Origin of the sequence: Tropicimonas marinistellae (assembly GCF_001509585.1) — a bacterium.
Taxonomy (GTDB): domain Bacteria; phylum Pseudomonadota; class Alphaproteobacteria; order Rhodobacterales; family Rhodobacteraceae; genus Tropicimonas; species Tropicimonas marinistellae.
Window position 1 is genome coordinate 284,856 of the sequence record NZ_LNCI01000002.1, and the last position, 353,919, is coordinate 638,774.

The following is a 353,919-nucleotide window of genomic DNA, read 5'->3' on the forward strand; positions in this document are numbered from 1 at the left end:
GGCGACCATTTCGGTGACGCCGACGGGCAGCCGGATGATGGTTATGGCATGGCCGAACATCGCGGCGCCGGCGATGATCATGAACACCATCATCGAGGTGCGCATGGAGGAATAGGCGCAGTCCCAGAGGTCCTTCAGCCCGAAATTGCGATAGACGAGAACGGCGACCAGTAGCGCATAGACGGAGCCAGCTGCTGCCGCCTCTGCGGCAGTGAAGATCCCGAGGTAGATTCCTCCCATTACCACCGGCGGTGCCATGAGGGCCCAGATCGAGTTTCGGATTGCGCGCAGGATCTTCGGCATTCCCGCGAAGGCGGGGCGGTCGCCGCCGCGGAGCGTGGCGCTCACGATCGAATAGCCGGCAAAGATCAGCGCGAGAAGCAACCCCGGCACGATCCCGGCGAGAAAGAGCGCGCCGACCGAGGCCTCGGAAACGATTGAGTAGAGAATCATCGGCCCAGATGGCGGGATCAGGATGCCGAGCGTACCGCCGGCCGCGACCACGCCGAGCGCTTGGCGTCTCGGGTAGCCGTAGCGCTGCATTTGCGGGATCGCACTCGAACCGACCGAGAGTGCCGTGGCGACGGAAGAACCAGAGATGGCAGCGAAGATCGTGCAGGCCATGACCGTGGCGACACCGAGACCGCCGCGGATATGCCCGATCAGCGTGTGGGCCATCTCGTAGAGGTCGTCGATCACCTTGGCGCGCATCATGACCTGCGCCATGAAGACGAAGAGTGGGATCGTGGTCAGGATCGGCTTGTTAAGGTGGGCATAGACTGTGTCTGCGACGGAGCCGATCCCGCCCTCGAAGATCAGCAGGATAACTGTCGCGGTGAGCCCAAGTGCCGCAAAGATTGGGATGCCGGTCAGGAGCAGCAGGATCAATCCGGTGAAGATCAGGAATGCGGTCATCGGCGCAGTTCTTTCAGGACGCGGCCAATCAGGCGCGCAATGGCAAAGAGCCCAAGCAGGATGGCCCCGACAAGCATCGGCACCTGCGGAATCCAGGATTGGATCTCGATGGCACCTGACGTGAAGGAACCGAAACTGTGGGCGAATTCGATTGCTTCCCAGGTGCTGAGCCCCAGCACGACAGAAAAGGCCAGCACGCAGAGATCGCTCCAGATCCAGCGCAGGATATCCCCCCGATGCGTCAGCGTCTCGGTCAGCAGGTCGATGGAGATATGGTTCCCACGCCGATAGGCTTCAGCGACACCAAACATGACCAGGGCGACCAGAAGCATGCCCGTGAGGTCATCGATCCAGACCGGCGGGCGGCCGATCACGTAGCGCATGAAGACGGAGTAGGTTGTCAGGCCGAGCGCGGCGAGGATCAGCAGTGTGCTGATCGCGCCGCCGGCCCAGACGACTGGCGCTAAAAGCCGCTCGGTGAAGGGGGCGGCCGAGGCCGCCTCCTTGTCGTTGGCGTTTCCGGACATTGCGTCAGGAGCCCGAACGAAGTTGGTCGATCAGTCCCAGCAGGGTTTGGCTGTCCGGATCGTCGGACTTGAACGCCTCGTCGAAGGCCGGACGCATCACGGCTTCCATCGCGGCGTTTTCTTCGTCGCTCGCGATATGGACCTGAACGCCCTTTGCCTCCAGTTCCGCCGGCGCCCCGGCAAGCGCCTCCTCGGCGGCCTCGACTGCCCAGACAGCGGCCTTCTCGCCAGCTTCGGACAGCGCGGCCTTGGCCTCGTCGGACAGGCCCTCGTAGAATTTCGGGTTCACGTAGCCGTGGAAGAAGACCGAGATCACCGGCGAGACCACGAAATGGTCCTGTACCTCGTAGTACTTCCGCGACACGGCGGCGTCCGTCCCGGTCATCGCGCCGTCGATCACGCCGGTTGCGAGCGCCTGGTAGACTTCGGAGCCCGGAAGCGCGGTCGGCGCGGCACCTAGGGCAGCGAGGCCGGCGTCGAAGGCCGGCGTCAGGCCACGAACCTTCATCCCGTCGAAATCTGCCGGCGTGGTCAGGAACTTGCCCTTGGACGTGAAGACCGAACTGTTGGTCTGGAAGAGCCAGACCACGTTCTCCACGCCCTTGGAGCGCAGTTTCTCCTCCAGGAAGTCGGCGGCTTCGGAGCCGTCCCAATTGCGCCAGATGTTGAGGTCCGAGAACGCGTAGGGTGCGGTCGTCACAGTCATGATCGGTAGGGTTTTGCCCCACTGGAACTGCACCGAGAAGGCGCATTCAATATCGCCCTTCGCGGTGGCGACGATGTTTTCCTTGGCGCCGACGAGGCTGTCCGCGCCGAAGATCTGCACGTCGATCTCGCCATTCGAGAGCGTTTCGACCTCTTCCGCCCAACGGTCGATGACCGTTGCAACGGTATGCGTCGGCGGCAGCTGATGGCTGCAACGCATTGGGGTTTCGGCGCTGGCCGGGGCGAAAGCACCGGCGAATAGCACGGTGCCGAGCGCGGTCGTCAGAAGTTTCGTTTTCATTTGGTGTCCTCCCATTTCAGGTTCTTGTCTGTCGTGGCGCTGTGCCACCGTTGCCAAACCGCCTCCCCAGCGGTCGTTGCTCCGTCAGGCGGCCCGGGCGCGCCAATCAAGCGTTCCCGGCGGGCCAGCCTGGGCAAGCGCGCCATGAAGCGCCTCTTCCGGCATGGCCTCTGCGAGGATCGAACGGGTCGCGAGGACCCCATCGAGGTCGATGCCTGTCGCGTATCCCTTCGTCTCCGCGAGAAAGACCAGATCCTCCAAAACCACGTTGCCGGTCGCGCCGGGCGCGAAGGGACACCCTCCCAAGCCGGCAAGCGAGGCGTCGAAAACGCGGCAGCCGGCATCGAGCGCCGCTGACGCATTGGCGAGTCCGAGCCCACGGGTGTCATGCAAGTGGATCACGTAGGGCAGATTGCCGAGGCGGTGCTCTATGCGTGCGCAGAGCGAGGCAATCTGGCGGGGGCCTGCGTAGCCGACCGTGTCTGCCAGCCCGACCATGTCGACGCCGGCCTCGAAGCACCGATCCACCATGCGCATCACGTCATCCTGCGGAACCTCGCCCGACAGCGAGCAACCGAAAGCCATCGCGATGCCCACATTGATGATCGTGTCCTTGCCGGCCTCGTCGCGCAGCCTCACCACATTTGCAATCTCGGCGAGGCTCTGCTCCTGTGTGCGGCGGACATTGGCTTCGTTGTGGGCCTGGCTGGCCGAGATCACCACCGTGATCTCATCCACCGGGGTCGTTAGCGCATCCGTCGCGCCGCGCTGGTTCAGGGCAAGGGCGATGCCATGCGCATCGCCATGTCCGTCGACGGCGGCGATCACCTCGCGCACATCAGCAAACCGCGGCACCTTGTCGGCCGGCAGGAACGAACCGACTTCGAAATAGCGGATGCCGGCGGCATAGTCCTGTTCGATCCATCGTGTCTTTTGTTCGGTCGACGGCCAGGATTTCGTGAGCTGGAGACCGTCGCGCAAGCCGACTTCGCGAATGGCGATCTGGCCGGCGGGATAGGCTTTGTGAACATCAGCCATGATTACTCCGTGGCCTCCACTTTCAGGGAGCCGAGGATTTCAGCGTTGTGCTGGCCGATGGCGGGAATATCGACATTTGCCGCCACCACGGGATGACCGTTCATCTCCACCGGCAGGGCGGGGGCTCGGAAATCCTTCTTGTCGGCATAATGGGACGTGAAAAGGCCGCCGGGCCGGTTCACATGCGGATCGTCATACATCTCGGCTGGTCGTGCCACCGGGGCGAAGAGCAGATCGTTCTCCTCCATGATCCGGATCATCTCGTCATAGGGACGGCCGGCCACGACCTCGGCGATTTGCGGCAGGGTCCAGTCACGTGCCGCGATCTGGTCCGGGCGGGACTGGAGCCGCGAGTCCTCAAGCAGGTGGTCGAGACCGAGCCCTTTGCAGAGCTTCTCCCACTGGCCGTCGGTCGCGGCTCCGACGAAGATCTGCCGACCGTCGCTGGTCGGGAAGAGGTCGTAGACCGGCCAGGAGAACACCCGCTCCGGCATCGGCGGCGATTCCGTTCCCTCGATATCGAACTGCACCATGTGCTGGGCGACGAGCAGCAGGCAGTTCTCGAAGAGCCCGGAGCGGATCGCGGCCCCGTCGCCTGTCTTCTGCCGTGCGATGAGCGCCGCCAGCACGCCATAGGCGGTGAACAGCCCGCCCATGATGTCGTTGGCCGAAGAGCCGATGCGTAGCGGACGGCCGGTCGGGCCGGTCATATAGGCCATGCCGGTCATCATCTGCACGACCTCGTCCATGGCGGCGCGGTGCTCGTACGGACCCTTCAGGAACCCCTTGCAGGAGGCGGCGATGAGCGAGGGGTTCGTCTTGCGAAGCTGGTCCGGAGCGAGGCCCATCTTGGCCAGGGTTTCGTCTCGGAAATTCTCGACAAACACGTCGGCGGTTTTCAGCAGCGCGTGCAGCTTCGCAAGGTCGTCCTTGTCCTTGATGTTCAGCGTGACCGATTTCTTGCCGCGGTTGAAGGTCGGGAAGAAGCCGGCGCCCATCCCGGTCAGATTGCGGGTCTTGTCGCCCTGCGGCGGCTCGATCTTGATCACCTCGGCCCCGAGAAAGGCGAGGAACATGCCCGTCGACGGCCCCATTACCATATGGCTCATCTCCACCACGCGAATGCCGTCCAGAGGTAGTGCGGATGCCATCGGGCCCTCCAATCAATCCTTGTCGGGGGCAACTATGACACCGCAAGAACGGTCATGAAATTATATCCTTTCGAAGGTATCGTTCTTCGAATTAGAATGCTCACATGGACACCAGGCAACTTCGCTACTTCGTTGCCGTTTGCGAGTTCCGGAACCTCTCGCATGCGGCCGATCACTGCAATACGGCGGCCTCCGCCCTCAGCCATCACATCGCGAATCTGGAGGATGAACTGGAAACCCGCCTGTTCACCCGCAAACCACGGGGAATGGAGCCGACGGCGGCGGGCCTGAAACTCCTCACCCACGCACAGTTCATTCTGTCGGCCTTCGAGACCGCGGCCTCGGAGGTCAAACTCGGACAGGCAGAGATCTCGGGGAATATCGCAATCGGCATGCCCTTCTCGGTGATCAAGGTCATTGGGGGCGATCTCATGCGCAGGGTCATCGAGGATTTCCCGCGCGTCCGCCTCCTCATTCGGGAGGGCCTTTCCGGTGTGACCTACAATGCGCTTCGCACCGGGGAAATCGAGGCGGCGCTGATCTTCAATCCTCCGCCGGATTCGCAAACTTCGAGAACGCCGCTGCTCGAAGAGGAACTCTTCTGCATCGGCCATCGGGATATTGTGGGCGACACGGATGCGCCGATCCCTCTGGAGGAGATGGCGGACCTGCCGGTCGCGTTGTTGCAGAGCGGATCGCTTTCGCGAGCTTTGGTCGACCGGCCGGCGGAATTGGCCAAGCTCGAGTCGCAGGCGCGGATTCAGTTAGCCTCCATCGCCGGAACACTGAGTGCCCTCAAAGAGGGGCTTGCCTGCACTCTGGCACCGAAAGTGCTGGTCAGCGAGGAATTGAAGAGCGGCGAATTCGTCGCGCGCGCTGTCACGGACCCGCACCCGGTCCGAACCCTGCACCTCGTCTCAGCACTGGACGTGCGGCCGACATTCCTGCGCGAGAGGATATCGACACTGATATCTGAACTCGTGCGAGACGCCGTTCGGACCGGCCAATGGGAAGGCGCACGGCCTATCCGGGCGTGAATTCGGCCCGAAAGCGCCTGAGATTGCCGACATAGGTTTTGGCGGAGGCTTTCAGTTCTTCTTCGGCCTCGGGGCCAAGTACGCGTACCGCCTTGGCGGGCGCTCCCACGATCAGGCTGAAATCCGGGAACGCCTTGCCTTCCGTCACCAGCGCATTCGCGCCGATGATGCAGTTCTTCCCGATCCGTGCTTTGTTGAGGATCGTCGCCCCCATACCCACGAGCGTGTTGTCCCCGATCGTGCAGCCGTGGACGATTGCACGATGCCCGATCGTGACATCAGAACCGATCGTGAGCGGTGAGCCCGGATCGGAGTGGAGGACGGACCCCTCCTGGATATTGGTGCGGTTGCCGATCACGATGGGTTCGTTGTCGCCTCGGATCGTCGCGGCAAACCACACGCCGACATCCCGACCGAGGGTCACGTTGCCGATCACGTAGGCATTGGGTGCGACCCAGGTCTCCTCCTGCGGACAAGTCGGTGCGACGTTGCCCAGACTACAGATCGGCATCGGCCGCTCTCCTTTTGCTTGATCTTTCGGTTTCAGCTTGTCGCGGAAGTCATTGCCCGCCGACACCTCACATCGCTATCGGGTGCAGGTTTCCATGCATCGAGTTATCCCGGTTTCGTCGTGTTTGGCGGCGGTCTCATGAAACCGGGGCGAACCTGTCGGGATGCGCGGCCTGAAATGCGGGCAACTGCGAGAAGGCATCCCGGGCTGCCGTGCAACGGGGCAGGGCGGTGAGGTCAACGCCCCAGCGATCGGCATTGTAGAGTTGCGGAATCAGGCACACATCGGCGAGGCCGGGAGCGTCGCCCGCGCAGAAGGGCATGGACCCGCTTTCGGCCAAAACCGCTTCGAATGCGGCGAGGCCCGTGGCGATGCAGTTGCGCACCCAGTCGAGTTTGGCCTGCTCCCCGCCCAGGTCGGCAACGCGGTTCAGCGTCGAGAGATTCCCGAGGGGATGGATGTCGGCGGCCACGATCAGCGCAAGCGCGCGTGCACGGGCGCGTTCCGCCGGTGCCGTGGGCAGCAGGGGATGAATCCGGCGGGTCTCGTCGAGGTATTCGAGGATGGCGAGCGATTGGGTGAAACGTAATCCGTCGATGTCCAGCACCGGAACGGCTCCGATTGGATTGCGCGTCAGATGCTCGGACAACCGCTGCTCTCCAGCCGCGAGGTTTACCGCGACGCGTCGGTACGCCATGCCTTTGAGTTCGAGCCCGAGGCGGACGCGGTAGCTGGCTGACGAGCGCCAGTAATCGAAAAGAACAATCTCATCTACGCTTCTGGTCATCCGCGCCACTCTCCCCGATACGAACCAACCCGTCACCTGTAACCTCGACCGGCACCGGATCGAGAGAGCACCCTACGCCGAAGCCGTCGACACCCTTGCCGGTTTCGAGTTCGAAGCCCGCCTCATGATTGGAGCAGCGCAGGACCTTTCCGTCAGCGGAAAGAACCGACCCACGCCGGTAGTCGAGCGGCAGGAACTGGTGAGGGCAGGCGTTGACATAGGCGACCAGCCGCCCGCCACTTCGCGCCAGCAGGACAGGAAACCCCTCCAGATCGACGCTGGCGGTGCCGGCTTCCGGCACGTCGGCGAGCGGGCAAATCACCGTACCGTCCGCGGGCGCGCCGGGGTAGCTCTTCCAATCATCGCTCATGCACGTCGCCCGAGTTTCCCGACCTGCTGATGATGTGTCGAGGGGACACCGTCGGTCAGATCCCGCTCAACTCTTTCTTGTGCAGCCAGTCGGCATGTTTGGGCGCTTTCTTGGTCTTCGACCAATCCTCCAGCATCAGCCACTTCACCTCTTCCATGCGTTTCAACATTGCCTCCTCGTTCGGGTCGGGGCAGGCAAGTTCGATCCTGTGCCCGTTGGGATCGAAGAAATAGATCGAGTGGAAGATCGAATGGTCGGTTATGCCGAGAACCTCGACCCCGTTGCTCTCAAGGTGTTCCTTGAACTCGATCAGTTCGGCCCGGCCCTTCACCTTGAAGGCGATATGCTGGACCCAGACCGGCGTGTTGGGGTCGCGTCCCATTTCGGGCTTGGTCGGCAGTTCAAAGAATGCCAGCACGTTTCCGTCGCCTGCATCCAGAAACAGGTGCATGTAAGGGTCTGGCTCGTGCGTGGAGGGAACATGGTCTTCGGCAATCGCCAGTATGAAATCCATGTTCAACATTTTGCCGTACCACTCGACGGTCTCCTTCGCGTCCTTGCAGCGATAGGCGACATGATGGATCTTCTCGATTTTCATGACGTTTCTCCGTGGGCATACGTGAATGCGGCATATGGCGCGATCAATGGGCATATGATGCCGCGGCCGGGGAGAAGCGGCCGCGGCACGCGGGTTCAGGCGTCGGCCTTGAGTACCCCGCGCTCGATCTGGTCGCGCTCGATGGATTCAAAGAGCGCGCGGAAGTTGCCTTCGCCGAAACCGTCATCGCCCTTGCGCTGGATGAACTCGAAAAAGATCGGGCCGATAACGGTCTTCGAGAAAATCTGGAGCAGGATCTTGGTCATCCCGCCGCCCAGAACCCCCTCGCCATCGATCAGGATCCCATGCTTTTGCATCCGGTCCAGAGGTTCTTCGTGGTTCTTCACCCGCTTGCGCGACATCGCGTAGTAGGTAGCCGGCGGCGCAGGCATGAACTCGACGCCGGTATCACCGATCTCGTCGATCGAGCCATAGATGTCATCGGTACCGATGGCAACGTGCTGGATGCCTTCCCCTTTGTATTCCTTCAGATATTCCTCGATCTGGCTGTTCTCGTCAGCGCTTTCGTTGATCGGGATACGGATCTTGCCGTCGGGCGAGGTGAGTGCCCGCGAATAGAGCCCGGTCTGCTGCCCCTTGATGTCGAAGAATCGGATCTCCTTGAAGTTGAACACTTCGGAGTAGAACTTGTACCAGGTGTCCATGTTGCCACGCATCACGTTGTGCGTCAGGTGATCGAGATAGTAGAAACCGGCGCCCTTCGGCTGCGGGTCCCGCTCACCGAGCCATTCGAATTCTCCGTCATAGGGCGACCTGCCGTCGTCGTAATCCTCGACGAGGTAAAGAAGCGAGCCGCCGATGCCGACCACCGCCGGCACGTCCAGCGACTTGCCGTCGCCGGTATACTCCTCAGTGCCGTAGTCCAGAGCGCGCTTCAGCGCATGGTGGGCATCGACGACCCGCCAGGCCATCGCCGGGGCACAGGGGCCGTGATCCCTCACAAATTGCGCCGCATGGCCGTTCGGATCGCGATTGACGAGATAGTTCACATTGCCCTGGCGATAGAGCGAGATGTCCTTGGTCTTGTGCCTTGCGACTTCAACGAAGCCCATGCTGGTGAACAGCTCTTCGAGTACGCCGGGTTCGGGATGTGCGAATTCGACGAACTCGAACCCATCCGTGCCAGCGAGGTTGAAATCGTCGATCTTTGCTTTGGGCGCATTGTGCGGAAAGGGACCCATAGGTTCCTCCTGTGCCGGTGACGTGTCTATCGTGCCCTTCACGTCCATCTCGCATGGCCCCGGCCCGCGGGGTGTTGGTGAGTTGAGGCTATCAAGTATCGCGGCTTCTGAAAATTACAGTGTTTATAAATCATCGTTCGAAATCCAAGAACGAAAGGCATGCCGAGGTGATGTCACGAGAAACCGGCTTGAGAGGGGGAGGGGGCTTACCCGGTGTGTTGGGGTGACCAGGCGGAGCAAGTCCAAGTGATCCACGGCAAGCCCGCGACCGACTCCCAGGCCGTCATGATCTGCGTGCGGCTTCCGCCCGCGTATCGGAACATCGAGGGTCTGTCGCGTGAGAGGGACATCGCTATCAGCCACGAGACAGTGCGGTATGGCTAGAACAGGTTCGGTCCGATGTTCGCGTTGGGAATCCGGACAAATACAGGCTTGGACGTGTCGCCCCTATTCGGAATGGGAGCGGCACGTTGACGAGTCGCTCGTAAAAGAGCCATGGCAAGCGACCGCGCTTTGGCGCGCGTTCGACCATGGGGGAGTGGTGCTTGAAGCCGTTGTCGCGATGCGCAGAAACAAGCCGGTTGCATTGAAATCGCTCAGGAATTTGGTGCGGCGGTACTGCCACGCAGCCGAGATCATCACTCATCGGTTCCCCTCACACGGAGTTGCGCTTCGTGTGCAAGGAGCCGATGCTCGGCCGGCTAGCGGTGGCTGGTTCAACAATCGCGCTGAGGCTTCACACCTTCCTTTGAGACAATGGGATTGCGTCGTGCAGCGCATGCGGCTTCCGTAGTGTTTCGCCGCATTCACTCGTTCGACGACAATATTTCAACTGGGAGTAATCCCTCACCAGCCGACACCAACTCAAGAAGACCGGAACGACCGCGCTCGCCGAGGCGCTGGTTCGGTTCAGTGACGTAGCACGATGTCTCAACCACGCTAAAGACAGACTCGCATGTGTCCGACATCACGTTGAGCTTACGGCCATATGTTACCGAAAAATGGAAAGTGAGCAAATAGAGTAACACAATGCTTGCTTCGAATCGCGATCGAGGATAATTGTCCGACCGAGCGGTCAGTTATTGGCCGCGGGCGCGGCACGGGAGCGAGATCCATGGATGCATTCATATGCGACGGTGTGCGAACACCGATCGGGCGTTATGGAGGGGGGCTGTCTTCGGTCCGGACGGACGATCTGGCCGCGGCGCCGATTACTGCCTTGAAGGAGCGGAACGCGCAGGTTGATTGGACCAGCGTTGACGACGTGATCTTCGGAGATGCCAACCAGGCCGGCGAGAGCAACCGGAACGTCGCCCGAATGGCTGCCCTGCTTGCGGGGCTGCCCGTGGACGTACCCGGTACCACGGTGAACCGGCTGTGCGCGTCCGGCATGGACGCCGTGGGGATGGCATCGCGTGGCATCCGCGCGGGAGACTACGATCTCGCCATCGCCGGCGGCGTCGAGAGCATGTCCCGTGCTCCATTCGTCATGCCGAAGGCGGCCAGCGCCTTTAGCCGGGCAAATGCTGTCTATGACACGACCATCGGCTGGCGCTTCGTCAACCCGAAGATGAAGGAAATGTACGGCACCGACTCCATGCCCGAGACCGCCGACAATGTCGCCGCCGAATACGAAATCACCCGCGAAGACCAGGATGCCTTCGCCGCTCGGTCCCAACAACGCTGGGCCACAGCGCAGGCGGCCGGGATCTTTGCCGAGGAAATCGTCCCGGTGTCCGTTCCGCAACGCAAGGGCGACCCGATCGTCATGGATACTGACGAACACCCGCGTCCGGGTACGACGGCTGAGCAACTCGCCAGGCTGCGCGGGGTGAACGGACCCGATCTGAGCGTGACGGCAGGGAACGCCTCGGGAGTGAACGACGGGGCGGCCGCACTCCTGCTGGCTTCCGAGGCTGCGGCAGAGAAAAACGGGCTGACGCCGATAGTCCGCGTTGTTGCTATGTCGTCCGCCGGGGTAGCACCGCGCATCATGGGTATCGGCCCGGTACCGGCAACGCGCAAGGTTCTGGCCCGCGCCGGGCTGACCATCGAACAGATGGATGTGGTAGAATTGAACGAGGCCTTCGCGTCGCAAGGCCTGGCGACCCTGCGTGAACTGGGTCTGGCCGACGATGCGGCCCATGTGAACGCGAATGGCGGGGCGATTGCGCTCGGCCATCCGCTGGGAATGTCCGGCGCTCGTCTGGTGCTGACAGCTGCTCGGCAGTTGCAGCGCACCGGCGGACGCTATGCACTTTGCACAATGTGTGTTGGCGTGGGCCAGGGTACCGCCATTATCCTTGAACGCGTCTGAACGGGGGAGGAACCATGTACGCTCAGATGATCAAGACGGCTCGGAGTGGGGTTAAGACCCGCGAGGAAATGACCGAGCAGGAACGCGAGTTTCAGGACAAGATCGACAACGATATCAAGATCGAACCGCGCGACTGGATGCCCGACGATTACCGCGCGACCCTGATCCGCCAGATCGGCCAGCACGCGCATTCGGAGGTCGTGGGCCAGCTCCCCGAGGGCAACTGGATCACGCGCGCCCCGACGCTGGAACGCAAAGCGATCCTGCTCGCGAAGGTGCAGGACGAGGCGGGCCACGGGCTTTACCTCTATTCCGCCGCGGAGACGCTGGGCGAGAGCCGGGACGAGCTCATCCGCCTGCTGCATGAAGGGCGGATGAAATATTCCTCGATCTTCAACTATCCGACGCTCAACTGGGCCGATATCGGCGCGGTGGGCTGGCTGGTGGATGGGGCGGCCATCGTCAACCAGGTGGCGTTGCAGCGGACCTCCTACGGCCCATACTCGCGTGCCATGATCCGGATCTGCAAGGAGGAGAGCTTCCACGCGCGTCAGGGCTATCACGCGATCATGAAGATGGCCTTCGGTACGCCGGAGCAGAAGCGGCAGGCGCAGGATGCCGTCAATCGTTTGTGGTTCCCCGCGATCATGATGTTTGGCCCCAATGACAGCGCTTCCACCCATTCCGAACAATCCATGGCCTGGAAGATCAAAGTGAAATCCAACGACGAGCTGCGCCAGCAATTCGTCGATCAAACCGTGCCGCAGATCGAGTATCTCGGCCTCGACCTGCCGGACCCGGGCATCAAGTGGAACGAGGAGCGCGGCCACTACGATTTCTCGGATCCCGACTGGTCTGAATTCTTCGACGTCATCAAGGGCAACGGCCCCTGCAATGTCGATCGCATGACCGCCCGCCGCAAGGCATGGGACGACGGCCAATGGGTACGCGACGGGTTGCTGGAGCACGCCCGCAAGAAAGCCGCCCGAAAGGTCGCGGCAGAATAATTCTGGGAGGATACGCAGCCATGAGCAACGAATGGCCCCTATGGGAAGTCTTCATCCGAGGGCAGCACGGCCTGAGCCATCGGCACGTCGGCTCGCTCCATGCGCCGGATGCAGAGATGGCGATCAAGAACGCCCGTGACGTCTACACGCGCCGCAACGAGGGCGTGAGCATCTGGGTCGTGGAGGCGCGCCATATCGCGGCCACCGCGCCGGGCGAGAAAGGCCCGCTCTTCGAACCCAGCGAAAGCAAGGTCTATCGTCACCCGACCTTCTTCGACATCCCCGAAGAAGTGGGGCACATGTGATGACCCGCGATGAAGCTCTTTTTGAATTCCTGCTGCGGCTCGGGGACAACACGCTGATCCTCGGCCACCGGGTCTCCGAGTGGTGCGGGCATGCGCCCGTTCTGGAGGAGGATATCGCGCTGGCCAACACCGCGCTGGACCTGATCGGCCAGACGCAGATGTGGCTTGGGCTAGCGGCGGAGGTCGAGGGCAAGGGGCGCGACGCAGACAAGCTCGCCTTCCTGCGCGACGCCTGGGATTTCCGCAACCTGCTGCTGGTCGAGATGCCGAACGGCGACTTCGGCCAGACGCTGATGCGCCAGTTCCTGTTCGACGCCTGGCATTCGGTTCTGCTGGGCCGGCTCATGACTTCGTCGGACGAGCGGGTCGCGGCCATCGCCGCCAAGGCGAGCAAGGAGGTGACCTATCACCTCGAACGCTCCGCCGACACGGTGGTCGGCCTCGGCGACGGCACAGAGGAGAGCCATGCCCGCATGCAGGCGGCACTCGATTATCTCTGGCCGTATGTGGGCGAGATGTTCCGCTCTGACCCCGTGGACGCAGAGATGGTCGCCGCTGGTATCGCGCCGGACCCGGCATCCTTGCGCGAGGAGTTCGACGGCATAGTCAGCCGCGTCCTGACGGAAGCGACGTTGGAGATCCCGGCGAGCAGCTTCGGCCACAAGGGCGGCAAGGATGGCAGCTTCCACACGGAGCATCTGGGGCATCTGCTCTCGACGATGCAGTGGCTGCAAAGGGCATATCCCGGCTGCGAGTGGTAACAGCTCAAACGGCCGGACAACGCGCAGAGGGCAGCGCCCGGCCGTGAGGCGGGCCTGGCGCTGTGAGGCGTTGCCACCGGACGGGACATCGAAACAGGGCACCGCAATGACCGACGCAATGGTTAAACCGACTGAAGCCGAGATCTGGCAATGGCTGGATGCCGTCCCGGACCCGGAGATACCAGTGATCTCGGTTGTGGATCTGGGCATTGTCCGCGACGTGAAATGGGAAGGGGACACGCTCGTCGTCTTCGTTACGCCAACCTATTCGGGCTGCCCGGCGACCGGCATCATCTCGATGGATATCGAAACCGCCCTGCGGGATCGCGGAATCAAAAAGCTCGACATCCGCGTGAAGATCGCTCCGGCCTGGACGACCGACTGGCTTTCGGACAAGGGACGCACGGAGATGGAGAAATTCGGTATCGCGCCGCCGAGCCCGGCAGCCGGCCCGGAGCGCTGCCCGCATTGCGGGGGCGCAGATCTCGAGAAACTCAGCCAGTTCGGTTCCACCCCCTGCAAGGCGCAATGGCGTTGCAAGGGCTGTCTGGAGCCATTCGACTATTTCAAGTGCATTTGAGGGAGGAGACCCCATGGCACGTTTTCACGAACTGACGGTCAAGGAGGTCCGCAAGACGATCCGCGACGCTGTCGTCGTCACGCTGGAGCCTACCAACGGCGCGGCGGAGGATTTCGACTTCACCCAGGGTCAATACTTGACGTTCCGCCGCGACTTCGACGGCGAGGAACTCCGCCGCTCTTATTCCATCTGCGCCGGTAAGGATGACGGGATCCTGCAGGTGGGTATCAAGCGGGTCGATGGCGGGGCCTTTTCGACCTGGGCCAATGAAGACCTGAAGCCGGGCGACACGCTTGAGGCCATGCCGCCGATGGGCGGGTTCTACACGCCGCTCGATCCGGGCGCTGCCAGGCAATACCTCGGCTTTGCCGGCGGCTCGGGTATCACGCCGGTTCTGTCGATCCTGAAGACGACGCTGGAACGCGAACCGCTGTCGACCTTTACGCTGGTCTACGCAAACAAGGCCGTGAACTCGATCATGTTCCGCGAGGAACTGGAAGATCTGAAGAACACCTACATGGGCCGCTTCAACGTGGTCCACATCCTGGAATCGGACGCGCAGGAAATCGACCTGTTCACCGGGCTGGTCACGGAAGAAAAGTGCGCCGAACTGTTCAAGGGCTGGATCGATATCGAGCATGTCGACACCGCCTTCATCTGTGGACCCGAGCCGATGATGCTGGGCATCGCCGCTGCCTTGCGCAGTGCCGGGATGGATGACAGCCAGATCAAATTCGAGCTCTTTGCGTCGGCCCAGCCAGGCCGGTTGAAACGCAAGGCGGAGTCGAAGGGCGCCTCCGCCACGGGCAACCAGGCGTCGGCCGCGATCACGCTGGATGGCTCCACGCAGACGGTCACCATGGGCAAGGATGTAACCATTCTGGATGCCGCCCTCGACAATGCAATGGATGCTCCGTTTGCCTGCAAGGCCGGTGTCTGCTCCACCTGCCGCTGCCGGGTGCTGGAAGGCGAGGTCGACATGGTCGCCAATCACGCACTGGAAGATTACGAGGTCGAGAAGGGCTATGTGCTGTCTTGCCAGTCTTTCCCGGTGACCGACCGCGTCGTCGTGGACTTCGATCAGTAGGGGAGGCTGACATGAACGAGATGAGCATCGAGAGCTACCTTGCACAGGGCGGCGTCCTGACGAGCCCCGGCAACGTGCCGCCGCGCTATCGCGCCGAGTTGATGCGGCTGATGGCGACGTTTGTCGACAGCGAACTGGCCGGCGCGGCCGGTTTCGCCGACATCATCAACGAGGGCCCGGGTATCACGGAGCGGATCGCGGCCTCCCGCATCGTGCTGGAAAAGCTCGATCATGCGGAGCGGGTGCTGAAGATCATGGGCGAATTCGGCGCCAATACCGATCGCTACGCCAACCACCATCCCTGGACCGCCCGGCTTGAGCGCGATGCCGAGGTTGGCGCCACCCGGTCCGAGCACGACATGCGCCTTTCTGTCTTCAACTATCCGCTGCAGGGCTGGGCTGACGCGGTGGCGATGAACCTGCTGATGGGGAAGGCGGTGTCGATCCAGTTGGTGGAGTTCAGCCTGGTTTCCTACCAACCGCTTGCGGAGGCTTTCCGCGCCATTGCGCCCGGCGAGACGCGCCACGCGGAACTGGCGGAGGAAGGCCTATCCAAGCTGGCGGCCGAGGATGGGGCGAAGGAGAGCCTGCAGGCGTCGGTCAACTATTGGTGGCCGCGGGTGGCCGACAGCTTTGGTGGCGACAAGTCCGCACGTGCCGAGACGCTGGCCGCCTTTGGCCTGCGACGGTCGTCGAACACGGCGCTGCGGGCCCGCTGGGAGGCCGAGGCGGACTCTGCGCTTGGCCGGGTCGGATTGGCCCGGCCCTGAGGTCAGGAGCACTTGAAGAGAAGGGAAACGGCCCGCGGTTTTCGTCTGCGGGCCTTCATTTCTTGCCGAGGTTGGGGCGAAGCATTTCGCGCCGCGCGTGGCGCTGCCGTTCCATGCAGTTTGAAAGGGAAATGCGGGGGGCGCAGGCCGCCCACATATGGCGTCGGAAGAGCGACAAGTAGACTTGTTAGTTGCCTAAAGCCCGCGCACCCCGTTCAGAGTCAGGTCGGTGACCAACCGGGCATAGTCCTCCCGCGCGTCGGCTCCTGCCCGGCTGTTCCACATGTAGAACCAGTTCAGCATGCCGAAGACAGACATCGTTGTCGCATAGAGTTTTCCCTTCTCGCCCTCGAAGACTTCCGGAGCGATGGCGCCAATGGCTTCGGACATTTGCCGCACCATGTCGCGCTGATACCCGCGCAGGGTATCCTGTTGCTCGGAGGGAAGGGCAGGGATGCCCGTGGTCTGTACCCGGTGCTCGTTGTCCGCGCCTTGATAGGCCTGCAGGGTCGCGGTGATGATGGCGTGGAGGCGCTCGTCGGGCGACAATCCCTCCAGATCGATCCCGCAGATCGTTTCCCGCAGGTCCTTCAGATAGGTGTCGAGGATATCGAAGAGCAACGCGTCCTTGCTGTCGTAGTAGTGGTAGATATTCGCCTTGGAGATTCCGCATTCGCGCGCAAGCAGGCTCATTGACGCCCGGTCGAACCCCTGGTCAGCGAATACCTTCGCCGCCGACTTCAGGATTTGCGTGCGCTTTTCGTCGTGGTCTTTCGCGATTGTGCGAACCAAGGCTCACTCCTTTGGACGGTTGTCGACAACGCGCACGGCCTTGCCGGTGGAACGGTCCACCTCGCCCGGGTTGCGGATGTCTATTTCGGTTGAAACACCTACCACATCCTTGATGCGCTTGTAGAGCATTCGGGCCGCGGCGGTTTTTGACGCCTCGTCCGTGGAGTCGGCCGCGCATTCCACGTGGATTCGCATTGCGTCCATGTGGCCTGCGCGAAACAGTTCGATCTGGTAGTGATTGGTCAGGCCGCCCGTGGCCACCACCTGCTCCTCGATCTGGCTGGGGAAGACGTTCACACCGCGCAGGATCATCATGTCGTCGCTTCGACCGGTGATCTTCGCCATGCGCCGCATCGACCGCGCGGTGCCAGGAAGCAGTCGCGTCAGATCCCGCGTACGATAGCGGACCATGGGCAGGCCCTCCTTGGTAAGCGTGGTGAAGACAAGCTCGCCCATCTCGCCGTCTTCGACCGGCCCACCGGTGGCGGGGTTGATGATCTCGGGAAAGAAGTGATCTTCCCAGATATGCAGCCCATCCTTGGTCTCCACGCACTCGTTGGCAACGCCCGGTCCCATGATCTCCGATAGGCCGTATATGTCGACAGCATGCATGTCGAATGCGGACTCGACCGAGTGGCGCAGCGCATCCGTCCAGGGTTCGGCGCCGAAAATTCCGACATCCAGGGAACAGGCGTGCGGATCAAGACCTTGATGATGAAACTCCTCCAAGATGTTGAGCATGTAGGAGGGTGTCACCATGATCGCGTTCGGCTTGAAATCGTCGATCAGCGTTACCTGGCGCGGCGTCTGCCCACCCGAAACCGGCACCGCCGTTGCGCCTAGTCGTTCGATGCCGTAGTGCGCTCCGAGACCTCCGGTGAAGAGGCCGTAGCCATAGGCATTGTGTACGATATCGCCCGGGCGTACGCCCGAGGCGCGCAGGCTCCGGGCGATGAGATCGGCCCAGTTCGAGATGTCGCCAGCCGTGTACCCGACCACCGTTGGCTTGCCGGTGGTCCCCGAGGACGCATGCACGCGGACGATCTGCTCACGCGGCACTGCAAACAGACCGAAGGGGTAGTTGTCGCGCAAGTCCGTCTTCACCGTGAAGGGAAACTTCGACAGGTCCTTGAGCGACTTCAAGTCGTCCGGGTGCACGCCTTTTTCGTCGAAGCGATGCCTGTACATCGGTACGTTTTCATAGGCATGGCGCAGCGTCCATTTCAGCCGTTCGAGTTGCAGCGACTGGATTTCGTCGATCGAGGCGATCTCAACCGGGTCCAGGTCTTCGCGCCTCGGGGTCAGATCCTTCATGGTGTCCTCCTCACCGTGTCTTGTGGGCCCGTCGGGGCCTATTCGTCGAATAGGGTGCCGTGAACTGCTCGGGAAAACCCGCGCATCTCGGCGATCAACTTGTCGTCCTGATTGGTAATCCGGACGTCGTAAATGCCGCTGCGCCCATTCAGCGTGACTTCCTCGGCCCGGGCGGTCAGGCAATCGCCGACACGACCCGGCGCGATGTAGGAGATCATGTTGTGCTGAGCGACAGTGGATTGATTGCGGCTGTTGCAGGCAAAGGCAAAGGCGCTGTCCGCCAAGGCGAAGGTGACACCGCCGTGGCAGATGCCGTGGCCATTGGCGTGATGCGGTTCGATGGTGAGCGACAGGGTTGCGCGCCCTTCGTCCACCTCGTCGATCGTCATCCCGAACCAAGCGGAAGCCATGTCGCTGGACCACATCGCCTCGGCCGACCGTTCAGCCCGTTGTTTCGGTGTCATGCTCATCGGCCTTTGAACTCTGCGGGGCGCTTGTTCAGGAAGGCGCCAACGCCTTCGGCGTAGTCGGCACTTTCGCCACAGAGCTTCATCGCGTCAGCTTCCATCTCCAGATGCTCGTCGAGCGTGTTGGCAGCAGAAGCCTGGATGCAGGCTTTGGTTTGCGCGTAACCGAAGGTCGGGCCATTGGCGAAGGTTTTGGCCATGGCGCGCGCCTCGGTCATGAGGGCATCGTCAGGAAGGCAACGCCAGATCAATCCCCAGTCCTCGGCCTGCTTCGCGGAGAGCGGTTTTGCGGTGAAGGCAAGCCCCTTGGCGCGAGCCTCGCCAAGCAGACTGGGCAGGTGCCAGCTGCCACCGGTGTCGGGGATAAGCCCGACCTTGGCGAAGGACTGGATGAACTTGGCGCTTTCCGCGGCCAGGACGATATCGCAGGCTAGGGAGAGGTTCGCACCCGCGCCGGCCGCAACACCGTTTACGGCGCAAATCACAGGGAACTCCAGCGACCGGATCAGGCGCACGAGCGGCGCATAAAGGGTGCGCACAGTTCGGCCCAAGTCAGGCGGGCCATCCATCCTCGACGGGTCCCGGTCGCTCAGATCCTGCCCGGCACAGAAACCGCGCCCAGCACCCGTCAGCAGGACACAACGCGCGCCTTCGTCCCGGGCGGATTCCAGTGCAGCGCGTAGGGCAGCGTGCATCTCGTCGTTGAAGCTGTTCAGGCGATCGGGACGGTTCAGGGTGATCTCAACCCAATTTCCGTAGTTTTCCGTAATAATTGTATCGCTCATGTCCCAATCGCTTTCCAAAGGTTGCGAGAAGTATCTTGCATAAACCGAACGGTTGGTCAATAAATGCGTGACGAATTTGATTCTCGCAAGGAAAATCCCTCGGCATGACCCAGAATGCTCCGGTTAGGGTGGGCCACGACGGCGATATCGCCTGGGTGACCATCGACAACCCGCCCGTCAACGCCACCTCCACCCCCGTCCGGGCGGGGCTGGCGCGTGCCGTGGAAGAGGTCCGGGGCGCTCGCGTGGCGATTTTGGCTTGCGCAGGCCGGACCTTCGTGGCGGGCGGTGATATGTCGGAGTTCGACGCTGCGCCAGTGGAACCGCATCTGCCGGATGTGGTTCAGGCGATCGAGGATTCCGAGGGGCCGTTCCTGGCGCTTCTGCACGGCAATGTGCTGGGAGGCGGGCTTGAGATCGCCATGGCGTGCGCCTGGCGGATCGCGGCGCCGCGCACCGGTTTCGGCCTGCCGGAAGTCAATGTTGGCTTGATCCCCGGTGCAGGTGGCTCGCAACGCCTGCCGCGACTGATCGGAATGGAGCCTTCCATCGACATTGCCTGCTCGGGCAAGATCGTGAAGGCGGAGGAGATGTTGGCGCTTGGCGGTGTCGACCTCGTCACCGGAGAGGAGTTGGCGGCGGCTGCGCGGGACTTCGTTGCCAACCTGCCCGACCGTCCACTGGCGGTCAGTCAGCGCCCGCTGATGGCGTACTCGGCGGAGATGATAGCAGAGAAACGGGGGGAGTTGGCCAAGCGTGCCCGCGGCCAGACCGCTCCGTTGGATAACCTGGACGCCCTTCAGATGGCGATCCGACCGTTTTCCGAGGCGCAACCAATTGAACGTGCCAAGCACCTGGAACTGCGCCAATCTCCGCAATCCAGAGCGCTCCGCCACGCCTTCTTTGCGGAACGCGACGTCGCCCGTCCAAAGGCCATCGAAGGTGCAGACGCGCGCGCCATCGAAAATGTGGTGGTTGTCGGTGGCGGATTGATGGGTGCCGGCATCGCAACGGCGATGCTGAATGCGGGAATGCGGGTGACAATTCTGGAACGTAGCGTCGAAGAGGCTGCAGCGGCGCAGGGGCGCGTCGACGGCCTGGTCAAAGGGGCGCTTGCCCGAGGCAAGGCAACCAAGGAACAAGTTGCGGAGCGGCTCTCTCGCTTCCGGGCCAGTGACGATTTCGGCCGTGCGGAAAATGCCGACGTTGCCATTGAAGCGGTGTTCGAGGACCTCGACGTCAAGCGGGATGTCTTTGCGAGACTAGACGCGGTGGCGGGACGCGAATGCCTGCTCGCCACCAATACGTCCTACCTTGACCCTCGGCAGATCTTTGAAGGGGTGTCCAGACCGGAGCGCTGCCTCGGACTGCATTTCTTCAGTCCCGCACACGTGATGAAACTGCTGGAAATCGTCCGTTGCCCCGACACCGCGCCGGAGGTGGTCGCCACCGGGTTCGCGCTCGGCAAACGGCTTCGGAAGGTCTCGGTCCTTTCCGGTATCTGTGACGGGTTTATCGGTAACCGGATGCTTGCCGCTTACCGGCGCGAAGCAGACTACCTGCTGGCCGACGGTGCGCTTCCCTACCAGGTCGACGCCGCAATGCGCGCCTTCGGTATGCCCATGGGACCCTATGAATTGGGAGACCTAACCGGGCTGCAGATCGCCTGGGCCAATCGCAAACGCCAGGCCGCGACGCGAAGCCCTCACGAACGGTACGTCGAGATAGCCGACCGGTTGTGCGCGATGGAACGGTTTGGGCAGCGCGTTGGGAAGGGTTGGTACCTTTACGAGGATGGGAGTCGCAAGCCGCAACGGGACACCGCGATCGAGGCCTTGATCGAAGCCTATTCGGCCGAGGTCGGCATCACTCGGCGGCGTTTCACCGCGGACGAAATCTCCTCGCGCCTAACGGCTGTTCTGGCCAACGAAGGTGCGCGGATCGTCGAGGAAGGTATCGCCGAGAGCGACGCCGCCGTCGACGTGGTCAAGCTGCATGGCTACGGCTTCCCGCGCTGGCGGGGCGGGCCGATGCACCATGCCAACGAGATGGGCTGGGACGAGACAGCCCGGGTCATGCGGGAGGTCGCGGCAGAAAGCCCGGGCTCCTGGACGCTGGCGGAACGGTTGGAAGACCGGGATCAGCACGACTCCAACAATCGCGTCTCGAACTCCGACTAACACGAGCTCGCTTCGTGCGAAATGATTGCCATACCAGGGAGGAACACATGGCTAAGTTCACCAAACTCGGCGCGCTGCTGGCCAGCGCCGCTCTTGCTCTTTCTGGGAGCGCCGCCCTTGCCGCCGACTACACGCTGACGATTTCCAGTTGGGCGCCGCCGACACACAACATCAACGCCAAGATGTGGCCCAAGTTCATCGAGATGGTCGAAGAGGCAACCGACGGCAAAGTCACCGCTGAACTCAAGCTGGGCCTGGCCCCGCCGCCGGCACAGATGGACCTGGTGATGGATGGCGCGGCCGACGCGTCCATCATCTTCCACGGCTACCAGGCCGGGCGTTTCGTCACGACCAAACTGATCGAGTTGCCTGGCTTCGAAGGCTCGGCGGAGGACGCCTCGGTCGCTTATTGGCGCGCCTATGACGAGTTCCTGAAGAACGCCGATGAGCACCGCGGCGTGAAGGTGATCGCGCTGCACACGCATGGACCCGCACAACTGCATACAGCCGATCCGATTGAAAACCTCGACCAGATCTCCGGCCTGAAGCTGCGTATCCCCGGAGGGGTTGGCGGCGACGTGGGGGGCGCGCTCGGCGCGACCGGTATCCAGGTGCCGGCGACCAAGGTCTACGAAACGCTTGCCTCCAAGGCCGCCGACGGAGTCGTGATGCCGATCGACTCGCGCAAGGGTTTCAAGCTAACCGAGGTCGCGCCGCACATGTACGAAATGCCGGGCGGATTCTACCGCGGTTCCTTCGCCATGATCATGAACGAGGACATCCTGGCCGACTTGCCAGAGGACCTTCAGCAGGTGCTCGAAGAAAAAGTCTTCGGCGAGCCGTTCTCGCGCGAGCTTGGCAAGATCTGGGACGCCGGTGACGTTGAGAGCATCGGGGTCACCGAGGGGACCGAGGGGAATTCCATCACCGTCGCCTCCGATGCCGACCAGGCTGCGTTTGCCGAGGTCGCCGGCAGTGTCGTTTCCGCCGTGCTGGAAGAAGTGGCCGCGACCGGTGTCGATGCGCAGGCCGCCTACGACATGATCAAGTCAGAAATGTCCGGGATGTGATGCTGACGCGGACCGGCGCCCCGTGCGCCGGTCCGACCATCCGGGGGTAGGGGAGGAGCCAGTCCCATGAAAGCACTCATCGATGTCGGGCGGATTGCCAGCAAGGCGCCGGTCTACCTTGCTTGCGTCGCGCTGTTCATTCTGATGGTTATGACATTTTGCGATGTCATTTTGCGGTCGACGTTCAACGCGCCAATCGAGGCCGCGACGGAGCTGACGCGCATTCTTATGGCGATCATGGTATTCTCCGTCCTGCCGGTCGTTTCCGGCCATGGCAGCCACATCTCCGTCGACCTGACAGACCCCTGGTTCGACTACATGCGCCTGCACAACATCCGCGATGGGCTGGTGTGTGTCGTGTCGGGCGTCATGCTGTGGTGGCCGGTGCAGCGCGTCTGGGTGCTGGCCGAACGCGCACGCGACTATGGCGACGTCACCGAATACCTGTCGATCCCGCAGTTCTATGTAGGCTGGTTCATCGCCGGATCGACCGCTGTCACTGCCGTCATCCTGATCCTGACCGGCGTGATCTATTTTGTTTCCCCCAAGCTTCTGGAGAACCGCACATGACTGCGGCTCTGATCGGTTTCGCCATCGTTCTCGTTCTGGTTCTTGTCCGCATGCCAATCGTCTTTGCGATGGGGTTGGTCGGCACGCTGGGCTTTGCTTACGAACGTGGCGGTTCGATGTTCGACGAACGCGGTATGAAGGCCGCCATGTCGATGGTCGGTCGCCAGATCATGGATACGGCGCAGGACTATGGCCTGTCGGTCGTGCCGCTGTTCATCCTCATGGGGCTATTCGTGAACAAGGGTGGCCTCGCAAAGGAGCTATACGCCGTTTCCAATGCCTTTCTCGGCCACATGCGCGGTGGCATAGCCATGGCGACAGTTGCGGCCTGTGGCGGCTTCAGTGCTATCTGCGGCTCCTCGCTCGCCACCGCGGCGACCATGTCCAAGGTCGCGATGCCCGAGATGCGCCGCTACGGCTACGCGGATTCGCTTTCCACCGCCTCAATCGCCGCCGGAGGCACGCTTGGCATTCTGATACCACCCTCGGTGATCCTGGTGATCTACGGTTTGCTGACCGAAACCTCCATCGGCAAGCTCTTCATGGCCGGGATCATTCCAGGCATCCTCGGCATCCTATTCTACCTGCTGGCCGTGCGATGGACCGTCTGGCGCAAACCGGAAAGCGGTCCTGCAGGAGAAAAGCACGGCTGGGGCGAGCGGCTCTCCGCGCTGCGCTCGGTCTGGGCGGTACTGCTGCTTTTCTTCTTGGTGATCGGTGGGCTCTACGGCGCCTTCGACTTCGCGCCGCTTAACCTCACCTTCTCACCCACCGAAGCCGCAGGCATGGGGGCAATGGGTGCCTTCCTGATCGCGCTCTCCCGCGGTGGGCTGACCCTTGCCTCCACCTTCGAGGTGCTGAAGGAAACCGCCCTCACGGCCGCCGCGCTCTTCGCGGTGTTGATCGGGGCGCAGATCTTCTCGAATTTCGTCAACCTCGCAGGCCTGCCGGAAGCGCTGATCGCCATGGTCACTGCCTATGAGGTGCAACCCTTCGTGGTCATCCTGATGATCCTCGGCATCTACATCATCCTCGGCTGCGTTTTCGAAAGCCTCTCGATGCTGCTGCTTACCGTGCCGATCTTCTTCCCGCTGGTGACCTCGCTCGGCTATGACCCGATCTGGTTCGGCATCGTCGTCGTGGTGGTCACTGAGATCTCGCTCATCACCCCGCCGGTCGGCCTGAATGTCTTCATCCTACGCGGCGTGGTCGGCAATGTTTCCACCGGCACGATCTTCCGTGGTGTGACGCCTTTCTGGATCGCCGACATATTCCGCCTGGCGCTGATCGTGCTCGTGCCGATCGTGGTGCTGTTCCTTCCCAACCAGATGGGCGCGATGGGGCACTGATGTTCAGCTTGACCGACCTCCCCGAGGGTTTCCACCAAAACCCCTGGCCGACCTACCGCGCGTTGCGCGAAGACGCCCCTGTGTGTTGGCAGGCGGACGGGTCGGCGGTGCTGTCGCGCTATGCGGATCTGGATCGGGTCTACCGAGACACCGAGACATTCATTTCCGACAAGAAAGCCGTCTTCGGCCCGAAATACGGGCAAGGCACACCGCTCTACGAACATCACACCACCAGCCTCGTTTTCAATGACAACCCGCTGCATGGTCGGGTGCGCAAGGTGATGGTGGGGGCATTGAACCCCCGGGCGCTGGCACAGATGGAACCGGGGCTCGTGGCGTTGGTGGATCGACTTCTGGACGACATGGCGGGCGAGCTCGAAGTCGACCTAATCGAGGCCTATGCCGGCGCGATCCCCATCGAAGTTATTGGCAACTTGTTGGGAATCCCGCGCGACCTCCGCGAACCCCTTCGCGATTGGTCGCTGGCGATCCTCGGTGCGCTGGAACCGCAACTGACTCCCCAACAGGAAGCGCGCGGCAACCAGTCGGTGACCGAGTTCAAGTCCTTCCTGAGGGACATCATCGAGGATCGTCGTCTGAACCCCGGCGATCCGGAGACCGACGTCCTGACCCGCCTGATCCAATCGGACGTGGAAGGCGGTTTGAGCGAGGCGGAACTCTATCAGAACTGTATCTTCATCCTGAACGCCGGACATGAGACCACGACCAACCTGATCGGCAATGCCCTGGCACTTCTGGATGCCAACCGCATGGCCCGTGCCAGCTTGCTCGAGACCCCAAGGCTGATCGTCACCGCGGTGGACGAGTGCCTTCGTCTGGAAAGCCCCAACCAGTTCGGCAACCGGTTGACGACGCAGGACGTGGAGCTGCACGGGGAAACGATCCCCGCCGGCACGGACCTGCACCTGTGCATCGGCGCCGCCAACCGCGATCCCGAGCAATTCGAGGCGCCTGACGAGCTTCGGCTAGATCGCCGCCCGAACAAGCACCTCGCCTTCGCCGGCGGCGCCCACACCTGCGTGGGGCTCACACTGGCGCGCATGGAAGGGCGCATTGCCGTTGGCCGTTTCCTTGAACGCTATCCCGACTATGCCCTGGCGCACGGCGCCAAACTGGGTGGGCGCGTCCGCTTTCGCGGCTACGCGCGATTGCCCGCATATCTCTCCTGAGGCCCCGAACAGAGGACCAGACATGACCCTTCAACAGATCGACAGTTTTGCCGCCGGAGAATGGATCGCGCCCGGCGAGGGAGCCAGGCTTATCCACTCGGCGGTGACCGGCGAGGCGATGGCCGAGGCTGGTAACGACGCGCTCGACGTGCAGGCGATGCTGGATTTCGCCCGCAACACAGGTGGACCGGCCCTCCGCGCCATGACTTTCCATGATCGTGCCCGCATGTTGAAGGCACTCGCGATGCATCTCAGCCAGCACAAGCAGGCGATGTACGACATCTCTTTTGCCACCGGGGCCACCCAGAAGGACCACCTGATCGACATCGATGGCGGCATTGGCACGATGTTCGTCTTTGCCTCCAAGGGGCGGCGCGAACTGCCCGATGCCCATGTCTATCTCGACGGAGACGTCGAGCAACTATCGCGCAACGGCACCTTCCTGGGCCAGCACATCTGTACGCCGATGCCCGGGGTCGCCGTCCATATCAATGCCTTCAACTTCCCGGTCTGGGGCATGCTGGAGAAGCTGGCGCCCACCCTGCTGGCTGGTGTCCCGGCGATCGTGAAGCCTGCCACCGCGTCTTGCTATGTGACCGAGCTCTGCGTGCGGCTTATGATCGACAGTGGCATCCTGCCCACTGGGGCCCTGCAACTTGTGTCGGGCGGCCTGGGCGACATGCTGGACCGGTTGACGTGCCAGGACGTAGTGAGCTTCACGGGCTCTGCCTGGACAGCGAACAAGCTCCGTTCCGCGCCGCATATTATCGAGAACTCGATCCATTTCGTGTCGGAGCAGGACAGCCTCAACGCCTCGATCCTTGGTATGGATGCCGAACCGGGCACACCCGAATTCGACCTCTTCGTGAAAGAGGTGCACCGGGAGATGACCACCAAGGCCGGCCAGAAGTGCACCGCCATCCGCCGTATCATCGCGCCCGAAACACGGGTTCCGGCGTTGATCGAGGCGATTTCAGAGCGGTTGTCCAGGACGACCATCGGCGATCCTAGGCTGGAGACAACGGGCATGGGGGCGCTGGTTTCCAATAGCCAGAAGCACGATGTGCTGTCCCAATCTGCCATTATCGGCTCCGAAGCCGAGCGTGTTTACGGGAACCCTGACGACTTCGACGTCGAGGGCGCGGATGCCGAGGCTGGCGCCTTTGTGCCGCCGATGCTCTTCCACTGCGCCAACCCTGACGCAGCCGAGCGGGTGCACGACACCGAGGCCTTCGGCCCCGTCAGCACCATCATGGGGTATCGCGACACCGGCCACGCGGTAGAACTGGCCAACCGGGGCATGGGGTCGCTGGTGGCGTCCGTCGTTACCCGCGATCCAGCAATCGCGCGGGAGATCGCGCTTGGGTCCGCCGCTTTCCATGGCCGGCTCTACTTCAACAACCGCGACTCGATGAAGGAGAGCACCGGCCACGGATCGCCGCTGCCACACATGGTCCACGGCGGTCCTGGTCGTGCCGGCGGCGGCGAGGAGATGGGCGGTGTTCGCGGGGTGATGCATTACATGCAGCGAACTGCCATCCAGGGCTCGCCTGACATCCTGACCGCCATCGGCAAGAAATGGGTGCCGGGTGCCAAGGAAATCGAGGGTCTCGCGCACCCCTTCACCCGCAAGTTCGGCGAACTGCAGATTGGGGAAACAATCCACACCGCCCCGCGAAAGATATCGATGGAGGATATCGAGCATTTCGCGGAGTTCACCGGCGATACCTTCTACGCCCACATGGACGAGGACGCGGCAGCCGCCAACCCGTTCTTCCCCGGACGGGTGGCGCATGGCTACCTGCTGCTCAGCTTCGCTGCCGGCCTCTTCGTCGAACCGAACCCGGGGCCCGTGCTGGCCAATACGGGCCTCGACGGGTTGCGCTTCATGAAGCCGGTTTCGGCGGGTGACAGCATCAAGGTGCGTCTGACGGTCAAGAAGAAGACCGGCCGCAATGAGGAATACGGTGAGGTCCGCTGGCACGTCACCCTGACCAACCAGGACGACGAGTTGGTCGCGGAATACGAACTGCTGACCATGAACGCCTATTGAGCCACCCGGATTGATTGTGCTCCACGCGGGTGCGCCCTAGGGTCGCTCGCATGGAAACCGCCGTTTCGCAAACCTTTACCGCCTGCCGTGACCGGCTGCTTTCGCTTTCGGAATACCGCGTCTGGTCGCTGATCGTGACGATCCTCGGCGATCTGGCGCAAGCGCCTGACGCTCGGATCAGCAGTGGCACCCTGACCCGGATCACGGAACCGATCGGGGTGAGGCCGGAAGCGATGCGCGTTGCCCTGCATCGGTTGCGCAGGGACGGCTGGATCGAAAGCCACCGGCGCGGCCGGGAGAGTTTCCACCACCTGACTGAAATGGGGCGCAGCCGCAGCGTCGCGGCCACGCCGCGGATCTACGGACCCGGAGCACCACAGGACGCCCCGCTACACATCCTGATCGTTGACGAAGATGACGCGAGTGGGCGGCTGCTGATCGACTCACTTGTCGGGTTGGGGACACATGTGCCTGTGGGAGCGCAGGCGGCGCTCGGTGTCGGGGAACCACCGGCGGATTCCGCCGGAATCGGCATATTTCGCATTACAGAGAGTTACGTGCCGGACTGGTTGCAGCACCGTATCTGCCCGCCCGAACTCGTGCAGGCTTACGTTGATCTGAAACTCGGCCTGGAAACGGTATCGGCAGAGCTCGATGATGCGCCGAAACTGACGACAACCGAAATCGTCGCCCTCAGGGCACTGGTCGTTCACAACTGGCGGAGAATCTTGCTCCGCCACCCGGACCTGCCGGCCTATCTTTTCCCAAAGGATTGGTGCGGTCGTGATTGTCGCACTCTGGTCACTGATATTCTCGGTCGACTGCCCCGGCCCGAAGCCGGCCCGGACGGCGTGGTCATCGCCTCCTGAGCCAGGATCGCTGGAAAGCATAGGGAAACATCACTGGCGAAAGTCGAAGTCTTCGAACTCAAGGCGGTCCTACGAGCACTCAGGACCCCCGATGATGCCGTCGCCCTTTAGAGCGTTGACGGCTCTACTGATCTTGTCGGAAACAAGAGTGCGCTTACAGGTAAAAGTGAACTTTCTTAACGGATTAGGCGCCGAACCAAACCTACGATAGTGGCCGCCAGTCTCCTAAAACGACCCGGTGTCGAACAATGCGACCCGGCACTTGAGACCCTTTGCATCATCGAAACGGAACACATTCGTCTGATCGGGTCCACCCGCAATCATTACCGGGGTTACGTCTGAGCAACTCGGCATGCAACGAGGCAGGGGGCTGGCCAGCGTCCCCCAATGACGAAATGGGCCGCAGTGGCGGTGCCGACTGAACAAGGTACTCGTGAATATCAACGGTGAACGAGATTACCTTCAGCGAGCGGTCGACCACTGAGGCGAAACTCTGGAAGGTAGGCGACAAGGGTACGCGGTCGGCAAGTTGTCTTGGGTTTCATGAAATAACTACGCAGGCGTGCGGCCATCGGAAGGATTTCTGACCGACTTGCTCCTTTACAATAGCGCGGTTTTGAAGACGACCGACGCCTCGCTGACGCAAGAAGCAGACCAATGCTCGAACAACCGGGCGGCGAAATAACACTCACCGTTTCGACGACAGGAGAGGGCGATGCAACGCTTCCGGCGGAAGCGAAGTACACAGCATTTGCCTCCGTCCACGCGGTTGCCCTCGACCATTTGAGTCCGGCGCGGCAGGAGGGGCAGGCTCACTGTCCATTCAGAGACCGATAACCTTCGACCGGTGAGCATCACGCCAAGACGGATGTCAGAACGGCGTGAACAACTTGCTCCCGCAGGTCACCCTGGGCTTTGTCCGTGAACAGCTCTTCGCCGAATATGATCGAGAAGGTCGGGCGGTTCGACACGTTAAAGAAGCACATGGCGCTGATCTGCCAGTGAAGCACCAAGGGTGACACATCTTTCCTGAATTCACCCGTGCCGATTCCTGCCTCACAGATGCGTGCTAGCTGTTCGATGGCCGTCGTGCTCGATTCGCTGAGCGTTTCCATGGCTCGCATGTGTCTGCCGTCATGAATGTTCTCGATCATGACAAGGCGAATGAAGTCAGCGTTGTTGCGGTGGTGGTCGAATGTGAACCGGACCAGCCTACGGAGCGCCTCGGTGGGTGGTAATCCATTGAGATCCAGTTCGGCCTCACCTTTGCGAACGCTCCTGTAAGCATCCTCAAGAGCGGCTCGGTACAGGCCTTCCTTGTCGCCGAAGTAGTAGAAGATCATCCTCTTCGAGGTCTGGATACGGTTGGCAATATCTTGAATCCGCGCCCCGGCTAACCCGTTTTCCGCAAATTCTGCCTTGGCGGCGCGCAAGATGTCTGCGCGCACGGCCTTCGGATCTTGCTTCCAGGACCGAACCTTTTTTTCGGAGTCGTTTCTCTCGCCGTCCATGACTTCCGTTTCCCATGCTGAGGCGCGGTTGTCCAGCATTTAACCATGCGGTACATTTCGGTTGACCAAATTAACCACGCGGTCCATTGTCGGCGAAAGCGAATCGCGGGACGGCAGGGGAGGAGCATCCTGAAATGTCGGTTCAGTCTGTCATCGACGGCGGCACGGATATCCGGGTCGGGTTGATCGGTCGCGGGATCACTCGGTCTCGCACGCCGGCCATGCATATGGCGGAAGCCAGAGCGCAGGGAATGACATGCGCCTACAGGCTGTTGGACATGGACGATGATGCGTTCGCGGGAAGAACACTCGCGTCGATGCTCGAATGGGTCGAAAGCGAAGGCTATTGCGGCGTCAACGTCACGTATCCGTTCAAGATCGAAGTCATTCCTTTGCTGGATGGTTTGTCAGCGAATGCTTCCGCCATCGGCGCCGTGAATACAGTCGTGTTCAGGAACGGCACGCGAACCGGTCACAACACAGATCTGTGGGGATTTGCCGAGGGCTTCCGTCGTGAGTTTGGCGCCGGTCCACACCGGCACGTCTTGTTGCTTGGTGCGGGCGGAGCGGGCGTTGCGGTCGCGCATGCTCTGGTTGACTGTGGCGTCCAGCGCATTTCGATCTTCGATCTCGATTCCGACAGGGCCGAAGCGCTCGCGATACAGGTGGCAAACAACCGTGCGGACGTTGATGCGATGGCGGTCGCCGACCTGGCGGGTCTCGCCGCACAAGACGCTCCGGAAGGGATCGTGAACGCGACGCCTGTTGGGATGGCGAAGCTGCCCGGATCGGCTTTTCCCTTGGACTTGCTGACGCCTCGGATGTGGGTCGCTGACATCGTCTATTTCCCGTTGGAGACAGAGTTGCTTCGCGGAGCTAGGTCCCGGGGGTGTCGCACTCTCGGCGGCACCGGAATGGCCGTGTTTCAAGCCGTTCGCGCATTTCAGCTCTTCACAGGGCATCCCGCCGATCCGAAGCGGATGAAGGCGACCTTCGATGCCTTTGACCTGAAAGCAAAAGATCAACCGAAAAACTGAACGCGAATAAGGGAGGACTCCATGACGTTCAACTTCACCACGCTTGCCGCCACAGCGGTTCTGACAATCGGAATCGCTTCGGCTGCCGGAGCACAGACGATCCGGGTTGCGCATGTCGACCCCGACGACTGGACGGCATCGAAGAAAGGTGCAGCCGCGCATGTATTCAAGAATGTCGTCGAAGGCGAAACCGATCTTACCGTCGAACTCTTCCCGGCCGGTGCGCTTGGCAACGAGGACGAGTTGGTCGGTCAGGCCCAGGAAGGCCTGACCCAGGTGGTGCTGGTCTCGGGCGCAATGTCCAAGATCTGTCCGGCGGCCGGCGTGCTCGACATTCCTTACACCTTCTCTTCGGCAACGATCGCCTGGGACGTGCTTGATGGAGACTTTGGTGACGCCCTGGCTGAGCATTGCCTCGAACAGACCGGTCTGCGCACACTCGCCTATGGCGAAACGGGTTTTCGCAACTTCACCAACAACACCCGTGAGATCCGCAACCCCGAGGATATGGCGGGCCTGAAGTTCCGCGTCCAGCCGATCCCGCTCTATGTCGAGATGGTAAAGGGCCTTGGCGGAGAACCGACGCCAATTGCCTGGACCGAACTGCCCAACGCGCTGTCCACCGGTGTCGTCGACGGACAGGAAAACCCGGTCGGCGTTATCTACAACAATGGGCTTCACAAGCTGCAGGAGTTCATGACCCTCGACGGGCACGTCTATGCCGCCGACTTCATCCTGATCTCTGACGAGTTCTTCCAATCGCTATCTCCGGCCGAGCAACAGGTGGTCGAGAAAGCTGCGCGTATTGCTGGCACCATGGGGCGGGCGATTCAGCAGTGGGGCACCGCGGAAGGCGTGAACAAGGTGCAGGAGGAAGGCATGCAGGTCTACTCCCCGACGTCTGAGGAGATTGCTGCCTTTGCCGAGAAGGCGCAGCCAGCCGTGATCGAGTACCTTCGCGGGGAACTGGGTGACGATGCTGCATGGATCGATCGCCTTCAGGAAGCGGTCTCCTCCGCTCAGTAATCCGTCTCTCCTGCCGGGGACACGCACCGTCTTGTCCCCGGCGATTTCCACCCAGATAGCGGAATACCCATGGAAAAGATCACTCGGAGTGTCCGGAACGTCTTTGCCTTTGGCGCCGGCTGTTCCATGGCGTTGGTTTTCGCCATCATCTTCGTCAATTCAGTGCGCCGATACACGATCGGCAAGTCGATCGCCTGGGGCGAGGAGCTTCCGATCTACCTGACAATCTACGGTGTGATGTTCGGAATAGCATATGCGTACATGACCGACTGCCATATCCGTTTTTCGGTGGTCTCCGACCTGTTGCCGGAACGGATGCGGGGCTGGCTTTGGATCGCATCGGACGTCGTTACGGTCGTTTGTGGACTTGCACTCGTCGTGGCCGGACATGCATTCGCACTGCGACGTGGTGGCGTTGACAGCTCCGGCCTCAAGGCCACGGCCGACTGGCTCGCAGATACAAGCGGCGTGACCGCACTTGAGTGGATTGGCAAGGCCGGCACCTGGCAATACGCCATCGCAATTGGCGGGTTGATGCTGAGCATCGCGGCACTCCTGCGACTCGTTGAGCGGTTGGGCGCGGCTCCTGCAGAGGGCGTGCAATGATCTATGCCATCCTTATCATCGGTCTGCTCATCGGCCTGCCCATCGCCATTGCGATCATTGCCACGCTTCTGGTTTTCATGGCGACAGGCGAAGCTCCCTACACGATACGCATCGTGGCCACGGAGATGTTCCGCAGCCTGAACTCCTTTCCGCTGTTGGCCATTCCGCTGTTTGTTCTCGCCGGTGAGCTGATGAACGAGAGTGGCATCACAGGTCGCATCATTGCCTTCGCCAACGTTCTCGTCGGGCGCATGCGTGCGGGGCTTGCCATGGTCAACATCTGGGCGTCCGTGATCTTCGCGGGCCTGTCCGGTTCGGCCGTGGCGGATACGTCGGCGATTGGCCGGGTGTTTATCCCGGAAATGGAGAAGCACGGCTATGATCGGAGTTTCGCCGCGGCGCTGACGGCAGCCTCCTCGGTCATCGGCCCGATCATCCCGCCGTCGATCCCAGTGATCATTTATGCGCTGATCGTCTCAGGTGTGTCGGTTCCGGCCCTGTTCCTCGCCGGGATCGTGCCCGGGCTCCTGCTCGCCCTGTTCCTGTCAGGCTACGTTCTTCTGACGGTCAAGGTCGATCACGTCGATCAGGCAATCGAGCTGTCGGCCAAGCCGGCTGGCGCGGCGCTTCTTGAAGGCATATTGCCACTATTGATGCCGGTGTTCGTCGTCGGTTCGATCCTGATTGGTGTCGTCACGCCAACCGAAGCCGCGTCCTTTGCCGTGGCCTATGCGTTGGTTCTCGGGATTTTCGTCTATCGCAAGATCACCCTCTCGGCATTGCCCCGCATCTTCGCTGGCGCAATGAGGGACAGCTCGGTGATCCTGATCATCATCGCCGCTGTGGGCGCTGCCAACTGGCTGCTTACCTACAACCGCGTGCCCAACATGCTGACCGACTGGGTGCTGGCAAATGTCGACGGCAAGACCACCTTCCTGATCGCGGTGATCCTGCTGTTTCTCTTTGTCGGGCTGTTTCTTGAGGGTATCGCCGCGATGCTGGTATTGGTGCCGATCCTGCATCCGATCGCCGTCTCGCTCGGGGTCGATCCAGTACATTTCGGCATCCTGGTCATCTTCAACCTGATGATCGGGTTGATCACGCCGCCCTTGGGGCTCTGCCTCTTCGTGGCGGAAGGAATAGCCAATGTTGGCATGGTGCGGCTCACGCGCGCGATCCTTCCGTTCTTTTTTGTCGAGGTTTTGGTCCTCCTTATTCTAACATTCGTACCTGAAACCGTCATCTGGCTACCGCGCGTCATGGGGTTCTGATGTCCTGTACAACCGTCAATTCACCATCAACCTCGGAGGATACGATGTTCGACCTGAGTGGCGCGGTCCTGATCGAGGACGAGTTTCTGCGCGACGGGTTGCAGAACGAGAAGCGCCTGTTTTCCATTGAGGAGAAACTCGGTTTCCTTACGGCACTGGAAACCGCCGGGGTTCAGCGGATCCAGGTCGGATCCTTCGTGCATCCGAAATGGGTGCCGCAAATGGCCGATACCGATGAACTGTTCGAACGGATCGAGCGGAAGCCCGGCATCGTGTACTCGGCGCTGGTCCTGAACAAGGCAGGTCTCGACCGGGCGCTGTCTGTCGGCGCGCAACACCTGTCAATTTCGGTGTCGGCCTCCGAGACCCATTCGCGCAAGAACACGAACCGGAGTGTCGACGAGGGCCGGGCCGCTATTGCCCCCACGATTGAAAAGGCGCTCGCAGAGGGGGTGGCGGTGCGCGCCGGTATCCAGTCGGCACTCGGCTGCGGTTTCGAAGGGAAGGTGGATCCTGCCAAGGTGCTGGAAATCGCGCGCGATTTCGCGGCCTTGGGCGTGCAGGAAATCAACATCGCCGATACCGCCGGGCTCGCCAATCCGCGGCAGGTTTTCGAACTCTGCAAGCGGCTACAGGGCGAACTCGGAGAACATGTGAAACTTTCGCTTCATCTGCACGACACCCGTGGCCTCGGTTTGGCCAACATGTTCGCCGGTCTGCAAGCCGGTGTGCGGATATTCGATGCTGCACTTGGTGGGCTGGGTGGCTGCCCGTTCGTCCCCAAGGCCACCGGCAATATCGCAACGGAAGACGCTGCGTTTGCCTGCGAGCAAGTCGGGCTGTCCACGGGTATTGACTGGGAAGCCATGCGCGCCCCCGTTGCTACAGCCGAGCATCTTCTGGCGCGCGCTCTGCCCGCCAGGGTGAGCCACGTTCCGTCGCCGCCATGGAAATCCAGCACGGGAGATGCAGAATGAGCCACAAGTATTCACTGTCGTATCTGACGGTGCCCGGCGTCACTCCACCCGAGCAGACCTATATTGCCGCGAGAACAGGCTTTGAATGCGTCAGCTATCGGCTGTTCCACCTCGGTGTGCCCGGTGAGCCGGACATTGACCCCACGTCTCCGCAGATCATCCGGGAAACGAAACGGGCGCTGGACGAAACCGGATTGGAATGCTTCGACATCGAGCTGATGCGTATCGTTCGCGGGCTCGATCCGACACAGTTCCTGCCCGCATTCGAAGCCGGCGCAGAACTCGGTGCTCGCCATGTCATCTGCTCGGCCTGGACCGATGTTCGCAACGACCGAAAGTACATCGTGGAGACCTTCGCAGAGATCTGCGACCTCGCCGCGCCCTTTGGGTTGACCGTCAACCTGGAGTTTCCAGCCTTCTCAAGGCTGACAACGCTGGATGAGGTGATCGACATCCTCGACCGCACCGGGCGGCGCAACCAGGGCGTCCTGGTCGATACGCTCTACATGCATTTCAACAAGGAGCCGCTTCTTGCTCTGGAGCGCGTGCCCTCCGAATGGATCAACTTCCTGCACATCTGTGACGCCGAGGATCTCGCATTCACCAAGGAGGAGATGATCCACATCGCCCGCGACGCCCGCCTGTATCCGGGCGAGGGGGCGATCGACTTTTGGTCGGTCAATTACCTGTTTCCGAACCTTCCGCTCTCGATCGAACTGCCACACGCAGCGCGCATGGCGGAACTCGGTCCAGAGCAACATGCAAAGAACTGTATCGACGCGGCCCGCTCCGTCTTTGACGCGACGGGGCTGTAAACCAATATCCGGCCCGAGGCCGACATACCCATCCCCGGAGGACCCAGATGGCCCGAGAGATTACCCAGGAAGAAATCGAAACCGTCGACGCGATGCTCGCCCGTGCCCGCAAGGCGATGGAGGAGATCAAGGACTACGACCAGGCCCAGGTGGACCGGCTTGCCCAGGCACTTGGATGGAATTGCGGCAACGAGACGACTTTCGTTCGCATCGCGCAGATGGGCGTTGACGAGAGCGGTATCGGCGACCGCGCGGGCCGTGCCGGCAAGCGCTTCAAGGTGCTGGGCGTGCTGCGTGACGCGTTGCGGCAGAAGTCCGTGGGCGTGATCGAAGATGACCCGGTCAAGGGCTTGACCAAGATCGCCAAGCCGGCCGGAGTGATTGCCTCGCTGATCCCGACGACGAACCCCGAGCTGACGCCGCCGGTGACCGGCATCTACGCGATCAAGTGCAAGGACGCGGTGATCTTCTCGCCGCACCCGCGGGCCAAGGCCACGACCTTCGAGATGGTCCGCGTGATGCGCGCGACACTGAAGAAGCTGGGCGCGCCGGAGGATATGTTCCAGTGCGTCGAGAAGCCCTCGATCCCGATGACCAACTACTTGATGGCACAATGCGACCTGACGCTCGCCACCGGTGGCAAGCCGATGGTGCATGCCGCTTATTCCTCGGGAAAGCCGGCCTACGGCGTCGGCGCCGGTAACTCGACGATGGTGATCGATGAGACAGCCGACATCAAGGAGGCGGCGATGAACAGCCGTATCTCCAAGATGTCGGATTTCGGCTCCGGCTGCTCGGCCGATGGCAACCTCATCATCGTTGACCAGGTCTATGAGCAGATGAAGGAGTCGCTCATCGCGGAGGGTGGATACCTTTGTTCGCCCGAGGAGAAGGAACTGCTGGCAAAGGCACTCTGGAAGGAGGACGGCTCGCGGCGGATCGAGACCGTGGCGGTCTCGGCAAAGACCATCGCCGATTTCGCTGGCTTCGACCTGCCCGACGACCGCAAGTTCCTGATGGTCGAGCAGGATCGGATCGGTAAGGATCATCCCTTCAGCCGCGAGAAGCTCTCGGTGACAATGGCGCTCTATCGTGCTGCGGATTTCGACGATGCCCTGCGCATGGTGCGCGAGATATACGAGGTCGGCGGCAAGGGTCATTCCTGCGGTATCTATTCCTTCGACGAAGAACGCATCCTGCGTCACGCCGAGAACGCGCCGGTGAGCCGGGTGATGGTCCGCCAGCCGCAGTCCAAGGCCAACGCGGGCAGCTTCGAGAACGGCATGCCGATGACGTCGAGCCTCGGCTGCGGCATCTGGGGCGGCAACATCACCAACGAGAATGTCTCGCTCAAGCACTACATGAACGTCACCTGGGTCGCCCGTCCGATCCCGATTGACCGGCCCTCCGACGAGGAATTGTTCGGTGAGTTCTACAACACGGAGGTGATGTAATGGCGAAGGACAACATCGCGCCTGGCAAGGATCTGATGTCCAACCAGATCATTCGCTACCTCGAAGGGCGCGGCATCGAGCACATCTTCGGGCTATGTGGCCACACAAACATTGCCGTTCTGTCGTCGCTGGCCAATTCGAAGATCCGCTTCGTCAACGTGCGACACGAACAGATCTCGGCCCACGCGGCCGATGGCTATGCGCGGGTGACGGGCAAGGCGTCCGTGCTGCTGTCGCATCTCTCGCCGGGTCTGACCAATGCCGCGACTGGTGTCGCCAACGCGGCGCTGGACTGTGTCCCGATGGTGGTGATCGCCGGCGATATCCCTTCCTACTATTACGGCAAGCATCCGCACCAGGAGATCAACCTGCATGCCGATGCAAGCCAGTACGAGATCTACCGGCCCTTCGTGAAGCGCGCCTGGCGGGTGGATACACCCGAACTGCTGCCGGAAATTCTGGAAAAGGCCTTCCTGTTGGCCGAGAGCGGCCAGCCCGGGCCGGTGCTGGTCAACGTGCCGATGGACCTCTTCTCTGCCGAGATCGAGGTCGCCCTGTGGGACCGCCTGAAGGGGAATGCCAAGACCCTTGCGAAGCCCTCCATTGACGACGAAACAGCGCGCGAGATCGTGTCCCACCTCGCCGCAGCAACGTCGCCGGTCCTCTACGTGGGCGGCGGCGTCGCACGTGCGCGGGCTTATGACGAGCTACGGGAGTTCGTCGACCATATGCAAATCCCGGTAAGTCATTCGCTGATGGGCAAAGGTGTGCTGCCGGACGATCATCCGCTGGTTCTTGGAATGACCGGGTTCTGGGGGATGAAGTTCACAAACGAGCAGACGCTCGGCGCCGACTGGATTCTGGCGCTCGGTACGCGCTTCAAAGAGGCCGACTGCTCGTCCTGGTATCCCGAATATACCTTCGACATCGGCGACGGCGGCTCGAAGCTGATCCACATCGATATCGAACCGCAGGAGATCGGCCGCAACTATCCGACCGAAATCGGTGTGGTGGCCGACCTGAAATCGGCGCTGAAGGTGCTGAACCGGGTCGCACGCGAGATACTGCCAGATGGCCGCAAGGCGCCGGGGCTGGCCGACAGGATCACCGCGGAGCGCAAGGATTTCGCCGAGAAAAACACGGAGATGCGGCGCTCCGACGCCTTCCCGATGATGCCCGAGCGTATCCTCGCAGACCTGCGTGCCGCGATGCCGCGCGATGCGATCCTCACGTCGGACGTGGGCTGGAACAAGAATGGCGTCGCCCAGCAGTTCGACATCCTGGAGCCGGGCTCGATCCTCATCCCCGGTGGGTTCGCCACCATGGGCTTTGGCCCGCCGGCCGCCATCGGGGCGAAGATCGCCGCTCCCGGCCGCGTGGTGATCTCCCTTGTCGGCGACGGCGGTTTTGGGCAAAACCCGGCGATGCTGGCCACCGCAGTGGCCGAGGGGGCGCCCGTCATCTGGATCATCATGAACAACAACGCCTACGGCACCATCGCCGGGCTCCAGAAGGCAAACTATGGCCTAACGCACGGCACGACCTTTCCGCGGGCGGCGACCCCCGAGGAGCAGACGCCGGACTATGCCATGATCGCCCGGGCCTACGGTTGCGACGGCGTGCGTGTAGGATCCGCAGACGGGTTCAGGCCGGCGCTTGTAGCGGCGATTGCCAGCGGGAAGCCGACGGTGATCGACGTGGCGATGATCAATAACCCGACACCGACCTCCGGGCATTGGAACATCCTCGATATATACTCCCCCGAAGGCAACGCGGGCCACGTATCGACCGACTGACGCTTCCCTCCCTACGAAGGAACTTGCCATGAAAACCTCAATTGCCACTGTCTCCATCGCTGGCGATCTCAACGACAAGTTGACTGCGATCGCGAATGCCGGGTTCGACGGGATCGAGATTTTCGAGCAGGACTTCATCGCCCATAGCGGCTCACCGGGCGAGATTGGTGCGATGGTGCGCGAACACGGATTGAAGATTGATCTGTTCCAGCCAGTAAGGGATTTCGAGGGCCTGCCCGAGCCGCTGCGGGCCAAGGCGTTCGCGCGCATCGAACGGCGCTTTGACTTGATGGAAGAGCTTGGCACAGATCTTCTGCTGGTCAGTTCCACCACGCATCCAGAGAGTATTGGCGGCGTCGACCGGATCGCGGCGGACTTTGCCGAATTGGGCGAACGCGCCGCCGCGCGCAGCATGCGGATCGGCTACGAGGCCCGAGCCTGGGGCCGATACGTCTCGGATTACCGAGACGCCTGGGAGGTCGTGCGGCGGGCCGGGCATCCCTCTGTCGGCCTGATCCTCGACAGTTTCCATACTCTCGCGGCGAATGTTGATCCCGACGGAATCCGGGCAATCCCAGGAGACCGGATCTTCCATGTGCAACTCGCGGATGCACCGAAGATCGACATGGATCTGGAGTACATGTCCCGGCATTACCGCAACATGCCCGGCGAAGGGGATCTGCCCTTGCTGGATTTCATGTGTGCCGTTGCCACGACCGGCTACGACGGCCCGTACAGTCTTGAGATACTCAACGACCAGGTCCGCGGGGGCAGTGCCCGCATCGCCGCGGTTGATGGCTATCGATCGATACTCTACCTCGCCGATCAAATGCACAGAGCCGAACCCGCATTGCAAATCGACCTGCCCGAGATGCCGCCGAAGGGACGGGTGCTGGGGGTAGAATTCGTCGAGTTCTCCGCCAACGAGAAAGAAGCGGAAATCCTCGGGACGATGCTGCGCACCCTCGGCTTCACACCAGTGGCCAGGCATATCGCCAAGTCGGTTACGCTCTGGCAGCAGGGAGATATCAACATCGTCGTCAACACGGAGCAAGAGGGCTTCGCCCACTCGTCGTACGTGATGCACGGAACCAGCGTGTGCGACATTGGCCTGCTGGTAGAAAACGCTGGCGCAGTTGCAAAGCGCGCGGAGGCGCTTGGCGCCAACCTGTTCTCACAACGGCGTGGCGAGGGAGAGCTCGCCATTCCCGCAATCCGCGGCGTGGGCGGCTCGGTGTTGCATTTTCTTGACCGGGCATCTGAGTTGGCCGAGGTCTGGGACACCGAATTTCGCCGGATCAATCCGGATCCGGCCGCAAACCCGGTCGGATTGGTCAACGTCGATCACATTGCCCAGGTCATGAAACACGAGGAAATGCTCACCTGGACATTGTTCTACACGTCGATCTTTGAGATCGAAAAGGCACCTGAAGTGGACGTGGCCGACCCTGGCGGAGTCGTCCACTCCCGGGCGCTTCAGAGCAAAGACGGCTCACTACGCTTCACTCTCAATGGCGTTGATACGCACAGGACCTTCGCGGGCCGTTTTGTCTCCGACAGTTTTGGCTCGTCGGTTCAGCACCTGGCCTTCTCGACCGAGGATGTCTTCGCCACCGCTCAAAAGCTCGCTGAAAACGGGTTCGAGCCTCTGCCCATTCCCGAGAATTACTACCGCGAAATCGAGTCGCGTTTCGCACTGGCCGGAGACACCGTCGCCGCACTCAAAGCCGCCAACATCCTCTACGATGAGGACGATACCGGAGGCAGCTACTACCAGTTCTACTCCCGCCCCTATGGTGATGGCTTTTTCTTTGAGGTGGTCGACCGGCGAGGCGGTTACAACGGCTACGGCGCCGCCAACGCCCCATACCGAACCGCGGCGCTCAAGCGTCTATCGCGCCCCGCCGGCATACCAAGGCGGTGAAGCTATTTCGAAACGCACTAAGCGTTATCGGCTAAGGCCCGACCGAGAACCGTGCGAGATGCCAATGGGTTATCGTCACGGTGTCTTGTGCCAAAACCACCACGTTCCGTCGCAGTGTTTCATTCTGCCAAATCGTGCGACTTGATGAATTGAGCGGCGTGGGTTGTTTCCAGTTGGTGGCGTTGGTGGAAGCGACCGCCGAAGGCACCTGCGAGGGTGATGTCTGCGGAGCTTGGTTCCAGCCGGGCAGGGCGCTCTCGTGGCCGTCTCGGGTAAATCAACGCAATCCGTGCATGCGCTTCAAGTCGAGCCCTGAGATCACAGGCCTTTCGAGTATGCTCTATGTGCGGCTTTCTCCTGCGCTCAGGAAGTGTGAGGACCTTCTGCACGGGCGTGGCATAGAGGTCAGCCAAGCGTTGCTTCCGGTGGCATTTTAGGCCCGTTGTTCGCCTTTGATATCCGCGACAAACATGCGGAGGTTTTGGGTTTCGCGCCACAACCTATGGAGCGCTGTCGACCATGAGAATGCGGTCCTGAAAAGCTGCGTGACGAAGGTGCGCGACAGGAAGTCGGCAGTGAATTTCACAAAGAAAAGACTGTGCCGGTACGGTCGCCCTCGATCACGTGTCACTGCACCTCTTCGACGCCGTGGAGTGGCGTTGAAGGCGATTGCTGCGTCGGCGCGACGGCAAAGCGGCCGCCGGCTGAACAATCGGGCGGAGATTTCGCACCTGCATTCCTGGTGACGAGCGCGAGCAATGCGACGTTGTTGGCGGATGCGGACCTTGCAAATGTTCGCCGGCGTCAACGCCTCGGTCGTTGATTATCGCAACGCAGAGCGCAACTCATGACCGAGAGCCGTCTTCGAGAAGAACGGTGCTGCCGCTCTCGCCGAATGGCGCGGTCGTGGCGCGCCATATGGCACAGCGACTTTGCTCTTGAAGGGACCAGGCCAAGTCCGGCTGACAGCGCAACCTGACCTGTTCGCTCGGGCCATGGCCAGGCATCAAATCGCTCTGAATCGATTGGAAGGCTCCCGCCACCGTCCTGTCGGCTTTAGTGCCGGAATTCCCGCTCTGCCATCGGAGTTGCCTTGACCTGCTGACCGGGTTCGAAGGTTCGGCTCCCCTCGACGCGCGCGACCAGCGGCCCAAGGTCTGGAACCTCCAGATGCACGATCGTATCGGCGCCGAGCCGCTCGACGTGACGAACCCGCCCCGTCCACTGACCCTCGGCGTCGGAGATTACCACGTGCTCTGGGCGGATGCCGTAGGTCGCGCAGCCCATCGCTTCGGCGACCTTGCCCTCGTAGAGGTTCATCTTGGGAGAGCCGATGAAGCCCGCGACAAAGGGCGTGGCCGGACGTTCGTAAAGGTCCATAGGGCTGCCCACCTGTTCGATCACGCCGCCATTCAGCACCACGATCTTATCGGCCATTGTCATCGCCTCGACCTGATCATGGGTGACATAGATCATCGTCGTGCCGAGGTTCGCGTGCAGGTCGGTCAATTCGATGCGCATCTGCGAGCGCAGCGCGGCGTCGAGATTCGACAGCGGTTCGTCAAACAGGAACACCTTTGGGTTGCGAACAATGGAGCGGCCGATGGCAACGCGCTGGCGCTGGCCGCCGGACAGTTCCTTGGGCTTGCGGTCGAGCAGGGGGCCGAGTTGCAGGATTTCGGCCGTTTCCTCCACGCGGCGCTTGATCTCGGGCTTGGGCGTTCGCGCGAGGCTCAGCCCGAAGCCGATATTGTCGCGCACCGTCAGATGCGGGTAGAGGGCGTAGCTCTGGAACACCATCGCGATGCCGCGCTTCGACGGCTCGGCGTTGCTCACGTCCTTCCCGTCGATCTCGATAGTGCCGGAGGTCTGTTCCTCCAACCCGGAGATCATGCGCAGCAGGGTCGACTTTCCGCATCCCGAGGGGCCAACGAAGACGCAGAACTCGCCGGACTCTATCGTGAGGTCCACGCCCTTGATAACCTCGACGGCGCCGAAGCTCTTCTTGACGTTCTTGAGGACGACTTGTGCCATTGGTTATCCTTTTACTCCGCCTGCGGTCATACCGGCGACGATCTGGCGGTTGAAGAAGATGAAAACGAGCAGCGGCGGGATGGTGACCAGCAGGATGTTCATGAACAGCAGGTTCAACTGGCTGACGAACTGGCTCTGGAAGTTGTAGAGGGTCAGCTGCACCGTCACGTTTTCCTTGCCCGGCAGATAATAGAGCGGGTGGGTGAAATCGTTGAAGATGGTGATCGACTGGACCACGATCACGGTCACGGTGACGGGTTTCATCAGCGGCAGGATCACCCGGAAGAAGACCTGCCAGGGCTTTGCACCGTCGACGATCGCGGCTTCGTCAAGATCGCGCGGGATAGTGGAAACGAAGGCGCGGAACAACAGAATGCAGAAGCCAAGGCCATAGGCGACCTGGATCAGGATCATGCCGTGCAGTGTCTTGAACAAGCCCAGCCCCTGAAGCACCCAGATCGTCGGCACAACGGCGGGCGGCATCATCAACCCGGCAAGCACGAAGCCGTAGATGACCTTGTTCCAGCCGGATTTGCGGCGTTGAAGCACGTAGCCGACCATCGCCCCGAATATCACCAGCAGGGTGATTGCCCCCACGGTGATGACGATGGAATTGAAATAGGCGAGCAGCAACTGGTAGTCGCGCGCCTGCACGACCTCGACGAGGTTTTGCCAGAAGCGCCATTCCTGCGGCAGGGCAAAACTGAGCCGGGCAGTTTCCGCCGCCGATTTCGAGGCGTTGATGAAGACGAAGATGAAGGGGATCACGAAGATCACGAAGGCGCAGGCGAGCGAGATCAGCCCGGTGATGAGTTGGCGGCGGGTCACTGGTCCACTTCCTTTCTGTAGAAGCGAAATGCGAGCGGCACCACGAGGACTGCAATCAGCAGAAACAGGATGACGTTGCCGGCGGTGGACAGGCCGTAGAAACCGGCCTGGTACTGTTTGTAGACGACACTGGCGAGCACGTCGGAGGCAAAGCCGGGGCCGCCGCGGGTCATCGCCCAGATGAGGTCGAACAGGCGCAGGCCGCCAATCAGCGACAGGATGATGACGGTGGTCGTAGCCGGGCGGACGAGCGGGACGGTCACGCGCCAGAATTGCTGCAGGCGGGTGGCGCCGTCGATGCGGGCGGCCTCGTAGTAATCGGGGCTGATCGAGGCGAGGCCGGCGATGTAGATGAGCGTGGCAAGGCCGACACCGCGCCAGATATCCACCATGGCCACCGAGAATAACGCCAGCTTGGGGTTGGTCAGCCAGCCCGGGCCGGGGATTCCGACGGCACCGAGGGCGAGATTGATCACGCCTTCGGTCGGGTGCATGAGTTCGGTGAAGAGCAGCCCGACGCCGATGGTCGAGACGAGTACCGGGAAAAAGACAATCGAGCGCTGGAGGCCTTGCGCGAACATGCCGGAGGTCAGCAACACCGCGAGCAGCAGGCCCAGCACGGTTTTGGCGCCGGAGGTCAGGACCGCGAAGAAAAGCGTGTTGACGACGCCGCGTAGCAGGAACGGCTCAGAGAAGAACTGCTGGTAATTCTCGAACCCTATGAAACTGGCGTCGAAGAGGTCCCAGTTGGTGAGGCTGAACCAGAAGGAAGCGATGGTCGGCACGAGGAACAGGACCGTGAAGATCACGGCGGCGGGCAGCACGAACCAATAGGGGTAGGGGGATCTTTTTCTCATTGGCGCATTCCCGGCAGGTGAGGTGCGCCCGCGCTGAGACAGCGCGGGCAGGCGCGAACCGGTGGGAGGCCTTACCAGTTCGGCAAGCGGAGTTGCTTGGCCTGTTTCTCCACGTCGCGGTCATAGAGTTCGGCCGCGCTTTGTGCGTCGCGGATGCCCGATCCGACCTCGACGGTGAGCTGTTCCAGCGCCGGGCCCTTCACCGGCGACAGGAACTCGAGCGCCGGCGCGGTGCGGCCGTCCTGCTCGAAATAGGGCATCATGTCACCAACCGCGGTTGGCACGTCGTCGGGCAGGGTGCAGCCCTTGATGAGCAGCGGACCCGAAGCGCCGACGGCTTCGATGATGATGTCGCAGGCGTCCGGGCTGGCCACGAAGTTCACGAAATCCTTGGCGATATCGGTATGGTCGCCGCCCTTCGGCACGTAGTAGGTGCTGGGCATCCAAACCGTCAGGCCGTTCATTTCCGCGCTGTCTCCCGGTTGGGCAAAGAAACCGACATCGTTGAGTTGCTCGGGATGGTTCTGCTGGATGCCGGCAATCGAGAAAGTCAGCATTGGGTAGTGAACACCGGAGCCGGTAGCGACCATGCGCAAGCCGTCGTTGTAGTTCGCGGCACCAAAGTCGGCATTGAAGTAACCGGCCTCAAAGGCAGACTGCAGCCGGTCGAACCCCTTCTTTGCCGCCGGAGTCGTGGCGTATTTCGACTCGTTGTTCGTGTATTGTGCCGCAAAGTCAGGCTCTTCGGCCTGCACGTTAAAGTAATCGGCCAGCACGAAGAGCTGCGAGGTCCAGGTATCGCGGTAGGTCTGGATGATCGGCGCCTTGTCCGTCTCGCTGGCGATTTGGGCGTTGTTGGCCATGAACTCTTCCCATGTGGTGGGAATTTCGAGACCAAGCTGCTCATAGGTCGGCACGTGATAGAGGATGCCGCCGCCCATGGCGGCCTGATGCGGCACACCATAGACATTCCCGTCGCCGTCAGAGACGGTCTGGGTGTAGCTTTCGAGGAGGTTGCCGAAGTTCGGAATGTCGTTGATTGGCTCCAACGTGCGCGACGGGCGCAAGGCTTGCAGTAGCGCGCCGGAGTTGTAGTTGAAGACATCGGCCATCTCGCCCGTTGCGAGGCGCGTCTTGACGATATTGTCGCCCTCGGCGCCGCCGGCACGGGCTTCGACCTCCCAGGTCACGCCGGGGTTCTTCGCCGTGTAGGCGGCGGTCAGCGCCTCTGTGATGGCGACCGTGTCGGGGTTGTTATCGACCAAGATCGTCATTTCCTGGGCGGCAAGCGCTCCGCCAAACACGGCGAACACGGCCGTCAGGGCGGTCGTCTGGAACAATCTGTCTTTCATGGTTTCCTCCCAAAGAAGTCCGGCGCAATGCCGGGGCTAGGTTTCGTTCCCGAACTGGAGATCGAACTCGATAACGTGGTGGCCCGCTGGCAGTGTCAGGCCCTCCGGCGATACCTCGACTTGGGCGCCGTCGCGCGTCAGCCCGGAGAAGATCCCCGGCGGAATCTCCCCCGCAACGCCTTCCGGTAGCGTCACGCTGTAGACCACACGCTCCCCCTCGACGCTCCATCCCGCCTCGATCCGGCCGTGGCGGCAGTCATGCCAGATGGAGACATGGCCAAGCTCAGGCAGCACCGTCGGGCAGAGGCGCACCTTGTCGAAGCCGGGGGCATCCGCGCTTGGCGCGACGCCAGCCACTTCCTCGAACAGCCACTGGCAGACCGCGCCGTAGGCATAGTGATTGTAGCTGTTCATGTCGGGGTCGTAGATCGTGCCGTCCGGCCCGAGTGCATCCCAGCGTTCCCAGATCGTCGTCGCACCCTGTTCCACCTGGTAGAGCCAGCCGGGTACGTTTCGGTTCAAGAAAACCCTCTCGGCCAGGTCGGCCATGCCGAGCTTTGTCAGTGCGGGCAGTAGGGCGGGCGTGCCAATGAAACCGGTGCCAATAAGGTAGTCCGCATCCTCGATCACACAGCGGAAATAGGCCTTTGCCGCTTCGTAGTGCTGGACAGGAACGAGGTCGTAGAGGAACGCCAGCGCATAGGAAGTCTGGTCGTTATGGGCCAGCCGGCCGCTGGTGCTGAAATACTCATGCGCAAAGGCGGCCCGGATCGCCGTCGCGCGGTCGTCCAGCCGTGCAGCCTCCGTCGTCTCGCCCAGCACAGTCGCGATGCGGGCGGCGAGTTCGGTGGATATGAAATGGTAGAGCGTGGCCGCGCAATCGTCCGCGATGGTCGGGCGCGGCTTGCGGTTGTCGCCCACCGGTTGCAGCCAATCGCCAAAGCTGAACCCGTGTCCGCCCCAGACCGAGCTGGGCTGGATGATCGGCCCGTCCGAGAGACCCCAGAGGTAGTCCACCCATTTCACCATCGCCGGGAAACACTCCCGCAAGACTTGCGTGTCGCCGTAGTGAAGATACAGCTGCCACGGCATTACCGTGATGACATCGCCCCAGCCGGTCGAACCGGCCCAGTCGCCATGGAACTTCTCCGGATGCAATCGTGTCGGGTCAGGGGAGAAATGCGGAACTGCACCGTTCTCGCGCTGGTCGTGCATGACGTCACGCAGGTACTTCTTCAGGAACAACTCGCTATCCGCGAGCCAGCAAGCCGTGCCGGCGAAAACCTGAGCATCGCCGGTCCAGCCCAGTCGTTCGTCGCGCTGCGGGCAATCGGTGGGGATTTCGATGAAATTGGCGCGTTGCGACCAGATCGTATTCTGGACCAGCCGGTTGACGGCCTCCACGCCACATTCGAACCCGGCAGCCAGTTCGGGGACAGAGGAGATAGGTACGGAGACGATCTGCGTGATTTCGGCCGTGCCCCCAATCGTCACCCGCGCATAGCGGTAGCCCATGAAGGTGAAATGCGGCTCGAATGTCTCCTCGCCATCTCCCTTCAGAGTGTAATGCAGCGCCCCTCGGGCGGAGCGGTAGTTGCGGTTGTCGAAGGACCGGTTCGGTCCCAGGACCTCGGAGTGTTCGATGAAGACGGTCGCGCCCGGTTCGCCGCGCACGGAGAAACGCACGAAACCTCCGGCATTCTGACCGAAATCGTAGATCGTCCGGCCGTCGTCATCCTGCCATTTCTCAATTGGCTCCAACGGTGCCAGCGCCTTGACCCCGGGTGCTTCCTGCGCGACGAGCAAGACCTTGTCGAACTCCAGAACCTCGACACCTTCCGTCTCTTCGAACCGGTCGAGGCGCGCGTCGTAGTCTTCGCCGTGATAGATGCCGGAACGTGTTACCGGGAGGAGGCCGCTCTTCCACTCTGCGCCGGTCGCGCAGATCACCGCTCCGTCGCAGGTGATCTCGGCAATTGCCGCGATCCGGTCTCCCCAGCAATTCTCGATCCGCGATTCCTCCCACATGATCGGTGAGCGGTACCAGCCGTCGCCCAGCCAGATATCGATGCGGTTCTCGCCTGCCACCACGAGGTCGGAGACGTCGTAGCTCTGATACGCAATGCGATCATCATAACAGGTCCACCCCGGCGTCAGCAGGTCGTCACCGACACGGACACCGTTGATGAAGGCGCGATAGAGGCCGAGTGCGGAGACATGGAGCACGGGGCGGGTGCCCTCGGGCACCACGAATACCGTTGACACGAAACTTGCCCGCTCGCCCTGACCGGCATCTGTCACGGGGGCGATCATTTCGGCGTGCCAATCGCGGCTGCCCCTGCCAGACACGGCTCCCAGGCTCGTTTTCTGAAGCATGTGCAATCCTCCTCCCCAGGCGGTCATGTCCGGCTCGGTGCGGCTCGAATCGATTTGTGCACCGTTCTACGTAGAACATTATACAAAACGGATTGCGTTACAAGGGAGGATGTGAAAATGCTTGTGTCAGGGAAATTGAGGAGAGCGATCCTTGTCCGAACGCAGCCCTTCCATGGGAGGGAAGGTTACCATTCGAACGGTTGCAGAAGACGCCGGTGTATCCGTCGCGGCGGTATCCAAGGTCTTGCGCAACGCCTATGGCGTCAGCGACCAGTTGCGGGCGAAGGTCGAGGCGTCGATCAAGAAACTCGGCTACCGACCCAGCACCGCTGCACGCGGCATGCGCGGACGGACATATGCTATCGGTGTCCTGCTGGTGAACCTCTCGAACCCGTTCCTGCCGATTGTCGTCGGCGGTGTGCAGACGGCCTTGAGATTGGCCAATTACAAGATGCTGGTCGGGATCAGCGAGGCCCAGGCGCATCTGGAACAATCCCTGATCGAGTCCATGATCGACATGCGGATCGATGGGCTGGTGCTGGTGGCGCCGCGACTCACCGGCGAATCCCTGTCGCGGTTCGCGGACCAGGTGCCAATGGTCGTAATCGGGCATCACGAGAACTCTGCGGAAAGATTCGACACCGTGAATTCCAACGACCGGCTCGGGGCGAGGCTGGCAGTGGAGGCGTTGATTGCCGCCGGGCATTCCGATGTTCACATGGTCAGCCTTCCGCATACGAACGGGGAATTCGAGGTCTTCCACAAGCGAGAGGCCGGGTATCTGGATGCAATGCGGTCGGCAGGCCTCGAAAACAGGAGCCGGATCTGCAATTTGCCGGAGGAGGCGGACCCGGAGGATATTTTGCGGCACCTATTGAGCGCTCCCGTTCCGCCGACCGCCGTCTTCTGCTGGAGCGATCTACACGGTGTCGGCCTTCTGAATGCCGCAAAGGTAAAGGGGATTGACGTTCCCGGTCGTCTCGCGATTGCGGGATATGACAACACGCCAGAGGCAGCCTTGCCGCTCATTGGTCTGACAAGCATCGATCAATGCGGCGGCGAACTTGGCAAGCTTTCCGCCGCGACACTACTCAGCAGGATCGCGGGGCGGACCGGGGCGAAACACCATATCGTTGATCCGGTGCTGGTGCAGCGGACGAGCAGTTGAACGGGGCCAACCAGAGGCCCCAAAGGACGTATCGGTCTGCAGTCAACGAGGTCGAACCTAGCCGACAGATACCCGCCTTCCAGTGCTGTCGAACATCCTGTCCACACTTTTGCTGTGGAACGTCGAGGACCTGCTGTCCGCCTCCGTTCCTGTATCGGCCCGAAGCATTTTCAACCAAGAGCGCGACCGAAACCCGCTGCGGAGTTGCCGGCTCGTCCGTGCGACCGCTCTCGCCGAGTGGCGCGGTCTCCATGCGGTATTCGGGGACAGCCACGCGTTCCGATCTGAGACCGGTTCGAAATTGTCCGCGATCCCACTCCCTACCGCTTACTGCTCGTTTTTCGGCGCCGGCGCGGCGTCGTCCGGTTCAATGACCAGCGGATTCTCCTCTTCTTCTCCGCTGGCCAGCGCCGCAGTCTCAGGCGTCGCGACCCGCGCCGAAAGCGTCACATGGAACGCGCCCTTGTCGGCCTCACGAACGGCTGGGCTGCGGTAGATGCGCCAGAGGGTGAAGAGCACCAGCAGCACATGGGCCACGACTGTCGTCAGAAACAGCCCCTGTCTGCCAATAGATGACATCGCCACGCCGGCCACGAGCGGGCCCAGAACCGAGCCGAGCCCGAATACCATGAGCAGGCCACCCGAGACCTGGATCGATGTTCCGAGCGGGGCGTGGTCATTGGCATGGGCGACGATGATGGGGTACATGGCAAAGATCGCCGCGCCGAAAAAGCACGCAAGCGCGAGGTTCGTCCATCGGTCTTCCGGTGCCAGCAAGATGAACGCGAGATCCGCCGCGAGCGCGACCGCGGCCGTGAAGATCAGTACGATGCGGCGGTCCATCCGATCACTTGCATAGCCGATGGGGATTTGCGAAAGCGCGCCCGCCAGAACCGGCAGGCTCGAAAAAAGCGCGATTGCTGTCAGGGTAAGCCCGGCTTGGTCGGCGTATACCGCCGAAAGCGTTCCGAAAGCCGCGTTCGAGATGCCGACGAGGAACACTGCCGCAACTGCGACGGGGGAGTTTGTCCATAGTGCTCTAAGGTCGAGTGAGACCGAGGTGAGCGGAGCTGGAGAAGGCGAGGTCGATAGCGCGGTGGGAATGAGCGCGAGGGAATAGAAGATCCCTCCCAACGCGAAAAACACGAAGCCGGTCGCATCTCCCAACGCGATCGCCATCTGGCCTGCGGTCATCGCGCTGAGGTTGACCATCGAGTAGATCCCGAAAATCGTCCCCCGTGTCTGTGGCGTTGCCCGGTCATTCAGCCACGATTCGACGATCATCGCTGCGCCGGCAAAGCAGAACCCGGATATCGCGCGGCTCGGTATCCAAGCCCAAGTCTCGACAAGCAGCGCTTGGAAGAGGATCGTCACCGAGGCCAGAGCGCACATCGTTCCGAAGGTGCGGATATGTCCGACCAGACCCACGAGACGGGGCGAAAGAATACACCCCATTACGTATCCAACCGCCCAGCCGGTACCAAGCAGGCCGAGCGAACTGGCAGAGAACCCTTCCGCCGAACCACGCACCGGCAGGACCAGACCGTGCATGCCGCCGGCAAACAGCAGCAGAGCCGACCCAAAAAGGAGTGCGCTTACGGGAACCAACTGGGTGATCATCGTTCAATACTCTCCCGACGGGACGCAAGACGGGTACGGCTCTTGGATACGTCCACCTCTGCGGACGGCTACCCCGAAATGCCCAATACGAAAAGTCGTTGGCTCTCCCTTCGCCAACCATTCGGGACAGTACACGCAACCGCCTTCGACGCGATCACCAGAATCCGCCGCTGAAGCAATTCCTCGCACCCCTTTGTCGGCAGTTCTTCGAAATGAACACGAGGATCGTCGCACTCGCAGAGCATGTACCGCAAGTGACTTTTCTGTGGGTCTTTGCATCCGCGGAAACGTGCTCTCGGGTTCCGAGCAGATTGATCGGTGCGCCCGCGTATCCGATTGTTTCAGCGTGTTCACGTCGAACCGCGTGTCCCGACCCAGTCTCATTCAGGATGGGTGCTTCAGGACTACGGTCAATTCCGAGTCATCCTTCACATGCAGATCTCGATGGCCGAACGGTGTTCGGATCCCGTGTTCACGGAACCTGTCCCAGATGGCCACGAGCACGTCGCTGCGAACATTGATGATGCCATTCGTGGGATCGTCAATCCAGAACCGCATCTCCAGATTGACGGTGCTGTCGCTGAACCCCATCAAGCGACAGACCGGCGCTGGGTCCGACAGCACACGCGGATTGGATCTCGCCCCGTCCTCTGCGAGTTGCATCGCGAGGCGCACGTCGGACTCGAAGCAGATGCCGATCGGGGTAAGCAGCCTGAGCCTGTCGTGGTTATACGACCAGTTGACGATCCGTTGCGAAATCAACTCCTCGTTTGGCACCAGCCATTCCGTTCCGTCCCGAGTGGTGAGGGAAACGTAGCGGGCGTTCAGCGCCGTCACCCAGCCAAAGAGTTGCACGTCCCGGTTGGAAGGGTCGCTTAGTTCGAGAACATCGCCGGGCTTGATGGAGCGGTCGAACAGCAGCAGCAAGCCGCTGATCAGGTTGGAAATCGACTTCTGCATGCCAAAGCCGATGCCGACACCGAGCGCGCCGGAGAACAGGGCGAAGGCCGTGAGATCGATGCCTGCACTTGTCAGGGCCACCACGAGGGCCAGGGTGATGAGCCCAAACCGCAGAAGCTTGCCGGTCAGGACCCGGAGAGATGGCGTGAGCCCCTGTGCATTCTGGACTTGAACCTCCAGCAATCGGGAAACCACGAGCGCTATCCACAGGAGAACCGCGAGTTTGACCGAGCCGGTCAGCACGTCGAGCACCGACAGGTGAATGCTCCCGAGCCGGATGCCGATCTGGTCGAGCCAGACGATTGTTGCTTCCAGGAGACCGACGATGTTCAGCGTCGCGATTGCGAAGATCAGAAAAGCGGTGACCCGCGACCAGAAATCGTTGCGGATCAAGCGCGACAGCAAGCGGATCACGATCCACGCAACCAGGAGATTCGCCGAGGTAAGAAGAAGAAGCGTCGGCCAGCCGGCCGTGCTGGCGACGGCGATAGCGGCAAGAACAATGAGAAGAACCAGCGACGGGTAGACAACGGAAAATCCGCCGAAGGTCAGGCCGCGCCAAACCGGGTGCGATGTCTGCAAACTCGCGGCGCGGCGGCGCATCCACGGCCGCAACACATGGGTGCCAAGCACGGCGAGGCCGAAGGACGCGAGCACAGCGCCAATCTGCCAGAGCGTGGACCAGACGAGCACCTCCGACAGCACCCAGAATTCCGCGCGCATCCGCAGGTTCTCCAGGGCGATGACATCGATCAGTCGTTGATAGCTTTCCATGTCGTCCCTTATCGGTATTCTCCTTGGGGAGTATCCGTGCCGTGGCCCGCCGAAATCAATACGGCATCGCCTCCGAGCCCACCGGGTGATCGCGTGTACTTGGGAGCGGTCGGAGGACAACCGCGGGACACGCAGGAGCGGAGGCCATATGGGCACGACTTTCGGCGGCAGATTTCGGAGATGGCGCACGACGGCGCTTTGTAGTTTTGCATTGATAGTTTCGTTCGCCAGCCTGCCCGTGCGGGCCGCTGGCCCTGATCTCAGCCTGATATCGATTGCCACCGGAAATCGCAGCGGTGTCTATTACTTCGCCGGGGGAACAATCTGCGCCCGGATCAACGCCCACCGCTGGCAGCACGGAATTCGGTGTCTAACCCAGGAGACAGGCGGCTCCATAGACAACCTTCGTGCGCTCCGGACTGGTTCGGCGACGTTCGCGATTGTTCAGTCCGACTGGCACCACAATGCGGTGCTCGGCGACGAGAGATTCGAGCCCGTGGGGCCGGACCGGTCCTTGCGATCGGTCTTCGCGATCTACGCGGAAGCCTTAACCGTGGTGGCTGGACGGGAAAGTGGAATTGTGCGCTTCGCGGACCTGGTCGGCAAGCGGGTCAACATGGGACCGCCCGGCTCCGGCGGACGTGCAACAATGGAAGTGGTCATGGATGCCGTTGGTTGGGAGGCAGGGGATTTCCCGGCCCTGTCCAGCCTTGACGCGAGCGACGTCTCGGATGCGCTTTGCGAGGGCGAGATCGATGCCGCGATTTTCACAATCGCCCATCCAAACCTCGCAGTGGAGGATCTGCTGACCTCCTGCGGTGCCCAACTCATTCCCGTCGAAGGTCCGGGCATCACTGGTCTGGTCGCGGAGCGCCCCTATTATTTCGCCTCCACTATCTCCGGAAGCACATATCCCAACCAGCGGGACTCCGTGCCCGTGCTGGCTCTGGCGGCCAGCCTCGTCACCACCGCGCGTACATCGCCGACGGAAGTCTATGAACTGGTCAAGGCCGTGTTCGACGATCTTCCGGGATTTCAGGACGCACACCCCGCTTTCGGCGAGTTTACTGCCGCCCAGATGGTGACCCAGGGCCTGAGCGCTCCACTGCACAGCGGCGCGTTGCGGTATTTCAAAGAGAAAGGCCTGCAATAGTCGGCGCACGGGTAGACCGTGCGCCGCCAGCGGGCATCGCTGGTGTGGGTCCGGGTCAGACCGAAGTGCAGATGTATTTCATCTCCAGGAATTCATCCATCCCGTGCCGGCTGCCTTCCCGGCCGAGACCGGATTGCTTGACGCCCCCGAAGGGCGCGACCTCGGTGGAGATCAGCCCGGTGTTGACCCCGACCATGCCATATTCCAGCGCCTCCGAGACCTTGGTCACCCGCCCGAGATCGCGGGCATAGAAATAGGCGGCAAGGCCGAAGATCGTGTCGTTTGCAAGTTCGATCACCTCCTCGACGGTTTCGAAGCGGAAGAGCGGCGCCAGCGGGCCGAACGTCTCCTCCTGTGCGAAGGCCATCTCGCGGGTTGCTCCGGTTACGATGGTGGGCTGGAAGAAAGTCCCGCCCAGATTGTGGCGGGCGCCCCCGGTTACCACGTTGCCGCCCTTGGCAACTGCGTCGGCAATATGCTCCTCGACCTTCTCCACGGCGGCTTCGTTGATCAGCGGCCCGAGCTGTGCGCCCTCGGAGAACCCGTCGCCAACTTGCATCTTCTCCACTGCGGCCGCGAGCTTCTTGGCAAAAGCATCATAGACGCCGGCCTGCACATAGAGCCGGTTCGCGCAAACGCATGTCTGACCGTTGTTGCGGTATTTCGATATCAGCGCGCCCTCGACCGCCGCATCGAGATCGGCGTCGTCGAAGACAATGAAAGGCGCGTTTCCGCCGAGCTCCATCGAGCATTTCATGACTTGGTCAGCGGCCTGTTTCAACAAGATGCGGCCGACCTCCGTAGAGCCGGTGAAGGTGAGCTTGCGCACCTTCGGATTCTCGCAGAATTCCTTGCCGATATCGGAGGAGCGCGAGGATGGGATCACCGAGAGCACACCCTTGGGAATGCCTGCCCGTTCGGCCAGCACGCCAAGCGCCAGCGCGGAGAGCGGCGTCTCCGCTGCGGGCCGGGCAACGAAGGCGCAGCCGGCGGCGAGGGCGGGGCCGACCTTGCGGGTGATCATCGCGTTGGGGAAGTTCCAGGGCGTGATCGAGGCGGCGACGCCGATCGGCTGGGAGATCACGGTGATGCGCTTGTCGCGCTGGTGCCCGGGGATGGTCTCGCCATAGACCCGCTTGGCCTCCTCGGCGAACCACTCGATGAAGGAGGCACCATAGAGGATCTCGCCCTTCGCCTCGGCATGTGGCTTGCCCTGTTCGGCGGTCAGGATTGTTCCGAGGTCATCCGCATTCTCCACCATCAGGTCGAACCAGCGCCGCAGCACCGCGGCGCGCTCCTTGCCGGTCCAGCTCGCCCAATCCTTCTGAGCGGCATAGGCGGCGTCGATGGCACGGGCGGTCTCGGCGCGACCGAGATCGGCAACTTCGGCGATCACGTCGCCACGGGACGGGTTGGTGACCGCGAAGCTGCGGCCGTCATCTGCGTCGCACCAGTCGCCCGCGAGAAAGGCGCGGGTGGCCAGAAGGCTCGGATCCTTGAGCAGTTCGGTGATCTTGGTGGGCGAGTCGAGCATGGGAGATCCCTTTGGGTTGGGGTGGTCGGAGTGGCCAGCCGCGGCGGGCCAAGATGTCCATGGGCACATTACCGTCAGCCTTCCAGCGGGTTTTCGGCGAGCTCGGCGGCGATGTCGTCGTCGAGCGGGGTGCCAGCGGTGTTCAGGATGAAGCCGAGGGTGGAATAGAAACCGACGGTCGCCATCAGGTCGATTACCCCGGTCGTGCCGAAACGGGCCTCTATCGCCGTCGCCGTGGACGTCGAGAGCCGAGCTTTATCAAAAAGCTCATCGACCGCGGTCGCCAGGAGCGCGTCTTCCGGCTCCATCGTGTTGGGCGCGCGACGTACGGACAGGATCCTTGCATCGGACAGGCCGTATTTCCGCGCCCGTTGAACGTGCTGCTGCCATTCGTAGTCCGAGCCCAGCCGATGACCCGTGCGCAGGATGACGACCTCCAGCATCTCGCGGCCCAGTGCCGAGCGGTTGACGATATGTTCGCGCAGCCCGGCCCATGCCCTGAGCAGGTCGGGGTGATGGGCCATCGTCCGGTAGACGTTCAGCCCACCCGCAAAGCCGGTCAGCAGGTCCGAAACGTCCTGTGGCCAATCGTCGTTCGAGAGCGGGGCGAGGGGGAAGTCTGTCGGCATGGCGGGATGGCTGATCGCTCCTGGAGAATTGTGGGTCTTGGCGACCGGGGCGGTTTCAGTAAGAGAGGTCGAATGGACGGAAACTGTCGGGTTTCGAGCGTTCCCATCTTTGCCGGTAGCCCTGTTCAGCCGGGTGGGTCTCGGCGTCGTTGAGCAGGAATCCCTCGGGCAGGTATGGGTAGATCTCGTCGCCCGTGACCATGTCACGGTCCCGCTCTCGCATCAGCAGGTGGTTCGGCAGGAACTGCGTGGGATGGTCGAGCCCGGCGGCCCCGGTCATCTCGGCAATGGCGTGCAACGTGTTGGCGTGGAAGCGAACCACCCTTTCCGACTTGGTGGGAACATCGAGCGCGCGGGCACGCAGCGGGTCCTGCGTTGCCACGCCGACCGGACAATGGTTGGTGTGGCAGGCCTGGCCCTGGATGCAGCCCACGGCCATCATGAAGCCACGCGCCGAGTTTGCCCAGTCGGCGCCGAGCGCCATCGCCTTCAGGATCTGGAATGACGTAACGAGCTTGCCCGAGGCTCCAAGCCGCAGCTTGTTCCTGAGGCCCGCGCCGCGCAGCGTGTTGTGGGCGAATGTCAGCCCCTCGACCAGTGGCATTCCCAGGTGGTCCGCGAATTCGACAGGCGCGGCGCCGGTGCCGCCCTCCTTGCCGTCGATCACGATATAGTCCGGCACGATGCCGGTTTCGATCATTGCCCGAACCATGCACATGAACTCGCGCCGGTGACCGATGCACAGCTTGAAGCCCACCGGCTTGCCATTCGACAATTCGCGTAGCTGGCCGATGAATTCCATCATCTCGATTGGCGTGGAAAACTCCGGATGTGCCGCCGGCGATATGCAATCGACCCCCATCGGCACGCCGCGCGCCTCGGCGATCTCGGGCGTGATCTTGGCTGCGGGCAACATGCCGCCATGCCCTGGCTTGGCGCCCTGGCTGAGCTTCAACTCGATCATCTTGACCTGCGGCTTGGCGGCCTGGTCGCGGTATCGCACCGGATCGAAGCGCCCCTCCGAGGTCCGGCAGCCGTAGTAGCCGGAGCCGATCTCGTAGATCAGGTCTCCACCACCTTCGATGTGATAGCGGCTGATGCCACCCTCGCCGGTGTCCTGCGCAAAGCCGCCCTTCTTGGCGCCGGTGTTCAGCGCCAGGATGGCGTTGGACGAAAGCGCACCGAAACTCATCGCCGAGATGTTGAAAATCGAAGCGTCATAAGGCTGTTTGCAATCCGGCCCGCCGACGGTGACGCGGAAATCCGAGTTTTCTACTTTTGTCGGCACGGCCGAGTGTGTCAGCCATTCAAAGCCGGAGTCATAGACCCGGCGGCGCGTACCGAAGGGGCGTTTGTCCTCGACACCCTTGGCCCGTTGATAGATCAATGAGCGCTGCTCTCGGGAGAACGGTTCCTCGTCGGCGTCGCTCTCGATGAGATACTGACGGATCTCCGGCCGGAAGCCCTCGAAGACGAACCGCAAATGCCCCATTAACGGATAGTTGCGCAGGATCGCATGGCGCGTTTGCAAGACGTCATGCGTGCCGAGCGCCGCCAGCGCACCGAAGAACAGGAGCGGCAAGGCAAACCAGAGGCTAAAGGCCAATCCCACCAGCGATGCGAGCGCGAGTAGAACCGCGATGGCATATGGCCCGAACCGCTGCATCACGCGGCCCGGGTGGCTGCCTCGATCGCCGGCTCGAGCTTGTCGACCAGTTCGTCGAGTTGGGTGTCCTCGATGATGAAGGGTGGCGCCAGCAGCACGTGGTCGCCCTGACGTCCATCGATTGTCCCGGACATCGGGTAGCAAATGAGTCCAGCCTCGAAGGCCGCCTTCTTGATCTTGCCGGCCACGCCCTTTTTCGGGTCGAAGGGCTGCTTGGTCTCCCGGTCCTGCACCAGTTCGATGCCACGGAAGAGTCCGCGGCCGCGCAGATCTCCGACATGCGGATGCTGGCCGAAGCGCTCGGCGAGGCGCTCGGCGAGCTTGTCGCCCTGTGCCGTGATCCGCGGCAGCAACTCCCGCCCGAGGATCGCGCCGATCACCGCGCGCCCGGCAGCGGCAGCTGTCGGGTGGCCCATATAGGTGTGGCCGTGCTGGAAGAAGCCGGAGCCGTTCTCCAGTGCGTCATAGATCTCCGCGGTGCAGAGCATGGCGCCAATCGGCTGGTAGCCCGCGCCGAGCCCCTTGGCGATACAGGCGATGTCCGGCGAAACTCCGTCCTGCTCACAGGCGAAGAGCGTGCCGGTGCGGCCCATGCCGCACATCACCTCGTCGAGGATCAGCAGGATGCCGTACTGGTCGCAGATCTCGCGGATGCGCTTGAAATAGCCGGGGGCAGGGGTGAGCGCCCCCGCGGTGGCGCCGACAACCGGCTCGGCCATGAACCCCATGACGTTTTCCGGTCCGAGGCGTAGGATCTCCGCCTCCAGCGCGTCGGCGGCGCGACGGCCATAGTCCTCGAGGCTTTCGCCATCGAGGCGCAGCCGGTATTCATAGCACGGGTCGATATGGCTCATGTCCAGGAGCAGCGGTCCGAACTGCGCACGGCGCCACTCGTTGCCGCCTGCGCTCAGGGCACCGATCGTGTTGCCGTGATAGCTCTGCTTGCGGGCGATCAGTTTGCCGCGCTGCGGCTCACCCATTTCGACCCAGTATTGCCGGGCGAGTTTGATCGCCGCCTCGGTCGCTTCCGAGCCGCCCGACACGAGATAGACGCGGTCGAGCCCGGAGGGCGCATTGGCGACCAGCAGGTCGGCGAGTTCCTCGGCGGGCTGGGAGGTGAAGAACCCGGTATGCGCGAAAGCCAGCGCGTCGAGCTGTTCCTTGATCGCGCCGATGATCTCGGGATCTCCGTGGCCAAGGCAAGAGACGGCCGCGCCGCCAGAGGCGTCCAGGTATCGCTTGCCCGACGAGTCGATAAGGTAACACCCCTCGCCGCCAACGGCGAGCGGCGGCAACTGGCGCGTGTGGCGGGGAAAAATATGTGACAACGGGCACCCTCCTCAGTGTAGCCGGCGCGATGACACGCCGTTTCTGAATACCACTCACGAGGCTTTCTACAAAACCCGGCGCGGAGCTTCTCCACGCCGGGTCGACGACGGAGTCCTACTCGGCCGCGTGGCTGATCTCTCCGGCGATGGCATCGGCCAGTGCGGCTTCGAAGATTGTCATGCCTTCCTCGATGATCGCGTCCGAAGCCGTCAGCGGCACCATGATCCGCACCGCATTGCCGTCCATCCCGCAGGAAAGCAGGATCAGGCCCCGGTCGAGGGCACGCGAGATCACGGACTTGGTGAAGGCCGCATCGGGCGTGGCGGTCTCGAAATCCGTCACGAACTCCACCGCGAGCATCGCTCCGATCCCGCGGATATCCCACATACGGTAAGGGGCCACGCGGGCACCGATCTCGGAGAAACGGGCGCGCAGGGACTCGCCGAGAGCGGTGGACCGCGCCAGGAGGCCCTCCGTCTCGATGGCTTCGATTGCAGCAAGCGCGGCGGCACAGGCCACCGGGTTGCCGCCATAGGTGCCGCCGAGTCCACCCGGCTCAAGTGCGTCCATGACCTCGGCCCGGCCAATGACGCCGGCAATCGGATAGCCGCCGGCCAGGCTCTTGGCCACGGTAATGAGATCCGGCGCGACACCGGAATGCTCGATCGCGAACCAGGTGCCGGTACGGCCGAATCCGGCCTGGATCTCGTCGGAGATCAGCAGAATGCCGTGGCGGTCGCAGATGGCCCGCAGCGCCTGCCAGAGCTCAACCGGCACCGGATGGTAGCCGCCTTCGCCGAGAACCGGCTCAAGGATGATTGCGGCAACCCGGTCGGGCTGTGCGTCGGTCTTGAAGAGCATCTCCAGGGCTCGGATCGAGTCCTCGACAGTGACCTGCTCCCGCGTGCTCGGGAAAGGAACACGATAGATATCGGCGGGGAAGGGGCCGACATCCTTCTTGTATGGGTTCACCTTGCCGGTCAGGCCGAGCGTGAGAAGCGTCCGGCCATGGTAGCCAGCCGAGAAGGCGATGATTCCGGGCCGCCCGGTGGCAGCGCGGGCGATCTTCACTGCGTTTTCAACCGCCTCCGCGCCGGTCGTTACCAGCAGGGACTTCTTGGCGAAGTCGCCCGGGGCCAAGGCATTCAGCTTCTCGGAAAGCGCAACATAGGGCTCATACGGAACGACCTGGAAGGAGGTGTGCGTAAACCGGTCCTCCTGCGCCTTGGCCGCATCGACGATCTTGGGATGCCGGTGACCGGTGTTCAACACCGCGATGCCGCCGGCAAAGTCGATATATCGCTTGCCCTCGACATCCCAGAGTTCGGCATTTTCGGCCCTGTCGGCAAAGACTGGGGCGGCCGAGGCGACGCCGCGGGCAACCGCCGCGTCGCGGCGTTTCAAGAGATCGGCGTTGGTGCGTTTATCGGCGGAAACGGCGGCCGCCTGTTTCGACGCGTTCTTGCGGCCCGTTGCCGGACGGGCGGTCCGAGCCTTGGCGCGGGTCTTCCCGGATTGCTTGGAGGCAGTCATGCTCGTGCTTCCTTCTCTTGCAGGACGATCAGTATTTTTAAGTCGGGGTTAATATTATTGTCAATCCGATTTCGTTCGAACTTTGGGCTTCATCGCCTGCATTGCGAAGAAACTGAGCGGATTATGGCTGAGATGGCCTCTAGAAAAAATGTCTTGACGGTTGCCTCTCCGTTGCGCTTAATTTTTCAATCTGTTGATGAATGGAGTGTGGGGCGCGTGGACATTGGCGGCCGCCTGAAGGAGATGCGAGAGGAGCGGGGGCTGTCGCAAAGAGACCTTGCCGCTCGGGCGGGCCTCACCAATGGGGCGATCTCGCTGATCGAACAAAACAAGTCGAGCCCGTCGGTTGCCTCGTTAAAGCGGCTTCTGGATGCAATCCCCATGACCCTGTCGGAGTTCTTTTCAGAGGTGGAGGACACGCCGGCGCCCAAGTATTTTTTTACCAAGGATGAGTTTGTCGAACTCTCGCCGCAGGAAATCGGCCTTGGAGGCGACGCGTTGCGAGTCTCGCTCCGGCAACTCGGCGATGCGTCTCGGCATGCACTGCAGGTCCTGCACGAGACCTATCCGCCGGGGTCCGATACCGGCCCGGAACTGATTACCCACGAGGCTGAGGAGGCCGGAATCGTGGTGGAAGGAATTATTGAAGTAACCGTTGGCGACGAAATCCGTGTGCTAAATCCTGGCGACGGATATCTGTTCGACAGTCGGATTCCGCACAGGTTTCGCAATGTTTTCGATGGACCTTGCGTGATCGTCAGCGCATGTACGCCGCCGAGCTTTTAGACCCCGGTTGGGTAGCGATCGGAACGGTGTCGCAAATTGGCGTGGTTTTGTCGCTTGCGGGATAAATGTTGCGATACGGGATCAAGGTGTTAGCCTTGACGCTTACTGAGAGCGTGAAAGCGCCGATTATCATTTGTGACAGAAAAGTTCTGTATCAGGGAGAAAGCAATGAAGAAACTTAATGCACTTGTCGCAACTGCGGCCCTCGCGGTCACAGCGACGAGCGTCGCGGCACAGGAGCGGTTCATCACGATCGGCACTGGCGGGCAAACGGGCGTGTATTTCGTCGTCGGCCAGTCGATCTGCCGCCTGGTGAACCGCGGCACCGCCGAGCACAACCTCAAATGCACCGCGCCTTCGACCGGCGGTTCCATCGCCAATATCAATGCCATCTCGGCCGGTGACATGGATATGGGCGTGGCGCAGTCCGACTGGCAATTCCACGCGTTCAACGGCACATCTGAATTCGAGGGCAAGCAGTTCGACAAGCTTCGCGCCGTGTTCTCGGTGCATGGCGAGCCCTTCACTGTCGTCGCACGCAAGGACAGCGGCGCGGCGAATTTCGAAGATCTCTTTGGCAAGCGCGTGAATGTCGGCAACCCTGGCTCCGGTCAGCGTGCGACGATGGACGTGGTGCTGAGCGCCTTGGGCAAGTCCGATGCAGACTTCTCCCTTGCTTCGGAACTGAAGCCGGCCGAGCAATCCGCGGCACTTGGCGACAACAAGGTCGACGCGATCATCTATACCGTGGGCCATCCCAATGGCTCGATCCAGGAAGCTACGTCGACTGTCGATGCCGTCATCCTTCCGGTGACGGGCGAGGCGATTGACAAACTCGTCGACGAAAACCCCTATTATGCCAAGGCCGTGATCCCCGGCGGAATGTACAAGGGCACGGACAACGACGTGGATACCTTTGGCGTCAAGGCCACTTTCGTGACCTCGGCGGACGTTCCGGACGATGTCGTCTACACGGTGGTCAAGGCCGTCTTCGACAATTTCGATCGTTTCAAGGGCCTACACCCGGCGTTCGCAGACCTCGCTGAGGCCGACATGATCTCCGCCGGTCTCAGCGCGCCGCTGCATCCCGGAGCCGAGCAATACTACCGCGAACGCGGCTGGATCCAGTGACACTGGCCCAATGACATGACAACGGGCGGCCCGTCACGCGATGCCCGGGCCGCCGGATTTCACGGAACAGCGGATCCCGTGCGGCGACAAGTTTCGCCGGGATTCGGGCATATGGGGGCAAGCGCATGAGCGACGACAAGCAATTCGAGGCCGCGGCCGTCGAACAGGCGGCAGCGGGCCATGCGGGGCTGAGCCAGAACGAACTCGACGAACTGGTAGCCTCCGCCGACACGGGCGGGCGGTCCCCGTCTGCCGCGGTCGCGCGGCTGATCATGATTACGGCCATCGTCTGGTCGCTGTTCCAGCTCTGGATCGCAAGCCCAATCCCGTTCATGGTCGGGTTCGGTGTCTTCAACGACACCGAGGCGCGCTCGATCCACCTCGCATTCGCACTGTTCCTCGCCTATGCCGCTTACCCAGCGGCCCGCACCAATGTGCAACTCGCACTCGCGGTGGGCGTGCCGGCGCTGTTGACAGTCCTGTTCATGTTTGGCGCCAAGGAGGGAACACCGATCTGGTGGATCCCGATCATTGGCGTCGCCGTGATAGCGGCGATCCTCCTGGGGTCTCCCAAGGATCGGGTGCCACCTTGGGAATGGGCGCTGGCCATTGTTGGCGCGGCATCCTCGCTCTACCTCTATTTCGCTTATGACGCCATCGCGCAGCGTGTCGGCGCGCCGATCCTCGTCGACTTCGTGGTCGCTGTCGCGGGCTTGCTCATCTTGCTCGAGGCCACCCGCCGGGCCCTCGGTCCTGCGCTGATGATCGTCGCGACGGTCTTTCTCGTGTACACCTTCCTCGGCCCGCACATGCCGAGCATTATCGCGCACAAGGGCAACAACCTTTCCGAGGTCGTGAACCACCAATGGATCACCACCGAAGGCGTGTTTGGCATCGCGCTCGGCGTCTCGACCTCCTTCGTCTTTCTTTTCGTGCTCTTCGGCTCGCTGCTCGACAAGGCAGGTGCCGGCAACTACTTCATCCAGGTCGCTTTCTCACTCATGGGCCATATGCGCGGGGGGCCCGCCAAGGCCGCTGTCGTCTCCTCGGCGATGACCGGCCTGATCTCCGGCTCCTCAATTGCCAACGTGGTAACCACCGGCACATTCACCATCCCACTGATGAAGAAGGTCGGCTTCTCGGCCGAGAAGGCCGGCGCGGTCGAAGTGGCCTCCTCGGTCAATGGCCAGATCATGCCGCCGGTGATGGGCGCCGCGGCCTTCCTGATGGTCGAATACGTGGGCATCCCCTATTTCGACGTGGTCAAGCACGCCTTCGTGCCGGCCGTCATTTCCTACATTGCGCTGGTCTACATCGTTCACCTCGAGGCCATGAAGGCCAAGATGGAGGGGCTGCCGCGGGCCTATGAGCCCAAACCCCTCGTCGCATGGCTGATCTCGCTTGCCTTCACCATCGCGGTGATCTGCGCGCTCTCCTTCGCGGTCTATTTCGGCATGGGCTGGATCCGGCCCGTCTTCGGTGCAGCGGCTGGCTACGTGATCTTCGGGATGTTGACCGCCGTCTACGTGGCGCTTCTCTTTGTCGCCTGCCGCGAGGAGCGGCTGCACATGGACGATCCCAACGCGCCGGTGACTGCGCTGCCGTTGCCAGGTCCCACGATCCGCGCGGGTCTGCACTTCTTGCTGCCTGTCGTGGTCCTGGTATGGGCACTGATGGTGGACCGCCTGAGCCCCGGTCTCTCGGCCTTCTGGGCTGCGTCCTTCATGATCTTCATCCTGATCACCCAACGCCCGCTGGAAGCGATCTTCCGCGGCGAGGGCAACTTCGGGGGCGCCGTGAGCCACGGTATCCGCGAACTCATCGAGGGGCTGGAGGCCGGTGCGCGCAATATGATCGGCATCGGTATCGCCACGGCCACCGCGGGTATCATTGTCGGTGCCGTCAGCCAGACAGGTGTCGGATCGGCATTGGCCGATGTGGTCGAGGTGCTTTCGCGCGGGAATATCATGGCGATATTGCTGCTTACGGCCGTGCTATCGCTGATCCTCGGCATGGGTCTTCCGACGACAGCCAACTACATCGTGGTGTCGGCGCTGCTTGCGCCGGTCATCGTCACGCTGGGCCAGCAAAACGGGCTGATCGTGCCGTTGATCGCCGTCCACCTCTTCGTGTTCTACTTCGGCATCATGGCGGATGTGACGCCCCCCGTGGGGCTCGCTTCCTTCGCGGCGGCAGCCGTTTCGGGTGGAGATCCAATCCGTACCGGGGTGGTGGCTTTCTTCTACTCCCTGCGCACGGCGGCACTGCCTTTCCTCTTCATCTTCAACACCGAATTGCTTCTGATCGACGTGAACTGGGCGCAGGGGATATTCGTCTTCATTGTCGCGACTGTGGCGATGCTGCTCTTTGCGGCGGCGACACAGGGCTGGTTCCTGACCCGCAACCGGGCATATGAAACAATCGCTTTGCTGCTCATCGCCTTCACCCTGTTCCGCCCGGGATTCTGGATGGACATGGTGGTGCCGCCCTACGACAACCGGCCCCCTGCCGAACTTGAACAGGCGATGGCGGATACAGATCCGGGCCAGGATCTGCGGCTGACCGTGAGCGGGTTGAACGCCGTTGGTGATCCCGTCACGTTCACTGCCCTGGTGCCTGTTCCGGAGGGAGAATCCGGGGCCGACAGGCTCTTCACATCCGGCATCGAGGCGGTCGAGCGGGACGGAAAGGTAATCATCGACAATGTCGCCTTCGACAGCCCGGCGCAGAAGGCGGGTCTCGACTGGGACCAGGAGATTGTCGAGGTGCTTGCGCCGTCGAGCCAGCCCCCGAAATATCTGATGTACCTGCCTGCGCTGCTCTTGCTGGCAGGCGTCGTGTTGTTGCAGAGGCGGCGGGCGACCCCGCAGCTGGCAAGCGCCTGAAGGGAGACCCGTGATGTTTGACAATGTTCTTCTTCCGATCGACCTGAACCATCCCGAGTCCTGGGAGAAGGCTCTGCCGATGGCGCTGAAGCTCTGCGGGGCAACCGGAACGCTGCACCTTCTCGGGATCGTCCACGACCTCGGCGCCGCGATGGTCGCGTCTTTCCTTCCAAAGGACTTCGAAGAGAAGGCGCTGCGCCAGATGATGGAGAACCTCGAGACCTTCAAGGACGAGCACGTCCCGGCAGGCGCCAGAGCCGAGGTGCATGTCGAACATGGCCATGTTCCGGAGCACCTGCTCACCGCCGCCAAACACCTGAATGCCGATCTGATCGTGATGGCCTCGCATGAGCCGAACGACTTACGGTCATTCCTCGTGGGCTCCTATGCCGACAAGGTAGTCCACCACTCGCCAATCCCTGTGTTGGTCGTGCGTTGATGCTGGTTGGCCCGGTCTGCCGGACTGACGCCAATCCTGCCGGAGAAAACTGGGGGGAGACAACTATCCAACTGGAGAAACGATACTTATGACTCCTTTCGCCATTGCCGGTGTGCAGATGCATGTCGCGGCGCTTCATTCAAACGTCGAGGCGATGCGCCACCGGATCGAGGTTCTGATGGCGCGCTTTCCCTGGACCCAGATGGTTCTGTTTTCGGAGCTTGCGCCCTACGGTCCACTCGATCGCTACGCCCAACCGTTTCCCAACGAGGCGTTGGAGATCTTCCAGCAGGACGCGCGCCGCTACGGCATATGGCTGATCCCGGGGTCGATGTTCGAGAAACGCGAGGACGGCCGGATCTACAACACCTCCGTCGTGATCAATCCCGAGGGCGAGATCGTTGCGAAGTACTCCAAGATGTTTCCATTCAGGCCGTACGAGACCGGCATTACCGCCGGGACCGAATTCTGCGTGTTCGATGTGCCGGATGTGGGCCGTTTCGGGTTGTCGATCTGCTACGACATCTGGTTCCCGGAAACCACGCGTCAGCTGACCAGCCAGGGGGTCGAGGTTTTGCTCCACCCCGTGCTCACTGGAACCACCGACCGCGACGCTGAACTTGCCATCGCACGCGCGACGGCGGCGCAGTTCCAGTGCTATGTTTTCGATGTCAACGGGTTGGCGGCCGGCGGCGTGGGGCGCTCGCTGGTGGTGGATCCGGCGGCGACGGTGCTGCATCAGTCTGCCGGGCAGGAGGACATGTTCCCCATCGAGGTCGACCTTGATCAGGTGCGGCGACAACGGGAGACAGGGATCAAAGGTCTCGGCCAGGTCCTGAAGAGTTTCCGCGATCGTGATGCAGACTTCACCATCTACGACCGGGCGAGCGGTGCCGACGCTTATCTCAATACGCTGGGACCGCTGGAAACCCCGCGCCAGGGCTCGGCGGCAGGATTGCGGGCGACGGATCCAAGGACCGCGCTCGGTTATCACGAGGAGCCGGACAAATCGCCGATGAACTTCTCCGTCTTCCACGGAAAGACGGGGTCGGACTGAGGAGCGCGCCGCGGGGGAGGAGAGCGCCGCGGCGCATCAGGGAGGAGGGGCAAAATGAACATGCAGTCAGGGGAGCAGAAGCTTCCCTCGATCCGGGACTATTACAGTGCGACGCAGCTTCGTGCCGACAGGTGGAGTGCGCTGCGGGAAGTTTGTGAGGGTCTGAACCGTTCCGGCGTATCAGGACGGCAAGGAAAGAAGCTCTTGTCCAATGCAGATGAGCTACTGCAGGCCCTCGCTCCGATCGAGACGTACTGGGCGTTTCCCGGCGCATCCGCCTTCGAACACCTGAGGCGCCTGCTCGCGCAGGAAAACACGTCGGACCTCTCGTTGGCAGTTCGCCGGATTGCGCGGGCGCTGGCCTCGGGCGCGTACCGGCGGCGCACCATACCCCTGAACTCCTCCGAAATCGACAGCGAGGACTATGAGGACGAGGCTTCGCTTGCCCCCGAGGCCCGCGCCCTCGGCCGACCGTATTTCGAGGTCCTTATCGTCGACGACGTACCCGAACAGCAGGAGCGGTTTCTGCGTATGAGCCTGCAGCGCATGCGCCGTGCCGAGGACCCATTCATCTACGAGCCTGTGGTGGTCCCGTCACTGGAAGACGCGCTGCTCGGAATCCTGTTTAACCACAACGTCCAGGCGGTCGTGGTTCGCCCCGGGTTGAGCCTCAAGTCCAAGAACGAACTGCCGATTCTCAACCGATACCTTTCGCATCTGAGCGAGGACGAGGAAGTCGACTCCCTGCAGCCCTATGAATACGGCCCGGAAGCGTGTCGGCTAATCGCGACGATCCGTCCGGAGCTTGACGCCTATCTGGTGACGGATCGGTCAGCAGAAGACATCGCCGGGCTCGACCTCGGCCGTTGCCGCCGTGTCTTCTACAACCAGGAGGATTTCCTCGAGCTCCACCTCAATATCCTTCGGGGCGTGAATCGACGCTACAAGACCCCGTTCTTCACGGCATTGAAGGAGTATTCCAAGCAGCCAACGGGCGTTTTCCACGCCATGCCGATCAGCCGCGGCAAGTCGATCACCCGGTCGCACTGGATTCAGGACATGGGTGCCTTCTACGGCCCGAACATCTTCCTCGCCGAGACATCGGCCACCTCGGGCGGGCTAGACAGCCTGCTGGAGCCCAAGGGGCCGATCAAGGAAGCGCAGGACATGGCGGCCCGCGCTTTTGGTGCAAAACAGACGTTCTTCGCCACCAACGGAACGTCAACCTGCAACAAGATCGTCGTGCAAGCCCTTGTGAAGCCGGGTGATATCGTTCTGGTCGACCGGGATTGCCACAAGTCGCATCACTACGGCATGGTGCTCTCGGGCGCCCGCGTGGTCTACATGGACAGCTATCCGCTGCACGAGTACTCGATGTACGGCGCGGTGCCGATGCACGAGATCAAGCACAACCTGCTCAAGCTCAAGGCCGAGGGGAAGCTCGACAAGGTGCGTATGGTGCTGCTCACCAACTGTACCTTCGACGGGCTGGTCTACAATGTTCAGCGCGTCATGGAAGAATGCCTGGCGATCAAGAGGGACCTCATCTTCTTGTGGGATGAGGCGTGGTTCGGCTTCGCACATTTCGCGCCAATCTACCGGCAGCGAACGGCGATGGGCGTCGCGAACACCTTGCGAGAGACCCTTCGCACGCCGGAAGCTGCCAAGGCATGGAGCGATCAGCAAGAAGCGCTGAAGGACGCCGACCAGGAAACCATGCTCAATACCCGGTTGGTGCCCCCGCCAGATGCTCGTGTGCGGGTTTACGCGACCCAATCGACGCACAAGACTCTGACGTCATTGCGGCAAGGGTCGATGATCCATGTGAACGACCAGGACTTCAAAGGCGAGATCGAAGCAGGCTTCCACGAAGCCTACATGACCCACACCTCGACCTCTCCGAACTACCAGATCATCGCCTCGCTCGACGTCGGTCGGCGACAGGTCGAACTGGAGGGGTTTGAGCTTGTTCAGCGCCAGGTAGAGAGCGCGATGGCCATCCGACGTGCGGTGGCGACCCACCCGATGCTGCAGAAGTATTTCACGCTTCTGTCGGTCGGAGACATGATCCCCGAGCAATTCCGGGAAAGCGGTGTCGAAGTCTACTACGATGCCAAGCTTGGCTGGACGGATACTTGGGAGACCTGGCACACGGACGAATTCGTGCTCGATCCAACCCGCGTCACGCTCGCGGTTGGAGGAACCGGTTGGGATGGCGACACATTCAAGACCAAGATCCTGATGGACAAATACGGGATCCAGATCAACAAGACCTCCCGAAACACGGTCCTATTCATGACCAATATCGGCACGACCAGATCTTCGGTTGCCTACCTGATCGAGGTCCTGGTGGAGATTGCCAACGAACTCGATGACCTTCTCGATGACGCATCGAAGATGGAGCGGCGCTCTTTTGAGAACCGCGTCGCGGGGCTGGTTGAGCATGTGCCGCCGCTACCGGATTTCAGCCGGTTCCACGAGGCGTTCCGGTCCGACGGTGATACGCCCGAGGGCGATATCCGCAGCGCCTTCTTCCTCGCCTATACCGAGGAGAACTGCGACTACCTTCCGATTGATGACCGACTCATGGAGCGTCTCGAGGCGGGCGAGGAACTGGTCTCGGCAAGTTTCGTAATTCCATACCCGCCCGGCTTCCCCATTCTCGTTCCGGGGCAGGTGATCAGTCCGGAGATCCTCTCGTTCATGCGCGCACTCGACGTTTCCGAAATCCACGGCTTCCGGGCCGATCTCGGGCTGCGCGTCTTCACCGCAGACGCGCTCGCGTCGTTGAAGAAATAGCCTCGACAGGGAGCAAGGACCATGCCCAAGAAGACACTGAAAAACATCTCGGAGATCCGTCGGCATTTCCATACGAATTCCGACCCGATTTATTTCGTCTCCGCAACAAACTTCAACCTGCTCGGTCTCGACGAATGGGTGAAGAACTTCAAATACATATGCTACATGGACTGTTTTGACGGGCGGCACCCGAACGTTTTCGTTCCGTCAGAGTTGCCGCATGACGAGTTCCAGTCGATCGAGGACATCAACAACTACCTTCTCCAGCACAAGGAGGTGATTGACTACGTGAAGGCGCGCGGTGGCGAACCGAAGTTTGCCTTCCTGATGTTCGACGAGACGACCGAGAAGCTCGTCAAGGAACTCGGCGGCGAAGTGTGGTTCCCCAAGGCCAAGCTGCGCACGGCCATGGACAACAAGATCGAGACGGTCCGCGTCGGCAACAAGGCCAAGGTGCCCTCTGTTCCCAACACGCTGTCCAAGGTCGAGAGCTACGACCAGCTGAAGAAACTCTGTGAGAAGGCGGACTTGGGCAACGACCTCGTGCTGCAGTCCGCGTTCGGAGATTCCGGCCACACCACGTTCTTCATCAAGTCGGAGGCTGATTTCCGCAAGCACGAACACGAGATCGTCGGCGAGGGCGAGATCAAGGTCATGAAACGGATCGACTGCCGCGGATCGGCGATCGAGGCCTGCGCGACCTCGCAGGGCACCATCGTTGGACCGTTGATGACCGAGCTCGTCGGCTTCAAGGAACTGACGCCCTATCGGGGCGGTTGGTGCGGCAACGAGATCTTCTCCACCGCCTTCCCGCCGAAAACCCGGCAGAAGGCGCGCGAGCTGACCTTCCAGTTCGGTGAACAACTCCGAAAGGAAGGCTACCGCGGCTATTTCGAACTGGACTTCCTGATCGACAAGAAGACCGGCGACATCTGGCTGGGAGAGCTCAATCCGCGCATCACTGGCGCAAGCTCGATGACCAACCACGCGGCCTTCGCCCATGCCGACGCGCCGCTCTTCCTCTTCCACCTGCTGGAGTTTTCCAAGAAGCCCTTCAAGTTCGATGTTGAGGAGTTGAACGCCCGCTGGGCCGACCCCGACATGATCGACAGTTGGAGCCAGATGGTGATCAAGCACACCGAAGACAGCGTCGACATCGTCACTCAGGCACCGCAATCCGGGATCTATCGAATGCTCCCTGATGGCCAGGTCGTATTCGACCGGTTCGATTACCACCGGCGGGCCGTCGAGACCGAGGATGAGGCCTTCTTCCTGCGCATCCTCCAGCCCGGTGACTACCGGTACGAAGGGGCGGATCTGGGCATTCTGGTCACGCGTGGTCGTTCGATGACGCCCGGCTTCAAGCTCACCGAGAAGTCGAAGAATTGGATCGCCGGGATCAAGAACGCCTTCGCCGCGCGCCCGCTCCCGTCACCGGAGGCATTCGAAGATCCGGCCTACAAGATCATGTAGCAAGAGCCGCTGCCGCGGCGGATGGCTTTGCCTTGCGCTCCGCCGCGTTTCCGGTCAGGTGGGGCCATGACGGTTCAATTTCGCGCCTTCGAGGAAGATGACCCCGGCCAGAAGTGGTCGGGGCTCTTTGCCGAATACTGGCCGGCCTACCGGGCCTGGTGGTCGCGAGAGGGGCTAACCGCCCGGCCGACCTACCGGGAATGTCACAATGCGATCAAGCGTTGGATGCCGGAGATCATTGATATCTATGAAGAACTTTGCGAACTGGCGGGTGGCGGAGATGCTGAAGCGCGATTCCTGAGCTTTTTCTGCCCGCCGCGCTATCTCGCCGGATGCAGCCAGGCGATCTGGCCCGGCGACCAGCCCTTGCTGGTGCGAAATTACGATTACGATCCGAGCGCCTTCGATGCCATTCTGATGAAAACGGCTTGGCAGGGTCGCGGCGTGATCGGCACGTCCGATGGCCTCTTCGGTTTGGTCGACGGGATGAACGATCAAGGCCTCGCCCTCTCGCTGACTTTTGGTGGCCGCCGTGCAGTCGGCGAGGGGTTCGGTGTGCCGCTGATCCTTCGATACGTCCTGCAAACCTGCGCGACCGCCAAAGAGGCAGGCGAAATTCTCCAACGTGTGCCCTGCCACATGAGCTACAACGTCACGGTTCTCGACGCCGAACGCCGGTTCCTGACGGCCTACCTTGCGCCCGACAGACCGACGCTTCTGACCAATGTCCCGGTCGCGACAAACCACCAGGAACGCGTCGAGTGGGCCAGCCATGCGCGACTGACCGCTACGGTGGAGCGCGAGCGATACCTGTTGCAACGCCTGTCGCTTCACCCTGAGACGGAGGCGCGCTTCTTGCATAATTTCTTGCAACCGCCGCTTTACTCGACTGCCTTTGGCTCAGGTTTTGGTACCCTGTACACGGCGGCATATTGGCCAAGGCAAGGCACGATGAAGTTGCTTTGGCCGCACTATACCTGGAAGTTCGGCTTCGAGAGCTTTGACGATGCAGCGGTTTCGATCTCTTATCCGGGAGCGCCCGTGTCGAGAGTCACGCCTTGAGGGAAGCAACCGCCGAGGTCACGTCAGAGCAGCTTTGAGTGCGACGTTAGAGGCGGCACGCATCGTGGAATACGGCATGGCGCTCGGCGCGTGGTAGGCAGTCCAAGGTACCCCGGTATCCATGACATCCGGCGACAGAACGGCCACGGGCACGCCCATTGAGGTCAGCACTTCGTGCAGAGCCTCGCCGCAATAGACAGACAGCGCCTTCGTATGCCTCCGTTGGGCGCAACGGCACGCGTTCAGGACGACGTCGCCACCCGAATTCGATGAATGCGTTGTCGCAGCGCATGTTCAGAGAAACCGCGTCTCCAAGCATTCTGTGTACCGTAGGAAATCCTGAGATCTGGGTTCCCTGAACGACCTAGCGAAGGAAAAAAGTACTTCTGAGCAATGATATCCACTAAAGATGTACAGTACCGGAGCGTGTCGGTTTCAGCCCTTGCGCTATCGGTACAAGGGGGGCCTAGAAGGATGTTCATTTTCGCATTGCTTGAAGGTCATTCGGGTCTGTCGACCCGCCGTTTCGCAATACGGGGATTGGTTGCGATGACCCTTGCGGGGGCAGTTCAGTCGCCGGCCATTGCGCAGATGCTGGTTGGCGATGGCACCATTCCGTGCGGCGTTCCATACGTCGTCGAAAGCGGCGATACGCTCAGCCGAATTGCAGAACGAGCCTACGGCGACCCACAGCTATTCGGGTTCCTGGCTGACGCGAATTGGGATGCACTGGGCGGCAATATCGAGAGCATCTCGGTGGGAAATTCGCTCGATATCCCCTGCGTTGATGTGAGCGGGCAAGTGATGACAGCAGAACAGACTGCTGAGATGGCGGCCAATGTCGAGGCGGCCGTCGCGGTCGAGGGGCTTCTGGAGCCGTCAGAACTCGACGCATTGTTCGGACCGGTTGCGCTCTTTCCCGATCAGGTCCTGACACCGACACTGGTGGCGACGACCTTTCCGCTCGACGTTGTGAAGGCTGCACGTTTTGTGGAGGAGGCGGAAGCCCTGTCAGACCAGGAGCGCGCGGCTCAAGCCGTCGACCAACCCTGGGACGATAGTGTCCGCGAACTCGCCGCTGGCTTCCCGGACCTCGTGATCCGGATGAGCGAACATGTCGACTGGACCGAACAGGCGGGGGAAGCCGTGGTCGCGCAGACCGACGACGTTCTCGCTTCGATCCAGCGGTTGCGGGCTAAGGCGATCGAGAATGGGTATCTCGTCGACAATGAGGCCCAGGAGGTTGCGCAGGACGGCGACACAATCGTGATCAACCCAGCCACGCCCGGCATCGTCTATGTCCCGGTCTACGATAGTCAGGTCGTCTACACGACGCCTGTCGTCGGCCCACCGATATACCACTATGACTACATCCACGATGACGACGACTGGGACAACGTGATCATCGGCGGAGGCATCTTCCTGGGAGCCGCCATTATTCTAGATGAAATCTTCGACGACGATGACTGGGATGGATGGGACATCGATGACGAGATCGACTGGGATCGGGGTGATATCACAATCGACCGCGGTGACATCAACATCGACCGCGGTGACATCAACATCGGCGACGGCGACCGACCCCGGGTTGGCGACGGTGAGCGGCCCAGAATTGGCGACGGGGACCGCGTGAGCATCGGAGACAGCGACCGACCGCAGGTCGATCGGGGTGATCTTGAAACCATCAGGGACAATGCCGGCGACCGGCCAAACATCGGGACGTCGCCGGCAAATCGCGTGCCAATCTCGACCGACGCGAGCCGGGAGGTCGCGCGGAAGAAGATCGAGACCAGGAAGACGAGTGGCATGAAACCTGCAAACCTGCCGGCGTCTCGCCTCGAAACCGCCCGGCCATCCGCGGCAAGATCGCGCGCAGTGTCTCAGCCCGCAGCGTCTGCGCGGTCCGCTCCCATTGCAAAACCGAGCACACATCGCGCCCCGGCGGCACGGGCGCCAAGTCGGTCGAACACCTTCAACAGGCCGTCGGGCGGCAATCGCGCGGCCGCGGCGGCCAATCGAGGCAGGGCAAGTGCGGGAGGACGCCCGCGAGGCGGCGGCGGACGTGGCGGTGGCGGGAGGCGCTGAGATGATAAGGCTTTTCGACATATCCACGCTGGTGCTGATCGTTGTGCCTACCGGTTTGGCCAATGCGGAACCGGCGCAATTCGCAACGCCCGAATCCGCGGTCTCGGCTTTGGTCACTGCGCTCGAAACAAGTGACGAGGCCGAGTTGCTGCAGATCTTCGGTCCTGAGAACGCGGATATCGTCTCCAGCGGCGATGCGGAGGAGGACCGTCAGATCTGGGGCGATTTCCTGCGCGATGTTCGGACCGTCCACCGCATCGAGTTGGTCGATGATGACCGCGCCACGCTTTACGCCGGTCGCGATTTCTGGCCGTTTCCGGCGCCGCTGGTACTCGCCGATGGTACGTGGAGCTTCGATGCCGATGGCGCGCGGGAAGAGGTCCAGATGCGGCGTATCGGTCGCAACGAACTGGCCGCAATCGACATATTGCGCCGGGCGCCTGAAATCCAGGCGGAGTATCGGCGGACGGACCACGACGCAGACGGGGTGCTGGAGTTCGCGGCCTCGATCCTGTCCAGCCCCGGAACGCGAGACGGGCTCTATTGGCCCGACGAACCGGATGGCGAGCCAAGTCCATTCGACGAAACGCTCGCCCGCTCCAGTTTCACCGGATACAGCCTCGACGGCGAAGACCGCGCGCCGGAGCCGTTCGAAGGGTATTACTTCCGCATCCTGCAAGGGCAGGGAAGCAACGCTCCGGGAAGCGCCTACAGTTACATGGTCGCGGGCAACATGGTCGCCGGACACGCGCTTGTTGCCTATCCAGCGGTCTACGGCGACACTGGAATCATGAGTTTTCAGGTGAGTGAGGCGGGGATAGTCTACCAAGCCGATCTGGGCGAGGAGACGTTGGAACACGCCGCCGCAATAGATCTTTTCGATCCGACCGAAGATTGGGTGCAGGTGGACGACGAGTAACCGGAAGTCGAGTTTGATGGTGCGCCGCGCCGCCCCGGTCAAAGAGCCGGGTCGCCTGTCCCCTCGCAGCGCGTTGTCGTCCCGGAAATCGACCATGTGCTTGATCGAGAGAGTTGCGGACAGGAAGGTTCCCTTAAACCGTATCTTGGGCGTTGGTTTGCGCCGCAGCTTGCCGAGCGGTCCGTGATTGATCGTTCTATTCTCAGATTGCGCGGCACCTGACTGCGCGTTGTTCAGACATACCTGGAGTGGCATGCAGGGCGACACCCCGAGGCGCACCGGTGCCGAAGGGGGGCAACTCCGGGCGACGCAGAGCGGGCGAAGATGGGCTGAAATGCTAGAGTAGGGGAGGGGTGGGTTGTCCGACCAGCAGGGGCTTTCCACCCGTCGGTCTTCTTATTGCCCCTGAACTCCGCCACTCGTCGGTGCATCCCTCGGCACAAGCCGATCCGGCTGGACGTGGACCAGCCGTTGACAACAGGCGTCGGCAAAGAACCCCCGAGGAGGTTGTTGGTGGCAAGTCGCTGAAATTGCGGTAGCGTTGTATGGAGGCCTACGACGGTCGCACTTGGCATTGGCAAGCCGCGGCATTGGCCGATTGCGTCAAACGGGGGAGGGTGTGACGTGTCAGGGATCGAGCTGTTGGCGCCACTGGATGGTGTGATCGTTCCGCTTGAGCAAGTACCCGATCCGGTATTCGCGGGAAAGATGGTTGGCGACGGCGTCTCGATTGACCCGTTGAGCGAGGTGCTCGCCGCGCCCTGTCCGGGAACGGTCTCGCAACTGCACAGTGCCGGCCATGCCGTGACTCTGACAACGCCCGACGGTGTGGAGGTGATGCTGCACATCGGGCTCGACACCGTTATGCTGAAGGGCGAGGGATTCGCCCCCAAGGTCAAGGAAGGCCAGAGCGTCGTTGCGGGCGAGCCGCTGATCGCTTTCGACGCCGATTTCGTCGCGCTCAACGCTAAAAGCCTGCTGACCCAGGTGATCGTGACCAACCCCGAGAGGATTGCCGGCATGAGTCCCGCCAAGGGGCATGTGACCGGCGGCAAGGACGTTCTGCTGTCGCTGGAACTGAGTGCAGGGGCGGAAGACGAGCAGAAGGACACATCGGGCGACGTCGTCGTTTCTGATGCGATTGTCATCCCGAACACCTCGGGATTGCACGCCCGGCCTGCCGCGGTTCTGGCCAATATGGCCAAGAAGTTCGAGTCGCGGGTGACACTGCGGCGCGGGGACGATCAGGCCAACGCAAAGAGCGTGGTCTCGGTCATGCGGCTGAACCTTGAACAGGGCGCGAAAGTGGTTCTTGTCGCCGAAGGCCCCGACGCGGCCGATGCAGTGAACGCGCTGGCCCCGCAGATAGCCGCCGGGCTGGGCGATGAGGGTACGCCCCCTGCACCCGCTCCGGCAACGACCGAGATCCGCCGAGTTGCGGCGCCGGTGCCGCGCCCGCGAACCGACGATCCGAACCTCATCCTTGGCGTTTCCGCTTCTCCCGGTCTCGCGGTCGGGCAGGTCTTCCAGTTGCGCCGGGACGAAATCGACGTGCCGGAGACCGGCGGCGCTCCGAATACCGAACGGCGAAGGCTGGACGATGCGATTGACGCGGCGATGGTGCAACTGGAGGCATTGCAGGCCGAACTTCACGCCCAGGCCGACCCGGCCAAGGCCGCGATCTTCGCCGCCCATCAGGAGTTGCTCGACGATCCTGACCTTATCGACGTTGCGGCCAGCGCTATCGCGAAAGGCAAGGGGGCCGAATATGCTTGGCAGCAGGCCTATACATCGCAGGCCCTGCAACTGGAAGCGCTCCCCAACGAGCTACTTGCGGCCCGCGCGAGCGATTTGCGCGACGTTGGCCGCAGGGTGCTGAGTATTCTCACCGGGCGCCCACTGGATCAGCCCGATCTTCCGGAGGGAACGATCCTGATTGCGGAGGATCTGACCCCTTCGGATACGGCAAGCCTCGACCGCGAGCGGGTTCTCGGGTTCTGCACGCTGGGCGGCGGTGCGACCTCGCATGTCGCGATCCTGGCCCGCGCGCTCGATTTGCCGGCCGTGGCGGGCATCGAGCCCCGGGCACTGGAAGTGCCGCCCGGAACGACCGTGGTGGTAGATGGCGCGCGCGGCCAGCTGAGGCTCAATCCCGATGAGGCGGAAGTCGAACGCATCCGTACCGCCAAGACCCGGGCCGAAGCAAAACGCAAAGCCGATATCGCGGCGGCACGACACCCGGCGGAAACCTCGGACGGGCACCGGGTGGAAGTCGTCGCAAACATCGGCGGTGTGGCCGATGCCGAAGAGGCCCTTGGCCTGGGCGCCGAAGGTGTCGGGCTTCTACGGTCGGAATTCCTGTTCCTCGAAAGCGCAACCGCGCCGACCGAAGACGACCAGACGGCGATCTATCAGGACGTTTCGGACGCCCTGGAACAGGCGCCGCTCGTCATCCGGACGCTCGACGTGGGCGGCGACAAGCCGTTGCCCTATCTGCCGCTCCCGCGCGAGGAAAACCCGTTCCTCGGGGTGCGTGGCGTCCGACTGGCCATAGACCGGCCCGAGATCCTGCGCACGCAGATTCGCGCGATCCTAAGGGTTTCCGGCAACCAGCGGCTGGGCATGATGTTTCCGATGGTCTCGTCGCTGGACGAGTTCCGCGCGCTCCGGGGCGTGGTCGAGGAGGAAAGGGAAGCCGTCGGTCGCGCCGAACCGATCCAGGTCGGTATTATGGTCGAAGTTCCCTCGGCGGCGGTCATGGCCGAGCAGTTCGCCAGGGAGGCGGACTTCTTTTCGGTCGGGACCAACGACCTGACCCAGTACACGCTGGCGATGGATCGCGGTCATCCGAAACTTGCGCCAAGGGCCGATGCAATGAACCCGGCGGTTCTGAAACTCATCGCGCACACGGTTGAAGGCGCCCACGCGCACGGCCGCTGGGTCGGTGTCTGCGGCGGCATCGCAAGCGATCTGCAGGCGGTGCCAATCCTCGTCGGGCTCGGCGTTGACGAATTGTCGGTGAGCGTGCCGGCTCTGCCGTCCATCAAGGCGGCGGTACGACAGTACTCGCTGGCAGAGTGCCGTTCCCTGGCGGAACGCGCCCTTCAGAGTGACAGCGCCGCGGAAAACCGTGCGCTCGTTCCCCTCGACTACTGATCCAGGAGCAGAGACATGGCTTCCAAGTTGATCGACCGCAGCTTCGGCACCCTTCAGAAGGTCGGGAAGGCACTTATGCTGCCGGTCTCCGTGCTCCCGGTTGCCGGCATTCTGCTCGGCGTCGGCTCGTCCATCGCCGGCGCAGAAAACCTCGCACCGTGGCTGATCGAGATCGGTCGGATCATGGCCGCTTCGGGCGGTGCCGTCTTCACCATCCTGCCGCTCATCTTCGCCATCGGGGTGGTTCTGGGTTTCACCGACAACGACGGTGTGGCCGCCCTGTCGGCGACGGTTGGCTATTTCGTGCTGATCGCCGCGCTGGGCGTGATGGGCCTGCTGACGATCAAATGGTTCTCGCCGGTCGAACCAGTCACTTTCGGCGACCAGACCGCCTACATCGAGTTCGACAGCGGACGGCAACGTTTCACCTGCCTCGATGCGGACGGACGGACTCTGGAAAAGTTCCGAATAGATGACATCGCGGGGGAAACCGCCACTTGTGGCGGCATCTCGGTTCCTTTTGTCTTGCAGGATGGTGTGGCGCAATTCGACAGCGGTGATGGCGCCCTGCAGCCGTTTCCGGCGTCGCAGAGCCGCGCGGAGATAAAGCAGATCTTCGGTATGGAATCGATCGATACCGGCGTCTTCGGCGGCATCCTGATCGGGTTGATCGCCGCCGCGCTGTTCAACCGCTTCTTCCGGATGAAGTTGCCGCCCTACCTCGGTTTCTTCGCAGGAAAGCGATTTGTACCCATCATCACGTCTTTCGCCGCCATCGGGCTGGCGGCCGTTCTAGCCCTGATCTGGCCACCGATCGGCGCAGCGATCCGGGATTTCGGCGACTGGGCCGCCTATGGGAACCCGGCCTTCGCGGTCACGATCTACGGCCTCGTGGAGCGGTCGCTTCTACCATTCGGCCTGCATCATATCTGGAACGTGCCGTTCTTCTTCGAGGTCGGCTCCTATACCACGCCGGACGGCACGACGGTACATGGTGTGATCAGCCGCTTCTTTGCCGGCGACAGCGACGCGGCCATTCTCGGCGGCGGCTTCATCTTCAAGATGTTCGGATTGCCGGCGGCGGCATTCGCTATCATCCACACCGCGAAGCCAGAGAACCGGGCGCGCGTGTCGGGGATCATGGTCTCGGCCGCACTGACCTCTTTCCTGACCGGCATCACCGAACCGCTCGAGTTCGCCTTCCTCTTCGTCGCGCCGGTGCTATACGCGGTCCATGCCGTCCTGGCGGGGCTGGCGTTTCTCGTGACCTATCTGTCCGGGGCGCGACTGGGCTACTCCTTCTCGCACGGCTTCATCGATTTCGCGCTGTTCTGGGTGAACAATGTCCGACCCTGGATGGTCTTCATCATCGGGCCGATATTCGCGGCGATTTACTACGTCACGTTCCGCTTCCTGATCGTCCGCCTCGATCTGAAGACACCGGGTCGGGAGGAGCAGGAGGTCGATACTCTCCAGGCGCGGGCGGGGGCGGCCGACCAGATGGCCAGGGAACTGGTGCTGGCCTTCGGCGGGCGGTCGAACATCAAAGGGCTCGACGCCTGCATCACGCGGCTGCGGATCGAGGTCGCGGACGTCACCAAGGCGGATCAGGACAAGCTAAAGGCCCTTGGTGCTGCAGGTGTCGTGCAGGTTGGGAACAACCTCCAGGCGATTTTTGGCCCCCAATCCGAAAACCTGATGACCGACATGCGCGAGTATCTAAAGACCGCCGGCGACGAGGCGGAATTGCCTGCGGGAGCCGCCGCGCCGAGGGTCGTGTACAAACCGGACGCCGCCAAGCCCCGTGTCGCGGATCCGCACGCCGCAGAGAAGGCACGTACGATACTGGCCGCACTCGGAGGTGCCAGCAATGTGCAACTCGTCGAAGCCTGCGCGGAAACACGACTGCGTGTTTCGCTGCGCGACCCGGCGCAACTCGACACGGGCGGTTTGGCAATGGCCGGCGTCGGTGGCGTTCAGCAACTCGGCGATGGAATCCTGCATCTGCTCGTCGGCCTCAATGCCGAGCAGTTTGCAGGGGAATTGAAGGGCGCGATGGCAGCCTAGTTTCGCACTGCACTGGCCTCATCCGCATGCGGTGTATCGTGGTGGCGGAGACGGACGGCGCCGCAATCGGCAAATTTACACCCGAGCATCCCGTCGGCGTCGGAAATCGCAGATGACAGGACGAGCAAGGCCCCAACGATTTGGCCACACCTTCTTGCGCGCGTTGGCGAGTATCCCAGACCCACCCGACCGGCCGATCGCATTTCGTCTTGTCACTCGGCAATCGGTCGCAACGGGGATTACCGTGCGGGATGGTACTGGGGATGCCCGAAAGAGCGCCCGCCCATACGGGTTGAAGCTGTTCACGCGCTCGTCAGAGGGAGGCTTCGCCTGGCAACAAGCTCTGCAGGCAACCGCACGTGTGGTTCTTGTCGCGCTTCTGCTCGATGTTGCCTGCCAGATCTGGATCCTGCGCGCTTTCTATTTGGGAAGGGCGTTTGGTATCGCGTTCGCGCTCGGTCTGCTGCCTTATTCACTGTTTCGTGGACCCGCCACCAGGATCGCACGTCGTTGAGCCGGCCGATTTGGCGGCCCGCCTGAATGACCGTGTTTGACTCAGAGGAGGCCAGCGACAGCGGATCACATGTGAACATCCGAAGTCGCAACGTGATCTCTCGCGTACGTTGGGTCAAAGAGGGAGCTTGAACGGGGCAGGGGAGCTCGTGTCATCTCGAGACTACAACCGACGACCCATTCAGGTCTTTCCGGACTAGCGGTCAATTGCGCCGCGAACACGGGCCGGCCAAATGACCACAGCCAGTTTCGATCCACGTCTCTCGGTCGTCCGGCGCAAAATTGAGCTGTCCACAAGTGACAGCAACGTCGAAACTCCGCAAAGAACCTCGATTACGTTTGTTCAGCACGGCCCCCTCCGAAGATCGGGGAACGATTGTCTGTTCGTGAAGCAAAAAACGTCTCGTCATGCTTTCCGGGCTAGACCCCCCGCTTGGGGTGTGCCCCTTAAGGCCGATGCCCCGTATCAATGGGCGCCAGATGAACACCGTGACGTTCGGCAAGGACCGCGGTGAATGCCTTGAGTTCCTCGGTCTGACGCGCGTGGTCCCAGTCGAGCGCCTGCGCTGCTATCCCGCACACCGCTTCGCAAAGAGGCTGGTCGAGCTGACCGGTGATGGCGAGCGCAGTGCGACGCAGCAGGATGTCCTCGAGATGCACGACACGTTCGTTCCGAGCGATCCAGTCGATTTCCGCCCGGCTGAATTCCGAAGCTGCATCGACAAATTCGGGCGCCGCGCCTTCCGCCTGGGCGATAAGCCGTGCCGTCGTGCCATAGCGGTCCAGCAGCGTGGAAAGGCGGTCCGGCAAGGCGCCGGTGTCGCGCGCCGCATCGCTCAGCCAGGCCGCCCGCGCCTGCGCGTCGGTCGGCATATCGGCGCCCCCGCCGATGGGCATCTCGTCGGTGCTCTGGCGGCGGGTTTCGCCAAGCCGTTCCAGGACGAGATCGGTGATCTCCGCCGAGAAGGCGCGGAAGGTGGTCCATTTGCCGCCGACAAGCGAGATCACCGGGAAGGGCCGCCCGGGCGCCGGTTCCGTGACCGGCGCGGAATGGTCCCGGCTGATGAGGCCGGGTTCTACCCCTTCGGAATTGGGCAGCGGGCGGATTCCGGCATAGGCATAGACGATCTGGCCGGGGTCGAATTCCAGCCCCGGCAGCAGCTCCCGCAGGCTTTCCATGAAATAGCCGATCTCCTCCTCGGTGCAGGTGACCGCGTCGGGATTGTCGGCGGGAATGTCGGTGGAGCCGACGAGCGCCTTGCCGCGATAGGGGAAGACGAGGAGGATACGGCCGTCATCGGCTTCGAAATAGATCATCCGGCCGTTCAACTGCGCCAGCAGCGCGGGGTGATCGAGCAGGATATGTGAGCCCTTGGTGCCGCCGATCAGCCGGGTCTCGATGCCGAGCCGCGCATTCACATGGTCGATCCACGGGCCGCCGGCATTGACGACGAGCTTCGCGGTGACAGCGCGGGTCCGGTCTTCGCTCGTGGTCAGCTCCAGTTGACCGTCCTGCTGTCCAGTGACGGAGGTCCAGTTTGTCGCCTCCGCCCCGGGGCTCAGGCCGAGACCGTCCTTCACGAGCTCCAGGATGAGCCGTTCGGGAGCGTCGACCATGGCGTCGTAATAGGTGCCGAGCGCGACGATCCGGGGGGTGAGCGCAGGAACATCCGCCAGTGCCGTCTTGCGCCCGACCATCCCGTGGCGCGGCATCACCCGGGCGCGGGCGCCGTAGAAATCGTACATCGCCAGCCCGGTCTTGATCAGCAGCGCGCCGCGGCTGCGCGGGGCGGTGGTGGAGCCAAACAGGGTGCGCAGCGCGGCCCAGATCCCCTTGGTCCAGGAATAGATCGGGATCATGGTGGGCAGCGGTTTCACCAAATGTGGGGCGTTGCGCAGCAGCAGGTTCCGCTCATAGGTCGACTCGGCCACCAACCGAAGCTCCCCGGTTTCGAGATATTTCAGCCCGCCGTGGATCAGGCGCGAGGGCGCAGCGCTTGTGCCAGAGCCGAAATCGCCCTTGTCGACGATCAGGCAGCGGAGGCCCTGTGCGCAGAGATCGCGAAAGAGCCCGGCGCCATTGACGCCAGCACCGATGATGACGACGTCGAAAGCGTCCGCGGTGTTGTCAGGCATGATGGCCTCCCCGGTCCAGCCTCTCCAGCGCGTTCAGCCGTTCCCATGTGGCGGGCAGGCTGTCGGCGACCTCGCGGAAGGCGGCATAGCGCGCCTCGTAATGGGCCGAGCGCTCCGGGGAGGGGGAGTAGGTCGTCGCCATGGCGTCGAGGTCGCGCGGGTCGGCATCGAAACGCGCGAAGGCGCCGACCGCCGCGCCGGCGCAGAGGGCAGCCCCCCAGGCCGCGGCCTCGTCGGTCTCGCTCACCGTCACATCCATGCCGAGAATGTCGGCGAAGAGGCGCGCGACGGTTGGGTTGCGGGAGGCGCCGCCGGTCAGCCGCGCCTCGGCGCCGCCGAAGGCCTCGCGCAGCGCGTCCACATGCTGGCGGTGGTTGAAGGCCACGCCTTCGAGAAGGGCCGCCAGAACGTCGCCGCGCCCATGCCAGCCGCGCAGGCCCAGGAAGCCCGCGCTCGGCACCGCGCCGAAGGGCGAGCCATAGAGATAGGGGTGGAAAAGGATCGGGGAGGGGCGCTCCAGCGCGGCGTCGATCTCGGGCGCCAGCACGGCGTGGATGCTGGTGCCGTCGGCCGCGGCCTGCGCCCGCTCGGCGGCGCAGAACGTATCCAGGAACCAGTCGTAATTGGTGGTCGAGGCGGGCGAGATCGACATGTTGTTCCAGAGCCCCGGCTCGACCGCGTTGCGGCAGAACCAGCGCGGGTCGGTCCTGGGGGCGGTGGAGACGGCTTCATTGATCGAATAGGTCCCGGCCACGATGCCGACCACGCCGGTGCAATGGGCGCCGATCCCGTGCACGGAGGCGGTGACATCATGCAGGCCGGCGGCCACGGGCGTGCCGGCTTTGAGCCCGGTCGCGGCGGCGGCCGCTTCGGTGACCACGCCGATGATCTCGGCCGGGTGCGCGACCTCGGGCAGGGCGGGGCGCAATTGGCTCAAGCCGAAGAGATCGAGTGCGGCGTCGGAAAAGCGCTGGCTGTGCACGTCGGTGAAAGAGGTGCTGGCCTCGGTCCGGTCGGTGCCGATACTGCCGCTCAGGCAGAAGCGCAGCCAGTCCTTGCAGGCGAGGATATGGCTGATGCGCGCGAAGCGTTCCGGCTCCTCGCGCGCCATCCAGGCCAGCAGCGCCGAGGGGGCGGAGACATGGGGCGCCTGCCCGGTGAGCTCAAGGCTCTTGCCGCTGGTCCCGTCCGCCTCCCATTCCGCGACAATGTCGATGGCGCGGCTGTCGAGCGAGAGGATGCCGGCGCCGAGCGGCGCGCCCTCCCGGTCGAGCACATAGACCCCGTCGCCATGGGCGGTCGCGGCGACCGAGAGGATATCGGCCGGGTCGGTCTGGCTCGCGGCGAGCACATCGCGGATGGCGGAGGCGGTCTGCCGCCAGAGATCGTCCATATCGCGCTCGACCTTGCGCGGCTGGGGTTTGAGCTGTGGGACGTTTCGGCGGGCGACGCCGAGTTGGCGTCCGGAAAGATCGAAGATCACGGCCTTGGTGACGGTCAATCCGCTGTCGATGGCCAGGATACGTCCCATGATGGCGCAACTCCCTTTCTGGATATCGAGTGCCGGGGCGTTGGGAGGGAGAGGACGCCCCGGCCGGACTCGATCATTCAGCCCGCCGGACGACTGCCCGACGGGTTGGCGATCAAGACTTGTTGTATTTCGCGTCCACCTCGTCGATCGCGTTCACATTGCCGGCGGAGCGGCCTTCGGGATCGAAATCCATGGTGTTGTTCAGGAAGGCATCGGCGATGGCCTTGGCCAGTTCGCCGCCGATCACGCGGGCGCCCATGGTGATGATCTGGGCGTTGTTCGACAGCGCCGCGCGCTCGGCCGAATAGGTGTCGTGGCACTGGGCGGCGCGGATGCCGGGCACCTTGTTGGCCGACATGGCGACGCCGATGCCGGTGCCGCAGCAGAGGATGGCGCGGTCGTATTTGCCAGCCAGCACCTCATTGGCAACGCGGTCGGAGAGGTTGGCATAGAACGGGTCGAGATCGGTGCCCGTCCGCGAGATCTCGGAGACCTCGTGGCTCTTGGCGAGATAGTCTGCGAGGATCTTGGCGAGGGGTTCTCCGGCGCTGTCGCCGGCAACTGCGATTTTCATGATAGCTCTCCTTGAGGATTCAGGGGATCAGAGGGTTGCGGCGCATTTGGCGAGGATGTCGAGATAGCCTTCGACATTCCAGGCCGAGCGCCCGATGAAGAGCCCGTCGATATGCGGACAGGCGATGAGTTCCTCGCAATTGCCCGGATTGACCGAGCCGCCATAGAGGCAGGGGATACGCCGCCCGAGCACGTCTTCGGCCACGGCGATGATCTCGGCCTGACGCGCATCGGCATAATCCGAGGTTGCGGGGATGCCGTTCACGCCGATGGCCCAGACCGGCTCATAGGCGAGCAGGATCGGCGCCGATTTCTGCGCGGCGTCGAGCTTGCCGAGGGCGCCGCGCACTTCTGCTTCCAGCACCTCCTGCGCGCGGCCGGATTCGCGCTCCTCCAGCGTCTCGCCGATGCAGATGAGCGGGATCAGCCCGTGGCGCACCGCGGCTTCGGTCTTCAGCCCGACCGTCTCGTCGGTCTCGCCGAAATGGGCGCGGCGCTCGGAATGGCCGAGCTCGACGATGTCGAGATTGCAATCCGTGAGCATCAGTGGCGAGACTTCACCGGTCCAGGCGCCGGCATCGTCCCAATGCATGTTCTGCGCGCCGACCTTCACGGAGGTGTCGGCGAGGATCTTCTTCACCTCGCGCACGGCGGTGAAGGGCGGGATCACGAAGCGCTGGATGCGTTCGTCCCGCCCGCCATCGGCGGCAGCAAGCGCGGTCGCGAAGTTTTCGGCCTCGGCCAGCACCTTGTTCATCTTCCAACTCGTGCCGATCCAGACTTGCGGCAGGCTCATAGTTCTGTCTCCTTTGCATCCGCCACCGTCAGGGCCAGCCCGGCGCCATCCATGGCCGCCCTGGCCGCCGCGGACGGGGGCTCATCGGTGATGATCGTGTCGAATTCGTCCAGCACTGCCAGCTTGTGCAGCGCGGTGCGGTCGAACCGCTGGTGGTTGACCAGCAGGCAGCGCTTGACGGCGGAGGCCATCATCGCCCGCTTGGCGCGCACCACGGCGTCATCCATGTGGAAGGCCTCCAACCCCGAGACGGCCGGGCTCGAAATGAAGGCAAGATCGGCGCGCAGGCCCGCCAGCGCGGTCTCGGTCAGCGTGCCGAAGAATGCGTTGAACTTTGCCGAATAGGTGCCGCCAAGCGCGATCAGGGTGATGCCGGGCTCGGCGCGCAGCGCGTCGATCACCGCGGCATTGTTTGTGATGATCGTGAGCGGGGCGCGCTGCACCAGCCGCCGGCCCAGCAGCGCGGCCATGGAGCCGTCATTGACCATGACCGTCATGCCTGGCTCCACCAGTTCCATCGCCGCCTCCGCCATCGCCGCCTTGGCCTCGGTGCCCTGGCGCTCACGGAAGCGGAAATCGCTCTCGAACTGGGTGCTGGCCTCGATGGTCGCGCCGCCACGGACCTTGCGCAGAAGGCCTTCGCCCTCCAGCTCGTCGAGATCGCGGTGGATGGTCATCTTGGAGACGGCAAAGCGGGTGGCGAGGTCGTCGAGACCCACCTCGCCCTGGTTGACCAGCAATTCGATGATCGCGCGCTGACGGTCGTTGCGTTTCACCGAAATAGCCTCCCAATGCTGTCGCATGCCGTAACATGCGCCTCCGTGACCGAACATATGCCATAACAAAAATCACTTCTCAAGTGTGATTATTGTGATTTTATGTTGTGATTTTTGCCAGTGAGGTGTAATCGACAGCCAGAAATGGAGGATGGACCATGCCGAAAGATTCGCCCCAGGTCGTCGATATTCAAGCCAAGGCCGGCCTGAACCCCGAGAACTTCGCCCTTGCCAATTGTATTCGCGCATTGTCGATCGACGGGGTCGAAGCCGCCAATTCGGGCCACCCGGGTGCACCGATGGGCATGGCCGATGCCGCCACGGTGCTGTTCCGCAACCACCTGAAATTCGATGCCTCCGCACCGGACTGGCCGGATCGCGACCGCGTTGTGCTGTCGAACGGCCATGCCTCGATGATGCTCTATTCCCTGCTGCATCTGACCGGCTACGAGGACATGTCCATCGAGCAGGTTCGGAACTTCCGCCAACTCGGCTCTAAAACCGCCGGCCACCCGGAATATGGCCATGCCAAGGGGATCGAGACCACGACCGGCCCACTTGGCCAGGGGCTCGGCAATGCGGTCGGCATGGCGCTGGCCGAACGCGCGCTAGCCGGTGAATTTGGCGCGGATCTGGTCGATCACCACACCTATGTCTTCCTCGGCGATGGCTGCCTTCAGGAAGGGATCGGGCAGGAAGCGATCTCGCTGGCCGGCCATCTCGGCCTCGGCAAGCTGATCCTGCTTTATGATGACAATGGCATCACCATCGACGGGCCGACCTCGGTCTCCTTCTCCGAAGATATTCCCGGCCGTTTCACCGCCTGCGGCTGGCATGTGCAGAGCTGCGATGGCCATGACGCCAATGCGCTCGATGCCGCCATCGCAGCGGCCAAGGCCGAGACCGGTCAGCCCTCGCTGATCGCGATGAAGACGGTGATCGGCTTTGGCGCCCCGAACAAAGGCGGTACCGAAGGTTGTCACGGCTCACCTTTGGGCGCGGCCGAAGCCGCCGCTGCCAAGGAAGCCCTGGGCTGGACCGCGGCAGCTTTCGAGATCCCCGAGGATCTGGCCAAGGCCTGGCGCGAGATCGGCAGCCGCGGCGCCTTTGTGCGCGCCGAGTGGGAAAGCCGCCTCGCCGCCGCGGACCCGGCCAAGCGCGCCGAGTTCGACCGGCGCATGGCGCGCGCGCTGCCGGCGGCTTTCGACACCGCCGTCACCGAAGCCCGCGCCGCGCTCTTTGAAGCGCCGCAGAAAGTGGCCACCCGCAAGGCCAGCCAGATGGCGCTGGAAGCCCTCGCCCCCGCGCTGCCGGAGCTGATCGGCGGCTCGGCGGACCTGACGGGCTCGAACCTCACCCGCGTCGAGGCGGTGGACAGCCAGTATAGCCGCGAAACCCCGGGCCGCTACGTTGGCTACGGCGTGCGGGAATTCGCCATGGGCGCCGCGATGAACGGCATGTTCGCTCATGGCGGGCTGATCCCTTATGGCGGCACTTTCATGGTGTTCTCGGATTATGTCCGCAACGCGATCCGCCTCTCGGCGTTGATGGAGCTTGGCACGATCTATGTCATGACCCATGATTCCATTGGGCTCGGCGAGGACGGCCCGACCCACCAGCCGGTCGAGCATATGGCCGCGCTGCGGGCGATGCCGAACCTGTTGGCCTTCCGCCCCGCCGATGCGATGGAAACGCTGGAATGCTGGGAGATCGCGCTGCGGTCGAAGAACCGGCCCTCGCTGCTGGCGCTTTCCCGCCAGGGCGTGCCGCAATTGCGGGTGGACGCCGGCGCGGAGAACCTCTCGGCGCGCGGTGCCTACGTCATCAAGAGCTTCGGCGAGGGGCGCGACGTGACGCTGCTCGCCACCGGTACCGAGGTGAGCCTCGCGGTGGAGGCAGCCGAAAAATTGGCCGCAGACGGGCTCGGCGCTGCCGTGGTCTCGATGCCGAGCTGGGAGCTCTTCGAGGAGCAGGACGCAGCCTATCGCGCCGAAGTGCTGGGCGACGCCCCGCGCGTGGCCGTGGAAGCCGCCGGCAAGTTCGGCTGGACCCGCTATGTCGCCAGCGAGGCGGATGTGATCGGCATGGAGACGTTTGGCGCTTCGGGGCCCGGCCCGGAACTCTATGAGCATTTCGGCATCACCGCGGAGGCGATCATCGCCCGCGCCAAGGCCCTGACGGGAAACTGACGAAGGAACAGGAGGAGCTAAGATGAAAAGCGCACTGGACCAGTTGCGAGACATGACCACCGTGGTCGCCGATACCGGCGATGTGGCGGCGGTGAAGACCTATGCCCCGGTGGATTGCACGACCAACCCCTCGATCGTGCTCGCTGCGCTCAAGGACCCGGCCTCCGAAGCGCTCACCGCGCGGGAGATCGAGGCGGGCAAGACAGCCGGCAAGAGCACCGAAGAGCTTGCCGCAACCCTGACCGTCGCGGTCGGGGCGGAACTCACCAAGCTCGTGCCCGGCCGGGTCTCGACCGAGGTTGATGCCCGCCTGAGCTTCGACACGGAGGCCTCCGTGGCGCGCGCCCGCGCGATCATTGCCGATTACGATGCGCGCGGCATCGGCCGCGAACGCATCCTGATCAAGCTCGCCTCGACGTGGGAAGGAATTCGTGCGGCCGAGATCCTCCAAAAGGAAGGAATCGACTGCAACCTGACGTTGCTCTTCTCCATGGCGCAGGCGGTGGCCTGTGCCGATGCAGGCGCTTTCCTGATTTCGCCCTTCGTCGGCCGCATCACCGATTGGTACAAGAAGGCGCAAGGCGTGGACGGTTTCGCGCCCGAGGAAGATCCCGGCGTTCTCTCGGTTCGCCGCATCTACGACTACTACAAGTCCAACGGGATCGACACTGTGGTCATGGGGGCCTCTTTCCGCAATGTCGAGCAAATCAAGGCGCTTGCGGGCTGCGATAACCTCACCATTGCGCCAAAGCTCCTCGACATCCTTGCCAAGGACGAGACCGCCCTGCCGCGGGTCCTGTCGCCGGAGACGGCGAGCGGCGCAGCCCCGATCCCGATGGAGGAGGCGACGTTCCGCTGGGAGATGAATGCCGATGCCATGGCCACCGAGAAACTGGCCGAAGGCATCCGGAATTTCGACGCCGACCACCGCAAGCTCATCGCGATGGTCGCGGAGAAGATGTCAGCCTGACGGGTCTGGATACGTGCGTTCGGCGACAGGGTCGCCGGGCGCGCGCCGCGTCCGTCACAGCAGCGCTTCCGAGGGCTAATCCCCAAGAAGCGCCCGGGCCGTGCCTTCATCGGTGATCAACCCGCTGAGCCAGCCGCTTTTCAGGACCGCGCGGATGGCGCCGAGCTTCTCGTGCCCGCCGGCGAGAGCGACGATATTGTCCTCTCCATCCTCGCGGAAAGGTACCGAGAGCGTTCTCGCGGTCAGAGTGGTTTCGAGCCTCTTGCCATTGGCATCGAAGAAATGCCCCAGCAATTCTCCGACCCCGCCGACCTCCGCGATCTCCTCGATTTCGCTTTGTTCGATCATGCCGGATGCGACGAGTTGGGTATCGGTATCCACGGTGCCGATGCCGACCAGCTTCAGCGGCGCTGCCTCGGCCATCCCGAACACGTCAGAAACCCCTTTTTGGGACAACAGCACTTCCCTGTCTTCAACCGTATTCGCAAAGAAGGGTACCGGCATCACATAAGCATGGGCGCCGGTCTTTTCGGCCAGAAGATGCATCACGTCATGCGGGTTGGCCGAGAAGTTCCGCGTCAGCCCGCCCAACAGCGAAACGAAGCGCATTTTCCCAACGTCAATTCGTGGCAGGTTGCGAACTGCGGCGGCGAGTGTGCGACCATGGCCGATGCCGATGGTCGAGATCTCGCCGGATTCGAGACGTCGGCGGATGAAGGCCGCGCCGGACATCCCGAGCGCACGCAGCGGAAGACCCTCCTCGCCGAGATCGGGCGCTACGCGACATGTGGCCAGTCCGAAACGCTCGCACAGTTCCGCCTCAAGTTCGAGGCATTCGACGATTTCCCCGTCGATTGAGACTTTCACCGCACCCTCGGCCACTGCACGAGCGATCAGCCGATGCGCCTTGACCGATGGCACGCCCAACTTCTTGGCGACTGCGGATTGTGTCAGCCCGCCAACATAGTGGAGCCACGCGGCACGTATCGCCAGATTGCGCTCGCCATCGGATCTCGTTCTGTCTCGGGCCATCTATCGTCGTTACCTCACATTGGCGGTATCGTGTCCCGGCCGACACGGCGCTGCCTCGGGCTTTCCATCACATCCCTTGCCCTGCTTCAACCAGTGGACTCATGCTCCCGCGCGTCGCAAACCGCATAGGGCCTCGGAATTGACGGCGGTTCAGAGATTCAGATCCTGAGTGCCGGTGTCGATATGCGGTGCCCAGAAGGCGACGCTCTCCGCGATCTGCGGGATAACTTCGCGGTCATTCGGCTCGCGTTCCTTGAAGCTCAGCTCCAAGCAAATCTCATTGTCCACCGCGCCGCCTTCGGCAAAGGCGGCCAGCAGGGGTTCCGGCTGGATCCGGCCCTTGGCATTGAACTCGGCGGTGAAGGGACGGTGGCCGCCCTTGTCCATCAGGCTTTGCTTGATGTGGATGATCGGCGAAACCTTCGGGACCGCGCGGGCCCAGGCGTATGGGTCGAAATCATCGGGATTTTGCGAGGTCACGTCGCCATGGTCGATGTCGGCCATCATCCACATCGGTATCGCCATGTCTTCGGCCGAAAGGCGGTCCTGGAGTTCCATGCAACTTGCAATCGTGTCGCCAAATTCGCGGCCGACGCTCATCGGCTCCCAGAAGACGAACTCGAGCCCGGCCGCCTTTCCATGCTCAGCAACCTCGGCCCAACTGTCGATGGAAATCCGGATCAGTTCTTCGCGCCGCGCCGGATCGTCGAAGTCCCGATAGGTGAAGATGGCGAACTGGGTGCCGACCGACGTGCCGCCGAGATCGGCTGTGATGTCGGCGAAGGTCTTGAACCAGTCGATGTAGTAGCCGCGCACGTCGCGGTCCGGGTGCCCGAAATGGTTGAGCCGCCCATAGGGGCCGGTCATGCCGGAGGTGACGCGCGCGCCGGTGCGCGCGAGCGCGGCTGACATGTCGCGCGTCAACCGGCGGATCACCGGCGCGGGCCAGGACGGGTTGATGAACTCATGCGTAAGTTGGATATCGCGCAGGCGGATCTCGCGGGCGACGGTCTCGATGAGATCGTCAGGCTCGGCGAAACGATTGACCAGCGGGTTGGTGTTGAGTGAGAGCGTCAAGCCCATCTCACGCCGCCTCCGCTTCCCGCGCCTCGAACCATTCGGCAAACGCGGCCTGCTCGGCCTCGCTCAGATGCAGGATGTGTTTGGTGCGGCGCCAGAGGATGTCCTCGACTGTCTTCGCCCATTCCTCGCGGATGAGATAGCGTGCCTCGGCCTCGTAAAGATCGCCTCCGAAGTGACGTCCGAGTTGGGCAATGGAGGTCGCATCACCGACAATCCGCGCAATCCGCGTGCCGTAAACCCGGGCATAGTGACGCCGGAGCGACATGGGCATCCATGGATAGTCCTGCTTGAGCTTGTTGCGGAAGGCCTCGAAATCGGCGTTTTCCATGTCGCCGCCGGGCATCGGCGCGCCCTCGGTCCAGTCCGGACCCATCTGCGGGAAGAACTTGGCGATCCGTTTCAACCCGCGCTCGGCCAGCTCGCGATAGGTGGTGATCTTGCCACCGAAGATGTTCAGCAGCGGCGCGCCGCCGGTTTCGTCGATGTCGAACACATAATCGCGGGTCACTGCCGAGGGGTTGCCCTTGCCGTCGTCGAAGAGCGGCCGGACCCCGGAGAAGCTGACCAGCACATCGTCGCGGGTGAGCTTTTCCTTGAAGTAGCGGTTGCAGGCCGCGATCAGATATTCGATCTCGTCCTCTTCGCATTTCACATCGTCGGCGTTGCCCTCATAGGAGATATCGGTGGTGCCGATCAGCGCCTTGTCGCCTTCGTAGGGGTTGATGAAGATCACCCGCTTGTCGGTGTTTTGAACGAGATAGGCATTGTGCGTGTCCCAGAACTTGGGAACGATGATATGCGAGCCCTTCACCAGCCGGACATTGCGTTTCGAGTTCGCTCCGGCGACGCGGTTGATCACATCCGTGACCCAGGGGCCGGCGGCGTTGATCACCATCTTCGCCTCGAACTCGCGTTCCTCCCCGGTCATCGTATCGCGTGTGGTCAACCGCCAGGCACCACCCTCGCGGCGGGCGGAGACGCAGGGCGCGCGGGTCAGCACGGTCGCGCCGTGTTCCTTGGCGTCGAGCGCGTTTATCAGAACCAGACGTGCATCGTCGACCCAGCAATCGGAGTACTCCAGGCCCCGGCGATACTTGTCGATGATTGCAGCGCCTTCGGGGTCGCGCCGCATGTTGAGCCGCCGCGTACCGGGGAGCCGCTTTCGCCCCCCGAGGTGGTCATAGAGGAAGAGCCCGAGCCGGATGAACCAGAAGGGTCGATCCTCTGGCGAGTGGGGAAGGGCGAAGCGCAAAGGCCAGATGATATGCGGCGCGGCATTCATCAGCACCTCGCGTTCGATAAGTGCCTCGCGCACCAGACGGAATTCGTAATACTCAAGGTAGCGCAGCCCGCCATGAACGAGTTTGCCCGAACGCGAGGACGTTCCCTCGCCCAGATCGTCCTTTTCACAAAGCACGACGCTCAATCCCCGACCGGCGGCATCCCGTGCGATCCCGGCTCCGTTGATACCGCCGCCGATCACAAAGAGGTCGACCTTTGGAATATCCGTCATCTGCTTTCTCCCGTCACCGCGCGTGGGCGCGGCCTGTCGTTTCGTCCGCTTCCGTCAACCGTTGCAAGCGCGCATGGCGGCGAGCCCGTCCCAGACCGGCTCTAGGCCGATCCGCGCGTCGCGATAGGCGGCGAAGAGGTTGTCGTAGATTCCGACCAAGGCGCGGTCGGGGCTTTCGGGGGCGCCCAGCAGGGGCGTTGTCCATTCTGCGATGCAGTCGTACATCGTGGCGTAAGCGCCGATGGCCACCGCGGCCATCATCGCACAGCCTGCGGCACCAGCCTCTTCGCGCGAGGAAACCCGGACGGGCGTGTCGAGCGATGCGGCGAGAACGCGCCGGAGTGCGGCGGAACGGGCAGCGCCGCCGGTGATGCGCAGCTCGCTCGGCATGTCGCCCATTGCCGCGTAACAATCCCGCGCCGCCATTCCGAGCCCTTCGATCACCGCGCGCAGCAGGTCCGGGAACCGATGGTTGGCGTTGAAACCGGCGAATCCGGCCCGGGCGTTGGCATTGACGAAGGGGCCGCGTTCGCCGGCCTCCGAGATATAGGGGTGGTAGATCACCCGCCCGGGGCGCGCGCGTTCCATCCAGCCGTCTATTCGTTTCACCAGATCGGCGTGGTCCGGCTCTGGGCCGAATTCGGCGGCAAGGCTTCCGGCAAGCGACAGTGCCCAATCGACATTGAGCGTCGCGGCCATGTTTGTCTGGACCTGGGTTACGAGATTCGGGACCGGCAGGCAGATAACATAGCCGGTGCCTTCGGCGTTGAGATGCACGCCCTCGGTTGCCACGGCGCGCATGTGTACGCCGGTCGAACCGATGGTCGAACAGGCGGCGCCGGGCGTGCCGGTATGCACACCCGCACCAAGCGCTGTCATCACCATATCCACATAACCCAATGACACCGGCGTGCCTTCGAGCAGCCCCGTTTGGGCGGCGGCCTCTGCCGAGAGGGGGCGTGTTTCCCGACTGCCGTCAAGCACTTCGGGCAACAAGTGCCTGCGATGAGCGAGGCCAAGTGAATCGATCACCGTTTCCGAGTAGTCCCGGGTACGGAAATCTCCGAAGGTGAAGCTCAACTCCGAAGGATCGGTTGCCCGTACACCGGTGAGATTGAGAAACAACCAGTCCTTGCAGTGCAGCGCCACTTCGGCGGCATCGAGCAGTTCCGGGCAGTGGCGGTCCATATGCGCCATCTGGCTGCCTTGCTGACAGGTGTTGAGCCCAGTGCCGGTTGCTTCGAACCTGGCACGGTCGGTCGGTTTCGCGGCAAGCGCGCTGACGGTCGGCGCGGCGCGGGCATCGAGCCAGATCCATGCATCGGCAACGGCCTCGTTGCCTTGCCCGGCAAGCCACGTTCCGTCGCCCTGTGCCGTCACGGCGATTGCGGCCACGCGCGGCGCGAGGTTGTCGATTTTTTCCTGCAAACCACGCAGGGCAACGACGCAATCGCTCCACGTTCGCGGCATGGATTGTGTGACCGCGCCGTTCTCGGCAGAGTCATAGGCGTTTCGCACCGCGGATATCTCGATCTGGCGCCCTGAAAGGTCAAATGCGACGGCCTTCAGGACCGACGTGCCAGCATCAATTCCGATGATGATGTCGCTTTCGGCCATCATCCAAACTCCTCCCAGACCGGCGCCTCCAAACGCGAATCCGTAGCCGTGAACCGGTCGATTCTCCGCCCTTTCGAGGGCTCTTCGCCGTGCTTGCGATGCTGGAATGCATCGGCGCGGACGAAGCGGGCGTGGCCCGAAGCAGCGGTTTTCTTCTACCGAACTTCTTAGCACGCTTTTTTTGAAATGGGTGATTTTTTTTGCAGACAGAGTAAAAATTTTCACCTATGGTTGGATCACCCTGAGGCAGTTCTGACCGTCCCCAGGGAGCCTCGAAGGGTGGTTGCGGTGGAGCGCACAGCCTGACGGAAGAGGCAACGGGAGGAGATCGGCCAAGCAACGCGACGCATCGAGTGGCCTTCTTCTAAAACATGATTAGCAGCGCCTTTTCAGGCGGTTGCAGGAATGAAGCCAATGCCCCCGGCGCTCGCATTCGGGCTCGGGAGGTTATGGCCGCAGATGAGGGCGGTTCGACATGGTGGCAACCGAATCCAATGGACGTAAGGCTGCAAGGACCGGCCGGAAGAAATGGATCTTCGGGGCGATAGTCATTGTCGTCCTTGCCGCGATCGCGCTGGACACGAAAGTGGTGACGATCGGCGGTGAGGAAGACCTGCGGCAGCAGGCCTTCAATCCCGACCGCTATGGGGCGGAGCAATTCCCGCGCATCCGCGACAATGCGGTCGAGCGCGCGCCGGACGCCGTCCAACTCGCCACTGAACTCGCCGAGGACAAAAAGGCGGCGATGGAAAAATACGGAACGCCCACGAGCATCGGCGCGGTGATGCCGGTGACGCTGACCGGTGTCGTCGGCGAGGGCAAATCCGGCATTTTCTACGTCGCGCCCGAAGGTCTGCCCGAAGGCACCAAGATCCGGGTTCAGACTGGCCCAGCAATCAACGGCACCGACCTTCGTGATTTTCCCGGCGATATCGCCTTTGGACAATTCAAGAACCAGATCGAGTATCAAAACGCTGGCGCCGGCATCAACAGGGCGATGGCTGCCGAACTGCTGGCGGATCTCGACCGAGACAGCCTGTCCGGCAAGACGGTCACGCTTACAGGCGTGTTCAACCTGATCAATCCGAAGAATTGGCTCATCACCCCCGTTGCATTCGAGGTGAATCAATGACCGAGCAATCGAGGATCGACATCGGCAACGGGAGTCCCGCGGCAACGGATGTGGTGCTTTCCGCCCGGGATGTCTCAAAGTCCTGGGGTGCGGTCAAAGCCCTGAAAAGCGTGAACTTCGACGTTCACCGCGGCCAAGTGACGACATTGTTCGGAGAGAATGGTGCCGGAAAATCGACCCTCATGAAGATCCTTTCCGGGGTTTACCAGCCCACATCGGGCGAGCTTCTGCTCGAAGGCAATACCATCACCCTGGACTCGACCGTCGAGGCGCGCGATCACGGTATCTCGATCATCCACCAGGAGTTGAGCCTCGCCCCGAACATGAACGTGCGCGACAATATCTTCATGGGGCGCGAGATACCCGGACCCGCCGGTGTCGATTACGCAGAAGAAGAACGGCAGACGCGCGCCCTCATGAAGGAACTCGAAGAGGATATCGACCCGCGCACACCGGTCGAAGATCTGCGCCTCGGCCAGCAACAGATCGTGGAAATCGCCCGAGCGCTGTCCGTGAACGCACGCATCCTGATCATGGACGAGCCGACCTCGGCGCTCTCGGCTTCGGAAGTGGAAGTGCTCTTCAAGGTGATACGCGACCTGAAATCGCGCGGCGTCTCGATCGTCTACATCTCACATCATCTCGAAGAAGCGCTGCAGATCACCGACCATGCCGTTGTCCTGCGCGACGGTAACATGACGGCAAAGGCGCCGCGTTCCGATATCGACCTCGAGTGGATCGTCCGGAACATGGTTGGCGAGAACTTCGACCTCGGTTCGCCGCCGGAAGGTTACGAATTCGGACCCGTCGCGCTGGAACTGGACAATCTCTCGGTGCCCGCGCCGGGACGCAAGGGCTATTCGGTTGTCGACCGGCTGTCGCTCACGGTCCGGCAGGGCGAGATCGTCTGTATCTACGGGCTGATGGGCGCGGGCCGCACCGAACTGATGGAATGCGTCGCCGGCAGACTTCCGGCCTCGGGTGGCCGCGTTCTGCTGCATGGCGAAGATATCGCCGGGCTCTCCATTTCCCAGCGGATCGCGGAGGGGCTCGTGCTGACGCCGGAAGACCGGCAACGCGACGGGCTGGTGCAGACCATGACCGTGGGGCGCAACCTGTCGCTGGCCAGTATCGGAGATTTCACCAAGGGGCTTTTCACCTCGCGCAAGGCGGAAGAGGCGATCGTCGAGAAAATGATCCGCGAGGTTACGATCAAGACCGATGGTGGCGGGGCGGCCATCGGATCGCTTTCTGGCGGGAACCAGCAAAAGGTCGTGATCGGCAAGATGTTGGCGACGGGACCGGGCGTTGTCCTTCTGGACGAGCCGTCCCGCGGCATCGACATCGGCGCCAAGGCAGAGGTTTTCGGACTGTTGGCAAAAGGCGCGCAAGACGGGTTGGCGGTGCTCTTCTCGACCTCCGAGGTCAATGAGTGCCTGTCCATCGCGCATCGCATCATCGTCATGCACAAAGGCAAAATCTCGGCCGAGTTCGGCCCAGATGCCTCCAAGGAACAGATCATGGCCGCCTCGGGCGAAGTGGACCTCAAGCAGCACTTGGCCGGTACGTTCGGTCTTGGGTATTGCGAGGTGGTAAGCGATCTTCACCAGGACGAGTTGCCACTCGGCCCGCTTGGGCAGGCCGGTGGTGCCTTCATCGCAGAGCGGATCGCCGACAATCCGGACCTCGTGATCGGCGCCGGCCACGGACGCACGCTGCTCGCCTGCGTCGAAAACCTCCCTCAACGGCCGGCGCCGAACCTGACTGTGGTCTCGCTGATGGGCGGGCTGACGCAAAATGCCGACGCAAACCCGCATGAGGTCGTCCATCGCATGGCCGACATCACCGGTGCCAAGGCCGCGGCAATGCCCGTGCCGTTCATGGCCAACACTGCGACGGACCGCTCCGTTCTGCTCGAGCAGCGGGAAGTTGCACGCGCGTACGAGATGGCCCGAAATAGCGACCTGGTTCTCGCAGGGGTCGGGACCACGGTCCAGGAAGCGGAACTCGTGACTACCGGGATGATGGAGACTGCCGAGATGAAGGCCGTCGCCGAAGCCGGCGGCGTCGGTGAGATCCTGGGCCATTTCTTCGATGCGCAAGGCAGGCCAATCGAGACCGATGTCACCGAGCGCATTCTCACGCTGCCGCTCGACATCTTGCGCACACGCCGGATCGTCGCCGTCGCCGGCGGGCGGATCAAGGTGGAGGCGATCCGGGCGGTTCTAGCAAGCGGCCTGCTGAGCGGATTGATCATCGACGAACATTCGGCACGCGCCATCGTGGACATGGATCGGGAAGCCGAATCCGCCACGCTGCACTGAAACGGAGCAAGCACCATGACCGACGTCACAACTGACAAGAAGCGCGCAAATGGCGGGCTCGCGTCGCTCTTCGGCGAGAACTTCAGCATCGTCCACGTGCTGCTGGAGGGCCGTGCCTTCTTCGCGCTGATCGCAATTATCATCACCTTCTCGCTGCTGTCGCCGAACTACGCCACGATCGGGAATTTCCTGATCATGGCGAACCACGTCGCAATCTTCGGGTTGCTTGCAATCGGGATGCTCCTGGTCATCCTCAACGGCGGCATCGACCTCTCGGTCGGCTCGGTACTCGGTCTCTCGGGTGTCTTTGCGGGTTTTCTGCTTCAGGGTGTCGAACTGCAATGGGCAGGGGCAATCCTCTACCCGCCGGTCTGGGCAGTTGTCGTGTTGACCATTTCGCTCGGCGCCTTCGTGGGGGCGGTGAACGGGGTGCTGATCGCCTTTTTCAAGGTGCCCGCCTTCGTCGCAACGTTGGGCTCGCTCTATGTCGCTCGCGGCGTTGCTTTGCTGATGACCAACGGCCTCACCTATAACAACCTTTCCGGAGACCCTTCGCTCGGCAACACTGGCTTCGACTGGCTCGGGTTCAACCGCATCGCCGGGGTGCCGATCGGCGTGATCGTTCTCGCCGTGATCGCCGTCGCCACCGGTCTCATGCTCACGCGGAGTGCCTTCGGACGCTGGCTCTATTCGTCCGGCGGCAACGAACATGCTGCGGAACTGTCGGGTGTTCCCGTGAAGCGAGTCAAAATCATCGTCTACATGCTGTCTGGCGCCTGCGCCGCTATCGCCGGGCTGGTGCTGAGTTCGCAGCTCACGTCGGCTGGACCCACGGCGGGGTTCACCTACGAACTTACCGCGATTGCCGCGGTCGTGGTGGGCGGAGCTTCGCTGATGGGTGGACGCGGTACGGTGCGCGGCACGATGCTCGGCGCCTTCGTCATCGGTTTCCTGTCGGATGGTCTCGTCATCATTGGCGTGTCTTCCTACTGGCAGACCGTCTTCACTGGCGCAGTCATCGTTCTGGCCGTGATGCTTAACTCGATCCAGTACGGCGGAAAGGGCGGCCGCTAGGCTCCACCTTCGCCATACCGCAAGTTTTCGCGCTGTTGATTCGGAGGAGTCGCCTGGCGCGGGAAGCGCAGCCGGAAACCCGGCGCAATGCAACCAAGAGGGAGAGGACCCCAAATGATTAAAGTTACAAAACGTGCCCTGCTCGCTGCGGCCGCCGCTCTGCCCCTGATGGCGGGCTCGGTCTGGGCAGAGGGCCTGATGTCCATTATCGTGACGGACCCGGCAAACCCGTACTGGTTCACAGAGGGCGAGGTTGCCAAGGCAACCGCGGAAGAGCTGGGGTACGAGGCCAACGTGTCGGCGCATAAGGGCGACACGAATGTCGAAAGCAACCTGATCGACGCCGCCATCACCAACAAGTCCGCCGCGATCATCCTCGATCCAGCCAATGCCGACGGTTCCATCGGTGCGGTCAAGAAGGCGATTGATGCTGGCATCCCGGTGTTCCTGGTCAATGCCGAGATCAACGAAAGCGGGCTTGCGATCGGACAGCTCGTCTCCAACAACGCGCAAGGCGCCGCTCTGGGCGCTGTGCAATGGGTCGAGCTCGTCGGCGACGAGGCGAAATACGTCGAGTTCTTCGGCAACCCGGCCGACAACAACGCCGCGACACGCTCGAATGGCTACGAAACGGTGATCAGCCAGTATCCGGGCCTCGAAAAGGTCGCCGAGGAAGTGGCCAACTGGGACCGGACCCAAGGCTACAACAAGATGCAGTCGATCATCCAGGCGAACCCGGACTTCACAGCTGTGATCTCCGGCAACGACGAGATGGCCCTTGGCGCTATCGCAGCGCTGAAGGAAGCCGGCAAGCTAGGCGACGTGATCGTGGGTGGTTTCGATGGTTCGCCTGATGCCGTTGAGGCCATCAAGGCCGGCGAAATGGCATATTCGGTCCTCCAGCCGGTTGCCGTCTTCTCGGCCGAGGCCGTCAAGCAGGCCGATTACTACATCAAAAACGGCGAGCCGATGGTTGCAGAAGAAAAGCAGCTCTTCGACTGCCTGCTGATCACTCCGGACAACGTCGACAAGTACACGGGCCCGTTCGTGCTCTCGGAATGAACCGGTGAACTAGACCTTCAAAATGAGACGGGAGGCGTCAGCGATGGCGCCTCCTTTCATTTTCGGCTCTGCCGGTCGGTACGCGGCGCCGTCATGACAGAACAACGTGGTCTTCGACGGGGCAGGGGAGCCGACTATCCCTCCCGAATGACGAAACAAAAGCGGCTCAGTTCCTACATGTCATGCGGCGAAATTATCTGCCTGACAGACATGCAGAGCGTCCGGTTGCCGCTGTCGCGGCGGAACGTCGAGCCTATGCCGCGCGAGCGCTGCACGGACGTCGCCGGAGCAGGTTGCGGGCATTGTCGGCGAAGTGGTCGTATCCGCTCAAATCTCGCGCAGGCTTGGCAACCGGGCAGCGGTGGGTTCGGGCGCAGCAGACTGAGGGCCACCGGTCGGCCGGGCGCTCCTCCGACGTCCGTTCATCTATCTGATGGACTTACCAATCTGTTCGCCAAACTCGCAACTCCGAGCGAACCTTCGTGCGGAACTAAGGAGCATCCGGGCACAGATTTCCGCGGCTATTCAGTTCCTGTCTCATGACCAGATCGATGCAATCTCGACGGCACCGTGTTGCGAATTCGTTCCGAGGTTTGAAAAACCGCTTCCGCTCGGTGGATCAGTTTGAGCAGCTTTGTGATAGTGAACGCACGCGCCGCACACTGGCAAGCGCTCTCGCAACGCCGACAGAGGGACCCGCCTCATGAGCAAGAGACGAATGTCGCAACGGCTCATCGGGTACGGCGCCGCGCGCAGTGTTGTCGATGGCGTTACGTCTGTCCGTGGAATTGCGCTGGCATCGATTGTCGGTGCGGAGGCATTCGGAACTTGGCTCCTGTTTCGGATCATCCTGCGCTATGCCTCTTTCGCTGGGCTGGGCATGCAGCGTGGCCTGGAGTTCGGCGTCGCGGGGGAGGGGAACGCGCTCGCGTGGGGCAAGGCTGCAGTGTCGTTGGTGCTGGTCATCTTCGTCCCGCTGTCCACGTTGTTTTTGCTTGGCAGTATTCTCTGGCAAGACGGTCCGGTGGCAACGTCGCTTGCTGCGGTCGGCGCCATCATTCTGGTCAACAGGCTGTGGATCCTCGCGACAAACTACCTCCGCGGGACAGGGGCATTGCGCCGATTGGCGGGTTTGGAAATCGTCGTCGGTCTCCTTCAGGCGGTTCTGGTCATCTTGCTTGCCCTGGTTTTCGGTGTCCTTGGTGCCTTTGCCGGCATGTTCCTCGGCTTTCTCGCGGGCGCTCTGCTCTTCTTTCGCGCCTACCCACTTTCGCCGCGCTGGGACGCGCACCGTGCCGCCGCCATGATCCGGGTGGGCTTCCCCGTGACGCTGTCGGGTCTGTTGCTCGCAAGTTTTGGCTTCTCGGACAGGTTGGTCGTGGGTGTACTTCTCGGCGTCGAAGCGTTGGGACTCTACGGGTTTGCAATCGCGGCCGCGGAAATGGGCCAGAACCTCGCCAACGTGACGAGAACTGTGGTGCTTCCGGACATTTATGGAAAGGTCGACACAGAGGCGGCCGGCGGAGGCGACAGCGGCAATCTCCAGCGAGTTCTCGTGGGCTTTGCGCTCATTGTGCCGGTCATGTGCGGGTATTTCGCGCTGTTGATTGAGCCCGTGGTGAGAGCCCTTGCCCCTGACTACATCGAGGCGATGCCGATCACGCGCACATATCTCTTCGTGGCCGCGACCCACGGTCTGTCGATCCTTGCCACGCTCGGTGTCGTGGCTCGTGGGCGGCAGACGGCGCTCCCGTTCCTGAGCCTCGCCGGGATCGTGCTGAACGTCACCGTTTCCTACACGCTGATCAAAATCGGCGGTGGTCTGGCCGCGATCGCGTTCGCCGCGCTGGTCGCGCACGGCCTCCACGCCATAGCCCTGATGGTGCTCGCCTCAGGAAAAACGCGGCGGCTGCGTTCCGCGTTGACTGCATCGGCGACGCTGCTGCCGGTCCTTTGGTGTCTCGGTGCCGTATTGCTGTTGGCGGAGTTTCGACCCGCTGCCCCGTTGTGGCAGGCGGCGGGCCTCTTCACGCTCGCCGTCCTGCCGCTCCTGGCGGTGCCCCTGCGGGGCATGCGCAACGGTGGCCGCGCCGCTTAGAACAGGGGTGGATGACCCAACCCGTTTGGAAACGCCATCCTGAGCAGGATAAACGTGCCTGTCGCGGTTCCCAGGCTCATCGCCCAGCCGGACCGCGCCCAGTAGCGAAATGCGAGGAGCAGAAACAGGGGCACGACGACGACAGCGTCGAGGAACTGACAGGCAAGCACGCAGCCCAGAAGCCAAGGAATCGCGTAGGGGCGCCCCAAACGGGACAACTCCTGGTTTGGCGCGGCACGTTCCCGGTGGAACAGCCAGGACAACAGGCCGAGGGTTGGGATCGCGACCACGAGTGGCGCGCGCCGCGTCTCCGGAGGAAGGCCGAGCGAGAGCAGTAGAAACGCCGCTGTCACGGTCAGCATGAACAGGATGAATGCGGCATGCAGGCTCAGCCTCATTTGACCCTCGCGTAGGCCATCATGCGCTTGCGCCCGATGATCGGGAGCACGATGGTTCCGATCAGCAGTGCGAGCAGGACCAACGCGACCGGACGGTCAAGCAGGTCGATCCGGCCAAAGGAATAAAGTCGCATGGTCAGATGGAGGTTCGTTTCGAACATACCGCCCAACACCAGCGCGATCACCAGAGGCACGCGCGGCCAACGGTAAACCTTCAACGCATAACCGAACAGGCCGAAGACAGCTGCCAGGATCAGGTCTTCGGGCCGGCCTCGATTCACGATCGCGGCGACGGCCACGAGCGCGAAGATAACCGGCACTAGAAATCGCGTCTGGATAAGTGTGATCCGGGCCAACTGCCCGGAGATCGCCACACCCAGGATCGATGTCAGCCAGTTCGAGAAGAAGAGTGACCAGATCAGTGCGAAGACCAGAGGCAGTTGATCGTCGAGCAGGGCGCGCCCGGGCACGATACCATGCACCATGAGCGCGGTGAGAAGCAGAACGGTTCCTTCACTGCCGGGAATACCGAAGGCCAGAACCGGAAACAGCGAGCCGCCGTCTTTCGCATCGCTTGCCGCCTCCGGCGCGATGACGCCGCGTATGTCTCCCTTACCGAACTGTTCCTTGTCCCGTGCGGTCTGGACGGCGTGGCCGTAAGAAACAAAACTCGCCACGGTGCCGCCGATCCCCGGGACGATGCCGACGATCGTGCCGATGAAGGAGCATCGCAGCGTCAGCCAGGCGTGCCGGAAGGGCGCAAGGCAGCCCTCTGTGATACTGCCAGACAATTCCTCTGCCTGAAGCCTGCCGGAAATGCTCTTGCGCTCTGATTGCGACAGGTGGATCGCCTCGGATACGGCAAACAGGCCGAGCAGCATCGGAATGATCGGCAGGCCGTCCACGAGGTAGTCGGTGCCCATCGTGAACCGGTCGGTGGCGGAAAGCGGGCTCGTGCCGATGAAGGCGAGGAGGAGCCCGATGCCCGTCATGATGATCCCTTTCGCCGACAGGCCGCCGCTGAGCATCGCGACCATCGACAGGCCCCAGATTGCCAGGAGGAGAAACTCCGGTGGACCGAAGGAAAGGATCAGCGGTCGCATGAACGGCAACAGCGCCAGCAGAATGATGATTCCGAATGTCGAGCCGAGCGCCGAGGATGAGGCCGCGCAGGCGATGGCGGTGCGGGCCTTGCCGGCCTCGGCCATGGGGTGTCCATCAACGAGGGTTGCGGCGTTGGGCGCGGAGCCCGGCACGTTGAACAGGATCGAGGTGATCGAGCCCATGAATGTCGCCCCGCCGACGAACGCGCCGAAGATGAGAACGATCTGCACCGGATCCCATGAAAGCGTCATCGTGATCGCGATTGCCATGAGCGTCACGCCGTTTAGCCCCGGCAGAAAAGCGAAGAGCATCGACAGCAAGGTGCCGGCAACCGGATAGATCAGGTTCGGCCAAGCAAAGACGAGCCGAAGACCTTCCAGCGCGGAATCGAGGATTTCGGTCACGGGATCATTTCTCGGACTCGACGATCGAACGTAGGTCCGAAAGGTATTGCTCGGCGCTCAGGATCGCCGACGCCGCGTCGCGCCCGCGCGCGATATCGAGCGGCCGCCGCGCTTTTTCGGCCGCGTCGAGAAACTCCGGATCGTTGATCGCCTGGTAAACCCTCTCTTCGAGACATGCATGAATATCGTCGGGCAGACCGGCTGGCGCTACAACTGTACGCCCGGCGCCCAGCACCTCCACCAGCGCATCGGCCAAGGCACCGGTCGCCTCGGCGTCGCCGCCGGTTGCCGCGGCTCTGCGCCTGGCTGCGCCATCCGGACCGCCGAGCACCGGCACCCCCTCAAGGGATGCGTGGTCCGCTGTTGGCGCGCTGGAAATCTGCAAGATCGGCTTTAGTTCACCGTTCTCAATCGGTGCGATTGCTGATCCCCAGGAGACATCCATCGTGTCGAACTCGCCGCGCACCAGGCCGAGTGACGCTTCCTTGCTTCCATCGTAGCCAGCGATGAATTCCTTCTGCAGATCCAGCAGTGAGGCGGCAATTGTCACGGTAAACCAATCCCCCGACCCGATCCCGGTGACGCCGAACAGAAGCGGTCCACTCGCGCCGACGAACGCCCCGTCCGCGTCGACGTGGATGTCGCTCTCTCTATTCACCAACCAAACGGACTGATCCCGCGCCACCCGGCCAAGGACCGTGAGGTCCTCGGAGAGGCTCGGAATGTCCTCCTGCGCACCGAGGCGCGCCACCAGGAGTCCGCTTGCATTTATGAAGCCAATCGTCTTGCCATCCGGCTCTTGCGACATGATCGACTTAACGCCGACCAATCCGCCCGCTCCCGGCATGTTCACGATTGCTATTTCGGCATCCAGGTAGCGCTCCAGAACCGGTTCGATCAATCGCGAATAGGTGTCGTAACCACCGCCCGCAGAATACGGAACGATCCAACGAATGGTCTCGCCCGAAAGCTGATCGCACGTCTCGGCGACGATTGGTGCAGGCGCCAACGCTGCCAGACCGGCCAGGTAGTAAGCCGCACGCAGGTTGCGGCCGCGTTTGTCGATGGTGGAAGCCATGGGTATTCCGTGTGAGTCTTGAGGTGAAGTCGCGGCAGGATTCAGGAAACCGAGAAGGGGCCCAATTAGAGTGTTGTGCCAAATCATCACAATCGTGCGTGTCCCGCTCGCCCCAGGAAAACCTTACGCACTTTCGAGTCGCCTGTCTTGCCTGCGGCAGGCGCATTCTGGCACGGTGTGGCATATTGGGTGAGGGAGACGGGATCGGAACAGGTGTCTTCATGCGTCTCTTGGTAACCAATTGCAGGGTTGCACAGGCTTACGCGACGTTGCGCGCGTTGCGGCCCCACGCCGAACATGTCGTGGCGACGACGTCCGGCAAACGCCCACTCGGCATCTGGCCAACCTGTCATGCTGCGTATTCACGCCTCGTCGACCGGCGATACGAGGTGCCGGACCCCGAGGGGGACTGGTTTCACGGACGGATCGGACCGTACAACACACCAAAGGAAGAAGCGTTCATCAGCGCAATCGAGGAAATCTGCCGCGCCGAGCGCATTGACACGGTATTTCCGACAAATGACGCGTGGGTATACGTTTTTTCAAAGAACAAGGACCGGCTCGCCTCCCAAGGTGTGGTCGTGCCTGTCCCTGATTTCGACGTCGTAAAACGCCCGCTGGACAAATACGATACTGTTCAGGCCGCCGCGGAGACCGGTTTTCCCCATCCGCGTACCGTTCTCGCGGAGGACGACGCTTCGGTCCGCGCGGCGATCGCCGATCTGCCGCCGCCCTGGGTCGTCAAACTTCGGTTCACCAATGGTGGTCGCGGCATGTCCTTTCATTGGGACAGCGGAGAGCTCCTGAAGAAGACTCGCGAACTCCGCGAAACGCATGGGGCGCCCATCGTGCAGGAATTCATTCCCGGCTCGGAAACAATGAGTTTCTACACTGTGGTCGACAATGAGGGGCGCGTGATCTCCTGCCAGACGCCGACCAATGCGCGCGCCCGCCTGAGCCGCCCTGCGCATGCCGGGCGCAGCGCCTTTCTGACCGCGCCGCGCCACGCATTTGCCGACCACGCCGCCGCCCTGGCAAAGCACATTGGCTGGTGGGGTAGCCTGACGATTCAAACCATGATCGACGAACGGGACGGGATTCCGAAAATCCTGGAGATCAACCCTCGTCTTGGCGTGCACCTGTGGCTGCGTACGGCGGTTGGGGTGAACGAACCGCTGATTGCACTTCGCCTGGCGCGCGGCGAGAAAGTCGACAAGGTACCCGAGGTGCCCAGCGGTATCGTGCTGCTCAAGCCCATCGAGGACACGATAGCGTTTGGTTTCGATACGTTCGACTACGGGTCCTGGAAACTCCGCAAACTCTTCGGCGGCACCTCTGTCGAGCGCCACTTGGCCCAGGATTCTCTCGGTGAGTTGTGGGACGACTATCGCGGGCCGTATCGTCGCGATGGAGAACGGCGATACAGCCCTTACTACGATAACTTCCGCTCCGATCCCGTTCCCGCGCTCATATGGACATCGAAGCTTCTGGCCGCGAATGCATCGCTTTCGGTCAATCGGCTTTTTCGCCCGAGCAGCGTGAAGCGGCCTCTTTAGCGGTAGAACCTGATGACCCTCTCTCCATACCCTCGCTCCCGAACCTATGGCTCTCCGAGGATCTACGGGCGCATCCTCGCCGACACGCTGCGGTTTCGCAGCCACAGCGGCAAAGACGACATTGCGCGTCTCGAAGACGTCTTCGCCGCGATGCAAGGCGCGCGCCACGCATTGGCCCTCTCCCAGGGCCGGCTGGGCATATTTCTCGCGCTGGCGGAACTGATTGAGCCGGGGCAGGAGGTCATTCTCTCGCCCTACACGATTTATGACGTCGTCAACATGGTGCTGGGGGCCGGCGGCGTGCCGGTGTTTGCAGATGTCGACCCGACAACCGGAAACCTGTGCCCAGCATCGGTTCAGCAGGGGATTTCGGCAAGCACGGGTGCAGTCCTGGCAACACACATCCACGGGCTTTCTTGTGAGATCGAGGAAATCGCGAGGATCTGTGCAGAGGCAGATATCCCGTTGATAGAAGATTGCGCGCAGTGCCTTGGCGCAAAGATCGACGGTCGCGCCGTCGGGACATTCGGCGATGTCGGGATCTTCAGCTTCAGTCGCGTCAAGAACGTCAACACGATCTACGGCGGAATGCTGATTACCTCGAATACCGCGCTCTCCGGGCGCCTGAGGGCCCGCCTCGACGACATGCAATGCGAACCGCTGGGACGCATTCTCAAACGTACGGCTTCAACGGTCCTGCTCGATACCATGACAGCACCGCTCGTTTTCCAAGGCCTGACCTATCCGCTGGTCCGCCTCGACACGCGGAAGCGATCTGGTGTCGTAGACCGAATTACCGGCGCGGAATCCGCCATAGAACGGCGTGACCGGATTCCCGAGCACTATCTCCGTCGCATTTCGCCGATGCAGGCGCGCCTTGCGCTAATGCAACTTTCGAATGTGGAAGCGGACCGTCAGCGACGGGTGTCACATGCCCGACTCTATCACGAGGGATTACACGGGGTGAGCGGCATCGATTTGCCGCCGATGCACGACGACGGGCGCAACACGTACCTGAGTTACCCGATTCAATCCTCTGCGCGCGACGATCTTGTGCAGCATCTCGTGGCGAAGCATCGCGACGTGCGTGTGCAATACTACCACAACCTCGCAGCCTGCGAGGCCTTCGCTGACTTTCGAGCCCATTGTCCGAACACCGACCGGATCGCCACCCGAACCATTCTGCTACCGATCTATCCGGGATACCCGGAAGCGGAAATCCACAAGACCGTCGAGGCCATTCGGTCTTTCGATGTGGTGCGACGGGAAAGCGCAACGACTGCCGGACACTCTTCCGCGATCACGCAATAGGTCGGGGACGACGGATCGTTTCGTTGCCGGGAACTCACATGGCCGGTTGGCGGCGACAGGTCGACGGGTCTGAAGCTCATCGGTTTCGGGTTGGGAGGTCGCACCAAGCGCGAACCCCTTAACAGGCTCGGACGCAAGGCACGTTTGCGGTGTTCTGTTTTCGAATGACGTGGACTTCCGCCGGTTCTTCGGACGCGGACTGACATCGGAACGTAGGTGGCCACAGGCCACGACAAGACCAGCATTCCACGCGGAATTGTTGAGAACAAACGGTCGCGCGATCTCGCGCCTGTTGCAGCGGTGTATTGCTATCGCGAGAAGACGAACGATGGGCACCGGGGTCACATAAGCCGAGAGGGATGTCGGTCGTCGGGTTGGAATGCTGCGCAGTGCCGGGCGGAATGATCTGCATTGATGGCGCCGCTGCTTCGACGAAAACCGGCGCTGCATCGATCTCCGCGCGTTCACGACAGCGAATCCCGTTGACCGACTGGCGATTGCCAACCGCCGCAGAGCGAGTGCCAGATCCCATCGAAACGACAACCAGGGGGTGATTTCTTCCCGCGACGTCCATGCTCAGTTCAACGACGATCTGGCTTTTGACGTGGCAAATGGATGCGCCCGGCGAGTGCCAAAATCAGACTCTCCAGACCCACAGGATCTGCCTCATGTCGCGTCACATGAACCGCCGGCGTACTGTTCGGCTTGCCAATCTACGATGGCGCGATGTGGCCGCAGAACTGCTAATCTATTGTATTCATTATTGCGGCAGCATCCGAAGTTACCGCAAAAGCTTGTCACAAAACTGTTACATTTGTAGGCGCAGTGCTTTCTACTGCGTTTGGTCGGATGCCCGATGGGCACGACGAATCGGGTGAACTGGACCGGGTTCGGTCGCGGAAAGCTTGCTGTTTGACTTGCTGTGGCCTGGGGGGAGGAGCGCTGCAATGAAACTAAAGGAATATCTCAAGATTGAAAGTGCGGCGGATCTGAGCCGGACCGAGGTGGGGCGTCTCGGTACGGCGGTCCTCTTCATCGTTGCGGTGATGATATTCACCGGCACGAAATTCGCCCATATCGAGCAATCCTACCTCCTCGTCGCCGCGGCGGTCATCGGGGCCTACATGGCGTTGAACATCGGGGCCAATGACGTCGCCAACAACGTCGGCCCAGCGGTCGGGTCCTTTGCGTTGACGTTGACCGGCGCCATCATCATCGCGGCCGTTTTCGAGGCGGCCGGGGCGATCATTGCGGGCGGAGACGTGGTTTCGACGGTCAAGAAGGGGATCATCGATCCTGCCGATATCGATGATCAGAACACGTTTGTCTGGGTGATGATGGGGGCGCTCCTGGGCGCTGCGATCTGGCTCAATGCCGCGACTTGGCTTGGCGCGCCGGTGTCCACCACGCACTCCATTGTCGGGGGGGTCATGGGCGCGGGCATTGCCGCGGCAGGATGGGAAATCGTGAACTGGGGCTCGATGGGCAAGATCGCCTTGAGCTGGGTCGTCTCGCCGGTCACTGGAGGCCTGATCGCGGCCCTGACCCTCTATGTCCTCAAACGCATGGTCTTCTTCAAGACCGAACCGCTTCAGGCCGCGCAGCGCGTCGTTCCCGTGATGATCTCTATCATGGCCTGGGCCTTCACTACATATATCTGCCTGAAGGGCATCAAGAAGCTTGTCTCGGTGACCTTTCCCATGGCGCTGCTTCTCGGTTTGGCCGTCGCTGTCATCACGTGGCTCGTGGCGGCCCCGCTCATCCGGCGCTCAGTTCCTCGGTTGTCCAGCGACCGGGAGGGGGTGAACCGGCTCTTCACCCTTCCGCTCATCTTCGCAGCCGCGCTGCTGAGCTTTGCGCATGGCGCAAATGATGTCGCCAATGCGGTCGGGCCGCTGGCCGGGATTGTGGACGTTCTGAGCGCCGGGGAAGGGGGCGCCAAGGTGGCCATCCCGTTCTGGGTGATGGCAATCGGCGCGCTTGGTATTTCAGTTGGCCTTGCGCTGTTCGGCCCGAAGCTGATCCGCACTGTCGGCTCCGAGATCACCGAACTCGACCGTGCCCGCGCATTCTGCATCGCGCTCTCTGCCGCGATCACCGTGATCATTGCCAGCCAACTCGGGATGCCGATCTCGTCCACGCATGTGGCGCTCGGCGCCGTATTTGGCGTGGGGTTCCTGCGCGAGTTCCTGGAACAACGCATGCATCGCGTCGTCGAGAATGTGCTCGCCGAACATCAGGGAGACCCGCATTTCGATGAAGTGGAGAGGGTTCTTCGGAATTTCGAGAACGCGCAGCCGGATGTCAAAGCCGAAATTCTGAACCGCATGAAGGATATGGGTGCGGACGCCGTGATCACGAAAGCGCAGCGCAAGGAACTGCGCGGAGCCCTGAAGCGACAGCTTGTAAAACGTTCCTCGCTGCTCAAGATCGTTTCGGCTTGGATCATCACTGTGCCTGTCGCAGCCTTCCTTGCCGCGCTGTTCTTCTTCGCGCTGCGCGGCATGATGTTGCCCTAGGTCCGCCCCTTGATGAAGAAATACCTGCTCCCCATCATCCTTCTGGTACTGATGACCGGCTTCTGGGTCAGTCGGGATTTCCAGGAGATCGCGGCCGGCGTTGCCATCTTCCTGTTCGGGATGCTCATGCTGGAAGACGGCTTCAGGCTGTTTTCCGGCGGATTGCTCGAACGGATGCTGGAAAGGACCACCGGATCGATCACGAAGTCGCTCGGGTTCGGCATCTTGTCGACGACACTGATGCAATCGTCGTCTCTGGTCTCGGTGATCACGATTTCCTTTTTGAGTGCGGGGCTGATTACCCTGGCGGCCGGGATCGGCATCATCTTCGGTGCGAACATCGGGACTACGACAGGGGCCTGGCTGGTCGCGGGGTTCGGGTTGAAGGTGAACATCTCCTCCTACGCGATGCCGATGCTGGCCTTGGCTATCGTCCTTGTCTTCCAGCGGTCCAAGTATCTCAGGGGGCTCGGGTTTGTCCTTGCAGGAATGGGCTTCCTGTTTCTCGGCATCCACCACATGAAAGAAGGCTTCGAATCCTTCCGCGACCAGTTCGATCTGACCCGGTTTGCAATGACCGGCGTGTTGGGGCTCGTGGTCTACACGCTCGTCGGCGCGACCGCGACGGTCGTGATGCAATCGAGCCATGCCACGATGGTCCTCGTCATCACCGCTCTCGCCGCTGGGCAGATTTCCTACGAGAACGCAATCGCTCTGGCAATCGGCGCGAACATCGGTACCACGATTACTGCGATCCTGGGCTCGCTCACGGCGAATTTCCAGGGGAGGCGCCTGGCACTCGCCCATGTGATCTTCAACCTCGTCACGGCTGCGGTCGCCTTGATTTTCATCAAGCAGATTGTCTGGACTGTCGATTGGATCAGTGACGGGGTTGGTATCGCGGATGAGGATTTCGCGCTAAAGCTCGCTGTTTTCCACACGATCTTCAATGTCCTTGGGGTGGCTATCATGGTGCCGCTGACGAACAGGTTGATCCGCTTTCTGGAACACGCCATCCCGGAACCCGAACCGGATGTCAGCAAGCCGCGATATCTGTCGCAAGCTTCCGACCAGTTTCCCGCGACCATGGAAGTCGCCATGCGCAAGGAGGTCAAACATCTCCAGGACAACGCTGTGGAATTGATCGCGCATGGGTTGAACTTGCACCGGCACGAACTCTACGCGACGAACGACGTCGCCGCGACCGTCGAGGCGAGCCGTGAACCGCTGGAACTGGACATCGACGAAACCTACGAGGCGCGGGTAAAAACCCTTTATTCCGCGATCGTCGAATTCGCCACGCGGGCAACCAGCCGGGATATTCCGACCGAGGTCGCAGACCAAATCCATGCGCTGCGCGATGCGGCGCAGGCGAGCGTGCGAGCCGTCAAGGCGATTAAGCACATGAGGCGAAACGCGACCGATTTCACAAAAGTGCCACATGGCGCGATTACACGCTTATATAATAGCCTGCGCAGTGAGATCGCCCGTATACTTGTCGAGATGCATAAGCTCGACGAAAGCGCTCCGGAGCTCCGCAGTAGTCTTTCGCTCGACGAAGAGCGGACCACCGTGGAACAGGCCCGGAAGGCCACAACACGAACGGTCGAGGAGCTGTTGCTGGATGGAAGGATCAACGCCAATGAGGCGACGTCGTTCCTGAACGATTCTGGCTACGCGTACCAGGCGATGAATGACCTGATCGAAGCAGCCAGGGTCTACTACCTTGAGACGGAGGGTGGAATGGCCGAAGTGGAACGGATTCTTGCTCTCGAGGACGAGGATATCGAGGAGTTGTCATCGGCCGGATGAGTCCGGTCGTGTTGAAGTGGTGAGCGGGTAGAACGCCCGACCGGCGACTTATAGGGGTGAAAACGCGATGGGTATCAAGAAATTCGTCGAAAAGATCAACGACTACCAGCAACGGCTCGAACAGAAAAAAGCCAAGAAGATCAAGAAGAGCCATGTCGAAAAGGTCATCCGCAAGCTCGAAGCCAAACGGGATGCGCTGAAATCCGATCTGAAATCTGCGGAAAAACCCTCCAAAAAGGATCGATTGGAGACAAAACTTAAGGTGGTCGATGAGCAGATCGAACGCGCCACCTGGTTGCTTGAGCAGATTGGGTAACGCTACCCGGCCCGGGGCCGCTTTGGGGGGCCGGAAGCGAAATCGCCGTGGCGCCCGGACACGACGGCTTTCGGTTTCCCAGGGGAGTAGGAGGGCTACGCCGGGTGCCTCCGAAGACCGGTGGAAGAGGGGCGCGATGCCCGATAGTGTCGGGAAGTGTCACGCGATCTCATGATCCGCCGAGGCGTTTGCCGAACGAGGTGAAAATGACCCCAGACAAGCTATCAGCACGCGGAACGTTCGCCGCCGATTTGTGCCAAGCGGCGGGTGAAGTCGCTCGGAGGTATTTTTCGGACCGCAGCAACCTCGTCGTCGACCAGAAGGGCACGCAGGACTGGGTCAGCGAAGCTGACAGGAATGTCGAGCTATTCATCCGCCAGCGGATCTCAGAGGATTGGCCCGACGATGGTATCGTTGGTGAGGAACACGCCCCGAGGCCGAGCCGCAGCGGATTCACTTGGGTGATCGATCCGATCGACGGGACGACGAATTTCGTGAATGGAATTCCTGCGTGGACAATTGTTCTGGCCGGGGTATCGAGCGGCCGGTCCGAAATCGGCGTTATTCATGATCCGAACGCAGGTGAGACCTTCTCCGCATTGCGGGGTGAAGGGGCGAGACTGAATGGCACGGCCATACAGATCGCAGACGGCATACCGTTGGAGAGCGGTACGGTTGCAGTCGGTTATTCCAACCGGGTGGACGCGCGCAACGTGCTCCCCGTCGTTTCGGCGTTGGTCGAGCGTGGTGCGATGTTTCATCGAAATGCGAGTGGGGCTTTGTCTATCGCCTACGTCGCGGCGGGCCGGCTACTGGGCTACGTCGAAGAACACATGAATGCGTGGGACTGCCTGGCCGGTCAGTTGATCGTCGAAGAAGCTGGCGGGCGTATCGAGGTTCAGGATGCGGACGAGATGATCCGTGTCGGCGGCCGTGTGATCGTCGGAAGCCCCGAGGTTTTCGATGACCTCGTCGCCATGGTCGATGGTGTGTGGGACGGCTGAAGACCGATCCCATCCGTCATTGCGGGTTGGCGCCACAGATTTCCAGTCGGGAACGGCGAAAGGTCTCGAGCTCCGCGCGCCGGAAATGCCCCCCGTGACCGCACTTCAGTCCGACGATTGATCGGCCCTCCAGACCGGCCATACCCGAGGACCGTGAAACCGCACTATGTGCAGCGACAGCAAGGTCGCTGTCGAATTCTGGCGGCGATTGCAAAAGCCGATCGCAGATCAATTGTTGGAGCCAAGAACATGGGATGCTGCCGCAGCAGGCCAATGTGGTGCGGCAAGGGTATCGGCTAACTCACCTGCGCGGGGGGCGCGGTTTCGCCGAGGCGTCGCTCTGGACCGGGCGTTTCAGAGGCCGGCTCGACCTCCGGATGCGACATGACGAGAACCCAGTGCATCAGTCCTCGTCGGGAAGAAGGACCGGCCCTCTCGTCGCGAAACCCATGTGTACCTCGGTTCCGGGCTCCAGCGGCGTGTCCACATCGTCGTGCACCGCGAAAACCTGCCCGAAACCGCCCGTCAGCGTGTATTCCATCCGCACGCCGACATAGGTCGCCTTGGCGACCGTGGCCGGAACGCCCTCGTCCCGCCCGATCACCAGCCGGGAGGGCCGCACCGCGATGGTGGCCGGACCGGGCGGTAGGCCGCGGGCCGGAAGGCGGTGGCGATAGCCCTCGATGTCTATCGTGGCTTCGTCGCCCTCGACAGAGACGATCTCGCAATGCAGCAGGTTCGCCTCGCCGATGAAATCCGCCACGAACCGGTCATTCGGTGCGTCGTAGAGCTGCCGCGGCGTGCCGATCTGGGCGATTGCGGCGTTGCGCATCACCACGATCTCGTCGGAGACAGCCAGTGCCTCCTCCTGATCATGGGTCACATAGACCACGGTTAAGCCAAGATCCTGCTGGATGGCCCGGATGTCTTCGCGCACCTGCCGGCGCAGCTTCGCATCGAGGTTGGAGAGCGGTTCGTCGAACAGCAGAACCTGCGGTTCCAGCACCAGCGCGCGGGCGACGGCGACGCGTTGCTGCTGGCCGCCCGACAGCTCGGATGGCAGGCGCGTGTCGAACCCCTTGAGGCCAACGAGATCAAGCCCCTGCATGGCCCGGTTACGCGCTTCCTCCTTGACGAAACCGGAGAAGGTGAGCCCGTACATGACATTCTCAAGAACGCTCATGTGCGGGAATAGTGCGTAGGACTGGAACACCATCGAAACATCGCGGTCCGTGGCGGGCAACCGGGTCACGTCGCGGTCGCCGATCAGGATGCGACCGGAACTGGCCATCTCCAGCCCGGCGATCATCCGCAGCGTCGTTGTCTTGCCGCAGCCCGAGGGACCGAGAAGGGTGACGAGCTTGCCTGCATCCACCTGCAGGTCGATGCTGTCGACGGCCACGACATCCTTGCCGAAGACCTTGGAAACGCCGTCGAAACGGACGGGGGCGGCCTTGGAGCCGAGAGTGGTGCCAGTCATGCGGGCCTCTCCGTTGCGTGGTGCATCCGCCGGCCGATCCGAACCCGTCCGACGAGGAGTTGCAGCAGCCCTACCGCCGCCAGCATCACGAAGATCAGTGTCGTGGAATAGGCGATGGCAAGACCGTAGTCGTTGTTCTCGACCCGCCCGATGATGTAGCTCGTGGCCATGTCGTACTCGGCCGAGACGAGGAAGATCACCGCAGAGATCGCGGTCATGGCGCGCACGAAGCTGTAGACCAGCGCGGCGAGGATTGCCGGGCGCAGAAGCGGCAGGATCACCTTGCGGAAGGTCTGCCAACTGTTCGCGCCGAGCGTGAGCGAGGATTCGTCAAGCGAGCGGTCGAGCTGGGACATGCTGGCAATCCCGGCCCGCACGCCAACCGGCATGTTCCGGAAGATGAAGCTGATCACGAGGATGATCCCGGTGCCGGTGATCTCGATCGGCGGCACGTTGAAGGCGAGGATGTAGCTCACGCCGATGACGGTTCCGGGGATGGCAAAGCTAAGCATGGTGCCGAATTCGAAGGCGTTCTTTCCCGCAAAGCTCTGACGCGTCAGCAGATAAGCGGTCACAAGGCCCACGGCGGCGGTGAGCGGGGCGGCGATGGCTGCGATCATGATCGTGGTCCAGAAACTGTCCCAGGCAGCGCCCGACCAATGCAGGCCATGCTCGGTCATACCGATGGAAAAGGCCGTGACATAATGCTTGAAGGTCAGGGTGTTGTTGACGCCCCAGAGCTCGACCAGGCTGCCATAGACGATCATGCCGTAGACGATCACCGTAAAGAGCGCCCAGCTAATCACCACGCAATGGACCGGGATGGAGAGCCCGCGCGGCATGACCGGGTGCACCCCCGCATCGCCCTTGCCGGTGACGGTTGTGTAGCTCTTCTTCCCCAGCCACATGCGCTGCGCATAGAAGGCCGAGAGGGTGAAGAACAGCAGCACCATGGCCAGAACCGCGGCGCGGCCCTGATCGTATTGCGCGCCGACGATGGCAAAGAAGATCTCGGTCGACAGCACGTCGAAATTGCCGCCTAGCACCAGCGGATTGCCGAAATCCGCCATGGACTCGATAAAGCCGAGCAGGAAGGCATTGGCGAGGCCGGGGCGCATCAGTGGAAGCGACACGGTTCGGAATGTTTGCCACTTGTTCGCACGCAGGGTTTGGGCGGCTTCCTCCATCGAGGGCGAGACACCCTCGACAACGCCGATCAGGACGAGAAAGGCAATGGGGGTGAAGGCCAGTGTCTGTGCGATGAGCACGCCCGGAAGGCCGTAGAGCCAACGGGTCGGTTGAATTCCGAAAGCCTCGGCCACGGCCTCCGAGACGGTGCCGGAGAGACCGAAGAGCAGGATCAGAGCAAGGCCGATCACGAACGGCGGCGTGATGATCGGTAGGACAGTGAGCGCGCGGAGGGCGCGCTTGTGGCGGAAGCCCGACCGGGTGACGACGAGGGCAAAGGCGAGCCCCAGGACGGTGGTGATGAACCCCACCAGAATGGCGAGGAAGAGCGAATTCCAGGCCGCCCCGCAACGCGTGCCGGACAGGCACCCAAGCCCCCAGAGCCGGTCGTCGAAGAATTTCGAGAAGAAGACGGCGATGGAATAGGCGCCATCCTCGGTGATGAAGGCGGCGAACAGCATCCGGGCAATGGGAAAGAAGACGAATGCCGTGACAATGGCGATCACACCGCCGATGGCGCTGACGACAAAAACATCGCCATTGATCGCGCCGCGTGCCGCGATGCCTTGCGTAAAGAGGAACAGGAAGGCGGTGGCGCAGATCATTGCGCCGTACCCCATGCCGTACTGCCGGTCGTCCAGCTCGCCGAAAAGCGCCGTCAGCCAGTCGTAGGTGAATCCGCGAATACCGATGCCGAAGCCCTGTGCGATGATCCAGACAATGCCGAGCGCACCTGACAAGATCAGGATCCGTGCATAGGCCGGATCGGATTTCGGGCGCCTCAGGACAAGGAGCGGAAGCGCCAGCGGGATCAAGAGAGGGGCCAGCCAGAGCTTTTCGCCCTGGCCGACCAGAAACAGCGCCGGCGCGTAATCCTCGTCGAACGGGTAGCCATCGAAGAGCCACCCGAACGACCAGAGGCCGTCTTCGAGCATGTACCAAGGAAACAGGCAGAAACCGATCCACCCGGCGGCGATCCAGAACACCAGCACCGGGGGCGTGGTCTTCTCACTCGAGACGGCCCGCATTTACTGCGGCAACGTCGAGACGTCTTCGTCCCACTTCTGCAAAAGCCGCTTTCTTTCGTCAGACGATCCGTACTTCACGAAGTCGTAGTCGATCAGCTTTATCATCGACATGTCCGGCGCCTTGTCCGAGGTCTGCGCGCCCTTGTTGGAGGGTACCTGGAATGCATTGACCTGCAGCGCAAGGTTCTGTGAATCGGCTGAGAGCGCCCAGTCATAGAACTTCTTGGCCTCCTCTTCGTTGCGGGCCCCCTCGATGATCGACATGGAACCGATCTCGTACCCAGTGCCCTCGCACGGTGCGACGACCTGGATCGGGAAGCCTGCGACCGCCTGTGCGACGGCGTCGTGCATGAACACAATTCCAATGGTGTTTTCGCCGCGCCCTGCCGCTCTGATCGGAGCCGAGCCGGACTTGGTGTACTGGTTGATATTGGCGTGTAGCCCCTTCATGAACTCGAAGCCCTCGTCCTCGCCGAATATCTGCACCATCGAGGCAAGCGTCGTGTAGGCGGTTCCGGAAGAGTTCGGGTTCGCCATCTGCACATGGCCCTTGTATTCGGGCTTGAGCAGATCCTCCCAGCAGGCGGGCTCGGGCAGGTTGTTGCTGGCCAGAAGCTCGGTGTTGTAGCCATAGCCGAGGGCGCCGGAATAAATACCAATGGTGCGGTTGCCCGCACTTTCGGCCTGGGCGATGGCCCAATCATGCAGCTCGTCCCGCATGGGCGAGACATACTCCATGGTGAGCCCTTCCTCGGCCGCTTGCAGATGCGGATCGCCCGTTCCGCCCCACCAGACATCGCCCTTGGGGTTCGTGGCCTCGGCCCGGATCTGCGCAAAGGTCTCACCGGATGATTTCCGGGTCATGTTGACATCGATGCCGGTCGCTTCCTCGAAGCTGCGTGCCATGAGCTGGCACCAGTCTTCCTGAGCGCTGCAATAGAACGTCAGCTTGTCGGCCTGCGATGCCGTTACCGAGGCCGCGAGTGCAATCATCGACACGGCCAGTGTGGTGGTATGTTTCTTCATCATCTTTCCTCCCTTTTGTGATGCAGATGCCGGTTGTTCCGGCGTGTTATTCGCTCGGACTATGAGGCCTTCCTGAGGTCCCCCATCTCATTCAACTCCTCGATCCGTTCGGACAGGCTCTTCAATAGAGTTGAGAGCTCATTCTCGTCCACCAGCCTCGCGGCTTTGCGGGGCGCGAACCAATGCCGCTTCCGTTCGCCGCTTTCCTTCCAGCGGCGCTTCAGTTTTGCGACGACCATCGGATAGAGCGTGACGCGGCAGGGAACGACCGAGTTGCGCCCAAGGCGCTTGTCGTAGTGATAGATGCCGATCGGGCGGTCGGAGACGAAGCCCACCGCGCCGGCTTCCTCCAGGGCCTCTATCTTGGCGGCGTGCCAGGGTTTCTTGCCGTCCATCGTCCAGCCCTTGGGCATGACCCAGCGGCCCGTGTCGCGCGAGGTCACCATAAGGACACGCAGCTTTCCGGTCTTCTCCCATCGCAGGGGCAATGCGCCGATCTGGTCGCGAACGGCACTCATCGGTCCGTCCCCGTGGCGCGCTGGCCCACGCTATTGCCGCAATTTTCAACCGCGATCTTCATATCCCGCGACAGACCACCGTTCTGTGTATTTCTCCAACATTCTCAACAGTAGAATGTCGGAAAAGCAACAAACTTTCGGACTGCAAGTGGTATATCGTTCAAACGATACTTGCGAAGTGGCGGGAAACCCAACTATCAAAATCGGGGGAGACTTCTTCGCATGGGCGACAAGAGCGAAAGCCTGACACATGTGCGCAAGACGCCGCGCAAGGCCGAACGGCAGGAGCAGATCCTGCTGGAGCTGAAGTTGCGCCCCCATGTCCGTATCGTCGAAATGGCCGAACGGTTCGGGGTTTCCCCCGAAACCGTCCGCCGCGACATGGACCGCCTGTCCAAGGAAGGGCTGATTGCGCGCGCCCATGGCGGCGCGACCGTCGCGACACGGCACTACCCGGATTTCGATCAGCGCAGCCGTGACCGGCAGGAGGAGCGCGAAGCCATCGGGCGGCGCGCCGCCGCGCTGGTTATGCCTGGTGACACGGTGATGATCGATTCCGGTTCCACCACGCTGCAACTGGCGCGCTTCCTTGCCGTCGAGGCGACGCCCTGCACCGTGATCACCAACAGCCTCGCGGTGGCCATGACGCTCGGCCAGGCAGACGCAGCCGAAGTGATCCTGTGTCCGGGCGACTACCAGCCTTCGGAGGCTGCGGTAATCGGCACGGATACCGTCGCATTCCTGCTTGCCCACAGTGTCGATCGTTGCCTGATCGGCGCCTCCGGGCTGACCGCAGACGGATTTCACGAAACAGTTCGCGGTTTTGCGGCAATCAAGCGCGCGATGCTGGAGCGCAGCAGAGCAGCTCATCTGCTGATCGACAGCGGAAAGTTCGGCCGGTCGGGATTGGCGCAGGTTGCCGGGGTGGAGAGACTGACATCGCTTGTGGTCGATCGCCGGCCCGACGGGCCACTCGGAGCGGCCCTGGCTGCTGGCGAGGTAGATGTCCTCCTCGCCGCACGACAAGAAAGACAGACATGAAGCCGGACACACCGGCTCGAGATTTATCTAGGGAGGATAAGACATGACGATACCTTTCAACATACCGCTGGCTGGCGCGGTTCTGGCGGCTGCCGCTTTGGCCTGGATGCCGGCCTCCGCGCAGGATTGTCCGCGCGGAGACCTCGACGAACGCTTCTGCGATGCGGACGGCGACCTGATCGCAGACATCCCGACCGACGAATCGATGCTGATTGACCCGGACACGCTCGTGTTTGCCTTTACGCCCGTGGAGGATCCGGCGGTCTACAAGTCGGCATGGGCGGATTTCCTGGTCCATCTGGAAGAAAAGACCGGCAAGAAGGTCATGTTCTTTCCCGTGCAGTCGAACGCCGCCCAGATCGAGGCGATGCGGTCGGGGCGCCTGCACATAGCGGGCTTCAATACCGGCTCCAATCCTCTGGCGGTCAATTGCGCAGGCTTCCGTTCCTTCGCGATCATGGCGGCCACCGACGGCAGCTTCGGCTACGAGATGGAGATCATCACCTATCCTGGCTCCGGCATCGAGAAGGTCGAGGATATCAAGGGCAAGCAGCTTGCCTTTACATCACCCACGTCGAACTCTGGTTTCAAGGCGCCCTCGGCGATCCTCAAAGCCGATTACGACATGATCCCGGACCGGGATTTTGAGCCGGTGTTTTCGGGAAAGCACGACAATTCGATCCTCGGCGTGGCCAACAAGGACTACATGGCAGCCTCGATTGCCAATTCGGTCATGCACCGGATGATCAGCCGGGAAGTCGTGACAGAGGATCAGTTGGTGTCGCTCTATCAGTCGCAGACGTTCCCGACGACGGGCTACGGTACAGTCTACAACCTCAAGCCGGAGCTTCAGGAAGCGATCCGCGATGCGTTCTTCTCCTTCGAATGGGAAGGTACGTCGCTTGAGGAGGAGTTCTCGAAGTCGAACGAAGGTCAGTTCATTCCTATCACCTATCAGGAATACTGGGACGTGATCCGCAAGATCGACGCAGCGAACGGTGTGAGCTACGCCTGTGAATGAGTGATCCCATGGGCGGCTCCGCACGGGCCGCCCAACACAGGGCGATTGGCCCAAGACGTTGAATTCACAGGAGCTGCCATGCTGCGGCTAGAGAGCCTGACCAAGACCTACAAGACCGGCGACAAGGCGTTGCAGAGCGTCGACCTCGAAGTGCCCGAGGGGCAGGTGCTGGCACTGATCGGACCGTCCGGCGCGGGCAAATCGACCCTTATCCGATGTATCAACCGGCTGGTCGAACCGACGAGCGGCAAGGTCTGGCTGGGCGAAACGGAACTGACGACGCTGAACCAGCGCGCGTTGCGCCGGGCGCGGCGCCGGATGGGAATGATCTTTCAGGAATATGCTCTGGTCGAGCGGCTGACGGTGATGGAAAACGTGCTCTCGGGCCGGCTCGGCTATGTCGGTTTCTGGCGCAGCCTCACGCGGCGCTATCCGCAATCGGATGTAGACGAAGCCTTTCGTTTGCTGGACCGTGTCGGTCTGCTCGCGATGGCGGACAAGCGGGCCGATGAACTCTCCGGCGGGCAGCGCCAGCGGGTCGGCATCTGCCGCGCGCTGATCCAGAATCCGGAGCTTCTGCTGGTGGACGAACCCACGGCTTCGCTCGATCCCAAGACCAGCCGCCAGATCATGCGCCTGATCTGCGAGTTGTGCGACGAGCGTGGGCTTGCGGCGATTATCAATATCCACGACGTGGCGCTGGCGCAGATGTTCGTGCAGCGGGTGATCGGCCTGCGCACCGGTGCGATGGAGTTCGACGGTGCACCCGAGAAACTGACGCCGGAGGTGCTGACCGCGATCTACGGCGAGGAGGATTGGGAAGCCACGATCCGCAAGGTCGAGGAAGAGGGCGAAGAGGTGGCCGCCCAATGACGACATTTGCCGAAGGTACCCTGCACACGCATCGCGAGCTTGACGACATGCTGGGCCAGCGCTGGCGCAAGCCGCGCTTCATCAAGCGGCCCTGGCTGCGTTGGGCGCTCGGGATCGGGTTCATCGTCTACATGATCGCTGCCGTTTTGACGGTCGAGGTCAACTGGGCGCGGGTCTACGAGGGGCTCGACCGCGGCGCGCAGTTCGTGCTGGCCTTCACCAGCCCCGATTTCACTAGCCGCGGCGGCGACATCTGGGACGGCATGGTCGAAAGCATCATCATGACCGTTGCAGCCTCGGTTGTTGGCATCGCGATATCGATTCCGATCGGCCTCGGCGCGGCGCGCAACATTGCGCCGCTGCCTGTCTACCTGATCTGCCGCGGTATCGTCGCAATCAGCCGCGCGCTGCAGGAGATCATCGTGGCGATCCTGCTGGTGGCGATCTTCGGATTCGGCCCGCTCGCCGGTTTCCTGACGCTCAGCTTCGCCACCATCGGCTTCCTTTCCAAGCTGCTGGCCGAGGATATCGAGGCGATGGACCGGGTCCAGGCGGAGGCGATCAAGGCAAGCGGGGCAAGCTGGATGCAATGGATCAACTACGGCGTGCAACCGCAGGTCATGCCACGGCTTATTGGGCTTTCAATGTACCGGATCGACATCAACTTCCGGGAAAGCGCGATCCTCGGGTTGGTCGGAGCGGGCGGCATCGGGGCGACACTCAACACCGCCTTCGACCGCTATGAATACGACACGGCCGCGGCGATCCTGATCCTGATCATCGTGATCGTCATGGCGCTGGAGTACCTCTCCGGCATGATCCGCGCGCGGGTGCAGTAGATGCCGGTCTCTCATACAGATGGCTTGGCGGTCTGGCGAAAACGCACCCAGGGCCAGGCACTGGTCATGTGGGTCTGCTGGCTGCTCGGCGTCGCGGTCTTCGTCTATTGCTGGCAGCGGATTTCCGAGGCAACGACATGGTTCTTCGTCTGGGACGCGCCACGGATTGCAAATGACATCTGGACCCGCGCCACGCCGCCCCGCTGGGACTACATCGCGCAGCTCGGCCGCCCGGTCTGGGATACGCTGAACATTGCCACGCTCGGAACGATGATCGCGCTGTGTATTGCGGTGCCGGTGGCCTTCATGGCGGCGCGCAACACGACGCCGTCGCGGCTTTTCGTCCGCCCCATCGCGCTGCTGATCATCGTCTCCACCCGTTCGATCAACTCTCTGATCTGGGCGCTGCTGCTGATCGCGATCATCGGGCCGGGGGTCTTTGCCGGCATCATCGCAATCGCGATCCGCTCGGTCGGCTTCTGCGCCAAGCTGCTCTACGAGGCGATTGAGGAGATCGACGAAAGTCAGGTGGAGGCGATCACCGCCACCGGAGCCTCGCGCTGGCAGGTGATGACCTACGGGATCGTGCCGCAGATCCTGCCGGCCTTTGCCGGGATCGCGGTGTTCCGCTGGGACATCAACATCCGTGAGTCCACCGTTCTCGGGCTTGTCGGGGCAGGGGGGATCGGCTTGCAGCTGCAGGCCTCGCTCAACGTTCTGGCCTGGCCGCAGGTGAGCCTGATCCTGCTGGTGATCCTCGCCGCGGTGGTGCTGGGCGAATGGGTGTCGGCGAAGGTTCGGGGCGCGATCATTTGAAGACCCTATCGTCAGACGCGGCGCTCGATTTCTACGAAGATGTCCGGCACCGGCTTCCTGCTTCCACAGGACGCGGGGATTGTCATGGATGCGCCAATCTCTCGCAGCTTCTGGATGCATACGACGTCTTCCTCCTCGATGCCTTTGGCGTTCTCAATATCGGGGACGAAGCCATTCCAGGGGCGGCGGACCGGATCGCCGCGATTCAGGCGTCGGGCAAACGTGCCATGGTGCTGACGAATGCGGCCTCGGTCCCGAGCGCCGCGCTGGTCCGCAAGTACGAGCGGCTGGGGTTCCGTTTCAATGCCGAAGACGTGGTGTCCAGCCGGGACGTTCTCATCTCTGCTTTACGTGGCGAGGTGCGGCGCAGATGGGGCGTGATGGCGGATGCCGCGCTGCAAGACGGTGACTTGGATTGGTTGGACGCCGTCTATCTCGAAGATAGGCCGGCAGAATATGAGGCGGTAGACGGCTTTCTCATGCTCGGAAGTGCTGGCTGGACAGAGAACCGCCAGGCGCTTTTGGAGGCGGCCCTGCAAAAGCGCTCGCGCCCTGTGTGGGTCGGCAATCCCGACATCGTTGCCCCACGTCACTACGGTTTTTCGGTTGAACCCGGTTTCTTTGCGCACCGTCTCGCAGACAGGGTCGCTGTCAGGCCCCGTTTTTTTGGAAAGCCGTTTCCCGGCATCTTTGAGGAGAGTTTCGCGCGCCTCGGCGACGGGCTGGACAAATGCCGCACGATCATGGTCGGCGACAGCTTGCACACCGATATTCTGGGCGCGCGAAACGCGGGTATCGCCTCTGCGCTTGTCGCAGGCTACGGCTTCCTTGCAGGCAAGTCTGTGCCGGCCGCCGTTGCGCGCACCGGGATCGCTCCGGACTATGTGCTTGAGCGTCCATAGTCGTTCCAAATCCGCTATCGGCGGGAACATCTCGTCTCCTGAGGCAGAGAGGACCTCAAGCCGGTACCGGGGCGGCTTCAGCCACACAACCGTCGGCGAGCCAACACTACGGCGACAAAAGACAAACGCGACGCGTGCGACATGGCTGTCAAGACACAGGCCATGCCAAGACAACTGGATATTCTTTTGTGGGAGATTGGATCGCGCCATTTGATGACATGACGTGACCCCGCTCGAATTCTCTTTCGTACGCCGCGAGATCGTCCGTGGTGCGTTTGTACGGCACATCCAAATCGCGAGAGAAGCATACGGCATTGGAAACCGAAAGAAATCCAGCGAAACACCGCGGGCGGTCGGAAGCCGACCGCATCGATCGGTTCCGAGCCAACAAATGGCATTGTACGGGAACGTAGCGTGGCGGACTTTGAGAGAGAGGGGCGTTGGTTGGCCATTCGGGCAGACAGACAGCCCCCCACTAATCCGGCGCCCAAAATCGGCAGTATGGCGCCCGCACTGGTCGTGGGGCTAGTGCGTATTCGTCTCCCTCCGCGCCATCCGGGACTTTGAAACGCGGCAGGCACCCGCATTCCCAGACAGTATTTTCGATGATAGGGATTCGTCGAAAATGTGCGCGGGGTGTAGAAGGGACGTTTCACCTATCGAATAGTTGCGCCGCCCTTCACAGTACTGAGCCGGGGCGGAGCCTTGGAACTTGGGGGCCTTGGCGCTCCCAGAAATCTAAACCCCAAACGCCCTTAAGCGCCCAAAGAGACATGAGTGGTATCGAAAAAAGCCCCGCCCTCGAAGACTGGATAGGTCGCACGGCAACGGAAAGAGACACGCTCGATCCGCGCCCAGCCAATCTGATGCAGAGCATTCTTCCGGTCGGCGGAGAGCTTGCGACGGGAGATGCGCTTCCGCCCCTATGGAACTGGCTCTACTTCCATTCCCCACAGCCACTTGACGCATTGGGCCGCGATGGTCACCCAAAGAAGGGTGGTTTCTTGCCACCGGTGCGGCTTCCGCGACGGATGTGGGCGGGAGGCAGGTTTGAATTCGCCGATGATCTGCGCATTGGCGACGACATCCTGAAGCAGTCGAGAATCCTCAACGTTGCCACGAAGTCCGGACGAACCGGAGCCTTGTGCTTCGTGACGGTCGAGCATCGCTACGTACGCGACGACCAAACAATCTGGCGCGAGGAACATGACATCGTCTACCGCGAGGACCCGGCGCCCGACCAGCCACTGCCCGCGCCCGTTCCCGCGCCACAGGATTTCACAGATCGCGAGACGATTACCCCGTCCATCGTCATGCTGTTCCGCTATTCTGCGCTGACCTTCAACGGTCATCGCATTCACTATGACCGGGAGTACGCCCGCAACGTCGAAGGATATCCCGACCTCGTGTTCCACGGCCCGCTCACGGCAACATTCCTCGCGGAATTCGCCAGACGACGGTCCTCCGGACGCATGTCGACATTCAAGTACCGCGCTGTGAGCCCGCTCTTCGACACGGCCTCTTTCGGCATTTTTCTCAATCGCGAAGACGGCCACACAACCGCCTGGGCCTGCAGACCAGACGGTCACTTGGCGATGCGGGCCGAGGCGACATTCGAATAGCTCGGTGCACGCGGTTTTATAGCGTTGGGCGTTGTCGAGGGGGACGCGTTGATCGTGCCCCGTCCGGTCCGGCTATTCTTCCAGCGGTTGCCGTGCATCACCGCGCCGGCGGCCAAGGCTCGTCCAGCCCAGCACCAGCACGAAGAGACCGAGCATGGTGAGATTGATGGGGCCGCTGAAGAGGCTCAGGAAATCACCCTTCGCGAGGAGCATTGCGCGGCGGAAGTTCTCTTCCAGCAGCGGGCCCAGCACAAAGCCCATCAGCATTGGAGCGGGCGAGATATCAAGTAGCCGCATGAAGTAGCCGATGAGCCCGAAGCCAAGCAGAACGCCGATGTCGAACACGCTTGAGTTCAGGGAGTAGACCCCGATGCAGATCATGCAGATGATGACCGGATAGAGCAGGTGGTAGGGGATCTTCAGGAGAGAGACCCAGACGCCGATGAAGGGAATGTTCAGGACCAGCAGGAAGAGATTTCCGATCCAGAAGCTGGAGACGATTGCCCAGAACATGTCGAGATTCTCGCGCATGAACTGAGGCCCCGGCGCGATCCCGTGCAGCATCATTGCTCCGAGCAGGATCGCCGTCGTCGTCGTGCCCGGGATACCCAAGGCGAACGTTGGAATGAAGGCCGTTTGAGCAGCAGCATTGTTCGCCGCTTCCGGCCCGGCTATCCCCTCGACGATCCCGGTCCCGAACCGCTTCGGATAGCGCGAGACTCGTTTTTCGATCACGTATGCGAAGAACGAAGCGAGTGCGAGGCCGGCGCCAGGCAATGGGCCGACGACACTTCCGACGGCCGTGCCCCGCAACATGGGAAAAGCGGATTTTCGCATGTCTTCGCGTGCGGGCAACAGGGACCGCATGGTGATCCGATCCCGGATCATGGGCGCACTGTTAGAGGTGATCGACCAGATGAGTTCGGCGACACCGAAAAGGCCCATGGCGACGATCACGATGCTGATGCCGTCGAAAAACTCCATGCGCCCGAAGGTGAAGCGCGGGATGCCGCTCTGTACATCGGCACCGACCAGGCCGAACAGAATGCCGAGAGCCAACGACGCCAGACCCTTGAGCGCGCTGCCCGGGCTTACCGTTGCTGCCATGATGAGGCCCAGCAAGAGAGCGACGAAATACTCCTTGCTTTTGAACATCAGAGCAAACTCGAGGAAGATCGGGGTCGCGGCGACCAGGATCAGGATTCCAAGCGTGCCGCCCACGAAGGAGGCGATTGTCGTCATGAAGAGCGCGACCCCTGCGCGTCCATTCTGCGCCATTGGATAGCCGTCGAGGCAGGTCACGGCGTTCGAGGGGGTGCCGGGAAGGTTGAGCAGGATGGAGGCGGTCGATCCTCCGTATTCCGCCCCGTAGTAGACACCGGCCAGCATGATGATCGCCGTTGTCGGATCGAGATAAAACGTTATCGGAAGAAGCATCGAGATCGCGGCAAGGGAGCCTATGCCCGGCAGCACGCCGACGGCGGTTCCGACCAGTACACCGAAAAAGCAGTAGGCAATGTTCCCCAGGCTTACCGAGATTGCGAGGCCGTTGAGGATCTCCTCCATCAGAAAGGGTTCCTTAAGGCTTGTACCGGAAGTCCGAGCGCCACGATGAAGATCAGCCAGCAACCGATGGCAACGGCGATGGCGAGGCCGGCAACGGCCAATGGACGGCTCCTGGCCGACCCCATCGCGGCGATAGTTGTCGTTCCGATCAGGGCCGGTGCCAGGCCCGTCGATTTGACGAGAAGGCCGAAAGTCGCGACCGCTGCAAATACTGCAAAAACCGGGCGGAGTTCGACATCTGGAAACCGTGCGGAGGTGCGGAATGCACGGAGTGCGATGATAAGTCCGAGACCGAGCGCTACAAGGCCGACGGCAGCGGGAACGAAACCCGGACCGATCTGGCCAGCAGGTGCTTCCGGAAGGTTCCGGGCCGCCAGGAAGAAGGCCCCGCCGACCATCGCGACGGCGATGCCGCCGACGAGGTCTCGAAGATCAACCGAAATCATGTCGTCCCCCAGCTTCGATCCGCCATACCGTTGCCGTTCCTCCCAGCTTGGCCGCCTTGTGTCGGGAAGCATGTTCCCAGTTGCCCGAGAGTGACAAGGCGCGCGTCCCAAAACTAATCGCGGCGGCAGAGGTTGGATTGGCAGTCACATCGCCAAGGGCGCACAACGGAATGAGTTCCTCGTACAACGCTCTGGCGTGGCACTATCGCATGTGGCACGCTTTCAGCGCGGTACCGGCCGGGAGGAGGGCATGGGGCAACGCATCACCGAGATCAGGGGCGTTCTGTTCCCGAATCCCCGGCACCTGCGGGCTTTCAGCCTGACCGCTCGTCTCAAGAGCGTGAAGAGGGCGGCAGTCGAGATGTATCTCTCGCAGCCGGCGGTCACGCAGGCCATCGCAAATCTGGAAACCGAGTTCGGTCGCAGCTTCTTCGAGCGCACACCGAGCGGAATGCTCCTGACGGACGTTGGCGAACTCTTCCTGAAGCGTGTGAACCGGGCCCTGGCGGAGCTTTCGCGCGGGTGCCCACGGCGCGACAAAGCGGTCGCCAGTTCACCTGGCGCAACCGGTGACAACAGTCACTTCCTAACTGCCGCCTCGATCCGGGTTATCATCGAAGTGGCGGACAGCGGGAATCTCGAATTGGCGGCGCAGACGTTGCAAACCTCTCGGGCTTCCATTCAGCGGACCATGCGCGGCATCGAGGCGGCATTCGGCGAGAACCTCTTCGTCCGCTCCTCAACGGGCGTTCGGTTATCCGATCCGGGTGCGCAGCTCGCTCGTGGCGCGAAGCTCGCGCTGCGCGAGCTGGAGCACGCCCAGGAGGAGATCGAGCACTTCGACGGACAGAAAGTCGGACGCATGATGATCGGATCGCTGCCGCTTTCGTTGGTAGAGGTGGTGCCGCTCGCCATGATGCGGCTTCTTGACCAATATCCGGACCTCAGTGTGCGCATTGTCGAAGGATCTTACCAGCATCAGCTGTCCTGGCTGCTGGATGGCGATCTCGATATGATCGTCGGCGCGCTTCGAAGCCCGCCATCATGCGAGGGGATCGTTCAGTATCCGCTATTCGACGACCAGCTCCACGTGGTGGTGCGCCGAGGTCATCCACTGACGCGGCTGACGGCGCCGTCGCTGTCGGACACGATCGGGTACGCCTGGGTCCTTCCCCGCCCCGGAACGCCGACGCGAGCCTTGTTTCACAGGGCATTCCGGCGACGCGCACTTGCCGAACCGAAACGACTCCTCGAGGTCAGTTCGCATGCATCACTCCGCTCCATCCTGAGTGGGAGCGACCGTGTCGCGCTCATTTCGCGCCGCCAGATCAGGTTCGAGGAGGAAGCCGGTTTGTTGACCGTTTTACCCATCGAGTTGGACGAAGCGTCGCGAACCATAGGAATAGTGACGCGATCCGATTGGGAGCCGAGCCAGACGCAGAAGCTGTTCATCCGCGAGCTCAGGAAAGTCGCGCTCGAATATGCAGACGACGGCGAACGGGACGAGGATCAACCCGGACTCAATAGAATTCGAATGGGTACCTTCCTGGCACCGGGATGAAATTGTCCGTGAGACCTTGAATCGCGGTAACGCCCATTTCCCAACGCGCCTCGACGGAACTCGCGCCAACATGTGGTGTGGCGATCATATTCGGAAGCCGCAGCAACCGGTCGTCGGTCGGCGGTTCTTCGTCGAACACATCGAATGCCGCTGCGCTGATCCAACCTTCGGTCAGGGCGCGGTAAAGTGCAGCTTCGTCGACGATGCCGCCCCGTGCGGTATTGATGAGGACGCAATCCGGCCGCAAGGCACGCAGGGCGTCAGAATCATACAGCTGTTGTGTTCGGGCGTTCTTGCTGAGGTGGATCGAGAGGACTTCGGAGCGGGCATAGAGTTCTGCAGGCTCCACGGCCTCGACGCCAAACCGTTCGTATATTTCGCTTCGATCCTTGGTGTCGCACCCAAGTACCCGGCACCCGAAAGGTTGCAGCAGGCGAATGAACTCGGTTCCGATTTCGCCAACGCCATGCACGCCGACCGTGCGGCCGCTGAGTTGGCGACCGAGGCGTGTAAGAAGGCGCTTGCCTGCGCGAATCTCGACATTGCAGGTTACGACCTGACGAAGGGCAGCGATGGCGAGACCGATGGCGAGTTCCGCAACGGCGCACTTGTTCACACCTGGCGTCCATCCAAGGCGAACGCCATTTCGGCGCATCGCCTGCGGATCGATACCGTCTAGACCTACGCCGAGCTTGGAGACGACACGCAGGTCCGGAAGAGCGGAAAGCACACGATCGTTGATCTTTTCGAACGAGATTATCGCGGCATCGCAACCCTGCAGGTATGCGATCGTGTCGTCTTCGGTCTTGTAGTGGACATCGCCTTCGAAGTTGATTTTCGACTGTGGATAGAGTTCCAGCAAACGTTCCACGAGTCCCGGGTGCTGAGCGAAGGAAACCGCTGGAACGGCGATCCTGGTCAGCGGCGGCGCCCCGGAGTTTCTGCCTGCCGGCAATTTCTTTCGCGTGTTCTGGTCCATGTCTTCTTGGGCCGTCTATTGAATTTGTGGTGCAAGTGCAAAACCGTTCTCCGAACGCTAGCAGGACTCCACGGCCACGCGGGCAGGCGCAACACACATCTTATCTGCCCGGCTCATATCCGATTGGATCACGAAGCGAGCGTTTCCCCAAGATAGTGCGACCAGATTTGGTCACTCGGCTACCGTGTCAGACGCGCACGAAAGCCGGGGATCTTTGGATCCTTGGAGACGCATCCGAAGATACCGACCGAAACAACGAGGGGAGGATCATCAATGAAAGTACTCAAGAGTTGCGGCGCGGCAAGGACCGTGATCGCCGCGATCGTCGCGGCGGCAGTCACCTCGCCGGTCCACGCGCAAGATTACCCGGACAAGCCGATCAATTTCGTGGTCGGCTACTCCGCGGGCGGGTTTGCCGATACGATGGGACGTATCTTGGCACAGGGGGTGAGTGATCGTCTCGGGCAACCGGTTGTCGTTGAAAACAAGAGCGGTGCCAGCGGAAATATCGCGGCTGCGAGTGTCGCCGCCTCGGAGGCCGATGGCTATACGGTGCTGGTCACAACGTCGAGCCTCGGGCTCTCTCAATCGCTCGGTAAGCCGCTCGAGTATTCCATCGAAGACATAACGCCGGTCGCGATCCCGGTGTCGTCTGCGGAAACACTTGCGGCGCATCCCTCCGTCCCGGCGAGCAACGTCGAGGAATTGCTCGCATGGGCCAAGGAGCAGGACACGGTCTCTCTCGGAATCGCGGGAGTCGGTACGGGATCGCAAGTTGCGATGTCGTATTTCCTGACCAAACTCGCGGGTTTGGATAACGTGCTTGAAGTTGGCTACAAGGGTGGCTCCAAAGCGCGGCAGGCGGCCATCGCGGGAGAGGTTCAACTGATCGGATCGTCGAATTCGGTCTATCCGGTAATACGCGAGGGTCTGCTGAACGGCATCGCCATCGCCGCCCCACAGCCCATTGGCGCTTTGCCCGATACCAAGACTTTCGTCGAGCAGGGCTTTGACGGCTTCGTGGCCTCCTCCTGGGTCGGGCTTTTTGTGCCGGCAGGGACGGAACCGGCCATTCAGGAAGCTTTGAACGCGGCAGTCAACGACATGCTCACTGACCCCGACGTCATTGCGAAGTTCGAACAGGCCGGCGTGATGATGGAGGCGCGCAGCCTTGACGATACGAAGACCTTCTTCACCGAAGACACCGCGGGGTGGGCGGAGATGATAGGTGCGCTCGGCCTCGGCAGCTAGGGCAACCGCACGATCGCATCGGAAAGTCCGGTCCGGCGGTGGACAGCCGCCGGGCCGGAACCGGGGCGCCACTGTCTCCGGAACCGACAAAAAGCGCCGGCACATCGGAAAGGGCCAAATGGGCAAGATACGCGTCGATCTGGAAAAACCGCTCCCACGGGCGAGTTCCCCTTGGGACAACATGCAACCTTCGGTAGCGGCGCGTCTCGGTGCGGATGTGTCGAACGCCGAGGAGCGGGAGAATTGGGCCAACGCCTTCTTCTTCGGCGGGCTGCCGTACATGTGGCGCAAGGCAAATGTCGTGCTCGACATGATCTATGAGCTTTGCGACCTGCGAGCAGGCTCCCGCGTATTTCTGATTGGCGAAGCGTTGGAGGAATGCGGTTTCGTCGATGCCATTCGCGCACGGATCGGACCGTCGGGCGAACTGATGGTCATCGACATTCAGAGCGACTGTCGAAAGGCCGTGCAAGACGGGGCAATTGGCCGTGACGGTAAGCGGGGAACGTTCAGATACGACTATTGCACGGATTTGCCGGACAACAGTTTCGATGCGGTCCTGAACCTGCAGGGTGTCAGTCACGCCGACAACTGGTCTGAGGCCGCTGCGGAGTTCGTGCGGATTCTGAAGCCGGGCAGACCGCTGGTAATGGCCGGGATCACGCTTGGTGGGCCAGAGCAGGTCTTCAAGATCAGCCAGGACCTGTGTCTGGACCACTTGATAGCAAAGATCATGGCCGGTCTCGGGAGAAGCCTGGAGGATTTCCCGCACTGTGCCCCAGCAGAATTGAGGCGCGCCTTCGCGGACCGTCTTGAAGACATGGCGGAATTCGAGTGGTGCGGGCTGGAGGTGTTCTGGGGCAGGACGCCAAAGCGCTGACATGCCCCTCGTGTAATGAACGGGAACGGACAAGGATGTTGGAAATAGACGGACAAAAGGTCTCGCCGTGGGATCTCATGCAGCAATTCGATGCGGATCGCTTCGGGCAGGACATCTTCGATCCAAAAGAGCGTGCGCGTTGGTGTCGGGCGATCATGACGGGTGGGTTGCCGTACATGTGGCGGATCGCGCGACCGATGCTGGATGAGATTTACCGAATCGCGGAAATCGAGCCGGGACACAGGGTCCTGTTGTTCGGCGAGTCATTGGAAAGCTGCGGATTCATCGACGATGTGAATCGACTGGTTGGGCCATCAGGGGAGGTGGTTCCGATCGATTTCCAGCAACATGCACGCGACATGCAGATTGCCGAGTACCGGGGCAAGAACGGGATTATCGGTACATTTCCCTACGACTTTTTCGGCCACCTCGACGACGAGGATTTCGATGTCGTTCTGAACCTTCAGGGCATCGAACACGCCGAGGACTGGACCGAAGCCGGCCGCGAAATGCTGCGGCTTCTCAAACCGGGCCGACGGCTTGTCATGGCCGAGATCTTCATGGTCAACAGGGAGTTGCCGTTCAAGATTAAGACGGACCTGCACATTCAACATCTCTTCGACAAGATCTTTTCCGGTATGGGCCGCACGTTGGACGAGCGTCCCTATTACAGCCATGAGGATCTCGAAGAAGCGTTCGGTTCCATGTTGAGCGATACCGATCATTTCGAATGGCGCGGCCTGGAAGCGTTCTGGGGCCGGAAGCCGTGAGGTCGCGTGCAGTTCGGCGGGTCCGGAGGCGACGGGGCGCATTGCGGTCACGAGGTTAGGTCGGGAGTTCACATGGTAAATGGAAGTTTCTGGGACTCCGTGACGTGGGGGCATGGGGAGAAGCTAAGCGAGTGGTTTCTCGAACCGACCTGTCCGCACTGTGGCCGGGCGTTCGGAAAGCTCAAACCCTTGCTCGCCAGGGCAGGGGAGGACCAGCTCTCGGTTCGTCTCATTATTCACTCTCAGCCCTGGCACCTGTTTTCCGGAACCGCCAGCCGCGCTGTGCTTGCGGCGTCGTTGTTGCCAGACGGTCGCGATGCAGCGTGGCGGGTTCTCGCGGCGATTTACCAGAACCGGGAGGAATTCGTCGCGACCGAGCACAGTCACGGACCCAACATGGAGGTTTCGTTGTCGTCCATGTTGAAACGGATCGAGCGATACGCCGGCGTGGAGCTGCGCGGCGCTTTCGAAAGCCAGTCCGCGACGACGCTACTGAAGATGCACACGCGCTATGCGCGGCAGAACGGTATCCACGCCTCGCCAACTGTCATGGTGGACGGCATCGTCAATGAAACGATCGGCAGCCGGGACGAGGTTGAATCATGGCTCGCGGCTCTGGATCTTGCCTGACGCGGTCGCGTCCCAGGGGAACCAACTGGGCCGAACATAATGACCTCGCTCTGGATTGGCGGATGAGAGACGATTCCAATAGCGCCTCCACTCGGTACGCGTGCGGATCGGTGTCGGCGTATCCAATCAGGAAGATCAGCGATCGCTCGGTCAGGAATGTGAAGCGGCAAACATTGCCGGGGTGACCTGTTGCGCCTTCTGGTTGCGTAACCCCGGTACGCTCTCAACGGATTGGACCCAACCTGCTGCCGAGCGTGGCGGTTTCCGAGCCGTGGCCGGCATCGACTCAGGCGGTCGATTCCTGTCCTCTCGCGCGGAATAACGTGCCGAGAAGGCACTCACTCAAGGAGGCGTCGGGTCGATTGCGTCCGCACTGGAGCCGGTAATCCGCGGACGGGGACGCTCGCCACACGGATCTCAACCGAAACCGGCATTTTCTATAGCGGAAGTGGATGGAGGGTTCCGTCCGGCAGCATTACTGGCGGGCGCAGGTCGGCGATGCAGGAGGTGTCAAGTTTCCCGTCCGGGTTCTCGATGAAGGCCTCCGTGATGTCGCGAGCGCATTGGCTGAACAGGATGGTGCCATGGCCGGATTCCGGTAAAACGAGATTCTGCCCGTTGCTCAGTGTCTCGGTTGCGATTGCGCCCCAGGAATAGGCCGTCTGGGTGTCGATCTCGCCATTCATCGCCAACACCGGCAGGTCGCTTTCCACCGGCTCCAGCCAGTTTTCGCGCGGCACGGGTGTGAAGACCTCCTTGCAAGCCTCGAAGAAGACCGGGATCTCGGCCTTTAGGATCTCTTGCATCTTCGGACCGAACGGCAACCGCGCGTTCTCGGCGGTAAGGCCTGCCTCGGAGTTGAAACCGTCGACGAAATCCTCCTGGCAGGCATAGACCATCGCCTCGAACTCCCCTTCGACCGCGTCTTCGAGCGCCTGATTGTCCTCGCCGATCAATGCGTACACCCGCACCAGATCCGCCATATCCATCGCCAACGCCAGCGTGCTCAGCCGGTTGGCGGGTTCACCGGAAAAATGCGCGGCGATCAGGCCGAGAAGCCCCTGTGCATCTGGCTCCGCAAAGCGAAGCCGAAGGTAGTCGCCACCCACGGCAATGCGGGCTTCGCGATCCGGCAGGGCCTTGATCGCGGCCTCCAACGCATCGTCGAAATACTCTGCAAGCCCGACATTGGCTGTATCGTCCGCGATGTCGCTCTCAAGCTGTGTGATCGCGCCGCGGGCCATGTTGGTATTGACGTCTATCGTTTTCGCTGCGGTCAGCGCCGCGTTGACCAACGTCATCTCGTCGCCCGAAAGGCCGGCCGCTTGCGCCTGCGCAAGCAGCGTCTCCGCCGTTCTGGAGGGCGGAAGCTGGCCGGAAAGGATCTGCGACAGGATCGTCGTGTCGCCCTCTTCCAGCTGACTCACCATAAGTGGCGCATAGGTGGAGAGTTTCGCCGGGTTCTGGCTGCGGCGCTTGTTCCTGTCATCCAGCACGCCGAGCAATTCCATCGCCCCGAACGGGTCACCGGCCACCTCCAGCGGGTTTTCCACCAGTTCTTCCATCAGCGCGAAGTACCGGTCGGTGATACCCGGAAAGGCCTCCGAGCAGGTGGGGTCCGCCTCGCAGGGAGCGAAGGTGTTCTCGATTGCCAGCGTATGCGGCGTGATGAGTTGGTCATAGAGATGCACCTGCGGCGGGGCGACCCCGTCGAGGATCACCGCGCGGATGTTGGGGACCTTCTGGCGCAGCGCCTCCAGCGTCAGCTTTGTGCCGTAGGAGACGCCGTAGATATTGTATTCCGGGTACCCGAGCGCCGACATAAGCGCGCCCACATCCAGAGCGTTCTGTGTCGTGTTCATCTTCGTGATGTCGATGCCTCGGCTCTGGATTTCTTCCACGCAGCCGCGAACGAATTCCAATTGGAGCTCCGGCACCTCCTTGCCGCCAAGGCTATCGACTGCATCGCCGAGGCTGTCGGCAACGGTATTGAAGCAATCCATGTCGGGCGCGCTTGCATCCACACCGCGCTGATCGAAGGTGATCAGGTCGCGTCGTTGGCGAAGGTGATCGAAAAAGCCGCTGACGGCGGCGACCGATCGAACCGCGCCACCGCCAGGCCCGCCATGCAGATAGATTACCGGGTCCGGAGCAGGGGCCAGCGAATGCGACTTGTAGACGATCCAGCTGAGATTCATCTTCCGACCGCCCGGAACCTCGTGGTCCTCGGGCACTTCGAGCGTACCGCAGATCACCGTCTCGCCCTCGATCTCGGCTGGCGCGACCGGGCGCGCACAGGGTGCGATTTCCAGTGCATAGGACGAATCTGCGCTGCCATCGGTCAGGTTCGGGAAATTCGACGTCTCGGGCTCGCCCGCGATGAGCGCGGCGACAAGGGCAAAGATCTGGTCGGGGGTCACTGGAATGTCCTGTTCCGTTGGGTCGGCGGGAGACTTCAGACGCGTTGGCGTTACTCTACCAGAAGGAATCCTTCGATGTCGCTCACATCGTAGGTCTCTCCGCCTTCTGTCGTGATTGTCTGGACGCCCGCTTCAGCCAGCGCGCAATAAACCTCGATGCCAGCAGCCGTCATGTCCTGACCGTTGATCGCCACAACTGTTTCGCCAAGGGTTAGGCCGGCGGTATCGGCACGCCCGCCGACCGCCAGAGACGTTACCGAGATTGACCCGTCCGGTTGCGGGCCGACACCGGCGGCAGGAACATCGGCGAGTACTGGCACGCTGCGATCTTTGGCGAGCGGGTCAAGATACATTGTCTCGGTCGACCAATCGAAGGTGACGACGAAATTCTGCAGGAACAAGTGGCCCATATTGCCCGCCGTAAGTGGCGCCATGCCGTCGCCGACGAAAACGGTTGTCGTGATTTCGGTGCCGCCGATGGACACCGGGAGTTGGATAGACGTTAGCCGGCTCTCGAATGCCCCGGCCGCGCCGCCGGCGATATTCGCCGTGACTGGGGCGCCATCGGGGAGCGTCAGCCCCGCCTCTTCGAAATCGGCGCTATTGATTGTCAGAGGGATGCCGCCGCCGGTATCGACGAGGAATTCGAGCTCTTGCCCGCCGACTTTCAACATGACCTGAGGCGAGGGGGAAAGCGTGCCTGGCCTGGTGTGGAACGGCAGTTCAATCGCGCCCTCGATATGATCAAGTTGGTCGATCGAGGCGGCCACGGTGATTTCCTTTTCACCGTAGTCCACCTGCCAGACAGCGTTGCGCATGGCCGGCGCGCCGAAGAGCCCGTGCGGGGAAATGCAGCTGAGCCCGCCCGGCGCGGTCCATCCGGATTGCGCGGTCACGTTTCTGATCGGGACATTGCCGCCAAATGTCGCCCCGGGGACGAGCAGCAGAGGGCTCCACATGATCGTGCCTCCGCCGGCGATGCTGGCCATCTCCACCAGCACTTCGCCGCCATGTTCCTCTGCGAGGGCGTCGGTCACGATTGTCGGGGCGCCGGTGTCGAACATGAAGGGCAGCGCCGGTCCATCGCCAAGGGAGATGTCCACGACGATATGTGCCAGGACATCGCGGTAGGGGATCGTGACGGGCAGGGCCTCGGTTTCAAAAAGGTTCACCGTGGGCAGAAACTCCTCAGACTTGGCGAGGAAAGCGGTCAGCGATTCCAACCGTTCCTTATCCTCTGGCTTCATCTCAGGCTCCTGCGCGACAGAAGCGGCTGGAAAGAGCATGGCGGCAAGTACGATCAGAGCGCGTCGCGATGCGGATATCATGGGAGTATCTCCGGATGGCTGAAAACCTGGAAGGCCAGTGCGGGAGTGCAGGGGGGCCGTCATCACGGCCTTCTCGAATTGGGCGATCCTCGGTCGCGACGCAGCACGAGGATGACGAGGATAATTGAGACGATATAGGTCCCGAATTGGAACAAGGTGATCAGAGATGATCCCTCGGCGCCGGACGCAGCCTTTGAGAAGGTCGAGAAGTCCCAGGCCGCGTGCACGAACATCGGCAACAGGATCGTGCCGCTGAGACGCCGGAGCAGGTAGAACCCGCTGCCCGCGAGGAAGGCGAAGCCCACCTGTGCTACGGCTGCGAAAGGCGGCAGGCCGAACAGGGCGTTCGGCAGGTGCATCAGGCCGAAAAGCAGGCTGGAGACGAACCAGACCAGTGTCTCGCTCTGCGTCGAGCCGCGCCCGCCGACCACGAGAACGCCGCGTGTAAGTGCCTCTTCGTTGAAGCCAACCAGAATAGCGGCGAGGAACAGGAATGTCAGATGCGTTGCGGCGATCTGGCTCCAATCCGCAGCGGTCAGGTTGAGTAGGATGAAGCCGCCCGTGACGACGAGGATTCCCCAGAGCGTCCATCCCGGCCCGCCGCGCCTGTCTTCGGTCATGACCGGGCGCCACCAGCCCAGATAGGACAGAGTTGCGGCGAGAAAGATCGCTCCGAAGAAGAGCGGTAGGACTGTCGTGGTGGCAATGCGGTCGGGGTCGGTGAGCGTCAGGTAATTCGCATCCGTCGCGAACCAGGTGCCGAATATGACAAGGGTATAGATGACATAGACGATGGCCGCCGTGGCCAAACGCGGTTTGATCTTCATTCCCTGTTCCTCGTACTGCAAGAAGTCTGATCGCAAAGTGTGGCAGTCAACTGGTGAAGTGAATGCCCTTGGAGTGTGTCCCCATTCCCTGTGGGCAGGCAAGCTGGCCGCGCACGTTCAAGTGCGGGTCCGACGCCACCGGACCCGCCAGACCGTCAGAACCGGAGCGAGCCACCTTTTTCGGCGCCGAGGCTGTACACGTATTGTATGGGTTGCGCAGAGGAGCCGTAGCGCAGCGTCGCGTTTCCGCTTGACCCGTCGGTGCATGTGATGTGCGAGAGTTCGGATCCAACGGCCGAGGGCGTCTCGTCGTAGACGGCGGTACAGGTGTAGTCGAGCCCGGCAGATAGCGTGGCGACCTGATTGCCATCATCACGGGTCCGAAGCGCAACCGACACGACATCTCCGCCGTAATCCTAACCGGAAGCAGTTGCCGTCGGCGTGGCAATGCCGGATGTTTCCATGCACCCCGCAAGGACCGCGCCAACGCCGAGCAGCGCAATAAGCCTGAGTTTCATCATTTCCCTCATTGTATCAATCGACCGGTATCGAGAGCCGAGGTGGCCACCGGATACCCGCAACCTGGAATTCCCCAGCCGCCGGCTGTGTCATTGAAATCTATAGCTATTCAAGACTGCCAACTATCCTGTATCGGTCCCCGCCAATCCAGTTTGAGCCGATTGTATTGCGTTTTTCTCGACCTTTTCGCGCACATGTCCTGCGACCGCGTCCTGCTTTCGTACCCAATCTGTCCGCGCCACTTCGTAGGGCCGCAGCCACCGGCCAGCGCGGGGAGGGCTCAGCGGTGGCAGGCCGGTATGGACGTGCGATTATTGCAGCCGCTCGATCCTGGCATCGGATGCTGAGAGTAGAGCATCCGTGCAGGACGACCCTGCCTGGATGCGGCGCCTGTTCGGCGCGTAGAGCACGGCGCAACCGCCTGCCCACAGAACCTCGACCTCGCCGGTCGGGCGGATGAAGAGGTCAGGTGAGGCGGAGCTGCCGGCCGGGAAGTGGTGACCGGCGCCGGTCGCAACCGGGGCGCCGCCTTCGCGCAGGTAGTGGCCCGTGACCCTTGCCAGGCGGAGGGACCGTGTGCCGTTTCAGCTGCTGTTAGACGTCTGCTCGCGCGCTGTTCCCGGACTTGCCGGCAAGTTTCTTCACCGAAGACTGCAAGATTTCACGAGCCAGCGACTTCGCGATTTGTTGGGACGTCATCGGGTCCAGCTCGTTCGCTATGGAGGCACGGCTGCCCGAGGTTTCACAACGGTTGGTTTCCATCGCTCGTGGCCACGCCTTGCGTCGACGAAGTGTCTTGTCCGGCGCCAAGCGTGCCCCCCGAATAACCGAGTGCTCTCGACGCCTCGTCGCCGCATTCTCTCAGGAGCGTCGTGTATTCCGGCTTTTTGCTTTCCTCGAACCGGAACAATGGGAAGGAGATGCTGATCGCCGCGACGGAGCGCCCGAGGTGATCGAGGATCGGCGTCGCCATGCAGCGAACGCCTGCTTCGCTCTCTTCAATCTCCTCGGCGTATCCCTGCGCACGGACCGTCTGAAGCTGTGCCTGCAGCGTGTCAGGGTCGGTGATCGTATTTGGGGCAAGCTTGACGAACTGCATCGTCCTCAACCGATCCTCGATCTCGAACTCATCTCGCCATGCCAGTAGGGCTTTACCCAGCGAGGTGCTGTGCAGAGGATTCCGGTAACCAAGCGTCGATTGCATGGCGAGGCTGTAGGCGGAATCGAACTTGTGGATGTAAGTGACGAAATTCTCGTGCCCATCCAGCACGCCGAGATTGATAGACTCGCCTGTCGCCCGGCTGAGTTTGCCCATCACCGGGTCCGCCACGCGCAGGATGTCTGCCTGTCCCTGGAGCGAGCGCGCGCCGAGGCTGAAGAGTTTCAGCGTGAGAAGGTATTTCTCGGTCTCAGGCTCTTGTTCGACATACCCCAGGTCGACCATCGTCTGCAGCAACCTGTGGGCGGTGGTCTTGGAGGTCATGGCACCCTGAGCGAGCTCTGCCAGCCCGGCACGCTTCTCTTGGACTAGTGTTTCAAGGACCGAGAAGACCTTGAGCACGGCAGCAACGTTTTCGGTTTTGGGGGGGCGTTGAGTCGACATGGCCATTCCACATTTTCTGGAACCGCATTCTGAAATTCTTGACATGGAATGTCAAGAGAACTCAGTTTGACGCGACAAACATCTGAAAATATGTGGTATTTTCAAGTGTGGTTTGATGCCTCGACGCCCCCTTGCATCGCAAGTCGGAATATGCTTTCCTAATTTTCGAAACAGCATTCCGAAAAAATCGGCAAGCGATACCGAAGGAGGACAGGCGTTGCACCCGCTGCTCAGACAGAAAGATCACTTCACGACACCGGAAAATGTGCGCGAGTTGATCGAACGCCTCACCGACAACCTGATCAACATCACCGACGAGACCGGCGAGTTCCTGCTGCGGCTCGAAGACGGCCGGGTGATCGACACCAAGGGCTGGGCTGGTTGGGAATGGACCCACGGTATCGGACTCTATGGCCTGTTCAAATACTGGCAGCTCACTGGCTCCGAGATGGCGATGAAGGTCATCACGGAATGGTTCGAGGCGCGGCTGGCCGAGGGCACGCCGACCAAGAACATCAACACGGTGGCGCCTTTCCTGACGCTGGCCAACCTCTACGAGTACCGTCCGGACCCGACCTGGGTCCCCTATTTCGAGGCCTGGGCGGAGTGGGTCATGCACGAGATGCCACGGGTGCGTGAGGGCGGGTTGCAGCACATCGTCTACAACTCGGTCAACGACCAGCAAATGTGGGACGACACGCTGATGATGTCCGTCCTGCCGCTGGCCCGTATCGGGCAGGTGCTGAACCGCCCGGAATACATCGAGGAAGCCAAATACCAGTTCCTGACCCATATCCACTACCTTGCCGACCGCAAGACGGGGATGTGGTTCCACGGCTGGACCTTTGACGGCAATCACAACTTCGCCGAGGCTCTCTGGGCGCGTGGCAATTCCTGGATCACCATCGCCATTCCCGAATTCATCGAGATGGTGGACCTCAGGGAAGGCGACCCGGTTCGGCGTCACTTGATCTCCACCCTGCGCCGGCAGGCCGAAGTGCTGCGCGACACGCAAGACGACAGCGGCCTGTGGCACACGCTGGTGGACGATCCGTCGAGCTATCTCGAAGCCTCTGCCACCGCCGGTTTCGCCTACGGCCTGATGAAAGGCGCGCGCAAGCGCTATATCGACCCGTCCTTTGCCGAGGTGGGCGAGAAGGCCGTCCGTGGCGTGATCGAGAATATCGACGCGGCGGGCGAGCTTCAGCAGGTCTCCTTCGGCACGGCCATGGGCGATACGCTCGATTTCTACCGCGAAATCAAACTGACCTCGATGCCCTACGGGCAGGCGATGGCGATGCTCTGCCTGAGCGAATACCTTCGGACCTTTATCTGAGAAGCATGCGGATATGGTCTATCATTCCCAAACGAGGAGGACACACATGCTCAAGTCCCTGACTGCCGTTTCGGTGGCCGCGCTGATCGTCGGCGCCCCGGCGGCGATGGCCGAAACCCTCAAATTCGCGTATGCGAGCAATGCCACGCCGACCGTCGAAGCGATGCAGAAGTTCGGTGAACTGGTGGCCGAGAAAACCGGCGGCGATGTGACCGTCCAGTACTTCCCCGACAGCCAGCTTGGCGGCGAGCGCGAGCTTGTCGAACTGGTCAAGGCCGGCACCATCGACATGACCAAGGTGTCTGGCGGGCTGATGGAGAGCTTCGCCCCGATCTATGGCGTCTTCTCCATGCCCTATCTCTTCGACAGCGAAGCGCATTTCTACAAGGTCATGGACGATGCGGGCATCATGCAGCCGGTCTATGACACCACGAGCGGCGACGGTTTTGCTGCCGTGACCTATTACAACAGCGGCGCGCGCAGCTTCTATACCTCCGAGAAGCCGATTGAGAGCGTTGCGGACCTCAAGGGCCTGAAATTCCGCGTTATGCAGAGCCCGACCTCGATCAAGATGGTCGAGCTGCTCGGCGCCACGCCGATCGCCATGGGGCAGGCCGAAGTCTACACCTCGCTGCAGCAGGGCGTGCTCGACGGGGCCGAGAACAACGAATACGCCATCACCATCGCGCGTCACGGCGAAGTGGCCAAGCACTATAGCTATGACGTGCACAGCCGCATCCCCGACTTCGTGCTGATCTCCACACGCACGCTCGACAAGCTGTCGGAAGAAAACCGCGCTGCTGTTCTGGAGGCCGCGAAGGAATCGACCGAGTACCACAAGCAGGTCTGGGGTGAAGCAATCGAGGCCGAAAAGACCAAGAGCGCCGAGGAGTTCGGGGTGCAGTTCTACTATCCGGACGTGGCCGAGTTCCAGGCCGCGGTTCAGCCGATGTACGAAGAGCTGAAGGCCGAGCCCGAGAAATACTCGGTCTATGAAGCCATCCGCGCTGTGGCTGGAGAGTAACCATGAAAGCGGCACGTCGCATTCTCGATTCCGTCGTAGGGGCGGCGTGCTGCCTCATCCTGGCGCTGATGATCGTGGTCTTGGCTTGGCAGGTGTTCAGCCGTTACGCGCTGAACACGCCATCCACCTTTTCCGAAGAGATCCTGCGCTATGGCATGATCTGGTCGTCCTTCCTCGGGGCGGCCTATGCCTGCAGCCGGGGCACCCACATGGCCGTCGGCCTGGTGCGTGACATGGCAAAGGGCCGGCTGGCCTACCTGCTGCACTTGCTCGTTCCGATCTCCTTCCTGATCTTCTCGGTCACGGTGCTGATCGTTGGCGGATTGCGGGCGATGGATATCGCCAGCGGCCAGTATAGCGCAGTGCTCCAGATCCCCATGGTCTGGGTCTACGCGGCGATGCCCGTGGGCGGCGCCTTCATGGTCGTCTACAGCATTCTTAACTTGCTCGAACGCCTATTCGAGACCCGCGAGGAAGCGGATCCGCTCGAAAAGGCAATGGCTTCGGGGGACTGACACGTGGCTGGACAAGCAAGCCTCATCCTGATCTCGGTTTTCGGGTTCCTGGCGATCCTCGGCATTCCGCTGGCGATCTCGCTGACCGCGGCGGCCTTTGCCTCGGTGCTGCTGATGGTGCCCGTGGACATGGCGCTTTTCACCTCGGCTCAGAAGATGGTGGCGAGCCTCGACAGCTTCTCGCTGCTGGCGGTGCCCTTCTTCATCCTCTCCGGCGTAATGATGAATTCCGGCGGTATCGCGATCCGTCTGGTGAATTTCGCGCAGTTGCTCGCCGGGCGCATTCCCGGGTCGCTGGCGCAGACCAATATCGCCGGCAACATGCTCTTCGGTTGCATCTCCGGCTCCGCCATCGCCGCGTCGACCTCCATCGGCGGCGTGATGATCCCGATCCAGGCGGACAACGGATACCACCGGCCCTTCGCGGCCGCAGTGAACATCGCCTCGGCACCGACGGGGATGCTGATCCCTCCGACAACGGCCTTCATCATCTATTCGCTGGTCTCGGGCGGCACTTCTGTTGCGGCCCTCTTCCTTGGCGGCGCGATGGCCGGCACGCTCTGGGGGCTTGGGCTGATGGCGATGACCCTGATCGTCGCCAAGAAACGCGGCTACAAGCTGGCCGACCGTCCGACCCTAAAAATCGCCGTCAAGACCACGCTCGATGCGATCCCCAGCCTGCTGCTGATCGTCTTCGTCATTGGCGGCATCGTGATGGGCATCGTCACACCGGTCGAAGCCTCGGGTATCGCGGTGATCTACACGATGCTGCTCGCCTTCGTCATCCACCGCACCAAGCCCATCACCGAGTTCCCGAAATTCCTGCTGGAAACAGCGGAGATGACCGGCGCGATCATGCTGCTTCTGGCAGCCTCCGCGGCGCTCTCCTTCTCCATGGCCTTCACTGGCATTCCTGCTGCCGTCACCTCGCTGGTGCTGGGCATCTCGGAGAACCCGATCATCGTGCTATTGATCATCAACGTGCTGCTGATTGTCATCGGCTGCTTCATGGATATTGGTCCGGCGATCCTGATCTTCACCCCGATCCTGCTGCCCATCGCGCAACAGATCGGCGTCGATCCGGTGCATTTCGGCGTCATCATGATCTTCAACCTCGCCATCGGCACCATCACTCCACCCGTGGGCACGGGTCTCTTCATCGGTGCCAGCGTCGCCAAGGTGAAGGTGGAACAGGCCATCGTCGCGTTGCTGCCCTTCTACGCGCTGCTCTTCGTGATCCTGTTTCTCGTCACCTATTGGCCGGGCCTGACCATGAGCCTCCCGAGGCTGTTCGGCTTCTGACCCCGTTCCTCCCTCACTGGCCGGCCGTTGCGCCGGCCACTTTTTTGACCTTTCCTCAAGGAGACTGTCATGCTGACCGTCCAGACCCGTCATGCCGTTCACCCAAATCACGCCAGGGCAATGGATACTGACGAGTTGCGTGAACACTTCCTCGCGCAGGATCTCTTCGCGCCGGGTGATATCCGCCTTGTCTACACCCATTACGACCGCTTCACCCTCGGTGGCGCGGTGCCCGCGGGCGGCGCGTTGGTGCTCGACAAGGTGGAAGAGACCAAGACGCCTTCTTTCCTCGACCGGCGCGAAATGGGCATCGTGAATATCGGCGAGACCGGCACCGTCTCCGCCGCTGGAGAGACCTGGACGCTCGATGCCGGTGACGTTCTCTATCTCGGTGTGGGCGCAGGCCCCGTCACTTTCGGCGGCAATGGCCGTTTCTACATTACCTCGGCGCCCGCGCACCGGACCTTCCCGAACAAGCTGATCACGCTCGCCGATTGCGTCGAGGTCAAGATGGGCGCGGTCGAGACTTCCAACAAGCGTACCATCAAGCAGTTCATCCACCCGCAGGTAATGGAAAGCTGCCAGTTGATCGTCGGCTACACAACGCTGGAGGACGGTTCGGTCTGGAACACCATGCCGGCACACATCCACGACCGCCGGATGGAAGCCTATCTCTATTGGGGCATGGCACCTGAAGCGCGCGTACTGCACCTGATGGGGGAGCCGGAGCAAACGCGACATCTCTTCATCGCCAACGAGGAAGTGGCGATCTCTCCTGCATGGTCGATCCACGCCGGTGCGGGCATCGGCGGCTACACCTTCATCTGGGCCATGGCCGGGGACAATGTCGACTATACGGATATGGAGTTTGTCCAACCGGGAGAGCTTCGGTGAATGCGTTCTCACTCGACGGCCGGACGGCGTTGGTGACCGGTGCCAATACGGGCATCGGTCAGGCCATCGCCGTTGCACTCGCGGAAGCGGGCGCTGCCGTGACCTGCGCCGGGCGCCGCGACTGCGACGAGACGGTGGAGAGAATTCGCTCTGCCGGAGCTACCGGCGATAGTCTGCGCCTCGACTTCGGCGATCCGATGGCCGCGAAGGACCTGTTCGACGAACGGCCCTTCGACGTTCTGGTCAACAACGCCGGGTTGATCCGCCGCGCGGATGCCACCGACTTCTCGGAAAGCGACTGGGACGACGTGATGGACGTGAACCTGAAGGCCGCGTTCTTCACCTGCCAGAGCTTTGCCCGCGCCGTCTTTGCCCGCAACGGAGGTGGCAAGATCGTGAACATCGCCTCGCTTCTATCCTTCCAGGGAGGCATCCGAGTAGCGTCCTACACGGCCTCGAAACATGGCATCGCGGGTATCACCAAGCTGTTGTCGAACGAATGGGCGGCGCGCGGTATCAACGTCAACGCAATCGCGCCAGGTTACATCGCCACCAACAACACCGAGGCCCTGCGCGATGACCCGAAGCGTTCAGAGGCAATCCTCGATCGGATTCCCGCCGGACGCTGGGGCGATCCGACCGACATCGCGCAAAGCGTTGTCTTTCTCTCGGCACCGGCGTCTGACTACGTGCATGGAGCGGTGCTGAACGTCGATGGCGGGTGGCTGGGCCGATGAGCGGACTTCCAGCAACCATCCCTCCGTCACCACCGGCACCTTCGGTCGTGTGTCTCGGCGACGGGGCGGAAAACGCCATCCTGGGAGACTGGCCGGACCGGCGGTTCGATGGCGTTCACCGCGCAGAACTGCATTCCCACCGGATTGCCGCCCCGCGCGCGATGGCGCTGGTCTGTGTTGGCGGGGGATACACTGGCCTCGTCTACGACAAGGAAGGCACCGAAATCGCGCTCTGGCTGAACGCAATCGGGCTCGATGCCCATATCCTCATCCACAGGCTGCCGGGCGGAACCGATGGTGCAGGGTTACGGTTCGGCAAGGACATTGCCTTGCGAGACGGATTGAATGCGCTGGAGTTGCTGGCTGACCGCCATCCAGACCTGCCGCTTTTTCATGTCGGGTTGTCCTCGGGTGGTCATCTATCGGCTGTGCTCGCATGCCATTCACAGCCGATTTCCGCGCGGGGTGTGCTGATCGGATATGCGCCGCTCAATGCGAACCATCGGGATCACAAATTCCCGCCCGGCAAACCCGATTACCCACCCATCGAAAAGCAGGACTTCTACGACGATTGGCCAATCGGTCTGACGAACCATGAGGACGCGATCCCGCATGTTCCGGTGTTCCTGGCCTATGCGCTGCGGGACAAGTCCGTACCGGTCCAGCATGCGACGCGCCTGATCGAAACCGCAGCGCGGCAAGACCTCGACCTCGACGCCCACATCTTCGGCGCCGCGCCGCATGGGTTTGCATTGCGGGATCGGGCCGGCTCGCATGTCGCCTGGCCGGACCTTGCGCGCCAATGGTTCGACCGCTTTCTGGCGTGATCGATATGCGACGCCACCGTTGTTTGGCGCGCCGAAAGCAGACCTCATTCCGGCCCCGGCCGGAGCGATCTGGCTGGCCGTACAAACCGCATCATGATGCAAGTGTCGTGAAAGCCGACGGCGCGCCGGCCGTGTCGAGCGGACAGTCGAGCGTGAGCGAGAAAAGGGACAGAACTGGTGCCAGATCATGCGACAGGGACGCCGTGCCCAGGTTGACGCGCATAGCTTCCGGCATGCTCCGGCGCGGACAGTGTGCGCCAGATCGCGAAGGCCGGGTGGGCGCATGATATTGCTTTTCGTTCATGCGCTGGCCGATCTGGCGGCTCGACGGCGGGTAATCCACTCACGCCGGAGTGCCGCCGCACCGATGGCAAACGACAGGATTGCGCCGGCCAACGCCGCAATCGCCCCAACGGTGAGATCGTGACCGATCCCGAACGGGGATGCGGCGAGCATGATCGCGCGCATCCGCAACAGGTCTCGCTGCATGCGACCTATCATGATCAGGCAACAGGCGCAGGTTGCGAGCACCGAAGGCAGTCCGCACCAGGTGAAAAACGCGAGCACGATCACAAGAGGGATGAACCCGAATCCCATCTTGCATAGCCAGGGTTTCTCGCCGGCAATCAAGGCTATGGCGCTTTGCATCGCTCCCACCAGACAGACGCTCGTTCCACTCCATTGATCCATCAATGCGTAATGCGTGGCGTAGCATCCGGCGATGCCAATCTGTGCAGCGAGAATCCGATTGCGGCGACGTAGCAGGGGCCAGATGAGTTGCCCAGCCAGCGCAGCGAATCCGAAGAGCGGGGCCAGCGGTATTTCCGTGATAGACGTGGCAAACATGGTCATCATCAGCTCCGGACAATTGCAGACTATTTGGTCTGTTTTAAACATACCGTTCGGTCTGTTTCAGAACTCGGTCAGATGACGTTTCGATTGTTTCTATGGCTGATATTTGTTGCTACGCTTGTCTTCAAAGCGTGAGTTGCCACGTAGGCGAGGTTCGGGTAGCCTGATCCAGACTATACAGACTGTTTGGAGGCGGTGTGTCCAAGAGAGGGGAATTGACGCGGGAGCATATTCTCGCAACGGCGAAGCGCCTGATCATGGAGAATGGATTCGCCGGAACGTCCGTCGACGACATTCTCAAGGCGGCCGAGGTCTCAAAAGGCGCGTTTTTCCACCACTTCAAGTCAAGGGCGGATCTTGCGTCGAAGCTGTTGCGGTGGCACGCCGCGCAGGACATCACGATGTTCCGGACTCTCGCGGCAGAGGCGGAGGCAACCCACGATGACCCCTACGATCAGTTGACAAGATTTCTGACGGATTTCGAGACCTACATCTCGAACCCGACTGAACCCTCACGCGGTTGCATGTATGCCGTCTTCACCTACGAGAGCGAGGTGTTCGACGAGGATGTAACCAGTCTCGTTGCGGACACGCTTCGGGAATGGAGCGCAATTTACATCCGAAAGTTCCAGGAGGTGATTGACCGGTACCCTCCACGGCGACCCGTTTCTGCGAAACAACTCTCAGAAATGATCGTATCGCTCATCGAGGGGGGGCTCGTCCTTCAACGCGCCTTTGGAAACACGCAGATTACCGCGCGGCAATCGGAACACTTCCGTGCCTATCTCGACCTTTTGTTTGCCGATTCAAGGGAAGCGGCATAGGCGCGTTTGCGGTGCGCGTCGCGGAGACGCGTTAATCCTGCGCGACTGGCAGGTCGATGTGAAAGGTGGCGCCCGTCGCGGTGTTTCGGTCAAGCTGGATCGATCCACCATGGGCAGAGACGACGCGATGGCAGAATGCAAGACCGACACCGGTGCCTTTTCCCTTGGATTTTGTGGTGAACAGCGGGTCGAAGATTCGTCCATGGATCTGCGTGGGAATACCCGGCCCGTTGTCCGAAAGCGTGAGACGAACGAAGTCGGTTCCCGAATGCCGTGCCCCGGCTATCCGAACCGAGCCGCCGATACCGGCGTCGCTCATCGCCTGTTCGGCATTGGTGAGGATGTTTAGGATCACCTGAACCATTTGAATGTCATCGACCGAAACCATCGGAAGGCTTGGCGGCAGGGTGACCTCTATTTTGGTGAAGGTGTCATCTGAATGACTGTGGAATGCGTCGATGGCGGTCTCAACGAGATCCGGCAATGTTGCCGGCGCCAGGTTGAGAGGTTGCTCCCGTGCCATCGAAAGAAACGTGCGGACGATCCGGACGCAGCGATCTGCGGCGTCGCTCAACTTGCCAACGCGCCTGAGCGCCGCATCGCTGAGCTCCTCTTCACTCAGCATCGTTGCATTCCCGACGACGACCGAAAGCGGATTGTTCAGTTCATGCGCGACGCTGGCGAGCAATTCGCCGAGGGCGGACATCTTCTCGGATTGGAAGGCGAGGTCCTTCTGCCGTTCGAGTTCCGCCTGCAGGGCCAACTCGTCGGTCAGGTCGATCATGTTCGCGACAACCACCTCATCGCCCCGATAGTCAATCAAGCGGGCGGAAAGCGACGCCGGGAATTCCGTTCCGTCGCGGCGCCGGCCCGTCACGCGCATGTCGTCCACGCGCGCATCCGGTAGCAGTGCGGTCACGAAATCGGCCCGCTCCTCGACACGTGCGAAGTGATCCCGGCTGTTTCGTGCGGCGCCAAGCAACTCCGTGGCGGCTGGTGTCCGGTAGAGTATCTGTCCGTCGCCGATCCGTGACATGGTGAGGTTTGCCGGACAGGCCTCCAGCACCTTTGACATGAGAACTTCGGCCAACTCATCGCTTTCGGCGCGGGCACGCTCGTCAACCACTTCGGCCTGGATCATCGCGTAACCGCCATTCGACGTGGATCGCAGGCGGATCTCGTAGGTCCTTGTTCCCTCTGGCCGGTGCTCAAGGCGCGTGTGTTCCGAGCGACCGTCGCCCAGCATCGTTTCTGCAAGTCGCAAGTCCTGACAAACCCGGCTTGCCATAACCCCGTGACGTTCGGCCTCGAGCAGGAATATCTCCCACGAGGAACCGTCTCGGATGTACTCCGCTATCGCTGAATAGGCAGTGCGGAAACTCGCGTTCGTTGCGGAGATCCGGCAGTCGGCATCGAAGAAGGCAACGGCCTCTTCCATCAGGTCGATCGCCTCGCGCATCGGTACAGCGTCTGTTGCAGCCAATTCATCCGGCAAGACGTGCATTCCGTGCGTGTTCGTCACGACAATCCATGCGCCTCGGATTGGCTCGCTTCTTCGAGGAGGAAGAGGCCACTTTGCGGTTCGGGCCGCGATTTGGCCGGCGCCAGCGGAGTCATCGCGAAGCGCGAATCCAGCAGGTCGCGAATGCTGGCGTCGGCCGCTATCGCCATTCCGGGCGCGCGCGCACGGGTCTTGCTCGCCTTTTCGACTGCGGGACCGAAAACATCGTAGATGTACTTCTGGACACCGACGACAGACCCCACGACCGGGCCGGACGCCAACCCAAGGCGCGCCTGCCAGCGGATCGGGTGGCTTTCGTTGCGACGCGAAAGGTAGCGCAGGAACCTCACGGCCGCGTTTGCAACCGATTCCGCATGATCGAGTACTGGGTCAGGCACACCGGAGACGGCGAAATAGCTGTCGCCATTGGTGCGAACACGTTCGCAGCCGAATTGCTCCCCGATCCTGTCGAAGGCCGTGTAGATGTCGTTCAACTCGCTGACGATCACCGCCGGATCGTTGACCTCGAGAACCTTGTCGAAATTCTCGAAGTCCAACGTGAGCACCGAGACGGATTCGAAAATCCGGGGCGCAACCACGCCGAATGACTTGTATTCCTCGTAGGCAGATCGCGGCATCATGTTGAGCAGGAGCTTCTCGACCTGTTCCTTCTCCCGCTTGATCTCATGCGTATTGCGCTCGACCATCATGGAGTAGGAGTCGATCATGGATTCCAACTCTTTGATCCGCGTGATGTTCTGACACACAAGAACCGCGATACGTTCGGATGCGTTCCCGGCCCGTGTTATGTCCAATGCAACTGTCATTCGCCGGCGCTTTATCTTGAAGTTCGCCTCGGCCGTGAACTTACCGCCGCCCGCCATCTCTGCGGCCAGCGCATCGAGGTCTAGCGAGGGAAAGATCTCTCCCAGACGCGCGCTCGCATCGGGCCCGCCGAACCACTCGTCGAACGTGTCGTTACGAAAACTCAACTCCAGTGTATCGAGGTCAATCAGGGCGACGCCGACACCGATTGCACGCAGCAATTGCTCGTTGATGGCCTCAATCGTCATGTCAGACGTCGATCAGGAGGTCGCGGCGCGCTTCGAAAGCGCCCAATACGGTCTCGATGTCGTCCTGCTCGACGCTGAATTCCTGCAGGGTCTCCTCGATCATCTCCTTGAGGCGGTCGAAATGCATCGGCGCGATTTCGAGATTGTGGTGCGCGCGCTGGATATGAGTGTCGGTGAACGAAGCCGGGCCGCCCATGAGTGACGCGACGAATTTCGTCTGATGATCTATGAGTTTCGGCATGTCGACGTCGTCGAAAAAGGGTCCGACGTCGTCGTCATCCAGCAGCTTGTCGTAAAGGCGCATTACGATCTTGCTGACCGTTGAAAACCCGCCGTACTTGTCGAATAGAGATTTCTCCACGGGTTTTTCCTCACGCGTTTTGGGTCTGGACAAGCGAACTTAGGCGGCATTCCGCAGGGTAACGTTGTTATCCTGCCATTGACGGCCGACCCGCACAAGAAATTCGACAATCATCGGATCGACGATGTGAGGATAGGTCAGTTGCGGGAAATGCGCCGCCCCATCGATCACCTCGTCGCGAAGGAAGGGGATGGATTGGCGCAGCTCCAGTGCGACCTGTTCCAGCATCCAGGATGTCCGGTTTCCCCGGATCATCAGGGTTGGACAGACAATGCCGGCAAGGTCGCCCGGGCTCATCCGGTCCGCCTCGATCGCGCGAAGATCAGACAAAGCTTGGCGGGCCTGGAGGGCAAGCGTCAAACGGTGCCGCTCGGATGTTCGAAGCCACGTTCCTTCGCCGTTCACGAGGTCGGTGTATCGCGCCATCGCACCACCGGCGTCTCCCGCCGCGAGCAGGTCGTTCATCCGTTCAACCGTCACCGAAACCTCGCGGTGGATCTGCCACACATCCTCGTGCACCGGGAACAGGCAATTGTAGGCGATTGGCTCAATCAACGTGAGACTCGCGACGTGGCCGGGATTGGCGGACGCGATCTTCATCGCAAGGACGGCGCCGAAATCATGGCCAACCAAATGGACCGGGCGATCCGGCAAGAGAATGCCCTGTGCCAGTTCTTCTGCGCTGCTGTCGAGCCTCGCAGGGTGGTCCGGCCGCCATCTGGAATCGCGACCATAGCCCGGCAGGCTTGGCGCGGAAACGGGCAGTCGGCAACCGATGTGCTCGCGCAGGCCCGTCCAAGTTGCCGGGTCCATGGCGGTGCCGTGCAACAGCACGACCGGATCGCTTGGCGTGTCGAAATGAGTGTTGGTTTCGGTATCAATTCCGGGGATCTGGATCATTTATCTATTCCCTTTAGGAGATACCCACGGGTCTAGTGCCAGCGTGTTTCATGGTGTTTTCGGTTCGCGGCGCGGATTGTTTCGATTGTATCGGGGCCAGGTCAGGCGGCGAGTTTCGAATTCACGAAGGCCGTTTCCATCCACCTTTGCTCGCGCTTCATCGTGTCGTTGAGGCGTTTGTGCAGGCCCTGCAAATCGCGGAGGTTCCAATCGAATGAGGCGATTTGGTCGGTGATATCGAACAACTCGCGCGACAGCGCGTCCCGTTGCCGCTGAAATGCGGCCAATGCTTGATCGGACCCGACGATCACCGCATCGGCGAGGATCTCGGCGTCGCGCAAGGCATCGGTAATTCCGTGCGCGGTCAGCGGGTCCTTGAAGTATCCTGCGTCGCCAACCAGCGCCCAGCCGGGACCAAAACTTTGGCGCATGTGGCCATGTGCTCCAGTAAAAACAATGGGATGTGAGACGGGCGCTGCTTCGGCCAGCAAGGCGCCAAAGCCAGGGTTTGCGCGAGCGGCTAATTCAACCAGCAACTCGGACGGCTTGTATGCCGTGCGCAGCGCGCGAAACGCCCCGTCGGGCACCGCGCCGAAAACGCAATGCGCGCCACCGTTGGTCGGTATCGCGCCTGCGGAGGCGGACTCGTCGTAGAACCACCGATACCCGTCATCGGGGATACCCTCGAAATATCCGTAGACACAGCCGGTTTTATGGGACGATGCGGCATAGGCTTCGGCACCGACCTGGCGTGCGACCGAGGAACGCCGCCCATCCGCACCGATAGAAATGCCCGCCGACACGCGATAGGTCTTCCCGTTGGGTCCTGACAATTCTGCACCGGTTACCCGTCCGGTGTCGGCGTCACGCAGCAATTTGCGCAATGCGGTTCGATGACGAACCTCCGCTCCCGACGCGCGGGCGGCTTCCACGAGTTGCGCGTCCAATACGCTCCGGCGCGGCGCGACAAGAAAGTCCACCCCAAAGCCCGGCCGGATGTCCAGCGGCAGCGCTTGGGTGCCATAGTGGAAGGTTGTTTTCCGCACCTTTGGCGTCCCGTCCGCCAGGAGCCCGTCAAGGAGACCCCAGCGGTCCAGTTGCATGACCGCGCCGCGCATCAGCGCGTGTGTGGACATCGTGTCGGTGCCGGGTTCATCCCGGTCGACGACGAGCACCTTCAGCCCGGCGCGGGATAGCAGCATGGCGGTTGCCGCGCCGGCACAGCGGGCGCCCACGATCAACGCGTCGAAATGGTCGGGTTTGATACGGTCACTCATGTCGTGTCTCCTGTGTCAAGCTGCGGCGCGGGAGTTGCCATCGAGATGCCGCGCAATTTCGGCGCTGATCTCGATCGCGTCCTGCCCGACACCGTCGATGAAGGTCGAATTGCGTCTGCGCATGAACGGCAGGCCGAGCGTGTAGAGACCGGGGCATTCCGTGATGCCGCCGGACTGAGTAATCTCGCCGGAGGCGTCGAGTACGGGTACTTGAAGCCACGGGTAGGTGCGACGAAACCCGGTAGCCCAAACGATTGTCCGGATGCCGCTGGCTCGCAAATCCAGGCCGCGGGTGTCGGCACTGTTTGGCAGGCTCAGCAACGCCGCTCGCTCGGCGGGCAAGGCGGCAGCTCCGGTCGTGCGGATGAAGTTGTCGATCCGCGCAAGCGTTCGCTCCCGCCGCGTTTCGGCTGCCAGAACGTCAGTTTGAAGATTGTCGTCGAAGCGTGCGTTCGCGCCATCGATACCGCGCAGGCGGCCAGTGACGGTCACGCCGAGTTTCGCAAGCGTCATCAAATCTATGTCGCGCGGCGGAGATGACCCGACCAGCTGCAAGGAAGGTTGAGTGAGCGCCCGGTCGCTTGGCACAGACGGGTCGCGCGCTTCGGAGAGGACGCCGCAGCGATCCAGCCACTCCAGAATGTCCCTGCCTCGGTAGCGACGGGGTAGCCGGACATGCGCGCCGGCGGCCAGTGTTACAGGCCTTCCGGACTGGTGGATTTCGTCTGCCAATTGCACGCCGGTTGCAGATGCCCCAACAACCAACACGCCACCGGGGTCGAGCTGCCCCGGATGCACATAGGTGGCGGTCGTCACCTGGGCGATGTCGCTTGCCACGTCGCGGGCGAAGCCAGGAACGGCGGGGCGGTCGCAGGCGCCAGTGGCGATGACCACGGATCGCGCGGTCCAATCGCCGCTTTTCGTGCGAACATTGAATCCTTCCGGCGTCCGGCAGACGCTTTCCACACCGGAAAACTCCTCGACCGGCGCGGAGAACGAGCGGGCGTAGCGGTTCAGCATCCCGACGACCTCGTCCTTGTGCATGAAACCGCCGGGGTCGTTGCCGCGGTAGTGCCAGCCAGGGAGGCGGGTCATCCAGTTGGGTGTCAGCAGGTGAAGGGATGCCCAGCGTTCGGCCCGCCAGCGTTGCCCCACGGCACCGCGGTCAAGGATCACGTGGTCGATCCCGCGCACCGACAGGCTGTGGCTCATCGCCAGCCCGGCCTGTCCGGCGCCGATGATCAGGACGTCTGTCTTGCGGGTCATGCTGGGCTCCTTGGGCGTTCAGCGGGCAAAAATACCGGACAGAATGATGTTGATGCGGTCTCGCGCCCGGGGCGTGGCCTTGCGGGCGGTGCTTCGGTGCATCAGTTGAAATGCGTGGCGGTTGCTGCGGGAAAACCGGGCCATCCGGGGTCCTTTCGGGTCAGAGGATCCACCCGTTCTTGCGGTCGGGCAGGATGTTGGGGAGTCTCAGCGCACCGCAAACGGCTCGTTGGACTGCGGCGGTCGCACCGCGCCGCGGGAGGCGTCGCCGGTTCATCGGCGCGTCTCCGGCGCGGAAATGCGGCGACCGAGCGGCTCGCGGACATTCCTGTCGTGAAGAATGATACGTGACGCCACACGCGGTGCGGTGGCCATCCGGAAAACGATGGGGTGCATTATCATTGTCCTTGAAATCGATTTGTGAGGGGCGGCGGGCGCAATTCGCCCGCCGGAAGATGTGCGTCAGGTAGCGATTGCCACGTCGACCTTGGTGCCATTGGTGAGCATGTCGAACACGGCGGACCGGGCGATGGACTGCTGAACAACCTTCTCCAGTTGCTCGGCCGGGGCATTCCCCTTGATCTTCACCGTTGCCCGAATGCCCTCGTAGCCATTGCGAACGTCGTCGTTCAGGCCGAGGATGCCCTGCATGTCGATATCTCCCTCGACGGTCGTCTCAACGGACTCGAGGTCGATCTGGCGGACGGACGCGATATTGCCGACGCCGGCAGTGAGGCAGGCGGCGAGTGCGGAGAGCAGATATTCGACCGGGGTGGGCGCCTTGTCGGCACCGCAGACGACGGCAGGATGGTCGCCCTCGATCACGAAATCCTGGTCGCGGCTTTGCTCTTCACCGGCTCCGAAGAAACCGTTGACCGTGGCGCGGCTGTGCGTACCGCTGACCCACTCGCCCTTGGCGCGGAACTGGAATTTCGCCGCCGGCGGCATGTCCTTTACGACACCGATGGTGGCCAGGAGCGTGGGGACGTCGACGCCGTTCTTGGCGACCTTGGCGGGCTTTTCCATAACTGCGATGTTCATTTGAATGTTTTCCTGTCTGTGAAGTTTGATCTGTGAACGAACGGCCGTTGCGTATTGGCCATGACAGGAGTTCTACGGACCGCGCGTTTCAGAAAGCGGTCAGGTTTCAGGGCTTTGTGTATCAAGTGTTTCGCGTGTCGGTGGTTTTGTAACTGTCTGATAAGATAGGGAAAGCCCGCCGGAGCGCCCGGCGGGCCAACTTGGCAACCAGAAATTGTGAGAGATCAGCGCGCTGTCCAGGGGATCTGCAAGTCGCGCCATGCCTGTTCGATGCGGCGAGCGAGTTTCGGACCGAAGCTCTTGGGGTACCGTGCGTTTCCGACAGGGTTGCAATGGTGTCGAAAGCGTCGAGGGCGCCGGAGTTGATGTGTCCCACCGTGGCCAGAACGATAATAGGGTCAACGACCTCCCTCAGAGTACTGGTCAAGATCTGCTGGTTCGATCGCCACCTAGGCGTCAGTTGTGTCTTCGACCACGTTTCGCGTCCCGGTCCCGAGGTGCAGGATTGCAAAACGGCTGGAACCATGGGACGCATCCGCGGCGATAACCTCAACCCCGAGTGCATTGGCCAGTTTGAGCGCGTCGAATTGGTGCCCGGCTCGGAACCTCACCCTGCGCCAAGGCGAGGCAGATGAAGCCCGCGATCTTCGCGCCGGTTGTGAACACGATCGAAGCCGTGTGTGGCGGGTCCGCAAGATCTCAGAGCCAACCCGTCGCAATCTCGTCTACCGTCGCAGAAGCCGACCACTATTGACAGCTCCAAGCAATTCCGGCGCGAAACCAACAGCGTGAGCCGCACCCATGGCTGAGGAATGAAAGCCGGAGGCTGGTGTTCCCGACGAGGCACAGGTCCTCCGGAAGCGGGCCGCTAAACGCCCTTCGCAGGTCTTGTGCGGTGGCCATCGGATGGAGCGTCCGGGGGCGTTGCATTGTGTGCGAGCGTTTACCGCTCTGCGTGTCTCCCGGCGATGAGGCCGGGAAACCTGGTGTGTCGGAGCGATACAGTCCCCCGCGCTCGGCAGCCCACTGCATCGTTGTGGGGCAATGGGAAAGGAACGGTCTTGTTTCGACCTGTCACCTCGCGTGCAACCACTTTGGCAGGAAGGAATAGGCGTCGCGTTCCATGCCGTCATTGAACCCCACGGACGCCGTCGCAAGCGCGGCTTGAAGCTCTCCGGAATTGAACGCGTCGAAGGTTTCCGTCGCTCCTCCGATATGCTGTCCCCCGACAAAGATCTGAGGAATCGTCGGCGCACCTGTTATTTCACGCAGAACGGCCCTGTATCGGGTGGCCCGTTCGGGATCTCCATTCAGGAAGGCCACGGAGTCGAGGTCGACACTTTCGTAGTCGATGCCTGCTTCGGCGAACATATTGCGCACCGACCAGGTGAATTCGCACCATTCCAGCGCAAAGATGACCACTGGCTTGCTGGCAATGATCTCCTCGACCTCGTCCCGCGTCTGCGGATCGACTGCCGGCACGGCGGCGGTCGGGGCAGGGGCTGGCGCCGGCGTGGTCACGTCGAACCGGTAATTCGGCGTCGAGCGTGACACCGCCATTTCTGCCTCCGTCATGTCTTCGGGAACGTCGGCAAAGAGCGGCGTGGACAAGTATCGCTCGCCGGTATCGGGCAACATGGCGAGGATCTTCGAGCCCTTGGGTGCAGCTCGGGCAACCTCCAGCGCGGCGGCAAAGGTCGCACCGGAACTGATGCCGCAGAAGATACCTTCCCGCGCGGCCAGATCCCTTGCACATTGCATCGCCGCCTCGCCGGGCACCGGGCGGAAAGCGTCGATGTATCCGGCGTCGAGCACTTGCTGTGCGAGCTGCGAGATGAAGTCGGGCGACCAGCCCTGCATCAGGTGCGGGCGCCAGCTCGGATGGCTGCCAACGGCGACGCCATCGGCGTCAAACGTCTGAGCGACGCCCGAGTTCAGCAGCTGCGAATTGTCCGGCTCGGTTGCGATGATCTTCGTCTTTGGGCTGCGCTCCTTTAGCACGCGCGCAACACCGTTCATCGTGCCGCCGGTTCCGAACCCGGATACCCAGTAGTCCAGACCGTTTTCGCCAAAGTCTTCCAGGATCTCGACCGCCGTCGTGCGGGCATGGATCTCTGAATTGGCCGGGTTGTCGAACTGCTTGGTCCAGTACCAGCCGTGTTCCTCGGCCAGTTCCTTCGCCTTGGCGACCATGCCTGTACCTTTCTCGGAGGCTGGCGTCAGCACGACCTTGGCACCGAGGAACCGCATCAACTTCCGGCGTTCGATCGAAAAACTCTCCGCCATCACCAGAACCAGAGGGTACCCCTTCTGGGCGCAGACCATTGCCAGACCGATGCCGGTGTTGCCTGAGGTCGCCTCGACGACTGTCTGGCCGGGCTTCAGCTCGCCACTTTTTTCCGCGGCCTCGATTGCGCCGAGCGCCAGCCGGTCCTTGACAGAACCGAGCGGGTTGAAGGCTTCGCACTTCACGTAGAGTTCTACACCCTCCGGCGCCAGATTGTTGATGCGCACAACGGGTGTGTTGCCGATCGTGTCGAGAATGGATGATTTCGGTCCGGTCATGGATTGGTCCTCAAATGGGGTAGGGATTTGGAAGAATGCGGCCGTCAGGCGTTTGCATGATACATGTGCTGGCGCGTTTCGCGGCCTGTGAATCTCTCGTCCATCGACGCGATGCCGATGTCCGTGCTCAGTTGCGGGGTGCGGGGCAGACTGCGAGACGAGCCGCGCGGTACCAGAATATCCATTGCACCGTCGATCACGTAGGCGGTGTGGCGAATGCGGGGGGCGGTCATCGTTTCAGTCCTTATGAGAGAAAACTCGTTGGTGGCTTGTGCCGATAGAGTGATCTTCCGCGCGCGCCGTTGCGTGCTTGTGTCAGAACACTCGCGAAAGTGTTTCGAAGGCTTCAATCCCGACTGGGAGCGGCGTGCCGTTCAAAATATTGAAGATAAATATAAAAATGAGCACCGTGGTTCGCGCTGCGGTCGCTTTCTGATACAATTGAAACGTTTCCCGCCAAGCTTGAAAACGGCCTGAAACACCGAAGCTCTACTGCGGAATCATGAACCAAACACACGACACTGCTCGTTCCGTCGGCAACTTGGAAGAGACCGTTCTCCTCGATGCCTTGGACTCCCTCTCGGAGGGTATTGCCGTGTTCGATGCCGAAAGGCGTCTGGTTCTGAGTAACGAGCCCTTTGCTGACATGCTCGAACCGATCCGGGCAATTATCGTGCCGGGCTTGCGTTGGGAGGACATGCTTCAAGCCTGCGCGGCAGGTGGGATCTATGTCGACCCGTCGGACCGCGACCGGGAGTGGAACGCCAATGTCGGCAGCGGGAAGCGCCGGGACGTTGAGATCGTGCAGCACAATGGGCGTGTTTACGCGGTGCGCTACAATCCGACAACGTCCGGCGGTTTCGTGATCGTTCGCAAGGATATCACGGCGTCGCGGCAAGACAGTCAGCTGCTGCAGGACAGCGAAGCCCTTCTGCGGAACATCCTCGACACGAACCCGACACCTGTTGTCATGTCTCGGTTGCGCGATGGTCTCATCCTGTATCGATCGCCGGCGGCGCGGGCGCTATTCGGCGACACGACCTTTGCGAGCGAACACTATGCCGACCCGTCGGATCGGGAGAAATATGTTCGGTCTCTGCGCCAGACGGGCAAAGTGGACGATCAGCGGATCGTGTTTCGGATTGCGGACGGTACGCGCGTGCCGATGTCGTCCAATGGCCGATTGACCCAATACGGCGGTGAACTTTGCATCGTGACCACGCTGGTCGATCTTCGCGAATTCGCGTTTCGCGAAGCGACTGCGCGTATGGTTGTCGAAAACTGCCCCGCGCCAATCTTGATGACGGAGGCTGACAGCGGTCGTGTGCTCTTTCGCAGCCCGGAGATCGACCGCATTTTCGGCCACAAGGATAACACCGCGGATTTCTACGTGGACCGCGCCGATCGGGAAGGGTTCCTGAAAGCTCTGCGGAGGGACGGAACGGTTATTGACTACAAGGCGCGCTTCCATCGTGCCGACGGACTACCCTTCTGGGGCGCTATCTCAGCTCGGCTCTTCAGGTACGATGGCCGCGACGTCATCGTGTCCTATTCGAGGGATATGACCGAGCAACTCGAGACCGAAGTCGACCTGTCCCGTCGGCGTGAGCGGATGTTCCAGGCCGAAAAGCTATCGGCGCTCGGAGGTTTGCTCGCCAATATCTCTCATGCGCTGAACAACCCGCTCTCGGTGGTTGTCGGGCATGCCCTGATGCTTCGAGAGGAGAGCGATGATCCGGATGTGGTGCGCCAGGCCACGCGGATTGGCGAGGCTGCCGAACGCTGCACGGAGATTGTTAAGACCTATCTGACGATGACCAGCCAGGAACCGGCGAACCCGGAACCCTCCGACATAAACGAGGTCGTGATGACGGCATTGGATGTTGTGAACCACACCCTGTCCGATGCCAACCAGCACGTTTCTATTGCGCTTGCAAAGGACCTCCCGGAAGTGTCCGTCGACCCCGACCAGATGGCGCAGGTTGTGATCAATCTTCTGCAAAACGCCCATGCGGCCATTTTGGACGGGAAGGGCGAGGGGCGGATTTCCGTGTCGACGAACCTCGACCGGCCAAGTGGCTCCATACGGCTCGTCGTGGAAGATGACGGCCCGGGTGTTTCGCCGGATATCGCGCAACAGATCTTCGATCCGTTTTTCACCACGCGCGGCGTGGGCAATGGAAAGGGGATCGGCCTAACGTGGTGCCACCGTGTCGTACAGGCCCACAACGGGCGAATTCATGTCGACTCCTCGTACCGGGATGGCGCCCGCTTTGTTGTCGAACTGCCGGTACATCCGAGCGACGGCAGCACCTCTGATGTACTGCCCACGCAGACCATGGCCGCTCGTATCCTCGTGGTTGACGACGAACCGGACGTTGCCGACCTGAACGGCGAGATCTTGGAACGTGTCGGATACGAGGTGAGCGTCGTCTATTCGGGCGCGGAGGCGATCGACGCACTTGCCAGCCAGACATTCGATTGCGTGCTTTGCGATCTCAATATGCCCGATATCGATGGCAGGGAAGTTTTCGAGCACATTCGGCGAGAGCATGCGGCCAAACCAACGCAGATCGGAATCGTAACCGGTGACACGATGGGCCGGGCCTCGCAGACATTCCTGCTGGAATCCGGTAGGCCTTACATTGAAAAACCCGTCTCGCCAGAGGAGCTTCGGGAATTTGTGGCCGGGATCCTCGCCACGGGAGGCACGCGATGAACGACGCTTCAATACCCACCATTCTTGTCTGCGATGACGAGACCGACCTGTGCGAAATGCTGTCGGAATATCTCGGAAAGCGGGGGTTCACCGTCATCCTTGCCCATGATGCCGTGCAATTGCGGGCCCGATTGGAAGAAACGGATGTCGACCTGATCCTGCTCGACGTGAACATGCCCGGCGAGGATGGCTTGACCGCACTGCGCACGCTGCGGGTCGACAATGCAACGCCAGTCGTCATGCTCACGGCCGCCGGCGAGACCATCGACCGCATCGTCGGGCTGGAGATGGGCGCAGATGACTACCTTGGCAAGCCAGTGGACCTGCGGGAACTGGAAGCGCGCATAAAGGCCGTTTTGCGCCGTGCGCCAGCGACGGTCGAGCTACCGGTTGCGGATGGCGCGCGGGCTGCGGTGCCATTTGGCCCGTTCACTCTCGATATCGACGCGGCCAAGCTCTTTCGCGATTCCGGCGAGGAGGTGGCGCTCACGGCGATGGAGTTTCGGTTGCTGAAGCTGTTCGCGGAGAACCGGTCGCGCGTGCTCAACCGGGACCAGATCCTTGAACAGGCACATGACCGGTCGTGGGACCCGTTCGACCGCAGTATCGACATTCGCATTTCGCGCTTGCGGCGAAAGATCGAGACGAATCCGCAGAAGCCAAGCCTGATCCGAACCGTGCGCGGTATCGGGTATGTCTTTGATCCGGAGTGATGGGCCAAATCACATTCGCCAAAACATAGAAGGAGCGTTATCGGTCGTGCTGCCAGTTTGGATAAGGTGCGTCTGAAGTGGTCTGGGCGAAAGCGATGGCTGAGACCGGGCATCCACTGGCTCGGTCAGTGAATTGGCTTTGCAATCGGGAATATCTGATGTGACGCCAGCCCGAATGAACGGGCCGGCAGTGTTTTTTATGCGGCGTGTCGAGCCGCGCAGCAATCGGCGATGGCATCTACATGCCGATGGTCGGTGCCGCAGCAGCCGCCAAAGACGCGTAGGTTGGGTAGCAGTCGCTTCAGTATTGCATAGTCGCGACCGAGTTCGGCCGGATTTCCATCATCGAGCACTTCGGATGCGTCCAGTTCGGCATGGCTCATCCGCGAGGCATTTGCGCGGATACCGCCAATCCGGGCAAGCCAGGCAGCGTCGGTTTCCAACGCGCCACGAAAATGTTCCGGATGTGCACAGTTCACCATGAAATAGGCGGCTGCGCCTGCCGTCATGTCGTCCGTTTTCTCGATCGCGTCTCCGAGGGGTGTTCCATCCGGCAGGTTACCGTCGGTTTCAACCGTGTAGGCTACCACCGATGGAATCCCTGCCGCCGTCGCAGCACGAATGACGCCCACGCCTTCGTTGACCGTTGAGAGTGTAAAGGCGCTGACCATGTCGGCGGCGCTGTCGGCGAACCAGCCGACCTGTTCTGCGTGGTAGGCTTGCGCGGCCTCGGCGCGCATCGCCGTATCGGGACGATAGCCGTCCCCGCGGGGACCGATATTTCCCGAAACAACAATGGGAGAAACGGATTGGGCCTCCCGGCGAAGGTCAGTCAACAGTGCAATCGCTTGCGCGTTCAGGCGCGCGAGGTCATCCCGGTCGTGCCCAAGCTGTTCGCCCCAGTCGCGGCTGGCACGCCAGGTCGGCGCTTCCAGCAGGTACCCGGTGCCGTGGTCGAAGGCGATGGCGAGATGCCGCCGGAAATAGGCCTGCAGCTGGCGCCTCCCGGCGACGCTGTCGAGGAGCGGGTAGGCGGCAAAGCACGGGAGGTCGACACCTTCGAGGAAAATCAGCGTTGTCTCGAGCCCGGAATCGGTGAGCAAATCCGTACCATCCATCTGCGGGAGGGCGTTTCGGTAGATCGCGCCCATCACATCCATCCATGCAGGCTCGCCAGTGCGCGCGCATTGGCTAGGGTAAGCGGGTCGAGTTCAGGTGCGCCAATATCGCGGCGCAGATGGCCGTTCCAAGGCAAGCGGCGGATCTTTCGTGCGCCGCGCATTGCTGCTGGCCGAGAGCGGGAGTTGCGGAAAAACATGGTTTGGTCCTTTCGTTTTCAACCACTCCGCTCTCTCCCGTCGGCGTCTCCGTGGCGTTTCCCGAAGCGTTACAAGCGCGTTAATTCAGTCGGCATGCCGTGGATCGGGATTTACAGAGCGTCGGCTGTTTGTGAGCCTGTCGGCAGCAACGGGCACGCAAACGACAGCGTCAGGTGCGCCTGCAAGTTCTAGAAACGGGGAGAAAGTGCATGACCACCGTCGAACAGGCCGGGCCAAACGCGCCACTTCGGATTCGCCATGTTCGCTCCTCGGATCTGGAAGCCATCGCGGTGATCCTGGAAGCTGAGCATGTGAACATGGGCACGCAGCGCCTGCCGTTTCACCCGCTGTCGATCATCGAGGCTCGGATCGCGGACGATCCTGCGAAGTTCAAGTTGGTCGCCGAGGTGGACGGTCAGGTTGCCGGGTACGCAGAGCTTGAAACCTGGCCCGACCGGCCTCGACTGCGGCACGGCGGCGAGATCGATATTCTGGCCACGCATCCCGACTTCCGCGGTTGCGGGGTCGGCCGGGCGCTACTAGCCGCTGTGGTTGACCTTGCGGACCGTTGGCTCCAGCTTTCGCGGCTCCAGCTTTTCGTTTGGGAAGGAAATGACCGGGCCATCCGCTTGTACGAAGACGTCGGCTTTTCCATGGAAGGCCGCTTGCGCCATTTTGTTTTCGTGGACGGGGTCTATCGGGATGCGCTGCTGATGGCCCGCCTGAACCCCGTGCAGATGCCGGCCGCGATGACGCCGGCCAAGCCGGTGGCAAGCTGAACGTGCTAGGCTGCGCTGCATGGAGAAGCTGCAGATCAATCTGTTCGGGGTCTTTCAGGCGAGCGCCGATGGCGTGCCGATCCGGATGCCGACCCGCCGGGTCGAGTTGATCCTTGCCCTTCTGGCGCTTTCTCCGGACAAGGCGGCAAGCCGATCATACCTCGCGTCACTGCTGTGGCCCGGTCAGGAAGATGCTCAGGCACGCGCTTCGCTACGGCAGGCGATCTTCCGGCTGCGTGGCGCGCTCGGCACGGTTCACGCACCTGCTCTGGAAGCGACAACGGGATGGATCAAGCTGCGGCGAGAGGCCATCGTGCTCGATATCGACGCCATCACGGAGCAGCTGGACGAAGCGGCCAATCCACCAGAAGGCCTTCCGCTCGACGGCCTGACCGGATTCGAACCGGAAATCGAGGAAATCCTCGATATCGCGCGCGCCGATTTGCGCCGCAGGCTCGTGGCTTGGTTCGTCTCCGCGTCGCAACGTGCAGGACAGGACCGGCGTTTTTCCGATCTGGAACGGCATGCCCGGCGCAGGCTCGCCTTGGAACCCTATGACGAGGCAGCTTTGCGTGACCTGATGGCCGCGCTTTGGCGACAGGGGCGGCGTAACACTGCTCTGCAAGCTTTCCGCGATATCAGCCAGCGTATCCGCACCGACCTGTCGGTCGCAGTCGAACCAGAAACGCTGGAACTGTACCAATCGATCCGGAGTGCGAGCGTGCGGCAGCCCGAATTCGCGCACGATGCGGAGTTGCAGAACGACCAGGCAGTAATGGGCACGCCCATTGGATCTGCCAGCGATAAGCCACCCGAAGCGCCGCGCGACGACGCGATACAGGCTCCCGTACACCTGCGCCACCTCGCCGCGATCCACATCGTCTCCGAGCGATTGCGCGTCGCGCTGCGAGATCCCGATCCGGAGACCGCAGAATCCGGCAGTGGTGCTGCGGTCGCCGATATCGAAGCGGTGATCATACGCGAAGGCGGCGAGATCATTGGCCGGACCGGGCATCATGTTTCCGCCGTCTTCGGTGCCCGACGACCGGACGAGAGCCCGGCGCTTTCAGCGGCGCTTGCGGGTTTCGAGATTGCCGGTCGGGATTGCGCCGTCGGGATTCATGCCGGTGCCGGATTGATCGGTGCGCAATCCGAGACTTTTCCGCTTGTCTACGTTTCGCAATCGCTGGCGGCGTCGACCGGCACCGGACAGGTGTTGGTCACCGCGGAGGTCGAAACCGCGTGCCGTGGCGCGTTTGCGATGTCGGAGGTACCGCCGTTGGCCGAGGAAGCAGGCGGGCCGGATACACCGGTCTGGCAGCTCGATCGCGAAACCTCCGCCCGTGGCGGGTTCGACATTCGAATGGCGCGCGGACTCGGTCACTTCTGCGGACGTGGGCGGGAGTTGGCCATACTCGGTGAGATCGCCGCGCAGGACGGCGCCCGGGTCGCCGTGGTGATCGGGGAAGGCGGGATTGGAAAGTCGCGGCTCGTGCATGAATTCCTCATGAAGCTTCGCCCCGCAATGCTGCTTCGCGTTCAGTTCAGCCGAAGCGAAGAAGGGGGCGGACTCGGGCGATTCGCGTCGATTCTGCACACCCTGCTGAACGCAGAGCCGGACATACCGGGGCGACAGTTGTTGGAGATACTTGTTGACCGGCTGTCAGTGCCGGAGGTTGCACAACGCATCCGACCCGCACTTGCCGCCATTCTGGGGGAGCGCGAGACGATGCGCCCGTGGCTCGATTTGGCCCGTGGACGGCGCATGCAGGCGCTGGCAGATGCCATTCTGACAGTGATTGAAGCCTTCGCGGGGCGGGGCGCAGTGCTTCTGGTCGAGGATGCGCATTGGGCGGACGAGGATGCGGGCCTATTGCTTGAACGCATTGCGATTTCGCTTCATGCGGCCGGTCCGATGGCGATCGTCACCATGAGATCCGGCCATGCAGAAGGGTGGGCCGGGCACGATCACGTGCGGAGTCTGATGCTGCGCCCACTCGATGCGGACCTTGCCGGGACGCTGCTCGACGCATTTCAACTGCCGGATCCAACCCGCTCCGCCATCCTTGCGAAAGCCGGAGGAGTGCCACTGTTTCTGGAAGAACTCGCGCGCGCGGCTGCGACCGATGCGTCGCTGATTGACGCGACCGCCGCCACTGACGATGGCCGTCCGCCGGTGTCAGAGATCCCGGTTGCCCTGCGAGGCATCCTGTCCCACCGGATCGATTCATTGCATGGCGCGGCCCGCAAGGCGCTTGACGCCGCAGCTGTCCTTGGCGCCGAGCCGACCGACGAATTGCTCGCCGCCCTGTGCGGCCTGCGGCGCGAGGCCTTCGATGCCGCGATCACGACGCTGGCAGATGCCGACCTATTGTACTGCATCCGCACGTTTCCAAAGCGAACCTACGCCTTCAAACACGCCCTGATCCAGGATGCGGCCTATCTCGGTATTCCACCTGGCAGGCGCGCGGAACTGCATGCTGCGGTGGTCGCGGCGCATGATGATCCGGGAGGCGGTGCGTCAGTGGAGACTGCGGCGCTGGCTCGCCACGCATTGGACGGCGGCCTGCCCGAGCGAGCCATCGATTTCGCCATGCGTGCAGCGCGATTGGCAGCAGAAGACTCCGCCTATGCCTTGGCAAATCGGATGACCGACCTTGCGCTGGACGCGATCGGCAGACTGGATCCGACCGAAACCCTGCTCCGCATCGAAGCCGACATTCTGACTTGGCGGCGCGCGCTCCTTTGGCCGTTGGCACAGCAGCAAAAAATGCTGGCCGGCCTCGCACGCGCGGAGGTCATTGCGCGGGACCTCGGTGATGATCGGCGGCTCGCCGAGGTTTGTATTCACCGAGCCTACCTGCATTCCGACGATGGCAAGTCAGATATTGGGCTTGGCTATTGTGCGATGGCACAAGCCGCCGCGTCTCGGGCCGACGACAAACGGCTCGTGGCGGAGTCCGCCCTGGCCAAGTGCCAGATCCTCTCCCTTCAGGGTAAAATGCAGGCGGCGAGACGCGCCATCAGTGACCACGTCAACGATTGGGAGGAGCGCAAGGACGCACTCGACGGACTTCTGGTCACACGTTACGTCATGCTTCACTTCCACCTGGCACGCATCGCTGCCGCGTTGGGGGAGGGGGGCACGGCCTGGAGCCACATCGAACGTGCAGCCGCTGTCGCGATAGAAACCAGGCGACCGGTGGACAGGTACGTTGCGTGTCGGGTGATCGGCGAGGTCTGCGCAATGACCGGCGAGAGTAACAAGGCAATCCACGTGTTCGAGACAACAAGAGAAATTGCCGTGAAAGCCGAACTCCCTGCCTATGTCGCGTGGGCCGAGGCCGAAATCGCCGAACTGTCCCTTGAGACCGATGCGCGTGAATCCGCTATTCAGACGCTGAAGAGGCTGTCGCCCACCGACAATGATCAACTTGTCAGGATCGCCCAGGTAAAGGCCCGAGCCGCCTTGGCGTGTTCGGCATCTGCGCAGGATAAAGGTGCGGTCGCGGGAGTTGCCAGCGCCCTTCGCGACGCAAAGGCGCTCGCGATGCCGGCCATTTGCATCAGCCTGCACCGGGATTTGGCGAACCGGCTCTGCGACACGGCGCCGGAAGAGGCCTTGGAGCACGCGAAGGCGGCAAACGAGATCCTGACCGAAGAAAAGTATGCCGACGCTGCGCCACCAAATCCGGCGATGGTTGACAGGTTGGTTCGGGCGCTTCGCCGAGACCGCTGAGGCAAACTGGCGAGGTGTACACCTCCTGTATGACCGATTTGCGATAGCGGCATGTCTCAACGCCGCGGGTGCGTTTCTTCATGTCGGTCTTTGGGTCGTTTGTCGGGGCAATGTCCCACCGTCGCCGCCGCCTCGGGATCGCCTGCCTCAAGTGTCGTGGAGCGCATAAAACTGCCCCAGTTTGTCCCTCAGATACAATGAGAATCAGCGGATTTGATACTGATTGGATGGGTTGAGCAAACGCGCCCAAGGCGGAGCCCTGGTATAGATCAAGCGTCCGGCGCGCTTCAGTGGGCGTTTGGTTTCCTAGCGACGAGTGCGACCTGATCTGGTTGTTGTCGTAAAGCCTTAGCGCCAGCGTTCGCCGGGCGTCATTGAAGCGATAGAACAACTCTTCGTTTAGCAGGTCGTCCAGAAGGCTGTCATTGAATGGCGCGATGCGCTTCAAAAGTTAATCGGCTGACTGTCCATGAAGCAGGGGGGACCTCATGGAGGGATTTGAGCATCTACTTGTTTCGCCCCAACTCATCATTGACCACGCCTGTCGTTCCCCGCCGCGTTCGCTTCGCGCCTGCGGAGGCTCTCAAGGATTATCTTGACCACGAAAAACGCGAGCGCGATGAAAACAGTGGCGGGTCCTCGGGTACGTCACCACGCCCGAAGGCGCGATGCGGCTCACATCCACCAAAACCAGGGTCTGCGACGTAACCGGGAAACAGTGGCATCCGGCTCCGGCCCCCAGTCAGGCATTTCTGAATTGTCTGCTCCATGAGATGGCGGCCTCCACCGCCAGGCGGAAGGTGCGCCGGGAGGGGGATCGAACATGACCCATTCGACAAACCTCGATGTTGTCGCGCTCCACCGACTGCGGGAGTGGCTCGATCTGCTGGTGCTGGTGAGCATGGTTGCGGAGGGCCGTGGGCGATGAAGCCTGAAGCCGAACGGTTCCTGAAGGTGCTGTTCCGGGATTTCGACCCCGGCCTCGAAGCGCCGGTGCTGATGGTCCCACGGGGAAAGGGGTACTACCCCCAACCATCCATAAAGCGGTGACGGTGTTGTACTGCCAGTTGGAGGACGACCACGCCATGGTGGAGCGGGCGGTTCGGGCGGCGGCACAGGCGCGGCACATGGAGGACGGCGACATGGTGAAGCCGCTCCGGGCCGTGGGCCGGGACGTGCTGCACGAGGTCATGAAGCTGGCGCGGGACCGGTCGATGCAGATGATCGTCATGGACGCCGAGAGCCGGACGCCGGTCGTGAAGCGGGAGATCGAAGAAAAGTTCCGGCAACTGATCACGCAGAGCGGCGCGGACGTGGTGGTCTTCGACCCGTTGGCAGTGTTCTACGGCAGCCCGCTAGTGACCATGGAATGACCTGAAACCTGAAGGACATGACGAAGGCCATACTATCTCACGCGCGTCGGCACAGGTGCCAGTGCCGGCGGTCGATCCGCGCCACGTTGCCCCACGCATGAAAGTCCCCCAAGCCCAGCGCCCGAAATTCGCTGACCGCGCCGATGGCTGTTCCGCGCCTGTTAGCAACCGGGTTTCCTTTTTCGCACGATAACTCCTCCCACCACGACAACCACTTTTTCACTGTCCTACCAGTTTGGCTCATCGTGGCCGGGGAGAAGCGTTTTCGATACCTCTCGTCTTTGTAGGTCGCGACCCGTGGGGAACCGGCGTTTGGAAATTCCGCGTCCAGCAATCGGTTCAATTGGTCGTGTTTAGCAGCGCGTTCGGCGTAGGCGAGCCTGTCTGGTGGAAATTGGCCATTCAGAGTTTTGTCAGAGCAACTTGGCATGTCACGGGGCAGGGGGCTGACTAGCGCCCCCAGATGGCAAAACGTGACCCAGCCAAATGCTTTAAGACGAGCCGAGAGATCATCCGCCTGGCTGTGATGCTCTACGTTCGCTTCCATTTGGCGCTCCGAAATGTCTAGGACCTGTTGCACGAGCGCGGCGTCGATGTCAGCCGTAGATCCGTCCGTTTCTGTGGCATCAGTTCAGCCCGATGTTCGCCTCCGAAATCCGCAAGAAACGCGCCGAGCGTTTTCGTTCCGGACCGCAGTGGCGGTGGCGTTTGGACGAGATGTTCGTGAAGATCAACGCCGAACGCCACTACCTGTGGCGGTCGGTAGGCCACTAAGGTGAGGTCCTGGAAAGTTTCGTGACGAAGAGGCGCGACAAGAAGGCGGCATTGAAATTCCTCAAGAAAACAATGCGCCGCTACGGTCGACCGGAGACCGTCGTAGCTGATCTGCTTCGCTCTTACGGCGCGGACTTGAAGGATATTGGCGCTTCGGCACTGCAAGAAACTGGCAGTTGGCTGAGCAACCGGGCGGAGAGTTCGCACCTGCCGTTCCGACGACGAGAGCGGGCGATGCATCGCTTCCGGCGATTGCGAAGTCTGCAGAAACTCGCCGCCGTCCACGCCTCTGTCTTCAACCATTTCAACTCGGAGCGAAGCTTCTACTCACGGGCCAACTTCAAGCTGAACCGTGCTGCCGCTCTCGCCGAGCGGCGCGGTCGCTGCGCGGCATAAGGGACAGCCATCCTGTCCTTGCGTAGACTGGTGCGAATTGGTCTGGCACCACCCTTTGCCGCATTCTTTGATCTTAGTACTTGACGTAGTGTTAGCTGCGGATCGCGACAGCTGTGGGGAGACAGGCATGGGCGCACATTCTCGCGGAAATACACTCGATTTCCTGAAAGTGGCCAACGACCTGTTGCCCGACGGCGCCAGCTACGACGCCTGCGTTGGCTGCGGTATCTGTGCCTCGGGATGTCCCGCGTCGGGACTTTTTGGCATGGATCCGCGCCGCTTCATCAATATGGCTATGCTCGGCATGAACGAGGAGCTTTCCACCACGCCTTGGGTCTGGGCCTGCACGCAGTGCAAGCGCTGCGCCTATCTCTGCCCCATGGGGATCGACGTCTCGCAATTGGTCGGGGCGGCGCGCGGCGCCTGGGCGACCGAGGACAAGCCCAAGGGGATCGTTCGCTCTTGCGCGGCGCAGAAGCTCGACGAGAGCACGAGCGCGATGGGGCTGATGTCGGAGGACTTCGTCGAGATCGTCGAGGAGACGCTTGAGGAGTTGCACGAAAACCAGCCGCGCTTTGCCGATCTGAAGGTGCCGATCGACAAGAAGGGCGCGAAATTCGTCATCAACCAGAACTCGCGCGAACCGGCGGTGGAGCCGGAGGAAATGGCGCCGCTGTGGAAAATCCTCGACTATGTCGGCGCGGACTGGACCTATTCTTCCAAGGGCTGGGCGGCGGAAAACTTTTGCATGTTCACCGGTGACCTCGACGCCTGGAAAGAGATGGTCGAGACCCGGGTCGATGCCATGAATGCGCTGGAAAGCGAGATCTGGATCAACACTGAATGCGGGCATTCCTTCTTCACCATCTGGCAGGGGATCGAGAAGTTCGGCCTAAAGGCCAATTTCGAGGCCGAGAGCCTCGTGACCTATTACGCCCAGTGGATCCGAGAGGGGAAACTGCCGGTCAACTCGGACTGGAACAAGGACAACCTGAAATTCACCGTTCAGGACCCCTGTCAGCTCGTCCGGAAATCCATCGGCGATCGGGCGGCGGACGACCTGCGTTTCGTGGTCAAAAAACTGGTCGGCGAAGAGAACTTCATCGACATGCAACCCTGCCGGAGCGCCAACTACTGCTGTGGCGGCGGGGGCGGCTTCCTGCAGGCGGGCATGGCCAATGAACGCCGCGCCTACGGCAAGCGCAAGTTCGACCAGGTGATCGCCACCGAGGCCGATTACGTGCTGACCCCCTGCCACAACTGCCACTCGCAGATCGAAGATGTCGGCGAGCACTATGGCGGGGCCTATACGGTCACCCATCTGTGGACGTTGATCTGCCTGTCGCTCGGCCTCCTTGGTCCGGATGAGCGCAAATACCTTGGTCCTGAGTTGGCCGACGTCAACTTGCCGGAAGAGGATTGAGTGCCATGTCTGCACGGGTTTACGAAACCGAGGTTCTCGTCATCGGTGGTGGTGCGACCGGATCGGGTGTCATGCGTGACCTTGCCCTGCGGGGGATCAACTGCATCCTGATCGACCGCAAGGATCTGAACGCGGGCGCTTCGGGCGGTAACCACGGCTTGCTTCACAGCGGCGGTCGCTATGCTACCGCCGATGCGGAGACCGCAGCAGAGTGTCGGCGCGAAGGCGAGATCCTCAAACGTCTTGCACCGGAATGTATTGACGATTGCGGCGGGTTGTTCGTCGCCGTGGAAGGGGACGACCCGGAGTTCGCCAACAAGTTCCCCGAGCATTGCGCCGGTGCGGGTATTCCCAGCGAGGCGTTGACGGCGGCCGAGGCACGCGAGCGCGAACCGGCGCTCCCCGAGAATATCATCGCCGCCTATGCCGTGCCCGACGCCACGATCGACCCGTTCCGGATCGTGCTGGAGAATGTCGGCCATGCCGAGCGCCTGAATGACAGCATCTACCTGCCGCATACCGAGATCGAAGGCTTCGAGATCAACGACGCTACGATAACGAAAGCGCTTTGCCGGGACCGTCGCAGCGGCGAGCCTGTCGAGATCCGCGCGCGCCAGTTCGTCAATGCCAGTGGCGCCTGGGCAGAGAAGGTCGCCCGCCTTGCCGGCTGCTCCGATGTGAGCCTTCTCTATTCCAAGGGCACGCTCCTGATCAGCAACACGCGCGTGACCAATGGCGTCGTCAACCGCCTGCGCCTTCCCGATGACGGCGATATTCTGGTGCCCGGGGGCACGGTCTCGTTGCTCGGCACTTCCTCGGTCACGGTCGATGACCCGGATGGCATCGCGCCTACGGTGCCGGAGGTGGACCGGATCCTTGCCGAGGGCGCGGCGATGCTGCCGGTGCTGAACGAGACCCGCTTCGTGCGCGCCTTTTCTGGCGTGCGGCCGCTGCTGAAATCGGCGGGTAGCGAGGCGGATGGGCGCAAGGCCAATCGGGGCTTTGAGCTTTTCGATCACGAGGATCAGGGGCTTTGCAATTTCGCCAGCGTCGCCGGAGGCAAGTTCACCACCTTCCGTCTGATGGCCGAGAAGGCCGGGGACCTCGTGGCCGGGCGGCTGGGCAATTCCGAGCCCTGCATGACCAACATCGAGCCGCTCCCTTCAGGCGATGCGTTGCGCTGGACCGAACCGGGTGCGGCGGCGCGCGACTGGTACAGGCGGGCCGATCCCGCCGACATGGTCCTGTGCGAATGCGAGATGGTCGCGCGGTCGGCAGTCGATACGATCCTCGCGGATGCGCCCGGCGCAGAGGACCATATGAGCTTGAAGGCCATTGCCCTGCGCAGCCGGATCGGCAAGGGCGCCTGCCAGGGCGCGTTCTGCGCGATGCGGGTTACCTCGCATCTCTACGATCGCAACGTCTATGACAGCCCGGACGGGCTCCGCCAGATGCGGGATTTCGTCAAAGAACGCTACAAGGGAGTCCGACCGGTTCTGTGGGGGGCGCAGATGCCACAGACGGAGCTTGCCGAGATCCTGCATTGCGGATTGGCCGGGATGGATCTGGCCGCCGCCGAAGAGGGGGCCGACAGCAAATGAAACGCGGAACCCGCAAGATTGAAACTCAACTGGCCATCATCGGAACCGGGATCGCCGGGTTCGCGGCGAGTATCTTTGCTGGACAGCGCGGACTCGAAGTGGCCCAGTTCGGCCATAGCGGGGCGATGGCGTATACCACCGGGTATCTCGACTTGCTAGGCGTGCACGACCAGCGCTTGCAGCAGAACCCTTGGGATGCGTTGGACGCATTACGGCAGGATGAACCGCGACATCCGATGAGCGGTTTGTCGAATGCCACGATCCGCGCCGCCATCGACGGTTTCACCGACGCGATCAGTGATATGGGTATCGGCTACACGAAGGCGGGCGATCACAACCTGTCCGGGCTGTTGCCCAACGGTCTCGCCAAGCCGACGCTCTCAGTTCCCGACACGATGCGTCCTGGCATCACGGCGCTGGAGACAGGAGCGAAGACACTCGTCGTGGATTTCGAAGGGTTGCAAGGGTTTAGCGCCAAGGCTTTCGAGGTCAATTTCCGCGACCGCTGGCCGGAGTTGAGCTCGGCTCGGTTGACGTTCCCCGGCATGGAGAACCGGCAGGTTTTCCCGGAGGTGCTTGCGCGCTCGCTGGAGACAAGCGCAACGCAGCAGGCGCTAGCAGAGCTGATCCGACCGCTGCTGAACGGCGTCGAATATGTCGGCTTGCCGGCCATCCTTGGAATGCACATGCCCGACGAGATCCGAGCGCGGATGGAGGAGGCCATCGGCGTGCGGCTGTTCGAGGTTCCGACCATCCCGCCGGCCGTTCCAGGCATCCGCTTGCGCGAAACCTTCGAACGCGCCCTGCCGGAAAAGGGTGTGCAACTCGAACCGCAGCTCAAGGTCGCGGAGGTCGATTTCCGGCCGACAGGGGCTACCTTACACCTACACGGGCCGATGGAGGATCTCGAGGTGGAAGCCTCCGCTGTTCTGCTCGCGACCGGACGGTTCCTTTCCGGCGGTCTCAAATCTGACCAGGACAGCCTCTCTGAGACCCTGCTCGACCTTCCGATCCGCCAACCGCAGGACCGGGACGCTTGGTTCCGGCAGGACTATCTCGACCCGCGCGGCCATCCGGTCAACCGGCTCGGGGTCGAGGTGGATGGGCGTTTCCAACCCGTCGGGGCGGATGGGGCGCCAGTCCATGAACGGCTCTTCGCTGCCGGTGCCATTCTCGCGCATCAGGACTGGGTACGCCAACGCTGTGGTGCCGGGCTGGCGATCGCCACCGCCCATGCGGCAACCGAGGCTGCTGCTGCCGTTCTTGGCTGAAAGAGCTGTAGCCCATTGCGGCGGGCTCGTCGGATCGATCATTGCAAACATGTCGGACATACTTGGCTGGGACGCGTTCCGCTCGCCCAGCCGTTCGAGGTTGACGATCGTGCCGAGCATGATGCGGTCATGGCTCCAGCCGGTCGGGCTCTGCGTCACCGTGGCACCAAAGGCGAGTAGGCAGCAAGGGCCATGATCCTGCGTCACAATTTGCTGTTCGTCGTCGTGCCATGCTTGGATTCGACAAAACCCACCGCTTGCCCAACAGGCACGAGCACGTCTTCTTCGGGGCGCGCGCGGATCAGGCTACGGCAATACCCGCCGCTCTCGTCGATCGACGTCACCTCGCTGCGGCATAGGGAGGGGCTCAATGATCTGTCGCAAACTGAGGCGAATTCGTCTCACACAACCGAAGGCTGCACTGAAGTTCATAGGTCAATCAACGAAACGTTTCGGCCGCCGCAGATCCGTTTCACCGCCAAGCATCGTTCCTGCGCAGCCGACGAATTCCCTAGGCGTCGACAACAAACGCCTTGTCGCGCGAGGTCTGCCCACTGATCTGATGCATGTGCGCAGCCGGTATGCCGAGTGCATCAGCAAGGACCTTCAAGGCCGAATCATTTGCCCGCTCGTTCTCGATGTCATCCGTGATGAAAACCCTGAGCCCCATGCACTCAACAAGAAGGTCGTTATGTGGGGCATTCGGTGTAACCCGGATTTCGATCTCTGTTCCGGGGGAAGACAGGTCTGACAGGATACCGTACTTCATGGATGAGGCCTCCCAGGGCGCGTTCTAATGCTCATATGTATATTGTCAGTATATAATATAATCGCTCGTTATGCCACGAGAAGGATGCCCATGTGTTCTTCGCATGGGAAGCCTGGATTGCAGGCTGGCGGTGCTGTCTCGTGTTCGTCGCGGACAGAATAAGAGTGCAAGAGGCAATCTGCTTTAGCGTATACATTGAGAAATTTCAGGATTCAGGGCCGCGCTGAAAGCAAAAGTGTCCTGCTTGAGCATGACACCTAGTGTATAGGGTGACCGAATAGGACTACGACCGCAGCGCCCTGTGCGCTGAGGAGTTCACGATTAAGGCGCAAAACGAGTATTGGATATCCAATCATTTGGTATCTGGTGCGCCCGGCATTTCCGACAGATTCACATATGTTTTAAGGGGCGTTTCGCGGCTGAATCTGTAGCGGTAACGGCGATCCAACGCGTCAAAAATGTCGCTGGCGCCAATGTGAAAGTTAAAGAATTTCTTTTATTTACAACATCATAAAGAAAGCATGGGGAAAATCCGATAGCGATAACCTGCATTTCAGTTACGCAATGCCACATTGTTCAAGAATTCGAATTATTGCATGACACAGATCAAGGACGAAGCTGTTCGGATCTGTAAAAAAATCGCGAACTAGCCCCAAGAGCCAGATAGAAATACCAGGATCGCAATAGTGCGAAATTCGTCGAATTCGCGAGCTGACCTCGTCCAGCTCAAGGAGGCGGTGGCGAACCTCCCCACGGGAAATGCGCCGCCGATCCTGTCCGAGATACTCGAAGCGCTCGGCCGCCTGGTCGACCGGGCAGAGCCCACGGTCATCGATCTCGGAGCCATTCCATTTACCGGAGGGGACGAGAAGGTCCTTCAGGAGGTCCTGGGAAACGGCGAAGTGAATGCCGTTCTGGACGCGATGGGCGAGAGCCACATCCAAGAAACGGGGATCCCGGGCGTGTGGCGTGTCGACCACTCCGACCCGAAGGGAGAGGTCCAGTCCCGTTTCATCGAAATCACGTTTGTGCCCGACATCCTGAAGACGCAGTCGGAGGATGCCCTGCGCGGGCAAGAAATACTGGCCGAACGCCTGAGCGAAAGGTTGCGCGCCACGAACTAGGGAGGTTGTGTCGATGTCGAGTAGTCCGTTGCTACCGAAGATGATGAAGGCGCACGGGGTCAGTCGCAGGAGTTTCCTGAAATACTGCGCTTCACTCACATCGCTGATGGCATTGCCGCCAGCAATGGCCCCAAGGATCGCCCATGCGCTCGAGACAGCGCCTCGCCCGTCCGTGATCTGGCTCTCCTTCCAGGAATGCACCGGCTGCACCGAAGCGATCACCCGGTCGAGCGCGCCATCGCTCGAGGAACTGATCTTCGATTCGATCTCTCTCGACTATCACCATACGCTACAGGCAGCCTCCGGCTATGCGGCAGAACAAGCCCGCGAAGAGGCGATGAAGGAACACCACGGCAAGTACCTCGTGATTGTCGACGGCTCCATCCCGCTGGATGAACCGGGTTTCTCGGCCATCGCCGGTATCTCCAACCTCGACATGCTGAAGGAAACAGCTGAAGGGGCAGCAGCGATTGTCAGCGTGGGGACCTGTGCGGCCTATGGCGGGCTTCCGCAGGCCAACCCGAACCCGACCGGCGCCGTCGCGGTTTCCGACATCATCAAAGACAAGCCGATCATCAACGTGCCCGGTTGTCCGCCGATCCCGATGGTCATGACGGCCGTGCTGGCGCATTACCTGACCTTCGGCATTCCCGACTTGGACGAACTGGGCCGCCCGAAGGCGTTCTTTGCCGAGTCGATCCACGACCGTTGCTACCGTCGCCCATTCTACGACAAGGGCCTCTTTGCCGAAAGCTTCGACGACGCCGGCGCCCGCGCCGGCTGGTGCCTCTACAAGCTCGGCTGCAAGGGGCCGACCACAAAGAGCGTCTGCGCCACGGTAAAATGGAACGATAGCACCTCCTTCCCGATCGAAGCCGGACATGGATGTCTCGGCTGCACCGAGCCGGATTTCTGGGACAATGGCGGGTTCTACAAGCCGCTTTCTGCGCCCGCTGGAGAGTACCGGCGCATGGGACAGGCCGCCCTTGTCGCTGGCGTCGCCGCAGGCATCGGCGGCGGCTACCTCGCCAAGAAGAACAAAGCCAAGGCGCAAGCCGATCACGAAACCGTCGATGCCTTTACGCTTGAGAAGGAGGAGAGCGAGTCATGAACAACCCGTATTTCGATCTCCTGATGTTCGCCCGCGGGCCGCTTTTCGATCTTGCGCTGCTCGTCTTCGTCGCCGGCATTCTGATCCGGATCGTGGAGATCCTCGTCCTCGGACGGAAGAAGGATTTCTCCAAGGCCAAGGGAAAGCCTGTCCAGCAGGGGATCAAGACGATCTTCACACGGACCCTCCCGCGCCCCGGAGCGATCAAGGCCAACCCCATCACCATTGTGGGCGGTTACGTCTTCCACATCGGCTTTTTCATCGCCTTCCTGCTTTTCGTGCCGCATATCGCGTTGATCGAGGCGCTAACGGGTCTGAGCTGGCCGGGCGTTGGCCGGGTGATCATCGAGAGCGCGACGGTGATTGCAGTCATCGCCGGTCTCGCTCTGCTCTACACCCGCTGGAAAGACCCGGTGCGGCGCAAGCTGACGACCTGGGTGGACTACCTGGTGCTGATCCTCAGCCTTCTACCGCTCATCACCGGCTATGTGGCTGTCAACAAGCTGTTTGGCGACCCGACCTTCATGATGGCGCTGCACATCCTATCCGTCGATATTCTGATGATCGTCTTCCCCTTCACCAAGCTGATGCACGCCTTCACCTTTGCGATGGCGCGTTACTACAACGGATCGATCCAGGGCCGCAAAGGAGCTGAATCATGAGTGCGACTGCCGAACGCGGCGTCAACGCCCTGCGCGAACAGATCGACGCACCAGTTGCGAGTTTCTTCTCAAGCTGTGTGAGCTGTGGTCTCTGCGCGGACGCCTGCATCTTTTTCCAGGAAACTCAGGATCCGCAATACACGCCCATTCGCAAGGTCGAGTTGCTGCGGCGGGTCTGGGAGAACGAATACACGCTCTTCGGACGCGTGAAGTCCATGTTGGGGCTCGGCAACACGATCACCGAGGAAGATTTCACCGAGATGGAGCGGCTGGTCTATGACAGCTGTACCATGTGCGGGCGCTGCACGATGGTCTGCCCGGTGGGTAATGACATTACCATGATGATCCGAAAGATGCGTGAGGGCATGTCGGCGGCGGGCCATGCGCCGGTCGAACTGATCGGGGCGGCCAAGCGACACACCAAGGGCAACAGCCCGATGGGGGACCTGAGCAAGGCCATCCAGTCACAGGTCAAGCATGCCATCGCCGATACAGGTATCGACATCGAATTCGACAAGGCGGGCGTGGATTACCTTGTGATCCTCTCGGCCCAGGAAATCGCCGAATATCCGGAGGTGATCGGCGCCATGGCGCAGATCTTTGCCAAGGCCGGTGTGACCTGGACAATCTCGAGCGAGGCTTTCGAGGCAACCAATGTCGGTGTCCAGATCGGAAACCGCGACGTGGCGAAGTACCTCGTCACACGGGTGGTTGAAGCCGCTGAGAAGCTCGGCGTGAAGAAGGTCATCAGCCCGGAATGTGGCCATGCCTACCAGGCGCTCCGGTGGGAAGGGCCGAACCTCATCGGGCGGGAATACGGTTTCGAGGTGGTTCATATCATCGAGTTGCTCGATCAGTTGCGCGCGGAGGGCAAGCTGAAGACGTCGGGCAAGGACACCGACAAGATCACCTTCCACGATCCGTGCCAGATCAACCGCCGTGGCGGCATCAACAAAGAGCCACGCAGGCTCCTCAACATGGTCGCCGAGAACTTTGTCGAGACCGACGATGCCGGGACAATGAACTGGTGCTGCTCGGCCGGCGGCGGCGTGGGCGCCAACGAGCGCGCGGGGGACCTGAAGAATGCCGCCTTCCAGCTCAAGAAGCGGCAGTTCGAGAAGGTCGCGCCAGACAAAATCGTGACCATGTGCGCCTTCTGCCACCACACGCTGGAGAACGCACTGGAAGACAATGACATGGATATCGAGGTGGCCGGCCTGACCGAGATGATGGCCGAATACCTGGATGACGAGGATTGAGGGGAGACGCGAGATGGCTCAAAGACTGGTCGTAGATCCCATCACACGGATCGAGGGGCACCTGCGCGTCGAAGCGCAGATGGACGGCAATACCATCGCCGATGCCTATTCCTCCGGCACCATGGTCCGCGGCATCGAGATCATCCTGCGTGACCGTGACCCGCGCGATGCCTGGGCCTTTGCCCAGCGGATCTGCGGCGTCTGCACGCTGGTGCACGGGCTGGCCTCGGTGCGGGCGGTGGAAGATGCGCTGGACTGGAAGATCCCGAAGAACGCGCAGCTGATCCGCAATCTGATGATTGCGGCGCAATACGTCCATGACCATGTGATGCACTTCTATCACCTGCACGCGCTGGACTGGGTGGACGTTGTTTCCGCACTTGAGGCCGATCCGAAGGCAACCTCGGAACTGGCCCAATCGCTCAGCAACTACCCGCGCTCCTCGCCGGGGCACTTCTCGGACGTGAAGAAGAAGCTGAAGGGCTTCGTCGAAAGCGGGCAACTGGGGATCTTCTCTGGCGGATACTGGGGGCATGCGGGCTACAAGCTTCCGCCCGAAGCGAACCTGATGGCGGTATCGCATTACCTGGATGCGCTGGCATGGCAGCGGGATGTGTCCAAGCTGCACACCATCTTCGGGGGCAAGAACCCGCATCCGAACTTCGTTTGCGGTGGCGTACCGAGCCCGATCGACCCGAATTCCGAGGGCGCGATCAACATGGCCGCGCTGAGCCAGGTCTCCTCCATCATCACCCAGATGGAAGACTTCGTGAACCAGGCCTACCTGCCCGACACGCTGGCCATAGCGTCCTTCTACAAGGACTGGGGCGCCATCGGCGAAGGGGTTGGCAACTTCCTTTGCTACGGGGACTTCCCGACCGGAGACACCAACGACATCTCGTCCTTCCTCGTCCCGCGCGGGGTGATCCTCGACCGGGACCTCTCGACGATCCACAACGTGGATCTCCACGATGAGGGGCAGATCGAGGAGTACGTTGATCATGCCTGGTACAAGTACCGCAACGGCAAGGGCACGGGCCTGCATCCCTACGACGGCGAGACCGAGCTTAAGTATACCGGACCCAAGCCGCCCTACACCCAGCTCAACGTTGACCAGGAGTATTCCTGGCTAAAGTCGCCGCGCTGGAAGGGCAAGCCGATGGAGGTGGGGCCGCTCAGCCGGATGCTGATGCTCTATGCCAAGGGGCACGAACAGGCGAAGGAGCTGGTGGACAGCACGCTCACCACGCTGGACGTTCCGGTGGAGGCGTTGTTTTCTACCCTTGGCCGGACGGCGGCGCGGACGCTGGAGACCAAGATCTACCTCGACATGATGCGTGGCTGGTATAACGACCTCGTCGCCAACATCGCCGCGGGGGATCTCGAGACCCACAACGACGCGCTCTGGAATCCGGCCAGCTGGCCGCGCGTGGCGAAGGGGGCAGGCTACATGGAGGCCCCGCGCGGGGCGCTTGGCCACTGGATCGTCATCAAGAACCGCAAAATCGACAATTACCAGGCCATCGTGCCCACGACCTGGAATGCCGGGCCGCGGGATTCCGATGGCGTCTCCGGGCCCTACGAGGCGGCGCTGAAGGGGCACGAACTGGCCAATCCGGACCAGCCGCTGGAGATCCTGCGTACCATACACAGCTTCGACCCCTGCATTGCCTGCGCGGTGCACATGGTCGGCGAGGATGGCGACGAAAAGCTCAAGATCAAGGTCCGCTGAGGCCCCCCGGGCGCCGCCCCGCCAGCACGGGGCGGCGCCAAAGACGCGAAGGCGAAAGGAAATGCCAGATGCTTGACGACAGCCAACTCGAAAACGCCAAGAGCATGTCGATCATTGTCACGAAGGGCACGCTGGACTGGGCTTATCCGCCCTTCATCCTCGGGACCACCGCCGCGGCGATGGATGTGGAAGTGACCATGTTCTTCACCTTCTACGGCCTCGTCCTGCTCAAGAAGGATCTCGATCTCGGCTTCTCGACGCTCGGAAACGCGGCGATGGAAATGCCGATGATGGGCGGGCACATGAAGATGCCCAACATGGTGTCGATGCTGCCCGGCGCCGGCGCGCTGGCCGGCACCATGATGAAGAACCTGATGGCCAAGAAGGGCGTGGCTTCGATCGAGGATCTGCGCGAGGCGGCCGTCGATCTCGAGATCCGCATGATCGCCTGCCAGATGACGCTCGACCTCTTCGAATACTCGAAGGAGGACATGATCGACGGAATCGAGCTGGGAGGCGCCGCGACCTACATGGAGAACGCCCTCAAATCGGACATCAACCTGTTCATCTGAACGCTATCACTACCAAGGAGAAATCACGTGGCCGACCAAACCCTCAATGCCGAAGGTCTGAACTGCCCGCTTCCTATCCTCCGCGCCAAGAAGACGCTCAAGGGCATGAGTTCGGGTCAGGTGCTCGAGATCACCGCGACCGATCCGGGTTCAGTGGCCGACATGGCTGCCTTCTGCAACCAGACCGGCAACGAGCTCTTGAGTTCGTCCAGCGAAGGCGACGTCTACACCTACGAGATCAGGAAAGCCTGACATCCACGTGGATCGCGACCGTTCACGTCTGGTCAGCCGCTCAACCGGCGACTGACCCGGCCCTTGCAGGAGGCCGGACGAACGAGACGCCCGACGGCAAGGACCGCCACGACCACGACGCGACCGATCCCTTCCAACAAGGAAAGGATAGTCCGTGAAACTTGGAATTGTCGTCAGCGAGGGCCCCTACACCCATCAGGCCGCTGACACCGCTTATCATTTCGCGAAGGCGGCGCTGGACAAGGGGCACGAGGTGCCTCGCGTCTTCTTCTATCATGACGGGGTCAATGTCGCGACGCGCCTCAGCGTACCGCCGCAGGACGAACGCCATATCCAGAAGAACTGGACCGCGCTTGCCGCGGCAAACGATATCGACATGGTCGTATGCATCGCCGCCGCGCAACGCCGTGGCATTCTCGACGAGAACGAAGCCAAGCGGCAGGGCAAGGACGCCTCGAACCTCGCCGAAGGCTTCCGCATCTCCGGCCTCGGGCAGCTCATCGAGATGGGCATCGAATGTGACCGCATGGTCATGTTCGGCGATTGAGGGAGCATCACATGTCTGACGCCAAGAAGTTTCTCTATGTGAACCGCAAGGCACCGTACGGGACGATCTATGCTCTCGAAAGCCTCGAGGTCGTGTTGATCGCCGCTGCTTTCGAGCAGGATGTGAGCCTCGCATTTCTCGACGATGGCGTGTTCCAATTGACTAGGGATCAAAGCACCGACGCAATCGGCGTGAAAAACTTCTCGCCCACCTTCCGCGCGCTTGGCGATTACGAGGTCACCAAGCTCTTCGTGGAAAAGGAATCTCTGGACGAGCGGGGGCTGGACCCCTCCGATCTGCAGGAAATCGTGTGGGAAGACGAGGAGGAGGATTGGGAAGAGAAACCCTCCATCCGCATCGTCAGCCGCGCCGAGATGGCCGACATCATGGCCGACCAGGACGTGGTCCTGAGTTTCTGAGGGGGAGAACCGATGTCCACATTACATACTGTCAACAAGTCTCCCTTTGGCGATGGTGCCTTGTCGAGCTGCATCGCGCACTGCAAGGCCGGCGATGGCGTGTTGCTGATCGAAGATGGCGTCTACGGGGCGCTCGCCGGTTCGGCTATTTCGGAGGCCGTGGTGGCCTGCTCCGCCGATGTGGCCTTCTACCGGCTCGAAGGCGACGTGGCCGCGCGCGGCCTGCCCGGAGCAAAGTTGATCCGTCAGGTCAAACCCGTTGGCTATGACGGCTTCGTCGATCTCGTCACCGAGTATGACCGCACGCAATCCTGGCTCTGAATACACGCCGGAAAGTCGGCGGATACACCTGAAAGAAGAGGAAAACATCATGGCTTATCAAGTAAATGGCTCCACGATTGAAGCCGACGAAGAGGGCTACATTGTCAATCTCGATGACTGGTCGAAGGAACTGGCCGCCGAGATCGCCAAGGCCGAGAGCGTGGAGATGACCGAGAACCATTGGAAAGTCATCGACTTCCTGCGGAAGTACTATGACGAATTCCAGCTCGCGCCGGCGGTTCGGGTTCTTGTCAAGAATGCCAAGAAAAAGCTCGGTGCCGAGATCGGCAACAGCAAGACACTCGAGGAGATGTTCCCGAAAGGCGCTGCCAAGCAGGGCTGCAAGATTGCGGGTCTGCCCAAGCCCACCGGCTGCGTCTGACGGAAAGAACCCAGCGCCTTCCCCGGACCTCACCGGGGCGTTTCACCACCGAAGAGGGGCGCCGGTGACGCACAGGGATCGGTTTCGGCCGGTCCCGCAAGAACACAGGCCGCAAGGGAATGCTCTTTCGAAGCGCGGCGAGATCCTGCTTCGAGAGCAATGGGTGGAGAGACCCGGCAGGGCTCCACATTTGCGGCAGCGAGTGATGCCTGCCGAGCACGTGATTGTAAACCTACGGAGCCAATCATGAGAGCCACCTTGACCTGCCTTTTTGCCGCCTCGGCGATGCTGATCTTTCCTGCGGCCGAAAGCTTTGCAGAAGGCGACGGAAACTGGAAACGCGGCCGGATCTACTATCGCGCCGCCTGCACCTCCTGCCATACCGAAGAAGTCGGGGAATCCATCTCGCCTGCCTCCAAGAAGATCGCTGAGTGGGAAGCATGGATCGAGACGCCCGAGGGGGCCGAACACCTCGCGGAATATGTGAGCCAGGAGTACCGGGCCAGCATCGCGCCCGACAACAAGGTCGCCGAGAAGTTCGCACCCATCGGCAATGACGACCTCTGGGCAGACATCCGGGCCTTCGTCATATACGGCGCCAAGGATTCCGCGACTCCGGCCACTTGCAACTGAAAATCGCCCGGCCCCCGCACAGGCGTTCGGGGCGCCGGGGAGGGGACATGAAATGGCTACGCACGACTCCGCGACCGACGCTGCACCGGTAAAACCCTCACTTCCGGAATGGGCCGAGGGCTTCGCCGAGGATTACAAGAAGATCTTCATCGATGAGTGGTCGCCCTACCTGGGCTTCATGCTGCTCGTCAGTATCGCAATGATGCTCATGGCCAGCGGTGTCTTCTGGGGCGTCTTTGGCGGGCTGAAGCTCTGGGGCGATCACTTCAACAATGCGATCGGCCTCGGGGCCGCGCTGGGGATCAGCGAAAACCTGAAGGGACCGCTGGAACATCAGATGTCGGTCATGAACATTTCATTGCTTCTGGGCGCGTTCACCGCGGCGCTTATGTCGATGCAATTCGCTATCCGCAAGGCGCCTCTGAGCGAGTATGCCTATGGCGCCGTCGGCGGCGCGCTCATGGGGATCGGTGCAACCATTGCCGGGGGCTGCACCACAGGCGGGTTCTTCGTTCCACTGACATTCAGCGCGCCTGCGGGCTGGGCGATGTGGCTAGGCCTGCTGGCCGGTGCCTTCGTCGGCCTAAAGGTCCTGCTCTGGGGGATGGAGAACATCACCTGGGGCACAACCGCACCAAAAAACAGGACGCCGACGCTCAAGCCATACTTCCCCTACCTCGGCCTTGGTGTTGCAATCGTCGTGCTCTGGTGGGGCGTGAGTTGGCTCCGCAGTGAGGACAATTACACGACGATCCTCGCGCTGATGATGCTCTCGGGTTTCGGTATCGGCTTTGTGATGCACCGCTCGCGGCTCTGTTTCGCACGCGCGATCCGCGAGCCCTTCATGACGGCCGAGGGCATGATGACCAAGGCAATGATCCTCGCGATCTTCGTCGGCTTCCTCTTCGGCTCCGTTCTGATCCAGAAGGGAAATATCGACCCGTATGTCGCGATCTCCACGCGCTTCTGGCTTGGCTCGCTGATCGGCGGGGTGATCTTTGGCATCGGAATGGTGCTCGCGGGGGGCTGTGCGTCCGGCACGCTCTGGCGGATCGGAGAAGGCCATCTGAAACTCGTCGTGGTCCTGTTCTTCTTCGCCTGGGTCGGCTCCATCGCGAGCGCGCTGTTCGGCAATATGGGGCTGACCAAGGGCGAGCTCGATCTCGATTTCATGGATGGAATGGTCGAGTTTTCCAAACTCGGCTACCAAGCCTTCCTGCCCGACATGCTGGGGGGGTGGGGACCAACCTATTTCGCCATGATCGCCATTCTGGCCGTCTGGTGGTGCCTCGTTCGCTACAACGAGACCACAGAGAAATTCACTGTGATTTGAACGACATGTTTCCCGGGGCCGCTCGGGGAACACCACGCTCTCCAATACAGCAAACAGGAGGAGAAAATGAGCGCCAGGACCAAGTTGACAGGACTTGCCGTGGCCGTAGCGGTGGCCTTTGCCCCGGTTTCCATCGCATCGGCCGAGCAAGCCGCGCCGACCGCAGAAGACAAAGCCGGCTGGTTCCACGAGGAGCATGTGGTCGCTTACGACTTTATCGCGCCTTACGCGGTGCTGCCGCAGCGCGACGATGTGATGATCGTCGATTCTCGTCCCGAGCGCATGTTCGGCCCGGGCCACATCCCGACCTCGGTGTTGATCCCCGACAGCAAGTTCGCCGAAATGACCGGCATGCTACCCGAAGCAAAGGACCAGTTGCTGATCTTCTATTGCGGCGGCTATGCCTGCAAGCTCAGCCACAAGTCCGCCTTCAAAGCCGAGGAAATGGGCTACACCAATGTGAAGGTCTACGCCGCTGGTTTCCCGGACTGGAAGGAAAAGGGTGGATCGGTCTCGATCAACACCGCTTATCTGCAGCAGCTCATGGCCGGTGAAGAGCCGGTGATGGTCGTCGACTCGCGCCCGAAGGGCAGCAAGTACGACAAGGGCAATATCCCAGGTTCGATCAGCCTGCCTGACAGCAAGTTCGAGGCCATGGCCGGCCTGCTGCCCGCCAACAAGGACACCGCGCTCGTGTTCTATTGCGGCGGCTACATCTGCAAGCTGTCGGACAATTCCGCCCAGGCCGCGATGAAGATGGGGTACACAAAGGTCTTCACCTATCCGGCCGGCTATCCAGAGTGGAAGAAGCTCGTCGGAGTCGTCGCGATGCATGTCTCGCCGGACACCAATGCCGCCGCCTCCATGGCCGTGCCGGAAATGGCCGCGCCGGGCGAAGGTGCAATGGGTGTCGAGGAGTTCAACAACATCCTCGCCGACCGTCTGGACAACGTGCTGATCGTCGATGTCCGCGACGCGGAAGAATATGCAGCCGGTGCCCTCGAAGGGTCGATGAACATCCCGGTAGGCGAGTTGGAGGACAAGGTGTTCGACCTGCCCGACGACAAGAAGATCATCTTCATCTGCACCTCCGGTGGACGCAGCGGCGAGGCCTATGACCTCTCCAAGCTGTTGAATCCGGGGCTCGACGTGGCCTTCCTGGACGCTGTTGTTAAGTATGGCAAGGACGGCACCATCGAGGTTCTGCCGCACAGCTGATCGGTTTTCGATCCCTGCTCATGGAGACGGCCGGCAGATGCGGGCCGTTTTCGTTTCGGGAGAGTCGCTGTCAGGCGGAGGCAACGTTCCAGGCGTCCAGCGTTTCCCGGGCCAGCGCCACTGCCTGCGGGATTGCCACGGCCACTTTCGAGCTCAGCTCGGTGCCCCAGCCCAGCGTCGCCGGCTCAATACCTATGAGTGCGCGCCGCTCCGGCAGGTCTCCGCTCAGCCGGTTCATGTCGAACAGATCGGCAAGCCCGACCTCATGAACGCTGAGCTTGCCCGAGCGCACGAAGGCGTCCATCTCGTCCCCCTCAAGCCGTCGGACCGTGCCCGCGCCGGAGTGGAATTGTGCGGCATCAAAGACCACCAATTGATCGGCCGCCCCGATGGGTTCGGCCAGCGTGAAGCTGAGCGTTCCGCCGTCGATGCAGGTGATCTCGGCCTCCTCTCCATAAAGCGTTTCGAACATCTCCACAGCCCGGACCCCGGCAGCTTCGTCCGACATGATGGAGTTCCCGATTCCCAGAATGAGTATCCGCGCCACGCAACTTCTCCATTCTTGGTCCCGGGCTCTTGGCGGTGTTGATATGACAAAACGAGACAAATCGTCAGCCTGCATCTTCCCTTAAAACGTATTACAAACTTCGAATATAAGAACAACAAGAAAGGACGTGATTCATGTGCCTTGCCGTGCCGATGCGTATCAATGCAATCGATGGTTTCGTCGCGACATGTGAGGCCTGCGGGATCGAGCGGGACGTGAACCTGTTCATGATGCAGGGCGAAGATCTGGCTATTGGCGATCACGTGCTGATCCATGTCGGATACGCGATCAAGAAGGTGTCGGAAGAAGAAGCCCGGTTGAGCTGGGACGCCTTCGACGAGATCCTGTCGGACAATGCATGAACTCGCAATCTGCCAGGCGCTGATCGATCAGGTCGAAACAGTGGCCAGCAATAATCGCGCAACCCGTGTGAGCGGCGTCACGCTTGATGTCGGCCCGCTATCAGGCGTGGTGCCGGAACTGCTCTTGAATGCCTTTCCCGTCGCAGCGGCCGGCTCTGTGGCCGAGGGCGCAATCCTGACCATCGAGGCCGCGCCGGTACGAGTCTGGTGCAAGAGCTGCGAAACCGAAAGTGACGCGAAGATCAACCGCCTGGTCTGCGCAAGCTGCGGCGACTGGCGGACGGAGCTACGCTCTGGAGATGAACTGATGTTAAGGTCCGTGGTGCTGGAGGATGCAACATCCACGCCGCATGCGGGCCAACCCGAGGAGAAACAACGTGTGTGATACTTGTGGATGCAACGTTACCCTTGCCAATAGGGAGCTTGCCGAGGGCAAGCAGGCGACACAGGTCCTCGGCAACCTGTTGCAGGTCAATGACGACCAGGCCTTGCACAACCGGGTGCATTTCAATGGGCATGGCGTGTTGTCGGTGAACCTGATGTCGTCCCCCGGCGCAGGCAAGACCGCGCTTCTGGAAGCCACCGCCGAACTGCTTGGCAACGAGCTTCGTATTGGGGTGATTGAGGGCGATCTGGAGACCGAGAATGACGCGGAGCGCATCCGCGCCTGCGGCGTGCCCGTCGTTCAGATATGCACCGGAACGGCCTGCCACCTAGACGCCCACATGGTGCATGACGCCCTGCACCAGATCGATCTGGACGGGCTGGATGTGCTGTTCGTGGAAAATGTTGGCAATCTCGTCTGCCCTGCCAGTTTCGATCTTGGCCAGCACCGGAACGTCGCGTTGCTGTCGACCCCGGAAGGCGACGACAAGCCGGCAAAATACCCGGTGATGTTCCGCTCGGCCGACCTCGTCCTGCTCACCAAGCGGGACCTTGCCCCCTACATGCCGGAGTTCGATGCAGCAAAGGCCGTGAGCTATGTGCGCCAGTTGGGCAATGTCGCGCCGATCCTGGAGCTATCTGCAAAGTCGGGCGAGGGGCTCGAGGGATGGGCGAGTTGGCTGAAGCGCGGCGTGGCGGACCTGCGGGAAAACCTCGCCGTTCCGACCGCTGAGGGAGCCTAAGAATGGCCCTTTCTGCTGCCGACTGGCTGGCGCGGATCCGGACCCTGGATCTGCCTGAAAAGGTTCGGATCATGAATGTCTGTGGTGGGCACGAGCGGTCCATCACCCAGGCGGGGCTTCGGGGCGCGTTGCCTCCGAATATCGAGTTGATCCCGGGCCCCGGCTGCCCGGTCTGCGTCTGTCCGGAGGAGGATGTCTACCAGGCGATCCAGTTGGCCACGCGGGAGGACCTGACGCTGGCAACCTTCGGCGACATGCTCCGTGTGCCCGTGAATGTGCGCAAGAACGAGATCCGCTCGCTGGAGCAGGCAAAGGCGGCCGGCGCCGATGTGGTCCCCGTCGCCAGCCCACAGGAAGTGGTGGCGTTGGCCCGGGCAAACCCGGACCGCCGCCTGGTGTTCTTCGCCGCCGGTTTCGAGACCACGACCGCGCCGGTTGCCGCGATGATGGCGCAGGGCGTGCCCGACAACCTGCTACTGTTGCTCTCGGGTCGGCTCACCTGGCCGGCGGTCTCCATGCTGCTGAACTCGGGCGAGATTGGCTTCGATGCGCTGATCGCTCCCGGCCATGTCGGCACGGTCATGGGCCCGGAAGAATGGGAGTTTGTCGTCTCGGAGCATGGCGTACCCGCGGCCATTGCTGGGTTCGACAGCGGTAGCCTTATGGCCTCCATGTACTCGGTGCTGCGGCAATTGCAGGACGCCAAGCCCTTCCTCGACAATTGCTATCCCAGCGTTGTTCAGCCCGGCGGCAACCCGATGGCGCGAAAGTTCCTCGACGATGTGATGGAGGTCATGGATGCCACGTGGCGCGGGATCGGAACGATCCCCGGCTCTGGTTTCACCTTGAGGCCGGACTACGCAGAACATGACGCACAGAAGGTCTTGCCGGACTATGGCGACGAGGCCCGCCGCCGGGTGGGCGAGATGCCCGCCGGCTGCGATTGCGCGCGCGTGGTACTTGGCCGGATCTACCCTGACCAGTGCCGCATCTTTAGCGCCCCCTGCACACCGCGAAATCCGGTTGGTCCCTGCATGGTGTCCGACGAAGGCGCCTGCCGGATCTGGTGGTCCAGCGGGCGGCGAACCCGCCTGGAGTTGGCCGCTAAATGACGCGAGACCCGGACGTGTCAACCCAACCCACCCTATCCTCCGTGGCACGGCGGATCGTGCTGCGGGGCCATGTACAGGGCGTCGGCTTTCGCCCGCATGTTTTCCGCGTCGCGGTGGGGCTCGGTTTGGTTGGCTGGGTCCAGAACCGGATGGGAGAGGTCCATGCCCATGTCGAGGGACCGGAAGGCGATGTTCTGAGCTTCCTGCGAGATGTCCTGGAGCAGGCTCCGCCGCTATCGAAGCCAACCCTTGATGAATGTGTCGAGACAGGCCCGGAGCAGGCCGGGAACTTCGCGATCCTCGACAGCGATGAGGGCTCCGACGCCTCGATCTTCGTACCTGCAGACACGTCAGTCTGTCCGGATTGCCTTCGGGAGATGCGTGACCCCGCGGATCGCCGCCACCGTTATCCGTTCATCAACTGCACCCAATGCGGGCCGCGCTACACGCTGATAGAGGCCATGCCCTATGACCGGCCAAACACCACCATGGCCGGTTTCCCGCTCTGTGCCGCCTGCCGGCGGGAATACGAAGATCCCACGAACCGCCGGTTCCATGCCGAGCCCGTCGCGTGCCCGGAATGTGGCCCATCCCTGCGTTTTTCGCGGCCGGGAGAGCCCGACATTGCCGACACCGAACACGCGCTGGTGGCGGCGATCGCGGCGCTTAAGGCTGGCGACATCCTCGCCGTGCGGGGCATCGGCGGCTACCACCTGCTGTGTGATGCGCGCAACGAGGCCACTGTCCTGCGGCTCCGTGACCTTAAGGGGCGCCCAGACAAGCCCTTGGCGGTGATGGTTCCCGAGAAAGGCGCGGATGGTCTGGACGAGGTGCGTGCGTTGGTGACCCTCACCAAGCTCGCGGCAGATGCCCTTGTCACGCCGCAACGTCCGATCATGCTCCTGCCGCGACGGGCGGAGGCCGAGCTGGCTGCCAGCGTTGCACCGGGTTGCGCAGAGCTGGGTCTCTTCCTGCCCTATAGTCCGCTGCACGTGCTGATGCTCGACGCGATTGACGCGCCTCTCGTTGCGACCTCGGCCAATCTCAGCGGCGAGCCGGTCCTGATTGCGCCGGAGGAGATTGATGAACGTCTCTCCGGCGTCGCCGACGCCGTGCTGCACCATAACCGTCCGATCTCTCGCCCCGCAGACGACCCGGTATTGCGCGAGATCGGCGGGATTATCACCCCGCTACGCCTTGGCCGCGGCAATGCCCCGGTCGAACTGGCACTTCCCGCCCCCGTGCCAAAGCCCGCTCTGGCCCTCGGCTCGCAGATGAAAGCGACCGTTGCGCTCGCCTTTGGCGAACGCGCGGTCATCTCGCCCCATATCGGAGAAATGGAGGCCCCGCGCAGCCTGCAAGTGTTGCAGGAGGTCTCGCGCAGCCTGCAAGCGCTCTATGGTAAAACGGCCAGCGCCCTGCTCTGCGATGCCCATCCGGGCTACACTACCCACCGCTGGGCGCGCACGCAGGGGATGCCGGTGGTCCCGATCCTGCACCATCATGCCCATGCCTCCGCGCTCGCAGCCGAATATCCGGAAGCGACAGGATATTGGATGACCTTCACCTGGGACGGCGTGGGTCTGGGCGAGGACGGCGTGCTGTGGGGCGGCGACGTGCTCTGGGGCCAGCCGGGGCGCTGGCGCCGTGTTGCCCGTTTCCGCCCCTTCCGCCTCACCGGGGGCGACCGTGCCGGGCGCGAACCCTGGCGCAGCGCCGCGGCGCTTTGCTGGGCAGAAAATCGAGATCTTCCTTGCGTGCCGGACGGGGCAGAGATTGCCCGAACTGCTTGGGAAAAGGGTATCAATACGTTTGAAACCACCGCCGCCGGCCGAATCTTCGACGCGGCGGCCTGCCTTGTGATCGGCGTGACCCATGGCAGCTTCGAGGCGCAGGGGCCGATGCTTCTGGAAACCCTTGCTGGCGACATCGCAGGCACGTCGACCCCGCTGCCGGTGGCGCGGCGAGATGGTCTTTGGGAGGTCGACTGGGCTCCGCTCATTGCGCCGCTGTCAGACCAGACCCGTAGCCCAGAAAGCCGCGCTGCCGATTTCCACGCCAGCATGGCCCAAGTTGTTCCCGATCTGGTCGGACACCTGGTCAGGGACTATCCCTGTTCGCAGGTTGGTCTGACCGGCGGCGTTTTTCAGAATGCGCGCCTCGTCGGTGAGATCCAGGGCAGGACCCGCAATCTGGAGACACCGCTGAAACTGCATCGGCGCGTCCCATGCAACGACGCCGCCATCGCCTTCGGGCAGGTGGTGGAATATGCAGCGCAGGCAGGAGGAGACACCGAATGACCCTTCAGGATAGCCATATCTCGCTCGCCCACGGTAACGGCGGACGCTATATGCGCGAGCTTATCGAAGAGGTCTTTGCACGACATCTGTCGAATGGCACGCTGGACACGTCAGCGGATTCCGTCGCGCTCTCGCTTCCGGGCCAGCAGATCATGTTCACGACCGATGGCTTCACGGTCCAGCCGCTGGAGTTCCCCGGCGGCTCCATTGGTTCGCTGGCCGTGCATGGCACGACCAATGACCTCGCGGTCTCCGGCGCCGATCCGCTCTATCTTAGCCTGAATGCCTTTATCGAGGAAGGATTCGACGTGGCCCAACTTGAGCGTATCGTGGCCGACCTCGGGCGCGCGGCTGCCGAGATTGGTGTCTCGGTCGCGGCCGGCGACACAAAGGTGCTGCCGCGCGGCCATGGCGGCGGGATCTATCTCGCGACCACCGGTATTGGCGTCTTCCGCCATCCAGGCAAGCTGGCGATGGGGGAGATCCGCGAGGGGGACAAGATGCTGGTGAGCGGTACGATCGGCGATCACGGCATCTCCGTAATGCTGGCCCGCGAGCAGTTCGGGTTACGTGGCGATATCCTTTCCGACGCGGCGAGTGTCTTGCCCCTGACGCAGGCCCTTCGCGGGATCGCGGGTATCCGCTTCATGCGCGACCCCACGCGGGGCGGGCTCGTCTCCGTGGCGCACGAGATCACCCGCACGGCGGGTCTCGCGCTTACGCTGAATGCGCCGGCGATCCCGGTAAGACCGGCCGTTCACACCGTTTGCGACATGCTGGGCTATGATCCTTATTACCTTGCCTCCGAGGGACGGGTTGTTGCCGTGGTGGCTCCGGACGCTGCGGAGGAAGTGCTCGCGGCCTGGCAAGACCTGCCCGACGGCCGCGACGCAGCCCTTATCGGGGAATTTCGTGCGGGCGACGCGGGCACGCCGGTGACGCTGATGACAGAAGTCGGGGGGCTCAGGATGCTGGAAGAACTGGAGGACGATCCTTTGCCCCGGATCTGCTGAGGCGCCTCGAACCGGTGGCGGCATGCATGCCTCACTGTTGGGTTCCAGCTCGGCCACGACCTTCTTCAGCGAGGCATTCTCTTTCTCCAAGTTGCGCAGTTCCGACAGCTGGGACTTGCCCGTTCCACCAAAACGACACCGCCAGTTGTCGTAGGTCGCATCGCTGAAACCGACCGCAAGACACGCTGTTCGCACGTCATCTCCTTCCGCCAGCTTCAACTCGATCTCTCTTAGCAACAACTTCAGGACTTCCTCATCCAAACACCGTTTCCGAGCCATCACTCGTCCCCCCCTCGTGGTCCGAAAACGGCCCCGTTCGAGGGGTCCGTCACAATCGAGAGCTTCGGGAAACTGGATCTGGGCTTGAAGGCGCAGCTTGCGACGGACAGCAAGCTGTCGGCCATCCGCTATTAGCAGGCCCTCGACGCGACGGACAAGCGAACGCTGGATCAATTGGCTGAGGTGCTGCTGGTCGAGTAGGCTGTGCGATCGGCGCGTTTTCTGGGGTCTGGGGCGAGCCAGACTTCCAGCGCCTTGGCCTTAGACCACGCTCACCCCGCCATGCTATCAATTTGCAACTAATTTGCAGGCGCGACAGATGACATGGGTGAAAGGCTAGAGCGGCAACCCGAGCGGACGCCCTCGCATGGACCCGCAGGTGCGCGCGGCGATCCGCCAGAACGGCGTGACGGGAGTTGAGCGAATGCGTGAACTGCTGGACGACGACAGCGCGTGGGGGCGTGACGGGTGGCTCGATCCGAAGGTGCAGGTCCAACTGGCGGAAACCGCAATCGTCAGGGTCTTCGGCAGTCATGCGCTGGCGAACGACGACCTTGCGCCGACGGGAATGGACTTGAGTCGGACTATGAGAGCCGTGTACGACGCGATGCGGGCGGAGGGAATGCTGCCCGAATTTCGGTCGGCGCAGATAGCGACCGATGTGAACTAACTGGCCGTCGGCGGGTCAATGGCCCCGACAGGTAGTTGGCTCTGTACCGGCCTATAGAGCGGATTTAGGCGGCAGGTCTGCATGGCGGCACACATGACCACTCCAACGTGCTGGAAGCCTCTAAAAACCGCTCTAAGGCAGCTCTGTGATCCTCAGGGCGGAGCAACCGCGCGCTAGCGAACGACGACCACGCGCCGACGGGAATGGAACAGGGCCGGGCTACGAGGGCCTTCTACGATACAATGCGAGAGGACGGAGTGCTGCCCGAACTCCTGAACGTGAAGAAGACGACCGGCCTGAACTGAAGGGACGCAGGAGGGTCAATTGACCCTCTTACTGCAATCCGTTCGCTGTCTGCCGTCCCAAATAGCGGATTGTGACGCGATGTCTCCCGATACCCCCCTCCTGACTACGCCAGCGTGCGGGAAGACGCCGTAATCCGCCCAAATGTGGCCCCACCGTTTTGAGGGCGGGTCGGCCCCATGTTGGCCAACAACGATCAGACGCCGACCAAGCAATACTGATCAGAGCTGCCGGGCTGCCCACGACAAGATGAATGCGGTAGTTGTAGTGCCCCAGCTGATTGCTTCGGCTTTAGCAACCGACCGGTATCGACGCGACGCAAGTTAAGTGACCCTTCTGCGAGCCGATTTCAAGTTTGGAAGTAGGTCAACTTGGAAGCAGCACAGGCGAAGCATGCGTGCTGGCAGCGGCTGCTTCCTGCGCAATCCTGCCGTTCGCGCTGATTGAGCGCCGCGCACCTGCGGCATTGGCGTCCTCACCCGAAGCGGCCGTTCGAACCTACCGGGCTGTCCATTCCCGCAGTGCCGCCAATTCGCGGCATGCTGCGAGCGGTGGTAGAGATCTCATAACGGTGGGGTCCAAAAGACAGTGGGAGCCACATAGCGGGGCCACAAAACTCGCCTCCCCAGTAGTTTCTGCGGAGGCGAGTTTCGTCGCTGCTAGGAACGGCTCCGTTCCCACTCTATCAGTTGTATTTTCGGATTTCCCCGGACTTCAGCCGCGAAAGATAGCTTTGCAATTCGGCCTTGACTATCGGCATCAAGAAATAAAGGCCGATGATGTTGACAACTGCCATCGCGAAGATGGCGGCGTCGGAAAAATCGATAACCGGACCTAGGTTCGCAGCCGCTCCAATTATCACGAAGACGCAGAAGATCACCTTGAACACGATCTCCTTGTTCTTTCCTTCGCCGAATAGGAAGGTCCACGCCTTAAGGCCGTAGTAGGACCAACTGATCATCGTTGAGAAGGCAAACAGTATCACTGCGATGGCCAGAACGTACTGGAACCAACCGAACGCCGAAGAAAACGCCGCCGAGGTCAGCGCGACGCCGGAGTTCCCGTCAACTGTCTGGATAGCAGTGCCACCCTCGTTCAGAAGATATAGTCCAGTGTTCGGGTCGGATATGAGCTGCCCGGTGATGATGATCACAAGCGCAGTCATCGTGCAGATGACCACCGTGTCGATGAACGGTTCGAGAAGCGAAACGAAACCTTCGGTGATCGGCTCCTTCGTACGCACTGCGGAGTGTGCGATTGCCGCGGACCCGACACCTGCTTCGTTTGAAAACGCCGCGCGCTTGAAACCCTGGATCAGAGCGCCAACAAATCCGCCCGCAATGCCAAGTCCGGTGAACGCACCTTCGAAGATCTGACCGAAGGCCCACCCAATCTTGTCGGCATTCATGAGAATAATCACGATCGCCGTCAGGACATACAGAATGCCCATGAACGGCACAACCTTCTCGGTGACGCTAGCAATCGATTTAAGGCCACCTATGATGACCGCAAACACGATAGCTGCGAACACGAGCCCGGTGATCCATCCTGGGTAGTCACCCACCACGTTTGAGATCTGGGCATGTGCTTGGTTGGCCTGGAACATGTTGCCGCCGCCAAGTGCGCCGAGGATACAAAAGATCGAGAATAACACTGCCAGGAAACGTCCCGCGGGTATGCCGCGTTCATCGAAACCCTTGGTTAGGTAATACATCGGGCCCCCGGAAACGGTCCCATCCTCGTATTCATTTCGGTACTTCACACCGAGAGTACACTCAGTGAACTTGGACGCCATTCCCATTAAGCCAGCAAGTATCATCCAGAAAGTTGCGCCTGGTCCACCGATTCCAACCGCAACCGCGACCCCGGCGATATTTCCAAGACCGACCGTGCCCGAAAGCGCCGTTGCTAGGGCTTGGAAGTGACTGACCTCGCCCGCGTCGTTTGGGTCGGAATAGTCGCCCCTTACCAGCGCGATCGAATGTGGAAACGCACGAAACTGGATCAGTCCGAAGTAGACCGTAAAAATGGTCGCCGCGATCACTAGCCATGCAACGATCCACGGAAAGTTCGTTCCGGGAAAGGGGCTGAATATTAGACTTACAAACCAACCGGTAGAGCTGGCGAAGATCTCGTTGACGCGTTCGTCGATCGATTGGGCCAGAGCTGGCGCTGTCGCCAGAAGTAAGGCCGCTGGCGTGAGCATCAACGCTCGAAGTAGGTTATTCATGACTGTCCCTGTTCTTTAAAATTTATGGAACGATCGTGACGGGCACGGGCGAGGCCTGCGCAAGGCTTCCTGCAACCGATCCGAACAACCGCGATGACAGGGAAGAGTGCCCCGTCCGACCGATAACCACCTGCGAGGCACTAGTTTCCTCAATTATCTTGCAAAGGGTTTCGGCAATATGCCCGTACCTCAACTCGGTAGAGGCATTGATACCCTGCTGTCCTAGCTCTTCAATCACGGGCCCGAGCAAAGCTTTTTCTGCCCGGTCCAACTCCTCTTTGCGACGCTTATGTCTCTCTTCCAGTTCTTCGGGAGTGAGAAATGAATACGGTGACCATTCTAGAACATGGGCAATCACCAGATCTGCACCTTCGACTTTTGCCAGGCCGGAGGCAAACGCCAACGCAGACTTGGCGCTCTCGCTGTCGTCAAATCCTAAGACAATCTTACGTGACACAGTTCCCTCCTTATTCGTTCCCAAACATGAGATGGGTTAAACCTAACCCTTGACCCACCACCAACGTGAATCTTTTTCTCGTTACATCGGGTCGACTGGCCAGTTTGATTCCGACAGCAAGCGGTGGGTCGAAGGGTTGAGTTGAAGCTCGTCGCCGAGAACTTGTTCCAGGCTTTGGTTGTCAAAGCAGCTCAATCGGTTTGGAGAAGGCATCCCGGTTTTCCTCCTCGCGGCCATCCTTTGAAGGTCCCGAAGCGAACGTCAGGAAGGCCCGCTTGAACTTGGTGCGAGATGCCGCGAACGCCCGCTTCCTCTCCGCTTGAGTAGCCGTCGAAGTAGCAAAGCAGGGATTGCTGCTCTGCCGACAATAACCTCTAGGTCGGCATGCTATCACTTCCGTTTCCCGGATGGGCGAGGGCAAGGTTTACATTGATGCGGCCCTTGGGCACCACGCACCGCCTTGCGGTAGTAAAGGTCGTGTTGGGTCGTGTGGAGGCGGTAGAACAAAATTACTCACGTACTCGTTCGTCCTATGACCGTTGCCCCCACAACTCTCAGGACCTCCACAGGGCAGGATTAACATTTTCCGGTTGCCAGATATAAGAGCCAGTCGGAAACACTTCGTTTCCGGGGTCGGTTTCCGATGGTGTGCTCGAACGGCACCAAGATCTCTCCGTTGCTCCTGCGCACATCCGACGCGATTTCTATCTGCTTCGCCGGCGACGGACGTCCAGTCATGCGTATCGTTGTCCGTCTCCACTGAATCTGCAGGTCGGGCTGGGCGGATTGCAGTGGCGTTTGTTGACGCTCATTGGACGATTGGTCCCTGCGCATTCCTGCTGTTAGAGGTATTGGGCGTATGGTGAGCTTCGCGGGTCGTGCCGTCGCTAATGGCAGCGGGCCGCCGCGGCAGCAAGGCGCTCTGCCGTGCCCATTGCGGACACGATGTATCCGGTGTCGCCGTGGATCAGGGATAGGCTTATGCCGCCCTCGATCAATAACATGACCTGGCGCGCCAAACAGCCGGCCTCGCTCGCTCCCGTGGCTTCGAAGCGATCGGCCAACCATGTTTCGACCGCAGCCTTGTGTCGGCTGGCCGCCCGCCTCGCCGGATGTCCATCCATATCGGCAAGCTCAGCGCTTACACGCGAGAACCCGGAACCTAGCCATTCCGGTCCTTCCGCCCACGTGTGGAGTTCGGAGAAGAGGTCGACGACGATCTTCGGCGCCGTGTTCGATGAGGGTTTCATCCACCTCTGATACTGTTTCATCAGGTACAGATGCTGCACCTCGATAACCGCGGCGATAACGTCGTCCTTGCTGTTGAAGTGATAATAGACCGTCCGTTTGGTTACGCCTGCGCAGTCTGCAATCTCATCCACGCTGACCCGCGTGAACCCCTTGCGATAGAACAGCTTGTAGGCCGCGCGAAGTATCCTGCCCTTGGTGTCAGGCTTAATGCGTTCCATGGCTAAGTATACTCACTAGTGAGGCGACACCAAATACTAGCAGCGATATCCTTGGTGCCGCCTGGATTGCCTTGGCTGGAGAAACATCGACGTGAGCAATGCAACCTTGGAAATCATCCAGATCGCGTCAAGCATAGTTGGCTCTGTCGCTGTGGCACTGACCGTCGTCTATTTGGCGATCCAAGTCCGAGCGAGCACCAGAGCGACATACTCCCAAACCTATCAAACGGCTGTTGCGGCGCTTGGTGACATGGCCGCCATCGTCGGTGAGAGCAAGGAGAAGGCCAAACTCTACGCCGACGGTATGGCCGACCCAGACCAATTGGACGCGGACGAGTACCTCCAGTTCGCCTATTTAGGTATCAGCCTCTTCCGTAAGTACGAGAACGCCTATTTCCAGTATCGGTCAGGGATGATCGACGACGAGTTCTGGGATGGGCATCGCGACAATCTCCTTTGGTTCTTTCACCGGCCCGGGACGCAGCGGTGGTGGAGCGAGCGGCGCCTCGGTTTCAGCAAGTCTTTCAGGGAGTACCTTGAAAGTACGTCCGAAACGGACATGGCTGCACAGGATGGACGCTATGTTTGAAGGTTGCTTAAGGCTCTAACCGGTCATCTGATAGTTTCACTCGGATGACCGCACAGTCGGCGAATTCGCCGTTCCTGGTTTCGCAGTCCGCGCCCAATACCGCCTGGCGCCATGAGGGCCATTACCTGCGCAGAGCGGACGTTTCCCGAGAGAAGCACTTCGCGGGCGCAGCACGATTTCAGACTGTCGCGACCGGCCCCAAAGAACCGTTCACTCGCATCATGACGCATTGTCGGGATTTCGCAGTTGCGGCCGTTCGGATCAAGATGGACTGGCGAGGCGACGCCATCTCGGTCGAGCCAGCATCGACATGAGCACAGCTTAGAGCAAGGCCAGGCAAATCCAGCAAATTGCGGTTGGAAGAACCGCTGCCTTCAACAAACCGAGCGGAGAGACCGCGTCACCGAAATGGGCCTTGAGGATCGACTGGCCGGCCGGGTTGGGGGCGTTGGCGATTACTGTCAGTCCACCGCCGGCCACGGCACCTGCGACCACAGCGTATTTCAGCTCAGGTGTGAAGCCAGGCACGAGCGTAGCAAGATAGGTGATGGCAGCGTTATCGTTGAATGCGGTGAGGATCGTTGCCCCCAGCATGAGCTCCACCTCGCTCAGGCTCTGGAGCACAGGAGCGATCCACCAGCCCTGCACGCCGCCGTGAATGACGAGACCGGCCAAGAAGAAGCCGACCAGCATCGCCGGCTGCAGGCGGATCGTGTTCTGGAACTCCTCCGTGACCTTAGCGAAGCCCATGAAGAAGAGCAGCCCGAGGATGAAGAAGGCGGCGTAATGCGCGTTGATGATGGTCCAGGCCATGAAGCCGACATGCACAGCGGTAATCCAGTGAGGTACCGGGTCTTCGCGCTGGTCCCAGTCGGGATCGTGGAACTCGGGCCGTAGAGTGTCTGGCAGGAGCGAGGGCATCGCGCGGCGCAGGCGGTAGAGGACCACCTCCTCGAAACGCTGCTCCAGTGCTTCGCGTCCGAGGACAGGGTCCACGCCCTGCGCTTCCAGCTTGGGAAGCACCTTGCCCTCGACCTCTGCCTGTACGTCATGCGCGAATTGCCGGACATTGGCCTCCATGGTTTCAGCCGCGTTCTGGCGCGCGTCCACAAGATGTTCAGCCTCACTCCACTCACGTTCGATCAGGTCGCGCGGGACATGCAGGCGACTGATCTCGTCCTTGAGCATGCGGATCGCGAAGGTCTTCTGGAGGCGCGAAAGCTCGCCCCGAAAGGCAAGAAAATAGATCGTATTGGCAATCAGGATACCGATGATGGCCTTCCAGCCGAAATTCGTGAGCATATGGGCCGTGCCCCAATCCCAAGGCCCGGCAACCATGAGCACCGGGGGAGCGGCAAAATGCGTGAGCGTGCCGCCGACCGAGACATTGACAAAGAGCAGCCCGAGCGTGGCGTATTTCAACCCCTCCGAGGGCCCGAGCGCATAGAAGCGCTGCGAGAGCAGGAGGGCGGAGATCGTCATGGCCGCCGGCTCGGTGATAAAGGAGCCGAGCAGCGGGCCGATGGTCAGAACCGTGATCCAGAAGGCCGTGAGCGTGCCTCCGAGCAAGCCGGAAATCGCCAGCATGATCCGTTCGGCGAGTTTCAGGATCGGCCGGGTCGAGGCCAGCACCATTATGACGATAACGAAACCGGCCTCGTTCAGGTTCACCCCGTGGTTCACGTAATCGACCACCGTGTGCCAGTCGTGGAAGACCGCGATGGCGAGCATCAGCGGGATCACCCAGAGGCCGAAGACCACCTCGATCTCGCCGAGGAAATGGTAGAGACCCGCCCGGATATCGCGCGACTTCTCGTCCAGTTCCCCGCTGGCGACGCGGGCTGCGTGTTCATGGTGCCGCCGCTCGCTCATCTTCATGAACTTCGCCGCCATGAAGGTGTGGACGATCGCACAGAAGAAGAGGATGCTGGCGACGAGGTTGAATGGTTCCTGCGCGATACGGTGGCGGAGGATCGCGCCGATACCGGTCATCTCTTGGTCGCCATAGGATTCGAAACTGGGCGGGAAGTCTCCGGCCGGCGCGGCCCCTGCGGCGAGGGACGGTTCGGCAAGAAGCGCGGCGGCAATCAAGGCGAGACCAACGAGCCAGAGGCGCCACGGATGCGTTTTGGTGAAGAAAAGGCCGGTCCGGGTCATTGTCTGTGCACCTTCTGGTTTGCGTGAATGGTCATCCTGGGTCATTGCTTCGCACTCTGCGTGAGGCGGCTCAGTGCGGAGATGGCAAACCCGGCGAGGAGGATGCCGAGGATCTCGGCGAGCAGGCGTTCATTCCCGAGCGCATGGCCGACTGCATCGCCACGCGCGCCCATCGGGTAGGAGAACATCACCGCGAAGGCGCCGACCAGCAGCGCCATGTTCACCTTGTAGAAGGCCAGGGCGAAAAAGGAGCAGAGCGCGATGACGAGTTCCTGCGCGGCAAGCCCGGGGAAGACCCAGCCGATGTAGAATCCGACGATCACGCCACCCATGCCGAAGATCATGCGGCCGAGGCCGGCCTGCCATGTCTGTTCGGCCGAGGGGCTGATGATGTTGAGCGAGGCCTGTGCCATGAGCGTCGGGTCGGCCGTCAGGAGACGTCCGCCAACAGCGATCCCGGTCATCACGGTTGCCGAAAGAACCCCGGCATAGGGAAGTGCAATCCGATCCGGGACAGGGTCCGGGGAGAATGGCGGGGCGTTCCAGGTACGGCCGCGGAAGCGGACCTGCCGGATGATCCAGTACGCCGAGATCCCCAGCACGCCGACGAAATGCCCCTCCAGCGTGTTGCCCAGCCCGAGCGAGGCCGAGAAGAGCGGCGAGATCACGTACCAGAAGATCAGGACGAAGCCGGTCAGATACCAGAAGGTGCCGAAGCGCATCAGCGCGGCCGCCGCGAAAGCGACGAGCCCCACGGCCAGGATCCGACCGATTTCGTGGGGCAGGACCAGGTGGCCGACAAGCGAAAGCAGGCCGCCGGCGACGAGATAGATCAGCAATGCGGCCACACCGCTGCGCAGGTGGCGATGGTCTGTCAGAAGCAGTGGCAGCCAGGCGAGCAGCGCGCTGAGTCCGGCCGTCATCCAGCTGGCATCCTGGAAATGGGCGAGGTTCATCACCGTGAAGGAGACGAGCGCGAACCAGAGGCCGAGGCGCAGGTCTGTCTTGGACCAGTCGAAACTCATGGGCACCGCCCCGCGTTGTTTAGGGACGGGTCGGCGGGCCCCTGGCCGAAAACGAGGCACAGAATATCAGCCATTCTGCGGGCCCGCCGAAGGCGCACGCCAGAGCCGTCGCAGGAAGTCCAGCAGGGCAAAGGCGAAGGCGACGTAGATCAGGGCGATTGCAATCTGGGAGAGGCGGTCGATGACCTTGGCCGATGCGATGGTCTTGTCGGAGCCGAGCATCGCCGTAAGCAGCAAGATGAAGCCGAAGCTGCCGCTGGACCACGCGCCCGCGCTCGCTTTGTGGGAGAAGTAATTGGTGGCGAAGATGTAGATCGCCAGAAACACGGTTGCGATCATCAGCGGCAGGAAAGGCGCCATGACGAGTACCTCGAACACGAGCACCATGCCGACCCCGCCATAGAGCAGGTTCCCCTTGAGGTAGTCCATTCCCATATAGACCGACCCAGCCGCGCTGAGGGACATCGCGAAGAGCGCTGTGTAGACCAGCACCAGCAGGTTGGAGAGGCCGAAATAGAGGAAGATGGTCAGCATGGATCCGACCACGAGCGCGAGCGTGGCCGCGGTGGCGTTCACGTCGATCTCACCTGCCTCTCCGTGATGCGTCGGCGGAACCTCCGTAGGCGCCGGGATCAGCGCAAAGGCGACGCAGGCGATCAGCCACGCAACCAGGATGCTGATCAAAATGCCGCCGACCGCGATATTGGCAATCTCGGGATGGAAGCGCGCCAGCACCGGAACCACCGTGGTGCCGAGGAGCATGCCGACGACGATGACGAAATGCTCGCCGCTGGTCAGTACGTGACGGTAGATCAGACCCAGCATCAGGCAGAGTGTCAGCACCTGGACCGCCGGGTAGTGCCGCAGCAGCACGGCCACGAGGAAGCCGCAGACTACGGCGGCAAGAGTGGCAAGGATGGTCAGGAAACCGCGCCCCATGGGCATCGGTTTCGCATCCTGGACGAACAGGTTGACCAAGGCGCCGGTGAGCAGCGCCAATGGCCAGGAGAGCAGCTGAACCAGGGTCATGGCTGCTGTCACCGCAAGCGCGGCCCTGATGGCACGCCGGTTGGCAGGCTCATATGACGGAGGGGCGGCGGACATCTCTCGGCGCCTCCCGTGTCAGTAGAGATAGGAGGACCAGGCCACGATCCGGGTCCAGCCCTTTGCAAGGGCGTTCCAAAGCGCGTTGTCGCCCGTATACACCGTTACATTGGCCTGGGAGTTGTAGCGAAGCCCCTGGCGGTCGGTGTCATCGGTCATCTCGTAGTCGGTGAGCTCGACAATGACGGAGAAACGTTGCGGGTCGCGCAACCACCCCTTTGCCTTGACCGCCACTGGCAGGTCGCCGAGATTGATCGCCTTGCCGGTCGACACCCCCCAGGCGGTGCTCTTGACCTTTCCCGTGTGGATCTTCCCCGGAAAGGCATCAAAGACGATCTCCACCTTGTTGCCCGGCGCGACATGGGCGAGGTTGTTCTCCGTCAGGAAGGCCTCGATCCACATGTCCTCGATCGAGATCAGCGTCATCAATGGCTGACCGGCATTGGCAAACGCCCCCTCGTCGATCTTCAACCCGCCAATCACACCATTTGCCGGTGCCACGAGGGCTGTCTTTTCGAGGTTCAGCCGTGCATCGGCCAGCTTGGCCACGGCAAGGCGCAGGCGCGGATTGTCCTCTCCGGTGGCGCCAAGCTGTTCGCGGGCACGGGCAAGTTCGGACTCGGCCGCCGCGACGGCGGCCCCGGCCGTGGCCACGGCGGCGCGGGCCTCATCGCCCCTTGCGGTGGCATAGATGCCCTTCTCCTCCAGCACGAAGATCCGCGAGGATTGTGCCCGGATCTCTTCAGCCTGTGCCTGGGCTTGCGCAAGTGCGGCCGTGGCGGTGGAGACAGACGCGGTGGACGCACCCACGGATTGCCCTGCGGCCTCAAGCTCTGCCTCCGCCGCCTCCACGGCATTCTCGAACCGCGTCCGCTCAAGCGCAACCAGCGTCTGGCCTGCCTCCACCAACTGGTTCTTCTTGACCGGAATCTCGGCGACGTAGCCGGAGACCTCTGGCACCATGGCCACGACATAGCCCTGCACGGTGGCATTGTTGGTGTAAGGCGTGAGGCGGTCACTGACGACGTACCAGGCAAACAGTAGCACGACGATCAGCAGGAGGATGGGGACAGTCCAGCCTGGCCCCGAATTGTCATTGTCCACGTCGCTCATCGCATTTCACCCCTGGTTGGATAGATTGGCGCTGACCCTTGACACCGCGACGCATGCCGGGTCGGCGTGTCGGCACACTGCCTGTCATTGGACAGGAAGCAGGAATACCGGGACCTTGTCCTCGCAGTTTCGGACCAGGAGGCAATTGACCGTCCGAGATTGACAGGTACGGTGACAATTCCATCCGCGACACTCAAGCTTGGTGCTTTCATGACGGAATGCAGGATCGAGAACACGGTACGGTGGAGACTTGGGGGCTCGACATGAGCGAGCTGCCCCTGATCCGTCTCAACTCCGCAGCGGTGCTCGTGGCCGCCATGGACAAGCTTGGCCTGGCCACGGACGACGTGCTCGACGGCGTGGGGCTCAAACGCGTGACTTTTGACGATGACGATGCATTCGTGCCGGCGCTGGTCGTCTATCAACTCTGCGAGGACGCGGCCGCCGCCGCCGAAAACCCGGCTCTCCTGGCGCTTCTGGGGGAGTCGGTGAATACTGCAACCTGGCCGCCAATACAGCAGGCCAGCGCGAATGCCAGCGATCTCGGGCAACTCCTGACCCGTTTCGCTGTCGATGCAACCGAGCATTCCAGTGCATTGACCCAGTCGCTCGAGGTGCACGGACATCGCGCCGTTTTCTACGGACAGCGCGCGTTTGCCCCATCCTTCGTGCCGGCACAGATTGACGCCTTCTTTGCCGCGCTCATGGCATCGGTGATCCGTCGCGCAACCGGCAGTGCCTGGACGCCCGGCTCCGTGGTCGTGACCGTGAGCGAACCCAAGGCGCTGCCGCCCTTCTTCTTCGGCATCAAGGCGGTCAAGGGCGACAGGCGGGGATACCGGATCGGCTTTCCGGCAACGTGGCTCGCAATGGCCTTCGAGCGTTCCGATTTCGACGATAGATCCAATCTGGACACCCGGTCCTTTCCCGCGCGCACGGCCGCCTCGGCCGTCGAGCAGGCACTGAAGGCCCATATCGGCGAGGGCCCCCTCTCGTCGAAGGCCGCCGCCGAGTTCTGCGGCAAATCGGAACGCGCCTTGTCCAGACTCCTGGTCAAGGAACAGACCAGCCTCGGCGAGATCATTGCGCGTCTCAAGAGGGACTACGCGGAGCGTATGCTCAAGGACACGGAAATGCCCGTGCTCGAGATCGCGCAGGCGTTGGGCTACACGCCCACGAGTTTCGCGCGTTCGTTCAAGGCGTGGTCTGGCAAGACGCCGAGCGAATTTCGAAGCAACGACTGAAACCGGCGGAGTTGGGTCTGTTCTGCAGGTTCAGAAATCACCCAGGCATTGCGAGCATTCCGTCGTGTCGAGATCTTGGATTTCTGCTCTCGAACAAAAACGTAGACGTTAGCAATCCGGGCAGCGAATGACCGGACCCCGCCCTTCTTGCTGAATGCTGCACCGACGACGGGCGAAATCGCTTGCTCGCGGGGAAGGTCCGGTAGGTCGGCAAAGTACGCGCCTAGGAGGCCTACTTGTCGTCGTCGCCGGTTCGGGCCGTACGGAAGCTGCAAATACCGTCCGCCTGCGGACCGGAACCATGACTACCTGGCGGGATCAGCACTGCGGCGTGTCGGTGCCTCCTTGGAGAAAACAAGAGCGGTTTGTGGCTAGGAGTTGGCGCGACGGCACCCCTTACCTAACCGCAACGCTGAGAGTCTCTGCGATCCGCTCTTTCCGGTCCTACGGCGGATCGAAAATAAAGAGGCGGCGACGCTGTTGCTCGGCTGATCCGGACGCCGGATTTTTGGGCGGTGCGGGAGTGGGTGACAACCGACGTCCGGTGCCACGGGATGAGTAAAAAGTTGCCGCGCCGTCAAAAAAATTTTTGGAGGGGTCGGCTGTGTATGGCTCTGCCTCATCCGCCGCCCGGGGTCTCCTTGGCCTGTGTGTGGGGGGGTGTTTTGCCGAATACATCAGGACCGGAAAACCGGCCCGCAAGGTAGCGAAATTCGGGCCACCCACTGGGCCACCATTCGGGGTCATGCAAAACAAAAGTGGCCCAGAATGGGCGCAATGCGCTGATATACTTGAAGATTTTGGCTCCGGCGGTAGGGATCGAACCTACGACCAATTGATTAGCAGTCGATTTTCGCCACCCAACGCTGCCTAACTTTCAAAAACTATCCATCGCCAAAAATGTCATATATTACTTGTATTTGAGTGCACCTGTACCCAAACTTCATAACGCGGGGTAACGGCGCATATCGGGCCAATCTGTTACCCCTGTGTTACCCCGGAGGACCATTTGACTATGGCTAGGGCACTTACGGCAAAGGCGGTTGAGGCCGCGAAACCCGACCAGGAAAAACGGCGGGAGATACCAGATCCCGCCCTATCCGGCCTGTATCTCGTGGTGCAGCCGAGCGGCGCGAAGTCCTGGGCACTGCGTTACCGCTATGCTGGCAAACCGCGCAAGCTGACCCTCGGGAAGTGGCCGTTGATGGGCGTTGCTGAAGCCCGCGCCGCTGCTTCCGATGCTATCGACGCGGTGGAACACGGTCGCGATCCGTCGGCGGACAAGCGGGCCACAAAGGCAGCCCGGCTTGAGGCGCAATTGGCCGAGCGTGACAAGGTGAAGACCCTGATCTGCCAATATGACAAACGCCACCTTTCCACGCTTCGCAGCGGCAAGACTGTGCGGCGTGAGTTGGACCGGCATGTTGTCTCACAGTGGGGCGACCGGGATGTTGGCGATATTGTCCGGCGGGATGTGATCGACCTTCTGGACGATCTGGCGGACAGTGGCCGCGCCGTGACGGCGAACCGGGTGCGCGCCTATCTCTCCAAATTCTTCAACTGGTGCATCGAGCGGGACATACTGGAGGCTTCGCCGATGACAGGCGTGAAGCCGGTGGCGAAGGAGAAGAGCCGCGACCGTGTCTTGAACGACGATGAAATCCGCTGGCTCTGGATGGCATGTGAGGCCGAGGGGCAGCCATGGGGACCAATGGCGAAGGTGTTGCTGCTCACAGGTCAGAGGCTCGGCGAAGTGACCGCGATGACCGACAACGAGATAACCGGAGACCTTTGGCACCTGACAGCGGAGCGGACAAAGAACGGGTTGGCCCATGATGTGCCGCTTTCCAAGCCTGTGAGGGACACTCTGGCTGCCGTGGAGCGCATTGTAGGGCAGGGTGGCTACATCTTCACGACGACCGGCAGAACGCCCGTGAGCGGCTTCCACAAGGCCCGGAACACACTTGCAAGACGCATGGCAGAAGTAGCCGAAGGGGAAACCGGACAGCCGGTCGAAATCCCGCATTGGACTTTTCATGACCTGCGCCGCACGGCTGCTACAGGGATAGCCCGTCTCGGCATTCCAGTGCGCGTGACCGAGGCAGTTCTCAACCATGTCAGCGGCACCGGCGGCGGCATCGTGGCTGTCTACCAGCGTCATGACTATGCCGACGAAAAACGGGCGGCACTGGACGCCTGGGCGCGGTTCGTCGTGGATCTCGTGGAAGGCGGCGCGGACAATGTTGTGCGCATCGGGGAGGCGGCGGGATGAGCAGTCCGCGATATAGCGACCGCCTCACGTTGGCCCAATATCGCATTGCCATGTCCGACGAGGTCGTCATCGAAGCGATGGTCTGGGAAAATCGTGAACCGGAAACAGAAGCGGAGCGGAAGGATCTGGAAGCCGGAAAGGAGGCGCTGCGCGAAATTGATCGGCTCAAGATTGACGGCACCTACGAGATCGAGCGCGCGCGGTTCGCGGCTCTGGTCGATCCGCCTTCGCCTACGCTTGCCAGACTGATTGAGCGCGTCGCCAATGGCGAGAACTCGCCATTCCAAAACCTCTTGGACGGCCTAGACCGAAACCCGGACCCGGAACAGAGAGCGCGTTTCGAGCGCCTGTATCAAGAAGGCGATTTCGACCACAAGACACCCCGCGAAATATGGCACATACTCGAATGTCTGGAATCCGCAAAAAAGCCGAAGGGCAGGCCGAGTATTTCGCCACCTTGGCGCAATGAGGTGGAACACATGGATGCCATGCGTTTGTCAATTGCCAGCGGCGCAACGGTAACGGTACCAGAAGCTGCACGGGCGACGGCGGCGAATGAATCTCGGGTCAGTGCGGAACGTCCAAATGATTTGGCGAAACTCTATCGCGCGAAGATGAAGCTTCGGGAATAAAACGCCTTCCATTTTACTCCCTGCGACAGCCGGAAAGAAATGTGAATATTGGGTGTCACGTCCTCTAACTCTTTAGAAAGCGTGACCCATGAACCTTCGAACCGATACGGCCATCGCTGCTCTGACTGTCACACAAGATCAGAGTGCCAACCCCAACAAACGTATCCCCGCCCACACTGTACGCGAACTCTGCGGCGGCATTTCCGATATGTCCCTATGGCGTTGGCTGAATGACCCGGCGCTGAACTTTCCCAAGCCAATCTACATTGCGCGTCGCCGCTACTGGCGCGAGGTCGAGATAATTGACTGGCTTGAAAGCCGTGAGTCCGTGGCAGCCTGAAAAAGAAAACCCCCAACCGGGCGAACGGAAGGGAGTTTTCGGAATTCAGGACGCCGAAAATATACCATGCTTCCGACGCCCGTGCAAACAAGGCACGAGCAATTGAAGAACCAAATTCACTACCTGATGCAGCGCTTCGGCATGAGCGAGACGCAAGCCCGCACCGTTGCGCTGCTGGTTTGGGGGGCTGCGCGATGACAAAGGTCGAACGCAAGCCAACCCGCCAACAGTTGTGGCGTAAACGCCATCCGAAAAGCTATCTGGCGCATCTCTGCGTGCAGAACGCCATGCGGCTCGGAGTGCTCACCCGCCAGCCCTGCGCCGTCTGTGGGGCAACCAAGTCCGAAGCGCACCACCCCAACTACAACGACCCTCTGAACGTCATCTGGCTCTGCCGTCGGCATCACCGGGCGCTGCATGCGCGGGAGAGCAAATGATGAGCGTTTATCAGGCCAGCCCGTTAAAGCGTCGTCGCGCCACCAAGGACGAGATGGAGGTTCGGGCGCAATTCCTCATCGGCTATGCGGTGGAGCATGCCCCGGTGACTGTACGGCAACTCTTCTACGCCGCGACAGTGGCAGCCGTACCCGGCATCGAGAAAACCGAGGCGGGATACAACAAGGTGCAGGCGCAGGTCTTGGATCTGCGTCGCGCTGGACGGCTACCCTACGACACAATTTCGGATGCGACCCGGTACATGCGCAAGCCTCGCACATACGACGGTTGGGAGGCCGCATTGCGGAACACGGCGCAACTGTATCGCAAGAACCTGTGGGCCGACAGCGAAGTTGAAGTTGAAATCTGGTTGGAGAAGTCGGCGTTGGCTGGCGTGCTCTATCCTGTCACGTCCGAATTTGACGTACCGCTCATGCCGACCGGCGGGTATACGTCCGAGACCTTCGCCTACGGTTCCGTCAACAACATGCGCGATACTGGCAAGACGCTGGTGATCTACGCCTTGTACGATTTCGACAGATCCGGCCGGGACGCGGCATATTCACTGCATGAAAAGGTGGACCGCTTCGGTGCCGAGTTTGACGTGCCGGTGTGGTTCCATCAGCTCGGGTTGACCTATGACCAAGTGATCGACCTCGAGCTCCCGACGCGCCCGGCCAAGAAGAACACCGCAGCGGATCGCCGGTGGCCCTATGACTTCGCTGCCGAGTTGGATGCCATTCCACCGGACACGATCCGCGACATCGTGCGAGATGCCATCGAGGAACATCTGCCCGCGTGCGAATTGGAACACCTGAAACGAGTAGAACAGGCTGAGCGCGAGACCCTGATGCGGTTCATCGGGAGGGACGTGTGATGACACGCAACTCTAACGGCGGCGAACACTGGACCAAGATGATCCGGCAGAACATGGAGACGCCAGCTTGGCGGGCGCTTTCCACGACAGCGCAGGCAATATATCCGTGGCTCAAGCTGGAGTGGAAGGGGCCGAAGGCGAACAACAATGGCAAAATCTCCATGTCCGTGCGGCAGATGGGGGAATGCGTTGGCTGCGACAAGAAGACAGCCGGGCGAGCTTTCCATGAATTGCAGCGCAAGGGGTATGCCGTTGTCAAACGAACCGCGTGCCTGGGCATCGCTGGTGAGGCCCGTAGCCACCTTATCGAACTCACCGAGATAGCCTGTCCGCCGAACGACCGTCCCCGAGCGCTCTTTCGAGAATGGCGTCCGGACGCGGAATTCCCCGTTGCCGAAGTGCGGACCAACAACCCTAGCGGCGTCAACGGAAAACAAAACCCTGTCCCCAAAATGGGGACGTCACGTCCCCAAAAACGGGACGAACAGAAAACCGACGTCCCCAAAATGGGGACAGCACGTCCCCAAAATTGGGACGAACAAGCCGAAATCCTTGAACCCTTCGTCCCCAAAACTGGGACACCCTTATCTACCAGGGGTTCGGGGGAAACGACTCAGCAAGCTACGACAAACGAGGTATTGAAATGACCGCGCAGAAATACACCAAAGAGCAGGCTGAAATCGCACTGGAGGAAATGAAGCGGGTGCAGGAAATGCTGCGCCGCACCACCGCGACGATGAACGAAACCGGCGGCGACATCGAATGGTTCGCGAGCTTCCTTCTGCGTCACGCCATCGAGTTGCACTCCGAAATTTTCGGCTCTGAGCAATTGGAATTGGCGATAACGAAAATCGGCAAAGAATTGCTTGTTGGCGACGGCAAGGCCGGTCGCGCTTGAGGCGCTAATTGCTATGGGATATCGTCTCATCAACGCTCAAGGCCGATGGCACGAGCCGACAATCCGCTTTTCCGCAAAGCCGATGGCAGAGCGCGAAAGTCACCCTCACACCGGGGGCGCTTTCGTGCATCCCGGCAAATCACAGGAAAACCGGATATGACAATCCAATTTACTGATCGTAGCGGCGAACTGGCCATTCAACGCCATTGCCAAGCGCTACTGCGCGACATGGGCACCCGCAAACCTCACTCCCTCGAAGTTCACCGGATGCAATGGCAGGAACTCAACCGGCTTGAAAACCGGGTTTCGACCACAGCGCGCGACCTGATGAAGCGCATCAACGACAACACCCCGCAGGACGAAGCCGAAAGCATCGAGCGAGCCTTCGACGCCCTGATGGACATTCACGACGCCCTCGCTGGCGAGAAGGACTATCGCATGGAATTGGATAGCAAAGAACCTCGCGCCGCAGGCGGCGACCCGCGTCGACCGCTTCTCAATGGGATGGCCCCTGGCGTAGATGAACCCCGCGCCGGAACCGAACACACGGCGGCATTCACCAACTGGCTCCGAGCGCCGCTCAGTGCCAGAGCGGGGGCAACACTGACCGACGCCGAGAGCCGCGCTGGCACAACCCTCACCGGACCTGCGGGCGGGTACGTGGTGCCCTCGCTGATCGCCGATCCGCTCATGTCGCGGGCGCGCGCGTCCAACCCGTTCCGGGGCATTATCCGGGTCGCCGAGGTTGCCTCTGCCGACGTATCTTTCCCGCTGTCCAACTCCGACGCGACGAGCGGATGGGTTGGCGAGACCGACACGCGCTCGGCGACGACCGAGCCAACGCTGGCAAGCAAGGTTCCAACTTTCGGCACCTGTTACAGCTACGTCAGCCTGACCGAAGAACTTGCCTCAGACGCCATGCTCGACATTGGCGACTGGTTCGCCGAGGAAGCAGGCAAGGCGCTTGGCGAGGCGGAACTCACCGCCATCGTTTCCGGTGACGGCGACGACAAGCCTACCGGCCTGTTGGACACCGCGCCCGAGTCCGGTGCGGATGGAAGCCGAACGGCGGATGCGTTCAAGTATATCGCATCCGGTGTCGCGGCCGATATCGAGGCTGATAACCTGCTGACCGCCATCTACGACCTCAAGGCCGACTACCGGGCCAACGGGCGTTGGTTGATGAACTCGGTAACCGCCGGTGTTGTCCGCAAGCTAAAGGACGGCGAAGGCCGCTACATGTGGACTGACAGCCTCAGCATGGGTCAGCCCGCGACCCTGGCTGGCTATCCTGTGACCATCGCGGAGAGCATGCCAGACATTGGCGCGAATGCGCACCCGCTCGCCTTCGGTGATTGGCGCCGTGCCTACGTCCTTGCCACCCGTGGCGGCTTGTCGGTGACGGTAGACGCCAACATCACCACGCCGGGTTACATCAAACTCTACATCCGGCATCGGATCGGCGGCTGCGTCTACGACGAGAACGCGGCGCGTTTCATCAAGTGCGCCACGTCGTAACGGCCAAGGCAGGTTGCGCCTGGGGCTTTTCGTTGCGTGCCCCTAAGCAGCCCCGTCAGCCGGGAGTGGGTAAACCCCGGCAGCCACGGCGGTCAACGCTCCGGCGCCGTGACGTGGCACCACAGCGGGCAGGGTTTCGACCCTGTCCGTCTATCGCAAGGGGGGCGGGGTAGCTTTCTGCCGACGCAACAACGGCAACCGATCGCACCACCGCTCGCACGCATCCGCAGTTCAAATATTCGAGGCCCATCATGCCAGCACGTAAGAAGCCCCTGACCCTTGCCCAACTCGACGGCAGCGCGGCCAAAGACCCGCAACGCTACCGCGACCGCGCGGAACCTAAGGTTGTACCCCTTGGAGCCGCGCCGTCGCACCTGACAGCGCAGGAGCGCACCGCCTGGGCCGAGTTCTCGCAGGAGGCGCCGTGGCTCGCAGAAAGCGACCGTGCCCTTGTGGCGTCCGCCTGCGCGCTGCGAGCGCAGATCCAGGCTGGTGAGTTCAATGCTGCGCTGATCCGTGAACTTCGCATGCATTTGACGCCGATGGGCATGACTCCTACGAGCCGGCAGGGATTGCATGCGCCGGAAGAACCGGAAACAGACGATCCGTGGGCGCAGTTCGATGCTTGTTGAGCGTGGACCGAAACGGCAACCTCCCCCTTCAATGGGGGTCATCTCGGCATGCTACAAATTGTCGCACTTCAATGATTGCCCAACGACGAGTGAAGCCTAAGATATTCCATGTAGTCGATAGATATGAAGAGCGAGCACAATGCAATGTTGAGAGTCTTAGCGTGGCCCAACCCATTGAAAATATGGCGCTATAATGGCTATGGATAGGCTTAAGCCACATTGTGAGTCTCAGCGAGCCCTAAGAATCCCCTACGCGGGCGAGATGTGAAAAATGATCGCGTCGGTATCGCGGATCATCGCGCCATTTTCGCTTCCTGTGCTAACATCGTTTTGTTTTAGATGAGTCGGGATTATGCCCAGCGACGTAACTGAACATTCGAGTAGGTCAGCATTATGGCCTACAGTGACGGCGGTCGCCGGTTTGTTGGCGTCGGTCGCTACTGTAGCTGCACTTTTTTATATGAACCAAAGTAATAAACTCAGCAAGACATTGGCGACATATGAGAACGCCAAGATACGGTTTCAGGCTGACTTAGATCAGGAAGGATCCCTGGTTGTGTGGAACGCTGGAGACTCAGAGATTTTTCCGCAAACAATTCGTGCTATTCCGATCTTCCCGCACGACGATACTGTTCGCCGAACGGATGAGGGTATGCCGCTGGAAATGGATCTTGCCAGATCATCCGATGAAGGTCGGATGTATTTTCCCAATATTGAGGATGCAATTTGCGGCTTCCCGAAGTATCGTAAGCTGTGCGCGGTCAAAGCACCTGAGCAACTTGTTGTCGTTTTTACTCTTGGAGAATTTAAGACAGGGAAGCCGGTTGCTTTTGACTAAGTACTCCAACTTTTTGCTTGGGATCTTGCTCTCCTCGTTTGCCTTGCATTTGCCAGCGAGCGCATCGTGCGGTAGAACTTTGACCGGAAGCTGTTGGGACACATCGCTTCATAGCAGCGGAAAGACAATCCTCTGGTTGTCCCGAACTAGTGCCGAATTGGCAAAAGACTTTTTCATGGGGCATCCATTTTATCTCGATGAGCATACGGCTGACATTGGGGCGCTTAATGCGATTATTTCGCTTAATAGTGATGCTCCAGTAATGCTGCTGCTGAATCGAGAGCGTGACGTCCGCAAGGTGGAAGAGGTTGATTGTCAACTCTACGACGCTGACCAAAACTCACTTGGGGAGTTAATTCCCAGTGATTGGCAAAATGGAAATAGGAATTGTGAGCATGTAAAGCATACGATTGGAATGGGTGTTGAGTTCACTCTTGCCACAGAAATGGCTGCTGCGAAAGTTTCTGGCCGTGTTTATTTCTCTGCTGTTATTGATGAAATAAAGAGTCGATCACGAAACTCCTATGGCGGTTATGAACTTGCTAGTTACAAAGCCTCGTACGCTGAAGAGCAAGCTATGGCGAATTTGAGGCAAGCCATTGGACAGCTTGAGCTGACGAATATGGCTGTGCTGAGCACGGCAGCAATCGCCGCGATGTCCGAAGTTCAGCCTCAAACGGAGGATTGGAGGAAATTTGTTAGTATAGCCAGGTTGTCTGGATTCTCGCCAATGGTTGTCGCCCCGGAAACCTTTTTCCCGGAGTTTCCTGGAGAATCTGGAACTTTTGTTGATACTGATACGTTGGCAACCGCGGCTGTTGTATTGAATACGGCCAATATGCCGTCATTGGCGGGTGCAATGGACGTAGAGCCCGGAAATTATGTTGTTTGGCTTCGCAATGATGTCAATGTTAGTGAGCCATTCGACTCAGAGAGCGTCTTTTTGTGGGGTTACAAAACCTATCGCAGTGTGGCGCCAGAAGAGCTCATGAACTCATACCGCTCGCGAGACTTGGCATTTGTTCCTTTTGATGGTGAAATCCATATTTTCGACGCCGACCCTCGGAATGCCCTGATTGAGGACGAAATTAGCTCAAGGCTTTCGCTCTACGATCACTTTATTGAGTATATGGCGTACTTTGATATACCTGCCGCCATTTTGCTTGCAGGCCCAGAATCATCATTTTGATGTGGTCGTGTAGCGTTTTTCGCCAGAAGTTTTAATAGAGTGCTAAGACGGGAGCGTTTTTGCGACCTATATCGGTGTGTCCTGCGCCGCCCCGCTTGCCAAGCTTTGGGCCGAGTGGAAGTGCGCCCGAGCCGAGTTTGAGACCTGCAGCGATGCCGATTTTGAAGCGTTCTATGAACGTATGAGGGCCGCCGAATTGGCGGTTTCCTGTTCTAAGCCTACTTACCTGACTGGGGCAGTGGGGCAGGCGGAATATCTCCGCTCTGAGGTCGGGGACGAGATCCGCAGCGCTTGGGGCGATGGCGCCTGTATCATCGACAACTTTTGCGACGGGCTGGCAGCAATCTCCGAATAGCCCTGCCAGTGGAACCGCTACACAGTACGTCGCACTTCGGTGCGGAGCGTTTTCTTTTGGTGCGGCATGTTGGCCGGGAAATTGGGAGAATCTGTTACCCCAGATGTTACCCCGAGGGCCAAATGCGACGAATGCCCTCGAGAGATCTTGGCGTAAGCCTATGTATTTTATGAGATTTTTGGCTCCGGCGGTAGGGATCGAACCTACGACCAATTGATTAACAGTCAACTGCTCTACCGCTGAGCTACGCCGGAACACGCCGGGCGATATAGCAACGGGTCTGACAGGCGTCCAGAGGCATTTTCACATTTTTGCATCTGCTTCCCATTCACGTGGCTGGTCGGTGAAGCATGTGGTGCTTGAGAGTGGCCCGACAGGGTGGGCGAGGTTTCGTTCGGCCAGGTCTATCAAGTGGGCGAACACGTTTCGCTCTGCTGCGGCGCGCAGGGAGTCCGGCGTATCGGTGTAGATCGTCGCGGTCAGCTCCGACACGGATTGCGGGTGCGGGCCGAGCTGCTCAAGGATTTGCGCCTCGCGGCCGCGGCGGTGGGCGATGAGCCAAGCGACTCGTGCGGCCGGATCGTCGACCGGGGCTCCATGGCCGGGATAATAGATCCGATCGGACCGGCTTGCGAGGCGGCCGCAGGATGCCATGAACGCAGAAAGGTCGCCGTCGGGTGGGGAGACCAGAGACGAGGCCCAGCCCATGACGTGGTCGCCAGTGAACAATGCGTCGCCCCACGCGAAAGCGAGATGATTGGACGTGTGACCCGGCGTGTGTAGGGCCTGAAGGCGCCAGCCGTTTCCGTCGATCACTTCACCATCCGCGAGCTCTATTTCGGGCGCAAAGTCCTCATCGGCCCCTTCGCCGCCGCCCGCGAGCCCATCGGCGGCGAGCCGCACCATGACATCAGATCTCCCCGCACCGTGCGGCCCGAAGGCCAGCACGGGAGCCCCCGTCGCTTGAGACAGCGGGCGCGCGAGCGGGGAATGATCGAGATGGGAGTGGGTGACGAAGATGTGGGTAATCCGCTCGCCCGGCGAGAGGGCCGCGAGAAGCGCATCGTAGTGCGCTGGCAGGGCAGGGCCGGGGTCGATCACGGCGACATTACCTTCGCCGATGACATAAGTGTTGGTGCCGTGTTCTGTCATCGGCGAGGGGTTTGGCGCGCGCAGGCATCGCAGCCCGGGTTCAAGGCGCGTCAGAGCAGGCTGGGCGGTCATTTCGGCATTTCTCCTCGGCCAATCCGGCGATAGCGTTGTGCCATGAAACTGGACTGGCTCAAACGCTCCTTGCCGCGCGGGCTCTACGGACGGGCGGCGCTTATTCTCGTCGTGCCCGTCGTGGTGCTCGTCGTCGTCGTCTCGCTGGTCTTCATCCAGCGGCATTTCGAAGACGTGACGCAGCAGCTTACGCGCGGGATTGTGCTGGAGTTGAGCGAGGTTGTCGAAGTCCTTGAAGCATCGCCGGACATGGCGTCCGGACTCGTCGCGATGCAACCCTTCGTGACGACGCTGGGAATTGGTGTCCGACCGGCCGAAACGATCCGGTCGGGAGACCGGCGCGTGTTCTACGATGTGTCCGGGCGGACGGTGATCGATACATTGCGGCGCGGACTTCCGGGCGTGCGTTCCGTGGACCTCGCGCAATCGAGCCGCAAGGTGATCGTGCAGATTGACACGGCACGCGGCACCATCGAAACGGATATCGACCGCCGGCGTGCCTCGGCGTCCAATCCGCACCAATTCCTGGTCCTCATGGCCACGATCGGCGTTTTGATGACGGGGATTGCCTTCGTGTACCTACGCAATCAGCTTCGGCCAATCACGCAGCTTGCGGATGCGGCAGAGGCCTTCGGAAAAGGGCGTGTGGTTCGGTACAAGCCATCGGGCGCTCTCGAAGTTCGGGCGGCCGGGCGGGCATTCCTGGACATGCGGTCGCGGATTGAACGACAGATCGAGCAACGCACGATGATGCTATCCGGCGTGAGCCACGATCTGCGAACGCCGTTGACGAGGTTGAAGCTGGCGCTGTCGATGCAGCCTGAATCCGCTGAGGTGGACGACATGCAGCGCGACGTCGCGGAAATGGAGGGGCTGATCGAGGCCTTTCTGGACTTCGCGCGTTCCGACCAGGGCGAAGATCCGGAACCAGCCGATCCTGTGGAACTGGCCCGTGATGTGGTCGCGCGGACGGCCCGGGGCGGCGGTGCGGTGACGTTTGTTGACTCTGACGCGGACGGAGACGGTGATGCGATCTCCGAATTGGTCGCGGAGCGGCTTGTGCCGCTGCGCAAGCACTCTGTTGACAGGGCGGTGAGCAACCTCGTCGGCAATGCTCTGCGCTATGGTCAAAGTGCTGAGGTGTCGGTGGAAATGCGACCAGGAAGCGTTTGTTTTTGCGTTGAAGACGATGGGCCCGGTATCCCGGAGGCCGATCGTATCCGGGCGATGATGCCGTTCACGCGCCTTGACAGCGCGCGAAATCAGGATCGGGGCTCCGGCGTGGGTTTGGGTCTCTCCATCGCACGGGACATCGCGCGCCGTCACGGCGGTGCGCTGCGATTGTCGGAAAGCGAGAGGCTCGGCGGGCTCAGGGCAGAGCTCGTGTTGGCGCGCTAGGACGATGCAATCTCCAAACCGCGCGACACATGGTCCGGGGCGCTTGCCGGTGACATTCTCAGTAAGTGGTATGCGGCGTGCGGAAGTCGGCAACTTGTTCATAAAAAAGAGATGGTTGCGGTAACAGGTCGACGCGGTTTCGCTCCCTCGGTCTCGGGAACGCTGCATCGAACATGCATGGGTGGCATGAGCCGGGAGCGGTTGACGAAGAGAATTGCGGGCCGCATGCAGATGACACGTGACGCCCCTGGCGCCGAAACCCGCTCATCAGCAGGGAGTGCCGTATGACTGAACTGTTTCCGCCCCTTAACGAGGTGGCACTCACTGTCATCGCCATTTCCATCAGCGGCGCGCTTGGCCTCTTGCTGGGGCGACAGCAGATACGCGGTGTCGGCCTTGGAATCGGCGGCGTGCTGTTCGCCGGTATCGCCATTGGCGATCTCTCTGCACGGCTGGGACTGCACTTCAGTGCGGAAATGATGGAGTTCGTGCGCGAGTTCGGGCTGATCCTTTTCGTTTTCACGATCGGCATTCAGGTCGGGCCGGGCTTCTTCGCCTCGCTGCGCAAGTCGGGCATGCAACTCAATCTCGCCGCAGCCTGCATCGTGGCATTGGGCGTGCTGATCACCGTGGCGATCCACTTCGTATTTGGCGTTCCCGTTCCTGCACTTGTCGGGCTTATGTCGGGCGCAGTGACCAATACCCCCGGGTTGGGTGCCGCAACGCAGGCTCTTACCGACATGGGAGCCGGCGCCGATGCCGTGGCTCAACCCTCTTTGGGCTACGCGGTGGCCTATCCTTTCGGGATCCTCGGTATCCTGCTGACCATGTTGCTGGTTCGCTTCGCCACGCGCGTCGATGTTCCAGCCGAAGCCGCGGCCTACGACGCGGCGCGTCGCAAGGGAGCGAGCGCGCTGCCGTCGATGAACATTCTTGTGCGAAACGAGAACCTCGATGGGCTGACCGCCGGCAAGGTGCCGGGATTGTTTGACGAAGGTGTCGTGGCCTCGCGCATGAAGAAGGGGGACGAGCTCCTGCTGCCGCTGCCGGAGACGGTCGTCAATGTCGGTGACGTGCTGCACCTGGTGGGCCCGAAGGACAAGCTGGAGGGGATGCGTATCATCCTCGGTGAGCGGACCGACACGGACCTGACGACCAAGGGCACGCACATGACCTGGTCGCGTGTGCTGGTGACGGACCGCAAGGTGGCCGGGCATCGGCTGCGGTCGCTGAGCTTGCAGGAGACCCATGGTGTCACGGTTTCGCGCATTCTGCGCGCCGGTGTGGAACTTCCGGCGCAGGCGGATTCAACGCTGGAGTTTGGCGATATCGTCACGGTCGTCGGCAGCACCGAGTCTGTGCAGGCCGTTCGCGGCGTATTGGGCGACGAGAGCAAGCGCCTCGACGAGGTAGACTTTCCCGGTCTCTTCGTTGGGATCGCGCTTGGGGTACTATTGGGGAGCCTGCCGCTCGCCATTCCGGGATTGCCGGCGCCGCTGAAGCTGGGGTTGGCAGGCGGCCCGCTGGTGGTGGCGATCTTGCTCGGACGGCTGGGGCATTGGGGACCCTTCATGTGGGTCATGCCTCCGGTGGCAAACCACGCACTCCGCGAATTCGGCATCATATTGTTTCTGGCCGTCGTCGGGCTGAAGGCGGGTGACCAGTTCCTGGAAACTCTGCTGCACGGGGACGGCGTATCCTGGGTGGCCTACGGGGTGTTGATCACGTTGATCCCGTTGGTCGTGGTGGGGTTCGTGGCCCGGATATTCTTCAATTTCAACTACCTGACGCTTTGCGGCGTCCTGTCGGGTTCAATGACGGACCCGCCGGCACTGGCATTCGCCAATGCGCAGAGCGCCTCGCCGGCCTCCTCGATAGCCTACGCGACTGTCTATCCGCTGGTCATGGGGCTCAGGATCTTTGCACCGCAGCTCATCGTCCTGCTGCTGCTCTGAGCCGCGCGCGCGAGCGAGACACAGTGCTTCCGTTGGGCCCGGCTGGGCGCAGTTGAACGGTCAGCGATTTTCGCTGAATATCATTGCTTTGTGCCGAGGTCTTCACGCAAAACAGGACGTCGCTCGCGGCTCAGCGGAGCATGAGGTAATCGCGCATTCGGTCCAATGCACGCGCAATATTCTCGCGACTGTTGGCGTAGCTCAGACGGATGTAACCTTCCCCGAGAATGCCGAAGTCCGGTCCGCCGATCGTCGCGACGCCGGTCTCCTCCAGCAGCGCCGATGCAAGCGCCTTCGCCTGCCTGCCAGTGCCCGAGACATTCGGAAAGGCATAGAAAGCGCCCTTGGGCGAGATGCAACTGACACCGGGCAGCGCATTCAACCCGTCAACAACGAGCCTGCGGCGCGCATCGAATTCTGCGACCATCTCTGCGACGGCATCCTGCGGGCCCGTGAGGGCCTCCAGCGCGGCGTGTTGGGTGGGTGCGTTCACGCAGGACCATGCATTGACCGCCAGCTTGCGCGCCTTGTCATAGAGACCGTCTGGCCAGACGGAATAGCCGATGCGCCAGCCCGTCATCGCGTAGGTCTTGGACCAGCCATTCAGCAGGATCAGCCGGTCACGGATCTCCGGGAAGGCGAGAAGGCTCACATGTTCCTCGCCATCGTAGAGCATCTGATCGTAGATCTCATCCGACAGAATTGCTACCTGAGGATGGGCACCCAATCCTTTGACAAGGTGTTCTATTTCCCCTCTTGGCGTAACGCCGCCGCAGGGATTGGCCGGAGAATTCAGGATCAGCAGCCGTGTTTGCGGCGTGATCAGCGACAATGTCTCTTCGGCGGAGAAGGCAAAGCCATTTGCCTCGCGGATCGGGACGGGTACGGGATTGGCGCCAGTGAACTCGATCATCGAGCGATAGATGGGAAATCCCGGGTCGGGGTAGAGGATATCCACGCCCGGTGCGCCGAGCATCAGGATAGCCGCGAACATCGTTACCTTGCCGCCGGGTACCACCAGCACCCGGTCGGGAGAAATCTCCACTGAGAAGCGGCGATGCAGATCGGCAGCCACTGCCTCGCGCAACACCGGCAAACCGGTGGCGGGCGTGTATCCGTGATGGCCGTCGCGGAGGGCCTTCACGGCGGCTTCGACGATATTGGGCGGCGTCGGAAAATCCGGCTGACCGATCCCGAGGTTGATCACATCCATCCCGCCCGCGGCCAGTTCGCCCGCGCGTGCCAGAACGGCGAAGGCGTTTTCCTCGCCGATCCGGTCGAACCCCGAGACCGTCTCGAGCCGCGCACCAGCGGCTAGCGCAGAGTGACCGCTCACGCTTCCCAGGCCCGTACGGATTGCCGCTGTTCGCCGAGCCCGGATATCCCGAGACGCATTTCATCCCCCGGATTGAGGTACCGAGGGGGTTTCATCCCCATTCCGACGCCGGGCGGCGTGCCGGTGGAGATCAGGTCGCCGGGTTCCAACGTGACGAAACGGCTCAGGTGGGAAATGACCTCCGCGACCGGGAAGATCATCGTGCGTGTGTTGCCGCTTTGGCATCGCTCGCCGTTCACGTCGAGGAAAAGGTCGAGCGCTTGCGGGTCCGGCACCTCGTCCGGGGTTACCAGCCAGGGGCCGACCGGGGCGAAGCTGTCGCAGGATTTGCCCTTGACCCATTGGCCGCCCATCTCGATTTGAAACGCCCGTTCGGAGACATCGTTCACGATGCAATACCCGGCCACGTGGTCGAGTGCAGCTTCGGGAGTGACGTGCTGCGCGCGGCGGCCGATCACCGCGCCAAGCTCAACTTCCCAGTCCGTCTTCTCCGACCCTTTCGGGATGACCACCGGATCGTTGGCGCCCGTGGTGGGACAGACTTTCATGAAGAGGATCGGGAAATCCGGGATTGGATTGCCGGTTTCCTCGGCGTGATCGGAGTAGTTGAGGCCAATGCAGAAGATCCGCCGGATATCTGCGAGGATCGGCGCGTAGTCCGTGTCATTCAGAGCGGGCAGGGCAGAAAGATCCAGCGCTTCGAGATGCGACAGCCCGCCATAGGCGATCGTGTCGGCGGTTATATCGTCCACCTCGCCGATCAGGCTACGCAGGATACCGTCCGCGTCGACGGCGGCAGGCACGATGCCGTCAGCGGTGCGAATTCGGCAGAACTTCATTTGGATTTCCTCCGAGTTGCCACTCCGGCGCACCGGGCGTTACCGGTGCGTTTCGGACTCGGAGGGATCGAAGCGGATTCGCCGGGCGGCTGCAAGCGGCATTGCGATGGCGGGCCTTGCTTTGGCCTGCCACCGCCATTGCGCCTGCGTGGCAATCAGTCCAGCGAGAACACCACGTTGGTTTGTCCGGTGCCGGAGGAGGGGAAGTACTCCGTGATCACCTCGCCCGTGCCCGTGTACCGATCCCATCCGAGCGCGCCGAAGAGCATGATCGTGTCGTGCATGTCGCCTTCGCCGTCACAGTATTTGGCGTAGTCGGGCAGCATCTGAAGAAACAGCTCGGTTTCGCCGTTTTGCCACATCTCCAATACCCGTCGGTCCACGACCTCGTTGAATTTCGAGGAGATTGTGAAGGTGCCATTGTTCTCGGCATAGATGTCGTTGGGCCAGATCTGGTGGCTGAGTGAACCCGACGCAATCAGCGCAACATTGCTATCGGATTTCTCGATGGCTTCGCGGATCGCTTCGCCTAGTTTTCGCGACTGTTCAAGCGAATGCACCGTGCACATGGCGGCGACCGAAACGACCTTGAGCGCCGGTTCCGGACCTCGATTCATGTATCGCATGGGCACAAGGGTGCCGTATTCCAGATCCAGGCTGTCGACCTGGTGACTGAGCGTGTAAACGCCGTTCTCGCGCGCGGTCTCCGCGATCAGGTCGCCAAGCGCGGCGTTACCCTCGTATTCGTAGGGCAGATCCTTGATGAATTGCGGAAATTCGTGGGAGGTGAACATCCCCTTGAAGCGGTGGTTGGCGTTTATGTGATAGGCGGCATTCACCAGCCAGTGCGTGTCGAGGATCACAAAGGTGTCTGCGCCTGCTTCTCGCGCGCGGCGGCCAATCTCCGCATGGCCATCGATAGCGGCTTGCCGGGCGCCCTTCAGCGGCCCGTCCTGCTCGGACATCACCATGGTCGGAACATGTGTGACCTTTGCGGCGAGCACGATTTTACCCATCTTGGTTTCTCCTCCAGGAATGCGAAGTCTGTGTTTCTCGGTGTCAGGTGAGGGCGAGCGAAAGGGCCGGGATGGCGATCAGCACGCCCATGCGAATGATGTCGGCGATCCAGAAAGGCAGGATGCCGCGGAAGATCGTCTTGAGCGCGACGTCGGGCAGCATGGCGTTGAGCACGAAAACGTTCATGCCCACGGGTGGCGTGATGAGGCTCACCTCGGTGACGACGACGACGATGATGCCGAACCAGATCAGCACCGCTTCCGGGTCCGACAGGATGTCGAGGCCGAAATCGAGCTGATACATCAGCGGGTAGAAGATCGGCACCGTCAGCAGGATCATCGACAGGCTTTCCAGCACGCACCCCAGCACGAGGTAGATGACAATTATGAGTGCGAGAACCAGCCAGGCGTTGAGCTCCATCTCGTAGACAAGATCGGCCAGTGCATCTGGCAGGCCGGCAAGGTTGATGTAGTTGGAAAAAACCTCCGCCCCGATGACGATAACGAAAATCATCGCGGTAGAGACGGCCGTTTCGGTGAGTGACTGGCCTACGTCGCGCAGGCTGGCGTGACCGGTGGCGAGCACCATGACGAGGGCCGCGCCGGCGCCCATGCCTGCCGCCTCAATGGGCGTGAAAAAGCCGCCATAGATGCCGACCATGATGAAGAGGAACAGTCCGGCGGCGAGGATCACGCCGTAGAGTTCCTCGCCCGGGTGGTCCTCCACCTCGAAACTCTGTGGGGCGAGTTTTGGGTTGAGAACCACCGCCACCGCAACGGCCAGTACGTATAGTGCGAGCCCGATCAGACCCGGCACGATCCCGGCGAGAAAGAGCTGGCCGATATCGCTCTCCGTCAGGATGCCGTAGATGATGAGGATCACCGAGGGCGGGATCAGGATGCCCAGCGTGCCGCCCGCAGCGATGGCGCCGGCCGAGAGGCTGTCGGAATAGCCGAATTTGCGCAGCGAAGGCATCGCGACCTTTGACATTGTCGCGGCGGTCGCAAGCGACGAGCCCGATACGGCGGAGAACCCGCCACAGCTGAGAACGGCCGCCATCGCGAGCCCGCCCGGCAAGCGCCGCACCAGCCGTTGCGCGGCGGCGAACAGGCCGCCCGCGACGCCGGAATGTGCCAGCAGGTTGCCCATGAAGATGAACAGCGGGATCACCGAGAGCGAATAGGAGAAGATCGTGTCAAAGGCTGAGGCGCCCAACATGTTCGCAGCCGGACCGATCCCGCGCAATATGGCGAAGCCGACGGCGCCGACCAGAACCATGGCAAAGGCGATCGGCACGCGAAACATTGCGAGCGCAAGAAGGATCGCCGTGGCAATGAGCGGCTCGAGCATGTCAGAGGCTCCGAATGTGATGGTGCGGCCGAAGCGCGATGAGCGCGCTGACGGCGAAGGTCAGGGTGCCGAGCGCGGCGGCCGGCCAGACGGGAAGAGCGAGATCGTTGGTCACCGCGCCGTCGTGAAAGAGGTTCTTCCCATGCATGGCCACGGTCCAGCTAAGGGCGAGCAACACCGTCGCACTCACCCCCGCACCAAAGGCAATTGCAATCCGGTCGACGCGCGGGGACCACACGGAGCTGAGAAGATCGACCTCCACGTGGCTTCCCTTGAGCGTGGTGATCGGCAGGGCCGCCAGAACAAGATCCGCGAGCAGCACCTGCGTCAGTTCGAACGCACCGGGTAGCGGCGTGTTGAAGACATAGCGCCCCACCACATCGACGACCGTCACAGTGACCATCGCGAGGATCAATCCGCCACAGAGCGCCGAAAGCACTCGAAGGACGAATAGGTTAAGCCCCTCAGCGGGCCTCGGAATGGGCGCAGCGCGGTTCATCGTGCCGGTTTCGCCGTCTGCATGGCCGCAAGGGCTGCCGTGCCTTCAAACCCCTGGGCATCCACCGCTTCGATCCAAGCGGCCTCAAGCGGCGCGCTGACTTCCAGCACCTTGTCGAGAACTCCCGCATCGGCGTCGTAGACTGTGATGCCGGCCTTTTCCGTCGCAGCCAGCCCGTCGCCATCGGCGTCATTCCAGGCCGACCCGGCGAGTTCCGCAAAGGCGGTGCCGGAGACGGACATGATCGCGTCCTGGTCTTCCGGGGTCAGGGCATCCCACTGGCCCTCGTTCATCACCAGGAACCAGGAGGTGTTGTAGAGGCCGCCGGGCACCGTCATCACATCGGTAATGTGCTTGTCGAGCTTGAAGGCGCGGACCGAATCCATCGCCATGCAGATGCCGTCGATCACGCCGCGCGTGAGTTTTTCATAAACCTCGCCGGAGGACATGAAGAGCGTGGTCGCACCGAGGCCCGACATCAGGTCCGCGGGATAGCCGCCGGGGGTGCGCACCTTGAAACCGGAAAACTGGTCGGCCGTGTCGAAGTGCCAGTCCTTCGAGAGCAGCACGCCCTGACCATGGGTGAAAAGACCGAGCAGCTTGGTGCCAGCGTGCTCTCCGGCGGCGTCGAGTTGTACGGTGTAGACGTTCCAGAAGTTTTTGGAAGTCTCGACCGCATCGTCGCCGAGGAAGGAAAACTGGCCAACCCGGCTGCGCATGAAGCGGTCATCGCTGGTGAAGCTGTGCAGCCCGTAGGTGATATCGGCCACACCATCGCGGGCCATGTCGAAATGCGCCGGAGGGGCGCCGAGAGGCTTGGAGAGTACCCGAACGGTAACGCGTCCGTCCGTCGCGTCCTCGACCTGTTTGGCCCAGGGTTTGATCGCACCTATGACAAGCGGGTGGCGCGGTGGCAGCCAGCTCGAAAGAACGAGCGTTGTGTCAGCGAAGGCCGGAAATGCGGATACGAGCCCCGCGGCGAGCGCCGCGCCTTTCAGGAAATTGCGCTTGTTCAGTTTCATGTAATCCTCCCGTAGGTGGGGTATGCGTGCCAACGGGCGCGCTTTTTTCGTTGCGTGTGTGTTCACCTGCCCCCGGGTGGGGGGCGTTTTCAGAAGGCGGCGCGCAAGGATCTGAGGCCGCCCAAAAGGACGCCGACGTCGGATCCGACGGCGAGAAATTCGACACCGGCCCCCGCATAGCTTGCGGCAAGCGTCCGGTCGGATGTGAGGATCCCGGCTGCCCGCCCGGCAGCACGGATGCGCGTGAGCGCATCGGAAATCACCGCTTGCACCTCAGGTGCGCCCGGCCTGCCGATGAAGCCCATGTCGGCGGCGAGATCCGCCGGACCAATGAAGATGCCGTCCACGCCCTCGACCGCAAGGATCTCGTCCAGCGCATCCAGACCGGACAGGGATTCGACCTGTAACAACAGGCAAATTTCATCTCCGGCCGTTTGCAGGTAGTCGGGGATCGTGTTGTAGCCCGAGGCTCGCACCAGTGCCGCGCCGACCCCGCGCATTCCCTTGGGCGGGTAGTGCACCGAACGAACCACTTCCCGGGCCTGGGCTGCTGTTTCGATCATCGGCACAAGCAAGGTCTGTGCGCCAAGGTCGAGCATCTGCTTGATCTCGGCGCGGTTGTCGTCGCGTGGGCGCACAACAACGGCACTCCGATCAGCCACGGCCCGTAATTGCGCCAGCACATCGCGCAGCCCGTTTGGGCCGTGTTCCGCATCGATCACCAGCCAGTCGAAGCCGGTCTGGGCAGCCAGCTCGGCCACCGACGGATCGCCGAGGCCGACCCACAGGCCGATCTGCGTCTCGCCGGATTTCAGCCGGGCTTTGAATCTGTTGGTCGGGGCAGGCATCGGATTACCTCACTCGAAGTTCACGGAGACAGCGCCGAATGGGCCGAAGTCGGCCGCGATCTTCGTGCCCGGCGGGCACTCGATCGGCGCGATGAATGAGCCCGAGAGCACCACATGGCCGGCCTCGATCCGCTGGCCGTACTGGTGCATGCGCCGCGCAAGCCAGACCAGGCCTGTCACCGGATCGTCCAGCACTGCGGCCCCCAAGCCGGTGGCCTCCACATCGTCGTTCTTGCGAACGATGGCACCCACCCAGCGGAGGTCGAACGCCTCGGACGCGTGGCGGGCCCGACCCAGAACGATGCCCGCGTTGGCGGCATTGTCGGAAACGGTGTCGACAATTTTGCGCGTTGCGCCGCTGTCCGGGTCCTTTCGCAGGATACGGGTGTCGAGGATCTCGATGGATGGCACCACGGCTTCGGTGGCGGCCAGAACGTCCGCGCGCGTGACCTCGCCGTCGAGTGCTTCCTTCATCACGAATGCGATTTCGGTTTCGATCCGCGGTTGTATGAAGCGACCCGCCGGAATTGTGGCGCCGTCCTCGAAGACCATGTCGTCGTAGAGCACGCCACTGTCTGGCGTGGTGATCCCGAGTGCCTGTTGCATGATCCTGGACGTCAGGCCGATTTTCCAACCGATGATCTTTCGCCCGGCGCTGAGTTTGCGGCCAATCTGCGCCGTCTGGATTGCATAGGCATCGTCAAGCGTCATGTCAGGGTACCGGAGAGACAGGAGGCCGATCTGACGCCGGCTTTCCTCGGCTTCCAGCAGGTCTTCTGCCGCAGCTTCGATTCTTGCTGAACTCAGCATGGCTCGTCCTCCACGCCGTTGCGCAGGATGCCGATCCCATCGGCTTCCACTTCGATCACGTCGCCGGGTTCAAGCCAGATCGGCGGATCGAAGCGAGCGCCGGCACCGGTGGGTGTACCGCATACGATGACGTCGCCCGGTACCAGCGTGCAAAACGTGGAGACGTAGTTCACGATAAAACGGAAATCGAACATCATGTTGGACGTCCGGTCCTGTTGGCGGATCTCGCCGTTTACGCGGGTCGTCAGTTCGATGTCGTCGAGTTGTGCCGCCTCGCGGAAAGGCACCAGCCAGGGGCCAATGGCGCCCGACGAGTCCCAGTTCTTGCCCTGCGTCACGTTGAACTTGGCGTGACGGACCCAGTCGCGGATTGTGCCCTCGTTGCAGAGGGTCAGCGCGGCGATGTGGTCATAGGCGTCTTCTTTGGCGATGCGGCGGCCGGCCTTGCCGATGACGATGGTTATCTCACCCTCGTAGTCGAGTTGCTCGCTTTCCGGCGGGCGGACGAGGTTTTGCCCGTGGCCGGTGAAACTCCGTGGGAAACGGATGAACATCGAGGGCTTGGTGGGCTGGGCCTGGCCATCCTTGTATTCAGCGTTCCGGTCGGGGAAGTTCACGCCGATGCAGATGAGTTTCTCGGGCGCGGCGATCGGGATGAGGTATTCCACATCGGCCTCGGCGAATGTCGGTTTGCGGCCTTCGGTGGCGGCGATCACCTCGTCCAACGCTCCGGCTTCGATAACCTGCTGCAACCCTTTGAACCGGGCGCCGTAATCGGGCGTCAGGTCGATGATGCCATCATCGGTCACCACGCCGTAGCGGTCTGTTTCATTGGCGCGAAAGGCGGCGATACGTGCGGGAATGGGTTTCATGGAGCGACTCCTCAGGCAATCCCGCCGAAGCAGAGATACTTGATTTCAAGGAACTCCTCGATGCCGTAGCGCGAACCCTCGCGCCCCAGGCCGGAGGATTTGACCCCGCCGAAGGGCGCTTCGGCAGTGGAGATGAGACCGGTGTTAATGCCCACCATCCCGTATTCGAGCCGCTCTCCCACGGCCCAGGCACGGGAAAGATCGCGGGTGTAGAAATAGGAGGCGAGGCCGAATTCGGTATCGTTGGCCATGGCAACCACCTCGTCATCGGTATCGAACCGGAAAAGCGGGGCGACGGGGCCAAAGGTCTCTTCGCGGGCGACGGTCATGGCCTGCGTGACACCGGTGAGAACCGTCGGTTCAAAGAACGTCCCGCCAAGCGCGTGACGCCTGCCACCGAGCGCGACCGCTGCGCCTTTGCCAGTGGCATCGGCGATGTGCTCCTCGACCTTTTCCACGGCCGCCGCGTCGATCAGCGGGCCGAATGTGGTTTCGGCCTCCAGCCCGTCGCCGACTTTCAGCATGGCGATCTTCGCACTGAGCCTTTCGGCAAAGTCCTCGTAGACACCCGACTGCACGTAGATCCGGTTGGCGCAGACGCAGGTCTGCCCGTTGTTGCGGAACTTGGAGATGATCGCGCCGTCGACTGCCGCATCGAGATCGGCATCGTCGAAGACGATGAAGGGCGCATTGCCGCCGAGTTCCAGCGCGAGTTTCTTCACCGTGCCGGCCGATTGACGCATGAGCAGGATGCCGATCTCGGTTGAGCCGGTGAAGGTGAGCTTTCGCACGACCGGGCTCGCTGTCATTGCGCCGCCGATGGCCTGCGCGTCCCCGGTGAGCACGGAGAGAAGCCCGGCGGGTAGTCCGGCGCGCTCGGCCAGGACGGCCAGAGCGATGGCGGAAAACGGGGTTTGCTCGGCTGGTTTGAGCACCATGGCACAGCCGGCGGCCAGAGCCGGACCTGCCTTGCGCGTTATCATGGCGTTGGGGAAGTTCCAGGGTGTGATCGCTGCGACGACGCCGATGGGCTGCTTGACGACGACGATGCGCTTGTCTGGCGCATGGCCGGGGATCACGTCGCCATAGACGCGGCGGGCTTCCTCGGCGAACCACTCGATGAAGGAGGCGCCGTAGAGGATTTCCCCCTTGGCCTCGGCCAAGGGTTTGCCCTGTTCCATCGTCAGGATAAGCGCCAGATCGTCGGCGTTTTCGAGGATCAACTCGTACCAGCGGCGCAGGATGCCAGCACGATCCTTGGCAGTGCGCGCAGCCCACGCCGCCTGCGCCGCCTCTGCCGCCGAAATGGCAGCCATGGTCTCGGCATCGCCAAGATCCGGCACATGACCGATGACCGCACCACTCGCCGGGTTGGTCACCGCGAGTGCCGTCTCACCGGCGGCGATCCAGTCGCCGCCAACGAGGGCTGCCTCGCGGAAAAGGCTGGGATCCTTCAGCATCGGGCTGCTCACGGCGCGATGATCGGAGTTGCTGCGAGGTCGGAATCCACTGGCTCTACACCCTGGAAGGTCGAACCATGCTCGAACCAGCTTCGCGGGGCAGGGGCGCCCCAGAGCGTCTGGCGCTGCGGATCTTTGAGATCCCATTTGATCGGCTCGAGATCGGGATCCACTGTCTGATAATCGGAGCAATAGATCTCGATCCGATGCCCGTCGGGGTCGAGGACATAGAGGAAGAAGGCGTTGGAAATCCCGTGCCGACCGGGACCGCGTTCGATATTCGCGACGTAGCCAGTCGTGGCCATCAGGTCGCAAAGGTCAATGATGTTGAGTGGGGTAGGGACCCAGAAGGCGGTGTGATGAAGCCGTGGTCCCGTCCCGTTGGTGAAGGCAATGTCGTGGACGCCGCCCTTGCGATGAGTCCAGGCGGCCCAGAGCCGTCCCGTTTCCTCGTCCTCCGTGTACTCGGTTACCCGGAAACCCATCTCGTTATAGAAGGCGACGGCCGTGTCCACATTCGAGGCAAAGGCGTTGAAATGGTCGATCCTGAGCGGCTTCACCCCGTTATAGAGCGCGTACTGCTGGTGAATCGGAGGGAGCCTGTCCATCTGAAAATAGAATTCGATGGGCATGCCAAAGCAGTCATGGGTACGCAATGTGCGGCCCTGATAGGCGCGTTCCACCCATTCGACGCTGTGTCCCTTCCCTCTGAACCAAGCTTCGGCCTTGTCGAGTTCGTCTTCGTCGAACAGCTTGAATGCGAGGCTGCGGACTTCGGCGGTGTCGTCCTTTCGCAACACCAGGCTATGATGGCCGCGCTCTTCCATGGCGCGCAGGAAGATATGCTCTTCGTCTTCGTCGGTCACCTGGAGTCCCAGCGTGTCGACGTAGAAGGCGCGGGAGGCGGCGAGGTCTTTGACACCGAAGACGGCATGGCTCAGGCGGATGATGTTGAATGGCGGGTAGAGGTTCGGGGCCGGAATGGGCATGGTTCGTTCCTTCGGGTATTCGCGCGGTCGGATGAAAAAGGCGGGGCGGTCCTGGGAGGCGAGCCGCCCCGCAGTTCCAACTCAGCCGCCGAGTTTGGGAATCGTGTGCTCGGCGCGGGGGAAGCAGACGTTGACTGTTTCCATGTAGAAATCGAACGACCAGTCGCCGCCGTCGCGTCCAATGCCGGAGGCTTTCACCCCACCGAAAGGAGTCTCCAGATGGCGGACGTTTTCGGAGTTCACCCACATCATTCCCGCGTCCAGCGCATCGGTCATCCGGATTGCGCGGTCGAGATCTGCGGTCCAGAGATAGGCGGCAAGACCGTATTCAACGCCGTTGGCGATCGCCAGCGCCTCTTCCTCGTCCTTGAACGGAATCGCGGTAAGGACCGGCCCGAAGATTTCCTCCTGCGCAACCGCCATGTCTTTGGTCGCGTTTGTGAATAGCGTGGGCTTCACGAAGCAGCCATCGTCGCTCGTTTTCTCGCCGCCGGCGGCGATGGTGGCGCCTTCCTCGCGGGCCTTCTCGAAATAGGACAGAACCTTCTTTTCGTGCACCGGGTGGATGAGCGGGCCGACGACGGTTTCCGGGTCGAGGGGATGCCCGATCTTGATGCGGTTGGCGACCTCCGCAACCTTGGTGGTGAACGCATCATAGATGCTTTCCTGAACCAGCAGGCGCGACGAAGACGTGCATCGCTCGCCATTCAGCGAATAGATCATGAAGGTCGCGGCATCGACGGCGCGTTCGAGATCGGCATCGTCAAAGACGATCACCGGGTTCTTTCCGCCGAGCTCGAAATGCACCCGCTTCAGCGTCTTGGCGCCCTGAGCCATGATCATGCTTCCCGTGCGGCTTTCACCAACGAAAGCGATGGCCTTGATACCGGGGTGTTCAGTAAGCGCGCGGCCGGCGTCTTCGCCGAAACCGTTGACAAGGTTCAGCACGCCCTTGGGCAACCCGGCCGCTTCGGCAATCTCCACCAGCAGTTTGGCCGTCATCGGCGAGAATTCGGCGGGTTTGTGGACCACGGTGCAGCCTGCCGCCAGTGCAGGGGCGATCTTCCAGGTGGACAGCATGAAGGGCGTGTTCCACGGGGTAATCACGCCGACCGGGCCGATAGGCCGACGGGAGGTGACATTCATCTGCGTCGGTGTTCGTAACGCCTGCCCATCCTCGGCCGTGGGCGCCTGATCGGCGAAGAAGCGGAAATTGGCAGCGCCGCGAAGGGCGGCCTTGGACATGAAGCGCAATGCCTGGCCGGTGTCCATGCATTCGGTGAGAGCGATTTCCTCGGCGCGCGCCTCGATCGCCTCGGCCACCTTGATAAGGATGGCGCGCCGCTCCTTGCCGGGTGTTTTCGACCATGTCTTGAACGCCTCTTCGGCTGCAGCAACGGCGCGGTCGATATCATCCGCGCCGCCCTTGGCAACCGATGCCAACGGTTTGAGGTCCACTGGCGAGATCGTTTCGAAGGTCTCGCCAGACAGGGCCGGTACGGAAGCGCCGCCGATATGGTTGAGCACGCCACGCTCGCGGAACTTTGCCAGGTAACTCTCTGCGCGGGCGATGTTTTCGGTAAGAACGCTCATGGCTGGTCCTTCAGTTCTGGCCCGAGAGGCGGGCATGTATTGGCGTGTCCTTCCAGCTCAGGTCCGGGTCGATGACGCGGATTTCGAGTGAAAGGGCGAAATGCGGTGTCGAGAGTGGTTCGGCGAGCGCGCTACGCGCAGCGGCGAAAATCTCGTCGCCAGCGGCGCGCAATGCATCGGTGCTGCGGCCAGCGCCAACCGCAAGTGTAAGTGCGGCAAAGTCGTTTTCGGGCGACCCGTCGGCGACAATGCAATGGTCTGCGCGATAGGCACGGATACGGATTCCCGCCAAAGGAAAGATACCCGCCGACGTCATGGCGCGATGCAACGCTCTGCAAAGCGCAGGAAGGTCGGCCCGGGACTCGAGGCCCGGGGAATATTCGACTGTCAGATGCGGCACGAGTCTCCTCCCTCGAAGCCATTCTTAACGTGTTAAGTTGCTCGGCAAGCGGCAGGGCAACGATTCTTTGCGCCAATATATCATTAACATGATAAATAACAAGCGGGAGACAACGGAATGATCAGAAAAATATCTGCCATAGGCGTGGTCTGGAAAGTTCGCGCGTTAAGTCATAGGCTTGGCCCAACCCCGAGTATTTGCCACAGCGGTCAAGAAGGCGCGAAAAACCACCATGACACCCACTGCTCTGCGCGACGGCTTCGAACTGGCGGAAACGCGCCGGACACTGCCCATTCTGTTACTACGGTCGCGTGAAGCGGTGATGGAGCGATTTCGGCCGATGCTGCATGCCCATGATATCACCGAACAGCAATGGCGGGTGATACGTGTGCTGCACGAAGGTGGCGAGACGGACGCGTCGCGCCTGGCGGACCTGGCCTGTGTTCTGGCGCCGTCGCTGACGCGGATGATCAAGTCGTTGGAAGCGCGCAAACTGGTGGTCAGTCGGCGGGACGAGGCCGATGGGCGCCGCAGCCTGATTTCGCTCACGGAAAAGGGGCGGACCTTCATCGAGACTGTCACGCCAGCCAGCGCGGAGATCTATGCCGAAATCGAGGCGCAGGTCGGCGCGGAGTTGATCGAGCGACTGACCGGAGACCTCATGGCATTGCAGGCGGCGCTGTCACGCAGAGATTGAACGGCATTGTCCGTCGGGACGTGCGGGCAACCTTGACCGGAGCAATCCCTTCATCGTGCTGGGCGCGTCCGCTACCCATTGCAAATCGGTCACGCGCGTGCAGTGATTTGAAACGGAGGTGACACTATGTGCGGTCGTTTCATCGATCCCGACATTCGCGGAACGGAAATCGATTTCGACCAATTGAAACTCGATCCGTGGTCGCGCCGATACAACATCAAGCCGACAAATGACGTCCTGACTATCGATGCGGAGGGGAATGGGGCCATGGCCCGCTGGTGGCTCATTCCGACCTGGCACAAGGGCGATCTTCGCGACTGGAAAGCGACCACATTCAACGCTCGGATCGAGGAGGCGGCGTCGAAACCGACCTTTCGCGGCGCCTGGCGATACGGACGATGCCTGATACCGGCGGGTGGGTACTACGAATGGACCGGTCCAAAGGGGGCCAAACAACCTCATTTCATCTGCTCCGCGGGTAACGAGGAGACGCTCTGGTTTGCCGGGCTCATATCGGTCTGGCAGGATCTGCGCACCTGCACGATCATGACCCGCGCGTCAATTCCGGCGGTTTCTGACATTCACACGCGCATGCCCGTCATCCTGAATTCGGAAGAACGGGAGACGTGGATCATGGGCGGAAGCGATGCCGGGTTTGGCGCGACGGCAGCGCTGCGCCACTACCCCGTCGCCCCGCTCCGGAGCGCCGAGGACGGCCCGGAGCTTATCGAGGCACTCTAGGCTGCTCACATGAGACATGTCCGCGCCAATCATACGCTCGATCAGGCCGCCCGATTCGAGAGTTGATATAGCTTGCCGTAGTACGGCCCGAACTGCGGGTGCCGTGCGATAGTCAGACGGGCGCCGGGGTGCTGTAAAACATCGAGAAGAACCCGATTGGAACCGATCCAGCCCGTGTCGGCAGGTGTCTCGGCTTGGTTGAAGGTTCGAACGTGGGGCACCACACACTCATTCCGCGCCCGACGTCGATGCTCGGTTTTCCCATTGCACAACTCTTCGCCCAACGACCAGAAACCAATGCGCGTGCGACTACCGCTGTCGACACGCGTCTGCATGGTGTCGCCCCGGAAACCGTTGACAACGGGTGTCGCAGCCGATCCCGATCACGTCCGTTCCGGCGATCTCCGCTCTTGCACGGGCACATCGCTGCGGCCAAACATGCCGCATGCGGAAGTTGATGGTTATCATTGCGATCTTGACCGCGACGGTTGGCGGCTGGGGGATCTATCGGCTTTCGTATGAGTATTTCGTGACCGACGAACTCAACGAAGCCGGGGGGCGCTTGTCCCTCTACCGTGGGTCCATCGCCGCGGAATTGGAGCAATACGCGCCGCTCATACATGTGCTCGCGCGGGATACATTCGTCATCGACGCCGCGACCGGCGGAAATATGGATCGGCTGGATCCGAGACTGAAGGATTTCTCCGATCAGGCCGGTTTGGACGCTATATACCTCATACGTCCTGACGGGGTCACGGTCGCGTCGGCGAACTATGACCAGCCGGGCAGCTTCGTCGGAGAGGATTACTCCTTTCGCCCTTACTTCCAACAGGCGATGGCCGGGAAGAGAGGCCGGTTCTACGCAATTGGCACGACAACTGGCAGACCGGGATATTTCCTGGCAGAGCCCGTCGTCAGCGGCGGGGGAGGTCTCGTTGGCGTCATTTCCCTCAAGATCAGCTTTGCGGAACTGGAAAACAACTGGCGAAACACTGGTGAACAGCTCTTCCTTGCCAACGAGGATGGCGTGATCATCCTGGCGTCCAATTCCTCGTGGTTGTACCGTGTTCTTTCGCCGCTCACGCCGTCGCAGAGGGCTGAAATCGATCGGACGAAGCAGTTTGCCGATAAACCGCTGGACGTGCTGGATTGGTCTCCAAGACCGGGCCGGAAAGCGCGCATTGGCGGGGTGGAGAGGCTGCACCTGGTTTCGGATGATCTTCCGCATGGGTGGGCATTACATTACTTCGCAACAGATGACCGGGCTGTCGCGCGTAGCTGGCTGGTGACCGCTTCGGCGGCTGTGGCGGCGGGGTTGATGCTCTATATCGTTCAGATCCAGCGCGCTCGCCGGATTGGGGCGGCCCTTCAGAGGTCGGAGCAGGAAGAGGCCCAGTTGCGCCAGGCGAACGAGCGTCTCGCCGTCGAGATTGCCGAGCGCCGGCAGGCGGAGACGGACCTTCGGCGTACCCAGAATGAGCTGGAACGCGCCAGCCGGCTTGCCGCGCTCGGCGAATTGTCCGCATCCGTGACGCATGAGCTTGGCCAACCCATCTCGGCGATGCGCAATCATCTGGTGGCGGCGGAACTCGGCGCCGGCAAACCGGATCGGCTATTGGGCCGGCTGGGCGGGTTGGTAGACAGGATGGAAGGGATCACGCGACAGTTGAAATTCTTCGCGACGCCGGACCCGGAGCCATTCGAAACGTTCGATCTGCGGGAGGCGATGCAGGCATCGTTAGGTCTTCTGCGACACAACATCGAGGATGGAGGGGTAGCGGTCGAGATGGAACTGCCAACCGAGGCCGTGTTGGTCCGAGGCAGCCGCCTGCGGACCGAGCAGGTCATGACGAATCTTATTCGGAATGCCCTGAATGCCGTCGAAGATGTGCCCAGTCCCAAGGTCGAAATCCTCATGGGCACAACCGAGTCGGCTGCCTGGTTCGACGTCTGCGACAACGGCCACGGGCTTGGGCAGGCGACACTCGACGAGTTGCAGGAACCCTTTGTCACAACTCGTGCGAGCGGCCACGGCATGGGCCTCGGTCTTGCCATTTCTGCCAATATTATCAAGGATCACGAGGGCGAAATGAAAGCCAGAAATACAGAGAATGGCGGGGCCGTCTTCCACGTGTCCTTTCCCCGTCCGACTGGTACAAACCGAGCCGTGCGATGAGTCCGACCGCCGCCCATTCCATACTGGTCGTCGACGACGACAAGGCGATGCGGCAGTCGTTGGCCGACCTGCTGGAGGCTGCAGGGTGGCAGGTGGACACGGTCTCCCGCGCCGAACAGGCGCTTGAGGTCCTGAAAGGGCATTCGCCCGATGTCATCCTTTCGGACGTGCGAATGCCAGGAATGTCCGGCCTCGACCTTTTGGCGCGCCTGGACGCCGCCTTCGCGCCGCCGCTTGTATTGATTTCGGCCCATGGTGACATCCCGATGGCGGTGCAGGCGATGCAGGATGGCGCCTATGGGTTTATCGAAAAGCCCTACCACCCGAAGCGGCTTCTGACGGTGTTAACGCATGCGGCGGACCAGAGCCGCATGCGGTCCAGCAATGCGCGGCTGAAGACGCGCTTGTACCAGCTCTCGGGACTCGACCGGATTCTGGTCGGACAGACGGATTCCGTGGTCGCGCTGCGGGAGGATATCCTCGACCTTGCAGGTACCGAGGCCGCGGTGCTGATCCAGGGTGAAACGGGAACCGGCAAGGAACTTGTGGCCAGGGCGCTGCACGACCTCGGCCCGGCGGCGGACCGGCCCTTCCTGCCAATCAACTGTGCCTCGCTCCGGACCGAGACCTTCGAGGCGGAAATGTTTGGTACCTTCGAGGATCAGGAGGGCCGGCTGCGCGCGGCCTCCGGCGGAACGCTTTTTCTCGACGAGGTCTGCGCGTGCTCACCGGAAGTGCAGACCAAGCTTCTACGCGTCATCGAGAACAAACAGATCCTGCCGGTTGGCGGGCCTGCGCCGGTATCGGTCAGCTTTCGTGTGATATCGGCAACGAACGAAAGTGTTGAGGAGGCTGTTGCCGCAGGGCGGTTTCGCAAGGATCTGCTGTTCCGCCTCAATACGTTTGTGCTCGATTTGCCGTCCTTGAAGCATCGGCGGGACGACATAGGCCTCCTCGCGGCGCATTTCCTGGCGGAATACGCGCGGATACACGAGAGTGCCGCGCCCGAGCTAAGCCCTGACGACTTTGCTGCAATGCTGGCCCATGACTGGCCAGGTAACGTGCGCGAGATGCGCAACGTTTGTGAAAGGCGCGTGCTTTCTGCCCGCCGCGGTGGCGGCAGCATGGCAACAGCGCTGCGAGCAGACATTGCGTTCGATGATGTTCCCGATACGCTTCGGGAGGCGGTGGCGGCCTTTGAGCGGGAATTGATCGGTAAGGCGATCAAGGCCCACGAGGGTCGGATGGATGCCGCCGCCGAGGCGCTTGGTATCGGCCGGCGCACTCTCAACGAGAAAATCGTGAAACTGGGCCTCGACAAAAGCGCGCTGCTCTGATGCCGACGCGGCCTGCGGAAATCCGCAGGTGCTCGTCGATAGGGGCAGGCGATTTTTTTCATAGTCAGGGAAGCGGATTTGCCGGAAGTTCGGAGCGTATAAAAAATCGCGAATCTGGGAGGAGACGGATGCGTACTCTCTTGAGCCGGACGGCACTTGCCGCCCTGACCTTGACCTTTGCCTCGGAAGCTATTGCAACAGAGTGGAATGTTTCGCTCTGGGGTAAGCGGCGGGCATTCACCGAGAACGTCGAAAAACTGGCGGAACTCGTCAGCGAGAAAACCGGCGGCGAGTTCACGCTGAACATATCCTACGGCGGTCTGAGCAAGAACACCGAAAACCTCGACGGGATCGAGATCGGGGCGTTCGAGATGGCGCAGTTCTGTGCCGGCTACCACCCGGACAAGAACCCCTCGATCACCGTGCTGGAACTGCCGTTTCTCGGCATCTCCTCGCTTGAGGTGGAGCGCAAGGCCTCCATGGCCGTCTACAATCACCCCGCGGTCGCGGAGGATCTGGCGCGCTGGAACGCCAAGTTGCTGATGCCCTCACCACTGCCACAGTACAACATCGCTGGTGTCGGCGACGCGCCGCATTCGCTGGCGGATTTCGAGGGGCTGACCGTTCGTGCCACCGGCGGCATCGGTGCTGCAATGGAGGCCGCGGGTGCCGTGCCGACCTCGATGTCGGCCACCGAGGTGCGGCAGGCAATGGACAGCGGTGTGATCAAAGCCGCCTCCTTCGCACCCCATGCGCATATGTCCTTCGGGACGGCCGAGGTGGCGAAATGGTGGACCACAAACCTCAACCCTGGTGCTGTGAATTGCCCCGTTGTGGTGAACATCGACGCCTATGAGGCGCTCACCGACGAGGAACGGGCTGCGCTGGATGGCTCCGTCGACGAAGCGCTTGACCACTACATTTCGTTTTACAACGACAACACCATGGCGCGCTGGTGGCCGATGCTTGAGGAGAAAGGGATCGAGCAGGTCACGTTCTCCGAAGAAGAGGTCTCCGCCTTCAGGGAGGCCGCCGCGTCCCCCGCAGCCCAGGCCTGGATCGAGGAGAACACCGCCCGCGGCCTTCCCGCGCAGGAATTGTACGACCTCGTGGTCGGCATCGCAGCCGAAGGCGAGTGAACGACCCACTGGCGGGGCCGCTTCCGGCCCCGCCACCCGACGACCATGGGAGGGGAAGATGGCGGGAACGTCGAGCGTCCTGACGGACAACAGTCTTGTGAGCCGGCTGGATCAACGCCTCCACGTTTTGGAGGGCGTTCTCGCCTTGCTGAGCGGGTTGACGGTGTTTGCACTGATGCTGCTGGCAGTGGTGTCCGTTTCGGGCCGCAATTTCTTCAATGCCCCCTTGCCGGGCTACGTGGATTGGATCCAGCAAGCGATGCCGCTGATCGCTTTCATGGGGATTTCCTACACGCAGCGTAACGGCGGACACATTCGAATGGACATGCTGGTGGGCGCCTTGAAGGGGCGGCCGCTCTTTGTTGTCGAATTCCTGACAACGCTTGCGATGCTCGTGCTCATGGTGCTTTTGGTCTGGGGCACTTGGGCGCATTTCCAGCGTAGTTTCGATTTCGGATCGCCGCTCTGGAGTCGTGACAGCACGATGGACATCGGGCTTCCGATCTGGCCGGCCAAGCTGCTCGCGCCGGTGGCGTTTTCGGTGCTGTGCCTTCGGCTCACGCTTCAACTCTGGGTCTATGGCCGGGCAGTGATACTGGGCGAAGAGAACCCCGTTGCCGTACCGTTGCCCGTCGATGTGGCCACCCAGGCCGCGATGGAAGCCGAGCACGTCTCGGGCCACGACAGCTAAGGACTGATCAATGGACAGTATCGAAATCGGCCTGGTCGTCTCTGGCGGTCTTCTCCTTCTCGTCGTGCTTGGCATGCGTGTCGCCTTCGCCGCCGGTCTTGCCGGTCTGGTGGGGCTTATCTGGATTTTCTGGTCCAAGAAGGGATACGACCCCGCGGAATTTGACTGGGCGCTCGGTGTGGCGGTCAAGACCGCGGGCCAGGTGCCGCATTCCAAGGTCGCAAGCCAGGCGCTCAGCCTGATCCCAACCTTCATCCTTATCGGGTATCTCGCGTACTACGCCGGGCTCACCAAGGCGCTCTTCACCGCCGCGAAACGCTGGGTTGCCTGGGTGCCGGGTGGCATGGCCGTGGCGACGGTCTTCGCCACCGCAGGTTTCGCCGCGGTTTCCGGCGCCTCCATTGCCACATCCGCCGTCTTCGCGCGCATCGCCATCCCCGAGATGCTTGAAGTCGGCTACGACAAGAAGTTCGCGGCCGGCGTGGTGGCCGCGGGCGGAACGCTGGCCTCCCTGATCCCGCCGTCGGCGATCCTCGTGATCTACGCCATCATCGTGGAGCAAGACGTTGGCAAACTGCTGCTGGCGGGGTTCATTCCCGGTATCTTCTCTGCCATCGTCTATGCCGCTTTGATCATCGGAATGGCCAAGGCGATCAAGGGGTTCGGCCCGCCGGTCGGCGGCTTCACCTGGCGCGAGCGCTTCGCGTCGCTCCCGCCCGCCGCACCGATCATGATCGTCGTTTTGACCATCGTGCTTTTTGTCTACAACCCATTCGGCGGTGAGGCCTGGGGTACGCCCACCGAAGGCGGCGCGATCGGCGCTTTCGTTGTATTCTGCATGGCCCTCTACAATGGGATGCGGTGGGGGGAATTCCGCGACGCATTGCTCGAAACCGCCAAGCTCGCAGTGATGATTTTCACGATCATCTGGGGCGTGCTGATCTATGTCCGGTTCCTCGGCTTCGCAGACCTGCCCGGTGCATTCTCCGACTGGCTGACCTCGCTCACCATGCCGCCGATGATGATCCTGGTCTGCATCCTGCTCGCCTATGCGGTGCTCGGCATGTTCATGGACGCCATCGGCATGATGCTCCTGACGCTGCCGGTCGTCTATCCGGCGGTCATGGCGCTCAATGGCGGCGAGGGCGTGACCGCGGCTGAAAGCACGTTCGGCATGAATGGGACAATGTGTGCGATCTGGTTTGGCATCCTGGTCGTGAAGATGGCCGAGTTCTGCCTCATCACGCCGCCTATTGGCCTCAACTGTTTTGTGGTCGCCGGGGTGCGCGAGGACCTGAGCGTTCAGGATGTTTTCAAGGGCGTCACGCCTTTCTTCATCGCCGACGCCGTGACGATTGCGCTCTTGGTTGCATTCCCGGCCATCGTGCTGTGGCTACCCAGCCTGGCCTAGCGCGTGACCTAAGCTCGATGCCGCCATTTCAAGCGGCGGCGTCCGCGCAATGCCGCACCGGAATGATCCGCGTGCGGGGGTTGCAGCCCAACGTCATTGGATTCGCGTAAGGAAAGCGCGGATCGGCTCGAATTTCACTGTGGTGTCGCGCATTGGATCTCGTGACAGGACAACGCGCGATCAACTTGTGTGACGATCCGGTCGATTTCCGGCACTTCGATACCAAGCGATCGCCCGCAAAGCTGGACCATTCGATCAACGCGTTCGATCCTTGCGGCGCCGGCGGCTATGGCTCTGGCGAAGGAAGATGGCCTGCTGAGGGACCGGGCGGCCTTCGCGTAATGCTCAAACGGTACGATGTCCCCGTCAGCCGCGCCGGTTGCCTTCACGATGTCGACGGTCCGATCGTAAATGCGATTGCTCGTGGCGATATCGTCCTCGACGGCCCGCGAGATCGACACGATGCTTCCGTCGGAACGCAGGCATCGGCAATTGCCGGTCGTCAGCATTGGCCACTTTGCCAGAGGGACGTGCAACGACGTGTGGGCGAGGATCCTGACAGGCAGCGGACGCCCGTCGTAGCGGTACGCCGAAACATCCGAAGCAATGGTTTCGATCAAGTCCTGGTGCTTCGCGGCTGCAAAAGGCGCGACCTTGAAATTGGAGGCGAGGGTCACCGACAATTCGTTGAGGCGGGCAGGGTCGCTCCGTACGGCCTGTGCATCCGGACTGGCCGCCGAGACGAGGTCCGGTGAGAGGCTTTGCCAGGCGGCCCAGGACGTGTAGGCGCCGCGGAGCTTGTCGACATCGAGGGTCCCGAGCCGGTCAAGGAACGGCGGCGGAAGCGCATTCATCAACGATATGACCGGAAGGCCGGCCTGTGCGATCCGCTTCACGAGTGCCGCGATCTCGGCGTCGGCGAATTGCGGCTCGCTCATGGCGAGGAACACGATGTCAAATGCGCCGAGGTCCACCTTCGCCCCGCATACACCGAGGTCGTTCGCGACGCTGGTTGTGTGAACCGCTGGCGCGGATAGGCGCGTAGCGGTCTCACCGTTGCGGCGCAGGAAAGCGATAGATGCTCCGTGGGTCGCCAGCGCAGATTGCTCCTGCGGTCGACACACGACCGTCACCCGATGCCCGGCAAGCAGTATCCGCAGCGCGGGCAGTAGGCCGTAGGAAGCACCGAGAACGAGGGCGTTGATCTGTGACATGGATATTATCCCTGGGATTGAACCTCAACTGACGCGCGCTTTCCAAATGTGATCCTCCGCTCAGCGAGGCGGTTCACGCCAATCCTAATGAGGATCGGACGCACCGCCATGCCGACCGCAACGCCAATGCAGAGCTGCCAGACAACACTCGCGACCCTCAGGTCCGCGGACCCGACGAGACTGTCGAAGACCGTTTCGGCCCCTGTGTGCGTCAGATAGATCATGAGCGAATGTGCGGCGACGATCACCACGATGCCGGACACCAGACGCGGCAGTCTCACATTGGGAACCGCGACGCAGAGGATGAGTGCAAGGACCCACCAGTACTCGGTGTGATTGCGGAAGACGAACGCACTCATGCCCAAGTGCAGAAGCGCAATGCCCAGACTGGCAACGTATCTTTGGCGCGTGTCGGCCATGGCGAATAGCGCGCCAACCACGAGGAAGGGGAGTGTCGCCGTCGGCAGCCTTTCGACGAGGTCCGGCACATCCGCGCTTCCGCCTTGTGAAATCGTGGCGGCAAGGAAAATGGCGGTGTTCACCGCCTCGACAATCACGAAAAAGACCGCGAGCCCGCGCCATGGATCATCGGACAACCTGCGCCGGATGGCCGGGAAGCCAAGGAGAAGCGCGATGGCCAGAAACATCTGGAGATAGGCATGAAGGAACCAGAGCCACTCCGACTTGGTCTCACTCACGCCCCGCCCCAGAATGATGACATCGGTGAAATCGACCAAGTTCCTGTAGAACAGGATTGTGGACAGGTGAAGCTCGTTGTCCGATAGGGCGTGCTTGGCGAAATACACCAGCGACAGCGGCACCAACGGGACGAGCAGCCGGGCCATGAGAGCCCAGACACGTCCGACGTGATCATCTCTCAGTATCGCCGGCAACTGAAGGTGCCCGAAGGAGAATCCAGCGAGCGCGAAGAGAATGATCGATGCGCCGATCGGAGCTTTCAGATCGGTGTGAAAGGCAACGACTGCCACAATCGCAAGGGTCCGCATCAGGATAAAGGTCTCGATGCTGGAGCCCTTCAGTATCGTGGCAGGCGTTCCGCGATCCGCAGGCTCGCTGGGTTTGTGATGTGCCAGTTCCGCCACGCTCATCCAGGGCCAGCTCTCGGGCAGGTGTAGGCCCATCGCCTCCAGGTCGAGCCGGGCTTCGATCGAGGCAAGGCTGTCGGCTCCGAGATCGGAAAGGGAGTGGTCGCGATGGACGTGGTTTCGCCCGGTAAGTCTGCCAAAGAGCGCCGCAATCGCTTCTTCGGTGTCGCCGCGGGGAGATTGGCCGTGAAGGGGAGCGGAAGTCGAGGCTTCCGCGGCCAGCGCCATGGACAGGAGCGCATCGCGGTCCACCTTGCCATTGGGCGTCAGGGGAAAGCTGTCCATAACCATGATCCCCGCTGGCACCATGTATGCGGGAAGATCGCGGGCAAGCGCGGCACGGACCCTCTTTTCCGTCACATCATCTGCGGCCGCGAGCACAAACAACCGAAGCGTTTCGTCGTCGAATATCGTGCTGGCTTGCTCGACACCCGGAAGCGCCTCCGCCGTTGCCTCGATTTCGCCGAGTTCGACGCGAAAGCCGTTGATCTTGATCTGTGCGTCCCTGCGCCCGGCGTAGTAGATGAGGCCGTCCGGCAACTGGTAGCCCAAGTCGCCGGTGAAATGGCGTGACGAGGCGCTATCTGGCGACGCCGCCAACCGGTCCTTGGCACCGATAACTGGGTCGGCGAGATCGGCGACGATTTCACCGACTTCGCCGGCCGAAACCGGCGTGCCATCGTCGGACACCAATTGCACGCCAGTCCAGGGCAGGGGGCGCCCTAGGGGAATGTCACGGCGTTTCTCGGCACCGGGTGTGATCTCGTGAATGAGAAACGCCTGGGGCGTTTCGGTTGTCCCGAAAACGTTGAACTGGCGGAGTGCGGGCATCCTTTCCCGCCATTGCTCCACCGACCGGTGGGGCAAGCGTTCGCCACCCCAGAAGACCGCGCGAAGATCGGCAAACCCGCCGCCGCTTTCCATCCCCGTCGTAAGAAGACGCGCAGTTGCCGGGCTTAGACGCAGCACGTTGCAACGGGTCTTCCTCAAAAGGCCGCGAAGCGCCTCGGGCTCCGTCATTTCGCGTGGATTGGGAATGGTGACGCTCCCCCCGTGTGAGAGCGGCAAGAATACATCCCGAAGGGTCGGATCGTGAGCAAGCCCCGCCAGCATCATGGTCACAACCGGGCCGGGCAGTTGAAGCGTGCGATATTGCCATTCCACGAACCGTTGGAGCGTCCGGTCCGGATGCGTGATTAGCTTGGGTTGCCCAGTCGTTCCCGAGGTGAAGAGGTGGCATGCCGCCTCCCGAGGAGGCTCGTTGGGGGTACTTGGCTGTGCTGTGCCAGCGGAGACTGGCGATACGCGCACGATATCTGCAATCTCCGGGGGTAAAACAGCGCCCGCCTCGACGACGAAACGTGTACCGAGTTCTGCGAACATCCGTTTCATGCGCGAGGGAGGATAACTCGCATCCATCAAGGCAAACGATGCGCCGTGCGCCGACACGCCGAGCATCGCGGCGACAAGGCTCGGATCACGTTGGGCAAGGATCACGACACGGTCATCCGCTCCAACACCTTTCGCGTGTAGCCCCGCGACCACCTCTCGTGCTCGCTCAGCGAGTTCACGATAGGTAATCCGTCCACTCGACGTTTCGATGGCCGTCGCTTCGGGCGTGCGACCTGCCCAATCGAAGAACGCGGTATGAAGCCGGGACTTCGGTTGTGGTTCCAAGCTTTGCTGCGTGTAGACGACCTCGTGACCTGTTCGCGCCGCTCTCAGGATCTGTCTGCATGTCATGCTTGGGTCGGCGATTGCAGCGTCGAGCAGGCGAGCTTGAAAATCGAGGAACTGGGTCGCCCGGTCGTTTGAGATCTGCGCGCGATCGTAGAAGGCGCGAGCCGTCATCACTCGCCGATCCTCAGACCACACAAGATTCAGGTCGAATTCCGTGCGCCGGTCGAGAAACTCCCGCGGTCCCACCTCAAGATCACCCGCGGTGATCCGGGAAGCCGGCGGGAACATATTGATCGAGACGCTTGGAGCCTTGCGCGCGGCAATGACCTCCTCCAGTACCGGATCGTTTTCCAGCGCAACCATTTCGCGCGTCTGTTCCCCCACAGCGCGTGCGAGAGACGAGAATGCCTGGTCCGGATCGAAACTGAGATCCAGAGGCAGAGTCTTCGAAAACGGACCGACAACGGAATTCGGTGCGCCGAGGGATTTCCTGCCCTCCGTCTGAAAGAAACTCGAAACCCTCGTTTCTCCCGAGAAACCGTGCAGCCCCAGAGAGTAGATCGCGGCAAGAAATCCGAACTTTGTCGTGCCAATTGATTTTGCCGACGCCCGGAGCGGTTTGGAAATACCCGCGAATTCTCGTTCCAGAAAGTGCCCGGACGAGGGCTCCTCGCCATCGGCTATTCCATCCCCCACGATCCGAACAGGAGTTGGCAAGGAATTGGCTGTCGCTTGCGCCACATCTGAACGCGGTACCGGACCGAACCTGTCGGGGCGCGTGAAATCATAGTAGGAGGCAGCGGGGGAGAGCGTTTCGCCCACATAGAGCTTGAGCAATTCCTTTGCCATGACGCCACGCGAAAACCCGTCCGTTGTCGCGTGATGCGCCGCTATCGTGAAACGCCAGCGCCCGCCGAGATCCGCCGCCAGGATACGGATCAGTGCACCCGGATTGCGCGGGTCGACATCGTCAAACACGCGCGGCAGCGCCCACTCACGGAACGCCGCGAAGCTTTCGTCTTCCAATCGGCAGGTGTGATAGCGAAACGCCGCTTCCGGAGACAGAAACGCATGCACCGCGCCATCTGCCACGTCAAAGCGTGTGCGAAGCGCATCGTGACGGTGTACCAAGGCCTCTGATGCCGACCGAAATGCGCCCTCGTCAAATGCACCCTCGACGAGGTGACCCATTGAAATCATGTAGGATCCCAAACCGGCGAGTTCAGACAAGACATAGCGCGTTTGGTTGTCGCTCGCGGCGACACGGGTATCTCCTACGACCTCAGCGTTGTCCGTCTTGGAAATGTCTCCAAGTCTATGAAGCAATATACGCTCCTGCGGATCGATTGATTCAGAATGCGACGTCGTTATCGACGTGGTCGGATTATTCGACGCGTAAGTGGGAACAATATGTCGAGTGGAAGTGAATTCTGTGTCGGACCGTAACTACGTTTTTCCCAAGATGCTGACGGGGCGCGACCCGTTGCAAGGTGCCATTCCATTGCCGGAACAGGCGGCGCGCGACCGTCCAGAGGCTTAGATCCGACGAAATTGGTCTGACGAAGCGCCAGCGCATTCCATCAGCTTGCTTCTTCGGTTTCACCACACCCGATCTCGGATTTCAGATGATCCGCAAGCCTCAGCGCCAAGGCCACGATGGTCAGCGTCGGATTGACATATCCCCCCGTGGGGAAGACCGAGCTTCCCGCAACGTAGAAGTTGCGGGTACCGTGCAATCGGCAGTCGGGGTCGACCACGCCATTGTCGGGGTCGGAGGACATGCGCGTGGTTCCCATGTGGTGTTTGCCACCTTCCATGCTGACCGGAAAACCCTCGCGATCGGTCGCTCCATGCAGGCTAAGCTTCCCGATCCCGGCGGCGTCAAACCACCTGACGAGCCCCGACCGCAGACGATCAATCCCGCCGCGGTCGTGATCGCTGAGCCTCCAGTCGACTTGTAATTGTGGCATTCCGAAGCGATCACGGCGTTTTGGGTCGAGCCGAATGCGGCTCTCCGGGATCGGCAGGGCCTCGAGTGTGAAGCGGGCCGCGAAGGTTCTCTTTTTCGAGAACGCTCCGCGAACCCGTTCGGTCGTTGAACGGGTCACGTCGCCGGCATTCGTGAACAGCGCCGGTATATGGCGTTGAAGGCGCCCATCGGGTAATTCGCGGTGCATCATCACGTCGATCACACGGGTCATCGCAACGCCGCCCCGCGACAGAAAGTGAGGCGAGGATTTATGCGCGGCGCGTTCGACGAAGAACACGCCCGCGCCGTTCAGGGCCTCCTCGCGCCGCAGCCGCTCGCTAACGGCGAAAGCACCATGCGCGCGCTGCGCGGAGCCGGCCTGTTCATACCCCTTCAGAGCACCGATTGCCTCTGGTTCCACGCCGTCGGCAAGTTGCACCGAGCCGCCGAAAAAGAACGGGTGGTCCATGAAGTATCGCCCGACGAGGTCGCGCGCATTGCCGACACCCTCCGCTTGAACAGATCGCGACGCAAGCAGCAGGCGCGCGTTTTCCATTCCACCGCAAGCCAGCACGAACCGGTCCGCGACGACGCGCACGTTACGGCCGTCGTCGCCACGGGCCTCGATGTGGGAAACCGTGTCGCCATCCGGAACGATCTCGACCGCGTGAAGATCGAAAAACACCCGCACATCTCGGGCCGCGTCGAGATCCGCTCCGAATACCTGTGCGAAATCGACGTTGTGTCCATGCCGGTATCGAACCGGAGCAATGTCTGCGTCCGGGCCAAACGACGCGCCGGCGAAATCGGGGCGCTCGAACCGCCAATCGTCCAGGTCGCAGACGGTTGCGGCTTGGCGATAGTAGGGCGCGAGCGTCTCGGCGCCAATGGGCCATCCTGTATTCGGTAGTCCGGCGCGGGCTTCGAAATCGACTGGGTCAAGGGGGCGACACTGACCGGCCCAACGGGTGGTACTGCCGCCGAACATGCGCAGGCGTGCCTTGCCGGGGGCAAAGCTCTCCCGGCCCACGTTTCTGCCATGATAAAGGATTTGGCTCTTGTGGCGGAAATCTCGCCCGCCGCCGGCCAGCATGGCCACCTCGATACCGTGCCCGGAAAGTGCGCGTGCGATTGCGATTCCGGCAGCGCCGGCTCCGATGATGCACAGGTCCGCCTCAATCGTCGTGCCGGGTGCCACATCTCGTTTTTCGACAATGGTCATCGGATCCCTCCGCCGAGCAACGCTCGCCCCCGCATCTCGTCTGGGACAGCCGCGCCCAGACGCGCGAGGATCGTGGGTGCGAGGTCGACAATATTACCTGATGGGGCGCTGCCGGGCGTCGTTCCGGAGCCCGACACGAGGTAGAATCCGCCCGCCCGGTGATTGCCCGATCTTCCGCTGGGATGACAGCCAGGGGTGGGCCAGTCGATAGTGCCGAAACGCGGTGAAACAATCGCGCGATGCCGCGCGGCCGGTGTGTCGTTCCAGTCCACCATGAGGTCCGGGAGCCTGTCACGATTGGGGCCGGGCGGAACCACGTCCTCGACGCGGGCTGTTTGGCGGACCACCGGTTCACCTGTGTCGGCATCGGCGAAACTTGCGAGACCCTCGACGATCCGTTGCGTGATCTCGTCCGCCTGTGCCGCTGTCAACATGCCCTGGTTCTCCCTGCCTTTTCGGTTGAGGCGAATGTACCCGGTCAGATCGGCCACCTGGGTCAGGGCCGGTGTCTTCTGCCAGTCGCGCCCGCCGGTGCGCCAGAAGCCCGTCAGCCTGTCCTGAAGGGACGTGGGAAGGCTGTCCTTCACGCGGTGGCGCAAACGAGGCGGCAAGGCGTGACGTATCCGCTGCATCGTCGACAGCGGTGAGACGTTTTGGCTCTCTTCACCGAGCACGCGGTCGAGCATGGCGTCGAGAACCTCGACCCGGCTGGTGTTCGGCCCCATACCGTGCAGCGAAAAGAGAATGACCTCATCGGGTTGTGCCGCGTCCAGCACCCGGCCGAGCGCCTGGTCGGTGGCGGCATAGACGGCGGGCAGGGCAGCCTCCAACTCGCGTTGCTCGGCAGCCGTCGGCGGTGTGAGAAGACCCGTTTCGTCCCAAAGCCAATGACCGCCGCGGTGAAGCCCGGGGAAGGTAATTGCGAAGAGATCGACGGTTTCGCGTTGCAGCAAGTGCTCCGAGATTTCGGCGAGCATGCCGGCAATTTCCACCTGTTCGTCCCTGAGCTTGCGCAGCGCGTCCATCGACTGCAGCGCGTGCATCTCCGCCACTCGCGGAGATCCGCCGTGCCGCGCGGTGATATCTGTCAGCAGGGACGAAGGATGGGATCTGGGCGGCTCCAGGCTGTCGAGCGTCGCCCAACCGGTAAGCTCGATGCCCGTGCTCGGCGCGGAGGCAAAGGGCATGTCGATCGCGATCACCCGGCCACCTTCGTCGGCAATCCGGCGCCAGAACGGTTCGCCCGGTTGCCGCGGGTCGGGGCGGCGCATGGTCATCGTCTGGGGCGACCACTGCAGGTAGTGGTGAAAACCTGTGTCGGACGGCGGTGACGAGGTGAAGAAGCTCGGCCAAACCGAGCCGGGCAGCCATCGGCCCAATGAGTCGAGATTTCCAAGGGCACCTTCGGCGAGCAGACGGCCGATGACCGGCGCCTGACCCTGATCGACGCAGCGCTGCAGAATTCCCATGTCGGCAGCATCCAGCGCCACCAGGACAATTTTCGCGCGTCCTGTCATTCCTTCTCCCGCAACTTGACAAGTTCACTGATGGGATTGCCGCGCATGTCGACAGGTTGTGTAAGGCCGAAATGAGCAAACACGGTCGCGGTCAAATCCTGTACCGGGTGCGTCGAAGCGGCTTCGGAGCCGGGGCCCTGACCGGGCCCACAGGCAAGCGCCCATCCGAATGGCTGGTGGTGACCTGACCGCCCGTCAGGTTGCGTGTCTTTCCACGGGTTGAGGAAAGCGCCGTAGTGTTCGGATTTCAACGCCCCAAGCCCCATCGGCGAGCGATGCGCCCATCGAACCACCAGATCGGGTGCGTCGCGTCGTTCCCTTGCATCGGGCCAAAGCTCCGCGGTCGGCCACACATCCGCTATGATCGGTTCGCCGGAATCCGCATCCACGAAACTTGGCAAACCCTGTACGAGCTTCTCGCAAAGCTCGTTGTATTCGCGTCCGGGCGCAACGATCCCGTCGCGCTCGCGTCCGCGCACGTTCAACCGCACCTGGCCTTCGAAATCGCTTCCGATCAGGCGAAACGCCCGCACAGAGGACCAGTCGCGTGCCTCCGCCCGGCGCCAGTAGCGGCCGAGTCCGTCCTTGACGCTGACCGGGAGGTTCTCCTTCACGGCGCTGCGCCACTCCAAAGGCACCCTTTTGCGAATGCGATGCAGCAAAGGTTCCGTCGGCAACGGTTGCCCGGTGGCGTCCGACCTGTCGTTGTTGAGGATCCGGCGCAGCATCTCCGGCAGAAGGAAGTGATGCGACGTGTTCTGGACCATGCCATTCAGTGAAAAGACGATCAGCGGGCAGCCCGGTGGAAGCGCGTCGACGACTTCTCCGATCGCAGCGTCGCAGGCCACATAGACGTCTCGAAGCGCGTCGGAGACCTCGTTGTTGGCGGAGGCAGCGTCCCGGAGGATGAGCGGTGCCTGAAGCTTGTGTCCGGCCCGGTGCGCGGCGCCGAAGCCCAGAACCAACAGGTCCCATTCCGTCGTCCCGATCAGATCGCGCGCGAGTGCGGATTGCTGCCGTGCAGTCGCATTCAACCGGTCGCGCAGGCGTAGTAGGCCCTTGGCGGTCTGGGGCCCGTAGATTTCATCGCGCATGATCGGGCGGCCGTGGCGGCGCTGCATGCGGGCGGCAAGATCCTCTGGCCAGGACCCTCTGTTCCCGCGCACCGCATGCGCGTTCCAGGAGACGATCTCGGTGCCGTTGAACGGGCGGGCGGAGGGCGCGAAGGGCGCGTCGATCGCGAGCACGCGCGGGCCGTCATCGCCGAATTTCCGATAGAACGGCGTGGTGTCGATCCAGCCGTCCTCGTCGGGGCGCTCGTGGCGCATCGTCTCCGCACGCCACTGGACGATCCCGAAGATTCCGTGCTCGGGCGGAAGCAGGCCGGAGTAGAAGCTCGGCCACACTGTCCCGACCATGATGTCGCTGTCCGACTTGAGACGAAGGAATGTCCCCTGTTCCCGCAGCTTGGCCAGTCGTGGCAACCAGCCGGCGGCAATGCCGGCCGTTATCAGGTCGATCTCGGCGGCGTCGAAGGCGATCATCGCCAGTTTCGGAAACTGCGACTGCCCGGGCGTCATACCAGACCCTCCCTCTGCATCCACTGGGTCGCCCGCGTAACCGCCTGCGTAACACTGAAGCGCGGCGAAAATCCGAGCCGTTCCACCGTGCCGCCCACGTCGAAGTGGTTCGGCCAGGCATAGAACTCTGCCGTGAATCCGTAGGGCAGTTCGCGGCCGACCAGCCGGAAGGTCATATCGTTCAGCCGCTTGTGGAACCGGATGGGGCCGCCGGGAAAACGAAGTGGCGCGAGATTTGCCCCGAGCGTTGTTGCAATCGCTGCCAGGATTCTGTCCACCGCCGCCGGTTTCCGAGCCGTCAGCACATAGGTCTCGCCCGCGCGCGCCTTGTCGCCGGCGCAGAGTTGGAGGCCGATGATCACGTCCTCCACATCGCAACTGTGCACGCCGCCACCGCGCGGGAGCAGCCGATACCGGCCGTCGCGGACGGCGCAAACGATGGAGCGCCAGTCGATTGCGCCCGGGCCGGCGACCCGTTCGGCGATCCGGGCGATTCTGAAGTCGAGCCCCTTTGGCGCCCAATGCTCGGTCAGGCGGCGTTCCGCTGCGGCGCGCGATGCGGAATAGTTCGAACTCGGGCGCGGCGGCACCGAAAGTGCAGGCGTTGCCGGTGGCCATCCACTCATCACCTTCACGGTACTGGCCGCGACGAGCCGTGCACCGGCCGCGCTGGCGGCTTCGGCAGCGACGTCCAGAAGATCGATGTTTAGTCGAAGGTAGTCTTTCCGCGGCAGTTTCTTCGTGCCGCGGACCGCAGCGAGGTGATAGACGACCGAACACCCATCGGCTGCGCGCGCCATGAGCGGGCCGTCGGTGGCGTCGCCGAGAAAAGTCTCGACGCCAGCGACCCGCAGGTCCGCCACATCGTGCTCCGGCCGGGCCAGCGCTCGGACAGGCGTGTCGGCGCGGCGCAGTTCCATCGCCAGGCGCTGCCCGATAAACCCGGCAGCGCCGGTCACCAGTACCGGGTTGTCTCCGGTCATTCCTGTGCCGATGCTCCCGTAGGTGCCAGGCCGGGCACCGGTGTGCCGCGCATTTCGGGACGCATCTTCTGCCCCAGAAGGTCGTGAACGCTGGCGAGCAGGTCGTGTTCGTGGATCAGAGACAAGTCACCTTGCCCGGAGATGTCCGCGCCGGATGCCACGAACCAGCCCTCTCCGACATGGTGGCCAGGCCGTCCGTCGACGTACCCGCCGTGATCGTAGTTGCGGACAGTGCCGTAGCGCTCCGAACGGTAACCGCGGATGCTGCGGGCGCTGCGTACTGGCGAATAGACAATCATGTCAGGCATGGTCCGGCGCTGCACGGCGTCCGGCCAAATCTGCGACCCGCGATGGATCTCCCGCACCAGCGGCTCGCCGGTGTCCATATCGACGAAGGACTTCATGCCATCGCTGATTTCATCAAGCAGGGTCTCGTATTCGGCGCCGGGAGAAACAATGCCCTCGCGCTCGCGCCCTTTCAGGTTCACCTGGATCAGCCCTTCGAGGTCGCCGGCAAGGATGAATGCCTTGGTCTTGGACCAGTCGCGCTTGTCGCTGCGCCAGTACATTGTCATGGCGTCCTGAACGCCGAACGGCAGCTGGGCCTTGATGCGGGAGCGGAGGCCAAGCGGGATCGACTCGCGGACCTGCGACAGCGGCGACCGGGTGAGTTCCTCTGGATCGTCGCGCTTCTCGTCGTCGAGAATGCGGCGCAGCATCCGGTCGAACAGAGGCTGAACCGAGTAGTTCTCGGTCATACCGTGCAGGGAAAAGGCAATCACGTTGACGTCTTCGCCCGCCGCTTCCAGAAGCTCACCGAGCGCTTTGTCGGTGGCGATGGCGACCTGCCGCATCGCATCATCGAGGTCCGCACCCTCTGCCTCGGTCATCTCGCCCTGGCTTCCGTGACGGTTCCAGAGCTTGTGACCGGCGCGGTGGACGGAACCGAAACCCAGCATGAACAGGTCCCAGTCGTTTTCGCGCATGAGCATCTTTCCGGCCTTGCAGTGCCAGTCGGCGGCGGCAATGAGCTCGTCGCGCAGGCCGAGCAACTCCTTCGCGCTCTGCAACCCGGCGAATTCGTCCGGGATCGGCAGGGGGCCGAGTTCCTTCTTGACCCGCTCGATCAACCCCAACGGATAGGCGCTCGGTGCGCCGATCTTGTCATGCGTGCCCCAGCCGGTCAGTTCGACACCGTTGAAGGGTTTTGGCGCATAGGTGATCGGCACGTCGATGGCGATCGTCTTCGGCCCGTCGAGTGGGAAGTTCCGGTAAAAGGGTTCGATAGGCTGCCAGTCGGGCGTGGCACGCATGAACCGCATGAGGTCGGGTCGCCACACCAGGTAGAAGAGCCAGCCGTGCTCCGGTGGGAAGCTGCCGGTGTAGAAACTTGGCCATGGCGTCCCCACCAGGTGGTGCGCGGTCGAGTCGATTTTGCCATGAGCGCCACTTTCGCGGAGCCTTGCAAGGTTCGGGAGCGATCCGTCGTCCATCCACCGGGTCATCCGGTCCGACGGAGAGGCATCGACCGCGAGGAGCATGAGCTTTCTGGGTTTTTGTACCATCGTTTTGCGTCCAATTACTTGTTGAGATTCCCGTGCATGACGGATGCTTTGCCCTGCCTGGGTGGCGGGTCGACTTCGTGGAGCCCTTTGCGAAACCCAACCGTCCAGGCGGCAGCCCCGATCAGCAGGAAGGGTGAAACCAGCGCGGTCGCCGGCAGTTTCAATGGGCTCAGGGCGGTCACGCGACCGAAGATGTAGATCAGCCGCCGCAGAACGACCGCGGGCGCCATTACAGCCATTCCGGCAAGCCGCACCTGTCGGTCGGTCAGGAGCAACCGCAGCTTTCCGCGAGAATATCCGAAGGCATGATGGTGACGGATCATGCCTGCAATCGTTCTTCGGCCAGCGTGGCGGACCTGCATCTGGGGGTTGAACCGGATGCCCTCCGGCCAGAGCGCGGTCAGGCGTTCGCAGAAATCCACGTCCTCGCCCGTTGCCAACCCCTCCCGGTGCTGGAACCCACCAAGATTGGCGAAATCCTCGGCATGTATGGCGATATTGCACGAAGGTGCCATGTGCAGGGTGCCGGCCGGGCGCTCCGGGGGCAGGTCCGCGAACTGGAGAAGGTTGTCGGCACGTGCGATTGGGTGCCGTGGCGTGAGATCTGCCACTGGGCCGGTTGCAAGACGAGCGCCGCTTTCGAGCGTGGCGACTGCGGCGGCCAGCCATCCCGGTTGCACGCGGCAGTCGGCATCGACAAAGACAAGGACTTCACCCTGCGCGGCGTTTGCGCCGAGGTTGCGGGCCGCGCCCGGCAGGTGGCCGCTGCCTTGGCGGACAACGCGCGCGCCCTCGGCTTCGGCGGCCGCCTTGATCGTGTCGTCGCTCCAGGCATCGACGACGATCACTTCGAACGAACGGTCGAGCGCTTGAGCCAGTACGTCGCGCAGGAGCCACACGAGCGCCTCGGGGTTCCCCTTGCAGGGAATGACGACTGAAACAGCCGGCGCTCCGTCAATCCGCGGCGTCATTTCCGGGTTGCGCTCATCCATCGCGCGGTGCCTCCGGAGCGGGTACGCGCGATGCGCGAAGGATAAGCAGGATGAGGATGGCGGCGGCGAGGCATTCGGTGGCAAAGGTCGTCCAGGCCGCACCGAGGGCGCCATGACGCGGGATCACCACCGCGTTCAACGCAGCATTGGCAATCGCCGTGACCGTCAGAATCCCCAAACAATCCCGTTCCCGGTGCAGGGCGCCTGCCAGATGCAGCGCTGCCATGCCCAGGAAGAGCGGAACGGTGGACAGAGCCAGGACCGTGAAGATTGCGGCGCTCGATCGGTAGCCGCTTCCCCAGACGGTAACCACAATCGGCTCTGCTAACGCGATGCAAATGACGGCAAGGACCGCGCCGGCGAGGCTCACGGCGGTCAGCAATTTGCGGATGAGTCTGCCGAGCTCGTCGCCGCGGCCGGTCGCGGCCATGGCGGCGGCAATCGGAACAAAGACCATCATGAGAGGCCTGATAAGGGTGCGCGTGACCTCCAGGAGACGATAGGAGGCTTCGTATTCTGCCACTTGTGTGGCAGTGCTCAGGGCGAAAATCATCAAAACGTCGACCTTGCCCTGCAGCAGCAAAACGATCTCGGTAAACAAAAACGGCGCGGCCACCGTCAGCATCGGTTTGAGCCGCTCGAAACGCCATTCGAGGTGCGGACGACCCAAGCGCGCGCGCGTTGCCAGAGCGGCGACGGTGACCATCAGGGCATTGGCGCAAACGTAGAGCGCCAGGACTGCTGGCAGCGACCAGCCGAGGAAGACAGCGAGAGACGACAGCGCAATCAGCAACGGTCCGATGGCGCCGACTGCCAGCCGCAACCCCATCCAGCGAAACCCGACGAACACCGCCGAGTAGGAGAAGAACAGATCGCCAACGAGCATGTAAGCGGTGCAGAGCGCCGAAATGGCCAGCATGTCCGGTGATAGCAGGGCGACGGCTGCGTTGATCCCGACGAAGAGAACGACAATCGACACGAGGCGCAAGGGCAGCACCTGACCGAGCATATCCAGCGCCTCGTCGGGGCGCTGTGCCACCGACCGGCGCAATTCACGGTCCGTGCCGAGGTGGCTCGCGGTTGCCGCAATTGACGCGACAACGCCGAAGAAAAAGAACTGGCCGATCAGGTCCTTGTCGAAATGGCGCGCGAGGACCATGGCCGCAACAAGCCCGGGCAGTTTCTGCACCAGTTGCGAGAGCACCGAGAGAACAAGGTCCCGTTCCCATCCGGTGATGCGAGCGATGAGCGCCGCGGTCCTCGGGCGATCTTGCGGCACCTCGCGCATGTCAACCGGCCGCGACACGGATCACCTTCCAGTAGAGCTGAAGTCCCGCGGAGAGAGCCGAGATCATTGCCTTGAGCACGCGGTTCGACACCAGGCCCTCGGTGAGTGGCAAGGGACCGCCTTTGAGGATTGCCCTGTCCGGCAGTTCCCTCCGCGACTGGACAGCCTGCCGCATCTCCGCGACGTGCCCACGGTTGGCCAGCAACCATCGCCAACTCGCGGCCCATTGGGGCAGCCACCCTCGGTGCAGCGCAAGCGCGAGGGTTGCGATCTCATACAGCACAAGGGCAGGGGCAATCACCAGCATGGTACGCCAGCGGAAGCAGATCGCGATGGTCAGAAGCCGGTTCCGCATTGACAGATAGGCGCGACGCTGCGGATATGCGCCGCTCCCTCTGAAGGACAATCCTGAGTAACCCGAACCCCGGTCATGCACGACGACGGCGCGCGAAGCGCTAACGATGTCATGTGCGCGCAACCGCATGCGAAGACCGAACTCCAAATCCTCGAAATAGAAAAAGAATGTCTCGTTGAATCCCCCGGCATCCAGGGCAGCCGCGCGGTCGACAAGCAGGAAGGTGCTGATCAGCCCATCGACCGGGACCGGTGGCTGACCGGTGTCCGGCGCGGTGTTCGCATTCAGCAGGATCAACGTGCCGATGAAATGCGGTGCGGCGCCGTCACATTGGACCACGTCTTCGCCCGGGGCGAAGATGAGGCGGGGGCAAACAACGGCGGCACCGGTTTTGGCACGGGCCCCCAACATTTCCGCCACCGCGCCGGGCGTGAGCCGCGTGTCCGAATCCGCCAGGAGAACGAGGGGGTTGGCAGCAGCCTCCAGCCCCCGGTTTCGGGCAGCCGACGGGCCCGGATTGTCGTTCAACCGGACGACTTTCGTGGTCGGATAGGCGGAGAGGGCAAGCTCGACGCTTCCGTCCTGTGAGCCGTTGTCCACAAGGATGATTTCCTCGACGCCAACGCCGTGGTCGTGAATGGAACGGATGCAGGCGACGAGACGCTCCCCTCCGTTGTAGTTTATGACGACGGCGCTGAGCGTCGGATCCGGCACGTCACTCATGAAACGGCCGGGACTTCGGCGCCACGGACATCGGAGAGTGCCTGCTCATAGGCATGATGGACGCGCATTGCGATGGCGTTCCAGGAATAGTCCCTGAAGGCCCGCTGCCGTGCGGTCCCCCCCAGATCATCGGCGCGATCCGGATTCGACAAAAGCCCAGCGATTCCCTTGGCAAATCCCGGGATGTCCTCGTCTGGAACAAGCACGGCGTCCACACCGTTGCGCAGGTTTTTCCCAGAGCTGTCGAACGACACGATCGGGCGTCCGGCGGCCATGTAGTTCAGAAGCTTCAGCGGATATCCGGGGCAGTGCACGCGCGGGTTGACGAGCACGCTCGCGGAGCGGAGCTCGAATGGCAGGTCGGCATGCTCGGCATCGACGAAACTCACACGGTCGCCGATTCCGAGGTTATCAGCCGCTTCCTGAACCGGCCCGTGTGGCTTCGGGCTGACAAGTACGAGCTGCGCCTCCTGACATTCCGCAGCCGCCAGCTTGAAGGCTTCAAGCAGCAGGTCGATCCCCTGGTAGGCGGCGAGATTGCCCGCATAGACAACCCGGCCAGGAACGGGTGCAACGTCACCCTGGCTGAAGGCCTCGATAGCTTCCTCCTCGATGCCATTGCCGATGATGGTCATTCGTTCGCCGTTGCCGCCGTGTTCCGCGATCTTGTCGAAGATGTCGTCGGTGACCGGAATCACGTGGTTGGCCCGCTTCGGCAGCGTGCGGTCCAGATAGGTCCCGAACCGGGTAAGTGCCCCTTTGGAAAACTCGGGTCCGTAGTAGGACAACTCGTCGCCCAGCAATGTGTGCGCGTCGTAGACGATCGAGACGGGCAGCAACTGGCGCACCGCGAGCCCGACAAGCAAACCTTCGTAATGATGGCAGTGCAAAAGGCGGATTCCGTGCTGGCGAACGACCTTCACCGTCTTCGCCAGGAGCAGAGGGTTCAGGATTGCCATCTTGCCCAGGCCGGGACCTGGCGCAGGATCCCAGGAGCCGGGAACGCGGGGAATTCGGTGCAACTGGTAGACAGGGTCCGACGCTCCGAGCGAGACGTTCCCGTCGCCGGCGTAGTGATAGGCGACAACATGCACAGGCCGTCCGGATCGCGCGACCGCTTCCGCCAGCCTTTCAATGCGGATTGGTGTGCCCCGGCGACAGGGAAACGGACATGCCGCGACCATTAGGACCGGTTCAATACCGGTCCGTGTTTTCGCATCCGGCTCTGGTAATACAGAAGGTCCGTGATCGGAGCCTTTCATTGACAACATCTCATCTCATACAATTGCCCAGAGGCTAACAGCGGCGATCTCTCGGTGTTGAGTATTTTCAGGACAAGTCGCCCGACCGATATCGACTGTTGCGCAAAGGTTTCTATGGTCATTCCAAAGGCGCGATTTCTGATCATTGTGAGGCGAAACGGAGGTGCATTGTAGGCATTCCGCAGATCCGCATCGGGGCATTCCGGTGCGTCTGAACCCCCTAGCGTCTGAGCATTTGCTGCGCGGCAGCACAACCCACAAGCGGTCCTGTCATTGCTCGTGAAAGCCAACGGTGCATGGACGTATTCCTAAGCCGTTCACATGGTTCCCAAGCACCCGCTGCCGCGACCTTACGGGGTGCATTCCAGTTAGGGCGCCGCAGAAGTAGCGGCTCAAGGAACCAGATGTGAATCACAGGTGACGGAATCGATGACGTTGGGGGTCCGCCCGTGCCGGTGGCCGGATATCGGGTTGGCGCACCCGCAACGGTTGCATCCGGGGTGACGTGGCGACCCGAGTGCGGAGTGCAACCCATTCGTCGGCTCCCGCTGGTCCGAAAGGGTGAGGCAGCCCGCAGCAGGTTATGCGTATCTAATCTGGCCCGACAAGTAGTCGGATAGGTTCCCGAACCCGATCGCGGGCTCGGCAACAATTGAAACGTACATATCAGTCAACCGAAATACCGCCGAAACGTTCAATCGGCAATCTCCGGCGTAGTGCATAGCAAAGGAGAAATACTATGAAAGTCTTCACAACAAAGGCCCGTCATCCCAACCCCGCTGATGTGATCGGTCCGTATTCGCTCTGGCCGCAGGCTCGCTCGAATCGGAACTGGAAGAAGCCGGCGACCGTCGCCGCCGGAATTGCCGCCGCGGGCATTTTCGTTCACTGCGCCGTCCCGTTGATGGCCTGAATTCTTCCAAGAATTTCGCCCTCCCGACACGGAAACAGACAAGCGACCAGCATTGCGTGGTCGCTTTTCTGCTTCTGACCGGATGGTCTCGCCACGCCAGATGGACTTGCTGCGACTGGGGGCCTGAGGCGGCTGCGCGTACGCCGGGCGAGGTATCCTGTGAAGCGGCGCCTGATAAGTAGTCCACGGAATTGCCGTGCCAGACGGGGCGACGATCTAGCCGGAAAACCACTCACGACGTTTGCGGTGCGGGCGGAGGCCCGCTGCGGAGAATCCCGCTTTTCGGCATGAGATGCGCGTTGTGCACGGCAGTCGAAATGAGGAGGTGCCGCAGGGCGTTAGTGCGAATGGTAGGCCCGGAGGGACTTGAACCCCCAACCAAAGCGTTATGAGCGCTCTGCTCTAACCAATTGAGCTACAGGCCCGCGCTCGCCTTGCGTAGCAGGTTGGCCCCCGGGGTCAAGCCATATGCGCCGGCGCCATGGACACCGGACGCGACGCTTGCTAACTCGCGGCTCAAACCTCCATGCGGGAAAGGGCGAGCGGGTGAGTGCAGGCAAAAACGGACTGACCTACGCGGAAGCGGGCGTGGATATCGATGCCGGCAACGCGCTGGTGGAGCGGATCAAGCCCGCCGCGAAATCGACAGACCGGGCCGGGGTCATGGCGGGCCTGGGTGGCTTCGGCGGGCTCTTCGACCTCAAGGCGGCGGGTTATGACGATCCGGTGCTGGTCGCGGCAACCGACGGGGTGGGAACCAAGCTGAAGATCGCTATCGATACCGGCCGCGTCACTGGCGTTGGCGTGGATCTCGTTGCGATGTGTGTCAACGATCTGGTCTGTCAGGGTGCCGAACCCTTGTTCTTCCTCGATTACTTTGCCTGCGGGTCGCTCGACGTGGAGCTGGCGGCGCAGGTGGTCGAGGGGATCGCCGCAGGGTGCCGCCAGGCCGGTTGCGCCCTGATCGGAGGCGAGACGGCAGAGATGCCCGGGATGTATGCGGCAGAGGATTTCGATCTCGCCGGTTTCTCCGTGGGCGCGATGGAACGCGGCACGGCGCTTCCGTCCGGGGTCGCGGAAGGGGACGTCTTGCTCGGCCTTGCCTCCGACGGCGTGCATTCCAACGGCTATTCGTTGGTGCGAAAGGTGGTAGAGGTCCAAGGCCTCGGCTGGGACGCCCCTTCGCCCTTTGGTGACGGCGCGCTCGGGGCGGCATTGCTGGCTCCCACGCGTATCTACGTCCAACCCGCCCTCGCAGCGATTCGAACAGGCGGTGTGAATGGCCTGGCGCATATCACCGGTGGCGGGCTGACCGAGAACCTTCCACGCGTCCTGCCCGAAGGGCTGGGTGCCGACGTCGATCTTTCCACCTGGTCGCTGCCACCGGTGTTCACCTGGCTGGCAGAGGCGGGCGGTCTGGAAACGTCGGAACTGCTCAAGACGTTTAACGCCGGGATCGGAATGGTGCTCGTGGTCGCCGCGGACCGGGCCGAGGGTGTTGCGGATCTCGTGGCCGACGCGGGCGAGCGCGTGTTCCGGATCGGCACCGTGCAGGTTGGCGAGGGCGTCCGCTATTCCGGAACGTTGGTGTGAAACGGGTCGCCATTCTGATCTCGGGCGGCGGTTCCAACATGCTGGCCCTGCTCGACAGTATGGAGGAAGCAGGCCATCCCGCCACGCCTTGCCTGGTTGCGTCAAACGACCCGGCCGCACCGGGGCTGGAGCGTGCAGCGGCGCGAGGCGTGGCGACGGCGGCAGTCGACCATCGGCCCTTTGGCAGGGACCGTCCGGCCTTCGAGGAGGAGCTTCAGAAGGTCATCGCGTCGCATGGAGCAGATATCGTTTGCCTTGCGGGCTTCATGCGGGTGCTGACGGCTGGCTTCGTCACACAATGGTCCGGGCGAATGTTGAATATCCATCCGTCGTTGCTGCCCAAGTATCGCGGGTTGCATACTCACGCGCGCGCATTGGAGGCAGGAGAGGCCGAGCATGGCTGCACTGTTCACGAGGTCACGCCGGAACTGGATGACGGACCGATCCTCGGTCAGGCGCGCGTGCCGGTCGACCCGGGCGATACACCGGACTCCCTTGCCGCGCGGGTTCTGGTCATGGAGCACCGGCTTTATCCTGCAGTGTTGCGCCGTTTCGCAGCCGGAGACCGACGCCCGATCTGGCTTTCCTGACGGCACTTTCAATCCCTTGTGATTGCCGCTAGAACGGTTCGAGCGGAAAAAAACGCCGGATCGGCAGAGCACGACAAGAGCCGCATATATGCGAACACTGACAACGACTGAAGAACTCGCGGCCTTTTGCGAGGCGGCGCAAAGCGGCCCGTATGTTACATTGGACACCGAGTTTCTGCGGGAACGGACCTACTATTCCAAATTGTGCCTGATCCAGATGGCGCTGCCAGGCGATGGTGAGGCGGTCCTGGTTGACCCGATCGAAGGCGGCGACGGGCTTTCGCTGGAGCCACTCTACAAGTTGTTTAGCGACAAGTCGGTGGTGAAGGTCTTTCACGCGGCGCGGCAGGATCTGGAAATCTTCTTCCACGAGGGCGATGTCTTTCCCGAACCGCTGTTCGATACGCAAGTTGCCGCGATGGTCTGCGGCTTCGGCGAGCAGGTGGGATACGAAACGCTGGTGCGAAAGATCGCGCGGGCGAGCGTGGACAAGTCGTCGCGTTTCACAGACTGGTCGCGGCGGCCACTGTCCGAGGCACAGCAATCCTATGCGCTGGCCGATGTCACCCATCTGCGGGTCATCTATGAACACCTCGCGCACGATCTCGAACGTTCCGGTCGACAGCACTGGGTGGAAGAGGAACTCTCGGTTCTTACCGATCCGGCGACCTATCGGGTCGAGCCTCGGGAAGCCTGGCGGCGCGTGAAGACCCGTACCAATTCCGGGCGGTTCCTCGCCATCGTGCGCGAACTGGCGGCTTTTCGGGAGATCCATGCGCAAACCCGCAATATTCCCCGCAACCGCGTGTTCAAGGACGATGCATTGCTCGAGTTGGCATCGACCAAGCCGCGTGGCATGAAGGATCTCGGGAAGTCCCGTATGCTGTTGCGCGAGGGCCGAAAGGGCCAGATCGCCGAAGGGATCCTTGCTGCCATCGAGACCGGAATCGCAACTGCGCCGGAAGATCAGCCGCAGGCAGATACGAGCCGCGACAAGTTGCAGGTGAACCCGGCACTTGCGGACCTGCTACGCGTGCTCCTCAAGGCGAAATCCGAAGAGGCGGGCGTCGCCCAGAAGCTGATCGCGACATCCGCGGATCTCGACGCCATTGCCGCCGGACAGCGCGATGGCGCGGCTCTGAAGGGCTGGCGCCACGAAGTGTTCGGGGCGGACGCGCTGCGGCTCTGCGCCGGGGAGATTGCCTTGGCCGCGCGCGGTCCGGCTGTCGTGGTGCTCGACGTCTGACGATCGCGCCCGTTCAGCTGCGGCTGGCCGGATTCAGCGGCGGGAACTGCGGCGGTTGTTCTGCCCGACGACGGTGACCGTACGAACGCCCTGCAAGGTCTGATCCGAAAGGAAGATCCCGGCAGTCACCTCGCGCGACTGGGCGTTAATTGCCGGCTGCGGCGCGCGCGGCGGCACGATCCTGAACTCCAGAAGGATCTCGCCGTTGTTCGCGGCAACGTCGCCCACGACGTCCACATAGGTGGAGAGCAGGTCCGCGGCCCAATAGCCCTGCGTCGGCGGAAGGCCGACAGCGGTTACGATCGCGCCGCCGGGGGCACGTTCGATGCGCATCGAGACGACCTGTGAGACGAGTGGCCGGATATCGGTCGTGTCCTCATACCCGTCGGACGGTGCAAGCGTTGGGGTGGACTGGCTACGCCCGAACCAGCCCCAGTTGGCTGGGTTGTAACTGGATTCACACCCGGCCAGGAGCAGAACGGCCAGCAGGCCAGCAACATGTTGCGCTTTCATGATAGATCCCCGTCGTCCCGCCTCGTCGGCTTCCCGATTAGCGAAAACCGTGTCGGTTGAAAAGCCTGCGTCGCGAGTGGCGGCTCTGGACCCCCGCTGCACGGCAGCATAATCTCCGGCCAGCGGAATGGAGTATGCCATGGCACGGGACGCCTTCGAGGACATTGTCGAAACTTTCGAATTCCTGGACGACTGGGAAGACCGCTATCGGCATGTCATCGACATGGGAAAGGCGATGGCGCCGCTGGAGGAAAGCCTGCGGGTGCCCGCCACGAAGGTGGAGGGCTGCGCCAGTCAGGTCTGGCTGGTCCCGGAGATCAGCGGACAGGGGCGGGAAGCGACCTTTCAGTTTCGGGGCGACAGTGACGCGATGATCGTACGCGGGCTGATCGCGATCCTCGTGGCGTTGTATTCCGGATTGAATGTCGCAGACGTTGCGAAAGTGGACGCGCCTGCGGAACTGGCGCGGCTCGGACTAGACGAGCATCTGTCGTCGCAACGGTCGAACGGCTTGCGCGCTATGGTGGAACGTATCCGATTACTGGGCGAGAAGGCGTCTGCGTGACCGTCGGCGGGGGCTTTCGCGGCCCCTCTGAATGGTCGTTCAGAGGCTTTGTCGCGCGACCGCGGTGAGGGTCGTCGCCAGATCGCCAAATCCGGTGAACCGGCGCTCATAGGTGAGGCCGAGGCGGTCTGCACACTCCTTGGCATTGGCCGTCAATTCCGGATCGTCGGTTTGCGCTTGGTGAACCAGCTTGGTGTAATGCGCGAAATAGCTGTGTCTGAGCTCCGGGTGTCGATCCATTCCCAGTGGTCGCCAGACGAAGGCGTCGAATTGCCGGACGAGGAAGTCGGTGAGATAGAATGCCGTTATCTCCGCATCGGCTTGCGCCGCGAACGCGGCGTTTCCCTCGAAAAAACTGTAGCAATGCGGCCCGGCGATCATCTCCACGCCCAGGCGCTCGCACGCTTGTTGGAGCAGTCCGCCCGTGCCGCAATCGGCATAGGCGACGAAAATGCTGTCGAAATCCGCCCGGTGTTTCTCTATCGCCGCCTCCACGGCCGGAGTTATCCGCTCAGGGTGATTGTGCAATATCGCGGGCAGGCAGGTGAGTGCGATGTGGTCCCATTGGTTGACGGCCTTGAGCGCGAGGATTTCGCGTGCAATCGCGCCGCAACCGATGACGAGAACGCGGCTGGCCGTGTTTCGGGCTGCGGCGATCCCGACTTCGGTGAGCGTCGTGTCGCTTGGCTGGGCGCTGTCGCGGGGATCGACGTGTTGCATGTCTTCGCTCTCAGAAATCCACAAAACCCGTCACCGATGGCGGCGGACCAACAGGTGCCAGATGACCGCTAGAACAGCGGCACCCAATGCAATCCACGACCACGATTCGGGCCGCATTGCATCCGGCAAAATGGCTGCGACGCCAAACACGGTGGCTGCCGCCAGAACGAGTGTTCCGAGCATCAAGGCCAAGAAAGTCTTCGGGGGCATGTTAACTCCTTCCATGCCCCAGATAAGGTCTCGCACCGGCTCTTTCAGCCCGCGGCCACCTGGTTATGCTTGCGAGCGATGAAGTCCTTCGCCGTTTCCACGGCAACCGCGGCGTCCCGGCAATAGGCGTCGGCGCCGATGGCGCGGCCAAACTCCTCGTTGAGCGGCGCGCCTCCAACCAGGACGATGTATTCGTCGCGGATGCCCTGTTCGACCATCGTGTCGATGACGACCTTCATGTAGGGCATCGTTGTCGTCAGAAGCGCGGACATACCCACGATGTCGGCCTCTTCCTTTTTCGCGGCCTCGATGTAGTTCTCGACCGGATTGTTGATCCCGAGATCCACGACCTCGAATCCGGCGCCCTCCATCATCATCGACACGAGGTTTTTTCCGATGTCGTGGATGTCGCCCTTCACCGTACCGATCACCATCTTGCCCATCCGCGGCGCACCGGTCTCTGCCAGCAGCGGCTTGAGGATCGCCATACCCGCCTTCATCGCATTGGCCGCAAGCAGCACCTCCGGCACGAAGAGGATGCCGTCGCGAAAGTCGTTTCCGACGATGGTCATGCCGGCCACGAGCGCCTCGGTCAGTACCTTGTAGGGCGCCCATCCGCGTTCGAGCAGGATGTTGACGCCCTCCTCGATCTCTTCCTTGAGACCGTCATAAAGGTCGTCGTGCATCTGGAGCACCAGGTCTTCGGTCTCCAGTTCGGACAGGATGATATCGTCTTCCTCGTCGGCCATGTCAGTACTCCAGGCAGGGCGGCCGGCTAGCTGCCGGGCTTGGTTTCAGAATTCCATGCAAGTGGCGGTTCGCACGCGACGAATTACGACATGTGCCGCTCCGCGACCGACTCGAATCCCATCGTACACGATCTGTCGCTTGCAGAATGTTCTTGTTGTGTTCTATTTTCGGCCCATGCAGATCGACGATCCCGCCAATCCTCCGCGTGCCAGGCGACGGGCGCGTGCGGCCCGCTCCAACCGCGCAGGACGCTTTGAAACCCACGAAAGGGAAGGGGTCGCCGACGGCTGGGAGGAGGACATCGACGACCTGCCGCTTTTGCGCACGGAAGTGCAGGTGGAACGCCCACGCAGCATCATCACGCGCAATCGCTCGCCCGATGTCGGCTTCGACCGGTCGGTCAATCCGTATCGCGGTTGCGAACACGGCTGCATCTATTGCTTTGCGCGCCCGACCCACGCCTTTCTCGGGTTGTCGCCGGGGCTCGATTTCGAAACCCGTCTTGTCGCCAAACCCAATGCGCCGATGTTGCTGCGCCAGGAGATATCGCGGCCACGGTATCGGCCGGCACCGATTGCCTTCGGTACCAATACCGACCCGTACCAACCGCAGGAGCGCGACCGTCGGATAACCCGCGGTTGCCTGGAAGTACTGCAGGAGTACCGCCATCCGCTCACCGTCGTGACCAAGGGAACCCTGGTCGAGCGCGATGCGGATGTTCTGGGCGAGATGGGGCAGGCGGGCCTGGCGCAGGCGGCGCTGTCGATCACCACGTTGGACGCCCGCCTCGCGCGGTCGATGGAACCGCGCGTTCCGGCCCCGGCACAGCGTTTGCGCAGTATCGAGCGGCTTGCCGCGGCGGGGTGTCCGGTCATGGTCTCCGTCGCGCCTGTTATCCCGGGGCTCACCGACCACGAGATCGAGGCGATCCTTCAGTCGGCCCGCGATGCCGGCGCCAGCCATGCCACGATGATCCTGCTGCGCCTGCCGCTGGAGGTGGCCGACTTGTTCCGCGAGTGGTTTGCCGATACCCGCCCGGACCGTGCGGCCCGTGTTCTCGCGCGTATCCGCGAAACCCACGGCGGGTCGGAGTATGACCCGACCTGGGGCACCCGGATGACGGGGCAGGGAACCTATGCGGAGTTGTTGCAGCAGCGGTTTCACCTCTCACTCAAACGTCTTGGGATGGCGCGGCGACTTCCGCCCCTCAGGACGGATCTCTTTCGCGTCCCGCCGAAATCGGGCGATCAGCTCTCGCTCTTCTAGGTCAGGCGCGGCAAGAGACCTCAGCCGCGACGTCGGCGGCGCGGGCGCTGAGCAACCGGGGCATCCCCCGTTCCATCGCTGGCGGAGGAAAATCCGCCGAGCTGCTCCGCGATCTGCTCCAGTGTCGGGCGTGGGCCGTGCGGGGTGCTTTCCAACGCTGCGCGCATGGATCTCAGGTGCTCAGGCGTCGTGCCACAGCAGCCGCCAATGATCTTCGCGCCCGAATCCCGCGCCAGGACGGCGTATTGGCCCATCAGTTCGGGCGTCCCGTCGTAATGGATATGCCCGTCGACATATTTCGGTATACCGGCATTTCCCTTGGCCACGACCGGGATTTCCGGCCCCATGGCGCTAAACCCGAGCACCGTGCGCAGCAGGTCGGACGCGCCCACGCCGCAGTTCGCGCCAAAGGCCAATGGCTTGTGATCGAGCTTTCCAACCAGCGTCACCATATCGGACGACGTCACACCCATCATCGTGCGGCCCGCCGTGTCGAAGCTCATCGTGCCGACCCAGGGCATCTGTGCGAGCCGTGCGGCCTCGGCGGCGGCGCGGTATTCCTCGGGTGCAGAAATGGTCTCCACCCAAAGAACGTCTGCACCGCCTTCCTTCAGGCCCTCGGCCTGCTCGTGGAACATTTCCACTGCGGTCTCGTGGGTCAGCGGCCCCATCGGCGCCATGATCTCGCCGGTCGGCCCCATCGAACCGGCAACGACAACGGGCCGGCCGGCTGCATCGGCGACCTCGCGGCCCAACTCGGCGGCGGACCGGTTCAACTCACCCACGCGGCTCTGCGCGTCATGGAGTTTCAGCCGTGCGGCGGTCCCGCCGAAGGAATTGGTTAGGAAAATGTCGCTGCCCGCGTCCACGGCGCCGCGATAGAGCGTGCGAATTCGATCGGGATGATCGGTGTTCCACAATTCCGGCGCGTCGCCCGATTGCAACCCCATGTTGAAAAGCGTCGTGCCGGTGGCGCCATCGGCCATGAGCCAATCGCGGTCGGCAAGAAGTCGGGAGAGGGCGTCTGTCATTTCATGCGGTCCGTTCGGCGGTGATGTCGGGGCTCTTCTCATGAACCGCGCCAAGAGGCAAACTGAATACGGACATGATCGTCATGAGCCGAAAACGAAAAAACGCGCCCGGCTTCGGGCGCGCCTGAGAGTTTCGCAGCCGATAGAGCGGCTTACAGCATGGTCTTGATTTCGCCGGAATGCGCACGTTCGCGCGCCTCGGCGAGAAACTCGTCCATTCGCTGTCTGATGCGGTCTTCTGGGCGCAAGTCGCCCAGATCTGCCTTGAGTTTGGCGATCACCGCAGCATCCCCTCCCTCTTCGAGGTCAATGCGGATGATATCCTTGGCGTATCGCACAGCCTGCTCGGCGGTCATGCCCAAGAGCGCTGCGGCCCAGAACCCGATATGCTTGTTGCGGGACGCCTGTGCCAGGAACTCCATCTCCGCATCCCGTACGAATTTCGCTTCATAGGCGGCTTCGCGTTCGTCGAACGTCGTCATTTGCTCCCGTTACTCCTCCGCAACTTTGTTTCGTCTTCATATCTAAGAGACTGTCGCGACGTTGCCTAGTGCGACCCGCCGCCGTAGGGGCCTGTTTTCAGGCGCTTCGACCGAACAACTCGATGAGCCGGTCTGCAGCGGCCTGTTTCTCGGCGAGAGGGCGGTTTCCGGCATCGATAATCCGGCAGGCGTCCGCCAGGGCTGAATCGACGTCGCCTGCCTCCAGCCGCGCCGTGAGACTATCCAGCCACGCGACTTGCTCCTCAGGTGGAAGCGCGGAATCGACTGCCTCAACGAGCAGATGCGTGACTTCTTCCTCCCAGCTGCGTGTCGAACGCGGCAGGTCTTGTGGCGGGGATGCCTCTGTCGCCGACACCGTCTCGGAGTCGTCTTTGTCCGGTGGCGGCGATCGATCTTCCCGCACGGGAGCGTCCGGTGGTTTGCGGCGCTTTTCGGCGATGATGGTTTCGGCGGAGGAGAGCGGAAGCCCGCCGCGCGCATCGGATAGTTCGAGCGTGACATGTTGCTCGGACGCTTCGAAGAAAAGCGTTTCCGGGTCGATCCCGAGCGCTTCGATTATTGATGCCTGCCTGACAGGCGTCATGATTTCCGAATTGGGTGTGCCCGGCGCAGGAAGGCTGTCCGTCTCCAACGGATGCGGTATTCCCGAATCGATCCCTTGCCAGTCGGCTTCAGGCGCGGTGCCATGCAAGCTTCGGGAGACCGCCCTGCGGCTCACTCGGCCATGCTGGTAAACGTGGAAGGCGAAATGCGCGCCCGGATGGCGGCTTCCCGAGTAGCGGAAATAGAATACCTCGTCGCCATCGAGAGCGGAGCTCAGCCTCTGGCAGAACGTCGATACATCGCCGTCGCCTTCGCGAAATTCGATCATGGTCAGTCCGGCCACCCCCAACGGAGCGGAAAGGCGCACGGGACTATGCGTAACGCCGAACCCCATATCGGTAAGGACCGGCCGGGTAAGTGGCGGAGGCCCGAGCGTTCCGTCGGGCTGGATCAGAAGGTTGCCGCCCGTCGTTCTCCCGTTCCAGCCTTTCGAGGAAGAGCGCCCGAATACACGGGACAGGAGATTGCCGCGCCGCGGGCTTCCAGCGGAACCATCCCCCGGTGCGTCGCTGCCTCCGGCGGGGGTGTCGCGCACCCGGCCAAGCGCCGCGGCGACCTCCGCAAGCGGGCGCGCGGATATGGCGAAATCGATGAGGGCGAAGTCTTCGGCCGCCGTTTCGGTCATCGTTACATGTCTCCTGGCCACCGACGCGGGAATGCGCCCCGACGCCGATCCACCGTCCGACAGGGGCAGGTATGTGTCAACTGCAACCGGCGACGACATTGCCGGAACGGGCCGGCGCTTGCGGGACAGTCAGGGTTGGCTTATAGGGCTGCACGGAAACGGCCCCGGGATATGCCCACAGGGACCGGGAAAAGGATTTCATGGCACGTCGCAAGAAAATATACGAAGGCAAGGCGAAGATTCTCTACGAAGGGCCCGAACCGGGCACGCTTGTGCAGTATTTCAAGGACGACGCCACCGCGTTCAATGCTGAAAAGCGGGATGTGGTCGAGGGCAAGGGCGTTCTCAACAATCGCTTGTCCGAGTTCTTCATGAACGGCCTGAACACAATCGGCGTGCCGACGCATTTCATGAAGCGTCTCAATATGCGCGAGCAACTGGTTCGTGCGGTTGAGATTATTCCGCTCGAAGTCGTCGTACGCAACGTGGCTGCCGGCTCGATTTCCAAGCGTCTTGGCATCGAGGAAGGCACGCCGCTGCCGCGCCCGATCGTTGAGTTCTACTACAAGGACGATGCCCTCGGCGATCCGCTGGTTACCGAGGAGCACATCATCGCCTTCGGCTGGGCCTCCCAGCAGGATCTCGACGATATGGTGGCGCTGGCCCTGCGGGTAAACGATTTCATCTCCGGCATCATGCTGGGGGTCGGAATCAAGCTGGTGGACTTCAAGATCGAGATTGGCCGCATCTGGGACGGTGATTTCATGCGACTGGTGGTTGCCGACGAGATCAGCCCCGATTCCTGTCGCCTGTGGGACATCCACACCGGCCAGAAGCTCGACAAGGACGTGTTCCGGCGCGATCTCGGCAACCTGGCAGATGCCTACACGGAGGTCGCCCGGCGGCTCGGTGTATTGCCGCAGAACGGCGCGCCGCGGGGCAAGCCGACACTGATCAACTGAAAGCCCGTTCTCCTGACGGGAGGCGCGGACCGGACGACCAAGAGAGCCGCAACGAAGGACGCGAAGACATGAAGGCAACCGTGACCGTGATGCTGAAGACCGGGGTTCTCGATCCGCAGGGCGAGGCGGTGAAATCCGCGCTTGGCGCGCTCGGCTTTGGAGGCGTGGATGCGGTTCGGCAGGGCAAGGTGATCGAACTGGATTTGGCGGAGACGGATGCGGGCGCCGCCGAGGCCTCCGTGACCGAGATGTGCGAGAAGCTTCTCGCCAACACGGTGATCGAAAGCTACCGGGTGGAGATCGCCTGATGCGCGCTGCGGTCGTCACTTTCCCCGGTTCGAACTGCGACCGGGACCTTGCGGTTGCCTTCGAGGCGGCCGGGTTCGAGGTTGCGCGCGTCTGGCACAAGGAAACGTCTCTGCCGGCGGGTCTCGATGTTGTCGGCCTTCCCGGCGGGTTCTCCTTTGGCGATTACCTACGCTGCGGGGCCATTGCGGCCAATTCGCCGATCTGTCGTGAGGTCAAGGCATTTGCCGAACGTGGCGGTCACGTGCTGGGAATTTGCAATGGATTCCAAGTATTGCTGGAAACCGGCTTGCTGCCGGGCGCACTCATGCGGAACGCCAGCCTGCATTTCGTCTGCAAGCCCGTCACGCTACGCGTTGAAGGCGATGGATCGCCCTTTACCGGGCGCTACGGTGCCGGGACGCAAATCACTATTCCGATCGCGCATCACGACGGCAACTTCCAGGCCGACACCGACACCATCGCCCGCTTGGCTGGCGAGGGGCAGGTGGCCTTCCGTTACCTCGACAACCCCAACGGGTCCGCGGGCGATATTGCGGGGATCCTCTCGCCGAACCGCCGCGTGCTCGGGATGATGCCCCACCCGGAACGCGCGATTGATGAGATCCACGGCGGCACCGATGGCGCGGCGCTCTTTGCGGGGCTTGCCGAGGCATTAGTCGCGGCCTGATTTCGTCCACCGGTCCCACGCCGTCACTTGCTTTTCGCGGTCGGTGGCGTGGGTCATGTGCCAAGGAACCGCGTTCCGCCGACCGCCGTTGCCGTATTCCACCTTGCCAATGCCGGTTGGAGGCGACGTATCGTCATGTGACGCTTGGGTTTTCGCCCTATTTCGCTTAACTTCCAACCATGTCTGACGCGCTGCCTCCATCCGAGACTTCGGACGATCGCGCCCCCTGGCGGCTTCGCCTCGTGGCGTTGACGATCGTTGTTCTTGCGGCGGTGACGCTCTATTCCACGAACCTTTGGCTCACGGAGCGGTTCACGGAGACAACGCGAAACCGTGCCGAGCTTCGACTCGCGCTTTATTCGGGGAACGTCATCAGCGAGTTGCAGCGCAATTCCGTCGTGCCGCTGTTGCTGGCGCAGGACCCGGCATTGATCGGCGCGCTAAACTCAGGTGACTTCTCGCAAAGCTCGCAACGCCTCATTTCGTTTCGGGACGAAATCGGCGCGGCCTCGCTGCTGATGCTCGACCGCGACGGGCGTGCCGTCGCTGCCACGGATCGCAACCAGATCGGCAGTCAGCATCGTCAGGCGCCCTATTTCGTGGACGCGCTCCGGGCCGGCGAGACGGTTTTCTCTGTTGTGGAACTCGAAACCGGGGCAAAGAACTTCATATACTCGCGCAAGATCACGTCCGATCGCGAGGTGATCGGGGTCATCGTCGTGGCGGTGGACCTGCAGAAATTCGAAAGCAGTTGGGCCGGCATTGCCGACGCGGTGCTGGTCACCGACAGCGAAGGCACGATCATTCTCTCCACCGAGCCGCGGTGGCGCGGTCGAACGGTGGACGAGGCGCTTGCCGCGACGCCGGCACCATCTGCGATAGCGCGGGCACTCTACGCAACGACGGATTGGTCATTGCGTGTGCCGGACGCGTACATCCTCGGCGAGGCCGTGATGCGGTCCGAGGGGCGGATTCCGTTCCAGGGGTGGCGGATCAGCAGTTTCACCACATACAGTTCGGTGCGGGAACGCGTGAACGGTGTTCTGGCTCTGGAAATCATGGGATTCGCGCTGCTGTTGGCCGCCGCCTTCTACTTCATGAGCCGGAAGGCGCAGACGCGTTCGCGCTTCTTTCAACGGGAATCGGCGGAGTTGCGGCAGCTCAACCAACGCTTGCAGCGGGAAATCGCGGAGCGGGAGCGCGCCGAAAAAAGCCTCGAAGTCGCCGAGCAAACCCTGGCCCAAAGCTCTAAGTTGGCCGCACTGGGCGAGATGTCGGCAGCGGTTAGCCACGAATTGAATCAACCGCTGGCAGCGATGAAAACGTACCTTGCGGGGGCGCGGTTGCTGCTCCAGCGCAAGAGACCGGAGGAGGCGCTTTCCTCGTTCCAGCGGATTGACGATCTGATCGGGCGGATGGGAGCTATCACGCGGCAGCTCAAGTCCTACGCGCGCAAGGGCGAGGAAGCCTTCGAGCCGATTGATGTGCGCGAGGCCGTCTCATCGGCACTCGCAATGATGGAACCGCAGCTCAAAAGCCGTCACGTGGCGATCTCACGAACGATTCCCACCGAGCCGGTGATGGTTCGGGCGGACAGGCTGCGCCTGGAGCAAGTCTTCATCAATCTCTTCCGAAATGCGGTGGACGCGACGAAACAGGTCGATGAACCGATGATCGAGTTGACGCTCTGGGCGGGGGATACCGCAACGCTCAGTGTGCGCGACAATGGGCACGGTATCGAGGATCTGGATTCGCTCTTCGAACCCTTCTACACGACAAAGCAGCCCGGCGACGGGGTTGGCCTGGGGCTTGCCATTTCCTCCGGTATCGTCAACGACTTCGGGGGGCGGCTGACCGCCCGGAATGTTCCCGAGGGCGGTGCGGTGTTCGAGGTGCGCCTGCCGATTCATCGCGCCGACGAAACCGTTGGCGCAACGGCGGCAGAATAAGGGGAGATACGCTCCCAAGGAGGTGAGACGATGGCCAATGCCATGAAGATTGCGATCGTCGACGACGAACAGGACATGCGGCAGTCGATCAGCCAGTGGCTGGCGCTGAGCGGGTTCGACACCGAGACCTTCGCCACCGCGGAGGAGGCGTTGAAAAAGATCGGTCCGGATTATCCGGGCGCCGTCGTTTCGGATGTGCGGATGCCCGGCATGGATGGCATCGCCTTCCTCAAGCGCCTGATGAGCCAGGACAGTGCGCTTCCCGTGATCATCATCACCGGCCACGGCGACGTGCCCATGGCCGTTGAGGCGATGCGAATGGGCGCATTCGATTTTCTTGAGAAGCCCTTCGACCCCGACCGGATGACCGATCTGGCCAAGAAGGCAACGCAGAAGCGGCGCCTGGCGCTTGACGCGCGCGCCCTGCGCCGCGACCTCTCCGGCGGCACCCAGATCATGGACAAGCTGATCGGCGCGAGCCCGGCGATGGAGCGTCTGCGCGAGGACATCCTCGATCTTGGTCAGGCCGACGGTCACGTTCTGATCGACGGCGAAACCGGGACCGGCAAGACGCTTGCCGCCCACGCATTGCATGCGGTGGGCTCTCGCGCGTCCAAACCCTTTGTACTGGTGCAATGCGGCGCCCATCCCGACGAGGAGATGGGGGAAGTGCTATTCGACGGAAATCCGGACGGCGGTGTTCTGCCGCTGGTCGAGCAGGCACGGGGTGGCACGCTCTGCCTTGAAGATATCGAGGCGCTCAGCGCCTCGGTTCAGGCACGGCTACTGACCTTCATCAATGATCAGGGCGCACCTGCGGAAACGCGCATCGTCGCGGTTTCCAACCTGCAGGAACAGGGCAAGACCTCCGAGGACGTGCTGCGCCCGGACCTCTTCTATCGCCTTGCGGCCATGCGCATCACATTGCCGCCGCTGCGGCAGAGAGGCGAGGATATCCTGCAACTCTTCACCCGTTTCACCGAGCAATTCGCGGAGGAATACGGCTGCGATGCGCCACAGGTGGGCGCGCAGGAGGCGGCACAGCTCTTGCAGGCACCTTGGCCGGGCAATGTGCGCCAACTGATCAACGTGGCCGAACGCGCAGTCCTGCAAAGCCGGCGCGGCTCCGGAACGATTGCGTCACTGCTGATGGCGGAAAGCGAGACGGTGGAGCCAGTGATGACCACCGAAGGCAAGCCGCTGAAGGAATATGTCGAAGCGTTCGAGCGGATGCTGATCGATAACACGATGCGGCGCCACAAGGGGTCCATTGTCGCCGTGATGGACGAGCTTTGCCTGCCGCGGCGGACGCTGAACGAGAAAATGGCGAAATACGGTCTGCAGCGGTCGGATTACTTGTGAGCGTGTCGTTTGCGCGGCACTTGCAGCGGTTCAGGGGACGCGAGCCCTTGCCGCTGGCTCCCGTCGTCTACGGATCGCGGAGTGCGTGCGGGCTCCCGACACTTTGCGATTGTAATTCGGTTCATTCTGCCGATATGCTCAGTCTACCGGTCTCGCCGGGCGCATAGCATATCGTCCCGCGGACCAAGAAAATTTCACTGATCCTATTGCCGCCCGGCCATTCGCCGGCGGGTAGGACAGGGTAACCGGTCACGACAGGCCAAATGCCCGAGCTTTACCGGGCTGAACCTTACAAATTGGTGCCGCGCGCTCGACCGCTGCAGCATCGGAGACAAGAACCGCGATGGAACGCGCGAGGCGAAACAACAGAGCAGGCGGGGCGCGCAATGCGGCCGCTGCCGTCGTTGTCGTGCCCGGTGCTCCCGCCTCAATTACACACCCTGGCCCCATTCCCGCGCCTGACCGGACGCGGACGCCGCCTGGGTTGTGCGAAAGACTTCAATGGCAAAGAAGATGCTCATCGACGCCACGCACGCGGAAGAGACCCGCGTCGTCGTGGTGGACGGAAACAAGGTTGACGAGTTCGATTTCGAGACCGTCAACAAGCGCCAGCTAGCCGGCAATATCTACCTAGCAAAAGTCACCCGCGTGGAGCCCTCGCTCCAGGCGGCATTTGTGGACTACGGCGGCAACAGACACGGCTTCCTGGCGTTCTCCGAAATCCACCCGGATTACTACCAGATTCCGGTCGCCGACCGCGAGGCGCTCCTGGCCGAAGAAGCGGCCATGGCGAAGGCAGAGGACGACGAGGAGTCCGACGAGCCGAAAAAGAGCCGCTCCCGGTCCCGGCGCCGGTCGTCGCGCAGCCGTGACAAGGCAAAAACCGATGAGACCAAGGTCGCGGATAGCGACGGCGAGGCCGATGAGAAATCGGCAGGCGATACCCTGAACGGGGTCGAGGGCATGGATGTCGTCGAGTTCGATGACGAGTCCGGTGACGACGCCACGGAGCCGGTTTCGGTGATCGAGGACGGAGTGCCGGCTGCTGAAGACGACACGAATGGTGCTGTACCCGAGACTGCCGACGATACACCAGTCGCTGACGAGGAGCCGTCCGAGGCTGTTTCGGCCGCGAGCGATGAAAGTGACACCACTGATGGTGCCGAGGTCGCTCAAAGTGCTGGCGCGGTTGGTGAGCCCGACACCGATGTGGAGGACGCCGGCGAAAGCTCGCAGGACGGCGAGCAGCCGACCGAGTCACCGGATGTGGCGGGCGAAACCGAGCACGAGTCGGGAGACGATGAGAAAACCCGGTCCGGCGGGACGATGGCCGCCCGTGTTGAGGATGATCCGGACGACGTTCTTTCGTCGGGAGAGGTCGATGCCGAGGGCAATGCGACGCCCGAGGATACTGCCGACGCGGAAGTGCCGACGGAGGTGGATGCTGCGGAAGCGCCCGCCGAGCCTGCGGACGTAGGCGACGATTCCGAAGAGAGCCCGGCCCCCGTGGCGGAGGCGGCCGACGAGGCCGCGGATGATGCGACGACGGATGATGAGCCGAGCCTTTCGGACGACGGTGCCGATGCGGCCGCCGACGACTCGCCGGAGGAGACAGGCGATGGTGCGGCGCAGCCTGCGGTCGCCGAGGAAGAATCCGCCGCCGAGACCGTCACCGACGAATCTGCCGATGGCGAGACGCCGGAATCCGAGGCCGACGACACGACGTCCGACGACGAGGATAACGGGGCCGATCACCCCGGCCATGACATCGAGTCGGTGGCCGAAGAGGATGTTCAGGAAGAAATCCAGCGGCCCCGCAAGCCACGCATGCGGCGCTACAAGATCCAGGAGGTCATCAAGGTTCGCCAGATCATGCTGGTCCAGGTGGTCAAGGAGGAGCGCGGCAACAAGGGGGCGGCACTCACGACCTACCTGAGCCTTGCTGGCCGGTACTGCGTGCTGATGCCCAACACGGCGCGCGGCGGCGGCATTTCCCGCAAGATCACGAATGCATCGGATCGCAAGAAACTCAAGGAGATCGCCAGCGAAATCGAAGTGCCCGAGGGCGCGGGTCTGATCATCCGCACCGCCGGAGCCAAACGCACGAAGTCGGAGATCAAGCGCGACTACGAATACCTCAAGCGGCTCTGGGAACAGATCCGCGAACTGACGCTCAAGAGCATCGCGCCGGCGCCGATCTACGAGGAAGGCAATCTCATCAAGCGCTCGATCCGCGACCTCTACAACCGCGACATCGACGAGGTGCTCGTAGAGGGCGAAGGCGGCTACCGCGTGGCCAAGGACTTCATGAAGATGATCATGCCGTCCCACGCGAAGAACGTGAAACACTACACGGATTCCATGCCGCTCTTCGCACGCTACCAGGTCGAGAGCTACCTCGCGGGCATGTTCAACCCCACGGTCCAGCTCAAATCCGGCGGCTATATCGTGATCGGTGTGACGGAAGCTCTGGTGGCGATCGATGTGAACTCCGGTCGGGCGACCAAGGAAGGGTCGATCGAAGAGACCGCGCTCAAGACGAACCTCGAAGCTGCCGAGGAAGTGGCGCGGCAACTCCGCCTGCGCGACCTTGCGGGTTTGATCGTGATCGACTTCATCGACATGGAGGAGCGGCGCAACAACACCGCTGTTGAGAAACGCTTCAAGGAGAAGCTGAAAACGGACCGCGCGCGCATCCAGGTTGGCCGGATCTCCGGCTTTGGCTTGTTGGAGATGAGCCGGCAGCGGTTGCGACCTGGCATGTTGGAGGCGACTACCCAACCGTGCCCGCACTGTCATGGAACCGGCCTGCTGCGGTCCAGCGACAGCATAGGGTTGCAGATTCTCAGGCAGTTGGAGGAGGAGGGCGGCCGCCGCCGCTCTCGCGAAGTGCTTGTGAAGGTGCCTCCGAGCATCTGCAATTTCCTGATCAACCAGAAGCGCGAGCATATTGCCCACATCGAGGCGCAATACGGGCTGTCGGTCCGCATTGAATCCGATCCATCGCTGATCCCACCCGATTTCTCTATCGAGAAATTCAAGACTGCGACGCGCGTGGTTCCTGAACCCTCTGCGGCGGTGATTTCGGTGGATACCTCCGACATGCCCGAGATCGTGGATGCCGAGGAGGAAGAGGAGACCGGTCAGGCGGCGCAAACGGAAAGTAGTGACGAGGATGCGCCCAAGAAAAAGCGCCGCCGCCGCCGCCGTCGTCGCGGATCGTCCTCCTCGCAGGAGGGCGGCGATACACAGCCAGAGAGCGATGCTACGTCGGCTGACGGCGCTGAATCGCAGGACGACCAATCCGAAGCGGGCGATACGACAGCCGAAAGCGAAACGACAGCGGACGGGGAGGAGCAAACGAAATCCTCTCGCTCCCGCCGTCGCCGCCGCTCCCGTTCGCGCTCTCGCGATGCTGAGGATACCCCGGAGGCGGCAACGGAAAACCCGGATACCGTGCAGGCGGAATCGGACGCTGATGGTGCTTCTCCAGAGACGAACGGAGACGATGATGTGCCTGTCTTCGTGGGTGGTGACGTGACCGAACCGGCGCAGGACACACCGGAAACGCCGGCGGAGGCGCAGGACGTCGTGCCGGATGTCGCCGAGGATGCGGCCGAACCGGCCTCCGCGCCAGAGCAGACATCGGAAACGCTCGAAGCCGCGGAAGTTGGCGCGGCCGAGGCGGAGGACACCCCGTCTCCCGACATGGGGGCGGCGCCCGAAGGGGAAGAAGCGGCTGGCGCGGAGGTGAGCACGTCGGAGGCGGAGAGCGACGCAGCGGAGCCCGCCGAACTCGTGGAAGCGGAAGCCGCGATGGCCGAGGCTTCACCGGAGCCCGCCGCAGACGAGCCTCCGAAGCCCAAGCGGCGCGGATGGTGGTCGGTCGGGCGCTGATCGGGTTGCACGCAGATAGTTTTGGGGGCGGCCGACGGGCCGCCCCGTTTTCTTCTGGCAGGTTCACCGCCTATGGCGTGGCGACGTGACCTCGGCCACGGCATTGTGACGCCATGGCCCCGTGACCTCGCGCGGGTGACTTGCTAGGCCAAGCGGGCAAAGGAGACGGAATGCCCGGACTGGATATCATTGACGCCGGATTGTTGCCGGCCATGGCGATTGCGCTCGTCGCTGGGCTGATCAGTTTTCTCAGCCCCTGCGTGCTGCCCATCGTACCGCCGTATCTGGCGTATATGGGCGGTGTTTCGATGAACGACATGTCCTCCGGCACGACGGGCCGGAGCCGGGTGCTGCTGACGGCGCTGTTCTTCGTGCTGGGGCTTTCGACGGTCTTCCTGTTCCTGGGGTTCACGGCCTCGGCGTTCGGGGCGTTCTTCCTGCAGAACCAGGGGGCGTTCAATACGGTCGCCGGGCTGCTGGTGATGATCTTCGGGCTGCATTTCCTCGGGATCTTCCGGATGCCCTTCCTCGAGCGGGAGGCGCGGATGGATGCCGGTGACCGCGGCGGCTCGGCTTTCGGGGCCTACATCCTGGGGCTGGCCTTCGCGTTCGGATGGACGCCCTGCATCGGCCCGCAACTGGGCGCGATCCTCTCGCTGGCGGCTTCGGAGGCGGACATGGCGCGGGGGACGCTGCTGCTCGCGGTCTATGCTGTCGGGCTGGGGGTGCCGTTCCTGCTCGTGGCGGCTTTCTTTCCGAGCCTCACCGGCCTCATGGGCTGGATGAAGCGGCATATGGGGCAGATCGAGCGGGTCATGGGGCTGCTCTTGTGGACGATCGGGCTGATGATGCTGACCGGCGGTTTCTCGCAGTTTTCCTTCTGGCTGCTGGAGACCTTTCCGGGGCTGGCGCAGCTGGGGTGAGGCGGCGGTGTCTCATCGTGAGACACTTTGCGCCTCAAGAAATATCAATGGCTTACGAGGCCGTCTTCACCTTTCGTTAGGACTTTCCGCCGGGGCATTGCTCACCGGGGCGGCGGCTGGTTGGCGTCGTCGATCCAGACCCTGAAGTCCTGAAGCTCGTTCTTTCCGAACGTATGTGTCAGCGGGACATCGGCGGCGTCGCGCCCGCGGGCCACCAGCACCCGGCCGCGCCGGACATCGTTGTTGCGCGGGTCGAAGACCCACCATTGGCCGCCGAGAAAAACTTCCATCCAGGCGGCGAAATCCATCGGCGGGTAGGGTGGCGGCTGGCCGATGTCGCTGACATAGCCGGTGCAATAGCGGGCCGGGATGTTGAGGCAGCGGCAAAGCGCGATGGCCAGATGGGTGAAATCCCGGCAGACGCCCGCGCGCTCGACGAGCGTTTCGGCCGCCGTTCGCGTGGCGCGGGAATACTCGTAGCCGAACCTGACGTGCGTATGAACGAAGTCGCAGACGGCCTTGACCCGGGCCCAGCCGAGCGGCGTGGCGCCGAATTTCTTCCAGGCGAAATCCGACAGGATGTCGGTTTCGCAATACCGGCTCGGGAGGAGGAAGGTGATTGCCTCGGGCGGCAGGGCATCGACGGTGTGTTGTTCCGCCGTGGGGTTGCTTGGGTCGGGTTGGCCCATGTCGCTCACGATACCATCGGTGGAGATGGTGAAAGTGCCCTTGGGGGCCACGAGGCGGCTACACCAATTTCCGAAACTGTCGGGATAGGCCGAAACCGAAACCTGTGGATCGGTGGTCAACAGGTCTCGCCGCAGCAGATCGCCTGCGCGCGAGTAATGGACGTTGAGCATCAATATCATGGGGGTCGGAGCGAACAGCTTGTAGCGCAGCCGACACCCCAGCCGCAAACGCATCGGGCAGATCTTCCGCAAGGGGCAGCGCGGCCGCGTCAGGCAGCGGCGCTGCATGGGGTTTTAGACCAAAACCGTTCCAGTTTGTATCGCAATCTGCCAATGCGGCGTCTTCGGCATGTTCCGGGCCGGGATTTTCCCGCAACCAAGGGTGGCTTTGCCCGGAATGCGGACGGCGCGGAGGACATCCAATCCCGCGCGTCGCGCCAACAGGTGAGCGCGCTCCGAGAGCGACGCCCCCGCTGGTTTCCACGAGGGCGTTGGATGGGGCCTAACCCTGGGAGCGGCCCTCAGGACGCCTTCGCCAGGTTGCGCAACACGTAGTGCAACACGCCGCCGTTCTCGACGTATTCGATTTCCACCGCCGTATCGATCCGGCATTTCAGGGTGATCTCGCGCGCTGTGCCGTCGGGCGCGGTGATGGTGCAGGGCACCTCCTGAAGCGGCTGGATCGTGTCGAGTCCGGAGATCGAGACCGTCTCGTCGCCGGTGAGCCCCAGCGACTTGCGGGTGTCGCCGCCGGTGAACTCGAAGGGGATCACGCCCATGCCGACGAGGTTGGAGCGGTGGATGCGTTCGAAGCTCTCGGCAATCACCGCCTTGACGCCGAGCAGGTTGGTGCCCTTGGCGGCCCAGTCGCGCGAGGAGCCGGCGCCGTATTGCTCGCCGCCGAAGATAACCAGCGGGATGCCGGCGGCCTGATAGGCCATGGAGGCATCGAAGATCGTGGTCTCCTGGCCGTCCGGCCCCTTGGTGAAGCCACCTTCGACGCCGTCCAGCATCTCGTTCTTGATGCGGATATTGGCGAAGGTGCCGCGCATCATGATTTCGTGGTTGCCCCGGCGCGAGCCGTAGGAGTTGAACTCGCGCTGCGGCACCTGGCGATCCACGAGGTATTTGCCGGCGGGCGTTTCGGCCTTGAAGGCGCCGGCGGGCGAGATGTGGTCGGTGGTGATCATGTCGCCGAGCACGGCGAGGATGCGGGCGCCCTCGATATTGGAGATGGTGCCGGGTTCCATGCCCATGCCCTGGAAGTAGGGCGGGTTCTGGATATAGGTCGAGGTGGCCGGCCAGTCGTAGGTTTCGGCCTCGGTGGTCTCCACCGCGCGCCATTTCTCGTCGCCCTTGAAGACATCGGCGTATTTCGTCTGGAACGCCTCGCGGGTCACGGTGGCGTGGACCAGGTCGGCGATTTCCTTGTTGGTGGGCCAGATGTCCTTGAGGAACACGTCCTTGCCCTCGGGCGTCTGGCCGATGGGTTCGGAGGTGAGGTCGATGTTCATGTCGCCGGCGAGCGCGTAGGCGACCACCAGCGGCGGCGAGGCGAGGTAGTTGGCGCGCACGTCGGGAGAGATACGGCCCTCGAAGTTGCGGTTGCCCGAGAGAACGGCGGTGGCCACGAGGTCGCCTTCGCTGATCGCGTTGGAAATCTCCGGCTGAAGGGGCCCGGAATTGCCGATACAGGTGGTACATCCGTAGCCGACGAGGTTGAAGCCGACGGCGTCCAGATGCTCCTGCAGGCCGGCGGCTTCGAGGTATTCCGACACCACCTGCGAGCCGGGGGCGAGCGAGGTCTTCACCCATGGCTTGCGGTTCAGACCCAGCTCATGGGCTTTCTTGGCCACGAGCCCGGCGCCGACCATCACATAGGGGTTCGAGGTGTTGGTGCAGGAGGTGATCGAGGCGATCACCACCTTGCCGGAGGTCATCGCGTAGTCCTCCCCCGCGACGGCGACCGCCTTGTCCATCGGCCGCTTGAAGGTCTCGGCCATTTCCTTCGCGAAGGCGTCCTTGGCATTGGTCAGCGGCAGGTAATCCTGCGGGCGCTTGGGGCCGGAGATGGCGGGCACGATGCTGCCCATGTCGAGCTCCAGCGTGTCGGTGTAGATCGGCGCGTACTCGGCGCCGCGCCAGAAGCCGTTTTCCTTCGCATAGGCCTCCACCAGCGCGATGCGGTCCTCGTCGCGGCCGGTCTGGCGCAGGTAGCGGAGGGTTTCGTCGTCCACCGGGAAGAAGCCGCAGGTGGCGCCGTATTCGGGGGCCATGTTGGCGATGGTGGCGCGTTGTGCCAGCGGCAGGTGATCGAGGCCTTCTCCGTAGAATTCCACGAACTTGCCGACCACGCCCTTGGCGCGCAGCATTTCGACGACCTTCAGCACCAGGTCGGTGCCGGTCGTGCCCTCGACCATCTCGCCGGTGAGCTTGAAGCCCACGACCTCGGGGATCAGCATGGAGATCGGCTGGCCGAGCATGGCGGCCTCGGCCTCGATGCCGCCGACGCCCCAGCCGAGCACGGCCGCGCCATTGACCATGGTGGTGTGGCTGTCGGTGCCCACGAGCGTGTCGGGGTAGGCCACGTCGCGGCCCTCCTGGTCGGTATCGGTCCAGACCGTCTGCGCGAGGTATTCGAGGTTGACCTGGTGGCAGATCCCGGTGCCGGGCGGGACGACGCGGAAGTTGTTGAACGCGCTCTGGCCCCATTTGAGGAAGGTGTAGCGCTCCAGGTTCCGCTCGTATTCGCGGTCGACGTTCATCTGGAAGGCGCGCGGGTTGCCGAACTCGTCGATCATCACCGAATGGTCGATCACGAGGTCCACCGGGTTCAGCGGGTTGATCTGCTGGGCGTCGCCGCCGAGCGCCTTGATGCCGTCGCGCATGGCGGCGAGGTCCACGACGGCGGGAACGCCGGTGAAGTCCTGCATCAGCACGCGGGCGGGGCGATAGGCGATCTCGCGGGGGTTCTTGCCGCCGTTCGCGCCCCAGTCGGCGAAGGCCCTGATGTCGTCGACGGAGATTGTGAAGCCCGCGTCTTCGAAGCGGAGCATGTTTTCCAGCACGACCTTCAGCGCCGCGGGCAGCTTCGAGAAATCGCCAAGGCCGGCCGCCTGTGCGGCGGGGATGGAATAGTAGGAATAGGTTTTGCTGCCAACGGTGAGATCCTTGCGGACCTGCGCGGTATCGGTTCCGACTTTGATGGGCATGATGTGGCCTCCCTTACATATCCAGGGGTTCGCTTCCGTTGATGTGCCTGAGGTTCCCGCACCGATCAAGGGAAGATCGGACCGGCCAGTCGGGGTGGCGCGGCCGCACGGGCAACCGCCGAGGCCGCGTTGGCGACCGATCGGGGATTGCCACGTCGCGGGACTTGTCGGAAAACGAGGGCGCGCGTGTCAGTGGAGGACGAGGCAGACGATGACGGACGACGGCAGGCTGGAGGCAGTGGAAACGGCCCTTGCGGCGATCGCGAGCAAACTGGAAGAGATAGACGGGAAGCTCGACCGGATGCTCGGCCTCTACGATGCGCTCGGCAGCATCGCGGCAGGCGTGCCGCCGCGCCTGGTGGCGGCGCTTCACAGGATGACGCCCGCCGAGCACGTGGCGTTGCAGATGATCCTGGACAACCGGTCCAACCATGAAATCGCCGTCTGTCTCGACGTTCCGGAAGCGCGTGTGCAGGCCTGGGTGGATGCGCTGCTGTCCAAGTTGGAACTCACGCGCCGGCGCGAGGTCCGTGCGCTCATGCTGCCGGTGCTGGCAGCGATACCGGCGACGGAATACGAACGCGCGAGCGGTGGCATCCCGAAGGACTGGAACGACAAGTACGGGGTCGGCGGTATTCCCGATCCGTTCAGGAAAATCTACCATCCCGAGTGAGCCGTGGGCGCCGCCCGGCCATCGCGCTGAGCGCCCGCGACCTGCGCGCCGCAGACACGCCCCGGTGTCGCGGCGGGTCGCTGATGGGACAGAATCCAGACCGATCTCGGTTGGTGCCGGCAGTCACAGAGCAAGGGCTGACAGGGCGTCGGCGACATGAGCCAGCGCCGTGACGACGGCAGATCACGGGCAAGAAAAGCGCGCGCAACTGGTCCAAAAAGCAACGAGGCGGCACGCTAAAGTCACATAACGCCAATCCCCTACGTGACGCTTTTCGGTCTCAGGCGGGGCGTCTTGACATATCTCCCACAGAGTCTTGATTGGTTGTTGCCGGGGTCAACGCGTAAGACTTTTTCAAAAGGGAAACGAAAGTCGATCCATGAAACCGATAGTTGTGGCCGCCGGCGTTTTGGCGGGACTCCTGATGTCCTTGTGCGGTGCGGCGTCATGGGCCGAGGAGGCGCGGAACCGCGTCGTGGTTGAGCTTTTCACGTCTCAGGGGTGTTCGTCCTGCCCGCCCGCCGATGCCCTGCTGGAACGCCTCGCGGAGCGGGACGACGTACTGGCGCTGGCGCTTCACGTGGACTACTGGGACTACATCGGGTGGGCCGACAGTTTCGCCCGGCCGGAACATACGAAACGTCAGAAAGCCTACGCCCGGCTCGCCGGCAGCCGCACGATCTACACGCCGCAAATGGTGATTGGCGGGGTGGAGCAGATTGTTGGTGCGCGGCCGATGGACGTGATGGACGCCGTGTTGCGCCACGTCGGACAGGCGGCGGAGGTCGAGCTTGTGGCGATGCGTGACGGCGCCAGCCTGCGCATAACTGCCGCCAAACCGGCGAATCCCTCCGGAAAGATGCTGGTTCAGCTGGTGCGCTATATCCCGCACCGGATCGTCAAGATCGAACGCGGTGAAAACGCCGGTAAAACGGTGGAGTACACGAATATCGTGTCCGACTGGCAGATCCTCGAAGAGTGGACCGGCGCGGCGCCGCTGGAGATCGTGGCCGATGCCAGCGGGTCGGATTCGGCGGCGGTAATCGTGCAGCAGGCCGAGAACGGGCGAATCCTCGCGGCCGCCGACCTGCCCTGAGGGCGCCTATTTCGCCTTGCGACGGGGCAGGGCGGCCGGATGAGGATCGCCTTCCATTCCCTTGCCACGGTTCCATTTTCGCTTCCAACGACGATGGATCCAGTACCATTGGCCGGGATCGTCTTCGATGCGGGCGGCGATGGAGCGGTTGAAGGCGGCGGTCATCGATTCCGCATCGCCGGGCGGGATTGGCGCCTCGATATCGACCCTGAAGGTCAACCCGTCCGGCTGCCGGGTGGCAAAGGCGGGAAACATCGGCGCGTCCATCCGCAGCGACAGTTCCGCCGCCGAGAGGCTCGTCATCGCGGGACGGCCGAGGAATTCCATTTCGACGCCGCTGCCGACATACAGGTCATTGAGCATCAACACGTTGCCGCCGCCCTTCAGGTGGCGCAGCAGGCGCCCCATGCCGGCGCGATCCTGCGAGAACAGCGGACCGACACCCGGAAATTGCGCGGCAGCGACGTAGCGGGCGTTCGTGTAGGGGTTGGACATGGGGCGGTAGAACCCGCCCGTCCGCAAGCCCTGCGAGAGCAAACATATCCAGACGGCCTCGTGGTTTCCGAAGTGCCCGGTGAGGATGATTGCGGGTTTGCCGCTTGATTGCAGGGCCTGCAACTGCTCGACGCCAGGCCCTACGGGAGGAACGTCGGCCATGCGCGCGGCGACCTCGGACATGGAGAAATGCTCGATCAGTGCCCGGCCGAAATTGTCCAGCGACTGCGCGGCGATGTCCCGGCGACGGTCGTCGGTCATCTCCGGCCAGACGTAGTCGAGATTTTCCAGGATCCGCCGGCGAAACCCCGGCGCGACCGTGGCCGACGCGCGTGCGAGCGCCCCGAACATCGGCACGCGCCGCGCGTAGGGAAGCCGCCTGGCCGACCAGAGCGCCGCGTGCAGGATGCTGTCCTGCACCCGTTCGGCCCGGGTTCCGTGGATCTGCATGTCGGTTCTGGTTGTGTCGGCCATTCGCGTCCTCGCGGGGCGCAGACATAGGCGGGACGAGGGGGTATCACAAGGGCGCGGATGCGTGACGGCGCGCCCTTCCGGTGACTGGCGCTACTCCTCCTCGGCCACCAACAGCAATTCCCCGTCGTCGACCATGCGCCGGATCTCCGCGATCAGGGCATTCATGGCTTCCTCGCCCTCGTCGGGACGTATCGTGCCCGCTTCCTGAACCTCGTCGCGCAGGCCATCCGCCATGCGTTTGGACATGTTGTCGAGGAGGAAGTCGCGCGACGCGGCCAATGCCGCGTCCTCCGCGGCGAAGGCCAGCGCCGATACGAGGACGGCCTGGTCGATGCCGCGGATAATGCGTGGCACATCGCGCGGCGTGATGCGGGCAGGGATATTTGCGAAGGTGAAAATCTGGCGGCGCACTTCGGCCGCGAATTCCGCATCTGCCTCGTCCAGCCCTTCCAGGACGTCATCCCGCGTGGCCGCCCGGCTGAAATTGAGGATCGCGCCGACCCGTTGGACCGGGTCCTCGTCGAAGGCGCCGATCGGCTCCGCATCCAGTTGTGCGGCCAGTGTCAGGCCGATGCGCCGCACCGTTTCCGGCAGGACCTTTCCGGTTCGCGAGATGGCGAGGGAGAGCGTTCGCGCCCTTTCGCCGGGCAAGTCGCCGAGAAGCTCCGCGGCGAGCCCGGTGCCGAGTTTCGACAGAAGGACCGCGCCGACCTCGGGGCTCTCCTCCTCCAGCACGCGCCGAAGCCGGTCGGGCGCCAACCCCGCGATCCGCTCCCACGGGTCGCCGCGGGCGGCCACACCGGCCTCGCGGCGCAGCCGTGCGGATGTCGCCGGGCTCAGGTGGCCATCGAGCATGCCGAGCGCACCCTCTATGCCGCCCGGAAACGTCAGGCCGATTCCTTCCATCTCCCCGAGGAATTCGCGCACGACCGCGGAAAGCGTGTCCCGATCGACCAGGCGGAGTTCGCCGAATTGTTGGGTGAGTTCCTGCTGGGCGTCTTCCGACAAGTCGGCAAGCGGCAGGTCCGCGCCTTCCGACAGCAGCAACCGGACGATGACCGCTGCTTTCTGGCGCTTGTTGAGGTTCATGCGGGCAGGGCGGGCGCTGTCGTCCGCCATGCCACCGAAATCCGCCTGCGATGCGGACAGGTCGCCGACACCGACGACCGGAGCCGCGATCGGCAAGGGCGTTAGGCTGTTCTCCACGTCTCAAGCTCCTGAGGAAACCGTCCCGAGGAGCTTAGGGGAGACGCTTTAAGGCGGCGTTACCGACCGCCTTGACCGGGTGTCGTGGATGGCGTCGCCGCCGCCTCGATCAACTCGTGGTCAGCTTCACGCAGGTGCCTGTCTTGGCGTCGAGCGTGCTCCCGGTCGGGCAGGTATTGGCGCTGTCCTTCATGTGTTGCCAGCCGCAGCCTTCCGCGGCCGCGAGGGCGGGCAGTGCGGAAACGGCAAGTGCAATAAGGGTCACTTTCAGGCGCATGTCATTCTCCCTGTTCGTGCGTGACGTAAGGGTAGCACGATGCGGCGTTCTGGCAAGCCTGCGTTGCGGGCGGCCGGGCGGATCGGGGCGTTGGTGCGATCTCTGGGCGCAACTTAAGCGAATTTTCATCGCTAGGCGCGAATGGTTGCGGAGATTTCCGGCCCGGGTACGTCTCGGCACGGGCCGGTGCGGGGCTTTTGCGCCCGCGACAGCGTCAAGTTGAGGGTCCAAACTCATGGGATTACTGCGTAACGTCCGGCTATCGATCAAACTGCCGTTGATCATGGCATTCCTCGCCTGGGCCGCAATTGCGGTTACGGCCGTTCTGGGCTGGCTCGACATGCGAAGCCAGTCGGTTTCCCAGGCGACCTCGCAGCTTCGTTTCGCGACGACTGCGCGCGCGACGGATTTCGAGACCTTTCTCAGGGACACCGCGCTCGACATCGAGATGCAGGCGGAGCTTCCCACGACGCAGAAGGCCCTGACGTCGCTGGGCCTTGGATTTCGGTACATCGACAAGGCGGACCCGGCCGGGGCGGTACGCAGGCTCTACATCGAAGACAATCCGAACGCGGCCGCGAGGCGCGAGGATCTCGCCGATGCCGGAGACGGATCCCAGTACTCGACCAACCATGCGAAATATCATGGTTTTTTTCTGGAGCATGCACAGCGCAACGGGTTGCACGACGTGTATCTGATCGATCCCGAGGGCAATGTGGTCTACTCCATGAAGAAGGCGGATGACTTCGGCACGAATGTCGCCGGCAATCCGGACGCCGCGGGCCTCGGGATGGCTTTTGCCGACGCGATGGCAAGCGGAGCGGGCACGGTGGTCTTCTCGGACTTCGAACCCTATGCGCCGGCAGGAGACGCCCGCGTTGCCTTCGCGGCGCAAGCCTTGTCCGGGCCGAACGGGAGCCCGCTCGGTGTTCTCGCGGCGCAGGTTCCGATCGCGCCGGTCGATGCGATCATGAACGCGTCGGAAGGATTGCCCGAGCACACCGAGATATACCTTGTCGGGGCAGACAAGGTTCTGCGCAGCGACCTGCGCGAGGCGAACCGCCGGACACCGTCGTCGGCGAGAATCGATTCCCCGGCGGCCGCATCGGGGATGAAGGGACGGACCGGGACCGTCGAGCAGACATCGGTTGCCGGTGTTCCGGCTCTGGCGGCCTACGACCACGTGGCGTTTTCGGGCAATACATGGGCCGTCGTCGGTGAGGAACCGCTCGACGTGCTCTATGCCGCGTCCTGGGCCTACATCTACGATGTCGCCTTGAAGACCACGGGCCTGCTGGTGGTGATCTGCGCGATCGCCTGGCTGTTTTCGCGCGGGATTTCGCAACCGCTGCGGCGGGTGCAGTCGACGATGGCCGCGGTCAGCGGCGGAAACCTGGATCTCGATGTTCCGGACCTTCGCCGCAAGGACGAGGTTGGCGATATCGCGCGCACGCTGGAGGAGTTCCGGATTGCGCTTGTCGCCGCGCGCGAGGCGGAACAGGACAATTTCCGGAAGAGTGCCGCGCTCGATGGTTCTTCGGCCGCGATCATGATGGTCGGGCGCGACAGGCGCATCCTGTTCGTCAACAACACGTTGCAGCGGACCCTCGCGGCGCATGTGGAGCACCTTCGGGCGGTCGCTGCGGATTTCGCCCCCGACGGGCTCGTGGGACAGTCGGTCGGGCTGTTCCAGACGGATCCGGACAACCCCGACGAGATCCTTGGCGATCCGGAGTCGCTGCCGACCACGGTCGAACTGGAGGTTGGCGATACGCGGTTCGCGTTGAACGTGAGTGCCATCGCCGACGTGGACGGCGCGTTTCTCGGCTATGTCGTCGAGTGGCAGGACGTTACGCAGATCCGGCTGCAAAATGCGCTGATGTCGGCGATCGAAAACCACTTCGTTACGGCGCAAACAGCGCCCGACGGACGCGTGCTCATGGCAAACGACAACTTTGTCGCCTGTCTCCAACGCTCGATGGAGGAACTGGCCGGTTCCAGCGTCTTTGACCTTGTCAGCAGCGATGGCAGTGGCGCCATGGAGGCGTCGCAGATGCTGGCGGTTCTTGAAGGCGGCCAGCCGGTCAACGGCACGTTCCGCGTGCAGACGCAGAGCGGTGACGCGCGCTGGCTGGAGGGCGGTTTCAACCCGGTGCTCGATCGCGACGGGACGCCCATGCGGTATCTGTTCATGGCCTCCGACACCACGGAATCGGTCGCGGACCTCCGCCAGGCCGAGGACGCGCGCTCGCGGATGGAGGAGGCGCAGTCGCACGTCGTCGATTCCCTGCGGATCGGATTGAACGGGCTTGCCGACGGCGACCTTACCGTGGCGCTCGACGAGGTGTTCGCGGCCGACTACGACCAGCTCCGGCTCGATTTCAATCGCTCGGTGTCGCACCTGAGGGAGGCAATGGCGCAGGTCGTTGCAAATGCGGATTCGATTCGGGGCGAGGCCAACGAAATCAACTCCGCGGCCGAGGATCTGTCGCGCCGCACGGAAAAGCAGGCGGCGACGCTGGAGCAGACCGCCGCCGCGCTGGACGAATTGACGTCGAGCGTGCGCAGCGCGGCGGATGGCGCATCGCTGGCGAACACTGTCGTGGAGGAGGCGCGCGAGAACGCCGAGAAGAGCGGTGAGATCGTCCAGCAGGCCGTTCACGCAATGGGCGAGATCTCGTCGTCCTCCGAACAGATCTCCAAGATCATTGGCGTGATCGACGATATCGCGTTCCAGACCAACCTGCTCGCGCTCAACGCCGGCGTCGAAGCCGCGCGTGCCGGGGAGGCCGGGCGTGGATTCGCCGTCGTGGCGTCCGAAGTGCGGGCCTTGGCACAGCGCTCGTCCGCGGCGGCCCGCGAAATCGCGGACCTGATCTCGGCCAGCGGCGAGAACGTCGGGCGCGGCGTCGATCTTGTGGGACAGACGGGCGAGGCGCTCGCCGGGATCGTTCAGACCGTGACCGGAATCGCCGGCCACGTGTCGGAAATCGCGGTTTCGGCGCAGCAGCAGTCCACCGGCCTTGCCGAGATCAACACGGCGGTGAATCAGCTCGACCAGGTGACGCAGCAGAATGCGGCGATGTTCGAGGAGACAACCGCCGCCAGCACGGCGCTGACACGCGAAGCGCGGGTTCTGACGGAGACCATGGCTCGGTTCAGGACAGGCAGCGCTCCGGTCGCGAAGCCCGTTTCGGCGCCAGCGCAGGTCGCCACGCCGGCGCCGCGTCCGGCCGATGTTCCGGTTCCCCGGGCTGCCGCCAACACGGCGCTTGCGGCCCCCGCGCCGGTCGAGGCGGACGACGACTGGGAAGAATTCTAGCCCAACCGGTCTGACCTCCGGCCCGTGACCCGGGCCGGACACCGAAATTCGGAGCCATGCATATGAAGAAACGCGTCGTGATTGTGGACGATTCAGCAACAATGCGGGGAATTATTCGGCAATGTCTGCAGATGGACGGGCGATTTGACGTCGTGGGGGAGGCGTCCGAACCCTATCAGGCGCGGGAGATCATTCGGGCCACCAACCCCGATGTCCTGACGCTGGATGTGGAGATGCCGCGGATGGACGGGATCACGTTCCTCGAAAAGCTCATGCGGCTCCGGCCGATGCCGGTGGTCATGCTTTCGACCGAGACGCATCGTGGCAGCGACGCGGCCATCGAGGCGCTGTCGCTCGGAGCCGTCGATTGCATCGGCAAGCCGCGCGCGGGGTCACGGGAAACGCTTCACGACCTGGCGGAGCGCGTGTTCGTCGCGGCCAGTGCCCAGGTGCCCGGGCGCACGCCGCGCCCGGTGCCGTCCGGCGAGGCGTTCCAGTGGAATGGCAAGATCGTCCTGATCGGAGCCTCCACCGGCGGCGTCGACGCGCTGGAACGCGTTCTTGGAGAGATGCCGAGAAACGCCCCGCCGGTCCTTGTTGCGCAGCACATGCCGGCCAGCTTCCTGGAGAGCTTCGCGGAGCGGCTGTCCAAGCGGATTTCGCCGAACGTGGCGCTTGCGCGCGACGGTGAGGAGATCCGGCAGGGCGAGGTGCGGATCGCGCCGGGCGGGGACTCCCATCTCGTGGTGTCGATGCGCGGCGAACGGCCCTGGTGCCGGCTCGAGCCAGGGGAGAAATGCAATGGGCACCGTCCCTCCGTCGATGTGCTCTTCCGCTCCGCCGTGCCGGTTGCGCCGCAGGTCGTCTGCGTGATCCTGACCGGGATGGGGCGCGACGGTGCGGAGGGCATGCGCGAACTCCACGACGCGGGCGCGCGCACGATCGGGCAAGACCGGCAAAGCTGCGTGGTCTACGGGATGCCGCGCGTGGCAGCGGAACTGGGAGCGGTGCGTATCACCGAACCCCTGGACGGCGTCGCATCGGCAATTCTCAAGGAGGCCGGTCGCGGTCAATGGAAGGGACGTTGATGGGCCAGCCAGGGCAGACGTTTCATATCGGTCAGGGCGAACTGGCGGTGTCTGCCGACGAGGGCGCGATGCTGACAGCGGTTCTCGGGTCCTGCGTGGCGGCATGCATCTGGGACCCCGACAGGGGCGTCGGCGGCATGAACCATATCCTGCTGCCCGAAGGTAAGGACAACGACATGCGCCGGAAACTCTATGGGACCAACGCCATGGAACTGCTGATCAACCGCCTGCTCCAGAATGGTGCCGAGCGGCGCAACCTCAGGGCGAAACTCTTCGGCGGCGCCCGCATGATCGCGGGTCTCAGCGATATCGGGGCGCGGAACAGCCAGTTCGTCCGGGAGTTCTGCCAGCGCGAGGAGATCTCGGTTGCCGCGATGAGCCTCGGGGGAACGGATGCGCGGCGGATACAGTTCTGGCCACGCAGCGGAAAGGTGCGCCAGCGGGTGATGACCGAAGCGCCGGTTCGCGTCGTTGCACCGACGCCGAAGATCCCAGCGCCGGCCTCCGACGTTGAGCTCTTCTGACCCCCGCCGACCCGCACCGCCCGCGTATCGCGCCATGGCGCGGCCTCAAAAGGCACGTTTGCGGTGTGCAGGCGGGCGGTTCGGCGAGGCCGTCGTCATCCGGCAAACCCCACGGCTCGACGAATCCGTCTGATGCGCGGGGCGTCGCGGTGCTTGCACCGGTGTCGCCGCCGTGCGGTTCGCCGAGCGACTGTGCTCCAGTTGCCAGCATCGGTGTGCATTCTCCTAGCGAGGGGCGCTGGTTGGACTGTCACCGGCATCTGGAACGGGCTGGCCGTCGCCGCGTGCTCGCTGGGTGGGCGTATTGGCGCCTGAAGCCGCGCGGCTGGGGTGGTGGCCCTCGTCGTCCGACAAACCCAATGGACCGTCAATTCCGTCTGATGCGCGGGGCGTCGCGGTGGTTGCACCGGTGTCGCCGCCGTGTGGCTCGCCGAACGACCGTGTTCCAGTTGTCAGCATCGGCGTGCATGCTCCCGGCGCGGGGGTGCCGGTTGGATTGTCACGCGCATTCGGATCGGGCTGGCTGTCGTCGGGTGGTCAATGGGTGGGCGCATTGGCGCCAGAGTTCGCGCGGCTCGGGCGCGGGTCTGTGTGAATCCGGCGACTTCGCGTGTCGTGCGCCTTTGCGCGGCGGCCGCGTTCGCGACAGATCCCGGATGAAAAAAACATTTCGGATCGGATGGTTGCGCCGGGCGGTGCACGGGTGTTCAACGCTATCGAATGGGAGTAGGACGTCTCCCGGCGGCCTGACCTGGCCCCCACTTGCGAAGGAGAAGCGCGTGCCCCAACCCTTGCTGATTGCCATAGGTCGTTTCCGGCAAGTCGATGTCGCGGCGATGGAGGCGGCCTTTGACCTGCGGCTCCTGCCGCATTGTCGCGACCTCGCCGGTCTCGATGCATCGACGCGGGCGGCGGCGGAAGCGGTTGCCTATTCCAGCCACGACCCCATAGGTACGGCCGAAATGGACAGCCTGCCATCGCTCCGGCTCATTGCGCACTACGGCGCAGGCTACGATTCCGTCGATGTGGCCGCGGCGTCGGACCGTGGAATCCGCGTGACGAATACTCCGGACGTGCTGAACGACGACGTGGCCGACCTGGCAATCTCGCTGTTCGTCATGCAGGCGCGCAACCTGGCCGCCGCGGACGACTGGGTACGATCGGGGGCATGGGGCGAGAAAGGCGCGATGCCGCTTACCAGGAGCGCGAGCGGGCGACGCGTCGGGATCTGCGGTCTCGGCCGCATCGGCCGCGAGATTGCCGACCGGCTGGCGGCAATGAAATGCGATATTCACTACCACTCCCGCGCGCCCAAGCCTGTCCCGGCGTCCTGGCAATTCCACGCGGATCCGGTTTCGCTCGCGGAGGCGGTCGACGCGCTCTTCGTGGTTCTGGTGGGGGGCAAGCAGACCGAGGGCTACGTCTCCCGGCAGGTTATCGACGCACTTGGTCCGGACGGCGTCTTGATCAATGTTTCGCGCGGCACGACGGTGGATGAAACGGCGATGATCGAGGCGTTGCAGAGCGGCCGGCTCGGGGGCGCCGCGCTCGATGTCTTTCTGAATGAACCGACGATCGACCCGCGGTTTTCGGCGCTGCAGAACGTGCTGCTCTTTCCCCACATCGGCTCGGCCACCGAGCAGACCCGCAATGCCATGGGGCAGTTGCAGCGCGACAATCTTACCGCGTATTTCGAGGGCCGCCCGTTGCTGACCCCGGTGAACTGATCCCGGCGTTCCGGCGCCGCCGGTGACCCGGCGCCGCTTGCAGTCAGGTGATTGCCAGCACGCGTGCATCCGGGAAACGGGCCGTCACGGCCTCTCCGAACGTCGCTACATTTGCATCCGGCACGAGCGCGACAACGGCGCCGCCCCAACCGCCGCCGGTTTGCCGTGCGCCGAGCGCGCCGAACTCAAGCGCCATGGCGGCGAGCGCGTCCGTTTCCGGCACGGTAATCTCGAAGTCGTCGCGTTCCGAGGCGTGGCTGTCGATCATCAGCTGCGCGAAGGCAGGCGCGTCGCCATTCTTGAGCGCAGCCAACCCGTCGCGCGCGCGCTGGTTGTCGGTGATCACGTGGCGCGCCCGCCGTTCCAGCACCGGAGACAGGCCGGTCAGCCGGTCGAGGTCGTCTGTGCCCAGATCGCTCAGCATCTCCACACCGAGCGCGTCGCAGGCGGCAGCGCACTCGGCAACACGGGTTGCATAGCCGTCCTCGGTCAACTGGTGGCTGACCCCGGAATGGACGACGACGAAACGGTGGCCCGGAAGGGCCGGGGCGGGTGCATGTTCGAGGGTGCGGGTGTCGAGAAACAGCGCTTCGCCGGGTTTGCCGACCGAGACGGCGAATTGATCCATGATCCCGCAGGGCATGCCGACGAAGCCGTTCTCGACGGCCCGTGCCCTGACCGCGATGTCGACCGCCGACATGGGCCTCTGGAAGAGGGTGCTTGCCGCACGCAGGCAGGCCACTTCCAAGGCCGCTGAACTCGACAGTCCCGCGCCCATGGGCAATGTCGTGATCAGCGCGATGCGCGCCCCCGTTTCGGCAACGTCCGCCTCCGCGACGGATTTCAGGCTGCCGAGCACGTAGTCAGACCATCTGCCTGCGGCGCTTTCATCGATCCGCCGCGTTTCGGCGTCGTGGAAAGTATCGGAATAGGCGGTGAGCACGCCGGGCTCCGGCCCGCGCCCGATGGCGATACCGACGCCGAGCCCGCGCAACGCCATGGGAAGCACCGCGCCGCCGTTGTAGTCGGTGTGTTCGCCCAGCAGGTTCACGCGGCCGGGTGCCGAGGTCGCAACCTCCGGCGCGGTGCCGAAATACGCCTCGTAGGCATCGGCGACGCGGGTGGAAAGTGCCTCGTCGCTCATGTGGCGCTCCCATTGCCGGCCGCGGCCTGCGACCGGGCCTTGTAGTGAATGTCGGACAGGGCGCCGAGGCGCGCGGCGGCGCTTTCGGCGGTGAGGTCCCGCTGGGCCTCGGCCAGCATTTCGTAGCCGACCATGAACTTACGAACCGTGGCCGAGCGCAACAGCGGCGGATAGAAATGCGCGTGTAGCTGCCAATGGTCGTAGGCACCGTCCCGCGTCGGGGCGCCGTGCCAGCCCATCGTGTAGGGGAATTCGGTCTCGAAGAGGTTGTCGTAGCGGGTACAGAGCCGCTTGAGCACGTCCGCGAGCGCGTCCCGCTCGGCCGGCGCGAGATCGGGCAGGCGGAGCACGTGGCGGCGGGGCAGGACCAGTGTTTCGAACGGCCAGATCGCCCACCAGGGGACGACGGCCAGCCAGTGCTCGTTCTCGACGACGACACGTTCACCGCGTTCGGCCTCCGCCGCCGCGTATTCCACCAGCAGGACGCGCCCGGTTTGTTCCAGGTGGCGCTTCTGGTGGGTATCCTCCGCCACCACCTCGTTGGGCAGGAAGTCCGACGCCCAGATCTGGCCGTGGGGATGCGGCTGCGAACAGCCCATGACCGCGCCCTTGTTCTCGAAGACGGCGACCCAGTCCCAGGTCGCGCCAAGCTCTTCGATCTGCCCGGCCCAGGTGTCCACGACCTGGCGGATGGAGGCGACGGGCAGTTCCGGCAGGGTCAGGTCGTGCCGCTCGGAAAAGCACATGACGCGGGCCGTGCCCCGCACGTTGGCGGCGCGAAACAGCGGGTCATCGTCGGTCGCGCCGACGGGGCCGTCCGCCAGAAGGGCGGGGAAATCGTTGTCGAAGACCCACGGGCCCGTGTAGTCGGCGTTCACGGCGCCGCTGTTGCGGGTATTGCCGGCGCAGAGGTAGCAGGACGGGTCGTACTGCGGTTTCGTCTCGTGCGTCGTTTCTTCCTGCTGGCCCTGCCACGGGCGCTGGCTGCGATGTGGCGAGACGAGTACCCATTCGCCCGTGAGCGGGTTGTAGCGGCGGTGCGGCGCGGCGGCGGACTCCGGGTCCATGGCGAACATCCTATGCGTGCTTCGATGCGCGGCGCGGCGCATCTGTTCGGGGGAGGCGATGCGGATTCCGCGGGTCGATCCCGGACCCGGTGAGCGCATGGCGCGGTTTCATTTTCTTGTCCTGTTCCCCCTTCGCGCCCGCACCGTCCCCGGCGGCTGTTCACAAGCCGGTCCGGAGGGCGCGCCATCCCCTGCGCCGGAGGGGGTAACGATCCCTCGGCGGGTAGCATAGGGTCTGAACCCGTTCAAGGTGGGTGACCATTTGTCCGTTCAGGTGAGCCCGTGCCGCCGCGCGGACCGCTTAGGGCTGGACGTTGGCGCCATGGGCAGGCAGAGAAAGCGGAACGCGACGTGGCACATTCATAAGGATCGTGATCGCCCCATGAAACTGCTCGACCGGGATCACCCGTTCTTCGCCCCGCTCTGGCGGCGCATCGCTATCGTGGCGTTCACGCTGGGCTGGGCCGTTCTGGAATTCTGGGCCGGTTCGGACATCTGGGGGATGATCTGCTTCGGGATCGCGTTCTACTGCTTCTACGAGTTCTTCGTCTATTTCGAACCCAAGGATCCGAACGATCCGCCGCCGGACGATCCGGACGCTTCCTGAGCCGGCGCTCAGCCGTCGGGCGTCAGCCGGACAAGCGATCCGTTATTCGCGTCGATCAGGATGATCACCGACCCGTCGGCGGCAACGTCGACGTCGCGCACCCGGCCGCGCCCCTCCTGGTATCGCGCCTCGCCGGTGACGCGCCCGTCTTCCAGCGTGAGCCGCACGAGCGCCTGGCTTGCCAGGCCGCCGATCAGCAGCGAGCCGCGCCAGTCCGGGAAGAGCGCGCCGTCATAGAAGGCCATGCCGCTGGGGGCGATCACCGGGTCCCAGTAGTAGACGGGCTGTTCCATCCCCTCCCGGGCGGTACTGCCGCTGCCGATGGGTTGACCCGAGTATTCCTCGCCGTAGGAGATCACCGGCCAGCCGTAGTTCCGGCCCGGCTGGGGGCGGTTCAACTCGTCGCCGCCCTTCGGCCCGTGTTCGACGGTCCAGAGGGCGCCATCGGGAGCGATGGCGGCGGCCTGGATATTGCGGTGCCCGTAGGACCAGATCTCCGGCAGGCCGCGCGAGATCCGGGGATTTCCCGGTGCCGCGCCGCCGCCGGGCGAGATGCGCAGTACCTTTCCCAGATGCGTCCCGACATCCTGCGCCGATTCGCGGGGGCCGTAGCGGTCACCGGTCGTGACGAAGAGCGCGCCCGTGGGGTCGAAGACGAGCCGCGAGCCGAAATGCGCGCCGGAGGCAACCGCCGGTTGCTGCTGGAAGATGACGCTGACGTCCTCCATGCGGCGCGCATCGGGTGAGAGGACACCGGTCGCCACGGCGGTGGCGTTCTCGCGTCCGCCGCGCGGTTCGGCATAGCTCCACCAGACACGGCGGCTGGTCGCGAAATCCGGCGCGACCGTCACGTCGAGCAGTCCGCCCTGCCGGCGGGCGTCGACCTCGGGCAGACCGTCGATCGGGCGGGACTTCCGCCCGTCGGGCGTGACGATCCGCATGCGACCCGGGCGTTCCGTGACGATCCAGCTCCCGTCCGGAAGCTGATCCACGCCCCAGGGATGGCGCAGGCCGTCGGCGATGACCTCGCGCCGGAGTGCCGGTTCCGCCGGGATCACCGGCGCGCGTGTCTGGCCCGCAATGGCCGGGCTCTGCCGTTCTGCATTGGGCGGTGCGGCGTTGAAATCCTGCGCGGTGGCAGCGGCGGAGACGGCGAAGAGTGCAAAGCCAACGGCGAGGGCACGGCGAAACGCGAGTGTCATGGGCGGTCTCCGGAAGGTCATGTCACAGCAAAAGATGGGGCGGCGCGGGGCGATGTCCAAGGGTGGCCCAGCGACGGCGGGGCGGCGCCCGCCGAATGCGGCCGGGTCGTCAGGGGAATTGCGCGGCCAATGCCGCCAACCCCGGGTCGTCCGGTACGTTTCTGAGCGCTCTGTCGAGGCTTTTGCGGGCGCCGGCCTCGTCGCCCATGGCCGCCTTCAGGCGCACGATCATCGACCAGGCGGGGACAAGCTGCGGGTCCATTCGCACCGCTTCGCGGAATGCCGCGAGCGCGCCTTCCGGGTTGCGCGTGGTCAGCGCGATACCACCCAGAACGAGCTGGGTTTCGGGGAAATCCGATGTCGCCGACAGGGAGGCCTGCCATTCTCCCATCGCAGTGTCGAGGGCGGCGGCGTGGCGATCGGGGAGCCGCGCAACCGGGGCCGCAAGCATCTCGCGCGCGGCGGCGATGCGGACGACGCGGGAGGCGTCTTCCAGCCGCGGCAACAGCCGCGTGACCATGTCGGTGGGCGGCGCGGCACGTTGCAACGGTATCGCGTTCGCCCGCACCATCGGGTCGGGGTCTTCCAGCAGCCTGGCCAGTCGCCCGGCCAGTTCGGGGCTGGCCTCAGGCAACAGCAGTTCGAGCGCCGTGGCGCGGACGATTGCGGGAAGGCTGGCGGCCTCGGCGATATCTGCGAGGTTTTCGCTTGCGTCGGGCAGGCCCTGCTGCGCGGCGGCGAAGGCGGTGGCGAAATGCGGGCCGCGGTGCGCCGAGTCTGGGAACCGCTTCTCCAACTCCTCCTGCGCCCAGTAGGGACCTTCGGCGGCGTGGCAATCCGTACAGGCGTTCGGCGCACCGGTGGCGATGCTCAGGTCCGGGCGCGGCACGCGGAAGGAATGGTCGTGCCGGCCGTCGATGCCCATGTAGACGCGTTCGATCATGTGGCAGGAGACGCATTGCGCGCCGTCGCTGTCGACCGGGTGGAAATGGTGGTCCGGCGTGTCGTACTCCGCGAGCTTCAACGACGGGAAATCGGGGTTGCCGGCCGGGGAGTGGCAGGTCAGGCAGACCCCGTTGCCCTCTGCATGGTGCTCGGCACTGTGGACATCGTGGCAATCGGAGCAGGTCACGCCCTTTTCGTACATTTTCGATTGCAGGAAGGAGCCGTAGACATAGACCTCGTCACGGATTTGCCCGTCGGCGTGGTAGAGCGGCGCGCGCAGGGTGGAGAGCCGATAGGATTCGTGGAACGGCGTGCCCGGAACCGGTGTGCCGTCCAGCAACGGACCGCGCCGCGCGTGGCAGGACGCGCATTGCTGGATTTCCGTTTCCGGATCGCCGCGGCTGAAGTCGATGGTGAGGCCCATCGCGCTCATGCCCGGGGCGGGTGAATAGTTCCCCCCGGACTCTTCCATCGCGGCCCATTCCAGATGCGCCGAGCCGGGGCCGTGGCAGGCTTCGCAGCCCACGCCGATCTCGCTGTAGGTGCTGGCATATCTTCGTTCAGCGGTGTCGTAGTTGCGGGTGTAATCCGTGGCGTGGCATTCGGCGCAGCGCGAATTCCAGGTCTTGTAGGGGCCGGTCCAGTGGAACCCGTCGCCCGGGGGCAGGTGGTCGTCGGGATACATGTGGTACCAGCGCTTCTCCACGGTGTCCCACGGGATGTCGAAGCTCTGTTGGCGGCCCGGTTCGGTTTCGACGAAATATTGCTGGAGCGGCGCAATGCCGATCACGCCGGCGACAGGCCACCGGGTGGGCTGGCCGTCCGCGCCGAGGCTCTCGATATAATAGGTGTCGCCCTCGCGGGTGAACTGCGTGGTCTCCCCGCGGTGGGTGAAGTCCGCATCCGCGAAGTCGCCGAGCACCGTGTCGGGCGTGGGTTCCGTCCAGGCAAGGTCGTGGTGCGAGCCTGTCCAGTCGTCGGTCTCGGCGGCGTGGCAGTCGAAACAGGAGTCGCTTCCAACGTAGGTCGGGCTTTCGGCGTCGCCGGTCTCCGGGGCCGCATCGGACTGCTGCCCGCTGGCGACGGTGGCCAGGGTCAGAAGGACGGCAAGACTGCCCAAGAACGCGGCTCCGAGCCGCGATCCGTCACGTGCCATGAATGCCCCCTCGCTTGCGTTCGCACCACCATACCGCGCAGAGGCGGGAGGTGGCCAGCGTCGCGCGCGCGAATGGCGTCGATTAGAACCGCGCGTGTTCCGCCAGCGCCAGTCGGTCCAGGGTCCGCAACCGGCCATAGCCGACCTCGACCAGACCCGCATCGGTCAGACGGCGCAATACGCGCTGCACGGTCGGCAGGGAAACCGCCGTCAACAGCGCCAGGTCCTCCTGAGACACCCGGATCCAGCCGTCGGACTTGCCGGCCTGCTCGTCGAGCAGAAGCAGGCGTTGCACGATTCGGGGCTCCGATTTGCTCACCGCGAGGTTGGCCAGCAGGCGCAGCGCTGTCGCCATGTTCGCATGGGTCAGCGCGTAGAGGTGCTCGATCCACTCCGGGTTGGCCCGGACAATGGCCCGCAGCCGGTCGGCGGCGACGAAGAAGGTCGAGACATCGCCGCGCGCCGTCAGTCCGACAAGCCGGGTCGCGTTCGAAAACAGGGCAAGGTCGCCGATCCAGAAGCCCGGTTCGGCCTGGTGCATGAGGATGGACTCGCCATGGTCGCCGGGAATCTCGATCTGGATCGTGCCGGAGACGAGACCGTGGAGCCCGTCGGGCGGGTCGCCCACGGCGTAAATCGTCTCGTTGTCTTCGAATCGGACGGGGCGTCCGGCGGCCAGGATTTCCCGTCTGAAGGCGGGCGGGCAGGTCGAAAGCCAGCCGCGCGCCAGAAACGGGGCAACGGGGCCGGTTGTTTCGCATATCGAACCAAAATCATCGGGTAATGTGCTCATATGATGGGATTAGTTCGAATCCCGCAGGCTATCAAGCGCGCGGACAGCGGCCGAAAATCATATGCAGGAGAAACCGCTAGGGGCGCGCCGCGCCCGGTCCGCCGCCAATAGGGAGATATTGCGTACTTGTCGTGTGTTGTATCGGTGCTACGCTCCTCCGAGGCATTTGTTGGTGTGTTTTTTCGCGTTTGTTTGCGACGTGAACAGGGAGAACAAATCCATGACTTTGAAAACGTCCGCCTGGACGATGCGGAGCGTTGCCGTCGCTGGCACGTTCCTTCTCAGTGCTGGTCTTGCCGCCGCGCAGGACGACAAGCCGAACATTCTCGTCATCTGGGGCGACGACGTCGGCCAGTCCAACATCTCGGCCTACACGATGGGGCTGATGGGCTATCGCACGCCAAATATCGACCGGATCGCCGACGAAGGCATGATCTTCACCGATTATTACGGGGAGCAATCCTGCACCGCCGGCCGGTCTTCGTTCATCATGGGCCAGTCGGTGTTCCGTACCGGGCTCTCCAAGGTCGGACTGCCCGGCGCTGAGGAAGGCATGCAGGTCGAGGATCCGACCATTGCCGGATTGTTGAAGGCCGAGGGCTATGCCACCGGCCAGTTCGGCAAGAACCACCTCGGTGACCGTGACGAGCATCTGCCCACCAACCACGGGTTCGACGAGTTCTTCGGCAATCTCTATCACCTGAACGCCGAGGAAGAGCCGGAGAACGAGGATTACCCGGGTGACATGGTCTTGCCCGACGGTTCCACGTTCCGCGAGAACTTCGGACCGCGCGGCGTGATCAAGTCCTCCGCTGACGGCGCCATCGAGGATACCGGTCCTCTGACGAAGAAGCGCATGGAAACCGTGGACGACGAGACCGTTGCCGCGGCCATCGACTTCATCGAGCGTCAGGAAGCTGCCAACACGCCCTGGTTCGTGTGGTGGTCGGGCACGCGCATGCATTTCCGGACCCATGTGAAGGAAGAGATGCGCCAGCAGGCGAACGAGATCGTCGGCAAGTCCGTGGACGAATACACCGCCGGCATGATCGAACACGACATGCACATCGGCCAGTTCCTCGACAAGCTGGACGAGATGGGCATCGCCGACAACACGATCGTCTTCTACTCGACCGATAACGGCCCGCACATGAATACCTGGCCGGACGCCGCGATGACGCCGTTTTGGGGCGAGAAGAACACCCAGTGGGAAGGCGGCTGGCGCGTGCCGGCGGTGGTCCGCTGGCCCGGAAAGATCGCCGAGGGCGAAGTGGTCAACGAAATCGTCCATCACATGGACTGGCTGCCGACATTCCTGGCCGCTGCCGGGAACGACACGGTCAAGGAAGACCTGCTCAGCGGCATCACCGTCGCGGAGGTCGGCGGAGGCCGCGACTACCGCGTGCATCTCGACGGCTACAACATCCTGCCGCTGCTGACCGGCGAGACGGACGCGAGCCCGCGCAACGAGATCTTCTACTTCACCGATGACGGTGATCTGGCCGCGTTGCGCTACCGGGACTGGAAAATCACCTTCCTGGAGCAAAAGGCGTGGAGCACGTTCCGTGCCTGGATGGAGCCGCTGACGCCGCTGCGCGTGCCGCTCATCACCAACATCCGCCGCGATCCCTATGAACGCGCCTATCGCACGTCGAACACCTATTACGACTGGATGATCGACCGTGCCTACATGCTGGTGCCTGCGCAGGCCTACGTGGCGCAGTTCCTTGAGACGTTCAAGGAATACCCGCCGCGGCAGGAAGCGGCCTCCTTCAGCCTCGACAAGGTGATGGAGAAGCTGTCTCAACCGGGCGGCGCGCAATAGTCTAAGCGTCTGTACGCGCCCCCGCCCATATTCGCGGGGGCGCGAGCTTATTTCGTGGTCGTGTTACGAAGCATTTCGCACAAATGCATTGTCTTCGTTCGCAGCATCGAAAAGCGAACTTTCAACCTGGAGAAATCATATGCGCTATCGCGGAACGATAACGATGAAAGGGCTCGTCGCGACGGCTGCGCTCTCCATCGCAGCGGGCTGGGCCACGGCTCAGGAAAGCGACCTGCCGAACTTCCTCATTATCTGGGGCGATGACATCGGTCAGTTCAACACCTCCGCCTACAACCACGGCATGATGGGGTACAGGACGCCCAACATCGATCGCCTGGCCAAGGAAGGCGCGCTGTTCACGGATTGGTACGGGCAACAAAGCTGTACCGCCGGCCGCGCCGCCTTCGTCACTGGCCAGTCGCCGATCCGCACGGGTCTGACCAAGGTCGGCCTGCCCGGTGCCCCAGAGGGCATGATGGTGGAAGACCCCACCGTCGCGGGCCTCTTGAAGCCGCTCGGCTACATGACTGGCCAGTTCGGCAAGAACCACCTGGGCGACCGGGACGAGATGCTGCCGACGAACCACGGGTTCGACGAGTTCTTCGGCAACCTCTATCACCTCAATGCCGAGGAAGAGCCGGAGAACCCCGACTATCCCCAGAGCCCGGAGTTCCGGGAGAATTTCGGGCCGCGCGGCGTGATCAAATCTTCCGCCGACGGAGCAATCGAGGATACCGGGCCGCTGACACGCAAGCGTATGGAGACGGTGGACGACGAGACCACCGCGGCGGCGCTCGACTTCATCGACCGCGCGCACGCGCAGGGCAAGCCGTTCTTCGTGTGGTGGAATTCCACGCGCATGCACATCTTCACCCATCTCCCCGAGGAATGGGACGGCAAGACCGGATACGGCATCTATGCCGACGGCATGCAGCAGCACGACATGCACGTGGGCCAGTTGCTCGACAAGATCGACGAGCTTGGCCTCACCGACAACACCATCGTGATGTACTCCACCGACAACGGTGCGGAGACTTTCACCTGGCCCGATGGCGGCACCACGATGTTCAAGGGCGAGAAGAACACGCAGTGGGAAGGTGGCTTCCGCGTGCCCACGATGATCCGCTGGCCGGGCATGATCGAGCCGGGCACCGTCGTCAACGAGATGGCCGCGCACGAAGACATGCTTCCGACGATGCTGGCCGCGGCCGGCGAGCCCGACATCAAGGCGAAGCTTCTGGAAGGCGGCGTGCAGGCCATCGGCCGCGAATACAACGTTCACCTGGACGGCTACGACCTTGGCCCGGCGCTGCGCGGCGAGGCGGAGTGGCCGCGTCACGAGTTCATCTACTGGACGGACGACGGGTCCGTTGCGGCCTTGCGCTACGACGATTGGAAGGTCACCTTCCTCAAGCAGCCGGAGCATGGCTACAAGGTCTGGACAACGGCCTTCGAGGTGCTGCGCGCGCCGTCGCTCACCAACCTGCGGATGGACCCGTTCGAGCGGGCCGAGGAAGAGGACGCCATGGGCTACCAGCGCTGGTGGGTGGAGCGCATGTTCGCGATTGCGCCGGCGTCGGCCTATGTGGCCGAGTGGCTGGCAAGCTTTCAGGAGTTTCCACCACGCCAGAAACCCGGCAGCTTCAACCTCGACAACGTGATGGAGCAGATGAGCAAGGGGTCGCAGGGGAACCAGTGATCCCTCAATTCGGGACTTGGCCGGGTCATGCCGGCCTTGTCCAAACATGCCCCCGCAGATGAACGAGGTCCAAGGTGTTAAAATCTATACATTTCTCCGGCGTTCTGCTGATGGCGGCCAGTCCGCTTCTCGCCGATCCGCTGCCCTCCTGGAACGCGGGCGAGACCAAGTCCGCGATCATTTCCTTCGTCGAAACCGTCACCGACCCGGCCTCCGGCGACTACGTGACACCAGCGGACCGGATCGCTGTCTTTGACAACGATGGCACGCTCTGGGCCGAGCAGCCGGCCTATTTCCAGCTGTTCTTCGCGATCGATCAGGTCGCGAAGATGGGAGAGGCAGACCCGGCGGCGCTGAGCTCCGACGCGCTCAAGGCGGCGGCGGCCCGGGATATCGAGGCGCTGCTGGCGACCGGAAAGGACGGGTTGCTTGAAGTGCTGGCGGCGGCGCATTCCGGCATGAGCGTGGCCGACTTCAAGGCCAATGTTGCCGAATGGCTCGATACGGCCACGCACCCGACGACGGGAAGGCCATACGATTCAATGCTCTACCAGCCGATGTTGGAGTTGCTGCGATACCTGCGGGACGAAGGATTCGCGACCTACATCGTCTCGGGCGGCGGCATCGATTTCATCCGCGTGTTCTCGGAGGACGCCTATAACATCCCGACGAGCCAGGTCGTTGGGTCGTCGCTGGTGTCCGAATACGTCGCCGAGGGGACGCCGATGCTGATGAAGCAGCCCGACCTCTTCTTCAACGACGACAAGGCGGGCAAGCCGGTGGCGATCAACCACCATATCGGCAAGCGCCCGATCTTTGCCGGCGGCAATTCGGACGGCGATTTCCAGATGCTGGAATGGACCACGTCGGGCGAGGGGCCGTCCTTCGGCCTTTACGTGCATCATACGGACGGTGAGCGCGAGTGGGCCTACGACCGCGAGGGTCACATCGGCGTGCTCAACCGCGGGCTCGACGAAGGCGACGCGCGCGGCTGGTATTTTGCCGATATGGCAAGGGATTGGGCGGTGATCTTCCCGGCGGAAGAGTGATGCGCCAGCCCGCCGGTCCGGCGCGCGCCCGGCTTGCGTCGCGCAGAATGGAGGAGGTTTCATGACCGCACGTGAGCAGATCATCGCCCTGCAGGAACGCATGGGCCTGTCCATCATCGGCCAGCGCGAGGTGATCGAACGGCTGGTGATCGGCCTTCTGGCCAACGGCAACCTGTTGATCGAGGGTCTGCCGGGGCTCGCCAAGACGCGCGCGGTAAAGGCGATGGCGAAGAACCTGGAGGCGGATTTCTCCCGTATCCAGTTCACGCCGGACCTGCTGCCGTCGGATGTCACCGGAACGGAGGTCTATCACCAGTCGGGCGGCGCCTCGGAATTCCGCTTCGAGCAGGGACCGATCTTCGCCAATATCGTGCTGGCCGACGAGATCAACCGTGCGCCGGCGAAGGTGCAGGCGGCGCTCCTTGAGGCGATGGAGGAGCGGCAGGTGACGGTTTCCGGCACCACCCACAAGATGCCGCCCTTGTTCATCGTCATGGCCACCCAGAACCCGATTGAGCAGGAAGGGACCTATCCGTTGCCCGAGGCGCAGATGGACCGGTTCCTGATGCATGTGCAGATCACCTATCCGCCGGTGGAGGACGAGGTGGAGGTGATCCGGCTGGTGCGCGGCGAGGAACAGGCCGCCGCCGGAACAAGCAACGGCGGCGGCGCGCCGGAGCCCGCGATCATCCCGCAGCAGGCGGTGTTCGACGCGCGCGCCGAGATCGGGCAGATCCATGTCTCCGACGCCATGGATCGCTACATGGCCGACCTCGTGCAGACGACACGGACACCGGCGGCGCTTTCGGAGGATCTGGCGCGCTGGATCGAGGTGGGCGCGAGCCCGCGCGGCAGCCTGGCGCTGGACAAGTGTTCGCGGGCGCATGCCTGGCTGAACGGGCGGGACTACGTGGACCCCGACGACGTGCGCGCCATTGTCCACGACGTGTTCCGCCACCGGATCGCGCTCAGTTACGAGGCCCAGGGCGACGGGATCTCCGCCGACCGGCTGATCGACGAGGTCGTGACACTCACGGCGTTGCCCTGAGGCCCGGCGCATGGTGCCCGATCCGCGTATCCACACCGATCTGGACCATCTGCGGCGGCTCGCCGGCGCGGCGCGGCAAGTGACGTTCCTGCCGCGCCAGCCGGCGCGCTCGGCGCTCAACGGGCGCCATGCCTCGCGGCTCCGGGGGCGGGGGCTCGATTTCGAGGAATTGCGGGGCTACCAGATCGGCGACGACCCCCGCACCATCGACTGGAAGGTGACCGCGCGGGCCGGGGAGCCCTACGTCCGCGTCTTCACCGAGGAACGCGACCGCCCGGCGCTGCTGCTGGTGGATCAGCGCATGTCGATGTTTTTCGGGACGGTACTCAACATGAAATCGGTGACCGCCGCCGAGGCGGCCGCCCTTGCCGCGCACCGTATCCGAAAACAGGGCGACCGGGTCGGCGGCATCGTCTTTGGTGACGACCGCATTGCCGAGCTGCGCCCGAAATCCGGCGATGCCGCACTCAACCGGCTGCTGGCGGCGATTGCGCGGGCCAATTGCGCGCTCCATGCCGAACTGGACGTGGCGCAACCGCAACCGTTCAACACGCCGTTGGAGGCGGCCGCCCGGATCGCGACAACCGGGATGATGATCCTCGTCTTCAGCGATTTCGACGAGGCGGACGACCGGACGGAAAAACTCGTCCAGCGGCTCGCACGCCACAACGACGTGATCCTCTTTCCAATCGCCGACCCCACCGGGCTGACCTTGCCGGAGGATTTCCGCTTCGTCGCCTCCGACGGACAGCTGCAAGTGGAACTCGACGCGCGTGCGGACGAAACCCGGATCGGCATCGAAAGCGTGGTGGGCCGGCGCATGGGCCGGGTGATGGAGTGGACCCGCAAGTACGGTATCCCGGTGCTGCCATTGTCGTCCGGGCAACCGACGTTGCCACAGATACGGGGCCTGATGGGGCTTCCGGGGGGGCGCTGATGGCGGATCTGCCCCAAACCGATGGCAAGAACCTGGTCGAGCTGCTCGATATGCTCAAGCCGATCCCGGAACCCGCGCCCATTTCCATGTGGCCGGCCACCGGCGGCTGGATCTGGCTCGGTCTCGCGTTGGCCCTGCTCATCGGTTGGATCGCGTGGCGGCGGTGGCGGCACTGGCAGGCCAATGCCTACCGGCGCGCGGCCCTGGCGGAACTGCAGGCGTCGGGAGACGATCCGGCCGAGATTGCCGCCATCCTGCGGCGCACCGCGCTGGTCGCCTATCCCCGGCGCGACGTGGCCTCCCTTACCGGCGGCGATTGGATCGCCTTTCTCAGGGAACGTTGCCCGGATATGGGCATCGATTCCTCCAGCCGGCGTGCGCTGACGGAGGGTCCCTACAAGCCCCGGTCGCCCGACCCGGCGCTCGGGCTCATCGCCCAGACCTGGGTGCGGCGGCACCGGCCGGAAGGCGCGCGGCGATGACGCTCGCCTTCGCCTTTCCCTGGGCCATCGTCCTGCTGCCCGCGCCCTGGCTGGTCTGGCGGTTCGCGCCGCCATATCGCGAGCGCAGCACGGGAATTCGGATTCCCTTCTTTCGGCAGATCACGCAGGCTGCGGGTCTGGAGCCGAAACCCGGGGCGCAGGTGCTGCGGCGCAGGCGGTTGCAGATGGCGCTGGCGATTGTCGGCTGGGTTCTGCTTGTCATCGGGTTGGCGCGGCCCGAACTGCTAGGCCAGCAGATGGTGGTCGAGAAGTCCGCGCGCGACATGGTGCTGGCGGTAGACCTCTCGGGCTCGATGGACGCCCGAGACATGGCGGTTCCGGATGGGCCGCCGCAACAGCGCTTGCAGGTGGTCAAGGACGTGGTGGGCGACTTCATCGAGGCCCGGCAGGGCGACCGGATCGCGCTGATCGTCTTCGGCACCCGCGCCTTCGTCCAGACCCCTTTCACGGAGGACCTGGACTCCGTCCGCACCCTGCTGGACCGCACGGCGGTCGGCATGGCGGGGCCGGATACGGCCATCGGCGATGCCATCGGCCTCGCGATCCGGACCTTCGAGACGTCTCAGGTGGATCAGCGCCTGCTGGTGCTGCTCTCCGACGGGGCGGACACCTCCAGCCGGATGTCGCCGGTGAATGCCGCCGAGATCGCGGCGCAGGAGGGCGTGCGCATCTATACCATCGGGGTGGGCGACCCGAACGGCTCCGGCGACGACAAGGTGGACCTTGAGGCGCTGGAGGATATTGCCACGCGCGCCGGTGGCGCCTTCTACTACGCCACGGACGGGGCCGGGCTGGAGGCTGTCTACGACGAGATCGAGGCACTGAATCCGCGTCTGACGGAGACCGTCACCTTCCAGCCCAAGCAGCCGCTTGCCTGGGTGGCCTTTGCCAGCGCGGCAGTGATCGTGACGCTTGGACTTGCCTGGCTTGCCGTCACGACGCGCGCACGGGTGGCATGATGGACAGGGTCCTCGACGCCATCGCTGCCTTGCACCTGCTTCGCCCGATCTGGTGCCTGCTCCTACCCGTCGTGGCGTTCATCTGGTGGCGCGTGCGCCGCCGGCAGACCGCGGGAGAGAAGCCGCCCACCGGGATCGCACCGCATCTGGCGGAGGCCCTGACCGTTGGCGCCGGAGGTGCGCGCAGGATCTACGCGATTGACGGGGTCGCGCTGGCGCTCTGCCTGACCATCCTGGCCGCCGCCGGCCCGACATGGAGCCGCGTTCCCAACCCGCTCCTGGCGCAGACCGCACCCCTGGTGGTGGCGCTGAAGGTGAGCGAGTCGATGCAGGCGCCGGATGTGCCGCCCAACCGGCTGGAACGCGCGCGCTTCAAGATACTCGATCTGGTCAACCGCCGCGCCGGCGCCCGCACGGCCCTCATTGCCTATGCCGGGACGGCGCACCGGGTCGCGCCGTTGACCGATGACCCGAATATCCTGCGCGCGATGCTGGAAGCCCTGTCGCCGGAGGTCATGCCGGTGCCCGGTGACAACGCGACCGCCGCGCTCGCCTTCGCACGGGAAGACCTCGCCAGTTCCGAAACGCCCGGCGCGATCCTCTTCGTGCTGGATGCGCTGAACAGCGCGGATGCGGCCGCCTTCGCGGAGACGGATGCGGATGCGGATGGCCCGCCGGTGCTCTTTCTGCAGGTCGCGCCCGAGGGCGATCCGGGCGCGGCATTGTCGCAAATCCCACCCGACCGCGTGATCCGGCTGACCGCGGACGACTCCGATCTGGCGCAGATCGAACGGGCGGCGGAATCCGCGTATCGGGCGGCGCTTCTGGGTGACGAGCGGCTCGACTGGGACGACCGTGGCTGGATGCTCGGCTGGCTGGTCGTGCCGCTCTTCCTGCTGTGGTTCCGCCGTGGCTGGACAATGCGATGGGCGCTGCTGCTGGCGGCCGGGCTGGGGGCGGGGGGCGCGGCGCCCGCGCGCGCCGATCCTGTCGACTGGTTCTTCACCCCGGACCAGCAAGGCATGATGGCCTATCGGAACAAGGATTTCGCGCGTGCGGGCGAGCTTTTCCTCGATCCCATGTGGCGGGCGCAGGCGATGTTCCGCGCCGGGCAATACCCCGCCGCGGCCGATGTCTATGCCCGACTGGATACCGCCGCGGCAGCGTTCGGCGAGGGAATGGCGCGTACCCGGAACCGCGAATACCGCCCCGCCATCGCCGCCTATGAACGGGCGCTCGAATTGCAGCCCGACTTCCCGGAAGCGGCGTGGAACCTGGAGGTGACGAAGGCCATCCTCGACTTCGTGGAGACCGCCCGCGAGCAAAGCGACACCGGCGAGGAGGCCGGGATCGGCGCCGATGACGTGGTCTTCGACAACGAGGCGCAACGCGGCGCGGAGACCCAGAAGGATTACGCGCAGGAGGAAGCGCAGGCGGATTTCCAGACGGCGGACCAGTGGATGCGGTCGGTCGACACCGATATGGGCGATTTCCTACGCCAGCGGTTCCTGCAGGAGAATGCGGCCGGGGAGGCTTCGGAATGAACGGGGTGGTCGTGCGCAGCATCGGGTGTGCATTCGGGCTATGCCTCTGGGCAATGGCGATTGCGCAGGAGGCACCGGTGGACGACGCGCCCTCGGCACCTCTCGTGTCGGCGGAGCTGGAGCCCGCGAGCGTCGTCGTCGGGCAGCCGGCCGTCCTGCGGCTGAAGGTGCTTGTGCCCACGTGGTTGCCGCAGCCGCCGTCCTTTCCGGCGCTGGACCTGCCAAACGTGATCACCCGACTGCCGGAACGCGCCTCGGGACCGATCAGCGAACAGGTCGGCGGGGAGACGTGGTCCGGCGTTTCGCGCGCCTACCGGCTCTATCCGATGGTTCCGGGCCAGATCGCGTTGCCGCCGCAGCAGATCGGCGTCACCTATGCGGACCCGGACACGACGCAACCCGTGACCGCGCAGGTTGCGCTGGATCCGATTGCGCTGACCGCCACCGTTCCGGAGGCCGCCGCCGGGCTCGATCCGATGATCCTCGCCACGGGGCTGTCGCTGGAGCAGAATATCGAGGGCGGAGAGGGTCCGCTGTCCGCCGGCGATGCCGTTGTGCGCAGTGTGACCGCGACCATCGCGGGCACGTCCCCCCTGTTCCTTCCCCCGCTGATCCCCGATCTCAATGCGGAGCCCGTTCAGGCGCATGCCAGGGAGCCCGCCGTCGCGGAACGGGAGGACCGGGGCGTCATGTCAGGCCAGCGCACCGAAACCGTGACCTACGTGGCGCGCTATGGCGGCGTCGTGGACCTTCCGGCGATCTCCGTCGACTGGTTCAACGTCGATACGGGGCAGGTGGAGACGGCGGAAGTCGCCGGGACGACGCTCACCGTGGATGCGCCGTCGCCGCCGCGCGAGCCGCGTCTGACACGTCGCCAGGTGATCGCGCTGGCGCTCGCGGCGGGCGTGCTCGCGGCGGCGGCATGGCTTCTGCGCCGCTTCGCGTGGCCGCCATTGCGCAGCTACCTTTCCGAACGGCGGGCCGCGCGCGAGGCGAGCGAGGCGCATGCTGCCAACGGCGTGCGCCAGGCCATTTCGGCGCACGACCTGCATGGCGTGTTCACCGCACTCGATAGCTGGGACGCGCGGTGTCCCGCCGATGCGGGGAAGGGCACGGACGAGGAACGGCGCCTCGCGGCGGCGCTTCATTCCATCGGTGCGGCGAAATACGGTGGCGCGCCGGGGCCGCGGGATGCCGATTGGACCGCCCTCGACGCGGCCTTCGTCGCGGTCCGGACCGCGCGCGTCCATGGCCCATCAGGGATGGACGGCACGGCGGCCCTGCCGCCGATGAACCCGACTTGACGGCATGCGACCTTCCGCGCGTGGTGCGGCTGGGCGGGAGGCGCCACGCTGTAGCGGCAACTGTCCGCCCGGAGGCGCCCATGACCGTACCCGACGCCCATCTGCCCGCGCTCCGGCCGGGCGAGGAATGCCTGCCCGGCGGCCCCACATTGCAGCCGGAGGCAAGGCTCTGCTTCATCGGCCGGGTGCGCACGCCCTGGGCGCCCGGAGATTGCCCGCGAAACATCGGAGCGGCGCGCGACAGCGGAGAACACGCGCGGATCGAATTGGCCGAGGGATACGCGAAGGCGCTGACGGGCTTGTCGGTTGGCCAGGCGGTGATCGTCATCTACTGGATGGACCGGGCGCGCCGGGACCTGCTGATTCAGGCGCCACGACATGCGGACGGTCCGCGCGGGACATTCGCGCTGCGCTCGCCCAACCGGCCGAACCCGCTGGCGATGTCCACGGTCGAGATACGCGCGATCGACCTCGATGCGGGCATCCTGGAGATCGATGCGCTGGACTGCTTCGACGGCACGCCGATTGTCGACCTGAAGCCCTGGCTTCCGACCATCGATGCGCCTCCCGGAGGCGCGGGTTCGTAGGCCTCAGACATGCCGCCGCGAATCGATTCGGTGGGGGAAAGCGGAAGATTCGCGTACAATTTTGACCGCAGGCGCCGGATTGGTGAGGTTTCGGCGCGTCCCAAACTTGCCGCATTCTCGCCACTTACGTTGACGGACAGGAAACAGATCGGGTCGAGTTCGCGCACACACTGTTCTCGTTGTGGAAACGATGTCCGCGAGTCGGTGCGGCGGTTGCTTGGGCTCGGGCGCGCGCCAGGCGTCTAAAACGACCTGATTACTTGCCACTATCCGAAAAACGCGGTTCGGTGAGCGGTTTTGTGTCGGAAACAATCAATCTTTGGGCGAACTTCTGCCGAGAGGCGCAATTATACACCTTGCCCTTGGTTATGCCCTTGCTCTGCCGCTTTTCGGACATTTTTCCTTCCGTGGATCTCCGGCTGCGGGGTACACTATGACTGTCCGACTTGGGGGGGCGATGTTCTGTTGGCCACGAGGGTGGTCGCGCTGAGATGCGTAACGCTGCTGTTATGGAACGATGAAATCGTGCGAATGCCCGCCGAGTGCGGGCAGGCCGGGTGCTTGAGAAGAATGGACGGTGTGTGTCGTTCGTCTTCCTCCCGTTTGGTCACATGCCCGTTTCACGTTTCACGGCACCCTGCGTACAGTCGCGTACCGAACTTCAGGCCATGCGTTGCCTCAGACGGCTTCGACGAGACAAGTGACGGTGAGTGGACTGAATTGATGGCTGCCGCAAAGAAGCATTTCTTACCGACGCCCGGATTTTACCCGGGAGAGGGGGGGAGCCATATGTACCCGCTGTTTGGCGGATTTGACGATGTGTATTCTTGCGAGTGCCTTTTGATGAGTGGGAGCGTTGCACCGGTGGATTGTGGCCGCGGTTCTCCGGTGGTGTGTGTTGGGGGCGGCTGTGAATAGGCACGAACTCGATTTTAATGACCTTGGTGCTGGATCCCTCGTTTCGGATCAGTATTCGGAATGGGGGGTCCAGATTTCCTCCAAGGATGCCAGCCATCCACCCATGATCTTCGACACCGCCCGCCCGACCGGCGGCGATCGGGATCTGCATACCCACAATTTGCACAAGGTGCTGATCCTGTCGGAAGACGGCGATACGCGCGACCCCGACGACAATGCGCATGGCGGAACGCTCGTGTTCGACTTCGACAGGGCGGCCGCGGTTGAGAGCCTGCGGGTTCTGGATACCGAAGAGGGCGGGTCGGTTGCCTGTTTCGACGCCGAGGGAACGCTGATCAAGAAGGTCGCGCTGCCGCACACCGCCGACAACGGTCAGGCCGATGTGGAGATCGATGCCGAGGGTGTTTACCGGATGGAGGTCACGCTCGCGGGCTCCGCGGCGGTCGACAACCTCTGTTTCGCGATCGATCCGGAATGCGAGGACGGGTTGAACGGGATCGTCGAGGGCGACGAAACCGACAATCTCATCGATCTTGGCTACGACGGCGACCCGCAGGGCGACCGGATCGACAATGGCGACGCGATCCTGCCGGGGCAGGGACCCGATGACGATATCGTCTTTGCCGGCGGCGGCGACGATACCGTATTCGGCGAGCAGGGCGACGACAGGATCTATGGCGACCGCGCTTTCGGCGAGCCGGGACCCGTGGAAATCACGATCACGGACAGCGACGCGCATTTCGAGAACAAGCTCTTCGCCTACACGATCGATCCGGAGAGCGGCGATGTGAGCCATCTGGTCATCCTGAGCGAGAACGCGAAGGACGACGTCGGCAAGACGTTCTCGTACGACGTGAATTCCGCCTGCGGTGTCTTCGGCATCGGCATCGTCAGCCCCGAGGGTGTGTTCCTCTCGTCGGGCTACGGTGAAAACCTCGACCTCAATACTGACGGCAAGCTGCATACGGTCGGGCTGGGCGAGGAGGAGGACGGATCCGTCACCATCGGGTTCGAGGATTTGCGCTGTCTTGGCGACCGGGATTTCAACGATGTGATCGTCAATGTGAACCTCGGGACCTCCGGTGCCGAGTTCGACAACGCCCATTACGACTACGTGTCCGACGGGCCGGGCATCGACGACAGCGGGACCGGCGACGACATTCTCGACGGTGGGGCCGGAGACGATGTTCTTTTTGGCCAGAAGGGCGACGATACGCTGATTGGCGGCGCCGGCAGCGACAAGGCCTTCGGCGGCGTGGGCAACGATACCTTTATCGGTGATGCCGGGCAGCCCGGCGCCGGAGCCGACCTGATGGTCGGCGGCGACGACAAGGACACGTTCACCGGCGTCGATATTGGCGACGTGATCAGGGGCGGCGCGGGGGGTGTCGATCAGGACACGCTTGACCTGCGCGGCAGCGGGCCGATCAGGCTCGTGAACATCCGCCCCGACAGCGACGGCAACGGGTTCGATGGGACGGTGGAATTCCTGGATGCGCCGGGTGGCCACGTGTCCGGTCGCGCGCATTTCACCAATATCGAGACGATCATCCCGTGTTTCACGCCGGGGACGCGGATTGCGACGCCGACCGGCGAGAAGCTCGTGGAGCAGCTGACCGCGGGCGACAAGGTTCTCACGCGGGACAACGGCGTTCAGCAAATCCGCTGGTACGGACAGAAACGGATCGACTACGCGAAGCTCGGTGGCCTGCCGCATTTGCAGCCCGTGCTGATCCAGGCGGGCGCCCTGGGCGGCGGGCTTCCGGAGCAAGACATGCTGGTTTCGCCCAATCACCGCATGCTGGTGACGAACGATCGCGCCTCGCTCTACTTCGACGACCACGAGGTGCTGATCGCCGCCAAGCATCTGGTCGACAACCGCGGAATCCGCAGCCTGCGGACGTCGATCACGACCTATATCCACTTCATGTTCGACCAGCACGAGGTGGTGCTGGCCAACGGTGCATGGAGCGAGAGTTTCCAGCCGGGAAGCCATTCGATGCGCGGTCTCGGCAACGCGCAGCGGGACGAGATTCTGGCGTTGTTCCCGGATCTGGCGACAGAGAAAGGGCAGGGCGGCTATGCCGCGGCGCGCAAGACGTTGAAGCGGCACGAGGCCGTTCTACTGTGTCATTGAGTTTGGTGAGTATTGGGGTGTGCTTTTTGTGAGATGCGAGTGACTTAGGTGTGTTGGGTGCGTTATTTCGATAATCCCTTTGTGTGTTACCGAGTGGCGTTGGTTGTGTAATGAGTGGACCCCCTGTTGGTGGGCACCTGGGGGTGTCTGAGCGGGGGAGCCCTGGGGCTCCCCCGTTTCGTTTTACGTTGCGGCGGAACGGGTCGCCGGCGGACGGTGCCCGAAAAGACTCACTTCTCCCGAAAATTCCGCGCCCCGGCATTCCGGCAGCGCGGCCTGCCTCCAGATGGCTATGGTGACCGCGAGATAAACGGCCCCGTTCGAGGGCCGGAGAGGCAGGCATGATCAACAGCAAGGCAGCGGGCGCCCGGCGGCCCGGGCAAGACGACGTGACCCCGCGGCGGAGTTTCCACTTTCCCACGCGTGCTGGCGTGCAGACCGACTCCGGACGGAAACCGGCGGCGCGGTTGCGGCCGGGGGATGTCCTTCGCATCCCCGGTTTCACGCATTGCGCGCAGGTCCTGTGGGTTGCTGTCGGCGCGCGCGTGACGGTCATTTGCGGGCGTCCGGGAGGGCGCCGGAGCGATCATCCGAGCGTTGGACATGTCTCGCCGGAGACGGGAAAACTCGTTCTTTCCAGAATGCCACGGCCGGGGATGCCGGGCGCGGTGAGCTTGCAATAGCGCCACGCGTCCCCCCGGCGGCCCCGGGGGACGGGTGTCATCTGCTCGCCGCCCGTCCCCCGTCTGGTTGACCGCATCTGCCGTCCGGCAGACGACATTCCCTGCCTGCAGGACCCGCCCGGGCCTATCCGCGCATCCGCGCGCCATCGGGATCGAAGAGCGGCGCGGTGCGAACGACGGCCGACCGCATCTCTCCGAGGATCTCGATCTTCACCGCAAGCCCCTCGGCAATCCTGTCCGGGGGGAGGAACCCGATGGCCACGGATTCCTGTGCGTGGTGCGAATAACCCCCCGACGTGCAGAAGCCCACGACCCGCCCGTCAAGCCAGATCGGTTCGAACCCCACAACATCGGCGTCCGCAGCGTCCACGATCATCGTGCAAAGCCGTCGCTTCGGCCCGGCGACACGCTCGGCCTCGACAGCCGCCCGGCCAATGAAGTCGGCGGGCTTCTTCCAGGCGATGAAGCGGTCGAGCCCGGTCTCGCCGGGCGTGTAATCGGGCGAGAACTCCCGCAACCAGGCACCGAACCCCTTGTCGAGCCGGAGCGACATCATCGCGCGCATGCCGAACGGGCGCAGGCCCAGGTCCTCGCCGGCCTCCGAGAGCACGCGCCAGAGGTGCCGCTGGCTCATCGGGTCGACGTAGATCTCGTAACCCAGGTCACCGGTGTAGCTCACCCGTTGCGCGATGGCGTCGGCCATGCCGACCGTCAGCCGTTTCACGTCAAGAAACCGGAAGGCATCGGCGCTCACATCACCGCGCGTGACGCGCGCCAGCAATTCCCGCGCCTTCGGCCCGGCGATCTGAAACCCCGTACGCCGGTCGGAGATGTTCTCCACCGTGACGCCAGCCTCTCCGTGCTGTGCGAACCAGCGCTGGTGAAAGGTCTGGCTGGCGTAGGAGGCCGTGAGCTGGAATTCCTCCGGGCCAAGACAGGAAATCGTGAAATCGCCGATCAGCCGTCCCGACGGCGCCAGCATCGGCGAAAGCGAGAGGCGCCCCTGTTGCGGAATGCGCCCTGCCATGATGCGGTCCAGCCAGCCGCGCGCGTTCGGCCCGGTCACGGAGAATTTCCCGAAGTTCTGCAACTCGTTGATCCCGACGCCGCCCCGGACGGCGGCCACTTCGGCGGCGGCCGCCTCCCAGGCATTGGAGCGGCGGAAGCTTGGCACCTCGTAGGGTTCTTCCTCGCGCGGGGCGAAGTAGTTCACGACCTCCAGACCGAATTGCTGGCCGAAGACCGCGTTCATCCCCTTCCAGATGTCGTACATCGGCGTGGTGCGGAAGGGGCGGGCGGCGGGCAGTTCCTCGTTCGGGAAGGAGACGGAGAAGCGGTGCCGGTAGTTCTCCACCACCTTGGGCACGGTGTACCCCGGCGTCGTCCACGTCCCGAAGCGGGCCACGTCGAGGGCAAAGCTGTTCTGGGCCGGCTCGCCCTCGACCATCCATTGCGCCAGCGTCAGCCCGACCCCGCCGCCCTGGCTGAACCCGGCCATGACCGCGGCGGCGGCCCAGTAGTTGCGCAGCCCCGGCACCGGACCGACGAGCGGGTTGCCGTCGGGGGCAAAGGTGAAGGGTCCGTGGATGACGGATTTGACCCCGGCCGTTTCCAGCACCGGCACCCGGCGGTAGGCGAAAGCGATGGATTCCTCGATCTTGTCGAACTGGTCGTTCAGCAATTCGTGGCCGAAGTCCCACGGCGTGCCGTCCACCGCCCAGGGCTCGCAGGGCTGTTCGTAGAAGCCGATACAGAGCCCGCGCCCCTCCTGGCGCATGTAGCTTTCGCCGCCGGGATCAATAATGTGCGGGAACTCCTTGTCCCGGTTGTATATTTCGGGGATGTCGTCGGTCACGATATACTGGTGCGCCATGGGCAGCAGCGGCAGGTACACGCCGGCCATCGCCGCCACCTCGCGTGCCCAAAGCCCAGCGGCATTGACCACGTGTTCGGCGTGGATCGTGCCCTGTTCGGTCACCACGTCCCAGGTGCCATCGGTGCGGGGATTGGTTTGCAGGACCTTGCAATGGGTCACGATTTCGGCGCCCGCCATTCGGGCGGCCTTGGCATAGGCGTGGGTCGTGCCCGCCGGGTCCAGGTGCCCGTCGAGCGGATCGTAGAGGCCGCCGAGGATGCCATCCACATTCACAAGCTCTGCCATCTCCTTGATTTCACGCGGAGACAGGAGTTCCGTCTCCAGCCCCATGTACCGGTGCTTGGCGCGCTCCGCCTTCAGCATGTCGAGGCGCTCCGGCGTATCGGCAAGGGTGATCCCGCCCACATGGTGCAGCCCGCAGGACATGCCCGTGGTCGCCTCAAGCTCCTTGTAGAGCCCAATCGTGTACCCCTGGAGCGCCGCCATGTTGGTGTCGCCATTGAGCGTGTGAAAGCCGCCCGCCGCGTGCCACGTCGAGCCGCTCGTCAGGTCGGAGCGCTCCAGCAGCAGCACATCGGTCCAGCCAAGCTTGGTCAGGTGGTAGAGAACCGAACAGCCGACGACGCCGCCGCCGATGACACAGACCTGGGTGGTGGTTTTCATGTGAGGCTCCCCGAGATTCCTGTGTCCAGCCTCAAAGCGCGCAGGCTCCGGCGCTAGGCGATTTGCGACAGGTGATGTCGCAGGCAGTCATCCGGGGAGGGCGGGCGCACAATGGAAGGCGGAGCAGCCCGCGCCGGTTGCCCCGTCGTGCGCACAACGCGCGCAGGCCAAGTCAGGTGATCGCGCCGGTCAGCGCCGTGTCGATATCTGCCAGGGCCTTGTGTTCCGTGTCCGATACCGCTTCGCCGCCGAAGCCGAGGAACCCGCCCTCCTTGGCCGCCTGCGCTACGCTGTCGGCGATCCCGAGCAGCCAGGCGTTGAACGCATCGGCCTCCGCCGGGGCGTTGCTCCGAACGATCCCGGAGATTTCGCGCAGGCGGACAATCGCCGCCTCGCAGGCTTCGGCGGGCTTGCGCCCCTTCACGAGTTCCCGGACACCATCGCGCGCAATGCCGCGCGCCTCGGAGGTGTCGAACGCGTTGACCGCTTCGGCAAGCAGCGAGCCCGCTGCCGCATCGGCCTTGGCGGCCGTCATCGCCCGCGCGACCGCGGCACTTTCCTGGAACGCCCCGATCAACCCGCTCGGGTCCGCGGCCGTGACGGCAAATCCCGCGACCAGCGGCGCCTGGATCACAAGGCCCCATTCCTCGTCGGTGAAATTCTCTCTGACAGCCATCTCTTCAATTCCTCCCTTCCTGAAATCCGCGCCACCGGCCCTGTAGGAAGGCGGCGCAAGTCAATTGGTACGCGCCCGTCCGTTCCCGGTCCACCGGCATCCTGCGAGGCGGCGCAGCCGATCATTCCGACCAGTCTGGCTTGCGCTTCTCGATGAAGGCGGCGATGCCCTCGTCCGTGTCCCGCCAGAGCATGTTTTCCGTCATCACCGCCGCGGCGTGGGCGTAGGCGTCGGCGATCTCCATGTCGATCTGCTCGTAGAAGGCGCGCTTGCCGATCCGGACCGCCGCGTCCAGCTTGCCGGCGAGCGTGTCGGCCAGCGCCGCCGTCCGGGCGGCCAGCTCGGGATGCGGAACCACGTGGTTGACCAGGCCCATGGCCTCGGCTCTGCCGGCGTCGATGAATTCGCCGGTCGTCAGTAATTCGAACGCTTTCTTGCGCGGAACCGCACGGGTCAGCGCGACCATGGGTGTGGAACAGAACAGGCCGATATTCACGCCGTTGACGCCAAACCGCGTGCCCTCGGCGGCAACCGCCATGTCGCAGGACGCGACGAGCTGGCATCCGGCGGCGGTGGCGATCCCGTGGACTTCCGCGATCACCGGCTGCGGGAGGCGTTGCAGGCCGAGCATCACCTCGGCGCAGCGGCAGAAAAGGTTCGCGAAATAGGCCGCCCCGGCATCTTCGGACTGGCGGCCCGCCTGCATCTCCTTCAGGTCGTGACCGGCGCAGAAGACCTTGCCGGCCCCCCGAAGCACCACCACGCGAATCCCGCGATCCTCTTCAAGCGCCGCGATCTGTTCACTCAGCGCGGCCAGCATTGCGTCCGACAGGGCGTTGAGCGCCGCCGGCCGGTTCAGTGTCAGTTCCGCAACGTAACCGCGGTCCTCGCGCAGCAAGATCTCGTCCGGCATCCCGTCCTCCCATAGCCTTGGCCGAACAGTAACCGGGTAGCAGCGGAGGGGAAGGGCCGATGTCCTTGATGATGACGGCGGAGGAGCTGGACGCGTTCATTTCGCGCGAGTTTCCGCAAGTGGTGAACGATTTCCACGTCGAGGATCTGCGGGAGGACGGGATTCGCGTGCGCATGCAAATCGGGGAGCGCCATCTCAGGCCGGGCGGCACGGTTTCCGGGCCGTCGATGTTCTCGCTCGTGGATGTGTCGATCTACCTTGCGGTGCTCAGCCGTATTGGGCCGGTGGCGCTCGCCGTCACGACGAACTGCTCGATCGACTTCATGCGCAAGCCCGTGGCCGGACGGGATCTGCTCTGCGATGCGCGGCTGCTGAAACTCGGGCGGCAACTGGCCGTGGGGGATGCGCTGATATTCAGCGAGGGCGCGACCGAGCCGGTCGCGCGGGCTGGCGTGACCTATGCGATCCCGCCACGGCGCTGAGCCCAAAAAAACGGCGGGCCAGAGGCGCCGCCGCAGTACGAAAGCCCGTCGCAGGGAAGTGTCAGGGCCTCCAACAGGGTTTCTGAAGTTCCAGCTGTGCGTCGTACGGGCTGATGCCCACGTCACGGAGCTGGCTCGGTGTGAGTTTGGACAGCGCGATCCGGCTGCGGCGGCGGCGATCCCATTTGGCAACCGCCACGGCCACGCGCAGTGCCAGTTGCGCGGCCAGCGGCAGCGGTGCATGGGCCTGCAATTGCTCGATATGGAGCGCGGTGGGAGCGGGGGAATGTGCCATGGGAACCTCCAAGATTGTGTTGACACAATGTTGCGTTACAATTACGAGATTGTGTTACATCTGAATGATTGTACGGTCTAGGAAAGTATTGTGTCGGATACAAAATGGGCCGAGGGCCTGCTGCTCGACGGGCGCACGAAGTACAAGTCGCTGGCCGATCATCTCGGTGCGGCGATCGGGAACGGAACGCTCAAGGTCGGGGACAAGCTGCCTCCGGTCCGCCAACTCGCCTGGACGCTCGATGTCACGCCCGGCACGGTTGCGCGGGCCTATTCCATGCTGACCGATGCCGGCCTGCTGGAAGCGGTGGTCGGCCGCGGCACCTTCGTCGCGCCCAAGGCGCGCCCGGTCGTGGATGACGTCTGGTCCCGCGCGACGCCGGCGGATGACGGCACCGTCAACCTCTATGCGCCGCGGCTTCCCGACATGGGGCAGGTGGCCGCGGTGCGCCGTGCGCTGATCGAGGTCGCCGAAGGCGCGGCGACGGATCTCGTGGAATATCCCAACCGCGACGCCTTCCGGCCCGCGCGGGAGGCGGTCGTCGGCTGGCTGTCCGATGTCATGCTCGGGCCGCTGGATCAGGACGACATCGTGCTGTCCCATGGCGGCCAGAACGGGATATCGCTGGTCATGCAGGCGGCCTTGCGGGCGCCGTCGCCGGTGGTTCTGGTGGAGGATCTGAGCTACGCCGGGTTCCGGCGCGCGGCGGAAATGCTGCGTGTCGAGGTGGTCGGCGTGCCGTCCGATGCTGAGGGCGTCATCCCCGAGGAGCTGGAGCGCCTTGCCATCCGCCACGGTGCGCAATTGTTCTGCACCTCGCCCGAGGTTCACAATCCGACCGGCAACCATACCGGGCTGGCGCGGCGCAAGGCGCTGGTGGCGGCCTGTCGGCGGGCCGGGGGGGTGCAGATCCTGGAGGACGATTGCTACCGGACCGGCCCGGCCCGCGCGCCCTCCTACCGGGCGCTCTGGCCGGACGGCGGATGGCATGTCTCCTCGATCTCCAAGACGATCACCCCGGCATTGCGGATCGGCTTCGCGGTGGCGGCGCGCGGGCGCGCCAAGGACTTGCGGCGCGCGGCGGAATACGGCTTCTTCGGCCTCGCGCGTCCGCTGGCGGAGGTCGCGCGGATCATCCTTCGCGATTCCGAAACGAAAGCATGCTGCGAGCGCGTTCGCCGGCGCATCCGGGAGTACATCCGCGTCGCGGTGAATGCGCTCGGCGGCTACGACCTGCGCTGGCACGAGGAGGTCCCCTTCCTCTGGCTCACCCTGCCTCGGGGATGGCGCGCCGCGGAATTCACGCTGGCCGCGGAGCGGGCCGGCATCCAGCTGCGCTCCGCCGAGGAATTCGCGCTTCGCGAGGGGCGCGCGCCGCACGCGGTCCGCATCGCGGTGAACGGACAAATCCCGCTGGATCGGTTCGAACAGGCCATGCAGCGCCTGCGCGACCTGCTCGACAATCCGCCGGAACACATGGCGGTTTGACCCGAGTTCATGGGGTAATATGATACCGTAATTTCAAGTGCATGAAATTGCACGGTTTTCGCGACATGTTTGTGCTTGACCGGGCGTGCGAAACCTTTAGAACCGCGCCATCAATCGTTTTGGGCGCCGGTTCGGTTGCCCCCCGATACGCATACAAGAGCAAGAGCCATGAAAACCTATACCGCGACCCCTGCGGAGATCGAAAAGAAATGGATCATCATCGACGCCGAGGGCGTGGTGCTGGGCCGTCTCGCCTCGATCGTCGCCAATCGCCTGCGCGGCAAGCACAAGGCGACCTACACCCCGCACATGGACATGGGCGACAATGTCATCGTGATCAATGCCGAGAAAGTGCAGATCACCGGCAACAAGCGCGCCAAGCCGAACTACTGGCACACCGGCTACCCGGGCGGCATCAAGTCCCGCACCACCGGCCAGATCCTCGAGGGCAAGTACCCCGAGCGCGTCGTGACCCAGGCGGTGAAGCGCATGCTGCCGGGCAACCGGCTCTCCCGCCAGCAGATGACCAACCTGCGCGTCTATGCCGGGTCCGAGCATCCGCATGAAGCCCAGCAGCCCGAAGTGCTGGACGTCAAATCCATGAACAAGAAAAACACCCGGAGCTGAGGCACATGGTTGAAGAAGTCAAATCCCTCGCCGAGCTGAACGAAGTTGCCGAAGGCGCCGTTCCGGGCGTCGAAATCGAGCTGGAGGCGCCGCGCGAGCCCGTCCGCGACGAGCTGGGCCGCTCCTATGCCACCGGCAAGCGGAAGGACGCGGTGGCCCGCGTCTGGATCAAGCCGGGCTCCGGCAAGGTCACCGTGAACGGCCGCGACATCACCACCTACTTCGCCCGCCCGGTTCAGCAGCTGATCCTGAACCAGCCGTTCCAGGTCGCCGGCGTCGAAGGCGAATTCGACGTGGTCGCCACCGTCAAGGGCGGCGGTCTGTCCGGCCAGGCCGGTGCGGTCAAGCACGGCATCTCCAAGGCCCTGCAACTCTACGATCCGGCCCTGCGCGCGCCGCTCAAGGCCGCGGGCTTCCTGACCCGCGACAGCCGCGTGGTGGAACGCAAGAAGTTCGGCCGCCGCAAGGCCCGCCGGAGCTTCCAGTTCTCCAAGCGCTGACCGGCGCCAGCACGGGACGGTCCGGACGCGCCGCGCTTCGGCAAGGCCATCGCGCAAAACGAATACGGAGGCTGCAATCGCGGCCTCCGTTTTTCTTTGCGGGCGCCACCGTTCCAGAACCGGCCCCGCATACCGGCCCAGCCGCCGGCCTGCCTTCTTCTGTCGTCAAATATCCTGGGGGTTTGGGGGTGAAACCCCCAATGCCTCCGCGCGGGCGCGTCGGCGCCGCGCGACGAGTCGAGGTCGCGCCTTTTTCCTGTTGCATGGCGGTGCTACCACCTCCCCATGCAGCGCGACACCGACCCCGCCGATGAGATCCCGCAGCCAGCCGATGGCGCCGCGGATTCCGAGCCAATGCCCGCAACCGGCACCTGGGAGATCTTCCGCATCTTCCTCGGCCTCGGCCTGACCTCCTTCGGCGGCCCGATCGCCCATCTCGGCTACTACCGGACAGCCTTCGTCACGCGCCGCGGCTGGCTGAGCGAAGCCGCCTATGCCGATCTGGTCGCCCTCTGCCAGTTTCTGCCGGGCCCGGCCTCGACGCAGGTGAGCTTCTCCGTCGGCCTGATCCGCGGCGGCTGGAAGGGCGGGCTGGCGGCGTGGTGCGGCTTCACCCTCCCGTCGGCGCTCCTCCTGCTTCTCTTCGCCTACGGGGCCGGCATGACACAGGCGCCCGCCTTCACCGGTGCCATTGCCGGGCTGAAGATCCTTGCCGTGGCCGTCGTGGCCGACGCGGTCTACGGCATGGGCCGCAGCCTTGCGCCGGGCGGGGCGCGGCTGGAGATCGCGCTCGCCGCCCTGGCTGCCCTCGGAATGCTTCCGGGCGCGGGCGGCCAGGTCGCGGTGATCCTGGCCGGCGGCCTCGCGGGATGGGCCCTGTCCCTGGGCACCGCGGCAGACACGCAGGGGGCGGTGCATTTCCAGCGGCAGAACCTGCCCGGTCGCGGCACCGGTCCGGGGCTCGTCGGCCTTGCGCTGCTCTTGCTGGTGATCCCGCCGCTCCTGCTCGCGGCCGGTCTGGGCGGACCGGGCCTCGCGCTCTTCGAGGCCTTCTACCGCGCCGGGGCGCTGGTCTTCGGCGGCGGTCACGTCGTCCTGCCGCTCCTGCAGGACGCGGTCGTCGCCCCGGGATGGACCGATGCCGACACCTTCCTTGCCGGATATGGCGCCGCGCAGGCCGTGCCGGGCCCGATCTTCACCTTCGCGGCCTATCTCGGCGCGGTCTCCGGCCCGCCGACGCCGGGCGGGCTGACCGGCGCGGCCATCGCGCTCGTGGCGATCTTCCTGCCGGGGCTGCTGCTGGTGGCGGGGACGCTGCCGTGGTGGGTCGAACTGCGCCGCCTCGCGGCGGCGCGCGCGATCATGGCCGGCGTCAACGCGGCGGTGGTCGGGGTGCTTGCGGCGGCGCTCTACGATCCGGTTTTCACCACCGGCATCCGCGACACGCTGGGCTTTGCTATGGCCGTGGCGGCGTTCTTCGCCCTGCGCACCTGGAAACTGCCGGTCTGGATGGTGGTGATCGCCACCGCCGCCGCCGGCAGCCTGCGTGCCGTGACGGGGATCTGACCGCCGGCGGGGCAGGGGCCCTTGGCCGCTCGTCAGCCGGCGCCGGCCATCAGCGCCGCAAGGGCCGCCACCGCGTCCTCCTGCGACCAGATCTCGGTGCCGATCCCGAAGAAATCCGTGATCGGCGCGAGGCCACGCACCAGCTCCGGCGTCAACCCGCCCTCTGCCACGACCGGCAGTTCGATCATCTGCGACCACCACTCGAACAGGTCCCGCTCCGCGACCGAGCCGTCGCCAAGCGCCGTTTCGCCCACCGGCCCGAAGGCGATGTAATCGGCCCCGGCCTCGCCCGCGTTCATCCCGTCGTGCCGGGAGGTGCCGCAATGGCTGCCGACGATAGCATCCTCGCCCAGGTCCTTGCGGGCATCGCGGATGCCGCGCGCCCCGCTCAGGTGCACCCCGTCCAGCCCGTGCCGCTCCACCAGCCGCAGGTGGCTGTCGATCACGATGGCCACGTCGCGGGCATGGCAGACCGCCCGGCAGGCATCCGCGGCCCGTGCAATCCTGTCCTCGTCCTGGCTCGCCAGCGCCAGCCGCACGCAGGCGATGTCGCGCGCATCGAGCACCGACGCCAGCCGGTCGGGGAACCGCGAAAGCTCGAACTCCGGCGGCGTGATCAGGTAAATCTGCGGCTGCTCGCCGTCGTGTCCGGTGTCGGCCATCTGTCTCTCCGGCGTCTCGTCTGGTCGTCTGGTATCGGCGGTTGTCTTACCTCCCTTTTCGGCGCTGCGCCATGGCTGCTTGATGCCAGCGGTCCCGCGGCGTATCAGGGCCTCCGAGCCGCAGACAACGCCAGAGATTTCATGTCCCAGCCAGCCTTCATCCTCGTGCGCCCGCAGATGGGCGAGAACATCGGCGGGGCGGCGCGGGCGATGTGGAACTTCGGCCTCGACCGGATGCGCCTTGTCAGCCCGCGCGATGGCTGGCCCAACCCGCGCGCGGTGGCGCTGGCGAGCGGGGCAGGGCGGCTTCTGGACACCGCCGGGCATTTCGACAGCGTCGCCGATGCGATCGGCGATTGCACCCATGTCTACGCCACCACGGCGCGGGTGCGCGGGCTGACCAAACCGGTGATGACGCCGGAGCAGGCGATGGCGGAGGCTCGTGCGGTCACCGCCGCCGGCGGCAAGGTCGGCCTCATGTTCGGCCCGGAACGCGCCGGGCTGGAGAACGAGGATGTGGCGCGCGCCCATGCCATCGTCACGGTGCCGGTGAACCCGGAGTTCTTCTCCCTCAACCTCGCGCAATGCGTGCTGCTCCTCGCCTACGAATGGCGGCGCCAGAGCGCGGCGCCGGTGGAGGCGCCGGACATAGAGCGCGCGCAGGCCATCGAGGTGGAGAAACTGGCCGACCATTTCGACCAGCGGCTCACCGACGCGGGCTTCTTCTTTCCGCCCACCAAGGCGCCGGGGATGCGGCTGGCGATGCGCAACATGCTGTCGCGGCTGGCATTGACCCGCGCCGACGTGCAGATATTTCACGGGATGCTGCGGCAATTGACCCGGCAGCAGCCCAGTAACGAAAACCAGCGATCCGACCCTTAACCGGCAGGAGACAGGCATGGCCGAAAAGCGAAGCATCTTCGAAGAGGTGCAGGAGGCGAAAGGCGAACCGGCGAAGGCCCGCACCGCCGCCCCCGGCGCCATAGACCGCGCCCATCGTGGCGCGCGCCGCGGCATCCGCCTCTGGCTGGCGGTTCTCTTCGCCCTCGTGGTGGTCATGATCGTCGTCGGCGGGCTCACCAGGCTCACCGATTCCGGCCTCTCGATCACCGAATGGGCGCCGGTCACCGGCGCAATCCCCCCGATGTCGGAGGCGGCCTGGACCGCGGAATTCGAGAAATACCAGCAGATCCCGGAATACCAGCTCCAGAACAGCGACATGACGCTGGCGGAGTTCAAGTCGATCTACTGGTGGGAATGGGGGCACCGGCAATTGGGCCGCGTGATCGGCCTGGTCTGGGCGATTGGCTTCCTGGGCTTCTGGCTCACCCGGAACATCCCGACCGGCTGGACCGGGCGGCTACTGCTGCCCGGTGTGCTCGGCGGCGTCCAGGGGGCGATCGGCTGGTGGATGGTCTCCAGCGGCCTCGGCGGCGAGGCGCTCGACGTGGCGCCCTACCGGCTGGCGGTGCATCTCGGCCTTGCCTTCGTCATCCTCGGGCTGATCGCCTGGTATGTCCTGCTCCTCTCCCGTCCGGAGCGCGAGCTGCTGCAGGCGCGCCGCCAGAAGGAGGCGAAACTCTGTGGCCTCTCCACGGGCTTGCTGCACCTCGTGTTCCTGCAGATCCTGATCGGCGCGCTGGTCGCCGGCACCGACGCGGGCCGCGCCTATCCCACATGGCCGCTCATGGCCGGCGGTCTCCTGCCGCCAGACCCGTTCGAGATCGTGCCCGCCTGGCGCAACTTCTTCGAGAACGAGGGGCTGGTGCAGTTCATCCACCGTACGGTGGGCTATATCGCCTTCGTCTTCGCCCTCGTGGTCTGGAACCGCGGCCGCCAGTCCACCCACGCCCGCACCCGGCGCGCCTTCGACTGGGTCGCCGTGCTCGCCTTCGGGCAGGTTGTGCTCGGCATCGTCGCCGTGCTCACCCAGGCACAATGGCACGTGGCCATCACCCACCAGCTCCTGGCGGTGATCCTCTGGGTGGCGATCCTGCGGGGCCGCTTCCTCGCCGGCTACCCGATTGCCAGTTCCGTTCGCGAGGGACGCTGACACGATGACATCCGCCTATGACGCGCTCATGCGCTACACCCGTGAAACCGAGGCGCTGAAACAGGTATTCGGCCGCCTGGGCTGGGATCAGGAAACCGTCATGCCGCCCGGCGCCGCGCCGCAACGCGCCGACGAGATGGCGGCGATGGAAGGCGTCCTGCACGCCCGGAAGACCGATCCGCGCGTGGCCGAGTGGCTCGCCGCTGCCACGCCCGCAACCGATGTCGAGGCCGCGCAGCTTCGCCAGCTGGAGCGAGAGCACCGGCGCGCGACCAGGGTGCCCGCCGATCTGGCCGCAGCGATCGCACGCACCACCAGCCTCGCGCAGGGGATCTGGGCCGACGCCCGGGCGCGGGACGATTTCGCCGGTTTCGCGCCGACGCTCGCGGAGGTCCTGAACCTGCGCCGCCAGGAAGCCGCCGCGCTGGCCGACGGCGGCGATCTCTACGACGCATTGCTGGACGATTACGAGCCGGGCGCCACGGGCGAGGAGCTTGCGGCGATGTTCGAGACGCTGCGGCCGCGCCTCGTCGCGCTGCGGGAGCGGTTGCTGGAGAACGGGAACAGCACGCCGCGCCTCGCGGGCCATTTCGACGAGGCCGCCCAGCTCCGGCTGGCGGAGGAATGCGCCCGCGTTTTCGGATACGATTTCGACCACGGGCGGATGGACAAGGCCGTGCATCCCTTCTCCTCCGGGTCCGGTCTCGATTCCCGGATCACGACGCGCACCGACCCGAAAGACCCGCTCAACTGTCTCTATTCGACGATTCACGAAGTGGGACACAGCACCTACGAGCAGAACGTCTCCCGTGACTACCTGCTGACGCCCATCGGCATGGGCGCCTCCATGGGCGTTCACGAGAGCCAAAGCCGCATCTACGAGAACCAGCTCGGCCGCAGCCGCGGCTTCACCGGCTGGCTCCACGGGCGTTTCAGCGAGGTTTTCGGGGATTTCGGCCTGCAAGACGCGGAGTCCTTCCACGCCGCGCTCAATGCCGTGCACCCGGGCTATATACGCACCGAGGCCGACGAGGTGCATTACAACCTCCACGTGCTGCTGCGCTTCGACCTGGAACGCGCGCTGGTGCGCGGCGACCTCGAAGTGACCGATCTCGATGCCGCCTGGAACGAACGTTTCGCGGCCGACTTCGGCGTGGCGGTCGACCGGCCCTCGAACGGTGTCTTGCAGGACGTCCATTGGTCCGTCGGCCTGTTCGGCTACTTCCCGACCTACACGCTGGGCAATGTCTATGCCGGCTGCCTGTTCGAGGCGCTGACCGCGGCGGTGCCGGACTGGGAGCAAAGCCTCGCCCAAGGCGACGCCGGCCCGTCCACCGCGTGGCTGCGCGAAAACCTCCAGCACCACGGGGCCGTGCGTCCGCCACGCGAAACCATCGAGGCCGCCACCGGCGCCCCGATCAGCGTCGAGCCGCTGCTGGCGTATCTCGAAGGCAAATTCGCATAGCCCCACGGGTTTGACGGAGATGCCGATCTCGCGGCATTTCAGTGCATCCTGACCCACGTCATGGCGATGACCCTGGGGAAGGGGATACAATATCTCCCGTTCACCAAGCGTTTATTTCACGGGAGGGGATTATGAAAACTGCAATGACGGTGTTTCTTGTCAGTGCGGCGATCGGTCTGTCGGGGTTTGGAACCGCATGGGCGGCTGAGGGAAGTCAGAACGCCGATGTGAAGGCGATCCAGGACATCTGGGTCACCTACCAGACAACCCGCGTTGCCGCCGATGCCGATGCCTGGCTGGCGCTCTGGGACGAGGACGCATTGAAGATGGGGCAGGGTCGCCCGACCCAGACCTATGACGAACTCGTCGCAAGCGCGCCGAAGAAGTTCGTTCCGGGGACGCTCGCCGCGATGCAAATCGACGCCGGGGAAATCGTCGTCCTCGGGGATTGGGCCTTTTCCAGCGGAACCTATTCCGTCGATCCCATCAAGGATGGCGAGACCATGCATCTCGAAGGCAAGTTCCTGAGCGTCTTCAAACGCCAGGACGACGGATCGTGGAAGATCTACCGCGACAGCGCCAGCATGAACCAATGAACCAACGGTGGCGTCCGGCGCAGGGGTCGGACGCCACGCCTTTGACTACCTCTCCGGGATCAACCCGCGCGGGCTGAAGCGCAGCACCAGCAGCAGGACCACGCCCATGGTCAGCAGCCGGATATGCTGCACCGAATCCAGCAGGTGTTCCTTCAGACCCGAACCGTCGGGCAAGGGCAGGGTGACGATATGCATGATCGCCCCGCCGATGGGTTCCACCTGGATCCACAGCCACCAGATGAGGAAGCCGCCCAGCACCGAGCCCCAGTTGTTGCCCGAGCCGCCGACGATCACCATGACCCAGACAAGGAAGGTGAAGCGCAGCGGCTGGTAGGTGCCCGGCGTCAGCTGCCCGTCGAGCGTCGTCATCATCGCCCCCGCCATGCCGCAAATCGCCGATCCGATGACGAAGATCTGCAGGTGCCGGCGGGTCACATGCTTGCCCATGGCCTCGGCGGCCACCTCGTTGTCGCGGATCGCCCGCATCATCCGGCCCCAGGGCGAGTTCAGCGCCATCTGCGTCAGCCAGATCAGCGCCAGCAGGACAACGAGGAACAGGCCCGCATAGAGCAGCTTGACCCAGAGCGAGGAGGCGGTCGCCGGATCGAGCCCGAGCCACGCCGCCCGCTCCACGAAGCCCGTGCTCTCCTGCAGATCGACCTCGTAGGGCACCGGCCGCGGCAGGCCCACGACGTTCTTCACCCCGCGCGCCATCCAGTCCTCGTTCTTCATCACCGCGATGATGATCTCGGCAATCCCGAGCGTCGCAATGGCGAGGTAGTCCGAGCGCAGCCCGAGTGCCGTCTTGCCGATCAGCCAGGCCGCACCGGCCGCCAGCAGCCCGCCCAGCGGCCAGGCCAGCAGGATCGGCAGGCTCATGCCGCCGAGATAGCCCGTGGAGGCCGCGTCCACCGCCTCGATCGCGTCGCGCGCCGGGTCGAAGAGCGCCCGGTACAGCACGAAGCCCACGCCAAAGACCGCGATCACCGCCAGCACCCGCAACCGGCCCGCGGTCACACGCCGATAGGCCAGGATACCCGCCGCGACGGTCGCCGCGCCAACCGCCAGCGCCGCCAGCATCCGGCCGCCACCGGCCGCCCAGGCCTCGCCCACGGGCGGCATGGAGACAAGCACCGTCGCCAGCCCGCCAAGGGCCACGAACCCCATGATGCCCACGTTGAAGAGCCCCGCGTAGCCCCACTGGATATTCACGCCGAGCGCCATGATGGCGGAGATCAGCCCCATGTTGAAAATTGCCAGCGCGGTGTTCCAGCTCTGGAAGAATCCGGTCAGAACGTAGAGCAGGGCGACCCCGCCGAAGAGAAGCGCGTTCCGGTTCATACCGCTTTCCCCCTGAAGAGGCCGTATGGTTTGAAGATCAGCACGATCACGAGGATCGTAAAGGAAACCGCGTATTTGTAATCGGTCGACAGCAGCTGCGCGAGCCCGTCGGGCGCAAGGCTTTCGGGCAGCGCGTAGGTCGCCACCTTCTTCCAGGCATAGGTCAGCGTCACCTCGGAAAAGGCGATGATGTAGCCGCCCGCGATGGCGCCCAGCGGGTTGCCCAGCCCGCCCACGATGGCGGAGGCGAACACCGGCAGCAGCAGCTGGAAATAGGTGAAGGGTTTGAACGCCTTGTCGAGCCCATAGAGCACACCCGCCGTGGTGGCGAGGATCGCCGCGAGGATCCAGGTCACCCGCACGACCTTTTCGGGGTTGATCCCCGACAGCAGCGCCAGGTCCTCGTTGTCCGAATAGGCGCGCATCGACTTACCGGTGCGGGTGCGGTTGAGAAACCAGAAGAGCGCGATAACCGCGATGATCGTGACGACAATGGTGATGCCCTGGCTGGTCTTGAACGCCAGCCCCTCGTTCAGTCCCGTCATCTCCTTGAAATCGCGCGCCCTGATGATGAAGCGCGCACCGTCGTTGAACTGCTGTTCGCCCGGTCCGATGATGACCCGCACGATGCCGTTCAGCACGAACATCACGCCGAGCGACGCCATCACGAGGATGATGGGTTTCACTTTCTGCGCCCGGTAGAAACGATAGACCCAGCGGTCGGTCAGCAGCATCATCCCGGCGGTCACGGCAATGCCGAAGGGCAGGGCGAGCAGCGCCGTGGGAAGCGGCTGGATCGAAACGCCCATCGCCTGAAACGCCCAGGTGAAGAGGATCGTCACCATGGCCCCGAAGGCCATCGTGTCGCCGTGGGCGAAGTTCGAGAACCGCAGGATACCGTAAATCAGCGTCACCCCGAGCGCGCCCAGCGCCAATTGGCTACCATAGGCTGTCGCCGGGATGATGACGAAGTTGAGAAGCACCACGAGGGCGTTGAGAAGGTCCATCAGAACAGCACCTGCTTGCACGGGAATCGTGTAGTGGATCGCGTTCCGCCGAGCCCGCGGGCTTCGGGGGCCGGGCGAATGTAGGAGTACCGACCCGTCGCCGGGTCGCTGTCGGAGACCCCTTTGTCGCGCAGCAACGCGCGTGCGGGACCGGGCCGGGCGACGCGTTCGACGAGCGCAGCGGGCGGGGTCGCGAGGTCCTCACGGTCGTGGCCGTGCATCATGCCCACACCGCACCCAGGAACCGAAATGGACGCGTAGACTCCATCCGTGGCGGTTCCCGCTGCGGCGAGGCTCGTCGTACCGAACAGGAGAGCGGCTGCCAGCAATGCTTGGTTCATGTGCGGCTACCCCTCCTCGCATTTCATGAAGCGGACGAGCGCGCCGGAGTCGTCTGCGCTATGCCAGAGCATGTGAGTCTCGTCGGAGGTCATGAGCGACTGGATATCCCGCGACCCCTCGGCCCACAGGAAGGGGCCGTAATACGATACGCCCTCGGCCTGCACCGACTTGCCACCGTAGGTGACACGCCACGTGCCCTCCCCGGAGCGGCGAACCTTGATCGGTTCGAACCCGAAGGTGATCTTCGTCCCGTCAGCCCGGCATGCGCCAGCGCCGTCGCAGGTCTTGAGTATCGTGCAATGAGCGGTTTCCGTATCTGCGGCTGCGGGCGCGAGGGTTGCCAGCATCATTCCCAGACCGGCCCCGGCCAGTGGCATCCCCGGAAAGCCGCGCGGTCTGGTACGCCCGGCGGCATGCCGGGCCGTACCCGACCCTCCCGCCGGGAGGGTGCATGTCCGCCGTCCCGCGCCGAAGCGTCGAATTGCAAAGCGACGCTGCCTCGCACCGCTTCCCCTTTGTACGCGCCCACCCAGGGTCGGGCGTGGCCCTCCGCGCATCTCCATCACTCCACCTCCCGGCAGGTGCCGGCATAGGTCACCATCATCGCCTCGCTGCCACTGTGGGCGGAAAGCCGGGCGGCCGTGCCGTGGAGGGTCAGCATGGAGGGGCCGAAGCCGCTGACAAACCGGATCACCCGCCCCTCCGTGCCCAGCGGCTCGGCCTGTCCGGGGTAATCCCCGGTCTGATCGGTGATCGTGACCACCTGTGCGTTGGTCTCGGAGGGGAACCACACCATGAAACCGTAGTCGGTGTCATGGCACCCCTCGGCCTCGTAGCATTCCGTGGTGAAACTGCATTCCAGCGGCTCGGCCAACGCCGATCCGGCGGCACAGGTCGCCAACGCAAGGAGGAGCCCGCGCTTCATCACGTCCCCCCCAGGAAGGTCCGGCGCACGTCCGGGTTGTCCAGAAGCTGCTTGCCGCTGCCGGTATGGGCATTGCGCCCCTGCACGAGCACATAGCCCTTGTCGGCGATCTCCAGCGCCTGCCGGGCGTTCTGCTCCACCATGAGGATGGAGATGCCCGTGCGGGCGACCTCGATGATCCGGTCGAACAATTCATCCATGACGATGGGCGACACACCCGCCGTGGGCTCGTCCAGCATCAGCACCGTGGGCTGGGTCATCAGGGCGCGGCCCACCGCCACCTGCTGGCGCTGGCCGCCCGAAAGCTCGCCCGCCGCCTGCCGGCGCTTGTCCTTCAGGATCGGGAACAGGTCGTAGACCTGCCCCATGGTGCCCGAGATGTCGTCCTCCCGCAGGAAGGCGCCCATCTCCAGGTTCTCTTCCACCGTCATCGAGGTGAAGATGTTGTGCGTCTGCGGCACGAAGGCCATGCCCTTGGCCACCCGCGCCTGCGGGCTAAGCGCGGTGATGTCCTCGCCCCCCAGCCGCACCTCGCCCTCGCGCACATCCATCATGCCGAAAACCGCCTTCATCGCGGTGGATTTGCCAGCGCCATTGGGGCCGACGATGACGGCGATCTCTCCCTTTTCCACGGCGATGGTACAGCCGTGCAGGATGTTCGGGCCGGCGCCGTAGCCGCCTGACATGGTATCGCCGATGAGAAATGGGTCGCTCATTCGGGCCTCACTCGCTCGAGGGCAGGGCGACGCATTCGCCCAGGTATTGTTCGGGGGTCAGCGTCATGCCGTCGATCCGGTGCGTCGAATGCACCGCCTCGCCATTGGTGATCTTGACTGTGGTCACGTCCACGGCGCCCGATATCTGCATTTCCAGAAAGCTGACGGAGCGGTCGCCGATCTGCACGGCCATCCTGGACAGCGGATCGCCGCCCAGCAGCTCCACCGCGTTGGTCTCGGTGAAATGCTTGATGCGCCGGTCGAGCGCGGCGTCGCCGCAGGCCCGGTTCGGGTCGCATTTCCAGTCGAAGAAGCACTTGAAGAGGATCACCTCCTCCGCCAGCGCCGGCGCGGCGCAAACCGCGAGTCCCGCCGCGAAAACAAGATGTTTCGCCGCGCTCCTCATTCGGCCGTCGCCTCGGTCTTGGCGCGGTTCTTCAGACCAGTGCCGAGATAGGCCTCGATGACCCGCTCGTTGCTCATGATCTCCTGCGCCTTGCCCACGGCCAGCACCTTGCCCTCGGCCATGCAGATCACCGGATCGCAGAGCCGCCCGATGAAATCCATGTCGTGCTCGATCAGGCAGAAGGTATAGCCGCGCTCCTCGTTCAGCCGGATGATCGCATCGCCGATGGTGCGCAGCAGCGTGCGGTTCACGCCCGCTCCCACCTCGTCGAGGAAGACGATCTTCGCGTCCACCATCATCGTCCGGCCAAGCTCCAGCAGCTTCTTCTGCCCGCCGGAGAGGTTCCCGGCCTTCTCGTCGGCCAGGTGGTCGATGGTCAGGAATTCCAGCACCTCCTCGGCCTTGTCGCGCAGCTTCGCCTCTTCCTCGGCAATCTGCGCGCGCTTGACCCAGGTGTTCCAGAGCGTTTCGCCGGTCTGGCCGCCGGGAACCATCATCAGGTTCTCCCGAACCGTCATCGACGAGAACTCGTGCGCGATCTGGAACGTCCGCAGCAGCCCCTTGTGGAACAGCTCATGCGGCGGCAGGCCGGTGATCTCCTCCTCGCCCATGAACACCCGTCCGGACGTCGGAGGCAGAACGCCGGCGATCACGTTGAAGAGGGTGGATTTTCCGGCGCCGTTCGGGCCGATCAGCCCGGTGATGGAGCCCTCGGCGATCTCGATCGACGCGCCGTCGCAGGCACGGAAACCGCCAAAATGCTTGTGAAGGTTCTCGACCCTTATCATGCAGCTTCCCTGACTTCCGGCCCCGTTGGCGGGGTCCTTGTTCTTCGGCCCGCTTGGTCGGGGCTCTGATGTCGACGCGTGCTCTTAGGGCAAGCGAACGGCCCGGGAAAGGACCCGGGCCGTTTGTCGTTACGTCAAGTATGTGCGTACGGCAAGGGGGCCATCCGCAGACCGGGATCAGTGATACCCGACCGTCTCGAAGGCGCCGCCCTCGACGACGACCTCGCGGAACGAACCGGCGGAATCCCCGTTCTCGAGGAATTCCACGGCCGTCGCGCCGATGTAGTCGATGTCGCCGCCGCCCGCGAGGATCTCCAGACCCTTGGCCAGTTCACCCGGCATGATCGGCTCTCCGGGGGCGTTGGCCACGTCCATGATCTTGTCCTTGTAGACCTTCGGATCGGAGGACCCAGCCGCCTGCATCGCCAGCAGCAGCAGCGCCGCGCCGTCGTAGCTTTCGCCGGAGAAGATCGACGTCGGGTCGAAGGCGTCGCCTACGACCTCGCCGAATTTCTCGGCGCCGGGCGAATCGGAGCCGGGCAGGGTGCCCATGGAGCCGTCCACGTCGGCCCCGAACTTCTCCGTCGTGCTGTCGGAGACCATGCCATCAGGGAAGAAGAACGTGTCGAAGGCGCCCGTGTCGAGCGTTGCCTGCACGATGCCGGCGCCGCCACGGTCGGCGTAGCCCGCGACCACGAGCAGGTCGCCGCCAGCGGAGGCAAGCGCGCCCACTTCGGCGGAATAGTCGGCCTTGTCGTCTTCATGCGCCGCGACGATGGTCACTTCACCGCCAAGGGCCTCGTAGGCGGCCTGGATGCTGTCGGCGAGCCCCTTGCCGTAGTCGTTGTTGGTGTAGGTCATCGCGACCGAGCCGATGCCCTTTTCGGACAGAAGCTTGCCGATGATCTCGCCCTGGCGCGCGTCCGACGGGGCGGTGCGGAAGAACAGCCCGTCATCCTCGGCGGACGACAGCGCGGGTGACGTTGCCGACGGCGAGATCATCACCATGCCGTTCGCACGGGCCACGTTGGCGAGCACGGCGCCGGTCACGCCCGAACAGGCGGCGCCGAGGATGCCGTTTACACCGTCGGCGGTGATCAGGCGCTCGGCCGCGGCGGTGGCGGCGGCGGCATCGATACAGGTGGAATCGCCGCGGATCGCGGTCACGGTGGAGCCGTCCAGCAGCAGGCCGCTGTCGCTCACCTCGGAAATCGCGAGTTCCGCGCCGGAGCCCATGGCGACAGCCATGGATTCAATCGGGCCGCTGAACCCGAGAAGCACGCCGAGTTTTACCTCCTCGGCTGTGGCGGCGGTGGCGAGCAGCGTGGCGGCGCTCGCCAGCAACATCTTCTTCATTATTAATCTCCCAGTTGGATCACGTATCCGGCGGCCACGTTAGGAGGCATTGCCGGAAATGGAAAGTCTCCGCCGCTGCGACGAGACGCGTCAGGCCGATTGGCGCTGCCTGCAGGGGCGACGGAGGTCACCCGGGCACGCGCCGCGCCTGCGTTCCGCGCTCGCGATACGGCGTGTTGTTGTAATGCGCCCGGTAGCATTTTGAAAAATGGCTGGGCGAGGTAAAGCCGCAGGCCAGCGCCACGTTGATCACGCTCATATCCGTCTGCATCAGCAGGTTGCGCGCCTTCTGCAACCGCAGCTCCATGTAATAGCGCTTTGGAGAGCGGTTGAGATACCGGCGGAACAGCCGCTCCAGCTGCCGGGTGGAGAGCGAGACCTCCTTGGCCAGAAGCGCCGGGCTGATCGGTTCCTCCAGGTTCTGCTCCATGATCTGGATGACCTGGCTGAGCTTGGGATGGCGCACGCCGATCCGGGTCGGGATGGAAAGCCGCGGCGTATCCTGGTCGGTCCGGATCGACGAATAGATCAGCTGGTCGGCAACCGCCCCGGCAAGCTCCTCGCCATGATCGTCGGCGATCAGCTTGAGCATCAGGTCGATGGAAGCCGTGCCGCCCGCCGTCGTGATCCGGTTGCCATCCATCACGAAGACGGACTTGGTGAGCGTGACCTCTTCGAATTCCTCGGTGAAACTGTCCTGGTTCTCCCAGTGGATCGTCGCCCGTTTCCCGTCGAGCAGGCCGGCCTTGGCGAGGGAATACCCGGCGGTGCACAGCCCGGCGATCGTCACCCCGCGCCGCGCCTCGCGGCGAATCCAGTTCATCAGGCTGCGGGTCGTCGCGCGTTGCACGTCGATGCCGCCGCAGATCATCACCGTGTCGTCGCGGGTGATCTCGTCGAGCCCCATGTCGAGCATGAATTCCACGCCGTTCGAGCAGGCCACCTTGTCCCCGCCTTCGCCGGCGATCACCCAGGAATAGAGCTCCTTGCCCGAGACGCGGTTCGCGATGCGCAGCGGTTCGATTGCGCAGGCAAAGCAAAGCATCGTGAACTGGTCCAGCAACACGAAAACGAAACGTCTGGGCCGGCCGCTGTCGGTGGCGACATCGACGAGGGGAACGGGCAGGGTCTGGCTGGAGTCCATGGTGGTCTCGCGCGTTTGGTCGAAGTATCGAAAACCGGAATTGCGGTGCTTGCAAGAGGTGCGTCTGCAATTCGTCGGAATCCAGCGCGGAAACTGCGGTGGCGACGATTCCGGGACGATGCCAGGGGCGGCGCTCGCAATGGTGCCCCGTCCACCGGAAAAGCAGCGTCTTGGTCAAAAATTGCGCAGATTGCGCCCTGTTTGCTTGAATATTTCCCGTTTTCATCTCGGGCGGTCCCGGATATACACCGCGGACTGATAACGCTCCCACCCTTGGAGGACGACATGACACGGGTCTGGAACAAGTCTGACTGGCGCGCCAAGCCGCGGGTACAGATGCCCGATTATCCCGACGCAGCCGCACTCGAAGCGGTCGAGGCCCGCCTTGCCAAATATCCGCCGCTGGTCTTTGCCGGCGAAGCCCGCCGCCTGCGCTCGGAACTGGCCAAGGCCGCCCGGGGCGAAGCTTTCCTGCTCCAGGGCGGGGATTGCGCCGAGAGCTTCGCGGAGTTTTCCGCCGACTCGATCCGCGAGACCTTCAAGGTGATGCTGCAGATGGCCGTTGTGCTGACCTACGGCGCCAAGGTGCCCGTGGTGAAGGTCGGCCGCATGGCCGGGCAGTTCGCCAAGCCACGCTCCGCACCCACGGAGGCGAAGGGCGGCGTGGAGCTCCCGAGCTACCGCGGCGACATCATCAACGAGCTGGAATTCACCGCCGAAGCCCGTGTGCCGGACCCGGAGCGCATGCTGCGTGCCTACACCCAGGCCGCCGCGTCGCTGAACCTTCTGCGCGCCTTCTCCACCGGCGGTTTCGCCGATATTCACCGCGTCCACTCCTGGACCACCGGCTTCGCCGAGGCCGACAAGGCCGAACGCTACCGGGCGCTCAGCAACCGGATCTCGGACGCGCTGAACTTCATGACCGCGGCCGGCATCAACTCCGACCGGTTCTCCTCCATGAGTTCGGTCGATTTCTACACCAGCCACGAGGCGCTGCTGCTGGAATACGAAGAGGCGCTGACACGCGTCGATTCCACCACCGGGCAGACCATCGCCGGATCGGGCCACATGATCTGGATCGGCGACCGCACCCGCCAGCCCGATGGCGCGCACGTGGAATTCTGCCGCGGCGTTGTCAACCCGGTCGGCCTGAAATGCGGTCCTTCGATGACCACGGAGGACCTCAAGGTCCTGTTGTCCCGCCTGAACCCGGAGAACGAGGCCGGCCGGCTCACGCTGATCACCCGCTTCGGCTCCGGCAAGGTCGGCGATCACCTGCCACGCCTCGTCGAGACGGTGAAGCAGGAGGGCGCGAATGTCGTCTGGGTCTGCGACGCCATGCACGGCAACACGATCAAGTCGAACACCGGCTACAAGACGCGGCCGTTCCACATGGTGCTGGAGGAGGTGCAGCAATTCTTTGCCGCGCACCGCGAGCTTGGCACCATCCCCGGCGGCGTGCATTTCGAGATGACCGGACAGGATGTCACCGAATGCACCGGCGGCCTGCGCGACGTGACGGACGAAGACCTGAGCGACCGCTACCACACCGCCTGCGACCCGCGGCTGAACGCGAGCCAGTCGCTCGAACTGGCCTTCCTCGTCGCCGAGGAGCTCTCCAAGCGCCATGAAGAGGCCCGCGCCGTGGTGTAAGGGCTCGGGGCTTCCCCGGACCCAGTGACAGAATGAAGACGGAGGCCGCAATCGCGGCCTCCGTCGCTGTTTTGGGGTCTGCCATGCCGGTGAAGAGCACATCCGACCCGACGGCCCGGAAAACTACGCCAAGCCCGTCGCCTCCCCGGAAGTGTTGGGCTGGATCGCCCGGTCTCACGCCGAAGGCGCCTGCACCCAGCCGCGAAACCGCGCGCCGGCCTGGCGCAACTGCTGTCGACCGGCTGCCTGGCTCTCCGGTGCCGCCTATTCCGGCCCGTCGTCCTTTCGAGCGTCGTTCGATGACACGAGGTAAAGATGCGGCTTGTCCTGACGCGGCGGGCGCGGTGAGCGCGGCGCTTGTTGCGGCGTGTACTCCGCGCTCGGTTCGGCAAGGCCATCGAGCACCGTCTCGAGGTTGCGGTCGGGTCTCGGGTCGGGGCGCTCCGGCCAGCCCTCGACCTCCGTCGCGCCGCCTTCCCCATGCAAGATCGGCAGCACACGCGATTGGCGCACGGTGAAGCGGCGCGGCGTCCGGCCGATCGGGCCCAATGTCGGCAGGCAGCCGAGAATGCGCGTCACCTCGCCAAGGTCGCTCATCAGCGGCAGCAGCAACAGCGCCGCGTCCATGGGCGGCTTGCCGATGCCCCGGTCGCCCGACAGCGTCAGCAGCGCCCTGGCCGGGGAGTCGAAGACCTGCTCCAGCGCGTCGCTCACCTGTTTGCGGGCGTCGGGCAGGAACATCGCGGTCAGGGGCATGCCGCGCACTTCCATGCCCAGCAGGTCGTTCAGATGCGTGCCCGCAAGGCGGAACCGCGCCACCGTCGGCGCTAGCCGCTCAAGGATGAAACAGCGGGACAACGCACGGTCGAGGCCGCGCGGGTCGATCTCCGAACGCGTCGGCATCCGCCGGTCGCCGCGCAGGCTGTCCCAATAGGTTTCCACAGATCCGATCATGGGGAACTGTGACGCGGCGCTTTCCATCTGGGGGAGCGAGACCACCGTTTCGCGATCCCGTTTCATGTCGTCGGACATCGACCTTACCTTTCAACCACGACGGGCGAATGTTCGCGGGCCCGTCGATACCCACTTGGCGTACTGCCGGACGACATCGCGGTCCGGGCTCGACCCCAGCCGCATCGTCGTTACCCGGATCTTACCAAATTTCTACATCGTTAGGAATTCGTTTACATCCCGAATCGCATGAACTGGTTAATGGAATCAGGTCGGGCGCGGTGAGGCCGGGAGTGCCCGAAATCTCATGCATCGCATTCGCTTTGCACTTTAAGTGACCGTTAAATATCGAGAATGCCCCGAATCAATTCGGGTGCGCGAAGTGATTCGAAAGTATGCTGCGCGAATCGCGCGCAGTCTGTACTTTTCTTCCGCACCGCAAGTGCCGTATCACGGCTCAAGGGAACCGGAATCCCGTGCGGTGCGTCCGCCGCGATTGCCGGAGTGCAGCGGTATCAAAGGGTTGCGCTTCGCAGCGGCCCGAAGCCGCAGGGGGACAAGACGCGCGGAACCGCGCGGCGGTAAAGAGGATGGCGAGCGGAATGGTCAATTCGATGACGGGCTTTGCATCGCGGAGCGGGCAGGCAGCGGGCTACGGCTGGAACTGGGATCTCCGCAGCCTCAATTCCCGCGGGCTCGATCTGCGCCTGCGCCTGCCGGACTGGGTGGACGGGCTGGAACCGGCGCTGCGCAAGCGGCTCGGGGAGGCGCTCAAGCGTGGCAGCGTCTCCGTCGGCCTGAAACTCTGGCGGGACGTCGGCGACGATGTCGTCGAAATCGACACCGAGGCATTGAGCGGCGCCTTGCGGGCCCTGGCGCAGGTCTCCGGCGCGGCCGGGGCCGTCGGGGTGGACCTGGCACCGGCCTCGGTATCCGATGTCCTTGCGATGCGCGGCGTGCAGGGGCAGGGCGCGGCGCAGTCGAACGATATTGCACAGCTTCGCACCGCGCTTCTGGAGGATTTCGAACCGCTGCTGGCGGAGTTCCTGGCCGCGCGGGCGGGTGAGGGAGAGGCGCTCGGCCGCGTTCTGTCCGATCAGGTGAACCGGATCGAGGCGCTGGCGGGCGACGCGGGCGCCCGGCTCGGCGCGCGCGCCGAAGCGGCGGCGGCCAGCCTGCGCGACGCCATGGCGCGTGTGATGGACAATACCGACGGCGTCGAGGAAACCCGGATCGCCCAGGAACTTGCCCTGCTGGCGGTCAAATCCGATGTGACCGAGGAACTCGACCGCCTCGGCGCGCATGTGGACGCCGCCCGCGCCCTGCTGGTCGAAACCGGCCCCGTTGGCCGCAAGCTGGAATTCCTGACCCAGGAGTTCAACCGCGAGGCCAACACCCTCTGCTCGAAGTCGCAGGATGTCGCGCTGACGCGGATCGGCCTTGACCTGAAGGCGGTCATCGACCAGATGCGCGAACAGGTTCAGAATGTGGAGTGACCCGACATGCCCGACCGCCGCGGCCTCTTGATCATCCTGTCCTCGCCCTCGGGCGCCGGCAAATCGACGCTGGCGCACCGGCTGATGGAATGGGACGACAGCCTGTCCTTCTCCGTTTCCGCCACCACCCGGTCCCCGCGCGACGGCGAACGGGACGGGGTCGACTACCACTTCATGGCCGTTCCGGCGTTCAAACAGATGGTCTCGACCGGCCAGATGCTCGAACACGCCCACGTTTTCGGCAATTTCTACGGCTCGCCCAAGGCGCCTGTCGAAACGGCCATCGAAAGCGGGCGCGACGTGCTCTTCGACGTGGACTGGCAGGGGGCCCAGCAGATCCGCAACTCGGATCTTGGCAAGCATACGCTGTCGATCTTCATCCTGCCGCCCTCGATCCACGAGCTGCGCCGCCGGCTGGTGTCGCGCGGCAAGGACAGCGCCGATGTGATCGGCAAGCGGATGCAAAAGAGCTGGGACGAGATCAGCCATTGGGGCAGCTACGATTACGTGCTCGTCAACGACGATCTGGACGCGACGTTCGAACGCCTCAAGACAATCGTGACTGCCGAACGCATGCGGCGCGCGCAACAGCCGCGCCTGCAGGCAATCGTGCACGGCTTGCAGGCGGAATTCGAGGAGGGCCGGGAATGATCTACGCACTGGACGGGGTCGCCCCCGAGATCGCTGAGTCCGCCTGGGTGGCCCCCGATGCCAACCTGATCGGCAAGGTCACGCTGGAGGAGTTGGCCTCAGTCTGGTTCGGCTGCACGATCCGGGGCGACAACGAGCGCATCACCATCGGCACCGGCAGCAACGTGCAGGAAAATTGCGTGCTGCACACCGACATGGGCTTTCCGCTGACCATCGGCAAAAACTGCACCGTCGGTCACAAGGCGATGCTGCACGGCTGCACCATCGGCGAGCAGAGCCTGATCGGCATGGGCGCGACGGTGCTGAACGGCGCGAAGATCGGGCGGAACTGCCTGATCGGGGCCTGCGCGCTCGTCACCGAGGGCAAGGAGATCCCGGACAATTCCCTTGTCATGGGCGCGCCGGGCAAGGTCGTGCGGACACTGGACGAGGCCGCCATCCGCGGGCTGCTCGCCACGGCACAGCACTACCAGGACAACACGCGGCGTTACCGGGCGGGGTTCGCGCCAGCCTGACCCGCGCTCCGCCCTGGGCGCCCCGGCCACGCGGTCCCCATGCGTCCGCCGCCCGATAGACCCTGCTGGATTGATGACAGACGAGACTTCCGCCTCCCTCCTTGCCGCCGTGCCGATGCCGCTCGTCCTCGTCGGGTCGAACGAACGTATCCGCGCGATGAACCCGGCGTCCGGGGAATTGTTCGGCGCCGGCGGGGAGGGCCGTCACTATGTCACCGTGCTGCGTCAGCCCGGACTCCTGTCCGCCATCGAGCGCGCGCTCCGCGAGGGACGGCCGGGGCAGGAGCGCTACGTGCAGAAAGACCTCGCCCGGGAGACGACCTTTCGCGTGCGCGTCGCGCCCGTGGCCAGCAATGGCGACCGCGGCGTGCTGGTCTCCTTCGAGGACATCACCGAGGTGGAACACGCCGGCCAGATGCGGCGCGATTTCGTCGCGAACGTCAGCCACGAGTTGAAAACGCCCCTGACCGCGCTCGTGGGCTTCATCGAAACCCTGCGCGGCGCGGCGCGCGACGATCCCGAGGCGCGCGACCGCTTCCTCACGATCATGGAGCGCGAGGCGGAGCGGATGAACCGGCTCGTCTCCGACCTGCTGTCCCTCAGCCGGGTCGAATCGGCCGAACGGCAGCGCCCGACCGATCCGGTCGACCTGGCGGAGCTAACCCGGTCGACGCTCAACGCCCTTGGCACCCTCGCCGAGGCGGAACACGTCGCGCTCGAATGCGTCACCGACGCCGAGGATGGCGACGGCACCTACGTTGTCGCCGGCGATGCCGATCAGCTGCAGCAGGTGCTGACCAACCTCATCGAAAACGCGATCAAATACGGCAAGGACGGCGGCGGCGTGACTGTGCGGATCAGCCACAAGGCACGGGAACTGGCCTTCCGCGGCCCGGCGGTCGAACTGGTGGTGGAGGATTACGGCGAGGGATTCGACCCGATCCACATTCCGCGCCTGACCGAGCGTTTCTATCGCGTCGATACCCACCGCTCGCGGAGCGTCGGCGGCACCGGGCTGGGCCTTGCCATCGCCAAGCACATCGTCAACCGCCACCGCGGCCGGTTCCGGATCGACAGCACCCCCGGCAAGGGCGCCCGGTTCACCGTCCTGCTCCCGGCTTAGGCCCAGTGCTTGACCCAGTGCGCTCCAAGGCCTGCCGGACACATCGCGCACACCAATCCCCACTGAATCCCTTGATTTCAATCAACGTTCGGTAAGGCAATTCGTTCGGGCAACGCCCTCGCGCGCCACGCCGAGCCGATTGACTGATTTCGTCTGAACGGGAAGGCGCTAGGTACGGCGAGCGTCGCGCTCCAGCCTCGCGGCGCAACGCGGCGGTCACGCCCGGAGCGCCTCGTCGTGTTTCGCCGCGCCCGGTCCGGTGCTCGGGCGCGCGCGCCGACGGGGCTACTCCACCACCGTCTCGCGCATCTGCGGCCGGTAAAGCTTCAGCGGCACCGTCTTCAGCTTCGTCATGCGTTCCTTCTGGGGGTCGCCCGTCGTCGCCAGTATCGCCGCGTGGGTCCGGTTCATCGCGCCAAGCTTCTTCATGACCTGCCGAACGTGCACTTTCACCGTCGCCTCCGACATGTCGAGCTCGCGGGCGATCTCCTTGTTGGACTGGGCGCGCACGATGCAATCCAGCACTTCCTGCTGGCGCGTGGTCAGGTCGTTGCACGCCGGATTGGTCAGCCCGCTCACCTGGGCGATGTCGCGGTTCGGCTTGGATTGCAGCGGTTCGTTGCCCTTGACCGGCTTGGGTGCGTTGAGAGTATTGCGTGTCGCCAGGTCTATCCGGGGCTGGTTCGAAATCTGCGGCGGTCCCTTCGGGGGCGTCTCCATCGGCTGCCCGCCGAGTTTTCGCAACGCATCCGGCGGGAAATACGTTCCCCCGGCCAGCACGAAATCAAGCGCCGCGATCGCGACATCCGTCTCCAGCCCTGTCGAAATATAGGCCGAGAATCCGGCCTCTATGGCGCGCTCCACGTTTTCGGTGTCGGCGCTATCCCCCAGTGCAACGATGGTCGCGCCGGGCACGATCACGGACCGAATTCGGTGCAGTTCCGCGACATCCTGATCCGCAAGATTGGCGCCGCCGACGCTGCAAATGACAAGCTTGAATCCAGTTGTCTGCTTTTCGGAGAAGACCTCGTCAATACAGCTGGGAACCAGAACCAGTCCCGCCTCGTTCGCCCACTCACTCAAAAACGTTGCAAATGCTGCCCTTTTGAACGGCATGTTGTCGAGCAAAAGCACAAGGTCTTCTCGCGTATCACCTTTCCCATAATTCACCCACACTACCTCCCCACACCAACGCGAAATCCCCACACAAACCAAACTCCCCCTAATCAATACGAACGCGAAAATAGCTTACTATACGTAAGCCTAATCTTATTAGGATCTGCGCCCTTTCCAACCGTTTTTTGTTGCTCGGACGCTGCCACAAGGGGTCTTTTTAGTCGGTGGCGGAGATCCGCCCATCTACGTAAATTCCTGTTGACGCTCAAAGGGAGTCAGGCGGTGTAAACACTGCCCAACTCCCCCCTTGGCCGCGAATTGGCTTGAGAGTTGAGGGGTCAAATCTCGCGGCCCGCACGCCAGAGTGCGTCTGTGAATGGCTGCATAACATATTGAAGCATCGTACGTTCATGCGCGACGATCAGCACTTCCGCCGGCATGCCCACCTGGATGTCGGTGGCGCCGGCTTCGTCGATTTCGCTCTGCGCCACTTCGACCCGGGCGGAGTAGTATCCGCCATTGACTTGGTCTCGCTGCGTGTCCGCCGAAACCTCTGTCACTATGCCATTGACCTTGGAAACCGACCGGGTGGAGAGCGCCGAAAATTGTACGTGCACCTCCATGCCGTTCTTCACCAGATCGATATCCTGCGGCGAAACGTTGGCCTCGATGACCAGCTTTTCCTGAGTCGGCACGATATCCAGCACCGGCTGCCCGGCGCCGATCACGCCGCCTTCGGTCTTGATTCTCAGGTTGGCGATGACCCCGGACACGGGCGCTGTCACGACCGTGCGCGCCAGCACGTCGCGCCGTGCTTCGAGCTGTTGTTCGATTTCTGCAAGCTCGCCGCGAATCTGCCCGGCGCGTTGCGAGATCGCCTCCATGCGCTCGGCGTCGATCACCTTCAACTCGACCTCGGCCTCGTTGATGCTCTGCCGGGCGGCCGCGATGGCTGCGGTGTACTGTCCGGTATAACCGCCGATCTGCGCCGCCTCCCGCTTCAGCCGCAACATCTCGACCTTGGGCGTCAGCCCCTGATCCAGCAGCTTCTGCTTGTCCGCGATTTCCTCCAGCACGAGATCGAGCTGCGCATTGCTGCTGTCGAGCTGGGCGACATAGCCGGTGATCTGCTGTTCGAGCTGTTGGATCTGCTGCCGCAGCATGTGCTTTCGGGCCGCGATCATCTCGATCCGCGCGCCCATGATCCGGCGCTCGGCCGCGATCACCTCGACCGCGTCCGGATCGGCCGACAGTTCCGCCGGAAACGTGACCGTCGCCGCGCCACTCAATTCCGCTTCCAGCCGCGCCGCTTCGGCGGCCCGTGCCCGGTAGCGGTCGGTCAGGGCCGCGACCTCGGCTTCCGGCGCGGTTTGCTTCATCTCGATCAGCGGTGTGCCCACCTCGACCACGTCGCCATTCTGCACGAGGATCTTCCTGGCGATCCCGCCCTCCAGGTGCTGCACCGTCCGCACGCTGCCATAGGGCACGATCGTGCCGTGGGCATAGGTGCCGCCCGCCAGCGGCGCGAAGCCGCCCCAGCCGCCGAAGCCCGCAAGGAACAGCAGGATGATGAACATGCCCACCCGGCGCGGTCCCCGGACCGCGTCGCGCGGCGTTTTCGCGGTAACGGCAGCGGGCAGGGCAGGCGATGGATAGCTCACGTAACTCATGACAATTCTCCCTTCACCGCTCTGCCGGGCCGGTCGTCGACGCGCGGAATGGCGCCGGCGTGGCGGCCCCGCGGTCAGCGCCGTCCGCGCTTTCATCTTTCTCGGACGAGTCGGAATCTTCGCCCGACGATGTGGTAATACGTGCCGCCTCGCGCATCTCTTCGAGGACCTCGCTGCGAGGGCCGAAAGCCTGAACCTCGCCATCGGCCAGAAGCAGGATCTTGTCGGCCTGCGCGATGGTGGAGGGACGGTGGCCCACGATGAGCAACGTGCATCCCTTCTTCTTCAGTTCCAGGATCGATTCCGCCAGCGCCGCCTCGCCAGCACCGTCCAGGTTGGCGTTCGGCTCGTCGAGCACGATCAGCGGCGGTAATCCGTAGACGGCCCGCGCCAGCCCCAGCCTCTGGCGCTGACCGCCTGACAGGCCAAGCCCACCGGGGCCCAGCTTCGTCTCGTATCCGTCCGGCAGGACGGCGATCATCTCATGTGCATGGGCAAGCCGCGCCGCATCCACGATCGCGGCGTCCGGTGCTTCCTGAAGCCGCGAGATATTCTCCCGCACCGTTCCGGCGAACAATCCGCCGTCCTGCGGCAGGTAGCCGATATTCTGGCCGAGTTCGTCCGGGTTCCAGAGGCTCATGTCCACACCGTCAAGGCGGATCGCTCCGTCGTCCTTGAAGGTGATCCCCACGATTGCCTTGCAGAGCGTGGATTTGCCGGCTGCCGATGGCCCGATAACCGCGACCGCCTCGCCGGGCGATACCTCGAACGACACCTGGTCGAGCACCAACCGGTTATTGACGTACACCGTCAGGTCCTCCACCTCGAGCCCGCCCTTGGGCGTCGGCATCGTGAACCGGCGCGGCAGGGGCGGGTACTCGTCGGCATGTTCCACCAAACGGCGATACGCACTTCGTGCACTGTCGAAACTCTTCCACGTCCCGATTGCCTGGTCGACGGGCGCAAGCGCCCGGCCGAGCAGGATCGACCCCGCGATCATCATGCCCGCGGTCATCTCTCCGCGGATCACCAGGTAGGCGCCCAGGCCGAGGATCGCGCTCTGCAGGAAGCTGCGGGAGAATTTCACGATCGACCCGAAGATTCCGCCGCGCTGGTTCATCCGCAGCAATTCGGTTTCGGCTTCCTGGTTGGTTTCGGACCACCGCTTCTGGAGCGCCGGCAACATGCCCATCGCCGAAACCGGTTCGGCATTCAAGATCGCGGCCTCGGCGGTCTGGAAGGTCTGGCGCTGGTGATCCTCCGCGCGCTCAAGCGGTCCGTGGGTCGCCACGGCATTGATAACGCTGAGCGACAGAAGCAGGATCGCCGAACAGAGCGCGAAGACCCCGAGCCACGGATGCAGCGCCCAGATGATAATAATGAAGATCGGCGTCCAGGGCGCGTCGAAGATCGCCGTCATGCCCTGCGTCGCGATGAAGGACTGGATCTTCTCGATGTCGCGGAAGGCAAACGCGCCGGCCTGCTTTCCGTCGAGCCGCGCGCGTACCCCGAATTCCATGAAATGCGGTCCGATGCTCCGCGTGAGCCATGCGCCCAGCCGAACCGTGATCCCGGTGCGCAGACCGTCCAGCGCCGCCCAGGTCCCGATGGCAAGGGCCAGCATCACGGTCAGCAGGATGAGGGTTTCGACCTTGTAGCTGCCAAGCACCCGGTCATAGACCTGCAGCATGTAGATCGGACCGGCCAACACCAACAGGTTCATGCAGAAGCTGAACAATGCGACCGTTCTGAATGCGCCACGTGTCCGGCGCACGGCTTGTGTCAGGATATTGTCCTCACCCGCGGAGGGCGAGGCTTGCTTTTGACGGAACATCCAGCACGTCTCCCGTTACCCAAATTTTGCTCGTTACTCAAAAATTTCAGAAATCTATGGCCGCATCGCTGGCGTCGATACTGTCGATCTTGAGCGCCAGTCTCGCGACCGCCTCTCCGGTATCGGCCGAGGTCAACGCGAACTTGAACTTCTCCGCGTCTTCCAGCGATCCAAGGTACCCGTAGGCCATCTTGCCGTCTGAATCGCGGCATTTCACAAGCTTCAGGTCCTTGCTGTCGGCGTTCTTGATTTTCGCGTTCAGGTCGTAGCCCTTCAGGTCGATTTCACACCTGAGATCGACGTCGTTGGCCTTCTTCTTGTTGATGAACGCGCCCTTCTTCGGCATCCGCGACGCCCCGCTGATGCAGATCAGGAAATCGACATCCCCGTCATCCGGATCGCGCATCCAGTCGCCGTATCCGACCTTCACGAAGTACTTGTCGACCTTGCCGGCCTTGTTGCCGGTTGTCTTGAGCGACACTTCGTGGGCGTCCGACCCCGAGGATTTGGTTTCCACGCGCGAACGCAGGTAGGTGTCGGTCAGGCCGTCGTCGCCCTTTTTCATTGCCCGCAGCGTGAGCGCCACGATCTGCGGCCAGGACGCGGCATCGGAGTCCGACCCGCCACCGGAGTCGCTCGTCGAGGACTTAGAACTGCTGTCACTGCTCGACGACTTGGAACTGCTCGACGACTTGGAGCCGCCGTCACCGCTCGACGATTTGGAATCGCTGTCACTGGTTGAGGACTTTGAACTGCTGTCACTCTTTGAAGACTTGGAACCGCTGTCACTCGTTGAGGATTTCGAACCGCTGTCACTTGAACCGCTGTCACTTGATGAGGATTTGGAACCGCCGTCGCCGGTGGTGGTTGCCGCGGCGCTGCTGGAGCCCGAGCCGGTCGAACTGGTACTGGTACTGACGGAACCACTCGAACCGCCGTCGCCGGAGCTGCTAGAGCTTGAACTGCTTGAACTGCTTGAACTGGAGCTGGATCCGCCGGAACTGGCTTTCTTGACCACGGTGTCGTCGACATCCGGAATGAGGCTTTTTGAAATGTCGGAACTCTTGCTCGCCGAACTGGATTTGCTCGGGCTGCCGGAGCTCGATTTGCTTGAGCTCGAACTGCTTGAACTTGAACTCCCGGAACCCGAACTGCTCGAACGCGAGTAGTCGAATACAGAGCTACCGTAAATTCCAGACCCTCTCGAAATCATTTTCGTACCCCCCCACACACCGATCACTATCGGCCCTGAACGCACAAACTATAACTTCATGCTGCTCTCTGGATCGGGTTCGGGCAAGCTAACCTCACGGTTTAGGGGTACTCCCAACGATACATACCCATTTATTGCCACTTCGAATTCGGCGTTTAAATACTTCCCAGCAAATAACAGGGTGTTGCAGCTTGATGTTCACGTAGAGGCCGCTCGCTATGTGCCGATGCGCGGCACCGGACGTATTACATCGGGGTATTGTCGCACCGCCAGTCCGTATCACGCCCCGCAAAATGCCGGAAATCAGCAGGAACGTGGCGGGTTACGCGTCGCAGTTGCAGCGATCCTTCGAGCGATGCACCGATATGGCCCCGGTCGTCGCTGCATTATCTTGTCCGACGTTGTTCGACCGGGATCGATATCGCCTTCCAGGGACATCCGTACAAATGGACAAACTCTGAATAACAGGAAGGCTCCGCCGAAATTGACGGAGCCTCCTTTTAAGCTAGGGGCCGCCAAGCAGCCGCACGCTCACTTACGGGCCGACATCGCCCGACATGGAGCTCGCCATGGAGCCCGATGACGACGACCAGTCGGTCGTCAAGGTCCATGCGTCGGTATACGTGAAGGTGTTTCCGTGGAAGCTGAAGGCGTCCGCGCTTGCATAGGCGTCTGCGACGTGGATTTCGGGCTTGTGCTTAGGCTTGTGCTTTCTACGCGGCATGTCATTAATCTCCAAAAAAGGTTGATACTTGTTCACCCATCCCAGCACGGGGGGCACGACAATCTTCCCACAAGTTTCTGTTTTTCAAAGCACGCATAGGTAGATAAGACTTTCTGGCGGTTTATTACCCGATTAGACGTAAATCGATATCAGTTCGTTCAATC

304 protein-coding genes, 2 tRNA genes and 5 pseudogenes (1 of these 311 cut by a window edge) are annotated in these 353,919 nt (G+C 62.7%); 172 read left to right on the forward strand and 139 right to left on the reverse strand.

Translation table 11 applies throughout. From position 1 onward, the window contains the following. The 5 genes from ARC39_RS04680 to ARC39_RS04700 form a co-directional block, all read right to left on the reverse strand. Positions 1 to 915 carry the 5' portion of a TRAP transporter large permease gene (locus tag ARC39_RS04680; protein WP_068110781.1) on the reverse strand. It extends 369 nt beyond the left edge of the window, so 915 of the gene's 1,284 nt are visible here — the first part of the coding sequence; it begins with the start codon at positions 913 to 915; its stop codon lies beyond the left edge, outside the window. Continuing rightward, complete coding sequence (locus tag ARC39_RS04685; protein WP_068110784.1) at positions 912 to 1,442, reverse strand: TRAP transporter small permease; 531 nt, start codon at positions 1,440 to 1,442, stop codon at positions 912 to 914. The genes ARC39_RS04680 and ARC39_RS04685 overlap by 4 nt, the downstream gene beginning before the upstream one ends. Before the next feature lie 4 nt (positions 1,443 to 1,446). After that, complete coding sequence (gene dctP, locus ARC39_RS04690; RefSeq protein WP_149866312.1) at positions 1,447 to 2,448, reverse strand: TRAP transporter substrate-binding protein DctP; 1,002 nt, start codon at positions 2,446 to 2,448, stop codon at positions 1,447 to 1,449. Between the two features lie 84 nt (positions 2,449 to 2,532). Continuing rightward, positions 2,533 to 3,486, reverse strand: coding sequence for a hydroxymethylglutaryl-CoA lyase (locus ARC39_RS04695; protein ID WP_068110789.1), 954 nt, complete (start codon positions 3,484 to 3,486; stop codon positions 2,533 to 2,535). Between the two features lie 2 nt (positions 3,487 to 3,488). Continuing rightward, a complete protein-coding gene (locus ARC39_RS04700; RefSeq protein ID WP_068110792.1) occupies positions 3,489 to 4,637 on the reverse strand; it encodes a CaiB/BaiF CoA transferase family protein in 1,149 nt (382 codons plus the stop codon). A 104-nt stretch (positions 4,638 to 4,741) separates the two neighbouring features. On the opposite strand from ARC39_RS04700, the gene ARC39_RS04705 reads away from it, so the two are divergent. Beyond that, on the forward strand, positions 4,742 to 5,674 hold the full coding sequence (locus ARC39_RS04705; protein ID WP_068110795.1) for a LysR family transcriptional regulator: 933 nt from the start codon (positions 4,742 to 4,744) through the stop codon (positions 5,672 to 5,674). Here ARC39_RS04705 and ARC39_RS04710 read toward each other — a convergent pair. From ARC39_RS04710 to hppD, 5 genes are all read right to left on the reverse strand, one after another. Further along, positions 5,661 to 6,185, reverse strand: a complete 525-nt coding sequence (locus ARC39_RS04710; RefSeq protein ID WP_068111649.1) for a gamma carbonic anhydrase family protein — start codon at positions 6,183 to 6,185, stop codon at positions 5,661 to 5,663. The genes ARC39_RS04705 and ARC39_RS04710 overlap by 14 nt on opposite strands. Before the next feature lie 136 nt (positions 6,186 to 6,321). Next, positions 6,322 to 6,972 carry a maleylacetoacetate isomerase gene (maiA, locus tag ARC39_RS04715; RefSeq protein WP_068110797.1) on the reverse strand — a complete coding sequence of 217 codons (651 nt, stop codon included), beginning with the start codon at positions 6,970 to 6,972 and terminating at the stop codon, positions 6,322 to 6,324. Continuing rightward, positions 6,953 to 7,342 (reverse strand): Rieske (2Fe-2S) protein, encoded by a 390-nt coding sequence (locus ARC39_RS04720; protein ID WP_068110800.1) that lies wholly within the window; start codon positions 7,340 to 7,342, stop codon positions 6,953 to 6,955. Before ARC39_RS04720 ends, maiA begins: the two co-directional genes overlap by 20 nt. 55 nt (positions 7,343 to 7,397) lie before the next feature. After that, the gene (locus ARC39_RS04725) at positions 7,398 to 7,940 is read right to left on the reverse strand and encodes a VOC family protein (protein WP_068110804.1); all 543 of its coding nucleotides are present in this window, start codon (positions 7,938 to 7,940) and stop codon (positions 7,398 to 7,400) included. Between the two features lie 95 nt (positions 7,941 to 8,035). Then, the gene (gene hppD / locus ARC39_RS04730) at positions 8,036 to 9,142 is read right to left on the reverse strand and encodes a 4-hydroxyphenylpyruvate dioxygenase (protein WP_068110807.1); all 1,107 of its coding nucleotides are present in this window, start codon (positions 9,140 to 9,142) and stop codon (positions 8,036 to 8,038) included. A gap of 376 nt (positions 9,143 to 9,518) precedes the next feature. On the opposite strand from hppD, the gene ARC39_RS26455 reads away from it, so the two are divergent. The 8 genes from ARC39_RS26455 to ARC39_RS04765 all read left to right on the forward strand — a co-directional run bounded on the left by ARC39_RS26455 (position 9,519) and on the right by ARC39_RS04765 (position 15,969). Next, positions 9,519 to 9,935, forward strand: coding sequence for a DDE-type integrase/transposase/recombinase (locus tag ARC39_RS26455; protein WP_078059076.1), 417 nt, complete (start codon positions 9,519 to 9,521; stop codon positions 9,933 to 9,935). Between the two features lie 321 nt (positions 9,936 to 10,256). Then, positions 10,257 to 11,459 (forward strand): 3-oxoadipyl-CoA thiolase, encoded by a 1,203-nt coding sequence (gene pcaF / locus ARC39_RS04735; protein WP_068110809.1) that lies wholly within the window; start codon positions 10,257 to 10,259, stop codon positions 11,457 to 11,459. 14 nt (positions 11,460 to 11,473) lie between these two features. Continuing rightward, positions 11,474 to 12,466, forward strand: a complete 993-nt coding sequence (gene paaA / locus ARC39_RS04740; protein ID WP_068110811.1) for a 1,2-phenylacetyl-CoA epoxidase subunit PaaA — start codon at positions 11,474 to 11,476, stop codon at positions 12,464 to 12,466. A gap of 20 nt (positions 12,467 to 12,486) precedes the next feature. Continuing rightward, complete coding sequence (gene paaB, locus ARC39_RS04745; RefSeq protein ID WP_068110813.1) at positions 12,487 to 12,771, forward strand: 1,2-phenylacetyl-CoA epoxidase subunit PaaB; 285 nt, start codon at positions 12,487 to 12,489, stop codon at positions 12,769 to 12,771. Further along, the gene (gene paaC / locus ARC39_RS04750) at positions 12,771 to 13,532 is read left to right on the forward strand and encodes a 1,2-phenylacetyl-CoA epoxidase subunit PaaC (protein WP_068110815.1); all 762 of its coding nucleotides are present in this window, start codon (positions 12,771 to 12,773) and stop codon (positions 13,530 to 13,532) included. The genes paaB and paaC overlap by 1 nt, the downstream gene beginning before the upstream one ends. A 106-nt stretch (positions 13,533 to 13,638) precedes the next feature. Beyond that, positions 13,639 to 14,112 (forward strand): 1,2-phenylacetyl-CoA epoxidase subunit PaaD, encoded by a 474-nt coding sequence (gene paaD / locus ARC39_RS04755; RefSeq protein WP_068110819.1) that lies wholly within the window; start codon positions 13,639 to 13,641, stop codon positions 14,110 to 14,112. Positions 14,113 to 14,125: 13 nt separating this feature from the next. Further along, positions 14,126 to 15,199, forward strand: coding sequence for a 1,2-phenylacetyl-CoA epoxidase subunit PaaE (gene paaE / locus ARC39_RS04760; RefSeq protein ID WP_068110821.1), 1,074 nt, complete (start codon positions 14,126 to 14,128; stop codon positions 15,197 to 15,199). Positions 15,200 to 15,210: 11 nt separating this feature from the next. Next, complete coding sequence (locus tag ARC39_RS04765; protein ID WP_068110824.1) at positions 15,211 to 15,969, forward strand: Phenylacetic acid catabolic protein; 759 nt, start codon at positions 15,211 to 15,213, stop codon at positions 15,967 to 15,969. Between the two features lie 195 nt (positions 15,970 to 16,164). Here the strand turns inward: ARC39_RS04765 and ARC39_RS04770 are convergent, their stop codons facing one another. Genes ARC39_RS04770 through paaG form a run of 4 tightly spaced genes read right to left on the reverse strand, consistent with a single transcriptional unit; the run spans position 16,165 to position 19,327 of the window. Then, positions 16,165 to 16,761, reverse strand: a complete 597-nt coding sequence (locus ARC39_RS04770) for a TetR/AcrR family transcriptional regulator (protein ID WP_068110827.1) — start codon at positions 16,759 to 16,761, stop codon at positions 16,165 to 16,167. Between the two features lie 3 nt (positions 16,762 to 16,764). Next, positions 16,765 to 18,075 carry a phenylacetate--CoA ligase PaaK gene (paaK, locus tag ARC39_RS04775; RefSeq protein ID WP_068110830.1) on the reverse strand — a complete coding sequence of 437 codons (1,311 nt, stop codon included), beginning with the start codon at positions 18,073 to 18,075 and terminating at the stop codon, positions 16,765 to 16,767. A gap of 38 nt (positions 18,076 to 18,113) precedes the next feature. After that, positions 18,114 to 18,539 carry a hydroxyphenylacetyl-CoA thioesterase PaaI gene (gene paaI, locus ARC39_RS04780; protein WP_068110834.1) on the reverse strand — a complete coding sequence of 142 codons (426 nt, stop codon included), beginning with the start codon at positions 18,537 to 18,539 and terminating at the stop codon, positions 18,114 to 18,116. Positions 18,540 to 18,541: 2 nt separating this feature from the next. Then, positions 18,542 to 19,327 (reverse strand): 2-(1,2-epoxy-1,2-dihydrophenyl)acetyl-CoA isomerase PaaG, encoded by a 786-nt coding sequence (paaG, locus tag ARC39_RS04785; RefSeq protein WP_068110835.1) that lies wholly within the window; start codon positions 19,325 to 19,327, stop codon positions 18,542 to 18,544. Positions 19,328 to 19,431: 104 nt separating this feature from the next. On the opposite strand from paaG, the gene ARC39_RS04790 reads away from it, so the two are divergent. The 7 genes from ARC39_RS04790 (at position 19,432) to ARC39_RS04820 (ending at position 28,608) form a co-directional block, all read left to right on the forward strand. Then, complete coding sequence (locus ARC39_RS04790) at positions 19,432 to 21,507, forward strand: FAD-dependent oxidoreductase (protein ID WP_068110838.1); 2,076 nt, start codon at positions 19,432 to 19,434, stop codon at positions 21,505 to 21,507. Between the two features lie 47 nt (positions 21,508 to 21,554). After that, entirely contained in the window at positions 21,555 to 22,577 is a 1,023-nt protein-coding gene (locus ARC39_RS04795) for a TRAP transporter substrate-binding protein (protein WP_068110841.1), read from the forward strand. A gap of 66 nt (positions 22,578 to 22,643) precedes the next feature. Beyond that, positions 22,644 to 23,147, forward strand: a complete 504-nt coding sequence (locus ARC39_RS04800) for a TRAP transporter small permease (protein ID WP_068110843.1) — start codon at positions 22,644 to 22,646, stop codon at positions 23,145 to 23,147. Next, complete coding sequence (locus ARC39_RS04805; RefSeq protein ID WP_068110845.1) at positions 23,144 to 24,496, forward strand: TRAP transporter large permease; 1,353 nt, start codon at positions 23,144 to 23,146, stop codon at positions 24,494 to 24,496. Before ARC39_RS04800 ends, ARC39_RS04805 begins: the two co-directional genes overlap by 4 nt. Further along, positions 24,496 to 25,686, forward strand: a complete 1,191-nt coding sequence (locus ARC39_RS04810) for a cytochrome P450 (protein WP_068110847.1) — start codon at positions 24,496 to 24,498, stop codon at positions 25,684 to 25,686. Before ARC39_RS04805 ends, ARC39_RS04810 begins: the two co-directional genes overlap by 1 nt. A gap of 22 nt (positions 25,687 to 25,708) precedes the next feature. Further along, the gene (gene paaZ, locus ARC39_RS04815) at positions 25,709 to 27,739 is read left to right on the forward strand and encodes a phenylacetic acid degradation bifunctional protein PaaZ (protein ID WP_068110848.1); all 2,031 of its coding nucleotides are present in this window, start codon (positions 25,709 to 25,711) and stop codon (positions 27,737 to 27,739) included. 50 nt (positions 27,740 to 27,789) lie between these two features. After that, a complete protein-coding gene (locus ARC39_RS04820) occupies positions 27,790 to 28,608 on the forward strand; it encodes a PaaX family transcriptional regulator C-terminal domain-containing protein (RefSeq protein WP_068110850.1) in 819 nt (272 codons plus the stop codon). Between the two features lie 854 nt (positions 28,609 to 29,462). Here the strand turns inward: ARC39_RS04820 and ARC39_RS04825 are convergent. Beyond that, on the reverse strand, positions 29,463 to 30,158 hold the full coding sequence (locus ARC39_RS04825) for a TetR/AcrR family transcriptional regulator (protein ID WP_236545125.1): 696 nt from the start codon (positions 30,156 to 30,158) through the stop codon (positions 29,463 to 29,465). A gap of 95 nt (positions 30,159 to 30,253) precedes the next feature. Between ARC39_RS04825 and ARC39_RS04830 the strand changes: the two genes are divergently transcribed. The 10 genes and pseudogenes from ARC39_RS04830 to ARC39_RS26095 all read left to right on the forward strand — a co-directional run bounded on the left by ARC39_RS04830 (position 30,254) and on the right by ARC39_RS26095 (position 41,771). Then, positions 30,254 to 31,156 (forward strand): shikimate dehydrogenase, encoded by a 903-nt coding sequence (locus ARC39_RS04830; protein WP_068110852.1) that lies wholly within the window; start codon positions 30,254 to 30,256, stop codon positions 31,154 to 31,156. A gap of 21 nt (positions 31,157 to 31,177) precedes the next feature. Then, positions 31,178 to 32,182 (forward strand): DctP family TRAP transporter solute-binding subunit, encoded by a 1,005-nt coding sequence (locus ARC39_RS04835; RefSeq protein WP_068110854.1) that lies wholly within the window; start codon positions 31,178 to 31,180, stop codon positions 32,180 to 32,182. Positions 32,183 to 32,251: 69 nt separating this feature from the next. After that, a complete protein-coding gene (locus ARC39_RS04840; RefSeq protein WP_068110857.1) occupies positions 32,252 to 32,788 on the forward strand; it encodes a TRAP transporter small permease in 537 nt (178 codons plus the stop codon). Beyond that, the gene (locus ARC39_RS04845) at positions 32,785 to 34,059 is read left to right on the forward strand and encodes a TRAP transporter large permease (RefSeq protein ID WP_068110860.1); all 1,275 of its coding nucleotides are present in this window, start codon (positions 32,785 to 32,787) and stop codon (positions 34,057 to 34,059) included. The genes ARC39_RS04840 and ARC39_RS04845 overlap by 4 nt, the downstream gene beginning before the upstream one ends. 44 nt (positions 34,060 to 34,103) lie before the next feature. Next, complete coding sequence (locus ARC39_RS04850) at positions 34,104 to 35,036, forward strand: hydroxymethylglutaryl-CoA lyase (RefSeq protein ID WP_068110863.1); 933 nt, start codon at positions 34,104 to 34,106, stop codon at positions 35,034 to 35,036. Beyond that, positions 35,033 to 35,851 carry a sugar phosphate isomerase/epimerase family protein gene (locus tag ARC39_RS04855; protein WP_068110865.1) on the forward strand — a complete coding sequence of 273 codons (819 nt, stop codon included), beginning with the start codon at positions 35,033 to 35,035 and terminating at the stop codon, positions 35,849 to 35,851. The genes ARC39_RS04850 and ARC39_RS04855 overlap by 4 nt, the downstream gene beginning before the upstream one ends. A gap of 38 nt (positions 35,852 to 35,889) precedes the next feature. Further along, a pseudogene (locus tag ARC39_RS04860) lies at positions 35,890 to 37,305 on the forward strand (aldehyde dehydrogenase family protein); the annotation flags it as partial. Next, positions 37,305 to 39,101, forward strand: coding sequence for a thiamine pyrophosphate-binding protein (locus ARC39_RS04865; RefSeq protein ID WP_068110871.1), 1,797 nt, complete (start codon positions 37,305 to 37,307; stop codon positions 39,099 to 39,101). The pseudogene ARC39_RS04860 and the gene ARC39_RS04865, both read left to right, overlap by 1 nt. Positions 39,102 to 39,129: 28 nt before the next feature. Next, a complete protein-coding gene (locus ARC39_RS04870; protein ID WP_068110874.1) occupies positions 39,130 to 41,025 on the forward strand; it encodes a bifunctional sugar phosphate isomerase/epimerase/4-hydroxyphenylpyruvate dioxygenase family protein in 1,896 nt (631 codons plus the stop codon). A gap of 470 nt (positions 41,026 to 41,495) precedes the next feature. Further along, positions 41,496 to 41,771: a DDE-type integrase/transposase/recombinase gene (locus ARC39_RS26095; RefSeq protein ID WP_236545126.1), complete on the forward strand. Its 276-nt coding sequence runs from the start codon at positions 41,496 to 41,498 to the stop codon at positions 41,769 to 41,771. A gap of 310 nt (positions 41,772 to 42,081) precedes the next feature. Here the strand turns inward: ARC39_RS26095 and ARC39_RS04875 are convergent, their stop codons facing one another. The 5 genes from ARC39_RS04875 to ARC39_RS04895 all read right to left on the reverse strand — a co-directional run bounded on the left by ARC39_RS04875 (position 42,082) and on the right by ARC39_RS04895 (position 48,472). Next, positions 42,082 to 43,059: an ABC transporter ATP-binding protein gene (locus ARC39_RS04875; RefSeq protein WP_068110877.1), complete on the reverse strand. Its 978-nt coding sequence runs from the start codon at positions 43,057 to 43,059 to the stop codon at positions 42,082 to 42,084. A 3-nt stretch (positions 43,060 to 43,062) separates the two neighbouring features. Then, entirely contained in the window at positions 43,063 to 43,887 is an 825-nt protein-coding gene (locus ARC39_RS04880; protein WP_068110881.1) for a carbohydrate ABC transporter permease, read from the reverse strand. Further along, a complete protein-coding gene (locus tag ARC39_RS04885) occupies positions 43,884 to 44,744 on the reverse strand; it encodes a carbohydrate ABC transporter permease (protein ID WP_068110884.1) in 861 nt (286 codons plus the stop codon). The genes ARC39_RS04880 and ARC39_RS04885 overlap by 4 nt, the downstream gene beginning before the upstream one ends. A 71-nt stretch (positions 44,745 to 44,815) precedes the next feature. Then, positions 44,816 to 46,096, reverse strand: a complete 1,281-nt coding sequence (locus ARC39_RS04890; RefSeq protein WP_068110887.1) for an ABC transporter substrate-binding protein — start codon at positions 46,094 to 46,096, stop codon at positions 44,816 to 44,818. 36 nt (positions 46,097 to 46,132) lie between these two features. After that, positions 46,133 to 48,472 (reverse strand): alpha-L-rhamnosidase, encoded by a 2,340-nt coding sequence (locus ARC39_RS04895; RefSeq protein ID WP_201455713.1) that lies wholly within the window; start codon positions 48,470 to 48,472, stop codon positions 46,133 to 46,135. A 151-nt stretch (positions 48,473 to 48,623) separates the two neighbouring features. Between ARC39_RS04895 and ARC39_RS04900 the strand changes: the two genes are divergently transcribed. Further along, complete coding sequence (locus ARC39_RS04900) at positions 48,624 to 49,640, forward strand: LacI family DNA-binding transcriptional regulator (RefSeq protein ID WP_201455714.1); 1,017 nt, start codon at positions 48,624 to 48,626, stop codon at positions 49,638 to 49,640. A 327-nt stretch (positions 49,641 to 49,967) separates the two neighbouring features. Here ARC39_RS04900 and ARC39_RS04905 read toward each other — a convergent pair whose 3' ends face one another. Both ARC39_RS04905 and ARC39_RS04910 read right to left on the reverse strand, forming a co-directional pair. Beyond that, a complete protein-coding gene (locus ARC39_RS04905; RefSeq protein WP_068110895.1) occupies positions 49,968 to 51,260 on the reverse strand; it encodes an MFS transporter in 1,293 nt (430 codons plus the stop codon). Positions 51,261 to 51,644: 384 nt separating this feature from the next. Next, positions 51,645 to 52,994: a mechanosensitive ion channel family protein gene (locus ARC39_RS04910; RefSeq protein WP_068110898.1), complete on the reverse strand. Its 1,350-nt coding sequence runs from the start codon at positions 52,992 to 52,994 to the stop codon at positions 51,645 to 51,647. Between the two features lie 148 nt (positions 52,995 to 53,142). On the opposite strand from ARC39_RS04910, the gene ARC39_RS04915 reads away from it, so the two are divergent. Continuing rightward, positions 53,143 to 54,147 (forward strand): TAXI family TRAP transporter solute-binding subunit, encoded by a 1,005-nt coding sequence (locus ARC39_RS04915; protein ID WP_068110901.1) that lies wholly within the window; start codon positions 53,143 to 53,145, stop codon positions 54,145 to 54,147. A 55-nt stretch (positions 54,148 to 54,202) separates the two neighbouring features. Here the strand turns inward: ARC39_RS04915 and ARC39_RS04920 are convergent, their stop codons facing one another. The 5 genes from ARC39_RS04920 to gabT all read right to left on the reverse strand — a co-directional run bounded on the left by ARC39_RS04920 (position 54,203) and on the right by gabT (position 60,838). Beyond that, positions 54,203 to 55,681 (reverse strand): NAD-dependent succinate-semialdehyde dehydrogenase, encoded by a 1,479-nt coding sequence (locus ARC39_RS04920; protein ID WP_068110903.1) that lies wholly within the window; start codon positions 55,679 to 55,681, stop codon positions 54,203 to 54,205. Positions 55,682 to 55,755: 74 nt separating this feature from the next. Continuing rightward, positions 55,756 to 56,310 carry a carboxymuconolactone decarboxylase family protein gene (locus ARC39_RS04925; RefSeq protein ID WP_068110907.1) on the reverse strand — a complete coding sequence of 185 codons (555 nt, stop codon included), beginning with the start codon at positions 56,308 to 56,310 and terminating at the stop codon, positions 55,756 to 55,758. Positions 56,311 to 56,365: 55 nt separating this feature from the next. After that, the gene (locus ARC39_RS04930) at positions 56,366 to 57,976 is read right to left on the reverse strand and encodes an FMN-binding glutamate synthase family protein (RefSeq protein WP_068110909.1); all 1,611 of its coding nucleotides are present in this window, start codon (positions 57,974 to 57,976) and stop codon (positions 56,366 to 56,368) included. After that, a complete protein-coding gene (locus tag ARC39_RS04935) occupies positions 57,976 to 59,304 on the reverse strand; it encodes an aspartate aminotransferase family protein (protein WP_068110914.1) in 1,329 nt (442 codons plus the stop codon). Before ARC39_RS04935 ends, ARC39_RS04930 begins: the two co-directional genes overlap by 1 nt. 115 nt (positions 59,305 to 59,419) lie before the next feature. Further along, positions 59,420 to 60,838 (reverse strand): 4-aminobutyrate--2-oxoglutarate transaminase, encoded by a 1,419-nt coding sequence (gabT, locus tag ARC39_RS04940; protein WP_078059080.1) that lies wholly within the window; start codon positions 60,836 to 60,838, stop codon positions 59,420 to 59,422. Between the two features lie 123 nt (positions 60,839 to 60,961). Between gabT and ARC39_RS04945 the strand changes: the two genes are divergently transcribed. The 12 genes from ARC39_RS04945 to ARC39_RS05000 all read left to right on the forward strand — a co-directional run bounded on the left by ARC39_RS04945 (position 60,962) and on the right by ARC39_RS05000 (position 80,697). Then, positions 60,962 to 61,624 (forward strand): cupin domain-containing protein, encoded by a 663-nt coding sequence (locus tag ARC39_RS04945; protein ID WP_368085967.1) that lies wholly within the window; start codon positions 60,962 to 60,964, stop codon positions 61,622 to 61,624. A 168-nt stretch (positions 61,625 to 61,792) separates the two neighbouring features. Next, positions 61,793 to 62,755 (forward strand): TAXI family TRAP transporter solute-binding subunit, encoded by a 963-nt coding sequence (locus ARC39_RS04950; protein WP_068110916.1) that lies wholly within the window; start codon positions 61,793 to 61,795, stop codon positions 62,753 to 62,755. Positions 62,756 to 62,880: 125 nt separating this feature from the next. Beyond that, positions 62,881 to 65,640 carry a TRAP transporter permease gene (locus ARC39_RS04955; RefSeq protein WP_068110917.1) on the forward strand — a complete coding sequence of 920 codons (2,760 nt, stop codon included), beginning with the start codon at positions 62,881 to 62,883 and terminating at the stop codon, positions 65,638 to 65,640. Between the two features lie 13 nt (positions 65,641 to 65,653). Further along, positions 65,654 to 66,079, forward strand: coding sequence for a universal stress protein (locus tag ARC39_RS04960; protein WP_068110920.1), 426 nt, complete (start codon positions 65,654 to 65,656; stop codon positions 66,077 to 66,079). 88 nt (positions 66,080 to 66,167) lie between these two features. Then, positions 66,168 to 67,136, forward strand: coding sequence for a carbon-nitrogen hydrolase family protein (locus ARC39_RS04965; RefSeq protein ID WP_068110923.1), 969 nt, complete (start codon positions 66,168 to 66,170; stop codon positions 67,134 to 67,136). A 54-nt stretch (positions 67,137 to 67,190) separates the two neighbouring features. Further along, entirely contained in the window at positions 67,191 to 69,935 is a 2,745-nt protein-coding gene (locus ARC39_RS04970; protein WP_068110926.1) for an aminotransferase class I/II-fold pyridoxal phosphate-dependent enzyme, read from the forward strand. A 21-nt stretch (positions 69,936 to 69,956) separates the two neighbouring features. After that, positions 69,957 to 71,408: a biotin carboxylase gene (locus ARC39_RS04975; RefSeq protein ID WP_068110930.1), complete on the forward strand. Its 1,452-nt coding sequence runs from the start codon at positions 69,957 to 69,959 to the stop codon at positions 71,406 to 71,408. Between the two features lie 66 nt (positions 71,409 to 71,474). After that, entirely contained in the window at positions 71,475 to 72,470 is a 996-nt protein-coding gene (locus ARC39_RS04980; RefSeq protein WP_068110933.1) for a C45 family autoproteolytic acyltransferase/hydrolase, read from the forward strand. Positions 72,471 to 73,019: 549 nt separating this feature from the next. After that, complete coding sequence (locus ARC39_RS04985) at positions 73,020 to 74,555, forward strand: DUF3300 domain-containing protein (RefSeq protein WP_161470933.1); 1,536 nt, start codon at positions 73,020 to 73,022, stop codon at positions 74,553 to 74,555. A gap of 1 nt (position 74,556) precedes the next feature. Next, the gene (locus tag ARC39_RS04990; protein WP_149866313.1) at positions 74,557 to 75,474 is read left to right on the forward strand and encodes a DUF2950 domain-containing protein; all 918 of its coding nucleotides are present in this window, start codon (positions 74,557 to 74,559) and stop codon (positions 75,472 to 75,474) included. A gap of 624 nt (positions 75,475 to 76,098) precedes the next feature. Further along, complete coding sequence (gene ptsP / locus ARC39_RS04995; protein WP_068110942.1) at positions 76,099 to 78,630, forward strand: phosphoenolpyruvate--protein phosphotransferase; 2,532 nt, start codon at positions 76,099 to 76,101, stop codon at positions 78,628 to 78,630. A gap of 15 nt (positions 78,631 to 78,645) precedes the next feature. Then, positions 78,646 to 80,697 (forward strand): PTS sugar transporter subunit IIBC, encoded by a 2,052-nt coding sequence (locus tag ARC39_RS05000; RefSeq protein WP_068110946.1) that lies wholly within the window; start codon positions 78,646 to 78,648, stop codon positions 80,695 to 80,697. A 960-nt stretch (positions 80,698 to 81,657) separates the two neighbouring features. Here ARC39_RS05000 and ARC39_RS05010 read toward each other — a convergent pair. From ARC39_RS05010 to ARC39_RS05030, 5 genes are all read right to left on the reverse strand, one after another. Beyond that, positions 81,658 to 83,346 (reverse strand): glycerol-3-phosphate dehydrogenase/oxidase, encoded by a 1,689-nt coding sequence (locus tag ARC39_RS05010; protein WP_068110952.1) that lies wholly within the window; start codon positions 83,344 to 83,346, stop codon positions 81,658 to 81,660. After that, positions 83,339 to 84,877 carry an FGGY-family carbohydrate kinase gene (locus ARC39_RS05015; RefSeq protein WP_068110955.1) on the reverse strand — a complete coding sequence of 513 codons (1,539 nt, stop codon included), beginning with the start codon at positions 84,875 to 84,877 and terminating at the stop codon, positions 83,339 to 83,341. The genes ARC39_RS05010 and ARC39_RS05015 overlap by 8 nt, the downstream gene beginning before the upstream one ends. 112 nt (positions 84,878 to 84,989) lie before the next feature. Further along, positions 84,990 to 85,451, reverse strand: coding sequence for a D-erythrulose-4-phosphate isomerase (gene derI, locus ARC39_RS05020; protein WP_068110958.1), 462 nt, complete (start codon positions 85,449 to 85,451; stop codon positions 84,990 to 84,992). 27 nt (positions 85,452 to 85,478) lie between these two features. Then, positions 85,479 to 86,246 carry a triose-phosphate isomerase gene (locus ARC39_RS05025; protein WP_201455715.1) on the reverse strand — a complete coding sequence of 256 codons (768 nt, stop codon included), beginning with the start codon at positions 86,244 to 86,246 and terminating at the stop codon, positions 85,479 to 85,481. Continuing rightward, positions 86,243 to 87,022, reverse strand: coding sequence for a DeoR/GlpR family DNA-binding transcription regulator (locus ARC39_RS05030; RefSeq protein ID WP_068111662.1), 780 nt, complete (start codon positions 87,020 to 87,022; stop codon positions 86,243 to 86,245). The genes ARC39_RS05025 and ARC39_RS05030 overlap by 4 nt, the downstream gene beginning before the upstream one ends. A 158-nt stretch (positions 87,023 to 87,180) precedes the next feature. Here ARC39_RS05030 and tkt point away from each other — a divergent pair, with 158 nt between their 5' ends. Together tkt and tal are read left to right on the forward strand one after the other, a co-directional pair. Then, the gene (gene tkt, locus ARC39_RS05035; protein ID WP_078059082.1) at positions 87,181 to 89,211 is read left to right on the forward strand and encodes a transketolase; all 2,031 of its coding nucleotides are present in this window, start codon (positions 87,181 to 87,183) and stop codon (positions 89,209 to 89,211) included. 22 nt (positions 89,212 to 89,233) lie between these two features. Beyond that, the gene (tal, locus tag ARC39_RS05040; RefSeq protein ID WP_068110961.1) at positions 89,234 to 90,181 is read left to right on the forward strand and encodes a transaldolase; all 948 of its coding nucleotides are present in this window, start codon (positions 89,234 to 89,236) and stop codon (positions 90,179 to 90,181) included. 75 nt (positions 90,182 to 90,256) lie between these two features. On the opposite strand, the gene ARC39_RS05045 is transcribed toward tal, so the two are convergent. From ARC39_RS05045 to ARC39_RS05060, 4 genes are all read right to left on the reverse strand, one after another. Then, positions 90,257 to 91,213, reverse strand: a complete 957-nt coding sequence (locus ARC39_RS05045; RefSeq protein ID WP_068110963.1) for a sugar-binding transcriptional regulator — start codon at positions 91,211 to 91,213, stop codon at positions 90,257 to 90,259. Between the two features lie 150 nt (positions 91,214 to 91,363). Continuing rightward, positions 91,364 to 92,296 (reverse strand): sugar phosphate isomerase/epimerase family protein, encoded by a 933-nt coding sequence (locus ARC39_RS05050; RefSeq protein WP_068110966.1) that lies wholly within the window; start codon positions 92,294 to 92,296, stop codon positions 91,364 to 91,366. Between the two features lies 1 nt (position 92,297). After that, on the reverse strand, positions 92,298 to 93,809 hold the full coding sequence (locus ARC39_RS05055; RefSeq protein ID WP_068110969.1) for a glycerol-3-phosphate dehydrogenase: 1,512 nt from the start codon (positions 93,807 to 93,809) through the stop codon (positions 92,298 to 92,300). A gap of 54 nt (positions 93,810 to 93,863) precedes the next feature. Next, positions 93,864 to 95,429 (reverse strand): FGGY-family carbohydrate kinase, encoded by a 1,566-nt coding sequence (locus tag ARC39_RS05060; protein ID WP_068110972.1) that lies wholly within the window; start codon positions 95,427 to 95,429, stop codon positions 93,864 to 93,866. 472 nt (positions 95,430 to 95,901) lie between these two features. On the opposite strand from ARC39_RS05060, the gene ARC39_RS05065 reads away from it, so the two are divergent. From ARC39_RS05065 to ARC39_RS05085, 5 genes are all read left to right on the forward strand, one after another. After that, the gene (locus tag ARC39_RS05065; protein ID WP_149866314.1) at positions 95,902 to 96,558 is read left to right on the forward strand and encodes a DUF2291 family protein; all 657 of its coding nucleotides are present in this window, start codon (positions 95,902 to 95,904) and stop codon (positions 96,556 to 96,558) included. Further along, positions 96,555 to 98,882: a sugar-binding domain-containing protein gene (locus ARC39_RS05070; RefSeq protein WP_078059083.1), complete on the forward strand. Its 2,328-nt coding sequence runs from the start codon at positions 96,555 to 96,557 to the stop codon at positions 98,880 to 98,882. Before ARC39_RS05065 ends, ARC39_RS05070 begins: the two co-directional genes overlap by 4 nt. Positions 98,883 to 98,897: 15 nt before the next feature. Then, positions 98,898 to 99,956, forward strand: a complete 1,059-nt coding sequence (locus tag ARC39_RS05075) for an ABC transporter permease (protein ID WP_068110975.1) — start codon at positions 98,898 to 98,900, stop codon at positions 99,954 to 99,956. 114 nt (positions 99,957 to 100,070) lie between these two features. Next, positions 100,071 to 101,018 (forward strand): D-ribose ABC transporter substrate-binding protein, encoded by a 948-nt coding sequence (locus tag ARC39_RS05080; protein ID WP_068110977.1) that lies wholly within the window; start codon positions 100,071 to 100,073, stop codon positions 101,016 to 101,018. Between the two features lie 703 nt (positions 101,019 to 101,721). Continuing rightward, positions 101,722 to 103,116, forward strand: coding sequence for a lipopolysaccharide biosynthesis protein (locus ARC39_RS05085; RefSeq protein WP_149866315.1), 1,395 nt, complete (start codon positions 101,722 to 101,724; stop codon positions 103,114 to 103,116). Here the strand turns inward: ARC39_RS05085 and ARC39_RS05090 are convergent. From ARC39_RS05090 to ARC39_RS05100, 3 genes are read right to left on the reverse strand one after another with little or no spacing between them, the layout of a single operon-like run. After that, positions 103,113 to 103,514, reverse strand: coding sequence for a hypothetical protein (locus tag ARC39_RS05090; RefSeq protein ID WP_068110984.1), 402 nt, complete (start codon positions 103,512 to 103,514; stop codon positions 103,113 to 103,115). The genes ARC39_RS05085 and ARC39_RS05090 overlap by 4 nt on opposite strands. Continuing rightward, the gene (locus tag ARC39_RS05095; protein ID WP_068110987.1) at positions 103,511 to 105,022 is read right to left on the reverse strand and encodes a tripartite tricarboxylate transporter permease; all 1,512 of its coding nucleotides are present in this window, start codon (positions 105,020 to 105,022) and stop codon (positions 103,511 to 103,513) included. The genes ARC39_RS05090 and ARC39_RS05095 overlap by 4 nt, the downstream gene beginning before the upstream one ends. Positions 105,023 to 105,026: 4 nt before the next feature. After that, positions 105,027 to 106,100 carry a tripartite tricarboxylate transporter substrate-binding protein gene (locus tag ARC39_RS05100; protein ID WP_068110990.1) on the reverse strand — a complete coding sequence of 358 codons (1,074 nt, stop codon included), beginning with the start codon at positions 106,098 to 106,100 and terminating at the stop codon, positions 105,027 to 105,029. A 221-nt stretch (positions 106,101 to 106,321) separates the two neighbouring features. Between ARC39_RS05100 and ARC39_RS05105 the strand changes: the two genes are divergently transcribed. The 6 genes from ARC39_RS05105 to ARC39_RS05130 all read left to right on the forward strand — a co-directional run bounded on the left by ARC39_RS05105 (position 106,322) and on the right by ARC39_RS05130 (position 114,618). Then, the gene (locus tag ARC39_RS05105) at positions 106,322 to 107,656 is read left to right on the forward strand and encodes an ATP-grasp domain-containing protein (protein ID WP_068110993.1); all 1,335 of its coding nucleotides are present in this window, start codon (positions 106,322 to 106,324) and stop codon (positions 107,654 to 107,656) included. 12 nt (positions 107,657 to 107,668) lie between these two features. Continuing rightward, positions 107,669 to 108,967: a DegT/DnrJ/EryC1/StrS family aminotransferase gene (locus ARC39_RS05110; protein WP_068110997.1), complete on the forward strand. Its 1,299-nt coding sequence runs from the start codon at positions 107,669 to 107,671 to the stop codon at positions 108,965 to 108,967. Positions 108,968 to 109,914: 947 nt separating this feature from the next. Continuing rightward, positions 109,915 to 111,486: an inorganic phosphate transporter gene (locus ARC39_RS05115; protein ID WP_068111000.1), complete on the forward strand. Its 1,572-nt coding sequence runs from the start codon at positions 109,915 to 109,917 to the stop codon at positions 111,484 to 111,486. A gap of 12 nt (positions 111,487 to 111,498) precedes the next feature. Continuing rightward, positions 111,499 to 113,298, forward strand: a complete 1,800-nt coding sequence (locus ARC39_RS05120) for a Na/Pi cotransporter family protein (protein WP_068111003.1) — start codon at positions 111,499 to 111,501, stop codon at positions 113,296 to 113,298. A 67-nt stretch (positions 113,299 to 113,365) separates the two neighbouring features. Next, positions 113,366 to 113,614 (forward strand): hypothetical protein, encoded by a 249-nt coding sequence (locus ARC39_RS05125; RefSeq protein WP_068111006.1) that lies wholly within the window; start codon positions 113,366 to 113,368, stop codon positions 113,612 to 113,614. A gap of 206 nt (positions 113,615 to 113,820) precedes the next feature. Next, positions 113,821 to 114,618, forward strand: a complete 798-nt coding sequence (locus ARC39_RS05130; protein ID WP_068111009.1) for an inositol monophosphatase family protein — start codon at positions 113,821 to 113,823, stop codon at positions 114,616 to 114,618. Positions 114,619 to 115,021: 403 nt separating this feature from the next. Here ARC39_RS05130 and ARC39_RS05135 read toward each other — a convergent pair whose 3' ends face one another. From ARC39_RS05135 to ARC39_RS05150, 4 genes are read right to left on the reverse strand one after another with little or no spacing between them, the layout of a single operon-like run. Then, positions 115,022 to 116,098 (reverse strand): ABC transporter ATP-binding protein, encoded by a 1,077-nt coding sequence (locus tag ARC39_RS05135; protein WP_068111011.1) that lies wholly within the window; start codon positions 116,096 to 116,098, stop codon positions 115,022 to 115,024. Beyond that, complete coding sequence (locus ARC39_RS05140) at positions 116,095 to 118,314, reverse strand: ABC transporter permease (protein ID WP_068111014.1); 2,220 nt, start codon at positions 118,312 to 118,314, stop codon at positions 116,095 to 116,097. Before ARC39_RS05140 ends, ARC39_RS05135 begins: the two co-directional genes overlap by 4 nt. Next, positions 118,315 to 119,340 carry an ABC transporter substrate-binding protein gene (locus ARC39_RS05145; RefSeq protein ID WP_068111015.1) on the reverse strand — a complete coding sequence of 342 codons (1,026 nt, stop codon included), beginning with the start codon at positions 119,338 to 119,340 and terminating at the stop codon, positions 118,315 to 118,317. It lies immediately after the preceding gene. Between the two features lie 59 nt (positions 119,341 to 119,399). Next, positions 119,400 to 119,858 carry an NUDIX hydrolase gene (locus ARC39_RS05150; RefSeq protein WP_068111018.1) on the reverse strand — a complete coding sequence of 153 codons (459 nt, stop codon included), beginning with the start codon at positions 119,856 to 119,858 and terminating at the stop codon, positions 119,400 to 119,402. Between the two features lie 222 nt (positions 119,859 to 120,080). Between ARC39_RS05150 and ARC39_RS05155 the strand changes: the two genes are divergently transcribed. The 7 genes from ARC39_RS05155 to ARC39_RS05185 all read left to right on the forward strand — a co-directional run bounded on the left by ARC39_RS05155 (position 120,081) and on the right by ARC39_RS05185 (position 126,972). After that, entirely contained in the window at positions 120,081 to 120,899 is an 819-nt protein-coding gene (locus ARC39_RS05155) for a DeoR/GlpR family DNA-binding transcription regulator (protein ID WP_068111020.1), read from the forward strand. Between the two features lie 106 nt (positions 120,900 to 121,005). After that, the gene (gene phnD, locus ARC39_RS05160; protein WP_438273253.1) at positions 121,006 to 121,920 is read left to right on the forward strand and encodes a phosphate/phosphite/phosphonate ABC transporter substrate-binding protein; all 915 of its coding nucleotides are present in this window, start codon (positions 121,006 to 121,008) and stop codon (positions 121,918 to 121,920) included. A gap of 78 nt (positions 121,921 to 121,998) precedes the next feature. Beyond that, positions 121,999 to 122,793 carry a phosphonate ABC transporter ATP-binding protein gene (gene phnC, locus ARC39_RS05165; RefSeq protein WP_068111027.1) on the forward strand — a complete coding sequence of 265 codons (795 nt, stop codon included), beginning with the start codon at positions 121,999 to 122,001 and terminating at the stop codon, positions 122,791 to 122,793. A gap of 47 nt (positions 122,794 to 122,840) precedes the next feature. Continuing rightward, positions 122,841 to 123,632, forward strand: a complete 792-nt coding sequence (gene phnE / locus ARC39_RS05170) for a phosphonate ABC transporter, permease protein PhnE (RefSeq protein WP_438273254.1) — start codon at positions 122,841 to 122,843, stop codon at positions 123,630 to 123,632. Beyond that, complete coding sequence (gene phnE / locus ARC39_RS05175; protein WP_068111033.1) at positions 123,633 to 124,448, forward strand: phosphonate ABC transporter, permease protein PhnE; 816 nt, start codon at positions 123,633 to 123,635, stop codon at positions 124,446 to 124,448. Next, complete coding sequence (locus tag ARC39_RS05180) at positions 124,445 to 125,350, forward strand: HAD-IIA family hydrolase (protein WP_236545127.1); 906 nt, start codon at positions 124,445 to 124,447, stop codon at positions 125,348 to 125,350. Before phnE (ARC39_RS05175) ends, ARC39_RS05180 begins: the two co-directional genes overlap by 4 nt. Positions 125,351 to 126,123: 773 nt before the next feature. Continuing rightward, a complete protein-coding gene (locus tag ARC39_RS05185; RefSeq protein ID WP_068111039.1) occupies positions 126,124 to 126,972 on the forward strand; it encodes an HTD2 family dehydratase in 849 nt (282 codons plus the stop codon). Between the two features lie 72 nt (positions 126,973 to 127,044). On the opposite strand, the gene ARC39_RS05190 is transcribed toward ARC39_RS05185, so the two are convergent. Both ARC39_RS05190 and ARC39_RS05195 read right to left on the reverse strand, forming a co-directional pair. After that, on the reverse strand, positions 127,045 to 128,538 hold the full coding sequence (locus tag ARC39_RS05190) for a tripartite tricarboxylate transporter permease (protein ID WP_068111041.1): 1,494 nt from the start codon (positions 128,536 to 128,538) through the stop codon (positions 127,045 to 127,047). After that, the gene (locus tag ARC39_RS05195; RefSeq protein ID WP_068111043.1) at positions 128,538 to 129,056 is read right to left on the reverse strand and encodes a tripartite tricarboxylate transporter TctB family protein; all 519 of its coding nucleotides are present in this window, start codon (positions 129,054 to 129,056) and stop codon (positions 128,538 to 128,540) included. Before ARC39_RS05195 ends, ARC39_RS05190 begins: the two co-directional genes overlap by 1 nt. A 178-nt stretch (positions 129,057 to 129,234) precedes the next feature. Between ARC39_RS05195 and ARC39_RS05200 the strand changes: the two genes are divergently transcribed. Further along, positions 129,235 to 130,545 carry a LysR family transcriptional regulator gene (locus ARC39_RS05200; protein ID WP_068111046.1) on the forward strand — a complete coding sequence of 437 codons (1,311 nt, stop codon included), beginning with the start codon at positions 129,235 to 129,237 and terminating at the stop codon, positions 130,543 to 130,545. Here the strand turns inward: ARC39_RS05200 and ARC39_RS05205 are convergent. Continuing rightward, positions 130,505 to 131,524, reverse strand: coding sequence for an NAD(P)-dependent oxidoreductase (locus ARC39_RS05205; protein ID WP_068111048.1), 1,020 nt, complete (start codon positions 131,522 to 131,524; stop codon positions 130,505 to 130,507). The genes ARC39_RS05200 and ARC39_RS05205 overlap by 41 nt on opposite strands. Positions 131,525 to 131,797: 273 nt before the next feature. On the opposite strand from ARC39_RS05205, the gene ARC39_RS05210 reads away from it, so the two are divergent. From ARC39_RS05210 to ARC39_RS05225, 4 genes are all read left to right on the forward strand, one after another. Beyond that, positions 131,798 to 132,775 carry a Bug family tripartite tricarboxylate transporter substrate binding protein gene (locus tag ARC39_RS05210; RefSeq protein ID WP_068111051.1) on the forward strand — a complete coding sequence of 326 codons (978 nt, stop codon included), beginning with the start codon at positions 131,798 to 131,800 and terminating at the stop codon, positions 132,773 to 132,775. A gap of 118 nt (positions 132,776 to 132,893) precedes the next feature. Then, positions 132,894 to 133,655 (forward strand): methyltransferase domain-containing protein, encoded by a 762-nt coding sequence (locus ARC39_RS05215; RefSeq protein ID WP_068111053.1) that lies wholly within the window; start codon positions 132,894 to 132,896, stop codon positions 133,653 to 133,655. A 35-nt stretch (positions 133,656 to 133,690) separates the two neighbouring features. Then, positions 133,691 to 134,425, forward strand: a complete 735-nt coding sequence (locus ARC39_RS05220) for a methyltransferase domain-containing protein (RefSeq protein WP_068111057.1) — start codon at positions 133,691 to 133,693, stop codon at positions 134,423 to 134,425. 72 nt (positions 134,426 to 134,497) lie between these two features. Next, a complete protein-coding gene (locus ARC39_RS05225) occupies positions 134,498 to 135,055 on the forward strand; it encodes a DsbA family protein (protein ID WP_068111060.1) in 558 nt (185 codons plus the stop codon). A 437-nt stretch (positions 135,056 to 135,492) separates the two neighbouring features. Here ARC39_RS05225 and ARC39_RS05230 read toward each other — a convergent pair whose 3' ends face one another. From ARC39_RS05230 to kdgR, 5 genes are all read right to left on the reverse strand, one after another. Next, complete coding sequence (locus ARC39_RS05230) at positions 135,493 to 137,475, reverse strand: alpha/beta fold hydrolase (RefSeq protein WP_068111063.1); 1,983 nt, start codon at positions 137,473 to 137,475, stop codon at positions 135,493 to 135,495. A 50-nt stretch (positions 137,476 to 137,525) separates the two neighbouring features. Continuing rightward, on the reverse strand, positions 137,526 to 138,803 hold the full coding sequence (locus ARC39_RS05235) for an aspartyl protease family protein (RefSeq protein WP_068111064.1): 1,278 nt from the start codon (positions 138,801 to 138,803) through the stop codon (positions 137,526 to 137,528). Between the two features lie 62 nt (positions 138,804 to 138,865). After that, a complete protein-coding gene (locus tag ARC39_RS05240; protein ID WP_068111068.1) occupies positions 138,866 to 139,630 on the reverse strand; it encodes a CPBP family intramembrane glutamic endopeptidase in 765 nt (254 codons plus the stop codon). Positions 139,631 to 139,785: 155 nt separating this feature from the next. After that, positions 139,786 to 140,028 (reverse strand): hypothetical protein, encoded by a 243-nt coding sequence (locus tag ARC39_RS05245; protein ID WP_068111072.1) that lies wholly within the window; start codon positions 140,026 to 140,028, stop codon positions 139,786 to 139,788. 863 nt (positions 140,029 to 140,891) lie between these two features. After that, entirely contained in the window at positions 140,892 to 141,752 is an 861-nt protein-coding gene (gene kdgR / locus ARC39_RS05250; RefSeq protein WP_078059112.1) for a DNA-binding transcriptional regulator KdgR, read from the reverse strand. 217 nt (positions 141,753 to 141,969) lie between these two features. On the opposite strand from kdgR, the gene bglB reads away from it, so the two are divergent. From bglB to ARC39_RS05285, 7 genes are all read left to right on the forward strand, one after another. After that, on the forward strand, positions 141,970 to 143,088 hold the full coding sequence (gene bglB, locus ARC39_RS05255) for a beta-galactosidase BglB (RefSeq protein ID WP_068111075.1): 1,119 nt from the start codon (positions 141,970 to 141,972) through the stop codon (positions 143,086 to 143,088). Positions 143,089 to 143,134: 46 nt separating this feature from the next. Further along, positions 143,135 to 144,112: a TRAP transporter substrate-binding protein gene (locus ARC39_RS05260; protein ID WP_068111078.1), complete on the forward strand. Its 978-nt coding sequence runs from the start codon at positions 143,135 to 143,137 to the stop codon at positions 144,110 to 144,112. Between the two features lie 2 nt (positions 144,113 to 144,114). Further along, complete coding sequence (locus ARC39_RS05265) at positions 144,115 to 144,627, forward strand: TRAP transporter small permease (protein ID WP_068111081.1); 513 nt, start codon at positions 144,115 to 144,117, stop codon at positions 144,625 to 144,627. 3 nt (positions 144,628 to 144,630) lie between these two features. Then, entirely contained in the window at positions 144,631 to 145,929 is a 1,299-nt protein-coding gene (locus ARC39_RS05270; RefSeq protein WP_068111086.1) for a TRAP transporter large permease, read from the forward strand. A gap of 69 nt (positions 145,930 to 145,998) precedes the next feature. Continuing rightward, entirely contained in the window at positions 145,999 to 146,823 is an 825-nt protein-coding gene (gene kduI / locus ARC39_RS05275) for a 5-dehydro-4-deoxy-D-glucuronate isomerase (protein WP_068111089.1), read from the forward strand. Continuing rightward, positions 146,820 to 147,560 carry a 2-dehydro-3-deoxy-D-gluconate 5-dehydrogenase KduD gene (gene kduD / locus ARC39_RS05280; protein ID WP_068111092.1) on the forward strand — a complete coding sequence of 247 codons (741 nt, stop codon included), beginning with the start codon at positions 146,820 to 146,822 and terminating at the stop codon, positions 147,558 to 147,560. Before kduI ends, kduD begins: the two co-directional genes overlap by 4 nt. After that, complete coding sequence (locus ARC39_RS05285; RefSeq protein ID WP_149866316.1) at positions 147,557 to 148,387, forward strand: alpha/beta hydrolase family protein; 831 nt, start codon at positions 147,557 to 147,559, stop codon at positions 148,385 to 148,387. Before kduD ends, ARC39_RS05285 begins: the two co-directional genes overlap by 4 nt. 300 nt (positions 148,388 to 148,687) lie before the next feature. Here ARC39_RS05285 and ARC39_RS05290 read toward each other — a convergent pair whose 3' ends face one another. Next, on the reverse strand, positions 148,688 to 149,239 hold the full coding sequence (locus tag ARC39_RS05290) for a YgjV family protein (RefSeq protein ID WP_068111098.1): 552 nt from the start codon (positions 149,237 to 149,239) through the stop codon (positions 148,688 to 148,690). A gap of 197 nt (positions 149,240 to 149,436) precedes the next feature. Here ARC39_RS05290 and ARC39_RS05295 point away from each other — a divergent pair, with 197 nt between their 5' ends. Next, entirely contained in the window at positions 149,437 to 150,063 is a 627-nt protein-coding gene (locus ARC39_RS05295; protein WP_068111101.1) for a TetR/AcrR family transcriptional regulator, read from the forward strand. 31 nt (positions 150,064 to 150,094) lie between these two features. On the opposite strand, the gene ARC39_RS05300 is transcribed toward ARC39_RS05295, so the two are convergent. The 10 genes and pseudogenes from ARC39_RS05300 to ARC39_RS05340 form a co-directional block, all read right to left on the reverse strand. After that, positions 150,095 to 151,585: a sensor histidine kinase gene (locus ARC39_RS05300; protein WP_149866317.1), complete on the reverse strand. Its 1,491-nt coding sequence runs from the start codon at positions 151,583 to 151,585 to the stop codon at positions 150,095 to 150,097. After that, positions 151,582 to 152,637, reverse strand: coding sequence for an adenylate/guanylate cyclase domain-containing protein (locus ARC39_RS05305; RefSeq protein ID WP_068111107.1), 1,056 nt, complete (start codon positions 152,635 to 152,637; stop codon positions 151,582 to 151,584). Before ARC39_RS05305 ends, ARC39_RS05300 begins: the two co-directional genes overlap by 4 nt. Position 152,638: 1 nt before the next feature. Beyond that, the gene (locus tag ARC39_RS05310; protein WP_078059089.1) at positions 152,639 to 152,998 is read right to left on the reverse strand and encodes a group I truncated hemoglobin; all 360 of its coding nucleotides are present in this window, start codon (positions 152,996 to 152,998) and stop codon (positions 152,639 to 152,641) included. 39 nt (positions 152,999 to 153,037) lie between these two features. After that, positions 153,038 to 153,898, reverse strand: coding sequence for an alpha/beta fold hydrolase (locus ARC39_RS05315; RefSeq protein ID WP_068111110.1), 861 nt, complete (start codon positions 153,896 to 153,898; stop codon positions 153,038 to 153,040). A 101-nt stretch (positions 153,899 to 153,999) separates the two neighbouring features. Further along, positions 154,000 to 155,175, reverse strand: a complete 1,176-nt coding sequence (locus ARC39_RS05320; protein ID WP_068111112.1) for an NAD(P)/FAD-dependent oxidoreductase — start codon at positions 155,173 to 155,175, stop codon at positions 154,000 to 154,002. Positions 155,176 to 155,190: 15 nt separating this feature from the next. After that, a complete protein-coding gene (locus tag ARC39_RS05325; RefSeq protein ID WP_068111115.1) occupies positions 155,191 to 156,441 on the reverse strand; it encodes a flavin-containing monooxygenase in 1,251 nt (416 codons plus the stop codon). Positions 156,442 to 156,903: 462 nt separating this feature from the next. Further along, entirely contained in the window at positions 156,904 to 157,482 is a 579-nt protein-coding gene (locus tag ARC39_RS05330; protein WP_068111119.1) for an OsmC family protein, read from the reverse strand. A gap of 1,074 nt (positions 157,483 to 158,556) precedes the next feature. Then, entirely contained in the window at positions 158,557 to 159,036 is a 480-nt protein-coding gene (locus ARC39_RS26370; RefSeq protein ID WP_268874328.1) for a glutaredoxin family protein, read from the reverse strand. Next, positions 159,010 to 160,047, reverse strand: a pseudogene (gene cysK / locus ARC39_RS05335) (cysteine synthase A); the annotation flags it as partial. The pseudogene cysK and the gene ARC39_RS26370, both read right to left, overlap by 27 nt. Before the next feature lie 44 nt (positions 160,048 to 160,091). Continuing rightward, positions 160,092 to 160,280, reverse strand: coding sequence for a hypothetical protein (locus ARC39_RS05340; RefSeq protein WP_068111126.1), 189 nt, complete (start codon positions 160,278 to 160,280; stop codon positions 160,092 to 160,094). Positions 160,281 to 160,549: 269 nt separating this feature from the next. Here ARC39_RS05340 and ARC39_RS05345 point away from each other — a divergent pair, with 269 nt between their 5' ends. Both ARC39_RS05345 and ARC39_RS05350 read left to right on the forward strand, forming a co-directional pair. Next, positions 160,550 to 162,766: a response regulator gene (locus ARC39_RS05345; protein ID WP_068111128.1), complete on the forward strand. Its 2,217-nt coding sequence runs from the start codon at positions 160,550 to 160,552 to the stop codon at positions 162,764 to 162,766. Continuing rightward, positions 162,763 to 163,479 carry a response regulator gene (locus tag ARC39_RS05350; protein ID WP_068111131.1) on the forward strand — a complete coding sequence of 239 codons (717 nt, stop codon included), beginning with the start codon at positions 162,763 to 162,765 and terminating at the stop codon, positions 163,477 to 163,479. Before ARC39_RS05345 ends, ARC39_RS05350 begins: the two co-directional genes overlap by 4 nt. Before the next feature lie 197 nt (positions 163,480 to 163,676). Here the strand turns inward: ARC39_RS05350 and ARC39_RS05355 are convergent, their stop codons facing one another. Next, positions 163,677 to 164,630, reverse strand: a complete 954-nt coding sequence (locus ARC39_RS05355) for a homocysteine S-methyltransferase family protein (RefSeq protein WP_068111674.1) — start codon at positions 164,628 to 164,630, stop codon at positions 163,677 to 163,679. Between the two features lie 377 nt (positions 164,631 to 165,007). On the opposite strand from ARC39_RS05355, the gene ARC39_RS05360 reads away from it, so the two are divergent. Together ARC39_RS05360 and ARC39_RS05365 are read left to right on the forward strand one after the other, a co-directional pair. Next, positions 165,008 to 165,577 (forward strand): GNAT family N-acetyltransferase, encoded by a 570-nt coding sequence (locus tag ARC39_RS05360; RefSeq protein ID WP_068111134.1) that lies wholly within the window; start codon positions 165,008 to 165,010, stop codon positions 165,575 to 165,577. Between the two features lie 19 nt (positions 165,578 to 165,596). Beyond that, entirely contained in the window at positions 165,597 to 169,316 is a 3,720-nt protein-coding gene (locus ARC39_RS05365) for an ATP-binding protein (protein WP_068111137.1), read from the forward strand. A gap of 235 nt (positions 169,317 to 169,551) precedes the next feature. Here ARC39_RS05365 and ARC39_RS26105 read toward each other — a convergent pair. Further along, positions 169,552 to 169,755 (reverse strand): annotated as a pseudogene (locus tag ARC39_RS26105) (integrase core domain-containing protein); the annotation flags it as partial. A gap of 485 nt (positions 169,756 to 170,240) precedes the next feature. Here ARC39_RS26105 and ARC39_RS26375 point away from each other — a divergent pair. Then, positions 170,241 to 170,366 (forward strand): hypothetical protein, encoded by a 126-nt coding sequence (locus ARC39_RS26375; protein WP_268874324.1) that lies wholly within the window; start codon positions 170,241 to 170,243, stop codon positions 170,364 to 170,366. Positions 170,367 to 170,371: 5 nt separating this feature from the next. Beyond that, positions 170,372 to 170,689 carry a hypothetical protein gene (locus tag ARC39_RS05370; RefSeq protein ID WP_236545128.1) on the forward strand — a complete coding sequence of 106 codons (318 nt, stop codon included), beginning with the start codon at positions 170,372 to 170,374 and terminating at the stop codon, positions 170,687 to 170,689. A 37-nt stretch (positions 170,690 to 170,726) separates the two neighbouring features. Here ARC39_RS05370 and ARC39_RS25935 read toward each other — a convergent pair whose 3' ends face one another. After that, positions 170,727 to 171,236, reverse strand: a complete 510-nt coding sequence (locus tag ARC39_RS25935; RefSeq protein WP_068111143.1) for a hypothetical protein — start codon at positions 171,234 to 171,236, stop codon at positions 170,727 to 170,729. On the opposite strand from ARC39_RS25935, the pseudogene ARC39_RS25195 reads away from it, so the two are divergent. The 4 genes and pseudogenes from ARC39_RS25195 to glpB all read left to right on the forward strand — a co-directional run bounded on the left by ARC39_RS25195 (position 171,153) and on the right by glpB (position 176,154). Further along, a pseudogene (locus tag ARC39_RS25195) lies at positions 171,153 to 171,859 on the forward strand (IS6 family transposase). The gene ARC39_RS25935 and the pseudogene ARC39_RS25195 overlap by 84 nt on opposite strands. A 127-nt stretch (positions 171,860 to 171,986) precedes the next feature. Continuing rightward, positions 171,987 to 173,282 carry a (Fe-S)-binding protein gene (locus ARC39_RS05385; protein WP_068111150.1) on the forward strand — a complete coding sequence of 432 codons (1,296 nt, stop codon included), beginning with the start codon at positions 171,987 to 171,989 and terminating at the stop codon, positions 173,280 to 173,282. A 5-nt stretch (positions 173,283 to 173,287) separates the two neighbouring features. Further along, positions 173,288 to 174,883, forward strand: a complete 1,596-nt coding sequence (gene glpA, locus ARC39_RS05390; protein WP_068111153.1) for an anaerobic glycerol-3-phosphate dehydrogenase subunit A — start codon at positions 173,288 to 173,290, stop codon at positions 174,881 to 174,883. Then, positions 174,880 to 176,154: a glycerol-3-phosphate dehydrogenase subunit GlpB gene (gene glpB, locus ARC39_RS05395; protein WP_068111156.1), complete on the forward strand. Its 1,275-nt coding sequence runs from the start codon at positions 174,880 to 174,882 to the stop codon at positions 176,152 to 176,154. Before glpA ends, glpB begins: the two co-directional genes overlap by 4 nt. Before the next feature lie 511 nt (positions 176,155 to 176,665). Here the strand turns inward: glpB and ARC39_RS05400 are convergent. Then, a complete protein-coding gene (locus ARC39_RS05400; RefSeq protein ID WP_068111159.1) occupies positions 176,666 to 176,923 on the reverse strand; it encodes a DUF167 domain-containing protein in 258 nt (85 codons plus the stop codon). A 686-nt stretch (positions 176,924 to 177,609) separates the two neighbouring features. Between ARC39_RS05400 and ARC39_RS05405 the strand changes: the two genes are divergently transcribed. From ARC39_RS05405 to ARC39_RS05470, 14 genes are all read left to right on the forward strand, one after another. Then, entirely contained in the window at positions 177,610 to 178,047 is a 438-nt protein-coding gene (locus ARC39_RS05405) for a hydrogenase expression/formation C-terminal domain-containing protein (RefSeq protein ID WP_068111164.1), read from the forward strand. A 13-nt stretch (positions 178,048 to 178,060) separates the two neighbouring features. Beyond that, positions 178,061 to 179,158 (forward strand): hydrogenase small subunit, encoded by a 1,098-nt coding sequence (locus ARC39_RS05410; RefSeq protein WP_068111167.1) that lies wholly within the window; start codon positions 178,061 to 178,063, stop codon positions 179,156 to 179,158. Next, positions 179,155 to 179,820, forward strand: coding sequence for a hypothetical protein (locus ARC39_RS05415; RefSeq protein ID WP_068111170.1), 666 nt, complete (start codon positions 179,155 to 179,157; stop codon positions 179,818 to 179,820). The genes ARC39_RS05410 and ARC39_RS05415 overlap by 4 nt, the downstream gene beginning before the upstream one ends. Further along, the gene (locus tag ARC39_RS05420) at positions 179,817 to 181,079 is read left to right on the forward strand and encodes a (Fe-S)-binding protein (protein ID WP_068111175.1); all 1,263 of its coding nucleotides are present in this window, start codon (positions 179,817 to 179,819) and stop codon (positions 181,077 to 181,079) included. The genes ARC39_RS05415 and ARC39_RS05420 overlap by 4 nt, the downstream gene beginning before the upstream one ends. 13 nt (positions 181,080 to 181,092) lie before the next feature. Further along, on the forward strand, positions 181,093 to 182,811 hold the full coding sequence (locus ARC39_RS05425) for a nickel-dependent hydrogenase large subunit (RefSeq protein WP_068111180.1): 1,719 nt from the start codon (positions 181,093 to 181,095) through the stop codon (positions 182,809 to 182,811). Between the two features lie 68 nt (positions 182,812 to 182,879). Then, positions 182,880 to 183,383, forward strand: a complete 504-nt coding sequence (gene dsrE2 / locus ARC39_RS05430; RefSeq protein ID WP_068111183.1) for a sulfur carrier protein DsrE2 — start codon at positions 182,880 to 182,882, stop codon at positions 183,381 to 183,383. 27 nt (positions 183,384 to 183,410) lie between these two features. Continuing rightward, complete coding sequence (locus ARC39_RS05435) at positions 183,411 to 183,635, forward strand: sulfurtransferase TusA family protein (RefSeq protein WP_068111187.1); 225 nt, start codon at positions 183,411 to 183,413, stop codon at positions 183,633 to 183,635. Between the two features lie 154 nt (positions 183,636 to 183,789). After that, entirely contained in the window at positions 183,790 to 184,182 is a 393-nt protein-coding gene (gene tusD, locus ARC39_RS05440; protein ID WP_068111190.1) for a sulfurtransferase complex subunit TusD, read from the forward strand. A gap of 11 nt (positions 184,183 to 184,193) precedes the next feature. Continuing rightward, positions 184,194 to 184,601: a sulfurtransferase complex subunit TusC gene (gene tusC, locus ARC39_RS05445; protein WP_068111194.1), complete on the forward strand. Its 408-nt coding sequence runs from the start codon at positions 184,194 to 184,196 to the stop codon at positions 184,599 to 184,601. Between the two features lie 12 nt (positions 184,602 to 184,613). Beyond that, on the forward strand, positions 184,614 to 184,922 hold the full coding sequence (tusB, locus tag ARC39_RS05450) for a sulfurtransferase complex subunit TusB (protein ID WP_068111197.1): 309 nt from the start codon (positions 184,614 to 184,616) through the stop codon (positions 184,920 to 184,922). Positions 184,923 to 184,971: 49 nt separating this feature from the next. Then, a complete protein-coding gene (locus ARC39_RS05455; protein ID WP_068111200.1) occupies positions 184,972 to 185,304 on the forward strand; it encodes a TusE/DsrC/DsvC family sulfur relay protein in 333 nt (110 codons plus the stop codon). A 246-nt stretch (positions 185,305 to 185,550) separates the two neighbouring features. Further along, the gene (locus ARC39_RS05460; protein ID WP_068111204.1) at positions 185,551 to 185,937 is read left to right on the forward strand and encodes a hypothetical protein; all 387 of its coding nucleotides are present in this window, start codon (positions 185,551 to 185,553) and stop codon (positions 185,935 to 185,937) included. Positions 185,938 to 185,989: 52 nt separating this feature from the next. Further along, complete coding sequence (locus ARC39_RS05465; protein WP_068111206.1) at positions 185,990 to 187,270, forward strand: YeeE/YedE thiosulfate transporter family protein; 1,281 nt, start codon at positions 185,990 to 185,992, stop codon at positions 187,268 to 187,270. Positions 187,271 to 187,336: 66 nt separating this feature from the next. Continuing rightward, on the forward strand, positions 187,337 to 188,488 hold the full coding sequence (locus ARC39_RS05470) for a rhodanese-like domain-containing protein (RefSeq protein ID WP_068111209.1): 1,152 nt from the start codon (positions 187,337 to 187,339) through the stop codon (positions 188,486 to 188,488). Positions 188,489 to 188,558: 70 nt separating this feature from the next. Here the strand turns inward: ARC39_RS05470 and ARC39_RS05475 are convergent, their stop codons facing one another. After that, on the reverse strand, positions 188,559 to 189,035 hold the full coding sequence (locus tag ARC39_RS05475) for a HyaD/HybD family hydrogenase maturation endopeptidase (RefSeq protein ID WP_201455716.1): 477 nt from the start codon (positions 189,033 to 189,035) through the stop codon (positions 188,559 to 188,561). Between the two features lie 134 nt (positions 189,036 to 189,169). Here ARC39_RS05475 and ARC39_RS05480 point away from each other — a divergent pair, with 134 nt between their 5' ends. Genes ARC39_RS05480 through hypE form a run of 6 tightly spaced genes read left to right on the forward strand, consistent with a single transcriptional unit; the run spans position 189,170 to position 194,949 of the window. Beyond that, entirely contained in the window at positions 189,170 to 189,397 is a 228-nt protein-coding gene (locus tag ARC39_RS05480) for a HypC/HybG/HupF family hydrogenase formation chaperone (RefSeq protein WP_068111211.1), read from the forward strand. Then, positions 189,390 to 189,782 carry a hydrogenase maturation nickel metallochaperone HypA gene (gene hypA / locus ARC39_RS05485; protein ID WP_068111216.1) on the forward strand — a complete coding sequence of 131 codons (393 nt, stop codon included), beginning with the start codon at positions 189,390 to 189,392 and terminating at the stop codon, positions 189,780 to 189,782. The genes ARC39_RS05480 and hypA overlap by 8 nt, the downstream gene beginning before the upstream one ends. Further along, entirely contained in the window at positions 189,775 to 190,524 is a 750-nt protein-coding gene (gene hypB / locus ARC39_RS05490; protein ID WP_068111219.1) for a hydrogenase nickel incorporation protein HypB, read from the forward strand. The genes hypA and hypB overlap by 8 nt, the downstream gene beginning before the upstream one ends. Before the next feature lie 2 nt (positions 190,525 to 190,526). Beyond that, positions 190,527 to 191,636, forward strand: a complete 1,110-nt coding sequence (gene hypD, locus ARC39_RS05495; RefSeq protein ID WP_068111221.1) for a hydrogenase formation protein HypD — start codon at positions 190,527 to 190,529, stop codon at positions 191,634 to 191,636. A gap of 14 nt (positions 191,637 to 191,650) precedes the next feature. Beyond that, entirely contained in the window at positions 191,651 to 193,936 is a 2,286-nt protein-coding gene (gene hypF, locus ARC39_RS05500) for a carbamoyltransferase HypF (RefSeq protein WP_201455717.1), read from the forward strand. After that, the gene (gene hypE, locus ARC39_RS05505) at positions 193,933 to 194,949 is read left to right on the forward strand and encodes a hydrogenase expression/formation protein HypE (protein WP_068111228.1); all 1,017 of its coding nucleotides are present in this window, start codon (positions 193,933 to 193,935) and stop codon (positions 194,947 to 194,949) included. Before hypF ends, hypE begins: the two co-directional genes overlap by 4 nt. A 63-nt stretch (positions 194,950 to 195,012) precedes the next feature. Here the strand turns inward: hypE and ARC39_RS26460 are convergent. Next, a pseudogene (locus ARC39_RS26460) lies at positions 195,013 to 195,228 on the reverse strand (transposase); the annotation flags it as partial. A gap of 367 nt (positions 195,229 to 195,595) precedes the next feature. Here ARC39_RS26460 and ARC39_RS05510 point away from each other — a divergent pair. Next, positions 195,596 to 195,898, forward strand: coding sequence for a hypothetical protein (locus ARC39_RS05510; protein WP_068111231.1), 303 nt, complete (start codon positions 195,596 to 195,598; stop codon positions 195,896 to 195,898). Between the two features lie 988 nt (positions 195,899 to 196,886). On the opposite strand, the gene ARC39_RS05515 is transcribed toward ARC39_RS05510, so the two are convergent. The 3 genes from ARC39_RS05515 to ARC39_RS05525 all read right to left on the reverse strand — a co-directional run bounded on the left by ARC39_RS05515 (position 196,887) and on the right by ARC39_RS05525 (position 200,357). Then, positions 196,887 to 198,431 (reverse strand): alanine/glycine:cation symporter family protein, encoded by a 1,545-nt coding sequence (locus ARC39_RS05515; RefSeq protein WP_068111234.1) that lies wholly within the window; start codon positions 198,429 to 198,431, stop codon positions 196,887 to 196,889. A 22-nt stretch (positions 198,432 to 198,453) separates the two neighbouring features. Next, positions 198,454 to 198,888, reverse strand: a complete 435-nt coding sequence (locus ARC39_RS05520; RefSeq protein ID WP_068111237.1) for a universal stress protein — start codon at positions 198,886 to 198,888, stop codon at positions 198,454 to 198,456. Positions 198,889 to 199,775: 887 nt separating this feature from the next. Next, a complete protein-coding gene (locus ARC39_RS05525; protein WP_068111240.1) occupies positions 199,776 to 200,357 on the reverse strand; it encodes a TetR/AcrR family transcriptional regulator in 582 nt (193 codons plus the stop codon). Between the two features lie 91 nt (positions 200,358 to 200,448). Between ARC39_RS05525 and ARC39_RS05530 the strand changes: the two genes are divergently transcribed. After that, the gene (locus ARC39_RS05530; RefSeq protein ID WP_068111242.1) at positions 200,449 to 200,946 is read left to right on the forward strand and encodes a hypothetical protein; all 498 of its coding nucleotides are present in this window, start codon (positions 200,449 to 200,451) and stop codon (positions 200,944 to 200,946) included. A 321-nt stretch (positions 200,947 to 201,267) separates the two neighbouring features. Here ARC39_RS05530 and ARC39_RS05540 read toward each other — a convergent pair whose 3' ends face one another. The 4 genes from ARC39_RS05540 to ARC39_RS05555 form a co-directional block, all read right to left on the reverse strand. Continuing rightward, on the reverse strand, positions 201,268 to 203,103 hold the full coding sequence (locus tag ARC39_RS05540) for a putative Na+/H+ antiporter (RefSeq protein ID WP_068111682.1): 1,836 nt from the start codon (positions 203,101 to 203,103) through the stop codon (positions 201,268 to 201,270). A 41-nt stretch (positions 203,104 to 203,144) separates the two neighbouring features. Further along, positions 203,145 to 204,128, reverse strand: coding sequence for an FUSC family protein (locus ARC39_RS05545; RefSeq protein ID WP_068111248.1), 984 nt, complete (start codon positions 204,126 to 204,128; stop codon positions 203,145 to 203,147). 66 nt (positions 204,129 to 204,194) lie between these two features. Next, a complete protein-coding gene (locus tag ARC39_RS05550) occupies positions 204,195 to 205,232 on the reverse strand; it encodes a DUF2955 domain-containing protein (RefSeq protein ID WP_068111251.1) in 1,038 nt (345 codons plus the stop codon). An 18-nt stretch (positions 205,233 to 205,250) separates the two neighbouring features. Beyond that, positions 205,251 to 206,345 carry an HlyD family secretion protein gene (locus ARC39_RS05555; RefSeq protein ID WP_068111254.1) on the reverse strand — a complete coding sequence of 365 codons (1,095 nt, stop codon included), beginning with the start codon at positions 206,343 to 206,345 and terminating at the stop codon, positions 205,251 to 205,253. Positions 206,346 to 206,608: 263 nt separating this feature from the next. Between ARC39_RS05555 and ARC39_RS05560 the strand changes: the two genes are divergently transcribed. From ARC39_RS05560 to ARC39_RS25555, 12 genes are all read left to right on the forward strand, one after another. Next, positions 206,609 to 207,589: a helix-turn-helix transcriptional regulator gene (locus tag ARC39_RS05560; protein ID WP_068111257.1), complete on the forward strand. Its 981-nt coding sequence runs from the start codon at positions 206,609 to 206,611 to the stop codon at positions 207,587 to 207,589. A gap of 1,015 nt (positions 207,590 to 208,604) precedes the next feature. Then, entirely contained in the window at positions 208,605 to 209,861 is a 1,257-nt protein-coding gene (locus tag ARC39_RS05565; RefSeq protein ID WP_068111260.1) for a tyrosine-type recombinase/integrase, read from the forward strand. Positions 209,862 to 209,911: 50 nt separating this feature from the next. Continuing rightward, a complete protein-coding gene (locus ARC39_RS05570) occupies positions 209,912 to 210,493 on the forward strand; it encodes a hypothetical protein (RefSeq protein ID WP_149866320.1) in 582 nt (193 codons plus the stop codon). An 88-nt stretch (positions 210,494 to 210,581) separates the two neighbouring features. After that, entirely contained in the window at positions 210,582 to 210,833 is a 252-nt protein-coding gene (locus tag ARC39_RS25940) for a helix-turn-helix transcriptional regulator (protein WP_068111267.1), read from the forward strand. Positions 210,834 to 211,027: 194 nt separating this feature from the next. After that, positions 211,028 to 211,270, forward strand: a complete 243-nt coding sequence (locus ARC39_RS05580) for a hypothetical protein (RefSeq protein WP_068111270.1) — start codon at positions 211,028 to 211,030, stop codon at positions 211,268 to 211,270. Next, entirely contained in the window at positions 211,270 to 212,145 is an 876-nt protein-coding gene (locus ARC39_RS05585; protein ID WP_236545129.1) for a hypothetical protein, read from the forward strand. The genes ARC39_RS05580 and ARC39_RS05585 overlap by 1 nt, the downstream gene beginning before the upstream one ends. Then, entirely contained in the window at positions 212,145 to 212,792 is a 648-nt protein-coding gene (locus tag ARC39_RS05590; protein ID WP_201455718.1) for a helix-turn-helix domain-containing protein, read from the forward strand. Before ARC39_RS05585 ends, ARC39_RS05590 begins: the two co-directional genes overlap by 1 nt. Then, the gene (locus tag ARC39_RS05595) at positions 212,789 to 213,043 is read left to right on the forward strand and encodes a hypothetical protein (RefSeq protein WP_068111275.1); all 255 of its coding nucleotides are present in this window, start codon (positions 212,789 to 212,791) and stop codon (positions 213,041 to 213,043) included. Before ARC39_RS05590 ends, ARC39_RS05595 begins: the two co-directional genes overlap by 4 nt. 156 nt (positions 213,044 to 213,199) lie before the next feature. Continuing rightward, positions 213,200 to 214,561, forward strand: a complete 1,362-nt coding sequence (locus ARC39_RS05600; protein WP_068111277.1) for a phage major capsid protein — start codon at positions 213,200 to 213,202, stop codon at positions 214,559 to 214,561. A gap of 251 nt (positions 214,562 to 214,812) precedes the next feature. Continuing rightward, on the forward strand, positions 214,813 to 215,193 hold the full coding sequence (locus tag ARC39_RS05605) for a hypothetical protein (RefSeq protein WP_068111281.1): 381 nt from the start codon (positions 214,813 to 214,815) through the stop codon (positions 215,191 to 215,193). Positions 215,194 to 215,545: 352 nt separating this feature from the next. Beyond that, positions 215,546 to 216,031: a hypothetical protein gene (locus tag ARC39_RS05610; RefSeq protein ID WP_149866321.1), complete on the forward strand. Its 486-nt coding sequence runs from the start codon at positions 215,546 to 215,548 to the stop codon at positions 216,029 to 216,031. Between the two features lie 175 nt (positions 216,032 to 216,206). Continuing rightward, complete coding sequence (locus ARC39_RS25555) at positions 216,207 to 217,220, forward strand: hypothetical protein (RefSeq protein ID WP_149866322.1); 1,014 nt, start codon at positions 216,207 to 216,209, stop codon at positions 217,218 to 217,220. Positions 217,221 to 217,754: 534 nt separating this feature from the next. Here ARC39_RS25555 and ARC39_RS05625 read toward each other — a convergent pair. Then, positions 217,755 to 217,829 (reverse strand) — tRNA-Asn (locus ARC39_RS05625). Between the two features lie 49 nt (positions 217,830 to 217,878). Then, positions 217,879 to 218,799, reverse strand: coding sequence for an MBL fold metallo-hydrolase (locus tag ARC39_RS05630; protein WP_068111291.1), 921 nt, complete (start codon positions 218,797 to 218,799; stop codon positions 217,879 to 217,881). A 42-nt stretch (positions 218,800 to 218,841) separates the two neighbouring features. On the opposite strand from ARC39_RS05630, the gene ARC39_RS05635 reads away from it, so the two are divergent. Then, positions 218,842 to 220,197 carry an ATP-binding protein gene (locus tag ARC39_RS05635; protein WP_068111293.1) on the forward strand — a complete coding sequence of 452 codons (1,356 nt, stop codon included), beginning with the start codon at positions 218,842 to 218,844 and terminating at the stop codon, positions 220,195 to 220,197. 284 nt (positions 220,198 to 220,481) lie between these two features. Continuing rightward, positions 220,482 to 222,152, forward strand: coding sequence for a putative transporter (locus tag ARC39_RS05640; protein WP_068111294.1), 1,671 nt, complete (start codon positions 220,482 to 220,484; stop codon positions 222,150 to 222,152). Positions 222,153 to 222,282: 130 nt separating this feature from the next. Here ARC39_RS05640 and ARC39_RS05645 read toward each other — a convergent pair whose 3' ends face one another. The 13 genes from ARC39_RS05645 to ARC39_RS05705 all read right to left on the reverse strand — a co-directional run bounded on the left by ARC39_RS05645 (position 222,283) and on the right by ARC39_RS05705 (position 235,187). After that, positions 222,283 to 223,488 carry a pyridoxal phosphate-dependent aminotransferase gene (locus ARC39_RS05645; protein WP_068111297.1) on the reverse strand — a complete coding sequence of 402 codons (1,206 nt, stop codon included), beginning with the start codon at positions 223,486 to 223,488 and terminating at the stop codon, positions 222,283 to 222,285. Further along, a complete protein-coding gene (locus tag ARC39_RS05650; protein ID WP_068111299.1) occupies positions 223,485 to 224,327 on the reverse strand; it encodes a fumarylacetoacetate hydrolase family protein in 843 nt (280 codons plus the stop codon). Before ARC39_RS05650 ends, ARC39_RS05645 begins: the two co-directional genes overlap by 4 nt. A 155-nt stretch (positions 224,328 to 224,482) precedes the next feature. Further along, the gene (gene hpaD / locus ARC39_RS05655; protein WP_068111302.1) at positions 224,483 to 225,343 is read right to left on the reverse strand and encodes a 3,4-dihydroxyphenylacetate 2,3-dioxygenase; all 861 of its coding nucleotides are present in this window, start codon (positions 225,341 to 225,343) and stop codon (positions 224,483 to 224,485) included. A 43-nt stretch (positions 225,344 to 225,386) separates the two neighbouring features. After that, a complete protein-coding gene (locus ARC39_RS05660) occupies positions 225,387 to 226,694 on the reverse strand; it encodes a TRAP transporter large permease (protein WP_068111305.1) in 1,308 nt (435 codons plus the stop codon). Position 226,695: 1 nt separating this feature from the next. After that, positions 226,696 to 227,193: a TRAP transporter small permease gene (locus tag ARC39_RS05665; RefSeq protein ID WP_068111307.1), complete on the reverse strand. Its 498-nt coding sequence runs from the start codon at positions 227,191 to 227,193 to the stop codon at positions 226,696 to 226,698. Beyond that, complete coding sequence (locus ARC39_RS05670) at positions 227,190 to 228,215, reverse strand: TRAP transporter substrate-binding protein (protein WP_068111310.1); 1,026 nt, start codon at positions 228,213 to 228,215, stop codon at positions 227,190 to 227,192. Before ARC39_RS05670 ends, ARC39_RS05665 begins: the two co-directional genes overlap by 4 nt. Before the next feature lie 89 nt (positions 228,216 to 228,304). After that, on the reverse strand, positions 228,305 to 229,063 hold the full coding sequence (locus ARC39_RS05675; protein ID WP_068111313.1) for an aldolase/citrate lyase family protein: 759 nt from the start codon (positions 229,061 to 229,063) through the stop codon (positions 228,305 to 228,307). Positions 229,064 to 229,072: 9 nt separating this feature from the next. Continuing rightward, positions 229,073 to 229,873, reverse strand: a complete 801-nt coding sequence (hpaH, locus tag ARC39_RS05680; RefSeq protein ID WP_201455719.1) for a 2-oxo-hept-4-ene-1,7-dioate hydratase — start codon at positions 229,871 to 229,873, stop codon at positions 229,073 to 229,075. Beyond that, positions 229,867 to 230,745, reverse strand: a complete 879-nt coding sequence (locus tag ARC39_RS05685; RefSeq protein ID WP_068111314.1) for a fumarylacetoacetate hydrolase family protein — start codon at positions 230,743 to 230,745, stop codon at positions 229,867 to 229,869. The genes hpaH and ARC39_RS05685 overlap by 7 nt, the downstream gene beginning before the upstream one ends. An 11-nt stretch (positions 230,746 to 230,756) precedes the next feature. Continuing rightward, the gene (locus ARC39_RS05690) at positions 230,757 to 232,205 is read right to left on the reverse strand and encodes an NAD-dependent succinate-semialdehyde dehydrogenase (RefSeq protein ID WP_068111317.1); all 1,449 of its coding nucleotides are present in this window, start codon (positions 232,203 to 232,205) and stop codon (positions 230,757 to 230,759) included. 8 nt (positions 232,206 to 232,213) lie between these two features. Next, positions 232,214 to 233,194 (reverse strand): 3,4-dihydroxyphenylacetate 2,3-dioxygenase, encoded by a 981-nt coding sequence (gene hpaD / locus ARC39_RS05695; RefSeq protein ID WP_068111319.1) that lies wholly within the window; start codon positions 233,192 to 233,194, stop codon positions 232,214 to 232,216. Between the two features lie 81 nt (positions 233,195 to 233,275). Beyond that, positions 233,276 to 234,787, reverse strand: coding sequence for a 5-carboxymethyl-2-hydroxymuconate semialdehyde dehydrogenase (gene hpaE / locus ARC39_RS05700; protein ID WP_068111323.1), 1,512 nt, complete (start codon positions 234,785 to 234,787; stop codon positions 233,276 to 233,278). A 10-nt stretch (positions 234,788 to 234,797) separates the two neighbouring features. After that, complete coding sequence (locus tag ARC39_RS05705) at positions 234,798 to 235,187, reverse strand: 5-carboxymethyl-2-hydroxymuconate Delta-isomerase (RefSeq protein WP_068111326.1); 390 nt, start codon at positions 235,185 to 235,187, stop codon at positions 234,798 to 234,800. A gap of 232 nt (positions 235,188 to 235,419) precedes the next feature. On the opposite strand from ARC39_RS05705, the gene hpaR reads away from it, so the two are divergent. The 7 genes from hpaR (at position 235,420) to ARC39_RS05740 (ending at position 243,379) form a co-directional block, all read left to right on the forward strand. Then, complete coding sequence (gene hpaR, locus ARC39_RS05710) at positions 235,420 to 235,884, forward strand: homoprotocatechuate degradation operon regulator HpaR (RefSeq protein WP_068111329.1); 465 nt, start codon at positions 235,420 to 235,422, stop codon at positions 235,882 to 235,884. Between the two features lie 126 nt (positions 235,885 to 236,010). After that, positions 236,011 to 236,625 carry an SOS response-associated peptidase gene (locus ARC39_RS05715; RefSeq protein WP_068111335.1) on the forward strand — a complete coding sequence of 205 codons (615 nt, stop codon included), beginning with the start codon at positions 236,011 to 236,013 and terminating at the stop codon, positions 236,623 to 236,625. 457 nt (positions 236,626 to 237,082) lie between these two features. Beyond that, entirely contained in the window at positions 237,083 to 238,801 is a 1,719-nt protein-coding gene (locus ARC39_RS05720; protein ID WP_236545130.1) for a sensor histidine kinase, read from the forward strand. Then, positions 238,798 to 240,138 (forward strand): sigma-54-dependent transcriptional regulator, encoded by a 1,341-nt coding sequence (locus ARC39_RS05725; protein WP_068111338.1) that lies wholly within the window; start codon positions 238,798 to 238,800, stop codon positions 240,136 to 240,138. Before ARC39_RS05720 ends, ARC39_RS05725 begins: the two co-directional genes overlap by 4 nt. A 128-nt stretch (positions 240,139 to 240,266) precedes the next feature. Continuing rightward, positions 240,267 to 241,277 carry a C4-dicarboxylate TRAP transporter substrate-binding protein gene (locus tag ARC39_RS05730; RefSeq protein ID WP_068111341.1) on the forward strand — a complete coding sequence of 337 codons (1,011 nt, stop codon included), beginning with the start codon at positions 240,267 to 240,269 and terminating at the stop codon, positions 241,275 to 241,277. A 58-nt stretch (positions 241,278 to 241,335) separates the two neighbouring features. Continuing rightward, positions 241,336 to 241,968: a TRAP transporter small permease subunit gene (locus ARC39_RS05735; RefSeq protein WP_068111345.1), complete on the forward strand. Its 633-nt coding sequence runs from the start codon at positions 241,336 to 241,338 to the stop codon at positions 241,966 to 241,968. Between the two features lie 10 nt (positions 241,969 to 241,978). Then, complete coding sequence (locus ARC39_RS05740; RefSeq protein ID WP_068111349.1) at positions 241,979 to 243,379, forward strand: TRAP transporter large permease; 1,401 nt, start codon at positions 241,979 to 241,981, stop codon at positions 243,377 to 243,379. 134 nt (positions 243,380 to 243,513) lie between these two features. Here ARC39_RS05740 and ARC39_RS05745 read toward each other — a convergent pair whose 3' ends face one another. The 11 genes from ARC39_RS05745 to ARC39_RS05795 form a co-directional block, all read right to left on the reverse strand. Continuing rightward, positions 243,514 to 244,593, reverse strand: coding sequence for a ketopantoate reductase family protein (locus tag ARC39_RS05745; protein WP_068111352.1), 1,080 nt, complete (start codon positions 244,591 to 244,593; stop codon positions 243,514 to 243,516). A 5-nt stretch (positions 244,594 to 244,598) separates the two neighbouring features. Then, positions 244,599 to 248,705 (reverse strand): AMP-binding protein, encoded by a 4,107-nt coding sequence (locus ARC39_RS05750; RefSeq protein ID WP_068111355.1) that lies wholly within the window; start codon positions 248,703 to 248,705, stop codon positions 244,599 to 244,601. 254 nt (positions 248,706 to 248,959) lie between these two features. Further along, the gene (locus tag ARC39_RS05755; protein WP_068111358.1) at positions 248,960 to 250,570 is read right to left on the reverse strand and encodes a GMC oxidoreductase; all 1,611 of its coding nucleotides are present in this window, start codon (positions 250,568 to 250,570) and stop codon (positions 248,960 to 248,962) included. Further along, positions 250,567 to 252,087 carry an alkaline phosphatase family protein gene (locus ARC39_RS05760; RefSeq protein WP_068111361.1) on the reverse strand — a complete coding sequence of 507 codons (1,521 nt, stop codon included), beginning with the start codon at positions 252,085 to 252,087 and terminating at the stop codon, positions 250,567 to 250,569. The genes ARC39_RS05755 and ARC39_RS05760 overlap by 4 nt, the downstream gene beginning before the upstream one ends. Beyond that, positions 252,084 to 253,667 (reverse strand): alkaline phosphatase family protein, encoded by a 1,584-nt coding sequence (locus ARC39_RS05765; RefSeq protein WP_068111364.1) that lies wholly within the window; start codon positions 253,665 to 253,667, stop codon positions 252,084 to 252,086. Before ARC39_RS05765 ends, ARC39_RS05760 begins: the two co-directional genes overlap by 4 nt. Then, positions 253,664 to 254,650, reverse strand: coding sequence for an NAD-dependent epimerase/dehydratase family protein (locus tag ARC39_RS05770; RefSeq protein ID WP_068111368.1), 987 nt, complete (start codon positions 254,648 to 254,650; stop codon positions 253,664 to 253,666). The genes ARC39_RS05765 and ARC39_RS05770 overlap by 4 nt, the downstream gene beginning before the upstream one ends. Beyond that, positions 254,647 to 256,215: an alkaline phosphatase family protein gene (locus ARC39_RS05775; RefSeq protein ID WP_078059096.1), complete on the reverse strand. Its 1,569-nt coding sequence runs from the start codon at positions 256,213 to 256,215 to the stop codon at positions 254,647 to 254,649. Before ARC39_RS05775 ends, ARC39_RS05770 begins: the two co-directional genes overlap by 4 nt. 14 nt (positions 256,216 to 256,229) lie before the next feature. Beyond that, complete coding sequence (locus ARC39_RS05780) at positions 256,230 to 257,207, reverse strand: glycosyltransferase (protein ID WP_068111374.1); 978 nt, start codon at positions 257,205 to 257,207, stop codon at positions 256,230 to 256,232. Continuing rightward, positions 257,200 to 258,513, reverse strand: a complete 1,314-nt coding sequence (locus ARC39_RS05785; protein ID WP_068111377.1) for an oligosaccharide flippase family protein — start codon at positions 258,511 to 258,513, stop codon at positions 257,200 to 257,202. The genes ARC39_RS05780 and ARC39_RS05785 overlap by 8 nt, the downstream gene beginning before the upstream one ends. Further along, positions 258,497 to 259,573, reverse strand: coding sequence for a glycosyltransferase family 2 protein (locus ARC39_RS05790; protein ID WP_068111379.1), 1,077 nt, complete (start codon positions 259,571 to 259,573; stop codon positions 258,497 to 258,499). The genes ARC39_RS05785 and ARC39_RS05790 overlap by 17 nt, the downstream gene beginning before the upstream one ends. Continuing rightward, positions 259,570 to 260,844, reverse strand: coding sequence for a glycosyltransferase family 4 protein (locus ARC39_RS05795; RefSeq protein ID WP_078059098.1), 1,275 nt, complete (start codon positions 260,842 to 260,844; stop codon positions 259,570 to 259,572). Before ARC39_RS05795 ends, ARC39_RS05790 begins: the two co-directional genes overlap by 4 nt. 730 nt (positions 260,845 to 261,574) lie before the next feature. Here ARC39_RS05795 and ARC39_RS25805 point away from each other — a divergent pair. Further along, positions 261,575 to 261,748 carry a hypothetical protein gene (locus ARC39_RS25805; RefSeq protein WP_161470936.1) on the forward strand — a complete coding sequence of 58 codons (174 nt, stop codon included), beginning with the start codon at positions 261,575 to 261,577 and terminating at the stop codon, positions 261,746 to 261,748. A gap of 348 nt (positions 261,749 to 262,096) precedes the next feature. On the opposite strand, the gene ARC39_RS05800 is transcribed toward ARC39_RS25805, so the two are convergent. Beyond that, positions 262,097 to 262,173 (reverse strand) — tRNA-Ile (locus ARC39_RS05800). Positions 262,174 to 262,294: 121 nt separating this feature from the next. Between ARC39_RS05800 and purM the strand changes: the two genes are divergently transcribed. The 3 genes from purM to rnd all read left to right on the forward strand — a co-directional run bounded on the left by purM (position 262,295) and on the right by rnd (position 265,177). Continuing rightward, a complete protein-coding gene (gene purM, locus ARC39_RS05805; protein WP_068111385.1) occupies positions 262,295 to 263,341 on the forward strand; it encodes a phosphoribosylformylglycinamidine cyclo-ligase in 1,047 nt (348 codons plus the stop codon). Then, complete coding sequence (gene purN / locus ARC39_RS05810; RefSeq protein ID WP_078059099.1) at positions 263,338 to 263,931, forward strand: phosphoribosylglycinamide formyltransferase; 594 nt, start codon at positions 263,338 to 263,340, stop codon at positions 263,929 to 263,931. The genes purM and purN overlap by 4 nt, the downstream gene beginning before the upstream one ends. A gap of 88 nt (positions 263,932 to 264,019) precedes the next feature. Beyond that, a complete protein-coding gene (gene rnd, locus ARC39_RS05815; protein ID WP_068111387.1) occupies positions 264,020 to 265,177 on the forward strand; it encodes a ribonuclease D in 1,158 nt (385 codons plus the stop codon). Between the two features lie 33 nt (positions 265,178 to 265,210). Here rnd and ARC39_RS05820 read toward each other — a convergent pair whose 3' ends face one another. Next, a complete protein-coding gene (locus ARC39_RS05820; RefSeq protein WP_068111390.1) occupies positions 265,211 to 265,690 on the reverse strand; it encodes a hypothetical protein in 480 nt (159 codons plus the stop codon). 139 nt (positions 265,691 to 265,829) lie between these two features. On the opposite strand from ARC39_RS05820, the gene ARC39_RS05825 reads away from it, so the two are divergent. Next, a complete protein-coding gene (locus ARC39_RS05825) occupies positions 265,830 to 266,255 on the forward strand; it encodes a SufE family protein (RefSeq protein ID WP_068111393.1) in 426 nt (141 codons plus the stop codon). A 39-nt stretch (positions 266,256 to 266,294) separates the two neighbouring features. Here the strand turns inward: ARC39_RS05825 and ARC39_RS05830 are convergent, their stop codons facing one another. Then, positions 266,295 to 266,975 (reverse strand): DUF1638 domain-containing protein, encoded by a 681-nt coding sequence (locus ARC39_RS05830; RefSeq protein WP_068111396.1) that lies wholly within the window; start codon positions 266,973 to 266,975, stop codon positions 266,295 to 266,297. A 254-nt stretch (positions 266,976 to 267,229) separates the two neighbouring features. After that, positions 267,230 to 267,934, reverse strand: coding sequence for a corrinoid protein (locus tag ARC39_RS05840; protein ID WP_068111401.1), 705 nt, complete (start codon positions 267,932 to 267,934; stop codon positions 267,230 to 267,232). 175 nt (positions 267,935 to 268,109) lie between these two features. Between ARC39_RS05840 and ARC39_RS05845 the strand changes: the two genes are divergently transcribed. Further along, positions 268,110 to 269,201 (forward strand): PA0069 family radical SAM protein, encoded by a 1,092-nt coding sequence (locus ARC39_RS05845; protein ID WP_068111703.1) that lies wholly within the window; start codon positions 268,110 to 268,112, stop codon positions 269,199 to 269,201. 20 nt (positions 269,202 to 269,221) lie between these two features. Here the strand turns inward: ARC39_RS05845 and bmt are convergent, their stop codons facing one another. The 3 genes from bmt to ARC39_RS05860 all read right to left on the reverse strand — a co-directional run bounded on the left by bmt (position 269,222) and on the right by ARC39_RS05860 (position 271,963). Then, positions 269,222 to 270,232, reverse strand: coding sequence for a betaine--homocysteine S-methyltransferase (gene bmt / locus ARC39_RS05850; protein ID WP_068111404.1), 1,011 nt, complete (start codon positions 270,230 to 270,232; stop codon positions 269,222 to 269,224). Between the two features lie 152 nt (positions 270,233 to 270,384). Next, positions 270,385 to 270,714 carry a DUF1476 domain-containing protein gene (locus ARC39_RS05855; protein WP_068111407.1) on the reverse strand — a complete coding sequence of 110 codons (330 nt, stop codon included), beginning with the start codon at positions 270,712 to 270,714 and terminating at the stop codon, positions 270,385 to 270,387. A gap of 97 nt (positions 270,715 to 270,811) precedes the next feature. Continuing rightward, entirely contained in the window at positions 270,812 to 271,963 is a 1,152-nt protein-coding gene (locus tag ARC39_RS05860) for a hypothetical protein (protein WP_068111410.1), read from the reverse strand. A 200-nt stretch (positions 271,964 to 272,163) separates the two neighbouring features. On the opposite strand from ARC39_RS05860, the gene purC reads away from it, so the two are divergent. From purC to ARC39_RS05895, 7 genes are all read left to right on the forward strand, one after another. After that, positions 272,164 to 272,925, forward strand: coding sequence for a phosphoribosylaminoimidazolesuccinocarboxamide synthase (gene purC / locus ARC39_RS05865; RefSeq protein WP_068111412.1), 762 nt, complete (start codon positions 272,164 to 272,166; stop codon positions 272,923 to 272,925). Positions 272,926 to 272,993: 68 nt separating this feature from the next. Next, positions 272,994 to 273,233: a phosphoribosylformylglycinamidine synthase subunit PurS gene (gene purS, locus ARC39_RS05870; RefSeq protein WP_068111415.1), complete on the forward strand. Its 240-nt coding sequence runs from the start codon at positions 272,994 to 272,996 to the stop codon at positions 273,231 to 273,233. Continuing rightward, entirely contained in the window at positions 273,233 to 273,901 is a 669-nt protein-coding gene (gene purQ / locus ARC39_RS05875) for a phosphoribosylformylglycinamidine synthase subunit PurQ (protein ID WP_068111418.1), read from the forward strand. Before purS ends, purQ begins: the two co-directional genes overlap by 1 nt. Positions 273,902 to 274,080: 179 nt before the next feature. After that, positions 274,081 to 275,850: a sensor histidine kinase gene (locus tag ARC39_RS05880; protein ID WP_068111420.1), complete on the forward strand. Its 1,770-nt coding sequence runs from the start codon at positions 274,081 to 274,083 to the stop codon at positions 275,848 to 275,850. A 30-nt stretch (positions 275,851 to 275,880) separates the two neighbouring features. Then, positions 275,881 to 277,212: a sigma-54-dependent transcriptional regulator gene (locus ARC39_RS05885; protein WP_068111423.1), complete on the forward strand. Its 1,332-nt coding sequence runs from the start codon at positions 275,881 to 275,883 to the stop codon at positions 277,210 to 277,212. 501 nt (positions 277,213 to 277,713) lie between these two features. Further along, complete coding sequence (locus tag ARC39_RS05890) at positions 277,714 to 281,109, forward strand: Rne/Rng family ribonuclease (RefSeq protein ID WP_068111425.1); 3,396 nt, start codon at positions 277,714 to 277,716, stop codon at positions 281,107 to 281,109. Between the two features lie 170 nt (positions 281,110 to 281,279). Then, positions 281,280 to 282,032, forward strand: coding sequence for a cytochrome c biogenesis CcdA family protein (locus ARC39_RS05895; RefSeq protein WP_068111427.1), 753 nt, complete (start codon positions 281,280 to 281,282; stop codon positions 282,030 to 282,032). Positions 282,033 to 282,133: 101 nt separating this feature from the next. Here ARC39_RS05895 and ARC39_RS05900 read toward each other — a convergent pair whose 3' ends face one another. Continuing rightward, the gene (locus tag ARC39_RS05900) at positions 282,134 to 282,955 is read right to left on the reverse strand and encodes a transglutaminase-like domain-containing protein (protein ID WP_068111430.1); all 822 of its coding nucleotides are present in this window, start codon (positions 282,953 to 282,955) and stop codon (positions 282,134 to 282,136) included. A gap of 287 nt (positions 282,956 to 283,242) precedes the next feature. Further along, the gene (gene acnA / locus ARC39_RS05905; protein WP_068111433.1) at positions 283,243 to 285,933 is read right to left on the reverse strand and encodes an aconitate hydratase AcnA; all 2,691 of its coding nucleotides are present in this window, start codon (positions 285,931 to 285,933) and stop codon (positions 283,243 to 283,245) included. Between the two features lie 211 nt (positions 285,934 to 286,144). Between acnA and ARC39_RS05910 the strand changes: the two genes are divergently transcribed. After that, positions 286,145 to 286,606 (forward strand): helix-turn-helix domain-containing protein, encoded by a 462-nt coding sequence (locus tag ARC39_RS05910; protein ID WP_068111436.1) that lies wholly within the window; start codon positions 286,145 to 286,147, stop codon positions 286,604 to 286,606. A 379-nt stretch (positions 286,607 to 286,985) separates the two neighbouring features. Then, positions 286,986 to 287,702: a DUF1223 domain-containing protein gene (locus ARC39_RS05915; RefSeq protein ID WP_078059100.1), complete on the forward strand. Its 717-nt coding sequence runs from the start codon at positions 286,986 to 286,988 to the stop codon at positions 287,700 to 287,702. Positions 287,703 to 287,708: 6 nt separating this feature from the next. Here ARC39_RS05915 and ARC39_RS05920 read toward each other — a convergent pair whose 3' ends face one another. The 3 genes from ARC39_RS05920 to ARC39_RS25810 form a co-directional block, all read right to left on the reverse strand. Beyond that, positions 287,709 to 288,671, reverse strand: coding sequence for a lysophospholipid acyltransferase family protein (locus tag ARC39_RS05920; protein ID WP_068111439.1), 963 nt, complete (start codon positions 288,669 to 288,671; stop codon positions 287,709 to 287,711). A 90-nt stretch (positions 288,672 to 288,761) separates the two neighbouring features. After that, positions 288,762 to 289,877 carry a flagellar motor switch protein FliG gene (locus ARC39_RS05925; RefSeq protein ID WP_236545131.1) on the reverse strand — a complete coding sequence of 372 codons (1,116 nt, stop codon included), beginning with the start codon at positions 289,875 to 289,877 and terminating at the stop codon, positions 288,762 to 288,764. Positions 289,878 to 289,986: 109 nt separating this feature from the next. Next, the gene (locus tag ARC39_RS25810; RefSeq protein WP_161470937.1) at positions 289,987 to 290,154 is read right to left on the reverse strand and encodes a hypothetical protein; all 168 of its coding nucleotides are present in this window, start codon (positions 290,152 to 290,154) and stop codon (positions 289,987 to 289,989) included. Between the two features lie 235 nt (positions 290,155 to 290,389). On the opposite strand from ARC39_RS25810, the gene ARC39_RS05930 reads away from it, so the two are divergent. From ARC39_RS05930 to ARC39_RS05945, 4 genes are all read left to right on the forward strand, one after another. Further along, positions 290,390 to 293,476 (forward strand): methyl-accepting chemotaxis protein, encoded by a 3,087-nt coding sequence (locus ARC39_RS05930; protein WP_068111442.1) that lies wholly within the window; start codon positions 290,390 to 290,392, stop codon positions 293,474 to 293,476. Between the two features lie 62 nt (positions 293,477 to 293,538). Next, positions 293,539 to 294,564 carry a protein-glutamate methylesterase/protein-glutamine glutaminase gene (locus ARC39_RS05935; protein WP_149866323.1) on the forward strand — a complete coding sequence of 342 codons (1,026 nt, stop codon included), beginning with the start codon at positions 293,539 to 293,541 and terminating at the stop codon, positions 294,562 to 294,564. Next, positions 294,564 to 295,088, forward strand: coding sequence for a chemotaxis protein CheD (locus ARC39_RS05940; protein WP_068111448.1), 525 nt, complete (start codon positions 294,564 to 294,566; stop codon positions 295,086 to 295,088). Before ARC39_RS05935 ends, ARC39_RS05940 begins: the two co-directional genes overlap by 1 nt. A gap of 836 nt (positions 295,089 to 295,924) precedes the next feature. Continuing rightward, complete coding sequence (locus ARC39_RS05945) at positions 295,925 to 296,815, forward strand: 2-hydroxyacid dehydrogenase (protein WP_149866335.1); 891 nt, start codon at positions 295,925 to 295,927, stop codon at positions 296,813 to 296,815. Between the two features lie 43 nt (positions 296,816 to 296,858). Here the strand turns inward: ARC39_RS05945 and galK are convergent, their stop codons facing one another. Further along, on the reverse strand, positions 296,859 to 297,959 hold the full coding sequence (galK, locus tag ARC39_RS05950) for a galactokinase (RefSeq protein WP_068111453.1): 1,101 nt from the start codon (positions 297,957 to 297,959) through the stop codon (positions 296,859 to 296,861). Further along, complete coding sequence (locus tag ARC39_RS05955) at positions 297,956 to 299,026, reverse strand: UDP-glucose--hexose-1-phosphate uridylyltransferase (protein ID WP_149866324.1); 1,071 nt, start codon at positions 299,024 to 299,026, stop codon at positions 297,956 to 297,958. Before ARC39_RS05955 ends, galK begins: the two co-directional genes overlap by 4 nt. 382 nt (positions 299,027 to 299,408) lie before the next feature. Here ARC39_RS05955 and ARC39_RS05960 point away from each other — a divergent pair, with 382 nt between their 5' ends. Next, entirely contained in the window at positions 299,409 to 299,633 is a 225-nt protein-coding gene (locus tag ARC39_RS05960) for a hypothetical protein (protein WP_201455720.1), read from the forward strand. Between the two features lie 8 nt (positions 299,634 to 299,641). Here ARC39_RS05960 and ARC39_RS05965 read toward each other — a convergent pair whose 3' ends face one another. The 3 genes from ARC39_RS05965 to ARC39_RS05975 form a co-directional block, all read right to left on the reverse strand. Then, complete coding sequence (locus ARC39_RS05965; RefSeq protein WP_068111456.1) at positions 299,642 to 300,835, reverse strand: PQQ-dependent sugar dehydrogenase; 1,194 nt, start codon at positions 300,833 to 300,835, stop codon at positions 299,642 to 299,644. A gap of 109 nt (positions 300,836 to 300,944) precedes the next feature. Beyond that, a complete protein-coding gene (locus tag ARC39_RS05970; RefSeq protein ID WP_068111459.1) occupies positions 300,945 to 302,936 on the reverse strand; it encodes a multiheme c-type cytochrome in 1,992 nt (663 codons plus the stop codon). 82 nt (positions 302,937 to 303,018) lie between these two features. Next, a complete protein-coding gene (locus ARC39_RS05975) occupies positions 303,019 to 303,729 on the reverse strand; it encodes a Crp/Fnr family transcriptional regulator (protein WP_068111462.1) in 711 nt (236 codons plus the stop codon). 247 nt (positions 303,730 to 303,976) lie between these two features. Between ARC39_RS05975 and ARC39_RS05980 the strand changes: the two genes are divergently transcribed. The 11 genes from ARC39_RS05980 (at position 303,977) to ARC39_RS06030 (ending at position 318,239) form a co-directional block, all read left to right on the forward strand. Further along, entirely contained in the window at positions 303,977 to 305,554 is a 1,578-nt protein-coding gene (locus tag ARC39_RS05980) for an arylsulfatase (RefSeq protein WP_068111718.1), read from the forward strand. Between the two features lie 139 nt (positions 305,555 to 305,693). Beyond that, entirely contained in the window at positions 305,694 to 307,253 is a 1,560-nt protein-coding gene (locus ARC39_RS05985; protein WP_149866325.1) for an arylsulfatase, read from the forward strand. A gap of 110 nt (positions 307,254 to 307,363) precedes the next feature. Next, positions 307,364 to 308,302, forward strand: coding sequence for an HAD family hydrolase (locus tag ARC39_RS05990; RefSeq protein WP_068111464.1), 939 nt, complete (start codon positions 307,364 to 307,366; stop codon positions 308,300 to 308,302). Between the two features lie 61 nt (positions 308,303 to 308,363). After that, entirely contained in the window at positions 308,364 to 309,350 is a 987-nt protein-coding gene (locus ARC39_RS05995; protein ID WP_068111467.1) for an AAA family ATPase, read from the forward strand. 10 nt (positions 309,351 to 309,360) lie between these two features. Next, positions 309,361 to 310,287 carry a DUF58 domain-containing protein gene (locus tag ARC39_RS06000; RefSeq protein WP_068111472.1) on the forward strand — a complete coding sequence of 309 codons (927 nt, stop codon included), beginning with the start codon at positions 309,361 to 309,363 and terminating at the stop codon, positions 310,285 to 310,287. Next, complete coding sequence (locus ARC39_RS06005) at positions 310,287 to 310,769, forward strand: DUF4381 domain-containing protein (RefSeq protein ID WP_068111475.1); 483 nt, start codon at positions 310,287 to 310,289, stop codon at positions 310,767 to 310,769. Before ARC39_RS06000 ends, ARC39_RS06005 begins: the two co-directional genes overlap by 1 nt. Continuing rightward, positions 310,766 to 311,749, forward strand: coding sequence for a vWA domain-containing protein (locus ARC39_RS06010; RefSeq protein ID WP_068111478.1), 984 nt, complete (start codon positions 310,766 to 310,768; stop codon positions 311,747 to 311,749). The genes ARC39_RS06005 and ARC39_RS06010 overlap by 4 nt, the downstream gene beginning before the upstream one ends. Then, positions 311,746 to 313,293 (forward strand): VWA domain-containing protein, encoded by a 1,548-nt coding sequence (locus tag ARC39_RS06015; RefSeq protein ID WP_068111481.1) that lies wholly within the window; start codon positions 311,746 to 311,748, stop codon positions 313,291 to 313,293. The genes ARC39_RS06010 and ARC39_RS06015 overlap by 4 nt, the downstream gene beginning before the upstream one ends. Further along, positions 313,290 to 314,597 (forward strand): BatD family protein, encoded by a 1,308-nt coding sequence (locus ARC39_RS06020; RefSeq protein ID WP_068111485.1) that lies wholly within the window; start codon positions 313,290 to 313,292, stop codon positions 314,595 to 314,597. The genes ARC39_RS06015 and ARC39_RS06020 overlap by 4 nt, the downstream gene beginning before the upstream one ends. An 80-nt stretch (positions 314,598 to 314,677) precedes the next feature. Further along, positions 314,678 to 315,184, forward strand: a complete 507-nt coding sequence (tsaA, locus tag ARC39_RS06025) for a tRNA (N6-threonylcarbamoyladenosine(37)-N6)-methyltransferase TrmO (protein ID WP_068111488.1) — start codon at positions 314,678 to 314,680, stop codon at positions 315,182 to 315,184. A gap of 1,021 nt (positions 315,185 to 316,205) precedes the next feature. Continuing rightward, positions 316,206 to 318,239: a Hint domain-containing protein gene (locus ARC39_RS06030; protein ID WP_068111491.1), complete on the forward strand. Its 2,034-nt coding sequence runs from the start codon at positions 316,206 to 316,208 to the stop codon at positions 318,237 to 318,239. A gap of 807 nt (positions 318,240 to 319,046) precedes the next feature. Here the strand turns inward: ARC39_RS06030 and ARC39_RS06040 are convergent. From ARC39_RS06040 to ARC39_RS06050, 3 genes are all read right to left on the reverse strand, one after another. Beyond that, the gene (locus tag ARC39_RS06040) at positions 319,047 to 321,461 is read right to left on the reverse strand and encodes a GcvT family protein (protein ID WP_068111495.1); all 2,415 of its coding nucleotides are present in this window, start codon (positions 321,459 to 321,461) and stop codon (positions 319,047 to 319,049) included. Between the two features lie 172 nt (positions 321,462 to 321,633). Next, on the reverse strand, positions 321,634 to 322,137 hold the full coding sequence (locus tag ARC39_RS06045) for a hypothetical protein (protein WP_068111497.1): 504 nt from the start codon (positions 322,135 to 322,137) through the stop codon (positions 321,634 to 321,636). A gap of 121 nt (positions 322,138 to 322,258) precedes the next feature. Continuing rightward, positions 322,259 to 323,050, reverse strand: a complete 792-nt coding sequence (locus ARC39_RS06050; RefSeq protein ID WP_068111499.1) for an enoyl-CoA hydratase — start codon at positions 323,048 to 323,050, stop codon at positions 322,259 to 322,261. A gap of 59 nt (positions 323,051 to 323,109) precedes the next feature. Here ARC39_RS06050 and ARC39_RS06055 point away from each other — a divergent pair, with 59 nt between their 5' ends. Then, positions 323,110 to 323,532 (forward strand): PaaI family thioesterase, encoded by a 423-nt coding sequence (locus tag ARC39_RS06055; protein WP_068111502.1) that lies wholly within the window; start codon positions 323,110 to 323,112, stop codon positions 323,530 to 323,532. Positions 323,533 to 323,593: 61 nt separating this feature from the next. Here ARC39_RS06055 and ARC39_RS06060 read toward each other — a convergent pair whose 3' ends face one another. Beyond that, positions 323,594 to 323,827 carry a DUF1127 domain-containing protein gene (locus tag ARC39_RS06060; RefSeq protein WP_068111505.1) on the reverse strand — a complete coding sequence of 78 codons (234 nt, stop codon included), beginning with the start codon at positions 323,825 to 323,827 and terminating at the stop codon, positions 323,594 to 323,596. 90 nt (positions 323,828 to 323,917) lie between these two features. Between ARC39_RS06060 and ARC39_RS06065 the strand changes: the two genes are divergently transcribed. The 4 genes from ARC39_RS06065 (at position 323,918) to chrA (ending at position 328,008) form a co-directional block, all read left to right on the forward strand. Beyond that, a complete protein-coding gene (locus ARC39_RS06065; RefSeq protein ID WP_068111508.1) occupies positions 323,918 to 325,315 on the forward strand; it encodes an aminotransferase-like domain-containing protein in 1,398 nt (465 codons plus the stop codon). Between the two features lie 168 nt (positions 325,316 to 325,483). Continuing rightward, a complete protein-coding gene (rplM, locus tag ARC39_RS06070) occupies positions 325,484 to 325,942 on the forward strand; it encodes a 50S ribosomal protein L13 (protein ID WP_068111511.1) in 459 nt (152 codons plus the stop codon). A 5-nt stretch (positions 325,943 to 325,947) separates the two neighbouring features. After that, positions 325,948 to 326,442 (forward strand): 30S ribosomal protein S9, encoded by a 495-nt coding sequence (rpsI, locus tag ARC39_RS06075; protein WP_068111514.1) that lies wholly within the window; start codon positions 325,948 to 325,950, stop codon positions 326,440 to 326,442. Positions 326,443 to 326,796: 354 nt separating this feature from the next. Continuing rightward, positions 326,797 to 328,008, forward strand: coding sequence for a chromate efflux transporter (gene chrA, locus ARC39_RS06080; protein ID WP_068111722.1), 1,212 nt, complete (start codon positions 326,797 to 326,799; stop codon positions 328,006 to 328,008). 32 nt (positions 328,009 to 328,040) lie between these two features. Here the strand turns inward: chrA and ARC39_RS06085 are convergent, their stop codons facing one another. Continuing rightward, a complete protein-coding gene (locus ARC39_RS06085; RefSeq protein ID WP_068111517.1) occupies positions 328,041 to 328,670 on the reverse strand; it encodes a thiamine phosphate synthase in 630 nt (209 codons plus the stop codon). A gap of 141 nt (positions 328,671 to 328,811) precedes the next feature. On the opposite strand from ARC39_RS06085, the gene ARC39_RS06090 reads away from it, so the two are divergent. The 4 genes from ARC39_RS06090 (at position 328,812) to ARC39_RS06105 (ending at position 332,784) form a co-directional block, all read left to right on the forward strand. Continuing rightward, positions 328,812 to 329,552, forward strand: coding sequence for an RNA methyltransferase (locus ARC39_RS06090; RefSeq protein ID WP_068111725.1), 741 nt, complete (start codon positions 328,812 to 328,814; stop codon positions 329,550 to 329,552). Positions 329,553 to 329,568: 16 nt separating this feature from the next. Then, entirely contained in the window at positions 329,569 to 330,723 is a 1,155-nt protein-coding gene (gene ctaA / locus ARC39_RS06095; RefSeq protein ID WP_068111520.1) for a heme A synthase, read from the forward strand. 4 nt (positions 330,724 to 330,727) lie between these two features. Continuing rightward, entirely contained in the window at positions 330,728 to 332,188 is a 1,461-nt protein-coding gene (locus ARC39_RS06100) for a carboxypeptidase M32 (protein ID WP_068111522.1), read from the forward strand. A 131-nt stretch (positions 332,189 to 332,319) separates the two neighbouring features. Then, on the forward strand, positions 332,320 to 332,784 hold the full coding sequence (locus ARC39_RS06105; protein WP_078059102.1) for a nuclear transport factor 2 family protein: 465 nt from the start codon (positions 332,320 to 332,322) through the stop codon (positions 332,782 to 332,784). Positions 332,785 to 332,829: 45 nt separating this feature from the next. Here the strand turns inward: ARC39_RS06105 and ARC39_RS06110 are convergent, their stop codons facing one another. The 10 genes from ARC39_RS06110 to ARC39_RS06155 form a co-directional block, all read right to left on the reverse strand. Then, on the reverse strand, positions 332,830 to 334,125 hold the full coding sequence (locus ARC39_RS06110) for a branched-chain amino acid ABC transporter permease (protein WP_068111528.1): 1,296 nt from the start codon (positions 334,123 to 334,125) through the stop codon (positions 332,830 to 332,832). Further along, positions 334,122 to 335,132, reverse strand: coding sequence for a branched-chain amino acid ABC transporter permease (locus ARC39_RS06115; protein ID WP_068111531.1), 1,011 nt, complete (start codon positions 335,130 to 335,132; stop codon positions 334,122 to 334,124). The genes ARC39_RS06110 and ARC39_RS06115 overlap by 4 nt, the downstream gene beginning before the upstream one ends. Then, positions 335,132 to 335,473 carry a hypothetical protein gene (locus ARC39_RS06120; RefSeq protein WP_068111534.1) on the reverse strand — a complete coding sequence of 114 codons (342 nt, stop codon included), beginning with the start codon at positions 335,471 to 335,473 and terminating at the stop codon, positions 335,132 to 335,134. The genes ARC39_RS06115 and ARC39_RS06120 overlap by 1 nt, the downstream gene beginning before the upstream one ends. A 6-nt stretch (positions 335,474 to 335,479) precedes the next feature. Beyond that, the gene (locus ARC39_RS06125) at positions 335,480 to 335,851 is read right to left on the reverse strand and encodes a hypothetical protein (RefSeq protein WP_068111537.1); all 372 of its coding nucleotides are present in this window, start codon (positions 335,849 to 335,851) and stop codon (positions 335,480 to 335,482) included. A gap of 185 nt (positions 335,852 to 336,036) precedes the next feature. Further along, complete coding sequence (locus ARC39_RS06130) at positions 336,037 to 336,399, reverse strand: hypothetical protein (RefSeq protein WP_068111539.1); 363 nt, start codon at positions 336,397 to 336,399, stop codon at positions 336,037 to 336,039. Continuing rightward, on the reverse strand, positions 336,399 to 337,115 hold the full coding sequence (locus tag ARC39_RS06135) for an ABC transporter ATP-binding protein (protein WP_068111541.1): 717 nt from the start codon (positions 337,113 to 337,115) through the stop codon (positions 336,399 to 336,401). Before ARC39_RS06135 ends, ARC39_RS06130 begins: the two co-directional genes overlap by 1 nt. 7 nt (positions 337,116 to 337,122) lie before the next feature. Then, entirely contained in the window at positions 337,123 to 337,521 is a 399-nt protein-coding gene (locus ARC39_RS06140) for a hypothetical protein (protein ID WP_068111542.1), read from the reverse strand. After that, positions 337,518 to 338,309: an ABC transporter ATP-binding protein gene (locus tag ARC39_RS06145; RefSeq protein WP_068111544.1), complete on the reverse strand. Its 792-nt coding sequence runs from the start codon at positions 338,307 to 338,309 to the stop codon at positions 337,518 to 337,520. The genes ARC39_RS06140 and ARC39_RS06145 overlap by 4 nt, the downstream gene beginning before the upstream one ends. 177 nt (positions 338,310 to 338,486) lie before the next feature. Further along, on the reverse strand, positions 338,487 to 339,665 hold the full coding sequence (locus ARC39_RS06150; RefSeq protein ID WP_068111546.1) for an ABC transporter substrate-binding protein: 1,179 nt from the start codon (positions 339,663 to 339,665) through the stop codon (positions 338,487 to 338,489). 127 nt (positions 339,666 to 339,792) lie between these two features. Continuing rightward, the gene (locus ARC39_RS06155; RefSeq protein ID WP_068111547.1) at positions 339,793 to 340,809 is read right to left on the reverse strand and encodes a GlxA family transcriptional regulator; all 1,017 of its coding nucleotides are present in this window, start codon (positions 340,807 to 340,809) and stop codon (positions 339,793 to 339,795) included. 285 nt (positions 340,810 to 341,094) lie between these two features. Between ARC39_RS06155 and ARC39_RS06160 the strand changes: the two genes are divergently transcribed. Continuing rightward, a complete protein-coding gene (locus ARC39_RS06160; protein WP_068111549.1) occupies positions 341,095 to 342,462 on the forward strand; it encodes a class II 3-deoxy-7-phosphoheptulonate synthase in 1,368 nt (455 codons plus the stop codon). Between the two features lie 264 nt (positions 342,463 to 342,726). Here the strand turns inward: ARC39_RS06160 and ARC39_RS06165 are convergent, their stop codons facing one another. Then, positions 342,727 to 343,494, reverse strand: a complete 768-nt coding sequence (locus ARC39_RS06165; RefSeq protein WP_068111551.1) for a PAS domain-containing protein — start codon at positions 343,492 to 343,494, stop codon at positions 342,727 to 342,729. A 521-nt stretch (positions 343,495 to 344,015) separates the two neighbouring features. Between ARC39_RS06165 and ARC39_RS06170 the strand changes: the two genes are divergently transcribed. From ARC39_RS06170 to ARC39_RS06185, 4 genes are all read left to right on the forward strand, one after another. Beyond that, positions 344,016 to 344,909, forward strand: a complete 894-nt coding sequence (locus ARC39_RS06170; RefSeq protein WP_068111554.1) for a YicC/YloC family endoribonuclease — start codon at positions 344,016 to 344,018, stop codon at positions 344,907 to 344,909. A gap of 6 nt (positions 344,910 to 344,915) precedes the next feature. Next, a complete protein-coding gene (gene gmk / locus ARC39_RS06175; protein WP_068111557.1) occupies positions 344,916 to 345,560 on the forward strand; it encodes a guanylate kinase in 645 nt (214 codons plus the stop codon). Next, positions 345,557 to 346,075: a gamma carbonic anhydrase family protein gene (locus ARC39_RS06180; RefSeq protein WP_068111560.1), complete on the forward strand. Its 519-nt coding sequence runs from the start codon at positions 345,557 to 345,559 to the stop codon at positions 346,073 to 346,075. The genes gmk and ARC39_RS06180 overlap by 4 nt, the downstream gene beginning before the upstream one ends. Positions 346,076 to 346,148: 73 nt before the next feature. Further along, positions 346,149 to 347,198, forward strand: a complete 1,050-nt coding sequence (locus tag ARC39_RS06185) for an ATP-binding protein (protein WP_068111562.1) — start codon at positions 346,149 to 346,151, stop codon at positions 347,196 to 347,198. A 285-nt stretch (positions 347,199 to 347,483) separates the two neighbouring features. Here ARC39_RS06185 and ARC39_RS26110 read toward each other — a convergent pair whose 3' ends face one another. The 4 genes from ARC39_RS26110 to ARC39_RS06205 form a co-directional block, all read right to left on the reverse strand. Next, positions 347,484 to 348,368: a response regulator transcription factor gene (locus ARC39_RS26110; RefSeq protein WP_068111566.1), complete on the reverse strand. Its 885-nt coding sequence runs from the start codon at positions 348,366 to 348,368 to the stop codon at positions 347,484 to 347,486. A 284-nt stretch (positions 348,369 to 348,652) separates the two neighbouring features. After that, positions 348,653 to 349,984, reverse strand: a complete 1,332-nt coding sequence (locus ARC39_RS06195; RefSeq protein ID WP_068111569.1) for an HlyD family type I secretion periplasmic adaptor subunit — start codon at positions 349,982 to 349,984, stop codon at positions 348,653 to 348,655. A 13-nt stretch (positions 349,985 to 349,997) separates the two neighbouring features. Next, on the reverse strand, positions 349,998 to 351,818 hold the full coding sequence (locus ARC39_RS06200) for a type I secretion system permease/ATPase (RefSeq protein WP_068111572.1): 1,821 nt from the start codon (positions 351,816 to 351,818) through the stop codon (positions 349,998 to 350,000). Between the two features lie 46 nt (positions 351,819 to 351,864). Further along, a complete protein-coding gene (locus ARC39_RS06205) occupies positions 351,865 to 352,404 on the reverse strand; it encodes a hypothetical protein (RefSeq protein ID WP_149866328.1) in 540 nt (179 codons plus the stop codon). Here ARC39_RS06205 and ARC39_RS25945 point away from each other — a divergent pair. Beyond that, positions 352,394 to 352,987, forward strand: a complete 594-nt coding sequence (locus tag ARC39_RS25945) for a hypothetical protein (protein ID WP_068111578.1) — start codon at positions 352,394 to 352,396, stop codon at positions 352,985 to 352,987. The two genes, ARC39_RS06205 and ARC39_RS25945, sit on opposite strands and share 11 nt — an antisense overlap. Before the next feature lie 579 nt (positions 352,988 to 353,566). On the opposite strand, the gene ARC39_RS25570 is transcribed toward ARC39_RS25945, so the two are convergent. After that, complete coding sequence (locus ARC39_RS25570; RefSeq protein WP_149866329.1) at positions 353,567 to 353,755, reverse strand: hypothetical protein; 189 nt, start codon at positions 353,753 to 353,755, stop codon at positions 353,567 to 353,569. Between the last annotated feature and the right edge of the window lie 164 nt (positions 353,756 to 353,919).

Coding starts and splice junctions, on each gene's coding strand:
- ARC39_RS04890 (WP_068110887.1), bottom strand. CDS start 46,096: ATGAAAGACAGATTGTTCCAGACGACCGCCCTGACGGCCGTGTTCGCC.
- ARC39_RS05355 (WP_068111674.1), bottom strand. CDS start 164,630: ATGGGCGCGATCTACCGAAACGCCCTCCCGCAGATGGATGGTACGGAT.
- ARC39_RS05595 (WP_068111275.1), top strand. CDS start 212,789: ATGACCGCGCAGAAATACACCAAAGAGCAGGCTGAAATCGCACTGGAG.
- ARC39_RS05515 (WP_068111234.1), bottom strand. CDS start 198,431: ATGAATAACCTACTTCGAGCGTTGATGCTCACGCCAGCGGCCTTACTT.
- ARC39_RS25935 (WP_068111143.1), bottom strand. CDS start 171,236: ATGGAAGCGAACGTAGAGCATCACAGCCAGGCGGATGATCTCTCGGCT.
- ARC39_RS05135 (WP_068111011.1), bottom strand. CDS start 116,098: ATGACTGGCACCACTCTCGGCTCCAAGGCCGCCCCCGTCCGTTTCGAC.
- ARC39_RS25555 (WP_149866322.1), top strand. CDS start 216,207: ATGGGGCATCCATTTTATCTCGATGAGCATACGGCTGACATTGGGGCG.
- ARC39_RS05460 (WP_068111204.1), top strand. CDS start 185,551: ATGAGAGCCACCTTGACCTGCCTTTTTGCCGCCTCGGCGATGCTGATC.
- ARC39_RS05050 (WP_068110966.1), bottom strand. CDS start 92,296: ATGGGCTTGACGCTCTCACTCAACACCAACCCGCTGGTCAATCGTTTC.
- ARC39_RS05540 (WP_068111682.1), bottom strand. CDS start 203,103: ATGACCCGGACCGGCCTTTTCTTCACCAAAACGCATCCGTGGCGCCTC.
- ARC39_RS05830 (WP_068111396.1), bottom strand. CDS start 266,975: ATGCAACACGTCGATCCCCGCGACAGCGCCCAGCCAAGCGACACGACG.
- ARC39_RS05820 (WP_068111390.1), bottom strand. CDS start 265,690: ATGAAAGCGCAACATGTTGCTGGCCTGCTGGCCGTTCTGCTCCTGGCC.
- gmk (WP_068111557.1), top strand. CDS start 344,916: ATGCCCGACCGCCGCGGCCTCTTGATCATCCTGTCCTCGCCCTCGGGC.
- ARC39_RS05330 (WP_068111119.1), bottom strand. CDS start 157,482: ATGAACATCGCAGTTATGGAAAAGCCCGCCAAGGTCGCCAAGAACGGC.
- bmt (WP_068111404.1), bottom strand. CDS start 270,232: ATGACAGACGCCCTCTCCCGACTTCTTGCCGACCGCGATTGGCTCATG.
- glpA (WP_068111153.1), top strand. CDS start 173,288: ATGTCTGCACGGGTTTACGAAACCGAGGTTCTCGTCATCGGTGGTGGT.
- ARC39_RS06195 (WP_068111569.1), bottom strand. CDS start 349,984: ATGAGTTACGTGAGCTATCCATCGCCTGCCCTGCCCGCTGCCGTTACC.
- ARC39_RS06125 (WP_068111537.1), bottom strand. CDS start 335,851: ATGCCACTGGCCGGGGCCGGTCTGGGAATGATGCTGGCAACCCTCGCG.
- paaI (WP_068110834.1), bottom strand. CDS start 18,539: ATGACACCGAAACAACGGGCTGAACGGTCGGCCGAGGCGATGTGGTCC.
- ARC39_RS04800 (WP_068110843.1), top strand. CDS start 22,644: ATGAAAGCACTCATCGATGTCGGGCGGATTGCCAGCAAGGCGCCGGTC.
- ARC39_RS05055 (WP_068110969.1), bottom strand. CDS start 93,809: ATGACGGATATTCCAAAGGTCGACCTCTTTGTGATCGGCGGCGGTATC.
- ARC39_RS04990 (WP_149866313.1), top strand. CDS start 74,557: ATGATAAGGCTTTTCGACATATCCACGCTGGTGCTGATCGTTGTGCCT.
- ARC39_RS04895 (WP_201455713.1), bottom strand. CDS start 48,472: ATGCTTCAGAAAACGAGCCTGGGAGCCGTGTCTGGCAGGGGCAGCCGC.
- ARC39_RS25810 (WP_161470937.1), bottom strand. CDS start 290,154: ATGCGCCTGAAAGTGACCCTTATTGCACTTGCCGTTTCCGCACTGCCC.
- ARC39_RS04685 (WP_068110784.1), bottom strand. CDS start 1,442: ATGTCCGGAAACGCCAACGACAAGGAGGCGGCCTCGGCCGCCCCCTTC.
- ARC39_RS05985 (WP_149866325.1), top strand. CDS start 305,694: ATGCGCTATCGCGGAACGATAACGATGAAAGGGCTCGTCGCGACGGCT.
- pcaF (WP_068110809.1), top strand. CDS start 10,257: ATGGATGCATTCATATGCGACGGTGTGCGAACACCGATCGGGCGTTAT.
- rpsI (WP_068111514.1), top strand. CDS start 325,948: ATGGTTGAAGAAGTCAAATCCCTCGCCGAGCTGAACGAAGTTGCCGAA.
- paaC (WP_068110815.1), top strand. CDS start 12,771: ATGACCCGCGATGAAGCTCTTTTTGAATTCCTGCTGCGGCTCGGGGAC.
- ARC39_RS06000 (WP_068111472.1), top strand. CDS start 309,361: ATGGTGCCCGATCCGCGTATCCACACCGATCTGGACCATCTGCGGCGG.
- ARC39_RS05915 (WP_078059100.1), top strand. CDS start 286,986: ATGAAACCGATAGTTGTGGCCGCCGGCGTTTTGGCGGGACTCCTGATG.
- ARC39_RS06185 (WP_068111562.1), top strand. CDS start 346,149: ATGACAGACGAGACTTCCGCCTCCCTCCTTGCCGCCGTGCCGATGCCG.
- ARC39_RS05780 (WP_068111374.1), bottom strand. CDS start 257,207: ATGGATGAGCGCAACCCGGAAATGACGCCGCGGATTGACGGAGCGCCG.
- ARC39_RS04975 (WP_068110930.1), top strand. CDS start 69,957: ATGCCCAAGAAGACACTGAAAAACATCTCGGAGATCCGTCGGCATTTC.
- acnA (WP_068111433.1), bottom strand. CDS start 285,933: ATGCCCATCAAAGTCGGAACCGATACCGCGCAGGTCCGCAAGGATCTC.
- ARC39_RS04950 (WP_068110916.1), top strand. CDS start 61,793: ATGAAGAAACTTAATGCACTTGTCGCAACTGCGGCCCTCGCGGTCACA.
- ARC39_RS05945 (WP_149866335.1), top strand. CDS start 295,925: ATGGAGGCGGCCTTTGACCTGCGGCTCCTGCCGCATTGTCGCGACCTC.
- ARC39_RS06165 (WP_068111551.1), bottom strand. CDS start 343,494: ATGTCCGACGACATGAAACGGGATCGCGAAACGGTGGTCTCGCTCCCC.
- ARC39_RS06140 (WP_068111542.1), bottom strand. CDS start 337,521: ATGAGGAGCGCGGCGAAACATCTTGTTTTCGCGGCGGGACTCGCGGTT.
- kduI (WP_068111089.1), top strand. CDS start 145,999: ATGCTGACCGTCCAGACCCGTCATGCCGTTCACCCAAATCACGCCAGG.
- chrA (WP_068111722.1), top strand. CDS start 326,797: ATGCCCGCAACCGGCACCTGGGAGATCTTCCGCATCTTCCTCGGCCTC.
- ARC39_RS04845 (WP_068110860.1), top strand. CDS start 32,785: ATGATCTATGCCATCCTTATCATCGGTCTGCTCATCGGCCTGCCCATC.
- ARC39_RS05900 (WP_068111430.1), bottom strand. CDS start 282,955: ATGCGTTTGCGGCTGGGGTGTCGGCTGCGCTACAAGCTGTTCGCTCCG.
- ARC39_RS05480 (WP_068111211.1), top strand. CDS start 189,170: ATGTGCCTTGCCGTGCCGATGCGTATCAATGCAATCGATGGTTTCGTC.
- ARC39_RS25570 (WP_149866329.1), bottom strand. CDS start 353,755: ATGCCGCGTAGAAAGCACAAGCCTAAGCACAAGCCCGAAATCCACGTC.
- tal (WP_068110961.1), top strand. CDS start 89,234: ATGAAAAGCGCACTGGACCAGTTGCGAGACATGACCACCGTGGTCGCC.
- ARC39_RS05605 (WP_068111281.1), top strand. CDS start 214,813: ATGCCAGCACGTAAGAAGCCCCTGACCCTTGCCCAACTCGACGGCAGC.
- ARC39_RS05150 (WP_068111018.1), bottom strand. CDS start 119,858: ATGAGTGCCGTTCGCGACCAGATCGGCGCATTGCCCCTGCGATGGGAG.
- ARC39_RS05400 (WP_068111159.1), bottom strand. CDS start 176,923: ATGAAGTACGGTATCCTGTCAGACCTGTCTTCCCCCGGAACAGAGATC.
- ARC39_RS05235 (WP_068111064.1), bottom strand. CDS start 138,803: ATGATATCCGCATCGCGACGCGCTCTGATCGTACTTGCCGCCATGCTC.
- ARC39_RS06160 (WP_068111549.1), top strand. CDS start 341,095: ATGACACGGGTCTGGAACAAGTCTGACTGGCGCGCCAAGCCGCGGGTA.
- ARC39_RS05075 (WP_068110975.1), top strand. CDS start 98,898: ATGACCGACGTCACAACTGACAAGAAGCGCGCAAATGGCGGGCTCGCG.
- phnE (WP_068111033.1), top strand. CDS start 123,633: ATGCCGGTCTCTCATACAGATGGCTTGGCGGTCTGGCGAAAACGCACC.
- ARC39_RS05590 (WP_201455718.1), top strand. CDS start 212,145: ATGACACGCAACTCTAACGGCGGCGAACACTGGACCAAGATGATCCGG.
- ARC39_RS06055 (WP_068111502.1), top strand. CDS start 323,110: ATGTCCTTGATGATGACGGCGGAGGAGCTGGACGCGTTCATTTCGCGC.
- rplM (WP_068111511.1), top strand. CDS start 325,484: ATGAAAACCTATACCGCGACCCCTGCGGAGATCGAAAAGAAATGGATC.
- ARC39_RS05190 (WP_068111041.1), bottom strand. CDS start 128,538: ATGGAGGAGATCCTCAACGGCCTCGCAATCTCGGTAAGCCTGGGGAAC.
- ARC39_RS06155 (WP_068111547.1), bottom strand. CDS start 340,809: ATGGACTCCAGCCAGACCCTGCCCGTTCCCCTCGTCGATGTCGCCACC.
- ARC39_RS04820 (WP_068110850.1), top strand. CDS start 27,790: ATGGAAACCGCCGTTTCGCAAACCTTTACCGCCTGCCGTGACCGGCTG.
- ARC39_RS05290 (WP_068111098.1), bottom strand. CDS start 149,239: ATGACCATGTTTGCCACGTCTATCACGGAAATACCGCTGGCCCCGCTC.
- ARC39_RS05910 (WP_068111436.1), top strand. CDS start 286,145: ATGACGGACGACGGCAGGCTGGAGGCAGTGGAAACGGCCCTTGCGGCG.
- ARC39_RS05960 (WP_201455720.1), top strand. CDS start 299,409: ATGAAACTGCTCGACCGGGATCACCCGTTCTTCGCCCCGCTCTGGCGG.
- ARC39_RS06170 (WP_068111554.1), top strand. CDS start 344,016: ATGGTCAATTCGATGACGGGCTTTGCATCGCGGAGCGGGCAGGCAGCG.
- ARC39_RS04875 (WP_068110877.1), bottom strand. CDS start 43,059: ATGGCACAAGTCGTCCTCAAGAACGTCAAGAAGAGCTTCGGCGCCGTC.
- ARC39_RS06130 (WP_068111539.1), bottom strand. CDS start 336,399: ATGAAGCGCGGGCTCCTCCTTGCGTTGGCGACCTGTGCCGCCGGATCG.
- ARC39_RS05360 (WP_068111134.1), top strand. CDS start 165,008: ATGACCACCGTCGAACAGGCCGGGCCAAACGCGCCACTTCGGATTCGC.
- ARC39_RS05225 (WP_068111060.1), top strand. CDS start 134,498: ATGGTAAATGGAAGTTTCTGGGACTCCGTGACGTGGGGGCATGGGGAG.
- ARC39_RS04970 (WP_068110926.1), top strand. CDS start 67,191: ATGAACATGCAGTCAGGGGAGCAGAAGCTTCCCTCGATCCGGGACTAT.
- paaK (WP_068110830.1), bottom strand. CDS start 18,075: ATGAAGGATCTGACCCCGAGGCGCGAAGACCTGGACCCGGTTGAGATC.
- ARC39_RS04795 (WP_068110841.1), top strand. CDS start 21,555: ATGGCTAAGTTCACCAAACTCGGCGCGCTGCTGGCCAGCGCCGCTCTT.
- dsrE2 (WP_068111183.1), top strand. CDS start 182,880: ATGCTTGACGACAGCCAACTCGAAAACGCCAAGAGCATGTCGATCATT.
- ARC39_RS05145 (WP_068111015.1), bottom strand. CDS start 119,340: ATGAAGAAACATACCACCACACTGGCCGTGTCGATGATTGCACTCGCG.
- ARC39_RS05735 (WP_068111345.1), top strand. CDS start 241,336: ATGGCGGGAACGTCGAGCGTCCTGACGGACAACAGTCTTGTGAGCCGG.
- tusB (WP_068111197.1), top strand. CDS start 184,614: ATGTCCACATTACATACTGTCAACAAGTCTCCCTTTGGCGATGGTGCC.
- kdgR (WP_078059112.1), bottom strand. CDS start 141,752: ATGTCGACTCAACGCCCCCCCAAAACCGAAAACGTTGCTGCCGTGCTC.
- ARC39_RS06020 (WP_068111485.1), top strand. CDS start 313,290: ATGAACGGGGTGGTCGTGCGCAGCATCGGGTGTGCATTCGGGCTATGC.
- purQ (WP_068111418.1), top strand. CDS start 273,233: ATGCGCGCTGCGGTCGTCACTTTCCCCGGTTCGAACTGCGACCGGGAC.
- ARC39_RS05765 (WP_068111364.1), bottom strand. CDS start 253,667: ATGACGCCCGGGCAGTCGCAGTTTCCGAAACTGGCGATGATCGCCTTC.
- ARC39_RS05090 (WP_068110984.1), bottom strand. CDS start 103,514: ATGAGGCTGAGCCTGCATGCCGCATTCATCCTGTTCATGCTGACCGTG.
- ARC39_RS05690 (WP_068111317.1), bottom strand. CDS start 232,205: ATGCTGAAGGATCCCAGCCTTTTCCGCGAGGCAGCCCTCGTTGGCGGC.
- purS (WP_068111415.1), top strand. CDS start 272,994: ATGAAGGCAACCGTGACCGTGATGCTGAAGACCGGGGTTCTCGATCCG.
- ARC39_RS05025 (WP_201455715.1), bottom strand. CDS start 86,246: ATGAGCCTGCCGCAAGTCTGGATCGGCACGAGTTGGAAGATGAACAAG.
- ARC39_RS04930 (WP_068110909.1), bottom strand. CDS start 57,976: ATGCAGCGGTTCGGGCCATATGCCATCGCGGTTCTACTCGCGCTCGCA.
- ARC39_RS05465 (WP_068111206.1), top strand. CDS start 185,990: ATGGCTACGCACGACTCCGCGACCGACGCTGCACCGGTAAAACCCTCA.
- ARC39_RS05200 (WP_068111046.1), top strand. CDS start 129,235: ATGGGGCAACGCATCACCGAGATCAGGGGCGTTCTGTTCCCGAATCCC.
- ctaA (WP_068111520.1), top strand. CDS start 329,569: ATGGCCGAAAAGCGAAGCATCTTCGAAGAGGTGCAGGAGGCGAAAGGC.
- ARC39_RS04885 (WP_068110884.1), bottom strand. CDS start 44,744: ATGAGAAAAAGATCCCCCTACCCCTATTGGTTCGTGCTGCCCGCCGCC.
- ARC39_RS05775 (WP_078059096.1), bottom strand. CDS start 256,215: ATGGTACAAAAACCCAGAAAGCTCATGCTCCTCGCGGTCGATGCCTCT.
- ARC39_RS05790 (WP_068111379.1), bottom strand. CDS start 259,573: ATGAGTGACGTGCCGGATCCGACGCTCAGCGCCGTCGTCATAAACTAC.
- ARC39_RS05010 (WP_068110952.1), bottom strand. CDS start 83,346: ATGCCTGACAACACCGCGGACGCTTTCGACGTCGTCATCATCGGTGCT.
- ARC39_RS05760 (WP_068111361.1), bottom strand. CDS start 252,087: ATGACAGGACGCGCGAAAATTGTCCTGGTGGCGCTGGATGCTGCCGAC.
- ARC39_RS04920 (WP_068110903.1), bottom strand. CDS start 55,681: ATGCTCGACTCGCCCACCAAGATCACCGAACTGCTCAAGGATCCGAGC.
- ARC39_RS05630 (WP_068111291.1), bottom strand. CDS start 218,799: ATGACCGCCCAGCCTGCTCTGACGCGCCTTGAACCCGGGCTGCGATGC.
- ARC39_RS06010 (WP_068111478.1), top strand. CDS start 310,766: ATGACGCTCGCCTTCGCCTTTCCCTGGGCCATCGTCCTGCTGCCCGCG.
- ARC39_RS05990 (WP_068111464.1), top strand. CDS start 307,364: ATGGCGGCCAGTCCGCTTCTCGCCGATCCGCTGCCCTCCTGGAACGCG.
- dctP (WP_149866312.1), bottom strand. CDS start 2,448: ATGAAAACGAAACTTCTGACGACCGCGCTCGGCACCGTGCTATTCGCC.
- ARC39_RS06030 (WP_068111491.1), top strand. CDS start 316,206: ATGATCTTCGACACCGCCCGCCCGACCGGCGGCGATCGGGATCTGCAT.
- ARC39_RS06090 (WP_068111725.1), top strand. CDS start 328,812: ATGTCCCAGCCAGCCTTCATCCTCGTGCGCCCGCAGATGGGCGAGAAC.
- phnD (WP_438273253.1), top strand. CDS start 121,006: ATGCCGGCCTCCGCGCAGGATTGTCCGCGCGGAGACCTCGACGAACGC.
- ARC39_RS05610 (WP_149866321.1), top strand. CDS start 215,546: ATGCCCAGCGACGTAACTGAACATTCGAGTAGGTCAGCATTATGGCCT.
- rnd (WP_068111387.1), top strand. CDS start 264,020: ATGCGAACACTGACAACGACTGAAGAACTCGCGGCCTTTTGCGAGGCG.
- ARC39_RS05120 (WP_068111003.1), top strand. CDS start 111,499: ATGAAGAAATACCTGCTCCCCATCATCCTTCTGGTACTGATGACCGGC.
- ARC39_RS05840 (WP_068111401.1), bottom strand. CDS start 267,934: ATGGCCGACGAGGAAGACGATATCATCCTGTCCGAACTGGAGACCGAA.
- ARC39_RS05725 (WP_068111338.1), top strand. CDS start 238,798: ATGAGTCCGACCGCCGCCCATTCCATACTGGTCGTCGACGACGACAAG.
- ARC39_RS06110 (WP_068111528.1), bottom strand. CDS start 334,125: ATGAACCGGAACGCGCTTCTCTTCGGCGGGGTCGCCCTGCTCTACGTT.
- ARC39_RS05845 (WP_068111703.1), top strand. CDS start 268,110: ATGCAGATCGACGATCCCGCCAATCCTCCGCGTGCCAGGCGACGGGCG.
- hpaH (WP_201455719.1), bottom strand. CDS start 229,873: ATGCTGAGTTCAGCAAGAATCGAAGCTGCGGCAGAAGACCTGCTGGAA.
- ARC39_RS05660 (WP_068111305.1), bottom strand. CDS start 226,694: ATGCTCGAGCCGCTCATTGCCACGGCGATCCTTCTTGCGCTCGCAATG.
- ARC39_RS05560 (WP_068111257.1), top strand. CDS start 206,609: ATGAGCGAGCTGCCCCTGATCCGTCTCAACTCCGCAGCGGTGCTCGTG.
- ARC39_RS06100 (WP_068111522.1), top strand. CDS start 330,728: ATGACATCCGCCTATGACGCGCTCATGCGCTACACCCGTGAAACCGAG.
- ARC39_RS05570 (WP_149866320.1), top strand. CDS start 209,912: ATGTCCGACGAGGTCGTCATCGAAGCGATGGTCTGGGAAAATCGTGAA.
- ARC39_RS05565 (WP_068111260.1), top strand. CDS start 208,605: ATGGCTAGGGCACTTACGGCAAAGGCGGTTGAGGCCGCGAAACCCGAC.
- ARC39_RS06105 (WP_078059102.1), top strand. CDS start 332,320: ATGAAAACTGCAATGACGGTGTTTCTTGTCAGTGCGGCGATCGGTCTG.
- ARC39_RS05385 (WP_068111150.1), top strand. CDS start 171,987: ATGGGCGCACATTCTCGCGGAAATACACTCGATTTCCTGAAAGTGGCC.
- paaD (WP_068110819.1), top strand. CDS start 13,639: ATGACCGACGCAATGGTTAAACCGACTGAAGCCGAGATCTGGCAATGG.
- ARC39_RS04870 (WP_068110874.1), top strand. CDS start 39,130: ATGAAAACCTCAATTGCCACTGTCTCCATCGCTGGCGATCTCAACGAC.
- ARC39_RS05000 (WP_068110946.1), top strand. CDS start 78,646: ATGGCTTCCAAGTTGATCGACCGCAGCTTCGGCACCCTTCAGAAGGTC.
- ARC39_RS06045 (WP_068111497.1), bottom strand. CDS start 322,137: ATGGCTGTCAGAGAGAATTTCACCGACGAGGAATGGGGCCTTGTGATC.
- derI (WP_068110958.1), bottom strand. CDS start 85,451: ATGAAAATCGCAGTTGCCGGCGACAGCGCCGGAGAACCCCTCGCCAAG.
- ARC39_RS06040 (WP_068111495.1), bottom strand. CDS start 321,461: ATGAAAACCACCACCCAGGTCTGTGTCATCGGCGGCGGCGTCGTCGGC.
- ARC39_RS05525 (WP_068111240.1), bottom strand. CDS start 200,357: ATGGAACGCATTAAGCCTGACACCAAGGGCAGGATACTTCGCGCGGCC.
- paaZ (WP_068110848.1), top strand. CDS start 25,709: ATGACCCTTCAACAGATCGACAGTTTTGCCGCCGGAGAATGGATCGCG.
- ARC39_RS05580 (WP_068111270.1), top strand. CDS start 211,028: ATGACAAAGGTCGAACGCAAGCCAACCCGCCAACAGTTGTGGCGTAAA.
- ARC39_RS05795 (WP_078059098.1), bottom strand. CDS start 260,844: ATGTTGTCAATGAAAGGCTCCGATCACGGACCTTCTGTATTACCAGAG.
- ARC39_RS05015 (WP_068110955.1), bottom strand. CDS start 84,877: ATGGGACGTATCCTGGCCATCGACAGCGGATTGACCGTCACCAAGGCC.
- ARC39_RS06150 (WP_068111546.1), bottom strand. CDS start 339,665: ATGAAGAAGATGTTGCTGGCGAGCGCCGCCACGCTGCTCGCCACCGCC.
- ARC39_RS26095 (WP_236545126.1), top strand. CDS start 41,496: ATGCGGAGGTTTTGGGTTTCGCGCCACAACCTATGGAGCGCTGTCGAC.
- ARC39_RS04945 (WP_368085967.1), top strand. CDS start 60,962: ATGGCTGAGATGGCCTCTAGAAAAAATGTCTTGACGGTTGCCTCTCCG.
- ARC39_RS05920 (WP_068111439.1), bottom strand. CDS start 288,671: ATGGCCGACACAACCAGAACCGACATGCAGATCCACGGAACCCGGGCC.
- ARC39_RS05425 (WP_068111180.1), top strand. CDS start 181,093: ATGGCTCAAAGACTGGTCGTAGATCCCATCACACGGATCGAGGGGCAC.
- tsaA (WP_068111488.1), top strand. CDS start 314,678: ATGACCGTACCCGACGCCCATCTGCCCGCGCTCCGGCCGGGCGAGGAA.
- ARC39_RS04850 (WP_068110863.1), top strand. CDS start 34,104: ATGTTCGACCTGAGTGGCGCGGTCCTGATCGAGGACGAGTTTCTGCGC.
- ARC39_RS05935 (WP_149866323.1), top strand. CDS start 293,539: ATGAAGAAACGCGTCGTGATTGTGGACGATTCAGCAACAATGCGGGGA.
- ARC39_RS05745 (WP_068111352.1), bottom strand. CDS start 244,593: ATGTCACAGATCAACGCCCTCGTTCTCGGTGCTTCCTACGGCCTACTG.
- ARC39_RS05650 (WP_068111299.1), bottom strand. CDS start 224,327: ATGAAGTTCTGCCGAATTCGCACCGCTGACGGCATCGTGCCTGCCGCC.
- ARC39_RS05940 (WP_068111448.1), top strand. CDS start 294,564: ATGGGCCAGCCAGGGCAGACGTTTCATATCGGTCAGGGCGAACTGGCG.
- ARC39_RS05855 (WP_068111407.1), bottom strand. CDS start 270,714: ATGACGACGTTCGACGAACGCGAAGCCGCCTATGAAGCGAAATTCGTA.
- ARC39_RS06145 (WP_068111544.1), bottom strand. CDS start 338,309: ATGATAAGGGTCGAGAACCTTCACAAGCATTTTGGCGGTTTCCGTGCC.
- ARC39_RS05585 (WP_236545129.1), top strand. CDS start 211,270: ATGAGCGTTTATCAGGCCAGCCCGTTAAAGCGTCGTCGCGCCACCAAG.
- ARC39_RS06050 (WP_068111499.1), bottom strand. CDS start 323,050: ATGCCGGACGAGATCTTGCTGCGCGAGGACCGCGGTTACGTTGCGGAA.
- ARC39_RS05130 (WP_068111009.1), top strand. CDS start 113,821: ATGACCCCAGACAAGCTATCAGCACGCGGAACGTTCGCCGCCGATTTG.
- ARC39_RS05325 (WP_068111115.1), bottom strand. CDS start 156,441: ATGACCCGCAAGACAGACGTCCTGATCATCGGCGCCGGACAGGCCGGG.
- ARC39_RS04720 (WP_068110800.1), bottom strand. CDS start 7,342: ATGAGCGATGATTGGAAGAGCTACCCCGGCGCGCCCGCGGACGGTACG.
- ARC39_RS05755 (WP_068111358.1), bottom strand. CDS start 250,570: ATGACCATTGTCGAAAAACGAGATGTGGCACCCGGCACGACGATTGAG.
- ARC39_RS05770 (WP_068111368.1), bottom strand. CDS start 254,650: ATGACCGGAGACAACCCGGTACTGGTGACCGGCGCTGCCGGGTTTATC.
- ARC39_RS04985 (WP_161470933.1), top strand. CDS start 73,020: ATGACCCTTGCGGGGGCAGTTCAGTCGCCGGCCATTGCGCAGATGCTG.
- hpaD (WP_068111319.1), bottom strand. CDS start 233,194: ATGCCCATTCCGGCCCCGAACCTCTACCCGCCATTCAACATCATCCGC.
- ARC39_RS05140 (WP_068111014.1), bottom strand. CDS start 118,314: ATGCGGGCCGTCTCGAGTGAGAAGACCACGCCCCCGGTGCTGGTGTTC.
- ARC39_RS04790 (WP_068110838.1), top strand. CDS start 19,432: ATGACCCAGAATGCTCCGGTTAGGGTGGGCCACGACGGCGATATCGCC.
- ARC39_RS05215 (WP_068111053.1), top strand. CDS start 132,894: ATGGGCAAGATACGCGTCGATCTGGAAAAACCGCTCCCACGGGCGAGT.
- ARC39_RS04915 (WP_068110901.1), top strand. CDS start 53,143: ATGGGCACGACTTTCGGCGGCAGATTTCGGAGATGGCGCACGACGGCG.
- ARC39_RS05260 (WP_068111078.1), top strand. CDS start 143,135: ATGCTCAAGTCCCTGACTGCCGTTTCGGTGGCCGCGCTGATCGTCGGC.
- hppD (WP_068110807.1), bottom strand. CDS start 9,142: ATGGGTCCCTTTCCGCACAATGCGCCCAAAGCAAAGATCGACGATTTC.
- ARC39_RS05115 (WP_068111000.1), top strand. CDS start 109,915: ATGAAACTAAAGGAATATCTCAAGATTGAAAGTGCGGCGGATCTGAGC.
- ARC39_RS05740 (WP_068111349.1), top strand. CDS start 241,979: ATGGACAGTATCGAAATCGGCCTGGTCGTCTCTGGCGGTCTTCTCCTT.
- gabT (WP_078059080.1), bottom strand. CDS start 60,838: ATGACTGCCTCCAAGCAATCCGGGAAGACCCGCGCCAAGGCTCGGACC.
- ARC39_RS05885 (WP_068111423.1), top strand. CDS start 275,881: ATGGCCAATGCCATGAAGATTGCGATCGTCGACGACGAACAGGACATG.
- ARC39_RS04805 (WP_068110845.1), top strand. CDS start 23,144: ATGACTGCGGCTCTGATCGGTTTCGCCATCGTTCTCGTTCTGGTTCTT.
- ARC39_RS04810 (WP_068110847.1), top strand. CDS start 24,496: ATGTTCAGCTTGACCGACCTCCCCGAGGGTTTCCACCAAAACCCCTGG.
- hpaE (WP_068111323.1), bottom strand. CDS start 234,787: ATGAGCGTTCTTACCGAAAACATCGCCCGCGCAGAGAGTTACCTGGCA.
- ARC39_RS06200 (WP_068111572.1), bottom strand. CDS start 351,818: ATGTTCCGTCAAAAGCAAGCCTCGCCCTCCGCGGGTGAGGACAATATC.
- paaB (WP_068110813.1), top strand. CDS start 12,487: ATGAGCAACGAATGGCCCCTATGGGAAGTCTTCATCCGAGGGCAGCAC.
- ARC39_RS04710 (WP_068111649.1), bottom strand. CDS start 6,185: ATGCCGATCTGTAGTCTGGGCAACGTCGCACCGACTTGTCCGCAGGAG.
- ARC39_RS05470 (WP_068111209.1), top strand. CDS start 187,337: ATGAGCGCCAGGACCAAGTTGACAGGACTTGCCGTGGCCGTAGCGGTG.
- ARC39_RS05510 (WP_068111231.1), top strand. CDS start 195,596: ATGGACCCGCAGGTGCGCGCGGCGATCCGCCAGAACGGCGTGACGGGA.
- ARC39_RS05970 (WP_068111459.1), bottom strand. CDS start 302,936: ATGGCACGTGACGGATCGCGGCTCGGAGCCGCGTTCTTGGGCAGTCTT.
- ARC39_RS06060 (WP_068111505.1), bottom strand. CDS start 323,827: ATGGCACATTCCCCCGCTCCCACCGCGCTCCATATCGAGCAATTGCAG.
- purC (WP_068111412.1), top strand. CDS start 272,164: ATGGCACGTCGCAAGAAAATATACGAAGGCAAGGCGAAGATTCTCTAC.
- ARC39_RS05880 (WP_068111420.1), top strand. CDS start 274,081: ATGTCTGACGCGCTGCCTCCATCCGAGACTTCGGACGATCGCGCCCCC.
- ARC39_RS05105 (WP_068110993.1), top strand. CDS start 106,322: ATGCGTCTCTTGGTAACCAATTGCAGGGTTGCACAGGCTTACGCGACG.
- phnC (WP_068111027.1), top strand. CDS start 121,999: ATGCTGCGGCTAGAGAGCCTGACCAAGACCTACAAGACCGGCGACAAG.
- ARC39_RS04840 (WP_068110857.1), top strand. CDS start 32,252: ATGGAAAAGATCACTCGGAGTGTCCGGAACGTCTTTGCCTTTGGCGCC.
- ARC39_RS05345 (WP_068111128.1), top strand. CDS start 160,550: ATGAACCAAACACACGACACTGCTCGTTCCGTCGGCAACTTGGAAGAG.
- ARC39_RS05415 (WP_068111170.1), top strand. CDS start 179,155: ATGAACAACCCGTATTTCGATCTCCTGATGTTCGCCCGCGGGCCGCTT.
- ARC39_RS04825 (WP_236545125.1), bottom strand. CDS start 30,158: ATGCTGGACAACCGCGCCTCAGCATGGGAAACGGAAGTCATGGACGGC.
- ARC39_RS04925 (WP_068110907.1), bottom strand. CDS start 56,310: ATGCCGACAGACTTCCCCCTCGCCCCGCTCTCGAACGACGATTGGCCA.
- ARC39_RS05060 (WP_068110972.1), bottom strand. CDS start 95,429: ATGATGGCCGAAAGCGACATCATCATCGGAATTGATGCTGGCACGTCG.
- ARC39_RS05305 (WP_068111107.1), bottom strand. CDS start 152,637: ATGACGATTGAGGCCATCAACGAGCAATTGCTGCGTGCAATCGGTGTC.
- ARC39_RS04835 (WP_068110854.1), top strand. CDS start 31,178: ATGACGTTCAACTTCACCACGCTTGCCGCCACAGCGGTTCTGACAATC.
- ARC39_RS05720 (WP_236545130.1), top strand. CDS start 237,083: ATGGTTATCATTGCGATCTTGACCGCGACGGTTGGCGGCTGGGGGATC.
- ARC39_RS06180 (WP_068111560.1), top strand. CDS start 345,557: ATGATCTACGCACTGGACGGGGTCGCCCCCGAGATCGCTGAGTCCGCC.
- ARC39_RS05665 (WP_068111307.1), bottom strand. CDS start 227,193: ATGAACCGCGCTGCGCCCATTCCGAGGCCCGCTGAGGGGCTTAACCTA.
- ARC39_RS05285 (WP_149866316.1), top strand. CDS start 147,557: ATGAGCGGACTTCCAGCAACCATCCCTCCGTCACCACCGGCACCTTCG.
- tusC (WP_068111194.1), top strand. CDS start 184,194: ATGTCTGACGCCAAGAAGTTTCTCTATGTGAACCGCAAGGCACCGTAC.
- galK (WP_068111453.1), bottom strand. CDS start 297,959: ATGAGCGACGAGGCACTTTCCACCCGCGTCGCCGATGCCTACGAGGCG.
- ARC39_RS04960 (WP_068110920.1), top strand. CDS start 65,654: ATGTTTGACAATGTTCTTCTTCCGATCGACCTGAACCATCCCGAGTCC.
- ARC39_RS04905 (WP_068110895.1), bottom strand. CDS start 51,260: ATGATCACCCAGTTGGTTCCCGTAAGCGCACTCCTTTTTGGGTCGGCT.
- maiA (WP_068110797.1), bottom strand. CDS start 6,972: ATGACCAGAAGCGTAGATGAGATTGTTCTTTTCGATTACTGGCGCTCG.
- hypE (WP_068111228.1), top strand. CDS start 193,933: ATGACCCTTCAGGATAGCCATATCTCGCTCGCCCACGGTAACGGCGGA.
- ARC39_RS05220 (WP_068111057.1), top strand. CDS start 133,691: ATGTTGGAAATAGACGGACAAAAGGTCTCGCCGTGGGATCTCATGCAG.
- ARC39_RS05240 (WP_068111068.1), bottom strand. CDS start 139,630: ATGAAGATCAAACCGCGTTTGGCCACGGCGGCCATCGTCTATGTCATC.
- ARC39_RS06085 (WP_068111517.1), bottom strand. CDS start 328,670: ATGGCCGACACCGGACACGACGGCGAGCAGCCGCAGATTTACCTGATC.
- ARC39_RS26455 (WP_078059076.1), top strand. CDS start 9,519: ATGGCTAGAACAGGTTCGGTCCGATGTTCGCGTTGGGAATCCGGACAA.
- hypD (WP_068111221.1), top strand. CDS start 190,527: ATGGCCCTTTCTGCTGCCGACTGGCTGGCGCGGATCCGGACCCTGGAT.
- ARC39_RS05045 (WP_068110963.1), bottom strand. CDS start 91,213: ATGGCCCGAGACAGAACGAGATCCGATGGCGAGCGCAATCTGGCGATA.
- ARC39_RS05185 (WP_068111039.1), top strand. CDS start 126,124: ATGAGTGGTATCGAAAAAAGCCCCGCCCTCGAAGACTGGATAGGTCGC.
- paaA (WP_068110811.1), top strand. CDS start 11,474: ATGTACGCTCAGATGATCAAGACGGCTCGGAGTGGGGTTAAGACCCGC.
- ARC39_RS05080 (WP_068110977.1), top strand. CDS start 100,071: ATGATTAAAGTTACAAAACGTGCCCTGCTCGCTGCGGCCGCCGCTCTG.
- ARC39_RS05455 (WP_068111200.1), top strand. CDS start 184,972: ATGGCTTATCAAGTAAATGGCTCCACGATTGAAGCCGACGAAGAGGGC.
- ARC39_RS05420 (WP_068111175.1), top strand. CDS start 179,817: ATGAGTGCGACTGCCGAACGCGGCGTCAACGCCCTGCGCGAACAGATC.
- ARC39_RS05640 (WP_068111294.1), top strand. CDS start 220,482: ATGACTGAACTGTTTCCGCCCCTTAACGAGGTGGCACTCACTGTCATC.
- ARC39_RS05320 (WP_068111112.1), bottom strand. CDS start 155,175: ATGAGTGACCGTATCAAACCCGACCATTTCGACGCGTTGATCGTGGGC.
- ARC39_RS05205 (WP_068111048.1), bottom strand. CDS start 131,524: ATGGACCAGAACACGCGAAAGAAATTGCCGGCAGGCAGAAACTCCGGG.
- ARC39_RS05155 (WP_068111020.1), top strand. CDS start 120,081: ATGGGCGACAAGAGCGAAAGCCTGACACATGTGCGCAAGACGCCGCGC.
- ARC39_RS25940 (WP_068111267.1), top strand. CDS start 210,582: ATGAACCTTCGAACCGATACGGCCATCGCTGCTCTGACTGTCACACAA.
- ARC39_RS05110 (WP_068110997.1), top strand. CDS start 107,669: ATGACCCTCTCTCCATACCCTCGCTCCCGAACCTATGGCTCTCCGAGG.
- ARC39_RS05210 (WP_068111051.1), top strand. CDS start 131,798: ATGAAAGTACTCAAGAGTTGCGGCGCGGCAAGGACCGTGATCGCCGCG.
- tkt (WP_078059082.1), top strand. CDS start 87,181: ATGCCGAAAGATTCGCCCCAGGTCGTCGATATTCAAGCCAAGGCCGGC.
- ARC39_RS05555 (WP_068111254.1), bottom strand. CDS start 206,345: ATGAGCGACGTGGACAATGACAATTCGGGGCCAGGCTGGACTGTCCCC.
- ARC39_RS05675 (WP_068111313.1), bottom strand. CDS start 229,063: ATGCCTGCCCCGACCAACAGATTCAAAGCCCGGCTGAAATCCGGCGAG.
- ARC39_RS05315 (WP_068111110.1), bottom strand. CDS start 153,898: ATGATCCAGATCCCCGGAATTGATACCGAAACCAACACTCATTTCGAC.
- ARC39_RS04830 (WP_068110852.1), top strand. CDS start 30,254: ATGTCGGTTCAGTCTGTCATCGACGGCGGCACGGATATCCGGGTCGGG.
- ARC39_RS05350 (WP_068111131.1), top strand. CDS start 162,763: ATGAACGACGCTTCAATACCCACCATTCTTGTCTGCGATGACGAGACC.
- ARC39_RS05550 (WP_068111251.1), bottom strand. CDS start 205,232: ATGTCCGCCGCCCCTCCGTCATATGAGCCTGCCAACCGGCGTGCCATC.
- ARC39_RS04865 (WP_068110871.1), top strand. CDS start 37,305: ATGGCGAAGGACAACATCGCGCCTGGCAAGGATCTGATGTCCAACCAG.
- glpB (WP_068111156.1), top strand. CDS start 174,880: ATGAAACGCGGAACCCGCAAGATTGAAACTCAACTGGCCATCATCGGA.
- ARC39_RS06015 (WP_068111481.1), top strand. CDS start 311,746: ATGATGGACAGGGTCCTCGACGCCATCGCTGCCTTGCACCTGCTTCGC.
- ARC39_RS05545 (WP_068111248.1), bottom strand. CDS start 204,128: ATGAGTTTCGACTGGTCCAAGACAGACCTGCGCCTCGGCCTCTGGTTC.
- phnE (WP_438273254.1), top strand. CDS start 122,841: ATGCTGGGCCAGCGCTGGCGCAAGCCGCGCTTCATCAAGCGGCCCTGG.
- hpaR (WP_068111329.1), top strand. CDS start 235,420: ATGACACCCACTGCTCTGCGCGACGGCTTCGAACTGGCGGAAACGCGC.
- hpaD (WP_068111302.1), bottom strand. CDS start 225,343: ATGGGTAAAATCGTGCTCGCCGCAAAGGTCACACATGTTCCGACCATG.
- ARC39_RS05730 (WP_068111341.1), top strand. CDS start 240,267: ATGCGTACTCTCTTGAGCCGGACGGCACTTGCCGCCCTGACCTTGACC.
- paaG (WP_068110835.1), bottom strand. CDS start 19,327: ATGAGCGATACAATTATTACGGAAAACTACGGAAATTGGGTTGAGATC.
- ARC39_RS05890 (WP_068111425.1), top strand. CDS start 277,714: ATGGCAAAGAAGATGCTCATCGACGCCACGCACGCGGAAGAGACCCGC.
- ARC39_RS05365 (WP_068111137.1), top strand. CDS start 165,597: ATGGAGAAGCTGCAGATCAATCTGTTCGGGGTCTTTCAGGCGAGCGCC.
- ARC39_RS05265 (WP_068111081.1), top strand. CDS start 144,115: ATGAAAGCGGCACGTCGCATTCTCGATTCCGTCGTAGGGGCGGCGTGC.
- ARC39_RS04695 (WP_068110789.1), bottom strand. CDS start 3,486: ATGGCTGATGTTCACAAAGCCTATCCCGCCGGCCAGATCGCCATTCGC.
- ARC39_RS25805 (WP_161470936.1), top strand. CDS start 261,575: ATGAAAGTCTTCACAACAAAGGCCCGTCATCCCAACCCCGCTGATGTG.
- ARC39_RS04965 (WP_068110923.1), top strand. CDS start 66,168: ATGACTCCTTTCGCCATTGCCGGTGTGCAGATGCATGTCGCGGCGCTT.
- ARC39_RS05410 (WP_068111167.1), top strand. CDS start 178,061: ATGTCGAGTAGTCCGTTGCTACCGAAGATGATGAAGGCGCACGGGGTC.
- ARC39_RS04910 (WP_068110898.1), bottom strand. CDS start 52,994: ATGGAAAGCTATCAACGACTGATCGATGTCATCGCCCTGGAGAACCTG.
- ARC39_RS26375 (WP_268874324.1), top strand. CDS start 170,241: ATGAAGCCTGAAGCCGAACGGTTCCTGAAGGTGCTGTTCCGGGATTTC.
- ARC39_RS05670 (WP_068111310.1), bottom strand. CDS start 228,215: ATGAAACTGAACAAGCGCAATTTCCTGAAAGGCGCGGCGCTCGCCGCG.
- paaE (WP_068110821.1), top strand. CDS start 14,126: ATGGCACGTTTTCACGAACTGACGGTCAAGGAGGTCCGCAAGACGATC.
- ARC39_RS04700 (WP_068110792.1), bottom strand. CDS start 4,637: ATGGCATCCGCACTACCTCTGGACGGCATTCGCGTGGTGGAGATGAGC.
- ARC39_RS06115 (WP_068111531.1), bottom strand. CDS start 335,132: ATGGACCTTCTCAACGCCCTCGTGGTGCTTCTCAACTTCGTCATCATC.
- ARC39_RS05975 (WP_068111462.1), bottom strand. CDS start 303,729: ATGAGCACATTACCCGATGATTTTGGTTCGATATGCGAAACAACCGGC.
- ARC39_RS05100 (WP_068110990.1), bottom strand. CDS start 106,100: ATGGCTTCCACCATCGACAAACGCGGCCGCAACCTGCGTGCGGCTTAC.
- ARC39_RS05715 (WP_068111335.1), top strand. CDS start 236,011: ATGTGCGGTCGTTTCATCGATCCCGACATTCGCGGAACGGAAATCGAT.
- ARC39_RS05070 (WP_078059083.1), top strand. CDS start 96,555: ATGACCGAGCAATCGAGGATCGACATCGGCAACGGGAGTCCCGCGGCA.
- hypA (WP_068111216.1), top strand. CDS start 189,390: ATGCATGAACTCGCAATCTGCCAGGCGCTGATCGATCAGGTCGAAACA.
- ARC39_RS06135 (WP_068111541.1), bottom strand. CDS start 337,115: ATGAGCGACCCATTTCTCATCGGCGATACCATGTCAGGCGGCTACGGC.
- ARC39_RS05195 (WP_068111043.1), bottom strand. CDS start 129,056: ATGCTTCCCGACACAAGGCGGCCAAGCTGGGAGGAACGGCAACGGTAT.
- ARC39_RS05125 (WP_068111006.1), top strand. CDS start 113,366: ATGGGTATCAAGAAATTCGTCGAAAAGATCAACGACTACCAGCAACGG.
- ARC39_RS05085 (WP_149866315.1), top strand. CDS start 101,722: ATGAGCAAGAGACGAATGTCGCAACGGCTCATCGGGTACGGCGCCGCG.
- ARC39_RS05930 (WP_068111442.1), top strand. CDS start 290,390: ATGGGATTACTGCGTAACGTCCGGCTATCGATCAAACTGCCGTTGATC.
- ARC39_RS05965 (WP_068111456.1), bottom strand. CDS start 300,835: ATGACACTCGCGTTTCGCCGTGCCCTCGCCGTTGGCTTTGCACTCTTC.
- ARC39_RS05860 (WP_068111410.1), bottom strand. CDS start 271,963: ATGACCGAAACGGCGGCCGAAGACTTCGCCCTCATCGATTTCGCCATA.
- ARC39_RS04705 (WP_068110795.1), top strand. CDS start 4,742: ATGGACACCAGGCAACTTCGCTACTTCGTTGCCGTTTGCGAGTTCCGG.
- ARC39_RS05895 (WP_068111427.1), top strand. CDS start 281,280: ATGCCCGGACTGGATATCATTGACGCCGGATTGTTGCCGGCCATGGCG.
- ARC39_RS05635 (WP_068111293.1), top strand. CDS start 218,842: ATGAAACTGGACTGGCTCAAACGCTCCTTGCCGCGCGGGCTCTACGGA.
- ARC39_RS06120 (WP_068111534.1), bottom strand. CDS start 335,473: ATGAACCAAGCATTGCTGGCAGCCGCTCTCCTGTTCGGTACGACGAGC.
- ARC39_RS05065 (WP_149866314.1), top strand. CDS start 95,902: ATGGTGGCAACCGAATCCAATGGACGTAAGGCTGCAAGGACCGGCCGG.
- ARC39_RS05685 (WP_068111314.1), bottom strand. CDS start 230,745: ATGAAACCCATTCCCGCACGTATCGCCGCCTTTCGCGCCAATGAAACA.
- ARC39_RS05980 (WP_068111718.1), top strand. CDS start 303,977: ATGCGGAGCGTTGCCGTCGCTGGCACGTTCCTTCTCAGTGCTGGTCTT.
- ARC39_RS04980 (WP_068110933.1), top strand. CDS start 71,475: ATGACGGTTCAATTTCGCGCCTTCGAGGAAGATGACCCCGGCCAGAAG.
- ARC39_RS06005 (WP_068111475.1), top strand. CDS start 310,287: ATGGCGGATCTGCCCCAAACCGATGGCAAGAACCTGGTCGAGCTGCTC.
- ARC39_RS05600 (WP_068111277.1), top strand. CDS start 213,200: ATGACAATCCAATTTACTGATCGTAGCGGCGAACTGGCCATTCAACGC.
- ARC39_RS04725 (WP_068110804.1), bottom strand. CDS start 7,940: ATGAAAATCGAGAAGATCCATCATGTCGCCTATCGCTGCAAGGACGCG.
- ARC39_RS05955 (WP_149866324.1), bottom strand. CDS start 299,026: ATGGACCCGGAGTCCGCCGCCGCGCCGCACCGCCGCTACAACCCGCTC.
- ARC39_RS04765 (WP_068110824.1), top strand. CDS start 15,211: ATGAACGAGATGAGCATCGAGAGCTACCTTGCACAGGGCGGCGTCCTG.
- ARC39_RS05995 (WP_068111467.1), top strand. CDS start 308,364: ATGACCGCACGTGAGCAGATCATCGCCCTGCAGGAACGCATGGGCCTG.
- ARC39_RS04855 (WP_068110865.1), top strand. CDS start 35,033: ATGAGCCACAAGTATTCACTGTCGTATCTGACGGTGCCCGGCGTCACT.
- ARC39_RS04955 (WP_068110917.1), top strand. CDS start 62,881: ATGAGCGACGACAAGCAATTCGAGGCCGCGGCCGTCGAACAGGCGGCA.
- ARC39_RS05340 (WP_068111126.1), bottom strand. CDS start 160,280: ATGACCGCCCCCCGCATTCGCCACACCGCCTACGTGATCGACGGTGCA.
- ARC39_RS05825 (WP_068111393.1), top strand. CDS start 265,830: ATGGCACGGGACGCCTTCGAGGACATTGTCGAAACTTTCGAATTCCTG.